This window comes from Undibacterium sp. Xuan67W (genome assembly GCF_049340165.1).
Classification (GTDB): Bacteria; Pseudomonadota; Gammaproteobacteria; order Burkholderiales; family Burkholderiaceae_D; genus Undibacterium.
In genome coordinates this window covers 1-385,708 of the sequence record NZ_JBMPPN010000001.1, presented here as the reverse complement: position 1 = coordinate 385,708, position 385,708 = coordinate 1, and the positions used below count along the sequence as shown (strand labels likewise).

The 385,708-nt window shown below is 47.8% G+C and carries 340 protein-coding genes, 3 tRNA genes and 1 other RNA gene; 216 read left to right on the top strand and 128 right to left on the bottom strand.

The features are described from left to right. Window positions 1-98: IS3 family transposase (locus ACO0LE_RS01720; RefSeq protein ID WP_422958693.1), on the top strand; the 98-nt coding region annotated here is incomplete at its 5' end. Window positions 99-134: 36 nt separating this feature from the next. Here ACO0LE_RS01720 and ACO0LE_RS01715 read toward each other — a convergent pair. The 5 genes from ACO0LE_RS01715 to ACO0LE_RS01695 form a co-directional block, all read right to left on the bottom strand. Beyond that, window positions 135-542 carry a response regulator gene (locus tag ACO0LE_RS01715; protein WP_422958682.1) on the bottom strand — a complete coding sequence of 136 codons (408 nt, stop codon included), beginning with the start codon at window positions 540-542 and terminating at the stop codon, window positions 135-137. 119 nt (window positions 543-661) lie between these two features. After that, window positions 662-1,270: a response regulator transcription factor gene (locus ACO0LE_RS01710; RefSeq protein WP_422958681.1), complete on the bottom strand. Its 609-nt coding sequence runs from the start codon at window positions 1,268-1,270 to the stop codon at window positions 662-664. Beyond that, the gene (locus ACO0LE_RS01705; RefSeq protein ID WP_422958680.1) at window positions 1,267-3,615 is read right to left on the bottom strand and encodes a PAS domain S-box protein; all 2,349 of its coding nucleotides are present in this window, start codon (window positions 3,613-3,615) and stop codon (window positions 1,267-1,269) included. Before ACO0LE_RS01705 ends, ACO0LE_RS01710 begins: the two co-directional genes overlap by 4 nt. 1,863 nt (window positions 3,616-5,478) lie before the next feature. Further along, window positions 5,479-5,904: a DUF4148 domain-containing protein gene (locus ACO0LE_RS01700; RefSeq protein WP_422958679.1), complete on the bottom strand. Its 426-nt coding sequence runs from the start codon at window positions 5,902-5,904 to the stop codon at window positions 5,479-5,481. Between the two features lie 220 nt (window positions 5,905-6,124). After that, a complete protein-coding gene (locus tag ACO0LE_RS01695; protein WP_422958678.1) occupies window positions 6,125-7,963 on the bottom strand; it encodes an AMP-dependent synthetase/ligase in 1,839 nt (612 codons plus the stop codon). Between the two features lie 528 nt (window positions 7,964-8,491). Between ACO0LE_RS01695 and ACO0LE_RS01690 the strand changes: the two genes are divergently transcribed. Beyond that, the gene (locus tag ACO0LE_RS01690) at window positions 8,492-11,779 is read left to right on the top strand and encodes an amidohydrolase family protein (RefSeq protein ID WP_422958677.1); all 3,288 of its coding nucleotides are present in this window, start codon (window positions 8,492-8,494) and stop codon (window positions 11,777-11,779) included. 142 nt (window positions 11,780-11,921) lie between these two features. Here the strand turns inward: ACO0LE_RS01690 and ACO0LE_RS01685 are convergent, their stop codons facing one another. Beyond that, complete coding sequence (locus ACO0LE_RS01685; RefSeq protein ID WP_422958676.1) at window positions 11,922-12,587, bottom strand: energy transducer TonB; 666 nt, start codon at window positions 12,585-12,587, stop codon at window positions 11,922-11,924. A gap of 667 nt (window positions 12,588-13,254) precedes the next feature. On the opposite strand from ACO0LE_RS01685, the gene ribBA reads away from it, so the two are divergent. The 4 genes from ribBA to ACO0LE_RS01665 all read left to right on the top strand — a co-directional run bounded on the left by ribBA (window position 13,255) and on the right by ACO0LE_RS01665 (window position 16,814). Continuing rightward, window positions 13,255-14,361: a bifunctional 3,4-dihydroxy-2-butanone-4-phosphate synthase/GTP cyclohydrolase II gene (ribBA, locus tag ACO0LE_RS01680; protein ID WP_422958675.1), complete on the top strand. Its 1,107-nt coding sequence runs from the start codon at window positions 13,255-13,257 to the stop codon at window positions 14,359-14,361. 119 nt (window positions 14,362-14,480) lie between these two features. Beyond that, window positions 14,481-14,978: a 6,7-dimethyl-8-ribityllumazine synthase gene (gene ribH / locus ACO0LE_RS01675; RefSeq protein WP_422955915.1), complete on the top strand. Its 498-nt coding sequence runs from the start codon at window positions 14,481-14,483 to the stop codon at window positions 14,976-14,978. A gap of 29 nt (window positions 14,979-15,007) precedes the next feature. Beyond that, on the top strand, window positions 15,008-15,472 hold the full coding sequence (gene nusB, locus ACO0LE_RS01670; RefSeq protein WP_422958674.1) for a transcription antitermination factor NusB: 465 nt from the start codon (window positions 15,008-15,010) through the stop codon (window positions 15,470-15,472). Window positions 15,473-15,641: 169 nt separating this feature from the next. After that, on the top strand, window positions 15,642-16,814 hold the full coding sequence (locus tag ACO0LE_RS01665) for a pyridoxal phosphate-dependent aminotransferase (protein WP_422958673.1): 1,173 nt from the start codon (window positions 15,642-15,644) through the stop codon (window positions 16,812-16,814). Window positions 16,815-16,911: 97 nt separating this feature from the next. On the opposite strand, the gene ACO0LE_RS01660 is transcribed toward ACO0LE_RS01665, so the two are convergent. Then, window positions 16,912-17,298, bottom strand: coding sequence for a DUF3224 domain-containing protein (locus tag ACO0LE_RS01660; protein ID WP_422958672.1), 387 nt, complete (start codon window positions 17,296-17,298; stop codon window positions 16,912-16,914). A gap of 603 nt (window positions 17,299-17,901) precedes the next feature. Between ACO0LE_RS01660 and ACO0LE_RS01655 the strand changes: the two genes are divergently transcribed. Further along, entirely contained in the window at window positions 17,902-18,810 is a 909-nt protein-coding gene (locus ACO0LE_RS01655) for a LysR substrate-binding domain-containing protein (RefSeq protein WP_422955911.1), read from the top strand. Window positions 18,811-18,898: 88 nt separating this feature from the next. On the opposite strand, the gene ACO0LE_RS01650 is transcribed toward ACO0LE_RS01655, so the two are convergent. Beyond that, window positions 18,899-19,843, bottom strand: coding sequence for a transglycosylase SLT domain-containing protein (locus tag ACO0LE_RS01650; RefSeq protein WP_422958671.1), 945 nt, complete (start codon window positions 19,841-19,843; stop codon window positions 18,899-18,901). A gap of 494 nt (window positions 19,844-20,337) precedes the next feature. Here ACO0LE_RS01650 and ubiD point away from each other — a divergent pair, with 494 nt between their 5' ends. Beyond that, on the top strand, window positions 20,338-21,822 hold the full coding sequence (gene ubiD / locus ACO0LE_RS01645; protein ID WP_422958670.1) for a 4-hydroxy-3-polyprenylbenzoate decarboxylase: 1,485 nt from the start codon (window positions 20,338-20,340) through the stop codon (window positions 21,820-21,822). Window positions 21,823-22,162: 340 nt separating this feature from the next. On the opposite strand, the gene ACO0LE_RS01640 is transcribed toward ubiD, so the two are convergent. Beyond that, window positions 22,163-22,735, bottom strand: coding sequence for a hypothetical protein (locus tag ACO0LE_RS01640; protein ID WP_422958669.1), 573 nt, complete (start codon window positions 22,733-22,735; stop codon window positions 22,163-22,165). 131 nt (window positions 22,736-22,866) lie between these two features. On the opposite strand from ACO0LE_RS01640, the gene ACO0LE_RS01635 reads away from it, so the two are divergent. Then, window positions 22,867-23,523: a glutathione S-transferase gene (locus ACO0LE_RS01635; protein ID WP_422958668.1), complete on the top strand. Its 657-nt coding sequence runs from the start codon at window positions 22,867-22,869 to the stop codon at window positions 23,521-23,523. Window positions 23,524-23,921: 398 nt separating this feature from the next. Here the strand turns inward: ACO0LE_RS01635 and ACO0LE_RS01630 are convergent, their stop codons facing one another. The 3 genes from ACO0LE_RS01630 to ACO0LE_RS01620 all read right to left on the bottom strand — a co-directional run bounded on the left by ACO0LE_RS01630 (window position 23,922) and on the right by ACO0LE_RS01620 (window position 29,265). Beyond that, a complete protein-coding gene (locus ACO0LE_RS01630; protein WP_422958692.1) occupies window positions 23,922-24,506 on the bottom strand; it encodes a LysE family translocator in 585 nt (194 codons plus the stop codon). A 265-nt stretch (window positions 24,507-24,771) separates the two neighbouring features. Further along, window positions 24,772-28,341: an ABC transporter permease/M1 family aminopeptidase gene (locus tag ACO0LE_RS01625; protein WP_422958667.1), complete on the bottom strand. Its 3,570-nt coding sequence runs from the start codon at window positions 28,339-28,341 to the stop codon at window positions 24,772-24,774. Window positions 28,342-28,350: 9 nt separating this feature from the next. Then, entirely contained in the window at window positions 28,351-29,265 is a 915-nt protein-coding gene (locus tag ACO0LE_RS01620; RefSeq protein WP_422958666.1) for an ABC transporter ATP-binding protein, read from the bottom strand. Window positions 29,266-29,748: 483 nt separating this feature from the next. On the opposite strand from ACO0LE_RS01620, the gene ffs reads away from it, so the two are divergent. Together ffs and ACO0LE_RS01610 are read left to right on the top strand one after the other, a co-directional pair. Beyond that, an RNA gene (ffs, locus tag ACO0LE_RS01615) (signal recognition particle sRNA small type) lies at window positions 29,749-29,847 on the top strand. A gap of 191 nt (window positions 29,848-30,038) precedes the next feature. After that, window positions 30,039-30,500, top strand: a complete 462-nt coding sequence (locus ACO0LE_RS01610; RefSeq protein WP_422958665.1) for a cache domain-containing protein — start codon at window positions 30,039-30,041, stop codon at window positions 30,498-30,500. A gap of 136 nt (window positions 30,501-30,636) precedes the next feature. On the opposite strand, the gene ACO0LE_RS01605 is transcribed toward ACO0LE_RS01610, so the two are convergent. Then, the gene (locus ACO0LE_RS01605; protein ID WP_422958664.1) at window positions 30,637-31,152 is read right to left on the bottom strand and encodes a MarR family winged helix-turn-helix transcriptional regulator; all 516 of its coding nucleotides are present in this window, start codon (window positions 31,150-31,152) and stop codon (window positions 30,637-30,639) included. A 210-nt stretch (window positions 31,153-31,362) separates the two neighbouring features. Between ACO0LE_RS01605 and ACO0LE_RS01600 the strand changes: the two genes are divergently transcribed. The 6 genes from ACO0LE_RS01600 (at window position 31,363) to ACO0LE_RS01575 (ending at window position 39,269) form a co-directional block, all read left to right on the top strand. Continuing rightward, on the top strand, window positions 31,363-32,622 hold the full coding sequence (locus ACO0LE_RS01600) for a flavin-dependent oxidoreductase (protein ID WP_422958663.1): 1,260 nt from the start codon (window positions 31,363-31,365) through the stop codon (window positions 32,620-32,622). 90 nt (window positions 32,623-32,712) lie between these two features. Further along, the gene (locus tag ACO0LE_RS01595; protein WP_422958662.1) at window positions 32,713-33,015 is read left to right on the top strand and encodes a DUF1330 domain-containing protein; all 303 of its coding nucleotides are present in this window, start codon (window positions 32,713-32,715) and stop codon (window positions 33,013-33,015) included. Window positions 33,016-33,097: 82 nt separating this feature from the next. Next, window positions 33,098-34,459: an MFS transporter gene (locus ACO0LE_RS01590; protein ID WP_422958661.1), complete on the top strand. Its 1,362-nt coding sequence runs from the start codon at window positions 33,098-33,100 to the stop codon at window positions 34,457-34,459. 739 nt (window positions 34,460-35,198) lie between these two features. Then, the gene (locus ACO0LE_RS01585; RefSeq protein ID WP_422958660.1) at window positions 35,199-36,428 is read left to right on the top strand and encodes an MGDG synthase family glycosyltransferase; all 1,230 of its coding nucleotides are present in this window, start codon (window positions 35,199-35,201) and stop codon (window positions 36,426-36,428) included. After that, on the top strand, window positions 36,425-37,006 hold the full coding sequence (locus ACO0LE_RS01580) for a hypothetical protein (protein ID WP_422958659.1): 582 nt from the start codon (window positions 36,425-36,427) through the stop codon (window positions 37,004-37,006). Before ACO0LE_RS01585 ends, ACO0LE_RS01580 begins: the two co-directional genes overlap by 4 nt. A gap of 445 nt (window positions 37,007-37,451) precedes the next feature. Then, complete coding sequence (locus ACO0LE_RS01575) at window positions 37,452-39,269, top strand: diguanylate cyclase (protein WP_422958658.1); 1,818 nt, start codon at window positions 37,452-37,454, stop codon at window positions 39,267-39,269. A 181-nt stretch (window positions 39,270-39,450) separates the two neighbouring features. On the opposite strand, the gene ACO0LE_RS01570 is transcribed toward ACO0LE_RS01575, so the two are convergent. Next, window positions 39,451-40,329 (bottom strand): MBL fold metallo-hydrolase, encoded by an 879-nt coding sequence (locus ACO0LE_RS01570; RefSeq protein ID WP_422958657.1) that lies wholly within the window; start codon window positions 40,327-40,329, stop codon window positions 39,451-39,453. A gap of 63 nt (window positions 40,330-40,392) precedes the next feature. Next, window positions 40,393-41,040: a DsbA family protein gene (locus ACO0LE_RS01565; RefSeq protein ID WP_422958656.1), complete on the bottom strand. Its 648-nt coding sequence runs from the start codon at window positions 41,038-41,040 to the stop codon at window positions 40,393-40,395. A gap of 135 nt (window positions 41,041-41,175) precedes the next feature. Between ACO0LE_RS01565 and ACO0LE_RS01560 the strand changes: the two genes are divergently transcribed. Together ACO0LE_RS01560 and ACO0LE_RS01555 are read left to right on the top strand one after the other, a co-directional pair. Further along, on the top strand, window positions 41,176-41,583 hold the full coding sequence (locus tag ACO0LE_RS01560) for a LysR family transcriptional regulator (protein ID WP_422958655.1): 408 nt from the start codon (window positions 41,176-41,178) through the stop codon (window positions 41,581-41,583). Further along, window positions 41,502-42,074: a substrate binding domain-containing protein gene (locus tag ACO0LE_RS01555; protein WP_422958654.1), complete on the top strand. Its 573-nt coding sequence runs from the start codon at window positions 41,502-41,504 to the stop codon at window positions 42,072-42,074. The genes ACO0LE_RS01560 and ACO0LE_RS01555 overlap by 82 nt, the downstream gene beginning before the upstream one ends. A 37-nt stretch (window positions 42,075-42,111) precedes the next feature. On the opposite strand, the gene ACO0LE_RS01550 is transcribed toward ACO0LE_RS01555, so the two are convergent. Then, window positions 42,112-42,897 (bottom strand): AraC family transcriptional regulator, encoded by a 786-nt coding sequence (locus ACO0LE_RS01550; RefSeq protein ID WP_422958653.1) that lies wholly within the window; start codon window positions 42,895-42,897, stop codon window positions 42,112-42,114. Between the two features lie 121 nt (window positions 42,898-43,018). On the opposite strand from ACO0LE_RS01550, the gene ACO0LE_RS01545 reads away from it, so the two are divergent. The 5 genes from ACO0LE_RS01545 (at window position 43,019) to ACO0LE_RS01525 (ending at window position 51,106) form a co-directional block, all read left to right on the top strand. After that, the gene (locus ACO0LE_RS01545; protein WP_422958652.1) at window positions 43,019-44,287 is read left to right on the top strand and encodes an MFS transporter; all 1,269 of its coding nucleotides are present in this window, start codon (window positions 43,019-43,021) and stop codon (window positions 44,285-44,287) included. Window positions 44,288-44,581: 294 nt separating this feature from the next. Then, window positions 44,582-45,076, top strand: coding sequence for a ribonuclease E activity regulator RraA (rraA, locus tag ACO0LE_RS01540; protein ID WP_422958651.1), 495 nt, complete (start codon window positions 44,582-44,584; stop codon window positions 45,074-45,076). Between the two features lie 230 nt (window positions 45,077-45,306). Beyond that, on the top strand, window positions 45,307-46,338 hold the full coding sequence (locus tag ACO0LE_RS01535) for an HD domain-containing phosphohydrolase (RefSeq protein WP_422958650.1): 1,032 nt from the start codon (window positions 45,307-45,309) through the stop codon (window positions 46,336-46,338). A 38-nt stretch (window positions 46,339-46,376) separates the two neighbouring features. Next, window positions 46,377-47,537, top strand: coding sequence for an FIST signal transduction protein (locus ACO0LE_RS01530; RefSeq protein WP_422958649.1), 1,161 nt, complete (start codon window positions 46,377-46,379; stop codon window positions 47,535-47,537). Window positions 47,538-47,554: 17 nt separating this feature from the next. Continuing rightward, a complete protein-coding gene (locus tag ACO0LE_RS01525; protein WP_422958648.1) occupies window positions 47,555-51,106 on the top strand; it encodes a PAS domain S-box protein in 3,552 nt (1,183 codons plus the stop codon). Window positions 51,107-51,521: 415 nt separating this feature from the next. Here the strand turns inward: ACO0LE_RS01525 and ACO0LE_RS01520 are convergent, their stop codons facing one another. Continuing rightward, window positions 51,522-52,442, bottom strand: a complete 921-nt coding sequence (locus ACO0LE_RS01520) for a LysR substrate-binding domain-containing protein (RefSeq protein ID WP_422958647.1) — start codon at window positions 52,440-52,442, stop codon at window positions 51,522-51,524. A gap of 111 nt (window positions 52,443-52,553) precedes the next feature. On the opposite strand from ACO0LE_RS01520, the gene metE reads away from it, so the two are divergent. From metE to ftsB, 9 genes are all read left to right on the top strand, one after another. Next, window positions 52,554-54,851, top strand: a complete 2,298-nt coding sequence (gene metE, locus ACO0LE_RS01515; RefSeq protein ID WP_422958646.1) for a 5-methyltetrahydropteroyltriglutamate--homocysteine S-methyltransferase — start codon at window positions 52,554-52,556, stop codon at window positions 54,849-54,851. A gap of 540 nt (window positions 54,852-55,391) precedes the next feature. Next, a complete protein-coding gene (locus ACO0LE_RS01510) occupies window positions 55,392-56,198 on the top strand; it encodes a TatD family hydrolase (RefSeq protein ID WP_422958645.1) in 807 nt (268 codons plus the stop codon). A 3-nt stretch (window positions 56,199-56,201) separates the two neighbouring features. Beyond that, on the top strand, window positions 56,202-58,736 hold the full coding sequence (locus tag ACO0LE_RS01505) for a DNA internalization-related competence protein ComEC/Rec2 (RefSeq protein ID WP_422958644.1): 2,535 nt from the start codon (window positions 56,202-56,204) through the stop codon (window positions 58,734-58,736). Between the two features lie 103 nt (window positions 58,737-58,839). After that, window positions 58,840-59,667 (top strand): alpha/beta fold hydrolase, encoded by an 828-nt coding sequence (locus tag ACO0LE_RS01500; protein ID WP_422958643.1) that lies wholly within the window; start codon window positions 58,840-58,842, stop codon window positions 59,665-59,667. A gap of 14 nt (window positions 59,668-59,681) precedes the next feature. Continuing rightward, window positions 59,682-60,626, top strand: a complete 945-nt coding sequence (locus tag ACO0LE_RS01495; RefSeq protein WP_422958642.1) for a lipid A deacylase LpxR family protein — start codon at window positions 59,682-59,684, stop codon at window positions 60,624-60,626. Between the two features lie 116 nt (window positions 60,627-60,742). Beyond that, on the top strand, window positions 60,743-62,392 hold the full coding sequence (locus ACO0LE_RS01490; RefSeq protein ID WP_422958641.1) for a CTP synthase: 1,650 nt from the start codon (window positions 60,743-60,745) through the stop codon (window positions 62,390-62,392). A 10-nt stretch (window positions 62,393-62,402) separates the two neighbouring features. Next, on the top strand, window positions 62,403-63,257 hold the full coding sequence (gene kdsA / locus ACO0LE_RS01485) for a 3-deoxy-8-phosphooctulonate synthase (protein ID WP_422958640.1): 855 nt from the start codon (window positions 62,403-62,405) through the stop codon (window positions 63,255-63,257). Window positions 63,258-63,567: 310 nt separating this feature from the next. Beyond that, complete coding sequence (gene eno, locus ACO0LE_RS01480) at window positions 63,568-64,851, top strand: phosphopyruvate hydratase (protein ID WP_422958639.1); 1,284 nt, start codon at window positions 63,568-63,570, stop codon at window positions 64,849-64,851. A gap of 70 nt (window positions 64,852-64,921) precedes the next feature. Further along, a complete protein-coding gene (gene ftsB, locus ACO0LE_RS01475) occupies window positions 64,922-65,257 on the top strand; it encodes a cell division protein FtsB (protein ID WP_422956272.1) in 336 nt (111 codons plus the stop codon). 102 nt (window positions 65,258-65,359) lie between these two features. Here ftsB and hslO read toward each other — a convergent pair whose 3' ends face one another. Both hslO and ACO0LE_RS01465 read right to left on the bottom strand, forming a co-directional pair. Further along, window positions 65,360-66,286 carry an Hsp33 family molecular chaperone HslO gene (hslO, locus tag ACO0LE_RS01470; protein ID WP_422958638.1) on the bottom strand — a complete coding sequence of 309 codons (927 nt, stop codon included), beginning with the start codon at window positions 66,284-66,286 and terminating at the stop codon, window positions 65,360-65,362. A gap of 66 nt (window positions 66,287-66,352) precedes the next feature. Then, window positions 66,353-66,877 carry a gamma carbonic anhydrase family protein gene (locus ACO0LE_RS01465; RefSeq protein ID WP_422958637.1) on the bottom strand — a complete coding sequence of 175 codons (525 nt, stop codon included), beginning with the start codon at window positions 66,875-66,877 and terminating at the stop codon, window positions 66,353-66,355. Between the two features lie 69 nt (window positions 66,878-66,946). On the opposite strand from ACO0LE_RS01465, the gene ACO0LE_RS01460 reads away from it, so the two are divergent. Together ACO0LE_RS01460 and ACO0LE_RS01455 are read left to right on the top strand one after the other, a co-directional pair. Continuing rightward, a complete protein-coding gene (locus ACO0LE_RS01460) occupies window positions 66,947-67,807 on the top strand; it encodes a ferritin-like domain-containing protein (RefSeq protein ID WP_422958636.1) in 861 nt (286 codons plus the stop codon). 92 nt (window positions 67,808-67,899) lie between these two features. Next, complete coding sequence (locus tag ACO0LE_RS01455; protein ID WP_422958635.1) at window positions 67,900-68,859, top strand: flagella assembly protein FlgT middle domain-containing protein; 960 nt, start codon at window positions 67,900-67,902, stop codon at window positions 68,857-68,859. Between the two features lie 375 nt (window positions 68,860-69,234). On the opposite strand, the gene ACO0LE_RS01450 is transcribed toward ACO0LE_RS01455, so the two are convergent. Next, window positions 69,235-70,923 (bottom strand): acyl-CoA synthetase, encoded by a 1,689-nt coding sequence (locus tag ACO0LE_RS01450; protein ID WP_422958634.1) that lies wholly within the window; start codon window positions 70,921-70,923, stop codon window positions 69,235-69,237. Between the two features lie 126 nt (window positions 70,924-71,049). On the opposite strand from ACO0LE_RS01450, the gene ACO0LE_RS01445 reads away from it, so the two are divergent. The 6 genes from ACO0LE_RS01445 (at window position 71,050) to rmuC (ending at window position 79,049) form a co-directional block, all read left to right on the top strand. Beyond that, window positions 71,050-71,931, top strand: coding sequence for an alpha/beta fold hydrolase (locus ACO0LE_RS01445; protein ID WP_422958633.1), 882 nt, complete (start codon window positions 71,050-71,052; stop codon window positions 71,929-71,931). 166 nt (window positions 71,932-72,097) lie between these two features. Further along, window positions 72,098-72,661, top strand: coding sequence for a hypothetical protein (locus tag ACO0LE_RS01440; protein WP_422958632.1), 564 nt, complete (start codon window positions 72,098-72,100; stop codon window positions 72,659-72,661). A gap of 230 nt (window positions 72,662-72,891) precedes the next feature. Further along, on the top strand, window positions 72,892-74,133 hold the full coding sequence (locus tag ACO0LE_RS01435) for a cystathionine gamma-synthase family protein (protein ID WP_422958631.1): 1,242 nt from the start codon (window positions 72,892-72,894) through the stop codon (window positions 74,131-74,133). Between the two features lie 193 nt (window positions 74,134-74,326). Continuing rightward, window positions 74,327-76,843 (top strand): ABC transporter permease, encoded by a 2,517-nt coding sequence (locus ACO0LE_RS01430; protein WP_422958630.1) that lies wholly within the window; start codon window positions 74,327-74,329, stop codon window positions 76,841-76,843. Between the two features lie 144 nt (window positions 76,844-76,987). After that, complete coding sequence (locus tag ACO0LE_RS01425) at window positions 76,988-77,407, top strand: group II truncated hemoglobin (RefSeq protein ID WP_422958629.1); 420 nt, start codon at window positions 76,988-76,990, stop codon at window positions 77,405-77,407. Window positions 77,408-77,552: 145 nt separating this feature from the next. Beyond that, window positions 77,553-79,049 (top strand): DNA recombination protein RmuC, encoded by a 1,497-nt coding sequence (gene rmuC, locus ACO0LE_RS01420; protein WP_422958628.1) that lies wholly within the window; start codon window positions 77,553-77,555, stop codon window positions 79,047-79,049. A gap of 483 nt (window positions 79,050-79,532) precedes the next feature. Here rmuC and ACO0LE_RS01415 read toward each other — a convergent pair whose 3' ends face one another. Further along, a complete protein-coding gene (locus ACO0LE_RS01415; RefSeq protein WP_422958627.1) occupies window positions 79,533-79,994 on the bottom strand; it encodes a cache domain-containing protein in 462 nt (153 codons plus the stop codon). A 278-nt stretch (window positions 79,995-80,272) separates the two neighbouring features. Between ACO0LE_RS01415 and ACO0LE_RS01410 the strand changes: the two genes are divergently transcribed. Next, window positions 80,273-80,908 (top strand): hypothetical protein, encoded by a 636-nt coding sequence (locus tag ACO0LE_RS01410; protein WP_422958626.1) that lies wholly within the window; start codon window positions 80,273-80,275, stop codon window positions 80,906-80,908. Window positions 80,909-81,050: 142 nt separating this feature from the next. Then, window positions 81,051-81,650, top strand: coding sequence for a DUF924 family protein (locus tag ACO0LE_RS01405; RefSeq protein WP_422958625.1), 600 nt, complete (start codon window positions 81,051-81,053; stop codon window positions 81,648-81,650). 31 nt (window positions 81,651-81,681) lie between these two features. Here the strand turns inward: ACO0LE_RS01405 and ACO0LE_RS01400 are convergent, their stop codons facing one another. From ACO0LE_RS01400 to ACO0LE_RS01355, 10 genes are all read right to left on the bottom strand, one after another. Beyond that, window positions 81,682-82,359 carry a hypothetical protein gene (locus ACO0LE_RS01400; RefSeq protein WP_422958624.1) on the bottom strand — a complete coding sequence of 226 codons (678 nt, stop codon included), beginning with the start codon at window positions 82,357-82,359 and terminating at the stop codon, window positions 81,682-81,684. 645 nt (window positions 82,360-83,004) lie between these two features. Continuing rightward, window positions 83,005-84,618, bottom strand: coding sequence for a sensor domain-containing diguanylate cyclase (locus ACO0LE_RS01395; RefSeq protein ID WP_422958623.1), 1,614 nt, complete (start codon window positions 84,616-84,618; stop codon window positions 83,005-83,007). Between the two features lie 124 nt (window positions 84,619-84,742). Continuing rightward, complete coding sequence (locus tag ACO0LE_RS01390; protein WP_422958622.1) at window positions 84,743-85,183, bottom strand: hypothetical protein; 441 nt, start codon at window positions 85,181-85,183, stop codon at window positions 84,743-84,745. A gap of 9 nt (window positions 85,184-85,192) precedes the next feature. Beyond that, complete coding sequence (locus ACO0LE_RS01385; RefSeq protein WP_422958621.1) at window positions 85,193-86,452, bottom strand: porin; 1,260 nt, start codon at window positions 86,450-86,452, stop codon at window positions 85,193-85,195. A 216-nt stretch (window positions 86,453-86,668) separates the two neighbouring features. Beyond that, the gene (locus ACO0LE_RS01380; RefSeq protein ID WP_422958620.1) at window positions 86,669-87,007 is read right to left on the bottom strand and encodes a ComEA family DNA-binding protein; all 339 of its coding nucleotides are present in this window, start codon (window positions 87,005-87,007) and stop codon (window positions 86,669-86,671) included. Between the two features lie 101 nt (window positions 87,008-87,108). Continuing rightward, window positions 87,109-87,960: a peptidylprolyl isomerase gene (locus tag ACO0LE_RS01375; protein WP_422958619.1), complete on the bottom strand. Its 852-nt coding sequence runs from the start codon at window positions 87,958-87,960 to the stop codon at window positions 87,109-87,111. A gap of 190 nt (window positions 87,961-88,150) precedes the next feature. Then, the gene (gene glp / locus ACO0LE_RS01370; protein WP_422958618.1) at window positions 88,151-89,449 is read right to left on the bottom strand and encodes a gephyrin-like molybdotransferase Glp; all 1,299 of its coding nucleotides are present in this window, start codon (window positions 89,447-89,449) and stop codon (window positions 88,151-88,153) included. Window positions 89,450-89,457: 8 nt separating this feature from the next. Further along, on the bottom strand, window positions 89,458-90,069 hold the full coding sequence (gene mobA, locus ACO0LE_RS01365) for a molybdenum cofactor guanylyltransferase MobA (protein ID WP_422958617.1): 612 nt from the start codon (window positions 90,067-90,069) through the stop codon (window positions 89,458-89,460). A gap of 148 nt (window positions 90,070-90,217) precedes the next feature. After that, window positions 90,218-91,345: a GTP 3',8-cyclase MoaA gene (gene moaA / locus ACO0LE_RS01360; RefSeq protein ID WP_422958616.1), complete on the bottom strand. Its 1,128-nt coding sequence runs from the start codon at window positions 91,343-91,345 to the stop codon at window positions 90,218-90,220. 238 nt (window positions 91,346-91,583) lie between these two features. After that, the gene (locus ACO0LE_RS01355) at window positions 91,584-94,532 is read right to left on the bottom strand and encodes an Rne/Rng family ribonuclease (protein WP_422958615.1); all 2,949 of its coding nucleotides are present in this window, start codon (window positions 94,530-94,532) and stop codon (window positions 91,584-91,586) included. Window positions 94,533-95,215: 683 nt separating this feature from the next. Between ACO0LE_RS01355 and ACO0LE_RS01350 the strand changes: the two genes are divergently transcribed. From ACO0LE_RS01350 to ccoS, 7 genes are all read left to right on the top strand, one after another. After that, the gene (locus tag ACO0LE_RS01350) at window positions 95,216-96,235 is read left to right on the top strand and encodes an RluA family pseudouridine synthase (RefSeq protein WP_422958614.1); all 1,020 of its coding nucleotides are present in this window, start codon (window positions 95,216-95,218) and stop codon (window positions 96,233-96,235) included. 102 nt (window positions 96,236-96,337) lie between these two features. After that, the gene (locus ACO0LE_RS01345) at window positions 96,338-96,997 is read left to right on the top strand and encodes an HAD-IA family hydrolase (RefSeq protein ID WP_422958613.1); all 660 of its coding nucleotides are present in this window, start codon (window positions 96,338-96,340) and stop codon (window positions 96,995-96,997) included. Window positions 96,998-97,008: 11 nt separating this feature from the next. Then, window positions 97,009-97,374, top strand: coding sequence for a Rieske (2Fe-2S) protein (locus tag ACO0LE_RS01340; RefSeq protein WP_422958612.1), 366 nt, complete (start codon window positions 97,009-97,011; stop codon window positions 97,372-97,374). Between the two features lie 12 nt (window positions 97,375-97,386). Further along, window positions 97,387-98,361 (top strand): S49 family peptidase, encoded by a 975-nt coding sequence (locus ACO0LE_RS01335; protein ID WP_422958611.1) that lies wholly within the window; start codon window positions 97,387-97,389, stop codon window positions 98,359-98,361. A gap of 531 nt (window positions 98,362-98,892) precedes the next feature. Continuing rightward, a complete protein-coding gene (locus tag ACO0LE_RS01330; RefSeq protein ID WP_422958610.1) occupies window positions 98,893-99,153 on the top strand; it encodes a heavy metal translocating P-type ATPase metal-binding domain-containing protein in 261 nt (86 codons plus the stop codon). Window positions 99,154-99,182: 29 nt separating this feature from the next. After that, a complete protein-coding gene (locus tag ACO0LE_RS01325) occupies window positions 99,183-101,492 on the top strand; it encodes a heavy metal translocating P-type ATPase (protein WP_422958609.1) in 2,310 nt (769 codons plus the stop codon). A 103-nt stretch (window positions 101,493-101,595) separates the two neighbouring features. Further along, entirely contained in the window at window positions 101,596-101,739 is a 144-nt protein-coding gene (gene ccoS / locus ACO0LE_RS01320) for a cbb3-type cytochrome oxidase assembly protein CcoS (protein WP_422958608.1), read from the top strand. 158 nt (window positions 101,740-101,897) lie between these two features. On the opposite strand, the gene mnmH is transcribed toward ccoS, so the two are convergent. Together mnmH and ACO0LE_RS01310 are read right to left on the bottom strand one after the other, a co-directional pair. After that, complete coding sequence (gene mnmH, locus ACO0LE_RS01315) at window positions 101,898-102,959, bottom strand: tRNA 2-selenouridine(34) synthase MnmH (protein ID WP_422958607.1); 1,062 nt, start codon at window positions 102,957-102,959, stop codon at window positions 101,898-101,900. A 4-nt stretch (window positions 102,960-102,963) separates the two neighbouring features. Beyond that, window positions 102,964-103,584, bottom strand: a complete 621-nt coding sequence (locus ACO0LE_RS01310; RefSeq protein WP_422958606.1) for an arylesterase — start codon at window positions 103,582-103,584, stop codon at window positions 102,964-102,966. A 70-nt stretch (window positions 103,585-103,654) separates the two neighbouring features. On the opposite strand from ACO0LE_RS01310, the gene ACO0LE_RS01305 reads away from it, so the two are divergent. Next, window positions 103,655-104,392, top strand: coding sequence for an ABC transporter ATP-binding protein (locus ACO0LE_RS01305; protein ID WP_422958605.1), 738 nt, complete (start codon window positions 103,655-103,657; stop codon window positions 104,390-104,392). 269 nt (window positions 104,393-104,661) lie between these two features. Here ACO0LE_RS01305 and ACO0LE_RS01300 read toward each other — a convergent pair whose 3' ends face one another. The 14 genes from ACO0LE_RS01300 to fliF form a co-directional block, all read right to left on the bottom strand. After that, complete coding sequence (locus ACO0LE_RS01300) at window positions 104,662-106,227, bottom strand: NAD(P)H-hydrate dehydratase (RefSeq protein ID WP_422958604.1); 1,566 nt, start codon at window positions 106,225-106,227, stop codon at window positions 104,662-104,664. A 12-nt stretch (window positions 106,228-106,239) separates the two neighbouring features. After that, window positions 106,240-107,031 (bottom strand): flagellar biosynthetic protein FliR, encoded by a 792-nt coding sequence (gene fliR / locus ACO0LE_RS01295; protein ID WP_422958603.1) that lies wholly within the window; start codon window positions 107,029-107,031, stop codon window positions 106,240-106,242. Window positions 107,032-107,085: 54 nt separating this feature from the next. Then, window positions 107,086-107,355, bottom strand: coding sequence for a flagellar biosynthesis protein FliQ (gene fliQ, locus ACO0LE_RS01290; RefSeq protein ID WP_422958602.1), 270 nt, complete (start codon window positions 107,353-107,355; stop codon window positions 107,086-107,088). Between the two features lie 161 nt (window positions 107,356-107,516). Beyond that, window positions 107,517-108,299: a flagellar type III secretion system pore protein FliP gene (gene fliP, locus ACO0LE_RS01285; RefSeq protein WP_422958601.1), complete on the bottom strand. Its 783-nt coding sequence runs from the start codon at window positions 108,297-108,299 to the stop codon at window positions 107,517-107,519. A gap of 23 nt (window positions 108,300-108,322) precedes the next feature. Then, a complete protein-coding gene (fliO, locus tag ACO0LE_RS01280) occupies window positions 108,323-108,763 on the bottom strand; it encodes a flagellar biosynthetic protein FliO (protein WP_422958600.1) in 441 nt (146 codons plus the stop codon). A 47-nt stretch (window positions 108,764-108,810) separates the two neighbouring features. Beyond that, a complete protein-coding gene (gene fliN / locus ACO0LE_RS01275; RefSeq protein WP_422958599.1) occupies window positions 108,811-109,233 on the bottom strand; it encodes a flagellar motor switch protein FliN in 423 nt (140 codons plus the stop codon). Next, window positions 109,223-110,239 (bottom strand): flagellar motor switch protein FliM, encoded by a 1,017-nt coding sequence (gene fliM / locus ACO0LE_RS01270; RefSeq protein ID WP_422958598.1) that lies wholly within the window; start codon window positions 110,237-110,239, stop codon window positions 109,223-109,225. Before fliM ends, fliN begins: the two co-directional genes overlap by 11 nt. Window positions 110,240-110,279: 40 nt before the next feature. Beyond that, window positions 110,280-110,783, bottom strand: a complete 504-nt coding sequence (gene fliL, locus ACO0LE_RS01265) for a flagellar basal body-associated protein FliL (RefSeq protein ID WP_422958597.1) — start codon at window positions 110,781-110,783, stop codon at window positions 110,280-110,282. Between the two features lie 472 nt (window positions 110,784-111,255). Beyond that, window positions 111,256-112,638 carry a flagellar hook-length control protein FliK gene (locus ACO0LE_RS01260; RefSeq protein ID WP_422958596.1) on the bottom strand — a complete coding sequence of 461 codons (1,383 nt, stop codon included), beginning with the start codon at window positions 112,636-112,638 and terminating at the stop codon, window positions 111,256-111,258. Between the two features lie 110 nt (window positions 112,639-112,748). Beyond that, the gene (fliJ, locus tag ACO0LE_RS01255) at window positions 112,749-113,189 is read right to left on the bottom strand and encodes a flagellar export protein FliJ (RefSeq protein WP_422958595.1); all 441 of its coding nucleotides are present in this window, start codon (window positions 113,187-113,189) and stop codon (window positions 112,749-112,751) included. A 33-nt stretch (window positions 113,190-113,222) separates the two neighbouring features. Continuing rightward, a complete protein-coding gene (gene fliI, locus ACO0LE_RS01250; protein ID WP_422958691.1) occupies window positions 113,223-114,536 on the bottom strand; it encodes a flagellar protein export ATPase FliI in 1,314 nt (437 codons plus the stop codon). A gap of 94 nt (window positions 114,537-114,630) precedes the next feature. Beyond that, window positions 114,631-115,302, bottom strand: coding sequence for a flagellar assembly protein FliH (locus ACO0LE_RS01245; protein WP_422958594.1), 672 nt, complete (start codon window positions 115,300-115,302; stop codon window positions 114,631-114,633). Then, on the bottom strand, window positions 115,295-116,290 hold the full coding sequence (fliG, locus tag ACO0LE_RS01240) for a flagellar motor switch protein FliG (protein WP_422958593.1): 996 nt from the start codon (window positions 116,288-116,290) through the stop codon (window positions 115,295-115,297). The genes ACO0LE_RS01245 and fliG overlap by 8 nt, the downstream gene beginning before the upstream one ends. After that, window positions 116,283-117,995 carry a flagellar basal-body MS-ring/collar protein FliF gene (gene fliF / locus ACO0LE_RS01235; RefSeq protein WP_422958592.1) on the bottom strand — a complete coding sequence of 571 codons (1,713 nt, stop codon included), beginning with the start codon at window positions 117,993-117,995 and terminating at the stop codon, window positions 116,283-116,285. The genes fliG and fliF overlap by 8 nt, the downstream gene beginning before the upstream one ends. Before the next feature lie 206 nt (window positions 117,996-118,201). Between fliF and fliE the strand changes: the two genes are divergently transcribed. Beyond that, a complete protein-coding gene (fliE, locus tag ACO0LE_RS01230) occupies window positions 118,202-118,567 on the top strand; it encodes a flagellar hook-basal body complex protein FliE (RefSeq protein ID WP_422958591.1) in 366 nt (121 codons plus the stop codon). Window positions 118,568-118,681: 114 nt separating this feature from the next. Here the strand turns inward: fliE and ACO0LE_RS01225 are convergent, their stop codons facing one another. The 8 genes from ACO0LE_RS01225 to ACO0LE_RS01190 all read right to left on the bottom strand — a co-directional run bounded on the left by ACO0LE_RS01225 (window position 118,682) and on the right by ACO0LE_RS01190 (window position 126,189). Then, window positions 118,682-119,443, bottom strand: coding sequence for a flagellar brake protein (locus tag ACO0LE_RS01225; protein ID WP_422958590.1), 762 nt, complete (start codon window positions 119,441-119,443; stop codon window positions 118,682-118,684). 34 nt (window positions 119,444-119,477) lie between these two features. Next, window positions 119,478-119,783 carry an EscU/YscU/HrcU family type III secretion system export apparatus switch protein gene (locus ACO0LE_RS01220; protein ID WP_422958124.1) on the bottom strand — a complete coding sequence of 102 codons (306 nt, stop codon included), beginning with the start codon at window positions 119,781-119,783 and terminating at the stop codon, window positions 119,478-119,480. Continuing rightward, window positions 119,770-120,927, bottom strand: coding sequence for a flagellar hook-length control protein FliK (locus tag ACO0LE_RS01215; protein WP_422958589.1), 1,158 nt, complete (start codon window positions 120,925-120,927; stop codon window positions 119,770-119,772). The genes ACO0LE_RS01220 and ACO0LE_RS01215 overlap by 14 nt, the downstream gene beginning before the upstream one ends. Before the next feature lie 18 nt (window positions 120,928-120,945). After that, on the bottom strand, window positions 120,946-121,272 hold the full coding sequence (locus ACO0LE_RS01210; protein ID WP_422958588.1) for a flagellar protein FliT: 327 nt from the start codon (window positions 121,270-121,272) through the stop codon (window positions 120,946-120,948). Between the two features lie 6 nt (window positions 121,273-121,278). Then, complete coding sequence (fliS, locus tag ACO0LE_RS01205) at window positions 121,279-121,749, bottom strand: flagellar export chaperone FliS (RefSeq protein WP_422958587.1); 471 nt, start codon at window positions 121,747-121,749, stop codon at window positions 121,279-121,281. 41 nt (window positions 121,750-121,790) lie between these two features. Next, a complete protein-coding gene (gene fliD / locus ACO0LE_RS01200; protein ID WP_422958586.1) occupies window positions 121,791-123,806 on the bottom strand; it encodes a flagellar filament capping protein FliD in 2,016 nt (671 codons plus the stop codon). A 122-nt stretch (window positions 123,807-123,928) separates the two neighbouring features. After that, a complete protein-coding gene (locus tag ACO0LE_RS01195; protein WP_422958585.1) occupies window positions 123,929-124,300 on the bottom strand; it encodes a flagellar protein FlaG in 372 nt (123 codons plus the stop codon). Between the two features lie 92 nt (window positions 124,301-124,392). Continuing rightward, a complete protein-coding gene (locus ACO0LE_RS01190; protein ID WP_422958584.1) occupies window positions 124,393-126,189 on the bottom strand; it encodes a flagellin in 1,797 nt (598 codons plus the stop codon). 561 nt (window positions 126,190-126,750) lie between these two features. Between ACO0LE_RS01190 and ACO0LE_RS01185 the strand changes: the two genes are divergently transcribed. Then, complete coding sequence (locus ACO0LE_RS01185) at window positions 126,751-129,330, top strand: tetratricopeptide repeat protein (RefSeq protein ID WP_422958583.1); 2,580 nt, start codon at window positions 126,751-126,753, stop codon at window positions 129,328-129,330. Here the strand turns inward: ACO0LE_RS01185 and ACO0LE_RS01180 are convergent. The 6 genes from ACO0LE_RS01180 to ACO0LE_RS01155 form a co-directional block, all read right to left on the bottom strand. Beyond that, the gene (locus tag ACO0LE_RS01180; protein ID WP_422958582.1) at window positions 129,327-130,034 is read right to left on the bottom strand and encodes a methyltransferase domain-containing protein; all 708 of its coding nucleotides are present in this window, start codon (window positions 130,032-130,034) and stop codon (window positions 129,327-129,329) included. The genes ACO0LE_RS01185 and ACO0LE_RS01180 overlap by 4 nt on opposite strands. Window positions 130,035-130,067: 33 nt before the next feature. Beyond that, window positions 130,068-130,769, bottom strand: coding sequence for a methyltransferase domain-containing protein (locus ACO0LE_RS01175; protein ID WP_422958581.1), 702 nt, complete (start codon window positions 130,767-130,769; stop codon window positions 130,068-130,070). A gap of 65 nt (window positions 130,770-130,834) precedes the next feature. Then, the gene (locus ACO0LE_RS01170) at window positions 130,835-131,521 is read right to left on the bottom strand and encodes a WbqC family protein (RefSeq protein WP_422958580.1); all 687 of its coding nucleotides are present in this window, start codon (window positions 131,519-131,521) and stop codon (window positions 130,835-130,837) included. A gap of 27 nt (window positions 131,522-131,548) precedes the next feature. After that, window positions 131,549-132,658 (bottom strand): DegT/DnrJ/EryC1/StrS family aminotransferase, encoded by a 1,110-nt coding sequence (locus ACO0LE_RS01165; protein ID WP_422958579.1) that lies wholly within the window; start codon window positions 132,656-132,658, stop codon window positions 131,549-131,551. 130 nt (window positions 132,659-132,788) lie between these two features. After that, window positions 132,789-134,462: a GGDEF domain-containing protein gene (locus ACO0LE_RS01160; protein WP_422958578.1), complete on the bottom strand. Its 1,674-nt coding sequence runs from the start codon at window positions 134,460-134,462 to the stop codon at window positions 132,789-132,791. 90 nt (window positions 134,463-134,552) lie between these two features. Further along, the gene (locus ACO0LE_RS01155) at window positions 134,553-135,200 is read right to left on the bottom strand and encodes a response regulator (protein ID WP_422958577.1); all 648 of its coding nucleotides are present in this window, start codon (window positions 135,198-135,200) and stop codon (window positions 134,553-134,555) included. Window positions 135,201-135,349: 149 nt separating this feature from the next. On the opposite strand from ACO0LE_RS01155, the gene greB reads away from it, so the two are divergent. Then, window positions 135,350-135,898, top strand: a complete 549-nt coding sequence (gene greB / locus ACO0LE_RS01150; protein WP_422958576.1) for a transcription elongation factor GreB — start codon at window positions 135,350-135,352, stop codon at window positions 135,896-135,898. Between the two features lie 31 nt (window positions 135,899-135,929). On the opposite strand, the gene ACO0LE_RS01145 is transcribed toward greB, so the two are convergent. The 4 genes from ACO0LE_RS01145 to ACO0LE_RS01130 all read right to left on the bottom strand — a co-directional run bounded on the left by ACO0LE_RS01145 (window position 135,930) and on the right by ACO0LE_RS01130 (window position 140,163). Next, window positions 135,930-138,239, bottom strand: coding sequence for a RelA/SpoT family protein (locus ACO0LE_RS01145; protein ID WP_422958575.1), 2,310 nt, complete (start codon window positions 138,237-138,239; stop codon window positions 135,930-135,932). Window positions 138,240-138,282: 43 nt separating this feature from the next. Further along, a complete protein-coding gene (rpoZ, locus tag ACO0LE_RS01140; protein WP_262838389.1) occupies window positions 138,283-138,486 on the bottom strand; it encodes a DNA-directed RNA polymerase subunit omega in 204 nt (67 codons plus the stop codon). Between the two features lie 14 nt (window positions 138,487-138,500). Further along, complete coding sequence (gmk, locus tag ACO0LE_RS01135; RefSeq protein WP_422958574.1) at window positions 138,501-139,142, bottom strand: guanylate kinase; 642 nt, start codon at window positions 139,140-139,142, stop codon at window positions 138,501-138,503. A 121-nt stretch (window positions 139,143-139,263) separates the two neighbouring features. Next, window positions 139,264-140,163: a YicC/YloC family endoribonuclease gene (locus tag ACO0LE_RS01130; RefSeq protein WP_422958690.1), complete on the bottom strand. Its 900-nt coding sequence runs from the start codon at window positions 140,161-140,163 to the stop codon at window positions 139,264-139,266. 323 nt (window positions 140,164-140,486) lie between these two features. On the opposite strand from ACO0LE_RS01130, the gene ACO0LE_RS01125 reads away from it, so the two are divergent. The 9 genes from ACO0LE_RS01125 (at window position 140,487) to ACO0LE_RS01085 (ending at window position 150,094) form a co-directional block, all read left to right on the top strand. Then, window positions 140,487-141,500 (top strand): serine/threonine protein kinase, encoded by a 1,014-nt coding sequence (locus ACO0LE_RS01125; RefSeq protein WP_422958144.1) that lies wholly within the window; start codon window positions 140,487-140,489, stop codon window positions 141,498-141,500. Between the two features lie 111 nt (window positions 141,501-141,611). Beyond that, on the top strand, window positions 141,612-142,547 hold the full coding sequence (locus ACO0LE_RS01120) for a PP2C family protein-serine/threonine phosphatase (RefSeq protein ID WP_422958145.1): 936 nt from the start codon (window positions 141,612-141,614) through the stop codon (window positions 142,545-142,547). A 13-nt stretch (window positions 142,548-142,560) separates the two neighbouring features. Continuing rightward, window positions 142,561-143,292, top strand: a complete 732-nt coding sequence (gene rph / locus ACO0LE_RS01115; RefSeq protein ID WP_422958573.1) for a ribonuclease PH — start codon at window positions 142,561-142,563, stop codon at window positions 143,290-143,292. 2 nt (window positions 143,293-143,294) lie between these two features. After that, entirely contained in the window at window positions 143,295-143,930 is a 636-nt protein-coding gene (gene rdgB / locus ACO0LE_RS01110; RefSeq protein WP_422958572.1) for an RdgB/HAM1 family non-canonical purine NTP pyrophosphatase, read from the top strand. 295 nt (window positions 143,931-144,225) lie between these two features. Beyond that, window positions 144,226-145,485 carry a radical SAM family heme chaperone HemW gene (gene hemW, locus ACO0LE_RS01105; RefSeq protein ID WP_422958571.1) on the top strand — a complete coding sequence of 420 codons (1,260 nt, stop codon included), beginning with the start codon at window positions 144,226-144,228 and terminating at the stop codon, window positions 145,483-145,485. A 155-nt stretch (window positions 145,486-145,640) separates the two neighbouring features. Continuing rightward, entirely contained in the window at window positions 145,641-146,852 is a 1,212-nt protein-coding gene (locus tag ACO0LE_RS01100; RefSeq protein WP_422958570.1) for an EAL and HDOD domain-containing protein, read from the top strand. Then, window positions 146,853-148,868 carry a putative bifunctional diguanylate cyclase/phosphodiesterase gene (locus ACO0LE_RS01095; RefSeq protein WP_422958569.1) on the top strand — a complete coding sequence of 672 codons (2,016 nt, stop codon included), beginning with the start codon at window positions 146,853-146,855 and terminating at the stop codon, window positions 148,866-148,868. Between the two features lie 107 nt (window positions 148,869-148,975). Continuing rightward, window positions 148,976-149,065: transfer RNA gene (locus tag ACO0LE_RS01090), tRNA-Ser, on the top strand. Window positions 149,066-149,164: 99 nt separating this feature from the next. Further along, the gene (locus ACO0LE_RS01085) at window positions 149,165-150,094 is read left to right on the top strand and encodes a patatin-like phospholipase family protein (protein WP_422958568.1); all 930 of its coding nucleotides are present in this window, start codon (window positions 149,165-149,167) and stop codon (window positions 150,092-150,094) included. Between the two features lie 124 nt (window positions 150,095-150,218). On the opposite strand, the gene ACO0LE_RS01080 is transcribed toward ACO0LE_RS01085, so the two are convergent. After that, window positions 150,219-150,782 (bottom strand): C40 family peptidase, encoded by a 564-nt coding sequence (locus ACO0LE_RS01080; RefSeq protein WP_422958567.1) that lies wholly within the window; start codon window positions 150,780-150,782, stop codon window positions 150,219-150,221. 213 nt (window positions 150,783-150,995) lie between these two features. Here ACO0LE_RS01080 and ACO0LE_RS01075 point away from each other — a divergent pair, with 213 nt between their 5' ends. From ACO0LE_RS01075 to greA, 4 genes are all read left to right on the top strand, one after another. Further along, window positions 150,996-151,403, top strand: coding sequence for a GlcG/HbpS family heme-binding protein (locus ACO0LE_RS01075; RefSeq protein ID WP_422958566.1), 408 nt, complete (start codon window positions 150,996-150,998; stop codon window positions 151,401-151,403). Window positions 151,404-151,728: 325 nt separating this feature from the next. Continuing rightward, on the top strand, window positions 151,729-152,904 hold the full coding sequence (gene carA / locus ACO0LE_RS01070; RefSeq protein WP_422958689.1) for a glutamine-hydrolyzing carbamoyl-phosphate synthase small subunit: 1,176 nt from the start codon (window positions 151,729-151,731) through the stop codon (window positions 152,902-152,904). Between the two features lie 2 nt (window positions 152,905-152,906). After that, the gene (carB, locus tag ACO0LE_RS01065; protein WP_422958565.1) at window positions 152,907-156,125 is read left to right on the top strand and encodes a carbamoyl-phosphate synthase large subunit; all 3,219 of its coding nucleotides are present in this window, start codon (window positions 152,907-152,909) and stop codon (window positions 156,123-156,125) included. A 96-nt stretch (window positions 156,126-156,221) separates the two neighbouring features. Then, a complete protein-coding gene (greA, locus tag ACO0LE_RS01060) occupies window positions 156,222-156,698 on the top strand; it encodes a transcription elongation factor GreA (RefSeq protein ID WP_422958564.1) in 477 nt (158 codons plus the stop codon). Window positions 156,699-156,771: 73 nt separating this feature from the next. Here the strand turns inward: greA and ACO0LE_RS01055 are convergent, their stop codons facing one another. Next, on the bottom strand, window positions 156,772-157,248 hold the full coding sequence (locus tag ACO0LE_RS01055) for a YhbY family RNA-binding protein (RefSeq protein ID WP_422958155.1): 477 nt from the start codon (window positions 157,246-157,248) through the stop codon (window positions 156,772-156,774). A gap of 32 nt (window positions 157,249-157,280) precedes the next feature. Here ACO0LE_RS01055 and ACO0LE_RS01050 point away from each other — a divergent pair, with 32 nt between their 5' ends. The 6 genes from ACO0LE_RS01050 (at window position 157,281) to ACO0LE_RS01025 (ending at window position 164,827) form a co-directional block, all read left to right on the top strand. After that, a complete protein-coding gene (locus ACO0LE_RS01050) occupies window positions 157,281-157,922 on the top strand; it encodes an RlmE family RNA methyltransferase (RefSeq protein ID WP_422958156.1) in 642 nt (213 codons plus the stop codon). Window positions 157,923-158,081: 159 nt separating this feature from the next. Further along, window positions 158,082-159,968, top strand: coding sequence for an ATP-dependent zinc metalloprotease FtsH (gene ftsH, locus ACO0LE_RS01045; RefSeq protein WP_422958563.1), 1,887 nt, complete (start codon window positions 158,082-158,084; stop codon window positions 159,966-159,968). A gap of 72 nt (window positions 159,969-160,040) precedes the next feature. After that, window positions 160,041-160,883, top strand: a complete 843-nt coding sequence (gene folP / locus ACO0LE_RS01040) for a dihydropteroate synthase (protein WP_422958562.1) — start codon at window positions 160,041-160,043, stop codon at window positions 160,881-160,883. Between the two features lie 55 nt (window positions 160,884-160,938). After that, window positions 160,939-162,282 (top strand): phosphoglucosamine mutase, encoded by a 1,344-nt coding sequence (glmM, locus tag ACO0LE_RS01035; protein ID WP_422958561.1) that lies wholly within the window; start codon window positions 160,939-160,941, stop codon window positions 162,280-162,282. Window positions 162,283-162,394: 112 nt separating this feature from the next. Next, window positions 162,395-162,471: transfer RNA gene (locus ACO0LE_RS01030), tRNA-Arg, on the top strand. A gap of 634 nt (window positions 162,472-163,105) precedes the next feature. Further along, the gene (locus tag ACO0LE_RS01025; RefSeq protein ID WP_422958560.1) at window positions 163,106-164,827 is read left to right on the top strand and encodes a methyl-accepting chemotaxis protein; all 1,722 of its coding nucleotides are present in this window, start codon (window positions 163,106-163,108) and stop codon (window positions 164,825-164,827) included. 35 nt (window positions 164,828-164,862) lie between these two features. Here the strand turns inward: ACO0LE_RS01025 and ACO0LE_RS01020 are convergent, their stop codons facing one another. From ACO0LE_RS01020 to wrbA, 4 genes are all read right to left on the bottom strand, one after another. Then, window positions 164,863-165,273: a hypothetical protein gene (locus ACO0LE_RS01020; RefSeq protein ID WP_422958688.1), complete on the bottom strand. Its 411-nt coding sequence runs from the start codon at window positions 165,271-165,273 to the stop codon at window positions 164,863-164,865. Window positions 165,274-165,352: 79 nt separating this feature from the next. Beyond that, complete coding sequence (locus ACO0LE_RS01015; protein ID WP_422958559.1) at window positions 165,353-166,759, bottom strand: FAD-binding oxidoreductase; 1,407 nt, start codon at window positions 166,757-166,759, stop codon at window positions 165,353-165,355. A gap of 5 nt (window positions 166,760-166,764) precedes the next feature. Continuing rightward, window positions 166,765-167,163 carry a DUF2069 domain-containing protein gene (locus ACO0LE_RS01010; protein WP_422958558.1) on the bottom strand — a complete coding sequence of 133 codons (399 nt, stop codon included), beginning with the start codon at window positions 167,161-167,163 and terminating at the stop codon, window positions 166,765-166,767. After that, window positions 167,160-167,771, bottom strand: coding sequence for an NAD(P)H:quinone oxidoreductase (gene wrbA / locus ACO0LE_RS01005; RefSeq protein ID WP_422958557.1), 612 nt, complete (start codon window positions 167,769-167,771; stop codon window positions 167,160-167,162). Before wrbA ends, ACO0LE_RS01010 begins: the two co-directional genes overlap by 4 nt. Window positions 167,772-167,947: 176 nt before the next feature. On the opposite strand from wrbA, the gene ACO0LE_RS01000 reads away from it, so the two are divergent. After that, window positions 167,948-169,222: a YihY family inner membrane protein gene (locus ACO0LE_RS01000; protein ID WP_422958556.1), complete on the top strand. Its 1,275-nt coding sequence runs from the start codon at window positions 167,948-167,950 to the stop codon at window positions 169,220-169,222. A gap of 55 nt (window positions 169,223-169,277) precedes the next feature. Here the strand turns inward: ACO0LE_RS01000 and ACO0LE_RS00995 are convergent, their stop codons facing one another. Together ACO0LE_RS00995 and ACO0LE_RS00990 are read right to left on the bottom strand one after the other, a co-directional pair. Continuing rightward, window positions 169,278-170,696 (bottom strand): undecaprenyl-phosphate glucose phosphotransferase, encoded by a 1,419-nt coding sequence (locus ACO0LE_RS00995; protein WP_422958555.1) that lies wholly within the window; start codon window positions 170,694-170,696, stop codon window positions 169,278-169,280. Window positions 170,697-170,742: 46 nt separating this feature from the next. Beyond that, a complete protein-coding gene (locus tag ACO0LE_RS00990) occupies window positions 170,743-171,702 on the bottom strand; it encodes a glycosyltransferase (RefSeq protein WP_422958554.1) in 960 nt (319 codons plus the stop codon). Window positions 171,703-172,090: 388 nt separating this feature from the next. Between ACO0LE_RS00990 and ACO0LE_RS00985 the strand changes: the two genes are divergently transcribed. The 5 genes from ACO0LE_RS00985 to ACO0LE_RS00965 are packed head-to-tail and all read left to right on the top strand — an operon-like array spanning window position 172,091 to window position 177,497. Further along, window positions 172,091-173,035 carry an SLBB domain-containing protein gene (locus ACO0LE_RS00985; RefSeq protein WP_422958553.1) on the top strand — a complete coding sequence of 315 codons (945 nt, stop codon included), beginning with the start codon at window positions 172,091-172,093 and terminating at the stop codon, window positions 173,033-173,035. Window positions 173,036-173,047: 12 nt separating this feature from the next. Continuing rightward, window positions 173,048-174,496: a Wzz/FepE/Etk N-terminal domain-containing protein gene (locus ACO0LE_RS00980; protein ID WP_422958552.1), complete on the top strand. Its 1,449-nt coding sequence runs from the start codon at window positions 173,048-173,050 to the stop codon at window positions 174,494-174,496. After that, window positions 174,489-175,448 carry a polysaccharide biosynthesis tyrosine autokinase gene (locus ACO0LE_RS00975; RefSeq protein WP_422958551.1) on the top strand — a complete coding sequence of 320 codons (960 nt, stop codon included), beginning with the start codon at window positions 174,489-174,491 and terminating at the stop codon, window positions 175,446-175,448. Before ACO0LE_RS00980 ends, ACO0LE_RS00975 begins: the two co-directional genes overlap by 8 nt. Then, window positions 175,448-176,416: a glycosyltransferase gene (locus ACO0LE_RS00970; RefSeq protein WP_422958550.1), complete on the top strand. Its 969-nt coding sequence runs from the start codon at window positions 175,448-175,450 to the stop codon at window positions 176,414-176,416. Before ACO0LE_RS00975 ends, ACO0LE_RS00970 begins: the two co-directional genes overlap by 1 nt. A 25-nt stretch (window positions 176,417-176,441) precedes the next feature. After that, window positions 176,442-177,497 carry an acyltransferase family protein gene (locus ACO0LE_RS00965; protein WP_422958549.1) on the top strand — a complete coding sequence of 352 codons (1,056 nt, stop codon included), beginning with the start codon at window positions 176,442-176,444 and terminating at the stop codon, window positions 177,495-177,497. Here the strand turns inward: ACO0LE_RS00965 and ACO0LE_RS00960 are convergent. Continuing rightward, the gene (locus ACO0LE_RS00960; RefSeq protein ID WP_422958548.1) at window positions 177,494-178,822 is read right to left on the bottom strand and encodes an O-antigen ligase family protein; all 1,329 of its coding nucleotides are present in this window, start codon (window positions 178,820-178,822) and stop codon (window positions 177,494-177,496) included. The two genes, ACO0LE_RS00965 and ACO0LE_RS00960, sit on opposite strands and share 4 nt — an antisense overlap. 189 nt (window positions 178,823-179,011) lie before the next feature. Between ACO0LE_RS00960 and ACO0LE_RS00955 the strand changes: the two genes are divergently transcribed. Both ACO0LE_RS00955 and aceA read left to right on the top strand, forming a co-directional pair. Further along, a complete protein-coding gene (locus tag ACO0LE_RS00955) occupies window positions 179,012-181,477 on the top strand; it encodes a capsular biosynthesis protein (RefSeq protein WP_422958547.1) in 2,466 nt (821 codons plus the stop codon). 532 nt (window positions 181,478-182,009) lie between these two features. Beyond that, on the top strand, window positions 182,010-183,308 hold the full coding sequence (gene aceA / locus ACO0LE_RS00950; RefSeq protein WP_422958546.1) for an isocitrate lyase: 1,299 nt from the start codon (window positions 182,010-182,012) through the stop codon (window positions 183,306-183,308). Window positions 183,309-183,427: 119 nt separating this feature from the next. Here aceA and ACO0LE_RS00945 read toward each other — a convergent pair whose 3' ends face one another. From ACO0LE_RS00945 to ACO0LE_RS00910, 8 genes are all read right to left on the bottom strand, one after another. Next, window positions 183,428-183,982 carry a nuclear transport factor 2 family protein gene (locus ACO0LE_RS00945; protein WP_422958545.1) on the bottom strand — a complete coding sequence of 185 codons (555 nt, stop codon included), beginning with the start codon at window positions 183,980-183,982 and terminating at the stop codon, window positions 183,428-183,430. Between the two features lie 126 nt (window positions 183,983-184,108). Continuing rightward, complete coding sequence (locus ACO0LE_RS00940; protein ID WP_422958544.1) at window positions 184,109-184,513, bottom strand: VOC family protein; 405 nt, start codon at window positions 184,511-184,513, stop codon at window positions 184,109-184,111. 218 nt (window positions 184,514-184,731) lie between these two features. After that, entirely contained in the window at window positions 184,732-185,673 is a 942-nt protein-coding gene (locus tag ACO0LE_RS00935; RefSeq protein WP_422958543.1) for an aromatic alcohol reductase, read from the bottom strand. Window positions 185,674-185,760: 87 nt separating this feature from the next. After that, window positions 185,761-186,120, bottom strand: a complete 360-nt coding sequence (locus ACO0LE_RS00930; RefSeq protein ID WP_422958542.1) for a DMT family transporter — start codon at window positions 186,118-186,120, stop codon at window positions 185,761-185,763. Window positions 186,121-186,284: 164 nt separating this feature from the next. Beyond that, a complete protein-coding gene (locus ACO0LE_RS00925; RefSeq protein WP_422958541.1) occupies window positions 186,285-186,758 on the bottom strand; it encodes a hypothetical protein in 474 nt (157 codons plus the stop codon). A 95-nt stretch (window positions 186,759-186,853) separates the two neighbouring features. After that, complete coding sequence (locus tag ACO0LE_RS00920) at window positions 186,854-187,372, bottom strand: hypothetical protein (RefSeq protein ID WP_422958540.1); 519 nt, start codon at window positions 187,370-187,372, stop codon at window positions 186,854-186,856. Between the two features lie 605 nt (window positions 187,373-187,977). Beyond that, entirely contained in the window at window positions 187,978-188,382 is a 405-nt protein-coding gene (locus tag ACO0LE_RS00915) for a DUF6572 domain-containing protein (RefSeq protein WP_422958539.1), read from the bottom strand. Window positions 188,383-188,691: 309 nt separating this feature from the next. Beyond that, window positions 188,692-189,288, bottom strand: a complete 597-nt coding sequence (locus tag ACO0LE_RS00910; protein WP_422958538.1) for a hypothetical protein — start codon at window positions 189,286-189,288, stop codon at window positions 188,692-188,694. A gap of 166 nt (window positions 189,289-189,454) precedes the next feature. Between ACO0LE_RS00910 and clpB the strand changes: the two genes are divergently transcribed. From clpB to ACO0LE_RS00880, 6 genes are all read left to right on the top strand, one after another. Continuing rightward, window positions 189,455-192,058: an ATP-dependent chaperone ClpB gene (gene clpB, locus ACO0LE_RS00905; RefSeq protein ID WP_422958537.1), complete on the top strand. Its 2,604-nt coding sequence runs from the start codon at window positions 189,455-189,457 to the stop codon at window positions 192,056-192,058. Window positions 192,059-192,368: 310 nt separating this feature from the next. After that, window positions 192,369-193,148 carry a potassium channel family protein gene (locus tag ACO0LE_RS00900; RefSeq protein ID WP_422958536.1) on the top strand — a complete coding sequence of 260 codons (780 nt, stop codon included), beginning with the start codon at window positions 192,369-192,371 and terminating at the stop codon, window positions 193,146-193,148. Between the two features lie 275 nt (window positions 193,149-193,423). After that, window positions 193,424-195,889: a DNA polymerase III subunit gamma/tau gene (gene dnaX / locus ACO0LE_RS00895; protein ID WP_422958535.1), complete on the top strand. Its 2,466-nt coding sequence runs from the start codon at window positions 193,424-193,426 to the stop codon at window positions 195,887-195,889. Window positions 195,890-196,002: 113 nt separating this feature from the next. After that, window positions 196,003-196,329, top strand: coding sequence for a YbaB/EbfC family nucleoid-associated protein (locus ACO0LE_RS00890; RefSeq protein ID WP_422956564.1), 327 nt, complete (start codon window positions 196,003-196,005; stop codon window positions 196,327-196,329). Window positions 196,330-196,583: 254 nt separating this feature from the next. Beyond that, the gene (recR, locus tag ACO0LE_RS00885; protein ID WP_422956565.1) at window positions 196,584-197,180 is read left to right on the top strand and encodes a recombination mediator RecR; all 597 of its coding nucleotides are present in this window, start codon (window positions 196,584-196,586) and stop codon (window positions 197,178-197,180) included. Window positions 197,181-197,195: 15 nt separating this feature from the next. Then, a complete protein-coding gene (locus ACO0LE_RS00880) occupies window positions 197,196-198,449 on the top strand; it encodes a CaiB/BaiF CoA transferase family protein (protein ID WP_422958534.1) in 1,254 nt (417 codons plus the stop codon). A gap of 294 nt (window positions 198,450-198,743) precedes the next feature. Here the strand turns inward: ACO0LE_RS00880 and ACO0LE_RS00875 are convergent, their stop codons facing one another. After that, window positions 198,744-199,346 (bottom strand): MarC family protein, encoded by a 603-nt coding sequence (locus ACO0LE_RS00875; RefSeq protein WP_422958533.1) that lies wholly within the window; start codon window positions 199,344-199,346, stop codon window positions 198,744-198,746. Window positions 199,347-199,551: 205 nt separating this feature from the next. Here ACO0LE_RS00875 and ACO0LE_RS00870 point away from each other — a divergent pair, with 205 nt between their 5' ends. The 18 genes from ACO0LE_RS00870 (at window position 199,552) to ACO0LE_RS00785 (ending at window position 219,960) form a co-directional block, all read left to right on the top strand. After that, on the top strand, window positions 199,552-199,743 hold the full coding sequence (locus ACO0LE_RS00870; RefSeq protein ID WP_422956569.1) for a DUF1289 domain-containing protein: 192 nt from the start codon (window positions 199,552-199,554) through the stop codon (window positions 199,741-199,743). A gap of 68 nt (window positions 199,744-199,811) precedes the next feature. Further along, a complete protein-coding gene (locus ACO0LE_RS00865) occupies window positions 199,812-202,094 on the top strand; it encodes a molybdopterin cofactor-binding domain-containing protein (protein ID WP_422958532.1) in 2,283 nt (760 codons plus the stop codon). 506 nt (window positions 202,095-202,600) lie between these two features. Next, window positions 202,601-204,457, top strand: coding sequence for a M4 family metallopeptidase (locus tag ACO0LE_RS00860; RefSeq protein ID WP_422958531.1), 1,857 nt, complete (start codon window positions 202,601-202,603; stop codon window positions 204,455-204,457). A gap of 116 nt (window positions 204,458-204,573) precedes the next feature. Continuing rightward, window positions 204,574-206,157, top strand: coding sequence for a M20/M25/M40 family metallo-hydrolase (locus tag ACO0LE_RS00855; protein WP_422958530.1), 1,584 nt, complete (start codon window positions 204,574-204,576; stop codon window positions 206,155-206,157). A gap of 351 nt (window positions 206,158-206,508) precedes the next feature. Then, window positions 206,509-206,988 (top strand): type II secretion system major pseudopilin GspG, encoded by a 480-nt coding sequence (gene gspG / locus ACO0LE_RS00850; protein ID WP_422958529.1) that lies wholly within the window; start codon window positions 206,509-206,511, stop codon window positions 206,986-206,988. 8 nt (window positions 206,989-206,996) lie between these two features. After that, window positions 206,997-207,482 carry a GspH/FimT family pseudopilin gene (locus ACO0LE_RS00845; RefSeq protein WP_422958528.1) on the top strand — a complete coding sequence of 162 codons (486 nt, stop codon included), beginning with the start codon at window positions 206,997-206,999 and terminating at the stop codon, window positions 207,480-207,482. 1 nt (window position 207,483) lies between these two features. After that, entirely contained in the window at window positions 207,484-207,885 is a 402-nt protein-coding gene (gene gspI / locus ACO0LE_RS00840; RefSeq protein ID WP_422958527.1) for a type II secretion system minor pseudopilin GspI, read from the top strand. Next, window positions 207,875-208,528 carry a PulJ/GspJ family protein gene (locus tag ACO0LE_RS00835; protein WP_422958526.1) on the top strand — a complete coding sequence of 218 codons (654 nt, stop codon included), beginning with the start codon at window positions 207,875-207,877 and terminating at the stop codon, window positions 208,526-208,528. Before gspI ends, ACO0LE_RS00835 begins: the two co-directional genes overlap by 11 nt. After that, window positions 208,525-209,544, top strand: coding sequence for a type II secretion system minor pseudopilin GspK (gspK, locus tag ACO0LE_RS00830; protein ID WP_422958525.1), 1,020 nt, complete (start codon window positions 208,525-208,527; stop codon window positions 209,542-209,544). Before ACO0LE_RS00835 ends, gspK begins: the two co-directional genes overlap by 4 nt. Window positions 209,545-209,617: 73 nt before the next feature. Beyond that, window positions 209,618-210,907, top strand: a complete 1,290-nt coding sequence (gspL, locus tag ACO0LE_RS00825) for a type II secretion system protein GspL (protein ID WP_422958524.1) — start codon at window positions 209,618-209,620, stop codon at window positions 210,905-210,907. Beyond that, entirely contained in the window at window positions 210,904-211,407 is a 504-nt protein-coding gene (gspM, locus tag ACO0LE_RS00820; RefSeq protein WP_422958523.1) for a type II secretion system protein GspM, read from the top strand. Before gspL ends, gspM begins: the two co-directional genes overlap by 4 nt. A 1-nt stretch (window position 211,408) precedes the next feature. After that, entirely contained in the window at window positions 211,409-212,188 is a 780-nt protein-coding gene (locus ACO0LE_RS00815; protein ID WP_422958522.1) for a type II secretion system protein N, read from the top strand. A 29-nt stretch (window positions 212,189-212,217) separates the two neighbouring features. Next, a complete protein-coding gene (gene gspD, locus ACO0LE_RS00810; protein WP_422958521.1) occupies window positions 212,218-214,344 on the top strand; it encodes a type II secretion system secretin GspD in 2,127 nt (708 codons plus the stop codon). A 4-nt stretch (window positions 214,345-214,348) separates the two neighbouring features. Next, on the top strand, window positions 214,349-215,779 hold the full coding sequence (gene gspE / locus ACO0LE_RS00805) for a type II secretion system ATPase GspE (protein ID WP_422958520.1): 1,431 nt from the start codon (window positions 214,349-214,351) through the stop codon (window positions 215,777-215,779). A gap of 6 nt (window positions 215,780-215,785) precedes the next feature. Beyond that, entirely contained in the window at window positions 215,786-217,006 is a 1,221-nt protein-coding gene (gene gspF, locus ACO0LE_RS00800) for a type II secretion system inner membrane protein GspF (protein WP_422958519.1), read from the top strand. Window positions 217,007-217,082: 76 nt separating this feature from the next. Next, window positions 217,083-217,655 (top strand): type II secretion system protein N, encoded by a 573-nt coding sequence (locus tag ACO0LE_RS00795; RefSeq protein WP_422958518.1) that lies wholly within the window; start codon window positions 217,083-217,085, stop codon window positions 217,653-217,655. An 8-nt stretch (window positions 217,656-217,663) separates the two neighbouring features. Continuing rightward, window positions 217,664-218,473, top strand: coding sequence for a uracil-DNA glycosylase (locus tag ACO0LE_RS00790; RefSeq protein ID WP_422958517.1), 810 nt, complete (start codon window positions 217,664-217,666; stop codon window positions 218,471-218,473). Between the two features lie 230 nt (window positions 218,474-218,703). After that, entirely contained in the window at window positions 218,704-219,960 is a 1,257-nt protein-coding gene (locus ACO0LE_RS00785; protein ID WP_422958516.1) for an HD-GYP domain-containing protein, read from the top strand. 251 nt (window positions 219,961-220,211) lie between these two features. On the opposite strand, the gene ACO0LE_RS00780 is transcribed toward ACO0LE_RS00785, so the two are convergent. Continuing rightward, window positions 220,212-221,192: an NADPH:quinone oxidoreductase family protein gene (locus tag ACO0LE_RS00780; RefSeq protein WP_422958515.1), complete on the bottom strand. Its 981-nt coding sequence runs from the start codon at window positions 221,190-221,192 to the stop codon at window positions 220,212-220,214. Window positions 221,193-221,300: 108 nt separating this feature from the next. Here ACO0LE_RS00780 and surE point away from each other — a divergent pair, with 108 nt between their 5' ends. The 22 genes from surE to trhA all read left to right on the top strand — a co-directional run bounded on the left by surE (window position 221,301) and on the right by trhA (window position 244,019). Further along, the gene (surE, locus tag ACO0LE_RS00775) at window positions 221,301-222,050 is read left to right on the top strand and encodes a 5'/3'-nucleotidase SurE (RefSeq protein WP_422958514.1); all 750 of its coding nucleotides are present in this window, start codon (window positions 221,301-221,303) and stop codon (window positions 222,048-222,050) included. Next, window positions 222,047-222,910, top strand: a complete 864-nt coding sequence (locus ACO0LE_RS00770; RefSeq protein WP_422958513.1) for a protein-L-isoaspartate(D-aspartate) O-methyltransferase — start codon at window positions 222,047-222,049, stop codon at window positions 222,908-222,910. Before surE ends, ACO0LE_RS00770 begins: the two co-directional genes overlap by 4 nt. Before the next feature lie 42 nt (window positions 222,911-222,952). Beyond that, window positions 222,953-223,918 (top strand): peptidoglycan DD-metalloendopeptidase family protein, encoded by a 966-nt coding sequence (locus ACO0LE_RS00765; protein WP_422958687.1) that lies wholly within the window; start codon window positions 222,953-222,955, stop codon window positions 223,916-223,918. 93 nt (window positions 223,919-224,011) lie between these two features. Next, window positions 224,012-225,067, top strand: coding sequence for an RNA polymerase sigma factor RpoS (gene rpoS / locus ACO0LE_RS00760; RefSeq protein ID WP_422958512.1), 1,056 nt, complete (start codon window positions 224,012-224,014; stop codon window positions 225,065-225,067). 168 nt (window positions 225,068-225,235) lie between these two features. Continuing rightward, window positions 225,236-226,570: a 23S rRNA (uracil(1939)-C(5))-methyltransferase RlmD gene (gene rlmD / locus ACO0LE_RS00755; RefSeq protein WP_422958511.1), complete on the top strand. Its 1,335-nt coding sequence runs from the start codon at window positions 225,236-225,238 to the stop codon at window positions 226,568-226,570. Between the two features lie 343 nt (window positions 226,571-226,913). Then, window positions 226,914-227,339: a nucleoside-diphosphate kinase gene (ndk, locus tag ACO0LE_RS00750; RefSeq protein ID WP_422958510.1), complete on the top strand. Its 426-nt coding sequence runs from the start codon at window positions 226,914-226,916 to the stop codon at window positions 227,337-227,339. A 66-nt stretch (window positions 227,340-227,405) separates the two neighbouring features. Continuing rightward, window positions 227,406-228,563: a 23S rRNA (adenine(2503)-C(2))-methyltransferase RlmN gene (rlmN, locus tag ACO0LE_RS00745; protein ID WP_422958509.1), complete on the top strand. Its 1,158-nt coding sequence runs from the start codon at window positions 227,406-227,408 to the stop codon at window positions 228,561-228,563. Further along, window positions 228,560-229,360, top strand: coding sequence for a type IV pilus biogenesis/stability protein PilW (gene pilW / locus ACO0LE_RS00740; protein WP_422958508.1), 801 nt, complete (start codon window positions 228,560-228,562; stop codon window positions 229,358-229,360). The genes rlmN and pilW overlap by 4 nt, the downstream gene beginning before the upstream one ends. Further along, window positions 229,353-230,408, top strand: a complete 1,056-nt coding sequence (locus ACO0LE_RS00735) for a helix-turn-helix domain-containing protein (protein ID WP_422958507.1) — start codon at window positions 229,353-229,355, stop codon at window positions 230,406-230,408. Before pilW ends, ACO0LE_RS00735 begins: the two co-directional genes overlap by 8 nt. A 5-nt stretch (window positions 230,409-230,413) precedes the next feature. Further along, on the top strand, window positions 230,414-231,682 hold the full coding sequence (gene ispG / locus ACO0LE_RS00730; protein ID WP_422958506.1) for a flavodoxin-dependent (E)-4-hydroxy-3-methylbut-2-enyl-diphosphate synthase: 1,269 nt from the start codon (window positions 230,414-230,416) through the stop codon (window positions 231,680-231,682). 24 nt (window positions 231,683-231,706) lie between these two features. Further along, window positions 231,707-233,068 (top strand): histidine--tRNA ligase, encoded by a 1,362-nt coding sequence (hisS, locus tag ACO0LE_RS00725; RefSeq protein WP_422958505.1) that lies wholly within the window; start codon window positions 231,707-231,709, stop codon window positions 233,066-233,068. Window positions 233,069-233,079: 11 nt separating this feature from the next. Then, window positions 233,080-233,763 (top strand): YfgM family protein, encoded by a 684-nt coding sequence (locus tag ACO0LE_RS00720; protein WP_422958504.1) that lies wholly within the window; start codon window positions 233,080-233,082, stop codon window positions 233,761-233,763. Window positions 233,764-233,775: 12 nt separating this feature from the next. Further along, entirely contained in the window at window positions 233,776-234,924 is a 1,149-nt protein-coding gene (bamB, locus tag ACO0LE_RS00715; protein WP_422958503.1) for an outer membrane protein assembly factor BamB, read from the top strand. Between the two features lie 8 nt (window positions 234,925-234,932). Further along, window positions 234,933-236,276, top strand: coding sequence for a ribosome biogenesis GTPase Der (der, locus tag ACO0LE_RS00710; RefSeq protein ID WP_422956599.1), 1,344 nt, complete (start codon window positions 234,933-234,935; stop codon window positions 236,274-236,276). A 139-nt stretch (window positions 236,277-236,415) separates the two neighbouring features. Further along, the gene (hfq, locus tag ACO0LE_RS00705) at window positions 236,416-236,652 is read left to right on the top strand and encodes an RNA chaperone Hfq (protein WP_186946602.1); all 237 of its coding nucleotides are present in this window, start codon (window positions 236,416-236,418) and stop codon (window positions 236,650-236,652) included. Between the two features lie 38 nt (window positions 236,653-236,690). Then, on the top strand, window positions 236,691-237,815 hold the full coding sequence (hflX, locus tag ACO0LE_RS00700) for a GTPase HflX (RefSeq protein WP_422958502.1): 1,125 nt from the start codon (window positions 236,691-236,693) through the stop codon (window positions 237,813-237,815). Between the two features lie 52 nt (window positions 237,816-237,867). After that, the gene (gene hflK, locus ACO0LE_RS00695; protein ID WP_422958501.1) at window positions 237,868-239,157 is read left to right on the top strand and encodes an FtsH protease activity modulator HflK; all 1,290 of its coding nucleotides are present in this window, start codon (window positions 237,868-237,870) and stop codon (window positions 239,155-239,157) included. Further along, complete coding sequence (hflC, locus tag ACO0LE_RS00690) at window positions 239,157-240,056, top strand: protease modulator HflC (RefSeq protein WP_422958500.1); 900 nt, start codon at window positions 239,157-239,159, stop codon at window positions 240,054-240,056. Before hflK ends, hflC begins: the two co-directional genes overlap by 1 nt. Window positions 240,057-240,168: 112 nt before the next feature. Continuing rightward, on the top strand, window positions 240,169-241,320 hold the full coding sequence (locus ACO0LE_RS00685) for an ATP phosphoribosyltransferase regulatory subunit (RefSeq protein ID WP_422958499.1): 1,152 nt from the start codon (window positions 240,169-240,171) through the stop codon (window positions 241,318-241,320). Window positions 241,321-241,323: 3 nt separating this feature from the next. After that, on the top strand, window positions 241,324-242,637 hold the full coding sequence (locus ACO0LE_RS00680; RefSeq protein WP_422958498.1) for an adenylosuccinate synthase: 1,314 nt from the start codon (window positions 241,324-241,326) through the stop codon (window positions 242,635-242,637). A 36-nt stretch (window positions 242,638-242,673) separates the two neighbouring features. Beyond that, entirely contained in the window at window positions 242,674-243,219 is a 546-nt protein-coding gene (locus ACO0LE_RS00675; RefSeq protein WP_422958497.1) for a phosphoribosyltransferase, read from the top strand. A 182-nt stretch (window positions 243,220-243,401) separates the two neighbouring features. Beyond that, window positions 243,402-244,019: a PAQR family membrane homeostasis protein TrhA gene (gene trhA / locus ACO0LE_RS00670; RefSeq protein ID WP_422958496.1), complete on the top strand. Its 618-nt coding sequence runs from the start codon at window positions 243,402-243,404 to the stop codon at window positions 244,017-244,019. A gap of 254 nt (window positions 244,020-244,273) precedes the next feature. Here the strand turns inward: trhA and ACO0LE_RS00665 are convergent. Continuing rightward, window positions 244,274-244,358: transfer RNA gene (locus tag ACO0LE_RS00665), tRNA-Leu, on the bottom strand. A 176-nt stretch (window positions 244,359-244,534) separates the two neighbouring features. Between ACO0LE_RS00665 and rnr the strand changes: the two genes are divergently transcribed. From rnr to cysE, 3 genes are all read left to right on the top strand, one after another. After that, complete coding sequence (gene rnr, locus ACO0LE_RS00660; RefSeq protein ID WP_422958495.1) at window positions 244,535-247,030, top strand: ribonuclease R; 2,496 nt, start codon at window positions 244,535-244,537, stop codon at window positions 247,028-247,030. A gap of 79 nt (window positions 247,031-247,109) precedes the next feature. Continuing rightward, window positions 247,110-247,850, top strand: a complete 741-nt coding sequence (gene rlmB / locus ACO0LE_RS00655) for a 23S rRNA (guanosine(2251)-2'-O)-methyltransferase RlmB (protein WP_422956608.1) — start codon at window positions 247,110-247,112, stop codon at window positions 247,848-247,850. A gap of 121 nt (window positions 247,851-247,971) precedes the next feature. Continuing rightward, window positions 247,972-248,718 carry a serine O-acetyltransferase gene (gene cysE / locus ACO0LE_RS00650; protein WP_422958494.1) on the top strand — a complete coding sequence of 249 codons (747 nt, stop codon included), beginning with the start codon at window positions 247,972-247,974 and terminating at the stop codon, window positions 248,716-248,718. A 229-nt stretch (window positions 248,719-248,947) separates the two neighbouring features. Here cysE and ACO0LE_RS00645 read toward each other — a convergent pair whose 3' ends face one another. The 5 genes from ACO0LE_RS00645 to ACO0LE_RS00625 all read right to left on the bottom strand — a co-directional run bounded on the left by ACO0LE_RS00645 (window position 248,948) and on the right by ACO0LE_RS00625 (window position 253,250). Next, window positions 248,948-249,733 carry a UDP-2,3-diacylglucosamine diphosphatase gene (locus tag ACO0LE_RS00645; protein WP_422958493.1) on the bottom strand — a complete coding sequence of 262 codons (786 nt, stop codon included), beginning with the start codon at window positions 249,731-249,733 and terminating at the stop codon, window positions 248,948-248,950. A gap of 28 nt (window positions 249,734-249,761) precedes the next feature. Further along, window positions 249,762-250,250, bottom strand: coding sequence for a peptidylprolyl isomerase (locus ACO0LE_RS00640; RefSeq protein WP_422956611.1), 489 nt, complete (start codon window positions 250,248-250,250; stop codon window positions 249,762-249,764). A gap of 42 nt (window positions 250,251-250,292) precedes the next feature. Next, window positions 250,293-250,955, bottom strand: a complete 663-nt coding sequence (locus ACO0LE_RS00635; RefSeq protein WP_422958686.1) for a peptidylprolyl isomerase — start codon at window positions 250,953-250,955, stop codon at window positions 250,293-250,295. 16 nt (window positions 250,956-250,971) lie between these two features. Beyond that, entirely contained in the window at window positions 250,972-252,018 is a 1,047-nt protein-coding gene (locus tag ACO0LE_RS00630) for a L,D-transpeptidase family protein (protein ID WP_422958492.1), read from the bottom strand. A gap of 221 nt (window positions 252,019-252,239) precedes the next feature. After that, a complete protein-coding gene (locus ACO0LE_RS00625) occupies window positions 252,240-253,250 on the bottom strand; it encodes a L,D-transpeptidase Cds6 family protein (RefSeq protein ID WP_422958491.1) in 1,011 nt (336 codons plus the stop codon). A gap of 207 nt (window positions 253,251-253,457) precedes the next feature. Here ACO0LE_RS00625 and cysS point away from each other — a divergent pair, with 207 nt between their 5' ends. From cysS to motD, 28 genes are all read left to right on the top strand, one after another. Continuing rightward, on the top strand, window positions 253,458-254,849 hold the full coding sequence (gene cysS, locus ACO0LE_RS00620; RefSeq protein WP_422958490.1) for a cysteine--tRNA ligase: 1,392 nt from the start codon (window positions 253,458-253,460) through the stop codon (window positions 254,847-254,849). After that, complete coding sequence (locus ACO0LE_RS00615; protein WP_422958489.1) at window positions 254,846-255,502, top strand: DNA-3-methyladenine glycosylase family protein; 657 nt, start codon at window positions 254,846-254,848, stop codon at window positions 255,500-255,502. The genes cysS and ACO0LE_RS00615 overlap by 4 nt, the downstream gene beginning before the upstream one ends. Window positions 255,503-255,551: 49 nt before the next feature. Then, window positions 255,552-256,526: an acetyl-CoA carboxylase carboxyltransferase subunit alpha gene (locus ACO0LE_RS00610; protein ID WP_422958488.1), complete on the top strand. Its 975-nt coding sequence runs from the start codon at window positions 255,552-255,554 to the stop codon at window positions 256,524-256,526. Next, entirely contained in the window at window positions 256,523-257,926 is a 1,404-nt protein-coding gene (gene tilS / locus ACO0LE_RS00605) for a tRNA lysidine(34) synthetase TilS (protein WP_422958487.1), read from the top strand. Before ACO0LE_RS00610 ends, tilS begins: the two co-directional genes overlap by 4 nt. 59 nt (window positions 257,927-257,985) lie before the next feature. Then, a complete protein-coding gene (dnaQ, locus tag ACO0LE_RS00600; protein WP_422958486.1) occupies window positions 257,986-258,696 on the top strand; it encodes a DNA polymerase III subunit epsilon in 711 nt (236 codons plus the stop codon). A 553-nt stretch (window positions 258,697-259,249) separates the two neighbouring features. Next, window positions 259,250-259,567, top strand: coding sequence for a flagellar transcriptional regulator FlhD (flhD, locus tag ACO0LE_RS00595; RefSeq protein WP_262836001.1), 318 nt, complete (start codon window positions 259,250-259,252; stop codon window positions 259,565-259,567). Window positions 259,568-259,606: 39 nt separating this feature from the next. Beyond that, window positions 259,607-260,161 carry a flagellar transcriptional regulator FlhC gene (flhC, locus tag ACO0LE_RS00590; protein ID WP_422958485.1) on the top strand — a complete coding sequence of 185 codons (555 nt, stop codon included), beginning with the start codon at window positions 259,607-259,609 and terminating at the stop codon, window positions 260,159-260,161. Between the two features lie 24 nt (window positions 260,162-260,185). After that, window positions 260,186-260,989, top strand: coding sequence for a class I SAM-dependent methyltransferase (locus ACO0LE_RS00585; protein WP_422958484.1), 804 nt, complete (start codon window positions 260,186-260,188; stop codon window positions 260,987-260,989). A 143-nt stretch (window positions 260,990-261,132) separates the two neighbouring features. Next, the gene (motA, locus tag ACO0LE_RS00580) at window positions 261,133-261,993 is read left to right on the top strand and encodes a flagellar motor stator protein MotA (RefSeq protein ID WP_422958483.1); all 861 of its coding nucleotides are present in this window, start codon (window positions 261,133-261,135) and stop codon (window positions 261,991-261,993) included. 23 nt (window positions 261,994-262,016) lie between these two features. Then, window positions 262,017-262,946: a flagellar motor protein MotB gene (motB, locus tag ACO0LE_RS00575; RefSeq protein ID WP_422958482.1), complete on the top strand. Its 930-nt coding sequence runs from the start codon at window positions 262,017-262,019 to the stop codon at window positions 262,944-262,946. 48 nt (window positions 262,947-262,994) lie between these two features. Next, complete coding sequence (locus ACO0LE_RS00570) at window positions 262,995-263,543, top strand: chemotaxis protein (protein WP_422958481.1); 549 nt, start codon at window positions 262,995-262,997, stop codon at window positions 263,541-263,543. A gap of 54 nt (window positions 263,544-263,597) precedes the next feature. Continuing rightward, on the top strand, window positions 263,598-263,963 hold the full coding sequence (locus tag ACO0LE_RS00565) for a response regulator (RefSeq protein WP_162020889.1): 366 nt from the start codon (window positions 263,598-263,600) through the stop codon (window positions 263,961-263,963). A 50-nt stretch (window positions 263,964-264,013) separates the two neighbouring features. After that, on the top strand, window positions 264,014-266,062 hold the full coding sequence (cheA, locus tag ACO0LE_RS00560) for a chemotaxis protein CheA (RefSeq protein ID WP_422958480.1): 2,049 nt from the start codon (window positions 264,014-264,016) through the stop codon (window positions 266,060-266,062). Between the two features lie 39 nt (window positions 266,063-266,101). Next, a complete protein-coding gene (locus ACO0LE_RS00555) occupies window positions 266,102-266,617 on the top strand; it encodes a chemotaxis protein CheW (protein ID WP_422958479.1) in 516 nt (171 codons plus the stop codon). An 82-nt stretch (window positions 266,618-266,699) separates the two neighbouring features. Further along, a complete protein-coding gene (locus ACO0LE_RS00550) occupies window positions 266,700-268,412 on the top strand; it encodes a methyl-accepting chemotaxis protein (RefSeq protein ID WP_422958478.1) in 1,713 nt (570 codons plus the stop codon). A gap of 220 nt (window positions 268,413-268,632) precedes the next feature. After that, window positions 268,633-269,526, top strand: coding sequence for a CheR family methyltransferase (locus tag ACO0LE_RS00545; RefSeq protein ID WP_422958477.1), 894 nt, complete (start codon window positions 268,633-268,635; stop codon window positions 269,524-269,526). Between the two features lie 3 nt (window positions 269,527-269,529). Beyond that, entirely contained in the window at window positions 269,530-270,138 is a 609-nt protein-coding gene (gene cheD / locus ACO0LE_RS00540) for a chemoreceptor glutamine deamidase CheD (protein ID WP_422956948.1), read from the top strand. A gap of 40 nt (window positions 270,139-270,178) precedes the next feature. Beyond that, the gene (locus ACO0LE_RS00535) at window positions 270,179-271,255 is read left to right on the top strand and encodes a protein-glutamate methylesterase/protein-glutamine glutaminase (RefSeq protein ID WP_422958476.1); all 1,077 of its coding nucleotides are present in this window, start codon (window positions 270,179-270,181) and stop codon (window positions 271,253-271,255) included. A 99-nt stretch (window positions 271,256-271,354) separates the two neighbouring features. Further along, window positions 271,355-271,750, top strand: coding sequence for a chemotaxis response regulator CheY (cheY, locus tag ACO0LE_RS00530; protein ID WP_262836013.1), 396 nt, complete (start codon window positions 271,355-271,357; stop codon window positions 271,748-271,750). Between the two features lie 27 nt (window positions 271,751-271,777). Then, entirely contained in the window at window positions 271,778-272,410 is a 633-nt protein-coding gene (gene cheZ, locus ACO0LE_RS00525) for a protein phosphatase CheZ (RefSeq protein WP_422958475.1), read from the top strand. A gap of 42 nt (window positions 272,411-272,452) precedes the next feature. Beyond that, window positions 272,453-273,667, top strand: a complete 1,215-nt coding sequence (locus ACO0LE_RS00520) for an EAL and HDOD domain-containing protein (RefSeq protein ID WP_422958474.1) — start codon at window positions 272,453-272,455, stop codon at window positions 273,665-273,667. A 292-nt stretch (window positions 273,668-273,959) separates the two neighbouring features. Then, window positions 273,960-275,132, top strand: coding sequence for a flagellar biosynthesis protein FlhB (flhB, locus tag ACO0LE_RS00515; protein ID WP_422958473.1), 1,173 nt, complete (start codon window positions 273,960-273,962; stop codon window positions 275,130-275,132). Then, window positions 275,129-277,213, top strand: a complete 2,085-nt coding sequence (gene flhA / locus ACO0LE_RS00510; protein ID WP_422958472.1) for a flagellar biosynthesis protein FlhA — start codon at window positions 275,129-275,131, stop codon at window positions 277,211-277,213. The genes flhB and flhA overlap by 4 nt, the downstream gene beginning before the upstream one ends. Beyond that, window positions 277,210-278,484, top strand: a complete 1,275-nt coding sequence (flhF, locus tag ACO0LE_RS00505; protein ID WP_422958471.1) for a flagellar biosynthesis protein FlhF — start codon at window positions 277,210-277,212, stop codon at window positions 278,482-278,484. Before flhA ends, flhF begins: the two co-directional genes overlap by 4 nt. Beyond that, window positions 278,477-279,319: a MinD/ParA family ATP-binding protein gene (locus tag ACO0LE_RS00500; protein ID WP_422958470.1), complete on the top strand. Its 843-nt coding sequence runs from the start codon at window positions 278,477-278,479 to the stop codon at window positions 279,317-279,319. The genes flhF and ACO0LE_RS00500 overlap by 8 nt, the downstream gene beginning before the upstream one ends. 8 nt (window positions 279,320-279,327) lie before the next feature. Then, window positions 279,328-280,059: an RNA polymerase sigma factor FliA gene (locus ACO0LE_RS00495; RefSeq protein WP_422956940.1), complete on the top strand. Its 732-nt coding sequence runs from the start codon at window positions 279,328-279,330 to the stop codon at window positions 280,057-280,059. Continuing rightward, a complete protein-coding gene (locus ACO0LE_RS00490; RefSeq protein ID WP_422958469.1) occupies window positions 280,041-280,781 on the top strand; it encodes a flagellar motor protein in 741 nt (246 codons plus the stop codon). Before ACO0LE_RS00495 ends, ACO0LE_RS00490 begins: the two co-directional genes overlap by 19 nt. A gap of 7 nt (window positions 280,782-280,788) precedes the next feature. Then, window positions 280,789-281,580, top strand: a complete 792-nt coding sequence (gene motD, locus ACO0LE_RS00485; protein WP_422958468.1) for a flagellar motor protein MotD — start codon at window positions 280,789-280,791, stop codon at window positions 281,578-281,580. 28 nt (window positions 281,581-281,608) lie between these two features. Here the strand turns inward: motD and ACO0LE_RS00480 are convergent, their stop codons facing one another. From ACO0LE_RS00480 to flgA, 3 genes are all read right to left on the bottom strand, one after another. After that, a complete protein-coding gene (locus ACO0LE_RS00480) occupies window positions 281,609-282,097 on the bottom strand; it encodes a flagella synthesis protein FlgN (protein ID WP_422958467.1) in 489 nt (162 codons plus the stop codon). A 2-nt stretch (window positions 282,098-282,099) separates the two neighbouring features. Further along, window positions 282,100-282,408 (bottom strand): flagellar biosynthesis anti-sigma factor FlgM, encoded by a 309-nt coding sequence (gene flgM, locus ACO0LE_RS00475; protein ID WP_422958466.1) that lies wholly within the window; start codon window positions 282,406-282,408, stop codon window positions 282,100-282,102. Between the two features lie 113 nt (window positions 282,409-282,521). Then, a complete protein-coding gene (gene flgA / locus ACO0LE_RS00470; RefSeq protein ID WP_422958465.1) occupies window positions 282,522-283,208 on the bottom strand; it encodes a flagellar basal body P-ring formation chaperone FlgA in 687 nt (228 codons plus the stop codon). 182 nt (window positions 283,209-283,390) lie between these two features. Between flgA and flgB the strand changes: the two genes are divergently transcribed. The 11 genes from flgB to flgL all read left to right on the top strand — a co-directional run bounded on the left by flgB (window position 283,391) and on the right by flgL (window position 294,052). Beyond that, the gene (gene flgB / locus ACO0LE_RS00465) at window positions 283,391-283,795 is read left to right on the top strand and encodes a flagellar basal body rod protein FlgB (RefSeq protein WP_422958464.1); all 405 of its coding nucleotides are present in this window, start codon (window positions 283,391-283,393) and stop codon (window positions 283,793-283,795) included. A 6-nt stretch (window positions 283,796-283,801) separates the two neighbouring features. Further along, complete coding sequence (flgC, locus tag ACO0LE_RS00460; RefSeq protein WP_422958463.1) at window positions 283,802-284,206, top strand: flagellar basal body rod protein FlgC; 405 nt, start codon at window positions 283,802-283,804, stop codon at window positions 284,204-284,206. Window positions 284,207-284,235: 29 nt separating this feature from the next. Then, complete coding sequence (locus tag ACO0LE_RS00455) at window positions 284,236-284,904, top strand: flagellar hook assembly protein FlgD (protein WP_422958462.1); 669 nt, start codon at window positions 284,236-284,238, stop codon at window positions 284,902-284,904. 43 nt (window positions 284,905-284,947) lie between these two features. Beyond that, a complete protein-coding gene (flgE, locus tag ACO0LE_RS00450; RefSeq protein WP_422958461.1) occupies window positions 284,948-286,258 on the top strand; it encodes a flagellar hook protein FlgE in 1,311 nt (436 codons plus the stop codon). Between the two features lie 64 nt (window positions 286,259-286,322). After that, window positions 286,323-287,063: a flagellar basal-body rod protein FlgF gene (flgF, locus tag ACO0LE_RS00445; protein WP_422958460.1), complete on the top strand. Its 741-nt coding sequence runs from the start codon at window positions 286,323-286,325 to the stop codon at window positions 287,061-287,063. Window positions 287,064-287,155: 92 nt separating this feature from the next. Continuing rightward, window positions 287,156-287,938 (top strand): flagellar basal-body rod protein FlgG, encoded by a 783-nt coding sequence (gene flgG, locus ACO0LE_RS00440; RefSeq protein ID WP_422956930.1) that lies wholly within the window; start codon window positions 287,156-287,158, stop codon window positions 287,936-287,938. A gap of 7 nt (window positions 287,939-287,945) precedes the next feature. Next, window positions 287,946-288,611: a flagellar basal body L-ring protein FlgH gene (locus tag ACO0LE_RS00435; RefSeq protein WP_422958459.1), complete on the top strand. Its 666-nt coding sequence runs from the start codon at window positions 287,946-287,948 to the stop codon at window positions 288,609-288,611. Between the two features lie 85 nt (window positions 288,612-288,696). Beyond that, window positions 288,697-289,758 (top strand): flagellar basal body P-ring protein FlgI, encoded by a 1,062-nt coding sequence (locus ACO0LE_RS00430; protein ID WP_422958458.1) that lies wholly within the window; start codon window positions 288,697-288,699, stop codon window positions 289,756-289,758. Window positions 289,759-289,767: 9 nt separating this feature from the next. Continuing rightward, window positions 289,768-290,673 (top strand): flagellar assembly peptidoglycan hydrolase FlgJ, encoded by a 906-nt coding sequence (flgJ, locus tag ACO0LE_RS00425; RefSeq protein WP_422958457.1) that lies wholly within the window; start codon window positions 289,768-289,770, stop codon window positions 290,671-290,673. 190 nt (window positions 290,674-290,863) lie between these two features. Next, entirely contained in the window at window positions 290,864-292,825 is a 1,962-nt protein-coding gene (gene flgK, locus ACO0LE_RS00420) for a flagellar hook-associated protein FlgK (RefSeq protein WP_422958456.1), read from the top strand. 12 nt (window positions 292,826-292,837) lie between these two features. After that, window positions 292,838-294,052 carry a flagellar hook-associated protein FlgL gene (flgL, locus tag ACO0LE_RS00415; protein WP_422958455.1) on the top strand — a complete coding sequence of 405 codons (1,215 nt, stop codon included), beginning with the start codon at window positions 292,838-292,840 and terminating at the stop codon, window positions 294,050-294,052. A gap of 24 nt (window positions 294,053-294,076) precedes the next feature. Here flgL and ACO0LE_RS00410 read toward each other — a convergent pair whose 3' ends face one another. After that, the gene (locus ACO0LE_RS00410) at window positions 294,077-295,369 is read right to left on the bottom strand and encodes an amidase (RefSeq protein ID WP_422958454.1); all 1,293 of its coding nucleotides are present in this window, start codon (window positions 295,367-295,369) and stop codon (window positions 294,077-294,079) included. A 268-nt stretch (window positions 295,370-295,637) separates the two neighbouring features. On the opposite strand from ACO0LE_RS00410, the gene ACO0LE_RS00405 reads away from it, so the two are divergent. Together ACO0LE_RS00405 and purL are read left to right on the top strand one after the other, a co-directional pair. Continuing rightward, the gene (locus ACO0LE_RS00405; RefSeq protein WP_422958453.1) at window positions 295,638-297,341 is read left to right on the top strand and encodes a glycosyltransferase family 39 protein; all 1,704 of its coding nucleotides are present in this window, start codon (window positions 295,638-295,640) and stop codon (window positions 297,339-297,341) included. A gap of 512 nt (window positions 297,342-297,853) precedes the next feature. Then, the gene (gene purL, locus ACO0LE_RS00400) at window positions 297,854-301,861 is read left to right on the top strand and encodes a phosphoribosylformylglycinamidine synthase (RefSeq protein ID WP_422958452.1); all 4,008 of its coding nucleotides are present in this window, start codon (window positions 297,854-297,856) and stop codon (window positions 301,859-301,861) included. Between the two features lie 237 nt (window positions 301,862-302,098). Here purL and ACO0LE_RS00395 read toward each other — a convergent pair whose 3' ends face one another. The 17 genes from ACO0LE_RS00395 to ACO0LE_RS00315 all read right to left on the bottom strand — a co-directional run bounded on the left by ACO0LE_RS00395 (window position 302,099) and on the right by ACO0LE_RS00315 (window position 317,563). Then, window positions 302,099-302,833 (bottom strand): ABC transporter ATP-binding protein, encoded by a 735-nt coding sequence (locus ACO0LE_RS00395; protein WP_422958451.1) that lies wholly within the window; start codon window positions 302,831-302,833, stop codon window positions 302,099-302,101. After that, the gene (locus ACO0LE_RS00390; RefSeq protein WP_422958450.1) at window positions 302,830-303,672 is read right to left on the bottom strand and encodes an ABC transporter permease; all 843 of its coding nucleotides are present in this window, start codon (window positions 303,670-303,672) and stop codon (window positions 302,830-302,832) included. The genes ACO0LE_RS00395 and ACO0LE_RS00390 overlap by 4 nt, the downstream gene beginning before the upstream one ends. A gap of 69 nt (window positions 303,673-303,741) precedes the next feature. Then, window positions 303,742-304,767, bottom strand: a complete 1,026-nt coding sequence (locus ACO0LE_RS00385; RefSeq protein WP_422958449.1) for an aliphatic sulfonate ABC transporter substrate-binding protein — start codon at window positions 304,765-304,767, stop codon at window positions 303,742-303,744. 66 nt (window positions 304,768-304,833) lie between these two features. Next, window positions 304,834-306,219, bottom strand: coding sequence for an LLM class flavin-dependent oxidoreductase (locus ACO0LE_RS00380; RefSeq protein ID WP_422958448.1), 1,386 nt, complete (start codon window positions 306,217-306,219; stop codon window positions 304,834-304,836). Window positions 306,220-306,227: 8 nt separating this feature from the next. Beyond that, window positions 306,228-307,055 (bottom strand): MetQ/NlpA family ABC transporter substrate-binding protein, encoded by an 828-nt coding sequence (locus tag ACO0LE_RS00375; protein WP_422958447.1) that lies wholly within the window; start codon window positions 307,053-307,055, stop codon window positions 306,228-306,230. 120 nt (window positions 307,056-307,175) lie between these two features. Next, complete coding sequence (locus ACO0LE_RS00370; protein ID WP_422958446.1) at window positions 307,176-307,838, bottom strand: methionine ABC transporter permease; 663 nt, start codon at window positions 307,836-307,838, stop codon at window positions 307,176-307,178. Then, a complete protein-coding gene (locus ACO0LE_RS00365) occupies window positions 307,831-308,628 on the bottom strand; it encodes a methionine ABC transporter ATP-binding protein (RefSeq protein ID WP_422958445.1) in 798 nt (265 codons plus the stop codon). Before ACO0LE_RS00365 ends, ACO0LE_RS00370 begins: the two co-directional genes overlap by 8 nt. 16 nt (window positions 308,629-308,644) lie before the next feature. Continuing rightward, entirely contained in the window at window positions 308,645-309,619 is a 975-nt protein-coding gene (locus ACO0LE_RS00360) for an acyl-CoA dehydrogenase family protein (protein WP_422958444.1), read from the bottom strand. Window positions 309,620-309,634: 15 nt separating this feature from the next. Further along, a complete protein-coding gene (locus ACO0LE_RS00355; protein ID WP_422958443.1) occupies window positions 309,635-309,904 on the bottom strand; it encodes a hypothetical protein in 270 nt (89 codons plus the stop codon). 411 nt (window positions 309,905-310,315) lie between these two features. Continuing rightward, the gene (locus tag ACO0LE_RS00350; protein WP_422958442.1) at window positions 310,316-311,089 is read right to left on the bottom strand and encodes a peptidylprolyl isomerase; all 774 of its coding nucleotides are present in this window, start codon (window positions 311,087-311,089) and stop codon (window positions 310,316-310,318) included. Between the two features lie 41 nt (window positions 311,090-311,130). Beyond that, the gene (locus ACO0LE_RS00345) at window positions 311,131-311,406 is read right to left on the bottom strand and encodes a BolA family protein (protein WP_422958441.1); all 276 of its coding nucleotides are present in this window, start codon (window positions 311,404-311,406) and stop codon (window positions 311,131-311,133) included. Continuing rightward, window positions 311,403-312,020 (bottom strand): septation protein A, encoded by a 618-nt coding sequence (locus ACO0LE_RS00340; RefSeq protein ID WP_422958440.1) that lies wholly within the window; start codon window positions 312,018-312,020, stop codon window positions 311,403-311,405. The genes ACO0LE_RS00345 and ACO0LE_RS00340 overlap by 4 nt, the downstream gene beginning before the upstream one ends. 35 nt (window positions 312,021-312,055) lie before the next feature. Next, the gene (gene msrB / locus ACO0LE_RS00335) at window positions 312,056-312,451 is read right to left on the bottom strand and encodes a peptide-methionine (R)-S-oxide reductase MsrB (protein WP_422958439.1); all 396 of its coding nucleotides are present in this window, start codon (window positions 312,449-312,451) and stop codon (window positions 312,056-312,058) included. A gap of 13 nt (window positions 312,452-312,464) precedes the next feature. Then, complete coding sequence (locus ACO0LE_RS00330) at window positions 312,465-313,985, bottom strand: protein adenylyltransferase SelO (RefSeq protein ID WP_422958685.1); 1,521 nt, start codon at window positions 313,983-313,985, stop codon at window positions 312,465-312,467. 333 nt (window positions 313,986-314,318) lie between these two features. Next, window positions 314,319-316,136, bottom strand: coding sequence for a chemotaxis protein CheA (locus ACO0LE_RS00325; protein ID WP_422958438.1), 1,818 nt, complete (start codon window positions 316,134-316,136; stop codon window positions 314,319-314,321). Next, complete coding sequence (locus tag ACO0LE_RS00320) at window positions 316,136-316,885, bottom strand: protein phosphatase CheZ (RefSeq protein ID WP_422958437.1); 750 nt, start codon at window positions 316,883-316,885, stop codon at window positions 316,136-316,138. The genes ACO0LE_RS00325 and ACO0LE_RS00320 overlap by 1 nt, the downstream gene beginning before the upstream one ends. 222 nt (window positions 316,886-317,107) lie before the next feature. Further along, complete coding sequence (locus ACO0LE_RS00315; RefSeq protein ID WP_422958436.1) at window positions 317,108-317,563, bottom strand: putative toxin-antitoxin system toxin component, PIN family; 456 nt, start codon at window positions 317,561-317,563, stop codon at window positions 317,108-317,110. A 28-nt stretch (window positions 317,564-317,591) separates the two neighbouring features. Between ACO0LE_RS00315 and yaaA the strand changes: the two genes are divergently transcribed. Then, the gene (gene yaaA / locus ACO0LE_RS00310; protein ID WP_422958435.1) at window positions 317,592-318,368 is read left to right on the top strand and encodes a peroxide stress protein YaaA; all 777 of its coding nucleotides are present in this window, start codon (window positions 317,592-317,594) and stop codon (window positions 318,366-318,368) included. A 101-nt stretch (window positions 318,369-318,469) separates the two neighbouring features. Here the strand turns inward: yaaA and ACO0LE_RS00305 are convergent, their stop codons facing one another. After that, window positions 318,470-319,267: an outer membrane protein assembly factor BamD gene (locus tag ACO0LE_RS00305; protein WP_422958434.1), complete on the bottom strand. Its 798-nt coding sequence runs from the start codon at window positions 319,265-319,267 to the stop codon at window positions 318,470-318,472. Between the two features lie 43 nt (window positions 319,268-319,310). Here ACO0LE_RS00305 and ACO0LE_RS00300 point away from each other — a divergent pair, with 43 nt between their 5' ends. Beyond that, the gene (locus ACO0LE_RS00300) at window positions 319,311-320,357 is read left to right on the top strand and encodes an RluA family pseudouridine synthase (protein WP_422958433.1); all 1,047 of its coding nucleotides are present in this window, start codon (window positions 319,311-319,313) and stop codon (window positions 320,355-320,357) included. A 50-nt stretch (window positions 320,358-320,407) separates the two neighbouring features. Beyond that, on the top strand, window positions 320,408-321,166 hold the full coding sequence (pgeF, locus tag ACO0LE_RS00295; protein WP_422958432.1) for a peptidoglycan editing factor PgeF: 759 nt from the start codon (window positions 320,408-320,410) through the stop codon (window positions 321,164-321,166). A 6-nt stretch (window positions 321,167-321,172) separates the two neighbouring features. On the opposite strand, the gene ACO0LE_RS00290 is transcribed toward pgeF, so the two are convergent. Further along, window positions 321,173-321,427: a hypothetical protein gene (locus tag ACO0LE_RS00290; RefSeq protein WP_422958431.1), complete on the bottom strand. Its 255-nt coding sequence runs from the start codon at window positions 321,425-321,427 to the stop codon at window positions 321,173-321,175. Window positions 321,428-321,597: 170 nt separating this feature from the next. On the opposite strand from ACO0LE_RS00290, the gene phaC reads away from it, so the two are divergent. The 7 genes from phaC to ACO0LE_RS00255 all read left to right on the top strand — a co-directional run bounded on the left by phaC (window position 321,598) and on the right by ACO0LE_RS00255 (window position 328,864). Continuing rightward, window positions 321,598-323,316, top strand: a complete 1,719-nt coding sequence (gene phaC, locus ACO0LE_RS00285; RefSeq protein ID WP_422958430.1) for a class I poly(R)-hydroxyalkanoic acid synthase — start codon at window positions 321,598-321,600, stop codon at window positions 323,314-323,316. Window positions 323,317-323,353: 37 nt separating this feature from the next. Next, a complete protein-coding gene (locus ACO0LE_RS00280; protein WP_422956899.1) occupies window positions 323,354-324,094 on the top strand; it encodes a 3-ketoacyl-ACP reductase in 741 nt (246 codons plus the stop codon). 243 nt (window positions 324,095-324,337) lie between these two features. Continuing rightward, a complete protein-coding gene (gene phaR, locus ACO0LE_RS00275) occupies window positions 324,338-324,892 on the top strand; it encodes a polyhydroxyalkanoate synthesis repressor PhaR (protein ID WP_422956898.1) in 555 nt (184 codons plus the stop codon). A gap of 69 nt (window positions 324,893-324,961) precedes the next feature. After that, a complete protein-coding gene (gene rimO / locus ACO0LE_RS00270) occupies window positions 324,962-326,350 on the top strand; it encodes a 30S ribosomal protein S12 methylthiotransferase RimO (protein WP_422958429.1) in 1,389 nt (462 codons plus the stop codon). A 25-nt stretch (window positions 326,351-326,375) separates the two neighbouring features. Continuing rightward, the gene (locus ACO0LE_RS00265) at window positions 326,376-326,843 is read left to right on the top strand and encodes a hypothetical protein (protein ID WP_422958428.1); all 468 of its coding nucleotides are present in this window, start codon (window positions 326,376-326,378) and stop codon (window positions 326,841-326,843) included. Between the two features lie 295 nt (window positions 326,844-327,138). Beyond that, window positions 327,139-328,317 (top strand): cystathionine beta-lyase, encoded by a 1,179-nt coding sequence (locus ACO0LE_RS00260; protein ID WP_422958427.1) that lies wholly within the window; start codon window positions 327,139-327,141, stop codon window positions 328,315-328,317. A 58-nt stretch (window positions 328,318-328,375) separates the two neighbouring features. After that, the gene (locus ACO0LE_RS00255) at window positions 328,376-328,864 is read left to right on the top strand and encodes an energy transducer TonB (protein ID WP_422958426.1); all 489 of its coding nucleotides are present in this window, start codon (window positions 328,376-328,378) and stop codon (window positions 328,862-328,864) included. Between the two features lie 279 nt (window positions 328,865-329,143). Here the strand turns inward: ACO0LE_RS00255 and ACO0LE_RS00250 are convergent, their stop codons facing one another. From ACO0LE_RS00250 to ACO0LE_RS00230, 5 genes are all read right to left on the bottom strand, one after another. Next, complete coding sequence (locus ACO0LE_RS00250; protein WP_422958425.1) at window positions 329,144-329,392, bottom strand: hypothetical protein; 249 nt, start codon at window positions 329,390-329,392, stop codon at window positions 329,144-329,146. 274 nt (window positions 329,393-329,666) lie between these two features. Next, complete coding sequence (acnA, locus tag ACO0LE_RS00245) at window positions 329,667-332,402, bottom strand: aconitate hydratase AcnA (RefSeq protein WP_422958424.1); 2,736 nt, start codon at window positions 332,400-332,402, stop codon at window positions 329,667-329,669. 100 nt (window positions 332,403-332,502) lie between these two features. After that, window positions 332,503-332,994: a hypothetical protein gene (locus ACO0LE_RS00240; RefSeq protein ID WP_422958423.1), complete on the bottom strand. Its 492-nt coding sequence runs from the start codon at window positions 332,992-332,994 to the stop codon at window positions 332,503-332,505. A gap of 37 nt (window positions 332,995-333,031) precedes the next feature. Next, window positions 333,032-334,003, bottom strand: a complete 972-nt coding sequence (locus ACO0LE_RS00235; protein WP_422958422.1) for an HpcH/HpaI aldolase/citrate lyase family protein — start codon at window positions 334,001-334,003, stop codon at window positions 333,032-333,034. 63 nt (window positions 334,004-334,066) lie between these two features. Beyond that, on the bottom strand, window positions 334,067-335,056 hold the full coding sequence (locus tag ACO0LE_RS00230) for a malate dehydrogenase (protein WP_422958421.1): 990 nt from the start codon (window positions 335,054-335,056) through the stop codon (window positions 334,067-334,069). Window positions 335,057-335,534: 478 nt separating this feature from the next. Between ACO0LE_RS00230 and ACO0LE_RS00225 the strand changes: the two genes are divergently transcribed. The 13 genes from ACO0LE_RS00225 (at window position 335,535) to ACO0LE_RS00165 (ending at window position 349,682) form a co-directional block, all read left to right on the top strand. After that, window positions 335,535-336,338: a GntR family transcriptional regulator gene (locus tag ACO0LE_RS00225; protein WP_422958420.1), complete on the top strand. Its 804-nt coding sequence runs from the start codon at window positions 335,535-335,537 to the stop codon at window positions 336,336-336,338. A 177-nt stretch (window positions 336,339-336,515) separates the two neighbouring features. Beyond that, window positions 336,516-336,923, top strand: coding sequence for a succinate dehydrogenase, cytochrome b556 subunit (gene sdhC / locus ACO0LE_RS00220; RefSeq protein WP_422958419.1), 408 nt, complete (start codon window positions 336,516-336,518; stop codon window positions 336,921-336,923). Next, window positions 336,924-337,292: a succinate dehydrogenase, hydrophobic membrane anchor protein gene (gene sdhD / locus ACO0LE_RS00215; protein ID WP_422958418.1), complete on the top strand. Its 369-nt coding sequence runs from the start codon at window positions 336,924-336,926 to the stop codon at window positions 337,290-337,292. It begins immediately after the preceding gene. Between the two features lie 2 nt (window positions 337,293-337,294). Further along, the gene (sdhA, locus tag ACO0LE_RS00210) at window positions 337,295-339,070 is read left to right on the top strand and encodes a succinate dehydrogenase flavoprotein subunit (protein ID WP_422956885.1); all 1,776 of its coding nucleotides are present in this window, start codon (window positions 337,295-337,297) and stop codon (window positions 339,068-339,070) included. A gap of 12 nt (window positions 339,071-339,082) precedes the next feature. Continuing rightward, window positions 339,083-339,793: a succinate dehydrogenase iron-sulfur subunit gene (locus ACO0LE_RS00205; protein WP_422958417.1), complete on the top strand. Its 711-nt coding sequence runs from the start codon at window positions 339,083-339,085 to the stop codon at window positions 339,791-339,793. Between the two features lie 131 nt (window positions 339,794-339,924). Then, a complete protein-coding gene (locus ACO0LE_RS00200) occupies window positions 339,925-340,206 on the top strand; it encodes a succinate dehydrogenase assembly factor 2 (RefSeq protein ID WP_422958416.1) in 282 nt (93 codons plus the stop codon). Window positions 340,207-340,273: 67 nt separating this feature from the next. Continuing rightward, window positions 340,274-341,581, top strand: coding sequence for a citrate synthase (gltA, locus tag ACO0LE_RS00195; RefSeq protein WP_422958415.1), 1,308 nt, complete (start codon window positions 340,274-340,276; stop codon window positions 341,579-341,581). Window positions 341,582-341,866: 285 nt separating this feature from the next. Then, window positions 341,867-344,722 carry a 2-oxoglutarate dehydrogenase E1 component gene (locus ACO0LE_RS00190; RefSeq protein ID WP_422958414.1) on the top strand — a complete coding sequence of 952 codons (2,856 nt, stop codon included), beginning with the start codon at window positions 341,867-341,869 and terminating at the stop codon, window positions 344,720-344,722. A gap of 68 nt (window positions 344,723-344,790) precedes the next feature. After that, complete coding sequence (gene odhB, locus ACO0LE_RS00185; protein WP_422958413.1) at window positions 344,791-346,053, top strand: 2-oxoglutarate dehydrogenase complex dihydrolipoyllysine-residue succinyltransferase; 1,263 nt, start codon at window positions 344,791-344,793, stop codon at window positions 346,051-346,053. A gap of 1 nt (window position 346,054) precedes the next feature. Continuing rightward, complete coding sequence (locus ACO0LE_RS00180; RefSeq protein ID WP_422958412.1) at window positions 346,055-346,426, top strand: PspC domain-containing protein; 372 nt, start codon at window positions 346,055-346,057, stop codon at window positions 346,424-346,426. A 79-nt stretch (window positions 346,427-346,505) separates the two neighbouring features. After that, a complete protein-coding gene (lpdA, locus tag ACO0LE_RS00175; RefSeq protein WP_422958411.1) occupies window positions 346,506-347,933 on the top strand; it encodes a dihydrolipoyl dehydrogenase in 1,428 nt (475 codons plus the stop codon). A gap of 134 nt (window positions 347,934-348,067) precedes the next feature. Next, window positions 348,068-349,165: a cell division protein ZapE gene (gene zapE, locus ACO0LE_RS00170; protein WP_422958410.1), complete on the top strand. Its 1,098-nt coding sequence runs from the start codon at window positions 348,068-348,070 to the stop codon at window positions 349,163-349,165. Beyond that, window positions 349,128-349,682 carry a hypothetical protein gene (locus tag ACO0LE_RS00165; protein ID WP_422958694.1) on the top strand — a complete coding sequence of 185 codons (555 nt, stop codon included), beginning with the start codon at window positions 349,128-349,130 and terminating at the stop codon, window positions 349,680-349,682. Before zapE ends, ACO0LE_RS00165 begins: the two co-directional genes overlap by 38 nt. An 86-nt stretch (window positions 349,683-349,768) precedes the next feature. Here ACO0LE_RS00165 and ACO0LE_RS00160 read toward each other — a convergent pair whose 3' ends face one another. Both ACO0LE_RS00160 and upp read right to left on the bottom strand, forming a co-directional pair. After that, window positions 349,769-350,950, bottom strand: coding sequence for a pyridoxal phosphate-dependent aminotransferase (locus ACO0LE_RS00160; protein WP_422958409.1), 1,182 nt, complete (start codon window positions 350,948-350,950; stop codon window positions 349,769-349,771). A gap of 75 nt (window positions 350,951-351,025) precedes the next feature. Further along, window positions 351,026-351,661 (bottom strand): uracil phosphoribosyltransferase, encoded by a 636-nt coding sequence (upp, locus tag ACO0LE_RS00155; protein ID WP_422958684.1) that lies wholly within the window; start codon window positions 351,659-351,661, stop codon window positions 351,026-351,028. A gap of 308 nt (window positions 351,662-351,969) precedes the next feature. On the opposite strand from upp, the gene ACO0LE_RS00150 reads away from it, so the two are divergent. Further along, the gene (locus ACO0LE_RS00150; RefSeq protein WP_422958408.1) at window positions 351,970-357,306 is read left to right on the top strand and encodes a hypothetical protein; all 5,337 of its coding nucleotides are present in this window, start codon (window positions 351,970-351,972) and stop codon (window positions 357,304-357,306) included. 215 nt (window positions 357,307-357,521) lie between these two features. Here ACO0LE_RS00150 and ACO0LE_RS00145 read toward each other — a convergent pair whose 3' ends face one another. Both ACO0LE_RS00145 and ompR read right to left on the bottom strand, forming a co-directional pair. Beyond that, window positions 357,522-358,874 carry an ATP-binding protein gene (locus ACO0LE_RS00145; RefSeq protein ID WP_422958407.1) on the bottom strand — a complete coding sequence of 451 codons (1,353 nt, stop codon included), beginning with the start codon at window positions 358,872-358,874 and terminating at the stop codon, window positions 357,522-357,524. Between the two features lie 116 nt (window positions 358,875-358,990). Further along, window positions 358,991-359,752 (bottom strand): two-component system response regulator OmpR, encoded by a 762-nt coding sequence (ompR, locus tag ACO0LE_RS00140; RefSeq protein WP_422956871.1) that lies wholly within the window; start codon window positions 359,750-359,752, stop codon window positions 358,991-358,993. 245 nt (window positions 359,753-359,997) lie between these two features. On the opposite strand from ompR, the gene ACO0LE_RS00135 reads away from it, so the two are divergent. Beyond that, the gene (locus ACO0LE_RS00135; protein WP_422958406.1) at window positions 359,998-360,354 is read left to right on the top strand and encodes a hypothetical protein; all 357 of its coding nucleotides are present in this window, start codon (window positions 359,998-360,000) and stop codon (window positions 360,352-360,354) included. A gap of 80 nt (window positions 360,355-360,434) precedes the next feature. Here the strand turns inward: ACO0LE_RS00135 and smpB are convergent, their stop codons facing one another. Next, window positions 360,435-360,884 carry an SsrA-binding protein SmpB gene (gene smpB, locus ACO0LE_RS00130; RefSeq protein WP_422956869.1) on the bottom strand — a complete coding sequence of 150 codons (450 nt, stop codon included), beginning with the start codon at window positions 360,882-360,884 and terminating at the stop codon, window positions 360,435-360,437. A 125-nt stretch (window positions 360,885-361,009) separates the two neighbouring features. Between smpB and ACO0LE_RS00125 the strand changes: the two genes are divergently transcribed. Continuing rightward, the gene (locus ACO0LE_RS00125) at window positions 361,010-361,441 is read left to right on the top strand and encodes a type II toxin-antitoxin system RatA family toxin (protein WP_422958405.1); all 432 of its coding nucleotides are present in this window, start codon (window positions 361,010-361,012) and stop codon (window positions 361,439-361,441) included. Then, window positions 361,434-361,727, top strand: a complete 294-nt coding sequence (locus ACO0LE_RS00120; protein WP_422958404.1) for an RnfH family protein — start codon at window positions 361,434-361,436, stop codon at window positions 361,725-361,727. The genes ACO0LE_RS00125 and ACO0LE_RS00120 overlap by 8 nt, the downstream gene beginning before the upstream one ends. A gap of 11 nt (window positions 361,728-361,738) precedes the next feature. On the opposite strand, the gene ACO0LE_RS00115 is transcribed toward ACO0LE_RS00120, so the two are convergent. Continuing rightward, entirely contained in the window at window positions 361,739-362,254 is a 516-nt protein-coding gene (locus ACO0LE_RS00115; protein WP_422958403.1) for a DUF4124 domain-containing protein, read from the bottom strand. Window positions 362,255-362,373: 119 nt separating this feature from the next. On the opposite strand from ACO0LE_RS00115, the gene guaB reads away from it, so the two are divergent. The 7 genes from guaB (at window position 362,374) to ACO0LE_RS00080 (ending at window position 369,248) form a co-directional block, all read left to right on the top strand. Then, window positions 362,374-363,834: an IMP dehydrogenase gene (guaB, locus tag ACO0LE_RS00110; RefSeq protein WP_422958402.1), complete on the top strand. Its 1,461-nt coding sequence runs from the start codon at window positions 362,374-362,376 to the stop codon at window positions 363,832-363,834. 67 nt (window positions 363,835-363,901) lie between these two features. Continuing rightward, on the top strand, window positions 363,902-364,951 hold the full coding sequence (locus ACO0LE_RS00105; RefSeq protein ID WP_422958401.1) for a GGDEF domain-containing protein: 1,050 nt from the start codon (window positions 363,902-363,904) through the stop codon (window positions 364,949-364,951). Between the two features lie 17 nt (window positions 364,952-364,968). Further along, on the top strand, window positions 364,969-366,564 hold the full coding sequence (gene guaA, locus ACO0LE_RS00100; protein WP_422958400.1) for a glutamine-hydrolyzing GMP synthase: 1,596 nt from the start codon (window positions 364,969-364,971) through the stop codon (window positions 366,562-366,564). Window positions 366,565-366,590: 26 nt separating this feature from the next. Beyond that, window positions 366,591-367,226 (top strand): 7-carboxy-7-deazaguanine synthase, encoded by a 636-nt coding sequence (gene queE / locus ACO0LE_RS00095; protein WP_422958399.1) that lies wholly within the window; start codon window positions 366,591-366,593, stop codon window positions 367,224-367,226. A gap of 27 nt (window positions 367,227-367,253) precedes the next feature. Further along, complete coding sequence (gene queD / locus ACO0LE_RS00090) at window positions 367,254-367,697, top strand: 6-carboxytetrahydropterin synthase QueD (protein WP_422956861.1); 444 nt, start codon at window positions 367,254-367,256, stop codon at window positions 367,695-367,697. Window positions 367,698-367,752: 55 nt separating this feature from the next. Next, the gene (gene tadA, locus ACO0LE_RS00085; protein WP_422958398.1) at window positions 367,753-368,235 is read left to right on the top strand and encodes a tRNA adenosine(34) deaminase TadA; all 483 of its coding nucleotides are present in this window, start codon (window positions 367,753-367,755) and stop codon (window positions 368,233-368,235) included. Between the two features lie 83 nt (window positions 368,236-368,318). Beyond that, complete coding sequence (locus tag ACO0LE_RS00080) at window positions 368,319-369,248, top strand: LD-carboxypeptidase (protein WP_422958397.1); 930 nt, start codon at window positions 368,319-368,321, stop codon at window positions 369,246-369,248. A gap of 78 nt (window positions 369,249-369,326) precedes the next feature. Here the strand turns inward: ACO0LE_RS00080 and ACO0LE_RS00075 are convergent, their stop codons facing one another. Continuing rightward, on the bottom strand, window positions 369,327-370,988 hold the full coding sequence (locus tag ACO0LE_RS00075; protein ID WP_422958396.1) for an MFS transporter: 1,662 nt from the start codon (window positions 370,986-370,988) through the stop codon (window positions 369,327-369,329). 357 nt (window positions 370,989-371,345) lie between these two features. Here ACO0LE_RS00075 and ACO0LE_RS00070 point away from each other — a divergent pair, with 357 nt between their 5' ends. The 10 genes from ACO0LE_RS00070 (at window position 371,346) to ACO0LE_RS00025 (ending at window position 382,032) form a co-directional block, all read left to right on the top strand. Then, window positions 371,346-372,524: an acetyl-CoA C-acyltransferase gene (locus ACO0LE_RS00070; RefSeq protein ID WP_422958395.1), complete on the top strand. Its 1,179-nt coding sequence runs from the start codon at window positions 371,346-371,348 to the stop codon at window positions 372,522-372,524. A 150-nt stretch (window positions 372,525-372,674) separates the two neighbouring features. Then, window positions 372,675-374,492: an acyl-CoA dehydrogenase gene (locus ACO0LE_RS00065; protein ID WP_422958394.1), complete on the top strand. Its 1,818-nt coding sequence runs from the start codon at window positions 372,675-372,677 to the stop codon at window positions 374,490-374,492. Window positions 374,493-374,561: 69 nt separating this feature from the next. After that, entirely contained in the window at window positions 374,562-375,356 is a 795-nt protein-coding gene (locus ACO0LE_RS00060) for an SDR family oxidoreductase (RefSeq protein ID WP_422958393.1), read from the top strand. A 150-nt stretch (window positions 375,357-375,506) separates the two neighbouring features. Continuing rightward, window positions 375,507-375,953, top strand: a complete 447-nt coding sequence (locus tag ACO0LE_RS00055) for a PaaI family thioesterase (RefSeq protein WP_422958392.1) — start codon at window positions 375,507-375,509, stop codon at window positions 375,951-375,953. A gap of 154 nt (window positions 375,954-376,107) precedes the next feature. Further along, window positions 376,108-377,370, top strand: coding sequence for a serine hydrolase domain-containing protein (locus tag ACO0LE_RS00050; RefSeq protein WP_422958683.1), 1,263 nt, complete (start codon window positions 376,108-376,110; stop codon window positions 377,368-377,370). Window positions 377,371-377,377: 7 nt separating this feature from the next. Next, window positions 377,378-378,388: an NADP-dependent oxidoreductase gene (locus ACO0LE_RS00045; RefSeq protein ID WP_422958391.1), complete on the top strand. Its 1,011-nt coding sequence runs from the start codon at window positions 377,378-377,380 to the stop codon at window positions 378,386-378,388. A gap of 98 nt (window positions 378,389-378,486) precedes the next feature. Further along, window positions 378,487-379,416 carry a glutathione S-transferase family protein gene (locus ACO0LE_RS00040; RefSeq protein WP_422958390.1) on the top strand — a complete coding sequence of 310 codons (930 nt, stop codon included), beginning with the start codon at window positions 378,487-378,489 and terminating at the stop codon, window positions 379,414-379,416. Window positions 379,417-379,514: 98 nt separating this feature from the next. After that, window positions 379,515-380,417, top strand: coding sequence for an SDR family oxidoreductase (locus ACO0LE_RS00035; protein WP_422958389.1), 903 nt, complete (start codon window positions 379,515-379,517; stop codon window positions 380,415-380,417). A 306-nt stretch (window positions 380,418-380,723) separates the two neighbouring features. Beyond that, window positions 380,724-381,620, top strand: a complete 897-nt coding sequence (locus tag ACO0LE_RS00030) for an alpha/beta fold hydrolase (RefSeq protein ID WP_422958388.1) — start codon at window positions 380,724-380,726, stop codon at window positions 381,618-381,620. A gap of 1 nt (window position 381,621) precedes the next feature. Beyond that, the gene (locus ACO0LE_RS00025) at window positions 381,622-382,032 is read left to right on the top strand and encodes an acyl-CoA thioesterase (protein ID WP_422958387.1); all 411 of its coding nucleotides are present in this window, start codon (window positions 381,622-381,624) and stop codon (window positions 382,030-382,032) included. Between the two features lie 10 nt (window positions 382,033-382,042). Here ACO0LE_RS00025 and ACO0LE_RS00020 read toward each other — a convergent pair whose 3' ends face one another. Both ACO0LE_RS00020 and ACO0LE_RS00015 read right to left on the bottom strand, forming a co-directional pair. Next, the gene (locus ACO0LE_RS00020; protein WP_422958386.1) at window positions 382,043-383,692 is read right to left on the bottom strand and encodes a diguanylate cyclase domain-containing protein; all 1,650 of its coding nucleotides are present in this window, start codon (window positions 383,690-383,692) and stop codon (window positions 382,043-382,045) included. A 12-nt stretch (window positions 383,693-383,704) separates the two neighbouring features. Beyond that, a complete protein-coding gene (locus ACO0LE_RS00015; protein WP_422958385.1) occupies window positions 383,705-384,529 on the bottom strand; it encodes an alpha/beta fold hydrolase in 825 nt (274 codons plus the stop codon). Window positions 384,530-384,930: 401 nt separating this feature from the next. Between ACO0LE_RS00015 and ACO0LE_RS00010 the strand changes: the two genes are divergently transcribed. Next, window positions 384,931-385,461, top strand: a complete 531-nt coding sequence (locus ACO0LE_RS00010; RefSeq protein WP_422958384.1) for a GAF domain-containing protein — start codon at window positions 384,931-384,933, stop codon at window positions 385,459-385,461. 34 nt (window positions 385,462-385,495) lie between these two features. Here ACO0LE_RS00010 and ACO0LE_RS00005 read toward each other — a convergent pair. Further along, the coding region (locus ACO0LE_RS00005) for an integrase core domain-containing protein (protein ID WP_422958383.1) at window positions 385,496-385,708 on the bottom strand (213 nt) is incomplete at its 5' end.

Below are 385,708 nucleotides of genomic sequence, written 5' to 3'. Positions count from 1 at the left end.
TTGATTACATCGAAGTGTTCTACAATCGCAAACGGCGACATAGTCATTTGAATCAGATGAGTCCCCTAGCTTTCGAGCAACAACAATTTGGAAGTTAAGAGTTGTCTACGAAATTAGGGGAAGTCCAATGCTGGTTAGCGATCTTTGTAAATTGTCTGGCTATCTGTTGGTTTGGTATTCAAAGCTAGTGAGATAGTGTTAAAAAGTTCAATGTCGTGGACGGGCTTATGCAAGATACGCAATACGCGCCCTAATCTATCTTTCTTCTGCTCCTCGCTAACATCTTGTCCAGTCAAGACAATGACTGGTAACTCAGGATCAAACACTTGTAGTTTTTCAATTACCTCGAAGCCAGATATCTCTGGCATTTGTAGGTCGATTAAAATACACGCAGGCCGGTTTAAGCAACGGCTGGTCAAAAACTTTTTTCCAGAAGAGAATGCATGCGCTTCCATTCCGGCGGAGCGCAATAAACGTAGGAGTGCCCGACGTATTCCTTCGTCGTCGTCGATTACTGCAATCCATGTAGATGTATTTCCCATGAGAAGCAGTTTATTTCCGGAAATATTATTTCGATATTGGACCTTAGTCCAATAAGAGGTGAGGTTTTGTAAAACGATGTGGAGAAGGTGGGCGTAATTTCAGCCTAGAACTATCCTCGTTAATCTTTCAGTTTTTGCAGTAGATGGATGAGCGCGGCGAATGTAGGCACGCCCATTTTACTCATCACTTTAGCCCTATGAGCCTTAATCGTCTTTTCAACGGTACCGAGTTCTGCCGCGACTTGCTTGTTGAGTTTGCCTTCAACGATCAAGTGCAAAACTTCAAGTTCACGCGGTGTTAGGCTATCTAGTCGGGTTTGTATTGCGTTTTTCTCTGCTTTATCCCGACGAACGAGCCGATTTCGTTCGCATGCACCTTTCAACGCAGCTAACAATTTATCGCCATCAACCGGTTTGGTTAAAAAATCCTGTGCGCCTGACTTCATTGCGAGCACACCCGCATCGATACTGCCGTGGCCCGTCAAAAAAATTATTGGCAAATCACTACCTATTTCCTTCAATTTATTTTGAAGAGCCATTCCGTTCATGCCTGGCATGGCCAAATCGAGTACCAGACATCCTGCTTTATTAAAATTGCCGCTATCGAGGAACGCATGTGCTGATTCATAGGTGATCGCGTTTAGACCGGCAGACCTAAGCAAACGCGACATTGCCTTGAGCAAAGCTGGCTGGTCATCGACAAAAAAAATGCTGGCTGAATCTGTCACGAAGTCAACTCTTGATTTATCGGCAAACGAAAGCGAAAACTCGCACCTGTACTTGGGTGCGAGCTATGATTTTCACACCACAGTTGGCCGCCGTTGGCTTCAATAATACTTTTGCAAATTGATAAACCAAGCCCCATGCCATTTTCTTTGCTCGTATAAAAAGCCTCGAAAATTTTGCTCCTCAAGACTTCAGGCACGCCGGGACCATAATCATTGACACTAACTTCAACGCGGTTATCTTGGGTTAATTGGGTATTTATTTCAATAATTCGCTGATTACTATCTAGCCCAGTAATCACTTCGCCAGCATTCATGATGAGATTGATCAGGACTTGCTGCAACTGCACGGGGTCAGCAATAATCGTCGGTAAATCGTCCTGCAACTCACTTAACAAAGTGATGCCCTGATTGATCATGTCATTGCGCATGATACGTATAGCTTCCAGAGCGAGTTGATTGACATCTACAGTCTGATTTTCATGACTTTGTTTTTCAAATAAGCGGCGTAGTCGGCGGATGATTTCACCTGCGCGTTTGTCTTCATCAACAATATCTTGCAATATTTCGGCTATTTCTTGAATGTCTAAATCTGGGCGGACCAAGAATCGCTGTGCTGCTTGAGCATTGCTCAATATCGCTGTCAAAGGTTGATTTAATTCATGCGCAAGTGCGCCGGACAACTCCCCCATCGTTGCAACACGCGCAAGGTGCATTACTTCGATACGCTTTTGCACTAACTCAAGCTCCACTCTTTTTCGCATTGATATATCTACAGCTACACCGCGGGTCAGCAGTGGAACATCACTCTCATCAAACTCTATCTGCCAGACTACCGCCAACCATCGTTCTGTTAAATCTGGCAAGACAACCCTGATTTCTGCCTGAAATCGAGGCTGCCTATTATTCACATAATCACTAGTGATATTCTTAAGATGACGACGGTCTGCCGGGTGGATGCGCTCGATCACCATGTCAAGACTTAAGGCTTCGTCCTGACGATATCCAAACAGTCTGCGCCATTCTGTCGACGCCCATAATTCTTCTGTTCTGAGATCTCGAATCCACGTTCCGATATTTGCAATATCGTTGGCCATGGTTAGACTCAATTGGATTGCTCGCACGTCATTTTCACGTACTTGAAGGCGATCTGATAATTGCAACTCATGTTCGCGTCGTTCGCGTTCGCTTTCGGTGATATCTCGAATGATGGCAATTACCGAATCATAGTTACAAGGTGTTAGCCTCACTTCAAATTGCATTTCTGAGCGATCTTTTTGCGTGACAGCATAGCGAAATTCCTGCAGCTTACCGCTGTCTAAAGCTTGTTTTATCGCGTCGAGATACAGAGTAGCTATTTTATGTGGCAAAACATCCGACACTTTAAGTTTTAATAATTCTTCTCTACTCTGTGGCATCTTGCCAGTATCGGGTATGTGAGCCTCAAGGTACTGGCCATGACGGTCGATGAGAAATATTAAATCAGGAATCGCATTCACTAATGCACGATTTTTTGTCTCAATTTCACTCAGTGCATTTTGTGCATGTTTGAGTGAGCTGATGTCCGTTACCAGCACAAAAAAACCTTGTACAACCCCATCAATCTTATGCGCGATGTATTGCGCCCATGCGTAGCTAATTTCACCGTTAGTTTTAGTCAAAGTTCGTTCGAATTGCTGATCTACACCATTCAAAACTGCTTTGATATACTGGAAATTCTTTGCAAACAACTCTTTTCCTAGTAGCTCTTCCATATGTATCCCACACATTTGTGCGGTTGAGCGACCGAACCAGTTCAAATACTGACTATTTGCATATGTACAGCGTAACCCGGTATTCCAGTAAGCAACCAGAGCCGGAACGTTTTCGGCAACCATATTAGTGAAATGTTCTTCTGTCGCTACGCTATTTTGCTTCCCTTGTTGCCTCGATATATCCGAAAATTGTATGCCTACATAAGTTTGCCGATCGTTAATTTGAATTAAAACAATAGCCAGACGTAACAGCGTCAATTTGCCATCAGTTCCTTTTACCCGGATGTCACATGTAGATTCCCGCCCGGGCTCGAATAGTCCAGCTACCTGTGCAGCAAATATACTTTGATCTTCAAAAATGAACGCATCCAGCGGTATTCCTAAAAGGGTTTCTATACTTGTGCCAAGCAAGTCTGCGACTGATTGATTGGCATGCAGTATCAAGCCATGCTCGTTTAAAATGATGCAAGCGGTCTTCAATTGCTGGGAAAAATATTCGAAATAGGCTTGATTAGTCTGAGTTGATGTTTGGGCGCGCCTTAGTTCAGCATTTTCTTGTTCAAGTTGCTTAATCTGGTAGATCAGATTTTGCATATTGATTTTCTCCCGTTGCCTTTTCGAAAAATCGTTCTGAAGATTTAAACAAATATTAGTTGTCAATAAAAAATTTAATGATGGCACTCACATTTTTTATTAATTAAATAGTTTGGCTCATGGCACTACCCATTTTGCTACTTAAATAAGCTTGTTGAAAATAATAATCTATCCCTCATCTCTCAAACTAAAAATTTCGAAAAACGTTGCGTGCATTTAACAATGGCTTTCATTTTTCTGTCGGTTCTTTCATGAAATTTTTTCTTATGTGCTGAATGACTCATATGAAGTATTTCGTATGTTCTACTCAACACAAATAGTACTTTTATTGAAGCTACGACCTTCATAGCAATACCACGCGAGAGTTTATTTGCCGGACGAGATGCCACGATATTGATTTACATCGAGTACTAAAAAGTACTGGAGTAGTAAGATCATCATGCCGTCAAAACGAACAGTTAATGAAGGTTTCCGCTGGATACCTACAGTGAAGCAATCATCGGCGAGAAATCAACTAAATACATATCGACCAAATGGTGCAATTATGTTGATTTTGCCGCTTGCCGTAGGCTCCTAGAATGGTTGAATCAAGCGGTATCGTACGCGGTCTTCCAACCCGATCCGAATAGCAAATGACACGGTCAGTAGCGGCCTCGTCTTCTAAGGTCACGAATACAAACCTTTAGCCGTCTGCGTCGTTGCCTGACAGTGACAATGCTACAGCTCCGCGCAAACCTGCCGTCTTCATAACTACCCAAGATAACGCTCGACATCAAACTCATTGCCGTCAACTGATCGCGGACTAGCGTCAGAGGATGTTTACTCAGGATTGAGCCTGTACGGACGCCACTAATTCAGTAGATATTTAATTGTTGAATCTTTCTCGCCGCTAATAAACTTACCTCAAAGGCAGCTATGGTGAAACCGATCAGATGTAAAAAAAGGGCTATGTCAGCGGTACTCTAAAAGCAGCCGTAGACTGGATTTTGGTCGACCTCCGCGTATGGGTACGCTGCAGCCCGTCACATTGAAATATAAATAGCTTGAGAGAAACTATAATAGATCGCTTATTTCATTCCGGTACGTAAAGTGCATTGATTCAAACAAATTAATTGACGCAATAAATGCGAAACGAGTCCGTTATTAAATGGTTAAAAAAGGTAGCGAAAAACTAGATAGTTTTTATGTTACGAGTATCAGTGTGGGGGTGTCTATTTTTTGAATTAAAAAAACACGTTAAATCAATTAGTTAGTTTCTCTATTCGACGCTCCCCCCTCGAATTAGGTGAAATTCATCAGGAGTTGAATATGACTGAAGAAACATCAATCCTGCTAGGTTCTTGTCACTGCGGTGCAGTGCGTCTGACCTTGCCTTCGTTGCCGGAAACGGCAATAAAATGCAACTGTTCTTTATGTCGACGTCTAGGTGGTCTCTGGGCCTACTATCCGTTCGGTGCAGTGAGAATTGAGGGACATCCCGAAAATACAACTGACTACGTCTGGGGGACAAGACCTTAAGAACCGTTCGATGCAAAATCTGTGGCTGCCCAACGCATTGGGAGCCTATCGGGGGAGTGCTCGGGGACAGGCATGGTGTGAATTTGAGTAATTTTGCACCCCGCCTTCAAGAGTCGATCCAGGTGCGCTACTTCGACGGAGCGGATACCTGGACTTTTATTGACCGTTAATGCCTGTTGATAGGTGCGTGATTCTCAGTAACATTTCCACGCCACAGACATTTCCTGATTGTGAGGTGGTTGGCGCAAGTACTTCGTCAGCGTAAGGGCAATTTTTTCGTAAGCTACTTAAATTGGTAAAGTGCCTGCGAGTAAAAGAATCTAAAAATCCAGGAAAAATTTCAAATCATTTTGCCTTTTGCGGCGTATCGGTCAAATCAAGATTCTTATTTAATTCTCCGGACTTTCTTGCGGCTTTGATCTCCTCTTTGACTTCAGCTCGCGTTTTTCCGGCATTTTTGTCTGTTTTCGTAGGAATCGGATCGAGATCCAGATTCTTGGTCGCTGTGCCGCTCTTTACAGCAGTGCGGGCTTCTGCTTTGACCTCTGCACGTGTTTTTCCAGTCGTTTTATCTGTTTTTGTTGGAATAGGATCCAAGTCTTGATTCTTATCCAGTTCTCCAGATTTTCGTGCTGCTTTGATTTCCTCTTTGACCTCAGCTCTGGTCTTTCCAGTTGAGGCTGCTGGCGTGCTTGCGGGTGCGGTTTGTGCCGACACTGTAGACACAAAAATAGCAAATGGTAGCGTCAATGCAAAAATAGTTTTATTCATTTTTTTCTTCCTGTGCGGTTATGAGTTCTGCAAAAACAATAATTTTTTTAAATGCCTGACTAATTTAAGCAAGTTACTATTTATATCTGTTTTTTTGACCCGCTTATGTGCGTTAAGCCACATAAGAAAAAAAATTCGAGTTTTTTAAGTTAAATGGATCGTTTCAGTGCAATGAGGAGGTTGAAACGATCTTTTTTGATCGACGATAGTGGGGGATTAATTACTTAATTTTTCGCGAGTAAATATCTTTGATACTTTCCTCAAAATGATTCGCCAGGTTATTACGTTTTAGTTTGAGCGTTGGCGTGATCAGGGTGTTTTCTATGGTCCATGGTTCCAGACTCAGAATGACTGCTTTGGGTTGAGCGTAGTAAGGGAAGGACTCTGTCAATCCACGTATGCGCTTGACTACCGCATCAACAGCCTTAGGTGATCGCAGGCTCTCGCTGTCGTCAGGATTGAGGCCTGACGAGTTTGCTAATTCGATCCAGTAACGCCGATTGAGAACGACGGCGCAACTGATGAAGGGATGATTTTCTCCAAAGGCATAAGCTTGCTCAAACACAGAGTCGTTGGTGACTGCTAGTTCCAGATCGACCGGAGCGATTTTTTCGCCAGTGGAGGTCACGATGATTTCTTTCACGCGTCCCAAAATGCGTACGCGTCCAGATTCTATGGCTGCTTGATCTCCTGTGCGCAGCCAGCCATCGATGAAGGCTTTGGTGGTGTCTTCATCGCGCTTCCAGTAACCACGCATGACATTGGGGCCCCTCACCAAAAGCTCGGCGTTGTCACCGATTCTGACTTCTACCTCCGCAACAGGGCGTCCAACTGTTGCCGGGTCGTTGTCGTTCGGAGCATTAAACGCGACTACCGGTGCAGTCTCAGTCATGCCATATCCTTGGACAATCGGAATACCTAGTCCGAGGAAGCAATGTGAGATCACCGATGATAATGCTGCACCCCCACTCACGGCAACCCGCAGGCGTCCACCGAACTGCATTTGTAATTTTTGCGCAATCAATTTGTCGAAGATCATCCAGGCAGAGGCATCGATCGCGGCATTGAGCGAACCATCCGATAAGCGGCCCTGAGCGCGACAAAACCTGCGCCAGCCTACGCTCATTGCGGTATTGAATAACCAGGATTGTAGCTTTGATAAAGCGAGCTTATTTTGTATCGCACTGAAGACGCGTTCGTAAATTCTCGGTACGGAAATCAGGATAGTCGGGCGTACTTCAAGCAAGTCCTGTGGCAGTTGTTTGGTCGAACGCGAAAATGCTACACAGGCGCCGGCAGCGATGGGCAGATAGTAACCTGCTGTTCGCTCAAAGGTGTGAGAGAGCGGCAAAAAGGAGAGGAAAACATCGGTGATGACCGGTGCTACACGCTGTACGACAGCTTTGACATTTGACATCACGTTTGTGTGGGTCAGCATCACGCCTTTTGGCTTACCTGTGGTGCCGGATGTGTACACAAGTGCGGCAAGCTCATTCGCCACCGGCGTTTGCACTAAGGCGGTGTTATTGCTGCCGGATGCCAGCCATTCGTCTAAGCTTGTTACGGGAACTGAGGACATGACGAAGACAGGTATCGACGATTTTTCGAGGACGACGACCTGGCGCAATGCAGGTAAATCGAGACCTACTGAAGCAATATCTACCCACTGCTGATAGCTTGCTGCAATCAAAAAAGAGGCGTCGCTATCGCTCAAAATGTAAGCAATACTGGCTGGGTTATCGAGCGCATGCATAGGTACGGGCACACACGCAAGCGCGAGACTAGCCTGATCTATGCACACGGCATGTAGGCCGTTCGGTAGCAAGATCGCTATACGAGATCCGGATGCCAGGTTTAATCCGGAAAGCGCTTTAACAAAACCGGTTACGCGCTCATTGGTTTGTTGCCATGAATAGCTTTGCCATTGCGCATTGGCCTCATCGTATTGCCGATACGCTTCGGCATCAGGTGTTTGTTGTACGCGCCATGAAAATAATGCTGGCAAGGTCTGAAGCTCAGAAAACTGAGTATTTTGCATATGTAAATTTGAGTTTGACATAGGGTTGTCAGAAAAATGAATTGAATTGGGACGTAACAGCGACGTAACAGCGAGAACGTGTATCGCTTGCAGGGTGTTATGCCGCTCATAAGTCGTTACTTTACCAGTTCGCTCTACACCGGTATTGCGCGTAGTTAAATGGAATGCCGGCAGAACTGGAGGATTGGATTTTTTTGCAGGGTCTTCAGAGGAGCAGATTCAGGACAGAGTTGCGAGGGATTTGCGATAAATTCACCATAGATTAAAAAGATTTATCAGATTTAATAAAATTATCGTTGGTGGAAAGGGCTCGGCGCGAAACTTTATGGTTTTTATTTACTCCAGCCTGATTTCCAGCAGTTCCGACTAGACTTTCGTCCTCCTTGAAGCAACAATCTGGGTTCGATTTATACTACGACGCTATTCGTTTAAAGCTGCTTATACGTGTCACTGCATACTATGTGCGTGTAAGCGCGGTGTTTATTTGTCTTCGCCTGCCAAACGACCGATATCAAACGAAGTCACTACCCCATTTCTAACGGAGATCAGATGCAAACGCTCAAAAAAATACAGTTATGCAGCGCTTTATTCCTCACTTTATGTAGCGTAGCAAGCATCGGTGCAGAGGCCAGTAAAGACGTCGTGGATGCCAAGAAAAAATGGGATGTGAATGCGCCTGCCGGTACAGGTTCTACGGTCAATATTGACACCAGAACAGGTACCTGGATGAGTGTCGATGTGAGCCCGGACGGTAAGCAGATTGTTTTTGATCTCTTGGGGGATTTATATCTGCTGCCCATTGAGGGGGGAGAGGCGAAGGCATTGACTCATAGCATTGCCTGGGAAATGCAGGCAAGGTTTTCGCCGGATGGCAAACAACTGACTTATATGTCTGACGCTGGCGGTGGCGACAACATCTGGATCATGAATGTGGACGGAACAAACGCCCATGCACTGACCAAAGAGGAGTTCCGCTTGCTCAATAATCCAGTATGGCATCCGAACGGTCAGTACATTGCTGCGCGCAAGCATTACACGGGTACACGTTCGCTGGGATCTGGCGAAATCTGGTTGTATCACGTTGGCGGCGGCGCGGGAGTGCAGTTGAACGAAAAGCCCAATTGGCAGAAAGACCTGGGGGAGCCTGCATTCTCTCCTGATGGGCGCTACGTCTATTATTCTCAGGACACGACTTCGGGCAATTCATTTGAGTACAACAAAAACTCGAATGCACAGATTTATCAGATTTTTCGTAAAGATTTAAAAGATGGTAAGACCAAGGCTTTTGTCAGTGGCCCGGGTGGTGCTGTACGTCCAACGCCATCGCCAGATGGTAAGTATCTGGCGTTTGTGCGCAGAGTGCGCAACCAGAGTACCTTGTTCTTGAAGGATCTGGAGACTGGCGAAGAGAAGGTCGCGTGGAGTGAGTTAGAGCGTGACATGCAGGAGACCTGGGCGGTGCATGGCGTGTATCCGTCGATTAGCTGGCTACCCGGAAGTAAGCAATTAGTGGTCTGGGCAAAGGGCAAGCTCTGGCGTGTTGATCCATTTGCCAAGTCTTCGAAGGAAATCGCATTCCACGTAAAAGACACCAGGGAAATTCGTCCTGCGTTACGGTTCGACACCGCGGTAGCACCGGATAAATTTGATGTGCATCAATTACGATGGGTGAATGTCTCGCCGCAAGGCGATAAAGTGGTGTACTCGGCGCTGGGACAACTATATATCCGTGACCTGCCGAATGGTATGCCGCAACGGCTGACGAAGCAGCAGGATCATTTTGAATTCTTTCCGCATTTTTCACGTGATGGACGCAGCATTGTCTTCACCACCTGGGATGATGAAAAACTGGGATCGGTACGCAGTATCGATATTCACAGCGGTCAGGAAACCGTTTTGACAAAGAAGCCAGGAAAATACCTGTCCCCACAATTCTCTCCCGATGGCAAGCAAGTGACCTATGAAAAGTCGCGCGGTGGTTATCTGACCTCGCCATGGTATGGACTGGAAACCGGTATCTTTGTTGTGAACGCTGATGGCAAATCAGCACCGCGCCTGCTTACTGATGATGGGGCCGCGCCGCAATTTGGGAAAGATAATGATGTCGTTTATGTGTCCAGGATGCAGCGCTCTGGCGAGGTCGATTGGAGTACCTCATTGGTCAGGATCGATATCAATAAAAACGAAGAGCAAGCAGTCGCCAAGGGGGAATTCGCCAGTGAGTTCAGTATTTCTCCGGATGGTAACTGGCTGGCGTTTGGCGAGCGTTTTCATACATTCGTCACACCCTTGCCGATGGCAGGAAAACCGGTGACTATCGGCCAAAAAATGGATGGGCTGCCGGTCAGGCAATTGGATGTGAATGCAGGTGATTACGTGCATTGGTCCGGTGACAGCAGCAAGATTCATTTTGCACTTGGCGATGAATTATTCAGTACCGAATTAAAAAACGCTTTCACGTTTTTACCGGGTTCGCCAAAAGAAATCAGCAAGCCTGCAGAGACCGGTCTGAAAATTGGTTTTCAGGAAAAAGCCAATAAGCCTACTGCAACGACCGTCATTTCAGGTGCGCGCATCGTGACCATGAAGGGGGATGAAGTCATTGATAATGGTCGCATCGTCATAAAAGAAAACCGAATTATCGCCGTTGGCAGTGCCGCAGATATTGCAGTGCCGTTTGGCGCGACGCAGATGGACGCGGCAGGTAAAACAATTATCCCCGGCATTGTGGATGTGCACTGGCATGGTGGTATGGGAGAGCGTGAAATTATCCCTCAGCAAAGCTGGATTAACTACGCCTCGCTGGCCTTTGGTGTCACGACTTTGCATGATCCGTCGAACGACACATCAGAGATTTTTAGCCAGAGTGAATTGCAGCGCGCTGGCAAAATTGTCGGTCCGCGAATTTTCTCTACTGGGACGATTTTGTATGGTGCCAAGGCAAACATCAGTGCCGTAGTCAACAATCTTGATGATGCCTTAACGCATCTAAAACGCTTGAAAGCCGCAGGTGCGATTTCGGTGAAAAGCTATAACCAACCGCGCCGCGAGCAGCGTCAGCAGGTCTTGGAAGCGGCGCGTCAGACCGGCATGATGGTCGTTCCGGAAGGCGGCTCCCTGTTTCAGCACAATATGAGTATGGTGATTGATGGTCACACCGGGATTGAGCATGCGATTCCGGTCGCGAATGCTTATGATGATGTAAAACAGTTGTGGTCGCAGACGAAAGTCGGCTACACGCCGACTCTGATCGTTGGCTACGGTGGTCTGGATGGCGAGCATTACTGGTATGCGCGTACGGATGTTTGGAAGCATCCTCTACTGTCGCGCTATGTTCCGCGTACTGTGCTTGAGTCACGCAGCGTAAGGCGTGAGACGGCTCCTGAAGAAGATTTCAATGTCTTTAATATCGCAAAGACGGCGACCGAGTTGCAGCGTGCAGGTGTGCCAGTCAATCTCGGTGCACACGGTCAGCGCGAAGGCTTGGGCGCACATTGGGAAATGTGGACGCTAGCACGCGGCGGTATGAGTTCGCTTGAGGCGATCCGGGTCGCGACGCTGAACGGTGCAAAATACCTGGGAATGGATAAAGATATCGGCTCACTGGAATCCGGTAAGCTGGCTGATCTGGTGATGATCGACGGTGATGTGTTGAAAGATATACGTCAATCCGACAAAATCTCTCACGTGATGCTGAATGGCCGTTTGTATGACTCGGCAACGATGAATGAAGTCGGCGCGACACCTAAGGCCCGCAAGCCGTTTTTCTTCGAAGGAAAAGATGGAGCAGGTATGCCAGTCGACACGTCAGCGCATACTGACGGGCACGGGCATTGATGAGGTGAGCTTCGATATCGATGTTACAGGCTTGTTTTTTTGCTGCCCTGATGAGAAACTCAGAAATAAAAAAGCCGCAATCTGCGGCTTTTTTATTGGAGTGGATTTCCAGATGATGTCGGCATTTTACTACCTGGATTAATCAGTTTTCCTGCTTGAAATTGAATTCTAAAACCTTGGTTTGCGGGCTGGATATTGGCGCGTATTTCCATTGAGTAACTGCCGCTACTACCTCTGCAGGAAAGTACTTCGCTGGCTTAGACTGAAGGATATCTACACTGGATACTCTGCCATCTGTTTCAACGTGAACCCTAGCACTGACTGTACCCTCAGTAATGCCGAGTTTTTCAGCACTTCGTGGAAAACGTGGTTGCACGCTGGACAGTAGTTTGAGTGTGACAGGCTCCGGTGCCGGTGCTGGCTTAGGTGCTGCAACCGCAACGATGGGCGCAGCTGCTGGGACTTCGACCGCTTTTTGTACAACCGCGGGTGTCTGAGCGATCGTTGTTGCCGCTGCCTTTACCGAGTCGCGGGAGTTGATGGCTGTTTTTGCCGCCAGTGCTTTGGCTTCTGCTGCTAGCTTGGCATCCTTAGCGTCTTTTGCCTGCTTCTCTTCTAACGCGATCTGGGCTGCAGTTTTGGTTGATGCCTGATCCATCCATTTAGTGACGTCAGCGGTCTCTTCGGTATGTCGTATCGCATTTTTGACCAAGCCTGTTGGTTGCGATGAGATGGGTTCCGCGGCTGCGGGAGGCGTACTTGCTGCCTCTTCGGGCGGTGAGGTTTTCTGGCATGCGGTGATTAACATGCTGATACAAAATAAATTGAACAACAGAACACAAAATTTTCTTATTTCGTTTTGTACTACCTTATTCATAGCGCCCCTCATGAAAAACGGATAACAACAGATAACAGCGGATAACTAAAACCAAGTTGCCTAACACAATCAATTGTGCACTTAAATGATGCGGAAAACAAAAAGATGCCCCATTAAAATGCGCCATTACATTGCCAGAAACTAAGATTACCACTCAAAATGTTTCAAAGTGTAAATATTAATGCTGACACGAGTAAGCCCGTTTAGCAATATCCAGATCACAAAAAAACTCGCCATGTGCAGGTTGGATGCGCAAGGTGACAAGTCTTGATATTACTTGCCATGCAGGAACTATGCCAAATTTCTCTATTGGTTTTTTTTCGTGTTTATTCGTGGTGTAAATGTAAATTTTTTATTCAATTGGCAGATTTTTTTGATTTGACTGAAGTAATTTTTAACAAACACAGTCCGGTATTCTCAATTGCCATTCTGTCTGGCGGGCTAAATCCATTACAATAGAGGGTTACATATATACAGTCGCATAACGAATTACTGAGAACTACTAAAATTGATGTCCGGCACTTCGTACGGATACCGAATTGTTGATAGATTCTGTAAATTCAGCTGCGACGAGCCGTACACTGTCTAGGAAATCCTCATGAGCATGTCAAATACCCAAGAAATCGTTGAAGAATTGCGCGCTGGTCGCATGGTGATACTGGTCGATGAAGAAGACCGTGAAAACGAGGGCGACCTGGTGTTGGCTGCCGAGTTTGTAACGCCGGAAGCGATTAATTTTATGGCGAAGTTCGGTCGCGGCCTGATTTGCCTGACGCTGACAGAAGAGCGGTGCGATGAGTTGAATCTGGCAATGATGTCGAGTCGTAACGGCACCGCCTACGGAACTAACTTCACGGTATCTATTGAGGCAGCCGAGGGGGTAACTACCGGTATTTCGGCAGCAGATCGTGCGCGTACCATCCAAGTCGCTGTAGATAAAAAAATGACGGCAAATGACATCGTTCAGCCTGGTCATATCTTCCCCCTGAAGGCGCAAAAAGGCGGCGTGCTGATGCGTGCCGGTCATACAGAGGCAGGTTGTGATCTGGCGGATCTGGCTGGCTTGACTCCGGCAGCGGTGATCTGCGAGATCATGAAGGACGATGGCACCATGGCGCGCTTACCGGATTTGATGGAGTTTGCCAGAGAACATGGATTGAAAATTGGTACGATCGCCGATTTGATTCACTACCGTAGTCAAACGGAGAGTATTGTCGAACGCGTTGCCGAGCGTGAAATGCAAACTGTCCACGGTAGCTTTAATGCTGTTGTCTATCGTGATAAACCAAGTGGTTCCGCGCATCTGGCTCTGGTACATGGTCACATTACACGAGATAAAGAGGCATTAGTGCGGGTGCACCAGCCAGTCTCGATACTTGATCTGCTGGAAAGTAAAATTACCACGCATTCATGGAATGTTGCCGCAGCGATGGCGGCGGTGCAGGCTTCTGACGCAGGCGTCATTGTCTTGCTGAATTGTGAAGAAACTGCGGAGCAGATGTTTGATCAATTCAAAGCATTGAACACCCCGGATGCACGTCCACAATCTCGTGCGGCACGGATGGATTTACGTAACTATGGTATCGGTGCACAGATTTTGAAGGATGTCGGAGTTGGTCGCATGAAGCTGCTGGCAAATCCGAGAAAAATGCCCTCAATGACGGGCTTTGACCTTGAGGTGGTCGGTTACATGGACAAGCCTTGATACCGCCGGTATCAAATAAAAAAGCCAATCAGAACTACTGTAAAAAATACCCGGGCGTCAGTTTGTCGTCCATACTTGAATAATGACATAGCAGCGCACAAGCGCAAAAAGGGAAGATCATGACTGTAGGACATTACGAATCAAATCTGGACGGCGCTGGTGTGCGCGTAGGTATTGTGCAGGCTCGCTTTAACGAAACTGTGGGCAATGGCTTGTTGTCTGCTTGTCTGGCTGAATTGACGCGTCTGGGTGTATTGAACGAAGATATTTTGCACGTTACTGTGCCTGGCGCACTGGAAGTGCCGCTTGCATTGCAAAAGCTGGCCGAGACAAACCAGTTTGATGCGCTGATTGCCCTGGGTGCAGTGATTCGCGGTGAGACCTATCATTTTGAGCTGGTTTCCAATGAGTCCGGTGCCGGCATTACACGCGTCGGTTTGGATAGCGGGATCCCGATTGCGAATGCGATTTTGACCACAGAGAATGATGCGCAAGCCGAAGTCCGTATGGCGGAGAAGGGTGCCGATGCTGCTCGTGTTGCTGTTGAAATGGCAAACCTGACACTGGCACTGGAAGAACTGGCCGAAGCAACTGAAGATACGGGTTACGACGCTTAAGAGCGTCACCCAATTAAGTAGAGATGACTATGACGAACAAAACCCTGCACGCTAATCCCAGCAAAAGCCGCTCGCCCAGACATCGTGCGCGCGAATTCGCCTTACAAGGTATATACCAGTGGCTGCTGAATAACGAAGACTCAGGTGTAATCGACGCCCACATTCGCGAGGCGCATGGCTTTGATAAAGCGGATCGTGAGCATTTTGATGCCTTGCTGCATGGCGCCATCAATCAGTCAATACAGTTGCGTGAAGAAATCACGCCTCTGATCGACCGTACGATTGCTGAGCTGTCGCCAATTGAGCACGCAGCTTTGTTGATTGGTGCTTACGAATTAAAACATCACATCGAAATTCCTTACCGCGTCGTGATCAACGAGGCTGTTGAATTGACCAAATCCTTTGGCGGTTTAGATGGACATAAATATGTGAATGGCGTGCTGGATAAATTGGCCGCAAAATTGCGGACAACCGAAATCAGCGCCGGAAAATAATGAACGTGTTATTGAAGCTCTGATGAATATCAGATTCTGATGCGATGACTTGCCGATAAACCGTCTTATTTCTGAATGAAATGAGGCGGTTTTTTTGTGTCTTATCATTGTTTGAATTTCCGTGGAATCTCGCAAACCTGTCAAATGACAACTACAAAAAATTAAGCTCATGGAAAAAAATCTCGCCTCCCGTTTGGATAATATCGCTCCTTTTCATGTAATGGAATTAGCCAAAATGGCGGCTGATCTTGAGGCGCAAGGGCGTCATATTATCCATATGGGAATCGGTGAGCCGGACTTTACTGCGCCGCAGATTGTGATTGATGCCGCTGGCAAAGCCATGGCAGACGGGCGCTTGCAATATACCTCTGCCCTTGGCGTACCTGCCTTGCGTGAGGCGATTGCCCGGCATTATCTTGATACGTTTGGGTTGGTAATCCCTACCAGTCGCATCATTGTGACTGCAGGGGCGTCCGCCGCATTGTTGCTGGCGTGCGCCGCGCTGGTCGAACCCGGGGCAGAAGTTTTGATGCCAGATCCATGTTATCCGTGCAACCGCCATTTTGTCGCGGCATTTGAGGGGAAAGCTCGTTTGATTGAGAGCGGTCCTCAGCAGCGCTTCCAGTTGTCAGATGCAATGGTGAATGAACACTGGAGTGAGGCAACTAGAGGTGTACTGCTGGCTTCTCCCTCGAATCCGACGGGGACGTCGATTGATCATGACGAGCTCGCACGCATCATCACAAGCGTTAAAGCGCGCGGTGGATTTACGATTGTGGATGAAATTTATCAGGGCTTGTCTTATGAGGGGGCGCCCTTTTCGGCGCTATCTCTGGATGATGATGTGGTGGTGATCAACAGCTTCAGTAAATATTTCAATATGACAGGATGGCGTTTGGGCTGGCTGGTGGTGCCGGAGCGTATCGTGCCGCATATTGAGAAGCTTGCTCAGAACTTGTTTATATGTGCTTCGTCTGTGGCGCAGCATGCAGCAATCGCCTGTTTTTCGCCAGAAGCTCTGGCTGTCTATGAAGAGCGTAAAGCAGAATTTAAACGCCGGCGCGATTACATCGTTCCCGCCTTGACTGCTCTGGGTTTTGAGGTGCCCGTGATGCCGGATGGCGCGTTTTATGTCTATGCGGATTGTTCGCGTTTTTCTGCTGATGCCGATAAATTTACCCGTGATTTATTGCAAGAGGCCGGTGTCGTGATTGTGCCAGGTCTGGATTTTGGCACTTCAGGTGCGCGACGCTATGTCCGTATCTCGTATGCGACCTCGATGGCGAATTTACAGGAAGCCGTGCGGCGTATCGCAGAGTTTTTATCACGGCCAGCCGTATAAACTTGTAGTAAAAATCGCTGACGTAAATAACGTGCCTTTCATTTTATTGCGATGCTGCTGAGCCTGCCTTATGTGGTTTTATTAGACTTAATTTGACTTAATCAAAGGTATATTCCAGCAGCACCTGAGACAACTGGCCATTGATACCGCTCCAGGTGCTGCGGCCGTGCCCTTTGATGCCTGCCAGCTCACCGGTACCGGAACCGCTCAGCACGTTCAATGTGCTTTCTGACTTGCCGGATTTAATGCTGCCGACGTGTTGCAAGATAAATCCGCCGTGACGATTGCCGATCTTGCCGGTCAGGTATTCGAGTCCGACGAAGTTGGCGGATTGCGCTGTGGCAGAGAAGGTCAGGCACTCAAAACAAGATTCAGCCTCAATATCGCCTGCATAGCGATGTTTCACTTTGGACTGGGTAAGACCGGTGAGCAGGTTGAATTTTTCGTCCATCCCTTTCAATTTGATAGTTCCTAAAGCAAGCATATTCTCCCTCATACTGTTAAACAACAGACAAATAGTGTGCAGACTTGATTCATCGACAGTCGGAGTGTGACCTGTGTGTCGTGCTGATGAAGAGTCAAGTCAGCGTGAGTCAATCTGCTTATGGAAGACGAAGACACGCTGATTTTTCACCTTGTGGGTATCACTGAACTTGCCAAAGGGAACAAAAGCCTGATAGGGCGATATGTCTTGCTTGGTGGATCAGTGGGCTAATTATTACGGAAATTAAAAACAAATCGGCGACAGGAAATTGGATCCTTTTGCCTAATGTTGTCATCCTGTAACAATTAGGTAACGAAGTATTTCAAAAATGCCATATCATGTCCACTAACAAATTCGCATACCTCATGTATTTTTGTTATAGGTGTAGGGTGAATTTAATTTGCCGATTCTTTTTGAATAGCAAACACTCGGGTGACATTGTGAGCACTTTTTAAGTAATGTTTCGTTATATTATTTGCATACTCCCCGTTAAATTACTTTGAAATGCCTTAATCGCGCTTGAATTTATAGTGTTTTTGAAAAATACTTGGGTGAGTATGCTGATATGCTCTATTTGAATGTCGAATAAATAAGGAGTAAGGGATGATCCAGTTTAGACAAATCGAAGCTTTTCGTTGCCTTATGATTGCAGGCACCAGTGTTGGTGCCGCGCGGAAAATGAACATCACGCAACCTGCGATTAGTCGTTTGATTGCTGATTTAGAAGAAACGCTCGGCTTCAGGTTGTTTAATCGCGACAAAGGGCGGCTGGAGCCGACTTTGGCGGGTGTGCGTTTTTATAGCGCTGTCGAGGAAAACTTTCTTGGACTGGAGCGTTTGTCGCAGGTCGCCAGCAATATTCGTAATGAGGCACCTCAGGGCATCACGATTGCCTGTTTACCGATCTTGTCCTCCTCCATCTTGCCGCTGATCCTGCGCGAGTTCTTTAAATACCATCAGGACGTGCCGGTGACTGTGGATAGTTCAAATGCACCAGAAATCCTAGTGCGCTTGCAGGATCAAAAAGTCGATATGGCGATTTGCATGGCGTTCCCGCCGCTGGCGGGGATAGAACAAGAGATTTTCAAGGAAGCGAGTGTGATGTGCGCGATGCCAGTCGGTCATCATTTAACCAGCAAGGAAGTGATTGAGCCGATGGATCTCGATGGAGAAGACATCATTGGATTTTTTCCTATCGTATCGCAGAGCTATGAATTAGAAACCCTGAGACTGAGTGAAGCGGGAAGTCGTCCAATCCATCGGGTCAAGACGCAAACCTCGCACACGCGCTATGCCATGGTTGCGAACGGTCTGGGCGTCTCGATTGTTGAGCCGTTTGGTGCAAAGCTCTGGCTTAAAAATGGCGTCGTGGTGCGTCCTTTTTCCAGCGATATCCGTCATCAGTATGTATTGGCTTGTCCTAGCGGCGGCAAACGCTCTGAGCTGATGCATGATTTTCGCGAGGCGGTACTGAAGGTCGCGAAGGATTATGATTTTGGCGTTGAACAATAAAAAAAGCCGTCTGCTGATGCTGACGGCTTTTTCACGACCAAAACATACTAGTTCTGGTAGCAATGCTTAATTACTGACTGCAAGTCGGTTATAGCTTGGCAATTTGCTCCGGATGGGCAGGCTTCGATTCGGCAGCTTTTGCCTCGGTCACGGCATCACTCTTAGGTGCTGGTGCATTCTGTGGCGCTGGCGCAGGTGCTGGTACGGGAGTAGAGGTGAATGTTGGTACATTTTTACCCGTAGCGACATCCTTCAGACGACGGTATTCCGCCATCACACGTGAGCCATAGCCTGCATCGTTTTCAAAAGCCGCCGCACCCACGTAGAGTTTGAGACCTGCTTCAACCGAACCTCCACGCAAGACATAATCTTTCAAAATCAATGCACCGACCTTGATATTTGCCACTGGATTCAGCGCTGCTTTGACGCCGCCCATTTCCTGAAACTTGTCGTGGTGGACCTTGGACATGACTTGCATCAGGCCCTGAGCGCCTACGGGGCTCTCAGCGAAGGGGTTAAGACCAGATTCAATTGCCATGACAGACAAGATCAGCAGCGGGTCCAGTTTGATTTCTTGCGCTGTCAGGTAGCTTGCCGAGACCAGCATATTCGTCGCGTCGCTGGCGATGCGATAGCGTTTTGCCAGCCAGTTCGTCACCCATTGCTGCTGACGCTGGTTGCCCAGCATTTTGGCGTCGTCTTCAGTCAGTTCAGCATTTTTGATTGCATCTGATTGAGCAACTTGCTCTGGTGTTGCCATCAACATTGCCAGGCTTGGTGGTGTAGCTTGTTCAGCAACGCTTTCTTCGATCGTGACAAACGGGGAAAGTTTTTTAAATTTTTCAACCAGATCTGGTTTGATAAACATCAGGCCAAGGACGAATATGGCAGAAATACCCAGCAACATCAGCAGATGGTGCATGGTAGTCATAAAGCCGCTGCGCGTATCGCGTGCGGCGATGGACAGGGCTGTGGTCTTGCTGGCGAGCAGAGTGCTGCCTTGTTGTACTGCTAAAATAAAACCTTGAAACATTTAACCTCCTGAACTTTCGTAGCGCTTGTCTGTTCAGCAAAGAACAACACGCAAATAAAAAACTACGAATCAGAAACATCGTCTCCGTCGCTGGCGCGATCAAAAAGACGCCGGAGTTATTTGTCTGTTGAGCTTTATGTAACTCAACTTAGGGTGGGAGATTCGTAATCTCGCTTGTGACAAACAACTATTTTCGGGTCAAGGCAGTCGCCTTTTGAAAACAATCCTTACAATGTTATGTGGGGCCCGATCCCCGTGAATGATGTTACCTTTTGGCGTTGCAATCTTTGTTCGACTGCGCCGGAGTTCTAGCCTCTTCATCAAGTTGGGCGAATTGTAGGGTCGGTTTTATATCAAGTCAATACTATAGAAATTGGTTGTCATTACTTTTAAATCTAGAAATTTCTGCTGCGTCGCAGCAAAGTACAATGAAATCAAGTACTTGCCGAATTTATTTGCTTTATTAAGTTCAAACTCATAAAAAGCTAAAAAACATGAAATATGCAGATTTACGGGATTTTATTTCTCAACTTCAACAACAAAATGAATTAAAACAAATAGTTACGCCTGTTTCACCGTATCTGGAGATGACAGAGATCTGCGATCGCACCTTGCGCGCAGAAGGACCGGCGCTTTTATTTACCAAGCCAACTGGTCATTCAATACCGGTACTTGGCAATTTATTTGGTACGCCGCACCGGGTCGCGATGGGGATGGGCGCCGACAATATCAGCGAGCTGCGCAAAATCGGGCATGTGCTGTCGTCTTTAAAAGAGCCGGAACCACCGAAGGGTTTTAAAGATATTCTCGGGCTCGGTTCTCTCGTCAAAGCCGTATGGGACATGGCACCAAAAGAGGTGCGTGGTGCGAAGTGCCAGGAAATCGTCTGGGAAGGCAACGATGTCGATCTGGCGAAACTGCCGATCCAGCATTGCTGGCCGGGTGACGTGGCGCCTTTAATTACCTGGGGTCTGGTGATTACCAAGGGGCCATATAAGAAGCGGCAAAATCTGGGTATCTACAGACAGCAGGTCTTAGGTCGCAACAAGGTCATCATGCGCTGGCTGGCTCATCGTGGCGGCGCGCTTGATTTTCGTGAGCATGGTATCGTCAATAAAGGGCAGCCTTATCCGATTGCTGTCGCACTTGGCGCTGATCCCGCGACTATTCTTGGTGCCGTCACACCAGTGCCGGATAGCTTGTCGGAATATCAATTCGCGGGACTCTTGCGCGGTAGCCGTACCGAGCTGGTCAAAGCCATCGGCAGCGAATTACGGGTGCCTGCCAGTGCTGAGATTGTGCTGGAGGGGCATATACATCCGGACGAATCGCATCCGACCGGCTACGAGCACGCGCTCGAAGGTCCTTACGGCGATCACACTGGTTACTATAATGAGCAAGACAGTTTTCCCGTGTTCACGATAGACCGCATCACGATGCGTTGTGACCCTATCTATCACTCAACTTATACGGGTAAGCCACCGGATGAGCCTGCCGTGCTCGGTGTGGCGCTCAATGAAGTCTTTATCCCTTTGCTGCAAAAACAGTTCAGCGAAATCACTGATTTCTATTTGCCACCCGAGGGCTGTAGCTACCGCATGGCCGTAGTGCAGATCAAAAAAGCCTATGCAGGTCATGCCAAGCGCGTCATGTTTGGCGTCTGGAGCTTTTTACGCCAGTTTATGTATACCAAATTCATTATCGTCGTGGACGAGGACGTGAATATCCGTGACTGGAAAGAAGTGATCTGGGCGATAACAACCCGGGTTGATCCTCTGCGTGATACCACGCTCGTCGACAATACGCCGATCGACTATCTGGACTTTGCCTCGCCAGTCAGCGGTCTGGGCAGCAAAATGGGTCTGGATGCGACCAATAAATGGCCGGGTGAAACCAGCCGCGAGTGGGGGACAACGATCCAGATGACGTCAGAAGTCAAGGCGCGCGTTGATGCGATCTGGCAGGAGTTAGGTATCTAGAAGTTAAATACGATCTATATAGTATTTTAGGACTGACGCAAAGCGGAGGGCTACAGACTGTCATTGACATGGCATTGGAAATTGGAAGGCCAGATGAAAAATCTCAAGATACCCCTCAAAACACCGGCACGGAGCTACTGAAGATGAACTAATAAGAGGCAAGTCAATCAGAGCATCTGTGCTTTTCTCTGCCTTTGAGTTTCCTCTGTGTCTCCGTGCCTCTGTGTTGAGGGGTTTGGTTTATTGCGTAACCCTTATCCAGGCGATGTGGGAAGCAGCCAACCCCATCAAACCGGCCTGCTCACGCAAAAGACTCCGTTCAATGATCCGGGATTGTCTATCAATGCCGGATCAAAGAGCTTCCCAAGCCCTGTAAAGGACCCAGAGGATTTTTCTCATCTTCCAATTGCTGGATATTGGATTTACCGCTCCAGAGCGTATACATCACCACGTCGTTCTGAATAATGATCAGCGCTGTAAATTGCCAGCCAGTGATCTCCACCTTGCGCTCAAAATTCAAAAAATCCTTAAAAAAACTCCCATAACGTTTTTTATCCAGATGTTTCTCTTCAATCTCATACGCGTAGCATGCAGTATGTGCAGCGAGGCAGGCGCGTACCTTAGGCGGAATCAGGCTGCTATTCGACGATTCACTGGCAAACAGGCGACGGTTGATATCCGCATGATTGAGCAAGGTGATATTCGGCGAGATTTTAGGATTGATGCTACGGCGGTGCAGATCGGCCAATGTGGTTTTTTCAGGAATAATGGTGGCAAATTCCTGCTCGCCGACCTGATAAGTAGCCCAGGGCAGATCCGAGCTTTGCTTGGAATTAGGTAATAAAGATTCGCAGGAACAGAGGCTCAAGGCGATGAGTGCAGCGCTGACGAAATGATATGTGCGAGATGCCATCGATTTGTCCCGATAAGTAAGCGAGGTAAGATTCGGAGATAATCCCCCAGACCAGCTTGCTTCCTATTTCATTGTATATAGCAATCGGCCGAATGCAATATTCTCTCAGTTTATAAGGAATGATCACCACGATGCTGTCGAATCACAAAGACCACTCAGTTAGCCCAGAAAAACCTCTGTTGTACAGTTTTCGCCGCTGTCCTTACGCAATTAGGGCCAGGCTCGCCATCAGGATGAGCGGCATCGAGGTACAGATACACGAAGTCAGCCTGCGTAATAAGCCACAAGCGATGCTCGACCACTCACCCAAAGGCACGGTGCCAGTTCTGGTGTTGCCTGGTGGCCGCGTGATTGATCAAAGTCTTGACATCATGTGCTGGGCACTGGCGCAACAATCAGCAGTACCATGCTTAACACCGGGCGGCAGCATACCTGCCGATGCGCAGGCATTGATACAGCAAAACGACAGCACGTTTAAACAAGATCTCGACCGCTATAAATATGCGGAACGATTTCCTGAGTATCCGGCGACGACATATCGTGAGAGGGCTGAAGTATTCCTGGATGTACTTGACCGTCGCCTGCAACAACATACCCACCTGACAGGCGCCCAATTAAGTATCGCCGATCTGGCAATCGCGCCGTTTGTCCGGCAATGCGCATTGGTAGACGCAGAATGGTTTTATGCCAGCCGATATAAGCACTTGATTGCATGGCTGGGTGCGATATTGCAGTCAGCGTTGTTTGATGCAGTGATGGAGAAGGTAATTACATCTTCAGCGACTTAGTATTTAGTAAGTCATTATGATTTAAATATAGAGTAATTTTTGAGCTTACTTTTACTCAATGAATATCTAAATTGTTTTTGATTTTTGGGCGAGGTTACGTTGCTGTTCATAAAATTGACAGTCATTCAACCTGCTTAGTGACTGTGTATTCCAGCCAGCAGTACGCAGAAACGACAAACTTTGCGGATTACTTTACGTTCTGTTGTGCTCTGATTTTTTTGGCATTGGAGCATATTTGATCACCAATGCAATAAACAAAGCGAAATCCATTCCTCAATATCCATGCGCCTCACAAGCCAAAAACACTCGCTAAGCCGCACCAGTCATGCGGATACGTTTTTAACTATTCTTTTTTACCAGCTTTAGCATCTGATCTGGCACCTCACTCAATATTTCACTCAGCGACTCACAATTAAACGCAACCCCAGTGCCACAAAGATTGTGCCAGCGATGCGATCCAGCCATTGTCCTGCCCGCGGATTGCGATTCAGCCACAAGCCTGCTGCGCCGGAAAAATAGCCGAGTAAGCCGAATAATACGGCGGCCTGTGCAGTAAATACCAGGCCGAGCTGGGCGGTTTGCCAGCTGACAGCGCCACGTTCTGCGATCACGAATTGCGGTAAAAAAGAGAGGAAGAACAACACAACTTTGGGGTTGATACTATTCGCGAAGAGACCTTTGGCAAACAGTTTGCTAAGTGATTCATCCGGTACGCCTGTCGTTGCCACTTGCGCGCTGCCGCGACTGCGTAAAGCCTGGATGCCGAGGTAAATCAAATACAGTCCGCCGCCGGTTTTGAGTGCGGTAAAAGCTAGTGGTGACGCTGCAATCAGCGCACTGATGCCAAGACTGGCAAGGATGGTATGGCTGATGCAGCCAAGTGCGCAGCCGAGGCCGAATACCATGCCTTGTGTGCGTCCGCGTGAGATGCCGACGCCGAGTACCATTAGATTGTCAGGGCCGGGCGATGCGGTAATTAACATAGCGGCGAGCAGGAAGCCAAAAAATTGTTCGGGAGCGAGTAACACAGGACACCTTGATTGTTCGGACGGAGGCTGTATGTTACCGCAGGCATACGAGGGCTGAAATAAAAAATGAGGCCACAGCTTGCGCCGTCGCCTCATTTTGTTACCGCTAACTACCAGGGATTGTCAGTAGAAGTGTTTGGTCAGATGGTCCATGTATGGTCTGTTACATGAAAATGATGCTGCGACCACTGACCTTAGCAATAACTATTCTTAGTAACAACTATTTGGCGGGCATCTCCACTTTGATCAGATTGTCTTCCGGTTTGCGGTCGATATATTTGTTATCTGGATCAATTCCGGCTTTGGCTGGTTCGCCTTTGACCAGTATGGTGTAGGAGACTTCCTTGCGGTCAATGAGTTTGCGTTCTCTGAATAAAGGTTTTCCGTCTTTGTCATCCACGCCGATATCGATCCAGTCATGCAGGGGTAGCTCTTTTTCTACACCGAGTTCATCGGCTTTTAACTTGTTGCTGCTTGCGGTCAGAGTGACTTCGTACTGACCGTTGCCAACAGATTTTGCACTTGCGGTCAGGGCGCGATTTTCGAATAACACAATGGACTCAAACAAATCGGTGATCAGCCCCTGTTTGTCCTCCGGTGTGACCTTGCGCAAGGCATCGACCAGTACTTTGCTACTTGGGTAAGGCGCACCTTGATTCGCATATTGGGCGATCACGTCGCGTAAGGCTGCATTGACTTTGTCCTGACCGATCTGATCCTGAAGCAGGTACATAACCAGACTGCCTTTTGCATAATGGATGTAGTCCTGATTTTCATTAAAAGCGATAGGCAATTCCTTCTTGCGCTCCCGGCTACGACCCATCAGATAACGATCCAGTTCGTACTTCAGGAACTTGCGCATTTTGTCTTTGCCGTAGGTCTTTTCCATCACCATTAGTGCAGAATATTGGGCCAGCGTCTCGACCAGGATCGTCGCGCCTTTGGTATTGCCCGAGACGACCTGATGTGCCCACCATTGATGTGCGACTTCATGCGCTGTCACATAAAAAGGATAGTCCAGATCTTTCGGATCCTGATCATCGACCTTGGCAATAAAGCCGATACTTTCAGAAAACGGAATTGTGTTCGGGAATGCCTGGGCAAAGCTCGCATAGCGCGGGAACTCAATGATACGCACCATTTTGTGCTGATAAGGGCCGAAGTTCTGGGTGTAGTAGGTGAGCGACTCCTGTACGCCTTTGATCATGCGGTCCAAATTGTATTCATGACCTTTTTGGTAATCGATCTCGATCGCAACATCGTTCCATTGCGCTTTCTTCACGCTGTACCGTGCTGACATAAAGGCGAAGAAGTTTAATACCGGTTTATCCGGCGCATAGTAGAAATAACGTCGGCCATTTTCGGTCCATTCCTTGATCAGTCTGCCCGGCGCAATCCCGATCTGATCTGCGCTGGTGGAGACGGTTGCGTCAAAGCGTATCCAGTCTGCGTCATTGGCGATATAGCTATTTGCCAGACCTTTAGGATCATCGCGGTCAGCCATTCTTTCTTTCTCTGGCAGGCCGTGTTTCTTGCGTTCTTTCTCATCGCTCAACTCAGCTCTTGATTGATAGCCGATACTCGGAAAACTGCCACTGTTAAAAAAAGTACCGTTGTGCAGGATATGGCTGTCGCTGCCCATGCCGGCAATCCCTTTCGGTGCAAATGCCAGTTCGATGTCGAGACCGAGTTTATCGCCTGCGTCTAGTGCCGGAGTAAGTTTGTAGCTATAAAACCCTTTCTTGTCCTGAATCATTGGCGTTGCCGTTCTGTCGAAATGCAGTTGCTTGACATCGATATCTTCTGCCTGCGAGATAAAAATTTCGCTGATCGCTGCCGTTCCTTTATTGACCAGTTGATAGCTGGCTTTGGCACTGGCAGTTCTTTGATCCGGAAAAATATCGACAGCGACCTTGATATCTGTAATGCGGGGTTGGGGCAGGGCTTCATATTTTTTATACTGTTTTTCATAGTTTGCCCTGTCAGCCTCACTGTCAAAGCTGCTCTGATAGTGATTAATGATATTCGTGTAATAGAACAATAAACCGCCGACGCCGGCAAACAACAGACTGCCTACCACCAGCACGGATGCGATCGCAGGCGTGACAGAGTGCCGTGCCAGGCGCAGTCGGTTACGCCATTCGACAGTGGTGCCGCGTACCCACATCAGCATCGCTATACCTAGCAATATCAAGGCCGCACCGCTCCAGTACAGCTGGTACCAGAATACCTGTGGCAAGTTGTGACCAAAACCGTCCATATCGGAGTAGCGCGCAGTCGGACCGCCGCCGTACATCACCATAGGATGCTCGATACCCAAAGACGGTAAGGCAATCGTTGCGATGTAATACGCGATCATGACAAAGTAACCGACGTACTTATTGTTGAGAATAACTTGCACCGCCACTGCCAGCACCGCAATCAGAGCGTAGGCTGGCCATTGCATCAGGAACAGATGTTCCAAGTACTGGCTTAACTCATAATGCGTATAGCCTTTCGCGGTCTGGATGATGATCCCGCATATCATCAGCACGAATAACAGGATGCCTTGCAAGCTGATAAGCGCCACCAGTTTTGACAGTAAAGGTAGCCAGTTCGGTACCGGCAGGGCATCGAGTAACTGAGCAATCCGCGCATCGCGTTCGCGCCACACCAGTTCCCCTGCATAGAAGGTCGTGATGATCAGCATGAACAGGCTAAAGCTGGTACCGAGCAAATCCAGTACTGCATAGGTGACCGGGTAAGTCGTCGTGCCATACATTTTGCTAAGTGCGTTCGAGAGTGAAAACATAAACATCACACCCGTCAGGGCGATGACGATGAAGTACACGTTTTTGACTGTTTCGCGCAGGTTCAGCCAGCATTGACTGATAAATAGCGACAAGAGATTGACTCCGCCATAATTCGGGGTGACGACAGGGATCTGAATCGATGCCGGTGCCACTTCTTTGGCGGCGATTTTCTTTTGCTTGCCGCCTGCGCTGATTGCCGCAAAATCAAAACGCCAGTAACAAAATACCATCGCGAGAATGCCGACAGCGCCCCAGATCAGGCGGTTATAGAGCAGCAGGCCTTGCAGAGGCACGATGCGGCTATTTTTATCTGCGATGCTCCAATATTCTGTGACACGGCTGATCGCACGTGAGCCGAAGGGGTCAATCAGCGCAGCCAGCGTTCTGTCATCAATGTCGCGGGCGAGGCCGCCAGCAACCAGGTAGCCAATCAGCAGGACCACACTTGACACATAGACCGGCAGCATGCGGCGATATAGGGCACCGAGTGTGAAGAAGAGCGCGCCGAAGATCATCAGATTCGGTATCAGCGAAGTAAAGTAGGGGGCAAGATAAGCTGCCGGAATCATCGTTCCCAGAAAATTTTTGCCCACGCCAGGCAAGTAGCAGCCCAGCCATGCACCCAGACTGATACTGGAAAAAATCAGAATCAACGTCAGCAACGCACCCATATAACGACCACCCAAATACTGAAGTTTACTGAGGGGGGCGCTGTAAAAAAAGTGCCAGATATTGTGTTCGGTATCTTGCTGGATCGCACGTCCCATCATCGCCGCGACGATCACCACGCCGAGATAGCCGAGAAAGGTCACTGTCTGTGAAATCGCCATCGGTGAATTGATATGCACCTTGCCGCCAAAATCAATCACGGCACCATCAAATACGCCACCCGCAGCGGCGATCCACAACATCGCCAGCGAGAAGAACATCAGAAAGTAGATGTAGGTAGAAATGCTGCGGGATTTTTGCCGCAGCTCAAACAAAATAATTGAGAGCATGATCGTTCCTTATGCTGCGCGTGCAGATGAGGTCGACGTTGCGGGTTGCTGCGCCAGCAGCGTTGCCATCGCTGAGAAATACACGTCTTCCAAATTGCCCTGGGCTTGGGTAAATCCATCACCCGGATGGTTATCCGCGTAGACATGTATCAGCGTGCGTCCTGAGGTCAGGCGACTGGAGATCACCTGGTATTGCGACTGGTAGGTAGCGAGCTCGCTTTTTTCGATGAAGCGTTTCCAGATTTTGCCCTGGATCTGATCGATGAGCTGTAAAGGCTGGCCTGTCAGGATCACTGAGCCCTGATTGATGACCGCCATGTGATTGCACAGATCGGCAACGTCCTCCACGATATGCGTCGACAGGATCACGATTTTGTCGCTACCGATATCCGATAACAGATTGTGAAAGCGCACACGTTCTTCCGGATCGAGACCCGCCGTCGGTTCGTCGACGATGATGAGTTTTGGATTACCCAATAAAGCCTGTGCGATACCGAAACGCTGGCGCATGCCGCCTGAGAAGCCGCCAACGTGTTTCGTTTTTACATTGAAGAGATTAGTTTGGTGTAGCAGGCCTTCGACTACTTCTTTACGCTGTTTGCGGTTGTCCAGTCCTTTGAGTATCGCAAAATGATCTAGTAAATCGTAGGCACTGACTTTTGGATACAAGCCAAAATCCTGCGGCAGATAGCCGAGCATGCGACGCACTTCATCTTTATGTGTCTTGATATCAATCGCATCCAGATGCGCCGTTCCTGAATCAGCATCCTGCAAGGTTGCCAGCGTACGCATCAGCGTCGATTTACCCGCACCGTTTGGCCCCAGTAAGCCGAACATGCCCGCCGGTATCGTCAGCGTAATATTGTTCAGAGCCTGTACACCGTTGCTGTATTGCTTGGATAAATTCTGTATGCGTAGTTCCATGACCATTCCTTATGGGAGCGTGATGACTTCGTGAGTTGAATGAATAAAAAGAAATTAAAAAAAATAAAATAGTGCTGTGAGATGGAAACGCGTTTAATCCCTAGTACTAGTTCAATGCGGATTACTACTGCGGATTAATCTAGTACGTAGTAATTCAGTCCATGTTGCATGCTGGACATAATAACAATAATGTTCAAATAGGCAATATATTTCGTTAATGCAATGCTGGTTTGCCTGCAACCCGTGATGTGAACGGAATACGAACCAAACTCGATGGTGACAATAAGCGTTAGAGTTTGTTTAAGCTATTGGCAAGTGACGAGACCGCCTCCAACGGGGACGAAATCCGTAAATCAAGGTATGAGATTTGATGCCGACCTGATGCCGCTGCGTCGAATGTTGGCTATTCGATCCGCTAAGTAAGATGCCAGAGGTGCAGAAATTGCCAGCACGAATTCGGTCTGATCAGTTATAATGCGATCTGGCGGGCCCCTGCGCATTGCGGCATGGCCAATCTGGTCAGGTCGGGAACGAAGCAGCCACAGTCATTTCCCGCAAGTGCCGCAGACCAGGCTCGCCTCTTTCTCTCAGGTCTTATCCTCCTAATTTGTTCTGTCGTTGTTCTGACAAACTTCTCTTCTTACAAAATTTGCCTGGCGACCGGCGTCGTGGCTTTGCGCCTCAGACCACTATTTACTTGCTTTCGACAATATTTATCTCTACTCTGATTTAGCTGTTCTTTATCCGGTATAAAACAACTAAAGGAGATACGAATGAAAATCTGGAGTCAGTTTTTACTATCCTGCGCCTTAAGTTTTGGCCTGTTGTCGTCATCGATTGCCGCAGATGACCGAGGCACTGCGGATCAGGATGTCGCTATGGTGAAAAAAGCGATTGCAGCGATTAAATCACAAGGTAAAGAAAAAGCCTTCGCAGAGTTCGCCAATACATCAAATAAAGATTTTCATGACCGCGATCTGTATATCATCGTCTACGACTTGAACGGCATCAATTTATCTCACGGAAATAATCCTAAAATGATGGGAAAAAATCTGATAGAGCTTAAAGCTGGAGATAAGTTTGTCGTCAAGGACATGATTGCCGTCGTTAAGGGCAAAGGTAGCGGCTGGGTTGATTATCAATGGCCGAATCCCATGAACAAGGTGTTAGAGAATAAATCGACCTATGTCGAAAAGGTCGATGACTATTTCGTCGGTTGTGGTGTGTATAAATAAACGCGCAATTAAATCAACAGGAATTGAAGCAAGCCATCCCGGCGCAGGTCGGGGTGGCTTTTATTTTATTGAGTTGATTTATGTGACCGTATTTAAAAGACTAAATTAAAAGACTTATTTAAATGGCGAATTAAATTTAAATATCAAATTTGGAAAGCCCATTCTTTGCGATTAACTCAAGGTCCGCTTTTAATTGACTGCTACGATCACCAACGATGCGTTGAATCCCTAAGTCATGTTCTTGCACTATTTTCGATATTTCACCTAACACTTTAGTGCCAGTCGGCGTAAGTGTGACTCCCCACGCGCGAGCATCGGCATCGTCATCATGCCTCTCTACCCACCCGCGATCAGACAGCCAGGCAACGAGTCTTAATGCGCCGCTACGATGGAGTCCTAACGCCTCAGCCAGCTGGGTTTGACGCATACTTTTATTTTCTGCGATCAAGACCAACGCCGCAAAACGTTGGGGACTGATTTCGTAATCTGCCGTTGCTCGATAAAAATCCACAAACAAAGTATTTTGCGCTCGCCGCAGCGCAAATCCGAGCAAGTTATCCAAGATGCCGTATTCAAGACTGGGAATCCTTAGCAAAGGTCGTTCTTGATTTAGGGCGATATCGGGCGTTTCAGTATCTTTTTTCTTTTTCATCACTTGCTGAATTATTGAAAAGTATCGTTTTTGAGTCACTTGGCTCAACAGTGCAATGAAGCATCATATCCGAGTTCCTCCTATGAAGCGGCAAATTTTCTCTTCCTAATCTCGTCCTTTTACGCCAAAATTTCAATAAATTATTGTTGCATAGTGCAACAATATGATCTACGATAAATCGAAATCATCAAAAAAATAATGGAGACTTAAATGACGCAAGACCTGACGCAAAAGTTAAAAATTTTGATTTCTGGTGGGGGTATTGGTGGGCTTTGCACTGCGCTTGCGCTGCATGCGAAGGGGCATCATGTGACGCTATGCGAAGCGACAGAAATCCTGAAGCCGCTTGGTGTCGGCATCAATGTATTGCCGCATGCCGTCGCCGTACTAGACGAGATCGGTGTGCTTGATGAGCTCAAAGAAATCGCGGTAGAAACTTCCGCGCTCATCTTTGCTAATCGCCATGGACAGACCATATACAAAGACCCTCGCGGTACACCAGCAGGCTATTCTCACCCGCAATTAAGTATCCACCGCGGTCAACTACAAATGTATCTGTGGGCAGAAGCAGTGAAGCGCATCGGGCCACAGCATCTCTATCTCGGACAAAAAATCCGGTCCGTGACGCAAAGTGCCGAACAGATAACCGCCACAGCAATTTTGCCCAACGGGGATGAAGTCGAACATACCGCCGACTTTCTCATCGCAGCGGATGGCATCCATTCCGCCATTCGTAAGCAGTTTTACCCAGATGAAGGAGCGCCAAAGTGGAATGGCATGATGATGTGGCGTGGAACCAGCCGGGTCAAACCGTTTCTTGATGGCCGATCAATGGTTCAAGCGGGTCATCGTCGCGCCAAATTTGTGGTGTACCCGATTGAAGAACCAAGCTCAGATGGAACGCAGCTGATCAATTGGATTTGTGATCGGCGTCTTCGGGAAGATGGATTTGGTGGCGCCTTGACTGCGCCGTCGCGTGAGGATTGGAATCAAAAAGGCGACCTCAACGATCTGCTTCCTACATTTGGTGATTGGAAATTTGAATGGCTTGATGTCCCTGAGGTATTGCACGGGGCGACGCAACTGTTTGAATGGCCGATGGTGGACCGCGACCCTTTACCACGCTGGCGTCATGGCCGGGTGACGTTGCTCGGTGACGCAGCACATCCAATGTATCCGATCGGTTCGAATGGCGCAACACAGGCAATTTTAGATGCCAAGTGTATTGCAGATTCGCTTGACAGCACCTTAGCAGTCGAGGCGGCGCTTGATAAATACGAAGAGCAGCGGCGTCCGATGTGCGCTGACATTGTCCGTTTAAATCGTCAGGAAGGACTCGATGTGATTCTCGATGTGGTGGAGGAACGCTCACCGAACGGCTTTGCAAAGCTGGAGGATGTGATCGACCCTGAAGAGATCAAAGAAATCGTGATGACATACAAGAAGGCTGCCGGCCATCGCGTGGCGTGATGAGTATCAACCTGCCTCGATCCGCATGTGTTTCATTTTAAGACGGCAGGTGTATTGCTTTCATCAAAATTAATGAGGAGATCGTAAGGTATGAGTGAAGTGTTTGTCGTTGCAGAAATACGGATCACCAATCCCAAAAGCTATGCAGACTACCTGCCGCTATCAACGGCGAGTGTCGAAAAGTTTGGGGGGGAGTTTTTGGTCCGTGGTGGGCGCAGGGTTCAGAAAGAAGGGAGCGATGAGCTTCATGGTTCTCAGTGGCGAACCGTGATTGTGCGTTTTCCAGATGTTGACACGGCGAGCCGTTGGTATGACTCGCAGGATTACGAGACTGCCCGGACGATTCGTATTGCTAACTCAGATGGGAGATTGTTTTTTGTAGAAGGAATTTAATAGTACCAATGACCTTTGCAATGGATCATCCAGAATCCAGCAAGGCACAATAAATTAATAGCATAAAAATCAGGAGACAACCATGTTAAGTGCTTTAGAAACTGAAGGGCAGGGGAATGTAACGACCAATTTACCAGTGCAATCATTGATTAACGCGCATCCTTTTTCCAGATATCAGAGGGTGATCTTTGTGATCTGTTTCGCGATTGTATTATTGGATGGTTTTGATACTGCGGCGGCGGGGTTTCTGGCCGTATCGTTGCAACATGAATGGGGCATTACCAAACAGGCGCTTGCTCCTGTACTGAGTGCAGCACTGATTGGCTTATCTATCGGCTCATTATTAGCTGGCCCTATCGCCGACAAATATGGGCGCAAAATTGTCATCGGCATTTCAGTTGGTTTTTTTGGTTTTACCTGTCTCCTATCGGCTTTTGTCGATAGTCTGGATCAGCTAGTTTTTTTACGCCTGCTGACTGGACTTGGTTTGGGTGCGGCATTACCCAACGTCGTGACATTAATGAGTGAATTTTGTCCTGATAAAAGCCGGTCTTTTGTCACTAACGCTTTATTTTGTGGTTTTCCATTAGGTGCGGCATTAGGCGGATTCATTTCTGCGTGGATGATCCCTCATTGGGGCTGGCGCAGTGTATTGGTGGCGGGTGGATTGTTTCCAATCGTTTTATCCATCGTGGTCTTTGCGTTGATGCCCGAGTCTGTGAGGTTCATGGCGGCAGCCGGACGTTCGTCGAAAAAAATTGCCTACATACTTAGCAAAATAACCTCACGAGAAGTTCTTGAATCTGACTTTGTTGTCGCTGCTCCTGTCCCACATTCGATTACTGCGGGATTGTCCCTGATCCTTTCGCGACCTTACATCATTGGCACACTGATGCTGTGGCTGAGTTACTTCATGGGATTAATGATTTTCTATTCTCTGATTAATTGGATGCCTATCCTGCTCAAAGATACCGGCATACAACCTGCAAACGCCTCGTTGATCTCTGCGCTTTTTCCATTGGGTGGTGTCGGCGCGATATTTTTTGGCTGGCTAATGGATCGCTTCAACCCCAACATCGTTGTGGCGACTGGTTATGCTTTAACAGCCGTCCTTTTATACGTCATTGGTCATGTCTCTGACTCGGGTATCTATCTGATGTTATTCGTTTTTGCTGGCGGCATTATGATGAATATGTCGCAGGTATCACTCGCAGCTTTAGCCGCGGCGTTCTATCCAACACAAGCTAGAGTCACAGGTATTTCGTGGATGTTAGGCATCGGCAGGTTTGGTGGCGTTGCTGGGTCATTTTTAATCGCCGACTTAATGAGACGCAATTTCGACTTCGTTGGAATTCTGTCGTCATTGTCTTTGGCAGGGCTCATTGCCGCGATCGCATTGATCGTCAAGCAAGTATCAAGTAGGTCGACAAACAAGCCGGGATAACTTGGTTCTATATTTTCTTAAATCAACATTAATCTGTTTAGGTATCTTTTTTTGATTCTAATTTTGAGATTGTTGTCATTGTAAGTGAACGCCTTTCATTGAGATGAATGGCGTTCTACTTGCAGGTGGACTAACGCGAAAATTGAGTAATCAAGAGAATTTTTTTCGTTATTTGAACTGAAAATAGCATGCGAATAGTAGTCGGCCACGAGTAAAGAGAGGGGCTGATCAGATTGTGGCAGTATGAGGAACTGACAAAGGTTGATATCAACGACTTTCTTAAAGAACCTTAATGAAAGCGTACTTTGCAATGTTTACAAACAACTGCCTTATCTCTTGGAGGTTATGTTGCTTGGTGTGCGCAGGCACGCGGCATACCCTCTTAGTTCTGTCGCATCGGAGAGATGGTGGAGGAGCGCGGCCTTGTTGTTGATGACGCCAACTACTTTCCTGCTCAATTTGAGCAGCGGATATCCAAGTCCAATGGGGCAGGTTTTCTGTAATTCACACCAGACTTAACGGTAAATTTACGACAAAAACGCAACAGTATTTGCCCCTTAACTCTACTATCACACGCCTGACATATCTGCTCACTAGAATGCGGCGATCTCACTGATGTGCTTGATGACGTCTTCATTAAATCTTACCTGGAAACTTATTTGGGCGATTGCTTGGAGGCTTAATCAAGTGATCTCAGTGCTCAGCGCTATGCTTGATTCGACTACCGGAACAGTGACGTATGACTCAAAAAAAGATATTGCTGCTGAGCGTTTCTGCGGGCGCTGGGCATATGCGTGCTGCTGAGGCGATTCGTGCTTATTCGCTTGATCCTCGTTATCGGGTCGTTGCATATCATCTCGATGTGATGAATTATGTGACGGCGGGTTTTCGTAAAATCTATACCGATTTTTATCTCAAACTGATTAATAAAGCGCCGACCTTATGGGGATACCTGTATCAGGTGTCGCATGAGGCACAGGCTGACGGCACGATAGAGAAATTGCGGCGTGCTCTGGAGCGGCTCAATGCGCGGGCGCTTTTAAAAGAGATCGCCGCAGTCAATCCGGATGCGATTATCTGTACTCATTTTTTACCGGCAGAAATGCTGGCGCGGCTGCTACGCAAGCAGCGTTTGCATTGTCCGGTCTGGGTGCAGGTTACTGATTTTGACTTGCACAGGATGTGGGTGCATGAGGGAATGGCTGGGTATTTTGCGGCGAATGACGAGGTGGCTTTTCGCATGCGGGCGCAGGGGATTGCAGCAGATACGATCCATGTTACGGGTATTCCTATCATGCCGGACTTTGCACTGAGGCCGGACCGTGCAGCGGCGGCACGGCAGCTTGGTCTTGATGTCAGTAGAACGACTATTTTATTAATGGGCGGTGGCGCCGGTCTCGGTAGTCTTGAGCAGATTGCTGCACGTTTGTTACGCATCGCAGGCGACTTTCAATTAATCGCCATGGCAGGGAAAAATGATCGTGTGTACACAGCCCTGATGAATTTAGCGGTGCGATTTCCTGGGCGTCTTGTCGCGCAAAAGTACACCGATCATATCGAACAATGGATGGCATGCGCCGATTTGGTGGTGACCAAACCCGGCGGTCTGACCTCCTCAGAATGTCTGGCGATGGGTTTGCCGATGATCGTCAACGCACCGATCCCAGGACAGGAGGAGCGCAATGCCGATTATTTGCTAGAGCAGGGTGTGGCTTTAAAGGCCTTCGATGAGGTCACGCTGGAATATCGTGTGCGCTACCTGCTGGAACATCCCGAAAAACTGCATGAGATGCGGATTAAGGCGGTGGCGCTTGGGCGTGCCGATGCTGCATGCAGGGTGCTGGAACAGGTGTGTCACTCTGGTTCCTCGTCACATTGTAGCGACATAGATGTGTTGCCAGCGATGGGTCCAACAATGCAATCAACAACGCAGCCGATAATGCCACCGACAAACGTGCCAACATTATGATTGACAACATCGCGATGAACGAACACATACGGTCCAAGTCGTCCAAATCTCAACGCAGCTTGCAAGCGGAGTCTGACATTGTGCCAGTCTGGCGGCGGCTGATCGTACTGCTGACCTGGGTTGCTTTACTTGCCTTATTTTTTGCCCAGACCGAGATACAGATCGAGGGCAGTGCCGGATGGGGGGCGAATCTGCCGACCTGGCGTATAGAAAAGCATTGGTTACTTGATATCTTTTGGGGCGGTCGTGCTATGACGGGATATCACGCCTGGGTATTTCCGTTTATCTCGCTGGTGTTCCATTTTCCATTGTTCTTTTTCCATACTTGGACGATGAAGCTGGAGGCAAGGGCGCTGGCCAGCATCATGAGTTTTTGGATCATGGAGGATTTTTTATGGTTTGTGCTGAATCCTGCATTTGGCCTGGCGCGCTTTGATCCGGCATACATTCCGTGGCACAAGCACTGGCTCTGGTGCGTGCCGACAGATTACTGGACTTTTTTAACACTCGCGTGTGGCCTGTTCTGGTTTTCTTATTTTTCTGCTACGAGAGGCGAGAAAAAGGTTAACGAGGTGTGACCGAGCTGGGGATTATTAGAAGTTCCCAATAGGATGCCTCTAAAAACTCTTTAATCTATATTTTGTAGAACGGCTTACTTCTGTCTTTTCTCCATGTCTCTGTGCCTGTGTGCCTCTGTGGTGAAATGTCTTGGTTTTTGCATAAGTCCTAAATAGGATTTTTGAATTTGAAGGTTTTTAACCGTTCCCTGCATTGAATCCGCAGGCTGTATGCGGCTTTCAAAGGCATTTCGTGCCAGCAGGCGCACTCAGCTTGCGGATTCATCTTAATATCGATATGCCACGGAGCCTCTTTTTCCAATCTTTTCTTCGTGTCTCAGTACTGCCATGTCAGCGTGGTGTTCCCGCATCTTTTTTGAGTGATTGTTTTTTTGATGTGCTACATTGGACTATGCTTGCCTGATTGAAATAGTCTGTCACAGTTAATTCGATCAGTCATGTCTGAATGGATAGCTTCCTTGCACTGAAGGCGATGACTACTATGCGACTAAAGAGCACTTCGCTGTTACGTATTCTCTTGATCCCTTTCCTGATCCTGATGCTGATACTGGCAGGTATCATTACGTCCGTTTTGTATCGCGCCGGGGAGGAAACGACTGATGCCGTCGCCCAAAAAACCCTGGATGTGATCAGTTCGCGGATTAATGCCGTCAGCGAAAAACAGCTCGCGAGCGCCTACGTCATTCTGAATTCGATTGCGCCGAATTCTATTCATTCTAAAGACAATAACTTTCGTCTGGATCTGGCTTTTCCTAAAGATTTGCTCAAGATAGAAGAGCGGCTGTGGAGTGCGACGGGCTTGTTTCCTGATATTAATCAACTCGCGTATTTCGGTGCAGAAGATGGTGGTTTTGTTAGTGTCAGGCGCATGGTCGATGAGGGACGAGTTGAGGCGCGTTATCGTCAGCCCGGTGCAACCCAAAGTGACGTCTACAGCATGTCAGCACCGAATAAAAAAATCGCTTTACTCAGAAGTGATCAGTTCGATCCCAGAGTACGCCCTTGGTATAAAAATGCCGTCGCAAAAAACAAGGCAGCATGGTCAGCGGTCTACATTGATTTTACCAAGCGCGAACCACTGTTGACACTGTCCAAGCCCCTTTATGCGAGTGACGTCGACAGTGCCCAAGGCGAAAAGCTACTCGGCGTACTCGCGACTGACGTGTCGCTCAAGCAGATCACCGCAGCATTGCAGCAGATGGCGATGCCGGATGGCAGTATCGCTTTTATTGTCGAGCGTTCCGGTGAGCTGGTAGCGACGTCGTTGAGTGAATTGCCTTATGTCCGTGTCAGCGATACAGCGTTGAAGCGTCAGTTCGCTTCCGAAAGCGTCTCGCCCCTGATGCGCAATGTGTTCAATCATGTGCAGCAAAAAGTCATGCCACAAATGTCGGACCGTCTGCGGGATGGTGTAACAGATGAGGCGCCTGTGATTGACATTATTAGTACCCCCCAAGGGATGGTGCAGATTGCCGTTGGCCGCCTGATCGATCCGGCGGGACTGGAGTGGATCACCATTGTCGCAGTGCCGAGAGCGGCGATCCGTACCGAGATGCGTGGTCTGACCATCGGTAGTCTGGGCGTTGCTCTGAGTGCGATACTTGGTGCCTTATTACTCGGCTATCTGATCCTGCGCTGGACTATGGTCGATATCCGTAAACTCACCGAGGCAGCACGGCGGGTCGGTAGCGGTGAGCCAGTCAGGGATATCGATATTCAGCGGCGCGACGAGATCGGCGTCTTGGCGGAGAGTTTGCAAGAAATGCAGCATAGCCTGCGTACCGACAGCCTCACGCATCTCTTGAACCGCGATACCTTTATTTCGCAGATCGACTTCACCCGGCGCCGCTCCACGGATTTAAAAAATTTGCGCTTTGCATTGCTTTTCATTGACCTTGATCACTTTAAAAAAATCAATGATGAGCACGGGCATGAGGCGGGCGATATCGTATTGATTGAGATAGCGAGACGACTGGAGTCCGCGATCAGGAAAGAAGATGCTGCAGCGCGTTTCGGCGGTGACGAGTTTGTCGTCTATCTGCATGGTGTCGCACAGCGTGATCAGGCGAATCAATTAGTCGAAAAATTACGTCAGGCAATCGAAGCACCGGTCCGGCTCAAAGAAGGCGTTACAGGTATTGTCGGTGCATCAATTGGGTTGGCATTGTATCCGGAAGATGGTCTGGATATGGATAGTCTGCTACGGGCATCGGACTTGCGTATGTTTGAAGAAAAAAGTCGTCGCAAAGCGAGAGCACGCTGATGCTGTGAATGCTTTTTCGCAGGTGGGAGTGGCCGTGTGAGTGGGAATGGGAGATGAAGTAGCGAATGATTCCGCTACTTCACTATCTCAGCAACTCAGCAACTCAGCAACTCAGCATATTAGTATCAGTACCTCAATATCTAGACTTTAACATCCAGACCTCAGTGTCTAGTCCTAACGATCACCACTTCATTTCACCCTTGCTTACTTTTGCACCCAGATCCAGTGCGATGCCCAGGCCTGCGTTCGGGTAGGCTTTTTTCATACGGTCAATCAGTGCCGCGGCATTTTTACTTTGATCAAATTCCTGTTCAAATTTTTTCAAATAGTCGCGTGTATAGATCAGTTGTGAGGCATCAAGTTTTGCACCGGATTTGAGGTGGCCCGGTACTACCGTACTTGCTTGCAGCGACAGCATTTGATCCAGTGACTTGACCCAGTTAGCACGGGCTTCTTTTTGTGCGGTGTCTGCGGTCCAGACATGCAAACCGGCAAATGTTGTGACACCGCCAGCGATCGCTTTGATCGATGGGATCCAGACATAGTGCTTGTAGTCTTCCGGTGCATCGTAGCCGACTAATTCGAGTTTTTTGCCTTCCAGGTCGATGCTGCTGGCTGTCCATACCTCAGGGATGACGGGTGTTTTAGGTCCGTTTACACCTAACTGCGGCCCCCATACCTGCAGTTTCTTTTGCAGATTTGCCTTGATGTGATCGACCGTGCCAGCGCTGGCGACGATTTTTGCGTCAGGAAAAATTTCCTTGATAACTTCTGCGCCGAAATAATAATCAGGATCTGCCTGGCTGATATAAACGGTGTTCAGATGCTTGCCGCTTTCTAATACCATCGCTGCAACCCGTAAAGCATTGGCGCGTGTGAATTGTGTATCCAGTAAGACGGCTTCTTTTTCGCCGGTGACCAGCACCGAACTGACATAGAAGCCGCTTTCTTCGGCGCTGAATACTTTTAATTCCAGTGGTTTGTTTTGTGCGACGCTGCTACCCGCGATTGTCATGCCAAGCAGGGCTGGAGTGGCGAATGTCAACAGAGATTTTTTCATACGATGTCTTTCTTGATGATGTGGTTGGTCGGGTACGTCTGCTACTGCTAAGGGTAAAAAAAACTAACTCGGGCGTTTGAGAATTGTGTCGATCTGTGCCAGTAGCTGCTCAGGATGCTGATAGGCGTGGCTGTGATTCAGATGCGTTTTGATGCCATCGGCTTCTAGGACGAAATTCGGAAAACCACTTGCACCGAATGCATTCAGATAAGCCATGGCGGTATTGACGTGCTGAGGCAGCGCCGTCAATGCCTGTGCGTAATGGGATGCAAATGTCGTGGGAGTAATGCTGAGCTGCTCGGCCAGCGTCGCCAGTAGCGCGACATTGCTGACGTCTTGGCCGTCGACGTAGTGCGCCTTTTGTATTTGTTCCAGCATTGCGTGTGCCAATCGTGGCGCAAGCTCTTGTACCGCCATCACCGCTGCCGCAGGAGGAACTGAATGGTATTGCAAGGGATCTGCAGTTCTGACGCGGTTCAGATAGGCTTCTCCAAACGTCACGCCGGCCAGCGCAGCGATGCGCTGATCTGCTGCGACGATATGGTTGCGATAGGCAGGATCAATATTGGAAGGTGACGCAAACAACAAACCAGGGTGGAAGCGTATCGCTAGGTCGTCGCCAAAATATTGGCCGATTCTTTTTAGCAATGGACTGGCGGCATAGCACCAGCCGCAGAGCGGATCAACTATTGCGTGAAGCTTGACTGTCATGAGGGCTATCCTTTTTTTTTGAGGAGTGCTGCAAATCGAAGAAGTGATGCCATTGTAGGGAGTGCGTCGCGGCAGAAAAAGAGCGTATGATGCAAATCATCTTTCTGTTTTTCAGAACAATCAAGTCGATATTTTATGCAATTTGATCATTTGAGACGCATGGCCTTGTTTGCCGAGGTCGCACGTTACGGCTCGTTTTCTGCGGCTGCGAGAGCGCAGGATCTGGCGACCTCGGTTCTCAGTACGGCAGTCAGTCAGCTTGAAGACGAGCTGGGCGTGCGCTTATTGCACCGGACGACGCGACGGTTGTCGCTGACGGAAGTCGGTCAGGATTTTTATGCGAAATGTCAGGACATGCTGGCATCTGCCGATGCTGCGCAAGAACTGGTGGCGGAGCACTCAGGTGAAATTGCCGGACGCCTGCGGATCTCTGCCGCATCGGAGTTGCAGAGAAAATTATTTTGCCAGCGCTCGCACCTCTGGCGCGTACCCATCCCAAATTGTTATTGGACATCATGGTCGACGATCACATCGTCGACATGACCACGCAGTCGATTGATCTGGCAATCCGTTCTGGCTGGATGCGTGATTCGTCGCTGGTGGCCCGCAAGCTATCTGATTTGCACGAAGTGTTGGTCGCCTCTCCCGCGTATCTGTCGCACTACGGTGTCCCGGTTGCCCCCGACGATTTGCGTACACACCGGATTATTGGCCTGAGTCGCTTTGCGGATCCGACAACCCTGGCGTTTAAAAACGGGCAGGGAACGACTGCCCGGATCAACATGACACCGGGTGCAATGACCGATAGTGTGCGTATGCTGTGTGAGCTGGCACTTGAGGGATTCGGAGTGGCACGCCTGCCTAGCTATACGGTAAGGGATGCATTACAAAACGGACGTTTGCAAGTGCTGCTGACAGACTGGAGCTTGCCGGGAGCGGGTATCTTTGCGGTGACTTTAAAACGGAATCTGCAACCGAAAAAAGTCAGCGCGGCGATTGAGGCTTTGAGTCAATTTTTAACAAAATCATCGTGAGCGCGGAATTAAGCCGGGGTAGGGCGGTTTTGCCACATTAGCTCTTTTTAAAAAAAGCCGAAGGTGACTTGCCAAAGGTTTTTTTGAACATGGCAGAAAACGCCGACTGGCTGGTATAACCCAGCTCCGCTGCAACCCTGGATAAGGGCAAGCCGCCAGAGATTAAAGGTGCTGCTCGCGCCAGCCGCATTTGCTGACGCCAGGTGCCAAAACTCATCCCCAGATCCTGCTCAAATAAACGTGCCAGTGTCCGTGCTGAGGCGCCGACCTCCTTTGCAAAATCGTCTAGTGTCAGAGCCGATGCCGGATCGGCTATCAGTGCCAGACACAGGCTTTTCAGGCGCTTGTCGCGTGGCATGACGACATTCATCGGCAAGCTTTTTGCCAGACGCAATTCATCGAGTAAGACGGCAACCAGATGGTCTTCGCGCGGACCGGCCTGATCATGCTCACTCAGACTCATTACGAGTTCGCGCATCAGTGCCGAGACTTCCAGCACGACACACTGATCGCCATTGATTGGTACGGCATCCTGATGGACATAGATTGCCCGCAGACGTGCTTTTTCCAGAGTGCGTACCTCGTGCTCGACATTGGCCGGTATCCATATCGCCCGCAATGGTGGCACAAACCAGGTACTGTCTTTGGCGAATACCTGCATTACCCCATCGATCGCATAGGTTACCTGTCCCCAGGGATGCTGATGGGCGCGTAAGAGTTCATCGGCTTCCAGATCTCGCGCGACGACCCGTACTGGGCGCTCGATGCTGGGAAATAGCCTGGCAGGAGGGGCTTTCGTATTGGTCAGAGGTGATGTGCGCATGCTTGTCCATTTTGCGATAAAGATTGTCTTTTTATCTTAAATCAGACGGCGTAATATTGCTTACACTTTCTGTGTTAATTGTATTTATTCATTTCATTTATCAACACAGCAGGTACAAACAATGACAACAACGATGACGGCAGCACCGCCTGCAAATAATGTGAGGCAAGACGCTCTGGTGATCGGTCTGGTCGGACTGGCGCACAGCATCTCGCATTTTTTTCATTTGATACTGGCCCCTTTATTCCCCTGGATTAAAGAGGCGTTCAGCTTGTCCTATGCCGAGCTGGGGCTGTTGATGACGGTGTTTTTCATTGTGTCCGGTGTCGGTCAGGCTTTATCCGGTTTTGTGGTGGATAAACTCGGTGCGCGAGCCGTGCTGTTCTTTGGGGTGAGCTGTCTTGGTGTTTCTGCCCTGGCATTGTCAATGGCGCAAAATTATCCGATGCTGCTGGCGGGATCGATGCTGGCTGGGTTGGGTAATAGCGTATTTCATCCTTCCGATTACACCTTGCTGAACAAGCGGGTATCGACTGCGCGACTCGGTTATGCATTTTCTGTCCATGGCATTACCGGCAATCTGGGATGGGCGACAGCACCGGTATTTCTGATCAGTATTGCGGGTATCGCTGGATGGCGTAGCGCCTTGCTTGCAGCGGCTTTGCTACCCTTGATCGTGCTAGTCATTCTATTCATTTACCGCGATGCATTACGGACGGATGAGGTTGCGCAGCCTAACCGTGCCGCTACTCCGGCAAGCACAGTGAATCCGGCTGGCGTCATCAATAAAAATGAGGGAACGATGGACTTCATGCGCTTGCCCGCTGTCTGGATGTGTTTTGCTTTTTTCTTTATGACGGCGATGGCACTTGGCGGAATACAGAGCTTCGCTTCTGTCAGTTTACGTGAAGTGTATGGCATGTCGCTGGGCTGGGCGACGACGGCCTACACCGGTTATATGCTGGCATCGGCGGCGGGGATGCTGTGGGGCGGTTTTATCGCGGCGAAAACGACCCAGCATGACCGCACGATTACGGTTGCGTTTTCGGTAGCGGGCTGCTTTGCGCTGTTATTGGCGACAGGCTGGGTCAATGCCGCCTTGGCGGTGGTGCTGATGGCGGCGATTGGATTTGGTTCTGGCATTGCCGGACCGTCCCGCGATCTGCTGATCCGTGCCGCAGCACCGAAGAACGCCACGGGGCGCGTGTATGGCGTCGTGTATTCGGGACTTGATACCGGGCTTGCCTGTTCGCCTTTGTTGTTTGGTGCGGTCATGGATGCCCATCATCCTGGCTGGATTTTTATCTGCATCGGCGTGTTTCAGGTGATGGCGATTTTGACGGCGGTGAATGTGGGAGCGAATACCAAAGCCAGGGCGCTGGCGGTGTAAAGGCTTCTTTGCGGGCGGCATCATCGGATGAGTGTGAAACATTCAGGATCACTCAGGATGTACCTTGCCTCAGTTTCAGACCGGCTTGGCACAGCAGAAGATGGCTGGCGCTTGGATAAAAACAACTGGCTGGTTAGAATAGTCTGTGCAATGACATTGATGCTGATGATTTATATACTCCTCATTAGTATATTTTTATCGCGCACATAAAGCCTGCGGATAAAGCCCTGTTTTATGCAATTGGTAGGGGAGTATCGCTATTTCCTTTTTTTAAACACATTCTGAAAGAACGCCATGAGCCTGTTAACCTGCGATATCTGCGATGCCCATGAAGATCAAATTGCCAGCGGTGAGGTGCAAGTTTTTCCGCCGATGTTTATGAAATTTGGTCGTCACGCGCAATTCGCTGGCCGTGCCGTTACGCTGAAGCTGTTTGAAGAAAACGTCCTGGTACGCAACCAGTTAGAGACGCCAGGCAATGGCAATGTACTGGTGATTGATGGCGGCGGCAGTTTTCGCTGTGCGCTGGTCGGCGGCAATCTCGCCAAACTCGCTGAGCAAGACGGCTGGGCGGGTTTCGTCGTGAACGGTTGTATCCGCGATGTCGATGAGATCAACGCCTGCAACATCGGTGTCAGGGCGCTTGCTGCTTTTCCTGTAAAAAGTGCTAAACGGAATACAGGACAAGAGAATGTCCGCCTGCACTTTGCCGGTATCACGGTCAATCCCGGTGACTGGATTTATGCGGATACCGATGGTGTGCTGGTGTCGGCGGTGAAACTTGGATAATCCGTGATGCGCCCTCAATAAAAGGCAAGGTCAATCAGTAACTGTCTCTTAACATCGAAAATATACGTTTGTTTGCAAAAAGCGAGTGATTTTATAAAGGTCGCTCGCTTTTTTTTGCTATTCTCAAACACGTACTAGTATTCTTTCTGAAATTACCTGTTCGAGCATTAAATCAGGATTAAGGTCAAGACGACTGCAAAACTTCTGCGGGCTATTTGCAAAGGCGTTCGATGAAGGTACTTATTGTTGACGATAATACGACCAACTTGGTTCTGCTGAGTGCGTTGGCAAAAGCTGCCGCTGCGGTGGAGGTGATGACGTTCGACCAACCGCTCAAGGCAATTGAATGGTGTCAAATCAACAGCCCAGATCTGGTGCTGGTTGATTTTATGATGCCGGACATGAATGGGCATCAATTCATCAGGCAATTCAGAACGTTTAAAAATTGTGCCGATGTACCGATTGTCATGGTCACCACCGAAAATGAAAAAAACGTCCGGAAAGAGGCTCTCGCTCTTGGGGCGACAGAGTTTTTATCCAAACCGGTTGACCCCAGCGAATTTCGTTCGCGCATCAAGAATTTGTTGACATTGCGTCATGCCCAAAATTTATTGAAAGACCAGGCGAAGCATTTACAGCACGAGGTAGCGCTGGCAACAGCGTCGATTCTTGAGCGAGAAAAAGAATTAATTTTACGACTGTCAAAGGCTGCCGAATATCGCGACCCAGAGACGGGCGCTCATATTTTGCGAATGGCACATTACTCTGCTTTGATTGCCAGATACTTGCATTTGACCCCTGAATACCAACAAACCTTGCTGGAAGCCGCTCCGATGCATGACATCGGTAAATTAGCAACACCCGATTACATCTTGCTGAAACCGGGTCGCCTTGACGCAGAGGAGATGGCGATTATGAAAAAACACGCCGAAATCGGTGCAGAGATTTTAACCGGAAGTAACGCACCATTAATCCAGCTGGCCGCTGAAATTGCGGGCGCTCATCATGAGAAGTTTGATGGCAGTGGTTATCCTGCTGGTTTGGCTGGAGATGATATTCCTTTGGCGGGTCGAATCGTCGCAGTCGCGGATGTGTTTGACGCTTTAACATCTGAACGGCCCTACAAGAAAGCATGGTCTCTCGAGAATGCACGACTTTATATTGTCGACAATGTAGGTAGTCATTTTTGCCCCACATGTGCCGATGCTTTTTTAGACGCGTGGCCAGAGGTGTTAAAAATTCGAGCACAATTTCCCGATTAAACAAAAAGTTTATCGCTGCGGCGGTGGAGACCCAAGGTATGAAAACACAGCAAATCATCATTAAACTGGATAGCGATTTTGAGAAAATTCTCAGGACGATTTCTGAAGACGAACCTGATTTAGTGTTGGTCTTTGGTGCGATCTCTTTTTTTACATCAGCCGATTTTTCTGCGAGCGTAAAAAAGCGATTTCCGCATACGACGATTTTAGGTTGTTCTACTGCTGGTGAAATTGCCGTGGATCGGGTGTATGACAATACGGTTGCACTCACGGCGATAAAATTCGCAAACACGACATTGCGATCTGTTTCTACGCCAATTATTAATATGGCGGATTCGTTCGATGCCGGCGCACGTCTAGCCGCAATGCTGCCGTCTAACGACTTGGCCGGAATACTGATCTTTGGTACTGGGGTATCGATTAACGGCAGCGCTTTAGTCACCGGCTTGCAGTCAGTTTTGCCGCCGAATATTCCCATATCTGGTGGGCTAGCGGCAGATGCCGGTGCTTTTCGACAGACCTGGACTTGGGGTACATCAGGTGTTGCAGATAATCAGATCGTTGCGGTGGGCCTATATGGTCAATCGATACGGCTAAGTTACGGCACTTTTGGTGGATGGGAACCATTTGGCCCTGTTAGAAAAGTGACGCGCTGCATTGAAAACGTCTTATTCGAGTTAGATGGTGAGCGAGCTTTAGATGTCTACAAACGCTACCTAGGTGACTATGCCAAAGACTTACCGGCCTCCGGCCTGTTATTTCCATTTGAAATGCTAGGGATAAATCGTGACAAGAGTGGTATTTTCAGGACAATTCTCGGAGTAGATGAAGCTGATGGCTCGCTGACCTTAGCGGGTGATATCGATGCCAATGGATATTTAAGGTTGATGCATTCCGGCACCGATAAATTAATCGAAGGTGCTGAGACTGCGGCAGCGGCGGCTTTAGCAAAGGCTGGCGAAGTCGGAAGTGAGTCTTTAGCGATTCTGGTGAGCTGTATTGGTCGAAAACTGGTCATGGGCGACCGTGTAGACGAGGAAGTCGAGGCAGTGGCTGATATTTTGGGGAAACACACCACGATTACCGGGTTCTATTCTAACGGCGAGATTGCCGGCACGGATTTTCATGGTGAATGCCGCTTACATAACCAAACGATGACAATCACCTGGATCAATGAAATAGACGCCAATTTAAATTGACTGACATTGAGTTTCATATGCATCGTACATTAGCCAGACAGCTACGACGGAGTTGTGGCATCGAGTCGATTGATAGTTTTGCACTCGTTGTGGAACAAGCACGTGCGTTAGCAGAACGGTCTCCCGATAACGAGGCACTGACTTCATTTCTCGGAGGGCTTCCCGAACTCATAGGTAAGATTGATACAACCTATGAACAGTTTGAGAGAGATCTAGACCTCCGCTCTCGAAGCCTTGATATCAGCTCAGTTGAATTGAGTGAGGCTAATGAGCGCATGCGGACAGAATTGACAAGTCGTAACCGCAGTCTTGAATCCTTAAGAAAAGCGGCTGCTGAGTTGGTCTCTCATTCGGAATTGGTAGTCAGTCTTCCTGAAGAAGATGATCTTGAAATGCTATCGGCGTTGTTGCCAAGGTTGGTTAGCCAACGAGAGGCCAGTCGTCTAGAGCTGTATAACCAACGGTTTGCGATGGATCAACATGCCATTGTTAGCATCACTGATACCGATGGAACAATCATCTATGTCAACGACAAATTTTGTCAGATTAGTGGATACGATCGCTCTGAATTACTGGGTGAAAATCACCGATTGATTAATTCTCGATTACATTCACCAGATTTCTTTACAAATTTGTGGAACACGATTTCCCAAGGCAATGTATGGAACGGTGAGATTTGTAATATCGCAAAACAAGGGCATCAATATTGGGTCGACGCGACTATCGTTCCATTTTTGAATCAGGACGGAAAACCGTATCAATACATTGCGATCCGGACTGAAATCACTGAGCGTAAGAAAATGGCAGAGCGTATCGCTAACAGTGAACGCCAATATCGTACTGTTGTTGATCGCTTAAAAGAAATCGTCTTTAGAACAAATGCACAAGGTGGCTGGACATTTTTGAATCCCGCTTGGACGGTGATTACCGGGTTTTCCATGGAAGAAACGATAGGGAAATCAATTTTAGATTTTATTCATTCCGGCGACCGGGAAGCGGTTGAAACAGGGTTACATAAATTACTTACGGGCTCGAAGGGGTATTCACAACATGATGCACGTTACATTACAAAAGAGGGAGGGTATCGTTGGATATCGGTCTATGCTCAGCTTGAATTTGATAACGGTGCCCTAGTTGGTTTAACCGGTAGTCTTGTGGATATCACGGAGCGTAGAAGTGCCACAGAAAAACTTAAAGAAAATCTGAAATTTGTTGATGCCATCTTCGAATCAATTCCGCTTCCTGTTTACTTTAAAGGAAGTGATGGAAGTTTTTTAAGAGCGAATAAAGCATTTTGTGAGTTATTTAGAGGTGTACCTGAAGATTTTATAGGGCAAGTAAGTAGCAGTTTGCTTGGTGCCGCCTTTGAGCAAATTTATACTCCTGCGGATTTGGAATTGATTCGGTCCGGTAGCGTAGTTTCTCGTGAGAAGGTACTGAATTTATCGGGTGGTATCAGTGTCGATGCCATCTTTACCAAAACTGCGTTGCTTAAGTCGGATGGCAGCATACTAGGTTTGTTGGGAACGATCGTTGACATCTCCGATCGAAAAATGGCAGAGCGAGCTTTGCTGGTGGCGAAAGAATCAGCAGAGTCTGCGAATCGATCCAAAAGCGAATTTCTTGCCAATATGAGTCACGAGATCCGTACGCCGATGAACGGTATTATTGGGATGACGGATTTAGTCTTGGATATGGAGTTAGCCGCAAACCAGAGAGAATATTTGTCGATTGTCAAATCATCCGCCGATTCCTTGTTAGATATTATCAACGACATACTCGATTTTTCAAAAATCGAAGCTGGCAAAATGGGTTTGGAATCGATCGTATTTGATTTCCCTAAAATGATTTTGGAAACCTTGCGTACTCATTCATTACGGGCGGTGAATAAAGGTTTGGAGCTCGTCCTTGATATTGATCCAGAGATACCGGGCGGGTTGCGTGGCGATCCAGGCCGTCTCCGGCAAATTATCAACAATCTAGTTGGAAATGCGATTAAGTTCACTGAGTTTGGCGAGATATTAATTTCCGTTAAATTGTTGAAGATCGTCGATCATCAAGTCCATTTTTTATTGCTGGTGAAAGATACAGGTATCGGTATCTCTGATGAAAAGCAGCATCGTATTTTCGACGCCTTTGAGCAAGAAGATGGTTCAACGACCCGCCGTTTTGGTGGAACTGGACTGGGCCTGTCGATTACGCGAAGCTTAGTCGCGATGATGGATGGGAAAATTGGTGTAACAAGTATTTTGGGCGAGGGGAGTGAATTTTCTGTTGAATTATCATTGCCATACGAGGACCAACAGCATAATCAGGCCTATCAAAAACAGAGTGCTGCGTTAGCCGGGCTAACGGTATTTATTTCTGACGACAACGTCACCAATCGAAAGGTGTTGCATACCATGTTATCGAAAATTGGGATGCGCGTAGTCGATTTTTCTAGCGGTGAGGAGTTGTTAACATATTGCGTTAACCCATCAGCGGTAGCCGATTGTGTTGTAATTGATTACGCGATGCCTGGGCTTGACGGATTTAAGGTTGCCGAGCAGCTTTCGACGATTGAGCATGTGAAGCACATCCCCATTGTGATGCTGTCCTCTAGTGGTATGCCTGGAGACCTGAAAAAGTGTCGGCAAGTGGGTATTCAGGCTTATTTATTAAAACCTGCCAGTGCCGACGAGATTTATTCAGCGATTGCCAATCTTGTTGGAGGTGGCAGAGTTATAAACGATGATGAACAAGTAATCGTCACCAGACATAGCATTCGAGAAGCGAGCAGCTCTTTAAAAATTTTATTAGCCGAAGACAACTTCTCGAACCAGGCCTTGGCAACTGCTTTATTAACGAAGTGGGGGCATCAGGTCTGGGTCGCTAACAACGGCAAAGAAGCTTTGGAGCTACATGACAGTTTGACATTTGATGTCATTTTGATGGATTTGCAAATGCCCGTAATGGGGGGATTTGAGGCAACTAAAAAAATTCGTGAACGAGAGCAGGGACATCATCGGCATATTCCGATTATTGCGATGACAGCAAATGCGCTGGAGGGAGATAAAGAAATTTGTATCGCTAATGGCATGGATGATTATTTGTCGAAGCCATTTAAAGCGGACATTTTTAAACAAATGCTTGCAAAGCATTTTTCTCTGCAATCCGGGTTGGCACGGTCACATGAGTTTCCAGTCGATGGTACAAAGCCAGACAAAATGTCCTCTGGAATCGATATATTTAAGACAGATTATTTTGACTATCGCGTAGCGATCAGCAACGCTGATGCCGAAGTGGTCGGTTTGATAGGGGAGCACTTTTTAGCGCATGCACCAAAACAAATAAGTGATATGAGGGATGCTTGGGCAAGCCAAGACCTCGAAACTTTACAGCTTAATGCGCACTCGCTAACTGGGTTATTTGGTAATTTCAACGCTGATCCTGCTCGTCATTTCGCCCATGAGATCAATCGGGCGATTAAAGTCGGGCAGTTGGACACTATCGACGATTTGTTGCATTCATTGCAGTTGGAATACGACCGGTTTTCGTTTTATTTATTCGCCCATATCAGCCAAGCATAAGATTGACTGGTCAGTTTTGCTGAGACCGATAGTGTTTGTTTTTAACCCAAAATTCGATAGTAGAGGTTTTCTCAGCAAAGCGTTTCGCATGTACAACGCCCGGGTCAATGACACACCATTGATCCGCATGAAACGCTTTTACTTGACCATCTCTGAAAACAAACATCGTGCTTTTGGTGACCTCGACATAAATCGGAGTTGGATGTCTGTTTGGCTATCTAGTTTGATACTCACGTGTAGCAAACGTGACGTCGCGCTGGTCGTTGGTGATTTTACTTAAATTGAGTAAGGGGTCGGGTATGCGGCTCATAGTTTCGCCTCATGCCAAGTAAAAATATAAGTTTAGCGCCGCGTAAAAAATTGGTTTGCAGGCGTATAACTAATTCTAGCGATAAAAGAATGAAATCAATCAGAATTAAATCAACTCAACGCTCTGCAAATTCAAATAGCTGCTTTCCCGTATCGTCTTCACAAAATCCGTCAGGTATGCCTTGTCTGCCAGCTCCGGCAGACAGGCGGCATATAGTTTGCCGGTTAAACCATCGGCGGTAATCCGCTTCGGCAAGACATAATCCCGGTTCACATAATTTTGCGCCGCCCACACGGGCAGCGTGGCGATGCCACGTTTGCTGGCGACCAGTTGCAGCATGGCGACGGTAAGCTCGGTGGTGCGGCGGGTGGTATCGACACCGGCGGGTTTCAGCACTTGACGCACGATGTCCAGCATGTCGTCCGGCACCGGATACGTGATCAAGGTATCGCTGGCAAAATCCTGCGCTACCAGATAATCGCGGCTGGCCAGCGCATGGTCCTTGGCCAGCAGGGCGACAATCTCGAAACGGAACAGCGGCTGATAACTGATGCTCTCGTCATGATCGATTTCGGACACGATTGCGACATCGGCGCGACCGTTGTACAGCAAGCCGACCGGATCTGCCTGAAAGCCGGACACAATATCCAGCTCGACCTCGGGCCAGCGATTGCGAAACACATCCATCGCTGGCATCAGCCAGTCAAAACAGGTGTGGCACTCGACCGCAATCCGCAATTGTCCGGCGACACCTTGCGCCAGCCGCGCCAGATCGCGTTCGGTATTGGCGATCTGCGGCAGTACGGCATCAGCGAGTTGCAGCAGTCTTTCACCTGCCGGAGTAAAGCGTATCGGGGTCGATTTACGCTCAAACAAGGCGCTTCCATGATGTTCTTCCAGCAGTTTGATCTGGTGCGACAACGCTGATTGCGTGACATTCAGCAGGGTTGCAGCACGCAGCAAATTGCCGGCTTCGCGCAGGGCATGCAGGGTTTTTAGATGACGGACTTCGAGGATCGATTGCATAGGAGATGCTGACTATTAGTAAAATTCAAGTTGATTCTTAAAATTTATCGTTTGAATCATAGTCGACACTCAACCATCATGGCAACACTTAAAAGATTAAAAGGAGTTGTCATGGCATCAGCACATATTTTGGGTTTTCCGCGTATAGGCGCGCAACGCGAATTGAAATTTGCCCAGGAGGCATTCTGGCGTAATGAATTGTCTGAGGACGCATTGCGTGACATCGGTGGCGAACTGCGCGCCCGCCACTGGACGGTACAAAAGCAGGCGGGGCTGGATCTGATCAGTGTCGGTGATTTTGCCTGGTACGATCAGGTGCTGACGACACTGGCATTGCTGGGTGCGCTGCCGACCCGTTTTGGCTTTGATGCGCGTGAACTTAGCATGAGCGATTATTTTTGCGCGGCACGTGGCAACAGCGCTCAGGTCGCGATGGAAATGACGAAATGGTTTGATACGAATTATCACTACCTCGTGCCGGAATGGACCGCCGATACGCAGTTTGATGGCGGTGTCGACTGGTTATTCGATGAGCTGGCACAAGCGCAGGCATTGGGGCACAAGGCCAAGGTAACACTGATTGGTCCGATCACTTTGCTCTATGTGGGTAAGATCAAAAACGGTCTGTCTCATAAACTCGATCTGTTGCATAAAATTGTTCCCGCGTATCAGCGGTTGCTCGCCAGAGTCAAGGCTGCAGGTGTTGACTGGGTACAGATTGATGAACCAATTCTGTCGCTTGATTTGGATACGCAATGGCAAAATGCGCTGCTAGTAGCCTACGTCGCACTGGAAAAACATGCGCCGAAACTGCTGCTGACCAGCTATTTTGAATCCATCGGCGATCATGCCGATATGGTGCATCGCCTGCCGGTTGCCGGTGTGCATCTGGATCTGGCCAGAGCACCGCAGCAACTGACGCCCCTGCTGGCAAAATGGCCGCAAGGCCGCGTACTGTCTGCGGGTGTGATTGATGGACGTAATATCTGGCGCGCTGATCTGTCCGCCTTACTGAAGCAGTTGCAGCCTGTGCAGCAGGCATTGGGCGATCAGTTATGGATCGCGTCAAGTTGCTCCTTATTGCATGTGCCGGTCGATCTCGCAACCGAAACGGGCCTCGACGCCGAATTGAAGAGCTGGCTGGCATTCGCTACACAAAAGCTGGATGAAATTCATGCGCTGAAACAAGCCTTAAACGGTGAGGCAACATCGGTGCTGCCTCACTTTAACGCAGCCCAAATCGCCCGCCACACGCGTGCCAGCTCGACCCGTATTCATAATCCTCTGGTGCAGCAGCGATTGGCGGCAACCACGGCCGCCGATGCGGAGCGCAAAAGCGTTTTCATTGAGCGTATCGGTAAGCAGCAGGCACGTTTTCAGTTGCCGCTGTTCCCGACGACCACGATAGGATCATTTCCACAGACCAAAGCGATTCGTCAGGCGCGCGCCAGCTATAAACGTGGCGACCTGAATCATCTCGATTATCTGGAGGCAATGCGTGCCGAAATTCGTCTGGTAGTAGAAAAGCAAGAGCAACTTGGCATCGACGTACTGGTGCATGGCGAGCCCGAGCGCAATGACATGGTTGAGTATTTTGGCGAACAACTCTGGGGTTACGGTTTTACCCAAAACGGCTGGGTACAAAGCTATGGCTCGCGCTGCGTCAAGCCGCCATTTATTTACGGTGACGTATATCGTCCCGAGGCTATGACCGTCGCCTGGAGCATCTACGCGCAAAGCCTGACGGACAAGCCGATGAAGGGCATGCTGACGGGGCCAGTCACGATGTTGCAATGGTCATTTGTACGCGACGATCAGCCCCGTGCAACGACTGCGCTGCAAATCGCTCTGGCTCTGCGCGACGAAGTGACCGATCTGGAGAAAACCGGTATCGGCATGATACAGATTGACGAACCGGCTTTCCGCGAGGGTTTGCCTTTACGCAGTGCCGATTGGCCAGCGTATCTCGACTGGGCCGTGCGGGCATTTAAGATCAGCGCATCGGGCGTCGCTGACGATACGCAAATTCATACCCACATGTGCTATTCGGAATTCAATGACATCTTGCCCTGGATCGCAGCGATGGATGCCGATGTCATCACGATCGAGACCTCACGCTCCGATATGGAATTGCTGGAAGGCTTTGGCGAATTCGCGTATCCGAATGACATCGGCCCTGGCGTCTATGACATTCATTCGCCGCGTGTCGCCAAAGTCACCGAGATGCAAAGGCTACTACAAAAAGCCCGCAGCGTCTTGCCAGACCGGCGGCTCTGGGTTAACCCGGATTGCGGCCTGAAAACTCGCGACTGGCCAGAAACGATTGCGGCTCTGGAGAACATGGTGCAGGCCGCCAGACTGCTGCGCGCCTCGGTCGAGGAGCATGAAGAACATCTCGATTGTTGCTGAGTACGGCAGGACTTAACCAAAACCAAGACCTCTCAACACAGAGATACAGAGACACGGAGACACAGAGACACAGAGGAAAGGCAAGAGTAAGTGGCTCCATGTGATGTCGGTATTAAAACGAATCCGCAATGTGGGTGCGGCTTTCAGCCATATTTCAGGCTGAAGGCCGCATGAATATTAGTGGATTCAACTCAGAAGTTTCTAAAAACCTTCACATTAAAAAAACACATCGATAGGATTGACGCAAAAGCCAAAATCTCTCATCTCAAATGCAAAGAGAAAAGGCAGGAGTAAGCGGCTTTACGTGATATCGATTCTATAGAGATCCTCGCTGCGCAGGGGCTAGTACAGGAACACTTTGTGCGGAATCGATTTTTCATGCGGATGCTGCATAAAAATGGTGGAAGGACGGAATTGTCAGGGCAAGATGTTTTGTAAGTCGTCGCTGACATAGTTGACTGGGTAAAACGCATCTGGGCATAATCCCTGCATGCCTATTTCTCCCGCCATCCGGTTCATTACATTGACTGTCTTAGTCTGATGTGGATAGACACCCATTGCCATTTAGATGCCAGCGAATTTCAGGGTGCTTCGCTGGACGTCGCACAGGCTGCGTCTGTGAAAGCGGTCTCCGGCATTGTTATTCCGGCAGTACATCCGAGTAATTTCGCTGTTGTTGCCGAGCTGGCGAGACAGCGTAGTGACTGTTTTTATGCGCTGGGCATTCATCCCATGTATGTTCCGACCGCGCATGAAAAGGATTTGCTTATGCTGCGTTCTGCGGTTGAGCAACTCATGTCTGCGCCTGGTAATGCGGGGCGTTTTGTAGCGATTGGCGAAATTGGTCTGGACTTTTTTGTCCCGGAATTGACGCAGTCACCATTGCGGGAAAAGCAGGAATTTTTTTATAGCGAACAACTGAAGCTGGCGCGCGATTTTAATTTGCCGGTATTGCTGCATGTGCGCCGGTCGCAAGACACCATCCTCAAATATTTACGTCGCATTAAGGTTCGTGGCGGGATTGCCCATGCGTTCAATGGCAGCGAACAGCAGGCGCAGACTTTTATCAATTTAGGATTTAAACTTGGCTTTGGTGGTGCGATGACTTATACGCGTGCCTTGCAGATCCGGCGACTGGCGACGCAGCTCCCGTTGAGCGCGATTGTGCTTGAAACCGATGCGCCGGATATTGCGCCAAGCTGGTTACACCCCGCGATTAATAGTCCCGCAGAATTGCCGCAGATCGGTGCGGTACTGGCTGAATTGCGCGCAATGTCTATCGAGACAGTTGCTGCGCAGACCAGTGCCAATGCCTTTGAGGTATTGCCGCGAATGCGTGCCGTCTGAGATATGCGGCTGGCGATCATCAGTTTTGTGATTGGTGTCGCTTATGTGCAGCAACAGGCTAGCTTGCTGGCGTATTGGCCTCTGGTGATGCTGTTATCCGGCAGCGTCCTTATCTTGATGCTGGTTCGCTTTATATCGCGAAAAAAAACGTCGGATAGTGCGCCGCAAGTTCTGCCTTTCCCTACAAATTTTTTACTTCGTTGTCTGACTTCACTCTCATTGGCGAGCCTCGGATTTGTCTGGGCAAGTCTGTTCGCACATTGGTATCTGGCGCAAGAGCTGCCGTCCCGCTGGGAAGGGCGTGACGTTACCGTGATCGGCACGGTTGATAGTTTGCCTTTCCGTTTTGAGCGCGGAGTCCGGTTTAATTTTTCTGTCGAGCAGGTATTGCCGGATGGCGGTGAAAAGCCGTCATTGCCATCGAAACTGGCACTGTCCTGGTATGCCCCGAATCGCGTCAATGCCGATGTAGACATGGGCGATGAAAGCAGTGATCAGGTGGTAGATGTACAACCCGGCGAACGCTGGCGCTTCACCGTCCGCTTGAAGCGTCCTCATGGCAACGCTAATCCTGAGGGCTTTGATTATGAAGTCTGGTTGCTTGAGCAGGGCTTACGCGCTACTGGCACCGTGCGGCTAGCCAGCTCAACTAGCTCAGCCAATCCGGCTGTCGTACCGAATCAACGACTGACTCCGTTTGTCTGGAGTGTCGGCAATCTGATTGAGCGCGCCAGAGGTGCGTTGCGCGATAAAATACATGCGGCAATTCCTCAGGCACCTTACGCCGGTGTCATCGTGGCACTGGTTATTGGCGATCAACGAGAGGTGGGGCAGTCCGACTGGAAAGTCTTCAACCGAACAGGGGTGGGGCATCTCTTTTCAATCTCCGGTTTACATATCACGATGGTTGCCGGTTTGTTCGCGAGCATGGTGTATTGGTTGTGGCGGCATTCATTTTTCTTGCTCGATTATCTGGATGAGCCCTTGCCAATGCGCTTGCCAGCCCAAAAAGCTGCGGCATTGGCCGGTGCACTGATGGCCTTGTTCTATGTCGCATTGACGGGATTTGGTGTGCCGGCGCAACGCACACTGTATATGCTCAGCGTCGTCGCATTCGCCTTATGGACAGGACGCTTAACCAGTATCTTGCACATCTTGTGCGTGGCCTTGGGATTGGTTGTGATGCTGGATCCCTGGGCGGTATTGTGGCCGGGATTCTGGTTGTCTTTTGGTGCGGTCGGGATGATCCTGTTCGCGTCCGTCGGACGTGGCCAGCCAGAGAGGGTGGATAGTCATCGTGATCAGCTAAAGCAACTAAATCAACTAAAGCAGCTCTGGCATAGCGCTACCCATACACAATATGTGGTGACGATAGGGCTGATTCCGCTAACGCTCTTGCTGTTCGGTCAGATCTCTTTAATCGGTCCTGTCGCGAATGCGGTTGCGATTCCGGTCGTGAGTTTTGCCGTGACGCCGCTGGCATTGATTGGCAGTATTTTGCCTTTGCCGCTTGCAGGCTGGGTTTTGACGGTCGCACATGCTTGTGTCACATTGCTGGCGTCGATATTGGGCTATTTGAGCGAACAGCCGCTCGCCGTATGGGCAACACCTGTACCGCCCTGGTGGATGGCAGCGATTGCGATGCTGGGTGTGTTCTGGATGCTGGCGCCGCGTGGCTGGCCTTTGCGCTGGCTGGGGCTGTTTTGCTGTCTGCCTTTACTATGCCATCAGGCCAGTCATCCTGATGATGAGCAGATGCGCGTGACAGCGCTGGACGTCGGGCAGGGGATGGCCTTGCTGATAGAGACGGCACATCATCGCCTGTTGTATGACACGGGACCCGCATATTCGCCAGAATCCGATGGCGGCAGCCGGGTAATTTTGCCGTATTTGCGAGCACGTGGTATCAGCAAACTTGATGCTGTCGTCATCTCGCATAATGACAATGATCATTCTGGCGGCGCGCTGAGTATTTTTAAGGAAATGCCGTTCAGCTGGGTGAGCAGTTCGCTGGCCAAAGACAGTCCCATCGTTGCCGCTGCCAGCCATCACAGGTCTTGCGTTGCGGGTCAGACCTGGTCCTGGGATGGCGTCGATTTTGAGATGTTACAACCGGGCGAGGCGAGTTATGCAAGCCAGAAATGGAAACCTAACGCCCGTAGCTGTACCTTAAAAATTTCGACGAAACACCATGCAATCCTCTTGCCGGGGGATATCGAGGCAGTGCAGGAGGATGAGTTGCTGCATACGATACCGGATAAGTTATCAGCCGATGTCCTGCTGGCGCCGCATCATGGCAGCGGGACATCCTCTACGGCAGCATTTTTGAAAGCCGTTCATCCTGGTCTGGCTATTTTTCAGGTCGGCTATCTGAATCGTTACCGTCATCCTAAACAGGAAGTCTTCGATCGCTACAGTGAATTTGGAATAAAACGTCTAAGGACAGACGAAGCAGGCGCAATCACATTACAATTCGGGACCGATTTACGCTTTTCAACTTACCGTGGCGAACATGCCCGTTATTGGTATCACCGCTGATTATCAATCCATCACGCTATTACTCCATTCATCACTCAGTTTTGCTAATGATGCTCCCCTGATTATTTTTCCCGATTGTGAATCCTGCTTATGTCTACTGCTTATGTCCACTGAATCTGTTAAACCTGTTATTCATTTTGCTCATGCAAATAGTTTTCCTGCCGGGACCTATCGCGTTTTTTTCGATTTTTTACGCACTCATTATGATGTACAGGCATTACCTCTCCATGGACATAATCCTGCGTACCCGGTGACCGATGGCTGGCCGCATCTGGTGCAGGAGTTGATTGATGCCTTAGAGTCGCGCTATCAGTCTCCGGTTATTTTGCTGGGTCATTCACTAGGCGGTATGTTGTCGATGATGGCGGCCAAAGCGAGGCCTGACTTGGTGCGCTGTGTGGTGATGCTGGATTCGCCTCTGGTTGGCGGGTGGCGTGCGACAACGCTGCGATTGTTTAAATGGATCGGGCTGGATAAGAAATTTTCGCCTGCCAGATTTTCAGAAAAACGTCGTAATCAATGGAAAGATGCCGAAGAGGCCTATAAGCATTTCGCAAGCAAGGAAATGTTCGCTATCTGGCCGCCTGAAGTGCTACGTGATTACATTAATGCAGGCATTCAACCGAATGAGAACGGCGAGGGCGTGACACTGCGTTTCACCCGTGAAGTCGAGACGGCGATTTATTCTACTTTGCCGGACGGGCTGGGTTATCTGGCTCGTAAGGGGCTTAAAGTGCCTATCGGCTTTGTCGGTGGTACTGAGTCCGTTGAATGTCGTCAGGCGGGCCTGAAGGCGACTCATCAGTTAGTGGGCAACAATTTTGTACAAATCCTGGCGGGACATTTGTTGCCGATGGAGGTGCCGGAACAAGCCGCAGCGGCGACGCATGCAATGATTCAGTCTTTGATTTCAACCACGTCACATCATTAAGCGAGAAGATCAATATGACACAGGTTTTTTCAATACCGCAGGTGCAAAGGATGCTGGGACTGGGGTTGCTGGCGGTGAGCGCGCTTTCGCATGCTGAGGTACTGTCATGGGATGAGTGGCAGGAGGTGCGCTCCAAGGGCGTGACCGTGCTGCAACTGACAATAGATAACGACAGTCTGCTTTTAAAAAAAGACGACGGGTTTTATACCAGCGGCAATCGCATTGCGACGAGTTATGTACTTAGTACGGCACAGCAATCCACCACTTATGGTTGGCAGTTAGGGCAAGATTTATACACATCTTCCGACATCAAATTGCTGCCAGCTCAGATTGCGAAAAATGATCACCCCTATGCGGGCTGGCTGTTTGCCGGCGTGTATCGTGAATTCGCGGATGTCAGCGGTACCGGCAGCCGGATTGCTTTTGACCTGGGTTGTCTTGGTCCTTGCGCGGGCGGTGAATGGTCGCAGACGCATTTGCATCGTCTGATCCAGCAGCCCTTGCCGCAAGGCTGGAGTACCCAGTTGCGTAATGAGTGGGGTGTCGTTGTGTCAGGTGACTGGACTCCGGTGCGCTGGTCGCCGGGAGCGGGGATTGATTTGACGCCGCGATTGAAAGGACGATTCGGTAATATTTTCACCGATGCGGCAACGGATGTGACCTTGCGGTTGGGGGCTTTGAATGCCTTGCCTCAGCAGTCAGCCAGTTATGCTTTTTTGCGGGGCGAAGCAAAATTGGTTGGCTATAACGCGACTTTGCAAGGCGGTTATTTCAATAATCAAGCCACCGGTATCACGCCTAAACACAGTGTGGGAGAGCTGGAGCTTGGCTATGTCTGGCGTGCTGGCAGTTATGGCGTCAGCGCCTCTATTTTGCGTCGCAGTAATGAAATAAAAGAGTTATCCAACGGGACAGGCGCACAAAATTTTGCCCGGTTGCAATTTGTCTATGCGATGTAAGTTCTCATCATTATGAACGGAGAAATCGGGCGCGATTTTTATCTAGTGCTTTGGCGAGCGGCGCTGTTTGAGGTATAATTCGAATTTCCCGCTCGTGCCGTCTGGCACCTTCTGCAATGACTAAGTTTGTATTCGTTACCGGGGGCGTCGTTTCCTCCCTAGGCAAAGGCATCGCCGCTGCCTCACTCGCTGCGATCCTTGAATCGCGCGGTCTCAGAGTCACCATGCTCAAACTCGATCCGTATATTAACGTTGATCCGGGTACTATGAGTCCATTTCAACACGGCGAAGTTTTCGTGACCGATGACGGCGCTGAAACTGATCTGGATCTGGGCCATTATGAGCGTTTCATTTCTTCAAAAATGAAGAAAGTGAATAACTTCACCACCGGTCAGATTTATGAATCTGTGATTCGTAAAGAACGTCGCGGTGAGTATCTCGGCAAAACTGTTCAGGTCATCCCTCATATCACAAACGAGATTCAGGATTTTATCCATCGCGGCGCGAATGGTTACGATGTGGCGCTGGTTGAAATCGGCGGTACCGTCGGCGATATCGAATCCCTGCCGTTCCTGGAAGCCGCTCGTCAGTTGAGCCTGCGTGCTGGGCGCAATGCGGCAGCTTTCGTGCATCTGACACTGGTTCCTTATGTGGCAGCAGCGGGTGAACTGAAAACAAAGCCGACACAACACAGCGTACAAAAACTACGTGAAATCGGTATTTTCCCAGATGCTTTGTTGTGCCGTGCCGATCGGCCTATCCCTGATGATGAACGCGCCAAGATTTCTTTGTTCGCCAACGTGCCCGAAGAAGCCGTGATCTCTGTATGGGATGCTGACACGATCTACAAAATTCCTCAAATGTTGCATGATCAGGGCTTGGATCGCATCGTCTGCGACAAGCTCGGCCTGGCACCAAAGCCAGCGGATCTGACGATGTGGGATAAACTCATTTACGCACTGGAAAATCCTAAAGAAGAAGTCACGATTGGTATGGTCGGCAAATATGTTGATCTGACCGAGTCGTATAAGTCATTGACCGAGGCATTGCGCCACGCTGGTATCCACACCGAAAGCCGGGTGAATATTGAGTACGTCGATTCCGAAGAGATCGAAGCGCACGGTACCAAGTCGCTAGAAAAATACGACGCGATTCTGGTGCCAGGCGGCTTCGGTAAGCGTGGTGTCGAAGGTAAGATCGTTGCAGCGCGTTTTGCCCGTGAAAATAAAATTCCTTACCTCGGTATCTGCCTAGGTATGCAGGTTGCTTTGATTGAGTATGCTCGCAACAAAGCGGGCCTGACTGCGGCTAACTCTACTGAATTCGATCTGGAAACAGAGCAGCCAGTCGTTGCGCTGATCAACGAATGGCAAAATCACGACGGTAAAGTTGAAACCCGTGACGAAAACTCTGATTTGGGCGGCACTATGCGTCTGGGCGCACAGACTTGCGCGATCAAGCCAGGGACACTCGCAGCTGAAATCTACGGCAATGTCGTGACCGAGCGTCACCGTCATCGTTATGAAGCAAATAATCATTATCTTGGTCGTGTTGAGCAGGCGGGTCTGATTGTGTCTGCACGCACACCGACAGAAGATTTGTGTGAAATCATGGAATTGCCGCGCGAAGGCGCTAATTCACATCCTTGGTATCTCGGTGTGCAATATCACCCGGAGTTCAAATCGACACCGCGTGATGGTCATCCTTTGTTCATCTCCTTTGCCAAAGCAGCGATTGCGCATAAGTTAGCGAACAAAAAAGCTTAAGGAATACAGTATGAAACTTTGTGGATTTGATGTCGGCCTGGATCATCCTTTTTTTCTGATTGCGGGTCCTTGTGTGATCGAATCGCATCAGATGGCGCTCGACACTGCAGGTGCTTTGAAAGAAATGACCGCTGCACTAGGTATTCCTTTCATTTATAAATCCTCCTTCGATAAAGCCAATCGTTCTTCAGGTTCCTCTTTCCGCGGTTTGGGTATGGAAAAAGGTCTGGAGATTCTGGCGGATGTTAAAAAGCAATTGAATGTACCGGTTCTTACGGATATCCACGAAGTTGATGAAATCACGCCAGTTGCCGCGGTTGTCGATGTGTTGCAAACGCCAGCTTTTCTGTGTCGTCAAACAGATTTTATTGAGGCTTGCGGTCGTTCGGGCAAGCCGGTGAATATCAAAAAAGGCCAGTTCCTTGCGCCGCACGATATGGTTCATGTGATTGCGAAAGCACGCGCTGCGGCAAAAGCAGCAGGTCTGCCGGAAGATAATTTCATGGCGTGTGAACGTGGTGCTTCTTTTGGCTACAACAATCTAGTCTCCGATATGCGCTCCCTGGCGATCATGCGCGAGACGAATTGCCCGGTCGTATTCGATGCTACCCACTCTGTGCAGTTACCTGGCGGGCAGGGTGCGACATCCGGTGGTCAGCGTGAGTTTGTTCCCGTATTGGCTCGCGCTGCGGTCGCGGTAGGTATTTCCGGCTTGTTCATGGAAACTCACCCTGATCCGGCAAAAGCAATGTCAGATGGGCCGAACGCCGTGCCACTAGGGCGTATGAAAGAATTATTATCTACGCTGATCGAGCTTGATCGCGTAGTCAAAAAGAATGGATTCCTTGAGTCTAGTTTCGTTTAATTTATGAGTCACATCTTTGATGTGTTGATTGATCTTGAGTTGCCCTGAGTTGACTGAAATTTTTTTGAAGTTTGCTTGTTGTGCGTAGTCCTGCTTTTGCCTCAACCTGACGCAAGGGCGGTGGGCATAAAATTGTTGATGGCATGCGCTTTGTCTGTTGAACCAAAGTGTCGATGGTGACAACCGGAATCATGATTTTATCTGACAGCCTGTGCCGATCCGGACGGCCGACTTTGAGTGCACATGGTTAAGATGAACTTCGCAGCTTGTTGAAATTTTGTTCGCTATATTGATTGTTTAGGAGAAATGAATGAGTGCCATCGTTGACATTATCGGTCGTGAAATTATTGATTCACGCGGCAATCCAACAGTTGAATGTGATGTTTTGCTGGAATCCGGCGTCATGGGACGTGCCGCTGTACCATCCGGTGCTTCGACAGGTTCCCGTGAAGCGATTGAATTGCGTGACGGTGATAAGTCTCGTTACCTAGGCAAAGGCGTATTAAAAGCCTGCGAACATATCAATACAGAAATCGCTGAAGCGATCATGGGCCTGGATGCGAACGAGCAAGCCTTCCTTGACCGCACTCTGATTGATCTTGATGGTACAGAAAACAAAGCACGTCTCGGCGCAAACGCGATCTTGGCGGTCTCTATGGCTGTGGCTAAGGCCGCTGCTGAAGAAGCAGGTTTGCCTTTGTATCGTTATTTCGGCGGTTCAGGCGCGATGCAATTGCCAGTGCCAATGATGAACGTCATCAACGGCGGCGCCCATGCAGACAATAATCTGGATATTCAAGAGTTCATGATTATCCCGGTTGGCGCACCTTCCTTCCGCGAAGCGATTCGTTATGGTGCCGAAGTATTCCATGCATTGAAAAAAATCCTGCACGACAAAGGGCTGACTACTGCAGTCGGTGACGAAGGTGGTTTTGCACCTTCCGTAGAGAACCATGAGTCAGCAATCAAGATGATCATTCAAGCGATTGAAGCGGCAGGCTATGAGCCAGGTACGCAAATCGCTCTGGGTCTGGATTGTGCTGCTAGTGAATTCTACAAAGATGGCAAATATCACCTTGAAGGTGAAGGCCTGACTTTGTCTTCTGCCGATTTCACCAACCTGCTGGCGACCTGGGTCGACAAATATCCTATCATCTCGATCGAAGATGGTATGGCAGAAGGCGACTGGGACGGTTGGGCAATTCTCACCGAAAAACTTGGTAAGAAAGTTCAGATCGTGGGTGACGATTTGTTCGTGACTAATACCAAGATCCTCAAAGAAGGCATACAAAAAGGTATCGCCAACTCCATCCTGATCAAGATCAATCAGATCGGTACTTTGACCGAGACTTTCGCTGCGATTGAAATGGCAAAACGTGCCGGTTACACCGCCGTTATTTCCCATCGTTCCGGCGAAACGGAAGACAGCACCATTGCTGATATCGCTGTCGGTACCAACGCGCTGCAAATCAAAACAGGTTCTATGTCCCGCTCTGATCGTATGGCGAAGTACAACCAGTTGCTGCGTATTGAAGAAGATTTGGGTGATATCGCTAGCTATCCAGGCCGTGATGCATTCTATAATCTGAAGTAAGCGTCAATGATAAAGGGGAACGGCGTTCCCCTTTTTTCTGACTTTTTCTTTTTCTGGCTGCGTTTATCCGATGCGTCTGATCGCGTTATCACTTGCTGCATTGCTTTTGCTGATCCAATTCCCGCTATGGTTGGGTAAGGGCGGTTGGTTGCGTGTATGGGATCTGGATAAGCAAGTATCCCAAGTACAAAAGCATAACGACGAGCTGAAAGAACGCAATAGTAAGCTCGAATCTGAGGTTCAGGATTTAAAAACGGGGACCGGTGCCGTTGAAGAGCGCGCTCGTTTTGAGCTGGGAATGATCAAGAAAGACGAGATTTTTGTGCAAATTCTTGCTCCGGGTAGTGCGGTACAAAAAACAGAAACACCGGCACCAGTGCTACAAAAAGAAAACGCTGCAAGATAAATTCTGCAGCGTTTTTTATTTTTTACTCGCTATTTGGAATGGTTTTTGTGTTTGTGTAACACATACGTCTATACGCGCGCACACGAATCTAATACTGACTATCTAATGCTTACTTTGGCTCACAATACTGGTTGCTTCAACCAGGGTATTTGCCACAAATAATTGTGCACAATCGACTTTGTCAAAGCCGTAGTGTTTGCCGCAAAAATCGCAATGAATATCAAGCTTGCCGAGTTCCTCGACTGCCGTATTAATTTCAGTCTCTCCCAGCATACGCAGCATGTCGCCGACTTTTTCACGTGTGCAATTACAATGAAATTCAGGATGTTGCGGCTCAAAAACCCGGATCGTTTCTTCCCAGAACAGTCGGTGCAGCAGCGTTTCGATATTGGTAGTCAATAACTCATCCTGCTTCAATGTACTGCCTAATACGACGGCACGGTTCCAGGCTTCAGCTTCGTCCTCGACAGTCGCTTCGATGCCGCCATGTTTTGGTAATTTTTGCAGCAGCATGCCACGTGCGACGGTGTCATCGGCAGCCAGCCATAATTTGGTATCAAGCTGCTCGGAGCGCATCATATAGTTTTCAATGATGACGGCAATACTGTCGCCATCGATAGGCACGATGCCCTGATACGCTTGCTGTCCTGGCAGTTTGTCATTCGGATCCAGAGTAATCACGAAACGGCCTTGTCCATGTGCATGGATCAGATCGGCTAGTGTCGCATCATCAGGAATGACCGCATCCGGTGCCAGTTTTGCTGTCGCCCGGATATGCAGTTTGTCATTGCATTCGACGACTAATAATTTTAAAGGACCATCACCGTGGATTTGCATGATCATGGTACCGTCAAATTTGAGATTCGCCGATAGCAGGGCAGATGCTGCAGTTAATTCGCCGAGTATGGTTTTAACCGCTTGCGGATAATTCTGGCGCGATAGAATTTGTTGCCAGGTATTCGATATTTCGACGAGTTCGCCGCGCACGCCTGCATGTTCAAACATGAATTTTTGTAATGAGTCTTGCATAGATAGTTGTGTACTTTATGTTGCTTTGAATCTTGATATCGGAGATGTTTCTTAGATTTTTGGGTATTAACCGATACGTTTCAGCTCGGTTTTAAATGATTGTCCACGGCGCACATAGTTCTGGGTATTACCGTGCATGCGCAGAATATCCTCTTCGTTCAAGGTGCGCACGGCTTTGGCTGGCGAGCCGATAATGAGTGAATAGTCTGGGAATTCTTTGCCTTCTGTGACCAGCGCACCCGCACCAACCAGACAGTTTTTTCCTATCTTGGCACCGTTCAGAATAACAGCCTGAATACCCACTAATGAGCCTTCACCGATCGTACAGCCGTGTAGCATCGCCTGATGCCCGATAGTCACGTTTTTACCGATCACCAAAGGGAAACCCGGATCGGTGTGCAGGATACAGCCTTCTTGCACATTGCTGTTCTCGCTAACGGTGATCAGTTCGTTATCGCCACGTATGGTCACGTCGAACCAGACACTGGCAAACGCTTCAATTTTCACTTTGCCAATAATATTAGCGGTGTCCGTGATGTATGCGCTCGGATCTATTTCTGGTGCAACGTCGCCTAACTGGTATATCGCCATGATTTTTCCGTAAAATAGAGAACATGTTGTAAACCCGTCTATTTTAACGCTCCTTGTATGAACTCACCGATGTCAACCGCAAATCCCTCCTCAATCACACCAGATGTTGCCAATGCAGGCCAGACTCAGGCAGATACGAGGGAACTGCGTTGTGCTGCACTCAACTGGCTGGCAGAGCCACATATCGACGCAAAAGTTGGCGGGGTATTGAAATTGCGGCAAGACTGGCTGGCGGGAGCATTGAGTCTGGATGCTTCTGCCAGTCTATCGGCAGATCAGCCTATCCCGGGCCGTCCCGATCGACCTGAGCTGGTGCCGCCGCTGCAAGTCAAGCGCAGAGCGATGAACACAGTGGAGGGGCGGGCAGTGTTGATCCATGCTCTGGCGCACATCGAATTTAATGCCATCAATCTTGCGCTCGACGCGATCTGGCGTTTCGCTGATATGCCACGTGATTATTATGTTGACTGGTTGCAAGTTGCGCAAGAGGAGGCTTACCATTTCAGTTTGCTGGCAGATCACTTGCGCGTACTGGGTTATCAGTACGGAGATTTTCCCGCACATCACAGTTTGTGGGAGTTAGCCGAAAAAACGCAGGAAGACGTATTGGCAAGAATGGCACTAGTACCACGTACCATGGAAGCGCGCGGGCTCGATGCGACACCCGCGGTCAGAGCCAAGCTGGCACAGGCCAAAGACATCGCCGCTGCCGAGATTCTGGACGTTATCTTGCGGGATGAAATCGGTCATGTGATGATAGGCAATCGCTGGTTCGCCTATCTGTGCGAGTTAAGACAATTAGCGCCGGTCGCAACCTACGCCGCTTTAGCCCAGCAATACAAGGCACCGCAAATGCGCGGCCCATTTAATCTCGATGCACGCCGTGCCGCCGGTTTTAGTGAAGAAGAATTGACTGCATTACAGGCTTAGGATTTTTTAACCCGAATTTTCTATCAGAACAGCGACTAGCGGTCTGATAGATAACCCGGGTTCAACACCATTACATTTCAGAGGCCAACAGTATGAAGCATCTCATCGCGCTGCTAACGAGTGTCCTGCTTATATCCTCTGTGTTTGCACAGACGGCGACTATACCCGTGCCTGCTGCTGCATCGCAGGCTGCGGCAGAAACGCCTGTGCCAGCCAGCGACTATCGCCTGCCTGAACGAAAATTTAAAAAGAAGATTCTGGCAACGGCGTTCACAGTCGGCAAAAATGTACAGATCGACGATATCGATGAGGTAGGTCAGAATTTTCCGAAAGAGTTATTGCATCGACTTTATGTGACGCAGGGATTTTTGACCAGAATGTCGCCAAATTTGCTCTCATTTAATTATGAGGTTGACGCACCTTCAACACAATTGTTGCGCCAGTTGGGAACGCAATACGATAGTCAGTTCGTCATCTCAGGCACGATACTGGACGCCAGCGTCATCACAGAGAAAAAGTATTGGGGTCTGATCGAAAATAAAAAACGTCACCTGACATTGCAAATCGAATTGCATGATGTGGCGAGTGGTATTTTGCTTGCGCGCCATAAGCTTAGCCAGATTGCCGACAAAGATATCACGGTGGGTAAAGATAAGCCCTTTGCCAGTACCGTGTTCTTTTCAACTTCTTACGGAAAAGTTTTTGATCAGTTGCTGGAGCAGGCGACGACTATGATCATCAAGGATTTAGAAGCGACCAGCTTCTACGCAAAAATTACGCAGATCGGCCCAGATGGAGAAGTCATGCTGGATGTGGGATCTAATTCTGCGGTACTGCCAGGCGATGTATTCGCTATCTTTGGACGGCAAACAAATTTGTCCGCAAAAGGCATGGCACATGTCGCAACAGAACACCAGGAGCGCCGGCTAGGAACACTCGCCGTGATCAAAAGCCAGAGCTCATCGTCAATGGCTGAACTGTCTGCCGATACTAAAACCAGCGAAGTGAAAGTGGGTGATATTGTGAGAGCGGATACGGTTCTTGGACGATAATAAACACCTAGTCATATGGCTGTGAAGATGCTAGTTAAAAGTATGCCTCGGTTTAGAAAAATCGATTAATACGTTTTTGTTGCCCTTAATCGGTTCTTAAAATATATATTTTGAAAATGTCTCCATGAACGAAAAATTATCTCTGGTAGCACCTATTGCCATCATTTTTATTATTGCTTTGACCCAATGGAAGCTCTGTTTTAATGCAGACAAAAAGTATTTGGGCATACAAACAAATTTTCTCTATTACTTTTTTCTTGTATCTCTGATTATTGCTGGGATAATCATTTTTTTTAAGTGAAATCAAGCAAAGATTATTTTGGTGGATAGTGCCCGTAAGTTAATGTGGGGAAAAACGTTGAGTCAACCTTGTAGTCACAATCGCCCGGCAATTCTTTCCTCTTCCAATAAACGCAAAACCCGTCGCTGCACCTTACCCGTTGTCGTCATTGGCAATGCCGCGATGAATTCGATTTCTCTCGGATATTCATAAGGGGCGAGTTTGCCTCGTACGTGTGTTTGCAGCTCTGCGATCAGGTCTGCGCTACCTTCATAGCCGCTGCTTAACACCACATATGCTTTCACGATGTTGCCACGCTCTTTGTCGGGCTTGGGGATCACGGCGGCATTTGCTACCGCTGGATGTTTGACCAGGCAGTTTTCTATTTCTGAGGGGCCGATGCGATAACCGGCGGCCTTGAACATATCGTCGGCACGCCCCTGATACCAGAGGTAGCCATCTTCATCACGTAAGGCCAGGTCGCCTGTGCGGCACCAGTCGCCGGTGAATTTGTTTCGTGTGGCATCAGGGTTTTTCCAATAACCGAGAAAGAAGACGGGATCGGCCTGTCCATGAATATCCTTGCGGTGCATGGCGACTTCGCCGATCTGGTGATCGCCAACTTCGTTGCCATCATCATCTATAATCGCGACGCGATGTCCTGGATACGGTCGCCCCATGCTACCTGGCTTGGCGGGCCATTGCATGATGCTATTGCCGACGATGTAGTTCATCTCGGTTTGTCCAAACATTTCGTTCGGGATGATGCCGACAGCGTCGTTGCACCAGTTGAATACAGCGTCGCCGACTGCTTCTCCCGCACTCATGATGCTGCGTAACTTGAGCTGGTAGCGTGACTTGGGTTCCGGACAGGCTTTCATCATCATCTTGAGCGCAGTCGGGAACAGAAAGGTATTGGTGACCTGATATTTTTCCATCAGATAAAAAGCAGTTTCTGCGCTGAATCGCCCTTGGTAACCGACGATGGGCTGACCAAAATAAAGCGTCGGTAACAAGGCATCCATCAGGCCGCCGGTCCATGCCCAATCTGCTGGCGACCAGAAAACGTCCCCCGGCTGTGGAAACCAGTTTTGAGACGCGACAAAGCCGGTCAGGTTGCCAATAATTGCAGAATGAGGAATCACCGCACCTTTCGGCGCGCCTGTAGTACCGCTGGTATAGATCAAAATGGCAGGGTCACTCGCCTTGGTGATCGCCGGAGTAAAATCGGCCGGCATCTGCGGCACCGTGTGCGACCAGATCAGCGAGTCTTCAGCTTTGCATTGCAGAGTGATGAGGGTTTTTAACGCAGGACAATTACCGCGAATTTGCCAATACGCTTCGATGCCGCTCTGATCGACAATCAAGGCGACTGCTTCACTATTTTGCAGCCGATATTCCAGAGCTTCAGGGCCGAACAAAAAAGACAGCGGCATTGCAATTGCGCCCATCTGCAGACAGGCAATCACGCTGACCGCCGTCTCAGGACGCTGCGGCAGAATGTACGCAACGATATCGCCAGCCTTAACGCCTTGTGCGCGTAATAGATTCGATAACTGATTGGCCTGAGTTTGCAATTCGGCATAGCTCAAGGTACTGGTATTGCCTTCGGCATCTTCATAATGGATGGCAATACGATGAAAATCTTTACTCCAGCGCTGACAACAGACTTCCGCAATATTGAATTCAGCCGGAACATCCCAGCGAAAGTGCTGATAAAGATCCTGATAGTGATCGATTGTGCCGACGGCGGGTGCGTGTGTAAGCGTTTTTTTCTGACTCATCCTGACTCCGGTATAATTATCGAACGGTCGTGCTATTGTCTGTTATGCCTTAACGTTAATCCTAAACGAAAAACGGGCTTGCCGATATTGCAAGCGCTCTGTTTATTCACGAAAATTATTAATCTCATGATCAAATCATCTCGCTCAGAATTCATCCCCGTTCGCGGTCTTCAATATCACGTACGTCATTGGGGACCTGACAATGCGCCCAAGATCGTGATGTTGCACGGCTGGATGGATGTCTCCGCCTCGTTCCAGTTTGTCGTCGATTGCCTGAAGCAAGACTGGCATGTTATTGCACCGGACTGGCGGGGATTTGGTCTTACTGATGCCCCGCATGCGGATTGCTATTGGTTTCCTGATTACATGGGTGATTTGGACGCGATTTTGCAATATTATTCGCCCGACGACGCCGTCAATTTATTAGGGCATAGCATGGGAGGCAATGTCGTGGGGATCTACGCCGGCGTACGTCCAGAGCGGATCAGAAAGCTGATTAATCTCGAAGGCTTTGGCATGCCTACCACGACGCCAGGTCAGGCACCTGGTCGCTATCTGAAGTGGCTGGATGAATTGCGTGAAGCACCGGTATTGCGAACCTACGCAACACAAGCGGAAGTCGCAGGGCGTTTGCAAAAAACGAATCCACGATTATCTGATGAGCGTGCCGCATTTTTATCCCAGCACTGGGCGCGCCAAAATGATAATGGTCGCTGGGAGATACTCGGTGATCCGGCGCACAAACTTACCAGTCCTTTGCTCTATCATGTCGAAGAAGTCATGGCTTGCTGGCAAAAAAATACGGCGCCAACCTTATGGTTCGAAGCGGACGATACCAATGTCTGGCATTGGATGGGGCCAAAACCGGAAGCCCGTATCGAAATCGACCGTCGGCTGTCCCATATTCCGCATTTGCGGAAAGAAATGATACAGAATGCAGGACACATGTTGCATCATGATCAGCCAGAAATTCTGGCGGAAATCATTGAGCAGTTTTTGCTTGAGTGAGTTTTTTTGAAGGTGGCGTACAGTAGGGTGAACTACAGGGAGAGCCGATTAGTCCAAATTAAGCTAAATTAAGCGCAAAATGATCTGCTCATTATTTGGCATTCTAATCAGCGCACTAGTCAGTGTATTGAGAGACGTATACATGAAACGAATTCTTCTATCCTTCATGTTGACAATAATCACGTTCGCTTATGCGGATGAGCTGTCAGCAACCGTGCAGATTGGCGATATTGCGGGAGTGTATAAACATCGTTTTATGAATGGCGTAATCACACCGGGCAAAGCACCCGGTGAGGCTGACCAGCCCTATCAATCTGAAGACATTATTGAAATCGTCCAATATGATCCGTCGCATGTGTACTTTCGTGTGGAGCTTCAGTTTTATAACGGACACTCTTGCAGTGTCTATGGGATTGCTGGTCAGGAAAAGGATGGCTTTGCCTACCATGATCCTGCGCCTCCGCTGGCAGGAGAGCCGGCCTGCACCTTAATACTATCCGGCACGGCAGACCAATTGCGTATTACTGACCGGATTACTCCAACTGGTGTCGCAACTTGTCGCATGTATTGCGGCGCACGTGGCAGCTTGTCCGATTATCTGATCGCCAGGAGCGCCAAGCGCAAGATTCGCTACCTTGATCGTTTAAAAGCATCTAGAGAATATCTGGATGCCGTCAAGTCGTTTACAGCATCAAAGTCAGCTACTACTGACACTGCTGCCAGAAAATAATTTCAATGACCACGTTGGCACAATCGATCTGTCCATCATCTTTGCCTCAGTGACGCGGCTACATGATTGTTTTCTTATCTCTGAGGGGCAATTCCCTTTGACGCTCGGTGTAGTCCAATAGCTTTAGTGCTATCTGATTATCTTGCTATGCCGCGTCGCGGCAAAGAATCTCGGTTAAACTTACGAGATTCCTTTTCAGATCTGTTCTACTCCACAGCACCTATTTCATCATGAGCGAAAAAGCATCTTACGGCTTCACCACGACCATTCTTCACAGCGACCGGCAAAAAGCGATTGAGCACGGCTCTGCGCATAAGCCTGTTCATACCTCGGTGTTCTACGGCTATGAGGATGCTCGTGACTTGGCTGCGGTATTCCAGGGTAAGCAATCGGGTTATCGCTATGGACGTCAGGGCAATCCCACTGTGTCGGCACTCGAAGACAAGATTACCAAGATGGAAGACGGCCTGTCCAGCATTTGCTTTGCGACAGGAATGGCTGCGATTGGTGCGGTGTTTCAGGCCTTGTTGCGTCAGGGCGATCATGTAATTTCGTCCTCATTTTTATTTGGCAACACAAACAGTCTCTGGCAAACAGTGGCTGCGCAAGGTGTTGATGTGAGCTTTGTCGATGCTACCGATGTCGCGAATGTAGCCGCGGCGATTACACCGTCAACCCGCATGGTATTCGTGGAGACCATTGCCAACCCGCGCACCCAGATTGCAGATTTAAAACGGATCGGCGACTTATGCCGTGAGCGCGGGATTTTATATGTGGTGGACAACACCATGACCTCACCGTATCTGTTCCGCCCAAAAAGCGTCGGTGCTGGCCTCGTTGTGAATTCTTTGACGAAGTCGATTGCAGGTCATGGCAATGTACTAGGTGGTGCTTTAACCGATACGGGTGAATTTGACTGGTCCGCTTATCCGTATATTGCCGCCAATTTTAAAAAAGCACCGGCACCGCAGTGGGGGATGGCGCAGGTACGCGCCAAGGCTTTGCGTGATTTTGGCGCCTCGCTGTCGCCGGATGCGGCGCACCAGATCGCGGTCGGCGCCGAGACAATCGCCTTGCGTCTGGAGCGTGAATGTGCAAATGCGCTGGCACTGGCGCAGATGCTGGAGAACGATCCGCGCGTCGACGCCGTGCATTACCCTGGCTTGCCATCTCACCCGCAGCATCAGATTGCGAGTGACTTATTCCGGTCTTACGGTGCGCTGTTCAGTTTTGAATTGAAGCCGGAAATCGACTGCTTCGACTATCTCAATCGCTTACATCTGCCGATCTCTGCCACCCATCTGGGCGACACGCGGACTCTTGTGATTCCGGTAGCACACACCATCTTCTTTGAGATGGGCGCTGAACGCCGAGCCGCAATGGGGATAGTCGATTCACTGATCCGCGTTTCTGTGGGTATTGAAGACACTCAGGACTTGCTGAGTGACTTTGCGCAAGCCTTAAATGCCTGATGACCTCAGATTGAGTTAATCAGTGTTTGACTTATACTGGGTCTGAGTATCGGTATATAGATGCTCATGCACCGCATAAAACATGCGGAATGAGCCAATAAAGCTGGATACTCCCCTTTATTTCTCGTGATTCGTGTTTTTCCCAGTACGCTCCGGTAATTCCTAATTGTTTTTTATCCTCAGAAAGATCGCCATGTTACGACTCTCATTCAGTATGACCATGCGAGACTGGCGAGCGGGTGAATTACGATTCTTGCTGGTCGCCTTGATGATTGCGGTTGCGTCCTTGTCGTCGGTAGGTTTTTTTGTGGACCGGATGCGCAATGGATTGAATCGCGATGCACATCAGTTGCTTGGTGCGGATTTGCTGGTCAGCGCCGATCAGCCCATCAATCCTGCCTGGCGCACCGAAGCGCAACGACGTGGATTGACGATGGCAGAGACCATTGTTTTTCCAAGTATGGCGATTGCGGGGGAGGGCGATGCAATCACCACCAAGCTGGTCGCGCTGAAAGCCGTCACACCCGGTTACCCTTTGCGCGGCAACCTCAAGCTCAGCCAGTCGCCACAGGGCGCGGAGCTCACCACAACGCAGATTCCCGCGTCCGGCACCGTCTGGATAGACCCGACGCTGCTGCTCAGTATGAAACTCAAGACCGGTGATGCTCTCAAACTCGGCGATAAGACGCTCACCGTCACTCAACTGATCGCGAACGAGCCAGATCGTGGTGCCGCGTTTATGAACTTTGCACCGCGTGTCATGCTCAACATGAGTGACCTTGCTGATACCCGACTCATACAGAATGGTTCTCGCGTGACCTATCGCCTCCTGCTGGCGGGCAAAACTGATGTCGTTACGCCATTTCAGAAATGGCTGCAAGACAGTATCGACCGTGAGCAAACCAAAGGTGTGCGGCTAGAATCCCTCGAATCGGGTCGTCCTGAAATGCGTGCAACACTGGACCGTGCAGAGCAATTTTTATCACTGGTTGGCTTGTTGTCGGCGATGCTGGCAGCGGTTGCTGTGGCAATGGCGGCACGGCGCTTCATGCTGCGTCATGTCGATGCCTGCGCGATGTTGCGATGTCTTGGACAGACGCAAAATCAGGTCACGGGCATGTACCTGATCGAATTTTTGATCGTGGGACTATTGGGCAGCGCCGCAGGTGTCATCCTTGGCTTTGCCGGACATTATGTCTTGCTTGAATGGTTGGGCAAATTGGTCTCCAACGATTTGCCGCCTGCAAGTCTGCAACCGGCATTGCAGGGCATCGCGACTGGCTTGCTGCTATTGGTCGGCTTTGCCTTGCCGCCGATACTGCAATTGCGGAATGTCCCGCATAATCGCGTTATCCGTCGTGAACAAGATGCGCCGCAAGCGATGACGCTGGCGACCTATGGCCTCGGACTGGGTATGTTCGTCGGTTTGCTGTTATGGCAGGCCGGCGATGTGAAGCTAGGCTTGCTGACCGCATCCGGCTTTTTAATCGGCTTGCTGGTATTCGCCCTGATCGCCTGGCTCGCCGTTGCCTCCTTAAAACGCGTTCGCAATTTCAGCAGCCACACGGCATGGCGCTTTGCAATTACGGCGCTGCAACGCCGTCCTGGCGCAACCGTGATACAGGTGGTATCGCTGGCGCTAGGGCTGATGGCTTTATTGCTGCTGACGGTGGTACGTTCTGATCTGATCACTGCGTGGAAAAGTGCCACTCCGGCAGACGCGCCGAACCAATTCGTAATCAACATCCAGCCAGATCAAAAAGAAGAAATCACCAGGCGCTTGCAAGCCATTACACCGGATAAACAAGCGACGCTGTACCCGATGATCCGCGGGCGACTGATTCAGGTCAATGATAAAGCCATCACCGGCTATACTTATCCCGACGACAGGGCCAAACGCCTGGTCGAGAGAGAATTCAATCTGTCTACCATGCGCGACATGCCAGCGACGAATAAACTCATCGCCGGAAAATGGTATCAGGAGACCGGTGTACATCCGCAAGCAGAGGCATCGGTAGAAGAGGGTATTGCTAAAACTCTGGGGCTAAAATTAGGCGACAAACTGCGTTTTGATGTCGCCGGTCAGCAAGTTACGGCAGCGATTACCAGCCTGCGCAAGCTCGACTGGGGATCGATGCGTGTCAACTTTTTTGTCATTCTCAATCCTGCGGCGGTAGCTGAATTGCCGCAGACCTGGATCACCGCTTTTCATTTGCCAGAAAGCGACCAGCGGTCAGTGAATCAGTTGACGCTGGATTTTCCTAATCTAACGGTGGTGGGTGTCGGCGCCATGATCAAGCAAGTACAAAGCGTGCTGGATCAGGTCATTACGGCGGTTGAATTTTTGTTCCTGTTCACACTCGCATCGGGTGTGCTGGTCTTGTATGCGGCACTAGCCGGTTCGCAAGATTTGCGCATGCGCGAAGCGGCCCTGTTGCGTGCGTTAGGTGCGACTCGCAAGCAATTGTCGCAGGCGCAATGGATAGAATTTTTACTGGTCGGTGGATTGGCCGGCTTGCTCGCCGCCAGCGGCGCGTCCGCTATCGGCTGGGCACTGGCGCGATTTAGTTTTAATTTCGAATGGAGCTTCTCGCCGCTGGTCTGGCTAGCAGGTTTAAGCGTCGGCGCATTGTGCGCGCTGATTGGCGGCTGGATGGGATTACGCAATGTATTGAATCAACCGCCTTTGCTGAGTCTGCGTGAAAGCTGAACGTCAGCTGAATGACGGCTGAACGGAGGATTTGCCGAATTCAAATTATGGTCGCCATATTCACTGCGTGCACCACTAACGTCCAGACCCGGTATGCATTCGCGTATAGGGAAGAAACCTGTTACTACAAAATTGTTGCTAGGTATGAATACAGAAACAAACACGGATAATCACGAAGAAGAACAATCCAGGCTCTATACACTTATCGGCGGCGCAGACAAACTGCGTGAGATGGTCGATCGTTTTTATGACCTGATGGAACTAGAACCAGAATTTGCTGGCATCCGCGCACTGCATCCGACACCGATGGATGGCTCCCGCGATAAGCTGTTCTGGTTCTTGTCCGGCTGGATGGGTGGCCCGAATCTCTACATCGAACAATTCGGTCACCCGCGTTTGCGCGCACGCCATTTGCCGTATGCGATCGCCAGCAGTGAGCGCGATCAATGGCTGCGGTGCATGGCGTGGGCAATGCAAGATGTGGGAATCGCAGAAGAGTTGCAACAGCACCTGATGCAATCGTTTTACCAGACAGCAGATTGGATGCGGAATAAACCCGGCTGATCTGGGTAAATAAAGATCAGCATAATCCCTCTCCCGCAGACGGCAGAGAAGTGATGGATGAGGAAGAGCAGAACATACCTGCGCTTCGCTGAATGTAAAACGCTAATCCTGAACGTATCACTAACAAAAAATAAAAGAACACGACATGAATTTGATAGAAATTTTAGTACTCATCACGCTCGCTATTCTCCTGGTCGTGAACCTGCTTGTCTTGTCACGCAGTCGTAGTAGCGATGTCGGTACTCAACTGTTCGCACTACAACAGTCATTGAAGCAGGCACAACAGCAACAAGAGCAATTACAACAAGCACAGGAACGCTCTGAGCGCTCATTGCGGGAGCAGGTGCAATCGACGGCGCAAGCGACACGGCAAGAGCTGGGCGGAAATTTTTCACAGCTTCAACAAACCTTAGCTGCCCAACTGACCAGCGTCGCCACGCTGCAAAACAACCAGATAGATGCGTTTTCTCAGCAACTGATCAAGCTGACAGAGACCAACGCGCAGCAACTGGAACAAGTGCGCCTTGCCCTGATCCAGCAAAGCCAAAATTCGCGTGACGAGCAGGCGCTCAGCCTCAAAAGGTTTGGCGATACCTTAAATCAGAGTCTGGCAACACTGACCGAATCCAACGCCTTGCGCATGGCAGAAGTGCGGGCGACTCTAGAAGAAAAAATTAAACATCTGCAAGATGACAACGCCGCCAAACTCGAAGAGATGCGCAAGACCGTCGATGAAAAACTGCACGCCACGCTGGAGCAGCGTTTGGGTGAATCCTTTAAACAAGTCTCAGACCGTTTAGAAAAAGTGCATCAAGGTCTGGGCGAAATGCAGCAATTAGCCATTGGTGTCGGCGATCTGAAAAGGGTACTGACCAATGTGAAGACTCGCGGAACCTGGGGCGAGGTACAGCTAGAAATGGTGCTGGAGCAAATGCTCACGCCAGAACAATATGCCAAGAACGTCGAGACCGTACCCGGCTCTGGTGAGCGCGTAGAGTTCGCAGTGAAATTGCCAGGCAAAGAAGATGGCAGGGCACCCGTCTGGATGCCGATTGATGCCAAGTTCCCCAAAGAACAGTACGAGCGTCTGCTGGATGCTGCCGAGCGCGCAGATGCAGAAGGCGTGTCGCAGGCAGGCAAAGAATTAGAACGCGCAATCCGTGGCGAAGCTAAGACCATCGCTGAGAAATATCTCTCGCCGCCATTAACCACCGATTTTGCGATTTTGTTTTTACCGACCGAAGGTCTGTACGCCGAAGTCATGCGACGCCCGGGTCTGGCCGATGAATTGCAACGTACCTACCGCGTCAGCATCTCCGGCCCATCGACGTTGTCCGCATTGCTGAACAGTTTGCAGATGGGCTTCCGCACACTGGTATTAGAAAAACGTTCGTCAGAAGTCTGGCAAGTGTTAGGTGCAGTCAAGACCGAGTTCGGCAAGTTTGGCGACGTACTCGCGTCCACCAAAGCCGCTTTGGTCAGAGCCGCCGACAACATCGACAAAGCAGAAGTACGCACTCGACAAATGACCAGAAAGTTGAAGTCAGTCGAAGCATTGCCATCCGATTCCGCCCAGAGTCTATTGGGTGTGGACGGCGATTTAGGCCTGGATGAATCCGTAGATAACGATACTGCGGGTTGATATATTAATGTGCTCGGATCCTCGCATAACGTAAACCAACATTGCAACCAGTATGTTCCGTCATGCACACTAATCAAATTGAGCAATACTCAAATCGCAAAACGGTGCGTATTTCGAGGGGACAGTACATCATCATCTGCACAGTCATTCAAGAACCGAGCATACGCATTCACATTTTACTGATTCTCATCATCATAACCATTACTCAATGCCCGATAACATCTACAGGTCGCTTTATGTCTTCCACTAGTTCAAATGTTTTTGTGTATGCATTTAATATTAGGTTGGCGTTTGCCAGCTAAATATATAGGAAGCTTGGCAAGAAGTTGAAATTAATGGAATTTGGCCGAATCACACTTATCTGATGGTGAACTGAATAGAGAGGGAAGAGTAGTTTGCATTAAAAAAGCTCATAGTGATGAGCTTTTTTAGTATGGTACCAAAGACGATTTAAAACTAAATTGTCGTTGTTAGCCCGAATTATTACTTGTAGATTCCAACTCCTAAAAAATAACTATCTACTTTTTCGATATAGGTCGTTTTTTGTTCCAAAGCCTTGGTTGTTGGATTGGGCCATTTATATTCCACCCATCCAGAGCCCTTGGTCTTTGCAATTTGTATCATCTCTTTGGTCAGCAACTTGCCGTCACCGTCCTTAAAATCCATCATCTGCCGTCCAATCAGCTTTGGGTTGGCTGACGCCAACATGGTACCTTCCATGTCAAATGCGATAACGTAAAGATCACGGTCATGGAATTGCTTATTGGATACGTCATTGAAATCGCTGAGCGCTTTGTCCTTACCCACCGATCTGAAATAAGCTACTGCCTTTTTTACCATTGCCGTTGCTTGGTCAGCAGAGCCCCGATCCTCTGCTGCGACTGGTATTGAACTCGTGATGAACGACATAAAAAGCATAAATATTAATATTTTAATTTTTGTCATAATAATGTCCTTATCTATAATTTAATACTAGGTTATGTGAATCACGCATTAATACACTGACTATGTTTTATCTTCTCATCAAGGTAATTGCAAATTCCAAAAACAAAACATAAAAAACCTTGTAGCAGGATGAGTATAGGAGACCTTAAAAATCAATTTGCCAACAATTGTTACATCTAACATTCGTCATTTAAATGCGGAGTTTTCGGATAACCATCACACATCAAATCCTATATGTGAAATTATTTAAATACTATGTTTGATCCGGCTACTCTGGAATGCGAACTATTGCAGATCATCACTTAATTTACTTTTATATAAAAACATTCTTTTTTTCGGCACTACTTTTAATATGTACTGCTTGCGCTTCTACCAAACATGCTGACGATCAGCAGACTAAAGCGGCTGCGACTGACGTTCGTCCGGGTGAGAGTCGTACTCAACAAGTGGGTAGTGCTTTGACTGCGCCGCTGAGTGATTTTAATTTGATACAGACGACGATTCCGCCGGTGCTGATGGATGCGCAAAACAATCCGTATCGCGTCAGTACGGATGACACTTGTGCCAGCATTGAGATGCAGGTTGTGGCGCTGGATGCGGTGCTTGGACCGGATCTGGATAAACATGCTGAAGGTAATGATCCGAGCATGATGGACAAAGGCGTGAACGCTGCGGAGAATGCGTCGATCTCGGCTTTGCGACGGACTACCGAGGGTGTGATTCCTTTTCGTGGTTGGGTGCGTAAGCTGACGGGGGCTGAGCGTCATTCGGAAAAAGTGCTGGCATCGATTGCCGCAGGGACGATACGTCGTGGATTTTTAAAAGGTGTTGGTTACGCTAAAGGCTGCCAATATCCTGCCGCACCTTTGCCGCCGTTGCCTCCTGCTGTAGTAACACCTGCGCCAAAAAAATGATTGCCTGAGTTGATCTGGTAAGCCGCTCTTCATTAAAAATCCATCGCAAAATCATTATGTGATTGATGACTTAATTCATCAAATAAATCTTCACTCAAAAAAACTTCAATACCAGTCTTGAGCGCAACACATAAGGAATGCAATGGAAACTCCCTTGAGTATCAAGACCTTCTGGTTTGGTGATCATGCCGATGATGCACTGACTGCGGCGTTGCAAGCCAAACTCTGGTGGTCAAAAAATCCTGACATAGATCAGTTGATGACCCAACGCTTTGCTACGGTGACAGAGCAGGCGGCAGATGGCGCACTTGATGCCTGGAAGGCGACACCGGATGCATGTTTGTCCCTGATCCTGGTGTGCGATCAGTTTCCTCGGAATATGTATCGTGCGACTCCGCGCTCATTTGCTTATGATGCGCTGGCACGTCAACTTTGTCGTGATGGTTTAGCACAGGGCTTTGATCAGCAGCTCAGGTTGATCGAGCGGATATTTTTCTATTTACCGCTGGAGCATTCTGAATCTATTGCAGACCAGAATCAGTCTGTGTCCTTGTTCAGTGCTTTATTAGCAGCTGCGACAGCGCAGCAAAAATCCCTATTTGAAGGCTATGTGACTTATGCGCTCAGACATCGTGATGTGATTAGGCGGTTCGGACGTTTTCCTCATCGCAATCAGATACTTGATCGTGTTTCTATTCCAGAAGAATTGCAGTTTTTATCGGAACCGGGATCGTCGTTTTGATCTGAAGTATGAGTCGCTATAGTGGGTCTGCTTATTTACATTTTCCTGTCACCGCTGCGAATGCGATGACGAGGATTAAAAGTAAATTGGTGCTTTGGGAATATCTCGGTTTAATACAGTCTTGAATTTTGGCTTTGTCTGCGTCGGTCTGGAACTGCTCATATCTGGTGACGATAGGCGTATTCATTTCTTTCCCGGTGTTGTCTGCCATTGCCTGTATCTCACTTTGACTACTTTTATAGGCTTTGCGAATGGCCTGGCTGTCAGTCACCAAGAGCGAGGTGGACGGCATAGTCAACGCGGGAGCTGGATTGACTTTGTTCGTATTCATCTCTGTATCCGTTGTTGAATCTGATGTGTTGGCCGGCACATGGAGCGCGTGAGTATTCTCGGTAGTACTCTTGACTGATAGTGGCGGGGTGGCGCGCGATGTTGTTGCAATTTTTGTGCGTATCCGGTTTGCCGCACTCTGTGAGGAGATCGCCTTTTGTTCTGCTTGTTGCGGTATTTGCTGGCGAGGTGATTCCATCAGCATGCTGACCTGAATTTCTGACGTCGGGCTGGCGATATAAAAACTTGGCTGGTGATTGAGTTGCATCAACATGGCAATACTGATGCAGACCGCTAGCAAAGCGGATGTCAGGCGCTGACCCGTGCTTGTGGTTTTCCAATGTGGCTGCAGATGACTGGAGTGCCAGGAGCCGAGCATGAATGTCCTTATTGATGATCAGACGGTTACTGTTAATCAAAGATAACTGCGCAAGGATAACTGTGTATTTTTGACAGCAATATAGTCAATAAGTTCAGACCAGGCTGGAGATGACTATTGCGGGAGCTTCAAAACCTCCATACTCGAGTGCCACATCTGGATTAAAGGATTTTAGAGATTCTCTGGATTGCATTCCGCAGTGTTTATGCGCCTTTCCAGCCATTATTGACTTGGGAGGCGCATAAATTCTGTGAGATGAGGGAGCTTATAACAACCTCCACATTGAAAAATCACATCGATAGGACTGACGCAAAAACCAAGACCTCTCACCGCAGAGACACGGGGACAAGGTGGAAGTGACAGAGGCAGCAGTAGTAAGCGCTGTCATGAAAGATCGATTAACGTTTTTTTTGAGTTCCTACGATGGAATGTGTAAAAAAAACATAAGAGAGTTTTTAAAAAATTAGCGGAGCGCGTCGTGTCGTTCTATAGCTACTTTTTAAGCCTTGCAATATCAGTGTATTGCTGTATTGGGCTTGCCTAGCCTTTGACACCGCATCGTGATTAAGGGGGAGTTTAAGCTTCAACAAACTTTTTGAATCCCTCAATTCAAGCAGATAAATAATTTATCTCAAGCTGATCGAATCATGACTGGTACACGCTGTAATTATTTTTGCCTGATTTTTTGACTGCGTACATCGCATCATCTGCTTCTCGAATAATCTCGTTTTTATCAAAGTTAGCTTGCGCCACATAGGTGATGCCGATACTGGCGCCGATGCGGATGACGATGCCGTTGTCGAGTGTCAGAGCGGCACTGGTCTGATCGATGATTTTTTGTGCGATTTCTTTGGCTTTGTCGATTTGCTGCAAGTCTTTGAGGAGAATAATAAATTCATCGCCACCGAGCCGGGCAACGAAATCGGATTTTCTGAGAGTCTTGGTGACGATGTGCGTAAAGTGGCACAGGACTTGATCGCCAGTGTCATGGCCGTAATGATCGTTGACCTCTTTGAATTTATCTAGGTCGATCAGTAATAGGAAAAATCCTGTCACGTTACCGCGTTGTATCTCTTGTTTTAAGCGGGTGATTTCTTTATCAAAGCCGAGACGGTTAGATGTGCCGGTCAGATGATCGGTGACGGCAAGCTGGTTTGCCTCCTCTTCGCCGCTCTTGCGGTCGGTGATGTCATTGAGCAGGCCTTGCAGAACGCCTTCTTCGACTGGACTCATGACGACATGTAGCCACTTTCTCTGCGGCGGTTGACCGACTTCGATAGAGAAATCTTCGGACAGTACCTCATCCTGATTGGTTGCCTTGTCAATCATCAGGTGCAGACGCAGCTCCTGGCCTTCCAGCGCCTTGGTTAAGGCCGTATTGACCTTGTCTTCGGGCATGTTCTCGTCCACCGCCAGCAGGCGTAAAAAGGCGTGGTTATACGAAATAACCTCACCCGAAGTCTTTAATAGAAAGATGCCTGTTTCTGCATTATTGAAAATGGTCTGGAATTTTTTCTCACCGATTTCATGCTTGATGCGCAGTTGACGTTCGTCATCCAGAATGTGTACAAGCTTGCCGACGATTTCATTGACGTCACCGACTAGTTGGCCAATTTCATCTTTTTCATTGCCAGCCGGCAGGGCGAGTTTGACGCCGCTCTCGGGTGTCAGGTGATGCAGTTGATCCGAAATGGTCTTGATCGGTCGGGTGATGATGGTGAGAACGATATACACGACCGCGCAGGCCATGAGCAGGGCTTGCAGCATCAGGAGATAGCCGATAAATCGAGCCTTTTCATCGACTTGCTGGCGGATGAATAGCAGATTGGGCTCGAGTTCGATCTGGCAGACTTTTTCTTTTTCATTAAACGGAGAGAAGACATCGCGCACCGTCGGTATTGCCTTGTCTGGAATCACGATGTTGTTGGCGACTTTGGTCTCTTTGGGGTCTGTGTTTTTGCTCATGTGCGCCAGAATGCTGGAACCAGAAAAAATCTTGATACTGGCGACGTCTGCGTTCTTCAGCAGCCCGCGGCTGACTTCGGAGGCGAGATTCATGTCTGCAAGATAGCAGGCAATACTAGTAGTGCTCTCTACCGTACTAAGTAAATCTCCCATGCGGTTATTGGCTCGTTCTTGTTCTATGTGCGATGTCCAATAGTAGGTAAATACCGCAAAAAAACTACCAACCAGTAAGGCAATACCCAACACAATAAATGCGCTGCGATAAACGATGCTGGTACGGAGTAATTGGAGCATATTGTGCAATAAAGTTTAGGCGGGCTTTGCTGTGGTTGCCGGCTGCGGCAATTCGTTGATCAGGCTGTTGCCGCTCAGAGACTATCTGCGTCGGCAAACCTGATGAGCGTATTTTATAACGACCTTATTGTGTTGCGTCAAAAACGACTTTGACACGTTTATCGACTTTTTTCTTATCAATATACGCGATCGCTCCTTTGTTGTTGCTGACGATATCGATAATCTCTTCCACGCTGTCGACCTGGCGCGGCGGTGAGCCTTGGCCTGAAAACATCAGTCGTGCCCAGTAAGAGTTAATCTCGGGCAGTTCTTTATTCACCATGCTGGAATAGAATTTACTTTTTTCCGAGACTGGATTGGCCAGGTCTAGCGGTTGTGCACTGATGCCTGAGGCAAGCTTGCGGTAGCGGCCCATATAGATGTTGATGACGTCATCTTTACTCATTTTTTCTATACCGCTATTCGGGTTGGCGATGACAACGAAGTCGGCAGCACGCGCGCGGGCACAGACAGTGAGCGCCAGAATAAACAGTGACAAACGCATGAGGGCGGCGAAGGTCGTCATAGCGCTCGCCTAAAATATGAAGTTGACCGAGACGCTGAGCAGGGTTGCGTTTCCATCCCAGCCTGGTTGCTGATTACGCACCAGCAATCTTTGCTTATTGTTGATGTGATCGAGTTGAATTTTCAGATCTGTCTTATCATTCAAGTCATAACGTACGCCGAATGAGAGTGTTGTTTGTTCATTCAACTGGCTGTTCGCCACGTTATAGCTACCGGCAATAAGCGCATCGATATAGGGATTGATACCCGCTGGCAAGCCAGTGTTGCCATCGCCTTCTCTGCGCAGGGGGCGTGCTGCGGAGTAAGTGGCATAGGGCGTCCATTTGCCGGTTCGGTAGCCGACGGTGGCATAGCCAGCCGCATAGCCAGGGAAGCCAAGCGTATCTGATTTGGTTGAGCTCAGCATGAATTGCGCTTGTAACGGGCCCTCGTCATAGGCCAGGCCTGCGGAGTAATATTTGATCGTTTTATCCTGGAATCCGACTTCATCAGCGACTTTTCCCGCGGATGGATTCAATGCCAGAATCGCAGGATCGCGTAGCCCGTTGATGAGTGCCGGCAGGCCGGGAAATTCGTTTTTAAACCGCAATTGGCTGTAGCCAAGTCGGTAAGACCAGGACTGGGTTTGATATTCCAGATGGGCACCCATTACATCGGAACCGTTCAGCGAAAAATATTCGTCTGGCCCACCGGTTGAGCTTTTTTCACGCGCTTTACCGGCGAATGTTTTGATACGTGCCACACCATTACCCAACGGATACTTCAGAACCAGATCGGCGCCGTCAATATAGGAAACAATAAGACTACCAAAATAATCAACAGGAGGCCGTACCCAGAGGTAAGAATAGGCGACGTTGCGTGAGTCAGCGAGCAGGTAGACGTCAAAACCCAATCTGCCAGCACGGAGTTGAATATTGTCATTGGGATTGTAGCGAGCAAATGCCCAAGTGATTTCTGGATTAAATCCGGTTTGCGAGCGACGGCTGACGACTTGCAGCGTCGCATCGAGGTTGTCTAGAGGTGCGGTAGTGACTTGCAGGCCAAGCAGTGAGTCAACGCCCAAGTCGAGTTTGCGGGTATAGCCGACACCGTCTGGCTGTAGCAGATCACGGATAAAGTCGGCTTGTCTGTTCGAGTTATAAACGGCTCCCAAGGTGCCGAAGCCACTGAGGGAAAATGAGGATTTGTGACCGTCCTCTGCGAATACTGGCAGGCCACAGGCAAGTAAGCAAAAAGTGGTAAAGCATCGTCGGGTGATCAAGTCCAGCATGGGATCAGGGGTCCTATCGAACAAGTTTTGTAACTGATGTGCCCAGCTTTATCTTACACATTTGAAAATAGACTTACAACTATCTCAGACTGTATTGCAGAATATAAGCAGATTTTGACGTTGATCCGAAAAGACAAAAAGCCAGCGTCAGGCCAGCTTTTTGTCTTGATTCATGCCGATATGTTGGCGATGTGACTTCAGTACCGCAAAAACAGCTTATTTCTTTTTGGCGTCGGTTTTTTGTTTGGCAATCACCAGATCTTTGATGCTGTTGTAGGCATCTTCAGGAATGATTTTTTTATTCAATAAATCATCTTTGCCCTTGTACGGACGACCTTTGATGATGGCATCTGATCGTGCATCACCTATTTTCGGCAGCTCAGAGAGTTCCTTTTTAGTGGCACTATTTAAATCAAGTAATTCAACTTTTGCAGAGGCGGACACGGAAGCCGACGCAGATGCGGAGGCTTTTTTGGGTTCGTCTTTGGTATGGGCTGAACTAATGGCCAACATCGCCATACTTGCGACCAAAATGGATTTCAACAGTTGATTCATCATGATTCCTTTATGTGGTACCCGCCTTGGAGGTGAGTGATAGACATTGAAAAAACAAGCAAATTAACGGCACTAAAAATTACCCAAGCTAGCCTATCATATTATTGTGTTTGCACCACTGAATTGATAAAAATCGCTGTCGTTGGAACGTCGCTTGAATTAGTAGCGACGGTCTTAAACTTGTCCATGATATCCAGGCCCGTCACAATTTTGCCAAATACGGCATATCCGGGATTGCTCGTGCTGGTGTAGTCGAAGCCGGTATTGCTGGCAACGTTGAAGTAAAACTGTGAGGTTGCCGAATCGACTGCGCTGGTGCGTGCCATGCCGATAGTGCCGCGCACATTGCTCAAGCCATTATTGGACTCTAATTTGATCGCTGCGAAAGGTGGCGTTGGTTGCTGCAAATCGCTGGTAAAGCCGCCACCCTGAGCAATCGAATAAGATGTGCTGTTGACTACACGATGGAAAATCTTGTTCACATAAAAACCATTCTCTACATAATTCAGGAAATTATCGACAGAGATTGGCGCTTTGGCAGGGTTGAGTTCAATGACGATATCGCCCAATGTCGTTTTCATCGTGACTTGCGGCTGTGCTGCCAGCGGGATCGTCAGTGAACCGGAATACAGTGATGCGCTGTCACCAGCGGTGATCGATACGGCGAATGTTCCTACGGCGACCATTTTGCAGGCAAACACGCGCTGCGTCGATGTGCCACCGGCGACTTCCGTAATTTTGAGACAGCCTGGATTGGAGATATTGATGCCGAGGTCGAGATTCTTGCCGACGACAGTCATATTGGTGACCTTGCGGTAGACCAGTTGGTCAGTCGTAACCGAGGTGACAGATACCGTTGACGCTGTGCTGGTAGAGCCGCTGCTGCCACCGCCGCATGCCGTTAACAAAGTGATGCTTGCGCAGCTCATCGCGATCCAGTGTAATAATTTCAATCTGTTCTCCTAAAAAAATAATCAAATGGTGATAGTGGTGATAACGGTAGTGACTGGTTTGGCGACAAAAGTAAATCGTATGGCGCCGATTATGACAAGGCAAAATCAGTATAGCGACACACGATAGTCTGGCTGATTGTTGTAATAATTTGTTACCTGTTTGAAGTGTAACTTATCTTCATACCCTAAATTACAGCAAGCCTTCGAACAGCAGAATATTGACCTCGTCGCCTGCACTCACATTGCCTTGTTCATGGGGGAGCACGACCATACAGTTGGCTTCTGACATAGAGCGCAAAATACCTGAGCCTTGCGAGCCAGTGATTGCGACCTGGAGTTGTCCGTTTGAAGCTATTGAAGCGATGCCGCGTTGGTACTCAGTCCTGCCAGGACGCTTACGCAGACCAGTTAATGAGACTGCGGGAACCAAGAGAAGTTCAGGAATAGTGGCGCCCATCATATGAAGCAGGGCACTTCGCGCAAAAAAATAAAAAGTCACCATGACAGCGACGGGATTGCCGGGCAAGCCGAACAGGTAGGCACTTTTTTCGGCAGAGTGAATTTTGCCAAATGCCATTGGGCGACCGGGGCGCATGCCTATAGACCAGAAGGCGACATCTCCGAGTTGCGCCATCATTTGCTTTGTGTAGTCGGCGGCACCGACCGATACGCCACCGGAAGTGATGATGGCGTCGGCATTTTCAGCGGCCGAGCGAAACGCGGCTTCCAGTGAGTCCGGATCATCTTTGACTACGCCCATATCGACGATGTCGCAGCCCAGTCGCGTCAGCATGCCATGCAGGGTGTAACGGTTGCTGTCGTAGACACATCCCGCGTCCAGTGTTTCGCCGAGCGAGCGCAACTCATCACCGGTAGAAAAAAATGCGACACGTAATTTTCGTTGTACCGGTACTTCTGCTACGCCGAGAGAGGCGAGTAACCCTATGTCAGCGGGACGCAGTATTTTTCCTTTGAAGAGTGCGGTCTTGCCTGCTGCCAGATCCTCGCCTTTGAGGCGCCTGTTGTCACCTGCTGTCACTTTGCCGGCAGGTACCTCTACTTGAGTCGAGGATGCGGTGAGTGTGAACTCTTGTGGAATGACAGTATCGCATGACTCGGGCATGACCGCGCCCGTCATGATACGTATGCATTCCCCGGTGTTGACTACCCCCTCAAAGGCTCGTCCGGCATAAGCCGTTCCCTTGATTATTAAGGAGGTGGTTTGATTTATGGACAGATCGCTGCTACAAAGGGCATAGCCATCCATCGCCGAATTATCATGCGACGGCACGTTGATACCAGAGACGATATCTGTTGCCAGAACCCGCCCTAAGGCCTCGCGTATCGCTACTTTTTCGATAGACGATATGGGGGTAATAAATTGCTGAATAATCTGCTGTGCCTGCGCTACTGGTAAGGCATCAGGGTCATAGCCGGATAGGCAACTGACGACTTCGTGCAAGCTGTTTGGTTGGGGTATAGACGTCATGTGAAGGTTTAATTGTCGAATTGTCGCAGGTCTTGCAGGGTGTTGATGTTGCGGAAGGCAGCAACGTCGTCAAATACGACTTCGACGATGTTTAATGATGCGTACCACGCATCTACTTTGCGTCCTCCCTGATCTAGAAAATCGCTCAGATGAGTCAGCACGGAGGACTTCATGAGCGAGAAGACCGGATGCGCTTGTTTGGCGACCGTTTCTCCATTGGATTCGATGGTGACGGCTACTGCCAGATCGGCTTGCTCTGAGAATAACGCATTTGATAGGCGTTCGACCAGATCCGCGGGCAGGAAAGGAGAGTCGCAGGGCACGCTGACTAGGTAGGGTGTTTTACAGTGATGTAAACCCGTCTGTAATCCCGCCAGAGGGCCTGCAAAGCCATCAATTTTATCTGGCCATACTTTAGCCCCGAAAGCTGCATAGGCTGCCAGATGCTGATTGGCATTGATGATAATCTCTCCAACCTGCGGTGATAGGCGTAAAAACGCATGCATCGCCATTGGTGACCCGCGAAACACTTGCAGGCCTTTGTCGACGGTGCCCATACGCGTGCCGCGACCTCCTGCGAGGATCAGTCCGGTAATAAGTTGTTGATCTATGCGTGTCATCTTTAACGAGGTATCAGGTGCTGTGTACGACATTGCCAGGTAAGAAGAGAATACAGGTGAGATGGATTATTTTGACCAGTCACCGCTCGCCCTTTGGTTTGGTACAGATGCTTATCGCTATATAAAAATGGCCTGTGTGGTATGCGTATCAACCACCAATATACGACATTTCGATTTTCTTCCTGCTCTTGATTAACTCTTCGGTTTGCTGACTGCGCAACTCGGAATAACGGTCTGAACGTTTCTTCCATAGCTGTGCAATGACGTTAGAAATGGCTAGATCGGAATGCAGGTGATGTTCATCACGTAGCAGTGATCGCAGGTCATGTCCATGTGTGGCAAAGAGGCAGGTATACAATTTTCCTTCGGTAGAGAGGCGTGCGCGGCTGCATTCATGGCAAAAAGTTTGAGTGACACTGGAGATGACGCCGACCTCTCCGTTTCCATCCAGGTAGCGCCAGCGTTCCGCAGTCTCTCCCGCGTAATTTGCCTGGGTTGGCAATAGCGATAATCCAGCATCGTTCAATATTTGTATGACCTTGGCAGAGGGAATAACTTCATTCAGTTTCCAGCCATTGGAGGCACCGACGTCCATATATTCGATGAATCTGAGTATATGAGGTGTCGCTTTGAAGTAGCGTGCCATCGGAATGATTTCACTGTCGTTTAAGCCGGCCTTGACGACCATGTTTACCTTGATTGGCCCCAGTCCCGCGCGATGCGCCGCATCGATGCCGTCAAGTACATCTGACACAGGGAAGTCCACATCATTCATTTGTTTAAATGTAGCGTCATTCATGGAGTCAAGTGACACGGTCACTCGCGATAGCCCCGCATCTCTCAGGCCCTGTGCTTTGCGTGCCAGTAGCGATCCGTTGGTCGTCAGAGTCAGGTCAATATCGCTGCCATCGCTTGCCTTGAGCTTGGTCAGCATCTCGATCAGTTTTTCGATGTTTTTGCGCAGCAGCGGTTCTCCGCCAGTAAGTCGAATTTTTTTGACGCCGTGAGCAACGAAAATTCTTGCGACGCGGGTAATTTCTTCAAAACTGAGTAACGAAGTTTGCGGTAAAAAACGGTAGTTCTTGTCGAACACTTCTTTAGGCATGCAATAGACGCAACGGAAATTACAGCGATCTGTTACTGAGATACGCAGATCGTGCAACGGACGATGCAAGCTATCCTTGAGTTGGCCGTCAGGTTCTATTAAACGATCCGGAACCGTTAAGGTTTGTTCGCGCTGCCGGTAATCCGTCAGAGGGATAAATTTTTCAGACATGAAGTTCAGACAAAGTAGGTATTGCAAAGTAATTCAGCACACTAGACCGAAAAGATACCACGAGAAGCGATAACGGGTTTGTGCAAAAAAATAACCCGGCAACATCACTGTTGCCGGGTTATTTCATTCAGATAATTAGACCAGATTTGCCAGTTTTATACTCACGGATTTTATATTCATTAGCTTTGGATTTAAAAGCTTTGAATGTTTAAAAAATCCCGTGAATAGGTTGGCTTAATTACTTCTTGGTTTCAACCAAAACCAAGGGCTCGCTGGCAGCAGTAGCAACTGGCTTGCGTTCCCGTGGTACACGTGGCGCTGCCGTAGCAGTTGCTGCCGATGCTTGTGCGGCACGCAGTTTTTCTGGGTTAGTACTCGCCAATACCAGACCTGCCTGTTGCAGCATGACATTTAAGCTCTCTACTGGCATTACAACCGCTTCTACGGGTTTTGATGCCACGACTGGTGCCGTCGTAGTCGCTACTGCTACCGCTGGCACTTCCGTCGTTGCCGGAGCGCTAAAGGTCGGAGCAGATTCAACTACCTGAACTGTTTCGGCTACTGGCGGTGTGAATGGGGTAATTACTGGAGCAACGATGTCATTTGCGACATTGATTGTCACCGCTGGTGCCGGAGTCAGGTCCAGATGTGCCTGAACCGGTGCTGCCACTGCTGGTATGTCAGATTGTGCCGGAGCTGTCGCTACTGCTTCAACGAAAACAGGTGTCGTTACGACCTCAGCCGGCATCACAGGCTGAACAGCAACAGGAGCTGGCGTTACTTCGACTGGCGCAGTATGGTTTGAGATGGCGGCGATCTCAGAAGATTCTGCAACGGTTTCCGCAATTGCAGCTACGGCGTTGATTGGCATGACTGGCGCTTCTTCGTGTGACACGAATTCATTGCCAGAAACTGCATCGCTATTTTCCGTATTATCACCAGCTTCACGGTCACGACGGTTGCGGTTGCGACCACCACGACGGCGACGGCGACGAGCTTCACCTTGTTCTGCGTTTTCGCCTTCTACTGCGTTCGGCGTTAAAGACTTTGTATTGTCTGTTACGTCGTTTGTTACAGCCACCGAGGGTACGGCATTCGCAGCCAAGGCAGAAGTATTCATGTTGGCATCAGCAGATTTTGAGTCGCCCTGAGTTTCCTTGCGTTCTTCGCGTTGACGTTGCTGACGATCACGACGAGTTTCTTGCTTGGGCTCTTGCGGATCGCGCTCTTCCCTTGGCGGACGTGGTTGTTTTGGCGGGCGCGGAGCTTGTTCCAGGGTTGCCGGTTCTACGGAATCATCCTTCTCTGCACGATTAGTCGCAGGACGATCCTCGCGGTCTTCACGATCGCGTCCACGGCCATTACGGCTACGATTGCGCTGACCACGACTATTGCGGTCACGTTCAGATCGTTCACGGCTTTGCGGTTTTTCCGATACAGCAGGTACTTCAGCGACTGCTTCTGCTGGTTTTGAGCGGAACAGGTTAAACAACTTGCTGAAGAAACCTTCTGGGGCTGGCTTGGCAGCAGCGACCAAGACCGGCGCTACCACGGGAACTTCTTTGCGTTCTACGATAGGTGCAGTATCTGGAGTGATACTTTTTACCATTGCCTCCTGGCGTGGCTTGACATCCTCTTTCTGACGCTTGCTATAGCCGATATCTGTATCTGCCTGCTCAGCCATCGCATAACTGGCGTGATGCTCTTCCAGACGTGGATCATCTGTTTTCAGACGATCCAGTTTGTAGTGAGGCGTTTCCAGATGCGTATTTGGAATCAGAATGACAGTGACACGATGACGTGTTTCAATTTTTAGAATTTCGCCGCGTTTTTCGTTCAGCAAGAATGCCGCAACATCGACCGGTACTTGTACGTGGATCGCAGCTGAATTTTCTTTCATTGCTTCTTCCTGAATGATGCGTAGGACTTGCAATGCAGAAGACTCGGTATCACGGATATGACCAGTACCGTTACAACGTGGGCAGGTCACATGACTGCCTTCGGATAAAGAAGGGCGCAGACGTTGACGAGATAGTTCCATCAGGCCAAAACGGGAAATTTTACCCATCTGGACGCGTGCGCGGTCATAGCGCAAAGCATCTTTAAGGCGGGTTTCCACTTCGCGCTGGTTCTTGGCGTTTTCCATGTCGATAAAATCGATCACGATCAAGCCGCCCAGATCGCGAAGACGCAATTGACGTGCGACTTCTTCTGCTGCTTCGCAGTTGGTATTGAATGCGGTTGTCTCGATATCGCCACCGCGGGTTGAGCGCGCTGAGTTGACGTCAACTGAGACCAAAGCTTCTGTGTGATCAATCACAATCGCGCCACCTGATGGCAATGGCACGGTGCGGCTGTAGGCAGTTTCGATCTGATGTTCGATCTGGAAGCGGGAGAACAGCGGGACATCATCGCTGTAGCGCTTCACACGGTGCACCATGTCTGGCATCACGTGGCTCATGAATTGCTGAGCTTGTTCGTAAATTTCGTCAGTGTCGATCAGGATTTCGCCGATATCTGGCTGGAAGTAATCGCGGATCGCGCGAATAACCAGAGACGATTCCTGATAGATCAGGAAAGCGCCGGCAGATGATTTGCCTGCGCCTTCAATGGCGCGCCAGAGTTGCATGAGGTAGTTTAAATCCCATTGCAATTCGTCGACGTTACGGCCAATACCTGCGGTACGTGCAATGACGGACATGCCAGTAGGCAAGTCCAGTTTGTCCATCGTTTCGCGTAATTCCTGACGATCTTCACCTTCAACACGACGGGAAACACCACCACCGCGCGGATTGTTTGGCATCAATACCAGATAGCGGCCAGCCAGAGAGATGAACGAAGTCAGCGCTGCGCCTTTATTACCACGCTCTTCTTTTTCAACCTGGACCATAATTTCCTGGCCCTCACGCAACGCATCTTTGATGGAAGCATTGCGAACATCAATACCGTCTTTGAAGTAACCGCGGGCTACTTCTTTGAAGGGCAAGAAACCGTGACGTTCTTCGCCATAATTGACGAAACAGGCTTCAAGGGAGGGTTCGATGCGGGTGATAACGCCTTTGTAAATATTGGACTTACGTAATTCACGTCCGGCGGTTTCGATATCGATGTCGATGAGTTTTTGCCCATTGACAATGGCTACGCGCAATTCTTCTTGCTGCGTCGCATTAAATAGCATGCGTTTCATGGTTCTGCTCCGTGACCTTTTGGTCATCTTGTGTTGTTGCCCCGTTAGTGCGAGACAAGCAACTTGCGTACATTGGGATGTATGCGAGAACGGAGAGTCTGATGGGGCGGGAAATGCCTCTGACGCAACAGAATCAATTACTACTGACGAGATATCCGACATATCCGACAACTATGTCTGAAAGCGACTGGCAGAGTTGACGCCGTCCCTGAATATGATCGCCAGCTTACTTCTGTTGCGCACTGGGCGCGGATGACTTTAATTGTGGATCGAGTGCACATGTCCCCCGCGTTGTCTGATTCGTGTTTTATCGTACAAAACATGAATACAACGCCAGGCGATGAGCAACTTGTTGAGTGCCAAACCATCTTTGATTAATTGTATTTGGCGAAATCGATCACACTGGTCAAAATCATCAACCGGCAAGCACGGATGTAATAAATATACAGACGTCTCTTGCTGGACTGATCCTTACTATTCAAACTTTCTGATCCAAATCATTACATCCTGTCCGATTGCCACAATTGGTTGCAACCCTGACCAATATAATGATGTGCATACACATCTTTTCCATCGAATTTGCAAATTGGCGAGGCCGATGAACATGCCCCTGTGTAGAATACGCGTTTATTCATACACCAGCTAAAGCCTAAAGCCGAAGCGAAAACGATTATATATTCAAAATGAAGGACTTAGCGATAAATAATAGGAAGCCACCTGAAAAACAGGGGCAAAACAGTGCTTCCAGCCATCCTTCTGATGCGTCGTCGCAAGTGTCGCCTCAGGTTCAGCTCGTTACCATCGCTGAAGAGGATGCAGGGCAGCGAATAGATAACTATTTAATACGAATATGTAAAGGCGTGCCAAAAAGTCATGTTTACCGGATTTTACGATCCGGTGAGGTGCGGGTAAATAAGGGGCGGATTGATCAGCTCTATCGCTTGAGGGACGGCGATATTGTTCGTATACCACCAATTCGTATTGCTGAAACCTCCACACAGGTCGTCCCGGGAGCTGAGTTTGACATCGTATTTGAGGATAAGTACCTGCTCATAATTGATAAACCGGCTGGCATCGCTGTCCACGGCGGGTCCGGAGTTAGTTATGGCGTTATTGAACAACTTCGGGCATCCCGGCCAGAGGCCAAATTTTTGGAGCTGGTACATCGTTTGGATAGGGAAACTTCCGGTATTTTGTTGCTGGCAAAGAAACGAACAGCTTTAACCAATCTGCACGAACAAATGCGTGACGGCTTGACCGACAAGCGTTATCTGACGCTGGTTCATGGCGACTGGAAAAATGCACGTCAACATGTAAAGTTACCATTGCATAAATACACAACCGCTGACGGAGAGCGGCGCGTCAGGGTTCAAGCAGATGGCATGGCATCCCACACTGTGTTCTCACTAAAGAAAAAATTCCATGAGTTCGCACTGCTAGAGGCTGAATTAAAGACGGGCCGCACGCATCAGATTCGCGTGCACTTATCGTCCAGCGGGTTTGCCATTGCGGGTGATGATAAATATGGTGATTTTGCACTTAACCGTGCTTTACTCAAACCGACGGAGCAGCGCGGAGTTCTAAAGAGAATGTTTCTGCACGCACATCAAATTACTTTTACTCATCCTGAAACTGGTCAGGAAATGACACTCAATGCCCCGTTGCCGACGGATTGCCAGAGTTTTCTTAAAAGCCTGGTTTAGCGCGTAAAAACTTAATCCTTTATTAAGGGTAAAATACTTACTTCGATTATTTAGGGTACTGGCAACGCACGGCGTCAGACAGGTTTGTGGTGAAGAAAGAATATGGCAAAAAAGCAATTTGATTTTATTGTGTTTGATTGGGATGGCACACTGATGGATAGCACGGCAGCTATCGTGCAATGTATCCAGGCAGCAGCAAAAGATCTTGGTTTACCTGTTCCGGATGAAAAAGCAGCCGCTTATGTCATTGGTTTGTCTCTGGCAGATGCGATGCAGGCCGCCTTGCCAGATATCGATCCGAAATATTATCCTCGCATGGTAGAACGCTACCGCCATCATTATCTGGCGCGTGATCACGAGCTACCTTTGTTCCCAGGCGTCAGAGAAATGCTGGCTCAATTATCTCAGGATGGTTATTTCCTTGCGGTAGCAACGGGGAAAAGTCGTGTTGGATTAAGTCGCGCACTGCACACAGCAAAGTTATTATCGGTTTTTGATGCTACTCGTTGTTCCGACGAAACATTCTCCAAGCCGCATCCGGCTATGTTGCAAGAGCTGACCCGAGAGTTGGGGCAGGACATGGAGCGTACCCTGATGATCGGAGATACGACACATGACTTGCTGATGGCGAGTAATGCAGGTGCGGCAGCAATTGCTGTTGAATATGGCGCACATGATGCCGCGATATTGCAATCGCACAATCCTCTTTACTCAGCCAAGACAGTTGCAGAATTGCATGCCTGGCTTAGTCAGAATGCCTAAGGAGATCAAGCGTGACTGAGATCAGGATCTGCGACTCATCTGAATTGATCGAGGGCGGTAAAGGCATTCGCTTTCCGGTAACGGCTGGACATGAGGATGCAACAGGCTTTGTCGTGCGTTTTGATGGTATGGCACATGCCTATCTGAACCGCTGTGCTCATGTGCCCATTGAGCTTGACTGGAGCCCGGGTGAGTTTTTTGAGTCCAGTGGCTTGTACATCATGTGTGCCACACATGGTGCTATCTACACGCCGGAAAACGGGCATTGCACGGGCGGACCTTGCCGTGGTGCACGGTTGCGCAAAATTGAGATTACCGAAAAAGACGGCCAGATAGTCTGGCATCCCGACGACTACATTACGCCAGTCGTCGCTTAACATTGATATCGCATGATGGAAAATCCAATAAACACGGGTGCAACTAATTCAACTCAAGGCTGGGAGCGCGAGTTACTGCAAAAGCTGGCGACAGAGTCCTTGAGAGAACAACGTTTGCGCCGTCGCTGGGGCATCTTTTTTAAGTTGTTATTTCTTGTTTTAATTCTCTTCAGCTTTTATTTATTCAGTGACTATCGTTCTGCCGAGACGGAAAATCCCGGGCGCCATACGGCACTGGTAGATATCAATGGTACGATTGAGTCTGAGGGAAATGCGAGTGCGCATGCCATTATTCCTGCACTTAACCGTGCTTTCTCTGATTCTGGTTCGATTGCTGTGATTCTGCGTATCAATAGCCCCGGAGGCAGCCCTGTCCAGGCCGGGATGATCAATGATGAAATTCTGCGCTTACGAAAGCAATATCCGCAGAAAAAGCTATATGTCGTCGTCGATGAAATGTGCGCCTCCGGCGGCTACTACATTGCTGCTGCAGCGGATAAAATTTTTGTGAATAAGGCGAGTATTGTCGGTTCGATTGGTGTCCTGATGGATAGTTTTGGTTTTACAGGGCTGATGGATAAAGTGGGGGTTGAGCGTCGCTTGATGACTGCCGGTGAAAACAAAGGTTTTATGGATCCATTTTCTCCGCAAACCGCGAAACAAAAAGCGTTTTCACAAGAGATGCTGAATGAAATTCACCAGCAATTTATTGACGTCGTGCGTCAGGGACGTGGGAAACGTTTAAAAGAAACTCCCGAGACCTTCTCTGGATTATTTTGGGTCGGCAGTAAGGCTGTAGAGATGGGGTTGGCTGATGACTTTGGAACCACGGCGAGCGTTGCACGTGATGTTATCGAAGCGGAAGATATTGTTGATTACACTGAAAAAGAAGGCCTCCCAGAGCGCGTATTGAAGAAATTTGGCGCGTCGATCGGTGTTGGGGCAATCTCCGCAATGACGAAACTCAATACGCCTGGAATTCACTGACGAAGCAGGGTAGTGCATAGCACTGATAGATCCAAATAGTTTAGTTAATTTTTTTAATCCTGATCCAAAAGCGATAGTTATATTTTTCTTCTTCTGCGCCTGACATTGGCCTATATTAGGGTTGTAACTGGTTCAAAAGAAGGAGGTCGATATACAAGGACTAATTTGTATCAAAGACGGATGGAATTTGAGCTCCGGTTCTCTTTAGTGATCCGGTTATGTGCGAAGTGAAAACAGGTAGCACCTAAGTCGTATTTGAAACAGTCTCACTTACAATTTGTGTAGTATCTCTCCGTGATGTTAAACGGATCCGAGGTCTCTCTGATTCCTCACAATGTCGCCAGTACAGGGGCAAAAAAGCGGTGGTGCAATGCCACCGTTTTTTACGTTTACGGCTTGAATTATTAGCGATTTTCTTCAAAAATAATTTGAGTTGGTAGCCGTTTTTTAGAACAAATCTTGTTCCATATCAAGAATGCCAATTATTAATTCCTTAAGATAAAAAATATCGCCTTTTTATACGTCATTGTCATGGCTATCGCCGCTACCTCTTTTTTTGCAGGATTATTCCCAAGCTTGCGCTCGGGGGAGAAAATTGCCTGCTTTCATTGCGATGAGCTAATGCGAAAGCAGCAGGCGGTCGAAGTAAAATTTGACAGTGAAATGCAATTGGTATGTTGTCACGGCTGTGCCGCCGTTCTTAAAGCGATTGAGCAAGCTAATTTAATTGCTCAGTATCGGCATGCACGTAACAAGCCAAATGATCGGATTGCATCCTCGGATGTGACATAAGTGATACCCCTTACAATGACTTCACATCAATGACTTTACATCAGCCAACGGACAGCGATACTGCGAGCCAACATGATAAATTGAGTTTGTCCGGCATACGCTGTGCTGCCTGTGCTCAATTAATTATCTTTCGCGTACGCCAGTTGCCGGGCGTGACAAGCTTTAATATCAATGCCGCCAGCCATAAAGCAGAAGTGGCTTGGCAACCGCATCTCACTTCGCTAAAAAAAATTATTCAGTCAATTATTGACCTCGGCTATGGCGCTTTTCCTGCTGGACAGACCCAGGGCGAGGTTCAGCAACGTGAAAATAAAATGGCGTTGTGGCGCTTGTTTGTCGCCGGTTTTGCGATGATGCAAATCATGATGTACGCTTTTCCTGCCTACCTGGTTCCGGTGCCGCAAATCGATGGTGATCTGACGCCTGATGTAGACCGTTTGTTAAAAATCGCCAGCCTCATTATTACGATCCCCGTCGTCGGATTTTCAGCGATGCCATTTTTTACAGCCGCATTGCGAGATGTCCGTAATCGCCATGTCGGGATGGATGTACCCGTCTCGCTCGGCATACTATTGACGTTTGTCGCGAGTGTCTGGGGCACGTTTCATGGCGGTACAGTCTATTTCGATTCAGTAATTATGTTTGTTTTTTTGCTGCTGGGGGCACGTCTGATCGAGGCGCGGGTTCAGCTCAAAACAACAGCGGCATTGCGCGTATTGACGCAGCTGAAGCCGATGCTTGCCCACCGCCTTACACATTATCCGGAGAATCGTCAGACAGTATCGATTGACACTGCCGATCTCCAAATAAATGATGTACTGATGATTGCTGCGGGTGAGCAGGTGCCTGCAGATGGGGTAGTGATCGAAGGGCAAAGTGATTGCGATGAATCGCTGATGACCGGCGAGTCACACCCGCTCCCTAAATCACCGGGTGATGAGTTAATTGCTGGCTCGATAAACCTGAGCGGAGTCCTGCTAATGCGGGCACAACGAGTCGGTAATGACACGCAGTTATCGTCACTGGTCAGCATGATGGAAAGTGCGGCAAACGAAAAGCCACCACTCGTACAGCTCGCCGACAAACACGCGAGCCGCTTCCTCTTAGTTATTTTAATCGTCGCTGCGCTCACGGCATTTGTCTGGTGGCGTATTGATCCTGATCGCGCTTTATGGATTGCGATCAGCGTGATTGTCGTGACTTGCCCTTGCGCTTTATCTCTGGCGACGCCGGGAGTAATGTCTGCGGCAATAGGGCAAATGGCTAAACATGGGGTGCTGGTCGCCAAAGGCAAAGCAATTGAATCAATGGCGAAAGCCACGCACTGTATTTTCGATAAAACCGGTACACTGACTTTCGGAAAGTTACGACTGTTCAGTACGGTTTATTGTGCGGGCCATGATCTACTTTCCTCTCAGTTGACGTCGGCACAGGTAGATGCCATCAGTCTGGCGATGACATCGCATTCTATGCATCCGGTATCGAAAGCAATTGCCGATGCCATCTCATCAAATAACGATACCGGCAACGGTAATGCCTGGGACGAAGTCGCCGTCACTCATTTGTGTGAGTTGGTCGGTGGCGGTATTGAAGCGCGTATTGAGGGCAAAAAATATCGTCTGGGTCGTTATGATTTTGTAGTTGAAATATGTCCTCAGCTTTGTCCGCTTCCATCTCAGTTTGCGGATAAAACGATCTCAGTTCTTGGTAATGAAGATGGTTTTCTCTCGATGTATGCTTTGGAGGATACCTTGCGTGACGATGCTGTTGATGCAGTGCGTTGTATTCAACAAAGTGGCAAGAAGATATTGTTATTGTCCGGTGATCGTGAGGGCGTTGTGCGGTCTGTGGCGCAGCAATGTGGGATCGTTAATGCGAGAGGTAACCTTAGTCCTGCTGATAAATATGCGGTCGTTCAGGATCTTCAGCGTCAGGGAGCGATCGTCATGATGGTTGGTGATGGGATGAACGACGGGCCGGTATTATCGCTCGCCGATATCTCTGTAGCGATGGGGCAGGGCGCGCCGGTTTCACAGTCCCGTAGTGATTTGCTATTGATGTCGAACCGACTGAGTGATCTGGAATTTGCGATGACGATTGCAACTAAAGCCATGCAGCTAATTCGCCAGAATCTGATCTGGGCGATTGTTTATAATCTGATTGCAATTCCGGCTGCGGTGACAGGTTTGCTAGAACCCTGGCATGCTGCCGTGGGGATGTCCGTCAGTTCTTTGATCGTCGTGTTGAATGCTTTGCGCTTATTACGAATGAACCAGCCCGTGACATTTAATTTGACGACACCATATCAGGAGCGAACTGTGACTTTGCAGTTAGCCTGATAAATATCGACTGATTTACTGAGCTGTATGGAGGCACATCAGCACAGCAATACAGCAGCACTTCAACGTACCAATATGTCGTTATAGCGAATAGATTGAATCCATGGATATTCTTTATCTGTTAATCCCCCTAAGTGTCGTTCTTGTATTCGCGATTGGCGGCGTATTTTGGTGGGCATTAAATAATCGCCAGTTCGACGAACTGGATCAGGAAGGGCAGCGCATTATTGATGATGACGCTGGCTGATTGGCCTGATGCGGCCCTCACTTGTTCGCAGTGAATCCTACTCTCTTCGTAAAATTATGCGTGTTGTGTATGACTGCGCTTATTTACTATGGCGCCGTCTTTGTCACATGGATTAGAGCGTTCAGACCATTCAGACATAAATTCCATGATGAGGGAAATTACTCTGCACTCTGGATCAGTTTTGCTGTGGAGGTAAAATCTTCGTCGCGAATACCTTGCAGGTGCAGCGCCTGTGCTTGCGGATATTGAATGAAATTTTTATCAATAGACCGTACGTAGACCGGGTCGTAATGCTTCTCCAATAATTGCGTCACCAGTTCTCGCATTTGCCCTTCGTTTGCATGTTGCTTCCACTGCTGAATTTTTTCTTTGCCATGCAGACTGACTAAGCACTCTAGCTGCCGGTTGAGTCCCTCAGGATTTTGTACAAAATGTGCGTATTCCTGCATCAATAATTCGACGCGATCAGACATCGTTAAATGTAGCGCGATACAAGGCGCGCCGCGCATTGTCTGGATGACTTGATCGGGAACTCGCAGATTGCCGACTTTTTTACTTTCTGACTCCACATACACTGGACGTCTTGCGTCAAATTCACGCAAAGTCTGCCAGATCTGGCTTTCAAAATATTTTTGCGAAGGCTGAGCCAAGTCCGGCAAGCCACCGAGCACAGAGCCTTTATGTACGGCGATTTGCTCCAGATCGAGTACCTGCGCGCCTTGCCTGTGTAAGGTTTGTAGCAGGCGACTTTTGCCGCTGCCTGTCGTGCCGCAGATGACGCGCCATGAGATGGTGTTGGCGATCTCGGGCAGGGTTTGATTGACGTGCTGGCGATAACTTTTATAACCACCGTCTAACTGCACTACTGGCCAGCCGATCTTGGCAAAGATGTGTGCCATAGATCCACTGCGATTACCGCCACGCCAGCAATAGATCAGCGGTGTCCAGTCTTTTGGTTTGTCCAGAAAATATGTTTCGATATATTTGGCAATGTTTTTTGCAACCAGTGCTGCGCCGACTTTCTTTGCTTCAAAGGCATTGACCTGTTTATACATCGTACCGACCCGGATACGCTCTTCATCATCGAGCACCGGACAATTGATCGCCTGGGGTAGATGGTCTTCTGTAAATTCACCAGGACTGCGCACATCGATAATCGTATCAAATTCCGCCAGTCTCGGCAGCACATCGGAAAAGCTCAGCAGCTCAGGATATTTCATTGACTCATTTCGCGCTGGAGATCAGCAAAGGGTATAAGTGCAGCCAGACATTGTCCAGCATAATCGGGTGGGCGTCGGCAATCAGGTGAATCCGGTCAGGCTGAAACAGTTGTGGTTTGTCGGCGACGCCTTGCAGTAAAAATGGCACCAGTGCAGTTTTGCTTTCCTTGGCGATCTTGCCGTAGATAGAAAAAAAGCGCTCGGTGTAATCGCGTCCATAATTCGGCGGGATCTGCATGCCGACCAGGAGCACTTTGGCTTTGGCCGCGCTGCTCATTGCCACCATGTCACGAAAATTGGTTTCAGACGCGCTGAGCGCCAGGCCGCGCAATGCATCATTGCCGCCCAGCTCGATAATGACGATATCGGGCTGATATTGACTCAGCAGTTTTTCTAAACGTACCTTACCGCCGCTCGTGGTTTCGCCGCTGATACTGGCGTTGATGACATTGGCCGCGATTTTTTTCTCTTGTAAGCGACGCTCCATCAACGCGACCCAGCCTGTGCCGCGCGCCAATCCATATTCTGCTGACAGGCTATCGCCAAGCACGAGCACGGTTTTTGATGCAGAATGACTGGCCGCCTGTGCGAATGCTGGCGTAAGGCCGTATGCGATGATCAGCATGATCCTGAATAACGAACAACGGTAAAACTGCTGTACTGATTGCAGCCTATTTTTTTTATCCCAAAAAAGCATGAATCTTCCTAAAGAATTAAGCAGTGAATTGACCGGTGCGGCGACCACAAAGAAACCGGTCGGTCGTCAGGCAATCGACGTCAGCCATCTGGCAAAGCAGGTGACGGATGCGACCGGTACCTTGAGTATTTTGCGTGACATCAATTTTACCGCGCAAGAAGGAGAGACGCTTGCGATAGTTGGTGCCTCCGGTTCTGGTAAATCAACTTTGCTGGGAATTCTGGCGGGATTAGATACGCCAAGCGAAGGCAAGGTCGTGCTGGATGGTGTGGATATTTTTGCGCTCGATGAAGACGGACGGGCGCAATTTCGAAAAGAACGACTGGGTTTTGTATTTCAGTCGTTTCAATTGCTGAGCCATTTGAATGCACTTGAAAACGCCATGCTGCCGTTGGAATTACGTGGCGATACGCAGGCCAAAATTAAGGCGACAGAGATGCTGGAGCATGTTGGTCTGGGCAGTCGCTTGCGTCATTATCCCAAGTATTTGTCCGGTGGCGAGCAGCAGAGGGTTGCCTTGGCGCGTGCATTTGTGACGCAGCCGCCGTTGTTATTTGCCGATGAACCTACCGGTAGCCTGGATGCGGCGACTGGCGAATCGGTAATTCAGTTAATGTTTGCGTTAAACCGGGAACGCGGCTCGACACTGATCCTGGTAACGCATGATTTGTCGATTGCGGCGCGCTGCGGACGGACATTGCGTATTACTGCGGGTCGTCTTGAGGCGGAACAGTAGTACCTCTGATTTAGGATCGTGCAAAATCGCTCGGCCCGTGTTGTGTGGCACCCGACTGAGTCAGGCGTGTTGTCACAGCTCGTTGACGAACTCGATGTGCCAATTACAGGGACTTAATCTGCTAATCGTGCTGACTTCCCCGCTGTATTTCACGGGAATAGTTTTTGCCGGGTGAAATACATAAATAAAGGGGAGTATTTTTCAATCACTACGTCAATAAAGCGGTTGAGGCATTGTTTTTAATAATACTCATCCCTAGTATGGGTTATTCAGCGTTCTGGATGCTTGGAGTAGTGATTGATGCAATCGCGAATCGCCGGAATTAATTCGCTGGCGGTCATGCCGATCGGACCTCTACCGCGAGCGACCCATTGATCCGCTGCTTTACCATGTAGCCATACCGCGATATTGGCAGCTTCGTGGGCTGCCATTCCATGCCCCAGCAGTGCTCCGCATAATCCCGCTAACACGTCACCTGTGCCAGCTGTCGCCAGAGCTGGGTTGCCGCTGGTGTTGATGATCAATGTTTCGTCTGGCGTGGCGATGATGCTGCCAGAACCTTTCAGTACAATCGTCGCGTTGAACTTGTCGGATAATGCCCGGGCGCTACGCAAACGATCTGCCTGTATAGTGTCTGTCGAGGTTTCCAGTAATCTGGCGGCCTCTAAGGGGTGCGGTGTCATGATGGTGCGCAGAGCCTTGCCTGCCGGGTCTTTGATGTGAGAGCGCTGATTCACGAGTTTTTGCAAGGACGTATCGCTGGCAATCAAATTCAGCGCATCGGCGTCGATGACGAGCGATTCTGACCGCTTCAGGCTATCGATTAATAATGCTTTCGCCGGTTCAGATGTACCGAGACCTGGGCCAACCACAATCGTTGTGTCAATAAAATGTACATCTTGTGCCCGGCGGCACATTAATTCTGGGTGGCGACTGTCAAATGCAGGAGGCATACTTAAGAACCCGGCGAATACTCTACCTGCGCCGCCATGTAACGCCGCCCTTGCTGACAATATGGGCGCTCCTGCCATGCCTTCTTGGCCTCCAATCACGAATACATCACCATAGCTGCCTTTGTGGCTGTTATTAAGGCGCGGATTGCTGGAAGCCAGCAGCGCCGCCGCGTTGCTGAGTACGGCGACAGGCGCGGGGAAGAGTCGAGATGCAATCGCCAGATCAGCAACTTTGACCTGTCCTGCATAGTCTCTACCTGCCGCAGTATGCAGTCCCGGTTTGTTCGCAATAAATGTGATGGTATGGCTGGCACGTATGGCAATACCCTCGGCACCTACTACCTGGCCGGTATCCGCGTTCAATCCACTAGGCACATCAAGCGCCACCACCGGCACACCTGAGAGAGCTGTATAGCGATTGATGTGCTCAATCAGCTGGAACATCTTGCCTTTAACCGGACGAGTCAAGCCAATTCCAAACAGTCCATCAATGATCAGAGTCCATTGCTTGCCTGGGGTTTTTTGCAGATAGTCGAGGCCAAAAAAATGCGCCTGACTTGATTGTGCTTTTAGCAGACTTTCTTTTGCTTCGGCTGAATAATGTTGTATGCCCTCTGCAATGATGACCGAGACACGATCACCCGCGGCAGCAAACAGATAAGCCATTTCCAGTGCATCTCCGCCGTTGTTGCCCGGACCGGCAAGCACCAATATCTCAGTGCTGCCAGAAGGGACAAGATTGCGGGCGAATACCGCTGCTGCCTGACCCGCAGCGCGCATCAGGGAGCCAGAGGTCAGCGTTGAGTGCGCTTCTTGCTCGACGCTACGGATATCTGCGATGGAATACAGGGTATTCGTCGAAAACGGCAGGGGCAAAGTCATCGGAATTCTCAGCTAGCGGTGAGGAGGCGTGGTGATTCCTAGTGATAATATCGCTTCTAAGCCGTGTTGAAAAAGATTTTCTATCGGTAGCATCAAATAAGGCAAAATCATCCCCAACATCAGAAAGCCTACGCCTATCGTTATGGGAAAACCGATACCAAAAAGGTTTAGTTGAGGTGCGGCCCGCGTTAAAATACCCAGCGCGATATTGGTAATCAGCAGCGCTGCCACAATGGGTAAGGACAGTCGCATAGCGGTACTGAAAATTTCTTGCCCCCAGATGGCGAGGCGTTGAAAACTAAATCCTGCAGTGAGCGAAGTAGAGATCGGGATAGTAGTGAAGCTCTCAACGAGCGTCGCCAGCATCGATAAGTGTACATTCAGCGTTAGGAACAGCAGAGTTGCTACCAACACCAGAAACTGACTGATTGCCGATGAACGTCCTTGCGTTTGTGGATCAAAAAAAGTGGCGAAACCCAGACCCATCGTCAGTCCGATTACTTCTCCTGACATTTCGATGCCCGCAAAAACAACCCGCATCATAAATCCCATCGCCAGTCCGATCACGAACTGCTGCATCAATATCATCACACCAGTAAGTGACACCGGATCGGCCCCTGTCAAGGGCGGTATGGTTGGCGCAACAATCAATGCCAGCATGACGCCTAAGACTATCTTGACCTGAACAGGTACGCTGTTATTACCAAATGGAGGAGCAATTGCGATCAGGCCGAGTATTCTGGTCAGCGGCCAGATAAAAGACGCGATCAGGGCGATCAGTTCATTTCCAGAAAAGGACACCATAGCTTGGTAGGGGCAGTGTGGACGCGAGGGCTTGGTATCAGCTATGCTTTAGTATCAACCTGCCATCGTTGCGATACTGGTGAACATCTGACGCATATAATCCGTCAATACCGACAACATCCACGGACCGGCAACGATCAAGGTGACAAAGATCCCAACTAGTTTGGGGATAAAAGACAAGGTCGTTTCATTAATTTGTGTCGCTGCCTGAAAAATACTGACAATCAGGCCGATACCCAGAGCGACCAGCAAGAGTGGTGCCGATACCATTAAGGTGACTTCCATTGCCTGACGGCCGAGGGTCATGACGCTATCTGGTGACATACTGTGCTCCCTAACTAAATTTAATAAAAATTGACAACACGGGGCTGAGCAGCCTGCAGCGTTAAGCGATATTGGTCAAGCTCATCAATGAAGCTCATTAGTTCGGCTAATGACTCAACTTTGCCAATCAACTTCATAGGCAAGCCGCACGATGGTCGTCGCTAATAAAAACTCTGTGCCAGAGAGCCGATCAGCAATTGCCATCCATCAACCAGCACGAACAGCATCAATTTAAACGGCAATGACACAATTGACGGCGACACCATCATCATCCCCATCGACATCAATACGCTGGCGACCACCATATCGATAATCAGGAACGGGATGAAAATCGCAAAGCTGATCTGGAATGCTGTCTTCAGCTCACTGGTAATAAATGCCGGGATCAAAATGCGTAAAGACACATCCTCAGGTCCACGCAACTCGGGTGTATTGGATAACTTGACGTACAGCGCCAGATCGCTCTGGCGGGTTTGTTTCAGCATAAAGGCTTTAAGCGGTGCGGCACCTTTGTCCATGGCCTCGGACATCGACATTTTGTTTTCTGCAAAAGGCTGATATGCCTCAGCATAAATTTTATCGAATACCGGTCCCATAACAAACAAGGTCAGAAATAAAGCGAGGCCAACCATCACCTGATTCGGCGGTGCTGATTGTGTTCCCAATGCCTGGCGTAACAACGACAGGACGATAATGATGCGTGTAAAACTGGTCATCATTAACAAGATCGCCGGGATAAAGGACAGCGCCGTCAAAAATAACAGCGTCTGTATACTTAGCGAATAGTTTTGCCCACCGCCTGCTGCAGGTGTCGAGGTAATCGCCTGTAAGCCGCCTGTGCTTTGTGCTTGTGCCTGCTCAGGAAAAACACATGCCAGTATGAGCAAGATGAACGTTAAGATCGCCGGTGCTTGCAGAAAGTAGGGAAGGCGCAAGTTATTCATACTAATGGTTGGTGTACAGCGCATTATTCTGCTGCTTTATCTGCAGAGCGTTTATCCATCTTGCGGGCTAGCCAGCTGGCAAATGGGTTCGTTGCGGCATTGCCTAAAGCGGATATTTCTACTTGCGCTTGTTTTGGCATCGTCGACAGGGTCGTGATTTGTTGAGCGGTGACACCAACGACGATCCACTGATCTGCGACTTCGACGACCATGATACGTTCGCGATTTCCCACGTTCACCCCACCTACGACGGTCACAGGCACTTTATTCGCGGTGGTAACAGGGCCAAGCCGTTTAAAAAACCAGGCAGCAAAGGCCATTAATGCGAGTACCGCGACCAGACCAAGAAAAATTTGTAGCAAGCCTGTAGTTGGTGAGATGGCGGTATTGTCAGCGGCAACCGCCAGACTGCTTGATGTCAATAGCAGTGCAATACTTGCACTTAAACCAACACTCGTACTCATAATCAAGCTCAGTGAAGTAATACTTTGTTTGCCAGGCGATCTGCGCATTATTTATTCAGCTTACGTATGCGCTCAGCCGGTGTCACGATATCGGTCAGGCGAATACCAAATTTATCGTTTACCACCACAACTTCACCCTGAGCAATCAGACAGCCATTGACTAGCACGTCCATCGGTTCACCCGCCAGGCCATCCAGCTCAACCACCGAACCTTGTGCTAGTTGTAGCAGGTTCTTGATTGCGATTTTGGTACGGCCTAATTCGACGGTCAGTTGTACCGGGATATCGAGAATGAAATCAATATCATTATGGGTTTCGGTCTGTGAACCTTTTCCTGAGAATTCTTTAAAGATAGCTGGTTCTGCAGCAGGCGTACTTGCTGCCGCGGCGGCAGCGTCGGCTTTTTCTTGTTCGGCAATTGCTGCACCCCAATCATCTTCACTGATCGGCGTATCGTTATTATCGTCCATGATTTTCTCCTTGCGTCGCTTCGTGCGCGACTTCGTTGACGCTGGAACTCAGCAGTTTTTCAACGCGCAACGCATATTGTCCGTTGAACACTCCGTATTTGCATTCCATGACGGGTGTACCATCTACTTTTGCAGAAATAATATCCGGAACTGAAAGAGGGATGACATCACCTTCTTTCATATTCAAAATATCACCCAGCGTAATTTTTGTCGTACCCAGATCTGCCACGATCTCCACTTCTGCGATCTGGATTTGTTGTGTCATCAAGCGTACCCAGCGCTTATCTACTTCCAGCGTTTCGCCCTGCAGGCTGCTTGTCAGAATATCGCGTATCGGTTCTATCATCGAGTACGGCATGCACATATGTAGTTCGCCGCTGACAGGGCCTAATTCAATTGTGAACGTCGTGGATACCACAACCTCGTTTGGTGTCGCAATATTCGCGAACTGGGTGTTCATTTCAGAACGAATATATTCGAATTCGACGGGATAGACAGGCTCCCAGGATTTAGCATAAGTTTCGAAAATAATTTCCAGAATCCGTTGAATGATCCTTTGTTCTGTCTGTGTAAAATCTCGTCCCTCAACCCTGGTATGGAAACGCCCGTCTCCACCAAATAAATTATCAACCAATAAGAAGACCAGTCCCGGATCCATGACAAATAAAGACGTCCCGCGCAGGGGTTTCATATGCGCGAGATTCAGATTGGTTGGCACCACCAGATTGCGTATAAATTCGCTGTACTTGGATACTCTGACCGTACCAACGGAGACTTCAGCACTACGGCGCAAAAAATTAAATAGTCCGATACGCAATAAGCGAGCAAAACGTTCATTGATAATTTCCAGGGTTGGCATACGGCCGCGGACGATACGTTCTTGCGTAGCAAGATTGTAGGGGCGAACGCCAGAGGTATCCTCTTGCGATTGCGAATCGTCCTGATCTCCCGTGACGCCCTTTAGCAGAGCATCGACTTCTTCCTGGGAGAGAAAATTATCAGACATGGTGTATGCAGACCCTTGGTATTGAAATGATGGTTTGACGCTATTGAATCACGAATGAGGTGAAGAAAACGCCAGACAATTTTTGCGGCTCTCCTTTTGGTGAGAACGGTAATTTAACCTGATCGACAATTTCTCCTGCCAATTGTTCTTTACCCTCAGAGGTCAGGATCTCGCTCGCCTGCTTGCTTGACAATAACATTAACAGACGGCTACGCACCTGAGCGTTATTTGCTTTGATCAGATTTACTTGCTCTTCATCCTGAACTTGTAAAGTCATGGTGACTTGCAGATATTTATCACCATTTTCAGATTGCAAATTCACTGTAAAAGGCTCCAGTGCCAGGAATACGGGAGCTTTTGCCGGTTCAGCTTTGTGTTCTTTTTCTTTAGATGCGGCATTCTTTTTCGACAGGAAAATCGCAGCGCCACCGCCGACGCCTGCCAGCACTAATACACCTGCCGCGATCATGATGATCAGCTTTTTCTTAGATTTGCCTGCGGGTGCGGCATTCGCTTCTGCTGCCTTCGCTGGAGCTTTAGACATTTTTTCCTCTCAAACGATGCACTTTGTTCGTGCATCTATCATGTTTCACATTATCTGCAATAGTTGATCAATGACATCCAAGAAATAGAGGGCATATTCCCACTCATCTTTTCATTTCTCATGATCGCCGGTATTGCCGGTTTAGTCAGATTGGTCTTGAGTAGTGTCTTTAAAATAGCGATTTAAGTGCTCGCCGCTTTGATGAGAGTCAAATTCCGATAGCATCCGATCATCGGCACCATATGATATTGAAAGACCATTCTCAGGCTATTTTACATGCGAAAGATCTGCTTACAGAGGTGCACAGCGTATTTGCGACAGAATTATCCATTCGCTTAGTGTTCAGCGGCGGATTATCGATTGTCGGTTGCCGGGAAGTTCACGTCCCAGTTCAGCGGAGAAATGGCAGAATTGTCTGCGCTTCCTTTTTGATCAGATAACTGCTTATTGCTCGGTGAAATCCACGCTGGGACTAGGCAAAGGTATCAACGCCACCGATTTTTGCCGTACTTCTTTTCACTATCGTTGTTGTCGCGCTGGTTTCAATTTCGTTATTCCCATTTGTCTGACGTGAGGCGCTAAGGCCCGAGCGACTCTGGCTCTCAGGCTGTTGATTATTTTGTTGTGAGGCCTGTGAATTAACCGAGAAGCCAGATAACTGTACGCCTGCATCACTCATCATTTGCTTTAATCTTGGCAATGCAGCCTCCAAGGCTTCCCGCACTTCCGGCTGAGCTGAACTGAAGGTTGCACTTGCCTGGTCGTTGCTAACACTAAGGACAATTTGTAATGGCCCCAGATCTGGTGGATTCAGGGTCAATTCGGCAGTCTGTTCGCCACCGGCGACCATCCAGACGACTTTTTGACCAACCGCCTGATCCCACGCTGAACTGCCTACTCGCGGAGAAAGATGCTCCGCGGCCGCGGTGCTGGCGACCTGGTTCGTGCTGATCGCAAATTGTTGGGCAAAATTATGTGATACCTGAGGAATTGCCGGTGCTGCATCCTGCAATTTTTCTAAGGAAGCATTTTTCCCCGTCATACTATTTTTAACTGAGTCAGCCGCGAGTTGCGCTACTGTCTTTGGTGAATTTTTTTCGTTGGCAGATAGTGCAGGTTCTGCCAGAGCCTCAGCGTTGTCTTTTGTTTTGCTTTGGGCGAGCTGATCCTCTTCCAGCGTCAAACTGGTTTTATCTCTAGGCAAAATATGTTGCTTCAATTCAGCTTGATTGTTTTCCCCCGTTTTTATCAGCGGGGCTGCGCCAATTTTGCCAGTCGCTGTTAAGTTGGTGTCAGGCAGGTCTTTGGTATCGGTACGCAACTGCGCTGTCACGGCGCTGGATGTGTCGACGATAGCCAGAGCCGTATCATTTGTTTTAGCTTCATCTTTGACGCTAGTGTCGACTTTGGCCGTGTCAGTTGAAAATTGTCCGATATTGCCGACCAGGGCAATGAGCTGTGCATTATTTGTCTGCTCTGCGTTATCAGCTTTGTCGACATTGCTGTCGTCGTTTGCTGTTTGATCGCCGTCGTTATTGCTGCTAGTTTTGTTTTTATCGACTTTATTGTCGTTGTTACTTGCCGCGTCTGACTTTGTTGCTTGTGCGGTGTTGGATGCTGGTGTTTGACTATTAGCAGGTTTATTTGCGTTACTGGCTGCAGGAGCAGCGTTTTTTTGTGGAGGTGTCGGTGCGTTTGCGACTTCTTTTGGTTTTTGCTGAGTGATTTCTTTGTTCAGGAACTGATTAAATGAGGCGCCGGAACTGGCATTGCTGGCGGCGTTATTCTGTTTGGCAGAATTAGAGGCAGAAGTCGAGATAGTATCAGTCGAGCTCGGAATAAGTGCTGTTTGCATATTGTCACCAACATTATCACTAAAAGAAAACTCATCTATCGGGCTGAGTACAAAGTGGTCTGCTGACCTTACGTATTCTCATTCATTTAAGTCGATGAACTGGTGCCCAGTCAAGACTTGTAAAAGTAACTTCTTGCTGCATGTTCATCAGTTTGTTTCTGGTCCAGCTTATTTTCTTTTTTTAGCACATCGGCTTGTGCTCGGTTATGCAAAATGCCGTAAGAAAGTCGTTTCTTTTCACATTCCTGCCAAAGACTTCGTGCCTTACTGACGCGATATTCGGCGTCTTTGACAATTTTTCTTTGTCCGTCAACTGCGCTATCCAGCTTATATATAAATGACTGAAAATTCATATACTGTCCTGCACTCAATCCAGTCGCCGCACCATTCTGAAATCGTATGACGTAATCATCTCGGTATTGTAAGAGCAGCGCTAATTGCTTTTCTGTTTCCTCCTGAGCACGAATTGCCTTGCCTACATTTTTGGCCGCTTCATCGGTATCTTTTTCAGCCAGTTCAATCAGTGTGCTGATCGGAGATTTTTTCGTCATTTCAATCTAAGTATAGTGAAGATGAAGCGAAATCTAAACGTTGAATAGAGCAGAAAGTCCCTGCAAGCTCTCGGTTATGGTCGATTTTTCAAGAATGTCTTGTTGCAAAAATGCGGTGATATGCGGATACAGTCGTATTGCCTCATCTAATAACGGGTCTGACCCCGCAGAATAGGCGCCAACACTGATCAGGTCGCGGCTCCGTTCATAGCGTGAGTATAGTTGCTTTAATTTTCTGGCGAGTTTTTGATGTTCTGGTGACGTAATACTGTGCATTGCACGGCTGATGGATTGCTCAATATCAATCGCTGGGTAGTGACCGCTCTCGGCAAGAGTGCGGTTGAGAACAATGTGGCCGTCCAAAATCGCGCGGGCGGCATCAGCGATCGGATCTTGCTGATCATCGCCCTCTGTCAGCACTGTATAAAACGCAGTGATAGAACCGCCGCCCTCAATGCCATTACCGGCGCGCTCTACCAGAATCGGTAACTTGGCAAAGACAGATGGGGGGTAACCTTTGGTCGCCGGCGGTTCGCCGATCGCCAGCGCGATTTCGCGCTGCGCCATAGCGTAGCGGGTCAGTGAGTCCATGATCAGCAAGACGCTTTTACCCTGATCTCTGAAATATTCTGCAATCGTCGTCGCATAGGCCGCTCCTTGCAGGCGTAATAGTGGCGGTGCATCGGCTGGTGCTGCGACGACTACAGCTCTTGCAAGACCTTCCTCTCCCAGAATTTGCTCAATAAATTCTTTGACCTCGCGACCACGTTCGCCAATCAGGCCAACCACGATGACATCCGCCGTGGTGTAGCGTGCCATCATGCCTAGCAAGACACTTTTACCTACGCCAGATCCTGCAAACAAACCCAGGCGCTGACCACGGCCTACACTCAGCATGCTATTAATGGCACGTACCCCGACATCCAGCGTGTCAACAATTGGCGCACGTAATAAAGGATTATAGATTCGTGATCCTAATGGCGCTGATTCTGTTGCCATCAGCGGACCAAGTGAATCTAAGGGTTTACCGTTTCCATCTAGCACGCGGCCAAGTAATTCATAGCCGACCGGCAAATGTCTGGTGCGATCGCTGGGTCGTCTGCGAGGATGTTTGCTATTTCCGAGAAACAGCGTTTCTTCTGCATAAACAGGCGTGCCAGGTGTGACGCCGCCAAGGTCGCTGTGCGGCATTAAAAAGAGGCGATCGCCGTCAAATCCGACGACTTCTGCATCGATGGTCGAGCCACTTTGTAAATGCACACTGCAAGCGCTGCCAACGGGCAATTTTAATCCAACAGCCTCCATAACCAAGCCCGTGACTTTAGTCACTCTGCCTGCTGATAGCATCGGCTGTATATGAGCAAGCTGATCTTTGCTGTTGTCGATCAGTTTTTGCCATGATTCGGATAATGGGGGGCGCATGGTGTCGATGATTCGGCGATTACGGCATGGATTTTTTGACGGCTTCTGCAATACGATGCCAGCGGGTTTCTACTGTCGCGTCAATCAGGTTTTGAGCAGTTTCGATCTTGCATCCTCCTCGCTCAATTTGACTGTCTATGTGAATACGCCATCCTGCGTTGATGAGATCATCTCCGGCACGGAGTTTGAGAACTTCAGCGTCTTCGGGATTGACAAAAATTTGTGCTGGTTGCTGCATAGAGGGGAGGGAATCAATCGCCTCCCTCACAATAGGAAGAATTGTTTGAGGATCAATATCGATACGTGTTTTGATCATGCGCTCAGCGAGTTCCAGGGCTAAGCCAAGTAGTTCTGAGCCCATTACAGTACTTGCGGTATTGATTTGTTCTGATATGCTTTCCATCAGTGACCGAAGTTGAATTACTTCGTTCTCTATCAATGTTTTTGTATCCGCGTAGGCAGCGTTTTTGCCCTCTTGCAGTCCGCTGACATATCCCTCTTTGTAGCCATTCGCATAGCCATCCTTATGTGAGCTCTCTTTCAGGCGTTGAATTTCTTCCAGATTGATTTTTTCAGTCAGAGTTGACGCCACTTTTTTTTCGGCTTGATGCGAGGGGCGATCATCACCAAAGGACGCCATTTCCCAGCGTTGGAAAGGGGAGAGACTTCCTTTAGAAATAACGCTAGACATACGCGTCCTCGCCTTTCGCTCCAAGCATGATCTGGCCTTCATCTGCCAGACGCCGTACGATCAACAGAATTTGTTTTTGTTGCGCCTCTACTTCAGATAAACGTACCGGACCTTTTGATTCCAGGTCCTCGCGCATCATTTCGGCAGCGCGCTGAGACATATTCTTAAAGATTTTTTCGCGCATATCAGGATTAGCACCTTTTAATGCGACGATGAGTGAGTCTGACTGTACTTCACGCAGAAGAAGCTGGATTCCCTTGTCATCGATCTCCAGGATGTTATCAAAGACGAACATTTCATCCATGATTTTCTCTGCCATATCACCATCGTATTTACGTAAATTCTCCATGACTGAGGCTTCATTGTCACCGCTCATGAAGTTAAGAATTTCTGCTGCAGCACGGACGCCGCCGATAGATTTTTTCTTCAGGCTTTCGTTACCAGTCAGTAATTTTGTCAGTACATCATTTAATTCACGCAGGGCAGTTGGCTGAATACCATCGAGCGTCGCAATACGTAATACAACGTCATTCCGCAACCGCTCTGTGAACTGATTCAGAATCTCGCATGCCTGGTCACTCTCTAGATGTACAAGAATTGTGGCTACGATTTGCGGATGTTCATTTTTGATCAGGTCAGCTACTGATGGCGAGTCCATCCATTTCAGACTCTCGATCCCGCTGGCATCTTTGCCACCCAAAATACGATTCAGCAGAGAGGAGGCTTTGTCATCGCCAAGGGCTTTGGTCAAGACATTGCGAATGTATTCGTCAGAATCCAGTCCTACTGAAGAGCTCAGATCCGCTGCCGCCCTGAATTGCTCAAGAACTTTAGCAATATTTTCATGCGGAATAGCGCCGATGGTTGCCATCGCCGCACCAATTTTTTGTACTTCTCTAGGGCCAAGGTATTTCATCACCTCTGCCGCGCCGTCTTCCCCCAGCGCCAACATCAGAGTAGCCGCTTTTTGTACGCCCTCGTCACTCATTGCTCACCCATGTCTTGATCACGTTCGCTACGATTTTCGGATCTGTGCTGGCCAATTGTTTGGCCAAGTCCAAATTCGATTCATATCCTGTTGATGCTTTAATGATATTGCCATCTGCATCTTTGGATAAATTGACTATAGCAGCTTCCTCTTCTTCCTCTTCTTTTTGTTTAGCCAGAGCTTTTTCATTTTCTATTGCCAGCTCTTCTTCTTCCTCACGTTTTTTTGTTTTTTCGTCTTTGCCCATCATTTTGTATAGCATAGGGCGTAGATAGCCAAAGAACAGATAGGCAAGGGCGATTGCCGTGAGCAGGTATTTACCCGCTTCTTTTGCCATCTGGATGTTATCTGGTTGTTTCCATATTGGTATATCCACTATAGATTCTTTTTCTGGACCGGCAAATGGGCTGTTGACAACATTCAGCGTATCGCCACGCTCTTTGTTGAATCCCATAGCCTCTCTGATCAGATCGGTTAGCTGGTTTTTTTCTACATCGGTGAGCGCTCTGGTTGTGACTTTGCCGTTCTTGTCTGTTTCTGATTTGTAGTTAATCACGACCGCAACGGATAGACGTTTTACGCCGCCCATAGCCTGCTGTGTATAGCGTATGGTCTTATCGACTTCGTAATTCACGGTAGCGTCTTTTTGCACCAGACCTGCATTCGATGCACCTGTACTTTGAACTGCCGCACCGCTGGCAATGATAGGTGCTGTGGCGGGTACCGGTGGCTGATTGCTCAAGGAGCCTGGAATGCCAGATGCGTTAGCTGTTTTGTTATAGCTTTCGCTGGATTGCTGACTCCGTATCGTTGAGGCTTCTGGCGGAGAGTTGGGGCGATAACTTTCGGCAGCTTGCTCACTACGCGAAAAATCAATATCAGCAGTTGCTTCCGCTCTGACATTGTTTGTGCCGACGATGGGCGAAACGATGGATTCTATGCGTTTGATAATATTTTGCTGGAAATCCTGTACGTATTTGAGTTGTGCCGGATCAAGCGTGTTGTTGCCCATCTGTTTTGTCGGGTCGGATAGCAGATTGCCATTTTGATCGACAATGGTGACGCTTTTGACGTTCAATTCAGGCACACTACTGGCAACCAGATGTAGGATTGCGCCTACTTGCTGCTGATCGAGATTGCGACCCGGATAGAGATTCAGTAGTACAGATGCTGTGGGTTTTTGCTGCTCGCGGATGAATACGGACGATTTAGGGATTGCTAAATGCACGCGAGCTGCCTGTACCGAAGAGACTGCTTGAATGGAGCGTGCTAACTCACCTTCGAGCGCGCGTTGGAAATTGACCTGCTCCAAAAATTGGGAGATACCGAGTTTTTGGTTTTCCATGAGCTCAAAACCGACATTGCCGCCTTTGGGCAATCCCTGAGATGCCAGTTTTAATCTGGCGTCATGAACCTGATTTGCCGGTACTAAAATCGCGCTGCCACCCTCAGAATATTTATACGGAATATTCATTTGCTGTAAGGATGCAACAATGGCACCACCGTCTCTGTCATTGAAATTTGAGAACAGGACTTTGTAGTCTGGCGTCTGGCTCCATAACCATATGCCAACCATAATAGCGAGCGTAATGGCTGCACCGACACCCAGTATGATGTTTCTCAGACCTGGTGTTTGCGGAAAACCCAAAAAGGTAGGTAGGTCCGCTCCTGGCGCAGTCAGAACTGCTTCGTTAGCTGTTGCCATGGTCAACCTCGTATCGGGATATCGTCAATTCATTGTGTTGCATATTAAATCCATGTTGGGTTTTTTCCTTGATACTGATTGTGATGCGATTTTTAAAAATCAATCCAAGGAAAAAGACATATTTTGTCCCTCTTATCAACGCTACGTTCTTGTTGTTGGCTGCTAAGGTAGCGCAATGGCTTATTGCGACTGAATCGGAGCAAAATATGAAATTAGGCGGAATTGACAACAGTCAGATCAATGCCATGGTGGCACAGCTTAAAGCGGCAGCAGCGCGCATGGAGTCGGCGGTTCCGACAGCAGCCAATGGCGTTGGTGGTATTAACGGTGAGGCGACAGTACCGGCAAAATTAGATTTTGCGGATGCATTAAAAGCCTCATTGGATCAGGTAAATACTGTACAGACGACTTCACAGGAGCTTGGAAAGAAATTTGCTCTGGGTGACGATAAGGTCAGTTTGTCCGACGTGATGATATCGATGCAAAAAGCCAATATCTCGTTTCAAACAACCGTACAGGTCAGGAATAAACTGGTATCTGCGTACCATGACATCATGAATATGCAAATATAGAAATTTTTTAGATAGACCGGAGTCAGAAGGAGCAGTAATCTACCGGTCAACACCATATCAGAACTGCACTCTTAGGCCTTCTAACCATTGCAACTCGTCTGCGCGTAAAGCCGCTTATCGTATTCCGGTCAGTTTGGAGTTGCGCTCTCTCTCCAGCTTCATAATATAGCGCTGAATACTGGCTAGCACAGTGCTGGACAAGTTCAGGAATTGACAGCCAAGGCGGCGATTCGTTTTGCCGTTCAGCAGTATCAAATCCTGTGCATTTCTGATTTGCAGATCGACATCAATTAAACCGATTCCCGGGAAGTCAATTTTGCAATGTTCGTAGGTTGTTCCGACATTACTATCGAGGAGCTTTTTTTCGTCCAGAATAGCAATACCGCCGCAACTGATATCAACCAGTGAAAATTTGACGGTCTGGGACATTCCTTCATTCTCAACAAAAATCATACACCGAATAGGATTCGAGAGCGGCGTGTTAATCCGGTAATACTCACGACGCTGCAGGCGAATGACATTTGTCGGCATTCCGAGTTGCAAAGCGGGGCGATTATCAAATGTAGCTCTTTGAACACCTGAAGATGAGAACTGGATACTGATACGGTCTAGCAAACCTTCAAAAGAAACTCTGGGTGCCTCAACAATGCGTTGATTCGCAAATTGTCCAGGTGCGCTGTCGATAATTAGGCTGTTATTTCCGTCGTCAACTTCCAGAATCGACGTAATAAAGACTTCTGAACCACCGTTAATCATCATACTGATTAATTGGTTACTATCTTTTAGCCCTCGCAACAAGGCAATAATCTCGCGACGTGAGTCAACTTGATAAGGACTTTGGTTCTCAGTACCTAGCTCCGGAGGAGAAGATTGCATGTCATTAGTATGGTTTTGATTTGGGAAGTGACAGTTATTTTTTCTGATCGAGATATATCGTCTGTGTCTCCGACTTCTCAGATTCTATATGGTAAAGCCAAGCGAGTAGTTCTGCAACCGCTCTATAAAGTGCCGGTGGAATATCTTTGTCCAGCTCTACCTGCATCAGGAGAGAGACTAATTCTTTTGACTGATGGACAAAAACACCATGCTCCTTTGCTCTGGCGATAATTTGCTCCGCAATAAGACCTTTCCCTTTTGCCACGACCCGCGGTGCTGAGTCGCCGTTCTGATAGGCGAGGGCGACCGCATTTTGTAATGTTGGCTTAGGTGTTGTCATCTTGTTTGACTGAGATGGCATCTAATGAGGTACCCGCACTTTTTAATGAATCGGCTAATTGAGCGGTATATGTTTTTAATAGCTCGGCAGTATCCGATTTGTTGGTACGGACATAAAGCTGAATATGCTGACCTCGCAAATGGATCGTTGCTGAGACTGCACCCAAATGTGGCAATTCAAAACGGACGGTGCTTTGCCATCCGTTCTCGCTCTCTGCTGTGTGTGTATTTTGTTCTCGTTGATCTCGTACAATTTCCCACTGCATGGGTAAATTGGGCAGGAGATTTCCTTGCCAGACGATTTTTTGTTGCTCTAGCGCATCCAGTTGCAGATGGATTAACTGAGTAAGCTCTGTATTAACAACAGGCTTACTGGAGACTGGGATGAGTTGATCACCGGGGCTGGTTTGGGCGGCTTCTTCTATTTGCAACGATTGTAATGCCTGTGGTTCTAGTCGTATATCTGCGGTGGTGAGCTTGCCTTCTAGCAGGTCGGCTAAATGAGATTCGTAAAACAGCCCGCTGGAGGAAATCGTTTTTTGCAGCTGAGAAGATAAATCAGCCGGCGATTTTAATATGTCGCTATGCTCAGCAAGTGGTCTTGTTCCGATCAGGCTATTGGCAGTGCCTTTTTCCTGAGCAAGATGCAGTATGTTATCGATAAGTTTCGCTGTCTGGCTAATTGTAGTGGGAGTACTTGTTGATCCTGTTAGATCCGACGATATTTTTTCGGGGATATTAACTGCTTTGGATAAGTCTGCTGAAATTGTTTCAGCATGACTGCTTGTCATATCGAGAAGGGTTTGTCCAAGTAGCGCTTGTTTGGGGAGGGTAGCTATAACAGTCTGATTGCTCCCGCCGAGCAAAAAGGTAGGGCGGGGATCGACTGTGAGTAACTTTAAATTAAGCAGATCACCTGCCTTACTGTCAGCAGGGAGATTCATTTTTGCAGTTGTTCCTGCAATTCTCACTAAGAAGCTGCCATCATTTAACCGGGAAAGTACTTCGCCTTGCACTTGGCGGCCAATAACCAGCTGAGATAATTTACTGAGGGCCTCTTGTTTGGCTTCCCCAAGAGAAGCAACAGCAGCCGGCGCTTCGATAGCGACAACGGGCCTTAGCAAATTATCGACCCTTGGCAACATCAGTGTTTACCTTATAAATTAGCTTGAACCGTAAGTTCGCGTAAGCTTACGATGTGATTCTGAACTGCGCATGACGTTTGCGAGTTGCGCCATCCAGGGTTCAGTTAAGTTACGAATTTCCTTATCATCAGCGAGGATTTTTCTGATGATCTGAATTTTTCTACTTCTTAAATCAGGTGACAGTTCTTGCTCAACCTCACGGATTCGAAGAATTTGTACTTGAGAGGTGCAGTCACTCTCTAACTTGGACAAAAGATCCCAGTCGCCATTGCGTGCAGCACTTAGCATTTGATCGGTAATTGTTGCGACATTCTCGTATATCGAGATCATTTCCATGCTATCCATCATCAATCAAGCCTCAAGAAATTTAGCAGAACGTGGTGCGAGTGCATCCGTATTTAATACAGGTGGTTCTATGACAGGGGCAGTAGTTGGGGCAATGGCTTCCCAGGAACTGCGTAGGTCTTTTAAGAGGTTTTGCACTTCGAGCAAAAGTTCTGCCTGATTATTCAAATTGGCAAGAATTAAACGTGTATTCATATACTCATACAGTGCATCCAGGCTGACCGCAATATCACCCCCCGATTTTTTATCGAGGCTTGCGCGTAAGCCATTGTCAATGATGGAGATCGCTTTTGATATTGACTTCCCTTTGGCCGCAATCTCACCAGCATTTAGGTGCTGAATCGCATTGCCAATCGAGACAATTGCGCCATCGAACAGCATGACAATTAATTTGTGCGGACTAGCGGCAATGACTCCAGTTTCAATGCCGACTTTTGCGTAGGCATTGGCACCGTTCATTTGAGATGAGCCAAACATGTATTTCTCCCGTAATTTTTATTTCAATACCCAGAAGTTTCTTACTTGGTATTCGATCCTGTTAAAGCCGACAACTGTTGCGTTAAAAATGTACTTGTACTATTTAAGCTGCTGATGGTGGAGTCGAGCGCCGTAAATTGTGCTCGGTATCTTGCCTCCGTGTCAGCAAGTCGGTTGTTTAACGCAACACGTTGTTTGCCAATTTCGGTAATACTTTTAGTAACGCCTGACGAACTGCTGGCAATGGTGCCGTTGCTTCCAAGAAAACCATTTAATAAATTATTTAATTTATAAGCATACCCAATAGAGAAGTTGACGCTACCGCGAGCACCAACCGCGCCTCCAGATACCAAAACTTTTAGACCTTCTGCATCGGAACCTGCGCTTCCCGTAAGCGTTTGACCAGAGCCGGTTGCGGCTACACCATTTAATGTACCAGCGACATCGTTGCCCGCAGTCCCTCCTAGGATGCTTCCGGTTAACAGCGCGGACGAGGATCCTGTGTTTGATGCAACGCTCACATTTGATGCTGCTCCAAATTTTGTAGATTGCAGTATGAGATTTCCCGTCCCCCCGAGAGAAGCAGTAACGGTTGATCCATTTGCAGAGAAAGCAGAAGTTCCATTAATCGACGACTGGACCAGAGCGGTTAACTGGCTGGGCGTGTAAGTGCCTTGCGCTAAGCCTACAGTGGCGGTTACCCCATCTAAGGTTACATTGATCGTTGTACTCGCCGCGATCGTAGTCGTCGCCGGCAAAGACAGGTCACCAGTTAAGCTACCTTGCGTAGCAATTTTAGTGATATTTAAATTGTAACTACCTGCTTTTGTGGCAGAACTGGAAGAGGCCACACTGACTAAACTATCACTGGCTTTACCGATAGAGGCAAATAGACCACCAATATCACTTAACTTTGTTGTCAGGGCTGTTGTAAGCTTGCTTGAGTCTAGCGCTAAAGAGCCGTCCTTTTGAAACGTGACACCAATTTGAGATAAGGTAGTCAGCCCACCGCCGAGACCATTTACCGCAGTGGATAATGAGTTGCGGATCTGATTTTGTACACTTTGAGTAGTCGAGTCCCCAAGTAATAATCCGCCTTTTTTTGTACTTGGATCATAGGCTGTTAGAGTCTTAATTGTTGAGTTTAGATCATTATATGCTTTGACTAAACTATTAATCCCGCCTTGTATGCCTGCCGTATTGGCCGAAACAGCAATAGAGGTACTTCCAATTTTAGTCAAATTCAAACTCACACCTTGAATTGCTCCGCTTACGGTATTCGACGCACTGGTAATGTCGATCCCATTAACTTTCAGCGTTGCGCTTTGAGCGGTATTGATTTCAGTAAAATTTTGAGTGCCAGCAGGGTCGTAATTTAACAAGCCTTGGACGGCAGCATCACCGGATGCGTTAATTTTCAAGCTTGATGCGGCGCCGGTCTTACTTGAGTTTAATACCAGATGGTATGGGGTTGCACTTCCATCGCCAACGATGGTTGCGCTTACGCCGATGTTTGCAGCATTGATGGCATCACGAATACCCTGAAGTGAGTTGTTGCTGCTGTCAATGGTGATTGATCCAGTTGCTTGAGCGGCATCTTGGGTGAATGTTGTGCCTGTTCCATATACGCCATTCGTCGCAGTGCCGGTAATCGTACCGAACTGAAAAGAAATTGTCGTTGTAGCGTTTATGTCTCCGATAGCGTTTGTTGTGCTGACTTGTCCCGCACTTGAGATGGATTGAGCTTGGGCCAACTTGGTAATATTGACGCTGTAATTACCTGGAGCAGCACCGCTAGTCGCTGATCCTGAGACAACTGTAGAGTCTCCAGACGAAGCATTAAGAGATTGAAACGTGGAAGGATTATTGAGACTCGATAGGGAACTTTGAAATGCGCTAAGCGCACTGTTCAATGATCCATATGCAGATAGCTTCGCTTGATAGCTCGCTTCTTTGGTAGCGAGAGCCGTTAGGGGCTGGCTTTCTACCTGCATTAATTTGGTAACCAGTGTATTGACGTCCAGTCCTGAACCAATACCTGTTGATTGAATAGTCACTATATTCCCCTTCGTATGCTTGCACTATACCTAGTTATCGGCTCAGGCAAACCAGACTTTAGAGGGGGATTTACCTATCAGTTTTAAAATAGCATTTTCTTACAATAAATTTTTTAAGTTACCTATGCTTGTTGCTTAATTAGCAGGCCTTGCAACTTATCCAGTGATTTTGAAATCTCAATCGCTTCTTCAGTCGGAATTTGACGCAACACTTGTTTGGTTTGCTGGTCTACTACTTTGACCACAACACGCTTATCGTCGTTGTCGACTGTAAACTCAACGCCTTGTGAACTAGATTGAATAGATTTATTGATGTCTTGAACTGCTTTAGTCACGTCAGCAAGACTAGGACTTTTGTTCGCCTGACTTACAGCTATTTCAGTAATAGTTGGTGCGGCTGCTTGTGCTGTAGAAATTGACGCATCGGAGCTGGTTTGTCGGTTAAGTACTACTGCCACATTTGTATTGGAATTACCAATTGACGAGATGTCCATGATCATTTCCTCTAAGTAAAAATTCCCCTGATCAAAAAATGACCAGGGGATTAGTTCTTGCTAATGAAAATTCAGCGAATAATCATTAGATATTAACGAAGCAGAGCTAATACACCCTGTGGCAAGGCATTCGCTTGCGCCAAGATCGCAGTACCAGCTTGTTGCAATACTTGACCACGCGTCAAACTTGCTGTCTCTTGTGCGAAGTCTGCATCTTGAATACGGCTACGTGATGCAGTGAAGTTTTCTGCACTCGTTTGCAAGCTAGTTACTGCTGATGACAGACGGTTTTGGTATGCACCCAGTGACGCACGTGAGCTATTGACTGAAGCGAGAGCCGCATCAATTGTTGTCAAGGCAGAAGTAGCACCAGACGCTGTCGACAAGTCGAGTGACGAAAGGCCAGCACCCGCAGTAACAGTTGCAGCTTTAGTACCGGCTGTCAGACCTGCAGCAGTAGTACCTGCACCGGCAGCGGCAGAAATAGTCGTTGTACCAGTTGTGTAGCCAAACGCAGTATTTGCAGCAGCAGTCGCCGTAATATCAAAGTTTGCACCGTTGACTGACGTCAATGTAACAGCACCAGCAGCAGTTGTACTTGCGGAAACACCAGTTTTGCTTGTGACTTTGTTGATTGCATCTGCCAGATTTTGACCAGTAACACTTGCCTCTGTACTTGCTGCAACAGTGCCAATATCAACGCCATTAATCTTCAAGTCACCTGCAGCAATACCTGTGGATGCAGCCGTACCAGAAGTATCTCTGATATCAGAACCTGTCGATACAGTAATACCTTTAGTGCTGCTAGAGGATAAATTGACTTGAGCAGACGTAGTAACGGAGTAGGCAAGGCCAGCAGTTGCACCTGTTGTCAAACCAGTTACGTTGTCGTCTGAACCAGCTGCCGCTGCTTTTTCAATCGTGATGTTGCGACCATCAGTGGCCGTCAGGGAAACTGCACCTGTCGTGGTGTCATAACTTGCTGTTACACCAGTTTGTGACGATTTTGCGTTGACCGCAGCGGTAACTTGAGAACCACGTTCTGCCGCAGAACCAGCTGCACCGAGAGGGCCAAGATCAACACCGTTGATTTTGATATCGCCCGCTGCTACTGCTGTTGCAAAGCCAGTTGCACCAGTGCCGGTGATTGTGTTGGCACTGACTGTTGCTGTTACACCTGTGTTGCCTGAAGCAGCATTGATTGCAGCAGCTTTTGCAATGGCGCTACCGTTGGAGTCTTTATATGACACGCCGTCAGCACTTGATGCACCAACGTTAAAGCCATTAATAACCAAGCCGCCAGCACCCAACGCATCAGTTGTCGCAGCGGAGCCGGACAAGTTTGTTGCGTAGCCTGATCCAGAACCAACACCTAATGAGGTGGATTTTGCACTGGCAATTGAACCAATTGTAATTTGGTCGTTGCTAGTACCGTTTGCACCGACTTGGAATGTTTGATTAGTAAAGCTACCATCAAGTAAATTCACGCCGTTAAAGTTAGAGTTGCTTGCAACACGATTTATTTCAGATACCAACTGGCTGGCTTCGTTGTTCAGAGCAGCGCGATCACTTGCGCTGTTAGAGCCGTTGGCTGCTTGAACAGCCAGATCACGAATACGTTGCAAGTTATTACCGATTTGAGTTAAATCGCCCTCAGCGGTTTGCGCTAAAGAGATACCATCGTTCGCGTTACGTGCTGCCTGGTTCAAACCACCGATTTGTGAAGTCAAACGCTGAGAAATCGCCAAACCTGCGGCGTCGTCTTTTGCGCTGTTGATGCGCAAACCGGAAGAAAGACGTTGTAAAGATGTATTTAACGATGCTTGTGAAGTCGTCAGATTGCGTTGCGCATTCAGCGATGCAATATTGGTATTGATAAATGAAGCCATTTTAATTCTCCTTACCTAAGTTAAAAATCGGCACTAGCCTTAAACTTTGGTCTGTTTCTGTGACTACAGCACCGCCGTTGTTTCAGGTAACGGACAGGTATCGAAAATATTTAATTTGTTACTGCAAATAAATATTTTTTTTTGAACTAAAGTTTTTATTCTCACTCCGCTGAACGACGAATTTTGAAAATACTTTAGGGTTAAATTAAATTTATTTAACATTGCTAAAAGATAAATTTTCATCAAAATTCTAATTTAATTAATGTTAAATGAGCAATTAAACTACTTCTTAGCTATGCACTTAATAAAAATTAGGTACGCATGGCAATATCTTGAATGATGAGGCACATTTTTTATGTCACAACGTCATTGCCGCCTTAAAGCGTATTAGCAAGTTGCCATTTATTGTTTATGTGAGTTAAATGTGGATATTTCTGCCTCTAATCAACGCATGCTTGGCGGCTAAGTTTGTTATTGTTTAAGAGCCTCTGCGTAATTCTGTTGATTAGTTCGTTTCACACCCAATCCATTGCGGATTTGTCCAATTTGAGTAAATAAATAATGATCGAAAATAAGCCTGCTCTAGAAGTAAGTGACAGTGAGATAGAGTCGTCAGCGATGGATATCGTGTTAACCGAAATCATGCAATCTGCGGATACTCTTTGGCGTAACGGGGAATCGGCTCAGGCAATCGATACATACAAGGCGCTTCTTGCTGAAATGCCGAGTTATTCTGATGCGAGTTATAAATTGGCTTGTATTTATCTGGAGGCACAAGATTTAGCAAACGCAGCATCTTTTTTGGAGCAGGCGATCCAATCGAAGCCGACGGCGGTAATGTATTGGGATCAGTATTTGCATGTTCTTCGCCTGTCGGGTGACGAACAAGTTTTTCAAGAGGCGGCGTTTTTGCGAAATCAAATTTTGAGTTCTCAGGAACCTATTGTTGGACAGGATGCATCACATGAGCGTGTAGATCTCACAATTAATATCGAAAAAAGTGATTCTACGCAAAAAGAAATCATGTCTCCGCAAGTCGCTGTATCTAAAACTGTTTCATCAACAGAAAAGTACTTGGGGGACTTGTATCACAAAGGTAAGTTTGCAGAGATCCTTAAATATGCCGAAAAAGCGACTAAAAAAAATTCTGGTGATTCTTTGGTATGGCGTTATAGCGGATTAGCATTAATTGGTTTGCAAAGATTGGATGAGGCCGAAACGCACATGTTAAAGGCCGTTGAGTTAGCGCCGTCCGACGCAATCGCACAATTTAATCTGGCGCTCATTTTTGTCGCAAAAAAGAAATACCCGGCAGCCGAACTGTCATATAAATCTGCGCTCGCATCGAACCCGGAGATGCTTGAGGCTTGTAATAATTTAGGTAATCTTTTGCGGGCTCTGAAAAAATTTGACGAGGCAGAGTTCTATTTTCGAAAGGCAATTGAGATTGACAGGAATTTTGCTGTCGGTTACCTCAACCTTGCTGCGCTACTAAGAGAAAAGAGACGATTGAGTGAGGCTAAATATTTCGCTGAGGAGGCGGTCAGGTTAGCGCCGAATCTTGCGGATTCACATAACGCACTCGGTGCAATATTGCAGCTTTTGGGTGATTCAAAATCCAGTTTAATTCATTTAGAGCGCGCTATCGCATTGCGTCCTGATTATGTAGAGGCTTTATTTAATATCGGGAATATATATTTCGATCAAAATGAGATTTTGCTTGCTCAAAAATATTATGAGCGCTGCATAACAATTGATTCATCACTTGCATCTGCCCACCGCAGTTTAGGCAATATACTTCACACGCTCGGCGGTCGTCAGGATCAAGTCGAATCGCTTTACCGCAAAGCATTAAGTTTAGATCCAACCGATACTACGGCGTTTTCTTCCCTATTATTTTTTTTGGTGGAGTCTTTTAAGGCCAGCCCAGCGTTGGTATTTGAAGAGCATAAAAACTTTAGTGTTCGCTACGAAATACCGCTTATTCCATTCTGGCCGAAACATACAAACAACAAAAACCATGATCGACCATTACGAGTGGGATTCGTTTCCGGAGACTTTTTTAATCACGCTGTTTCTTCCTATATCGGATCAATTTTAAAAGAACTCTCTACAAAGACACAACTCAGTCTGTTTGCGTATTACAACCGTGATCTGGAAGATGAGGTAACTCATCAATTAAAGTCAAATTTTGTCAGCTGGAGAAGTGTTCACAATTATTCGGATCTTGAGCTTGCACAAGTAATCGAAACCGATCAAATCGATATTTTGTGTGATTTATCTGGGCATACAACCAATAACAGACTGCTTACCTTTGCACGTAAGCCAGCACCCGTTCAGTTTAGCTGGATAGGTTATCCAGGGACTACTGGATTACGAGCGATGGATTACTACGTGACCGATCGTTATTTGGTTCCGGCGGGTGATGCTGAAATGCAGTTTTCCGAAAAAATTGTCAGATTACCTGTTTGTACGCCTTTTGAACCTTATAAGAATTCCCCGGAAATATCGCCACTACCAGCCTTAAAAAATAAGAGTCTTCAATTTGGTAGCTTTAATCGCATCAGTAAAATAAGTGATTCGGTTATACATATCTGGTCGGAAATATTGAACGCGCTTCCAGATAGTCATATGATTATTGGGGGACTTCCGAAAAACCATCATCCTGAGGACATGATCGCTAAATTTGCAGCAAAAGGTGTTGTGAAAGAGCGACTGACTTTTCTTCGAAGAAGCAATATGGAGGAATTCTTAAAACAGCTTCAAATAGTCGATCTCTGTTTAGATACCTTCCCATACACAGGCGCGACAACATCTATGCATGGCCTATGGATGGGAGTGCCAACCTTGACGCTCGCTGGCAACAGCTCTTTTAGCAGGGAAGGACAGGCTATTTTGCAACATCTTCAATTAGAACAATTTGTGGCAACAGATAACGACGATCTAGTACGCAAAGCAGTATTCTTGTCCAGCAATAGAAATGATCTGGCAATTATTCGTTCTGGACTGAGACAGCGGGTCTTGCAATCGGATTACCTGAATCCAAACAAAATTGCTGTCGCTTTCGAAAAAGCGTTGCGTGTTATGTGGTACCGGTGGTGCGATGGACAACCAACCATTTCCTTTAACGTCGACGATTAGGTTGTTGTGATTTGGTTTGAATAAATACGTGTCTGTGCCAAAGGAAGAGATCCCATTTTTTCGTAAATCAATTTGTACCCATGTTTGGTAATAATTTCACCATGGACAGGATAGTTGTAAATGATGATAGATTTTGATGACGATAGATTAGCAATTACTTTTTCTAAAATAAATTCATCAAATGGGTTCGCCAGGTAAATAATGAGTTTATCGCCATAAGCCTGAAAACGGGTTTTCGTCGCATCTTCATAAGAATAATTGCCATCATCATGAAACACCCGCTGATTGTTGTTTCTGGCGATATTTAAAAATGGTTCATAATAATCAATGCCAAATATTGCTTGCGATTTTCTAGCCTGTGCGCATGTTTTACGCCATGTCAAAACGACTTTACCTTTGCCGCAACCTATGTCGATGAAACTGTATTCTGAGAATTCATTTCCAATCAATTTATCAATTACATGAAATGAGTTTTGTATTTCTGATGTCCATGAGGACATATAAAAAGTACCATGTTCAAAATTTTCCGGGATAGTCTCATGCTGATTTTTGGGCAGCCATGTATGAGTATCCGTGTTGTTGAGCAAGTCAAACAGATGTGTTTCTACGAAATATTTGAAGGGTAATTGGATCCCCCTTGCTTGATACATTCTCCAATAATCCGAAATGCCAAATTGCGGGTGTTTGATATTATGTTTAAGCATTAGTCATTATTGTAGAAAAGCAGAAACGGCATCTCAAAGATTAGATAAAATCGTAGTTTCAGCATTGGGGTGAGGCCCCTTGTGTTCGTAGAGGATTTTATATCCCGAGTCGATAATGACCTGAGCATGGACAGGGTTGTTATAAATAATAATGGACGGATGATCGCGTAATCGCTCCATTACCTGTTTCAATATGATTTCGTCAAATGGATTGTAGAGATAAACGATGATCTTTTTTCCAAATTCATTAAATTCAGTTTGCGTTGCGTCTCTCAATAAAAACATACCTTCTTCGTTAAACACTTTGCTGTAATTTTTTTTTGCGATCGCAATTAGTGGTTGATAAAAATCAATTCCATACACAGCTTGTTGTTTTCCTTCTCGCAAGCATTCCTGTTTCCAAACGATCACAACCTTTCCTTTGCCGCAGCCAATATCGACAAACGAATAGTCATCGAAATCGGTTGCTAACAAGGATTTGACGATCTTGAAAGAATTTTGGATTTCGTTGGTCCAGGAACACATATACATAAATCCGTGTTCAAAATTGTCTGGTTTTTCCTCAAAATTATCTTTGGGAAGCCAAGTATGTGTATTCGTTTTGTAACGTAGATCAAACAGATGTGCGTGCCGGAAGTAGTTGACTGGTAACCATATGCCGCGAGCCTTGAACATTCTCCAATAGTCAATCAGACCAAACTTGAGTTCACTGAGTTGATGAATATTGTTTGGCATAGTAGTCGGGGGTGTGTGAAGCTGACAATTAGCGTTATAGGGTTCGGTTTGGTTAATAAATCTGATCAAATCAGGTGATAATTTTTGATAAGTTTTGATATTTGTGACGGTGTATTAAACATCAGCACGTCGATGATCGATAGGTTGGGAACAAAATCTGTAAACTGCGTATAAGTAATCGGTTCAGACTGGATAAATGAAAGTTCAATCCCTCTTTTTTCAAAACTCTCGTGGTCATACAGCTCTTTACCACCAATCGCATTGATATAGTGGGTCGCTCCCAGTTCCTCGCAGATAGCGATCACTTTTTCCTGACCATGCAATGTGTTGTCCTTGTTGATTGACGACGAAATTCGCCAATCAATCTTGATACCCAGGTAATCAATCACCTCCTTTAACTGATGAGTTAAAAATTGTGCGAGATTATTTTCGCTGTTCATCAATATGCGCTGAATCAAAGGAGACGCTTCATGAAAACACGGCGCTTTTGCGTAGCTGTGACGGATTGTTTCCAGTAGCTTATTTGAATGGTCTTTAATACTAATCTGGTTAATGAGTTTATTTGGACTTTGCTCATCAAGCGGCAAGGTTATTCTTAGACTTTTGGACTGATTCAGAATGAAATTTCGATTGATCCAGCCACCCTTAATATAATTTACGTCGTCATAGATTACAAAAACATCGACAGCATCGATTAGCTGAAAATACCCTATATATGGGAATAGATAGGGTTGCATGATGGCTATTTTCATCGACGGATGGTTTCTTGGATGATGCGATCAGTTCGCAATAAGTTCAGAAATATATGTTACTTCTTCGATTTCTAGTGCGGGATAAATAGGAAGACAGAGCACCTTAAGCGACGCCCCGGTTGCGACTGGGAGATTGTCATGATGCGCAGAGACTAAACCTCTATACATAGGGAAATTCGAAATCAATGGGTAAAAGTAGCGACGGCCAAAAATATTTTTATCCTTTAGCTTTTGATATAAGGCGTCTCTACTCAACGGATATTCTGGTTCAACCAGAATAGGAAAATACGCAAAATTGGACGATACATCGGTGCTTTCAGGGAGCAAAGTAATTCCCTTCACGTCTGCGAGTAGCTCACGGTATCTATCAGATATTTGGCGACGCTTATCTAATGCCTTATCGATATGTTGTAGTTGAAGTAAGCCAAATGCGGCGTTGACCTCGCTCATTTTGCCGTTGACACCGTAGGCAACAACGGTCGTTTCGTCAACAAAGCCAAAATTTTTCAAATGATCGATATGTTGTTTTGTTTTGGCGTCTGGGCATATAATGCAGCCGCCCTCAAATGTGTTGAAAACTTTCGTCGCATGAAAACTTAATACCGACAAATCGCCGCAGCTCAGAATACTTTCGCCCTTACGTTTTACGCCAAAAGCATGTGCCGCATCGTATATTACTTTGAGATTATAGTTATCAGCAATTCGTTGAATTGCATCAACATCACAAGGTCTCCCGTAACAATGAACGGGCATGATTGCGGTCGTGTTGGGGGTAATCGCAGCTTCTATTTTTGTCGGGTCTAAATTCAGTGAAATGGGATCAATGTCTGCGAAAACAGGCTTGATGCCGTTCCATAATAAAGAGTGTGCTGTCGCAACGAAAGAATAGGGCGTTGTAATGACCTCACCAGCAATCCTTAAGGCTTGCAGCGCAGTAACAAGTGCAATAGTCCCGTTGGTAAACAAGGAAAGATGCTTTACGCCTAAATAATCACACAGTTTTTCTTCCAGTTCGTGATGAAAAGGACCACCATTCGTCAATATTTTTGAGTCCCAGATTTTTTCTAAATAGGGGATGAATTCTTCTAATGGAGGAAGAGAGGGTTGTGTGACATAAATTGGATTTGTCTTCTCCATACCCGGTCTCTCTACAAAATAGTGAAGGTGGCTACGATTAACTTCTTGCGTAGGTTGTTATTGTAGGCGGAGATCAGGTCAGGCGTAAGCTTGATCTAGTCGGGTTTTACTCATTAATTTGACTGATTGACTAATTTGCCTTCACTACGCGATTTTTACCAGTCTTCTTGGCTTCATACATCGCTTTGTCTGCACGCTTTACAACGGCTTCTTGAGCTTCGTTCGGGCCTCTTAGCGCCACGCCCGCGCTAAATGTGATGAACAGGCGTTGCTCATTGGCAGTGAAAAAATGAGTCGTCAATTCACGTTGCACCCTGGTCATGGCAGAGGCGGCTTCGTCCAGATTTGTTTCTGGCATGACGATCAAAAACTCTTCACCACCATAACGCGCTATCACATCAATGGAGCGGAGTGTTTTTTTGACGATGCGAACCAGATGCACCAGAGCTTCATCACCTGCGGCGTGCCCATGTGTATCGTTGAGTTTTTTAAAGTTGTCCAGATCCAGCATGGCCGCACAGAGAGGGGTGCCGCGACGGTCGGCTCGATCGGCCTCTCGTTCAAACACGTCATCGAGTCCGCGCCGGTTAAGGCTGCCTGTTAATTGGTCTTCACGCACTAATTCGCTCATGTGAGCGAGTTTGTCTTCGAGTTCTTTAATTCGAACTTCCGCTTCTTTTACTTCTTTTTGTGCGACGATCATCATCTCATGTGACCGCATGGTTTCCGTTTGTACGGTGCGGGTTTCATCCAATATAGACGCAATGAGTTGATCGACTTCGATCACATCTTTGCTTTGACGAATCTGATCTGCATAGCCGCCCATTTTGCTGTGATAGGTTTCTGTACTGACCGTCATGACACTGAGGCGATCAATAAAGGTCGCCATCATGTTTTTAACGGAAGTTTTCGATTCATCGATGCTGTGTTTGAGCGCACCTTGCTTATAAATGACGTCTTTGAGGCTTCTGGTGGCCTCTTGTAAAGCACGATGATCTATCGGTCCAGAAATCAGGCTTTGTACAACTTCGATCTGGCCGCGTAGCCAATTATCTTCATCGAGTAATTCGTGGACATTATCTAAGAGTAAGCCGAATAATCTTAACAACAACTCTTGCTGTTCAGCGGTATCGCCGCTGCTCAATTCAATTTGAAAACAAAGATGCTTGAGTCGTGACGCGACTTGATTCAGCGCTGTTTCGCTTTCTGCATCCCTGACGGCGATTCCCAGTGCTTCTGATTCTGTGGCAAGTGAGGGGTTCGGCTTGAGCACGGAAGCGAGAGCCAAAGTCAAAGTGCGGTACAGCAAATCTTTTAAAATTTTCGGACGGCTGTCCTCGACGGGAATATCGTCAACCAGAGAAATAGAGTTGCTCGCTGTACTCGCAATTGGTACGGGAATCGGATCTACCAGGCTGATAGAGTTACTTGGTTTGACTATTGTTTTCTCTGCTAATTGCGTAAGACCTTTGCTGTAATCGTCCCAGTTGCCCGATTTGATTGCGCGACTGAACCGATGACCAAAGTTACCCAGATCCCCTGGTGATTGCTTCAGACTTTCTGCGAAACCGAGTAGCAATTGTTCAGCGGCAGACGGTTCTATGCCTTCAGTTGATTGAGGTGACGCCGCCGGAGTGTCTGGTTTTGTTTCGGATATTTCATCAATGACACCGGATATTTCCTGATACAGCTTGCGATAAGCCTCGGGAGTTGGCGCAATTCTTTGAATTGCCAGTCGCCGGAAAGTTTCTCTGGCGATGTCAGTCGGTGTTTTGAACTGTGAATTATTAGGATTGTTTGACATGGTGCTTCCGCGCTTGAACTATCGAGTATCAGGAGGAGCTGCTGGTAACGGTAATACTGGATTCTAGTGTTTTTTTATGCCTTTGCGAACTTATTCAACAAGTTGATTTTTGATCGCGTAATGCGTCAGTTCTGCGTTGTGGCGTAATTTCATTTTTAACAATAAGCGTGCCCGGTATTCGCTGATAGTTTTGACCGACAGAGACAATTCTTTGGCAATGTCACTGACGGTTTTGCCAGAGGCAATCATCGTCAACGTCTGATACTCGCGATCAGACAGTGTTTTGTGCAGTTCGCCTTCATGCTCTTGATTGAGGTTGTTCGCAAGTTCCTGGGCGAGTTCTGGGCTAATGTATTTCAATCCAGATGCAATTTGACGTATGGCTTGCAAAATTTCAGTTGCGCTTGCTTGCTTATTCAAATAGCCAGATGCGCCGGATTTATGCGCCCGTATCGCATATTGGTCTTCTCTGTGTATCGAAAACATGAGGACGGACACTTGCGGCGATTCTTTTTTAATTTGTTTAAGAATTTCGATGCCATTTTTATCTGGCAGTGAAATATCCAGCATCATGATCTGATAAACAAGTTGCCGTGAAAGCCTGATTGCATCTAGCCCATTTTCGGCTTCTCCCACAATGCATATATCTTCTGTACTGCCGATGATTTGTTTTAAACCCTCACGTACGACTGCATGATCGTCAACGATGATAAGTTTGATGGCTGCGCTCACTGTCATGCATATACCTTGATCGAAAAAATACTGTTGCGGATAGAGTCTGTCGGCAATGACTATTGCCGTATTTACTGGTGTCTATTCTATAAGGCTTGCTGGTGTCGTGGTGCGCATCAGAGTATATTTTTCTGCATCTCCGCTACAATGCCAAAATGAATAAAGCATTTGTCAAAGAAACCGAGCAGGATGATGATCTGGAATTTGGCGTTCCCGAGATTCCTGCTGGCGTTAAAAATTATATGACGCCACAAGGCCATCAAAGGATGAAGGAGGAGTTCTTGCATCTGATGGACGTCGAGCGCCCTGAGATCGTCAATATAGTTCACTGGGCAGCATCGAATGGTGATCGTTCTGAAAATGGAGATTACATCTACGGTAAGCGCCGTTTGCGTGAAATAGACCGGCGTATCCGGTTTTTAACCAAGCGACTTGATATCGCAGAGGTTGTCGATCCGCGTGTTCATCATGAAAACGATCAGGTATTTTTTGGCGCGACCGTAACTTATGAAAACCAACAGGGTGAGGAGGTCACGATTACCATCGTTGGTGTTGATGAGTTTGATCCGCTGGCGGGCAAAATCAGCTGGGTATCGCCAGTGGCGCGCGCGTTGACCAAGGCTAGGGAAGGCGATACTGTCGTATTAAAGACGCCGGCAGGTATTGATGAATTGACGATTATTAAGGTGCAATATCCTGAGTAAGTCGTTCAAAAACTGATGTGAAAAATTAAATTCAGCCGTGTTCGCGCCAGATTTTGGCGACGCCATTGAGGTGCTTCACATTGCGCATCAGTCTGGCTAGGTGAGTACGGTCTTCAATCTGGATTGTGAAATGGATATTGGTCATATCGTTGGCCTGACCATCTTCCATGCTGACATGGCTGATATTGGCGTCTGACTCGCCAATCTCTGCGGCGATCCGTGCCAGCGCACCTCGCTCATTATTGACCATCACGACGACGCGACTATCAAAGCGACGGTTCAGGTCTTCACCCCAACTCACGTCAATCCAGCGGTCAGGTTCTTTCACCTGCATGCGTTTGGCATTGTCGCAGTCATCGGTATGAACCACTAATCCTTGATCACGCTTGAGCTGGCCGACAATCCCGTCACCGGGAATTGGCAAGCAACACGGCGCCAGCTGGACTGAAACGCCCTCGCTCCCATAAATAATGACAGGATCTCGTTTGGTACTGAGTTTGTCGCCGGCAAATTGCTGGAAAGGAATCGACGGAGAATCGTCTTCTACCAAATCCAGAATATGCCGTGCGACCAGCGCTGCCATGCGCTTGCCAATACCGATATCAGTATGAATTTCTTCCAGTGATTTGGCGGTTGACTCGTTGAGTAATTTGTCAACCAGGCTCTCCGGCAATTCTGGATTTAAATGTACTGCGACAAGGGCCTGTGCCAGCAATTGACGGCCGAGTTCTGTTGATTCGTTCAGGTTGATGGTACGCAGATAATGGCGGATTGCCGAGCGTGCCTTGCCTGTGCGCACATAAGTCAGCCAGTTTGGAGTAGGACGAGAGTTTGGCGAGGTAATGATTTCAACGATGTCACCATTTTTTAATTCGGAGCGCAACGGAACCGGCTCGTGATTAATTCGTGTCGCAATCGCCTGATCGCCGATATCGGTATGAATGTTGTAAGCGAAATCGAGTGCCGTCGCGCCGCGTGGCAGGGCGATAATTTTCGATTTTGGTGTGAATACATAGACCGAATCAGGAAACAGATCGACTTTGACATGCTCTAAAAATTCAGCAGAATCCCCTGTCTGCTTTTGAATATCCAGCAAGGACTGCAGCCAGGCATGGGTACGCTGCTGGAGATCTGTCAAATTGCCATCTTCATTTTTGTAAAGCCAATGCGCGGCGACACCAGATTCGGCGACCTGATTCATTTCTTGGGTGCGTATCTGAAACTCAACCGGTGTGCCGTAAGGTCCGATCAGTGTGGTGTGCAGGGATTGGTAGCCATTCGTTTTGGGAATGGCGATGTAATCTTTAAATTTACCTGGCATCGGCTTATACAGAGCATGCAAGGTACCAAGGGCGAAGTAGCTATTCGGAAAATTATCAACAACGATACGAAAACCGTAGACGTCCAGCACCTGCGAAAAGCTCAGGTGTTTATCGTGCATTTTGCGATAAATACCATACAGAGTTTTTTCGCGGCCAAAAACCTGAGTGGTAAGTCCAGCTTCTTTCAGCGCAGTTTTCACTGCTTCCATGATCTTATTGACTACCTCACGACGATTGCCACGCGCCGCTTTGACGGCTTTGGCGAGTGTGCGATAACGCATCGGATATAAATGCGCAAAAGCCAGATCTTGTAACTCGCGATAGATATTATTCAGGCCGAGCCGGTGCGCGATCGGCACATAGACTTCCATCGTTTCGCGAGAGATGCGACGCTGTTTTTCCGGTTTCATCGCACCCAGGGTGCGCATATTGTGCAGCCGGTCAGCGAGCTTGACCAGAATGACGCGCACGTCGCGCGCCATGGCTAGCAGCATTTTGCGGAAATTTTCAGCTTGCGCTTCGATCTGGCTTTGGAATTCGATTTTTTCCAGCTTTGACAAGCCGTCAACCAGCGCCGCAACCGGCGCGCCGAAGCGTTCAATCAACTCTTCTTTTTTGACGTCCTGATCTTCCATCACATCATGGAGTAGTGCCGCCATGATTGCCTGAACATCGAGTTTCCACTCTGCACAGATTTCAGCTACCGCAATAGGATGCGAGATATAGGGTTCACCTGAACGCCTGACTTGTCCCAAGTGCATTTCGTCTGAGAAGCGATAAGCTTCCTTGACTAGCTTTAAGTCAGCAGGCGAGAGGTATTCAGCTAAGCGGGTGGTCAGTGCGGTGATGGAGGCAACACCGGTCGCTGGTGCGCGTGGAACAGGATTTTCTGGCAAGGAAGGCGATACAGAAGAAGGCGATGGGGTCGATGAGTTCGATTTGGAGGGTGATCGTCGTGAAGCGACCTTCTCAGGAGAAACCGCGGCTGGAACAGAAGAATTGCTGTCTATAAGATTCATTCCGTTTAGTTCCCAGCCGTTTCACGGTAGTAGCGCTACAGAATTAAAGAGGTACTTTTTTCAACATTTCAATGCCAATTTTACCTTCCGCGATTTCGCGCAAGGCAACGACAGTTGGTTTGTCTTTTGAGTCCACTTTTGGTGTGTGACCTTGCAATAATTGACGCGCGCGATAAGTGGCGCACAGGGTCAATTGAAAGCGATTAGGGATGTTTTTCAGTGAATCTTCAATAGTAATACGTGCCATTTTCTTTCTTTCTATCATGGGTTGGCATGGATGCCCAATTGGGCAAACAGCGCTGCATTGCGGCTTGCTTGCTGCGGGAAGCGGCAGCGGGTCGCCTTGATGACTGCATTGAGTTCTGCCAAGGCGGTTGCAAACTCTTGATTAATAATAACATATTCGAACTCTGGAGCGTGCGCCATTTCGCCGCCAGCGGCCAAAATTCGACGAGTAATGATGTGCGGTTCGTCTTGTCCGCGTTTTTTCAGGCGCTCTTCTAGCGCCGGAATTGATGGCGGCAAGATGAATATCCTGATCGCGTCCGGGAATTGTTTTTTAACCTGTTGGGTCCCTTGCCAGTCGATTTCCAGCAAAATATCGGTGCCAGCTTGCATTTGCTGCTCAATCAGAATGCGGGAGGTGCCGTAGTAATTGCCATGAACTTCGGCTGATTCAAGAAACTCGCCCTGCGCTTTGCGTGCCAAAAAATCCTCTACCGTCGTGAAATGATATTCGCGACCATCCTGCTCACCGGGGCGCGGAGGGCGGGTAGTGTAAGAGATTGATAGCTTGATGGCGGGTTCTTGTGCCAATAAAGCATTCACCAGGGTCGATTTACCCGCGCCCGATGGGGCGGCAACCATAAACAGACTACCTGCAGTGGCTTTGGATGCGGACATAATGGTTCTCAAGCTTCTCAATTATGATTTTTTGGGGAGTATGCTTTAAAACTGGGCAATTTGCGCAAACTTTACCTAGTGATTAAAATATACTGGCAGTAGTATAAAGAAAAGTCCTAGTCTATTCAAGATTCTGTACTTGCTCACGCATTTGTTCGATCAGCAACTTTAATTCCATGGAAGCATCGGCCAGTTCTTTCAGTGCGGCTTTCGATCCCAGGGTATTTGCTTCGCGGTTAAGTTCTTGCATCATAAAATCAAGACGCTTACCGACTTGCCCGCCCTTTTTCAGGATATGCCGAGTTTCGGTCAGGTGCGCTGAAAGGCGGGATAATTCTTCTGCAACGTCGATGCGGATGCCATACAAGGTGACTTCCTGCCGTACTCTATCGAGTACCTCTTCGCGCGAGATGGTTTGAGCTGCTGGGTTGGCGTTGGCTTGCGACAGGCCCAGCGCCTCTTCCATGCGGCTGATGGCTTTTTGCTGGAACTGTTGTACGACCTGTGGCACCAGAGGAGTGATTCTAGTCACAATGGTTTCCATCGCGTCGATACGGTCGGTCAGGACTTGTGCCAGCGCTGCACCTTCGCGTTCGCGGCTGGTGATAAATGCTGTCAATGTCGTGTCGATGCCGCTGATGATCGCAGATTGCAGAGCGTCGGCATTGATTTCTGCTTCTTCAATCACCCCCGGCCAGCGCAGCAATTCGTTGCTGGACAATGGCACTGCGTCCGGGAATTGCTGACGTACTTGTGTTTGAAATGCTGCAATTTGAGTCAGGACGTCTGCATTTAATGCTTTAGAATTGTCGCTGCTGGTTTTTTTGCCGAAACTGAAGCGGCATTCGACCTTGCCGCGCGTCAGTTTGCGCGCAATCGCCTCGCGAAATAGCGGTTCTACTGACCTGAAATCGTCGTTAATACGGAATTGCAGGTCCAGAAAACGTGAGTTCACGCTCTTGATTTCTAGCGTGATGGTACCGGCATCGGTTTCATGGGTCTGGGCGGCATAGCCGGTCATGCTGTAAATGCTCACGTAATTTCCTTGTAATACGATAGGTTGAACAACAAATGCAAAATAAACGCAAAATAAACGCAAAATAAATACGAGGTAAATGCAAAGCTAGTACGAATTGGCTGTGTTCAGCGTGTTAAATAACATTCAAATACGTTCATACAGCTTGAATCTTGCGCAGGGTTTGCGTTATCCGGCACAGTGCTTATCGGCACGGAGGTTACATTTGGCGACAATATTGCAGTAGGGAAGCAGTTTGCTTTCTTGTTATCCTTTACAAAATCACCAAACATCAACACAATCCTCTCTATCAACGGATTTAGGACGATATGGCCGCACAAAATAACGCACCCTTGCCAGACGGGCTGGAGATTGCTGGATATCGCATTGTAAAGAAAATTGCATCCGGCGGGTTCAGTATTGTTTATCTGGCGTCGGACGAGGATGGCAATGCAGTTGCCATCAAAGAGTATTTGCCAAGCTCGCTGGCACTGCGTCAGCAGGGTGAACTGGTACCTGCTATCTCACCGGAAAACTTACCTATTTACCGTATCGGTCTCAAATGTTTTTTTGAGGAAGGTCGTGCACTGGCTCGTATTGCGCATCCGAATGTAGTCAGCGTTATCAATTTTTTCCGTGCCAATGAAACGGTGTACATGGTGATGGCCTATGAATCCGGCCGCTCGTTGCAAGAGCATATCTTGCGCCGCCGTGATAAAGGTGAAAAACCACTGGTGTCGGAACGCTTTATTCGCCGTATGTTTAATCACGTGATGAATGGCCTGCGTGAAGTCCATACCAACAAGCTGCTGCATCTGGATTTAAAACCGGCGAATATTTATCTGCGTCTTGACGGGACGCCGATCTTGCTGGATTTTGGTGCTGCACGTCAAACCCTGAAGACTGATCTGCCTAAGCTGTACCCGATGTATACGCCGGGTTTCGCGGCGCCGGAGTTGTATTCAAAAAATGGCAATCTCGGACCGTGGACCGATATTTACAGCATCGGCGCATCGATTTTTGCTTGTATGGTCGGCGCACCGCCGCAGCCATCGGATCAGCGTAAAAATGGCGATAAGATGGAAAACCATTACCGCAAACTCGATGGTTTGTATTCCCCCGAATTGATAGAAGTGGTGCGCTGGTGTCTGAAAATGGATCCGCTGGAACGGCCGCAGAGTGTTTTTGCGCTACAAAAAGCCTTACAGCTACAAAAGCAGCCACAAAAAGAACTGACCATGCTGGAAAAAGCCACGCAAAAATTAACTTCCTTATTTGCGCCAGCCCGAAAGAAACCTGTCGAAAGCGACCACACAACGATACAAGACCATACCGTACATTAATCTTGGATCTGGTCTATCCATGTACGGTTCTGGCATGGGTTGTTTGATCTGATTCTCCTCAATTATGCCGGTATGTTGCCAATGACCTTACTCGTTTTTAGAATTTAATCCATGCGTTTTTCCGTTTATCAAGAAAGTCATATTGGTGGCCGCAAGGTCAATCAAGATCGCATGGGCTACAGCTTTACCCGCGATGTGATCCTGTTGCTGCTGGCCGATGGCATGGGCGGTCACATCATGGGTGAAATGGCCGCAACGATCGCGATGCAAACGATCGGTAATTTATTTCAGCAGCAGGCCCATCCGATGATAGGGCGTCCGGAACGCTTTCTGGAAGATAGTTTTTTTGCGGCTCATCAAGAGATTCATCGATATCGTGAGCTGCATAATTTGCCTGAGACTCCGCGTACCACCATCGTTGCGTGCCTGATTCAGAATGGTCATGCTTATTGGGCGCATTGCGGCGATTCGCGCCTGTATTGGATGCGTCAGGGCCAGATCTTATTGCGCACTAAAGATCACTCGCGACTAGAAACCTTGATTGCTCAGGGGAAAGTTGATCCGTCGGAGCGCCATACCCACCCTGACCGGAATAAATTATTTAACTGCCTCGGTGCGCCAAATGCGCCGATTGTCGAGCTATCCCGCCGAGCCACTTTGCAGGCGGGCGATCTGATCTTTTTATGTTCGGATGGATTGTGGTCAGTCTTGCCGGATCATATGCTGGCACAGCGTTTAAACGATCACACTATCGTGCGAGCCGTACCCGAGCTGATCCGTTCCGCAGTCGATATCGCGGGCAAGCAAAGCGATAATGTGACGGCTCTGGCAATGATGTGGGAAGGCGATGACAGGCTAGAGGACTCTTCCATCATATCGACCAATACATTGCCGATAGGATCGATTACGACCACGATACAAGCGCCTGCTCCCGGCGAGCAGGACAATGTTGAAGCAGATGCATTCAACGAAGCCGAAATTGAAAAAGCGATTGCGGAAATTCGCAACGCGATTCATAAATCATCCCGCGTTACTACTAAACCTTAAATTATTCAATCCTATGCCTCATTCTATTCGTCCAAGCGGACGTGCGCCGGACGCCTTGCGTCCCGTCGTGATCAGCCGCCATTTCACTAAGCATGCCGAAGGTTCGGTATTAATCGAATTCGGCGATACCCGCGTCATTTGTACCGCCAGTATCGAAGATAAAGTTCCTGGTTTTCTGAAGGGCAAAGGGCAGGGCTGGCTGACAGCGGAATATGGCATGCTGCCACGGTCTACCCACACCCGCATGGACAGGGAAGCCGCGAAAGGCAAGCAATCGGGTCGCACTCAGGAGATACAGCGCCTGATCGGCCGCTCATTGCGCGCCGCATTTGATCTGGAAGCTTTTGGTGAGCGTACCTTGCATATTGATTGCGACGTGATCCAGGCTGACGGCGGTACCCGTACGGCAGCGATTTCCGGTGCCATGGTTGCGGCATATGATGCATTTTCAAAACTGGTTGAGCGTGGCGTCATTGCCGCCGTACCGGTAAAACATTTTGTCGCGGCGATTTCAGTCGGCGTCTTTCAGGGTGTTCCGGTATTGGATCTTGATTATCCCGAAGACTCTGCTTGCGATACCGATATGAATGTCGTGATGACTGAGCAAGGGCAGTTTGTTGAAGTGCAGGGCACTGCTGAGGGCGTCGCTTTTGATCGCGCTACGATGAATCGTTTGCTGGATCTGGCGCAGGAAGGGATCGCGGATCTGATCGCCTTGCAGAAACAAGTATTGGGATTGATGTAGCCATGACGTCTGTGACTGCACCCGCTATGAGCGTAGAAAACAATGGAAAAATCAGCGGGAAAAAAATTGTGCTTGCCTCAAATAATCAAGGCAAGCTGAAAGAATTTTTCCATGTTCTATCGCCTCTGGGTATTTCATTGCATGCGCAATCTGAATTTGCAGTGCCCGAGGCAGAAGAGCCTTATTTCACCTTCGTCGAAAATGCCCTGACCAAAGCGCGGCATGCGGCGCGAATGACAGGCTTGCCAGCTCTGGCAGATGACTCTGGCATTTGTGTGAATGCTTTGCAAGGTGCTCCTGGCGTATTGTCCGCTCGTTTTGCTGGCGAGCCAAAATCCGATTCGCGAAACAATCAGCATTTGATACAGCAACTGGTAGGATTTGCAGATAAGTCGGCTTATTATTATTGTGTCTTGGTGTACGTCCGCTCAGAGCATGACCCGCAACCTGTGATTGCCGATGGTTTATGGCATGGTGAGATCATTGACCAGCCGAAAGGGGAGCATGGTTTTGGTTACGATCCGCACTTCTGGATTCCATCTTTAAACAAGAGCGTTGCAGAGTTGACGCCTTCAGAAAAAAGTCAGTTGTCGCACCGTGGGCAGGCCTTGCGTACCCTGCTTGAAAAGCTGGCCTGAGGAATTTGAAATACTGGTGTGCCGATATGTCATGGAGCCACTTACTCCTAGCTTTTCTTCGTGTCTCCGTGTCCTCGTGTCTGTGTGGTGAGAGGTCTTGGATTTTGTATCAGCCCCCTCTACGCGATTTTTCAATTTAGAGTTTTTTAGAAGTCCCCAAAACTGAATCCGCAACGCTGGCGCGCCTTCTGGCCTTAAATGCCTCTAGAGGCCTTATCTAGCCTGCGGATTCTCTTTCGGATCTGTTGAGCGGCTCTCCGTTTTAGCGTCAAATCTACGTTTGTAAGAAACTACCATGATTCCAATCAAGCCGATTTCTTCGGTCCCTTTATCGCAGAAAAAGACGGAGTTGTCCGCCGTGCCACTAGATGTGGCCAGCCATTTTCTCGGTGCCGGTCAGTTTAATTTCACTAGCCTGCCGCCACTGTCGCTGTATATACACTTTCCCTGGTGCGTCAAAAAGTGTCCTTATTGCGATTTCAATTCGCATGAAGTAAAAAACAGTTTTGACGAAAACCTCTATCTGGATGCTGTGCGTGCAGATCTTGAAGCGGCTTTACCACTGATCTGGGGGCGTAAGATTTATACGATCTTCATTGGTGGCGGGACGCCTAGCCTGATGTCGGCAGCCGGACTGGATCGCCTGATGTCAGATGTGCGCACCTTATTGCCGGTTGACGGTGCAGCTGAAATTACCTTGGAGGCCAATCCGGGTACCTTTGAAACGGAAAAATTCCGCTCTTACCGTGATAGCGGAATCAATCGCTTATCGATTGGCATTCAGAGTTTTAATTCGCAACATCTGCAAGCGCTGGGACGTATTCATAACGGCGATGAGGCCAGACGTGCGATCGATATAGCGCAACAATATTTTGAGAACTTCAATCTTGATCTGATGTTTGCCTTGCCTGGACAGACGCTGGAACAAGCGAAAGCAGATGTCGAGACTGCTATCGCCTGTGCACCGCCACACCTGTCCTTATATCATTTGACGCTTGAGCCAAATACCTATTTTGCGAAGTTTCCGCCGGTGATTCCGGATGATGATCTGAGTGCGGAGATGCAAGAGTTGATTCAGTCCAGGATGCTTGCTGCCGGTTACGGTAACTACGAAGTCTCTGCGTATGCTAAGCCTGGCCGCGAATCACGCCACAACCTGAATTATTGGAATTTTGGTGATTATCTCGGCATCGGCGCAGGAGCGCATTCTAAGCTAACGTTTCCGCATAAGATTGTTCGTCAAGTTCGGTACAAGCAACCAAAAATATATATGGAGGAAAGTTTACGCGGTGCGGCAGTTCAGGAAACTGTGGAAATTCAACGACACGAAGTAGGTTTTGAATTCATGCTCAATGCTTTGCGCCTGAATCAAGGTTTCGCTGTGAATTTATTCAACGAACGGACAAGTTTGTTGTTGAACGATCTGGAAAAAGAGTTGACGGTCGCGGAGCAAAAAGGCTTGCTCAGCAGGGATCACCAGACAATTCGCCCTACTGAATTGGGCCGTCGGTTTTTGAATGATCTGCAAACTTTATTTTTAAGGGATGAGTCTTGACTAAGAATATTGATCGCAATCATTAAAGGGGACTTTTTTAAAGTCACACAACTTAAAGTAAAACTTTAATTGATGTTGCAACTTTACAACTTTACAAGTTTCAACATAGTATTTCGTGATGACTTAAAAACTACTCCAAGAGTAAAAACCAGCCCATGACTAACGCGAATGGTTTTAAATTACCGGTTACACCTCTTTCTCCTGTCGTCAATCATCAGCAACAGCTTGCCGCCTTGAGCATGCATTTTGAGACGAACTCTGTTGCACAATCTCTTCAGTTATTGCATCAATTCAAGCAGTGCGAATTTTTTGAAAAGCTGCCTGGAATTTTCTTATTTATCCCCATCGACGATCCTGCTGCATTGCCCGCGGATGTTGACGAGCGTATCGGCGCATCCAAAGTGGCGCTTCTGATTCCTGAGGCAGCATGTGGTGATAAAGATGTGCAAACCAGACTCAACTATCTCGCGAGTAAAGGCGTACGTCTGGTGGTTGACAACTTCGCGTCACGGTCAGAGTTGATCTGGAAAGATACCGCAGCAGTCTCAGTAGATTGTCATGCCGGAGTGCCGTTTTATATTAAGCCCTGGTTATCCGGTTTGCAAAGCGGCATGCGTGTCGCCAAAAAATTGGGAACATTCGCGCAGTTGCAAGAAGCGCTTGATGCGGGTTTTAGTCTGTTCGAAGGCGACTATGCCTTCCATCCTGCTCCCAGCGGCAAATCCGGTGATGCCGGTGCGAGAACACGGTTACTGAAATTATTAGGCTTGGTATCGCGTGATGCAGAATCCAGGGAGCTGGAGGAATTATTTAAGCAGGACAGCAGTTTGGCTTTTATGCTTTTTAAACTGGTCAGCTCTGCCGCATTTGCACAGACAGTCAAGGTCACTAGTTTTGGGCAGGCGATTAATTTGCTCGGACGCCGGCAATTGCAACGCTGGCTGCAATTACTGTTATACGCCCGTCAGCAAGACAGCGGCGGTGCGCTGAATCCTCTCATGCTGCGTGCGGCATTTCGTGCCAGCCTGATGGAAGCGTTGTGTCAGAAAAACGGCGGCAACAGGGACGAGCAAGACTGTGCGTTCATGGTCGGTATGTTCTCGTTGCTAGATACCTTGTTCGGCAGTCAGCTCAGTGAAATTCTGCAGCCTCTGAACTTGCTAGATGAAGTGCTAGCCGCATTGCTGCAGCGCGAAGGTGTGCTGGGGCAGCAACTGGCGCTCGTTTGCTGTGCTGACCGTACGCATTGTGGTGATGGTGTAATCGATAGCGAGCGACTAGCTGCGATTGGTGTCACTGAGACGGACTATTATGCGGCCATGATTAAGGCCTATGTCTGGGTGAATCAGGTTTGTCAGGATATGTAGATGAACCAGACCAAGGCGCTGACAGAATTCAGTTTGGGCGCGTCGCTTGGCGAGGCGGTCTTGTGCATGCAGGGGCGCCATCTCGACCAGGAGTTAACACGTATTGCTCAAGCGATCGTCAATTCTCCCGAGATCAGGTTTGTGCCACAACTTACTGAGACCATGAGCGCCGAGCATGAGCTTTGTCCGGTTTCGGCAGGAGCCTTTTATGTGCTCTCTGGTAAGAAGGGGGAGTACTCCGAATCAGATCTGGCAAAGCTGGCGATTCTGGCGCAACTCACCGCTAAATTGTTAGCAGCCAAAGCGCAGCTGGACCAGCGTTTCAAGGCCTCTGCCGAGGCGCAGTTGCAGCAATCGCAAATTCTCGATCAGATTCATGAGTCCGTAATTACGATGGATCTGGCGGGTTTTATCATCAGCTGGAATCGTGGTGCAGAAAATTTGTTTGGCTATAGCGCTAGTGAAGCAATTGGTAAAAATATTCTGTTTCTTTACGACGAGGAAGAAGTCGATGGTTTGCGCTTATTCGATTCTTTCCTTGAGGATGGCGGGCGTGAAATGGAAGTTCGTCGCCGCAAAAAATCGGGGGAAGTTTTTTGGGCTAGCCTGAGTCTTTCACCTTTATGCGATTCCAATACGCAGCCGATAGGGATGATCGGGTATCTCAGTGATATTACTGAACGCAAACGTGCTGAAGAACAGATCAATCATCTCGCTTATTACGATCTGTTGACCGATCTTCCGAATCGTACTTTATTTAAAAAACTGGTTGATAAAGCCTTGCTGCAATCGCAGCGGAATAATTCGATAGGCTCACTCTTATTTATCGATCTGAATCGCTTCAAGCCAATTAACGATACGCTGGGTCATGCAATCGGTGATCTATTGCTAAAACAGATTGCAGAACGGTTTCGTCTGGCATTGCGTGAAAATGATGTGATTGCGCGTCTGGGCAGCGATGAATTTGCGATTGGTTTGCTAGATATTCCTCAGGACATTCACGCCGGTCTGGTGGCGCAAAAATTATTGACGACCTTAGATCAGGCCTTTCTGGTTGAAGGGCATGAGCTGCGTATTGGTGCAAGCATTGGCATCAGTATTTATCCGCAAGACGGCATGGAGGCTGACCAGTTGCTGCAAAAGTCAGATATCGCCATGTTCAAGGCAAAGCGCAACGTCGAGCGCGCAAGCGGTAGTTATGCCTTTTACGATAACGAAATGAATCGCACCATTGCTGGCCGGTTGTATCTGGAGTCAGGTTTGCGTCGTGCCTTGCAGCATGCCGAATTCTTCCTGTTGTATCAACCGAAAGTGAATATTCTGACTGGTCAGATGATTGGTGTCGAGGCTTTGCTGCGCTGGAATCATCCTAAAAAAGGCATGATATCGCCAGCCGAATTTATTCCTGTCGCAGAAGAGACGGGATTGATTTTGCAGATTGATGCCTGGGTTTTGGAGACTGCCTGCGAGCAAGCCAGACAGTGGCAGGCAATGGAGATTGCACCTTTCAGGGTTGCGGTTAACGTCTCGGCTAAAGAGTTCACGTCAACATTGCCGAGCCGGGTTCGTGAGGCGCTGGCCCAATTCCAGATATCACCGGCATGGATAGAATTAGAAATTACCGAGAGTATGCTGATGCACAGTGCCGAGAGTGTCATCACGATCATGGATGAAATCGCGGCACTGGGTGTGACATTGTCACTCGATGATTTTGGTACTGGCTATTCCAGTTTGTCGTATCTGAAACGGTTTCCTATCAATGCGCTGAAAATTGATCGCTCGTTTATTCAGGGTGTGCCAACGGATAACGATGACTGTGCGATCGCCGGTGCGATTATCAGTATGGCCAAGAAATTACGTCACAAAGTGATTGCAGAAGGCGTCGAAAATTGGGAACAGCTATCATTTTTAAAAGACGCAGGTTGCGATGAAGTGCAGGGATATTTTTTTTCGCGCCCCGTAAGTTCTGATCAGATTACAGAGATACTGACCGATGGTTTTCATTTTTCTGTGTGATCGCGCGAAAATAAATGCCGCAAACCTACAGAACATTGCTATAATGATGGGCTTGGAAGGTTGGCGCTGCTTGTGTTTGTGTCAGTCTGAATATTAATAGTAAGTACGGAAGTGTGGCCGAGTGGTTGAAGGCACCAGTCTTGAAAACTGGCGAGGGTGTGAGCCCTTCGTGAGTTCGAATCTCACCGCTTCCGCCAAGAATTTAGCAGGATCTAAGCCCACGTTGCTCTTTTGAGAACGTGGGTTTTTCGTATGTGGGTTGCCTGTTCACCTTTCTCCTAGTCCTAATGTCCCTCATGTCGCTCCAAAAAACTGTGCGTCAATTATCCCGTGTTGGTTCGTCCTTATTCGCATTGATACTTCTGTCTGCTTGTGTCTCGGCGCCGGTTCAGGTGATCGCGCCGCCTTTACCTGTCCCTGTGGTGAAAGTGCCTAAAACGATACGTATTGGCCTGGCTCTGGGTGGTGGTGCTGCGCGCGGGTTTGCGCATATCGGAGTCATTAAGGCGCTGGAATCGCAGGGTATTAATACGGATATCGTGGTGGGAACCAGTGCGGGCAGCGTTGTCGGCGCGATGTATGCAGCCGGAAATAATGGCTTTGCTTTGCAAAAAATGGCGCTGGATATGGATGAGGCGACCATTTCTGACTGGTCTTTGCCTTTGTTTGCTAAAACTAGTGGTGTGTTGAAGGGGGATGCGCTACAGGCTTACGTGAATAAATCGGTGGGGCAAACGCCTATTGAAAAATTGAAGAAGCCATTCGGCGCGGTTGCGACAGATTTGCATACTGGCTTGCCAGTCCTGTTTCAGCGCGGGAATACCGGTCTGGCGGTGCGGGCATCATCTGCGGTGCCCGGTGTATTTCAACCGGTCAAAATCAATGACAGGCAATATGTTGATGGCGGTTTGGTGTCACCGGTGCCAGTGCGCTTTGCGCGTGAGATGGGGGCAGATTTTGTTATTGCGGTAAATATTTCTTCGCAGCCAGATTCGCAGGCTGCATCCAGTTCGCTGGAAGTATTGATGCAGACGTTTACCATCATGGGTCAAAGTTTGAATCAATTTGAATTAAAAAATGCGGATGTTGTGATCAAGCCTGAGCTGGCGAGTATGAAGGGTAGTGATTTTGCCGGGCGTAATCTGGCGATTCTGGCGGGGGAAAAAGCGGCAATGTCGGCGATGACTGACATTAAGCAAAAAATTCGTCTGATGCAGGAAAAATAACGACCAGCTAAATGGCCGGTTAGTTTGTTGCTGAAATTATATACTCCAGCACAGTATATTTGCGTCACGTCCCAGATTCAGCGGGATAAGGCAGGTTTTCGATAAAAATAGGGGGAGTATAAGTTTAAGGCTTGCTATCTTGCTTCTTCTCTTCTTCGTTGATTCGTCTGGCGCCGTTAAAGCGTTTTTTCCAATACGCGATGTCCATGCTCTCTATCCGCACTTGTCCGCCAGCGGACGGTGAGTGAATAAACTTGTTATCCCCGAGATAAATGCCTACGTGAGAGAAGCCTCGGCGCAGCGTGTTATAAAATACCAGATCGCCAGGTTGTAAATCTTTTTGCTCTACGGTTTCCCCGACCTTGCTGATCTCATGTGAGGTTCTCGGTAATTCGGCACCCAGCGCATCTTTAAAAACCAGTCTTACAAAGCCACTGCAATCAAGGCCGTTTTCAGGTGTATTGCCACCACGTTTATAGCGTATCCCCAGCATATCCATTGCCTTGACCGTTAGGTTGGAGGCGCGTTCACGGAGCTCCTGAAGTTTCAGGTAGGCGGTAGATGACTCTGGGAAGGGGTTTTCTGCGGCTTGACTAGATGTGCAGAGAGTAAGCTGCAGGGCGCTGGCGAGTAGTACAGTAAGGACTAATTTTGCTTTCCTTGAATGTCGGGAAATTGGTATTAGCATCGATGCACCTGGTTGGAAAAACCGCCCAACTTTAAGCGAACTATTGCGGAATGTAAACTCGTCAATTGTAATAATTAACTAAATGATACTTATTTGGGGATGCATTTGGAGCGAAATACTGACTGGAAACTGATTAAATTGTTAAAACAGTTTGTATACTTAAGCGAACTGGCTTGACGTACAATCCGCTCACATTTCAATATGGAGATAATGATGCAAACTAAACCCGTATTAACTTTGGACGATGTAAAGACAATTGCGGCAGCAGCAGAGGCTGAGGCTAAGGCGAATTCCTGGGCAGTTGTCATTGCGATTGTCGACGACGGCGGTCATTTAATGTGGCTGCAGCGTTTGGATGGCGTGGCGCCTATCTCCGCCCAAATCGCGCCTGCCAAGGCAACTACAGCAGCGCTTGGTCGTCGTGAGTCCAAAATTTATGAAGATATTATTAATAATGGTCGCTTCTCTTTCTTGAGTGCACCGTACATTGAAGGCATGCTGGAGGGTGGCGTGCCAATTATGGTGAACGGACATTGTGTAGGTGCTGTTGGCGTTTCGGGTGTTAAGTCGTCAGAAGATGCGCAGATTGCAAAGGCTGGCATTGCCGCCTTGCAGGGTTGATATTCTGTGCGATCAAACTCTCGCTAACAGACTGATAAGCTGATTGATTGGCTGTCAGGTGTAGCAGGGCATTTAAAGCAGAAGGGCGCAAATTGGCATGGTGATCCATGTGATTTGCGCCCTTTTTCTAAGATTCTGGTTTGCCTGAGAGGCGTATTTGCGCTATAATTCTAGGGTTTAGCCAATCCAAATCCCGTCGTATCGCATACCCAAATCCACATCGCACCTTAAAATCGTCCCCAGCTACGCGAAGATTGTGCGTGGGCATTCATGACGAGTATTTCGGCGCAGCGTAGCGACGGTAACAATACAGGAGTTACCCTTGCTGCCATTTCCGCAGTCTTTACGTCCCCAACAAGATGCCATCGCCATTCTTGCCCTCGCAGACGGGACAATTTTTACCGGTATATCCATAGGCGCTTCCGGGCATACCATCGGTGAAGTCGTTTTCAATACTTCTATGACGGGTTATCAGGAAATCCTGACGGACCCAAGCTATAGCTCCCAGATCGTTACCCTGACTTATCCGCATATCGGTAATACTGGTGTGAACACAGAAGATGTCGAGTCTGACAAAATTCATGCGGCTGGTCTGATTATCAAAGATTTACCGCTGCTGGTATCGAATTTCCGCTCCGAACAATCCCTTGCCGATTATCTTAAGTCGCAAAACATCGTAGCCATCGCCGGTATCGATACGCGTAAATTAACGCGGATTTTGCGTGAAAAAGGCGCGCAGGGCGGCGCTATTCTGGTTGGTAGCGATGCAGAAAAAGCTATCGCGTTAGCGAAGTCATTTCCTGGTTTATCAGGAATGGATCTGGCGAAAGTCGTATCGACCGCCAAGTCTTACAACTGGACTGAGGCAGAATGGACGCTCGGTCAGGGTTATGGTGAGCTGACTGATCCGCAATTTCATGTGGTGGCTTTCGACTTCGGTGTTAAACGCAATATCTTGCGTATGCTCGCGCAGCGTGGTTGCAAAGTGACGGTGTTGCCTGCTCAGTCTTCGGCTGCTGATGTGCTGGCACTTAATCCTGATGGCGTATTTTTGTCAAATGGTCCTGGTGATCCAGAGCCGTGTGACTATGCGATTGCCGCCGCCAGAGAACTGATCGAAAAAGGTATTCCGACTTTCGGTATTTGTCTTGGTCATCAAATTATGGCGCTGGCGTCTGGTGCTAAAACTCTGAAGATGAAGTTCGGCCATCATGGTGCGAATCATCCGGTACAGGATTTAGACACCAAGCAGGTGTTGATCACATCACAAAACCACGGCTTCGCCGTTGATTCTGCCTCACTGCCAGCAAATTGCCGCGTGACGCATGTGTCCTTGTTTGATGGTTCCTTGCAAGGCTTTGCGCGTACTGACAAACCGGCATTTTGTTTTCAGGGACATCCTGAAGCATCGCCAGGACCGCATGATATCGCCTACCTGTTTGACCGCTTTACCCAATTAATGAGTGCCGCAAAAGCGCAGGCAAAAACAGGAGAAAAATAAAAATGCCTAAACGTCTCGATATAAAAAGTATTCTGATTATTGGTGCTGGTCCTATCATTATCGGACAAGCATGTGAGTTCGATTATTCGGGTGCACAGGCTTGTAAAGCCTTGCGCGAAGAGGGATACAGAGTCATCCTGGTGAATAGCAATCCCGCAACGATCATGACAGACCCGGAAATGGCGGATGTCACCTACATTGAACCGATTACATGGCAAGTCGTTGAGCGTATTATTGCGAAAGAAAAACCAGATGCGATTCTGCCGACAATGGGTGGCCAGACAGCATTGAATTGTGCGCTGGATTTGCACAAACACGGTATCTTAAGCAAATATAATTGCGAATTGATCGGTGCCTCGCCAGAGGCGATTGATAAGGCCGAAGACCGTTCCAAGTTTAAAGATGCGATGACCAAGATCGGCCTGGGTTCGGCCCGTTCCGGTGTGTCGCATACCATGGAAGAATCGTGGGCTGTACAGCGCACGCTGGGTTTCCCGGTCATCATTCGCCCATCGTTCACTATGGGCGGCACGGGCGGCGGTATCGCTTATAACGAAGAAGAGTTTGAAACGATTTGCAAGCGTGGTCTTGAAGCATCGCCAACCAATGAACTACTGATTGAAGAATCATTAATTGGTTGGAAAGAATACGAAATGGAAGTCGTGCGCGATAAAGCCGATAACTGCATTATCGTGTGCTCGATTGAAAATCTGGATCCGATGGGTGTACACACTGGTGACTCAATTACGGTAGCGCCGGCGCAAACGCTGACAGATAAAGAATATCAAATCATGCGGAACGCCTCACTGGCAGTTTTGCGTGAAATTGGGGTGGATACTGGCGGCTCTAATGTGCAGTTTTCCATCAATCCGGCGGATGGCCGCATGATCGTGATTGAGATGAATCCGCGTGTATCGCGTTCGTCTGCATTAGCGTCTAAGGCAACCGGGTTCCCGATTGCCAAAATCGCGGCGAAGCTGGCGGTTGGCTTTACTCTCGATGAGCTGCGCAATGAAATTACGGGCGGTGCAACACCAGCTTCTTTTGAGCCATCCATCGATTACGTGGTAACTAAAATACCGCGTTTTGCTTTTGAAAAATTTCCTCAGGCCGATAGTCACTTAACGACGCAAATGAAATCGGTCGGTGAAGTCATGGCGATTGGTCGTACGTTCCAGGAGTCTTTCCAGAAAGCCCTGCGCGGCCTGGAAGTCGGTGTAGACGGGATGAACCAGAAAACTCTGGATCGTGAAGTGATCGAGGAGGAACTTGGTGAGCCTGGTCCGGATCGTATATGGTATGTCGGTGATGCATTCGGTCTCGGTTTTACGCTTGAAGAAGTGCATCAATTGACGCATATTGATCCATGGTTCCTTGCGCAGATCAAAGATATCGTTGATATCGAATTGTGGCTGGATCATCAGACTTTGGATAGTCTCGATAAAGAAGTGCTGTTAAAAATCAAGCAAAAAGGCTTCTCTGACCGCCGTCTCGCAAAATTGTTGAAAACAACGGATAAGGCAGTGCGCGAACGTCGTCATGCGCTGAATATCCGTCCTGTTTATAAACGTGTAGATACCTGTGCCGCAGAATTCGCAACCAAGACTGCGTACATGTATTCAACGTATGAAGAAGAGTGTGAATCTGCACCGACGGATAAGAAAAAAATCATGGTGCTGGGCGGTGGTCCTAACCGTATCGGTCAAGGTATTGAATTCGATTATTGCTGCGTACATGCGGCGTTTGCAATGCGTGAAGATGGCTATGAGACGATCATGGTTAACTGCAATCCCGAAACAGTCTCTACGGACTACGACACATCGGATCGTTTGTATTTTGAGCCGCTGACATTGGAAGATGTACTCGAGATAGTCGATAAAGAAAAACCAGTTGGCGTAATTGTTCAATACGGCGGACAGACGCCTTTGAAACTTGCCCTGGATCTGGAGGCGAATGGCGTGCCGATCATCGGTACCTCACCAGACATGATTGATGCCGCAGAAGACCGCGAGCGTTTCCAGCAAATGTTGCATACCTTAGGTTTGCGTCAACCACCAAATCGTACCGCGCGCACTGAAGAGCAGGCCTTGGCTCTGGCGCAGGAGATCGGTTATCCGCTGGTAGTTCGTCCATCGTATGTATTGGGTGGGCGTGCCATGGAGATTGTGCATGAACAACGTGATCTTGAGCGCTACATGCGTGAAGCCGTCAAGGTGTCGCATGATTCCCCTGTGTTGCTGGATCGTTTCCTGAATGATGCAATTGAGGTGGATGTTGACTGTATTTCAGATGGTGAGCATACCTTCATCGGTGGTGTGATGGAGCATATCGAGCAGGCTGGCGTGCACTCTGGTGACTCAGCATGCTCATTGCCGCCATATTCTCTGGCAGCCGACACGATTGACGAGCTGAAACGCCAGACGTCCTTGATGGCAAAAGGTTTGAATGTCGTCGGTTTGATGAATGTGCAGTTTGCGATTCAGCAGCAGGATGGTAAAGACGTTGTCTATGTACTGGAGGTGAATCCGCGCGCATCCCGCACGGTGCCTTATGTTTCTAAAGTTACAGGCTTGCAGTTAGCTAAAATTGCCGCGCGTTGCATGGTAGGGCAATCACTGGCTTCGCAAGGCATTCACAAAGAAGTTGTGCCATCTTATTTCAGCGTCAAAGAAGCCGTATTCCCATTCGTCAAATTCCCGGGGGTAGATACGATTCTTGGACCAGAGATGAAGTCCACAGGCGAAGTTATGGGTGTTGGCAAGACGTTTGGCGAAGCTTTTGTGAAATCGCAACTCGGTGCCAGCATCAAGTTGCCGACATCAGGCAAGGTGTTCCTGAGTGTCAAGGGAAGTGACAAGCCGCGGGCAGTTAAGGTTGCAGCTGATCTGGTCGAGATGGGCTTTAGCGTAGTGGCGACAAAGGGTACGGCCGCAGCGATTGCCGCGGCAGGTATACCTGTTGGCACGATTAATAAAGTCGCTGAAGGTCGTCCGCACGTAGTTGATATCATCAAGAACCACGAAATCGCTCTGGTCATCAACACAGTCGAAGAGAAGCGTAGTGCAATTACCGATTCACGTGCCATTCGCGTGTCATCGTTAGCTGCTCGTGTGCCCACGTATACGACAATTGCAGGAGCTGAGGCAGCAGTGCAGGGTATGCGTCATCTGGATGAATTGCATGTCTATGATTTACAAGGTCTGCATAAAACCTTACACTAAGCAAATAGCTTAAACTTCGATACAGAGGTCACAGACGGTGTCCAGTCCGGATGCCAGATGTGGCCTCTGTATTTTTACTTTATGAGTGTGAATGAAATGAGTACAGTACCTCTTACTAAGTTCGGCGCAGAATTGCTGAAGCAAGAATTGCATAATTTGAAGACGAAAGAGCGTCCAGACGTCATTAACGCTATTGCTGAAGCGCGTGCTCAGGGCGATTTGTCAGAAAATGCTGAATATGATGCGGCAAAAGAGCGTCAGAGTTTTATTGAGGGACGTATTGCTGAATTAGAAGGTAAGCTCAGCGCCGCACAAATTATCGATCCTTCGACTCTGGATGCAGAAGGTCGTGTCGTGTTTGGTGCAACAGTGCGTTTGGAAGATCTCGAAACAGAGCAAAAAGTCAGTTATCAGATCGTTGGTGACGATGAGGCTGATATCAAACTAAGTAAAGTTTCAATCAGTTCACCGATCGCACGCGCCTTGATCGGTAAATATGTCGGCGACGTCGTCGGTGTTCAGGCACCTGCCGGTGTTCGTGAGTACGAAGTGCTGGATGTGTTGTACATCTAAATAAAAAAAGACCAGACTGATCAAGGTCTGGTCTTTTATTGATTTGCAGCGAAATGCTGCATTTGCTGTATGATCAGGCATTACCCAAAGCAGATTTCTTCGCGCTGGATTGACGTGGTTTAGCACGCTTGATCGAACCACCTTGTGTGACGCGCTCATTGCCTTTAACCATGACTTTCGAAACCGTAGGTTTTTTGGTGCCGCTAGCGCTAGGTTTAACGATCGTAACCTCACGCATACCTTTACCTTTTTTAACTAACTTGGTTTCTTTGATGCCGTCGACTTTAGGGCGATAAAGAACCAGTAATTTACCGATATGCTGGACCGGCGCTGCTTTGAGCGACTCGCAAATCGTGTCATACATCGTAACGCGTGCTTCGCGGTCATCGCCAAATACGCGTACTTTAATCAATCCATGTGAGCTGAGACCAGCATCGATTTCTTTCATCACGGCGGGCGATAAACCGGCTTCACCGATCAGAACGATAGGTTTCAGGGCATGGGCTTCGGAGCGCAATTCGCTACGTTCAGCGGGCGTGAGTTTCAACATATAAATTCCTTTAAAAGCAGTATTTTACGCGAATGGCAAAAAATAAATTCAATCAAAATTGGGTGCACGACCATATTAACGATCCTTATGTCAAATTGGCACAGAAGGAAGGTTATCGTGCGCGTGCCGTTTATAAGCTGAAGGAAATCGATGAAGCGGAAAAATTGATCAAGCCGGGACAGATTATCGTCGATTTAGGAGCAACACCAGGTAGTTGGTCGCAATATGTCCGCAATAAATTAGCTGGCAAAGACGGCGGCGGTATCTTGGGGGAGATTTTTGCACTGGACTTATTGCCAATGGATCCCATTGCTGATGTCCAATTTATCCAGGGTGACTTCCGTGAAGAAGAGGTACTGAGTCAACTGGAAGCTAAATTGCAAGGTCGTAAATTAGATCTTGTTTTATCTGACATGGCACCTAATCTATCCGGTAATTCTACTGTGGATGCCGCACGTATCGAATATATTCTTGAGTTGGCAGTGGAATTTTCTAACGCGCACCTGAAACCGACCGGAGCTTTGCTGGTGAAGTGCTTTCATGGTCCAGCCTACAATACGATCGTGACGATGTTTAAAACGCAATTTAAAACCGTCACAAGTAAAAAACCCAAAGCCAGCAAAGACAAGTCATCTGAGATATTTTTGCTCGGTCGCGGGCTGAAAAATGACTAAAAATACTTAAATAGATCAAAAATAGCTAAATTGCCCGCCAATCAGACCTTGATAATCATCAAAGTGGGCTGCATATGCGCTCTAGCAAGCTCTATCCAATGCGGGTAAAATGCAAAATTACAGTGTGTACAGGCGTGCTTATACGTCCAAGGAGTTCTCGTGAATAATATGTTTTCAAAAGCAGCCATTTGGGTCGTTATAGCCTTGGTGCTTTTTACTGTGTTCAAACAGTTTGATAAGGGCATTTCTTCTGGTGCCTCCGCAATGCCATATTCCGAGTTCCTGGATGAGGTTCGTGCTAAACACATCAAGGACGCAACGATTGATGATGCAAACCGTACTGTCACAGCGACGACACTGGACGGTAAAAAAATCAAATCTCAACTGACTATATTTGATCGCGGTCTGGTTGGTGATCTGGTAAACAATGGAATTAAATTTGATAATAAACCGCCTGAAGAACAATCGTTCTTGTCGCAGGTGTTTATTTCATGGTTCCCGATGTTGCTGCTGATCGGCGTTTGGGTATTCTTTATGCGCCAGATGCAAGGCGGCGGTAAGGGCGGTGCTTTTTCTTTTGGTAAGTCCAAAGCCAGAATGCTGGATGACACCAATAATAACGTCACTTTTGCCGATGTCGCCGGTTGCGATGAAGCGAAAGAAGAGGTTGGTGAAATCGTCGATTTCTTGCGCGATCCAAGCAAATTTCAAAAACTTGGTGGGCGTATCCCTCGTGGCGTATTAATGGTAGGTCCTCCAGGTACAGGTAAAACCTTGCTGGCACGTGCAATTGCCGGCGAAGCAAAGGTGCCTTTTTTTACTATTTCAGGTTCTGACTTTGTCGAAATGTTTGTCGGTGTAGGTGCTTCCCGCGTTCGGGATATGTTTGAAAACGCGAAAAAACACGCACCATGTATTATCTTTATTGATGAGATTGATGCTGTCGGACGCCATCGCGGTGCCGGTATGGGCGGTGGGAATGATGAGCGCGAACAAACATTGAATCAAATGTTGGTGGAGATGGATGGCTTTGAGGCTAATTCCGGTGTGATCGTGATCGCCGCGACTAACCGTGCTGACGTATTAGATAAAGCCTTATTGCGTCCAGGTCGTTTTGATCGTCAGGTTTCTGTTGGCTTGCCGGATATTCGTGGTCGCGAACAAATTTTGAATGTACACATGCGCAAGGTTCCTATTAGTACTGATGTCAAGGCAGATATCCTGGCTCGAGGAACCCCTGGTATGTCTGGTGCTGACCTGGCGAATTTGGTGAATGAAGCCGCATTATTTGCTGCGCGCCGTAATAAGCGTCTGGTGGAGATGCTGGATTTCGAAGATGCAAAAGACAAAATATTCATGGGTCCAGAGCGTAAATCTATGGTGATGCGGGAAGATGAACGTCGTAATACCGCTTACCACGAGTCTGGCCATGCAGTTGTCGCAAAGCTATTGCCCAAAGCAGATCCTGTGCATAAGGTCACCATCATGCCGCGTGGTTTTGCATTGGGGTTGACTTGGCAGTTACCTGAGCATGACCAGATTAGCGGTTATAAAGACAAAATGCTGGAAGAAATTTCAATTTTGTTTGGTGGTCGTATCGCTGAAGAGATTTTTGTCGGACAAATGTCGACTGGTGCATCAAATGACTTTTCTCGTGCAACCAAACTGGCACGTGCGATGGTGACTCGTTTTGGTATGTCCGATAGCATGGGTGTGATGGTGTATGAGGACAGTCAAAGTGAAGGTTACTTCGGCGGCCCTTCTAAAACAATTTCTGAAGTAACGCAGCAAAAAGTCGACGCGGAGATCCGTAGTATTCTGGATACTCAATATGCGTTATCACGAAAATTGTTGGAAGAAAATCGTGACAAGGTTGAGGCAATGACTAAGGCGTTGCTGGATTGGGAAACGATTGATGCGGATCAGATTAATGACATCATGAGCGGTATTGACCCTCGCCCGCCGAAGCCAGGCCAGTCCACTAGAAAAACACCTTCAGATTCAAGTTCTGGTGGTGTGTCTCCTAATGCGACGGCACCAGCCTAAGATTTATCTGGTGAAATATGTTTAATTTGGTTTAGGGTGAGAAGTGATTCTCGCCCTAATTTTTTTATATATATGAATAATTTTTTTGATTGCGGACGGTATCGCTTTCCTTTGCGGGGAAGTCAATTTCGACCGATTGTGTTGGGTATCCTGAATGTAACGCCAGATTCGTTTTCTGATGGCGGACAGTTCCAGGCACTTGACGGCGCAATGTCTCATGCAGAGCAAATGATTCAGGATGGCGTTGACATTATTGATATAGGTGGGGAGTCTACCCGGCCAGGCTCAGCCACGGTTTCTCTGAATGAAGAGCTAGACCGGGTGATGCCGATTATTTACGCTTTGCGTGACTGCGGCAAACCTCTGTCAATTGATACCTATAAAACTGAAGTCATGCGTGAGGCGATACTTGCCGGTGCCGATATGGTTAATGACATCAATGGATTCCGGTCTGAAGGTGCTGTCACTACAGTCGCAGCAAGTGATGTCGGCTTATGTGTGATGCATATGCAAAATTCCCCCACAGACATGCAGCAACGCCCTCAGTATGAGGATGTCAACGAAGAGGTTACATTGTTTTTGGAGGAGCGCCTGACTGCTTTTAATAAGGTTGGCATAGAGAATTCACGCCTTTGCATCGACCCTGGGTTTGGTTTTGGAAAAACTCTAGAGCATAATATTTCGATGTTAAAAAATATTGCTCAATTTCAGACTAAGCTTGGTTTACCGCTCCTTGCCGGCTTATCGCGCAAATCCATGTTGGGAACGATTACTGGAAAGCATGTTGAACATCGCCAGGCGGCAAGCTTGGCCGCAGCATTAGCGGCCATCGCTCATGGAGCAAAGATTGTACGGGTGCATGATGTTGCCGGAACGATCGATGCCATCAAAGTATGGCAAGCATTAAGTAATTAGATGGTTAAGTAGTTCAATAATCAATTGGATATGTAATTACATAAAGAGAATAAAAATGACGAGAAGATATTTTGGTACCGATGGTATTCGAGGCAAAGTCGGTGTATCACCAATTACTCCTGATTTCGTAATGCGTTTAGGTTATGCAGCAGGTAAAGTTCTTGCGCAAAACGGCCATGTTGGTGAGTCTAAACCGACCGTGCTGATCGGTAAAGATACGAGAGTATCTGGGTATATGTTAGAGGCCTCACTAGAGGCCGGATTTGCGGCAGCTGGTGTCGATGTGATGTTGTCAGGTCCTATGCCAACGCCCGCCGTTGCTTATCTGACCCGTGCTTTGCGTTTGTCTGCTGGTGTTGTGATATCGGCTTCTCACAATCCATATTACGACAACGGTATTAAATTCTTTTCTGCCCAGGGAAACAAATTGCCTGATGAAGTCGAGCTGGCGATTGAGGCTGAACTCGAGCGCACAATGGACTGTGTGAGTTCAGATTTGCTAGGTAAGGCACATCGTTTGCGAGATGCTAACGGAAGGTATATCGAATTTTGTAAAAGTACCTATCCAAACGAATTGGATTTGCGCGGATTAAAAATTGTAGTTGATTGCGCTCACGGTGCAGCCTACGATATTGCTCCCCATGTCTTCCACGAACTAGGTGCCGAAGTCATCTCCATCGGTAATCAGCCAAACGGATTTAATATTAACGATAAGGTCGGTGCAACTGCGCCGGATGCATTAGCCTTAGCTGTGAGAGCAAATCATGCTGATCTGGGTATTGCCCTCGACGGAGATGCGGATCGGCTGGTCATGGTCGACAAGAACGGTAAAATTTACAATGGCGATCAACTCTTGTATTTGATGGTCATGGATCGGTTGGCGATTGGCCCGGTCAAGGGGGTGGTCGGTACTTTAATGACGAATATGGCAGTAGAACTGGCGCTGAAAGAACTTGGTGTTGGTTTTGTCCGGGCTAAGGTCGGCGATCGTTATGTGCTTGAACAAATGCAAGAGCATGGATGGTTATTAGGTGGTGAAGGTTCCGGTCACTTGCTGTGTCTGGATAAACACACGACAGGGGATGGAATTGTCTCTGCCTTGCAGGTGCTTTCTGCTTTGCGCCGCAATAATAAAACCTTGGATCAATGCTTTGAGCAATTACATCTTTTTCCTCAGGTACTGATTAATGTAAAAGTCTCTGCTGGTTTTGACTGGCAAAAAAATCCACTCGCCGTGAGTGAAAAAAAACGTGCGGAAACTGAAATGGGTGATAAAGGCCGTGTCTTGATTCGCGCCTCTGGAACGGAGCCTTTAGTTCGTGTCATGGTTGAGGCGGTTGATTTGGATATGGCAAATCGTTATGCCCGCCAGTTAGCGGATATTATTGCTCCCAAATAGAGTTTAATTGCGTCTGGAATGGCTTTCATTCTTGAATATGGATGGTATTCCATGTACTATTCAGCCTTCTGTTTTTATGCATCGCATCTTGTGTGATGCGTATCCAAACGACCTGTCCATAGCTCAGTTGGATAGAGCACGAGCCTTCTAAGCTCGGGGTCGCAGGTTCGATTCCTGCTGGGCAGGCCAATGAAATTAAGTACTAAGCCCAGTTTTTTGACTGGGCTTTTTGCTTATTAGTACCCCAAGTTTCGTCGCGTTATCGCTTGCAGCGCTATTGCGCGGTCATTTCTGTATCACCTCGTAATCCTCAAAAGTTTCTTCTTATGCTACTTGCCCCTATTTTTAAAGCGGGCATATATTGATGTGGAATTTCTCGCTGCTACATTCTTACCCGCATCCAAATAAGCCATATTTATTGAAGTAGTAATATGCCTCTAGAGTTTACTGGTACTTGTGTGTGTTTTACGTCGGTTTTTCCCTAAAATTTTTTTACATATTTAAAATAATCCTGGCTTCAATTAAACTAAGGCAGGAACATTTTGCCTTGTTTGATATTGAATGATAGATGAGTGTTAAAAACGAACTAATTGTGCAGAGAAAAAAATTTAATCAGTTGAGTTCATTGCGCTGAAAAGTTTTATTTCTCCAGTGATACTATTGAGTAATAGATACATCGTGTCTAATCAGAAAAAAGAGACAAGTTCTTCAGGCGCAACGCAGTTTTTTTGGGGTTCTCAGTGCACTGTTCCCTACATCAGCTATCTGGAAATACGTTTTCCAACGACATCGCGAATACATTGTATATTTCATAAAGGGTTATATGAAACTGCTCTCGAACATCAGAATCGGTACCCGTCTAACACTTGGATTTGGTTTGGTGCTTTTATTTGCACTTGGCTTGCTAGCTTTAGGAATATTTCGCTTAAGTCAGCAGCACGGATCCCTTGACTATATATTTAATAATAAAGTCGCTAGTTTGAGTGCGGCGACTGAAATGCGAGAACAAGGTCGGGCGCTTTCTCTTGTGTTGAGAAAAATGACAGCTCCAACTGATGTGGCAGAGGCGGAAAGAGAAACAAAAAAATTAATTCAGATCCTCGACAGTTACAATAAATCCGAGGAACTGGCAAAAAAACTAATAGAAGGACAAGACGGCAAGACGACTCTGGGAAAAGCCTTTGAACAAAAGCAAATGGTGATGTCGCTCGTGAATAAAATCAAATCTTTCGTCGCAGAGGGAAATTACTTTGATGCGGCGTCCTTATTGCAAACTGAATTTGGCATTCCACATGAAAAATGGATGGTTGCGCTCACTGAGTTAGCGCAGCAACAGAGAGAGGCAATGAAATTGACCTACGATGAATCGCAGGTCAATTATCGCGTCTCAATGACTAGTATGATTGTGGTTGGTTTCATCATTCTGGCTATTGGTATTTTTGCTGCATGGTATATTACCCGCACCATTTCTCTCCCGATTAAACGTGCCGCCAGTGTGGCAGATCATATTGCTAGTGGAGACCTGACCAATGATATCCAGATTGACGTCAGTGACGAGATCGGCGATCTCCTGCAATCGCTGAAGCTGATGCAGACTAATCTGATCGACACTGTTTCGCAAATCAAACAGGGAACTGAGACGATCACAGTAGCATCCCAAGAGATTGCATCAGGGAATGCCGATCTATCGAGCAGAACCGAATCACAAGCCAGCTCGCTCGAAGAAACAGCCAGCTCCATGGAAGAACTCACCAGTACCGTTCGTCAAAATGCCGACAACGCCAGACAAGCCAACCAGCTCGTCGTCTCCGCCTCCAGTGTCGCAGTCAAAGGAGGCGCCGTCGTAGGTCAAGTCGTCAACACCATGGGCTCCATCAAAGACAGCTCCCGCAAGATAGTCGACATCATCAGCGTCATCGACAGTATCGCCTTCCAGACCAACATCCTCGCCCTCAATGCGGCCGTCGAAGCCGCCAGAGCTGGCGAACAAGGGCGTGGATTCGCCGTTGTCGCCTCAGAGGTACGCAACTTAGCTCAACGCAGCGCCAGTGCCGCCAAAGAAATCAAAGCCCTGATTGACGACTCCGTCGACAAAGTAGAACAAGGCGGCAAACTAGTCGACGAAGCAGGCAAGACCATGGACGAAATTGTCACCAGTGTCCAGCATGTCGCCGACATCATGAGCGAAATTACTGCAGCGAGCCAGGAACAAAGTGCGGGGATTGAACAAGTCAATCTTGCCATTACCCAGATGGACGAAATGACGCAACAGAATGCAGCGTTGGTAGAGCAAGCAGCGGCAGCGGCAGAGAGTATGGAGGAACAGGCTCAGGCTTTGGCGCAAACAGTCCGAGTTTTCAAAACATCGGATGTGGCATCGGCGGCACTGGCAGTGACGACAAAGCGGGTAGATAAAAAGCCAGAGAAAAAATCATCGCAAGCAGCAACACTGAAAATTTCGGCAAAACCTGCTCCAACATCTAATCAGAGTTCCAGCAAATCAAGTCGTAGTGAAAAAACAGATGCTGACTGGGAAGAATTCTGAGAACTGTATTGATTCCAGTATTCTGGTACCGCAACTTATTTTCCGCAAACGAGAGCTGCCTTTTCGGTAGCTCTTTTTACTTTTCGCCTAGCTTGTGATTCTGCCTTAGGTTTTGCATTCGCTAGATCTTCTTTTGCCCATTTTATTTTTAATTGCTGTGCGTCGCATTGCTGTTTTTTCTTAGCGTTACGAGCGGCAATGGCCTTCATTTCCCTATCGTTTTTTTTTTCTGCTTTGTGACGAGACTGCGCAAGTTGATTGGCTTCGTTTTTTTCTTTAGCGGCAATTTCTTTTGCTGTTTTTTCAGAGTAAGGCGGGATAGCCGCGGGTGTATCCATGACAGATTGTTTTGCGCTGGCGATACAGGGAGTCTGGCTATAACTGACGCTGCCATTCACGTCGCATTTATAGGTTTGGGCTTGTGATGTACTGATGAATGTCAGCATCGTCAGACACATCAATAGTAATTTTTTCGGCGAACTATGGATCATTTTTTGTCCGTATTAATTTGAGAAATGAGTGAAATTAGAGAATTTTTCCAGGATTCATTAAATTGTCCGGATCTAACGCCATCTTAATACTGCGCATTAATTGCATTTCTATCGGAGACTTGTAGCGAAGTAGTTCTTCTTTTTTGAGCATACCTATCCCGTGTTCTGCTGAAATCGAACCGCCGAAACGGTGCACATTGTCATGCACAATTTGATTAATTGAGGCCTGGTACAGAATGAAAGAACTGTCTGGCATGTCCTTTGGCGGGGATACGTTGTAATGTAAGTTCCCGTCACCGAGATGGCCAAATATCACCATCCGGCATCCTGCAAAGGATTCCTGAAGCAGGATATTTGTTGATGCTACAAAGCCGGCAATTTCCGAAATAGGGAGGGAGACATCGTGTTTGATGTTCTTTCCTTCAGCAGCTTGCGCCATAGAAATATGCTCACGCAGATGCCATATGCCTTTTGACTGCTGAATCGATGTGGCAATGACGGCGTCTGTGACGATATTTTTTTCTATTGCGCTATTCAGCAAATTTTCCAGGAGAGTACTCGCCTGTAGCTCAGACTCATGATCGGAGATTTCCAGCAATACATATTCAGGGGACGGGACGAGAGCCGGTATAGCGATATGAGGAAAATGTTGCCGAACCAAGTTAACGCACATTGAAGACATTAATTCAAATGCAGTCAATGTCGCGCCAGCATGTTCTTGAGCAAGAGTGAGTAAAGAGAGTGCGGCGTCAGGTGATGCGACGGCTGCCAGCGCTGTAACTTGTGATTTGGGTTGCGGATATAGTTTTAAAACGGCTGCTGTGATAATGCCTAGGGTACCCTCTGCTCCTATGTAGAGGTCGCGTAAATCATATCCTGTATTGTCTTTTCTTAGACCGCGTAAACCATTCCAGATTTCGCCGTTCGCTGTTACCACTTCCAGACCGAGGCATAATTCGCGAGCATTTCCATATCGCAGCACCGCTGTGCCTCCCGCGTTTGTGGAGAGATTACCGCCGATTGTGCAGCTACCTTCTGATGCCAGAGACAATGGAAATAGCCGTTGTATTTGCTCGGCAGCATATTGTACCTCTGCGAGCAGGCATCCAGCTTCTGCTGTTAGCGTGTTGTTAACCGGGTTAATCTGGCGTATTTGCTTTAAACGGGTCAATGACATCACAATCTGTTTGCCACTTTGATCGGGTACGCTACCTAATACCAGGCCAGTGTTGCCACCTTGAGGCACAATCGCAACCATGTGGGTATTACATAGTTTGACGAGCTGCGCGACTTGTTCCGTTGTTCCAGGACGCAGTATTGCCAGTGCTTTACCTTTGAAGCGCTTACGCCAGTCCGTGACATAAGCTTGTCCCTCAGTTTCATTGAGTATGATGTTCTCTTTACCAATAACTTGCTCACACCGGCTCAGGAAATGATTCATCAGATTTACTCTGCTTTGAGTTGATCTTGGGAAGTTATTTGGGCTGCTTTAGCTGCTTTTTTATGTGGCTTGAGATAGAAAATAGCAGAAAAAAAGAACAAAACAGTCAGGACGACTTCCAGTCCGGCCAGTACGCTGGATAGCCACGCCTTATCACTATAGACCCGAACTACACCTTCTGTAAAATACAGTAGTATCAGCATAGACGACCATTGCATCGTATAAATTTGTTTCTTTAAGATGCCACGTAATGGAATCAATATAGGAATCACTTTTAACACCATCCAGGAGCCGCCGGGTCTCAGCGGCGCTAATACGGTTTCCCATAGGATCAGCAATACAATCAAGGCGATTAAACTGCCGCACGTCAGGTAGTAATAAACAGATTGTCGGGATGTGTTCACACGGACGCTTTCAATTTTTTTGCTGTCTCTGCCAAGCGTCGGCCAAGAGCAATTGCAAGTTTTTTACTGTCATCAGAGATCGCAGTTTTTCCATCGATACCCGCCCAATGGCTTGCGCCGTAAGGGCTGCCGCCTGTGCTTGTCAACATCAATTCAGGATGGCTGTACGGAATTCCCAGCAGTACCATGCCGTGGTGCATGAGAGGTAGCATCATTGATAGTAACGTCGATTCCTGTCCACCATGCATGCTACCGGTAGAGGTGAATACACACGCAGGTTTTCCGCTTAATGTTCCTGAAAGCCAATCCGTTGCTGTGCCATCCCAAAAATATTTCATGGCACCAGCCATATTGCCGAAGCGGGTAGGGGAGCCCAATGCCAGTCCATCACATTCATTCAGGTCAGCTAATTCGACATAGGGTGCGCCATCATTCGGTATTTCAGGTTCAGTGGCATGCGTTACCGCAGATACTGCGGGCACAGTGCGTAAGCGGGCATCGCAACCGTGGACGCTTTCGATACCCTGGGCAATATATTCCGCTATTTTTCGGGTGCTGCCGTGGCGTGAATAATATAAAACGAGAATGCTTAGTTGTTGAGAGTTCATGCTTGCTATTATATGGGGCTTTTCGTCTGTAACCATGAATGGATATACCTGCTAATGTACTTACTGACTTAGTGCGTATTATTTATGAAATTGTTGACGTAATTTTTAATTATATTTTGTTGTGATTGGTTGAGATGGTGATGTTATTGGTAAGTAATGTAGGGACAAAGAATTTTATGCGTAAGTTTTCCTGGAGTCAGGTTCGCAATTTATTTTTATTTGCCAACCAGCGTTTGCGTGAAGGGCGCCTGCCACAGGTGGCAGGTAGTCTGACGTTTACGACAGTATTGGCTTTGGTGCCTATTCTGACGATTGCTTTAGCAATTTTTACCGCTTTTCCTTTGTTCAATACATTCAGAACCTCACTGGAGGCTTATTTCATAAAGAGTCTGATGCCGAAAGATATCTCCAGCACGATACTTGGCTATCTCACTCAATTTGCTACTAAAGCGACCCGGCTGTCTGCCGTTGGTGGTGTCGCCTTGATGGTCACGGCGGTTACTACCATGGCGATGATTGATAAATCGTTTAATCAAATCTGGCAAGTAAAGCGTAGCAGACCATGGACTCAGAGAGTGTTGGTATATTGGGCTATTGTGACACTTGGGCCACTGTTGATTGGTGTATCTATTACGATTACCTCTTACCTGTTTACGGCAACCAGCGGTGTGGTTGGTGCAGTTCCGTTTATCGGTGGTGTTTTTTATACTTTAGTTTCGGTGTTTTTTACCACCGTTGCTTTTAGCCTGCTGTATCTCGCAGTGCCTAACCGGACTGTCGACTGGCATGATGCGGCGTGGGGAGGTTTGTTTGCCGCGATTGCTTTTGAGATCGCAAAGCGTATCTTCGCCGTATTTGTGACCAAATTCCCGACCTATACCGTGGTGTACGGCGCCTTGGCTGCCGTACCTATTTTTTTGGTATGGATCTACTTATCGTGGCTGATTACTCTAATTGGCGCAGTGATTGCTGCTGCTTTGCCGATAGTTAAATACGAGCGCTGGTGGCACAGTCCGGCGCCGGGCAGCGCGTTTATCGATGCGATCGACATTCTCAGAGTCTTATATGAAGCACGCAATGCCAACGAGGGAGCGGCGGTCGATGTTGCTACTATCCGGGTCAAGACGAGATTCGGGTTGGACGAAATTGATGGGTTGCTGGAACAAATGCTGGAAGTTGGCTGGGTAGCTAGAGTAGCATCCGAGTCACCACAAACGACCAGACTGGTATGGTGGAAAAAACTCAATGAAGGTGCAGAACGCTGGGTCATGCTGGCCAACCCGGAACTGCTGAAACTTTCACATGTATACCGACTATTTGTGTTTAAAACGATTACCCATAGTTCCCTCGCCATGCAGGTCGAGGCAGTTATTGAGAACGGTCTGGATCAAAGCTGGGAATCGTATTTTTCCGGCAATCGCAAAGAGTTAAATCAGATCATCGCCAGATAGTGCACGTCGCATGTGTTGCCAATATTAAGCTACTCTTGCAGGCATTCAATAAACCTCAATAAGCGTTCTTATCGCCGAATAAAACACCTACGGTTTTCCACAGAATCACGAGATCCAGCCAGACTGACCAGTGCTGAATATAATATAAATCGAGATCTACACGACGCTGCATTTTTTCCAGAGTTTCCGTTTCACCGCGGAAACCGTTGACCTGCGCCCAGCCGGTGATGCCGGGCTTGATTTTGTGTCGCAACATATAACCGTGAACCAGCTTGCGGTATAGCTCGTTATGCTCAACAGCATGCGGGCGTGGTCCGACCAAGCTCATATTTCCAATCAGCACATTAAACAGCTGAGGTAATTCATCAATAGATGTACTTCTGATGAAACGTCCAAAACTCGTGACACGGTTATCCCTCTGAGTGGCCTGAATAACTGGCCCTTCAGAATTATGATCTTTCATGCTGCGGAATTTGTAGATGCTGATCGGTTTACCTGCAACGCCATAGCGTTTTTGTTTGAAGAAAATCGGGCCGGGTGAACTGAGTTTTACACCGATGGCGACCGTCGTGAGTAACGGAGACAGCAGGATTAATCCCAGGCTCGCCCCCATTAAATCCAGTATGCGTTTCGGTAGTGCGGCTAAGCCGATAAATGGCGTCTCAGTTGAGGCCAGGACGGGCTTGCCCGCCATTTCTCGTAACTGTATTCCAGGCATACCAAAAATCAAGGACTCAGGTACAAAATAAGTCGATACTGTACTGTCTTGAAGAATCGCGATAATCTCAGCGAGTTCCGGAGGCTCTTTTGTGTTGAGCCCAATAAAGACAACATCTACTGTTAATCGGCCTGTTTTTGGATCGACCAGCCATTCCGTTACGTCATCAAGATTACCTAGCCGTGTCAAGCCGCTCGGTGGACGGGAATCATTTCGGTTATCAAAAAATCCAACCACGTCGATTGCTGCCAGAGGTGTTCTCCGCAACGAATCGACAAGGTCAGCACATGCCGAGTTAGACCAGATTAAAACAGCTTTTCGGCGTCTGGCTGGATTGGAGTAAAAGAAGGCGCCAAACAAACGAATACTGGCAGCTGTCAGCATCAAGGACAGAGGTGTAATTGCCAGCCACGTCAACATCACGACACGGGAGAGGCGTTCGGTGCTTTTGTCTGCGTAGGCACTGACTAAAACCAGAGTGAACACGACTAACCACCGGACAGTCAGAGTAGGAATAAGCGAAAAAAATCGGCGATCCTGCAAGGAATTAAGTAATCTGTGGCTGGAAAACGCGATGATGCTAGCTAGTCCGGCAATGAAAATACGCAGGCCGAAGGCATCAAGATCCGTGTTGCCGTAGTAATCAATAATGGCAACTAAGGTCATCGTAACGGCAACGCCAAAAGCGATACCCACCATCGCAGTCATAACCTGCGACGGTTGCGTACCTCTGCCGTAAGAAACCTGACCCATCATAAAGTTAGCCCCTTTACTGACGAGCTAATGAGCGGAATAATCTTGATCAAGATTTTTGTCCTTTGATGAACAGACCTTTAATTTGACCTAGCTGCCATTGATGCAGATGACGGCGAAATTCCAGATTGTCGTAGCGCGGTGCACCTTTTAGTGCGGCGCCAAGATAGCCTGCCATAATCAGGATGCCACCGATGACAAGCGGTTTTTCTCGCATGCGGAATACGCTTGATGCCAGGGCGTAAAGCGGGTGGTAGCCCATGAACCAGATGCCGCGTCCCCAGCGTAGACGGCCACGATACACATTTTTATCCGAAGAGCCCATCAGGCGATGATGCATCAGGATTGCATCGGGGTGGTAAAAACTCATGGTTGACCAGCCCTTCATCCGCGCTGAATGAACGTCGATGCCATCCCACATTACTTCCTCGACAAAACCGCCAATTTCTTCAAAGGCATCACGACGATAAAGCTTGAATTGTCCGGCAACATGTTCATCAATAATGAATTCTTCTATTTGTTGACCCTGCTCCTCGCGATACACTTTTCCAGAAACTGCGGCAAGCTTGTTATTTTCTTCAAACTTGCCGAACATGGTTTCGAGGTAGCGTGAGCCAAATGACATATCGCCATCGAGTTTTGCTATATATTGATAGTCGCTATGTTGTATCTGGCTAATCCCATACTTGAATGCAGCGACGACGCCGCCGCCGACTTTACGAAATCCGCGGTCCGGTCTTTGGACCAAACGGATGAAGCTGTATTTTTCTGCGTAGGCTCTGACGATATCTGGCGTCGCATCGCGTGAGCCATCATCAACAATCACCCACTCAATGGGTCTGACGGTTTGTTTTACCATCGAATCCAATGTTAGTTGGATCAGGTCTGCCTCGTCACGAACCGGTGCAATAATGACCAGCGGTACAACGCGCACAGGATAGGTCGGAGGATGCGGTACCTGGATGCTTTGTATGGAAGTAAATTCGGATTGTGTCGGCGAGTGTGTCATGCGAGTACCTTGTATTCTCGAGTGAATAGCTGATCGGTCGGATCTTTTCGTGCAAACGAGAAAGCTTTGCTTATGTTAACTTAGTTTGCATAGAATCAACAATCAATCAAAAGTTAATTATTGTTATCAAATTTGTCTTTTGATTGTGTCATATCTTGTTCGGGAATTGCTTTGTTGAGCAGCTTGTTTTCATGACAAAAATTTGCAACCTCTTTTATTATTGCAAGATAGAATTGAGTTCTTTTAATGTCAGGCACTTATTTAGATGAGTTTTTCACTTTTTCGTCGGACCAACTGCCTTTCACGAGTTCAAACATTCACTTGTTTGTTACTGAGTTGTCTGTGTCTGTCTGTCCTCGCCCAGCCTGCAATCGATACTCAGTCCAAAATGCTATCCGTTGCACCGCTACAACCGACGATACGACCGCAGCTACAACCGCAGCTACAACTTAAGTTAGTTGATCGGATAGCACCGGAAAATGCCATTCTTGCAGCGAAGGATAATTCGCCTGCAGCGATGCAAGACACGGCGAAGCAAGAGCAAATTCAAAGTCCAATACAAGGCTCAATACAAACCGCAGATAATCTGACTTCTGCACGTGAAGTGATCGGTGAGGGGGATCAGTTGTTGGTTACCGTATTTGGTCAACCGGATCTGACTTCCGATGTGACCGTCGGAGAAAGCGGTGTAATCACTTTACCTCTGGTCGGCGTCATCGATACCAAGGGGAAAACTCCAGCAGAAGTCGCTGTTCTCTTTGCGAACAGACTGGAGCAAGGGCAATATGTTCGCAGTCCCAAGGTGGCAATTAAAGTCTTGCAGCAACTCAGCCGAACGTTTTCTGTGCTCGGTGAGGTGCAAAGGCCCGGGCGTTATCCCTTGCCGAATCAACTGACGCTCTTAGATGCGCTGAGTCTGGCGGGAGGCCTGAACAACCGTGCTGACAAAGGCATCAGTCTTATGCGCCGTAGCAAAGGCCAAGCTGAGGCTGAGACGGTGGACTATATTCCCTTGAGAATTGACCCGCAGACGACACAGACACCGGACAAGCTGAACCAGAAAATATTGCCAAATGACGTCTTATTCGTTTCGTCGCAAAAGACTTTTTATGTGTACGGTGAAGTCAGAAAACCCGGTAACTATCCCATCGAAGAAGAACTGACTGTCATGCGTGTACTGTCGATCGGTGGCGGAGTCACTGAGCGAGGATCAACGCGCCGTATGACAATCTATCGAAAAACAGAGGATGGCGGAACAAAAGAAATTCCTGCAAAAATTACCGATCAGGTGTTGCCAGGTGATGTGCTGTTTATCAATGAACGATTGTTTTAAAGTGGCTGGATCATGAAGCAAAACTCGACCGGCGATTTACTACTCTCTTTTGCTCAGATTGGTGCGATGTTGCGTGCCCGTCGTATGCTTATTGCTGCTATCGTGATATTGGCCGTAGCAGTAGCGGCGATCGCGAGCATGCTCTTACCAAAAACCTATATTGCGTCTGCCGATGTGTATATCGACTACCGCATCAATGATCCCATCGGTGGCCGTCAATTTCATCCTATGCAGGATGAAAGTTACCTGCAAACCCAGTTTGACGTGATCAAGAGTGTTCAAGTCGCGGAGCGTGTTATCGCCTCGCTGAAGCTGGAAGATAGCACTACGGGACAGCGGTATATCAAAAAATACGGACAACAGCGTGGATTGCGCGCTCTTGCTGAAGACATCGTAAAGAATATTGATGTCACGCCGCACAAAAGCAGCCGGGTTGTTGAGCTTGAATATGCGTCCGGTGATCCGCAGCATGCCAAGGATGTCGTCAATGCCGTGGTCAAGTCGTATATGGATTTGTCACTGGAAATGATGAATGCTCCGGCTCGTGCCAGGAGAGATCAATACAATGCGCAGTTGGAAAATATGAGTCGTCAGATGGATGATTTGCAAAAAAAACTGACGGCCTATCAGCAGGAACATCAGATTATTGACACAGACGAGCGTTCAGATCTGGACTCCAAACAAATGGGTAATCTCAGCGCAAGACTGGTCGACGTTCAACTTGCTAGAATCGAGGCGCAGGCAAAACGTCAATCCATGGAGCGCTTGATGAGTAACGGTAATCGCGGTGCTGACATTCCAGAGATCGCCGGGATCGGCAATATATCTGGCTTGAAAGCGAGTATCAGTGCGCTGGAAATGCAGCTTGCCAATGCCAGAACCTCAATAGGTGCCAGGCATCCGCGTTACATTGCGATTGAGGAAGAAATTAAATCTCTCAATGAGCGCTTGCAAAAAGAGTCAGCTACCGCAGTCGATGCGCTCAAAGCAAATGAATACCGGTTTATGCAGCAAGAGAAAGTCATTGAAGCAGATCTTGCAGGCTACCAAAAGCGCACATTGGAAAATAAACAGCATCGTGACGTCATCAGCTCCTACCAGCGTCAGCTGGACAGCGTCCAAAAAATCTATAACGCTGCTATCCAAAAATTTGATGAATTGCTGATGACAAGCAACGTAGTGATCTCCAATGCATCGGTGATGCGCTGGGCAGAATTGCCTGAGCGCCAGTCCAAACCTCTGCTGCGCAATAACTTAATTTTTGGCATGATCGCTGGCGTCTTGCTTGGATTCAGCGTCGCATTTTTACTCGAATTGTCTCAGCGTAAGATACGCTGTGTCGATGATCTGGAAAGAGAATTCGATGTTCCAGTATTAGCCAAAGTTGGCTTTGCTGAAAAACTATTTGATCAGCAAACTGCAATAAAAAATAACAATCAATTAAGAGGCTTTTATGGATAAGTTTCCGTCAGAGCATCTGGTTATTACGACAGCGCAAGGCGAAGATGTCGCCATGCCAAAAATTGGCCGTTTAGGTGAACTGTTTCTTGAAAAAGGCTTACTCACCAAGGCGCAGATCGAACAGATTGCCCGAACTCAGATAGAAAAAAATCTGCGGTTCGGCGATGCGGCATTGTCTTTAGGATTGCTGATACAAGGTCAGCTTGATCTGGCGCTCGGTGAACAATTCGGTTATGCATCAAAGGATTTGTTGATTGGAACGGCGCATCCTTCACTCAATATATTGCACTATCCATTTTGTCTGGAAGCGGAAGAAATCCGGCGCTTGCGTAGCGAACTACTACTTAAGTTTGAGCATCAGGACAAAATTAAGTTAGTCATCGCTAGTCCCGCTCAAGGCGAGGGCAAGAGCTATATGGCGGCTAGTCTTGCCATTGCGCTGTCTCAATCAGGTAAACGGACTTTATTGGTAGACGCTGATTTACGTCATTCGGCACAGGAAAAATATTTTGGTCTGGATCGTCCCGATGGTTTGTCGTCGGTATTGGCTGGTCGTATTACGTTAGAGAGTGCGCTCATTCAGCTAATGCCGAATCTGCACATTTTGCCAGCGGGTCCTAAGCCTCCGAATCCCTTAGAGATATTGCGCGCGCCTAATGTCCAGAATGTACTGGCAACTTGTTGGGATCAGTTCGATGCATTTATCGTTGACACGCATGCTGCATCGCTTGCCTCCGATGCGCAGATTGTCGCCTATCAGGTAGGTGCAGCGCTGGTTCTGGCAAAGAAAGATAAGACGCAACTCGATGCGCTCAAGCAAACCATGGCAGATCTTCAGGTTGCCGGTGTCGACATAGTTGGCACTGTTTACAATCAGTCTGAAGATAACCGGATAACGAATGAGGTTGCAACGGGCTGGTGGAAAAAAATACGCGCAACTCTATTCTCCTGATGGCAGATATGCTTGATATCAGTATTTGTATCTGTACATTTCGCCGTCCAGTATTGCTGCGCGCTTTACTTGACGCGATTCTTCAGCAAGACATTACGCATCTGACTATTCAGGTCGTCGTCGTCGATAATGATCCTGCTCAATCTGCAAGCGCTGTGTTGTCCGAAGCTGCGTCACAATTCGGTGACCGTCTGACACCCGTCGCACTAACTGAGTCAAATATTTCACTGGCAAGAAATGCCGCAGTTCACGCAGCATCGGGTGAATGGATTGTGTTCGTTGATGATGACGAGCGTCCAGAGCCGACCTGGCTTTCTCAACTCATGAATACACAACAACAATATAGCGCCGATCTGGTCTTCGCTCCTGTACTCGCTGAATACGCCGACGGCGTAGCCAACTGGTTAAAGCAGGGTGGCTATTTTGACCGGCGTCGTCTGGTCACCGGAACGACTGTTACAGAGACTGATGCCCGCAGCGGTAACGTATTGATACGTAGAAGCGCATTGATGCGCTTATGTGACGACGCTGTAAGTTCACCCAATAGCGGCCCGAGTGGGCCGTTTGATGCTGCCTATGGCAAGACAGGAGGAGAAGATTCTATTTTGTTTCGCCAGCTAGGCGCAGGCGGGGCGCGCATGGTGTGGTGTGATGAAGCACCTGTATATGAATGGATACCGCTCGATCGTGCTCAACCCAAATGGCTGGTACATCGCTCTTACAGGACCGGACAATTGTTTATGCGGACGGAGCTTGCGATGCAGCAGGGACATGCACGCAGTTTACGTGCGGCGTATCTGGCGAGCCGGGCGTTAATGCAATTAGTCATTGCTGCGTTGCTGGTGATCATTTTGCTGGTGTTTAAACCTCTGTCATCATTTAAATGGTTACGGATCCTTGCGTCACAGGCCGGTAAGCTCAGTTATCTTTTCGGTAGCTTATCTCAGGCTTACGGCAGCTCTTCCTGATGCGCGGCGATATAGTCCTGGACCTATGACACATCCACATCAGCATCCAAATCGCCTGCTTGCACTGGATGGCTTGCGTGCGGTCTCTATCTTGCTCGTTGTGATTTCCCATGCATGGCTAGGACATATTGTTCCCGGCGGTTTAGGCGTCACCATTTTTTTCTTTATCAGTGGTTTCATTATCACGCGCCTCATGATCGTCGAATGGGACGCAACTACACAGATCAATATCAGACAGTTTTATCTCAGGCGTTTTTTTCGCTTAATGCCAGCGCTGATAATCTATGTGGTTTTGTCTTTGCTTGCGATGCTGGCGATGGGGGAGGCGATTAAATTAATCGAGCTATTGTCGGTGTTTTTTTATTACGCCAACTATTATGCAATTTACTTTGGATTTGGTGATGATACCTTGCCGGCACCGCTGTCGATTACCTGGTCTTTGGCGATAGAAGAACATTTTTATCTGGTTTTTCCTTTTCTGTTTGCTGCGCTGGCAGGAAAAATAACATGGTTTTTGCGGTTGATCGCTGGGTTGATTGTTGCTGTATTCCTCTGGCGTTTATACCTGCTCACTCAATTCGGACTTGAGCAATTAGCGCATGACCGTATTTATAAGGGGACCGACACCAGATTGGATTCGATATTGTACGGCACCGGATTTTCTATTTTGCTGGCGCGTTATTCCTGGGCAAATAAGTTTTTTTCAGATCGCCGTGTAGTGGTATCTGGGGCTCTCTTGATGTCACTCTCATTACTGGTACGTAATGAGATTTTTCGCGAATCTTTACGGTATTCAATCCAAGGCATCGCTTTAGCGTGCCTGTTTTGTCATTTAGTTTTTATTGATAACCCGGTTCAGCGTTTGCTGTCGTCTGGTCCGATGATTTATATAGGTAAGATCAGTTATTCGCTGTATCTATACCACTATCTTATTTTTACTTTGATCACGGCATGGATGCCAGATTCTGCGCTATGGATACGGATCGCCACTTTGTTGATTGCGTCGTGGATTTGCGCGGACTTATCTTACCGGTATGTAGAGCAGTATTTTGCCCGTATCGGACGACGGTTTTTGCATTAGGTGTTGACCGGCCTTGTTGCATCTTCTTTTAGCCTGCGTAGAGATGAGGTCACGGTAACTAATGCAAAAATGAAAAAAACATTCTGAAATCCGAACCCGCGAAATAAGCTGCTCTCAGTGAAGTTCGTGATAACCACCACCATCAGGGTGGTGCCCCAGAACGCCGCTTGCAAACGGTCTACATAGGTCATCAGGAACAATTGCTGTAATTGTTTGAGTAACACCAAAATTGCCAGACACAGACCAATCAATCCTTGTTCATTCAGGATGTCCAGATAACCGTTATGCGACTGTAGCGGCACCCAAAACAGGGCATCAATCACGTATTGGGACAAACTCCCAGGCCCTAACCAAAAAGCGCCATAACCTAAGCCCATCCACTGATGCCGTGCTATTTCCAGTTCGACTAATTGCCAGATGTCGGTACGCCCGGTTAAGTCCGAACCTTTGCCAAATAAACCGGCAATCGGAGACGTGATCTCACCATAAGTCGGGAGACGTGACTCAAGCATATAAAAGGCAAACGCCATGAGTAAGGCCACAATGCCGATTGACAGGCTCGCTCGTGTCATTGAATAGGCGGACTCTATCCTCTGCTTGCGAAATAAATGAAAAAGTGCAGAACTCAATACGGTAATCGCCAGACTGGTCGAGCTTTTTGACATGATCAATACAAAAAAGCCAAACAGGATTGCTATTAGCATAGAGCGGCTTGAGGTGCTGCCGTCACAGGCACTTACTTGCCAAAGTAGGATGCAGAGCGCAGCGACCTGACCTAATTCATTTTTTTGCGACAAGATGCCACGCCAGGCACGGCCTAGTTCTACGTCAACACCAATGCTGGGAATCGCAATCGCGACAAAAAATGAGGCAATCAAAATAGCCGTCAAGGTATATCTCAGATCCTTAATAAATAAATCCAGAGGGCGCGACGATAGTTGTATCGCAAGAGCAATCATGACCAGGCCGACTAACTGAATCGCCTTTTTAAAAGTGACAGCAGGTAAGGGTGACCAGAACGAAGACGCCAGACACCAGAAGATTAATAACAATAAAAACGGATTGATGACCCGCAGGTAGCGCAAAGTCAGTGGCAGATGGCGTATCAATAAAATCGTCGAGATGAGAAATAAACTTCCCCATTCCAGTTTGGTATTCAGCGAGCCCTCCATCGTCAGCTCGGATGTGCCTGCGTAATCCCAGGATATGCCATAAGGCAAAAGGGAGAATAAGACGAAACACACGACCATCAAACGGATGGCGGCGATTTCTATCCAGTTCAAAGGATGTTGCTGCTGGTAGTGGGCGGCCGATAGCTCTTGCATGGCGTGCGTAGATTTATTTAATTTGTATTAATACACTATTGTGCCTCGAAAGCGTGACTTCGTTGTCAGCGATTGTTAATTTTATGACCGGCTATTCATGCCCGCGTTGTTCTGCGTTATTGTGAGCGTCTCTCATTCTGTTTTTGAATTATGTACTTTGCCATTCACCTCCTTTGCGATCGACGCTTGATGTTCAGTTTGCCCAACTTTCCGCTGATGATATTGCTGACAGGGTTGTGCTTGCTGAATGCGGGATTGGCACAGGCAGAACCCGGGTTTTACCCATTCGCTGTCAATGAAGATGCGTTGACAGGTGCGCCGGATTTTAGCGGCCTGAATCATAGCTTGACCGAAGCCGATAAGATCTTTACTAAAGGCGCACATTTTTATCGCGTTGGGGCAGATGGCCGGCCCAACACCACCGATGACATCCGTATACGTTTTTTTGGTATCAGCATTAGTAGTGCTGCCAATTTTCCGAACGAAACCGACGCCCCTCGCATCGCCAGGCGCTTACGTAAGCTGGGCTTCAATGCTGTCCGCCTGCATCATCTCGACAGCATACTTAGCGATAGTGAGGAAAAGCCCAGAGGTATTTTGACGACCGGGGCATTTCCTACATTCAATGCGACAGCGATCTCCCGTTTGCGCAATTTTATCGAGGCACTGAGAGCAGAAGGTATTTACGTCAATCTGAATCTGCATGTCGGATACAGTTTTCGTCCTGCTGTTGACGGCGTGACTCCATTGGCTCCCGGGGAGCGCATGCCCTATGCCAGTCATCCCTATCACTTGTTTGAGCCGCGCATGATCGCGCTCCAAAATGAATATGCACGTGAGCTTTTACGTCGTCTCGGTTTAAGTAATGATCCGGCGCTGGCGATGATAGAGATCAGTAACGAATCTTCCTTATTGGGCGCATGGCAGCGTGGAGATGTCGACTCGATCAAAGGCGAGTACGAACGCACTTTGCAATTACAGTGGCAGCGCTGGGCGCTCAAACGCTATGGCAGCATGAACGCCGCATGCCAGCGGTGGGATGCCTGCGACTTACCTAAACAGGGTGGCTTATTGCTTAAATCGACGGAATCCCATGTGGTCGAGGGCGCCTATGGCTGGTCCGGTAAGTTACGTAAACTGGCTCGCAAGGGAATGGCAAAAGTCGGTCTCTCGTCTCCCGAAATTTTCGGTCATTCTTTTGAGTCCCACACGCAAGGCGCAGGGCTGCGTGTACTCGACTTCACGCTGTTTTTAACCGAGATGGATAAGCAATATCTGGAAAGCGTGCGCCGTACGATTCGTGCGGAGGTCGGTAATCTGATCCCGGTGACTGGTACGCAAATGTATTACGGCGGTGTCATGAACGCCGATGCGCAGGAGGATATGGATTATGTGGACGAACATTTTTATGTCGATCATTACGATTTTCCGCATCAGGCTTGGGATAGAAACGACTGGCGCATTCGTGACAGTTCGGCGCTCAAAGAAGCCTGGCCACAGCTATTGCAGAGAGCATATTTTCGCGATGTGAATAAGCCCTTTGTATTGAGCGAATTCAATCAGGCATATCCAAACCGGCAAGGAGCAGAGATTGTGCCCGTCGTTACCGCTTTAGCCAGTGCACAGGACTGGGATGGGCTGTTTCTTTTTCAGTATATTGATGGCGATACTTGGAATTCTGTTCCCGACAGTTTTAACCTGAGCGGTAACTGGGCGCAGTACCCCAATACGGGGACCTCAGCGGCGATGTTCCGTCTTTTTCAGATACGCCCGCTATCCGGACAAAAGACAATCCCCATGAGCCTGGATGCAAGGCAAATGATCGCTGCGCTCAGAGATGAGTCGGCCTATCCTGCGTATTTATTGAGTCGCTACGGCCTCAGTCCCCGGGATGCATTTTTAACACGCATCGGCATGCAATATCTTGGACAAAACAAGCAGCCCGCTCAAGCTCCGCCGATATCATCAGATCCCCGGCGCACTAAGGGTTCTGTCAATGAGCCTCAGACCAGCAACGACAGCATGGCTCCGTGGCAAGGGCAGGGGAGTGGTATGCAATACATGCCCGACCCGGCGCAACTCCATGTGACGACACCGTACAGCATGATATGGACAGGCTTTAGCGATACTGATGCGTTTAGTCCGGCAGTCTCAGACGCTCAGGGAATCGCCGTGAAATTGAATCAGAGTGGCAGGCGTTTTGCCGTTGTTACCGCAACCAGTCGCGACGGACTCAGTCTGGTTAAATCAAAGAGAATATTGCTGACCGTCGTTGCCAGTGTTGTCGGCAGTCAGCCGAATACTATGCCAGAGCGCCCCAAGCAACTCATTCCTTATCCCGGTAGTAGCGGCTGGTGGACTCTGGAGCCTGACGCTCAATCCGGTTCGGCTGTGGACAAGCCTTCAGGCCCTCGCGACGGGCAAGCACCGGTATGGCTGGAGCGGGTACAGGCGACAGTGTTTGTGCCAACTCGCATGCGTAACCTGAAAGTCTTCCCCCTCGATGGTTCGGGGCGCCGCGAGGCTGCTTTACCCGCATCACTAATCAACCGGCATAAAAATGGCGTTGAAATTCGATTGAATACGACTGAGGCTGTTACTGACGTCGGTCAGTCCAACCGCTTTTCGCCGTGGTATGAATTGGTGGGGGATTAGGAAAATCGTTGCATAAATACCCTGGTGCAAAAGCTCATAAACGAATCTTCCTAATCTGATCAGTCAACACTCTCGTCTGATGATCTAGTGCATCCCCTTGAGCGTGGACCTAAGGTCGCATCAAGAAATTAAACTCCAGAAACCAATGGATCTGCCAGATTTGCGTAGATCAACTGTTTTCGATCCTATTCAGCAAAATCTGACCACAAAAATAGCAAATCACCGATCACTTTGAAACTAAATTTTCTTTATAAAAGTGCGATAAACACCAAATTTTATGATGTGAAACGTATTTTTCATAATGTGAAAAATGAATGAAGGTCTGCACAAATTATTTTTCTCATTCTGAGAGATATTATTTCACATCGCAAAAAATAGTATTTAAGTGTTTGATTTTAAATGTTTAAATATTTGTTATATGTCTTATATAAGACCTTGTTGCTTCGCAAAAAATGTCCTATTATTTATCTCAACGGAATTCACTTTTCATTAGTTTTAACAGTTTCATTTATTTTGCCCACAGGAGAGAACCATGACGACACGCGAACAACAGATTGCTGAATTGCAAAAAGACTGGGATACCAATCCACGCTGGATCGGTATCAAACGTAACTACACGGCAGAAGACGTCGTTCGTCTGCGCGGCTCCATCAAAGTCGAGCACACGCTGGCGAAAAACGGCTCCATCAAGCTGTGGGATCTGGTCAATAACGAGCCATTTGTTAACGCCCTCGGCGCATTGACTGGCAACCAGGCGATGCAACAAGTTAAAGCTGGTTTGAAAGCTATCTACCTGTCCGGCTGGCAAGTTGCTGGCGACGCCAACGTTGCTGGCGAAATGTACCCGGACCAATCTTTGTACCCAGCAAACTCAGTCCCACTCGTTGTTAAACGTATCAACAACACTTTGACACGTGCAGATCAAATTCAATGGTCTGAAGGCAAAGGCGATACAGACTTCTTCGCACCAATCGTGGCCGATGCAGAGGCAGGTTTCGGTGGTGTATTGAACGCATTTGAGTTGATGAAAGCCATGATCGAAGCCGGTGCATCAGGCGTCCACTTCGAAGATCAATTAGCTTCCGTTAAAAAATGCGGCCACATGGGCGGCAAAGTATTGGTACCAACCCGTGAAGCAGTAGAAAAACTGAACGCAGCACGTCTGGCAGCGGACGTCATGGGCACACCAACCGTGTTGTTGGCTCGTACCGATGCAGAAGCGGCTGATTTGATCACATCTGATGTCGATGACAATGACAAGCCTTTCCTGACTGGCGAGCGCACTGTTGAGGGCTTCTACAAAACTAAACCAGGTCTGCAACAAGCGATCTCCCGTGGGCTGGCTTATGCCGAATACGCCGACATGATCTGGTGCGAAACTGGTAAGCCTGATCTGGAATTCGCAAAAGCATTTGCTGATGCAATCCATGCCAAGTTCCCAGGTAAATTGTTGTCCTACAATTGCTCACCATCATTCAACTGGAAGAAAAATCTGGATGACGCAACAATCGCCAAGTTCCAAAAAGAATTGGGCAAAATGGGCTACAAATTCCAATTCATTACCCTGGCTGGTTTCCATGCATTGAACTACGGCATGTTTAACCTGGCGCATGGCTATGCACGTAACCAGATGTCCGCTTTCGTCGAATTGCAAGAAGCAGAATTCGCCGCAGCAGAAAAAGGTTTTACCGCAGTCAAGCATCAGCGTGAAGTTGGTACAGGTTACTTTGATGCAGTGACACAAGTCATTCAACAAGGCCAGTCGTCTACTACGGCCCTGCATGGTTCGACAGAAGATGAACAGTTCTTCGACGCGAAAAAAGTCGCTTAATTAATTTCAGGTTTAGCTAAATTACGCTGAACTGTAAGTAGTAAAAAGAAAAACCGCACGATGCAGATCGTGCGGTTTTTTTATCTTTACGGCGTTCCTTCGAACAAAGCCTGTATAGCCTATGCACCCGGCTGAAGCATCGCAGCCATTTTCTGATGAATCAGGTTAACCGCTTTCAGAGGGCGAAGCATCACTTTAAACTCCGTGATCTTACCTTCCTCATTCCACTTGATCATATCAACACCGTTAATTGCGATGCCATCTAACTCCAGCTTAAATTCAAGAATCGCATCGCGATCGCCCGTGAGCTCCCGAACATAATGAAACGATTCATTGGCAAAGACGTGAAGTGCAGCGCTGAGATATTGCTTGGTAATGCTTTTTCCGACTTGAGGCGTATTCACCACTGGCGAATAGAAAACAGCATCCTCAGCAAGCAACGCATCAAGTCCTTGTGTATTGCGTTCCTTAACGAGTCGATGCCAGGTCGCGATTGGGTCAGACGACATAAATTTTCTCCAGAACGTGGATGAGGTGTAGTGAGGCGAATCAGGGGGTTGCTTCTTTTGCAAAGATAGCCGACAAAACGGAGTCGTATAATTTGTTTCAAGCATCGTCTTGAGTACAAGTGTAAAACTTGCACTTAAACGTCGAGAAATATTAATGCCGTTCATATACTCCCCTATAAATTCGTATAAATATGCCTTTCTGCCTAAGTAATGCTTGGGTATGCTAAATATACATAGTGGGAGTATTTATAAAGGAAGGTGAGTAGAACGCATCCGGCGCTCGCTCGCGAATCACTCCTGCTCTGGCGTGGCAATGATATGGAAGAGCCCCCACCCGTGACCATCGGGGTCCACGAAGCTATGCGAATACATGAAGCCTAAATCCTCGGGCTTATCATAGGTTGAACCGCCCGCAGCGAGTGCCTTAGCCACCAGACCATCTACCTCTTCGCGGCTCTCACAGTTAAGATTGATCAGCATTTCTATGGCCTTGCTGGTATCGCAAATATCTTTTGGCGTGAAGTCGCGAAATCTATCCCGAGTACACAACATAACAAAAATCGTGTCGCTGATGACAATGCACTCGCCGCTTTCACTGGAGAACTGTGGATTGTTTGCAAACCCAAGTGCCTTGAAAAAGGCCAGCGATTTGGATAAGTCGGAAACCGGCAGATTCAGGAATATTTGTTTGTTCATGTAATTCACCTTTCTATCGTATGTAAGAATGAAGTCATTCGCTGCTTAACGCCGTGTGTAGCAGCCGTTTGTGTAGTGGCGATTTGTATTAGCGTAGCGGTCAGCACAAAATAAGCCGCAGAACAAACTGTCCGGCTGGCACGACTTGTTACGCAAACGCACAAATTGCGAAAGCCTCATTCTCTAATCCTAACGCTCCAAACGCTTTATATTTGCGTTCATTTGTCTGCGATATTTTTCCGAGCCCACTGCTCAGCAGTGGTGACTTGAATCAACTGCTGCTCGTTGAAAGTGCCAACTTTTGGCCACGCCACTCCTCTGCCTTGTGCGAAAACAGCGCGGTACTTTTTGATGTGATGAGAGGGATCTTTTTCCAGTTCTTGGATTAGATACGGAACAGTCCACACGTTACACGTGAATGGACGTCCCAGCACACTTTCAAGCATGCCCGCAACCTCCCCATACGTCACAGTGTCGCCAGAAAGGTACACGATTTCATTCCGAAAGCGAGGCTCAAAAAAAACGATTTCCGCTGTAAGAGTACCGATGTCATCTGGTGTCGTGAGCGTCACGCTGTTATCAAGACCGCCCAGGGCATTTACTGTGTCGTTTACGAAGTCAACCACTTCAAATACAGGCTCGAAAAGGAAACTCGTGAACATGCCCGTCGAGATGATTACCCATTCAGTTTTGTCTTGGGCGCGAAGCAACTCTCGTACATCGAGCTGAGCATCGAATAGATCCTGAGGGCTACCCCGCCCAATCACCTCAAAATCGACGCCAAACTGCCATGGGAAGTAGCGCTTCACGCCGGACTTGAGAGCTGCTGTAGCCAACTTCATCGGGGTTTCTCGACCCGCGACCATCCCTGCGCAGCCTATTACAGTATCGAATCGTGCGAAGACTTCAGCAAGCTGATCAATCGAGTCGTTCAACAGGTCTCCAGCGACCATTTGGATGCCAAGACTACGCAACTCATCGATTTCCACCTTTTTCTCAGGCACCTTGGTGTTGATGGTCGATTCCCTGAGCAGGACGTTGATCATTGAGCCAGGCGAGCGCTTTGCAACCCGCGCAAGATTGCGCAAAACCGGAAGGCCGAGTTCACCGGCACCTAGAACGAGAATCGATTGTGGGGAATGCTGGGTTAATTGGGGCATGTTTTTTCCTGTGAGTGTGTTGGTTGGCGCGGGCAGCTTCATGTTGCCGCACGCCACAATATGTTCGGTTGAGCGAATGATTAGGCGTCAGTGTTTTGAAGTGTTTAACAAAACAACTCCCGCGATTATCAAAGCCAAGCCAGCCATTTTTTGAGGTGATGATGATTCGCCAAAGCCGATAATTCCAATAGCCGCTGTGACAGCAATCCCGCCCGCTGCCCATACGGCATATGTTAAGCCTACTTCGATATGCTTTATGACGACTGCCATAAGCCAGACCGCCATCAAATAGCAAATCCCGGAAATGACCGATGGCACCAGCTTTGTAAAACCTGCTGAATAGCGGAGTGCAACTGTCCCAGTGACCTCCGCGAGTACGCTGATTGCGAGCAATGTCCATGCATAGTACGTTTGATTCAAGATAGCCTCTACTTGCAACTTGTTCAATTGCTGCTTGTACCGAGCAGTTTGAACAGGATGATATAGCGGTACCTTACGAAAAGTGCGTTCTTGCCGATTTGTATTATTGGACGTTGAAAGTGACGGTGAGCCGACTCTGACGTTTGAATTAACGGCGCGTGGCTTCGCCACGTCGTCTTTTGAATAAATTGTTAGACCTCTTTTGCATCACCAATGCTCCGTATGTGACTGATGAGACGCCACCAGTAAAAGATTGAGACTACCAATAGCACGGGGTAAACATTTTCCCTCACGGGATATAGGAGCGCTCGGCCAAGACTGGTAAAGAAGAGAAGCAATAGACAAACGCTAGCAATGATGGAGAACCGAATGAGGAGCACGAAGCCGAGCGCATTGATACGCTCAAAGAAAGCCGAGCCTTTAGAGCTTCCATTCGCTCGGAAGCACAATCGAATACCGACGGCTGCAATGATTGCTTGAAACGTCCAGTGTAAGAACGCCACGCCCATTTCAAACATGTCTGGGTCGTTATAGCCAAAATTCGGAAGCCCCGCGACGAGAGCAACGATCGAAACATTTGCGATGAAATATGGCAACGACGCTTGAGTCATTGGCTCATCGAGATGAAGCTGCTCCTTGAGTTTGGAAAGATGCCAAATTTTCATACTCTTCCTTGGTCTAACGTATAGATTATGGGATCGCCATCATCGATGTAAATAGTAGGTAGGTCGTCATTGGCGATTCCTTATCGATCGTCTTGTTATGCGCTTTTTGCGAGCCATTTTTCTGCCTCTTCTTTAATATGATCCAAAAACTTAACCTCAGCTTGGTCTCGAGGTAAATCGGTATGGTACAAAATCATTGAGCCATCTCTACAATCCCATACTTCCCGTAGCCAACAAAAAATATATTCGAGGCCGAGGTTACTACCTAAATATTCTCCATCTGGTAGGTCCTCTGATATTTCGTGATGAATGTCCCAATAAAGAAAATTTGCACCAGTCATTAAATCTATTTCGCCTGAAACCATTTTCTGAATTGTATCTTTAGCTGCAAATTTCGCAGCCTCAACTCGCGATGGAATTTCGATTCCTAGCTCTTGAATAGCTTTTTCAAATAACGGACCCACTTCCGCCATAGATGCATTTTCCTCCATGAAAATGCTATTTAGCGAATCTGTATAGATGCCTTGGTTAAGCCAAGAATTTGCCAGGCTCACAATTGCGTGGCTGGATAACTTGCCTAACTTATACTGTGAAATCGCTACTTCTGGCTTCATACTTTATCGCGCATAACGTTTGAAATCAGGGGGCGCCGCCGGCTTTATGGCGGCGATCCCCTGGATTGAATTGTTAGGCCGCACTAATGGAGCTACAACTGCCATAGGCCGTGGTCGTTATCACCGAGCAAGTAGATCGCACACGTGCCGTAGCCCGGAATGGGCATAGGAGGCACGGCAACTCGAGCACCAGCCTTTTCTGCTGCGACCAGCGCTGCCTGAATATCTGGGACGAGCCAGTACGGGCGCACGACCGGAAGCTCAGACTCGCGAAGTGGAGCGCGGACGCCCACATGGCTGCCATCCTGCAGGAGTGCGGTGCGAGCGCCCCCGAGGGCGGGGACGGGCTGGCTGAACTCCGTCCCCAACGCAGCAGAATATGCGGCGCAAACGGCGCCTACGTCTGGGGTGACGACTTCAAGGTACTGTGTCTTCATAGCGGAGAACCTTCGGAATCTTGGGGGTGGAGGTCGGAGTCATGAGAGGCGGGATGTGCGGCCTAACGTCGGAGTTGACCGGCACACACCGGCAGCGTGCTGCAAGGTGTAGGCTTGCCCAAACGCCTTGCAGCACGCTGCCGGTGTCTGTCCGAGCCGAACGACATGTTAGGGAGTATCCCCGAGCTTGACTGCCTCTGACTTTTCGCCCCAAACGAAATCGATGCCGTCTAAAGCGAGGCGACTCTTCGCATTCTCAAGGAACGTCGCAATTTCCGCCGGAGGTAGCTGTTGGTATAGCAGCGCAATTCGCACCTTCCTTCCCGCCAAATGCGGTCGTGAAGAGACAAGCTGTCCGGAGCCAACAAATTCTCGGTAGGTGTCGATCTTGCGGGAAAGAAGTTCTGGGACCTTGCCTTCCCAACTGCTCGACTGGAACATGAGAAGGAGAACCCGCGGGGAGTCAGGCTTTGCCGCAATGACATCGATTTTCCCCTCGTCCCTCACATCGGCAAACCCAACCTGAGAACACAGGAGGGCTGCAGTGGAGATGATCGCTCGCACTATTTTCATTGGTACTTCCTAATGTGATTTAATTTTCATTTTGCAATGATAACCGATGGAGCAAAAAATGTAGCTTGCTCTACATCTCTTGAAATGCTCATGGACATGAGCTATATTTGGTTATACTGATTAAATATACAGTGCAACCAAATGGACAAAAACATCACGCCTGTAGAACCGCGTTTACTTGACCAAGTGCGTGAACGCTTGCGTTATAAGCATTACAGCCAGCGTAGGGTGCGTTCCACTCACTGACTATACGTATGGGTTGATTAGGCGAGAGTTTTGCCTTTATCGACTAGACTAATATCGCCGCACTCAATTCAACAAATGCGCCGGCAATGTCTCCTGATCTGTGCCAGACATTTCTAATTCAAATCCCCAATCAGCTTCCGTCACGGCGGTTTGCAGTAGCTTGCAAAATGCGTGTAGAACGACCGGAGTCAGGTTGACGGCAAATCCTTCGCCGCTCATTGGTATGAATTCGATGCGCATGGGTTCGTCCTGGCTTACATGGAGTTGTATCGTTGCTAGCAGCAGCGGTGCTTCGCCTAGTGGCCAGGTCTGGACTTGTTCTTCGTAAGGTGTGCTGAAGCCGCCGTGTTGTTCTAGCAGGGCGACGGACGATTGATGTTCCATCTGGACGATATCATTGCTGAACATGGCAGATGCCGGTTGATTGATGGCAACTTGTTTGCCCATTGATTCCATGATGGCGGGCCATAGTCTTAGCGTGAGCCGACGCGTCAGGTGGCAGCGAATCTCTTGTCTGCCTTGGTCTGCTGATTTTGTTGCTACATCTGCAGCCACGCCCTCGCTTGCGGCGCTTGCCTCTTTTGCCAGTGTGAAGGAGAACTTTGCCAGTAGCCTGTCTTGCTCGGGCTGATAATGAACGTTGATCTGATGTAATTCCATAAACTCTTTGATGTGGCGCAAACTAAGCGCAATGCTTTTTTGCCTACTATAGGTCACTTCTTGAAATAGTCTCGGTAGCCCCAAACTTCGCTCTTAGTCAAGCAATTCAATCATTTGTATCACAGGTTTCTATGCGGTTTTTCCGCTGGAATCTCAGGAGAAAACCATGCGACTCGATAAACTTACGACGAAATTACAAGAAGCACTTGCTGATGCGCAAAGCCAAGCTGTCGGCAATGATAACCAATACATAGAGCCGGTGCACATTCTGTTGGCGCTGATCAATCAGGATGATGGCGGCAGTCGCTCGCTCTTGCAGCGCGCTGGCGTGAATGTGGCTGCACTGACGAATGCCTTAAAGAGCGCCTTAGATCGTCTGGCAAAGGTCACCGGTACTGACGGTCAGGTGCAGATTGGCCGTGAGCTGATGGGTTTGTTGAATCTGGCTGATAAAGAATCCCAAAAGCGTGGCGATGAGTTTCTGGCTAGCGAAATGGTGCTGCTGGCGCTGGCGGATGATAAATCCGAAGCAGGTAAATTAGCGCGAGAAAATGGTTTGACGCGTAAATCGCTGGAGGCTGCAATTGCTGCTGTTCGTGGCGGCACTAATGTGAATTCTCAGGAGGCCGAAGGGCAGCGTGAAGCACTTAAAAAATATACACTCGATCTGACGGAACGTGCGCGCCTCGGTAAGCTCGATCCGGTGATCGGTCGTGATGATGAGATTCGCCGTGCGATTCAGGTATTGCAACGCCGCAGTAAAAATAATCCGGTTCTGATCGGTGAGCCGGGTGTGGGTAAAACCGCGATTGTCGAAGGACTGGCGCAACGGATTGTGAATGGCGAAGTGCCCGATAGCCTGAAATCCAAACGCGTGTTGTCACTCGACATGGCGGCCTTGCTTGCAGGCGCTAAGTTCCGCGGTGAGTTTGAAGAGCGTCTCAAGGCAGTGCTCAAAGAAATCGCCATGGATGAGGGGCAAACCATCGTCTTTATTGACGAGTTGCACACCATGGTCGGCGCAGGCAAGGCCGAAGGTGCGATGGATGCGGGCAATATGCTCAAGCCTGCATTGGCTCGTGGGGAATTGCATTGCGTCGGCGCGACCACGCTCGATGAATACCGTAAATACATAGAAAAAGATGCGGCACTGGAGCGTCGCTTCCAGAAGATCATTGTTGATGAACCTAGCGTCGAAGCGACGATTGCGATTTTGCGCGGACTGCAAGAGAAGTACGAAGTCCATCATGGCGTTGACATCACGGACCCTGCGATTATCGCGGCTGCGGAGTTGTCGCACCGCTATATCACGGATCGTTTTTTACCCGATAAAGCGATTGATTTGATCGATGAGGCCGCCGCAAAAATCAAGATCGAAATCGACTCCAAGCCAGAAGTCATGGACAAACTCGATCGTCGTCTGATTCAGTTAAAGATCGAACGTGAAGCAGTTAAAAGAGAAAAAGACGAGGGTTCGAGAAAGCGTCTGACTTTGATCGAAGAAGAGATCACTAAGCTGTCGCGCGAATATGCGGATCTGGAAGAAATCTGGAAGTCGGAAAAAGCGACGGTGCAGGGCAGTACGCATATCAAGGAAGAGATAGAAAAAATCCGCCTTCAGATGGAAGATGCCAAACGCCGTGGCGACTGGCAGACCATGTCGGAGTTGCAGTATGGCCGTTTGCCCGAGCTGGAGGCGCAGCTCAAGCAGGCCGACGCTACGCAATCGAACACACACGGCAAGCTGAAACTGTTACGCACGCAGGTTGGCGCGGAAGAGATCGCTGAAATCGTATCGCGTGCAACCGGTATTCCGGTGTCACGCATGATGCAAGGCGAGCGCGAAAAACTTCTGCACATGGAAGAAGAATTGCATAAGCGCGTGGTCGGTCAGAATGAGGCGATTGGCGCGGTCTCTGACGCAATTCGTCGCTCGCGTGCAGGTCTGGGCGATCCAAGTCGTCCTTATGGTTCTTTCTTATTCCTTGGTCCTACAGGCGTGGGTAAGACGGAGTTGTGTAAAGCGCTTGCGGGCTTTATGTTCGATACCGAAGAATCTCTGATCCGCATCGATATGAGCGAGTTTATGGAGAAGCATTCGGTCGCCCGCCTGATCGGTGCGCCACCTGGTTATGTGGGTTATGAAGAGGGTGGTTATCTGACCGAGGCTGTGCGTCGTAAACCATACAGCGTGATCTTGCTGGATGAGGTCGAAAAAGCGCATCACGACGTCTTTAATGTTTTGTTGCAGGTGCTGGATGATGGCCGAATGACGGATGGTCAGGGACGTACCGTTGATTTTAAAAATACGGTGATTGTCATGACCTCGAATCTCGGTTCGCATCAGATACAGGCGATGGAAGGTAGTGATCCTGGCGTGATCAAGATGGCGGTGATGGGCGAGGTAAAAACGCACTTCCGTCCTGAGTTCATCAACCGGATTGATGAGATCGTGGTGTTCCATGCGCTTGATGCGAAGAATATTGGCGCGATTGCTAAAATCCAGTTGCATGTGCTGGAACAGCGTCTGGTGCAAATGGAAATGGGCTTGCAGGTCAGTGACGCGGCATTGCAAAAAATCGCTGAGGCGGGATTTGATCCGGTCTACGGTGCTCGTCCATTAAAACGGGCGATACAGCAAGAGATAGAAAATCCTCTGTCGAAGATGTTGTTGCAAGGTAAGTTTGGACCGAAGGACGTGATTCTGGTTGATGTGGAAAGCGGTGATCTGGTTTTTAAGAAAAATCTGAAGAAGTCTGAATCAGACTGAATTAGTTTGAATCAGTTTGAAATGTAGGGTCGTCGCCATGGTCTTGTCGTGTTCGTGGATTTGGTGGCAATGAGGTCATAAAGTGCCTGTCGTATTGAATACGACAGGCACTTTTTTGTTACATGAACATAATTCAAGAAGAATCGATGCGGAGTCGCATTCATACAATTGCGGAGTAATTTGCGTTAGATCAAGACGCTTTTTCGCTCCGGTTTTCCCGCATCCAGCATAATTGCTTGACTAACTAAGGTGTGTGGAAGAACGGTAAAAATACTGAGTAATACTAGTGACAGGGGGCTTTGTGAGAAAAATGAATAAAAAAACTGGCTCCAGCGGCGCAGGTTTTCCATTAATCAGTCAGCAGTTTTTGAGCTGGCTGTCACGTCCGCTGTTGCTGACTTCCTTGCTGCTGTCGATTCCTGCGTTTTATCTTTTGCTGATTGACGGGAACGATCAATCTCGTTTTATCGGTCATGCTTTGTATGGGGCTGTTGCGCTGATCATGGGTGTCGACACGTATTTTCAATGGCATAAATACCAGGGGCGATCCACTCGCAGCGGTAAGATGTTGCTGGATGCGTTAATTATTGTCGGTTGCGCTGTCAGTGCGTTTTCATTTGGTGATAACTGGAATGTCCTGGAGTGGTTTTTGCGGCTGGGCTTGTGCGCTGCCATCGTCTTGCGGATTGCAACTCTGGTATTGCAGCGTATGCGACCAAGCCACCTGGTGCAGATGATTGTTCTGGCAGCACTCATGTTGACCAGTGCCGGTGCCGGTTTTTATTGGCTGGAGCCGAGTGTGTGGACTTATGCCGATGGTGTCTGGTTGGCATTCAGTACGATTGCGACGGTCGGTTACGGTGATATTGTGCCGTCTACCTGGGCATCCAAAATATTTGCGGTGTTCATCGTTTTACTGGGCTATGCCATGTTCTCGATTGTGACGGCAAGTATTGCTGCGTTGTTTGTTGGTGAGGAGGAGGCGAAGTTTGAACGTGAGCTTCATGCTGATATCCGCTCCTTGCGGCATGAGGTTGCGGCATTACGCGAAGAATTGCGGTTAAGGGACCAAAAACACGAGGTTAAATAATCGTCACGCATAACCAATATGAATAAACGCTACGAACAAACGCCACGAGCAAGCACTGCGACTAAACGCAGTGATGTCATTTGTTAAAAAGCAATCTCCATTACTTCCTGCATTATCAAAAGCTTCTGATTTTTGTTTGATGAGCACGCTGTTCTACTGACTTATTCACGATATTTCAATCCAGCACTTATAATCCAGACCAGATTCTTCGCCAGTCTTGAAGAAGTGACAAAATCAAAACAGGATGCGTTAGCGGAATAAGGTAAAATCTCACCATGTCATATCAAGTTCTCGCCCGAAAATATCGTCCCAAAAGCTTTGAAACGCTAGTGGGGCAGGAGCACGTGGTCCGTGCCTTATCTCATGCGCTGGAGCAGCAACGGCTGCACCATGCTTACCTGTTTACGGGGACTCGCGGAGTCGGTAAAACAACGCTCTCGCGTATTCTCGCTAAATCTTTCAATTGTCAGGGTGTCGACGGCAACGGTGGCATTACTGCCCATCCTTGCGGTGTGTGCGAGGCTTGTACGGCGATTGATGCGGGTCGTTTTGTCGACTACATCGAGATGGATGCGGCATCCAACCGTGGTGTCGATGAGATGGCGTCGTTGCTGGAGCAAGCGGTGTATGCGCCGTCGAATGCGCGCTTCAAGGTCTATATGATCGATGAGGTGCACATGCTGACCAACCATGCCTTTAACTCGATGTTGAAGACTCTGGAAGAACCGCCTGAGCATGTGAAGTTCATTCTGGCGACGACCGATCCGCAAAAAATTCCTGTGACGGTTTTATCCCGCTGCCTGCAATTCAACCTGAAGCAGATGCCGTCGGGACATATCGTCTCGCATCTGGAAAATATTCTCGGACAAGAACAAATCGAGTTTGAAGTGCCCGCGCTGCGTTTGCTGGCGCAAGGTGCTCATGGCTCTATGCGCGATGCTTTGTCACTGACCGATCAGTCGATTGCTTATGCCGCAGGTAAGGTCACTTTGGAAGCCGTGCAGGGCATGCTAGGTGCGCTGGATCAATCGTATTTGATCCGTTTGCTTGATGCATTGGCGGTCAAAGATGGCAAGGCCCTGCTGGACGTCGCCGATGAGATGGCCGCCCGTAGTTTGTCCTACAAGGCAGCGCTACAAGACTTGGGTAGCTTGCTGCACCAGATTGCGATTGCTCAAATGGTGCCGGATGCGGTTGCAGACGATGCCCCTGAACGTGAAGAAGTACTACGACTGGCAAATCTTTTTGGCAAGGAAGAAATTCAGTTGTTTTACCAGATCGTTGTGCACGGTCGTAATGAGCTGGCTTTGGCACCGGATGAGTACGCCGGTTTTAGCATGACCTTATTGCGCTTGCTAGCTTTCCGTCCGTCTGATAGCGCCGTAGGAGGCGCTGGTGGCGGTTCTGGTGGAGTTGCGCCGTCAGGTCGCGCGCCGCAACGTCCTAGTCCTGCTACGACAGTGCCACTAGTGTCTGCGCCGGCGCAGGCATCAGGTCAAAACGCAACGCCAGTGCCAGGTCAGGTTTTGCATCAAATACCAAATCAAATACCGACGATGGCGTCGCTTGCTCCAGTTGCTCCCGTCATGGCTGCACCCGCTGCTGCGATAGCAGATGCGTTTGCTCCTTTGGCTCCTGAAATGCAGGTTGCTCCAGCACCTGTTGCCCCAGTCAGCACAGTAGCAAGTGCACCGGCATCTACTCCATCTTCTGTTGTTACCGCTGTTGTTCCTGAGCCGGTAGTCAGTAGTGTTGTTAGCCAGCCAGTATCTGCTGCAATGTCGGCGAGGGCCGCTGCACTGGCCGCTGCTGGTTTGAATAAATCGACTGCTGGAAGTCGGGCCGCAGCTGCAAAGGCGCTAGCGTCGCAACCTGCCGCTGCGCCTGTCGCGGCAGCACAGCCTGCGCCTGCGCAGATACAAGCTCCGGTACTAGCTCCCGCACCTATATCCGCAAGAGTTGTCACACCTCAGCCGACGGCACCAGTGGCTCAGGTAAAATCAGCAAGTTCTTCCAACACATCCTACGCCCCCGATGGTATGCCGCCACCCTGGGATGAGGATTTAATGGAGGCAAGCTATTCCGCAACGTCGAATGAACCGCCACCACATTTTCATACCGGCGCGTTTGACGATGAGTTTGATGTAGTCGGAGTGGCGAGCGTCGCTACAAATGCTCCTGTGATGCAGCAACGAGCGAACCTGGCTAGTCGGCAGCAAGCGGAAGTCGTATCTGCTGAAGCGTTGACCGACTTAGTGAGCGACGCATCTGTGACGCCCGATTTTGCGCAAGTTGTTGTAGGCGAACCGGCTGAGGACATTGTGCGACCAGCCGCGCTGGTACCTATTCCTGAATTAAACTGGGATGGACACTGGCCTAATCTGGCGGCGAGTTTGCCTATGCGCGGTGTAGCACAGCAACTGGCGCAGCAAAGTGAATTGATTCAATGCCAGATCAACGGTAATACCTTTTTGTTCCAATTGCGCGTGCCTTTGCAAACCTTATTGTCGTCCGGCAGCGTAGAAAAATTAGAAATGGCATTGGCGGAACGTTTTTCAAAATCCGTCAAGGTCGAGACTAAGATTGGTGCAGTCGAGCAGACAGCGAATGCACAGGCAGTTGCTGAGCGTGCGGAGCGCCAGCAACAGGCAGAGAACTCGATACAAAGTGATTCCTTCATACAGAGTTTAATGCGAGAATTCGGCGCGACAATTGTGACGGGTAGTATCAAACCAATTTAAGTGAATTGTTGATAGATCCCCAGGACACGAAATTCCCCAACCCAACAACCCCAGATTGCTGTACCGGGCAGAGATTGCCACTATTTTTTTGAATTTGTTTTAGGAGAAGTACCATGATGAAGAACCAACTCGCTGGCCTGATGAAACAAGCGCAGGCAATGCAAGACAATATGAAAAAAGCCCAGGATCAATTGGCCTTGGTTGAGGTAGAAGGTCAGTCTGGTGCTGGTCTGGTCAAAGTAGTGATGACTTGCAAAAACGATGTGAAACGCGTCACCATTGATCCGTCTTTGTTGGGGGATGATAAAGATATGCTGGAAGATCTCGTCGCAGCAGCATTTAATGATGCAGTGCGTAAAGCAGAAGCGACTTCATCAGAAAAAATGTCTGCATTGACGGCAGGTATGCCAATGCCACCTGGTTTTAAAATGCCATTCTAAGTTCTGTTGAAATAACGAGCACGCATAAAGTTTGCTTTCTGTGTGCTTGTTTAGATGGATACAGGAATTCAAAAAAGTCTGAAAAATCTGATGAAACTATGAGCATGCAGATGAATTATCAGGTTGACGACTCATTAGGTAGATGAATCAGAATAAAGCCTGACTGGCAAGAGACACATCCTCAGTCCGATTTACTATTCAGCATGTCCCATCGCTTCTAACTCACAACGACCATCCACTCGACCATCCACTACGTGAAATCCCAAACCAGTCTTGAAATTCTCGCGGAAGCCCTGCGCCGTTTGCCCGGCGTCGGTCCAAAATCTGCGCAGCGCATGGCTTATCATCTGTTGCAGCATGATCGCGATGGTGCTGCGCAGCTAGGGCGAGCATTGATGCAGGCTGTTGAGAAAATCCATCACTGCGCGATGTGCAATACCTTTACCGAAAGTGATGTCTGCGAAACCTGTCTGGATCCTGAACGTGATGTATCGATGCTCTGTGTCGTCGAGACGCCATCGGACCAAATGATGATCGAGCAGACGATGACGTATAAAGGTCTGTACTTTGTGCTGATGGGACGATTATCTCCTCTGGACGGGATAGGCCCAAAAGATATACACCTGGAGAAACTGATCGTTCGTGCTACGGACGGGCTGGTGACTGAGGTAGTGCTGGCGACGAATTTTACGAATGAAGGTGAGGCTACTGCTCACTACATCAGTGAAACGCTGAAAGCACGGGGCCTCAAAGCGAGCCGTCTGGCGCGTGGTGTGCCCGTGGGCGGGGAGCTTGAATACGTTGATGCAGGCACTATTGCCCGCGCCATGTTGGATCGCCGCAGCACATAAATTAATGCTGAAACGATGACTGAACAAGCTCAAAAAAATTTGTCCGGCCCTTTAGCTGGAATCAAAGTGCTGGAATTGGGCACCTTGATTGCCGGGCCGTTTTGCGCGCGTATGCTGGCAGAGTTCGGCGCAGAAGTCATCAAGATAGAATCACCCGACGGAGGCGATCCTATCCGTCAATGGCGTGTTTTGAAAGACGGCACTTCATTATGGTGGAGTGTCCAGGCGCGTAATAAAAAGAGTCTGACTCTCAATCTGAAACAGACTCAGGCACAAGCGATTGCCCGGCGTCTGGCATTAGATGCCGATATTATTATCGAGAATTATCGTCCCGGTGTGCTTGAGAAGTGGCAGCTCGACTACGACAGTTTGAAGGAAATTAATCCCGCAACGATCATGGTACGTCTGTCCGGTTATGGACAGACAGGGCCGCTGAAGGACTTGCCCGGTTTTGGCGCGATTGGCGAATCCATGGGCGGTTTACGCTATGTCTCTGGACATCCCGATCGTCCGCCAGTGCGTGTCGGCATATCGATTGGCGACTCAGTCGCTGCTCTGCACGGCGTGATTGGTGCGATGATGGCGCTGCGTCACCGCGATGCAACAGGTGGGCGCTGGAACGGTCTGCAGGGGGCAGATTGCGTTGCCGGACAAGGACAGATGGTCGATGTGGCGCTGTATGAATCGGTATTTAATCTGATGGAGTCGCTCGTGCCCGAGTTTGATCATGCAGGCATTGTGCGTGAGCGGACTGGCGGTGCTTTGCCAGGGATCGTGCCATCGAATACCTACACGACAGGTGACGGCGAGAATATCGTAATTGCAGGCAATGGCGACGCGATTTTTAAACGCTTGATGATGGCGATTGGCCGTGAAGATATGGCGAACGATCCCGGTCTTGCACGCAATGATGGACGCGTTCCGCGCACGGTTGAGATTGATACGGCAATCAGTGACTGGTGTCAGCAGCAAACGATAGATAGCGCGTTGCAGCTATTGCAAGCAGCCGATGTGCCGGTGGGTAAAATTTATTCGGTTCGGGACATGATGAGTGATCCTCAATTCCTTGCACGGAATATGTTTGAACAGCATGTATTTGCCGATGGAACACCTGTGAAATTGCCAGCAATCTCGCCGAAATTATCTGAAACACCTGGTCATACCAACTGGTTGGGGCCGAAGCTGGGGCAGCATAATCGCGAGGTGTTACAGCAGCTAGGTTATTCTGAATCTGAGATAGCGCAGTTTGAGCGCGACAATATTGTCTGACGCTATTTCACTCATTGATGTCGTTGTTGCCTGCGCAAAGCAGGTGGCAATCTAGAAGAAGTATAAGAAAGCAGAGCCCACTTATGAACCGTCAGTTCTTTAAACAATTCGCCATTGCGCTCGTATTATTTTTACTCGGTTACTTCACTTTTAACAGCAAATTATTTGCGCAAGATGTGAGTGGCCGCATATCGCAGACGTTAGTGGTCACAGCTGCGAATTGATGTATTGATACAGTTTAAAAAATATCTAAAGAGTGCCTAAGTAGCTTCTTAGGAGTACCGATTGATTAGCTCAGGATAAAGTTTTTAAATAATCCCGGATGCCTGCGAGCAGCATTTCTACCGAGGCTGCCGTCAGGATTAATCCCATCAGTCGTTCAAACGCTGTCATGACACGTTTGCCCAGTACACGCTGCATGCGTTCAGCACTTAATAACACCACTAGCCACACCACCGCGACCGATGTCAGTGCCGCGACATGAACAGCGACATCCAGTCTGCTGCTTGACGAAAACAGCAGTACGGTAGCCAATGCTGATGGTCCTGCAAGTGCCGGGATGGCCAGAGGTACAATGAACGGTTCGTGATCGTCTTCTACATCACCAAAAATCCCACCCTCTTGCGGAAATACCATACGAAGCGCAATCAGGAACAGAATCACGCCGCCACCGATGCGTAACGACACATCCGATAGTTGCATTGCCGTCAGGAAATGTCGGCCAAAAAACATGAATAACAGCAACAGCGCAAAGGCTATCGCACATTCACGTACCACGACACGCCAGCGGCGCTCGGGGGCAACATGAGAAAGTGCGGCAACAAAAATAGGTACGTTACCAAACGGGTCGGTGACCAGGATGAGCAGAATGAAGGATTGGAAAAAATCTTGCGTCATATTTTGTTCGCTTTGAGGTCATTGATGTGTCTTTGACATATGTCTGTGAAATATGTCTGTGAAATATGTCTGTGAAATATGTCTGTGAAGCATCGTATGTGAATTGCCATAGCCATTCAAGCGAATTATAGAAATCGCGGTACTATTGGGGTAGTCTGGCGTTTCCAGCACGCTCGTATTATTTTTAGACAGGTAAGAATTTCCCATGACGATTGAAAAAAAAGAACGGCCTGATACGCCATGTGTTGCTGTGTGTTCCACGACTTTTGACGATGTCTGCCGGGGATGTGGCAGGACGGTAGCGGAGGTCGCTGAATGGGTGTTCATGAACCAGGATCAGAAGGAAGTCGTATGGCAAAGAATTCTGGCTGAGGGCTATCCCCGAAGGAATACCTGATTGATCAAATTGCTCAACTACGCAAAACCATAAACATCAATCAAAATCACAATAACGGAGACATTGTTATGGCAGAAGCAAAGCTAAAGACAGAACCCCAAAAGAAGTCGCGCCGGCGTTTTATTTTAGGTGGATTAGGTGTTGCCGGAGCGCTGGTTGTCGGCTGGGGCTTCACTCCGCCTAGGCAGCGATTGCACGGCGTCAGCTCTTTACCAGTGGTGAATGATGAAGTCAGTTTAAACGGGTGGATCAAAATTGCGAGAGACGGCGTGGTCACGGTGGCCATGCATAAAAGCGAAATGGGGCAGGGCATACATACCGCATTACAGATGTTGATTGCTGAGGAACTTGATGTTCCCATGCATATGGTCAGACCTGTTCATGCCCCTATCGATAAAATTTATGGCAATGTTGCCATGCTTGCCGATGGACTGCCTTTTCATCCAGATAATGCCGGCACCGTCAAAAGAACCGCATGCTGGATGACGGCAAAATTTGCCCGTGAGCTTGGTTTGCAGGTTACTGGCGGATCCTCTAGCGTCAAAGATTCGTGGCTACCTATGCGTGAAGCGGGGGCGACTGCCCGGGCAATGCTGATTGCCGCCGCCGCAAAAGAGTGGAACGTGCCAGCAGACCAATGTAAGACGAGTGACGGAAAAGTTATTCATTCCTCAGGTAAGAGCACTGGTTATGGTGAGCTGGCTGCCAGGGCGGTATTGATAACACCTGATGACGTCCGTTTAAAAGATCCCAAAGTATTTACCCTCATCGGCACACCGCAATTACGTACTGATTCCGGGGCTAAAACGAATGGCAGCGCAGTTTTTGGCATCGATGTTCGTCCACCGGGATTGCTTTATGCTGCGATCAAAATGAGTCCGGTCATCGGCGGTAGTGTAAAAAAAATCAATGAGAGCGAGAACAAATCTGCTGGTGATCCAGTTCAGGTGATTGATTTGCAAGCGACGAATTCTGCAAATCTGGTGGCCGGTGTTGTCGTAGTAGCCAAAAATTATTGGACTGCAAGAAAAGCATTGCTGGCACTGTCTGTAGATTGGAATTCTGGTCCTGCTGCGAATTTGTCCACGGCAGATATTTTTAAAGAGCTAGGGCGTCAACTTGACACTGAATCTGGTTTTACTTACTACCAGCAAGGGGATGTAAGTTCTTTATCCTCTACGGCCAAGACCATCAAGGCAGAATACAAGGCGCCATTTTTAGCGCATGCCACGATGGAGCCGATTAATTGCACTGCTCAATTTAAAGACGGCAAGCTTGATCTCTGGGTGTCAACACAAGTTCCCAGTATTGCCGTCGATGTCGCAGCCAAAATTGCCAATATATCGTCGGATAAGGTTGAATTGCATATGACGTATCTCGGCGGTGGTTTTGGTCGCCGCCTGGAGGTCGATATGGTGGTGCAGGCGGTGACAGTGGCGTTGCAGACTAAAGGCTTGCCAGTGCAGTTGATCTGGAGCCGAGAAGAGGATATGACGCATGATATGTACCGGCCGGCGGCTTTAGCAAGGTTTAATGCGCTGGTTGATGCGAATGGTGTTGTGACTGCTTATGGTAATAAGTCGGCTTCTGGATCCGTGACGCATCAGGTGCTGAAGCGCACATTTGGTGTGCCCGGTGCCGGACCAGATAAGACGACAGCAGAGGGTGAGTTTGATATGCCCTACGAATTTGCCAACCAAAAAATTGCCCACGTCATTGTGCCAACGGTTGTCCCTTTAGGATATTGGCGCTCTGTCGGGCATTCACATAATGCGTTTTTCAAAGAAAGCTTTATTGATGAACTCGCGCATGCGGCTGGTAAGGATCCGGTCAATTTTCGACGTGAATTATTGAAACAGCATCCGCGCTTTTTGACCGTACTGGATGCCGCAGTGAATAAGGCTGGGCCGGTACCGGAGGGCCGCGCGCATGGCATTGCGCTACATCAATCGTTCGGCTCTATCGTGGCGCAGGTGGCAGAGGTCTCGGTTAAAGACAAGCAGATCCAGGTCCATAAAGTGACGTGTGCCGTGGACTGTGGAATTGCAGTTAATCCCAATATCATTACGCAGCAAATTGAGTCTGCGATCATTTTTGGTCTCAGTGCTGCCTTGAATGGGGAGGTCACCATTAAAAACGGCCAGGTTGAGCAGACGAATTTCCATGACTATCCAGTTCTCAGAATGAATGAAGCACCTGAAATTCAAACGGTCATCATCGCAAGTGCTGAACCTCCGGAGGGCATCGGTGAGCCAGGGACGCCGCCAATTGCCCCGGCGGTTGCTAATGCCGTGTTTTTGCTAACCGGGCAGCGAATGAGAAGTCTGCCTTTGCGTTTGGAAACTACCTGAATTAAGCAGCTATTTGAATTATTTTAATCTTGAATTTGGTCAACTGGTATGGTCGTCATTATTGCTTCGGATCAAATTCAATAAAAATAGTTCGTCTATAAATGTAAAAACAATGTTTACTTAAATAATGGGAATTACATTCTTTTATATTTTCAAATCGGCAATTTTTTAACTTTATTTGATATGTTAAGGTCTTTTCCAAAATTTTCTCTTGTAAAGAAATATTTGCATCATTTTTCACATTGCGGAAAAACAACGAGCTTATTTGCAAGTCTTTTGATGTCTGATTAACTCTACACTAGCTATTTGGGCAATAGCCTGTTGAATGTCTGCAATTTTTTTGTAGTCTTTCAGCAAGAAGTTTCAGCGTTTTTGCTGGGATACAGATCAAAAGCCTTTACTCTGGTCTACTTGTTTTTTTAGATTGACATAAATTCAACGCCTACCGCGTTGGCTAATACTCATAGGGGACACAATCCCTACGGCAATTTGAAAATGGAGAGAAAATGGAACGAGCTTTGAAATTAACACAAGTATTACGTCCAACCCTACTGGCAGTGATGGTAGCGGGTGCTTGCAATGCGATGGCAGCAGATCGTGTTGACTTGGAAAATTTTGTTGCGCCAGCAGCGACTTCAGCAGCGGCGAAAACATTAGCTGGTGGCTCAACAGCAAGACTGAATGATTTGTTGGGCTTAACTGCTAGCGAACTACAGGCTGTTCGTAGCCAGACTTATGCTAACGGTAAAGTGGTAACACGCTACCAGCAGTTTCACCAAGGCGTGCCTGTCTGGGGTGAGGGTGTTGTTGAGCACGTAGTGCCAGGTGCGGCTCAGCCAGCGCTGGCAGGTGCAATGTTGAGCAATCTTGGTAACGATTTGCCAACTGCTAAGCCATTGTATTCAGCTTCTCAGGCATTGACATTGGCGAAGACTCAAGCACGTGTTAACTCTACTGAAAACGACCAGTCCAAATTACATATCCAGCTCGGCGCGAATAATGTTGCGAAGCTGATTTACGTCATTTCTTTCTTGGATACGTCCAATCCAGGCAAGCCAAGCCGTCCGCATTTCATCATTGATGCAAATACTGGTGCGGTTCTGCAAAAATGGGAAGGTATTACCCATGCTACTACTGGCACGGGTCCTGGCGGTAACGCTAAAACAGGTCAATACGAATACGGCACTACTGCTGGTTACGGTTATTTAGACGTGTTAGTCAGCGGTTCGACTTGTAAACTGAGCAGCACGAATGTTGATACCTACAACATGAATAACGCCACCTCCGGTTCCGGTACGTTGCACAGTTTTACTTGCCCGCGCAACACTGTCAAAACAGTGAACGGTGCTTACTCTCCGATGAATGACGCGCATTACTTCGGCAATCAAGTTTTCAACATGTACCAGACTTATCTGGGTGTACGTCCGATCAGTCAAAAATTGATGATGCGCGTGCATTACGGCTCTGCCTACGAAAATGCATTCTGGGATGGTACAGCAATGAATTTTGGTGACGGTGCCTCTACTTTCTACCCATTGACAGCGTTGGATGTGACAGGTCATGAAATTAGCCACGGCTTCACAGAACAGAACTCGAATCTGACATACTCCGGTATGTCCGGTGGTATGAACGAAGCGTTCTCGGATATGGCAGGTGAGGCAGTCAAGTACTATGTCAAAGGCACTAATGACTTCAAAGTCGGTGTCGACATTTTCAAAGCCAGTGGCGCCTTGCGTTATATGTACAACCCACCGCTGGATGGCGGTTCTATCGATAATGCAGCGAACTACACCAGCAGCCTCGATGTGCATTATTCAAGTGGTGTGTACAATAAAGCATTCTATTTGCTGGCGACTAAAACTGGCTGGAACACACGCAAAGCATTTGAAGTTATGGCTGACGCAAACCGTTTGTACTGGACTGCGAGCAGCACGTTTAATCAAGGTGCCTGCGGCGTAGAAAAAGCAGCAGGCAACCGTGGTTACACAGTTGCTGATGTTACTTCTGCATTCAGTTCAGTTGGCGTAAGCTGCGCTACGACCACACCAACAGCAACACCGTTGACTAAAGGCGTGACAGTCACTGGCATCACACTGGCTAAAGGTGCGACTAAGCTGTACTCCATCGTTGTTCCAGCAGGTGCAAAAAATCTGAGCGTCAAACTGGCTGGTGGTACAGGTGACGGTGATCTGTATGTCAAAGCAAGTGCAGCACCGACGACGACCTCTTACGATGGTAAGTCTGAAGGCTCCACAAATGCTGAGACAGTAACAATTGCTGCACCAAAAACAGCAACTTACTATGTTCTGGTCAGCGCTTATGCTGCAGTAAGCGGCACTACTCTGGTCGCAACTTATCAGTAATACTCTTTAGTTGTTATTGAGTAGATACTCTCAATCCCGCTCCGTCCGGAGCGGGATTTTTTTTCAATCAGTATTTTTGAAGAGTGCCAGAATTGTGCATTCGAAGGGGTATTGTCATGCAAAAGAAAATCGTATCTGGACTGTTTTCTGGAATGTTAGCCAGTCTGTTGTTGATCGGTATAAGCGCTGAGGCCGTCGCGGGAAATAAAGTATGGATCACCCTGGGTGATACAGCGTTTCATCAGTTACAAAAACTCGCGCCACAGACAATTGCGAAAGATAGTCAGATCGTTGTCGCCAATCCCGGTTTTCAGGGGCTCACTGGTTCCATGATCCAGGAGAAGGTCCACTTAGTTGAGGTTGATGAGCAGCAGCTCGCCGGATTGTCGGCAGCAATACACCAGGAGCTAAAGCGTTGCGGTGGATTTATGTTTCATCCGAATGAGAGTGCAGGGCGAGTTGCATTAAGCACGCCTGCTAGCCTGAATGCAATTGCGGCAAGTCTGGCGCCATCGTATGTGATCGATAATCAGACAGTTGTGACACCGATGTTGTCGCAGATGCAGGCAAGTAACATCGGTCAGACAATTATTGATATGTCCGGCTATGCCAATCGTTATTACACGACCACCAATGGTGTCAATGCCACTAACTGGTTAAAGCAAAAATGGGCGCAGATGACGTCGACCCGCAGTGATATCACCGTAGAACAATTCACTCATGCAAGCTGGAGTCAGAAGTCCGTTATCCTCACCATCAAAGGCACTGAAAATGCTGCCGAGGTGATTGTTCTTGGCGCACATCTGGATTCCATTAATACCAAAGGCACAACGGAAACGACCAAGGCCCCGGGTGCCGACGATGACGCCTCGGGTATCGCCAGCCTGACGGAGGTCATACGCGTATTGGTCGCTAACGGCTATAAACCGCGCAGGACCATTAAAATCATGGGCTATTCCGCAGAAGAAGTGGGTTTGCGGGGTTCCCAGGAGATTGCCAAGAGCTTTAAGGCGGCGAATACCAACGTGATTGGCATGATGCAGCTTGATATGACTAACTACAAAGGCTCGGATAAAGATATTTATCTTTATACCGATTACACGAATAGCGCCCAGAACCAGTTTGTCGCCAATCTGATCTCAACGTATCAGCCAAGTTTAAGCATTGGCTATGATAAGTGCGGTTATGGCTGTTCGGATCATGCGTCCTGGTATGCCCAGGGTTATGCAACTTCCATGCCTTTTGAAACTGCATTTACCCAGGATAATCCATATATTCATACGGAAAACGATACCTACGCCAATAGTGGTGGGCAGGCGAATCACTCGCTGAAGTTCGCACGCCTAGCTTTATCATTTGCTGTTGAGTTGGGTAGTGATGGTGCTGCGACGCCCGGACCTGTAGATAAGGTAGAGACTTTTACCGGCAGTTTGACGAAGGGACAAAAAGCCAGTTACGGTCCATTTAAAGTCGGTGCCGGAGGTAGTTTTGCTGCAGCGTTGAGCGGAACCGGAGATGCGGATCTGTATGTGCGCAAAACATCGGCACCAACGACGACGACCTATGATTGCAAGTCAGACGGATCAACATCGACCGAAAGTTGCAGCATCAATTTAACGGCAAACGGTGATGCCTACGTTCTGTTAAATGGGTATTCTGCTGCGACATACACCTTAAAAGTCACTTACAGGCCGCAATAAGATCGCAATAACACACCGTAATAGGCCGAATTGCAATTGGAGGGTATAGTTGCGCGAAGTATTATTCATAAACTATTCAGAGACTATTTAGAGACTAATAACTAGACTGTTATTTTTTTGAAATATACTTCGCGTACTATGCGATACTTTTTATGCGCAATAATGATGTGCCGTAAATTAGCGTAAATAAGTGCAACAGAGACAGGCTTTGCCAGTTTCGTGACGCATAATGAGTTTTGGAGATGTTTGCTTTGATGATGTTCTGGTCACGGCAGGTTTCTGAATTTGATGAATCTATGTTTTGCCGGGCAAATTTGTCTTTGCAGATTACATGTATTACTTTTTATCCCTATGAGCGATCAAACTTTTCAACAAAATAATTCAATTCGCCGTATTAAATCATCTCGATCCATTGTTTCGCGTGGCTTCACCTTGATTGAAATCATGGTTGTTGTGGTGATCATGGGGATTCTGGCTGCACTGGTTGTACCTAAATTAATGGGACGTACCGACGACGCACGCATCGTCGCTGCAAAACAAGATATTTCTACCCTGATGCAGGCACTCAAGCTGTATCGTCTCGATAACCAGCGTTATCCGACCACAGAGCAGGGGCTGCAAGCGCTTATCATCAAGCCGACTGCCGGACCCGCCGCAAATGGCTGGAAAACGGGCGGCTACATCGACAAATTGCCAAAAGATCCATGGGGCAATCCTTACCAATATCTGTCGCCAGGCATTAAAGGCGAGGTCGATATCTTTTCATTGGGTGCTGATGGCCAGCTCGGTGGCACCGGTAACGATGCTGACATCGGTTCCTGGGATCAATAAGGATCGTAGTGCAAGTTTCCCCGTGTTTCAGATTGCGTAATCAGGCGGGCTTTACCCTGCTTGAGTTACTAGTGGTATTGGTCATCGCCGGCATAATGCTCGGCGCTGTGTCGTTTAACGCTATGCAAAGCAGTCATCAGCGTCTGCAAACGGATGCGCAAAGAATTGCGGTGTTGCTCCAGCTGGCGCGCGAAGAAGCGATTGTGCGTAACCGACCCATTGCTTTTGAGGCGGATCAAAACCAATATCATTTTCTGGTTCGTAACGAATTAATCTGGGAAGTACTTCGTGACGTAGATATGCTGCGCGAACGCGAATTCGTGATGAGTCCGGTGCGTCTTACGATCAGCCCTGCAACAAATATAGATAATGCCAATTTACGTATTATCTTTGGGCGAGAGCCAATCGACAAACCCTTCGTCTTGAGTATGAGCTCAGGCGAAGATCAGGTACTGATCAGGGCAGATGGCATTGGCCATTTTGTAGTGGAATAAGATGAAGCCCCATTCTCTTCTTAAAAGAACACCCTCTCGTTACCTGTCTGGATTTACTTTGCTGGAGGTGCTGGTCGCGCTAGTCATCGTCGGCACCGCGCTTGGCGCAAGCCTGCGGGCGATTGGAAGCCTGACACAGAACAGTAACGATTTGCGTGCATCAATGATGGCAAACTGGTCCGCCGAAAATCGACTAGCGCAGATTCGTCTCAGCAACGAATGGCCTGCTTTGGGCGAACGCTCATTCCCTTGTCCTCAGGGTGAATTGAATCTGGTTTGTGAAGAACATGTACTAGGTACACTTAACCCTCTGATTCGCAGAGTGGAAGTGTATGTATTCGATGCGGCACACGCAGAGCGCCGTATCGTCAAGCTGACTCAAGTGGTACCCAATGCGTCCTGAAAAAAAACAACCCGGCTTTACTTTAATCGAGCTATTAGTCGCAATCACGATTTTGGCGATCGTCGCCGTGCTCGGTTGGCGTGGGCTGGATAGTATCGTCAGAGCACGAATCGGACTCACCAATGAATTAGAGCAATCGCGCGGTACGCAGATTAGCTTTGCGCAACTCGAAAATGACTGCGCGCACCTGGCTGGTGTAGATTTGTTAGCGACACGCGAGAGTCTGCGGGCATCCCAGCGAAGTTTATTTTTGATTCGTACGGTTTTTGACGACAACCAGCCCTTACGTTTGCAGGTGGTCGCTTATCGCTTGCTTGACGGCGTACTGACCCGGCGCGAATCGACTGCGACCCGTGACTTAAGGCAGCTTGATGCGGATTGGCAAGGCGCTTTAAATGAGACAGACGCAATGCCTGTCGTGGTACTGCAAAACAATGTGGCATCAATTGCTATGCGTACCTGGAATAACGATGAGAAAGCTTGGCGTGTTGCCGGTACGGATATTGATAGCGCTCAAAATCCGACGAACAGCAGTGGTAGTGCCGCTAAACCTGTTCCCCTGAAAAGCGGATTGGAAATGTCTTTGCAATTGCGGGGCAGAGAACACACCATGTTAAAAGTATTTTTGCTGGGAGCCGCATGAAAACTCCCCGTCGCCAGCAGGCAGGCGTTGCAGTCGTCACGGCCCTATTACTGACTACCCTGGCAATTACCATAGTCGCCAGTCTGTTCTGGCAGCAGCAGGTGCAGGTTCGCTCGATTGAGAATCAACGTCTTCAGTTGCAAAAAAAATGGGTGCTGCGTGGTGCGCTGGATTGGGCACGCCTCATCTTGCGGGAAGATGGACGTGGTCGCAAAGTCGATCACTTGAAAGAAGCATGGGCAACGAATCTGGCAGAAACTCGTCTCGATGAATATGTGGAGAACGGCCGGGCTGATTCCGAGAGCAGTGAAGCAAGCTTGTCCGGACAAATCAGCGATGCACAATCACGATTTAATCTAAACAATCTGGCGACAGACGGTGTGATGAATCCTAAGGCGATCATCGCGTTTCAACGCCTGTTAGGAAATCTTCGCCTGGATACTTCTTTGGCGGCTGCCGCGGCCGAAGCAATTGCTTCGTCCCAAACAAAAAAAACAACAGCGACTAGTAACCCCGCTACGACTACCGGAGCTGCCTCTAATCCCACGGTGACAACAGGTACAGCAAGCAATCCATCTCAGACATCGTCAGACAGTGTTCCTGCAGTACAATTCCTGCGCTTCACGCAAATCGATGATTTGTTGTCTGTCGCAGGATTTAATGCTGACATGCTGACGAAGTTGCGAGACTTTGTCGTGGTTTTGCCACGCACTACGGCATTGAATGTCAATACGGCTTCTGCTGAAGTACTGTCCGCATACATCGCAACATTGTCGATGTCAGATGCGGCCGCAATCGTCGCTAGCCGGGACAGAGCTGAATTTTTGGATTTGCCGGATTTTAAACAAAGATTTCCGGATAAACTTGCAAATCTCGCAGAAGGCGAGGTTTCCGTATTTACGGAATTTTTTATCGTGTCAGGAAAAATTCGCCTGGGTAGATCTTTCTTGAATTTCAATTCTCTGATTGAGCGTAACGACGCCGTAACGAAAATTATCTGGATACGAGAGTTATAAAGAAAACGGTAGTAGTTTTGGTAGTTTGACCATCATGATGCGCGGATGCTGTTGCGTGAATAGAAAATAGATTATGGCAAGTACACTGTACATATTGTTACCTTCAAAAGTCACTGCTCAGGCGAGTGCAGACTGGGCTAATTTGGCGCGACCATTTGCCGCAGTGTCTGCCAACGGAACAATAGAGCAACAAGGTTGTCAGACACTCACTCAGTTAAAACCGGCTTTGATGCAAGCGCGTCAGGTCGTGGTCTTGCTGGCGGCAAGTGATGTGAGCTTGTTGCAGGCGAAAGTACCGCCGATGGCCGCATCAAAATTACGAATGTCTCTGCCGAATCTGCTCGAGGATCAGCTTTCTACTGAAGCATCCGAGGTGATCTTGCAACCGGTCAGCGTTGTTGATGGGTTGTGTACGGTCGCCGTCGTGGATAAAACCTGGATGGAAACGGTCTATCGTACTGTATTGATATCGGGTGCCAAAAAAGTAGTGGCGTATCCATCCCAGATGGCTATGGAGTATCGCGCTGGCGCGACCAGCGTTTTGCTGGATCAGGAAAATTCCATCATCGAGTTTGCAGCACGTCGTTTTGACGGTTCGTTTATCGGACTCGGTTTGGGCTTGGATCAAGCGATGTCGACCGATACTCAGCAGCAGACGGCTGGTGTATTGGAGTGTTTGCAGGCATTGAGTTTGTTTGTGCCGGAGTCGGATGTAACGGTATATCTTGATGCAAAAGCGATAGCGCCGTTTCAACATGCGCTGGCAGAAAATGTAGAGATGGCTCAGCGCATCACACTACAGACATTGAGCTGGAAAAATCGTATTACCGGACTCGACACACACACGCCAGATTTGCTGGCAGGTATCAGTTCAATCAATCAATCCTATGTTGACTGGCGCATCTGGCGCTGGCCCTTAGGTTTGGGCGTCGCAGCTTTGTTCATTAATATGATCGGCTTAAATATTGAGTGGTGGTCTTTGAAGCGTGAAGCGCAGTCACTGACTGCGTCAATGACACAAGTCTATCGTTCTGCCTATCCTAAGGAGTCGGTTGTCATCGACCCTCTGGCACAGATGCAACAAAAAATCACTGCTGCAAAAAAAATGTCGGGACAATCGTCACCCGATGATTTCGTGGTACTGACGGCTCAGTTTGCGCAAGTATGGGATCGTCTGGCACCTGGTGTGCCGGGAGCCAGTGTGCTGGGTGTGGAATACAGGGAGCGTAATTTATTTGTGAAAACAAAATCCTTTAATGCACCAGATCAGTTGAAAACTGCATTGCAAGAACAGGCCTTGATGCTGGTCTCATTCAAGGACGGTATTTTGCAGATTAAGCCGGTTTCAGGGAGTGCTAAATGAAAGCGCTAAGTTTAATGGATGCCATCACGTCTTACTTGCAGCAGTTAGAAACGCGTGAGCGTCGCATGCTTTTACTCGGTGTCGCCAGTATTGTTGCGGCCTTGCTGTATTTTGTCGGCATTGATCCTGCATGGTCAGGGAAAAAACAATTACAAAAAGCGATTCCGCAGCTAAAACAGCAGGTGGCTGAGATGGACGTATTGAGCCGGCAAAGTGCTCAGCTGGGTGCCGCAATGGCAGAAAACGTCGATGCGATTTCACGCGAAGCGGTTGAGCTGTCTCTGTCTCGTCGTGGCGTCAAAGCGCAGAATCTCTCGGTATCTGATGATATGGTCAGATTGCAGATATCGACTGTGGCGTATCCGACCCTGATGGAATGGTTACTCGAGATGCAGAAGTCGAGCCGCCTGACAGTGGAAGAATCGAAATTGACCACCTTGGCTGAAAGTGGCCAGGTCAGTGCGACATTGACGATGAAGCAGCAAAAAAATACTCTCTGAAATGATGAAAATAAAAAAAATCATCTGGGTTATCGCTGCTGTTCTCAGTATTGTATTGACGGTATTGGTGTTTTTGCCTGCGAGCTGGATGGCTTTGTTGGTCGAAAAGCAAACGATGGGACGGGTTAGCCTGGGTGATGCGCAAGGTAGTTTTTGGCGAGGATCGGCATTCATTGGTGGTGCGCCGAGCGGCAATGCGCCGCTGACGCCTTTGTTGTCTGGCAGATTTAGCTGGCGTATTTCTCCGCTATTGTTGTTAGGGCAGCTCGATGTTGCAGTAGAAAATCCGGCATCGCTTTCTCAGCCTGTTACTCTGTCGGGGAATTTCTCACAGTGGACTGTTAGCGGTGCAGATTTAATGATACCTCCGGAGCGTCTGGAGGGTTTAGGCGCACCGTTGAATACGATTGGTCCATCTGGACAGTTAAGGTTGTCCTGGAATAGTTTGCAATTTAATCGTCAGGGCGCGAAACTCGACGTGATCGGTGCGATGCGGCTTGAAATGAATGAAATGTCATCACGCCTCTCAGCGATTAAACCTCTGGGCAGTTATTTGCTGACATTTGACTGGAAAGGGCAGACCGCTGATCTAGCGTTGAACACCAACAAAGGACCTTTGTTACTTAGTGGTGCCGGTGGTTTGCGTGATGGACGATTTCAATTTTCTGGCAAAGCAATGGCAGAAAAAGGGCAGGAAGACAGGTTGGCAAATTTGTTGAATTTGCTTGGGCAGCGCCGTAGGGATGGCGATAAGGATGTTATAGCGTTAGAGTTCAAATGAGAAAAAATCCATTGAAAGCAAGATCTGCGATGAACGTATCAGTACAACATGGCGTGAATGTGCGCCGACTCCCCTTGGTCGCTTTGTTGAGCGCGGCTTTTCTATGCTCTGGCTCGTTTCCCGCGTATGCGCAGGATCCGGGGCAAAATACAGCGGCCCTCAATTTTGTCGGTGCTGATATTGAGTCGGTGGTCAAAGCTATCGGGCATTACACCGGTGTGACGTTTATCATCGATCCGCGGGTAAAAGGGCAGATTAATCTGGTTTCAGAAAAACCTTTAACCAAGGATCAGGCGTTTAAATTGCTGACATCCAGCTTGCGTTTGCAAGGATATTCAGTAGTGACTGGCGACGGTTATTCAAAAGTTGTACCGGAGTCAGATGCTAAATTGCAGGCAGGTCCTATTCAAGCTGAGGCACTGAAAGGCGATCAGGTCGCAACGCAGATCTATCGCCTGAATTATGAATCGGCGAATAATATCGTGACGGTATTGCGGCCTCTGATTTCGCCGAATAATACAATCAATGCGAACCCTGGTAATAACTCCGTTGTCATTACCGATTACGCTGACAATATCAAGCGCCTGACCAAAATTATCAATGCGCTTGATGTACCGGCCTCCAATGATGTTGATGTTATCCCGGTCAAACACGCGATTGCCAGTGATCTGGCGGCGATGGTAGCAAAATTGACTGAGACGTCCGGTGCATCGGCAGATGCGGGAAAAGCCATCTTGCTCGCTGATCCGCGTACCAATTCGATCATGGTCAAAGCGCCTTCCAGTGCGCGCGGAAATTTGCTCAAATCTTTGATTGCCAAACTCGATCAGCCAACGACCTTGCCGGGTAATGTCCATGTCGTGTACCTGAAAAATGCGGAAGCGGTAAAGCTGGCGCAGACATTGCGCTCTATCGTGACGCAAGACAGCTCTTTGCCAAGCAGTTCCACATCCAATCTGTCAGCTAATACGCCATCCACATCGGCAACAGGTACGGGCTCTACGGGCGGGCTGGCGTCATCTGCGACGACTGGTTCTGCTACAACAGGCTTTGGTTCGAACAGTACTAGTTCAAGCGGAAGTTTATCTGCTGGTGGTGCTGGTGGATTTATTCAAGCCGATGCGGCTACCAATACTTTGATTATTACAGCAAGCGAAACGGTTTATCGTAATCTGCGTGGTGTGATCGATCAGCTGGATGCGCGCCGTGCGCAGGTCTATGTCGAGGCGCTGATTGTCGAAATTAAGGCGAATAAAGAAAATGAATTTGGCATTCAATGGTTAGGTTTGTCCGGTAATAGTAATAGCGATTATCGGGTCGGCGGCGGTACTTCATTTCAGACATCGACCACGAATAATATTGGCTCCCTGATTGCCGGTAGCGGATCAACGCTCCCGGGCGCAGGATTGACTCTGGGTCTGTTTAAACAGGTGAATGGTCAACTGGGTCTAGGCGCCTTGGCGCATGCCTTGCAATCCAACGGTAATGGCAACGTTTTGTCGATTCCTACTCTGATTACGCTGGATAATGAAGAGGCAAAAATTAGTGTTGGTCAAAACGTGCCGTTTATTACCGGACAATATGCATCGACCGCATCGACAGGCAGTAGTGGCGTCAACCCCTTTACTACCGTTGAGCGTAAAGACGTGGGCTTGGCGCTGAAAGTTAAGCCGCAGATATCTGATGGCGGTACGATCAAAATGTCGATCTATCAAGAGGTATCCAGTGTCGATAAGACCACCGTGAATGCCTCAGGTCTGATTACGAACAAGAGTGTGATTGAGTCGAATGTGCTGGTTGACGACGGACAGATTATTGCGCTTGGTGGGTTGATGAAAGACACGACAGACGATTCGAACGAGGGCGTGCCCTTGCTTAGTGAAATTCCTGTACTGGGGAATTTGTTTAAATATCAGACCAAGACACGCGGCAAAACAAGTCTGATGATTTTTATCCGGCCTATCGTGATTCGTAATGCCGAGCAGAGTAATAACGTGTCCTTAGACCGCTATGACTATATGCGCGCACAAATTGCGCCGACTAAAGAAACGGACGCAGCGACTTTGTTACCCGAAATCGAAAAGGGTAAACTATTTAAAGCGCCAGCAGCAACAGCGGTCGATAAGTCCAAGTCTGACAGTAAAGAGAGTAAATAAGAGCATGCTAGAGAACCGCTTATTGCCCTACGCGTTTGCTCGTGATTTTTCTGTGCTGGCAAGTCGTGATCTGAGCAAAGAAACCTCTTCAGTAGCGCTCGCTGTGTCGACGCAGACTAAGCCTGCTGCGATTGCTGAGGTCGGGCGCCGCTTTGGTCGGATTACATTGCAGGTCATGCCGCAAGAAGATTTGCTTGAGCTGATTGCCAAGGCCTATGCTGGCTCTGGCGGCGATGCTGCAGACGTGGTCGGTGAAGTCGAATCTGATCTTGATTTGGCTAAACTGATGTCTGACATGCCTGCGATCGAGGATTTGTTGGAGTCCGCAGACGACGCGCCAGTTATTCGTATGATCAATGCCTTGTTGACTCAGGCTTTGCGAGAAGGCGCTTCGGATATTCATATCGAGCCGTTTGAACAAATATCTGTTGTGCGTTTTCGAATTGATGGATCTTTGCGCGATATCGTTCGCCCGAAAAAAGGAATCCATGCATCATTGATTTCTCGTATCAAAATCATGGCGCAGCTTGATATCGCGGAAAAACGCTTGCCCCAAGACGGTCGGATTACTTTGCGTATCGGTGGTAAGCCTGTTGATGTCCGTGTTTCGACTTTGCCGACGGGGCATGGCGAACGTGCAGTATTGCGTTTGCTCGATAAAGAGGCTGGCCGGCTTGATTTAAGCAAGCTTGGTATGAGTGACGATGTGTTGCCGCAATTTGATAAATTAATCGCTCAGCCACATGGCATTGTGCTGGTAACCGGGCCAACCGGTTCAGGTAAAACCACAACATTGTATGCGGCTCTGTCGCGCATTAATGCGGGTACTACCAATATTCTGACGGTCGAAGATCCTATCGAATATGAGCTTGCCGGTGTGGGGCAGACGCAAGTAAATACGCGAATTGACATGACGTTTGCGAAAGCTTTGCGTGCGATCTTACGTCAGGATCCTGACGTGATTATGATCGGTGAGATCCGTGATTTAGAAACCGCACAAATCGCTGTTCAGGCGTCGCTGACCGGACATCTCGTGCTGGCTACGTTGCACACCAATGATTCTGCTGCTGCGGTTACGCGTTTGCTGGATATGGGGATTGAACCATTCCTGCTGTCCTCGTCTTTGCTCGGTGTCATTGCGCAGCGCCTGGTGAGAAAATTATGCGTTCACTGCAAACGGTTTGACGGCAAAGTATGGCATGCCGAGGGTTGTGAGCACTGTGGACATACCGGTTATCAGGGGCGGGTAGGGGTCTACGAATTGCTGCTGACGACGGAAGAAATTCGCGCTCAAATCCATCATCAGGCGGCTGAGGCCGAAATACGTACGGCTGCACAGAAAGATGGCATGAGAACGATGCGAGAAGACGGTGAGCGCTGGTTAAGTGCTGGCATTACGACGCCAGAAGAATTACTGCGTGTGACGAAAGAATAATCAACCGTGCCAGCATTCCGATACGAAGCCGTTGATCAGGACGGCACCAGCAAAAAAGGCGTAGTGAATGCCGACAGCGCACGCGCTGCACGTGCTGATTTACGCAGCCAGGGATTTTTACCTGTTTCTGTTGAAGCTCTTGCCAATCAATTAGATGCGGAAGGTAAAAAACGACGCAGCTTGTTCGGTGAGCATTTGTCCAATGTTGAACTAGCCTTGTTCACACGTCAGCTCGCCAGTTTGCTGGAAGCCGGACTTCCGCTGGAACAATCGTTTTCGGCTTTATTGGAACAAGCTGAGCGCACTTATATCCGTGATTTAATCGGCTCTATCCGATCAGAGGTCATGGCTGGAGCCGCTTTATCCGATGCCTTGAAGCAGCATCCCGATGACTTTGCCGATATTTATTGTGCTCTGGTTGCGTCGGGTGAGCAGATTGGTCATTTATCACGTGTTTTGTCGCGCCTGGCAGACTATATCGAACGTCGTAATTCCTTAGTTCAGAAAGTAAAACTGGCGTTTACTTATCCGGCAATCGTAACGGTCGTCGCTTTTTTAATCGTCATATTTTTGCTGACTTATGTCGTGCCGCAGATTGTTTCGGTGTTTGCGAATACCAAGCAAAAGCTTCCTTTGCTGACGGTGATGATGCTGGCAATTTCTGACTTTGTGCGTAATTACGGTATCTATGTCGCGATAATCATCGCTCTGGCGTTTTGGGCCTGGCGTACTGCGCTTAAAAATCCTGAGGTTAAAATGCGCTGGCATACTTGGCTTTTGACCGCACCGCTTTATGGTAAGTTTGAACGTAGCTTGAACACAGCACGCTTTGCTAATACCCTCGCGATCACTACCGGATCTGGTGTGCCGATACTCCGGGCTTTACAAACCAGTCGTGAGACTTTGTCCAACGTTGCGATGCAAGCCCAGGTTGAAGAAGCGACTGCCAGTGTGCGTGAAGGTGTGGGGCTCGCCCGTGCACTATCTGCGCACAAGCACTTTCCGCCTATGCTGATTCATATGATACGTGCTGGCGAAGTCACCGGAGAGTTGCCTGCCATGTTGGAGCGTGCATCGAATGCGCAGGAACAAGACCTGGAGCGTCGTGCACTGACGATTGCCGGTTTGCTGGAACCTGCGCTGATCCTCGCAATGGGTGTCGTTGTCTTGTTGATCGTGCTTGCGGTACTGATGCCGATTATTGAAATTAACCAGTTGGTTCGATGACTGTGCAATGGCAACATCTCTTGTATGCCTGCCCTTCATCGGTGTCAGTAAATAAAGAATGAAATCAAGGAATGAAATGAAGCGTGTACCTCTTATCATCAGTTTTTTGATGTTCATTGTCGTTTGCATGTCGCTCAGTTTTTGGGGCATTCAACTATTTAAGCCAAAGGCACGTGCCGTTACAGTGCCTTCGCAAGCGGTAGCGTTTGAGCCAGGTGCGGGGCAATGGGGAAATATTTTTGGCGCGAGCCAGATTGCGCAAGCCGCCAGCAATTACCAGCTAAAAGGAGTCATCCTCGCCAGACGTCTCAACGATAGCGTTGCTATTGTGAGCGCTAATGGCAAACCTGCGCAGGCTGTCGGTATCAATCAGGAACTGTCTCCAGGCATCACACTGCAAGAAGTACATGATCAATATATTCTGATATCCGAAAATGGAATAATTAAGCGAGTTGAATTGCCGTCCTCTGCGACCATCGTCTCTTCACCGTCTGCAGCGATAAATAGCCCGGCAATACCGCCGCCGAACCCCATCGCATTTCCGCAAAATAACCGTCAGGTTTTTAACGGACCGAACCCCGGTATCGGGATCAGTAGTGGTGTTCCTGTGGTTAATCCACCTGCCTCAGCTCCAGACAATCAACGCTAGGGTATTCTTTGTCATTTCCCAATTTTATTGAACAAGCGTTAACGCTTGCAGATCCTTCATGGCTGCCGGTCTTACGGAGTGCCTTATCCGACTTGCAGCGCGCAGACTCTGCGTATTTGTCGCAGCTAGAAAATACTGTTTTTTTGCCAGAGGCTACCCGCTTATTCGCGGCGTTTGCATTGCCGATCGATCGAGTCCATTATGTATTAATTGGTGAAGGACCGTATCCAAGAGCGGAGAGTGCGACGGGTTTTTGCTTTATGGATGGCGCCGTAGGGGATCTATGGTCCCCGGATCCGGATGGCGGGTTATCGAAAAAAGTGAATCGTGCTACTTCTCTTCGCAATTTTATAAAAATGCTATTGGTCGCAGATGGCTATTTAACTGAAGCGGATACCTCTATTGCGGCGATGTCTGTCGTTGCAAGGCAAGCACGATTACCAGGCGCTGATTTGATTCAGACTTTGCCTGACTTGCAACAGAATTTATTGAGCCAAGGATTTTTATTGCTGAACGCGACGCTGGTTTTTCGACCTGATGTCGCGCCGGCCAAAGATGCCAAAGCATGGCAACCGTTCTTGCACAATATTTTGACTGCTCTCCATGAACGTCAAGCAAAATCAGAATCACACGTTGTGACAGCGGTGACTCTTGTCTTATGGGGGAAGATTGCAGAGCAGTTAAAGCAAATCTCGGTGACTGAATTATTTTCACAGCAAATTGCAGAGCACCCCTATAACCTATCGTTTATTTGCAACAAAACGATGCAGTCCTTTTTTAGACCCTTACGCTTATTGCAACGCCCGACTTTAGAGTAGTCTGTATTACAAAAAAATTGAGAAACGTTAGCCTATCGATTTATTCATTATTCTATTTTCTTGTTCATCAATTTTCTTACTATTGTCCATTTATCTATCGTATCAGTGAAATGTAGCCTTTAAGATATCAGACATAGATCAAACGACCTGCTTAAAATACGTCATCCTTCCTTGTTTATCGGTGATACGATAATGCTTAGTTGATACAGCTCAGGCAATGAAAATCAAACATGCTGAAGAAAATTGAAATAAAACAGCTACGAGTCGGTATGTATGTGCAGGAATTATGTAGTTCCTGGATGGATACACCGTTCTGGCAAAAATCTTTTATGATTGATGATCAAAACATCCTAACAAAAGTTTTGAGCACCAAAATTAAAGAAGCCTGGATCGATACTAGCAAAGGACTAGATGTCTATGTGGAGACTGAACCGGAACCCCCAGCTCCTACAATTCAATTAGCAGAGCCAGAAGTTGTTACGATTGTTAAGCCGCCTCCGCCTCCTTTTAGCGAGATTCCTGGTGTTTCGATGGAAGATGAGGTTGGGCGTGCAGCTAAGATAGTCTCCCGATCCAAGCAAGCTGTTTTTTCGATGTTTAATGAAGCCCGTATGGGTAAGGCGGTCGAAGTCGAAAACGTCCTGCCTTTGGTCGATGAAATAGCAAGTTCCGTCATGCGTAACTCTGGTGCGTTGATTGGTCTGGCAAGGTTGAAGACCAAAGACGACTACACGTATATGCACTCCATCGCTGTCTGCGCATTGATGATTGCGCTGTCGAAGCAATTGGGCCTTAGCGACGAGCAAACACGTGAAGCTGGTCTCGCTGGCTTGTTGCATGATATCGGTAAGATGATGGTGGCTGATGATATTTTGAATAAACCTGGCAAATTGACTGATGCTGAGTTCGTTTCGGTTAAGCATCACCCCGTCGCAGGTTATAAAATGTTGCTGGAAGTCGAGGGGATTAGCGAAGTGGCGCTCGATGTGTGCCTGCATCACCATGAAAAGGTTGATGGCTCAGGTTATCCAGAGCGGTTAAAAGGTGAACAGATCAGCCTTTTTGCGAAGATGGGGGCGGTTTGCGACGTCTATGATGCAATCACTTCGAACCGTCCGTACAAGCAAGGTTGGTGTCCGGCAGAGTCCGTTAAAAAAATGGCGGAGTGGAGTAAGGGGCATTTTGATGAGGCGGTATTTCAGGCTTTTGTCCGGAGTATCGGCATCTTCCCGGTCGGCACTCTGGTGCGCTTAGAATCGGGCCGGCTCGGTGTTGTTGTCGAGCAGCAGACTGGGAAGTCTTTATTGTCGCCAAAGGTGAGGGTGTTTTTTTCTATTAAATCGATGGCGTATATCATGCCTGAGTTGCTTGATCTTGCAGGCCCTGGATTGCAGGATAAAATCGTAGCCCGCGAGGATGCGGTCAAGTGGGGGCTGAAGGATATTAATCGCTATTGGTTAGGGGATGCCTCAACGCCTGGTAATTGAAGGTGTGATTCGATAGCGGACATGTTGGGCAGAATAAAAAAGCACCTCTTCGTGAGGTGCTTTTTTATGGGGGATATTGATGCCTTGTGAAGTCAGCTAAGCGTGAAATAATCAAAGAACGAAATAATAAAACCGGGAGATAGGTTAACCTGACAGGCTGCCTGGTAATCCAGATCTCACTTTTGTGTAGTCCTGCTCTACTCTTGCTCCCAGTTCGCTAACTTACTAACAAACTTTAAGTTCATATGAACTTATTTTTCGGGTTGGATAACGACTTTACCCGTTACTTTGCGCGCCGCTATATCATTCAGCGCGATTGAGGTATCTTTTAACGCATAGCGACCAGAGATATGCGGTTTGATTTTACCTTCGGCTAACCAGCCCATCAGTTCGCGCATTGCTGCCATATTCGCTTTGGGTTCGCGTTTGGCAAATTCACCCCAGAATACGCCGACTAATGATGCACCTTTGAGTAGCGTCAGGTTTAAAGGTAGCTTAGGAATTTCACCGTTTGCAAATCCGATCACGAGATATCGTCCGCGCCATGCGATGGAGCGAAATGCTGGCTCTGCGTAAATGCCACCGACCGGATCGTAAATCACATCCGGACCTTTACCATCGGTGGCTGCTTTGATCGCTTCACGCAAATCTTCAGTGCTGTAATTGATGGTCAGATCTGCACCATGCTCTTTACAGATAGCCAGCTTTTCATCGGAGGAAGCTGCTGCAATAACGCGCGCACCCAATGCTTTGCCAATTTCTATCGCTGCCAGGCCGACACCGCCTGCCGCGCCAAGTACCAGCATGGTTTCGCCTGCTTTGAGTTGAGCGCGATCAACAACCGCATGATGTGATGTGCCATAAGTTAGTGTGATGGCCGCAGCGGTATCAAAATCCATACCGGGAGGCATAGGCATCACGGCCTGAGCAGGGGCGAGTACTTGCTGGGCAAATGCACCGTGTCCGATGAAGGCAATGACTTTGTCACCCACATTTATCTTGCTGACACCCTCACCGACGGCGCGTACAACACCTGAAAGTTCACTGCCAGGAGTGAACGGCAGCTCAGGTTTAAATTGATATTTATTCTGGATGATCAAGACGTCGGGAAAGTTAACGCCGGCTGCTTTGACATCAATGACAACTTGTCCGGCACCGGCTACCAAGTCCGGTAACTCTTCTACTACCAGCGTGTCGGGTAACCCCCAGGCTTTGCACAATACCGCTTTCATGTTTTTGTCTCCTGATTAAAATAGTACGGTCGTTTGATTTTATGATTATGCCGTAAAAAACTACTTGTTGTCTGATTTTACAAAGTTGCATCGGTTAAAATGTTCATCATGAAAATTCTGATCAGTAATGACGATGGTTACCTTGCGCCCGGCATCATTGCCCTGGTAGATGCTTTATCCTCGATCGCAGAGGTTACCGTAGTAGCGCCGGATAGTAACCGTTCTGGCAGTTCCAACGCGTTGACGCTGGATCGTCCCCTGTCTGCCTATCGTGCAGCTAATGGTTATTATTTCGTGAATGGTACGCCTTCAGATTGTGTTCATATCGCTTTGACGGCAATCATGCAGACCAGACCCGATTTGATTGTATCTGGTATCAATCAAGGGCAAAACATGGGTGACGATACCTTGTACTCTGGTACCGTTGCCGCAGCGACTGAGGGGTATTTGTTTGGTATTCCCGCAATTGCGTTCTCCCAGGTGGAAAAGGGCTGGTCACATCTCGATTCTGCGGCAAGAATCGCGCGTGAGATGATAGAGCAAGGTTTTCCGACTTTGAGTCAGCCGTTTTTGTTGAATGTGAATATTCCTAATCTGGAATATGCGCAGATCAAGGGAGTTAAGGCTGCTAGATTAGGAAAGCGTCATACGTCTGAACCAGTGATCAAAGCACGTGATCCACATGGCCGGGATATCTATTGGATCGGTCCACCAGGTATGGCAAAAGATGCTGGTGAGGGAACCGATTTTTATGTCACAGGGCAGGGTTATGTATCACTGACGCCGTTGCAAATTGATTTAACCAATATGCGCCAATTGGCTCAATTGCAAAGCGAATTCGGAGCTGGCGAGATATGAATAAGGACGGCAAACGCTTCCCTCTCGGCTTGTCCTCGGTCGTTGATCCGCCAGGTAAAGCAACAAGCCGGCCTGCACATTCTCCGAAGACGGCCACGCAGCAAACGGCAATGCAAAACGCGATGACGCATGGGCCTGTAAAAAAACAATTTGCTACTGGTCAGCCGATGTCTGAAGGTAACATCCGTCAGAATAAAATCACACCCGAATCATCTCGTGGCAGTCCGTTGGTGTCGGACGCTGTGCGGCGTGCGATGGTTGCCCGGGTGGAGCAACAAGGCGTCAAGGATCAGCTTGTGTTATCCGCGTTAGATGCAATACCAAGACATCTCTTTGTACAGTCAGGGTTGGCTAGTCAGGCTTATATTGATGCCTCACTTCCTATCGGTCATCATCAGACTATTTCACAGCCGTATATTGTCGCTCGCATGACTGAAATTATGCGTGACGGCGGCGCTTTAAACCGTGTGCTGGAAATTGGTACGGGCTGTGGATATCAGGCTGCCGTATTGTCGCTGGTGGCAAAAGAGGTGTTTTCTATCGAGCGTATAAAAGCTCTGCATGAGCTGGCGAAAAACAATCTGCGACCGATGCGAATTGCGAATATTCGCTTGCATTACGGCGATGGCATGCTCGGATTGCCTCAGGTGGCTCCGTTTGACGGTATCATTATGGCTGCCGCAGGAATGGAAGTGCCCAAAGCGCTGCTGGAGCAACTGACAATAGGTGGTCGTTTAATTGCTCCCGTCGGTGGCGCCAGGCAAGTTCTGCAATTAATTCAACGTACGGCGAAAAATGAGTGGAAAAGTTCTGTACTGGAACACTGTCATTTCGTCCCTTTGCACCAAGGCGTGATCTGATCTCGAAGCGCGCATGTTTAATCAAGTGAATTAGTAATGAGTATGAAGAAATTAAAATTAGTCGCAGGATCAATTTTGCTGGCATTGGTCTGTGCCTGTAGCACTACGCCAAATAATGCCCCGGTGGTTGAACGTGGCACTGATAACAGTAATTCTGATACCTTAAAAGGATCGGCAACGGCTTCGACTAAACCGGTCGCCAAACCGGTGGATACCCGCAATACTTACATCGTTAAAAAAGGCGACACTTTATTTCGTATCGCCTTGGATCACGGTCAAAGTTACAGCGATATCGTGACCTGGAATAATCTTAAAAATCCGAATGACATCAAGGTTGATCAGGTACTACGCGTAGCGCCTCCTGATGGTAGTGCCACAGTGCAGACCGGTGCCGTCATTGCTAGCCCTGGCGTGGAGGCCCGACCTTTATCATCGGTGAATCCGTCAACGAATAAAACCTCTCCGCGTGGCGATAAACGACCTTACTCCGAAGCGACGCTGGCCGATATGCAAAAATCAGATGTGTCAAATGCAGCCCTTGCTTCTGTCGTTCCGCCAGTCCTTGCTAATGTTCCAAAAACCGAAGTGACGACTCCATCTAAGCCGGCTGATGTGATTCCAGTGCCTGCCGATGGTGAGGCTGTTGACTGGATGTGGCCAGTAGATGGTAAAGTCATTGCGGGCTATGACGAGGCTAAAAATAAGGGCTTGGATATTTCAGGTAAATTGGGGCAGGATGTCCTGGCCGCAGGTGCCGGTAAGGTCATGTACGCAGGTAGCGGGATACGCGGTTATGGTAATCTTGTTATCATCAAGCATACCAACACCTTGCTTTCGGCTTACGCGCATAACAAAGCGATTTTAGTTAAAGAGGGTCAGGCGATTAATAAGGGGCAAAAAATCGCAGAAATGGGAAATTCAGATAGCGATGCGGTCAAGCTGCATTTTGAAATTCGCCAGCAAGGTAAACCGGTTGATCCATCAAAATTTTTGCCGCGTCAGCAGTAAGAGTGTGTGATGTCAACATCTGTCGATCAACATGGTTCCGGTGAGTCTGCTAACCATCATTAAAATAGGATAAGTCGTTTTATTAAATCAACTATGCCGAAAACTTCTTCCAAGCATCAACTGCAATCGACTGAAATAGATGAAGATCAGGAGCGCCGCGTTGATGTAGCGACTGAGCAGTTGGCTGTACCCTCAGACTTCTCTGAAGACGAGGGTGACGAAGTCCAGGATAATCAGGATGGACAAAACGATAATCCTGTTTCATTAATCGTCGCACCGATTGATGAATTAAAAACGGTGCTGGCTGCGGAATTATCCACTGATACGACGCAACATTATCTGAATCAGATCGGCACGCGACCACTGTTTTCCGTCGCAGAAGAGCTGCATTACGCGACCTTGGCGAAGCAGGGAAATTTTGAAGCTCGTCAAAAAATGATTGAGCATAATTTGCGTTTGGTTGTCTCGATCGCCAAGCACTACATCAATCGCGGAGTGGCTCTGCTCGACATGATCGAGGAGGGTAATCTCGGTCTGATGCATGCCATCGATAAGTTTGAACCTGAGCGTGGCTTCCGTTTTTCTACTTATGCCACCTGGTGGATACGCCAGAGCATTGAGCGCGCCATCATGAACCAGGCGCGAACTATTCGTTTGCCGGTGCACATGGTCCGCGAACTGAATCAAATTCTTCGTGCAAAATATCATCTTGAGTCACAGCAGCATGATGGGCGTGATGCCGCACTGGAGGATATTGCGCATCTGGTGGACCGCCCGATTGATGAGGTGCAGGATATTCTGGCGTTATCAGAACACGCAACTTCACTTGATACGCCGCTCGATAATGATCCGCAGTCTAGCTTGATGGATATGTTGCCTGGCGACAGTGAGGATACGCCTGATATTCGCGCAGAGCATCACGAAATGACGATTCTGGTACGTGACTGGCTGTCTAAATTGCCGGATAAGCAAAGAATTGTGATTGTGCGCCGTTTTGGTCTGGATAACGATGATCCAGCTACTCTGGAAACCTTGGCCGATGAAATGGGTATTACGCGTGAGCGTGTGCGCCAGATTCAGCAAGAGGCGCTGATTAAGCTGAAGCGCTCATTTGCCTCGCGTGGCGTAGGCAGGGATGCTTTATTGTAGTTGTGACTCCGTTTGTCAGCCTCTTTATTCACCTGTTTTTTTTTGCCTGCGAGGGGTCTTGATGCAAATTCTCTGCATCAATTGCGGGTGACCAGTCAGATTCTCTTATAATCCCGCTTTCTGAATATTTCCTAATCTGCATGGCATGTATGTCATGTATTGTTCAATATGAAAACAATTAATATCCGCTCCCTTGATATGGACGCCCGCGGCGTTGGCCATATTGAAAATGAAGACGGCAGTCCTGGTAAAGTTGTCTTTGTCGAGGGAGCTTTGCCAGGCGAAGAAGTGGGCTTTCAAACTTTCAGGAAAAAACCAAGCTGGGAAGCTGCAACGATGACGCAACTGGTGCACGAATCTTCACAAAGGGTGAAGCCTAAATGTGCCTACTTTGGTCTGTGTGGCGGTTGCTCTATGCAACATCTCGATGCCAGTGCGCAGGTTGCAATGAAGCAGCGGGTGCTGGAGGACAATCTCTGGCATCTCGGTAAGGTTAAAGCAGATACCATGTTGCGCCCAATTTATGGCCCCACGTGGGGATATCGTTACCGTGCTCGTTTGTCGGTGCGTAATGTGCAGAAAAAAGGTACCGTGCTGGTCGGTTTTCACGAGAAAAAATCCCGTTACGTCGCCAATATGGAGACTTGTGAAATACTGCCGCCGCATGTCTCCGCAATGTTGATGCCGCTGCGCGCCCTGGTCGCAAGTTTGTCTATTGTTGATGAGTTACCGCAAATTGAACTTGGTATCGGCGAGGGCGTGACTGCGATGGTCTTGCGCATCATGGCGCCTTTGAGTGCTGACGATGAGGTGAAATTACGGGTGTTTGCAGATCAATATGCTGTTCAGTGGTGGCTGCAGACAAAAGGTCCGGAGACCGCAACGCCGTTTTATCCCGAGCAAAGCGAATTGCATTATCTGTTGCCAGAGTTTGGGATTAAGATGCCGTTTAAACCGACCGATTTTACGCAGGTCAACCACCATATCAACCGCGTATTGGTCGAGCGCGCCTTGCGTATGCTGGATGTTCAGGCAGATGAGCGGATTGCAGATTTGTTCTGCGGTCTGGGTAATTTCACTTTGCCCATTGCGACGATGGCGAAAGAGGTTGTTGGTATTGAGGGAAGTGATACCTTGACTGAGCGCGCCCAAGAAAATGCGCTGGCGAACGGATTGCATAAATCAACCTCATTCAGCACGCGGAATTTATTTGAAATTACGGCGCAAGATTTTGTTGCTCTAGGTAAATTTGATCGCTTCCTGGTCGATCCACCTCGCGACGGCGCGATGGCGGTATGTCAGGCTTTGATTGATTTGGGTGATATTGCTCCAGAGCTGAAGCCTAAGCGGATTGTCTACGTCTCATGCAGCCCGTCTACTTTGGCAAGAGATGCTGGCATGTTAGTCAGTCAGGCGGGCTATAGACTGAGCTTTGCGGGCGTCGTTAATATGTTTCCGCATACCTCCCATGTGGAATCGATGGCAGTTTTTGATTTAATTTAATTTCGCTATGTTGTTTATACTGAGGGGTGTATGTTTTTAATGCGCTCTATTATTTTGCGTGTTTGACATATATTTTAAGCATACTCCCTCTATTTCGAAAAAATCTTCTGCATCTTGGCGCTTTTTATAAGCGCTTGGCTGAGTTCGTTAGTTTAGCGTAGCCTGTGTTCAGATATCTTTTGCATGAAAGACTTGCAATTCATGTCAATAAAGAAAATAATTCTCAATAGTAATAGCTTTCATTGACAACTTACCTAGCTATTGCTGTTTCGTGATAAAATCTAAGGTTAGATGAATTCTTGAAATTTTGTCTTAACCCTTTCATTTTATTGGAGTTTTTTAGATGGCTATCGAACGTACATTGTCTATTATTAAGCCTGACGCAGTTGCAAAAAATGTGATTGGTCAAATTGTCGGCCGTTTTGAAGCAGCTGGTTTGAAAGTAGTTGCCGCTCGCCTGACACAGTTGTCACGTGCTGAAGCAGAAGGCTTCTATGCAGTTCATGCAGCTCGTCCGTTTTTTAAAGATCTGGTTGATTTCATGATCTCCGGTCCAGTTTTTGTGCAAGCGTTGGAAGGCGAAGGCGCGATTTTGAAAAATCGTGATCTGATGGGTGCAACTGATCCTAAGAAGGCAGAAAAGGGCACAATCCGCGCTGATTTCGCTGAATCCATCGACGCAAATGCAGTACACGGTTCCGATGCAGCTGAAACAGCGGCTGTCGAAATCGCTTACTTCTTCCCTGCGTTGAACGTGTATTCACGTTAATCGTTTTATTGCAACGTCGCCTTGTATTTGCCTGATTGCAGAGGCAAGGCGTGAAAGAAGATGTATATGACGGCACTCACCAATTTGTTGGATCTGGATCCTGCTCAACTTATCGCTTACTGCGGTGAGTTGGGTGAGAAGCCGTTTCGTGCGAAACAATTGCAGCGCTGGATACACCAGTTTGGTGCCAGTAATTTTGAAGAGATGAGCGATCTCGCTAAATCTCTTCGTGAAAAATTATCAACACGTGCCTTTATTGCCGCTCCCGCCATTATCAGCGACCATACCTCAACGGATGGGACGCGTAAGTGGTTGTTGGATGTAGGGCAGGGTAACGCGGTTGAAACCGTATTTATTCCAGAAGAAAATCGCGGTACTTTGTGTATTTCTACCCAGGCTGGTTGTGCGGTGAATTGCCGCTTTTGTTCTACTGGTAAGCAGGGCTTTAATCGTAATTTGAGTGTGGGCGAAATTATTGGCCAGTTATGGATGGCTGAATTTTTGTTGCGCCAGACCAAAGGCATTCCGCCCGGGCCCAAGGGTGAGCGTCAGATTACTAATGTTGTCATGATGGGGATGGGTGAGCCTCTGTTGAATTTTGAGCCGACTGTCACGGCTCTGCGTTTGATGCTGGATGATAATGCTTATGGCTTGTCACGTCGCCGTGTTACGTTGTCGACTAGTGGCGTAGTACCCATGATTGATAAGTTGTCTCAAGAGTGTGCCGTGGCTTTGGCGGTGTCTTTGCATGCGTCGAATGATGCCCTGCGTGACAGCTTGATTCCTCTAAATAAAAAACATCCTTTGCAAGAATTGATGGCCGCATGCAAACGTTACCTTGAATTCGCGCCGCGTGATTTCATTACCTTTGAGTATTGCATGCTGGATGGTGTTAATGATACGGATCAGCATGCGCGCGAATTGCTGCAGCTGGTTAAAAATGTGCCTTGCAAGTTTAATTTGATTCCGTTTAATCCTTTCCCAGAGTCTGGCCTGAAGCGCTCGGCTAATCCACGTATCAAGGCATTTGCTCAGGTGCTGATGGATGCAGGTCTGGTGACGACAATACGTAAAACGCGCGGTGATGACATTGATGCTGCATGCGGGCAGTTGGCAGGTGAAGTGCAGGATAGGACGCGTGTTCAGGAGCGCATGCAAAAAATGGCGGAATACCAAACCAAGTTCGGTAAAAATTTTGGCAAGATCGTGGAGATCACTCAGTGAAAATTTTTGGATTGCACTACCGTGTTTTATCTGGCGTGTTGTTGGCGCTGATTTTGTCCGCATGTGCAAGCAAAAAGCTTGAGGGATCATCGCAAGAATCGACGCCTAGCCTGGAAAAGGCGGAGCTGCAGAAGCGAGCAGCAATTCGTATGCAGTTGGCGATTGGCTATTATCAGCAAGGTCAACAAAAGGTCGCACTGGACGAGATTCGCCAGGCTTTGCTGGTTGAGCCGGACTTGGTAGATGCCTATAGCGTCAGAGCACTTATTTTTATGGATATGGGCGAAAAGCAATTAGCTGAAGATAATTTTCAGCATGCATTAAAGCTGGCGCCGAATAATTCAGACATCGCAAATAACTACGGTTGGTTTCTATGTAATAACGGCCACGAAAAGCAGGCGATGCCATATTTTGAGCGTGTCATTCTAGACTCTAGCTATCCTACCCCTGCCAAGGCGTTGAATAATGCCGGGGTTTGTGGTTTGCGTTTGAAGGATCTGGTCGCGGCTGAAAAATATTTCTTAATGGGTTTCCGTGCAGACCCGGCTAGCTTGACGATCAATGCCAATCTGTCCAAGGTGTACTACGACAGAGGCGAATATGAGAAGGCGAAATTTTACGTTAATCGTGTACTGAAGGACGAAGTCTATACGGCTGACGTCTTGTGGCTTGCAATCAAAGTAGAAAATAAGCTCGGTGATCAGTCTGCCGTCAGCGGCCTTGGCACGCAATTGCGTCGACGTCATCCGAACTCTAAAGAATATTTATTATTCCAGCGCGGGGCTTTTGATGAGTGATGCAGGGTTGAATTTGTCAGTGGAACAATTGAATACCTCTGCGGTTACCGAAGATTCCGAACAAAAAAATCACGCCGCCCCACAAACTGCGGGTGCGATGCTCACTGTAGCAAGATCGCAAAAAGACTGGACTGTTCAGCAAGTCGCTGAGCAATTGAAACTGTCTGCGCGTCAGATTGTCGCTCTGGAGGCAAATCAGTTCGATGCTTTGCCTAAAATGGTGATTGTGCGTGGGTTTATCCGCTCCTATGCTAAGTTGCTGAAGATTGATGCTGAGCCGATACTCGCGAAATTACCTCAGGAGTCGGCTTCTGTTGCTGAATTTCCTCATTTGCGACCTGCATTGACGACCCCTTTCCTTGAGTCTAAATTGCCTTTGATGGGGCGCCAGGATCCGACTAATAGTAGATATATTTGGGGTGCGGTTGTATTGGCTATATTAGCGGCGGGTTTTTTTGCCGTTCAAAAACTTGAGCACACTGGCTTAATGCAAAAATTGTTATCTCATCAACTAGCTTCTGCGCCTGAAACTGTGGCCTCAAATGTTTCTGATTCGGCAGAATTGATGGCAGCCTCACCTGTTCCGGCAATTCGCGTCAATTCTGAAAAGAATACAGAAGCGGCTGCTAGTACTGTGGATAAAGAACCTGAAGTGTCCAGGCCAGTACCTGTGTCTGAGCAGGTTGCCAGCAATCCTGCAGTAGTTCCGCAGACGCTTGCCCAAGCGACGCCTTTGGTTGTTTCTACAGCCAGTCAACCTGTTGTATTGCCTGCGCCAGTCGCGAATAATTCTGCTGCACTGGAGCAGTCTGTAAATCTGATGAAATTTAAATTTCGTCAGGATTCGTGGATACAAATTAAGCGTGAAAATGGCACGGTTGTCACATCGCATCTCGCTAAAGCGGGTACGGAAGAGAGCTTCGATGTAAAAGAAGCTTTGCAGATCAAAATTGGCAATGCCGCCGGCGTTGACGGTACACTGCGCGGAACGTCTTTGAATATTGCTGCGACTAAAGAAAGCAATGTTATTAATTTGAATGTGAAGTAAATAGTATGACTGTTTCTTTCTCTGGTATCTCATCTGGTCCTTTGTCTCGTCGTGTCAGTCGTGCTACGAAAATTGTGTATGGCGCTCGAGAAGTCATGATCGGAGGCACTGCGCCTGTAGTGGTGCAGTCCATGACGAATACGGATACCGCTGATGTGATTGCTACAGCGATTCAAATTAAAGAACTTGCAAGAGCCGGTTCGGAGCTAGTGCGTATCACTGTCAATAATCCAGAAGCTGCAGCCGCTGTACCAGCGATACGTGCGCAATTGGACAAAATGGAAATCGACGTGCCATTGGTGGGTGATTTTCACTACAACGGTCATACGCTCCTGAAAGACTTTCCTGAGTGCGCCAGAGCCTTATCCAAATACAGAATTAATCCGGGTAATGTCGGGCAGGGTGCCAAGAGAGATACACAATTTGCGCAGATGATAGAAATGGCCTGTTTCTATGATAAGCCCGTCCGGATTGGTGTTAATTGGGGTAGCCTGGATCAGGCTCTGCTGGCGCGCATCATGGATGAAAACGCGCAACGTGCTGCCCCATGGAGCGCCCAAACTGTGATGTATGAGGCCTTAATTACCTCGGCAATCGAAAACGCACAACGTGCAGAAGAGCTGGGTCTTGCGGGCGATAAAATTATTTTGTCTTGCAAAGTATCTGGCGTGCAAGATCTTGTCGCAGTGTACCGAGAGTTGTCTAAGCGCTGCGATTATCCTTTGCATCTGGGCTTAACTGAGGCCGGCATGGGAAGTAAGGGGATTGTCGCCTCAACCGCTGCATTGTCGGTTTTGATGCAAGAGGGTATTGGCGACACAATACGAATTTCTCTGACACCTGAGCCAGGCGGTGATCGTTGCAAAGAGGTGATTGTCGGGCAGGAAATTTTGCAGACAATGGGTCTGCGTAAATTTACGCCTATGGTGATCGCATGCCCTGGTTGTGGTCGCACGACATCAACCGTTTTCCAAGAACTCGCAGATAGCATACAAACCTTTTTACGTGATCAGATGCCCGTCTGGAAGAAGCAATATCCGGGCGTTGAGAATATGAACGTTGCTGTAATGGGATGTATCGTCAACGGTCCCGGCGAGTCCAAGCACGCAAATATTGGCATTAGTTTGCCAGGCACAGGCGAGTCGCCAGCGGCGCCGGTATTTATTGACGGTGCTAAGGCGATGACCTTACGTGGTGAACGTATTTCAGAAGAATTTCAGGCGATTGTGCTGGATTACGTAAAAAATAATTACACGCCAAAGACGGTGCTTTGAAAAATATTAATTAGGCAGTGAAGAATGTCAGAGAATAAAAAACCAGAAAAAATTGTCGGCGTTAAGGGAATGAATGACCTCTTGCCGACCGACGCTCCGCTGTGGGAGTTATTTGAAAATACAGTGCAATCGGTATTGAAAAGTTATGGCTTCCAACAAATACGTACGCCTATCGTTGAGCCAACAGCTTTGTTTGCACGCGGGCTTGGTGAAGTAACAGATATCGTCGAAAAAGAAATGTATTCATTTGAAGATGCAATGAATGGCGATAAGTTAACATTGCGCCCCGAGAATACTGCAGGCGTGGTGCGTGCCGCACTAGAGCATAACCTCACTTACGAAGGTCCGAAACGGTTGTGGTACAACGGCCCGATGTTTCGCCACGAAAAGCCGCAACGCGGACGCTATCGTCAATTTCATCAAGTGGGTGCTGAAGCTTTAGGTTTTAGTGGTCCGGATATCGATGCTGAACTCATTATGATGTGTCAGCGCCTCTGGGATGATCTCGGTTTGCAAAATGTCCGTCTTGAACTTAATTCAATCGGTGATGCCCAAGAGCGTAATCTTCATCGCGCCGCACTGATCGCGTATTTCGAGACAAACAAGGAATTGCTGGATGCCGAAGCCTTGCGTCGCCTGCATAGCAATCCTTTACGTATTCTTGATACCAAAAATCCGGCAATGCAGGACATGGTGAACGCGGCACCAAAATTGCTGGATTATCTGGGTGCTGAATCGTTGGCGCATTTTGAGGGCGTGCAAACAATCTTGCGCGATAACAGTATTCCCTTCACGATTAACACGCGATTAGTGCGTGGAATGGATTATTACAATCGGACGGTTTTCGAGTGGGTAACTGATCAGCTAGGATCGCAAGGTACGGTTTGCGCGGGCGGCAGATATGACTCATTATTCGGTATTTTCGGTGGCAAGCCCACACCTGCATGCGGCTTTGCGATGGGTATTGAACGCTTGCTTGAATTGATGAAAGAATCCGGCGAAGCTCATGCGCCCGCACAATGCGACGTTTACCTTGTGCACCAGGGAATTGCGGCTCAGGCGCAATCTTTTGTTTTGGGAGAGCGTTTGCGCGATGCGGGCTTAGATGTTGTGTTACATTGCGCAACGGCGAGCGGAGTAGGTAGTTTTAAATCGCAGATGAAGAAGGCTGACGCCAGTGGTGCTGCTTATGCTGTCATCATCGGAGAAGATGAAGCCTCCGCAAATACGATTGTCGTGAAAGCAATGCGCTCCAACGATATGGAAAATAATCAGGTCAGTGTGCCGTTTGATACGGCAGTCGATTATTTAGTTGATCAAATTACAGGTGTTGACGATGCAGATCATTGCTGCGACGACCCGACACATATTCATATTCATCATTAGACTTACATAACATGGCATACGATCTCGAAGAACAAGAGCAATTAGACACGCTCAAAGCATGGTGGAAACAGTACGGTAATCTGGTTACCTGGTTGCTGGTGATTGCATTGTCGGCATACGCAGCGTGGGCTGGATGGACCAGCTACCAGCGCAATCAGTCGAATCAGGCATCGCAACTCTATGATGAAATGCAGAAGGCTGTTCAGGCCAAAGATAATGCCAAAGTTCAGCGTGCGGCAAACGATCTTGTTGAGAAGTTTGCTAAAACACCCTATGCCGCAATGTCCGCACTGACTGCTGCTAAAAGCGCCTTTGACGCAAATGATGTCAAGGCCGCCAAGACGCAATTGCATTGGGTCGTTGATCACAGTAGTGTTGATGAATATAAGAGTATTGCCAAGATTCGTCTTGCAGGTCTTGCTTTAGATGAAAAAGCTTACGATGAAGGTTTGTCTCTGCTGTCCGGCGACTTCCCTGCGGAATTTGCTGGCGACGTCGCTGACAGAAAGGGCGATATTTATCTGGCTCAAAATAAAACGACAGAAGCGCGTGCAGCTTTTCAAACGGCGCTGGATAAACTCAAAGAAAAAAATCCTGGCCGTCCGTTGATTCAATTGAAGCTGGATGCTCTTGGCGGTGCCGAAGCAAAAGTGGCGAGCACTACTGGCGCTGCAAGCAATTCCACAAGCAAATAATAGGAGTAGTTCATGCGTTTTTCTGGCAAATTGCTGGCTTCATTGACGTTGCTTACATTGGCAGGCTGTTCATCGTTGAATCCATTTGCAAGCAAGGCGGAAACAAAAAATGTTCCTGCAGTGCTGCAAGATTTTAAAATCAGTATGGCGGTGAAAACTCTGTGGTCTAGTCCGGTTGGTGCAGCAGGAGACAGCGTGTTTACCCCGATCCAGATTGGCTCTGATGTATACGCTGCGGCCGCTGATGGTTCTATCGTTAAATTAGATGGAGTAAGCGGACGTCAGATATGGCGTGTGAATGCCGGTACAGGACTGACTGCCGGTGTAGGAGCGAGCGCAACGACAGTAGCTGTTGTCGGAAAAAAAGGTATGTTGTTTGCGTATGACACAAGCGGAAATTTGCGTTGGAAAGCCCAGGCATCAAGTGAAGTATTGGCATCGCCCGCGGTAGCGAAAGATGTAGTTGTCATCAGAAGTATTGACAATAAAATCGCGGCGTATGATATCGAAACTGGTGTGAAAAAATGGTCAGTTGAGCGTCCGTTACCTATCCTGACTTTGCGTATTATTCCTGGGATTGCAATTGCTGAGCCTGCTGCGATTGTCGCTTTGCCTGGCGGGAAGCTCGCTTCTTTTTCTCTGAATAATGGTGGTTTGCGTTGGGAAGTAGCTGCTGCAGATCCTAAGGGCGCAACTGAGCTTGAGCGTATTGTTGATGTCTCAGGCACGCCTGTGGTTGCGGGTACTGATGTGTGTGTCGTTGCATATCAAGGACGTGTCGGTTGTTACGATATTGCAACAGGTACGTCACGCTGGGCAAAGAATTTATCTAGCGAAGTTGGGGTCAGTGTCGATGAACGCTTCGTCTTTGCTGCAGACAATGCGGGTGCAGTTTCCGCTTATGCCCGCTCCACCGGATCCAGCGCTTGGCGTAACGACAAATTGGCTTATCGTCGGTTGTCCGCCCCTATTTCTTTTGGTCGATCTGTCGCCGTTGGTGATGGTTCTGGCTTTGTCCATTTTCTTTCAAGAGAAGATGGTTCTTTTATCGGTCGTATTAGTACCGATGGCAGTCCTGTTCTTGCCGCGCCTATTGTGGCTGGCTCGAATCTGATTGTTCAAACCAAATCTGGGGCAGTGGTTGCGTTGGCAACCGAGTAATACTAAAAATGAAGCCGGTTATTGCACTTATAGGTCGACCTAATGTCGGCAAATCCACGCTGTTCAATCGGCTTACACGTTCTCGCGACGCACTCGTAGCAGATTTGCCTGGCTTAACCAGAGACAGGCATTATGGCGAAGGGCGTATGGGAGAGCGACCATTTTTGGTGATCGATACAGGTGGTTTTGAGCCTGTCGCCAAAGAAGGCATCATGCATGAAATGGCGAAGCAAACTAAGCAAGCTGTCGCCGAAGCAGATGTGGTTATTTTTATCGTTGATGGTCGTCAAGGTTTGACGCCGCATGATAAAACCATTACTGATTTTTTACGTAAATCAGGCCGTTCAGTCATGTTGGTGGTCAACAAGGCTGAGGGAATGAAATATAGCTCGGTCACCGCTGATTTTTATGAGCTTGGACTCGGTGACCCGTATGTCATTTCAGCAGCGCATGGCGATGGCGTTCTTGACCTAGTAGATGAGTCGCTCAATATCGCTTTCGCGCAGCGTCCACCGGAGTTAGAGGAGCCTGATGATGTTGTCAGAGGCATCAAAATTGCGATAGTCGGTCGTCCCAATGTTGGTAAATCTACCTTGGTTAACACTTTGCTGGGTGAAGATCGCGTCATTGCATTCGACATGCCCGGCACTACGCGGGACTCAATTGAGATTCCTTTTGAGCGCGATGGTAAGCACTATACGTTGATAGATACTGCCGGCATTCGCCGTCGCGGCAAAGTGTTTGAAGCGATCGAGAAATTTTCTGTAGTGAAAACCTTGCAATCGGTCTCTGAGGCGAATGTGGTCTTACTGTTGCTAGATGCGCAGCAGGATATTTCTGAGCAAGATGCGCATATTGCCGGCTTTATCCTTGAGTCTGGACGTGCTCTCGTGGTGGGTGTCAATAAGTGGGATGGCTTGCAAAGTGATCGTCGTGATGAGATTAAGCTCGACATTGAGCGTAAATTGAATTTTCTGACTTTTGCGAAATTTCACTTTATTTCGGCATTAAAGTCGACAGGTATCGCACCGTTGTTGAAGTCAATTGATGCTGCTTATGCTGCCGCAATGGCGAATTTGTCCACGCCGAAACTGACACGTGCTTTGATTGAGGCTGTTGAACATCAGCAGCCAAAACGTAAGGGATCGATTCGTCCAAAGCTGCGCTATGCACATCAGGGCGGTCAAAATCCGCCGATTATCGTGATTCACGGGAATGCTCTGGATTCAATTGGTGATGTGTACAAACGCTATTTGGAAAAACATTTCCGTGAAACGTTTTCTTTGACGGGAACACCATTGCGTATCGAAATGAGATCAGGAAAAAATCCATTCTCAAAATCCGAAAAATAAAATTCATCCGGATGCTGTAAGTTGTTTCATGCAGCATCTTTGAAAATAGATTACAGTTACAAGGTAATCAACTATTGGGACTCTTGAACTTTTGCAATGTGTCCCCAACTCCTGATCACAACAACATATTGGAGCTGTTATGAGTAATAAAGGGCAACTTTTACAAGACCCGTTCTTAAACGCACTTCGTAAAGAACACATTCCCGTATCCATCTATCTCGTGAATGGTATTAAATTGCAGGGTCATATTGAGTCGTTTGACCAGTATGTCGTCCTGCTACGTAATACTGTGACACAAATGGTCTATAAGCATGCCATTTCTACTGTTGTTCCTGCTCGTGCAGTCAGCATCAACACTGAATCAGAAGCCGAGTAAATTTCCAGGCGGTTATTTTTGAAAAAATATTGTTTTCTATGCGCGCCGCATTAATTGGCGTGGACTTCGGCAAAGATGATTTCGCCGCAAGTTTAGAAGAACTCTCTCTGCTCTCCCAATCTGCCGGAGCAGAGCCGATCACAACCATCACTTGTAAGCGCTCAAGCCCGGATGCCGCGTTGTTCGTCGGTTCCGGTAAAGCGGATGAAATTGCTGATGCAATTCGAGATGCTCAGCTCGACATCGTAATCTTTAATCATGCATTGTCTCCGGCTCAGCAAAGAAATCTGGAGCGCCATCTAAAGACCAGGGTGATTGACAGAACCAGTTTAATTCTCGATATTTTTGCTCAGCGTGCTCACAGCCACGAAGGTAAAGTACAGGTTGAGCTGGCACAATTGCAACATCTGGCAACGCGATTAATTCGAGGCTGGACCCATCTTGAGCGGCAAAAAGGCGGAATTGGCTTGCGTGGTCCGGGTGAAACCCAGTTGGAGACGGATCGTCGTTTGTTAGGTGAGCGAGTCAAGGCCTTAAAAGCAAAAATGGAGAAGTTACACAAGCAACGTGAAACCCAGCGACGCTCGCGTGGACGAAGTAATACTTTTTCTGTTTCTTTGGTCGGTTATACGAATGCAGGTAAATCAACTCTGTTTAATTCGTTGACAAAAGCCGGTACCTACGCAGCGAATCAGTTATTTGCAACTCTTGATACTACGTCGCGCCGTCTATACCTTGGTGACGCAGGGAATGTTGTTATATCTGATACCGTTGGATTTATCCGGGAATTACCCCACCAATTAGTCGCTGCATTTCGCGCAACTTTGGAAGAAACGATTCATGCAGATCTGTTGCTGCATGTGGTTGATGCGAGTAGTCCGGTGCGACTTGATCAGATTCAACAAGTCAATCAGGTATTGAAGGAAATTGGAGCTGATCATATTCCCCAGCTTCTGGTGTGGAACAAGATTGATCTGGCTGGCTTAGAACCGAATTTAGAGCTGGGTGAGTATGATAAAATTCAAAGAGTTTTTCTGAGCGCACAAACCGGTGCCGGGATGGATTTGTTGCGGCACGCAGTGGCAGAGTTGGCGAAGTTAGATGCATCAAAAAGAATTAAAACACCGCAAGTCGCTGAATTGGACGACGCGCGTTTTGCTTAGGTTCTGAACTTTCTTAGTAGTTCAACTCACTATTTCAATGGATAGCGACAGAATGCTGGTTTCACTTCTTAAAAGAATTGGTTTAACTATGTCTTTGAACGACCCTCAATGGGGACGCGGTTCGCAAAACAATAACCAGAACAAAAAAAAACCGCCTGAAGGTCCCCCTGACCTTGAGCAGCTTTGGCGCGATTTTAACGAGCGCATCAGTCGTTTGTTTGGTCAGAAAAATGGCGATAACAACGATGGCGGCGGTGGTTTTACCCCCGATGCGGCCGGGGCAAAAATGGGTGTTGGGATTGTTGTCGCGGTTCTGGCATTCATCTGGCTGGTTAGCGGATTTTTCATTGTCCAAGAAGGTCAGACTGGTGTAATTACAACATTCGGCAAATACAGTCACTCTACAATGTCAGGATTTAACTGGCGTTGGCCTTATCCTATCCAGGCTCACGAAATTGTTGACGTGTCTCAGGTCCGTACAGTTGAAGTTGGCTACCGTTCGAACGTAAAAAACAAGCAGCCTAAAGAAGCTTTAATGTTGACCGATGATGAAAATATCATCGATATTCAATTTGCCGTGCAGTACAAACTCAAAAGCGCTTCTGACTGGTTGTTCAATAATCGTGATCAGGAAGAAATGATACGACAGGTTGCAGAGACTGCAATTCGCGAAATTGTTGGTAAAAGTAAGATGGATTTTGTTTTGTATGAGGGGCGTGATAAGGTCGTTCAAGATGTCAGTGTCTTAATGCAGCAAATCCTTGAACGTTATCAGGCTGGGGTTCAGATAGCTAATGTGACTATGCAAGGCGTCCAGCCGCCAGAGCAAGTGCAGGCGGCATTTGATGATGCGGTGAAGGCGGGACAGGATAAAGAGCGTCAAAAAAATGAAGGACAAGCTTACGCAAATCAGGTGATTCCAATTGCCAGAGGCGAGGCGTCTCGCATGTTGCAAGAATCTGAGGCATATCAGTCTAGAATCGTCGCAACCGCTGAAGGTAATGCATCTCGTTTTAAACAAGTATTGGCTGAGTATCAAAAAGCGCCGGCTGTGACACGTGATCGTATGTATCTGGAAACGATGCAACAAATTTTCTCCAGCACGACGAAAGTGATGATGGATGCAAAAGCGGGAAATAACATGATTTATCTTCCTTTAGATAAATTGGTGCCCGGCACGGAAGCGTCTGCCGCAGGCAAAGCAGTCCCGTCATCAACTACGACGACTCCGGCGGCACCTACTCCGCCGGCGACAGAGCAAATTCCTACCGTTGAGTTACGATATAGTAAAGATGGCAGATCCCGTGATAGCCGTGACTCCCGTGATCGGGAGGTACGATAATGAATAAATTATTTTCTTCTTTATTCGCAGTTGTCGTGGCAATTGTTGCTGCCTACTCAACGATTTTTGTCGTCGATCAAAAATCATATGCGATAGTATTTGCTTTAGGCGAAATGAAAGCGGTTATTAGTGAACCTGGTTTGCACTTTAAATTGCCACCACCGTTTCAAAATGTTCTGTTCCTTGATAAACGTATTTTGACGATTGATACGCCGGATGCTGATCGTTTTATCACGGCAGAGAAGAAAAATATTTTGGTCGATGCCTATGTCAAATGGCATATCACAGATCCTAAACTATACTTTGTGAGCTTCAAAGGTGACGAGGGTAAAGCGCGTGACCGGCTGTCTCAAATAGTGAAAGCGGCTTTAAACGACGAAATTACCAAGCGAACTGTGCGTGAGGTTATTTCTGGTGAGCGCGGAAAAGTGATGGAAGCTATCCGCAAAAAAGTCACAGAAGAAGCGAAGCAGATTGGCGTGGAAATTGTTGATGTGCGCTTAAAACGTGTTGATTACGTCGAACAAATCAATAACTCTGTTTATGATCGCATGAAAGCTGAACGCACTCGCGTGGCAAACGAGTTGCGCTCCACTGGTTCTGCTGACTCTGAAAAAATCAGGGCAGATGCAGATAAGCAAAGAATTGTAATTTTGGCGGAAGCGTATAAAGAAGCGGAAAAAATGCGTGGTGCTGGTGACGCAGAGGCTTCTCAAATTTATGCTCAGGCGTTTGGCCAAAATCCGGAATTCTATAAATTTTACAGAAGTCTTGAGGCTTATCGCGCAAGCTTTAAGACAAAGAATGACGTGATGGTTGTGGATCCTAACTCTGAATTCTTTAAATACTTTAAGACACCTGGCGCAGGTACTGCTGTCAGTGCTGGAAAATCTAAGTAGTAAGTAGCTTTACATATACAACGTAGGTTGCGTTATTTGCAAAAATAGCGTGCCTACGTTTGTCACGTATAAAGTTTGATTATTTGTTGTTTTTGTTTTTGATTGCAAGCTCATGCCAAATTGGCTCTTACCTGAAAATATTGCGGATGTTTTGCCATCCGAGGCACGCAAGATCGAAGAGTTGCGACGCGTATTACTGGATAACTTCCGGATCTATGGCTATGAGATGGTGATGCCACCTCTGCTCGAATACATAGAATCCTTGCTGAGTGGTGCAGGCCAGGATATGGATTTACGTACCTTTAAATTAGTCGATCAATTGTCTGGCCGCACCATGGGTGTCAGGGCCGATATGACGACACAGGTGGCGCGTATCGATGCACATTTGCTGAATCGCATATCTGTTACACGTTTGTGTTATGCCGGTAGTGTTCTTCATACCCGCCCGTCTGGTTTGCATGCTACACGTGAGCCCATTCAAATCGGTGCGGAAATTTACGGACATGCCGGATTGGAGGCGGATGCTGAAATCCAGGAGCTGGTGCTGGCTTCGCTGGCTTTGGCTAATATTTCAGAAGTCAGGTTGGACCTGTGCCATGTTGGCGTACTAAGGTCTTTGCTGGAGAGCGACCCTCTGGCGAAAAAACATGAATCGAGTTTGTTTGCTTTATTGGAATCTAAAGATTTGCCTGCTTTAGAGCAAATTTCTCAAGATTTCAATCCTGTTGTCAGGCAGGCATTGCTTGAGTTGCCAAGGTTGTATGGCGATATAACTGTCATTGAACGCGCGCGTGGGGTGCTGCCGTCATTGGCAGGTATTGCTACGGCTCTGGATGAGTTGGACTATCTGGTTAAACTAGCCGGCAATGCTAAAGTAACGATAGATTTAGCGGATTTACGAGGCTATCATTATCACAGTGGCGTGATGTTTAATGCATTTGTTCCCGGTCTGCCGAATGCCGTTGCACGCGGTGGTCGCTATGATCACGTCGGTGAAGCATTTGGTCGTGCCCGCCCAGCGACAGGTTTCTCACTGGATTTGCGTGAATTGGCACGTTTAATGCCATCCGCCGAGCGTAAAGATGCGATTCTGGCGCCTTGGAGCCAGGATCCTGCTTTGCGTCAAAAAATTAGTGAGCTGCGTCAAAGTGGAGAGGTTGTTATTCAAAGTTTGCCGGGTCATGAGAGCGAACAGGACGAATTTGACTGCAATAGGGCAGTCGCATTTGATGGTAGTCAATGGATTATTAAAAGCGTAGGTTAAGTGATGTCTCAAAATAAAATCGCAAAAAATGTCGTTGTTATTGGTACTCAATGGGGCGACGAGGGCAAAGGGAAAATTGTTGACTGGCTGACGGATCATGCGCAAGGCGTGGTGCGCTTTCAGGGCGGCCACAATGCGGGTCACACCTTGGTGATCGGTGGCCAAAAAACGGCTTTGCAATTGATCCCGTCAGGCATTATGCGTGCAGGAACTGCTTGCTATATCGGGAATGGTGTTGTGTTGTCCGTCCCGGATCTTTTGCGTGAAATTGACAAGCTGCAGGCAAATGGCGTTGAGGTAGTGTCTCGGCTGAAAATCTCAGAAGCATGTCCAGTCATTTTGCCTTATCACACTGCTCTGGATGCGGCACGTGAGGCGGCTCGTGGTGCCGGAAAAATCGGCACAACAGGCAAAGGTATTGGTCCTGCCTACGAAGATAAAGTCGCTCGTCGCGCCATTCGCGTCGCGGATTTGTTGAATGCAGAACGTTTCGCTGAAAAATTAAAAGAGAATCTGGACTACCATAATTTCGTTTTGACGAATTATCTGAAGGCACCTGCCGTTGATTTCCAGAAAACGCTGGACGATGCTCTGGCAAATGTACCGCGTATTCGTCCTATGGTTGCCGACGTGTCGAGTGATCTTTATGCAGCCTACAAAAACGGTGCCAGTCTATTGTTTGAAGGCGCGCAAGGTAGTTTGCTGGACGTTGATCATGGTACTTACCCGTTCGTGACATCAAGTAACTGCGTGGCTGGTAATGCTGCTGCTGGTTCTGGTGTCGGTCCCAACATGCTTCATTATATTTTGGGGATTACTAAAGCCTATACGACGCGCGTTGGTTCCGGTCCATTCCCATCAGAATTGCCAACAGATCAGGGTGTGGGCAAACATCTTGCCAGTGTAGGTCATGAGTTTGGCACTGTGACTGGCCGTGCACGCCGTTGCGGTTGGTTTGATGCAGCATTGTTGAAGCGTTCTGTTCAGATTAACGGTGTTTCTGGTATGTGTCTGACGAAGCTTGATGTGTTAGATGGTCTGGAAACCTTGAAATTATGTACAGGTTATACCGTAGATGGTAAAGCGGTAGATATCTTTCCGGTTGGTGCAGAAGAGGCCGCCCGTTGTGTGCCAGTCTACGAAGAGATGCCAGGTTGGACAGAGACGACAGTTGGCGCAAAATCGATGGATGCATTGCCATTGAATGCGCGCAACTATATCGAGCGTATTGAAACTCTGGTTGGCGTACCTGTTGATATGGTGTCGACAGGGCCGGATCGTGAAGAAACCATTGTTTTGCGTCATCCATTTCTATAAATAATTTATACAGTAAATAAGGCTAGGGGAAGTAACATGACGTTGCCAGCTTCAACAGAAAAAGACCTTTGGGTTTCTTGGGATGCGTATCATCGCTCCATCGAACAGTTGGCTTTGAAGGTATATGAGTCCGGCTGGAAGTTTGATCAGATTTTATGCCTGGCACGCGGTGGCCTGCGTCCGGGTGATGTCTTTTCTCGCATTTTTGATGTGCCGCTAGCGATTCTGTCCACCAGCTCTTATCGTGAAGATGCTGGTACGGTTCAAGGTCAATTGGATATAGGAAAATACATTTCAACGACTAAAGGTACATTGCAAGGCCGTGTGCTCGTCGTTGATGATCTGGTTGACTCTGGTGTCACATTGGAAAAAGTTCTACATCATTTACGTGAGAATTTCCCGGGTGTGACAGAGGCAAAATCTGCAGTCATTTGGTACAAGGCATGCTCGTCGGTAGAGCCGGACTTTTATCTCGATTATTTGGCAAGTAATCCTTGGATACATCAACCGTTTGAAGAATACGACAGTATTCGACCGCATCAGTTGAATGCCTGGTCAAAAAAAGGCGAAACGAAAGAGTAATAGATACGGGAGCAGAGAAATTTGCTCCCGTTTTTTATTTTATGGATGATAAATATCGTGAACGCTCTTTTGATCTGCATCTTCGTCTCCAGACGAGATTGAAGATTGTTTAATCTATGATGTTTTATCGTTGTATCGAGTCTTGAAAATAAGATGTAATTTCTGCAAAAGGTGATTTTGACATGCATTACGGTGAACGTTTTAATAGTATTACCCATACCGTAGGTGCGGCTCTGGCGGTTGTGGGTGGTGCAGTATTAATTGTTTTTGCTGCAAAGTCGGGAGATCCTTGGAAGATCGTTAGCTTCAGTATTTATGTAGCGTCTTTACTGATTCTTTATCTTGCTTCTACGCTTTATCACAGCCTGCGGGGCGCCGCCAAAGATGTGTTTCGCAAGTTCGATTATTGCGCTATTTATCTGCTGATTGCGGGTAGCTATACGCCTTTTACACTGGTCACGATGCGTGGTTCCTGGGGATGGGCGCTTTTTGCTGTGGTGTGGGGCCTGGCCTTGATAGGAATTGTTCAGGAGCTCTGGTTTGCTAAAGGTGCTCGTATTTCATCGCTGATTATTTATATGATGATGGGATGGCTTGCGATTATTGGCGTGAAGCCTTTGCTTGCAGCATTAGGTGTGCCCGGTTTTAGCTGGCTTGCTGCTGGGGGGCTGTTCTACACGCTGGGGATAGGATTCTATGCGACGGATCATAAAGTCAAACATGGTCATGGTGTCTGGCATCTTTTTGTCTTGGCTGGTAGTGTGTGCCATTACATTGCCGTTTTATTTTATGTTGCTTGAGCTCATGATGTATTTGGAAATGTTTTTATATGATGTGACGCAAAGGCGTCATATTCATTCCATAGAATAGATGTATCTGAGAACGTGAGTAGGATTAATGATGAGCTGATACAGGTCGCAGTTCTTTAAGACTATCTGGCTAAAATCAAACTGACGTGGAGATCTTTAACAAAGAATGTCGTAGAATTTAATTGAACGAGCAGAGTTGTATAGCAAAAAGCCTCGTTGACGAATCAACGAGGCTTACAATGCTGTGGTGCCCACGGAGGGACTCGAACCCCCACACCCGAAGGCACATGGACCTGAACCATGCGCGTCTACCAATTCCGCCACGTGGGCAACGAAGACCATGATTATAGAGTATTCAGTAAAATTGTCAACTCTTTAGCGTGTTCTCAGTATTTTGATTTGGAGTAATGTTAGGCAATTAGCTTGCTCTCCGGTAAACTAGATGGGGTGTAGACTGATATCGTCACACTCTATTTTTAACAACAAAAAGAAAAGAAATTCACCTTTTGAATAAACATTCATATCCCATTCCCAGCCGCGAGGAAATTCTCGGCATCCTGCGCACATCGAGCACTAAGCAAAAAGTGGAAACGATTGCAGGCAAACTAGGCGTAAAACCTGAGGAGCTTGATGGCATGGTGCGACGATTGAACGCGATGGAAAGAGATGGTCAGGTCAAGCAGGATAAGTCCGGCAATTACACACTTGCCAATCAAGATAATTTTATTTCCGGTCGTGTCAGCAGTCATCGTGACGGTTACGGCTTTTTGACGCCTGATGATGGTAGTGAAGACTTGTTTTTGCCAGAACGAGAAATGCAGCGCGTGTTGCACGGCGATAGAGTCACAGCGCGTGTTGTCGGTACTGACCGGCGTGGTCGCCTAGAGGGTGGCATCATCGAAATCCTTGAGCGTGCCAATACCCATATCATTGGACGCCTGCTCAATGAAAACGGTGTCTGGATCGTTGCTCCGGAAGATAAGAGGTTTAGTCAGGATATTTTACTTGCCGGTTCGCCGGGTAAGGCAAAATCAGGTCAGGTCGTCAGCGTAGAATTGACGGAGCAGCCGACCAAATATGCGCAAGCGGTTGGTCATATCGTTGAGGTGCTGGGCGATGTCGATGATCCTGGTATGGAAATCGAAATTGCGGTCAGAAAATTCGGTGTTCCTCATGAATTTTCCGAGTCAGCAAAAAAAACGGCAGCTAAATTGCCATCCGAAATCCGTGATACAGATCTAGTGGATCGCGTTGATTTGCGTGATGTGCCATTGGTCACCATCGATGGAGAAGATGCCCGTGATTTTGATGATGCTGTCTATTGTGAAACAACAAAAATTGGACGCACAAAAGGCTACCGACTAATCGTCGCGATTGCTGATGTCAGTCATTATGTGAAACCAAACGACGCTCTCGATGGCGATGCTTTGTTACGTAGCACGTCAGTGTATTTTCCGCGCCGGGTTATACCGATGTTGCCGGAAAAACTGTCTAACGGCCTGTGTTCTTTAAATCCCGATGTAGATCGCCTGACCCTAGTGTGTGATATGGTCATTTCGCTTGATGGTGAAGTGACGGCATATCAATTTTATCCATCCGTTATTCATTCCGCGGCGCGTTTTACCTATACCGAAGTCGCTGCTATTTTAGGAAATACTAAAGGGCCTGAGGCGAACAAACGTCTGCCACTTGTACCGCATCTACTAGATTTGTATGACTGTTTTCAGGCCTTGCTGAAAGCCCGTCATCGTCGTGGCGCTATCGACTTCGAAACAACCGAAACCTATATCGTTTGTAATGCAGCAGGAAAGATTGAAAAAATTCTGCCGCGTACACGCAACGACGCTCACAAGCTGATTGAAGAATGTATGCTGGCAGCCAACGTGTGTGCTGCCAATTTGCTGGAGACGTATAAACAGCCAGGTACTTACCGTATCCATGCGGGACCGACAAAAGAGAAATTAAACCAGGTTCGCAATTTCCTGAAACAAGTCGGGTTATATCTGAATGGTGGCGACAAGCCCTCTGCGTCTGATTACGCTGAGCTGATGACCAAGATCAAGGGGCGCCCTGATGCGAGCCTGCTGCAGACCATGTTGCTGCGTTCAATGCAGCAAGCGGTATACAGCCCGGATAATATTGGTCACTTTGGCCTGTCTTATGAGGCTTATGCGCATTTCACCAGCCCGATACGACGTTACCCCGATCTGTTGACACATCGGGCGATTAAAGCAATTTTGCAAGGCAAGAAATACGAGCCGAAAGGCATCGATACTAGCTTGCTCAATACAACTGTATCAAATGCTGCGCGCAAGCAGCAGATTCTCGATAAGGCCGCGGGTAAAAAACCAAAATCTGAGCAGGACCTGACTATCTGGGATGCACTGGGAGTGCATTGCTCTGCCAATGAGCGCAGGGCGGATGAGGCGTCACGCGACGTTGAGGCCTGGCTCAAGTGCTACTTCATCAGGAATAAACTCGGTGAAGAGTTCACCGGCACTATTTCTGGCGTAACGCAATTTGGTATTTTTGTGCAGCTTGATGAAATTTATATCGAAGGCTTGGTACACATTACCGAGCTAGGCGCTGATTATTTCCAGTTTGACGATGCCCGTCACGAACTGCGTGGCGAACGTACTGGTAAGCGCTACCAGCTGACCGATCGTGTGACAGTTCAGGTCAGCCGTGTTGACCTGGACGCGCGTAAAATTGATCTGGCAATTGTGCAGCCAAGTGGTCTGAGACCGGCAGCAGGGCCAGATCTGCGAGAGCAGAATATTGGTGGCGGACGCGGTGGTGCTACTAAAGTTGGCGCGACTAAAGGCAACACGAAATCGAAAAAGGTCGTTGCTAAATCTGGCTCTCAGCCAACAGCGAAATCAGGCGCAAAAGTTGTTCCAATAAAGACCCCGGCAGCACCGGCAAAAGCGCGTCGCACTAAGCAGGAAACCACAGAGCGTCCATCGCGTGCCGCATCCCGGTCCGGCAAGAAAAAACGATAACATGTAATAAAGACGTAATGAAGGTTGACGGTGCAGTATTAACAGGTAGTTATATTTAGATAGTGAAGTAAAGTAAATAATGAAAAATAAAATGATTTTTGGCTTCCATGCCGTTACCTCACGCATCCGTCATGAGGCATCGTCGGTGGAAGAAATTTATGTCGATTCCTCTCGCGTCGATGGACGTATGAAGGATTTGATCAGTGCAGCAAAATCAGCCGGCGTACGCATTATCCCCGCGGATGATCAGCGCTTGTCGAGTATCGTCGGCACCCGTCGCCATCAAGGCGTGGTAGCGAAGGCTGGCGAGTTATCCCTGGCGCGTAATCTTGATGAATTGCTGGATGCAATCGAAGGCCCGCCGCTCTTGTTGATACTTGATGGCATTACTGATCCTCACAATCTTGGCGCATGTCTGCGTGTCGCCGATGGTGTTGGTGCGCATGCCGTAATTGCTCCAAAAGACCGAGCCGTAGGACTCAATGCTACCGCCGCTAAAGTGGCTAGTGGTGCGGCTGAAACGGTTCCTTACATCACTGTGACCAACCTTGCACGCACGCTGCGTGAGCTGAAGGAGCGTGACATTTTTCTGGTAGGCACTTCGGATGATGTAGATCAGACGATTTATGATGTTGATTTTAAGGGGGGTATCGCCATTGTGATGGGCTCTGAAGGCGAGGGGATGCGCCGTTTGACCAGAGAGACCTGTGATCAGTTGGTTAGTATTCCTATGTTCGGCTCAGTTGAAAGTCTGAACGTGTCTGTAGCCTCAGGTGTCTGTCTCTACGAGGCGCGCCGCCAGCGACTTCCCCGTCCTTAATTTATCTGCCTGAATATCATCTTGGCGCTGGCCTTGCCGCCAGCAGATTTTTGCTGAACGCGCTAAGATGCACTTCCTTAAGTAGTTTTCATTATTCGTTTTCCCTTTCCTTTATTACTCCATGTTTAGTCGTTTGCGCGAAGATATCGCGAATATCATCCAACGAGATCCTGCTGCCCGTAATACGTGGGAAGTCGTCACTTGCTACCCAGGGTTCCATGCAATTCTGATGCATGGCTGGGCGCAGTGGTGCTGGAGTCATGGCTTTAAATGGCTGGGGCGGTTTATCTCTCATCTGGCGCGTATCTTTACCGGAATTGAAATTCATCCCGGAGCCACGATAGGGCGCCGGGTATTTATCGATCATGGCTTTGGTGTTGTGATCGGCGAGACGGCAGAGATCGGTGACGACTGTACGATTTATCAGGGGGTGACGTTGGGCGGAACCTCTTTGTCTAAAGGCGCCAAGCGTCACCCGACCCTGGAGTCGGGCGTGATAGTCGGAGCTGGTGCTAAAGTGCTGGGCGGCTTTACGATCGGTGCCGGTGCGAAGATAGGATCAAATTCTGTCGTCGTTAAACCTGTGCCCGCCGGTGCGACTGCCGTTGGTAATCCTGCGCATATCGTGAAAAAAGAAACAGATGCACAGTATGAGGCGACGGCGAATTTATTCAGCGCGTATGGGGTCACGTCTAATGGCGATGATCCAATTTCTAAAGTCTTGCACAAGTTGATCGATCATGCAGCATCACAGCAAGAGCAAATAGAAAAATTGACCGCAGCGATTGCGACGGCAGGTATTGCATGCGAAGCCCAGTTATTAGCAGAAAAGCTGAATCCTGAGCAGATCAATAGTTTGGTTGATTAAGGCGAAATATTCAAGTAGCAGGCACAGGTGAATCTAGGCTGCTATACGACATTGGTGCGATCGCCGGAGGCGCTTGTACTAAAACATCTTTGTCCGTGATCTAATTCTCATTCCAACTCATTTAAACCAAATAAAAAGGCATACTCCCCACTCATGGTGAAAAATATGCCTTGTATCCGCACTGTTTTATGGGTGGGTAAAAATATACTAGACTGGAGTATATGAATTGTTAGGCGACGATTGGTGTGCCATCTACATCAAATCGAATGAATTGACCATCCTCGTATAATGCCAGCCATCCTCCGCGTTTTTCCTCCGCATCACACTCCCAATCTGGCAGAACATAACGGATTCCTAACTCATGAGTATGGAATGCTGGCCGGTGGGTATGACCGTGTATCATCACTTCAGCACCGCTGTCTGAAAAGAGCTGATTGATCGCATCAGAATTTACATCCATGATTGCGGCGGTCTTGTTCTGCTGTTCTATTTTACTATCTTGCCGCATTCCTTCAATCATCGCTGTGCGCTCAGCTAGAGGCATGCTGAGAAACTGATGTTTCCATGCTGGCTGACGCACTTGATTGCGAAACGCGATGTAATCAAGGTCATCGGTACATTGCTGATCACCGTGTGCCAGCACAATTTTTTTTTCATTGATCACGATCGTGCTTGGGTCTGGCAGAAGCCTGGCGCCAGTTGCTTTAGCAAATTGCTCGCCAACTAAAAAATCACGATTGCCCGCGATCCAGTAGAGTTGAGTCCCCGTGTCGCTGACTGCTCGTAGAGCACTGATGACCGTCTGATTGAATAGCGCATCGATCGCGTCGTCACCTGCCCAATACTCAAACAGATCGCCTAATAGAAATAGCTGTCTGGCTTGTTTGCCATGCCGATGCAGAAAGTCAAAAAAGGCGGCCACTGTATTTGGAAGTGATGCGCGTAAATGGATGTCAGAAACAAAAAGCGCAACCAGTGCTGGTTGCGCTTTTGCGTGCTTGTGTTGATCAGTCACTATTATTTCGTTCTTTTCAAAAGCAGAATTAAACGACTTCGGCTTTTTCGATCACTACGTTTTCAACTGGTACGTCTTGGAACATGCCAGTGCGTGTAGTTTTTACGGATTTGATTTTGTCGACGATTTCTTTGCCTTCTGAGACTGCGCCAAAAACGCAGTAGCCCCACCCGTCTTGACCCGGATAGTCAAGGAAGCTGTTGTTCGTTGTATTGATGAAAAACTGTGCTGATGCTGAGTGTGGGTCGCCAGTACGTGCCATGGCGATTGAATAACGTTGATTTTTTAAGCCATTTTTTGCTTCGTTTTCAATCGGCGCATTCGTCGCTTTTTGTTTCATCCCTGGTTCGAAACCGCCACCTTGAATCATGAATCCGTCAATCACGCGATGGAAGATGGTGCCATTGTAGTGACCCGCTTCCACATAGGCGATGAAGTTGGCGACAGTTTTAGGTGCTTTATCAGCGTCGAGTTCGATGGTGATGTTGCCATGGTTAGTGGTGAGAATAACGGCCATGATAATCCTTGAAGAAGTGAAGAAAATTGATGTAATTGTATATTATTTAAGTAACTTGGCTGATTCAATAATGACAGCTTTGTTTGGGACGTTTTGCATCATTCCCGACTCGCTTGTCTCTACTGCTTTGATCTTCTCTACGACATCCATTCCTTTGATCACTTTGCCAAATGGTGTGTAGCCAGCCGTTGCCAGCAGGGCTTGTGCCCGTGGTGCAGTAATGACATTGCCTCTACGTTCATACTGCACAGGATCGCCTTCAGGTAATACTTGATGATTCAGAAAGTCATTGTCATTTACATTGATAAAAAATTGTGCAGTCGCAGAGTTTGGATCATTCGTGCGTGCCATCGCAACGGTGCCGAGCTCATTTTTAAAGCCGTGCTCAAGTGCGTATTTCGCCTCCAATGCAATCGGCTTGCCAGTCGATTTTTCTTTCATGTTTTTATCAAAGCCACCGCCCTGAATCATGAAATTATCAATCACACGATGGAATACTGTACCGTTGTAATGCCCGGCTTTAACGTAGCGGAGGAAATTTTCAACCGTTTTCGGAGCGGCTTCAGGATGTAGCTCAAGTACGATTTCGCCCAGATTGGTTTTGAGTGCCACTTTAGGTAAGTCTTCCGACCAGGCGGCACATGTACCGAGTAACATGGCGGTACTAGCGAATAGGGTGATGATGTGGCGACGGGTCAGTGACATAGTTTTCCTCGAAATATCAAACTTGTGCTTCATAAATGATTCTCCATTTTGCCGCTTCTTTAATCCAATACTGCCGCTTTCTGACACTGGTTTTGCTCTTGCTCGCTGTAGTTTCCTGAGTGAAAGTGCTGACGATCATTTCATCTTTTCCCGGATAACGAAACTGGGTGACTTCTTTTAACTTGATTGACAGATTGTGCAGACCTTCGGTTGCTTGTTGCTGTTTGGGAAACCATGCATTCAAATTATCACCCTGAACGGTTTTGAAGTTTCTCGAGTAATTATTCAGAAGGCGATTCGGGTTTTGACTTTCTAGATCCGCACGCCAATCTTCCAGCATTTTACTCGCCGATTGTTTATCTGCATTCCATTTTGTAAAGTTTGAAAACTCTACTTGCTCGCTGATAATGACGGGTGTTTTTCCTATGTCAATCATGGCAGCAATTTTCAAAAAATCGGGATTGGTTAAGACCACGCAGCCATCCGAGGCTAAAGGAGGGCGGCTAAAATTTTCTGAAGGAACACCATGTAACCAAATACCGGAACCGCTTCTGCCATTGATCTTATCCCATTCATTTGGATAATTAATTGGTAGTGCTCCCGGGCCATAAAAATCAGGGAGTTTAGATCCTGCCAGACGACTGGTAATGTAGTACACCCCAATAGGAGTTTTTTGATCGCCTTCTTTAATTTTATTGATGCCGAACTTGCCTTGGCTTACATAAAAATCCGTCACGAACTTAGGCTGCCCCGCATTGTTCTCATACAGGTATAGGCGGGACTTTTTCGCATCGACGATCAGTACTTGCTTTTGATCATCACGCAATTGCAAAATGTTACGAGGAATCAGGTCCGGGTCCGGTTTTTCGCGGATAGATTTTAGTCTTGCATAGGCTTCGTCCCGCAGATCCTTGAGTTTTTCCGGTGATGCGTTTGCATTACCGCCAAAGCTATTGACCTGCTTCGTATGCATCAGGAGGAGATCGCCACGGATCAAATGTCCTAGCTGGAAGTTGGGATAGGCTTCAACTAATTCATCTGCTTTTAACTGCGCTTGCTGCAACTTGTTTGCCGCCAGACTTTTATATACCTCAAGTAATAAAAGGTCAGGATTCGGCAGTCGCTGAACTGCTTCAGCAATAGAGGTTTTCTCAGCGCGCGATTTTGCATGCGATGGCATAGCTGCGCTCAAGAGCGCAATCAATATCAGCGATAAAAAAACGGCGACGAGATATTTTCCGCACTTGTAGGGCGGGGAGGTCAAAAACGGAACAGAGCGATACATCAGTTACCCGCGCGCTCCTGCTTGATCAGCCATTTGCCATCCTGCTTGACCATGGACAAGGATTTTCTGCTATTTGCAGTCAATTGATCCGAGCTATAAATTTGTCGGAATTTAACGATGGCGCTGCTGCCATCTAAGGAGACTTTAGGGGACTCGATTTTAACGCTGATACGACCCTTGCCCTCAATACGTGTGCGACGTTCTTCTGCCCAGGCTTTACGAGACTCACCTTTGGGTGTGTCAAAATCTTTCGCATAATGGGCTAGGTAAGTGCTGGTGTCTTTGCTGCTCCAGGCTTTTGCCCAATTCTCGACCGCTTTCAGAACCTCGTCCTGATCGCCGTTTGCAGGTGCAGCAGCTGGTTTGCTGGCAACTTTGGCTTCAGCTTTTTCTTGCTTGTTTGGTTCCGGTTCGGTTTTGGCTGGGGTGGCTTTTGCCGGACTTGCGGCAGCTACTGTCGCCGGGCTGACTGAATTTTTGGGGTTGGTGCCGCCTGTGGTGTTGCCAATCAGATTTTTAACTAACGTCAGTTTGAGTTTTGCGCCGGAGTTGCCAGAGTCCAATTGCAGTGCTTTGTCGTAGGACTGGCTGGCTAACTTGGCGTATACATCTCCAAGATTTTCATGAGCAGTGCCATAAGTCGGATTGGTTCTGATTGCCATTTCCAGCGCGGCACGTGCTTTATCGTATTGCCCGCTAGACGCATACAGTACAGCCAGGTTGTTATATGGCTCTGGTAATTCCGGATAGTCGTCAGTGAGTTTAGAAAACACCGTAATCGCTTCAGTTGATTTATTTTGTTCGGTCAGTATCAACCCTTTTAAAAAACGCAATTGAGCATCTTTTGGGCGTTGCGCCAAGATAGAATCCACTTTTTGCAGCGCTTCAGCCGTTTGTCCTGCACGAAAAAGCTTGGCGATATCGGACGTGTCATCTGCAAAACAGGGCGAAGACATGAGCGCAAGAGACAGGCTAGATAATGCAAAAACACTTTGAACAAGGTGGCGCATAGTAAATGGACTTGGTTTCATTGGGGAGCTGGGGAACATTGGTTCAGCAATGTTATACTGAATATAAAGCGACATCTTAACAAATATGCGCACAAAATGGGTTTTTGACACGCTTTGCCGTCAACTGTCAGTTACAGGTCGTTTGAAATTGAATCAGTTGGCGCAAATTCGAACAAAGATCGCAAAAAAATAATTCATACGCAGCTCATGAACAAACAAAAAATATACAACTCCCTGACCCGCGAAAAACAAATTTTTGTTCCAATTGAACCCGGCAAGATACGCATGTACGTATGCGGAATGACGGTATATGACTATTGTCATCTGGGACATGCGCGCGTCATGGTGGTATTTGATATGGTGCAGCGTTGGTTGCGCAGTTCAGGTTTTGATGTGACGTATGTCCGCAATATTACTGATATCGATGACAAAATCATCAAACGAGCGGTGGAGAATGGCGAAACTATTTCACAGCTTACGAATCGTTTTGTTGACTACATGAATGAGGATGCGCAGGCTTTGGGTGTGCAGGCGCCAGACTATGCCCCGAGAGCAACACAATATATTCCTCAGATGTTGCAATTAATTTCTAAGCTTGAAGTCAATGGTTTGGCATATAAGGCGACGGATGGTGATGTGAATTACTCTGTCCGTGATTTCCCCGGTTACGGAAAATTGTCCGGCAAGTCCCTTGATGATTTACGTGCAGGTGAACGTATCGACATCAACACAGGTAAGCGAGATCCTCTGGATTTTGTTTTGTGGAAATCGTCCAAAGATGCTGAACCTGCCGAGGTTAAATGGCCATCTCCGTGGGGACTTGGACGACCTGGCTGGCATATCGAATGCTCGGCAATGGCGGGCGATCTGTTAGGGGAACATTTCGATATTCATGGTGGCGGACAGGATTTGCAGTTTCCGCATCATGAAAATGAGATCGCCCAATCTGAAGGCGCTCATCAACATACTTTTGTAAATTACTGGATGCACAATGGTTTTGTGCGTTTAGATAATGAAAAAATGTCTAAATCCTTGGGCAATTTTTTTACTATTCGCGACGTGTTGAAAAAATACGATCCTGAAGTTGTCCGATTTTTCATCTTACGTGCACATTATCGCAGTCCTTTAAATTATTCCGATGCACATCTTGATGATGCGAAAGCTGCGTTATCCCGTCTCTATATCGCTCTGAAAGAAACGCTTACTGATGATCTGCCTCTGGATCAGGATGATGATTACTCAAAACGGTTTGCAGAGGCGATGTGTGACGACTTTAATACACCTATTGCTATCTCGGTTTTATTTGATTTGGCAAACGATGTAAATAAGAAAAAATCGCCACAATTGGCTCGGCAACTTAAGATGCTTGCCGGTACCATAGGCTTGTTGCAGCGTTCACCGAACGATTATTTGCGTGCTTCACCCGAGCTAGCGGATGCCGGTGAACTCACGGCGATTCAAGACAGAATTGATGCTCGTCTTGCGGCAAAAAAAGCGAAAAATTTTGCTGAGTCCGATCGCATTCGTGATGAATTGCTGCGTGAAGGGATCGTTCTTGAAGATAAGGCCGTTGGTTTGACTGAGTGGCGCAGGGTATGAGCGGCGCGGATACGGCATTGAGTCATAGAGGGGCTCCGCAAGTTCCTGAGTATTGGGAGAGCGCAAAAATCGAGTTGATGAAGCGCGACAGGATCATGCGCAAACTGATTCCTCAGTTCGGCGACTTGTATTTGGTCGGGCGCGATGATCCTTTTACCACGTTGACGCGTTCAATAGTCGCGCAGCAAATTTCAGTCAAATCGGCTGATTTACTCTGGCAGCGCTTTCTTGAACTTTGTCCTAAATGTACTTATACGCAGGTATTAAAGGCGGGTAGTGAAAAACTACTGGTCTGCGGCCTGTCCAAGCGTAAAACAGAATATATTCTGGATTTAGCTGAGCACTTTAAAGAAAAAAGAGTGCACGTCAATAGTTGGACGGAGATGGCAGATGAAGACGTTATTTCGGAGCTGATACAAATTCGGGGCATAGGACGCTGGACAGCAGAGATGTTTTTGATATTTAATCTGCTCCGTCCGAACATATTACCTTTAGATGATCCTGGTTTACTCAAAGGCATTAGTAGCAATTATTTTTCAGGTGAGCCGGTTTCCCGTAGCGACGCAAGAGAAGTGGCTGCGAATTGGGGGCCGTGGTGTACAGTAGCGACCTGGTATCTGTGGCGTAGCCTGGATCCCGTTGCTAAATCGTAATTTTAAGTAAAGCTTATCTTCAACGCTGGTTGAAATAGTAGGAGGCACGATGACTAAAACGACATTCCTTGGGTTTGAGCAATCTATTGCTGAGCTCGAAACAAAAATCGAAGAATTGCGCTTTGTGCAGGACGATTCTGCGGTTGATATCTCGGAGGAGATCGACAGGCTCTCTAAAAAGAGTCAAATGTTGACCAAGGATATCTATGCGAAGTTGACACCTTGGCAGGTTTCTCAAATTGCACGCCATCCACAACGTCCATATACGATGGATTATGTGAATCAAATATTTACCGATTTTCACGAATTACATGGTGACCGTAGTTTTGCTGACGACCAATCGATTGTAGGTGGTCTGGCTCGTTTTAACGGTCAGGCCTGTATGGTCATGGGTCATCAAAAAGGACGCGATACTAAAGAGCGTGCTATGCGTAATTTTGGTATGCCGAAACCGGAAGGTTATCGCAAAGCGATGCGGTTGATGAAGCTGGCTGAAAAGTTTAATATCCCCGTATTCACTTTTATTGATACAACCGGTGCCTGGCCAGGTATTGACGCAGAAGAGCGCGGCCAGTCTGAGGCGATCGGACGTAATTTATACGTAATGGCGGAATTAAAGGTGCCGTTGATTACAACCATCATCGGTGAGGGCGGTTCTGGTGGCGCGCTTGCTTTAGCGGTAGGTGATGCCGTCCTGATGCTGCAATATGCTACGTATTCGGTAATTTCACCTGAAGGCTGTGCTTCCATTCTCTGGAAAACCTCAGGCCGAGCCTCTGATGCGGCCGAAGCACTTGGTTTGACTGCACATCGTTTGAAGGCCATGGGTTTGATTGACAAAATTATTAATGAGCCTTTAGGTGGTGCACATCGCGATCCTAAACAAATGTGCGCCTTGGTCAAGCGCGCTCTGGCTGATACCCTGCGTCAATTTCAAGGATTAAAAACGAAAGATTTACTTGCTGCCCGCCATGAAAAATTGATGAGTTACGGCAAGTTCAAGGAAACTAAGCTTTCAGAATGACAGTAGTAAAAAACGAGCGTACGTTGATTGATCATTTTCAACGTACGCTTGAGCATATTTTGCAAATAAATGATATCGATTTAAGTGATACAGGCCTTGCTGTTGCATACAGTGGCGGCTTAGATTCTTCAGTATTGCTAGATCTGGCAAAAGTCTTTTGTCAGAGAAAAAAAATTCCTCTTTTTGCTTTTCATGTTCACCATGGGCTGAGTCCGAATGCAGATGACTGGCTGCTTCATTGCTCGAAACAATGCGAATCCATGGGCGCGACTTTCGTCGGGACTAAGGTTGTTCTCGAAAATGTGCATAAAGACGGAATAGAGGCCTCGGCAAGGGATGCCAGGTATAAAAGTCTTGGCATGTTGTGCTCACAGTATAAATTGCCATTGATTCTGACCGCCCATCATCAAGACGATCAGGCCGAAACGGTATTGTTACAGCTCTTGCGAGGCTCGGGAGTGGCCGGTTTGTCTGGCATGGATCAATTTAACCGAGCCCCTAGGCTTTTGTGCAATGACTCTTTACTCATCGCCAGACCTTTACTTGCGATTACAAGGCAGAGGATGGTTGAGTACACAAATGACAATGTGATTGCCTATGTCGAAGATGAGTCCAATATCGATACACGGTATGTGCGGAACGCATTGCGACATCAATTGATGCCAATTTTGTCGTCTATTGCCCCTGGTTATGCTGAGCGTCTATCCAGAAGCGCAATGCATGCTCAGTCCACCAACCGATTATTGACGGAGATAGCAAAACAGGATCTTCATTCTTGCGCTGCAGACAAAGAAGGATTGTATATTCCTAGCGTGATCGCTTTGGGGGCTGACCGGATCGATAATTTACTTCGGTATTGGCTGGCGCTTAAAGGTTCACGTATGCCGACCACTGCTCGTTTAGCAGAGCTACGTCATCAGCTTTTCGAAGGCCGTGAGGACGCAAAAATCAGTGTTTATCATGATAATTTAGTTATCCACCGATATAAAAACAGAATTTATTCGTCTTTAAGGAGTGCAATAAAAATTGCAGATGTGGTTCCTCGACAGTTTTGCTGGAATGGTGAGGCATTGATGGCGTTTCCTGAATTTGGCGGGATACTTCATTTTGACGATGCTGATTCGGGCATTTCAGCCGATTGGTTAAAGGAGACTATGTTGACAATGCATCCGCGACAAGGCGGGGAGCGTTTAAAGTTAGCATCAAATCGACCAACGCGTGATATTAAAAGCCATTATCAAAGTATGGAAATCCCATTTTGGGAGAGAGATCGTCTGCCTCTTATTTCTTGTGGAAAAAAATTACTATTTGCTGCGGGCATCGGTTCAGATGCCGCATTTTTTGATACGTTGCCAAACCCGCTGGTTCGCTTACGCTGGGAATTCATTGTGAATGAATAAAATAGTGTTTCATTATTTCAATATCTCAATACTTCAATAAAAAGTGACTACATAAAATTATGAAACGACAAATAGTATTAGACACTGAAACGACGGGTTTAAGTGCCAGAACAGGTGATCGTGTAATTGAAATTGGTTGCGTAGAACTGATTAATCGCAAATTAACCGGAAATAATTTTCATCATTACATTAATCCAGAGAGAGACTCAGAAGAAGGCGCATTAGCAGTTCACGGCTTAACCACAGAGTTCTTAAGCGATAAACCAAAATTTGCCGAAATTGTGGATGAATTTTGTGAATATATTAAAGGTGCAGAGGTCGTAATTCATAATGCGCCGTTTGACGTGGGATTTCTTAATGCTGAGTTTGCGCGACTAGGATTGCCATTATTCTCTGATTATGCCGAGGCGGTTACGGATACGCTCGTACAGGCAAAAGAGTTGCATCCTGGCAAACGAAATTCTCTGGATGCCTTGTGTGACAGATACGAGGTATCAAATTCTCATCGAAAACTTCACGGCGCCTTACTAGATGCAGAATTATTGGCCGATGTGTTTTTGGCAATGTCGCGTGGTCAAAACAGTTTTGCCATTGAAGTGGAGGAGACTGTTGAGATAAAAATGGTGGAAGCGGTTATTCCTGACATACCAATTGGCGATGTAATTGTGCATTACGCATCAAATTCCGATTTGGAGGCACATGAATCCTTGCTCAATGTCTTAGACAAAGAAGTTCGCGGGCAAAGTATCTGGCGTCAGTCTCATCAATAGGTCTTTTCGTTACATATTTCCCTTCCTTAATTTGGACGCAGTAATTTTTCTGCGTCCCATCTCCTTTCATGCGTTCCTGTAAGAATTTCTCCCAATTAGTGTCTATTTTTGCAAAAAATAGTTCCTATTGATATGAGAATTGTTGCGAAAACACGATTTATTTTTAAAACTCTCTAAAGTTTTTAGATATTCAGACGTTAAAAATAACAGAAAATATTTTTAAGTTTTTTTTAAAAAAAGCCTAAAGTTCTCGAGATTCTTGCCGTTAATGTAGTGTAGCTGATGAGATTTCTACTTGAAATTTACGATAAGCCTTTGTTTTTATTGATATTTTTCTGGTGTTCTCCTTTGCTCAATAAAATTCAATTTTCTTTTTAATTCTTTTTAAAAAGATATCAAATATATCCTGTAGGAAAAAATCCTACGGGATATTTCAGTTTTCAATTACTTAATATTCCTAGTTCGTCCTATACATCGGTAAATTTCTTGGTCTCACAATGTGTCTCAACGGCAATCAACTCTGTGCCGGGATAACATGATGGAGGATGTGAAAATGACACCGAACGATATGATGGCTGAAATTCGCGATGCAAACCTGAGCTACCTAATGCTTGCTCAGCAGATGATACGCGCAGATAAAGCAACTGCCATATTTCGCTTGGGTATAGCAAAAGAAATTGCTGACCTGATCGAAGGTTTGAATAACGCACAAATCCTTAAGTTGGCGGGCTCAAATATGATGCTTGCACGCTTCAGATTTGAAGATAGTGCCATTTTATGCATGCTGACAAACTATAACAAAGAGCGCGCTTTGGCTCATTCTCATGCAGCCATTCTAATGGCCGGGCAAGCTGTCGAAGAAATTCATTAATTTAGTTGGTTGTCGTTAATTCGTATTGGGGTGAGTAAAATGGTGAGCAAAAGTGTCGTGAACGAAGCGCAAGAAATCCAATTGGCGATTGATCTCGTGAATCTGGGGGCGCGGCTGCAATTGCTGGAATCTGAGACAAGTTTGTCCAGGGAGCGCCTTTTAAAGATCTATAAAGAATTGAAGGGCGTATCTCCACCAAAAGGCATGTTGCCATTCTCCACAGATTGGTTCATCACCTGGCAGCCAAACATTCATTCTTCGCTATTTATGAATATTCACAAATACTTGAATGACCATGCTGAGATTAAAGGTATTGAAGCGGTAGTGAAGGCATATCGTCTATATCTTGAGCAGGCCCCGGTTGCCTCTGGTGAGGAATCTGTACTATCTCTGACTCGTGCCTGGACTTTGGTTCGTTTCTTCGACGCAAAAATATTAAAATTTGCAAAATGCAGTAAATGTGGTGGACAATTTGTTGCGCATACACTGGATTTGCATGATGATTATGCTTGTGGTTTGTGCCACGTTCCTTCTCGTGCTGGGAAAACAAAACGAGTTCGGGAGTTGGATTCTCCTTTGGCGATGGTGGCCTGATGTAAATAATTTTCCGGAGATCTTTTGAGCATAGAATTAGAAAAAAAATTTGAGGCTCAAAATATTCTGTCGGATAAGGCAAGGTTTCCTCCGGCGGCCGAGGCATTATTCATCCAGATTTTTTCTTTTTGTATTTGTGGGTCAGGTATTTTTTTTACTCACCTGTTATTTGCAAAAAAAATTTCCTTAATATCTTTCTTGTTAGTTGGCGCTTTCGTTGCGGCCATTATTTCCTATTTTCGTAAAATGGATTGGTGGTGGTGGGCTATCCAATTCTTCTTTCCAATCTCGGTTTTTGCACTTCTCTCCTTAGATATTTCTCGTCATTACTATTTGGCGTCATTTATTTTTATGGCGTTACTCTACTGGAGTACTTTTCGAACGCAAGTTCCATATTACCCATCTAAGGCGACATTGCCCGCGGTCATCGATGATTTTTTGCCGCGTAAGCCATTGAGGTTTGTTGATTTGGGAAGTGGTTTCGGTGGGCTGACTTTAAGTTTGTCGTTAAAACGAGCTGATAGTTTTTTTTGCGGTGTCGAAATTGCGCCTTTACCCTGGCTGATTAGTTACTTGAGGGCTCAAATTCACTCAGCCAAGGTAAGTTTTTTTTTAAAAAATTATCATGACATGACTCTGGGTGAATATGATGTTGTATTCGCCTATCTTTCACCTGCAGCGATGCCTTCACTTTGGGAAAAAGCAAAATCAGAAATGCGCCCCGGTACATTGCTGCTGAGTTATGAATTTGTTGTCCCTGATATAGAGCCAGATTTATGTATAAATACTGATTCTAACGATCCAATTCTCTACGCATGGCGCATATAATGATATTTATGAAATATATTTCTAAGGCAATATTTAGCTGTTGATATTATTTGTAGAAATGAAGGTCCTAAATTAGTTTGCAGATCATATTTTCACTTCCAATTAAATGAGTAGGTCCATTTGCTTATAAAGGAGTATGGCTCGTGTTAGTCATCGTCGGCTATATTGTAGTAATGGGATCTGTATTTGGCGGATTCGTCATGTCCGGTGGACATCTTGCTGTTTTGTTTCAGCCGCTCGAGTTGCTGATGATTGGTGGTGCTGCCGTTGGTGCATCACTGGTTGGTAATAATGGCAAAACTCTTAAGGCCTCTCTCAAAGCGATTCCAGGTGTTTTGAAAGGGTCTAAGTATACTAAAGCGCTCTATATGGAGCTGATGACGATGCTGTTTGATGTGCTGACTAAAGTGCGCAAAGAGGGGTTGATGTCTATTGAGGGCGATATTGAAAAGCCGGAAGAAAGTCCGCTTTTTAGTAAATACCCTTTGATCGTTTCTGATCATCATTTGATGGAATTTATCGGGGACTACTTGAGGCTGATGGTTTCCGGAAATATGGATGCGTTCCAAATCGAAAATTTGATGGATAACGAGCTTGAAACGCACCATCATGAAGGTGCGATGCCCGCTCATTTCATTGCGAAATTGGGTGATGGTCTTCCCGCTTTTGGTATCGTGGCTGCTGTTATGGGTGTTGTTCACACCATGGAATCTGTAGGTATTCCTCCCGCTGAGTTGGGGATTTTAATTGCACATGCACTGGTTGGAACATTTCTAGGTATCTTACTTGCCTATGGCTTTATCGGCCCATTATCGAGTTTGATGGAGCAGCAGTTGGATGAGTCATCCAAAACATTTCAATGTATTAAAGTAACCTTGCTTGCTAGTTTGAACGGCTACGCTCCGGCACTTGCAGTGGAGTTCGGGCGTAAAGTTCTCTACTCTACGGAGCGGCCAACCTTTAGTGAATTGGAAGAGCACATAAAGCAATCCAAATCTAAGTAATTTAATGTCATTGGGAGCGCAATATGGCGAATGAGGAACTACGGCCAATTATCGTCAAGCGTATAAAGAAAGTCGCCGGTGGTCATCATGGCGGTGCATGGAAAATTGCGTATGCCGACTTTGTGACCGCAATGATGGCTTTCTTTTTGTTGATGTGGTTACTCGGCTCAACGGCGAAAGGTAACTTGCAGGGGATTGCTGAATATTTTCAGACTCCTTTGAAAGTTGCAATGGCGGGTGGCGAGGGCAGTGGTGATAGTTCTAGTGTTATTAAAGGTGGTGGTAAAGATCTGACCTTGCGCGAAGGGCAAAATAAAAAGGGGGATGTTGAGGCTCCCAAAAAGAGCTATAACCTCCAAGCTGCGGAAGCTGCTCTGGCAAAGGTAGATGCCGAAAGACTGAAAGGACTCAAAACTAAAATTGAGGCTGCCATTGAATCAAACGCGACATTAAAACAATATAAGAAACAACTTTTGCTCGATATAACAACCGAAGGATTACGTATTCAGATGGTGGACGAACAGAACCGCCCTATGTTTGCTTCTGCGAAAGCAGAGTTACAGCCATACACGCGAGAGATTTTGCATGAAATTGGTAAAGCGCTGAATGATGTGCCCAATAGGATTAGCTTGTCCGGCCACACAGATGCTGCTCCATATGGCAGTGGTGAAAAAGGTTACAGCAATTGGGAGTTATCTGCAGATCGGGCCAATGCTTCACGTCGTGAGTTGATCTATGGTGGTATGGATGAGACAAAAGTACTCAGAGTTGTCGGTTTATCGTCTTCCGTTCTATTTGATAAAAATGATTCGCTCAATCCGATCAATCGGCGTATTAGTATTATTGTGATGAATAAAAAAGCTGAAGAATCTGCGTCACAGGATGGAGGTTCAATTGAAGTCAGTAATCAAACTGAATCAGGTGGCGAGGTTTCGGTTAAGGTCAATAAATAAGCATTGTTTATCAACAGGTCGGGTAAATTCAGAATTGGGATGCTGAAGATGTCAAAAAAGAAAATGCTGGGATCTGAGGTTAAAGAACTATTGTCAGGCGTGTCTGATCACGGTAAGGAGCACTTGCTTGAGGTCGAAACTGATCTTGTGCAAACGACCATATTGCTCGCAGAGGCGATTGAGAAACTCGGTTCAAGCTTCTTGGCATTGCATGCTGCAATTTCCAGTCAGCAAGAAGAGATTGATTTAATTATTTCTACTGGCGAGGCTCCAGCCGAGAGCATCGACCGACTTAAAGTGCTCAAAGATGATATCGCATCACATATTAATGCTGCCGTCACCAGCCTGCAATTTCAAGATCTCACAAGCCAGTTAATTTCCCGAACCGTTCAGCGTAGTGCAGGTTTGCGTGAGGTTTTAAGCAATTTAGGGATTGTTGGCGACGGCATACCTCACGATGGAGAAACCGACGAAATTGCGATATTGCTTAGAGAAATTACGCTGAGGCTGGAGAAACAAAGTGTGGAGCTGAAAAGCTTGTTAAGGAAGGCAGTCAATCAAAAACACTTGGATAGTGGTGATATCGAATTATTTTGATTGCTTTTAATGTTGGTGGGTTAATGTACTTTTCATTAGTTTAACGGAGTGATGATGGCCAAGACAATTTTAGCGGTTGATGATTCTGGTTCATTGAGGCAGATGGTGGCGTTCAGTTTGAAAGCTGCAGGATATCAAGTAATTGAGGCGGTGGATGGCCAGGATGGCTTGGAAAAAGCCCGCAATCAAGTGGTTGATCTTGTTTTGACCGATCAAAATATGCCAAGAATGGATGGCTTAACGCTCATCAAATCTCTTCGTGGCCTGGCAACTTATCAACGTGTACCAATTTTGATGCTCACGACTGAATCCAGTGATGATATGAAGGCGAAGGGGAGGGCGGCAGGTGCGAACGGTTGGTTGGTGAAGCCGTTTGACCCGCAGAAATTGACAGAAGTCGTCAAAAAAGTAATTGGTTAATTGTCCTCTGACTAGATTTTATAAATTCGAGTACACCACGGAGCAAGATAATGACGATTGACATGAGTCAGTTTTTTCAAGTTTTTTTCGACGAAGCTGAAGAGCTTTTGGCCGAAAAAGAGAAATTGTTACTGGCTGTCGATATCTCCTCTCCGGACCCTGAAGATCTCAACGCGATATTTCGTGCTGCACATTCGATCAAAGGCGGATCTTCTACTTTCGGATTAAATGATATGACAGAAGTGACCCATATTCTTGAGTCACTTCTTGATAAAATTCGTAAAGGAGAGATGGCGTTAACGGCTGAGCATGTCGATGCATTTTTGATTACCAAAGATATATTAAAGATGCAGTTGGATGGACATCGGCTAGGTACTCCTGTTGATCAGGATGCAGTCGCCGATGTAAGAATGCTTTTGCAATCTTTGTCACAAGATGTTGTGCCGGTGAAGGCGCCGGTAGCTGCGTTTGAGGATCATTCAAGATCAAATGCAAAACTGGAGAATGAGACTTACTCTACTTGCTTTCGGATAGAGTTGCCTAAACTTACTGCAAACGATTTAGCTGCAATTTTTTCAGAATTAGGTTTGCTAGGAGCTATTTCGAAAGAAGAAAAAGCCGATGGACTTACTACGCTGATTTTAAGAACTAATGGAACTCAAGACGATATTATTGCAATATGTTCTTTTATTCTCGATCCCGATGACCTGAAGATATCTACTCAAGAGATGCCGGCCCTAAGTACCCCGCATCATGTTGCATCGTCGGATGATGATCTGGGGTACGGTTTTTTTGAGCCTATTGAGTCGATGTTCCCGCCGAATGCCGATGTGGCATCACCTTCAACTACAGATCCCAATACGGCTAATCTGATTTCTGCAAAAGTGGAACTAAAGGTCCCTGTCAAAAAGGAGTCCGAGAAATCGCATGCTTCTCAAGAGGCATCTACTATAAGAGTTGGAATCGAGAAAGTTGATCAACTAATTAACTTAATTGGCGAGCTTGTAATTACGCAGGCAATGCTTGAGCAGCGCACGCAGGAATTAGATCCCATCGCCAATGAGCGTTTGCTTAGTAGCGTTGCTCATTTAACGAGAAATACACGTGATCTGCAAGAAGCGGTAATGTCTATACGCATGATGCCGATGGATTATGTATTTTCGCGCTTCCCCAGAATGGTGAGAGATCTGGCGACGAAGTTAGGTAAGAAAGTTGAATTTGTAACCTATGGTGCTTCGACTGAATTGGATAAGGGGCTGATAGAAAGAATCGTCGATCCACTAACGCATCTTGTTCGCAATAGCATTGATCATGGTATAGAAATGCCAGCAGCCCGCTTGCAGGCAGGTAAGCATGAGTCTGGCAGATTGTCTCTTTCTGCCGTTCATCAAGGTGGCAATATCATTATTGAGGTTAGTGATGATGGCGGAGGACTTCACCGTGAAAAAATCTTAGCGAAAGCCAAGCAAAACGGGTTGATTGTTACTGATTCTATGACCGACAGCGAAGTTTGGCTTTTGATTTTTGCTCCTGGCTTTTCTACTGCAGAGGCAGTTACGGACGTCTCCGGGAGAGGCGTCGGTATGGATGTGGTCAAACGAAATATTACGGCGATGGGGGGTGTTGTAGATATTCGTTCTGCCAAGGGCTTTGGTACCACGATTACTATCTCATTGCCTCTGACATTAGCAATTTTAGACGGTATGTCAATTAAGGTTGGTGAAGAAATATATATCCTCCCGTTAGGGTTTGTGATTGAGTCACTTCAGCCAACCAGTCAAGACGTGAAGGAAATTAGCGGTAAGGGGCGTGTGGTCAAAGTTAGGGACGAATATTTACCGCTTATCCCTTTGTACGAATGTTTTGATATCGAGCCCAAGTTTACCAAGCCGTCCGATGGTATTGCCGTGATTGTTGAAGTAGACGGCAAGAAGGCCGCTTTATTTGTCGATGATCTGGTCGGTCAGCAACAAGTAGTCGTCAAAAATATAGAGTCAAATTATCGTAAAGTACCTGGGATCTCAGGCGCTACAATTTTGGGTGATGGCGGGGTTTCTTTGATTCTGGATGTCTCAGCGTTATTGCGTTCAGCTCGATGATCAATAAAATTTATATAAACAATTGCGGGAGGTAATCATATGGCGCAGTCTTTACCAATATCTGAAGGAAGTACTACCAAAGTAGACGGTTCCGGTTCTGATATTTCCGGACATGAATTTCTGGCGTTTACATTGGGCAATGAAGAATATGGAATTGATATTCTGAAAGTACAGGAAATCCGCGGCTACGAAGCTGTTACCCGCATTGCCAACGCGCCAGAATTCCTCAAAGGTGTTATTAATCTGCGCGGCATTATTGTTCCTGTTGTAGATATGCGTATTAAATTTAATTTAGGTGAACCGACTTACGATCAGTTCACTGTTGTCATTATTTTGAATATTGGTGGGCGTATTGTTGGTATGGTCGTCGATAGCGTTTCTGACGTTACGACATTGTTGCCAGAACAAGTCAGGCCAGCGCCAGAAATGGGAACAACGTTTAGCTCAGACTTCCTTATCGGGCTGGGAACACTTGAAGAGAGGATGTTAATCCTTGTCGATATCGATAAATTGATGTCTAGTCCAGAAATGGGGCTTGTCGATCATCAGGCTTGATAAGTAGTAAAACTGTTTTTAGCAGTTTGTTTCGCAATCGAATCAGCAAAATAAAAAATAAGAATTGAAGGAGGAGAATGCTATGAATTTGCGTAACTTCAGAATCGGTGCACGCTTAGGGCTTGGTTTCGGATTAATTATTGGCGGGTTGATACTGACTTTGGTACTCGCCAACGTGCTTGCTACAAAAAACAGAAACGCTTTAATTGAAGGCTTAAATAATTCAAGCCAAAAACAAGCTTTGGCTAATACGATGAAAAGCGCTCTTTTTGAAGGCGGAATATCAATGCGTAACATCGGGATACTGTCCGATGTCGCAGAGATGCAAAAAGAGGATGCTAAAGTTAAATCACAACGAAAAAGATATGAGGAAGCAAAAGCAAAAATTTCTTCTTTAGGATTAACTGAGGAAGAAAAAAAATTACTTGATGAGCTTGCAAAAATAGATAAAGAAATTGAGAAGCCTTTTAAAGACGCTGTTGGTCAGGCCCTCGCCTTCAATGCAGAAGGGGCATCAAAAATCATTGCGACCATCATTGATCCACTAAGTAGTAAATCGATACAGCAGATTAATAAACTCGTCGAATTTCAGGAAGCGGCTTCCAAGGATCAATTTGAGATATCGGCTGCAAGTAGTTCAAAACTTAGTTTCTGGCTATTTTTGATCTTACTCTGCGCTATGCTCATCGGTATTTTTGTCGCCTGGATTATTACGAAAAGTATTACCTTGCCTTTAAGTGATGCTGTCTCTATTGCAGAACAAGTTGCAGCGGGAGATCTGTCTTCACAAGTAGTTGTTAGCGGCAATGATGAAGTATCGTCTTTGCTGAGTGCACTTAAAGATATGAATGATAGTTTAGGTAAAACTGTGGGGCAGGTTCGCTCCGGAACTGAGGCAATCACAGTAGCATCCCAAGAGATTGCATCAGGGAATGCCGATCTATCGAGCAGAACCGAATCACAAGCCAGCTCGCTCGAAGAAACAGCCAGCTCCATGGAAGAACTCACCAGTACCGTTCGTCAAAATGCCGACAACGCCAGACAAGCCAACCAGCTCGTCGTCTCCGCCTCCAGTGTCGCAGTCAAAGGAGGCGCCGTCGTAGGTCAAGTCGTCAACACCATGGGCTCCATCAAAGACAGCTCCCGCAAGATAGTCGACATCATCAGCGTCATCGACAGTATCGCCTTCCAGACCAACATCCTCGCCCTCAATGCGGCCGTCGAAGCCGCCAGAGCTGGCGAACAAGGGCGTGGATTCGCCGTTGTCGCCTCAGAGGTACGCAACTTAGCTCAACGCAGCGCCAGTGCCGCCAAAGAAATCAAAGCCCTGATTGACGACTCCGTCGACAAAGTAGAACAAGGCGGCAAACTAGTCGACGAAGCAGGCAAGACCATGGACGAAATTGTCACCAGTGTCCAGCATGTCGCCGACATCATGAGCGAAATTACTGCAGCGAGCCAGGAACAAAGTGCGGGGATTGAACAAGTCAATCTTGCCATTACCCAGATGGACGAAATGACGCAACAGAATGCAGCGTTGGTAGAGCAAGCAGCGGCAGCGGCAGAGAGTATGGAGGAACAGGCTCAGGCTTTGGCGCAAGCGGTCAGTGTCTTTAAGCTCAGTGGCGCTGATACTTTTTCAGCGGCTAATCCTGCTAAATCCACTAAAGCGCCTGCACATGTAAATTCTAAGGGGCGTTCGCCTGTGAAGCAATTGACTGCAAGAAAAGAGTCATCGCCATCTCCAAATCGACAGCATAGTAGTTCTGTTAACGACGAGTGGGATGAATTTTAAACTCTTTGGATTGTTTTAGATTACTTAGATTCCACTTCTATTTTGACGAATCGAAATAATGATATTTACTCGGACTAATTAAATATTGTGAATTTCCTGAATAACTGTGGTTTTGCCGTGACGTAAGATTGACTGATTGTGTTGTACGCACTCATATATATGAAATCAATCCTGCCTAAATATTGGTTGATTAAGTAAGCCTCATGTTAAGGATAAATTAATGACCAAATCTGCAGAAAAAAACAGAGCCGAAACAGCAAAGGAATTTGATTTTAATGAAAAAGACTTTGACCGGGTTAGAGGGCTAATATACCAAAAGGCTGGCATCTCTTTGGCTGACAGCAAGCAGGAAATGGTTTATAGCCGCTTGGCACGTCGCTTACGTGCGACAGGTATTAACTCATTTTCTGTTTATTTGGATCAGTTACAGAAAGAACCTGCTGGTGCTGAGTGGGAGGCATTCACTAACGCACTGACAACGAATTTGACTTCCTTTTTTAGAGAAGAGCATCATTTCCCTTTGCTTGCTGAACACGTGAAAAAAAGGAAAGATCCTATCAGCGTCTGGTGTTCTGCAAGCTCAACGGGAGAGGAGCCTTACTCGATTGCAATGACATTATGTGAGGCATTCGGTAGTTTAAAGCCACCTGCACATATCATTGCGACAGACATTGATACCAACGTTTTATCAACAGCTTCAAAAGGTGTTTATAACATTGATCGCCTAGATAAAATGTCCCCTGAACGAGCAAAGAAATTTTTTCTTAAAGGGAAAGGTGCTCAAGATGGATTGGTAAGAGTACGACAAGAATTGCGAGATCTCATCACGTTCAAACAATTAAATCTTTTGGCAGATAGCTGGCCGGTTAATGGTGAGTTTGATGCTATTTTTTGCCGTAACGTAATGATTTATTTTGACAAGCCAACTCAGGGGAAAATTTTAAAGCAGTTTGTTCCGCTTATGAAACCTGATGGGCTACTTTTTGCCGGACATTCTGAAAATTTTCTGTATGTTTCTGATGACTTCAAATTAAGAGGTAAAACAGTATACGAACTTGCGGGTATGCACGAATCGCGCCGTAAGACTGTTTCGAATCATACAAACAAAGGTTAAGTCATGAGCCAATTAAGTGAAGAGCATTTTGCGACGAACATTTATTACGATCGTACTTTTGATTGTGATGCCGCAAAAATTTTACCTGGTGAATTTTATTTCACAGGAAAAGATATGTTGATTGTCACAGTCCTTGGTTCTTGCGTCTCAGCGTGTATCCGAGATCGTGTTTCTGGTGTTGGCGGGATGAATCATTTTATGCTTCCCGACGGAGGGGCTGATACAGATAACCCCGTGTCCGCATCTATGCGATATGGTACCTATGCAATGGAAGTGTTAATTAACGAGCTATTAAAAGCAGGAGCTAAACGCGAGAATATGGAGGCCAAAGTTTTTGGTGGCGGAAATGTCTTGCGGGGATTCACAGCGATTAATGTTGGTGAGCGGAATGCAAAATTTGTACTCGATTATTTGCGTGCTGAGAGAATGCGTGTGATTGCAGAGGATCTGAATGATATCTATCCTCGAAAAGTATATTTTTTTCCAAAAACTGGAAAAGTCTTAGTAAAAAAATTGAAGGTTGAGCATAACGATACATTGAGAAAACGCGAGCAAGACTATGCTAGTCGCCTTAAAACGGTACCAGTTGGCGGCGATATTGATTTGTTTTAAATTTAGTGTATGAAATCTAGCGTTGATGCGGGATATTTTTATGAAAATTAAAGTATTGATCGTAGATGACTCCGCACTGATACGTAGTGTGTTGAGTGAAATCATTGGCCGCCAGCCGGATATGGAGGTTGTTGGTGTTGCTCCTGATCCTTTGGTTGCCAGAGAGCTGATCAAACAAACAAACCCAGATGTTTTAACACTTGATGTTGAAATGCCCAAAATGGATGGGTTGGATTTTTTAGAGAAATTAATGCGGCTGAGGCCAATGCCTGTCATCATGGTATCGTCTTTAACGGAGCGTGGATCAGAAATTACGATGCGAGCCCTTGAGCTGGGTGCAGTTGATTTTGTCACTAAACCTAAGCTGTCAATTCAGAGCGGTATGTTGGAATACTCGGAACTGATTGCAGATAAAATCCGCGCTGCATCGAAAGCGCGTATCCGGCCAAGAACTCTTCAGTCAACTGATGCCGATAAAGCGGCCTTAACAGCATTGCCTTTGGTGAAAAACCCACTGACAAGTAGTGAGAAACTCATCATCATTGGTGCATCAACTGGTGGTACGGAAGCCATTAAAAATTTTTTAGTTCAAATGCCCTCAGACTGTCCCGGAATCTTAATTACGCAGCATATGCCAGAGGGCTTTACCAGGTCTTTCGCAAAGCGGCTTGACGGCTTATGTAAAATCTCGGTAAGTGAAGCTGCCGGCGGTGAACGTGTTTTGCCGGGACATGCTTACATCGCTCCTGGTCATTCACATCTGTTGTTAGCCAGAAGTGGAGCTAATTATGTGACTAAACTAGATGATGGACCTCCGGTTAACAGGCATAGACCGTCGGTAGACGTATTATTCCTTTCTGCAGCAACTTATGCTGGCAAAAATGCGGTGGGCGTTATCCTTACGGGTATGGGGAAAGATGGCGCTAATGGTATGCTGGAAATGAAGAATGCAGGGGCATACAATTTTGCCCAAGATGAAGCAACTTGTGTAGTATTTGGTATGCCACGTGAGGCAATTGCAGTTGGTGCTACCCATGAGGTTGGTCCTTTAAATGAGCTGCCTTCGATGGTGCTGCACTATTTAGCCTTGCATGGAAGTCGTGCCTTACGTGTTTAGATCCGACAATTCAAAATTGTTATTAATTATTAGCAGCACTTTGTATTAAACTGACCGATAATGTTATTAACTATCTTTAAAGAAACAATGGAGTAATTCATGGCCGATCAGAACCTGAAGTTTTTAGTTGTAGATGACTTTTCAACGATGCGCCGTATCGTTAGAAACTTGCTCAAAGAACTTGGCTATTCCAATGTAGATGAAGCCGAAGACGGTGCTATGGGACTGGCCAAACTGAAGAGTGGCGATTTTGACTTTGTTATTTCGGACTGGAATATGCCAAATATGGATGGTCTGACTATGCTCCAGCACATTCGTGCTGATCCCGCATTAGCAAAAATGCCGGTTCTGATGGTAACTGCAGAAGCAAAAAAAGAAAATATCATTGCTGCTGCTCAGGCTGGTGCAAACGGCTATGTGGTAAAACCATTTACTGCCGCAACATTGGATGAAAAGCTGTCAAAAATTTTTGAAAAATTAGGAAAACCTGCGTAGCAAAGAGCAGCCTGTCAAGGAGCTACGATGAGTGATGAGTTGAATAACAAGGAGCAACATGATGACCTGCTCTCACGAGTAGGCCACATGACGCGGCTGTTGCACGATAGTGTACGAGGTTTGGGTTTAGATAAGGTACTCGAAAGAGCGGCAGAAGACATTCCTGAAGCCTGTGACCGACTTGATTATGTTGCAAAAATGTCGGAGCAGGCGGCGCAGCGTGTTCTTAATGCAACTGACGAGGCAATTCCGCTGCAGGAATCCCTTGACGACGGCGCCAAGAAAATTTCTGTAGATCTTGAAAGATTGATATCTAGCTCCACAACGTTGGAGCAATATCAGCAAACTGCACAAGAAACACTTGCCTACCTAAAACTAGTTGCTGCCAATAGTAAAGAGACAAAATCCCATCTGATGAATATTATGATGGCGCAGGATTTTCAAGACTTAACCGGGCAAGTAATAAAGAGAGTAACTGATATTGCTCAGAATCTTGAGCAACAGCTTGTGCAATTGTTGATCGACTATTCTCCTGCCGAAATTAAGCGAGATGTTGGAGATGGTCTGATGAATGGGCCGCAAATTAATCCTGAAGGCAATGTCGATGTAGTTTCAAATCAGGGGCAAGTAGATGATTTGCTTGATAGTCTTGGTTTTTAGCTAGTCCTTTCGCCTAAATAAAGTTACTACTTATAAATTCATATGAACGAAACTAACTTCATTGTTAGAGAGCCTTTGCTTGATCCTAAGCAGCGTGTTATCGGTTTTCAATTATCATGGCAAAATTCAAGCCAAGCGGCGGAGTTCAGTGTTGACGATTTGAATTCCCTGATGGAATTTGTCGCCGAAAAGCTTAATGATGAGAATACGGGCTTTTTGTTGGGTGACAGTATTTTATTTATGGATGCTGTTCCAGGGCTATTGAAGGCCGAGGGCTTAAAACTGTTGCCGCCAAAAAATACCGTTTTGGTATTATCAAAACGTGACTTTACAAATCCTGAGACACTTGAGTCAATCAAAGAACTACGGCAATTGGGCTACGGAATCTGTATGCGTGGCGCTGATCTGAGTACACTGGAAAGATCTTTTTTCTCGCAAATTTCCCACATAGAAGTTCAATTAAATCCAGCTAATCTGGCATCACAGGCCAAGGTCTATGCGGCGCTCAAACAATCTTCGGTTCGTATGGTTGCTAGAAACGTCCTCAGTTGGCAGGATTTTGATGCTTGCTCTGCTTTAGGACTTGATTCCTTTGTTGGTAAGTTGCATTTGACACCGAGACCGAGTGCTGAGAAAAAAGGTTTAAATACTGCGCAGACGACTATTCTGCAGTTGATGGAAATGATCAGGAAGAATGCGGATATTCAGCAGCTTGAGGCCGTCGTAAAAAGAGATGCGACACTTGCCTATAAATTATTGCGATATATAAATTCTGCAGGTTTTGGGTTAAGAACCGAAGTGCAGTCGTTGAAACATGCAGTGCAAATTCTTGGTTATAGCCCCTTGTATCGCTGGTTGTCCCTTTTGCTTGCGACAGCGAGTACCAGTGGATATTCACCGGTATTACTAGAAACAGCGATTGTTCGCGGACGTTTTGCGGAACTCTTAGGCCAGCCTTACATGTCTAAAGCTGAGGCGGAAAATCTGTTTGTTGCCGGGATGTTCTCTTTGTTAGATCGTCTGCTTGGAATTTCAATGGAAGAGGTTTTGTCAACGATTCAGTTGCCAGAGGCAGTTACTGAAGCCTTAATTTCGAGAGGTGGTGCTTATGGCCCTTACCTCGCGCTTGCAGAAGCTTGTGAGTTGAACAGCATGTTAGTAGGGTCTTTATCAGAGTCGTTACGCATAAAACCGAATGAGGTTAATGCCGCACATCTGTCAGCTTTAGTTTGGGCAAAAAATATTGCTGCTGCCTAAGCATTATATTTTTGTTTTACTTCTTTTTAAAAAATGCGCCGTTCTGGCGCATTTTTCATTTGCTCTTCCACCTTAGACAAGCGAATTTTTTGCCCACTATCTTGCATTAACTTTTTAGCGTTACTTCAAATTGTTATTGCTCGTAAGGTGCGAGTTAACACGTCCTGTGAAATGAGGGGTAATTCATCACTTATTCCTCGTATGTCACTTTTCTAATTTCGCGAATAATCCTAACTGTAGAAATGTACTGGCATTAATTGGCTTGCATTTCAGAAAAGAATGGGAGTCGGCAATGGCCGAAGAAAGCGATCTCGAAAGAACCGAACCAGCCTCACCCAAACGTCTGGAGCAAGCCAGGGAGGAGGGCGATGTCCCACGTTCAAGAGAGCTGTCGACCTGCACTATTTTATTGGCTGCTGGGAGTGCACTTTGGATCTTTGGAGGCAGTTTAATACGTCAGTTAAGTCATATGTTGATGAATGGTTTATCGCTGGATCGTAGCCTCGCATTTGATATCAATTTATTGTTTTCAAGTATTGCTGTAGGCCTGATGGATGTGTTGATTGCATTTGCGCCGATTGCCGGATTGTTAGTTCTTGTGGCAATCGGATCTCCCTTGTTGATTGGTGGCTGGTTGTTTAGCGGGAAGGCATTGCAACCTAATTTCTCTCGCATGAATCCTTTGTCCGGTTTGGCAAATATGATTTCAACTCGGGCCGGGGTAGAACTCGTCAAGGCCATTATCAAAACGATTCTTGTTGGTAGTGTTGCCCTGATGGTTGTAATGAGTCAAAAAAATGCAATTTTTGGCTTGGTTCTTGAGCCGCTTGCACAAGGCAGTGCTCATATGGGTAATTTACTTGCAGCTTGTTTTTTATCGATTGTTGGCGCGCTTGTTTTTATCGCAGCAATAGACGCTCCTTATCAAATGTGGCATTACGCTAATAAGTTGAAGATGACACATCAGGAAGTGATTCAAGAGTCGAAAGAGGCTAACGGTAATCCGCAAATCAAAGCAAAAATCAGAGCCCAGCAAAGAGAAATGGCACGTCGTCGCATGATGGCAGAGATTCCGACGGCAGACGTCGTCGTAACAAATCCTACGCATTTTGCCGTTGCGCTGAAATACACCGATGGTGGTAATGGTGCGCCGAGAGTCGTTGCTAAAGGTGCTGATGCAGTGGCCGCGAGAATCCGTGAAATTGCAGGTGAAAATAATGTCCCTTTGTTAGAAGCTCCCCCTTTAGCGCGGGCTTTATACAAGCACACGGAGTTGGGAGATGAAATCCCGGAGAAGCTGTATGCCGCTGTGGCCGAAGTGCTTGCTTATGTATTTCAACTGAAGACTTTCCGTCAGCATGGTGGTTTAAAGCCGATTTTACCGACAGAAATCGACGTACCCTCAGAGTTGGATCCTAATAACGAATTACCACAACAGTCTCCTTTAATCGGAGCTCATGAATGAATAGTTTGAAATTGCCCGCCTGGATGAGCATATTTACTAATAAGGCGATTGCTGCACCCGTCTTGATTATTATGATGCTGGCGATGATGGTGTTGCCACTGCCTGCGTTTGTTCTGGACGTATTTTTTAGTTTTAATATTGCTCTGGCAATTATCGTTTTATTGACCAGTCTGTACACGGTAAAACCGCTCGATTTTATGGTTTTTCCAACGGTACTGTTGGTTAGTACGATGTTACGTCTATCGCTGAATGTCGCTTCTACCCGCGTAGTATTGACTGAAGGGCATACTGGTCCGGATGCAGCTGGTAAGGTGATTGAGGCATTCGGGCATTTTTTGATTGGTGGTAACTATACGGTTGGTATCGTCGTATTCGTGATTTTGACCATCATTAACTTTACCGTCGTAACAAAAGGTGCCGGTCGTATTGCCGAGGTTGGTGCCCGTTTTGCGTTGGATGCAATGCCAGGTAAGCAAATGGCGATTGATGCAGATCTGAATGCAGGATTGATTGCTGAGCAAGAAGCTCGTCGTCGCCGCACCGAAGTAGCGCAGGAGGCGGAGTTTTATGGCGCGATGGACGGTGCCTCTAAATACGTCCGTGGCGACGCTGTTGCCGGCATCATGGTGACGATTATTAATATTGTCGGTGGTTTAATCGTTGGTATGGTGCAGCATGATCTGGACTTCGCAACAGCCTTAAAAAACTACACTTTACTGGCAATTGGCGACGGATTGGTTGCGCAAATTCCTTCATTAATTATCTCGACTGCAGCGGGTGTTGTCGTATCTCGTGTTGCCAGTGACCAGGATATCGGTGGCCAGTTGATTGGTCAGTTGTTTGCCAAACCTCAAGTACTCTACATCACTGGCGGCATCGTTGGTGGCATGGGAATTATTCCTGGTATGCCCCATGTAGCATTTCTTCTTCTAGCGGGTATGCTAATTGGAGGGGGATATTTATTGACGAAAAAATCTGAAATTGTTGCCACAGCCGAGGAACAAGCGCCACCGCAAGCAGCTGCTCCCGAAATGGAAGAGGCGACCTGGCAAGATATTTTGCCGGTAGATACCCTTGGATTAGAAGTCGGTTATCGACTCATTCCTCTGGTTGACAAAGGGCAGGGCGGTGAGTTGCTTAGACGAATTAAAGGCATTCGTAAAAAATTTGCACAAGAGGTTGGCTTCTTGTCGCCTCCGGTACATATTCGTGACAATCTCGAGTTGAAACCATCGGCTTACAGAATTACTTTAAAAGGAGTCGAGGTCGGAACTGGTGAGGCGTTGACCGGACAATATCTTGCAATTAATCCTGGGATGGTCACGGGAAATTTACCCGGTGCTGTCACGACGGATCCTGCGTTTGGACTACCCGCAGTCTGGATTGATGCGGCGATGCGCGAACAGGCGCAAGGGATGGGGTATACCGTCGTTGACGCTGGCACCGTAATCGCAACCCATTTAAATCATCTTATCACATCACATGCTGCGGAGTTGCTTGGTCGTCAGGAGGTGCAGCAGCTTATGGACCATCTGGCGAAAGATACACCTAAACTCGTGGAGGAATTAGTTCCTAAATTATTACCGCTCTCGATACTGCAAAAAGTCTTACAAAACCTGCTCATCGAGGGGGTGCATATCCGCGATATGCGAACCATTATTGAAACGCTCTCAGAGCATTCAATGCACACACAAGACGCGAATGAATTGACGACCTATGTTCGTATTTCGCTTGGTCGTGCGATTGTCCAGCAAATATTCCCTTCTACGAATGAATTGACGGTGATGACTCTGGATAATCGCCTGGAGCGGCTGTTGATGCAGGCATTGCAGACGAATGGTGCCGATGGTGCAGGGATTGAGCCCGGTCTTGCCGATACTTTAGCAAGTCAGACAGAGGCAGCTGCACAGCATCAGGAGCAAATGGGATTGACCCCAGTGCTACTGGTACCGGGTCCATTAAGAGCTTTATTGTCTCGCTTCCTCAGAAGAACCTTGCCACAATTAAAAGTCTTATCGCAAGCAGAGCTACCTGAAACTAAAACCATTAGAGTTACCAGCCTCGTTGGAGGGCAATTATGAACGTCAGAAAATTTTCGGCAAATACCTCACGTGAAGCGATTCGTCTGGTTCGAGATGCGCTAGGTTCGGACGCGGTTATTTTATCGAATCGTAATGTTGAGGGCCGGGTAGAGATATTGGCGATGGCCGATGAAGTGGTAAGTTCACTAGTGATGCCAGAGCATAAAAAAGTAATGGTGCCGGATGTCCCTAGGTTCACTCCTCGCTTCACGTCGGACGATAGTTCTCAGCAATATACTGCGAACAGTATCAGTCGCTTTGATAGCGAGGCGACTCCGCAGGTTAGTCCGGGTGAGATATCTGCCGTCATGAATGAGATCAGGTCGATGAGAGGAATGATGGAAGCGCAATTGGCAGAGCTCTCCTGGACGAATACGCAAAAGCGGCAGCCTAAGAAAGCTGAAATTTTACGGGAAATGCTGGCAACCGGATTTAGTGCCAGTTTGTCCCGCTTTCTGATCGAAAAAATGCCTGAATCCGATAACGTCGTTAGCAGTCTGGATTGGATTAAAGCGATACTGAATAAGAATCTGTCTACCATTTCAAATGAAAGCGAGATATTGGAAAAAGGCGGTGTGTATGCATTAATCGGGCCTACCGGGGTGGGTAAAACCACGACGACTGCCAAATTGGCAGCGCGCTGTGTGATGCGCCATGGCCCGGCTAAACTGGCCTTGATTACGACAGATGGCTATCGTATTGGCGGCTACGAACAATTACGTATTTATGGCAAAATTCTCGGCGTCATGGTGCATTCTGTTAAAGACGAGTCCGACTTACGCATCGCTTTGTCTGAACTAAAGAATAAGCATACGGTGTTGATTGATACGGTCGGTGTGAGCCAACGTGACAAGATGGTGGCAGAGCAGATTGCGATGTTGTCAGGCGCCGATAGTAATGTGAAACGACTTTTATGTTTGAATGCGACCTCTACCGGTGAAACCTTAAGCGAGGTAGTAAGGGCCTATCAGGGTAAAGGCGATTTAGCTGGTTGTATTTTGACGAAGCTCGATGAAGCGGCAACGATTGGTGGTGTACTAGACATTGCTGTGCGCCAGAAACTGAATATCTATTATGTTGCCAGCGGCCAGCGTGTGCCTGAAGATCTGCATGTCGCTAACAAGCAGTATCTGGTTGATCGTGCGTTTAAATTAAAGCGCGAGACTTCCGCTTTTAGTTTGCAGGATGATGAGCTCCCGATGGTGATGGCAAATGCTGCAATGGCAAATGCGATTAATCCAGGTGCTTTACGGGAGGTGTCCCTTGGCTAGTTTTGATCAGGCAGAAGGATTGCGCCGTATGCTTGAGGCGCCAAAGCCGCGCGTATTAACGTTTTTGTCTGCTTTGCGTGACGATGAGAAGAGCAGCATGTTGGTCAATCTTGGTGTTTCGCTTGCCAGGCAAGGACAACGAGTTTTGATGATTGATGCACGCTGCTCAAATCATAGTATAGGATCGTGGTTGGGTAGCGATTCCGAGAGCACCCTGTTGGATGTAGCGCGACAACAGCGTACAATGAGAGAGGCGATTAAAATAGTCTCATCAAATTTATCGGTGTCTATGTTATCCAAATATGCGATGAATTCAATGCGGTTGCCAGCCGAAAATTCGAGAAAATTATCACGGGTTTTCGATGTTGCGGCAAATGCAGCCGACTTAGTGATCGTTGATAGTGAAATCGATAGTAACGATGCGTTTCCTCTTGCGTCGTTTGAAGAGTCTGATGTCGTGATACAAGTATCAGCAAATCCCGTCACTATTAAAAATGCGTATGGTTTGATCAAACGAGTTAATAGTCGCCTTGGTCGTCGTTCTTACGGTATTTTAGTCTCTGGAGCAACTGAACAATCAGCGCGACTGGTGTATGCCAATATGGCTCAGGCGGCAAGCCGTTATTTAGCCGTTCCACTACATTTTGTAGGTTATGTACCTGAAGACGATCACATGAAACAAGCTGCTCATCTGGGGCGCGCCGTGATTGATGCGTTTCCGTTGGCTGGAGCATCAATTGCCTTCTCCAAATTGGCTGAACAGTTGGCAGCCGCTGCTCAGTCAACACTGGGGTTGCGTGGCTTGCCTGAGTTGGGTGTCGGCATCGGAATTTAAAAGAAATTATGTACACTGCCAGCGGAAAGTCAGACAAAAATTCTCTACTCACAGAGCACGCTCCTCTGGTAAAACGACTTGCTTATCAATTAAAGGCGCGCTTACCCCCCAGTGTTGAGGTGGACGATCTTGTTCAGGCCGGCATGATAGGTTTGCTCGACGCGGTCAACCGCTATGAAGATAATCATGGTGCTCAATTTGAGACTTATGCTGTACAGCGCATACGCGGCGCGATGCTTGACGAGTTGAGGAATAGTGACTGGTTGCCGCGTGGAGTCCGTCAAAATATGCGTAAGATTGAGACGGCAATGAACACGCTTCAACAAAAGTTAGGCAGGCCTCCGTTAGAAACGGAAGTTGCCAAACAATTGAAATTAAGCCTGGCTGAATATCAGGATGTTTTGAGTGAAAGTGGTGGGCACCAATTGGTCTACTATGAAGACTTTCATGACGCCGATACCAAAGAGCATTTTCTGGATCATTATTGTACCGATCAGTCGGGTGATCCTTTGGAGGATTTGTTGCATGGAGATTTTCGTGATGCGGTTATCTTTGCAATTGACAGCCTTCCCGAGAGAGAGAAGCTCTTAATGGGGCTGTACTACGAACAAGAATTGAATTTAAAAGAAATCGGTGCGGTGATGGGGGTATCTGAATCGCGGGTTTCACAACTACACAGCCAGGCAGTAGCTCGATTAAGAGCATCTTTAAGGGAGAAAGCGTGGACTGGGCTAGCATAATTGGGCTTGTATTAGTTATTGCCGGAATTTTCTCTGGGCAGCTTATCGAGGGCGGACGCCTGTCATCATTGGTGCAGCCCGCCGCATTCGTGATTGTCGTTATTGGCACAATTGGGGCGGTGCTGCTGCAGAGCCGGATGCCTACGTTTATCCGTGGTGTCAAAATGCTGAAATGGGTCGTATCCATGCCAATCGACACGAGTAAAAAGACGATACAAGAGGCGCTGATCTGGAGCGTTGTTGCTCGCCGCGAGGGATTTCTTAGCTTAGAGCGTTACATGGGAGCAAGTAAAGATCCTTTCATCAGCAAAGGTTTGCGCTTAGTCATCGATGGAATTGATCCTGTTCGTTTAAAAGAAATCTTGGATGTTGATATTTCTTTATATGAAATTGAACAGCGTCAGGCTGTCAAAATATGGGATGCCGCTGGGGGTTACTCTCCGACTATCGGTATTCTGGGGGCAGTTCTTGGCCTGATCCATGTGATGGAAAATCTGTCCGATCCGAGTAAATTAGGTAGCGGGATTGCAGTCGCTTTTGTCGCAACAATCTATGGTGTCGGGCTAGCCAACTTATTTTTTCTGCCGGTCAGTAATAAGTTAAAGGAAATCATTAGCAGTGAAGTAACACGACGTGAAATGTTATCTGATATTTTTTACAGCATTGCCTTGGGTGATAGTCCCCGGGTCGTGGAAGAGCGCCTTGCCAACCACAAAAAATAAGCCCGCCATGGCCAGGAAAAAATATCATGATGAGAGTGATAATCATGATCGCTGGCTGGTGTCATATGCTGATTTTATTACCTTATTATTCGCTTTTTTTGTTGTGATGTATGCGATATCTTCTTTGAATGAAGGCAAATATCGTGTCTTATCTAATTCGCTCACAGGTGCATTTGGCCAGGCGATGGTGATGCATTCTGCCAACAGCGATGTAGAGCCTGCGATCAAACTTGATCCTATCCGTCTCGTTAAGCAAAAAAACCTGGAAACTTTGCACAAAGAACGTGAGCAGATGACGGGTATGGCGCGTGATATTTTGAGCGTCCTTGAGCCTTTGGTGCGCGAAGGTAAGGTGAGTGTCAGTCAGACCAGTCGCGGTATTACGATTGAGATCAACGCGAGTGTTTTGTTCGCGCCAGGTGAGGCGAAATTGAACCTTGATTCATATCAGGCGTTAAAAGCGATTGCGTCGGTGCTCAAGGCAGACAACCATTCAATTCAGGTTGAGGGCCATACTGACAATTTGCCAATTAAGAATTCTAGCTTTCCGTCGAACTGGGAATTGTCCGCTGTCCGTGCAAGTACGGTAGTGCGTTTATTTACGGAAAATGGCGTCGATGAAAACAGGATGACTGCAATTGGTCAGGGGCCGAAATTACCGGTAGGATCGAATGCTAATGTCGAGGGAAGAGCAAGGAACCGGCGGGTGACAGTTACTATCCTGGCTATTTTGCCGGAACCTGTCATTGATGTACCCTTGGCGGATCCAGCTAGTGCAGTAAATGCCGATAAGAAATAAATATTTCTTTCGGACTATCAGTGGGTTGTTAGCCGATAACTAGGCCGCGCCCTGTAATGTTTTGTATTTTGGCCTGTCCATTTGGGCCATACATGGCACCTGCCGGATTGCTCTGCTGGAGAACATTGAGTGCGCCTTGATTGCGCATTAGCTGACGGTTGATCAGAATGCCGTTGGTGCGATTAATTTCTTTTGCTTTTTCAGCGATTGCCAGAAGCTGAGTCCAGTTATCTGCAATCGTTGTTTCAGCGGGTGCTTGCGCCAGAAATGCATTGATTCCGTTCAAGTCACTTGAGAACCCCATTTCTTCAAGGTGCGTGCTGCGAATTTTTTCTAATTCTGCAACTTGGGCAATACACAGACCTTTGCGCTTAGTAAACTCGTTCAGGTCATTGACATGACCTTCAATCAACGCAGCTTGCTCTAATTTCAGTATCTCAGTCAGTGATGTCATTGCGGACAATTCATTCTGCAGAGATTGATTCAATTGAGGCAGTTTTGCGCTGACGAGATTCATGATTATCGTTTTCTTGCGTTTAATAAATCTTTGACGGTTTCTAATAAGCCATCTGCGACTTTTTCCGAATTTACCTGGAAGCGCCCCTCAGAAATGGCCAGCTTAATTTCTTCTACCTTCTTTGCCTCAAATACAGCGCTACTTGCTTGTGTGTTCTGTAAGGCCTGAAGTTGCGTCGACAAAGGCGAAATCTGTACCTTCGCAGATGGCGTCGACGACACTTCTGTTTTCTCTGCCTGTTGATCGGCGCGAACCTGTTGCGGCCCCGCTGGCAGTCCAGTGGTACTCTTTAGTGCATCATTAATTTTCACAGCATCACCCTCTATGTTGGGATTTTTATACATCTACATTATGTATATCGGCTGCGATATTTTAAACTTTAACGTCATTTGCGGAAATATTGTGCTGCTGAGAAATTACTTGATTAATAAGTGATCTCAATAACGCCGCCTGCTTTCGCAATTCCGCTAACAACCTGTCCTGATAAAATTTTAACTTTGGCAACTTGTCCCTCGCTAGCGTTGCTTAAAGCCTGCCCATCAGTTGCTACCTGGAACCCCTTGCCAGTACTGGTGACGCGAACCGACTGTCCTTGTTGGACGACTATCGGACTCTTTAGACTATCGCTCTTTATTACGGTACCCGACGTGACAGATACGTTTAATGACTTGCCTATTGCCTGATTCGGATTAGTGATGGCTCCGGATGGAAGATTCGATAGTTCTCCGGTCAGTTTCATCAAATCATTGGCCGTGATCGTTTGTCCATGGGCTATGTTGCCTGAAGTAACATAATAGTCACCTGAGACTTTAATGCTGGCAGACAAGTACACGACCCATGCTGCAGGACTGCTGCAGCGTACACCTATCGTAATTTTGCCCCATGGTTTGCTACCTGGAGGTAAGAATGGTTCAATATTTGTGCATGTAGCCAGATTAAGGCGATTGTCGACAGCACCTACAGTAACCTGTGGCTCACCACTGAATCCCGCACTTTGCTTCCTCAAAAAATCCTCAGCCGCTTGTCGAATCCGCTGCGGGTCTTCCGGCTGTGCACAAGCTAAGGTCGGCATCAACTGACATAATAACAATAAAACAATTAGCTTTTTCATCGCAACTCAACTAAAAACGTGTTCCTGCAGTGTAGTCAATTTCTCGCTTACCTATTTGGGGAATAGAAGGCTTTTTCCTGTTCTTCTCAAATGATTGTTCTTGCTTTTGCGGAGATAAGATGCAAAACATCAAAAACCGTTTTGGTTATTGTGCATGCTGTAGAGCAGGTTAGGGAGGGATGATGAGTAGCAAAGTCGATGATTATTTGCGATTTCATGAGGCGGCATTGTCCATCAGGGGACAGCGTCAGCAGATGATCGCCTCCAATATTGCCAATGCAGATACGCCTAATTATAAAGCGCGTGATATTGATTTTTCTGCCGCGATGAATAACGTCTTGCAAAGAAATGCTGGACAGGCGCCATCTGAACTCGCAAAAACAGCTCCCCAGCATCTCGACACCCAAGGAGCCGTTGGTGGCAGTACGCAACTTTACCGGACAACGGTCCAGGGAAATATTGATGGTAATACTGTCGATATGGATGTGGAGCGTAATCAATTTACAGACAATGCATTGCGATACGAGGCGAGTTTGACGATTCTTAATATGCAGATACGCAATATGCTGTCAGCGATTCAGGGGTAATAGATTATGTCTCTTTTCAATATTTTTAATGTAGCTGGTTCTGCAATGAGCGCACAAGCGCAACGGCTTAATGTTGTGTCGAGCAATCTGGCTAATGCGGATAGTGTCACTAGTTCAAATGGTCAGCCATACAAAGCCAAGCAAGTTGTTTTCAGTGCGGTGCCTGTTGCTGATTCCGTCTCTACAGCCGTAAGGGTAAAAGAGGTTGTGGAAGACAATAACCCGCCTAAACTGATGTACGACCCTAAGCATCCGTTGGCGGATGAAAAGGGTTATGTGGCGATGCCAAACGTTAATGTCGTGGAGGAGATGGTGAATATGATCTCCGCATCCCGTTCTTATCAGACCAACGTTGAAACGATGAATGCTGCAAAGACCATGTTGTTAAAAACGCTCACGCTGGGTCAATGATCTTCGCCAGAAGTTAAAGGAAAATTAAAATGACTACCGTACAGACTACTACCGTTGACCCAAGCTTGCTGACCACGATGAATGGCGGTACCGCTGCAAAATCAAGCACGCAGGAGGCGCAAGATCGCTTTATGACCTTGCTGGTAACGCAAATGAAAAATCAGGATCCCCTAAATCCCATGGATAACGCTCAGGTGACGAGTCAGCTAGCGCAATTGTCTACCGTAACAGGGATTGATAAGCTAAATACTACGGTTACCTCGCTGAGTAACAGTTTTTTGTCTGCCCAAAACCTGCAGGCCGCCAATATGATTGGTCATGGAGTCGTTGCGGCAGGGAATAAATTAGGACTCTCTCAGAGCAAAGGTGTATATGGCGTTGAGCTTGCTCAAGGTGCAGACAAAGTTGATGTCACGATTAAAGATGCGTCTGGTGCCGTGGTGAAAAAACTGAGTCTTGGTGCAATGGAAAGTGGTATCAATGCGCTGACATGGGATGGTACGAATGATCAAGGTGCCGTCGCCGCTGATGGACAGTATCAGATTGAAATTAGCGCCAGCGTTGCTGGTAAGGCAATTGATGCAACTGCGTTAAGTTTCGGAATGGTTTCCAGTGTTACGTCGAATGCGCAAGGCGTTAAGTTAAATGTGGCAAATGTCGGCGATATCGGTCTAGCCGATGTGAAAAAAATCTACTAATTCGCGAGCAAGCTAATTAATTTCCAGTAAAGGGAGAAACATCATGGGTTTTCAACAAGGCTTAAGTGGCTTGAATGCAGCATCCAAATCATTGGATGTGATTGGTAATAATATTTCCAATGCCAGTACCGTGGGTTTTAAGCAGGCACAAGTGCAGTTTGCTGACGTATTTGCGAATTCATTAAATGGCGCCGGCGGGGCTCAGGTGGGTATCGGTACTCGTGTTGCAAACATTGCTCAGCAATTTTCTCAGGGTAATATCACATCAACCAATAACCCGCTGGATATCGCGATTAACGGCAATGGTTTTTTTCGAATGTCGACTAATGGTGCCATTACTTACACAAGGAACGGACAGTTTCAGTTAGATAAAAACGGTTATATGGTGAATGCCCAAGGTGCGCAGCTGACGGGTTATGTTGCAGATGCTAACGGGGTACTCGCTACGGGCGCTGCAACGGCCATCAATATCAATACTGCTGATATCGCGCCTGCACAGACATCAGCCGTCAACGCAGTGTTAAATCTGGACTCCAGAAATACGGTTCCAGGTGGAGCGACACCCATTGCGTTCTCTGCTACGGATCCTACTTCTTATAATAAAGCGACATCAGTTGCAGTTTTCGATAGTCTTGGCAACTCACACGTACTGCAAACATTCTTCGTAAAAATCGACCCGGCTGTGACGCCTCCTACTGCGCCATCGACGTCTGAATGGAATGTGTTCGCAACGAGTGACGGTGTACCGATCGGATATGTGCCGCCGGCAGTCGCAGTACCTGTCGGTAAATTAGGATTTGATAATCTTGGTAAGCTGGTGGCGGCAACACCGGCATTTGCTGTCACGGATCCTAAGGCATTGAAAGTCACAATCCCTGTGACGACTGGCGCTGTTACGCCGATTTCAACCCCGTTAAGTATCAAATTGGATATGACAGGCAGTACGCAATTTGGCTCTGATTTTAGCGTCAGTTCGTTAAAACAAGACGGTTACACCTCCGGGAAGTTATCAAAATTTAATACCGCAAAAGATGGCACGATTGTTGGTAGCTATACCAATGGTAAAACTGCCGTACTAGGTCAGGTCGTATTGGCCAATTTCACTAATCCAAATGGTTTGCAATCCTTAGGCGACAATCAATGGACGGAAACGGCAACCTCTGGCCCTGCTCTGGTTGGTACGCCCGGTGCTGGTGGGCAAGGCTTGTTAACATCTTCTGCTGTTGAAGATTCGAATACCGATCTGACGGGTGAGTTGGTCAATATGATTACGGCGCAACGTGTTTATCAGGCCAATGCCCAAACGATTAAAACGCAGGATCAGGTACTACAAACGCTGGTCAATTTGCGTTAGTCCTAGTCAGGCATTGCATGTGCACAGTATTTCTTAGCGCTTAGTTATTTAACAGGGGTTGGCAATGGATCGGTTGATCTACACAGCGATGACAGGTGCAAAACATGTGCTGGAGCAGCAGGCAACGACAGCACATAACCTGGCTAACGCTACTACAACAGGGTTTCGTGCGCAGCTCGATTCTTTTCGTGCCGTTCCCGTTGTTAGTGACGGTCTTCCGACCAGAACCTATGTCGTTGACGCAACGGTAGGAACGGATTATTCCACCGGGACCTTGCAAATGACCGGACGAGAATTAGATGTCGCCGTGCAGGGTAAGGGTTGGTTGGTTGTGCAGCGAGAAGATGGTAGTGAGGCGCTGACACGTCATGGCAGTTTAAAACTCAATGAAAACGGTGTATTGCAAACGCAAGCTGGGCTCAATGTGGTAGGCGATGGCGGCATCATCACCATTCCACCCGAGGTCTCGGTCGCGATTGCTAAAGACGGCACTGTCTCCACAATTCCGACCGGTAGCAAGCCGAACGGGGTACAAGTTATCGGCAGGTTAAAACTGGTCAATCCTCCTGAAGAAAATCTGGTACGTGGTGATGACGGGCTCTTTAAAACCAAGGATGGTAGTGCCGTTGATGCGGATCCCGCAGTGGGTGTGGCAGGTGGCATGCTTGAAGGGAGTAATGTTAACGTCGTTGAGTCAATGGTGACGATGATTACTCAGGCTCGTCAGTTTGATATGCATATGAAATTGCTGCAAAACGCCGAGAGTAACGCAACAAAAGCCAGTCAGATCCTGTCATTAAGTTGAGTTTGAATACGACACAATGTTGTTAAGCAGGTCGATGTGAAAATTGTAGGCGTTATAGAAATTGCGCATTCGTTAGATCAGGGAGAAATGACATGATACGTTCACTGTGGATAGCAAAAACAGGTCTGGATGCGCAGCAAACGCAAATGGATGTAATTACCAATAACCTGGCCAACGTCAGTACGACGGGTTTTAAACGATCCAGAGCGATATTTGAAGATTTGCTTTATCAGACAATTCGTCAGCCTGGTGCGCAAAGTTCCCAGCAGACGCAACTGCCATCAGGATTGCAGCTTGGTGTCGGCGTGCGTCCTGTCGCTACCGAGAAAATATTCACGCAAGGTAATCTCCAGCAAACCGGAAATAGCAAAGACCTTGCGATTCAAGGGCAGGGATTCTTTCAGGTCTTGCTGCCAGATGGCTCAACTGCATATACCAGAGATGGATCTTTTCAAGTCGACAGTCAAGGTCAGATGGTGACGTCAAGTGGATTTGTCATTCAACCTGCTATTTCTATTCCGGCGAATGCACAAACGATTACTGTTGGCCGTGACGGTACGGTATCTGTTACCCAGCCTGGCTCGGCTGCGCCTGTCCAAGTAGGATCAATTCAGCTGGCTACTTTCATTAATCCGGCCGGACTGATGTCGATGGGTGAGAACTTGTATGTAGAGACAGCGGCTTCAGGCAATCCTGGTACAAATACCCCTGGCACGAATGGCGCAGGTCTGCTGAGTCAGGCTTTTATTGAAACGTCGAACGTGAATGTGGCTGAAGAACTGGTCAATATGATACAGACCCAGCGTGCATATGAGATCAACAGTAAGGCAATTACCACCGCAGACCAAATGCTGCAAAAATTAGCGCAACTATGAGGTTAGTATGAAACTCGGTTTTTTCTCAGTGTTGATTGGTATCTTGATGATGACAGGTTGTGCTGTTGTACCACCGGCGATTGTGCATCAGCCGATGAGTGCGCCCCCCGCGTCAGCGAAGCCGCAAAAAGAACTGAATGGTGCAATCTATCAATCAGCTTCTTATCGCCCACTTTTTGAAGACCAGAAAGCACGATTGTTGGGGGACATCCTGACGATCACAATTAGTGAAAAAACCAGCGCCGGTAAAACCGTCGCAAGCTCTGCCAATAAAAGTGGCAGCACGAGTTTTAATGTGCCTTCATTTTTGGGATTGTCTTCTGCCGTCACCAGCAATGCAGGCCTGTCATCAACATCGGCCAATAAATTTGATGAGAGTGGTGCTCAGACAGCCAGTAATAATTTCACAGGAACGATATCGGTGACGGTGATTGATGTTCTGCCAAACGGCAATTTGCTGGTGAGTGGAGAGAAGCAGCTTGCCTTTGATAAAGGTGCGGAATATGTACGCTTCTCCGGCGTCGTCAATCCAACAACGATTACCGCTGCGAATGTTGTTCCTTCGACGCAGGTTGCTGATGCGCGTTTTGAATATCGCTCAACCGCAAGAATCGACAGGGCAGAAGCAAACTCCTTGCTGACGCGGTTTTTCCTGAGTTTTATCCCTTTATGATGAATGATGTGTATTGGCAGGTGAGACTATGATGAAATTACAGCGGATTAAATTTTGCCTGACTATTCTGTGTCTGTTGAGTGTAATGACGTCACAAGTTTGTGAAGCCGAGCGCCTCAAAGACATCGCAGGTATTCAAGGCGTTCGTCAAAATCAGTTGCTGGGTTATGGTCTCGTGGTTGGCCTGGATGGAAGCGGCGATCAGACAACGCAGACACCATTTACTGTTCAAAGCATTATCAGCATGATGCAGCAACTAGGTGTCAGTATTCCCGTGGGCACAAGTTTGCAATTAAAAAATGTGGCGGCGGTGATGGTGACCGCATCGTTGCCTCCTTTTGCGCAACCTGGACAGACGCTAGATATTACGGTCTCTTCGATAGGCAATGCAAAAAGCTTGCGAGGCGGGACCTTATTGATGACGCCGCTAAAAGGCGCTGACAATCAGATCTACGCCATGGCACAAGGTAATGTCCTTGTGGGTGGTGTCGGTGCTGCATCGGGCGGGAGCAAGGTGCAGGTGAATCATTTGAGTGTCGGGCGCATTTCCTCAGGCGCAACCGTAGAAAAAGCCGTTGCGTCTTTATTAGGACAAGATGGGGTTATTCATCTTGAACTGAACACCTCGGATTTCTCCACCGCGGCCAAGGTTGTTGATGCAATCAACAAAAAATTTGGTGCAGGAACTGCCGCCGCCATGGATGGTCGCGTGATACAAGTACGTTCTCCGCTGGGCAGCGATCAGCGCGTTGCTTTTTTAGGGAACTTGGAAAGTATCGACGTTACACCTGCACAAATTGCGGCCAAAGTGATCCTGAATGCGAGAACAGGTTCCATCGTCATGAATCAAGCAGTCACTCTGGATACCTGTGCAATCGCCCATGGTAATTTATCTGTCGTCATCAACAACGATACGACCGTTAGCCAGCCGAATGCACTGTCTGGAGGGCAGACCGCTGTTACGCAAAAATCTGATATCAGCATTACTAAAGACGCAGGACAGTTGGTGACTTTAAAAGCCGGTACAAATTTGAGTGATGTTGTCAAGGCACTCAACTCGATCGGTGCGACTCCACAAGATTTACTCGCTATTTTGCAGGCAATGAAAGCGTCCGGCGCCATGCGCGCAGAGCTTGAAATCATCTAGGGATTCCCCATGATAGGACGCACTGATCTCACGGACAAACTGGCTTTTGATTCTAAAAGCCTGGATGGACTTAAGCAATCCTCAAAAGACAATTCTCCTGAGGCGCTCAAAGCGGCGGCCAAACAATTCGAAGCCTTGTTTATGAATATGATGCTTAAATCGATGCGTCAGGCGGGCGGGCAGGATGGGCCATTTGATAACGAGCAAAGCAAGATGTACACATCGATGCTGGATCAGCAGCTGTCACAGAACATAGCAAATCGCGGTATGGGCCTGGCTGATGCGCTGGTCAGGCAGTTGTCGAGTAATCAGGTCAATCAGGTGTTACAGAATGATAGTGCCAGTCAATCCGGGTTATCAACGCAAAGTAGTGTTCGTGGAATAGAATCTTATCTGGATGGTATGAAACTGGGACAGCAAGCTGTTGCACAAGGAAAAACATCCGGCAGCAACGCAACGCATGTCAGAGAGTTTCAGCAAAAGTTAGCCGTTCACGCTGAGCAGGCCAGTGCCGAAACTGGCATCCCTGCTAAATTTATGTTGGGACAGGCTGCGCTTGAGAGCGGCTGGGGTAAAAAAGAGATCAAGTCTGTTGACGGTACCCCTAGCCACAATATTTTTGGCATGAAGGCGACCAGCCAATGGAAAGGCAAGACGGTAGATGCTGTTACCACTGAGTACGTGAACGGTGTCGCTTACCGTAAGCTTGAGAAATTCAAAGCTTACGACTCCTACAGCGAAGCTTTTAAAGACTACGCAAAGCTTTTAACAAAAAATCCTCGCTATGAAAATGTGATCGCCAATGCTAAAGATGCGACCAGCTTTGCCTACGGCCTGCAAAAAGCCGGCTACGCAACTGACCCTCAATATGCGAACAAACTGTCTAAGATTATTAATCAAACTTTATCTACCTGAGCAAAGCAGGCATTAATGACTGCCAACGGATATTACTGGTTGTTTTAGTGAGGGCATGAAAAATGACCAGTTTTACCAGTTGTTTTGGAAAATAGTCTTTATGGCAACTGATTAAAGTTTTGCTGAATTTCTCCGAAAACAAGACTGACGCCGCTCAAATGAGCAGCAACCACACTTAGCAGGATCAATCATGGGTTCAAATATTTTAGGCATTGGACAAAGCGCATTAGCTGCTGCGCAATTGGGCATTGCCACTACCGGACACAATATTGCGAATGCCTCCACGGTTGGTTACAACCGGCAAGTGTTGTATCAAAGCGCGGCTGCACCGCAAAATATCGGTGGTAATTTTGTTGGGCAGGGGACGCAAGTCAATCAAATTGCTCGCGTCTACAACGAATTCCTTGCGCAGCAAGTGAATAATTCACAATCTAGCAGCAATCAAGTTAGTACATATTATTCACAAATTTCCCAAATTAATAATCTGGTTGCTGACTCATCCGCTGGCGTATCTCCAGCCTTGCAGGACTTTTTTAAATCGGTACAAAATCTTGCGACCAGTCCGAATGGAACAGCCGGATCGGCAGCCAGACAGTCTGCCTTATCATCAGCGCAGGCACTCGTTTCGCGCTTTACTGGTTTGCAAAACCGTATTACTGAAATCCGTAGCGGTGTAAATAGTGAAATACAGACGACGGTCGGTACAATTAATAGCTATGCGACCCAAATATCTGAGCTTAATGACATGATAGAAAAAGCGCAAAGCGTTTCTAATGGTGCAGGGCCAAACGATTTGTTGGATCAGCGTGATCAGCTCGTCACAGATTTGAGCAAACTGACCAAGGTTTCGGTTATTCAGCAGGGGTCTAAGTACAATATTTATATTGGTAGTGGTCAGCCTCTGGTGGTTGGCGATACCGTAAATAGTTTGTCAGCCACGCCCTCTCTTACCGATCCTTCCCGTTTGGATGTCGCCTATGTCGCGAACGGTAAATCGATCTTGCTTTCTGAAAATAGTCTGCCCGGTGGTAAATTAGGTGGATTATTCGATTTCAGAAGTAATAGTTTAGATGTCGCTCAAAATTCACTGGGTCGTGTGGCAACGACTCTTGCGACGACCTTCAATGATCAACATAAATTAGGGCAAGACCTGAATGGACAGTTAGGCAGTAACTTTTTTAATGTAGCGTCTCCAGTTAGTACTCCTAGCAGCTTGAATACGAGCACTGCCGGTATCAATGCGACGATTACCAACGCCAGTGCTTTGACTACCAGTGATTATCGTCTGCAATTTGACGGTACGAATTATAAAATCACCCGCTTATCGGATGGTACTGCCCAGACCTCTGCTACGTTACCTTTGGTGATTGATGGCGTAACATTTCAGCTGACTCCGCCGCCAGCTGCAGCAATACCAGCTGCGGGAGATGAATTTTTAATTCAACCGACCGTCAATGGTGCAGGTGGACTGAGTGTGGCTATCTCCGACATTGCGAAAATCGCGGCCGCTGGACCCGCAACTACGGCTGCACCCAGCACCAATACCGGATCAGGTAAAATTAGTGCAGGCACAGTCGATTCGACTTACACCCTGGCTAGTCTCGCAACTCCGGTCAAATTATCATATACAGGCGGTGCATTTACGGGATTTCCTGTCGGATCGAACGTTACCGTAACGAATAACGGTGTGACGACATCATATTCTCCTTATGTCGCCAATACACCGGTTGCCTACACAAGTGGCGCGACGATCAGTTTTAGCGGAGTAAGCTTTAGCGTTACCGGAACACCGCAAAATGGCGACACGTTCACAGTTACCCAAAATACCAGTGGTACAGGCGATAGTAGAAATGCGGTTTCTCTGTCAGCTTTACAAACAGCGAATACAGTCGCTGGCGGAACTACCAGCTATCAAGGTGCGTACGCCCAACTAGTTAGTCTGGTGGGGAACAAGACACACGAGCTTGAGGTGACCAGCGCATCCGAGACCAAGTTGCTAGCGCAGTCTGTACAGGCGCAGCAGTCCGAGTCTGGCGTCAACCTTGATGAAGAAGCTGCCAATTTATTGCGTTACCAACAAGCGTATCAGGCTGCAGGAAAGCTCATGCAAATAGCGAGTCAATTGTTTGACGTCCTGCTGTCTATTAAGTAGTAAGGAAGAATCATGCGTATCAGTACCAGCACTATTTATGAAACTGGCGGCACCAGGATCAGTGATTTGCAGTCTAGCTTGAATAAAACGCAGCAGCAGATTTCTGCCGGAACCCGTATCTTGACGCCGTCAGATGATCCGGTGGGCTCAGCGAGAGCGTTGGTATTGCAGCAGTCAAGCGCAATTAATGATCAATATGCGGTCAATCGTCAGAATGCTAAAAACAGTCTAAGCACGGCAGAGACGTCATTACAAAGCGTCACAACGACGCTGCACAATGTAAAAACTCTGATCATTAATGCAGGTAATGGTGTTCTTTCTGACGTCGATAGAGGGTATATCGCGACTGAATTGCAAGGTAATCTGGATGACCTGTTGAGTTATGCTAATGCGACCGATGGCACCGGGAATTATTTGTTCGCGGGATTTTCAAACACGACAGCGCCTTATACAAAAACGGCAGGCGGTGCAGCCTATAGCGGTGACCAGGGACAGCGCTATTTGCAAGTCGATACATCAAGACAGTTAGCCATCAGCGATATTGGGCCAGCAATATTTGGTAATATTAAAACATCAAATGGTCAGTTCAATGTTGTCGCTAACCCATCAAATGCCGGGCAGTTAGTTGCTACCGCGGTAATTGATCCCGCAACTGCGAATGCATTGACGGGAAATAATTACGAAGTTGTCTTTGATAATACCGCTGCTAATTTTACTATCGTCAATAAAACGACGAATACAACAGTTGTTCCGTCTACACCATATGTCAGTCCTCAATCGGTGACTTTTGATGGCATTACAACGACTCTGACCAATACACCTGGAGCACCTGGGCCAGGGGATAAATTTTCTATACAGCCTGGTAATCAAAATATTTTTGAGACCTTGACAGACTTAATCAATATCTTAAAAGCGCCTGCCAATACCTCTGCCGCCAGACTGGATCTCACTGCGGGATTAACACAGGCTAACAATAATCTGGACAAATCATTGTCCAATGTTTTGACATCCAGAGCCACGCTTGGTACCAGCTTAAAAGAAATTGATGATCTTAACAGCGCCGGAGATAGCGTTGGCTTGGTATATAAACAAGCTATTTCTGAGATTACTGACCTTGACTATGCAAAGGCAATTACTGAACTGAACCAGCAGCAAGTCACTCTGCAGGCGGCTCAGCAATCTTTTGTTAAAACATCAGCGTTATCGTTGTTTAATTACATTAACTAATCCTTGTCGGCGATCAGAGATAACCTACACTGTTCTGATCGCTGATAAAGCACTCTCTACTACTCTGGCAATCGCCAGAATCCGCGCGTCAGTTCCAGCAGCTCCCGCAATACTTAAACCGACAGGTAAACTTCCCGTTTCATGGCAGGCGATTGATATGGCGCAGCCATCCAGAATATTGATTGACGCCGTATTCCTCAATAACAGACCGTTAGCGTGAAAGAAGGCGTCATCCGATTCGATTAACGGGGCAATCTCAGGTGCAACGATAGGCACGGTTGGCATCAAAATCGCATCGAACGGGGCTAGCAGCGCTCCCATATGGGCAATCCACTCTGCGCGTGCAGTATGCATATTGATGTAATCAGCAGCGGATACATGCGCCCCAAGCTGGATGCGTTGGGCAACCCGTGGATCGTATTCCTCAAAATTTTCTGCTAACAAGTGTCTGTGCCAGGCATACGCCTCAGGTGCAGAAAACATCGCCATTGACCGGTACTCAGCCAGCAACTGCATCGGTGTCTCAATAATAGAGGCGCCAGCAGACGACAAGCAGGTCAATGCTTTATTGAAGGCACTTGAAACATGCTGATCCATATCCTCCAGAAACAGGGTTTGCGGTACTGCTAGGCGCAAACCTTTTAGTGGTAATGCTACGATGGAGAGCAAATTTTCAGCGATGATGCTGTCCATCGTGATGCAATCATCGACGGTATGTGCCAACGCACAAATCGTATCTAAGGTGAAGGACAATGGTACCGTGCCTGATTTGGAAACCCGGGACGCGGTTGGTTTAAAACCGGTTAATCCGCAAAGAGCGGCAGGGATACGGATGGAGCCACCGGTATCTGAGCCGATTGCAGCGACACATAAACCAGTTGCGACGGATACCGCCGCACCGGATGATGAACCGCCGGGTATTCTGGCAATTACTGTGTCAGCAGGGTTCGGAGCAGTGCCATAATGCGGATTAATGCCGACACCGGAATAGGCAAATTCCGTCATATTCGTTTTGCCTATGATCGCAGCACCTGCCTGCCGGAGTCGCGTAACCACGGGGGCATCTTGTTTTGCTGGCTGCGCCTGACGTAGCACAGTGGATCCTGCTAGGGTCGGCTCTCCAGCGACATCAAGCAAGTCTTTGATCGATACGGGTAAGCCTGCAATCGGCGACAGTGGAATCGTCTTTTGCGCACGCAGCGTATCTGCATAAGTTGCTGCAGCGATCGCCGATTCCGGATAAAGTCGGGTAAAAATTGACTGGCTCTGTTTCGCCACTTCAAGACTTGCCTCGACATAAGCAAGACGTGACTGCAAGAATGGCGAGTTTATTGATTTGGAATTAGGGAGCTTCATGCGAAAATAAGAACCTTGCTGGTGAGATAAAAATAGTTTGCTTAGTTTATTTGATTTGGCTGCATCACACCGTGATTTAAATGTAGCGCGGATAACATGTTGTTGTCTTTTGCTGCTGCCTTTCATTCTCAGGTCGCCAAGCTGAGCACCAAGCTAAGCCTTTAAATTGCTGAACTTAAACACTAAATGTAATACACAACGTCAACACACTACTTAGTCACGTAACTGAATGCAGCAATCCCAACCGATACCATCCCAGCAATCCGATCAAGACGCCACGGTTTTGTGCATTCCTTTATGGCTAGTCTGGATCGTTGGGCTGATCTTTGCCGGTGCCGGTTTAGGTAGTTACGCCATTCTGGATAATAACGAAGGTCTTTACGCCGAAATATCACGGGAAATGCTGCAATCTGGCGACTGGCGGCAATGGGTTATTCCTCATCTGAACGGTCTGGTGTACATGGAAAAGCCGCCGTTGTTGTATTGGCTGACGGCCTTATCCTTTGGCATATTCGGAGAGTCCGAGTGGGCAGCTAGGCTCATTCCGGCCTTATCCTCTTTATCTTGTGTGGGCTTGATACTCTGGTTCGGCGGACGCTTACAACGCGTGCAGACGGCACGGCTGGCGGCGGTGATGTTTGTCTCGGGCCTTGGCGTAACGGCCATGTCGCGAACCCTGATGTTTGACATGTTGCTAACAGCATTGCTTAGCGCGTCTCTGATGTGGATGTATTTTTTTGTGGTGCTGAAAGAGCGACGTGCGCTTTGCTACTCGTATGCATTTCTGGCTCTGGCTGTGTTGGCAAAGGGCTTTGTTGCCGGAGTTTTGTTTTGTGCGGTGACAGGAAGTTTTGTCCTGACTCAGTCATCAACAATCAGACAATTTTTGAGTGGTTTGTGGCAATTCTGGGATAAAAAAGCAATCAGTGTATTTTTGCTCATCGCCTTGCCTTGGCATATTGTCGCCAGTCTGACTGAGCCGATTTTTGCCTGGTTTTATTTCATTAATGAGCATGTATTACGGTTTCTTGGCAAGCGTGAGCCGCATGATTACTACGCGGGAGCCTGGTGGTATTACCTGCCAAGAATGGTGATTTACCTGTTTCCGTGGTCGTTCTTATTGCTGGGCGCTTTTTTTGCCAAAAGAGTTAACAGGGCGTCCCGTCCTTTGCAATGGTTCTTGAGCTTTGCCTGGATCATGCCCGTATTATTTTTTTCCAGCTCTAGCGCCAAGGCTAATTATTATCTGGTCGCCGTCATGCCGCTTGCCAGTTTTCAACTGGCGATTTGGCTTGAGGACAGACAATATGGCGGCAGGTGGGGGCGGATGTTCACGGGCCTAGTTTTGTCAGCACTGTTTGCTGTGCTGGCCTGGTTTGTCTCCACTCATCCGCAGGAGAAATTGCAAAGCTTGCAGATTGTGGGTATGGAGGCGCAGTTGTTCCTCTGTTATGCATTATGGTGCCTGACTGCACTTGCCGTGATGGCGACGTTGCTGTCCTGGCGTATGCAAAAAATTGGCGTGCTGGCCTATCTGCCATTGCCAATAATGACCTTGTTTATTCTGCTGAATGTGTTGCATGTCTCGGCGGAATGGAGTTCCACCCGGCCGATTGCTGATGTGTTGAAGCAAGAACATGCAGCTCAAAAAATCATGTTATTTCAAGTGTTTGAAGATCAGTCTTCCCTGACTTTTTACCTGAAAAAACCTGTGTATGTGGTTGAAAGCCGTAGCAATGATTTGTTTTGGGGTGACAAACTGCATAATAACGATATCGTACTCAGCGCCTCGGAGTTGGATGTCCTGGTCGCCGCGGAGCCCATCGCCATCGTTGTGATGAATCGTGATATTCCGCTTTTCAGGACAAAAAGCTATGCAGCGTCCATGAAGCTGGTCAGACAGTTTGCGAATGCGAGTATTTTTGTCAATTAACTTGCTGTGAGCTGATTGATCCTCCCTCTTAGTCTGATTGAGACTGATCGCTGTTGTTTGCAAGTTATCTATTCTTCACGATTTGCTAAAAACGACAATTGCTAAGCACCCGCCAAAGGAAACCCGCAGACTGGATGCGGCTTTCAAAGACATTTCGTGCCAGCAGCCGCATTCCGCTTACGGATTGATTTTTGGGAATATATAAAAACCTTAATCGATATTTCGTGGAGCCACTTACTCCCTTACTCCCGCCTTTCCTATGCGTCTCCCGGGTCTCCATATCTCTGTGGTGAGCGGTCTTGGCTTTTAGGTAAGTCCTATTTTTTTATCTTCTCTTAAATCTTTTCTTATCTTTTTTTATCACCTGTTTTTGCTTTAGATTGCCAGCGAAGTCCGGTTCTGGCTGGAGTGTGCGCGGGCATCAAGGTATAATCTCGCTTTCCGTTCCAACCTGTGATGTCGCCGCTGTCATTTCTGAACTCCGGGCGCGTTGCTTCAACTACTCTCTCGCCATGTTGATATTGCCAGGCTCTAATGCCTTGTCTGCTTTTCGTACCCAAGGTCTATTATCCAAATTGCAAGCTGCTGACCCGCATATTGTCGGTATTAGCGGTCGCTTTACCCATTTTGTTGATGCGGCACACAGTTTGTCGGATGACGATGCTGCCCGGCTCAATGCGATGCTGACTTACGGCGACGCCTTTACTGGCAAGGAAGAGGGAGATAGTTTCGTTGTTATCCCGCGCTTCGGCACGATCTCTCCATGGGCCAGCAAGGCAACTGACATTGCACATAATTGCGGCATGCAGCACATCAAGCGGATTGAGCGTGGCATCCGTTACACGGTGCAAGTTAAATCAGGTTTGCTCGGCGGCGCAAAAAAATTAGCCGAGGAATCACGTCAGGCAGTTGCTGCTTTACTTCATGATCGCATGACAGAAATGGTGCTGGCAGATGTGCAGGAAGCCAGCGCATTATTCTCCGAACTCGATGCGAAACCTCTGGCGTCCGTTGATGTCCTTGGCGGTGGTAAGCAAGCTCTGTTGCAGGCAAATAGTGAATTAGGTCTCGCCTTGTCCGATGATGAGATTGATTATCTGGTTGACGCCTTTGTCGCTGCCGGTCGTAACCCAACTGACGTCGAATTAATGATGTTTGCGCAAGCCAATAGCGAACACTGCCGTCATAAAATCTTTAATGCTGACTGGACAATTGACGGCGTCGCACAGGATATTTCTCTGTTCGGCATGATCAAGAATACGCACTTGCTGCAACCGAAGGGCACCATCGTTGCCTATAGCGATAATTCGTCGATCATGGAGGGAGCAACCGTTACTCGCTTCTATCCTAACGGTGCTGCGAACGGCAATGAATATACCTCTACAACAGAACTCACTCACACCTTGATGAAGGTAGAGACACATAATCATCCGACTGCGATTTCTCCGTTCCCTGGCGCGTCGACAGGTGCTGGTGGTGAGATCCGTGATGAAGGAGCGACGGGCCGTGGTGCCAAACCAAAAGCCGGACTGACGGGTTTTACGGTATCCAATCTGATGTTACCAGGCGCCGTGCAGCCCTGGGAAAACGCCAGCGACACGATTGCCAACACAATTGCAAGTCAGCCTTCAGCGCAAGCTTATGGCAAACCCGACCGTATCGCTTCGGCATTACAAATCATGATTGACGGCCCTTTAGGCGGTGCTGCGTTCAATAATGAATTCGGCCGTCCGAATCTAGGTGGTTATTTCCGTACCTTTGAACAAAATGTGGGCGGCACTGTGTACGGCTATCACAAGCCCATCATGATCGCTGGCGGTATCGGCAATATCTCCGATAAGCACACCAAAAAAGACGATCTGCCGGTTGGTAGTCTGTTGATACAGCTAGGTGGTCCTGGCATGCGTATCGGCATGGGCGGTAGCGCAGCCTCATCGATGGCCACGGGTACTAACACCGCCGATCTGGATTTTGATTCTGTTCAGCGTGGCAATCCTGAGATGGAACGTCGTGCTCAGGAGGTGATTAATTCCTGCTGGCAGTTGGGCGACGACAATCCGATTTTGTCGATTCATGACGTTGGTGCCGGTGGTTTATCCAATGCCTTCCCGGAAATCACCAATGATGCCAAGCGTGGCGCGATCTTTGATTTGCGTAAAATACATCTTGAAGAAAGCGGCATGGCGCCGAAAGAGATCTGGAGTAACGAGTCGCAAGAGCGTTATGTGCTCGGTATCGCACCGGACAGCCTGGCTTTGTTCCAGTATTTCTGCGAGCGCGAGCGTTGTCCGTTTGCCGTCGTCGGTACAGCAACTGAAGAGCGTCAGCTCAAGGTAATCGACCCTGAACAGGGTAATACGCCGGTTGATATGCCGATGAACGTACTCTTGGGCAAGCCGCCTAAGATGCATCGTGATGTCACGCATGTCACGCACACTTTCCCTGCAATCGATCTGACTGGCATGGACTTGCAAGAGGTCGCCCAACGTATTCTGAGCTTGCCTACGGTTGCGGACAAATCCTTCCTGATCACCATCGGTGACCGTACTGTCGGTGCGACATCGGTACGTGACCAGATGGTCGGCCCGTGGCAAGTGCCGGTCGCTGATTGCGCCGTGACCACTATGAGTCTTGAAGGTTACCTCGGTGAAGCCATGTCCATGGGCGAACGCACACCGTTAGCCGTGATCAATGCTGCCGCATCTGGCCGCATGGCGATTGGTGAATCGATCACAAATATCGCGGCAGCACCGATCAAAGATATTTCTGATATCAAGTTGTCCGCTAACTGGATGGCCGCTTGCGGTCAGCCTGGCCAGGATGCCGCACTGTTTGATACAGTCAAGGCCATCGGCATGGAGCTTTGCCCCGCGCTTGGCATCAGTATTCCTGTCGGCAAAGACTCTTTGTCCATGCGCACCACATGGAAAGACGAGGGCGAATCTAAATCCGTCACGTCACCGGTATCACTGATCATTTCTGCTTTTGCACCGGTATTCGATGTACGTAAGTCCCTGACGCCGCAATTGCGCCTGGATGCTGGCGACACCAGCCTGATTTTGATCGATTTGGGACGCGGCAAAAATCGTCTGGGTGCGTCCTGCTTTGCTCAAGTCATGCAAAAACTCGGCGATCAGACGCCGGATGTGGATAGCGCCGATGATGTGAAAGCCTTCTTTACGGCGATTCAGCAACTGAATCGTGAAGATCATTTGCTGGCGTATCACGACCGCTCCGACGGCGGTTTGTATGCGACCTTATGTGAAATGGCGTTCGCTGGTCGTACAGGTTTGTCGATCAATCTCGACATCCTGACGATGGATGAGGCGGCGGATTGGGGCGATGCGAAGAACTGGGCCGGACAGGTCGCTGAACGTCGTAATGACCTGACTTTGCGTGCTTTATTTAGCGAAGAATTGGGCGCAGTGATTCAGGTTCGTACTGAGCAACGCACTGCGGTCATGGATGTATTACGCGCACACAATCTCGGTGCTTGCAGCCACATCATCGGTAAGGTGAATACCAGCAATGTGATTGAATTCACCCGTGACGCTAAACAAATCTATAGCCAGCCACGCACGGTATTGCATCAGTTGTGGAGTAAAACCAGCTGGCAAATCGCTCGTCTGCGCGACAATCCTGCCTGTGCTGACGCGGAATATGCGCGCATTCTTGACCTGAACGATCCAGGTATGACGCCTGCACTCACTTTTGATCCGCAACAAGATATCGCCGCACCTTCCATCAACACTGGTGTGCGTCCTAAGGTCGCGATCTTGCGTGAGCAGGGCGTGAATTCGCATATTGAGACGGCGTATGTTATGCATAAATCCGGCTTCACCGCGGTGGACGTGCATATGAGCGATCTGATCGCCGGTCGCGCCCGTCTGGCCGATTTTAAAGGTCTGATTGCAGTCGGTGGCTTTTCTTACGGCGACGCGCTCGGTGCTGGCGAGGGATGGGCGAAAACGATTCTGTTCAATGCGATGATGGCTGAACAGTTCTCGGACTTCTTCCATCGTCCAGATACGTTTGGTCTGGGTATCTGTAATGGCTGCCAGATGATGAGTAATCTGAAATCGATTATTCCGGGCGCTCAAGCCTGGCCGAAATTCACCAAGAACAAGTCGGAACAATTTGAAGGCCGTTTTGCCATGGTTGAAGTGCAGGAGTCGGCATCGATTTTCTTCCAGGGAATGGCCGGTACGCAGACGCCGATCGCGGTTGCCCATGGCGAAGGATTTGCTGATTTCTCTATCACAGGCGATATCAATGCAGCGCAGGTTGCCATGCGCTTCGTGAACAACGCTGGCGTTGCCACCGACGCCTATCCGTACAATCCGAACGGTTCGCCGCAAGGTATTACGTCGGTCACCAATGCTGATGGCCGCTTCACTGTCATGATGCCGCACGCAGAGCGTGTATTTCGCTCTGTACTGCATTCATGGCACCCGGAAGGCTGGGGTGAGGATTCGCCATGGATGCGTATGTTCCGCAATGCACGTCAGTGGGTCGCCTGATACGGAGATCATTTGCCGCTTCCTGAGCGCTACTTTGAATGAAAAATGCCACAGACATCTGTGGCATTTTTTATTAATCTGCAGCAATCATGCGTTTGTATGAAATGCATATACTCCCCTATATTTAATGGAAATAGATCGATTTCCGCATTATTTACCTAGTGGTTAAAAATATACTTAGTAGGAGTATATAATTTTTTCCTGTGAATTCACCTGAATCACCAAGGTCATTGACGTTTAAAAAGCATGTGCCGCATGCAGACATTCCAGGATTTCTGCTTTCACCGGTGATAGCGTCGCCTGTGCCCGGTTGCGCGGCCATGGCAAAGAGAGTGCAAATGTTGCACGTACCGGTCCTGCGCGATGATCGAGCAGCACGATTCTGTCACTCAGATAGAGCGCCTCATCAATATCATGCGTGACCATGACGACGGTTAACGCGTGCTCCTTCGCGATCCTTACCAGCAAGTCCTGTAGCTTCATTCTCGTGAATGCATCAACCGCTGAAAATGGTTCATCCAGTAACAACAGGCGAGGACGGCTGAACAGGCCGCGGGCGATGGCGACCCGTTGCGCCTGTCCGCCTGACAATTGCTTTGGTAAGGCCTTGCCATAGTTGTCGAGTCCAACTTCGTTTAGCAATTGCTGGACTGCTGCTTCATGGTCGCCTGACTGAGTTGAATCAAAGGCGATATTTTCAGCGACACTGAGCCAAGGAAATAAACGTGGCTCCTGAAATATGAAACCAATCTCCTTGCTGGTGCCTGTGATGTCCTTGCCAGCAAGCTGAATTTTGCCTTGATAGTGCGGATCCAGACCCGCGATGATGGAGAGCAAAGTGCTCTTGCCGCAACCACTGGCACCGATCAGGTTGACAATCTCGCCTTGCCTCACATCGAGTCGCAGACGCTGCAATATCTGATGTTCGCCATATCGCTTTTCATCAATCTGTACGCTCAAGAACGGAATCATACGAGCTGACTTTCTGATGTAAAGGTGTCACGCCAGGCCAGCAGGCGTCGCTCTAGCAATTGCATGCCCCAGTCACTGACTTTGCCCAACACCGCTAACAAGACAATCGCAGCCAGCACAATATCAGCGCGACTAGTCTCTCGTCCGTCGGTTAATAAATATCCCAATCCCTGACTGGCGGCGATCAGTTCTGCTGCGACCATAAACATCCACGCTAGGCTCAAACCATTCCGTAGTCCTGTGATGATTGCCGGTAACGCTGCAGGAAGAAGAATCCGGCGCGCTAAGGCAAACGGCGTGAGGCGATATAGCCTTCCCACTTCAACCAATCGACGATCGACGCCACGAATACCCGATACCACGCCCATATACACGGGAAAGAAAGTGCCAATGGCAATCAATACCAGTTTGGGCGCCTCATCAATACCCAGCCATAACAGCAGTAGTGGTACCCAAGCCAACGACGGGATCGCGCGCAATGCCTGAAAACTCGGATCCAGCAGAGCATCCAGCCGCTGACTCAGCGCGACCAGTGCACCGACCATTATTGCCAGTCCAGCGCCAAAGATAAAACCTGCAGCGACTCGCGCACTGCTCATTGCAATGTGACTGAGCAAACCATGTTCACCGAGAAAGGACAAGGTTTTGACAATCTCTGACGGTGGGGGTAACTGGTGCGCAGAGATCAGCCCAGTGTGTACACCGATTTCGGCAAAGGATATCAACGCAAGCGGAAGCAACATTCCTATGACGACGCGTGGAATGCCTCTTGATGTTTTGACCGGGCGGTTGAGTGCGTCCAGTTTTTTTGGCTGGATAGCAATACTGGGTGAGTTCATGGTTGTTGAATATGCAGGATGCGTGTCGTGGCGTATTTATTTCAGGTACAGGTTTTCAGATACGGATTGTCAGGTGCGTATGATTAAGTGTTGAGCAAAACGCACATCAATCAAATCGGTGATGGTCTTTGCCAGATCGGTACCCGGTTTGACTAAGCCCTCATCAAGCAGTATCGGCGCTGCGACTTGTAGCGCTTGCAGGTGCTCAGTGCCGGGTAAAGGCTGACTGAAATCACTGCGCAATTTGATCTGCAATAAGGCAACGGGCAAGCTGACCTTCGCTTCCTCCGACAGAATTTTTGCTGCATCGCTAGGATTGCTACGTATCCAGGCGCGTGCCCGCTCATAAGAACGGATGACACGAGTCAGCTCGGACGCATGGTTGTTTAAAAACTCTTCCCTGACATTTAAAAAACCATACGTGTTGAACGCGACATTACGGTAGATTAATGTTGAATTCGCTTCGAGTTCACTTGCTGCCATGTGAGGATCCAGTCCTGCCCAGGCGTCGACTTTGCCTTGCTCCAGCGCGATGCGCCCATCGGCATGTTGTAGGCTGACGTGCTCAATGTCGCTTCTTTTTAAGCCTGCAGTTTTTAACGCCCGTAACAGGAATAAATAAGGATCGGTTCCTTTGGTGGCGGCAACCTTTTTACCTTTTAAGTCAGCAATGCTGCGAATCGGTGAATTTTTGCGGATGACTAAAGCCGTCCACTCAGGACGGGAAAAAATATAAGGTGTTTTGATGGGATTGCCATTTGCTTTTGACAGCAAGGCAGCGAGTCCGGCGCTGGAGCCGATATCAATGCTATTTGCATTCAGATATTCCAGCGCACGATTGCTGCCAGCACTAAGCACCCATTTAATGTTGGTGCCATCCGTCTTAAATTCATCCTCCAGCCAGCCGAAGCGACGCAGGACTAAACTGGTGGGTGAATAATACGCATAATCCAGGCGTAGTTCCTTGAGTTGCGATGGCGATGACTGCGCTGATGTTTGTAATGATGATGAGGTCGAGCCTGCTTTTGCCAGCGTTGGCAGTGCGGCGACTGCTGCACCTGCTGAAGCGATTTCTAAAAAATGTCGACGTTTCATTGTGATCCTTTAATACTGAAGTAAGGTGTAAAAAGTAAAGTGCAGGCAATGTATAAAAAAGCTATATCAGGCAGCAGTAGCCAATGGCGTACCAATCTCGACATGTTGTCCTGCATGGTTAGATGGCAGGTAATCTCCTTGTCCAAACAATTGCTGTCGAAGGGTGCCCGTGCTGTACTGCGTTTTATAGCGCCCGCGTTGTTGCAGCTCCGGCACGACGAGATTAACAACGTCGCGCATGGTTTCATGTGCGATCGCAAAAGCGAGGTTGAAGCCATCAATCCCGGTGTCGTCCACCCAGCTCTCAAGCTGATCTGCGATCTCTGCGGCGCTGCCCACAAATACCGGACCGCGGCCACCTAAGGCGATGAAGCTTGCCGCCTCCCTGACTGTCCATCGTTTGTCCGGATCTGCTGCACTGAATGAGGCAAGTGCGCTGCGACCGGCTTCTGATTCTATGTAATCGATCGTCGCATCCAGCGGTAACGCAGAAAAATCTACGCCCGTCCATCCGGATAGCAAGGCGAGTGAGGCATCAATATCGAGATAGCGTAGATAGTCCTGGTATTTTTCCTGCGCTTGTTCTGTGGTGTCTGCCGTGATGATCAGCGCTTGCGCATAAATCAAAATCTGTTCCGGCTGACGACCTGCGTTGACAACTGCAGCACGGACGTCGTCGACGTAGCGTTTGACGATTTTTTTGCTTGGCCCGCTGACAAACGTACATTCGGCATGACGTGCGGCAAATGCCGTGCCGCGTGCCGATGTACCTGCTTGAAATAATAGTGGCGTTCTTTGCGGTGAGGGTTCTGATAAATGGATACCAGGTACGTTGAAATAGCGTCCTTCATGCCTGATTGGATGCACATGGGCAGGATCGGTATAGATGCCGCGTACTTTATCTTTGACGACGGCCTGCTTGTCCCAACTTTTTTCCCAAAGTTTATACACCACGTCCAGATATTCATCGGCGAGGTCATAGCGCTCGTCATGACTGAGTTGCTGCTGCAATCCCAGATTGCGTGCTGCACTATCGAGGTAACCGGTAACGATATTCCAGCCTATGCGCCCCTTGGTCAGATGATCAAGCGTCGACATACGACGGGCAAACGTATAGGGGTGTTCATAAGTGAGGGCGCAGGTCACGCCAAAGCCCAGATGTCTGGTCACGTTTGCCATTAAGGGAACCAATGCCAGAGGATCGTTGAGAGGCACTTGAACCGCATGGCGCAGGGCAGCGTCCGCATTGCCCTCATAGACATCGTAGACCCCCAGCACATCGGCCAGAAACACGGCGTCGAATAAGCCATATTCCAGCAAGCGTGCCAGTTCTGTCCAGTGTTCGGCGTTCGTGTATTGATCGCTGTTATCGCGCGGGTGACGCCACAACCCTGGTGACTGATGCCCGACCGTATTCATCTGGAACGCGTTAAAGCGGATGAGTTTGCTCATGACGATGATTATTTCGCAGCGACTTCGAGCGCTTGTTGGTAATCCGGTTTAGCAAACCCGGCAAAGTGTTTATTGGTCACCGCTAAAAATTCCCGAGAGCGATAGGCTGCTTCGAGATCTTTGACCCAAGGCTTGGCTTTATCCTCCGTCCGTATTGCCACCAGATTTTGGTAATTGGCCGAAATTTTTTCGCGTGCCAGGGCGTCGTTCAATTTCAGACCTGAGGCCAGCGCGAAATTTCCATTCACAAAGGAGTAATCCGTGTCTTGGAGCGAGCGCGGCAATTGCGCAGCCTCCAGCGGGACGAGTTTAATTTTTTTGATATTGTCTGCCATGTCTTTTTCAGATGCGCGAATCGGATCAATATTCGCCTTCAGCTTGATCCAGCCTAGCTGATCCAATAGAACTAGGGCGCGGGCTTGATTGGTTGGATCATTGGGTAACGCGACCGTACTCCCTTCTTTGACCTCGTTTAAGGAGCTGTGTTTTTTGCTGTAAATCGCGATAGGCGCAGTCGGTACTTTGATGAGTTCGCTTAAAGCGAGCTTGTTTTCCGTTGCAAACTTCGTCAGGTAAATGATGTGTTGAAATGCGTTTGCATCGAGTGAGCCTTCTGCTAGCGCGAAATTCGGCTGAATATAGTCATTGAATTCAACAACTTTGATTTTATAACCCTGTTTTTCGAGGATAGGTTTAATCCCGAGTTTGACCTGATCCGCATAAGGGCCAGCGCTGGTGCCAATGACCAGCTCTTTGGGATCTTTGGCGAGGCTGATGTTCGCGGCTGTCAGTGAGAAGCTCGCAATGAGGCTAAAAATGAGGCGACGGCGTAGCATAAAATTTCCTTTTTTAAAATATTGATGTCTTGAGACTGAATGCGCCAATGGGTGACTAATAAATGCGCAATGAGTGGTGCAGTGATTGGTACATTGAGTGGTAAATATCTAGGATGTTTTTTAACGCTTATCCAAACGTTTTGCGACTTGGTTGCCGGTGAACTGAATAAGTTGGACCAGTAGAATCAGGACGGCAACGGTGAAGAACATGATGTCTGTCTGGAAGCGGTAGTAACCATAACGAATCGCCAGATCCCCGATGCCACCGCCACCCACAACGCCAGCGACGGCGGAGTAGGACAAGAAGCTGATGGCTAATACGGTCAGCGCCAGCACCAGACCAGATCGCGCTTCGACCAGTAATACACGGAACACGATTTGCAATTCGCTCGCACCCATTGCATGTGCGGCCTCAATGACGCCGCGTGGAACTTCTTTGCAGCTTTGCTCTACCAGACGGGCGAAGTAGGGAATGGCGGCGAAAGAGAGGGGGACTGCGGCAGCAAGTGGCCCGATCGATGTGCCAACAATCCAGCGCGTAAAAGGCACCAGCGCGACCAGTAAAATAATGAAGGGGAATGAACGCACGGTATTCACCAGCCAGCCCAGCGCGAGTGAGAGTGTGCGGTGTTGTAATGACTGTCCATCCGCCACTAAAAAAAGCACAATACCTAATGGACCACCGATCACTATGGCGGCCGATAATCCTATCGCCAGCATGGTGAGCGTCTGCGCGATAGCGGTGCCAAGTTCGGGTAGCAGTGATATCAGATTCTCAAACATGGGCAAGATCTTTCCAATGTTCTGCATGATTTTCTTCGTTGCCGTAATACGCAAGTTCTCTGCCCAGAGCCGTCTTGCGCACCAGACTGGTATCTGCGAGGGCAAAGATTTCGGCGATTTTGCCGTCTTCGATGACGGCAGCTTTATTGCAGATAGTGCTGAGCACAGATAGCTCGTGGCTGACGATCACAATGGTGACTCCAAGTTCTTGATTGATTTCGCGTAGTGTTTCTAGCACCTCGCGTGTGGTTTCTGCATCCAGCTCCGAGGTAGGTTCATCGCAGAGTAAAACATGTGGACGACTGGCCAAGGCGCGGGCAATTGCGACGCGTTGTTTTTGTCCGCCGGATAATTGCGCCGGATAGCTGCTGGTTTTATTACTGAGTCCAACGATTCTCAGACAATCTGTGACGCGATCAGCAATCTCTTTTTTACTCAATAGCCCATGAATTTTTAATGGGAAAGCGACGTTCTCGAAGACAGTTGCGTTCTGTAGCAAATTGAATTGCTGAAAGATCATGCCGATGTTCTGACGTGTTTCACGTAACTGTTTCTTATTCATTGCAGTCAATTCTCTCTGAGCGACCGTGACGCTGCCTCCATCGGGACGTTCTAATAAATTGATCAGACGCAGCAAGGTAGATTTGCCTGCGCCGCTTTTACCTATCAGACCAAAAATATCGCCTTCTGCAATATCCAGGCTGACGTTCTGTACTGCATGAAAAGTCTCGCCACCCGGCAGTGAATACACCTTCGTTGCGGATCGTATTTGTATGATGGGTTTGCTCATGTTTTTTTTCGTTCTCTTAAGAATATGGCGTTGGTTCAGGCAACCGTCCATCGAGTGCATAGCGACCAAGATCACGCAATTTGTAGTCGATGGGATCATGCAGAGTGTGCACACGTGCATTACGCCAGAACCGGTCGTAGCCGTACCGGGACGAGGTGGAACGTGCACCGGTCAATTCAAACATTTGCGAACTGACTTCAATGCCAGCCTGATGCGCAAGATATTTGGCTTCTGCGATAGCAATCGCGAGCTCTCCCCGGTCATTGGCTGTGACTAATACGCCTTTATCGACCACTTGGTCGAGAGTCGCTGCGGCCTGATCCGCTAGCGCAATTGCCGGACGCAACAGCATCCATAGCTGGCCATAGCGATGTTGAATGAACGGGTCCTCAGCAGACGCATTGACACCTGATGCAAACCAGGCTTTTGCCTCGTCGTTGGTGTAGTTGCGCGCAGCGTCGAATGCGCCTAGGCCAATGCCAAGGTAGAGATTTGCCATGACTAATTGTGCGATTTGTGATCGTAGCGTTGCCTGTGGTGTCGGCGTTTGTGCAGGGCGCTGCAATACCCATTCATCTGGTAAAAACACGTGAGCGAAATGAACATTGCCGCTATCGGTTTGTTTCTGTCCAAAGGCATCCCAGTCTGCCTGCACGGTAATGCTTGGCTGGTTTGTCGGGATGGCCGCGACGAGCGCGCTTTGTGTTGTGTCATCCCAAGCTGAGATCGTGAGCCAGTCGGAACCGACCGATCCTGATGAGAAGCTTTTTACTCCATTGAGAATGTAGCCACCTTTACTCGGGGATGCGATGGTACGCTTGTCTAATGGGTTGAGTGCATTCCCCCAAAAAAACTGCTGTTCTGCCGATGCGGTGAGGAGGCGGCGTTGTTGCTGTGCGTTGCCATAGAGCTGAATGCCGGCGAGCTGCAAATGATGGAAGCCAAAAATGTGTGCGAGCGCGCTATCGGCTTTGGCAAGGATGCGAATCACTTGATATACGGTCGACTAGTCGGCACCCTGCCCACCAAATTCCCTAGGGATCGAGAGCGTCAGCAGACCTGATTCTCGGATCCATTCGCGCTCTTTAGCTGCGTGCCCACCAACCTGATCGCGTTCTGCTGCGGTGGTGGCAAGTCGTTCGGCCAGATGCCGGGCGATGATGATGGCGTCGTCCGATCCTGCATGTAAATCCGCTGATACCGGTTTGGAGAGCGGAGCAAAAGCTGGCGTTGAGGATTGCGCTGGATATGGCAATCGATTGAGTACTGGAGTCATGGTAAGACCTAAAAAAACGAATGTGAAGCGAGTATTACATTGCGTTTTTATTCCGTACACGAAGATATTTAGATGTGTTTATGCATATTTTTCCTATGAAGAAAAATAAGTTTGGATATAACTTTTGAGTGCAGGAAGCGCCGTGATAGGCAGGGGGAGATGGGCGCGAAGGGAGTATATTTTGAGAGTGGCTGATACTACAAGGTTTGAACAGCTATCTTGAGCGACAAAATTGATCGATAAAACTGGAGCGTCAATCGCCTCTGATGAACAGTTCGAACATAGATTTTATTTATATTTTTTAAAATTTTTAAACATTCCTCTTAATGGCGACGACAAAATAAAAAAAGACGCCGAAGCGTCTTTTTTACTGAAGCAAACCATTAATTGGCGTTGATTAATCAGCGTCGATTATTGGATTTTTGCTTTTTTCAACAGAGACTGTTGGTAAGCCTGAACTTTTTGTTGTTGCAGGTTGTTCACGATCTGTGGTTTTACTTCTTCCATCGTTGGGAATTTAGCAGTACGTACATCGTCAAGTTTGATGATGTGGAAGCCGAATTCTGTTTTGACAGGCGTTTCAGTGAATTGACCTTTTTGCAGTGCGACCAGAGCTTGTGAGAATGGTGCTACATAGCTTGCTGGTGATGCCCAATCCAGATCGCCACCTTTGGCTGCTGAGCCAGGGTCTTTGGATTGTTTTGCCAGTTCATCAAATTTCGCGCCAGCTTTCAATTTCAAGATGATTGCTTTTGCTTCGTCTTCTTTTTCTACCAGGATATGGTAGGCGTGATATTCCTTGTCGCCAGCCTGGGATTTTGCTTTGTCGTATTCAGCTTTGATATCTGCATCAGTGACCGGATTCTTTTTGACAAAGTCGAGCATGAGTGCACGGATTAGTATCGATTGACGCGCCACTTCCAGTTGTGTTTTGACATCCGGGTTTGCCGCTACGGCGGCTTTGTCCGCTTCTTGCATCAGGACTTCGCGGTTGATCAATTCTTGTTTTACCATCGCGCGCAGTTCTGGCGAATCTTTTTGGCCTTGCTCTGCCAATTGTTTGACCATAGCGTCAACGCGGCTGGACGGGATAGCTTTACCGTTAACTACGGCGAGATTTTGAGCCATTGCAGGCAAGGCAGTTGCGAGAAGTACTACCAGCAAATGAGCAGGTTTAAAGGTCATTATCTGTTCCTAAAATAACAAAGTAAGTAAAAACAAAGTGGTTAGGTCGGTATCTCTGACGGAGCCAGCGCAACAATTACAAGTGCATGAATTTCCGTGTGCATCATATCGCCAACGGCATCATACACTAGTCGATGTCGAGATATACGATTTAGCCCCTCAAATTGGTAACAAACTATTTTTACACTGAAATGACCGGCACCGGAGGCGGCGCCGGCGTGGCCGTGGTGTGCGGCAGAGTCGTCTTGTAGTTGACAACTGAGGGGCTGCAAAGTTTCTTTGAGGCGTTTTTCAATACGGTTCAGGCGGTCGCTCATGTCGGTTCTTCCATATATTTTGCCAAAAAAAGGCTTTGGACGACAATAAATACCGGTAAGGCGCCAACGGAGTAGAGTTTAAAATTGACCCAGGTCGTCGTCGGGTAAGAGAAGGCAACATATAAATTGAGGATACCCATCAAGCTGAAATACGCGATCCATGCGAGGCTCAATTTAAACCAGACATCCTCGGGTAGCGTAATTTGCGTTCCCATTGTTGCTTTAAGTAAATTGGCTTTGAATAAAAATTGTCCGAGCAAAAATGCAATGGCGTAGCACCAGTAGATGACGGTCGGTTTCCATTTAATAAAAGTTTCACTATGAAAATAGATCGTTGCACTGCCAAAGCCAACGATGACGATGAAAGAGATCCAAAGCAATGCATCAATTTTAATGCGGCGGATGACAAGGTAGCCAAATTGCAGGGCGGAGCCGATGATGGCAATAGCCGTGGCCATCAATATGGGAGCCAGATCCGCTACTGGTTTGCCCCCGGAGATAAGTCCTGATAGGTATTGATCTACCAGACTCTGTGCGACCTCCGGGTTGCGCTCTCCAAGCTTGAAGCTGATGAAGAACAGGAGTACCGGAAAAATATCAAACAAAAATTTCATAGCAACTTTTCAAAACAAGGATTAAATCTGCCCGATTATGCTTTAGGCTCAAATCGCAGGGACGCGGAATTGATGCAATAACGCAATCCCGTTGGTGGTGGCCCGTCGGGAAACACATGACCTAGATGGGCGTCGCAAATATTACACACTATCTCGGTGCGAGTCATGCCGTGTGTGCGATCCACTTTTTCTAGTACGTTGGCGGGATTGAGAGCTTTGAAATAACTTGGCCAGCCACAGCCAGAATCAAACTTGGCATCTGATTCGAATAAGGGTGTGTTGCAGCACACGCAGGTATAAATGCCTGCTTCGTGGTGATCCCAGAATTTGCCGGTGAAGGCCCGTTCTGTCGCTGCGTGGCGCGTAACTTCATATTCCATGTCTGTGAGCATGGCGCGCCATTCTTTATCGGTTTTGGTGACTTTTGACATGGTGTTTCCTTTATTAAGATGAGCAACTGACTTCTAATTCGCGCGCCCAGTCGGGTGGAAGGGCGGCATAGTCGTCATGCCCGGCTTGTTCATCAAAGGGGTTTTCTAAAATTTGCAATAAGGTCGCCACTTCGGAGTAGTCTTTTTTCTGCGCTTTTTCAATCGCAATCTGTGCGAGGTAATTGCGCAGTATATATTTAGGATTGACCTTTTGCATGGCATGTTGACGAGTGGGGTCGTCACTTTTTTCCGCATGTAAGCGCTGGCTATATTGCTCTAGCCACAGATCCAGAGCCGAACGGTCGAGAAAACCATCCCTGAGTCGCTCATCCAGTACGGATTTGCCGGTGTTGATGTAACTGAGATGCCGGAAACTCTGCGTGAAATCAGCACCGTTTTCCTGCATCAGATCGAAAAACTGATCGAATAGTTTACCGTCAGCACTGGCATGCCCGGGGAGAGGAGTCAGACCAAACTTCAGGTGTAATAGATGATCTAGTGCCTCTTGATATGCTGGTTGATAGGTGGATAGTGCAGCTTGTGTGTCGTCTACGGTGCCGATTAATGGCAAGAGTGCCTGTGCCAGCGCATGACAATTCCAGTGGCCGATTTTGGGTTGCATGCGGTAGGAGTAGCGACCCTGCGTATCGGTGTGGTTGCAAATGTGATTCGGATTAAATGCTTCCATAAAGCCGAATGGGCCGTAATCGAGCGTCAAGCCCAGTATCGACATATTGTCCGTATTCATTACCCCATGCATGAAGCCAACGGCCTGCCACTGCGCCATCAGTTTTGCCGTGCGCTGTGTGACTTCTTGCAATAACGCCTGGTACGGATTGTCTTGTTTGAGTAATGCGGGATAGTAATTGTTGAGTACAAAATCGGCCAGTGTTTGCAGATGTTCCGGCGCGTTATTGTAGTACCAGTGTTCGAACGATCCAAAGCGAATAAAGCTAGGCGCCAGACGGGTCACGACCGCCGCTGTTTCGGGCGTTTCGCGCATCACATACTGATCGGAGCCTGTGACGCTCAACGCGCGGGAAGTCGGTATACCCAGGCCAGCCATGGCTTCTGAGCATAAAAACTCTCGAATCGATGAGCGCAAGACAGCGCGGCCATCGCCCATGCGAGAGTAGGGCGTCATGCCCGCGCCTTTGAGTTGGATTTCTATCCTGCCGTTTGCCGAATCGGCTATATTTTTTGCCGCAATATCCCCCAACAAGATTGCTCGTCCGTCACCCAGTTGACCGGCCCAAACACCAAACTGATGTCCCGAATACACGGCTGACAAAGGTTTGCTGCCATCGATTATCTGATTCCCAGTGAACAGTTCTGTGAATAATCCGTCGTCAAACACTGCAGATGACAAGCCAATAATATCCGCTACTTTGGCACTTGCGCCGACCAGATAAGGTTCAGGTAGAGGAGTTGGTTGTAATTCAGTGAAAAAAGCAGCGGGTAGTTGGGCGAATTGATTGGCAAGGCTGAGTTTAGTCAGTTCGGCATGTTCGGTTACTGGCGTAGTTGCGGTCATATCGGTGTGGTCGGACATTGCTGAATATTCGTGAGAGGGCAGATGCATGGAAAGTGCTGTTATTTTGACAGACTAAGGCGAACTTCGTTGAGTTCACACAGTTTGGCGACTTTTTATCTGCAAAATAAACTGGGAATAACGTATATTTTTATATACTCCATCAGAGTATATTTTCAACATCTGCGAAAAATATGCGGAGTGAGGCATATTTTTCTATTTATACGGGGGAGTATGTGTTTTTGCAGGAGTTTGATACGGTAAATTAAGATTTTCTGGCTCTTGTGATTTTCATTAACACAAGAGCCGGGAAGTCCTGATGCGCCGCTAAATAGATTACGCGCTGAGTCTTTCGCCGACTTTGCATCCGTCGAGCAAAAAGGACAGGCTGGTTACCAGAACCAGTTCACCTTCGGCAGACCGGGCCGTGCCTGTGATGCCTGGTGTCGTAATGCAGGTCAGTGGTTTAATAACAAGATCGGCAGTGCCATCGACAGAATCGACCGATAAGATGTACGGATTTGGCGCGGCAATCACAATGCCAACTCTCTCTGAACTCTTTTCATAACCCAAAATTTGTCCGAGCGAGCGCACCGGTAACGGTCTTCCCAAATCGCGTAATACCGGATGACCACCAACGCTTTCAAAGGTTTCCGGCAATTCGACGACCCGTTGCACCGTTGCCATTGGCAATGCCAGAGACGCGCCGTCGGTGCGCACCAGCATTGTAGGTACGATCGACAGTTCAATCGGCAAACGAATCAGGAACGTGGTGCCAGTGCCGAGATTCGACGAAATACGGATTGCACCGCGATGACGCTCTACGGCCGTTTTGACAACATCCATGCCGACGCCACGACCGGATACGCTGGAGGCGACTTCCTTGGTAGAGAAACCCGGCAGGAAGACGAGCTGGAAAGCTTCGTCATCAGTGCGAGCATCATGTGCATTGATCAGCCCTTTGGAAATAGCTTTGTCACGGAGGCGCTGTGCATCCATACCCTTGCCGTCATCGGTCACTTCAATCATGACGCTGCTTGCTTCTTGCCAGGCCTTCAACGAGATAGTTGCGCGTGGCGATTTCGATGTCGCTGCTCGTTCTTCTGATGTTTCAATGCCATGATCTAAAGCATTGCGAAGCATGTGCACCAAAGGGTCGTACAGACTGTCGACGACGACACGATCAACTTCAGTTTCAGCACCTGAAATATTCAGGTCAACATCTTTACCAAGATCACGGGCTAACTCGCGAATTAAACGGGGAAATTTTTGAAACAAGCGACCAACCGGCTGCATGCGCGTCGCTAAGGTTGCTCGTTGCAATTCCGTTGAGTAACGAGAGGCGCGTGTTAAGGTCTCGGTTAATGCAGACATCAGTGGTGCTGCCTGACCATCAAACTTGAACTGTGACAATTTTTCAAGTAATACAGCAGCCTGGTTGGCTGCCTGTACAGATTCACCGGCTACCTCAAGTAAAACGTCAAGCTTGACCGCATCGATGCGGATACTTTCTTCCTTAATTGGTGCGTTTTGCTTAATCGTCTCAGAGGTGGCAAGCGACGTTTTTACCGCCTCATGTTCTTCGCTGACTTTAACTGGTTCTGATGCAACTTCTTCCGGCAGTGTGCCTGCGGGCGTGATGGCCCTGAAGTAAGCTTCCCAATTAACGCCATCCGAACTCAATGCGGCAACCGGTGCATTAGTAATAACTTCTACTTTTTTTTCTTTAACTGCTGGCGTGGAAGGAGTCGCTTTCTTTGTAGAACTGACTTTGCCTTCTATTGCATCCGTTAACACCTGCTCAAGGGACTTGGGCATGGTGGATAATTGATCTGGGTGAGTTCCGTTAGATAGCGCGGTTAATTGATCTGCAACAAAGCCACTAGCTTCGAGCGCAGCTTCTATCGCTATTGGCGTAACAGGAGCCTGACCGGTGCGGAGTGCGTCAAATAAATTTTCTGTTAAATGACATGCCGAGACCATTGCAGTCAAATTCATAAAACCGGCGCCACCCTTGATCGTATGGAAAGAGCGAAAAACGGCATTGAGCGTATTCATGTCCCCAGGATTACGTTCAAGTGAGAGCAGAAGCTCTTCTACGTTTGTCGCCAAATCCAAAGCCTCGACGACAAATTCTTTCAGCATGTCATCCATTAGAAGCCCAAACTATCAAGTAGGTTGTCTACGTCGTCCTGTTCTAGTGCCGCATTTGGAACGGAAGGACCCTCCATCAATTCGATGGCTTTTTCTTTCAATTCACTTGGAGCATTGTCGATAAGAATTTGTGCAAGCTCGCGCTCTACTGCTTGTGTAATTACCAGTACTTTTTTGATTAGCTGACCAGTCAGATCTTGGAAGTCTTGTGCCATCATAATATCTAGTAGACGGGCTTTTTCCGCGTCTGTGGAGGCGACCACGGTGTGCGTAAATTGTTTTGAGTCTGTTGCTAGTGTTTTGAAATCGTCAACACTCATCTTGCCGGCAAACACATTGCTCCAGCGGCTGTCCAGATCCTTTGCACTTTTTGCTAGTGCATCTTGCTCAGGCATACCGGCATCGGTTGCATTCAATACTTTGTTGGCTGCCTGTTCGGTCAGAGATGCGACATATTCAAGTCGTCCTTGCGCATCTGAAATTTGTGATGCGACGTCTGATAGTGAGCGGTCATAACCGAGTTCACGCATCGAGTCGTGCATCATTCTGACAAGTCCACCTAAGCGGTCGAACATGGGCTTGCTAGAATCCCCTTCGGCGTTGCTGTGTAAATTTAATTTGGCAGGTGGGGGGATTTCTTGAGGGGCCGCAACTGGCTCAGCGGCAACTGAAGGCGGAACCGCTGCCTCGACACGCTGATTGGCCATCTCTTCGAATAATGCGTCCAAATCATCTGCTGAATCGGTCATAGTTCTCTATTCTCCATAATCGCTGTGATAATTTTGTGAATTTGTCCACAAACATCATGGTATTTCATACAGATTAATCTTACTAGATTGTCCGGAGCACGGGGTCTTGTAATTTCACTCCATGGTAACAGGACTTGCGTGCTCTTAGAATAACCCCGGGAAATAAAATTTGTCATCTATTTATTCAAGACTTTGTCAGTTGATGCTGACTTGTCGCACCAGTTACAACACTCCTTGAGCGAATTGAGTGAGCCTGAGTATAAATTTCTCGGGAGTCTCGATTTCATACAGACCAAGTTGACGGATTTTTCTGGTGAGTTTTAAAAGGGCTTTATCTTTTGTGACGAGCACGTCGGCTTTGGTATCCCTTGTTATTTCCAGAAATTTCTGATCATCCTTGTCGCTGCAGACAGGCAGTTTGATGGCTAGTGGTTCTGGTGGAGTCTGTACCTCGATCAGACGATCAAATTCTTGAATGATATTTTCTTTCAGGTCTGTTTGAACCGGCAAATGAGGATAATTAAGAACGGCCAGCCATTCTTGCCGGCAGTCGTCGCGGGTGATGGCCTTAATGCTGCCATCATTGAGGCCATTCATGAGCAGAATCCAGCGCGGATCACGAAATACAAATAAATCCAGACATACATTGGTGTCAAGCACCACACGCTTAGGTATCATTGAGGCTGTCATCTTTCTTAAAAATATTATGCTGATTGTATTATCGCCTGCGAAGAGTCTAAATTATGAAACACCTCCAAAAACAAAAATAGCGAGTCATCCCGAATTAATGGACGACGCCGCCCAGTTGATCAAAATTGCAAAAACCTTGAAAGCAGATCAGTTATCGGCGCTGATGGATATTTCCCCTAGTCTTGCCGAGTTAAATGTGGAGCGGTTTCACGCTTGGTCGCGTACACCAGAGAGTGATAAGGTCAAGCAGGCAGTACTGGCATTTAATGGCGATGTTTATGACGGTTTGCAAGCGCCTTTGTTGACGGTGGCGCAGTCCAATTATCTGCAAGATCATGTGCGAATTTTATCTGGCTTATATGGTGTATTGAAGCCGTATGACCTGATGCAGGCATATCGTCTGGAAATGGGAACCCGCTTGCAAACGGCTCAAGGAAATACCTTGTACTCGTTTTGGGGAGATAAAGTCACAGAGGTTTTGAGTCAACTATTGGCGCAGCAAAAAAATAAAATACTGGTCAATCTGGCATCTGAAGAATATTTCAAAGTAGTGAAACCGAAGTTATTGCCTGGATCCGTGATCACGCCGATTTTTAAAGACCATAAAAACGGGCAATACAAAATCATTTCTTTTTATGCAAAACGCGCCCGCGGCCTGATGGCGCGGTATTGTGCACTGCATAAAATCAGCAATCCCGAGAAATTAAAAGAATTCGATCTTGAGGGGTATGCCTATTACCCGGAAGAGTCAGATCAGCAGCGCTGGATTTTTCGCCGCAAGTTAGCGGATTAAGTGTGTTCTCTACGCGTCGTAGAATAAAAAAAGCCTCTGAATAAGAGGCTTTTAACTTTAGCTGGGCTGAGATAAGCTGATCTGTTGCTCGTCAGTGTGACTTACCAGAGCTTCCACCAGGCAGTTTTTTTGTTACCTTTTCCGTTTAGATAAGGGCTGTTCGGGAAATTTTTGATAAACACACGATTAGCGTCGTCACGCAGCTCTGTCATACCCATTGCATCATAAGAACGGACCAGAATCGACATCGCTTCTTCCGTTGCCGGTGCATCCGGGTACTCGGTAATGGCGGACTGTGCCCGGTTGGCAGCAGCGAGGTAAGCACCACGACGCAGATAGTAGTTGCCAACGTGTACATCATATTGCGCCAGTGCATTAACCAGATACTTCATGCGGGCAATCGCATCTGGCGTATATTTGCTGTCAGGGAATTGCACTGCTAATTGCTTGAAAGCATCAAACGAGTCGCGAGACGCTTTTGGATCACGTTCGGTAATGTCCTGGTTCGCCAGGAAATTCATGATGCCGAGCTGATCGTTAAAATTGATCAAGCCGCGCAGGTAATACATGTAATCGACGCTTTCGTGATTAGGGTGCAGTTTGATAAAACGTTCAACTGCTGCTAGCGCTTGCGCCTGATCACCTTGTTTGTAGTAAGCGTAGGCAATTTCCATCTGCGCTTGCTGGGCATACGTACCGAAAGGAAAACGTGATTCGAGACGTTCAAAATACTGAACAGCCTTTTCATAACCACCATTATTTAATTCATCTTTTGCTTCAGCGTATAATTTTGCAGCATTCCATGTTTTGGTTTCATCTGTCTTTTCACCGAATACTCCGCAACCTGCCAGTGAAATAGCGAGGATGAGGCCAAACAATTTTATAGATTTAATTTGCATAGATTTTTGCGTGTGCATGAAAACAATTTACGGATTATAGCCGATGGCAATTAATGTGATACCAACTGAAGCAACGATTTTCTCCGATACCCAACTTGAAGGAGGCTTTGTCGAGCTTGAAGATGGTGAAGAAACTGACGATTTACCGTCCCAAATCGAAACAATCGCCTTGAAATTAAGTCCTGCGGATTGTGGCGAGCGTTTGGACAAGACTTTGTCTAAACTGGTTCCACAATATTCAAGAAGCCGTATTCAGCAATGGATAGAGGCGGGTTTTGTAAGCATGGATGGTCAGATAGTGCGAGGTAAGACCACCGTGCTCGGCGACGAGGATATCATCATCCAGCCACAAGCGGCGCCGGATGAAGGTGCTTATAAGCCAGAGGCAATGCAGCTGGATATTATTTATGAGGATGACTCCTTGCTTGTACTAAATAAACCAGCCGGTTTAGTTGTTCATCCTGCTGCGGGTAACTGGTCCGGTACGTTGTTAAATGGCTTATTGCATCGATTTCCTGCGCTGGCAGGTGTGCCGCGCGCGGGTATCGTGCACCGGCTGGATAAAGATACTTCCGGATTAATGGTCGTGGCTAAGACATTGATTGCGCAAACAGAGCTGGTCAGGCAATTGCAGGCCAGAACGGTTAGCCGCGAATACTATGCATTGGTCTGGGGTACGCCTAAACCTTCTGGTATAGTTGATGCAGCAATGGCCAGACATCCAAAAGACAGAATCAAGATGGCGGTTTCAGAGAGCATGCTGGCTAAACCTGCTGTCACCCATTATCAAAGAATCGCTGCCGGTATGCTGGAGCGTTTTCCGGTCAGCCTGGTGGCCTGTCAGCTGGAAACCGGACGTACGCACCAGATTCGCGTACATATGCATTCTTTGGGCTTTCCATTGGTGGGTGACACTTTATATGGCAAGCAGCATCTGGCACGCTTTTTCCCTCGTCAGGCTTTACAGGCGCGTAAATTGGGCTTGATTCATCCCGAGACCCACGAGCACGTTGAATGGGAGGTGAATCTGGCGGATGATTTCTCCGAGTTGCTATTGCGATCGGGGATTACGTCGATACGGGCATCATGAATTTTTCAGAACAAGCAAGTCCATCGATCAACCAATCTGTAAATGACTTGATGAGCCTTCCCATCATTCATCCGGATTGGGGAGGTGTTCCTTTGAACGTACAGGGATTTTGTACAACGCGCATGGGCGGTTTTAGCAAGTCACCCTACGATGATGGCCAGGGAGGTGGTGGCAACAATCTTGGTGATCATGTTGGTGACTCACCGGAATCGGTTGCCCGTAATCGACACATGCTAAACCAATTTTTGCCCGATGATGTCACATTCTTATCACAAGTGCATGGCACAATTGTCTTGGATGCGGCGACATTGCATGCGGGTGATCTGGGGGATGCCGTAATTACTGCCGTACCAAACACGGTCTGTGCCGTATTGACTGCAGATTGTTTGCCGGTTTTGTTTTCTGATGATAAAGGCAAGGTGGTGGCTGCCGCTCATGCCGGTTGGCGTGGGCTGGCTGCTGGCGTGTTGCAAAACACGGTAATCAAAATGCGTGATGCTGGTGCAGACAACATTATTGCCTGGATGGGACCGGCGATTGGTCCTGATGAGTTTGAAGTGGGACAGGATGTGGTTGATGCGTTTCAATTGCGAGCGCGTACCTCGGAAAAGTTTTTTAAACAAAAAGCAGAAGAAGGAAAATATCTGGCAGATATCTATGGACTTGCACGCTACGTTTTAGCGAAGGCCGGTGTAGATCAGGTCTATGGCGGAGATCGTTGTACCGTGACCGAAAAAGGGCAATTTTATTCGTACCGGCGTGACGGTGTTACTGGTCGTATGGCGAGCCTGATCTGGATTTCGCCTTGAATTGTTTTATTTGCTGACGGGTTTGTTTTGTTCAGATTGCGCGCCGTCCGCATTGGTTTTGTCTCTGGCTAATGCTGCTTTCATGAGTTGAACATCGCGGTCTCTTTGTTTTTTTCGGGCAGGCGTGCGCCACAGATATAAAAATAATGCTAAAGGCAACACACAGTACATTAAAAACGTCATAATTCCAGCAACAGGTGTCGGCTCAGTGATCGACATCATGAGCACAACATAGATCCAAGCAATCGCAATAATATACATACTACGTAGTCCAATATTTCATTCAACAAGTAAAACAGAGTTAGCGAGAAGAATTTGTAGATAAACTTACGTTCATCCACAACATGTAGTCAGCACAAAGCACGAAAATAAGTAAGCCGTTGTAAAGCCATACAGTAACCGCAACAATACGCGAAAAACAGGAGGCACGCATGAAGACTTATGATCCTCAAGCTATGTACTCCGATTGGATGTCACAGCTAGTGAATCAAGATAAATGGCAGGAGCGGATGAAGCCTGCCGCGGCAATGAACCATTTGCCGATGCTGGATGCGTTGAAGGAGGTGGGAGCAAAGATTGATCCTGCTGTCATGAGCCAACTTCAAGGCGATTACATGCGAGAATTTGGGAAGCTTTGGCAAGATTTTTTTGTCTCCAAAGTTCCGGATTTCAGCGATAAGCGTTTCTCGTCCCCCGATTGGCACAATCATGCAATGCATGCTTACAGTGCCGCCTCCTATTTGCTGAATGCGCGCTTTTTGATGGCGATGGCAGAATCTGTCGATGCATCAGAAAAAGTAAAACAAAAAATTCGTTTTGCTGTGCAGCAAATGATCGATGCGATGTCGCCGGCAAATTTTCTTGTTACCAACCCTGAAGCGCAGGCGAAATTAATTGAGAGCAAAGGCGAGAGTCTGGCAAAAGGTATTAGCCACATGCTCGCGGATATGCAAAAAGGGCGTATCTCACAAACCGATGAATCGGCATTTGAAGTGGGAAAAAATGTCGCTACCACCGAGGGAACCGTTGTTTTTGAGAATCGTCTGTTCCAGCTAATTCAATATACCCCGCTTACCAAAACCGTCCATCAGCGGCCCCTGCTCATGGTTCCTCCCTGCATCAACAAATTCTACATTCTGGATCTGCAACCTGAGAACTCAGTCGTGCGTTACGCCGTGGAACAAGGGCATACGGTCTTTCTCGTGTCTTGGGCAAATCCGCATGAATCTTTGTCTCATGTGACTTGGGACGATTACATCGAAGAAGGTGCCATTACCGCAATCCGCGTTGCACAAGACATCAGCAAGCAGGACCAGATCAATGTGTTTGGTTTTTGTGTCGGTGGCACCATTGTTTCAACTGCATTGGCAGCACTGGCAGACCGCGGTGAGCAACCAGCTAGTAGCCTGACTCTGTTGACGACGTTGCTGGATTTTTCTGATACCGGCATTCTGGATGTGTTCGTCGATGAAATGCAGGTCAGCATGCGCGAGCAAACCTTAAATCAGGGTGGTCTGATGCCGGGTCGCGATCTCGCCAGTACCTTTTCTAGCTTGCGGGCGAATGATTTGGTGTGGAATTACGTACAGTCGAATTACCTCAAAGGCGAGAGCCCGCCGCCATTCGATCTTTTGTATTGGAACGCAGACAGCACCAATTTGCCAGGCCCTATGTTTTGCTGGTATTTGCGCAATACCTATCTTGAGAATAACTTGAAACAGCCGGATAAGCTGACCGTGGTGGGGAATCACATTGATCTGGGTAAAATTGATGCCCCCGTATTTGTCTATGGGTCGCGTGAAGATCATATCGTGCCCTGGCAGGCCGCATATGCCTCAACGGCTTTGCTGAATCCTAAGAAAAAAACGCGTAATCAGTTCATTCTTGGTGCTTCAGGACATATTGCCGGAGTCGTCAATCCGCCTGCAAAAAAGAAAAGGAGCTATTGGACCAATAGCAAACTTGATGCCGAACCGCAAAAATGGTTTGATGGCGCAACGGAACATCCTGGTAGCTGGTGGCCAGAGTGGGCAGTTTTTTTGGGGGAGCATGGTGGCAAAATGGTGAAGGCTCCCACGAAGCCCGGAAATACAAGTTACAAGGCAATAGAGCCTGCACCTGGGCGATATGTCAAAGTAAGAGCAGATTAGTCAGTTCAGTCGTTCATTAATAATATCGGAGATAAAAATGTCAAAACGTATAGCGTATGTAACTGGTGGTATGGGGGGGATCGGGACTCCAATTTGCAGGCGCTTATGCCAAGATGGTTACACTGTCGTTGCTGGTTGCGGCCCTAATTCGCCGCGTAAAGATAAATGGCTGGCAGATATGCGTGCTGAAGGCTACGATATTCACGCATCTGAAGGCAATGTCTCTGATTGGGAATCGACAAAAGCAGCATTTGAAAAAGTCAAAGCGGAGATCGGTGAAGTTGATGTGCTGGTGAATAATGCCGGCATTACAAGGGATGGACAGTTCCGCAAAATGAGTAAGGCCGATTGGGATGCCGTTATGGATACCAATCTGAACTCTTTGTTCAATGTCACTAAACAGGTGATTGACGGAATGGCTGATCGTGGTTGGGGGCGTATTATCAATATTTCTTCAGTCAACGGTCAAAAAGGTCAGTTTGGTCAAACTAATTACTCAACAGCAAAAGCTGGTATTCACGGATTTACCATGGCATTGGCTCAAGAGGTTGCAACCAAGGGGGTAACGGTCAATACGGTTTCTCCAGGTTACGTCGGTACGGACATGGTTCGTGCAATTCGTCCAGATGTGCTGGAGAAAATCGTCTCTGGTATTCCCGTGAAGCGTCTGGCAGAACCTAGCGAAATTGCCTCCATCGTTGCCTGGATCGCCTCTGATGATGGCGGATATGCAACAGGTTCCGACTTCTCTATCAATGGTGGCTTGCATATGGGCTAATTTCCTGACGGAGATTTGTCGCATTGCGGTAAAATAATGCCCATCGGAATCGACAGATTTCGATGGGCTTGTCATTTATAAGAAAAAAAGTTGTACTATTAAAAACAGAGGACAAACAGATCTCGTATTTTTATTTTATTTATAAAAATGCATCATTTGTTTGCTTAGATTGTGCGTTAGCGTAAGCAGGGCGAAACCATCCTTGCTTCTTATCAGCTTAACGATTTATTAATTGAGAATTCAATGAATAGTGCAAAAAAATCGACGCAGCATTTGATTAAAAAATATCCAAATCGTCGTCTTTACGATACACAAACCAGTAGCTACATCACCTTGGTTGATGTCAAACAATTTGTTCTTGAGAATGACGACTTTGCCGTTATTGACGCAAAAACGGGAGAAGATTTGACCCGCAGTATTTTGCTGCAGATCATTCTTGAGGAAGAAGCTGGCGGCACGCCGATGTTCTCCAGTGTCGCGCTGGCACAGATCATTCGTTATTATGGCCACGCGATGCAGGGCATGATGGGGAATTATCTGGAAAAAAATATTCAGGCATTTATCGATATTCAAAATAAGCTTGCCGAAAATTCTAAAGGTGTCTATGAAGGTAAGCCGTTTAGTCCTGAGATGTGGGCACAGTTTATGAATGTACAGGGACCGATGATGCAGGGCATGATGGGGAATTACATCGAGCAAAGCAAAAATCTGTTTGTACAAATGCAAGAGCAAATGCAAAGCCAGACTAAAAATATGTTCGGCGTTTTCCCATTTGGGGCTGACGATAAGTCGAAATAGATCACAGTAGAAATAAGATGTCTCTTGGAAGAGGTACAATAGCAGATTGCTTTGTACCTCTTTTTCATTATGTCCATTACTACTCCCATTCAGACGATTACTCCATTGGCTACTAATCCCAAGGTTGGTTTCGTCTCCCTCGGTTGCCCGAAAGCGCTTGTCGACTCCGAGCAAATCCTGACGCAGTTGCGTGCTGAGGGCTACGACACTGCCAAGTCTTACGAGGGGGCGGATCTGGTGATCGTGAATACTTGCGGCTTTATCGATGCCGCGGTTCAGGAATCCCTCGATGCGATCGGTGAAGCGTTGGCAGAAAATGGCAAAGTGATCGTAACTGGTTGTCTGGGTGCGAAAAAAGATGCCAATGGTGATGACATGATTATGTCCATTCATCCGAAGGTGCTGGCAGTGACCGGGCCGCATGCGTTGGGCGAGGTCATGGATGCGGTGCATGTGCATTTACCAAAACCACATGAGCCATTCATCGATCTGGTGCCGGCACAGGGCGTTAAGCTGACGCCGAAGCATTTTGCTTATCTGAAAATTTCTGAAGGCTGCAATCATCGCTGTAGCTTTTGCATTATTCCCTCTATGCGTGGTGATCTGGTATCGCGCCCCATTGCTGATATCATGCTTGAGGCAGAAAATTTATTCAAAGCTGGCGTGAAAGAACTCCTGGTGATTTCACAAGACACCAGTGCCTATGGTGTTGACGTGAAATTCCGTATGGGATTTTGGAATGGCAAGCCAGTGAAAACTCATATGACGCAGCTGGTTGAAGCCTTAGGCGATCTGGCTAAACAATATAACGCCTGGGTGCGTTTGCATTATGTTTATCCGTATCCGCATGTGGATCAGATCATTCCTTTCATGAACAATGGTCATGTCTTGCCATACCTGGATGTGCCATTGCAGCATGCGCATCCAGATGTCCTGAAACGTATGAAGCGTCCTGCTAGTGGCGAAAAAAATATCGAGCGTATCCGGGCATGGCGCGAAATGTGTCCAGAGATCACGATCCGTTCTACTTTTATCGCAGGATTTCCTGGTGAAACAGAAGAGGAATTCGAGTATCTGCTCGACTTCTTGAAAGAAGCTGAAATCGATCGCTTGGGCTGTTTTGCTTATTCTCCGGTCGAAGGCGCTACTGCGAATGAACTGGCGAATCCCGTCCCCGATGAGGTTCGCGAAGATCGTCGTCGTCGTGTCATGGAGCTGCAGGAAGGTATTTCTAAAAAGCGTCTGCAAGCCAAAATCGGTAAAACCGTTCGCGTGCTTATCGACGAAATCGATCGTAGCGGTGGTGTTGGCCGCTCTCCTGCAGATGCTCCTGAGATTGATGGCGTTGTGTATGTAAAACCACCGTTTGAACCCCATCGTAAGTTGAAAGTCGGTGAATTTGTCGACGTTCTTATCACCGCAGCAGATGCGCATGATTTATGGGGCGAGGCGGTATAGTCAGATGCAACAACTCCGATCGAGCATGAGTGGCCTCGTCGTCGCTCTGATGTGTATTGTCCTATCTCTGACAGCCTTGGCGCAAGCTCAACTCGTCAAGGCTGTTACCGTTTCTGTTCTCAAGCAAGCGCATCAATGGCGTGGCAAATTGGGAGATGACACCGTGCAAATGCGTATTCAGCCCAAAGTTGAGGATATTGATAGTGTTGAGGGTGATTATCTTGTCATTGGCAGCAGCCGTAATAAAGGTAACAAAATTTTATTGGCGGGTGAAGTCACCGGTGACGTTTTAAGTATGGAAGAATCTGAGGATGGCGTTGATGTCTCGGGGCAATGGGATGGCAAGCTTGAGGGCAGGGTATTGCGCGGTAAATGGCAATCTGATGATGGCAAGGTAGTCAAAGATTTTGTACTCGAAATGGTGCCTGTCGCAAATACCTCGGCTAACACGGCGCCAACCAAGTCAGTTAAAAAAACGACGGATATAAAATAGAACTTACTTACTTCATCAATAGAAGTAGCAGTGAAGTGAGTTCCAGTTGTGTCTGTTGTTTCTCTATCAAATTAACCTGATATCTATCTGCGCCATTTTTGACCCATTTCGTTCAGCAACGGCATGGCGCCCGCATTTAATTTTCACCATCAACTTCCGCTATCATAAGACTTCTCCGGTATTTCACCGCGTAACCGTAATGTCTTGTTACAGCACAATGTGCTCAGCCTCAGATTAAACATCGTAAAATCATGTCATCGCATTGTGATTGAAATGCACTCTTTTGACATCAATTATGACCACATCCAAAAAGCACGGTAGCAATACTGCCTTAGTCCATTCTGACTACCAGGCACCCGAGGGTTTCGCTGCATTTCCTGTGGGGATACACCATGCCTCAACTGTCTTGTTTAAAAACGTAGCAGCGATGCGCGAGCGCAGCTGGCAAAATAAATCGGCCTATACCTATGGTCTACACGGCACGCCGACGAGTTTTACTTTAGAAGCCAGACTGGCCGAAATAGAGCAGGGCGAACATTGTTTACTCGTCCCCAGTGGCTTGGCGGCGATTACGCTGGTTGACATGGCATTTCTGCAAAGTGGTGACGATGTTCTTATTCCTGACAACGCCTATAACCCGAACCGTGAATTAGGTGACTGGCTGGCACGTAGCTTTGGTATCAGTGCGCGCTATTACGATCCAATGATTGGTGCGGGTATTTCGGATCTGATACGGGATAACACTAGGCTGATTTGGGCTGAGGCGCCGGGATCTGTAACGATGGAGGTGCCTGATATTCCCGCAATCTGTGATGCTGCGCACGCCAAAGGCGTTTTGGTCGCATTGGATAATACCTGGTCCGCTGGTGTTGCTTTTCCAGCGTTTGACTATGGCGTGGATATCATCATGCAGGCACTGACCAAATATCAAAGCGGCGGCTCTGACGTGTTAATGGGGGCGGTAATCACGCGTGATCAGACGTTGAACGCCCGCTTGCAGGCCGCGCATATGCGTTTAGGTTTTGGCGTCGGCATGGATGATGCGTATTTGGTTCTGCGTAATTTACCGACACTGAAGTTGCGTTTTGACGCACATGATGCGAGCGCACGCAAAGTCGCTGCGTGGTTACAGACCCGACCGGAGATCAGCAAAGTTTTGCATCCTGCTCTTGCGGAGTGTCCGGGGCACGAAATCTGGAAGCGCGATTTTACCGGCGCAGGTGGTTTGTTCTCGGTCTTGTTTGATGCACGTTACACCGAAGAGCAGACCGATCGTTTTGTCGATGCACTGCAATTATTTAAAATCGGTTTTAGCTGGGGTGGGGCGCATAGTTTGTGCGTACCTTACCGGATTAAACAGATGCGTCAGCATTGGTCGCACGACGGAATTTTGGTGCGTTTTAATATTGGGCTAGAGGATGCAGAAGATCTGATTAATGACATCACCCAGGCGCTTGAAAGCCTAGATGCATGAGATGCCTGGTGCAGATAATCTGGTGTGGAAATATATCGCACAGTAAGGGAAATTCATGATGCAACGTCCAAAACTAAGCCTTTTTCTTTTTTGCTTGCTTGCCGGATGCGCAAGCCGTCCGTTAGACCAGCCGAGCAAGCCAGGGGTACCGCAAGAGACGAAAAAACCGCCAGCACCGACAAAATCGACTAACTCATCGGCGTTTACTCTGAATGGTTATAAAAAGGATCTGGCTCAGCATATCAGTCGTGAGAACGCGAGCTCGACTTATTCTGACCGGCCGCAGGCGCTGTTGCGGGCAGTGATCGTCGTTAAGTTTGCCATCAATGCTGATGGTAAGTTGCTCAGTAGCGAATTAATGCGTACCAATCATGATCAGGCAGCAGAAAAAATTGCCTTGGCAAGTTTGCGTGGCAGTGCGCCTTACCCTAAGCCGGCGTCGTATCTGGTAAAAAATGGACGATTGGAGTTAATCGAAACCTGGTTGTTTAATGATGATGGCCGGTTTCAGTTGCGAACGATTGCGCTACCTCAAGAGTCGGATTGAGATTGTTTTCTGTATACTAAGGGGTAGTATATTTTAAATGCCCTTTATTTTATTGCGAATTAAGGCATATTATATTCTTGTATATGGGGAGTATATGAATTTCTGTTGCGCATATTCACCTGTTCGCTATGCTGACATCATTGCTTAGTAAGACCAATGAAATTAGAAAAATAAAAACCCGGTGACATGCACCGGATTTTTATGCCCATATCTTTTAGTAGTGATATCAAACTATTTTCAACTTGCCTCAAGTTGCTTTAACTAAGGTTACTTTGTGACTTATTTGGAAGAAGCAGATTCTGACGCAGTACTCGCTGGAGCGGTTGGCGTTGCGGATGTTGCTAACGATGCAGCAGTGTCAGCGGGAATGGGAGCTGCTGGTGCTGATGCTGTAGCGCTCGCTGAATGAACTTCCGTCATATCGTGACCAGCTGCCTCACCTTGCATGTTCACTTTGTCGCCAGCTTTAAAAATAAAGAATAAAGCAGCTCCGGCAAAAACGATAAAGGCTACGGCAATTTTCCACATAATGTCTCCTTGGTTTTAAGATAATCTTTGGATGAATCACGCGAGTCTGCACGCGAATCAATCAAACGTGTCAAAGATTACGCTCCGAGACTTACAGGATTCTTTCAGGAACAAGCAATAAAAAAGACCGGAAAATTTCCGGTCTTTTTGGGTGGTTTTTCATTTTACTGACGCTGTACGTCAGATCAATGAATCAATCACGGCAATAAGACTGTATCCGTGATTGATTAATCGAGGCCGTCATTGACGCTAGTGCATTGACAGCCGCTAAAACTTAGGCAGCCAACAACTGACGTAATACGAACGGCAAGATGCCACCGTGTTTGTAGTAATCCACTTCGATCGGTGTATCGATGCGAAGCAGAACTTTGACTTCTTGCTTGTCACCGTTGGCACGATTGATCACTAGCGTTACTTGCTGTTGTGGTTTGATGTCATCTTCAATCCCTTTCAGGTCGTAGGATTCTGTGCCTGTGATACCTAAGGAATCAACGCTATCTGTGCCCAGAAATTGCAGTGGCAATACGCCCATGCCCACCAGATTCGAGCGGTGAATACGTTCGAATGAACGGGCGATGACTGCTTTTACGCCCAGCAATTGCGTGCCTTTAGCCGCCCAGTCGCGTGAGGAACCAGTACCATATTCTTCGCCACCAAAGATCATGGTAGGTACGCCGTCAGTAATGTACTTCATCGCTGCGTCGTAGATGGCCATAGGCTCGCCAGTTGGCTGGAACAGGGTTTCGCCGCCTTCAACACGGGAGCCATCTTCTTTTGCAGGGATCATCAAATTCTTGATGCGGACATTGGCAAATGTACCGCGCATCATGATTTCGTGATTGCCGCGACGTGAACCGTATGAGTTGAAATCGGCTTTCAAGACACCGTTTTCTTTCAGCCATTTACCTGCAGGGCTGGATTCTTTGATTGAACCTGCTGGGGAAATATGGTCAGTCGTGATCGAATCACCGAACACGCCGAGTGCACGTGCACCGGTGATACCTGTCGCAGCCGCTTTTGGTTCCATCGTGAAGTCAGCGAAGAACGGTGGTTCAGCGATGTAGGTAGATGTAGGCCAGTTGTAGACTTCACCTTCCGCCACGCCTTTGATGTTTTCCCACAGTTTGCCTGGCGCACCTTTAACGTCTGCGTAGTTATCTTTGAACGTTTTAGAGTTCATCGCAAACTTCATCAACTTGTTGATTTCTGCACTGGTTGGCCAGATGTCGCCCAGGAAAATATCTTTACCTTTGACGCGACCAACTGGTTCTGTCATCAGATCCTTCGTCATGTTGCCAGCAATCGCGTAAGCAACAACCAATGGAGGTGATGCCAGGAAGTTGGAGCGGATATTCGGGTGAATACGTGCTTCGAAGTTGCGGTTGCCGGACAAAATAGCGGATGCCACGATATCGTTCGCTACGATGGCTTCGTTCATCGCCGGAGTCAGATCGCCTGCATTACCGATGCAGGTTGTACAGCCGTAAGCAGTGACGCCGAAACCGAGTTTTTCCAGGTATGGCAGCAATCCTGCTGCTTCCAGATATTTAGTGACGACACGGGAGCCAGGCGCCAGCGAAGTTTTAATATGTGGTGCAACTTTTAAGCCGGCTTCAACCGCTTTTTTCGCCAGCAAGCCAGCTGCCAGCAAGACGCTAGGGTTGGATGTGTTGGTGCAAGAGGTAATCGCGGCAATCAGGACGTCACCGTTTTTGACCTTTACGTTGTCAGAATTGGTGTAGACCGCATCTAGGTCTCCTGCTTTTTTATTAAAGCCGTTTTCGGATGTTGGTTTGGCAAACAGGTCGGCAAAAGTGGATTTTACGTTGCCGATTTCGATACGGTCTTGCGGGCGTTTAGGGCCGGCTAATGAAGGTGCTACAGTGGACAGATCGAGAGAGATTTCTGTCGTGTAGTCAATGTCGCCAGCCTTAGGGATGCCGAACATCTTCTGGGCTTTGAAATAGCCTTCGAATGCGTCGATTTCTGCTTTAGTACGGCCGGTGCCTTTGAAATAGTCAATAGTGGCTTCATCAACAGGGAAGAAGCCCATCGTAGCACCGTATTCCGGCGCCATGTTGGCGATGGTTGCACGATCTGTCAGGGATAAAGTGCGTGTACCTTCGCCGAAGAATTCAACGAATTTACCAACGACTTTTGCTTTGCGCAGCAGTTCAGTAATAGTCAGTACCAGATCCGTTGCAGTGCAACCTTCGCGCAGTGCGCCTGTCAGGTTCACGCCGACTACGTCAGGTGTCAGGAAGTAGACTGGCTGACCGAGCATGCCAGCTTCTGCTTCGATACCGCCCACACCCCAGCCAACTACACCAATACCGTTGATCATTGTGGTGTGAGAGTCTGTACCGACCAGAGTGTCTGGGTAGTAGATGTCGTTTTTCTTCGCATCTTTAATTTTGTGAACGCCGCGCGCCAGATATTCCAGATTGACCTGGTGAACGATACCAAAACCTGGAGGAACCACGCCGAATGTATCGAACGCTTGCATACCCCATTTCATGAACTGATAGCGCTCGTTGTTACGAGAAAATTCCAGTTTCATGTTCAGGTCGAGTGCTTTCTTTTCACGGAAATGATCGATTTGTACGGAGTGATCGACCACCAGATCAACCGGCACCAGTGGTTCGATATTTTTAGGATTTTTGCCTTGCTTGGCAGCGACGTTGCGCATTGCAGCCAAGTCAGCCAGCAGTGGAACACCTGTGAAATCTTGCAAAACAACACGGGAAACTACAAACGGGATCTCATCAGTGCGATCAGCTTTAGCGCTCCAGTTGGCGAGCTGTTTGACATGCTCTTCAGTGACTTTTTTGCCGTCGCAGTTGCGCAAAACGGATTCGAGTACCACGCGGATGGAGACTGGCAAGCGTGAGATTTTCGCCCCCAGATTTTTTTCCAGAGCGGGCAGGGAATAAAATTTACCTTTTTTGGAATCTGAAATCTTAAAATCTTTCAGGGTTTTGAATGCATCTTTATACGCATTTTGGCTCATGGCTGTTCCTTATTTTTACGAAAATCAATCATCAAAACTAATCGTCTTACTTATTACTGCTTACAATTTTTACTGCGTTTTTTTAACTTGATACGACTACTTATTTTGCTTGTATTGCTGCCTGGGTTTTTAACTCAACTTCGGCAATCACCTGGTCGGTCGTTTTGCATTCATTCGCCAATTGCTGACCACGATGCGAATCTAGTAACAGACCTTTTGCAGGGATGCCGATCCAGAGGAGGCCTGCTTTACGGTTTTCAAAGCGATGCGCGCCGGTAGTTGTTTCCATGCGGGTCAGACGATACAGGCGTTTTTTCCAGCGCATTGCCATGTGTTTGTCGTCATCAGCGTTGGTGTACATCGTCAGTACGTTGCCGAGCTCACATTTGTACTCAAAGGTTTTACTTTCCTTGACATCGGGCTCGCCGTCGTCGTCGTCAAGTGCCACGGGCGCTGCTGGTTTTGCTGCTGCCTTGGGCGTTTTTGTCGCCACCTTGGTTTTTGGTGCGGGTGTTGTTTGTGCATTAGCCGATACTTGTGATAGCCCAAGGCTCAGAATGACGCAGTTAATAATTTGTAAAAATTTCTTCATCTGTATCTCCGTATATCTTATGATCGTTACTGCTGAATTACATGAAAGCATAGCCTTGTTCCGGTAACTGAATCTGACTTTGCTGTGCTCTTTTTAATAAAGTCCAATAGTAACGGTAACTTGCTCTGTCATGAAGACGTCCGTTAAGCTGGATTGGTCCCCATTCTTTTTGTTGAGCTGCCCCCAAAATGCTGATTGCCTCGTTAATCTCAGCACTCCTTGGTGACAATGCCTTGACTATTGGCTTGATTTGGTCGGGATGTATGCTCCACATTCTGGTATAACCGCACTCCATCATCGCGCGTGTCGCGTCACCCGCGACAATAGCAGTGTCTTTGATTTCTGTGGTTACATTGTGTGACGCGATTTTCCCAAACCGATGGCAGGCGGCTGCTATTTCCAGCTTTGCGCGCATGACCAGAGGGTGTGTAAACTGTCCGGGAGAACGCATGGCATTTGAAGGGATTGCGCCGTAATGAGCTGAGACGAAATCCATGATGCCGAATGACAGACAGGCGATTTGCGGAATGGCTGCGATCTGCTGTACTTCGGCAAGCGCACCGTGCGTCTCTATCAGTACATGTATAGGTAAAGGCGATGGGCGATGCGGGGAGAACTGTTGATTTACTTTGTCAATTGCGTGTTTGACTTGCTGAGCACTATTGATCTTTGGCAGAACCAGATAGGCAAGTTTGCTCGCAGCAATCGGGGCAATGATGGCGATGTCTAGTTCAAAATAGGGACTGTCCACATCGTGAACGCGCACACCAATGCGTTGAAATTGATTTTGTTCTGATGCAATCAGATTAGCGACTAGTATGGCGTGATCTGATTCATTGCCTGTCGCAGCGCCGTCCTCACAGTCAAGCGTGATGTCAAATACGGGGCCTAGATCGTTTTGTAAGCTGATGGATTTATGCATCAATTTTTCAGATCCAGCATAATGGTCACAGGCCGGCAATAAGACCGGTTGTTGCTGATCCTGAAATAAGACTTGGGAAGGATGCATTGTCACGCTGTTAGAAAATAATTAGCTGGTTTGACGCAATACATCAAACCAGCTCCTGATGGTTTAGCCTACCAGGTGTTTGACACCATCACGCTCTTCTTGCAATTCTTTGAGTGTGACGTTGATGCGTTCACGCGAAAACTCATCAATTTCCAAACCTTGAACGATGGAGTATTCGCCATTTTCTGTTGTGACAGGGAAGCCAAACATTGTGCCTTCAGGGATGCCATAAGAGCCATCGGAAGGGATGCCCATGGTTGTCCATTTGCCGTTTGTTCCCAGAACCCAGTCACGTACGTGATCAATCGCCGCATTGGCTGCGGACGCTGCAGAGGACAGGCCGCGTGCTTCAATGATGGCTGCGCCACGTTTGCCGACGGTCGGCAAAAATACGTCTTTGTTCCAGACCTGGTCGTTGATCAGATCTTTGACGGATGCGCCATCTGCAGTTGCGAAGCGATAGTCGGCGTACATTGTAGGAGAGTGATTGCCCCACACGCAGAGTTTTTCAATCGCTGCGACTGGCTTGCCGATTTTGGCGGCTACCTGAGACAGAGCGCGGTTGTGGTCCAGACGCAGCATTGCCGTGAAGTTTTTCGATGGCAGACTTGGTGCGGATTTCATTGCGATGTATGCGTTGGTGTTGGCTGGATTGCCAACAACCAGCACTTTGACATTGCGGGAAGCAACAGCGTCCAGTGCTTTACCTTGTACGGTGAAAATCTGTGCATTCGCTTCCAGCAGGTCTTTACGTTCCATGCCAGGGCCGCGTGGACGCGCACCAACTAACAATGCTACGTCGATATCTTTGAATGCGGTCATTGGATCACTGTGAGCTGTCATGCCGCTCAGTAATGGGAATGCGCAATCGTCAATCTCCATCATGACGCCTTTGAGCGCTTTTTGCGCTTTTTCGTCAGGGATTTCTAACAATTGCAAAATGACTGGCTGGTCTTTGCCCAGCATGTCGCCATTGGCGATACGGAATAAAAGGGAATAGCCGATTTGGCCAGCAGCGCCTGTTACAGCAACGCGCATAGGGGATTTTGCCATGATGCATCTCCGAGGTGGTGTAAAAACAATGTTCAAATCTAGCTTTTGCCAGCCATCATTTTGATGTGCTTGCCAAGCAAGTCAACACACAATGATACCGTTGAAAACGCAGAGAGTCAGCCAAATTCACGGCAGACTTCTGTTTTTTTGAGTTTGGTTCCGATCGGTCAGACTCACTCATTTGGGGATCATTCAGGTTTTGGGCTTTACTTTGATTGCGTTAGAACTATAGTGCTTGTTAGTTGTCTTTCTGATGCTGCGATGTTGACCTGCCAGTTTGGCGGGTCACAAAAATCTTTTCAGGTAAGCTGAAAATTTTTGCCGTCAAACGTCTTGGATGTTCTATTAAGTACTTTCGTACGGGAGTTTAGGTGGACTCGTGCTAAGTGTCAATGAATATCTTATGTCTTATATAAGACATATTAATTGATAGTTTGTTCTGGACTTGCCGAGCCTTTTTGTGGTGAAATTGCAGACTATGAATTCTAATGTGCCAACCTCAAATAACCAGAATAACACCGCGACCTCCAATATTGCAGGTAATGCTCATTCTGCTCCCGGCGCTTCACCTACTTTTAGTCCCCTTTATCAGCAAATTAAGGCGTTAATTACACAAAGCCTGCAATCTGGCGAGTGGAAGCCGGGCGAGTTGATTCCTAGCGAGATCGAACTGGCGAGTCGCTTTAAAGTAAGTCAGGGTACGGTTCGCAAAGCAATTGACGAATTGTCTGCGGAGAATCTGGTTGTGCGCAGGCAAGGGAAGGGGACATTTGTCGCGACTCATCATGAGGCGCGCGCGCAATTCCGTTTTTTGCGTCTGGTGCCGGATGAGGGGAAGCCACATTATCCTGAAAATAAAATTGTTGAAGTCAAGCGTCTGCGTGCACCTGCCGATGTAGCGAGGGCGCTTGATATTAAGTCCGGTGACTCAGTGGTGTTTATACGTAGGGTTCAGTACTTTTCAGGAGTTGCGACTATTTTGGATGACCTGTGGTTGCCTGGCGTTATTTTCAAAGGACTGACTGCGGAAAGGCTGAATGAATACAAGGGACCTATGTACGGTTTATTTGAGACCGAATTCGGTACGCATATGATCAGGGCGTCGGAAGAAATTCGCGCTGTTTGTGCTGATGACATTGTTGCTGAGTTGCTGGCGGTGCCGGCCGGCGCCCCTTTGCTGAAGGTGGAGCGCATTTCTTACACATATGGCGATAAGCCAGTTGAATTGCGTCGTGGTTTGTATTTGACTGCTCAGCATCATTATAAAAACGAGTTGAGTTAAGTAAAGTTTTCACGAGTGCATGGTCATGTTGACACATTGCATGTCAGCATGTGTAGCCGAAAATCGCAGTAAGATATAACTATTTTGTAGACGGATGTCTTTTTTGTTGGTGCAATGCACCAAAATAGGCGAAAATTATAAAGTTCATGTACAGACTAGTTAATGGGGAGATTATTCATGTCTGAAGTAGTAAAAGCCAAACCTCGCTTTGGGGTAATGCGGCTAATTGATGCGACCGGATACCGGCTGCCACTTGCCGGTTTTGTCTCGATTCTACATCGTGCCAGCGGGATGCTGATGTTCTTATTGATGCCTTTCATTTTGTACTTGCTTGATAAGAGCCTGACTTCGGAGCTGTCATTTGCTGTGTTGAAAAATTTCACTTCAGGTGTTTTTGTTAAGTTGGTTATTTTGGCGATTTCCTGGGCTTACTTGCATCATTTTTGTGCAGGCATCCGTCATTTATTTATGGATCTTCATATTGGCCTGAATAAGGACTCTGCTCGCAAATCTGCCGTCGGTGTGCTTGCGATCAGCTTGCCTTTGACTGCATTGGTTGCCCTGAAATTATTTGGAGTGTTTTAAATGGCAAACAACAACATTGGTCCTAATCGGCTCGTAGTAGGTGCGCATTATGGTTTGCGCGACTGGCTGGCTCAACGCGTTACTGCAATTGTAATGGCTGCCTACACCGTCATTTTGTTAGTTTTGTTTTTGACGGGTAATGATTTTAGTTATGAAGGATGGGCGGGAATTTTTGCTCATCAATGGTTTAAGCTGGCAACATTTACTGTGTTTATCGCTTTGTTTTATCACGCATGGGTTGGTATGCGCAATGTATGGATGGATTATGTCACGCATAGTGTTGCTTTGCGTCTTGTGTTTCAAGTTGCCACTATTCTGTGGCTAGTTGCTTGTGTCGGATATACGGCACAGATTTTGTGGAGAGTATAAACGTGGCAGCAATTAAACCCGCAATCCCATCCCGTCGCTTTGATGCGGTGATCGTTGGCGCAGGTGGCTCAGGCATGCGTGCTTCTCTGCAACTGGCAGAGGCTGGCCTGAACGTCGCTGTTTTGTCTAAAGTATTTCCTACCCGTTCGCATACCGTAGCTGCGCAAGGTGGTATCGGTGCTTCGTTGGGTAATATGTCAGAGGATAACTGGTACTGGCATATGTTTGATACCGTCAAAGGCTCTGATTACCTGGGGGATCAGGATGCGATCGAATTCATGTGCCGTGAAGCCCCAAAAGTAGTATATGAATTAGAGCATTTTGGCATGCCATTTGACCGTAATGCGGATGGCACGATTTATCAGCGTCCTTTCGGTGGTCATACTGCGAATTTTGGTGAAAAACCAGTCCAGCGCGCATGTGCTGCGGCAGATCGTACTGGTCATGCGCTTTTGCATACACTGTATCAGCGTAATGTCCGGGCCCGTACGCACTTCTTCGTTGAGTGGATGGCGATAGACCTGATTCGCGATGCGGATGGTGATGTGCTGGGTGTAGTCGCTCTTGAAATGGAAACTGGCGAAGTCATGATGCTGGAAGCGAAGCAAACGATTTTCGCTACCGGTGGTGCTGGCCGTATCTGGGCGGCATCTACCAATGCATTTATCAATACCGGGGACGGTATGGGTATGGCGGCGCGTGCAGGTTTGCCCTTAGAAGATATGGAGTTCTGGCAATTCCATCCAACTGGCGTGGCTGGTGCGGGTGTCCTGATTACTGAGGGTGTGCGAGGCGAGGGCGGTATTCTGGTGAATAGCCAGGGTGAGCGTTTCATGGAGCGTTATGCACCTACACTGAAAGATCTGGCGCCGCGTGACTTCGTTTCCCGTTCTATGGATCAGGAAATCAAAGAAGGTCGTGGTTGCGGCCCGAATAAGGATCACGTCATGCTTGATCTGCGCCATATCGGTGCTGACACAATTCAAAAACGTCTGCCGTCGATTCTGGAAATCGCACACAAATTTGCCAACGTCGATGCGACTAAAGAGCCGATCCCCGTTGTGCCGACAATTCATTATCAGATGGGTGGTATCCCGACCAATATTTACGGTCAGGTAATTGCACCTAAAAACGGTAGCAGCGAAATTGTTAACGGCTTGTATGCAATCGGTGAGTGCGCTTGCGTTTCTGTTCATGGCGCAAACCGTCTTGGTACAAATTCGCTGTTAGATTTGTTGGTGTTTGGTCGTGCGGCGGGTAATCACATCGTTGCAAGCAATTTGAAGACTCGTAGTAACAAGGATTTGCCAGCGGATGCAGCAGATCTGGCGTTGTCTCGCTTGGCTAAGCTGGAAACCAGCACAGGCACTGAACGTGTACAAGACGTTGCAAATGCGATCCGTAAGACGATGCAATATCACTGCGGCGTATTCCGTACTGATGAATTGCTGCAAGAAGGCGTCAAAGAAATTATGGAGCTGGATGAGCGTCGCAAGCATGTTTCGTTCAAAGATAAATCCAAAGTATTTAACACAGCACGTGTAGAAGCCTTGGAGTTGGATAACCTGATCGAAACCGCAAAAGCAACGATTACATCTGCCGCTGCCCGTAAAGAATCTCGTGGTGCGCATGCGCATCGTGACTACGAAAAACGTGATGACGACAATTGGATGAAGCATACTTTGTGGTACTCAGAAGGCAATCGCCTTGACTACAAGCCTGTCAATACCAAGCCGCTGACTGTTGAAACCTTCAAGCCAAAAGCTCGTACATTCTAAAGAGATATCACTATGGCACGTACATTAAAATTTAAAATCTATCGCTATGATCCGGACAAGGATGCCAAGCCTTACATGCAAGATCTGACAGTGGAGTTACAAGATACTGACAAGATGTTGTTGGATGCCCTCCAGCGCATTAAAGCGGATGTGGATGACTCTCTGGCGTTGCGTCGCTCATGCCGTGAAGGTGTCTGCGGCTCGGATGCGATGAATATCAATGGCAAAAACGGTTTGGCTTGCACCACAAACTTAAATGAGTTGAGTGAGCCTATCGTTTTGCGTCCTTTGCCAGGTTTGCCGGTCATTCGTGATCTGATAGTGGACATGACGCAGTTCTTCAAGCAATACAATTCCATCAAGCCTTACCTGATGAATGAGTCTATTCCTCCAGAAAAAGAACGTCTGCAAACACCGGCAGAACGTGAAGAACTGGACGGTTTGTACGAATGTATTCTCTGTGCATGCTGCTCGACATCTTGTCCTTCATTCTGGTGGAATCCGGACAAATTTGTAGGCCCGGCAGGTCTGTTGCAAGCCTATCGTTTTATTGCGGATTCGCGTGATGAGGCAACTAGCGAGCGCCTGGATAATCTGGAAGATCCATATCGCTTATTCCGCTGCCACACGATCATGAATTGCGTTGATGTTTGTCCAAAAGGTCTGAATCCAACCAGAGCTATCGGCAAAATCAAGGAATTAATGGTTCGCCGCGCAGTTTAGTGAAGAGTGCGGTCTGTTTGCAGCGCAAGCTGATCTAACTGACCGCTCTTATTTCATGCCATTTTCTTGAATGCCAAAAAATATATTCATGAGAATGGCATGAAATATGAAAATAAGTATTGAAAGTATTTATGTCTGAGTCAAAAGTTGATACCCACCAAAGCGATCCGGTCAAGCGAGCGAGACTCCGGTGGCGAGCAAGACGTGGATTGCTGGAAAACGATTTGATATTGACTCGTTTTCTGGATGGTCATGAAACGTCCTTGAGCGATGATGAGGTCGACGCCTTCAGCAGGTTGATGGAGTTGCCGGACAATACTTTGATGGATCTGATTCTGGCGAAAAAGCAACCAGACGCCGAAGTTGACCTGCCACATGTGCATGCCTTATTGGCTCGCTTGCAAATAGCCTGAAACAGAAAACGATTTTTCTCTCGCGTTTTTTTGATTAACGACTCACCTCTACATTGAAGGAAGAGCCATGACTAACTCTGAAACAAAAGCAACACTCTCTTTTTCCGATGGTTCCGCATCGTTGGAAATGCCGATTTACAAAGGCTCAGTTGGTCCAGATGTCATCGACATTCGCAAGTTATATGGTGCAACAGGTATGTTCACCTACGATCCTGGCTTTATGTCTACTGCTGCTTGCAACTCTTCGATCACTTATATCGATGGCGACAAAGGCGAATTGCTGTATCGCGGTTACCCGATCGAACAGCTGGCAGTTAATGGTGGCGACTTCCTGGAAACTTGCTATTTGTTGTTGAATGGTGAATTGCCAAATGCGACGCAAAAAACTGAATTCGTTGACACGGTGACTAAGCACACGATGGTTCACGAACAGATGCAATTTTTCTTCCGCGGCTTCCGTCGCGATGCGCATCCAATGTCAGTACTGGTCGGTACAGTAGGCGCATTAGCATCGTTTTATCACGATTCTCTCGATATTAATGATCCGCATCATCGTGAAGTATCTGCGATTCGTCTGATCGCTAAAATGCCAACGCTGGTCGCCATGGCGTACAAATATTCAATCGGCCAGCCGTTTGTTTATCCACGCAATGATTTGTCATACAGCGCTAACTTTATGCATATGATGTTCTCGACACCATGTGAGCCATATAAAGTCAATGAAGTACTGGTCCGTGCATTGGATCGTATTTTGATTTTGCATGCAGATCACGAGCAAAACGCGTCCACATCAACAGTGCGTCTGGCTGGCTCCTCAGGCGCAAATCCATTCGCTTGTATTGCTGCTGGTATCGCCTGCTTATGGGGTCCTGCTCATGGTGGTGCGAACGAAGCTGCATTGAGCATGCTGGAAGAAATCGGTAGCGTTGACAACATCCCTGAATTTATCGCGCAAGTTAAAGATAAAAACTCTGGTGTTAAATTAATGGGCTTTGGTCATCGTGTTTATAAAAACTACGACCCACGTGCCAAACTGATGCGTGAAACTTGTTATGAAGTATTAAATGAGCTTGGTTTGCAAGATGATCCATTGTTCAAACTCGCTATGGCGTTGGAAAAAATTGCGCTGGAAGATGAATACTTTGTTTCCCGTAAATTGTATCCAAACGTTGATTTCTACTCAGGTATTGTTCAGCGAGCATTAGGTATTCCAACTTCTTTGTTCACAGGTATTTTTGCCCTGGCGCGCACTGTAGGCTGGATCGCTCAGTGGAAAGAAATGATTTCTGATCCAGAGCAAAAAATTGGTCGTCCACGTCAATTATTTGTTGGCTCACCGAAGCGTGATGTCCCGCCGATTGATCAGCGCGGTTAATTGTAAAAAACATGAAAAAAAGCGAGTCTTCAAGACTCGCTTTTTTTTCGTACAATAAATATGCTATGCTTCGCATCGAATGTGAAATTTTAGATGTAATTTCACTTTTAATTCAAAAGCGTTATGTTTTTATAAATGTAAATGACGATTTTGACTTGGAAGTGAGATAGTTTGAAACCAGCCCTTCCCCACAACTTGATGTGCAATCCGCTAACCGGTCAGGCCGTGTCGCGGAAGGTTAGATTAACCCGCTAATCTCGCGAAACGCGAAGAAAGGTGAGCAAGATGATGCAACAATATAACGCCAACTCGTATTTGTTCGGCGGCAATGCGCCGTACGTAGAAGAACTTTACGAAGCGTATCTCAATAATCCCGGTTCAGTCCCTGATAACTGGCGTGCGTATTTCGACGCGATGCAGCACGTTCCTGCTGTCGACGGCTCAAGTAAGCCCGACGTTGCTCATGCACCCGTCATTGCTTCGTTCGCTGAACGTGCTAAACAAGGCCCGATTCGTACAGTCAGCGCAACTGCTGATGCTGAAATGGGGCGCAAGCGCGTTGCCGCTCAGCAATTAATCGCCGCTTATCGTTTCCTCGGTAGTCACTGGGCTAATCTGGATCCTCTGCAACGTCAGGAACGTCCAAGTATTCCAGAGCTGGAGCCAAGTTTTTATGGTTTCACCGATGCCGATATGGATATTCAGTTCAATATCAGTAATACCTATTTTGGACCAGAAACAGCGTCGCTGCGTGACCTCCTGAATTCTTTGCGTGATACCTATTGCCGTTCTATCGGCGCAGAATTCATGTACATCAGTGATCCGACGGAGAAGCGCTGGCTGCAGCAAAAACTCGAATCCATTCGCTCTACACCAGCATTTTCTGCTGAAAAGAAAAAACATATTCTTGATCGCCTGACCGCCGCTGAAGGTTTGGAACGTTATCTACATACTAAATATGTAGGACAAAAACGCTTCTCGCTCGAGGGTGGTGAGAGTTTCATTGCATCGATGGATGAAACCATTCAACGCGCTGGCGAACGAGGCGTAGAAGAAATCGTCATTGGTATGGCGCATCGCGGCCGGCTCAATGTCTTGGTCAATACCTTAGGCAAAATGCCACAAGACTTGTTTGCTGAATTTGAAGGCAAACATGGTGATGATCTACCTGCGGGCGATGTCAAGTATCACCAAGGTTTCTCCTCCGATATTTCAACTCCTGGCGGCCCGGTTCACTTGTCTCTGGCGTTTAATCCATCGCATCTGGAAATTGTTAATCCAGTGGTTGAAGGCTCTGTTAAAGCGCGTATGGAGCGTCGTGGCGACAAAGATGGTTCACAAGTTCTGCCTATTCTCGTGCACGGTGATGCGGCGTTTGCAGGGCAGGGCGTTGTGATGGAAACCCTGAATTTGGCGCAAACACGTGGCTACGGTACTGGTGGTACGATCCATCTCGTGATCAACAATCAGATCGGTTTTACTACATCAGATCCGCGTGATTCACGTTCGACCTTATATTGCTCCGATGTGGTGAAAATGATCGAGGCACCGGTACTGCACGTGAACGCAGATGATCCTGAAGCCGTCGTACTGGCAACGCAGATCGCCTTGGATTACCGTATGGAATTCAAGAAAGACATCGTCGTCGACATCATTTGCTACCGTAAATTGGGCCATAACGAACAAGATACGCCAGCACTGACGCAGCCTCTGATGTACAAAAAAATTGCTCAGCATCCTGGTACGCGCAAAATGTACGCAGACAAACTGGCGGCACAAGGCACGATTGCAGCCGAAGGCGGCGATCAGATGGTGAAAGCCTTCCGTGATGCGATGGATGCCGGTAAGCACACCGTTGATCCTGTTATTTCCAACTTCAAAAACAAGTATGCGGTTGACTGGATTCCATTCCTGAACCGCAAATGGACGGATGCTGCCGATACCGCAGTGCCTGCTTCTGAACTGAAGCGTCTTGCTGAGCGTATTACGACAGTTCCCGAAGGTTTCAAGCCACATAGTCTCGTAGAAAAAGTACTGGGTGACCGCGCAACAATGGGGCGCGGTGAGATGAATCTGGACTGGGGTATGGGCGAGCATCTGGCTTATGCATCTCTGGTTGCGTCTGGCTATGCGATTCGTCTGACTGGTCAAGATGCTGGTCGCGGTACATTTGTGCATCGTCACGCCGTTTTGCATGATCAAAATCGTGAGCGCTGGGATGCTGGCACCTATATCCCTCTGCAAAACATCTCTGACAAACAAGCACCGTTCACCGTCATTGACTCGGTACTGTCGGAAGAAGCCGTACTGGGTTTTGAATATGGTTACTCAACGGCAGAACCAAATACGCTGACGATCTGGGAAGCCCAGTTCGGCGATTTTGCGAATGGTGCTCAAGTGGTGATCGATCAGTTCATTAGCTCCGGCGAAGTGAAGTGGGGTCGTGCATCCGGTCTGGTGTTGATGCTGCCGCATGGTTACGAAGGTCAGGGTCCTGAGCATTCATCTGCTCGTCCTGAGCGTTTCTTGCAATTGTGTGCTGACAATAATATGCAAGTGGTTCAGCCGACCAATGCAGCGCAAATTTTCCATCTGCTGCGTCGTCAGATGATTCGCCAGTTCCGTAAGCCACTGGTCATCATGACACCGAAGTCTTTGTTGCGTAACAAAGATGCAGGGTCTCCTTTGTCCGAACTGGCAAAAGGCAGCTTCCATACGGTCATCGGTGAAGTTGATGAAAAGATTGATGCCAAGAAGGTCAAGCGCGTAATCGCCTGCTCAGGCAAGGTTTATTACGATCTGGTTAACGCTCGTAAAGAACGTGGTCAGACGGATACCGCGATTATTCGTGTGGAACAGTTGTATCCGTTCCCACATAAGAGTTTCTCAGCTGAGCTGAAAAAATTCCCTAATCTGGCTGAATTGATCTGGGCGCAGGATGAGCCGCAAAATCAGGGGCCTTGGTTCCAGATACAGCATAATATTTTTGAGAGTCTGGATGAAGGTCAAAAACTGGCATACGCCGGTCGTCCAGCCAGTGCATCGCCTGCTGTCGGTTACTACGACAAGCACTATGCACAACAAAAAGCATTGCTGGATACGGCATTTTCCAAGCTCAAGGGCTACGTCCTGACCAAATAACACTCAATAGTGAAACGCGGCGCAGCAGAAGCTGTTGCGCCCGATGACTATCCGAAACGGAGAAAAACATGGCAATTATCGAAGTAAAAGTACCGCAATTATCTGAATCAGTCGCTGAAGCAACTTTGCTGACCTGGCATAAAAAAGTAGGGGAACCAGTTGGTCGCGACGAGAATCTGATCGACGTTGAAACTGACAAAGTCGTTCTGGAACTACCTTGTCCAGAAGCCGGTGTTATTACGCAAATCCTCAAAGGTGATGGCAGTACTGTCGTCGCTGGTGAAGTAATCGCGATTCTAGATACAGAAGCATCCGCAGGTGCGGTTGCTCCTGCGGCTCCAGCCGCCGCTGCAACGGTAGCAGTCGATCCGGTTGCAGCAGCGATCAATAATCTCGCCGCAAAATCTGCAGCAGGTGTTGCGATGCCAGCAGCAGCGAAAATTTTGGCAGAAAATAATTTATCAGCCAGCGCTGTAGATGGTACCGGTAAAGACGGTCGTGTCACGAAAGGTGATGCACTGGCAGCAGTCGCTAAGCCAGCAGCACCAGCAGTTGCTCCGCTTGCAGCGCCTGCCGCAAGCAAACCAGCCTTGCAGCAAGTTGCTGCACCCGCTGCGATGAATCTCGGTGACCGCCCTGAAGAACGTGTGCCGATGAGCCGTCTGCGCGCGCGTATTGCCGAACGTCTGGTGCAATCACAATCGACTAACGCCATTTTGACAACTTTCAACGAAGTCAATATGCAGCCAGTGATTGACCTGCGTAACAAGTATAAAGATAAGTTCGAAAAAGAACACGGTGTCAAACTCGGCTTCATGTCTTTCTTCGTTAAGGCTGCTGTTGCGGCATTGAAAAAATACCCTATCATCAACGCATCTGTAGATGGCAACGATATTGTGTATCACGGTTACTTCGATATCGGTATCGCCGTTGGTTCTCCGCGTGGTCTGGTAGTGCCTATTCTGCGTAATGCTGACCAGATGTCGATTGCCGATATTGAGAAGAAAATCGGCGAGTTCGGCGCCAAAGCCAAAGACGGTAAATTGACTCTGGATGATCTGACTGGCGGTACGTTCTCGATCTCTAACGGTGGTACTTTTGGCTCTATGCTGTCTACGCCTATTATCAATCCGCCGCAGTCTGCTATTTTGGGTGTGCATGCAACGAAAGACCGTGCTGTCGTTGAAAACGGTCAGGTTGTTGTGCGTCCGATGAACTATCTGGCGATGTCCTACGATCACCGTATCATCGATGGTCGCGAAGCAGTATTAGGCCTGGTAGCTATGAAGGAAGCACTGGAAGACCCAGCTCGTCTGTTATTGGATCTGTAACATGAACCTCGCTGACGAAATCAAACGTCTGCATGAACTGCACCAGTCGGGCGCACTGACTGATGCAGAATTCTCGCAAGCCAAAGCCAAGTTGTTGGAAAGCCTGAATACAGCAAATGGCACCAATGCATCAGCTGGTGCTGGTTCATCCGGTAATAATTTTACTGATACGGACAAAGCATATATTCCCCTCAATCAGTTCCGGCGCTCAAAGTCGGATCAATGGCTAGGTGGTATCTGCGGTGGCTTAGGTAAATTTACAGGTTTGGAATCCTGGATCTGGCGTTTGGTATTTGTCTTGTTTTCTTTTTATTTTGGCTCTGGCCTGGTCGCTTATCTGCTTGCGTGGATTTTCGTGCCGGAAGAAGAATGAGTTGAAAGAAACAATGCAGCAAGGTAGTAACAGAATAAGAACAGAACAAAAACTGAGCAGATCACATTAGGAAATATTCATGAGTAAACAATTTGATGTCGTCGTGATCGGCGGCGGTCCTGGCGGTTATATTGCGGCAATTCGTGCGGCGCAACTGGGTTTTTCCACAGCTTGTATTGATGCCTGGACCAATGAAAAAGGCGGCCCGGCACCGGGTGGTACTTGCACTAACGTCGGCTGTATTCCATCTAAAGCACTGCTCCAATCGTCCGAGCATTACGAGCATGCAGGTCACTCTTTTGCTGATCATGGCATTGAAGTTAAAGGCCTGGGTCTGGATGTGGGGAAGATGTTAGGTCGCAAAAATACCATCGTGAAGCAAAACAACGACGGTATCTTGTTTTTGTTTAAAAAGAACAAAGTGACTTTCTTCCATGGTCATGGCTCTTTCGTGAAGGCTGATGCCGCCGGTTACGAAATTAAAGTCGCAGGCAAAACCGAAGAAACTATTGTCGGCAAGCATATCGTTATTGCGACAGGCTCGAACGCACGTGCTTTGCCAGGTGCTGCTTTTGACGAAGCTACTATTTTGTCAAACGAAGGTGCATTGAATATCGCTGAAGTGCCGAAGAAACTTGGTGTCATCGGCGCCGGTGTGATCGGTCTCGAAATGGGTAGCGTCTGGCGTCGCCTTGGTGCCGAAGTCACGGTACTCGAAGCTTTGCCGACCTTCCTCGGTGCGGTAGATGAGCAAATCGCAAAAGAAGCGCACAAACTGTTTGTTAAGCAAGGTTTGTTGATCAATCTGGGCGTCAAAATCGGCGAGATCGTCAACGCCGGTAATGAAGTGACAGTCAATTATGCCGACGACAAGGGCGTTGAGCACAAAGCCGTCTTCGACAAGCTGATCATCTCGATTGGACGCACACCGAACACCAATGGCTTGAATGCAGATGGTGTTGGCCTGAAGCTGGATGAGCGTGGTTTTATCGCTGTTGATGGTGATTGCAAAACTAACTTGCCTAATGTTTGGGCGGTCGGTGACGTCGTACGCGGTCCCATGCTGGCGCACAAGGCCGAAGAAGAGGGTGTTGCTGTTGCTGAACGTATTGCTGGTCAGCATGGCCACGTCAACTTCAATACGATCCCTTGGGTTATTTATACCTCTCCGGAAATCGCCTGGGTTGGCCGCACTGAACAGCAATTGAAGGCAGATGGTGTTGCCTACAAGGCAGGCACTTTCCCGTTCATGGCGAATGGCCGTGCCCGTGCATTAGGTGATACGTCCGGTATGGTGAAGTTCCTGGCGGATGCAACGACAGACGAAATTCTTGGTGTTCATATCGTTGGACCTATGGCGTCAGAACTCATTGCTGAGGCGGTTGTTGCGATGGAATTCCGTGCATCGGCAGAAGATATTGCGCGTATTTGCCACGCTCATCCATCCTTGTCGGAAGCGACGAAAGAAGCAGCGTTAGCCGTAGATAAGCGCTCGTTAAATTTTTAATATTTTTAACGTGTTGTAACGCGCTTTTCATGCCTTACTTCCGCAGTTAGTTTGTATTATTCTGCGATTCAAGCGCCGCTGACGGGACCATCCTGTCAGCGGCGTGTTCATATTGGTTACAGCGACGGTAGAGAATGAATGTTCTAGAGTTTTATCAAGATGCACTGAGTCGCCGGGGGTTTCAATCCGACGAGGCACAGCAGCGGGCAGTCGATCGTCTGCAGCAAGCCTACGATGAATGGGTGGAATATAAATCCAAGCGTGCCAATAAGTTGACCAGGCTGATCACGCGCCCGGATGTGCCGCGTGGCGTGTATATGTGGGGTGGCGTGGGGCGGGGCAAGTCGTTTTTGATGGATAGTTTCTATTCCGTTGTGCCTGTCGTGCGTAAGACCCGGCTACATTTTCATGAGTTCATGCGCGCCGTTCACCGGCAGCTGGATGAACTGAAAGGCGTTGCAGATCCGCTGGATGAAGTTGCCCGCAGGATTTCCAAGAAATATCGTCTGATCTGTTTCGATGAGTTTCATGTGTCTGACGTAGCGGACGCCATGCTCTTGTATAACCTGCTTAAAGCCTTATTTGATAATGGCGTGTCATTCGTCATGACCTCAAATTACCAGCCGGATACCTTATATCCTGACGGATTGCACCGCGACCGTATGTTGCCTACCATCGCCTTGCTCAAAGAGCGTCTGGACGTGTTGAATGTCGATTCGGGTAATGATTATCGCAAGAGAGCGCTGGAACAGGTTCAGGCTTACCTGACACCGCTCAACGCAGCGACTGATCAGGCATTGCGTACCGCGTTCGCCAAAATCGCTGAAGCGGTTGATGAGGATGTGCGCGTGAATATCGAAGGGCGTGATATTAAAGCATTGCGTCGTGCCGGCAGTGCGGTCTGGTTTGACTTTACTACTTTGTGCGGTGGTCCGCGTTCGCAAAATGATTATCTCGAAATCGCCAGCCGCTTTCATACCGTCATTCTCTCGTCGATTCCACGGATGTCTGCAGCGATGTCGTCTGAAGCGCGTCGTTTTACCTGGCTGATCGACGTATTTTATGACAATAAAGTGAAGTTAATCATGTCCGCAGAAGTTGCGCCTGAGGAGCTATATACTCAGGGTACTTTGTCGAATGAATTTCATCGCACCGTTTCACGCATTATCGAAATGCAGTCCAAAGAATATATGGATGCCGATCAGCGACATACCGCTGACGCAATTGCCTGATCGCTGCTTAAGCGTCTTACGGACCGAGCTTGCCAAAGTTGTTTATCAAATCATGAAAGTATTTTTTATGGCGGTTATGTTTTTTTCCGGCTATGCTCGCAGGACGGCGCTGTCTTGCGTGGTGATCCTTGCAGCTTTGTTGAGTGTTAGCGTGCAAGCGCAGTCTCCTGGGCACTCTGCGCAACAGTCTATTGGTATATCGCTTGAGGATTTGTCCGCTCAGATTACTAAGCTGGATTTGCGTTATGCGCCGACCACAATACAAAGTGTGTTTCTCGCTGAGACGGCGCTAGATGAGGTGCAGCCTTTGCAGAAACAATTGCAAAGTTGGTTTCTGGTCGCTGAACGGGCATGTTACGAACATTTTTTTGTGAATGCCTGTCTGGATGATGCAAAGCTGATGCGACGTAAGCACAATGTGATTTTGCAGCGTGTGTCGATAGAGGCAAAAGCGTTTTTGCGTAAAGATCATATTGAACATCTGGATAATGAGTTAAAACTCAAAAACACTCAATAATTACTGTGAATAGGGGAGTATAGGCAAATATAGTGCCAATTCCGCACTATTCATAAGGTGTTCTAAATATACTTCGCCTGAGTATCTTATATTGCCTGTAAACGTTTCAATGCGGCATGCAAGGTGTTTTCTTGCTTTGCAAAGCAAAAGCGAACGATCCTTGATTCTTTGCCGTGCTGGTAAAACGCCGACACCGGAATCGCCGCGACACCCACCTCACTCGTCAGCCAGCGCGCGAAATGCAGCTCTGATTGCTCCGATACAGCGGAGTAATCAACGCATTGAAAGTAAGTGCCTTGCGCGGGCAAGAGTTTGAAACGCGAATTCATTAAACCATCTCTGAACAAGTCCCGTTTTTGCTGGTAAAACGCGGGCAATTCTACATAGGGTGAGGGATTCGCCAGAAAATGTGCCAACCCGACTTGCATTGGCGTGTTGACGGTAAAAACATTGAACTGATGCACTTTGCGAAACTCGCGCATCAAGGCTTCTGGCGCGGCAACATAGCCGACTTTCCAGCCTGTTACATGATAGGTCTTGCCAAAACTGGAGATAATGAAACTGCGTTCGGCAAGTTCTTCATGGCGGCATAAAGACTCATGGCGTACGCCATCAAACACCATATGTTCATACACTTCATCCGAGGCGATCAGGATTTTGGTATCACGGACGATCGCGCTCAATGCCTGGATATCCGCCGGATTCAACACAGACCCTGTAGGATTGTGCGGTGAGTTCAGCATGAGCAAGCGAGTTTTCGCTGTCATGCTGGTTTTCACTTTGTCCCACGGAATCTGATAACCCTCAGGTCCCAGCTCCATCGATACCAGCACTGGCACGCCGCCTGCCAGGCGTATTGAAGGCACATAGCTGTCATAGGCAGGTTCAATCACGATGACTTCATCACCCGGATGTACGCAAGCCAGTAATATCGTCAAAATCCCCTGCGTTGCCCCCGCTGTTACCGTGATTTCGCTCTCAGTATCGTATGCGCGGCCATACAGGGCCTTGATCTTGCGGGCGATTTCAGCCCGAAAGACAGGAATACCCGCCATGGGTGGATATTGATTATGCCCATCCAGCATCGCCTTACTGACAGCGTCAATCAGAGAAGGATCACAATCAAAGTCAGGAAACCCCTGACCTAGATTGACCGCTTTCTTCTCTGCTGCCAGAGCGGACATGACAGAAAAAATCGTCGTACTAACCTCTGGCAATTTCGATACAGGCACAAAAGCAGCAGAAGATGCAGTAAGGGATGAAGTCATCTGGTAGATTAAAAGAGGTAATCGCCGTATGTGTTGCTATGTATGCGTTTGTATAGTGAAAACTTAACTGGAAGCTTATTTTGTACCAAATAAACGATCACCAGCGTCACCCAGTCCCGGTACGATATAGCCATGATCATTCAGGCATTGATCAACCGATGCCGTGACGATAGGTACATCTGGATGGGCGGCCTGCATGACTTTGATACCTTCCGGAGCTGCCAGCAGGCAGACGAACTTAATAGTCGTCGCGCCGCTTTTTTTGATGCGGTCGATGGCAGCAATTGCGGAGTTACCTGTTGCCAGCATAGGGTCGACGACGATGACCAGTCGGTCTGCGATGTCTTCCGGTACTTTAAAGTAATACTCGACTGGTTCCAGTGTAGCCGGATCGCGGTAAAGACCGATATGGCCTACACGCGCTGCAGGTAAAAGGTCCAGCATGCCGTCCAGAATGCCATTGCCAGCGCGCAATACTGAGATGACGCACAGCTTCTTACCACTGATTGTCGGCGCTTCAATCGTCGCCATCGGCGTTTCAATCGTCACGCTCTCCAGTGGTAGGTCGCGAGTAACTTCATATGCCAGCATCTGGCTGATTTCGCGCAACAAGCGGCGGAAATTGTCCGTCGTCGTGTCTTTGCTGCGCATAAGTGTAAGTTTGTGTTGCATCAGAGGGTGTCTGATTTCGGTCACGTAGTCTGACAAGATAATTCTCCGTAAATTGGGTGTTCAGTCTGTGTTCAAAATGAACCAGCCGCTATTTTACGTCCACGAGCCATTTATGTGAGCCAAGCTGGCAATTCTTTTTCAGGCAGATAGAACCAAAAAAATAGCCGGGATCGTATTCACAGCATTGCTGACATGCGGAGTACAGACTGCTTGAGCAAATCTTGCCAATATAAATTTGGGTCAATGTCTGCCATTTTTCGGTGACCTGATGATCCGCTAATAATGGAATTAGACTAGTTTTCCAGTTCTGCTCCCTCAATTGTTTGCAAATGATTCAGTGATAATCCATGTTCAGAAGTTCCGGCGAGCCGCCGCACTCAGCGCAGTTCGCAGTCGGCCATCAGGAACGGTTATCAAATCAGGAGCAGGATATGGATGCGAATCAAACATTGTTAAACAGATTATCCCTGGGCTTAGTGCCTATGGACGCTGGTCAACGGGATGATTTTCACACTTCTGACGAGGCGCTGGAATCGAATTCCCGCATCGACGTCAAAGGTATCCGGCAGGCGATTGCCCGTGTTGAGGCTGAGGCTCGAGCAACTGTCGCTGCCGAGACACGGCTGCACGCAGAAGCCCGCGCCCGTGAATTGGCAGAAGCGCGGGCGGAAGCCGAAGCAGAGGCCGCCAATCTTGCTCAGCAAAAAGTCAAGCTAGAAGAACACGCCATAGCCGGCACCCATGCACGTCTGATGGCTGAGCGTCAGGCGCGTGCCGCCAGTCAAGCCAGAATCGCCGCCGTCAACCAGGAAACACAGGATTTGCAAGAACGCGCCCGACTAGAAACATTGGCACGTGAGCAGGCAGAAAAGCGCTCTAAACTTGAGCTCGAAGCTAAACAAAGGGCAGCTGAGCAACTCCAGGCTGATACCGAGATCAATGCCAAAGCAAAAACTGCGGCAGAGAGACTAGCGAAAGAAACTCAAAACGCACGTAATTGGGCCGCAGAACGTTTTGCGGCGTCCCAGTCGGCCAAAAACGAAGCCGAAGAGCGCGCCCGTGCAGATGCTCGTATCACTGAGCTAGCCAGAGAACGTGAGCGTCGTGATAAAGATGCGCGTGAAACGACTGAAATGCTGGCTAAGGTGCGCAGCGAAGCGCTCAAAGTTAGCAAAGAGCGTGACCAGGCAGAAGCAATGGCATTGGAGTTTGCGATCAATCGCGCCCCGGCTGAAGTTCGTGCCCGCGAAGACGCCTTAGCGCGTGTCGCGGTTGAGCAAGAACATGAAGCAATCGCTCAGGCGCGTGCCGAATCCGATCGCCGCGCTGCGGCCGCAATCCAACTCCGTATGCAATCGGAGCTGGAATTACGCAATGCCTCTGCCAGGCGCGAACAATCTGAAGTCGTCGCCGCTGCTACCGCACAAGCGCGTCGCGACGCAGAAGAGCGCATACAGCGCGTTACCGAACAACGTATCCAGACCGAAAAAGAGCTACAAACCCAGGCGCTGATTCGTATTGAAGTCGAGCAACAAGCCGATGCCGAAACCCGCACTAGGCTAGAGGCAGAAGCCGGTGCAGCGGAGCAGGCCAAGCAACGACGCATCGCAGAACAACATGCAGCGAAAGTCGCCCAGCAGCGCGCTCAGGAAGAGCAGCGTGCCATGATGCTGGCCAAAGAGCGCAGTCTGATCGATCAACAGGCAGAGCAAATCGCCAGAGAGCAGGCCGATTCAGAACAACAGGCTTTGAAGGCATCGACATATAAAGCCGTCGAGTTGAAGAAAGCCAATATTGCCTCTGCCATCAAAGCACGCAACGCAATGGAGTTGGCAAAAACGGAAAAAATGCGTGCAGACGCAGAAGAAAAAGCCGCTCAGGCCTTGCAGGAAAAGCTAATTCTCGAACAGCAAAAAATAGATGAGGCACATGCCCGGGCGAAGGCCGAACAAACGCATGCAGAAATTTTACGCATGCAAAAACAGGCAGAGCAGGTCGCACGGATCGCACATGAAACCAGTTGTCAGGCAGAGAAATTGACCTTGGAGAAAACCATGGAACAAGTCGAATTGCAACAGCAACTGGCTGCCGCCCATGTGCAGAAAGAACAAAAAGCTAGTGAGCTTCTGGTTGTGCAGCAACAGCGTACACAAGACGAAATCAAAGCGCTTGATGTGGTACAGGAAAAGCTTCTGGTTGAGCGCAAGCGTGCGACTGCCGTGCAAGAAGTATTAAAGCTGACGCAAGAAAAACTGGTGATTGAACAAGTCGCGCAAATAGAAACCGAGTCACGCTTGCGTGCTGAGCAAGAAGCAAAAGAAATCGCTCAGGCCAAAGAACAATCTGAGCGTGAGCAGCGATTGGCGCTGGAAGCGGCAGCTACGGCAGAAAAGCACGCCTTGGAGCAAACCCGCGTGCAAACCGAAATGCAACGCAAAGCAGCGAAAATGGCGTTAGTAAAAACCCGTCAAGTAGTTGAAATGACCAAGCTTGAGCAAGTACGCTTTGAAGCGGAGCGTGATGCTGCGTTGGCAGCGCAAGACAAGCTTGAGGCTGAAAAGCAAGTCGCCGAAGCCGCGCTGGCAAGTGCTCAGGCAGACCGTGAACACACGGCTTTGCTGGAAGCGCGTCATCAGCAAGAAGTCGAGGCGCGCGAGGCACGTCAGCGTCTGATTCAGGCGGAGCAGGTACGCCTCGAAAAAATCACTGAACATGCCGAATTACAAAAACAAACTGCCGCCGCTGCACAGCTCAAAGTCAGTGAACTGCTGGAGTTGCAAAAAACCTTAAAGCAACGTGCCGAATCCGAACAAAAAGCGCTCGATGCGGTTCAGCAAAAACTGCTCGCGGAAAAGCAATTATTGGCAGAAATAGACGCGAAAATTGAGCTGGAGCGCGAACAAGAAGCAGCGCATCTGGCGCGGTTAGATGTCGAAAAGCAAGTTCGCTTGTCGGTAGAAATCAAGTCTAAGGCCGAACAAGAAGCACTGATGCAAGCACAGGCAACAGCCGCAGCAGAGCAAGAGGCTGCCATTGCCGCTGAGGCACGTGCGATGGCGGCAATTCAATTGACACGGTTGGAAAAAGAAAAAACGCAATCGCAACAAAGTGTATTGGCGGCATTGCAAGACAAACTTGCTCTCGAAGAGAAAAAAGTGTTTGCACTGAAAGAAGAAAATCAGTCACAGCAAGAACGTCTGGCCGCCGAAAAATTAGCGTCCGATGCAGCAATCGCGAGAGCGGATGCTGAGAAGCAAGCCAGCATCCTTGCTCAGGCTCGTGCCGCACTTGAACAGAAAGCCAATGCCGCAGCCGAAGCGGATGTAAAAGCACAAAAAGAATTGCATGAGCAAGTAAAAATCTATGCTGATACGAAGCATAAGGCCCATCAGCTAACTGTCGAAAAAACGCATAAATTAGCTGACCTCGCTCTGGCTGCTCGTCAGCGAGTTGACACTGAGGAGGCGTTATTAGCTGCTACTGAGGCGAAATTGCTTGCGGAGCAGAATGCGTCGGAACAAACCAAGATTAGATTGCTCGCAGAGCAGGCATTGGCACAATTTGCAGAGGCGCATCTGCAAGTGGAAACAACGGCAAGAGAAGCTGCTGTTGCGACTTTGCGGACTAGTGAATTACTGTATCAGGAGCTTGCTGCGCAAGCTGATGCTGAAGTATTACTGCATCAACTGGCGGAAAAAAATCTGGTCGAGCAACAAGCCTTGTCTGACTTAATCGCAGAACGCAATACGACAGAGATCGCTTTGCAGTCAGCAATACAGGAACGGGTAGATACCGAAACTCGTGCCCTGGTTGCAGCGGAAACACGTCAGCAAACAGAGCAAGAAAAACAAACGTTGGCGCAGTCGCGCTTACAAGCCGAGCAAGAAGCTATCGCCAGTATTGAAGCGTTTAATGCCGAGGAAAAAAACTGGCTGGAAAATTCGATAGAAGAGTCTCTTGTTAAACGTCAGGCTGCCGCTGCTTTAGAAGAAAGAAGCCAGTTGTTGTTGGCCTCTGCAGCAGCAGAGCGCGAGCGTCTCAATGCAGAGCAAGAACTGGCAGTGCAATTACAGGCAAAACTCGATGCGGAAACGATTGCACAGCAGCAAGTGATGGAGCGTTTGCAGGCGGAACAGGAGTTTGCTCAAGTCGCTCAGCAACGCGCTGAGCAAGAGACAATGACAAATCTTTATGCCCAAGAATTGCTAAGCGCAGAAAATGCTTTGTTCGTAGCCTCAACTCAGCATACCGAGGCAACACAGGCGGCACTTGTCGCTACCGAGAATAAAGTTCGTGAAGCAAGCGAACTGGCTCGCTTAGAGAATGAAAAAGCGGCATCAGAACTACAGCTCGTCAGCGTCCTTCAGCAAAAACGTGTCGCGGAACAATTAATTGCGGATCAGGCAGCACAGCGCTTGCAAGCTGAACATGACTATCTTGCCGTGTGCCAGCGCAAGGCACAGGCTGAGCAGGATGCACGTGAAGCTGCGCAGGCAAAATATGTGGCAGAGCAAGAAGCGCTGGTCCTGGCACAACAGTATGCACAGACGCAGGCCCAGCATGCGGCAATGGCACAAGCGCATGCTGATGAACTTCTGACCTTGCAACATAATGAGTTACAGGCCGCTGAACTGGCTCAGAAAAATCTCATTGCAGTGCAAGAGCAGAATCAATTACATGCTGAAGCAATCCGGACTAACGAGCTGGCTCTGGAAGCGATCGAACAAAAAATGGCGTTTGAAAAACAGTTGCTTAGTGAATCCGAGCAGCGTATGCAGGCAGAGCAAGAGTTATGTCTACAAAGTCAGCGTCGTATGGAGGCAGAACAAGCCGCCATCCTTGCTGCGCAAGAAAAGCTCTTACTAGAAGCTCAATTGACCCAAGCTGCGGAACAAGTGATGCAGGCGCGCGCGCTAGTTGAGCAAGAACTGGGCAAGCAAGAGCAACTGCAGGCCGAACTGCTCGCTGCTGATCAAGAACGCCTGCAAGCGCAGCAAGCGATTAACGACACATTAGAAAATCAGAGAGCCGTTGATGAAGAATTGCATCAACAAGTCTTGCAACGTATCGCTCATGAGCAACGAGTGCATGAGTTATTGCAAGAGAAATTGATGGCTGAGACTAAAGCAGCCGCGATGGCAGACGCTGCCAAAGTGGAGGCGGAAGAAGCTTTAGAGCTGGTGCAGCATCAGTGTGAAATATCCTTGATACAAATGCAGAACGATCAGATCGCTAAACAGCAAAAAGCGGAAGATTTACGTTTGCAGTTAGAGCAAGAACATGTGCATGCAGCTACGGTCGCCAATGAATTAATTCATCGTCTGTCAAAAAATCAGGCGCAAAGTGCGGTCTGGCGTGAACGTGCACAGGAGATGTTGGCGCTGGCACCTGTCGCAATAGAGATTCCCATGAATTTCAATGAGTTTCAACAGGCTGCATTGCCAGGTTTTCGTTTGCGTACATCTGTTCTTGCAGGCGTCTTAGCTTTTGCCGGTGTTGCAACTGCCGCAGCCTGGGGTAGTTTAAGTTTTCAACAGACTTCGCATGCAGCAGGACTAGAGATCAATAAGCCTGTAACGACATCCCTCAGCGTTTATTCGCCTCAGGTAAGCCCTGCCATGGCAGGTGGTCAATTACGCTTATCTTATGAGTTGGGCACCTCGAATGACGCGAACAAAAAATAAAATCGAAGGCGTGAATCCAAAAATAAATAAACTTATTTAAATAGATTATTTATTTAAACGAATCTATTTAATTGGAACATGATGGTGCTAAAGCGAACGCTTTAGCACCATTTTTTTGCGTGCTTAGTTCTGTTGTATATCTGATATATCTGAGATATCTGAAATCTCTCAATGGTATGTATTTTCAGATGGATATATGCATTTTTGAGATTATCTTAGCTTGAGGGGAGGGCGATCAGGATGACGAAACCACCCTTGGCGTGATTCGAGATACGCAGGCGACCCCCATGACGTTTAATGATCTTCTCAACAATTGCAAGACCCAAACCAGAACCATTGGCCTGGCTGCGTGACGTATCCGCTCGGGTGAAAGGCCGCATTAAGCGTGAGATGTCTTCATTCTCCACACCGACTCCATAGTCACGCAAATTGATGTAAAGGCCTTGTTTTTTTTCTTTATTTTTGTAGGTGCACTGAAGGTCTATTTTGACAATATCTGTACCAGGTGTTTTGCCATAACGACGGGCGTTTTCAATCAGATTGTGGAACACTCGCTTCAGCTCGACAGCGTTACCCGATATATGGATATCAGCGGTAATCGCCGAGCGAATCTGTACGTCGTGTAGCCGCGAGGATTCTTCTACGACACGTCCCAGCAGCTCACTCAGATTGATCGTGTCAAAAGTTACTGTAGCCAGGGGTTTAGCATAATCTAGGAATTGACCAATAATGTCATCCATCTGGCCAAGATCACTTTGCATGCCTTGGCGCGAATCATCAGATAAAGAAGCCATTTCTACTTCAAGCTGCATTCGGGCTAACGGGGTTCTGAGGTCATGTGAGATACCTGCCAGAATGATGGCACGGTCAGACTCGATACGCTCCAGATCCTCGACCATCCGGTTGAAACTGTTATTTGTCTCCTTGATTTCCTTTGGGCCTTTTTCAGGGAGAGGCTGCGGGATTTTGCCTTTTGCGAGCATGCGCGCCGCATTACTGATACGTGCAAGTGGGTCGTTAATCAATTTTGAGATAATTGCTGCGCCGATGAGCGTAAGGAATAAGGTGACTGCCGCCCATCCTAATACTTGTATTCCCGTCGTTTGTTCAATCCGCTCCTGATCAAGGCGCAACCAGTATTGATCTTCGTCGATGTCGAAACTGATCCAGAAGCCATCAACGTCATTCATGTTTTTTGCAAAACGCGTTGCTTTACCTAATTTTCGCTGAATCGCCACACGTAATTCTTCAAATGCCGGCGTCGCGTCCTGCTCTTCAATATCGTCAGTGTCTTCTAGTAAATACACACGGATGCCGTCATTGCTCGCAAGATCGAATAATAATTCGCGTCGTTTATCTGGTGCCGAATGGGTTAGGGCGGCACGAGTGATTGTGACGATAGAAACGACTTGTGCGGCAATTTGCTGTGTGCGGGGCGCACGTTCAACCATGCGAAAGCTGGCGAACCAAGTGGCCATGCTACCCATCACCAGGATAGCAAGGAGGAAAAATGTGCGCCAGAAAAGGCCACTTCTCAACCATTCAAAATTGTTCAGATAAGAGCGCATTGAATGGTGAGGTAGTGGAAATATAGTAATAATAGTAGGGAGAAAAAACTACATCGTGGCAGCCTGCATGGTCAAATTAGATATATCGGTTGCAGACCCATATGACAGCGTTTGATTTAGCGGGATTGCCCATCTGGAATAAAGACATAACCCAGTCCCCAGACCGTTTGAATGTACAAAGGATTTGACGGATCTGGTTCAATCAGTTTGCGCAAACGCGAGATTTGTACGTCTAAGCTACGGTCAAAGACTTCATATTCACGGCCACGGGCGAGTTCCATCAATTTTTCACGAGATAGAGGTTGTCTAGCATGGCGCGCAAATACTTTTAAGACAGAAAATTCGCCAGTAGTGAGTCCAATGTTTTCTTGATTTTTCTTCAAGGTACGGGTTGCAAGATCCAGGACGAAGTCGCCGAACTCGAATGTCTGCGGGCCTTCTGATGGTGCTCCCGGCAGTTCATCTGGGGCTTTGCGACGCAATACGGCATTGATACGGGCAACTAATTCACGAGGGCTGAATGGTTTTGGTAAGTAATCATCCGCACCCATTTCCAGCCCAATGATACGATCAACCTCTTCACCTTTCGCCGTGAGCATAATGATCGGCGTCTGATCTCCGGCACCGCGCAGTCGACGGCAAATTGCCAGTCCATCCTCCCCGGGTAGCATCAGATCGAGCACTAATAGGTCATAGCGTTCTCTTATCCAGAGTTTGTTCATCGCCTGTGCATTTTCGGCACTGACAACATTGAATCCCTGTTCGGTCAGGTAACGGCGTAACAAATCCCGTAATCGCACATCGTCATCAACGACTAAAATTTTCGCTTTGTTGCCATTGCTATTGAGGGAATCAGAAGAGGAATTTATAGTATTCATGCTCGTATGTTACCGTCAGAAATGGGGTTGATTGGTAAAAATTGTTAATGGATTACAAACTGTTACAGACTTTACTGAATTGCTGCGTAGTGTGGATATAACACCGCATAAACTCAATTCAAGTAATTAATTAGCTGCTCATCGATAAATTTAGGCTTAGAATTTCGCTTGAATCATAACTTACTAAATGAATTGCCTGAAAGAGTGGCTCCAATTTTTTTGACTACCTTGTTTTTATAAATCTGATGAATATATCGTACTTACGTTATTCCGTACTTGTGCTGACGCTGATGTCCGCTGGGTCGGCTTGCGCGGAGTCGGGCCGAATCAGTAATTTTTTTGGTTTTGGAAAAGCACAGGTGAACTCTCGTCAGGCAGAGCGCAAAGAACAAAAAATGCTCCAGCAAGAGCGAAAAATGAACCGTCAGTTCGATAAGGATGGTGCCGAGCATGAGAGCGTTGAGGTGAAGAAAAACGCTGAACGCTCTGCAGATAAATCAGACGCGGCTCAAAAGCGTAGCCGCATGACCTTGGATGAACGCCGCGCGCTCCGGCGTCAGATTCAAGATGCAGGGCATGATATTTATGTCCCTTCGAAATAAGCACCAAAGAAGCACAAATTAAAATTGTTAACCTGCGTCGCTCATTAATTATTGTCTAACGTAATTGTCTAGAGCAATTTTTATCGACGATGTTGCTTCATAATTTTTTGCTGCTCTCGCTGCCAGTCACGTTCTTTCTCGGTATCGCGCTTGTCGTGCTGTTTCTTGCCTTTTGCCAGACCAATCTGGCATTTCACCCGCCCATTGGTGTAGTGCATATTCAATGGCACCAGGGTGTAGCCTGCACGCTCTACTTTGCCTATTAGCTTGTTAATCTCAACTGCATTCAATAGCAGTTTGCGCGTGCGTACAGAATCCGGATGGATATGCGTTGATGCCGTAGGCAGTGCGCCGATATGTGCACCGAATAAGAAAATTTCACCATTACGTACAATCACATACGCTTCTTTTAATTGAACGCGTCCTGCGCGTATGGACTTAACTTCCCATCCTTGCAATACAATACCGGCTTCGAATTGTTCTTCGATGAAATAATCATGGAAGGCTTTTTTGTTATCAGCAATACTCATGCAATATAAAAATAAATGACATTCTCTTCTTCACAACATCGCCTTAATTATCTGGTGGCTAATGATGGAAATGGAAACAGGTCGGTTAAAATTTCAAATGTGATTCTAGTAAACGGGTCTTATTGATGGCAGTCGTACATAAAACAGTTTTTATCGCCTATAGCGCAGCGCAAATGTTTGCCTTGGTTGAACGGGTGGAGGATTATCCACAATTTTTACCATGGTGCGGCGAGGTTGATGTGGCGCAGCGGACTGAACAAGACCTGATTGCGACATTATCCATCAATTATCACGGAATTAAGCAGAGATTTACCACAAAAAATAAGAACCTTCCGCCCAATCTAATGGAGATGAGCTTGGTTGACGGCCCTTTTAAGCAATTGCTGGGACGCTGGAAGTTCACGGAATTGCGCGAGGATGCGTGCAAAATTGAATTTGATTTGAGCTATGAATTTTCCAGTAAATTGCTTGAACATCTGATTGGACCTGTGTTCAGCAAAATTGCCAATAGCTTCGTCGATTCGTTTTGCGCGCGGGCTGAAAAACTGTATGGATAATTTGAAGGCACTCAAAGTGCAGGTTTGTTTTGCGACGCCGGATGTTGTCAGTGTTACTGAAATATTTGTATCACATGGCATTCGTTTGCTGGAGGCAGTAACTCAGAGCCAGATTGGTCTTCAACATCCGGATATTAATTTTGCAATGTGCAAATTCGGAATTTTCGGCAAACTCAAATCCCCTGATACCTTGTTGCGCGATGGCGATAGGGTAGAGATTTATCGAGCGCTAGTCGCTGACCCGATGGAGGCTCGTCGACGTCGCGCTAGGAAACAGGATAAGTAATTAATTTTGGTTTACTGGCAGCCACTCGTAGCACGTTTAGCATCAGCTAATTCCTGCGCTCTTTTGCTGTCATCCATATAATTTTTCTCGCCATCTTTACCTGTAGTGGCGATACGAACGCCGGACTCCAGCGCTTTTTGATAAGATTTTGCCCGTTCACAGTTCTTTGCTTTGTCCGCGTTGTTTTGCGCTTCTTCCGCAGATTTTTTGTCTTTTTCGGCTTGCTCTGCCAGGCGCTTCATGAAGTCTTCATTCTTGCTGGCTGTTGTAACGGGTTTTTCCAGCTTGTTTTGTTCTGCACTGGCCGAGCCTGATGCCGCAGATTTTTCTGTGGCCGGAGCATTGGTTTCCGCTGTCTTATTCGGGGATTTGATAATTCTGTTTTTGGGAATGCTTAAAGGTGGCGGCATATCAGAGAATTGCTTATTCCCTTTGTCATCCAGCCATACGTACTGAGCATGTGCCGGTGTCGCTATTATCAGCGCCATAACCGCACCGAGGAAAAATGATGTTTGATATTTAGACATACTTAGCTTTCAAAGAAAATCAACACTAAATCTAATTACGATTTTCCAGAGTTTTACACGGCAGGAGACGTCTCGGCAAGTTTTCTGTATAATTCGGTTTTGCGCCTATAGGAAATACTATGCGTTTACTCCAAAAAGCACTCACTTTTGATGACGTGCTACTTGTTCCGGCATACTCGAACATTCTCCCTAAAGATACCTCTCTTGCGACCAATTTGACTCGCAATATTAAACTGAATATTCCTCTGGTGTCGGCTGCCATGGATACAGTGACTGAAGCAAGATTGGCAATTGCCATGGCTCAGGAGGGCGGTATTGGTATCATTCATAAAAATCTCACTGCAAAAGAGCAGGCGAGAGAAGTGGCCAAGGTCAAACGGTTTGAGTCCGGTGTGTTGCGTGATCCGATCACGATTCCGCCGGATATGAAAATACGTGATGTCATCGCCTTGTCTCAACAGCATGGTATCAGCGGCTTTCCTGTCGTAGAGGGTAAGTCAGTCGTGGGGATTATTACCAACCGTGATTTGCGTTTCGAAGAAGAGCTTGACGCTGAGGCTCGCGCCAAAATGACGCCGCGCGAAAAACTCGTGTTCGTTAAAGAAGGGGCAGATCTGGCTGAGGCTAAACGTCTTATGAACAAGCACCGTCTTGAGCGTGTGCTGGTCGTTGATGACGCGTTTGAATTGCGCGGCCTGATTACCGTAAAAGATATTCAAAAATCAACAGAGCATCCGTTTGCGTCTAAGGACGAACAAGGTAAATTGCGTGTAGGTGCTGCCGTCGGCGTTGGTCCTGATAATGACGAAAGAATTGATTTGCTGGCCAAAGCTGGGGTTGACGTGATCGTAGTGGATACTGCGCACGGTCATTCCAAGGGCGTATTAGATCGCGTTCGCTGGGTGAAAACAAAGTATCCGCATATCGAAGTTATTGGCGGCAATATCGCTACCGCTGCCGCAGCCCTGGCCTTGGTTGAACACGGTGCTGATGCAGTCAAAGTAGGCATTGGTCCCGGTTCCATATGTACAACCCGTATTGTTGCCGGTGTAGGCGTTCCGCAGATTACAGCTATTGCCAATGTCGCCAATGCCTTAAAAGGTACTGGCGTGCCTTGTATCGCTGATGGTGGCGTACGTTTCTCTGGCGATGTATCTAAAGCTTTGGCCGCCGGTGCATCGACAGTCATGATGGGAAGTATGTTTGCAGGTACCGAAGAAGCGCCTGGCGAAGTTATTTTATTCCAGGGTCGTAGCTACAAGTCCTATCGCGGCATGGGAAGTCTGGGGGCAATGGCTGATGGATCTGCCGACCGTTATTTCCAAGATGCTTCTAATAATGCAGATAAGTTGGTGCCAGAGGGTATTGAAGGACGCGTCGCTTATAAGGGTAGCGTTCTGGCAATTCTGTATCAACTAGTCGGTGGTGTGCGCTCCTCTATGGGGTATTGTGGTTGTGCATCAATTGATGATTTGCATACCAAAGCTGAGTTTGTTGAAATTACTTCAGCTGGCATGAGGGAGTCGCACGTGCATGATGTACAGATCACGAAGGAAGCACCTAACTACCGCGCGGACTAATTGGCGTGACAAGGGTACTTAATAAGGTGCTTAATAGCGTGTTTCAGGTCATTGCAAGGAGTGCGGTATGGCAAGTCAGCTAGATCGTTCTAATCCTGTAACCTTTATTCCATTGGGTAGCAACACTGGCGATTTGCTTGCTGAGACTAATCAGGTAAAGATTGCCCGGTTTGAGCGGTTGGCCAGCAAATTGTTTGGTGTTTCAAACTGCCTGATTCATTTGGGTGACCTGGCGACCAGATTTGAGCCTGGTGAGCGATCCATGGCAGCAATAGAGGCAATGTTTTGTTCCAGTCTAGTATTGGCAGAAGACCTCTTTGTCGTTGACGATACGACAAAGCACCACCAAATCGCAACACATCCTTTAGTCACTGGCGCACCTTATATCCGATTTTATGTGGCCTACCCAATCACTGATCAGGCCGGAGAGGTAGTTGGAAATATTGCGCTACTCGATTACGACGCGCATCCGTTCGAAGATGAGTCCCGCTTGTTGTTAGCGGATCTGGCCGTATTGATTGAGCGTGAAATTGCCTCAGGTATTTTGTATCAAGCACATCAGGAATTAATCAGGCAACATCGTAGCCTCAAGCGTGAGTCTCTGATTGATCCGATATTGGGTACCTGGAATAAAGCCGCAATCAGCCGTTCTCTTCAAATCGAAATGGATCGATGTAGCAAGTCAGAAAAACCGCTTGCACTGATTTTTGCTACCTTGGATCAGATCGCACAGATTCGCGATCTGCATGGTATCGCCTTTAGTGATGTCGCGATGGTCAGGGTAGTCAGTCGCATTCGTTCCTGCGTCAGGCCATTTGATGCTTTGGGGCGTTTTGGTAATGATATTTTTCTGATTGTTTTACCTGGGGCATCCCTATTGGTTGCTACCGCTGTCGCAGAGCGCATACGTATCGGAGTGATGTCGCATCCTGATCAGATTGAGGGCGAGTTGGTCCAACTTACAATCAGTGCGGGAATCGTATCAACGGATATGTATCCCAACGCAGAGCCAGAAATATTAATCAGTCTTGCTGAGAAAGCACTACTGTCAGCGAAAAACGCTGGTAACAATCACGTCGCGCAAGCAAGTTTTGCCCAGCCCGACATTATTATTTGACTGAAAAATTTACTCCCATGCACTCAAAAATTCTCATTCTTGATTTCGGTTCCCAAGTGACTCAGTTGATTGCACGTCGTGTGCGTGACTCTGGCGTTTTTTCTGAAGTTCATCCTTACGATGTCAGTGACGAATTTATTCGAAACTACGGTGCAGCCGGAATTATTTTATCAGGTGGCCCGAATAGTGTGACTGAAGGAGATACGCCACGCGCACCAATGGCCGTGTTTGATGTTGGTGTTCCTGTTTTTGGGATCTGTTACGGCATGCAGACGATGGCTGAGCAGTTAGGTGGCAAGGTAGAAAATGGTCTGGTGCGTGAGTTTGGCTATGCCGAAGTCCGTGCCCGTAGCCATACCGCATTACTGAATGGTATTAATGATTTCGTCACGCCGGAAGGTCACGGCATGCTCAAGGTATGGATGAGCCATGGCGATAAAGTAAATGAAATGCCAGCGGGCTTTAAGTTAATGGCATCAACGGATAATTGCCCGATCGCGGCAATGGCCGATGAAGAACGTCGTTACTATGCGGTGCAGTTCCATCCAGAAGTTACGCATACCTTGCAAGGTGAGGCTATTATTTCTCGCTTTGTTCATGAAATCTGCGGTTGCAAATCCGACTGGAATATGCCGGATTACATCTCGGAAGCAGTCGAATCGATTCGTCAGCAAGTTGGTACAGATGAGGTAATTCTGGGCCTGTCTGGCGGTGTTGACAGTAGTGTTGCTGCTGCGCTGATTCATCGTGCCATCGGTGAACAATTGACTTGTGTCTTCGTCGATCATGGCCTGCTGCGTCTTGATGAAGGCAAAATGGTGATGGAAATGTTCGCCAATAACCTCGGCGTTAAAGTCATTCATGTCGATGCAACTGCCCAGTTCATGGGACATCTCACCGGTGTCACCGACCCGGAAGCTAAGCGTAAAATTATCGGCCGTGAATTTGTCGAGGTCTTTCAGGTTGAATCTGCCAAGCTGAAAAATGCCAAATGGCTGGCACAGGGCACGATATACCCGGACGTTATTGAAAGTGCTGGCAAAGGTAAAAAAGGATCGCATACGATTAAGAGCCATCACAATGTTGGTGGTTTGCCAGATACATTAAATTTAAAGTTGCTTGAACCTCTGCGTGAACTGTTTAAGGATGAAGTTCGTAAATTAGGTGTCGCGCTAGGTTTGCCGCATAGCATGGTGTATCGCCACCCTTTCCCTGGTCCTGGTCTGGGTGTCAGGATTTTGGGTGAAGTTAAGAAAGAATTTGCAGAGTTGTTGCGTCGGGCTGATGCCATTTTTATCGAAGAGCTACGCAATACACAAGTTGCCGGATTGACGGGTGACAAAGCAATGTCCTGGTACGATGCAACCAGCCAGGCCTTCGCTGTATTTTTACCGGTGAAGTCGGTCGGCGTCATGGGTGATGGCCGTACTTATGAATATGTGGTCGCGTTGCGTGCTGTGCAGACACAAGATTTCATGACGGCGCACTGGGCACATTTGCCGCACGAACTGCTGGGTAAGGTATCTAACCGCATTATTAATGAAGTGCGTGGCATTAACCGTGTGGTCTATGATATCTCCGGTAAACCGCCAGCCACCATCGAGTGGGAATAAATCATTAAGAATGAACGAGTAATTTTGTGACATACAGCGTTAAAGAAATTTTCTATACCCTGCAGGGCGAAGGCAATCATGCTGGTCGCCCTGCAGTATTTTGTCGCTTTGCCGGCTGTAATTTATGGACGGGCAGGGAAGAGGATCGTGCTACTGCGATTTGTCAGTTTTGCGATACCGATTTTGTTGGCACTGACGGCGAACGTGGCGGCAAGTTCAGGCAGGCTGCGGAGTTGGCGGAGACAATCAACCGCTTGTGGCCGCAAGATTATGCTGCAAGTAAATATGTGGTGTTCACTGGCGGTGAGCCTTTGCTGCAATTGGACGTAGAGCTGATTGTCGCGATGCATGCAGCGGGTTTTGAAATTGCGATTGAAACCAATGGCACGTTACCCGTGCCTGACGGCGTTGACTGGGTCTGCGTGAGTCCTAAAATGGGCTCTGAGCTTGTTGTTCGCAAGGGCCATGAACTCAAAGTCGTGATTCCGCAACTAGGTCAAAATATGCAAGCCTATGCTGCACTGGATTTTCAGCACTATTTTGTGCAAGCGATGGATGGTCCGCAACAAGCAAAGAACCTGCAATTCGCCGTAGATTTTTGCAAGCAGCATCCACGCTGGAAGCTGAGTCTGCAAACACATAAGCTTCTTCAAATACCGTAATTTTCGTCATTTTCGTTTAGGTTTTACATGCTTACCATCACAAGAAAAGTGGAATTCGATACAGGTCATCGTATTCCAGATCACAACAGTCAATGCCGTAATTTGCATGGGCATCGCTATACCTTGCTGATTACCTTGACTGGTGATGTGGTAGAAAAAGATGGCGAGTCCGATAATGGAATGATCATGGATTTCGGTGACATCAAAGCCTTGGCAAATCAGTATTTGGTCGATCTGTGGGATCATGCTTTTATCGTTTACGAAAAAGATACCGCCGTCAGAAATTTTTTGGAAAGTATGCCAAACCACAAGACGGTTGTGATTGATCGTGTACCGACAGTCGAGAACCTGGCCAAGATTGCGTTTGATATGCTGAAAGATGTTTACCATGACCGCTATGGTCGGGCGTTATCGCTGACCAAGGTGACTTTGTACGAGACACCTAATTGCTGGGCAGAGATTGACGGCTAATTTTTTAGTCGCGCAAAGAATGAGTTCTGACCTCGTCTACTCCCAAGACTAATTAATGAAAACCGATGTTGATTTTATGCAAATCGCTCTCCAGCAGGCACAGCTTGCCTGGGATCTGGGCGAGGTGCCGGTTGGAGCTGTTCTGGTCAAGGATGGCGAAGTTGTTGCCTATGGTTATAATCAGCCGATAGATAAACATGATCCAACCGCTCATGCAGAGATTATGGCGTTGCGGGCTGGTGCCGAAATTCTAGGAAATTACCGGCTTCCCGGTTGCGAGTTATATGTGACTCTGGAACCATGCATGATGTGTGCCGGAGCAATGATGCATGCGCGCTTGGCTAAAGTCGTATATGGTGCCAGTGATCCGAAAACAGGTGTCTGTGGCTCTGTCCTCAATTTGTTTGAGCAAGATAAACTCAATCACCATACTGCGGTAATCGGTGGTGTGATGTCAGAGGAGTGCAGCACTTTATTAAAAGACTTTTTTGCCAGCAGACGAGCGGCGCAAAAAAAGCCCATTGCGATCAATCGATAGCTGTCTCAATCTTAGAAGAGTCATTCTGCTTAGGTCGGGTAAGCGGATGGCATCATCGCTAATCATTTCATTCAGGATTATTCATGACGATTGATTTTCCTATCCCAGATTCATCAAGACGTGAGCCAGGCATTGCGATTGTCGGTGTCAGCGGCGGTGCGATTGATGATGTAGCCGTAGAGCGAGGAGTACAGGCTCTGAAAAAATCAGGGTTGCGTGTATATAATTTTTATCAGCCAGATCAAAAATTTCAGCGCTTCGCCGCGACAGATGCCGGACGGGTTGCTCAGATTCATGCGGCAGCAGATCATCCAGACGTCGACATCGTGATGGCATTGCGTGGCAGTTATGGACTTTCGCGTTTATTGCCACTTTTAGATTACAAAAAATTAGCGAACAGTGGCAAATGTTTTGTGGGTCACAGTGACTTTACAGCCTTGCAAATGGCCTTGCTAGCTGATGAGAATAAGTCGAGTGTTGCAGGCCCCATGCTTTGTGATGACTTCACCAGAGAAGACCTGAGTGAGTTCACCTTAACAAGTTTTTTCGATTGTGTCCGGCAGCAGCGACATACGGTGAGATTTGATTCTGCAGATGCCGATGATGTCCTCGTCAGCGGAGTACTTTGGGGGGGCAATCTTGCTATGCTGACGCATCTGACGGGAACTCCTTATTTCCCGCAAATTGAACAAGGTATTTTGTTTGTAGAGGATATTGCTGAGCATCCGTACCGCGTAGAGCGCATGATGTTACAGCTACATTTTGCCGGAGTTTTGGCGAGGCAAAAAGCGATCATTTTTGGAAACTTTTCTGCGTATAAATTAGCGCCGCATGACAATGGCTATAATTTTGATGAAATGATCCGCTATCTACGGTCTGTTATTTCTGTTCCTATCATTACCAGACTGCCTTTTGGGCATATCAAAGATAAGGTATCGCTCGTTGTCGGTAGTCAGACTACATTGATTTCGGAGCAGGGAGTAGTTGAACTGGTCATGGATTATCAGTTTTAAAAAGAGCTTCGGATTCAATGAATAGCTACAAAAAAAGCCGTCAAATTTGACGGCTTTTTGTCTTACAGTTTGCAGTGCTTAATCTGCCGCATAAATATCATTGTCTTTGGTTTCTTTAATGAACAAGGTGCCGATCACAAAAGTTGCCAGAGCGATGATGATTGGATACCACAGACCGTAGTAAATATCACCTTTGAACGCAACCAGTGCAAATGCCGTTGTCGGTAACAAACCACCAAACCAGCCGTTGCCGATGTGATATGGCAGAGACATTGATGTGTAGCGAATGCGTGTTGGGAACATTTCTACCAGCATTGCAGCAATAGGACCGTACACCATGGTTACATACAAAACCAAAATCGTCAGCAGTAACAAGACCATAGGTTTGTCGATTTGCGTCGGATCGGCTTTAGCAGGGTAGCCAGCAGCTTTAATCGCATCAGCAAATTCTTTAGAGAATGCTTTATCTTTTGCTGCGGCTTCTTCTTTTGGCAAGCCTGTAGAGCTATACGACTGAATCACCTTATCTCCGACCTTGACAGAGGCTGCCGTGCCAGGAGCGGCGATTTCATTCGAGTAGTTGACAGAGGCCGATGCCAGTTTCGCTTTGACGATATCGCAGGAAGAAGTAAATTTCTTCGTACCAGTTGGGTTAAACTGGAACTGGCAATCGGCAGGATCCGCTGTGACTACCACCGGTGCGTTTTTCAGCGCATTTTCCAGCGCTGGATTTGCATAGTGCGTCAATGCACTAAATATCGGAAAGTAAGTCAATGCAGCGATCAGGCAACCTGCCAAGATGATAGGCTTACGACCAATTTTGTCAGACAAAGAGCCAAAAACAAGGAAGAATGGCGTGCCAATAACAAGAGAAGCAGCGATAAGAATATTGGCAGTAGCGCCATCTACTTTCAATGTTTGTTGCAGGAAGAACAGCGCATAGAACTGACCTGTGTACCAGACAACTGCCTGACCTGCTGTTAAACCGACCAGAGCCAGAATAACGATTTTCAGGTTTTTCCATTGACCGAAAGATTCTGTCAAAGGTGCTTTAGATGTTTTGCCTTCTGCTTTCATTTTTGCAAAAGCTGGGGATTCATTCATGGACAAGCGTATCCATACTGAAATTGCCAGCAGGAATACGGACACCAGGAAAGGAACGCGCCAGCCCCAAGCCGAAAATTCCTCTTCGCCAATTGCTGTACGTGTACCCAGAATCACCATCAGTGATAGGAATAAACCCAATGTCGCCGTTGTCTGAATCCATGCAGTGAACGCACCGCGTTTGCCGTGAGGCGCGTGCTCAGCAACATAAGTTGCAGCACCACCATATTCACCGCCGAGTGCCAGACCCTGCAATATACGTAATGACACAAGAATAATCGGTGCGGCAATACCAATGGAGGCATAGTTTGGTAATAAGCCGACACAGAAAGTCGAACCACCCATGATCAGGATCGTGACTAGGAAGGTATATTTACGGCCAATCATGTCACCCAGACGCCCAAACACCAATGCGCCAAAAGGACGAACAATAAAGCCCGCTGCAAAAGCCAATAAAGCAAAAATAAATGCCGTATTTGGATCGGTACCTGCGAAAAACTGTTTTGCAATGATGGCTGCGAGTGAGCCATACAGATAAAAGTCGTACCATTCAAATACAGTACCCAGTGAAGATGCGAAAATAACTTTACGCTCTTCAGCCGTCATACCGCCTGACGCTGCTTGTGCTGTCGCCATGCTTGTCTCCTATTATGTTTTAAAGTTGTAGGCAAACTTGAGTCCGAAATAGCCAGACTTAGTTTTTGCGCAAGTTGAGTGTGCAAGCTGAAACTTACGGCATGCTTTCTTGAAACTTACAGAAACTTACGTTTGCTGTTGTTTGCGGTTTATTTGCCCAAAAACATCATAAAAATTACTTTATTTTTTTGCGAACGGTCGTACTAAAAATATGCTATTCTCATATTCAGCTATTTTAAAAGCGTGGTCAGCCGTCTTTTTTACTTGCCTGAAAACGCCGTTGCTTCAGTATTGCCAAGCTCGTTGTAATCGTCACTTCATTCAAAATTATTAAACTAAATCTATTAGGAGACTCACATGTCTGATGCTGTCATCGTATCCACCGCACGTACCGGCCTCGCAAAATCCTGGAAAGGCGCATTCAATATGACCCATGGCGCCACCATGGGAGGTCATGTATTGAGCGCAGCGATAGAGCGCGCGAAGATTGATGCGGCAGAAGTAGAAGATGTGATCATGGGGTGCGCAACGCCTGAAGGCGCTACGGGTAGCAATATTGCACGTCAAATCGCCTTACGTGGCGGATGTCCGGTGACAACGGCTGGGATGACGGTGAATCGTTTCTGTTCTTCTGGCTTGCAAACTATTGCTCTGGCAGCACAACGTATTATTGCTGGCGAAGGCGATATCTACGCCGCTGGTGGTGTTGAGTCCATCTCTTGCGTACAGAATGAAGCAAATACGCACATGATCATTGATCCATGGTTAAAGCAACATAAGCCTGAAGTGTACTGGCCTATGCTACAAACTGCCGAAACTGTCGCCAAGCGTTATAACATCGCTCGCGATCGCCAGGACGAATATGGTGTGCAAAGCCAGTTGCGCGCCGCTGCCGCCCAGGCGGCAGGTTTGTTTAATGCTGAAATCGTCCCGATGACGACAATCATGGGTGTTGCCGATAAGGCGACAGGCATGCTGATCAGTAAAGAAGTTACTATTTCCGCAGATGAAGGTATTCGTCCGGACACAACATTAGAAGCCGTATCGAAAATCCGCTCCGCTGTGCCTGGTGGCGTAATCTCTGCCGGTAACGCAAGTCAATTCTCTGACGGTGCATCTGTTGCAATTTTAATGAATAGTAAAGTCGCTGAAGCGAAAGGTTTGCAGCCACTCGGTATTTTCCGTGGCTTTGCGATTGCCGGTTGTGAGCCAGATGAAATGGGTATCGGTCCAGTCTATGCGATTCCAAAATTACTGAAAAAAGCCGGTCTTAAGGTAGAAGATATCGGCCTGTGGGAATTGAATGAAGCGTTTGCTGTACAGGTACTATATTGCGCAGACAAGCTTGGCATCCCGATGGATAAGTTAAATGTCAATGGCGGTGCGATTGCAGTGGGCCATCCTTATGGCGTATCTGGCGCGCGTCTGACTGGTCATGCCTTAATTGAAGGTAAGCGTCGCGGTGCAAAATTTGTGGTCATCACTATGTGTATCGGCGGCGGTCAAGGTGCGGCTGGCTTGTTTGAAGTGGTGTAATCGTTAAGCGACTGATTAGCTTTAGTGATTAACTTCACTGCGACACCATGAGATAGAAATAAAGACGAGCAAGACGGGAAACGCCTGTCTTGCTTTTTTTAAAGGCAAGAACGATTTATCGTCCTGCCAACGCCCAATATCTGACCCGCTATGCAATCAAAAATCATCCCCCGTCGTGACCTCGATTTTTTGCTGTATGAATGGCTGAATGTCGAATCTTTAAATCAGCGTGAACGTTTTGCTGATCACAATCGTGAAACTTTCAACGCTGCGCTTGATACCTGCGAACAGATCGCCACTGAATTATTTGCACCGCATAACAAAAAAAATGACCAGAACGAGCCGCATTTTGATGGCGAGGTCGTGCATATTATTTCTGAAGTAAAGACGGCATTAAATGCCTTTTGTGACGCCGGCTTGATGGCTGCCGGGCAGGACTTTGAGCTGGGCGGTATGCAGTTGCCATGCGTAGTCGAAAAAGCGGGATTTGCGTATTTTAAAGGCGCAAACGTCGGTACTTCTTCTTACCCGTTTCTGACGATCGGTAATGCCAATACACTGATGAAATGTGGCACGCCGGAACAGATAGAACTCTTCGCCAAGCCAATGCTGGAAGGGCGCTACTTTGGCACAATGTGCCTGTCTGAGCCGCAAGCGGGTTCTAGCCTGTCTGATATCGTGACACGCGCCGAGCCTCAAGGAGATGGCAGCTTCAGGCTGACAGGTAACAAGATGTGGATCTCCGCCGGCGAACACGAATTGTCAGAGAACATCGTGCATCTGGTGCTCGCAAAAGTCCCGGATGAAAACGGTAAGCTGATTCCGGGTGTCAAAGGTATTTCATTGTTCATCGTGCCGAAAAAACTGGTGAACAAAGATGGTTCTCTCGGCGAACGTAATGATGTTGTGCTGGCGGGGCTTAACCATAAAATGGGGTATCGCGGCACGACTAATTGCCTGCTGAATTTCGGCGAGGGCAAGTTCAAACCGCAAGGCAAAGCTGGGGCAATCGGCTATCTGGTCGGTACTTTACACAAGGGACTGGCGAACATGTTCCACATGATGAATGAGGCACGTATTGGTGTCGGTCTGGGCGCCGTCATGCTCGGCTACACCGGTTATCTGCATTCACTGGACTACGCACGAAATCGCCCGCAAGGCCGTAATCCGCAAGCCAAAAATCCAGCTACAGCGCAATTACCAATTATTCAGCACACCGACGTTAAACGCATGCTGCTTGCGCAAAAAGCTTATGTCGAAGGTGGTCTGGCACTAAATTTATATTGCGCGCGACTGGTCGACGAAGAGCGTAGTGCCCCGGCACCGGAAGCAAGAGCGCATGCCTTATTACTGCTCGACATACTTACCCCGATTGCTAAATCCTGGCCATCTCAATGGTGCCTCGAAGCGAATAGCCTTGCGATCCAGATCCATGGTGGCTATGGCTATACCCGTGAATATAATGTTGAGCAATTCTATCGTGACAATCGCCTGAATCCGATTCACGAGGGGACACATGGTATTCAAGGGCTTGATCTGCTGGGACGTAAAGTTGTCATGCAGGATGGTGCCGCGTTTAAGGCTTTGGGTGCTGAGATACAAGCCACAATTAGCCGCGCTGCCGCGCAACCGGCCTTGTCTGATTATGCGCAGGCCTTGTCGCTGGCTTTACGCCGGATTGCGATGGTGACGCAACAATTGTATGGCGCTGGCGACCTGAACAAAACACTGGCAAACGCGTCTCTTTATCTGGAAGCTTTTGGTCATAGCGTTGTTGCTTGGATCTGGCTGGAGCAAGCCTTATTATCGACCGGCAAAGAGGCCCACCATGACGCAAATTTTTATGCTGGCAAACTACAGGCGTGCAAGTATTTCTTCCAATGGGAACTGCCGAAGGTACATCAGCAGCTAGATTTATTGGCGAGTCTGGATACGACCACCCTGGATATGCAGGACGACTGGTTCTGATATTGAGCGATCTATTGAGTTGCATTTTTTGTACATCACACACTTTATAAAAAATAATCGGAGACAAATATGAGTACAGCTGCACGCACGACACAACAATTATTCGATCTTAAAGGCAAGACCGCACTGATCACTGGCGGCTCCCGTGGTCTTGGCCTGCAAATGGCTGAGGCCCTCGGTGAACAAGGCGCTAAAGTCATTGTGTCCTCGCGCAAGCAGTCCGATCTCGACGAGGCGGTTGCTCATCTTAAGGCCCGTGGAATTGATGCTACCGCCATTGCCGCCGATCTGGGTAAGGACGGCAGTGTCAAACCGTTGGTCGATGAAGCATTGGCGCGCTTGGGTCACATCGATATCCTGATCAATAATGCGGGTGCAACGTGGGGTTCGCCTGCGGAAGATCACCCGGCTGAGGCCTGGGACAAGGTCATGAACCTAAATATCCGTAGTATCTTTTTGTTGTCGCAAGAAGTGGGTAAGCGTTCGATGATTCCGCGTAAGCACGGCCGCATCATCAACATCGCATCCATTGCGGGTCTCTCTGGCAATGCTCCCGGCACCATGCAAACCATTGCCTACAATACGTCTAAAGCCGCTGTCATCAATTTCACTCGTGCTCTGGCAGGTGAGTGGGGCGTATATGGCATTACGGTAAATGCGATAGCACCAGGGTTCTTCCCGTCCAAAATGACCAAGGGCATACTCGAACATCTGGGTGAAGAAAAACTCGCCAAAGAAGCGCCGCTACAACGTATCGGCGATGATGAGGATCTGAAAGGTGTTGCCCTGCTGTTCGCCTCCGACGCCGGCAAACATATTACTGGCCAGACTCTCGCGGTCGATGGCGGTGTCTCCGCTGTGTAATGCGCTGTGTAACAACCAAGCATGCCTGACCGGGTTAGCAGCGTGTATGCGCAGACGGGGCGAGATTAGCACTCTCGGCCCTCACTGTAAGCACACTAGCTAAACCAGTAATACACGCATTCTCATTGCAGCACAGACTACGGATACTTTATGAGCTTACCAATCGCGCAGCCTAGTCCGGCACTCAATCCGTTTTTACACGATATGGGTGTCGAGTTTTTGGAAATGGCAAATGGTCGCGCCAAGATCGCGCTCGACCTGTCAGAGCGTCACATGAACAGCTGGCAAATCACGCATGGCGGGGTCATGATGACCATGCTTGACGTCGTCATGGCGATGGCGGGGCGTTCATTGAGCGATGATCTAAAGGGCGTTGTCACGGTCGAAATGAAAACGACTTTTCTACAGCCAGGTGGCGTCCCCGGTGGTCGCATCGAAGCGCGCGGCTTTGCCTTTCATCGCTCTACTACCATGTGTTTTTGCGAAGGGGAAATATGGAACGGAGACAAACTCATCGCCAAATCCATGGGTACGTTTAAATATCTGCGTCGCCTGAAGTCGGGCGAGAACATGAAAAAACTTTACGGTAGTGATTAGTGTAAGTGCACGATTAGTAGTTGATTACAAAGTAGAAGCAAGTCCTGATAAATCCACATGAATGGAAAGAGGAGACAACATGCCCGAACAGAATCATCCAAGGTATTTTTCATCACGTTTCAACATGAGCTTGAAGATCATCCTGGGGGGATTGATGGCCGCCACATTCGGTAGCGCGACTGCACAAACTGCCTTGCCGGATCCGGCAAGCACCGATCCAAAATCGCTGGGATGGATGCAAGGTTTTCCTCCTGCACCAGACAAAGTCATTAAATTCAGTAATGGCAGCAACTATCAATTTCCACGTACTCGCTGGTCATTTTCGCATGGACGAGAGCTAGGTCCGACATCGAATGTCTGGCATGGTCATTTGCCAGCCTCAGTGTTGCCGCAAGCGCCTGCCAATCTGGATGGCATCAGTTTTACCGATGATAAAGGTGTGACGGCGACCTGGGCAGATATGCTGAATCTGACTTATACCGATAGTGTATTGGTAATGCACAAAGGTAAAGTCGTGTACGAAAAATACTTCGGTATTAGTAAGCCCCAATTGCCGCACATTGCGATGTCGGTGACCAAATCTTTTGTCGGTACGCTGGCCGCGACAATGGCAGTTGAAGGCACGCTTGATCCCTCTGCTCAAGTGACTACCTATCTGCCTGAGTTGAAGGGAACTGCGTACGGTGATGCGACCGTGCGTCAGGTCATGGACATGACAATCGGTGTTCAGTATTCAGAAAATTATGCCGATCCGAAAGCAGAAATCTGGGACTACGCTCGCTCAGGCGGGTCGCTCCCAACTGCACCGACATATGATGGCCCAAAAACGTTTTACGACTTTTTGATGAAATTAAAAAAAGAAGGTAACCACGATGAGGCTTTCGCTTACAAGACCGTCAATGCCGAAGTGCTCGCCTGGATCATTAAGCGCGCCAGCGGCAAGTCCCTGTCAGATTTGTTGTCTGAACGTATCTGGCAAAAGCTCGGTGTCGATAACGACGCCTATTTTGCTGTTGATAGCATAGGCACAGAGCAGGGCGGCGGCGGACTGAATCTCACTTTGCGCGACATGGCACGTTTTGGTGAAATGATGCGTCTTGACGGTAAATTTAACGGACAGCAGATTCTGCCAAAAGTAGCTGTCGAGGATATTCGTAAGGGTGGCGACAAGACTAAATTTGCCAAGGCTGGTTACGCCACCATACCCGGTTATTCCTATCGCAATATGTGGTGGATAGGCCATAACAATCACAACACATTTGAAGCGCGCGGTATTCATGGTCAGCGTATTTACATAGACCCGGTGGCTGAAATGGTCATCGTTAAATTTTCTTCCCACCCCATAGCCGCAAACGGCGCGAGTGATCCCATCACCTATCGTGCGTTTCAGGCATTGGCTAATCACTTGATGAAATGAGATCAATATGAGTAACGTAACAACTGGTAATTTTCAGCGCATCGTTCTGGCATCCCGTCCTGCTGGTGAAGTCAAAGTCGATAATTTTCGCTTGGAATCTGTCCCCGTTCCTGACATTAAAGATGGCGAAGTATTAGTACGCAATCATTTTTTGTCGCTTGATCCTTATATGCGCATGCGCATGGAGGATGCAAAAAGTTATGCCGCACCACAGGCAATTGGCGAGACCATGATCGGTGGTACGGTCGGTGAAATTGTGGCGACGAATAATCCTAAATTTGCGGTCGGCGATAAAGTCGTTGGCATGCTCGGTTGGGCAGAAATGGGCGTGTCCGATGGCGTTTTGTTGCGCAAAGTAGATACGACCCATATTCCATTATCCGCCTACCTCGGATCAGTCGGTATGCCCGGCATGACAGCCTGGTATGGTTTAACGCAAATCATGCAAGCCAAAGAAGGCGAAACAATCGTCGTCTCCGCCGCCAGTGGTGCGGTGGGCAGTGTCGTCGGTCAGCTGGCTAAATTACGCGGTTGCCGCGCAGTCGGTATTGCTGGTGGTGCCGAGAAATGTGCGTATGTCGTGAATGAACTTGGCTTTGATGCCTGCATCGATTATAAAGCCGGTAATCTGCAAGCTGATCTGGCTGCCGCGACACCGAATGGTATTGACGCTGTATTTGAAAACGTTGGCGGCGAAATTTTCGACGCTTGCCTGGCGCGTATGAACGCCTTTGGTCGCATCGCTTTGTGCGGCATGATTGCAGGCTATGACGGTGAGCCTTTACCGATCAAAAATACCCGTGTGTTATTGACGATGCGGTTGACCATGCGTGGTTTCATCGTGTCCGAACATATGGATTTATGGCCACAAGGACTTAAGGAATTAGGCACGCTGGTCGCTACAGGTAAATTGAAATTCCGCGAATCGGTTGCACCCAACTTGGCGGCGGCACCTGATGCGTTCCTTGGTTTGTTAAAAGGTAAAAACTTCGGTAAGCAATTGGTCAAGCTCAATTAGCGCAAGTCTTTAATCAAATTCCTTTCCTTTGTTAATACTGTCAATGCTAGATTAATAAAGGATGGGGTAAAAATGTGGCGTAGACGTAAGGACTAAACATGTCAGAGATTATTTTTCACCACTATCCGGTTTCTCCATTTTCGGAAAAAATCCGCCTGATTTTTGGCTTCAAGAACCTAGCATGGAAATCCGTCATGATTCCGTCAATCATGCCTAAACCTGATGTCACCGCGCTGACTGGCGGATATCGCCGCACCCCTGTCATGCAGATCGGTGCTGATATTTATTGCGATACTGCTTTGATTGCCGATGTACTGGAGCGTATCGCACCGGTACCAAGCCTGTATCCGCCAGCGATCGCCGGACTGTCAAGAACAGTGGCGCAATGGGCTGATACAAGCTTATTCTGGACGGCGATCGCGTACACATTTCAGCCCGCTGCGATGTCTGGCATTCTCGGTGATATCACTCCCGAGCAAATGAAAGCTTTCGGTGCCGATCGCGCAGCAATGCGTGCCGGTGCACCCCGCATGTCCTTGCCAGAGGCGACAGGTCAATTGCTGGAATACCTCCGCCGTATCGAAGATATGTTGAGTCAGGGTTCCGCATTCTTGCTTGGAGCTGATGCCAGCATCGCGGATTTTTCTACTTATCATGCGCTTTGGTTTATTCGTCGGGTTCCTGCAGTTGCAGGTATATTGGATGCCTATCCGCTGACATTGACTTGGATGGATAAAGTCGCTGCTTTTGGTCAGGGGCATCCAGAAAAAATGCGTAGCACAGAGGCAATCGAGCTTGCTCATAGCACAATGCCATTGCTATCCGACGCCTCACTGCTTGATACGCATGGAATTGCCTTGGGTGAGATGGTTGCCATCATGCCGACGGATTACGCACTGGATCCGGTTGCCGGTGAGCTTGTGTGCGCAAGTGCCAATGAATTTGCGGTCAGACGCATTGATGAGCGTGCTGGGGCCGTGGTTGTGCATTTTCCACGGGTCGGCTTTCAGATGAAGCGTGCAGAGTAAGCAATCAACGTAATCAACGCACTCAGGAATAAAGAAATAAGCCAAAGCCGATTTCTTTTAAAACACGCAATAAAGTAATTGATCAACGAGAGATCTCTATGAAAAATTTTCAAAACAAAGTTGCAGTAATTACCGGTGGTGGCAGTGGTTTTGGTCGCGAATTCGCTTTGATCGGTGCCAAACTTGGTATGAAACTGGTGCTCGCCGATGTTCAGCAAGACGCGCTCGATAAAGTGAAGGCAGAAGTCGAAGCGCTTGGCGCCCAAGTCTTAATTCAGCGTTGTGATGTGCGTCATGCCGCCGAGGTGCAGGCACTAGCCGACGCAACGATTGAAAAATTTGGTGCCGTGCATCTGGTCTTCAATAATGCTGGTGTTGGCTCTGGCGGTTTGATTTGGGAGAATACGCAGGCTGACTGGGAATGGGTATTGGGCGTAAATCTATGGGGTGTGATTCATGGCGTACGTATCTTCACGCCACTGATGCTGGCATGTGCCAAAACGGATCCGGATTATGAAGGTCATATCGTGAATACCGCATCAATGGCAGGCTTATTAAATGCGCCAACGATGGGCGTCTACAACGTCTCTAAACATGCCGTTGTTTCGCTGTCGGAAACCTTGTTTCAGGATCTGAGTCTGGTCGAGGCACCGATTGGTGCATCGGTCCTTTGCCCGTATTTTGTACCGACAGGCATCAGTCAATCACAGCGTAATCGTCCTGATGACGTGCAGGCTTCCGCACCGACGGCCAGTCAGCGCGCATCACAAGCGATGTCCGATAAAGCAGTGTCATCAGGCAAAGTCACGGCAGCAGAAGTCGCGGAAAAAACGTTCAAGGCGATCAGCGATGGACAGTTCTATATCTACTCGCATCCCGCCGCCTTAGGTAATGTGCAGGAACGCATGGAAGACATCATCACGCAACGTAATCCTGGTGATCCGTATAAAGCTGCGCCTCATATCCGCGACATGTTACGTGCCCGACTTAAAGCGGAATAGTACGTCGCCATCCTCAGTAATTCCATATACTCCTGTCTAGTATATTTGTCGCCACCAATAAAAATATGCGGTAATGGCATATTATTTGTTGATTAGTAGGGGAGTATATGGTTTTCGTAGAGGGTGAGTTAATTGAAGTTTGTCCAAAAAAACGTGGCCAAGTCTCAGTAAATTTGATCGGGTGCACGCTCAAAACAGGACAGAACACTTGATAAAATCTGCAAGAACAAACAGAGAGCACAATACCCTGTAGCCTGAATTAACGTTACGGTATCGTTCAACAACAACGTCACAAAGCAGAGTCCTATGCAATCACTCATCCAGTCGAATCAATTCGCCACGCTCAAAAACGGAACACGCCTGCATTATGCAAGTGCTGGCGATGCAGCTAAGCCGCTACTGTTATTTGTTCATGGCTTCCCTGAGTTTTGGTATGAATGGGCGGCGCAGCTGGAAGAGTTTGGGCAAGATTATTTTGCCGTTGCCCCAGACCTGCGCGGCTTTAATTTATCTGATATGCCGACTGATCTGGGTGCCTACAAGGCCAAACACATCGTCGATGATCTGCGGCTATTGATAGAGCATTTAGGCTATGAAAAAGCAACTATCGTTGCGCATGACTGGGGTGGTGCGATCTGCTGGAATTTTGCGATTGCCTTACCGCAGATGCTGGAAAAACTCATTATCATCAACTCGCCGCACCCGTACTTGTTTATGCAGGCGCTCAGCAGCAATACGTCCCAAAAATCAGCGAGCGAATACATGAATTGGCTGCGCGCCGAGGGTTCCGAGAATGCTTTGGCTAAAGATGATTTTGCTTTGATCGAAGGATTTTTTAATGGCATGGGACAGCCGCAAGCTGCGTGGTTCGACACCGCAACGCGGGCCAGATACCATGAGTGCTGGTCACGCGGTTTGCGAGGTGGCGTTAATTATTACCGTGCTTCACCTTTACATCCACCGACTGACACCAATCAGGGACCATTAAAACTGCAACTGAACCCTGCGGATTTTCGTGTCAAGGTGCCGGTCCGGGTGATTTGGGGTGAGAACGATAAAGCACTGCCAAAAACCTTGCTCGATGGCCTGGAAGATTTTATCCCTGATCTGCAGGTGATCCGTATTCCGGAAGGCAGTCACTGGATCATTCACGAACAACCTGCCCGCATCAACCAACTGATACGCGGCTTCCTGGATAACTGATATGGCACGACAGGATTTTGATTTCTTCCATTCTTTGCGGGTGCGGTGGGTGGAGGTCGATATGCAGGGGATCGTTTTTAACGGTCATTATCTGACCTATTTCGATGTCGCGTTCACCGAATACTGGCGCGCTACTGGTTTGCCAAACGCCTTGTTGCAGGCAAGCGAGGGGAAAGAATTGTTTGCCCGTAAAGCGAGCATTGAGTACATGGCGCCAGCGCGATTTGATGATGTTCTGGACATTGGCGTGCGCTGTGTTGCGATTGGCAACTCTTCAATGCAGTTTATTGTTGAGATTTATATCGGCGATGAGCATTTGATTTCGGGCGAATTGTTCTATGTCTATGCAGATAGCAATTTGCGAAAGGGCGTAACAGTACCGGACCAGTGGAGGCAGACAATTCTTGGATAGGCGCTATGTTTTAACGTAATGGAAGTTCGAGAAAACAATATCTATTTTTGCCACCTTCCTTTGCCTTGTACATTGCCTTGTCTGCACTCTTAATAAGTTCTTCTGCCGTGATGCCGTCATCCGGATACACGGCGATCCCGATGGATGTACCTATTTTGGCAGTGTTTTCATCAATATGAAAAGGTATGTTGATACTAGTAATAATCCGGTGAGCTATTTGTACTACCTCCTGCTGACTTGACGGATTGTCCAGCAATATGACGAATTCATCCCCGCCGAGTCTGGAAACAGTGTCAGTTTTGCGGACTTGTGCCAACAGTTTTTTTGCGACCTCTTTTAATAAGATGTCACCAGCTTCGTGGCCAAGGCTGTCATTTACATTTTTGAACTGGTCAAGGTCAAGAAACATAACCGAAATGTTTCGTTTTTCACGATCAGTTTTAGCCAATAGTTGATGAAGTCGTTCCATCAGTAAAGGCCTGTTAGGCAGTCCGGTAAGTGCGTCTTGCAAGGCAAGTTTTCTGATGGTTTCGTCGCGATACCAGCGATCAGAAATATCGTTAAATATAGAGACATATCTAGTAGGCACCCCAACATTTCCCAATATTCTGGTGATGGTTTGCCTTTGCGGATAAACGTCACCATTCTTGCGCTGGTTCCAGACCTCGCCTTCCCACATTCCTCTCGTTGAAATGGCTTCCCAAATATCCTCGTGAAAGCTGGAGTCGTGTTTTGTTGATTCAAACAATTTTGGTGTTTTACCGATAGCTTCTTCTGCTGAGTATCCAGTGATTTGTGTAAACGCCGGATTGACTGACAGGATGACCGCATCAGCGTCTGTGACCATAATACCTTCGATCGTATTCTGAAAAACGCTTGCCGCCATATGCAGTTCATTTTCTGCATTTTTTAAAGAAGTTATATCACTCACCAAGACAAAAAAACCAATAACAGTTTTGCTGCGATTGAAGTCTGGAATGTAATGCGCCATCCCGTAGCCGATGCTGCCATCGGCTTTAGTTAGGATACGCTCAAATATTTGTTTTTCGCCCCGTAATACGGCGTCAACGTATCCTTGATTGCTCGCCATTAAGCGTTCACCAAGTAACTCCGGCAATGAGTGACCGATGATCTGATTTGTAGGTTTTCCAAACCAGCTGACATAGGATTGGTTGGCAAATTGACAGACTAAATTTTTGTCCCAATATCCTACTAACGCGGGAGTCGCATCCGTAATGGTTTTGATAAACAGTTCTTTTTTTTCTAATTCTTTTTTTGATGACTCGGCGAGGTTGCGAGCAGTAATTAACTCAGCTTCAAATTTACTGCGTTCTTGTGCGACAAATAATAGCCAAATATAGCAATCTACTGATTGGTATTTACTGCGTGAGCAGTTAAACATGACAGGTATTCGCCCACCATTTTTATCCAACATTTTCAAATATATTTCTTTTACCTGCCCATTTTTTAACAACATCGGCCAAATGTGTGTCTGCAAAAATATGCATCCTGCAGGTGGAAAAAGAAGATCCATTGACTGACCTATTAAGGCACTATCTTCGATGCCGACCGTCGCCAATAGCCCTGCGTTAACATCGATTACGATGCCTTTTTCGTTTGTAATTAAAACGCAGCAGGGTAATTGGTCAATGAACTCCACGTCGTTATTCTGCTAGTTGGGAATGCTTGAAGGCAGTGCGTTAAAATAATTTCGCATCGCATCAATCACTAAATATGGATGACTCATATGCCCGCAATGCCCTGCGACATTGAGTACTTTTAGAGTGCTTTTTGGTAAATGGTGATGCATATATTCACCGATGCTAAGGGGCGCAAGAGCGTCTTCGCTATGTTGAAGTATGAGACTTGGGCAAGTCACCAGCGGAAGATCGCTTCGATTATCGGCAAAAAAAGTCGTCTTTGCGAAGACACGAGCGGCGCGGGGATCTGTTGAGCAAAAACTATTCGTTAGCTCACTGGATATGCTTCCCCCCCCCCCAGATTTACCGGCAACTACTGATCCTAAATAGTTTGCCCAGCCAAGATAATTTTGGTCCATCAACGCTAGGAGCTCTTCCAAGTCTTCACGGTTAAAACCACCTTGGTATTCAGGTGGCAGGTTTAAGAAGCAGGGAGAAGGGCCAATTAGTACCATTTCTTTGAATAGCTTCGGTCTTTCGATAGAGGCTAGCAAACCTACACTGCTGCTGACAGAGTGTCCAACAAAAGTCACATCTGACTCAAGTTTTAGTTCATCACAAACGTCCAGCAAATCTTGCACATATCCCTGCAAGCTGGAATAACGGTGTTCGTCAAATTCAGATAGATCGGATGCACCACTTCCCACATAGTCGAACAGAATTTGTGTATTCGTTGACGCAAACGCAGGAGTGACGCGATCCCACATTCGCTGACTGCAACCAAAGCCATGTGCATATAAGAGTGTTGGCCCCTTATCGCCGATAACACGAACATTATTGCGTTTCAATACATTCATATCCGCTCCTTAGTCAGTTTTCAATACACATACTTCGTCGTTCGCGTAAAACACTTTGCGAGTGATTAAAACATATTTCGTTTGAAGAAACGAATTATTTACTATTTGCAACCATTTTTGACAATGTGGCGGCTGCCCATGCCTTCTGAATATTTGAGTCTAGTAAGAAGCCAAAAATAGAAAATGGCCACGCTACTCTGCTGAGCCTGAGGGTTAGTTGACTAATCTAAACGTCAATTTGTTGGAAAGTATTAACAAACTAATACGTAGCTTTACATTGATTTTCAATCTGCGGCGTGAAAATCTAGCGCGCCAAACAGCAAGCCTATATATTGTTTGATTGAAGAAACATAAAATTTTCTTATTTTTGAGACTTAATTTTTATTTGATGAGGTGATCTTATGCTTTCCGCCCCTAAACCACGCGATGAAGATATTAGGCTGCGTGCGTTACATCATCTTGGAGTTTTAGATACCGCCGCTGAGGACGAATTTGATGCATTGATCAAAGTGGCAAGTGCTGTTTGCGGCACACCAATTTCATTACTCAGCCTGGTTGACACCGAGCGCCAATGGTTTAAGGCGAATGTTGGGTTGCCCGGGGTGAGCGAGACAGCAAGGGATGTTGCATTCTGTTCACATGCAATATTAAGCGATGACATACTTGAAGTTCCTGATGCGACTGCGGACTTTCGTTTTTTGACAACCCCCCTCGTGAAAGGTAATCCTGATATTCGTTTTTATGCAGGCGCTCCTTTGAAATTGAGCGATGGTTCAAGGGTTGGTACCTTATGCGTTATCGATAGAGAGCCAAAGTCGCTTACCACCTTTCAAAGGGAAATATTAAGCCAACTGGCTATCGCTGCATCCAGAGCGTTAGAAAGTCGGCGGGCGTTGATATCAGAAAGACGTCTTTTAGAGACGGAACGGTAATCCCCCCATTTTTAGCGCGAGCTATGAGTAGAGGCTATGCGGCAAGTGCGAGTTTCTGTTTCGGGGTGATGCCGCCGATGCCCGTGTTGGGCCGGTCGTGATTGTAAGTCCATAACCAGTTGGTGGCAAAATCTTGGATCTCTTCGAGCGAATCAAACAGGTGGTGCGCCAGCCAATCGTAGCGCACCGTCCGGTTGTAGCGTTCAACGTAGGCGTTCTGCTGCGGCTGCCCTGGCTGAATAAACTC

Excerpts from the sequence above, each read along its gene's own strand:
- ACO0LE_RS01715 (WP_422958682.1), bottom strand. The coding sequence starts at position 542 with ATGGGAAATACATCTACATGGATTGCAGTAATCGACGACGACGAAGGA.
- ACO0LE_RS01705 (WP_422958680.1), bottom strand. The coding sequence starts at position 3,615 with ATGCAAAATCTGATCTACCAGATTAAGCAACTTGAACAAGAAAATGCT.
- ACO0LE_RS01700 (WP_422958679.1), bottom strand. The coding sequence starts at position 5,904 with ATGAATAAAACTATTTTTGCATTGACGCTACCATTTGCTATTTTTGTG.
- ACO0LE_RS01695 (WP_422958678.1), bottom strand. The coding sequence starts at position 7,963 with ATGTCAAACTCAAATTTACATATGCAAAATACTCAGTTTTCTGAGCTT.
- ACO0LE_RS01690 (WP_422958677.1), top strand. The coding sequence starts at position 8,492 with ATGCAAACGCTCAAAAAAATACAGTTATGCAGCGCTTTATTCCTCACT.
- ACO0LE_RS01685 (WP_422958676.1), bottom strand. The coding sequence starts at position 12,587 with ATGTTAATCACCGCATGCCAGAAAACCTCACCGCCCGAAGAGGCAGCA.
- ribBA (WP_422958675.1), top strand. The coding sequence starts at position 13,255 with ATGAGCATGTCAAATACCCAAGAAATCGTTGAAGAATTGCGCGCTGGT.
- ribH (WP_422955915.1), top strand. The coding sequence starts at position 14,481 with ATGACTGTAGGACATTACGAATCAAATCTGGACGGCGCTGGTGTGCGC.
- nusB (WP_422958674.1), top strand. The coding sequence starts at position 15,008 with ATGACGAACAAAACCCTGCACGCTAATCCCAGCAAAAGCCGCTCGCCC.
- ACO0LE_RS01665 (WP_422958673.1), top strand. The coding sequence starts at position 15,642 with ATGGAAAAAAATCTCGCCTCCCGTTTGGATAATATCGCTCCTTTTCAT.
- ACO0LE_RS01660 (WP_422958672.1), bottom strand. The coding sequence starts at position 17,298 with ATGCTTGCTTTAGGAACTATCAAATTGAAAGGGATGGACGAAAAATTC.
- ACO0LE_RS01655 (WP_422955911.1), top strand. The coding sequence starts at position 17,902 with ATGATCCAGTTTAGACAAATCGAAGCTTTTCGTTGCCTTATGATTGCA.
- ACO0LE_RS01650 (WP_422958671.1), bottom strand. The coding sequence starts at position 19,843 with ATGTTTCAAGGTTTTATTTTAGCAGTACAACAAGGCAGCACTCTGCTC.
- ubiD (WP_422958670.1), top strand. The coding sequence starts at position 20,338 with ATGAAATATGCAGATTTACGGGATTTTATTTCTCAACTTCAACAACAA.
- ACO0LE_RS01640 (WP_422958669.1), bottom strand. The coding sequence starts at position 22,735 with ATGGCATCTCGCACATATCATTTCGTCAGCGCTGCACTCATCGCCTTG.
- ACO0LE_RS01635 (WP_422958668.1), top strand. The coding sequence starts at position 22,867 with ATGCTGTCGAATCACAAAGACCACTCAGTTAGCCCAGAAAAACCTCTG.
- ACO0LE_RS01630 (WP_422958692.1), bottom strand. The coding sequence starts at position 24,506 with ATGTTAATTACCGCATCGCCCGGCCCTGACAATCTAATGGTACTCGGC.
- ACO0LE_RS01625 (WP_422958667.1), bottom strand. The coding sequence starts at position 28,341 with ATGCTCTCAATTATTTTGTTTGAGCTGCGGCAAAAATCCCGCAGCATT.
- ACO0LE_RS01620 (WP_422958666.1), bottom strand. The coding sequence starts at position 29,265 with ATGGAACTACGCATACAGAATTTATCCAAGCAATACAGCAACGGTGTA.
- ACO0LE_RS01610 (WP_422958665.1), top strand. The coding sequence starts at position 30,039 with ATGAAAATCTGGAGTCAGTTTTTACTATCCTGCGCCTTAAGTTTTGGC.
- ACO0LE_RS01605 (WP_422958664.1), bottom strand. The coding sequence starts at position 31,152 with ATGAAAAAGAAAAAAGATACTGAAACGCCCGATATCGCCCTAAATCAA.
- ACO0LE_RS01600 (WP_422958663.1), top strand. The coding sequence starts at position 31,363 with ATGACGCAAGACCTGACGCAAAAGTTAAAAATTTTGATTTCTGGTGGG.
- ACO0LE_RS01595 (WP_422958662.1), top strand. The coding sequence starts at position 32,713 with ATGAGTGAAGTGTTTGTCGTTGCAGAAATACGGATCACCAATCCCAAA.
- ACO0LE_RS01590 (WP_422958661.1), top strand. The coding sequence starts at position 33,098 with ATGTTAAGTGCTTTAGAAACTGAAGGGCAGGGGAATGTAACGACCAAT.
- ACO0LE_RS01585 (WP_422958660.1), top strand. The coding sequence starts at position 35,199 with ATGACTCAAAAAAAGATATTGCTGCTGAGCGTTTCTGCGGGCGCTGGG.
- ACO0LE_RS01580 (WP_422958659.1), top strand. The coding sequence starts at position 36,425 with ATGATTGACAACATCGCGATGAACGAACACATACGGTCCAAGTCGTCC.
- ACO0LE_RS01575 (WP_422958658.1), top strand. The coding sequence starts at position 37,452 with ATGGATAGCTTCCTTGCACTGAAGGCGATGACTACTATGCGACTAAAG.
- ACO0LE_RS01570 (WP_422958657.1), bottom strand. The coding sequence starts at position 40,329 with ATGAAAAAATCTCTGTTGACATTCGCCACTCCAGCCCTGCTTGGCATG.
- ACO0LE_RS01565 (WP_422958656.1), bottom strand. The coding sequence starts at position 41,040 with ATGACAGTCAAGCTTCACGCAATAGTTGATCCGCTCTGCGGCTGGTGC.
- ACO0LE_RS01560 (WP_422958655.1), top strand. The coding sequence starts at position 41,176 with ATGCAATTTGATCATTTGAGACGCATGGCCTTGTTTGCCGAGGTCGCA.
- ACO0LE_RS01550 (WP_422958653.1), bottom strand. The coding sequence starts at position 42,897 with ATGCGCACATCACCTCTGACCAATACGAAAGCCCCTCCTGCCAGGCTA.
- ACO0LE_RS01545 (WP_422958652.1), top strand. The coding sequence starts at position 43,019 with ATGACAACAACGATGACGGCAGCACCGCCTGCAAATAATGTGAGGCAA.
- rraA (WP_422958651.1), top strand. The coding sequence starts at position 44,582 with ATGAGCCTGTTAACCTGCGATATCTGCGATGCCCATGAAGATCAAATT.
- ACO0LE_RS01535 (WP_422958650.1), top strand. The coding sequence starts at position 45,307 with ATGAAGGTACTTATTGTTGACGATAATACGACCAACTTGGTTCTGCTG.
- ACO0LE_RS01530 (WP_422958649.1), top strand. The coding sequence starts at position 46,377 with ATGAAAACACAGCAAATCATCATTAAACTGGATAGCGATTTTGAGAAA.
- ACO0LE_RS01525 (WP_422958648.1), top strand. The coding sequence starts at position 47,555 with ATGCATCGTACATTAGCCAGACAGCTACGACGGAGTTGTGGCATCGAG.
- ACO0LE_RS01520 (WP_422958647.1), bottom strand. The coding sequence starts at position 52,442 with ATGCAATCGATCCTCGAAGTCCGTCATCTAAAAACCCTGCATGCCCTG.
- metE (WP_422958646.1), top strand. The coding sequence starts at position 52,554 with ATGGCATCAGCACATATTTTGGGTTTTCCGCGTATAGGCGCGCAACGC.
- ACO0LE_RS01510 (WP_422958645.1), top strand. The coding sequence starts at position 55,392 with ATGTGGATAGACACCCATTGCCATTTAGATGCCAGCGAATTTCAGGGT.
- ACO0LE_RS01505 (WP_422958644.1), top strand. The coding sequence starts at position 56,202 with ATGCGGCTGGCGATCATCAGTTTTGTGATTGGTGTCGCTTATGTGCAG.
- ACO0LE_RS01500 (WP_422958643.1), top strand. The coding sequence starts at position 58,840 with ATGTCCACTGAATCTGTTAAACCTGTTATTCATTTTGCTCATGCAAAT.
- ACO0LE_RS01495 (WP_422958642.1), top strand. The coding sequence starts at position 59,682 with ATGACACAGGTTTTTTCAATACCGCAGGTGCAAAGGATGCTGGGACTG.
- ACO0LE_RS01490 (WP_422958641.1), top strand. The coding sequence starts at position 60,743 with ATGACTAAGTTTGTATTCGTTACCGGGGGCGTCGTTTCCTCCCTAGGC.
- kdsA (WP_422958640.1), top strand. The coding sequence starts at position 62,403 with ATGAAACTTTGTGGATTTGATGTCGGCCTGGATCATCCTTTTTTTCTG.
- eno (WP_422958639.1), top strand. The coding sequence starts at position 63,568 with ATGAGTGCCATCGTTGACATTATCGGTCGTGAAATTATTGATTCACGC.
- ftsB (WP_422956272.1), top strand. The coding sequence starts at position 64,922 with ATGCGTCTGATCGCGTTATCACTTGCTGCATTGCTTTTGCTGATCCAA.
- hslO (WP_422958638.1), bottom strand. The coding sequence starts at position 66,286 with ATGCAAGACTCATTACAAAAATTCATGTTTGAACATGCAGGCGTGCGC.
- ACO0LE_RS01465 (WP_422958637.1), bottom strand. The coding sequence starts at position 66,877 with ATGGCGATATACCAGTTAGGCGACGTTGCACCAGAAATAGATCCGAGC.
- ACO0LE_RS01460 (WP_422958636.1), top strand. The coding sequence starts at position 66,947 with ATGTCAACCGCAAATCCCTCCTCAATCACACCAGATGTTGCCAATGCA.
- ACO0LE_RS01455 (WP_422958635.1), top strand. The coding sequence starts at position 67,900 with ATGAAGCATCTCATCGCGCTGCTAACGAGTGTCCTGCTTATATCCTCT.
- ACO0LE_RS01450 (WP_422958634.1), bottom strand. The coding sequence starts at position 70,923 with ATGAGTCAGAAAAAAACGCTTACACACGCACCCGCCGTCGGCACAATC.
- ACO0LE_RS01445 (WP_422958633.1), top strand. The coding sequence starts at position 71,050 with ATGATCAAATCATCTCGCTCAGAATTCATCCCCGTTCGCGGTCTTCAA.
- ACO0LE_RS01440 (WP_422958632.1), top strand. The coding sequence starts at position 72,098 with ATGTTGACAATAATCACGTTCGCTTATGCGGATGAGCTGTCAGCAACC.
- ACO0LE_RS01435 (WP_422958631.1), top strand. The coding sequence starts at position 72,892 with ATGAGCGAAAAAGCATCTTACGGCTTCACCACGACCATTCTTCACAGC.
- ACO0LE_RS01430 (WP_422958630.1), top strand. The coding sequence starts at position 74,327 with ATGTTACGACTCTCATTCAGTATGACCATGCGAGACTGGCGAGCGGGT.
- ACO0LE_RS01425 (WP_422958629.1), top strand. The coding sequence starts at position 76,988 with ATGAATACAGAAACAAACACGGATAATCACGAAGAAGAACAATCCAGG.
- rmuC (WP_422958628.1), top strand. The coding sequence starts at position 77,553 with ATGAATTTGATAGAAATTTTAGTACTCATCACGCTCGCTATTCTCCTG.
- ACO0LE_RS01415 (WP_422958627.1), bottom strand. The coding sequence starts at position 79,994 with ATGACAAAAATTAAAATATTAATATTTATGCTTTTTATGTCGTTCATC.
- ACO0LE_RS01410 (WP_422958626.1), top strand. The coding sequence starts at position 80,273 with ATGCGAACTATTGCAGATCATCACTTAATTTACTTTTATATAAAAACA.
- ACO0LE_RS01405 (WP_422958625.1), top strand. The coding sequence starts at position 81,051 with ATGGAAACTCCCTTGAGTATCAAGACCTTCTGGTTTGGTGATCATGCC.
- ACO0LE_RS01400 (WP_422958624.1), bottom strand. The coding sequence starts at position 82,359 with ATGCTCGGCTCCTGGCACTCCAGTCATCTGCAGCCACATTGGAAAACC.
- ACO0LE_RS01395 (WP_422958623.1), bottom strand. The coding sequence starts at position 84,618 with ATGCTCCAATTACTCCGTACCAGCATCGTTTATCGCAGCGCATTTATT.
- ACO0LE_RS01390 (WP_422958622.1), bottom strand. The coding sequence starts at position 85,183 with ATGACGACCTTCGCCGCCCTCATGCGTTTGTCACTGTTTATTCTGGCG.
- ACO0LE_RS01385 (WP_422958621.1), bottom strand. The coding sequence starts at position 86,452 with ATGCTGGACTTGATCACCCGACGATGCTTTACCACTTTTTGCTTACTT.
- ACO0LE_RS01380 (WP_422958620.1), bottom strand. The coding sequence starts at position 87,007 with ATGAATCAACTGTTGAAATCCATTTTGGTCGCAAGTATGGCGATGTTG.
- glp (WP_422958618.1), bottom strand. The coding sequence starts at position 89,449 with ATGACGTCTATACCCCAACCAAACAGCTTGCACGAAGTCGTCAGTTGC.
- mobA (WP_422958617.1), bottom strand. The coding sequence starts at position 90,069 with ATGACACGCATAGATCAACAACTTATTACCGGACTGATCCTCGCAGGA.
- moaA (WP_422958616.1), bottom strand. The coding sequence starts at position 91,345 with ATGTCTGAAAAATTTATCCCTCTGACGGATTACCGGCAGCGCGAACAA.
- ACO0LE_RS01355 (WP_422958615.1), bottom strand. The coding sequence starts at position 94,532 with ATGAAACGCATGCTATTTAATGCGACGCAGCAAGAAGAATTGCGCGTA.
- ACO0LE_RS01350 (WP_422958614.1), top strand. The coding sequence starts at position 95,216 with ATGAAGGACTTAGCGATAAATAATAGGAAGCCACCTGAAAAACAGGGG.
- ACO0LE_RS01345 (WP_422958613.1), top strand. The coding sequence starts at position 96,338 with ATGGCAAAAAAGCAATTTGATTTTATTGTGTTTGATTGGGATGGCACA.
- ACO0LE_RS01335 (WP_422958611.1), top strand. The coding sequence starts at position 97,387 with ATGATGGAAAATCCAATAAACACGGGTGCAACTAATTCAACTCAAGGC.
- ACO0LE_RS01330 (WP_422958610.1), top strand. The coding sequence starts at position 98,893 with ATGGCTATCGCCGCTACCTCTTTTTTTGCAGGATTATTCCCAAGCTTG.
- ACO0LE_RS01325 (WP_422958609.1), top strand. The coding sequence starts at position 99,183 with ATGACTTTACATCAGCCAACGGACAGCGATACTGCGAGCCAACATGAT.
- ccoS (WP_422958608.1), top strand. The coding sequence starts at position 101,596 with ATGGATATTCTTTATCTGTTAATCCCCCTAAGTGTCGTTCTTGTATTC.
- mnmH (WP_422958607.1), bottom strand. The coding sequence starts at position 102,959 with ATGAAATATCCTGAGCTGCTGAGCTTTTCCGATGTGCTGCCGAGACTG.
- ACO0LE_RS01310 (WP_422958606.1), bottom strand. The coding sequence starts at position 103,584 with ATGCTGATCATCGCATACGGCCTTACGCCAGCATTCGCACAGGCGGCC.
- ACO0LE_RS01305 (WP_422958605.1), top strand. The coding sequence starts at position 103,655 with ATGAATCTTCCTAAAGAATTAAGCAGTGAATTGACCGGTGCGGCGACC.
- ACO0LE_RS01300 (WP_422958604.1), bottom strand. The coding sequence starts at position 106,227 with ATGACTTTGCCCCTGCCGTTTTCGACGAATACCCTGTATTCCATCGCA.
- fliR (WP_422958603.1), bottom strand. The coding sequence starts at position 107,031 with ATGGTGTCCTTTTCTGGAAATGAACTGATCGCCCTGATCGCGTCTTTT.
- fliQ (WP_422958602.1), bottom strand. The coding sequence starts at position 107,355 with ATGTCACCAGATAGCGTCATGACCCTCGGCCGTCAGGCAATGGAAGTC.
- fliP (WP_422958601.1), bottom strand. The coding sequence starts at position 108,299 with ATGAATAACTTGCGCCTTCCCTACTTTCTGCAAGCACCGGCGATCTTA.
- fliO (WP_422958600.1), bottom strand. The coding sequence starts at position 108,763 with ATGAGTACGAGTGTTGGTTTAAGTGCAAGTATTGCACTGCTATTGACA.
- fliN (WP_422958599.1), bottom strand. The coding sequence starts at position 109,233 with ATGGACGATAATAACGATACGCCGATCAGTGAAGATGATTGGGGTGCA.
- fliM (WP_422958598.1), bottom strand. The coding sequence starts at position 110,239 with ATGTCTGATAATTTTCTCTCCCAGGAAGAAGTCGATGCTCTGCTAAAG.
- fliL (WP_422958597.1), bottom strand. The coding sequence starts at position 110,783 with ATGTCTAAAGCTCCAGCGAAGGCAGCAGAAGCGAATGCCGCACCCGCA.
- ACO0LE_RS01260 (WP_422958596.1), bottom strand. The coding sequence starts at position 112,638 with ATGCAAACAGCACTTATTCCGAGCTCGACTGATACTATCTCGACTTCT.
- fliJ (WP_422958595.1), bottom strand. The coding sequence starts at position 113,189 with ATGACGAAAAAATCTCCGATCAGCACACTGATTGAACTGGCTGAAAAA.
- fliI (WP_422958691.1), bottom strand. The coding sequence starts at position 114,536 with ATGCTATCAGCAGGCAGAGTGACTAAAGTCACGGGCTTGGTTATGGAG.
- ACO0LE_RS01245 (WP_422958594.1), bottom strand. The coding sequence starts at position 115,302 with ATGTCTAGCGTTATTTCTAAAGGAAGTCTCTCCCCTTTCCAACGCTGG.
- fliG (WP_422958593.1), bottom strand. The coding sequence starts at position 116,290 with ATGAGTGACGAGGGCGTACAAAAAGCGGCTACTCTGATGTTGGCGCTG.
- fliF (WP_422958592.1), bottom strand. The coding sequence starts at position 117,995 with ATGGCAACAGCTAACGAAGCAGTTCTGACTGCGCCAGGAGCGGACCTA.
- fliE (WP_422958591.1), top strand. The coding sequence starts at position 118,202 with ATGAAATTAGGCGGAATTGACAACAGTCAGATCAATGCCATGGTGGCA.
- ACO0LE_RS01225 (WP_422958590.1), bottom strand. The coding sequence starts at position 119,443 with ATGCAATCTTCTCCTCCGGAGCTAGGTACTGAGAACCAAAGTCCTTAT.
- ACO0LE_RS01220 (WP_422958124.1), bottom strand. The coding sequence starts at position 119,783 with ATGACAACACCTAAGCCAACATTACAAAATGCGGTCGCCCTCGCCTAT.
- ACO0LE_RS01215 (WP_422958589.1), bottom strand. The coding sequence starts at position 120,927 with ATGTTGCCAAGGGTCGATAATTTGCTAAGGCCCGTTGTCGCTATCGAA.
- ACO0LE_RS01210 (WP_422958588.1), bottom strand. The coding sequence starts at position 121,272 with ATGGATAGCATGGAAATGATCTCGATATACGAGAATGTCGCAACAATT.
- fliS (WP_422958587.1), bottom strand. The coding sequence starts at position 121,749 with ATGTTTGGCTCATCTCAAATGAACGGTGCCAATGCCTACGCAAAAGTC.
- ACO0LE_RS01195 (WP_422958585.1), bottom strand. The coding sequence starts at position 124,300 with ATGGACATCTCGTCAATTGGTAATTCCAATACAAATGTGGCAGTAGTA.
- ACO0LE_RS01190 (WP_422958584.1), bottom strand. The coding sequence starts at position 126,189 with ATGGCTTCATTTATCAATACCAATATTGCATCGCTGAATGCGCAACGC.
- ACO0LE_RS01185 (WP_422958583.1), top strand. The coding sequence starts at position 126,751 with ATGATCGAAAATAAGCCTGCTCTAGAAGTAAGTGACAGTGAGATAGAG.
- ACO0LE_RS01180 (WP_422958582.1), bottom strand. The coding sequence starts at position 130,034 with ATGCTTAAACATAATATCAAACACCCGCAATTTGGCATTTCGGATTAT.
- ACO0LE_RS01175 (WP_422958581.1), bottom strand. The coding sequence starts at position 130,769 with ATGCCAAACAATATTCATCAACTCAGTGAACTCAAGTTTGGTCTGATT.
- ACO0LE_RS01170 (WP_422958580.1), bottom strand. The coding sequence starts at position 131,521 with ATGAAAATAGCCATCATGCAACCCTATCTATTCCCATATATAGGGTAT.
- ACO0LE_RS01165 (WP_422958579.1), bottom strand. The coding sequence starts at position 132,658 with ATGGAGAAGACAAATCCAATTTATGTCACACAACCCTCTCTTCCTCCA.
- ACO0LE_RS01160 (WP_422958578.1), bottom strand. The coding sequence starts at position 134,462 with ATGTCAAACAATCCTAATAATTCACAGTTCAAAACACCGACTGACATC.
- ACO0LE_RS01155 (WP_422958577.1), bottom strand. The coding sequence starts at position 135,200 with ATGACAGTGAGCGCAGCCATCAAACTTATCATCGTTGACGATCATGCA.
- greB (WP_422958576.1), top strand. The coding sequence starts at position 135,350 with ATGAATAAAGCATTTGTCAAAGAAACCGAGCAGGATGATGATCTGGAA.
- ACO0LE_RS01145 (WP_422958575.1), bottom strand. The coding sequence starts at position 138,239 with ATGAATCTTATAGACAGCAATTCTTCTGTTCCAGCCGCGGTTTCTCCT.
- rpoZ (WP_262838389.1), bottom strand. The coding sequence starts at position 138,486 with ATGGCACGTATTACTATTGAAGATTCACTGAAAAACATCCCTAATCGC.
- gmk (WP_422958574.1), bottom strand. The coding sequence starts at position 139,142 with ATGTCCGCATCCAAAGCCACTGCAGGTAGTCTGTTTATGGTTGCCGCC.
- ACO0LE_RS01130 (WP_422958690.1), bottom strand. The coding sequence starts at position 140,163 with ATGACCGGCTATGCCGCCCAGACCCATGAAACCGATGCCGGTACCATC.
- ACO0LE_RS01125 (WP_422958144.1), top strand. The coding sequence starts at position 140,487 with ATGGCCGCACAAAATAACGCACCCTTGCCAGACGGGCTGGAGATTGCT.
- ACO0LE_RS01120 (WP_422958145.1), top strand. The coding sequence starts at position 141,612 with ATGCGTTTTTCCGTTTATCAAGAAAGTCATATTGGTGGCCGCAAGGTC.
- rph (WP_422958573.1), top strand. The coding sequence starts at position 142,561 with ATGCCTCATTCTATTCGTCCAAGCGGACGTGCGCCGGACGCCTTGCGT.
- rdgB (WP_422958572.1), top strand. The coding sequence starts at position 143,295 with ATGACGTCTGTGACTGCACCCGCTATGAGCGTAGAAAACAATGGAAAA.
- hemW (WP_422958571.1), top strand. The coding sequence starts at position 144,226 with ATGATTCCAATCAAGCCGATTTCTTCGGTCCCTTTATCGCAGAAAAAG.
- ACO0LE_RS01100 (WP_422958570.1), top strand. The coding sequence starts at position 145,641 with ATGACTAACGCGAATGGTTTTAAATTACCGGTTACACCTCTTTCTCCT.
- ACO0LE_RS01095 (WP_422958569.1), top strand. The coding sequence starts at position 146,853 with ATGAACCAGACCAAGGCGCTGACAGAATTCAGTTTGGGCGCGTCGCTT.
- ACO0LE_RS01085 (WP_422958568.1), top strand. The coding sequence starts at position 149,165 with ATGTCGCTCCAAAAAACTGTGCGTCAATTATCCCGTGTTGGTTCGTCC.
- ACO0LE_RS01080 (WP_422958567.1), bottom strand. The coding sequence starts at position 150,782 with ATGCTAATACCAATTTCCCGACATTCAAGGAAAGCAAAATTAGTCCTT.
- ACO0LE_RS01075 (WP_422958566.1), top strand. The coding sequence starts at position 150,996 with ATGCAAACTAAACCCGTATTAACTTTGGACGATGTAAAGACAATTGCG.
- carB (WP_422958565.1), top strand. The coding sequence starts at position 152,907 with ATGCCTAAACGTCTCGATATAAAAAGTATTCTGATTATTGGTGCTGGT.
- greA (WP_422958564.1), top strand. The coding sequence starts at position 156,222 with ATGAGTACAGTACCTCTTACTAAGTTCGGCGCAGAATTGCTGAAGCAA.
- ACO0LE_RS01055 (WP_422958155.1), bottom strand. The coding sequence starts at position 157,248 with ATGTTGAAACTCACGCCCGCTGAACGTAGCGAATTGCGCTCCGAAGCC.
- ACO0LE_RS01050 (WP_422958156.1), top strand. The coding sequence starts at position 157,281 with ATGGCAAAAAATAAATTCAATCAAAATTGGGTGCACGACCATATTAAC.
- folP (WP_422958562.1), top strand. The coding sequence starts at position 160,041 with ATGAATAATTTTTTTGATTGCGGACGGTATCGCTTTCCTTTGCGGGGA.
- glmM (WP_422958561.1), top strand. The coding sequence starts at position 160,939 with ATGACGAGAAGATATTTTGGTACCGATGGTATTCGAGGCAAAGTCGGT.
- ACO0LE_RS01025 (WP_422958560.1), top strand. The coding sequence starts at position 163,106 with ATGAAACTGCTCTCGAACATCAGAATCGGTACCCGTCTAACACTTGGA.
- ACO0LE_RS01020 (WP_422958688.1), bottom strand. The coding sequence starts at position 165,273 with ATGCTGACATTCATCAGTACATCACAAGCCCAAACCTATAAATGCGAC.
- ACO0LE_RS01015 (WP_422958559.1), bottom strand. The coding sequence starts at position 166,759 with ATGAATCATTTCCTGAGCCGGTGTGAGCAAGTTATTGGTAAAGAGAAC.
- wrbA (WP_422958557.1), bottom strand. The coding sequence starts at position 167,771 with ATGAACTCTCAACAACTAAGCATTCTCGTTTTATATTATTCACGCCAC.
- ACO0LE_RS01000 (WP_422958556.1), top strand. The coding sequence starts at position 167,948 with ATGCGTAAGTTTTCCTGGAGTCAGGTTCGCAATTTATTTTTATTTGCC.
- ACO0LE_RS00995 (WP_422958555.1), bottom strand. The coding sequence starts at position 170,696 with ATGATGGGTCAGGTTTCTTACGGCAGAGGTACGCAACCGTCGCAGGTT.
- ACO0LE_RS00990 (WP_422958554.1), bottom strand. The coding sequence starts at position 171,702 with ATGACACACTCGCCGACACAATCCGAATTTACTTCCATACAAAGCATC.
- ACO0LE_RS00985 (WP_422958553.1), top strand. The coding sequence starts at position 172,091 with ATGCTATCCGTTGCACCGCTACAACCGACGATACGACCGCAGCTACAA.
- ACO0LE_RS00980 (WP_422958552.1), top strand. The coding sequence starts at position 173,048 with ATGAAGCAAAACTCGACCGGCGATTTACTACTCTCTTTTGCTCAGATT.
- ACO0LE_RS00975 (WP_422958551.1), top strand. The coding sequence starts at position 174,489 with ATGGATAAGTTTCCGTCAGAGCATCTGGTTATTACGACAGCGCAAGGC.
- ACO0LE_RS00970 (WP_422958550.1), top strand. The coding sequence starts at position 175,448 with ATGGCAGATATGCTTGATATCAGTATTTGTATCTGTACATTTCGCCGT.
- ACO0LE_RS00965 (WP_422958549.1), top strand. The coding sequence starts at position 176,442 with ATGACACATCCACATCAGCATCCAAATCGCCTGCTTGCACTGGATGGC.
- ACO0LE_RS00960 (WP_422958548.1), bottom strand. The coding sequence starts at position 178,822 with ATGCAAGAGCTATCGGCCGCCCACTACCAGCAGCAACATCCTTTGAAC.
- ACO0LE_RS00955 (WP_422958547.1), top strand. The coding sequence starts at position 179,012 with ATGTTCAGTTTGCCCAACTTTCCGCTGATGATATTGCTGACAGGGTTG.
- aceA (WP_422958546.1), top strand. The coding sequence starts at position 182,010 with ATGACGACACGCGAACAACAGATTGCTGAATTGCAAAAAGACTGGGAT.
- ACO0LE_RS00945 (WP_422958545.1), bottom strand. The coding sequence starts at position 183,982 with ATGAACGGCATTAATATTTCTCGACGTTTAAGTGCAAGTTTTACACTT.
- ACO0LE_RS00940 (WP_422958544.1), bottom strand. The coding sequence starts at position 184,513 with ATGAACAAACAAATATTCCTGAATCTGCCGGTTTCCGACTTATCCAAA.
- ACO0LE_RS00935 (WP_422958543.1), bottom strand. The coding sequence starts at position 185,673 with ATGCCCCAATTAACCCAGCATTCCCCACAATCGATTCTCGTTCTAGGT.
- ACO0LE_RS00925 (WP_422958541.1), bottom strand. The coding sequence starts at position 186,758 with ATGAAAATTTGGCATCTTTCCAAACTCAAGGAGCAGCTTCATCTCGAT.
- ACO0LE_RS00920 (WP_422958540.1), bottom strand. The coding sequence starts at position 187,372 with ATGAAGCCAGAAGTAGCGATTTCACAGTATAAGTTAGGCAAGTTATCC.
- ACO0LE_RS00915 (WP_422958539.1), bottom strand. The coding sequence starts at position 188,382 with ATGAAAATAGTGCGAGCGATCATCTCCACTGCAGCCCTCCTGTGTTCT.
- ACO0LE_RS00910 (WP_422958538.1), bottom strand. The coding sequence starts at position 189,288 with ATGGAATTACATCAGATCAACGTTCATTATCAGCCCGAGCAAGACAGG.
- clpB (WP_422958537.1), top strand. The coding sequence starts at position 189,455 with ATGCGACTCGATAAACTTACGACGAAATTACAAGAAGCACTTGCTGAT.
- ACO0LE_RS00900 (WP_422958536.1), top strand. The coding sequence starts at position 192,369 with ATGAATAAAAAAACTGGCTCCAGCGGCGCAGGTTTTCCATTAATCAGT.
- dnaX (WP_422958535.1), top strand. The coding sequence starts at position 193,424 with ATGTCATATCAAGTTCTCGCCCGAAAATATCGTCCCAAAAGCTTTGAA.
- ACO0LE_RS00890 (WP_422956564.1), top strand. The coding sequence starts at position 196,003 with ATGATGAAGAACCAACTCGCTGGCCTGATGAAACAAGCGCAGGCAATG.
- ACO0LE_RS00880 (WP_422958534.1), top strand. The coding sequence starts at position 197,196 with ATGACTGAACAAGCTCAAAAAAATTTGTCCGGCCCTTTAGCTGGAATC.
- ACO0LE_RS00875 (WP_422958533.1), bottom strand. The coding sequence starts at position 199,346 with ATGACGCAAGATTTTTTCCAATCCTTCATTCTGCTCATCCTGGTCACC.
- ACO0LE_RS00870 (WP_422956569.1), top strand. The coding sequence starts at position 199,552 with ATGACGATTGAAAAAAAAGAACGGCCTGATACGCCATGTGTTGCTGTG.
- ACO0LE_RS00865 (WP_422958532.1), top strand. The coding sequence starts at position 199,812 with ATGGCAGAAGCAAAGCTAAAGACAGAACCCCAAAAGAAGTCGCGCCGG.
- ACO0LE_RS00860 (WP_422958531.1), top strand. The coding sequence starts at position 202,601 with ATGGAACGAGCTTTGAAATTAACACAAGTATTACGTCCAACCCTACTG.
- ACO0LE_RS00855 (WP_422958530.1), top strand. The coding sequence starts at position 204,574 with ATGCAAAAGAAAATCGTATCTGGACTGTTTTCTGGAATGTTAGCCAGT.
- gspG (WP_422958529.1), top strand. The coding sequence starts at position 206,509 with ATGAGCGATCAAACTTTTCAACAAAATAATTCAATTCGCCGTATTAAA.
- gspI (WP_422958527.1), top strand. The coding sequence starts at position 207,484 with ATGAAGCCCCATTCTCTTCTTAAAAGAACACCCTCTCGTTACCTGTCT.
- ACO0LE_RS00835 (WP_422958526.1), top strand. The coding sequence starts at position 207,875 with ATGCGTCCTGAAAAAAAACAACCCGGCTTTACTTTAATCGAGCTATTA.
- gspK (WP_422958525.1), top strand. The coding sequence starts at position 208,525 with ATGAAAACTCCCCGTCGCCAGCAGGCAGGCGTTGCAGTCGTCACGGCC.
- gspL (WP_422958524.1), top strand. The coding sequence starts at position 209,618 with ATGGCAAGTACACTGTACATATTGTTACCTTCAAAAGTCACTGCTCAG.
- gspM (WP_422958523.1), top strand. The coding sequence starts at position 210,904 with ATGAAAGCGCTAAGTTTAATGGATGCCATCACGTCTTACTTGCAGCAG.
- ACO0LE_RS00815 (WP_422958522.1), top strand. The coding sequence starts at position 211,409 with ATGATGAAAATAAAAAAAATCATCTGGGTTATCGCTGCTGTTCTCAGT.
- gspD (WP_422958521.1), top strand. The coding sequence starts at position 212,218 with ATGAACGTATCAGTACAACATGGCGTGAATGTGCGCCGACTCCCCTTG.
- gspE (WP_422958520.1), top strand. The coding sequence starts at position 214,349 with ATGCTAGAGAACCGCTTATTGCCCTACGCGTTTGCTCGTGATTTTTCT.
- ACO0LE_RS00795 (WP_422958518.1), top strand. The coding sequence starts at position 217,083 with ATGAAGCGTGTACCTCTTATCATCAGTTTTTTGATGTTCATTGTCGTT.
- ACO0LE_RS00785 (WP_422958516.1), top strand. The coding sequence starts at position 218,704 with ATGCTGAAGAAAATTGAAATAAAACAGCTACGAGTCGGTATGTATGTG.
- ACO0LE_RS00780 (WP_422958515.1), bottom strand. The coding sequence starts at position 221,192 with ATGAAAGCGGTATTGTGCAAAGCCTGGGGGTTACCCGACACGCTGGTA.
- surE (WP_422958514.1), top strand. The coding sequence starts at position 221,301 with ATGAAAATTCTGATCAGTAATGACGATGGTTACCTTGCGCCCGGCATC.
- ACO0LE_RS00770 (WP_422958513.1), top strand. The coding sequence starts at position 222,047 with ATGAATAAGGACGGCAAACGCTTCCCTCTCGGCTTGTCCTCGGTCGTT.
- ACO0LE_RS00765 (WP_422958687.1), top strand. The coding sequence starts at position 222,953 with ATGAAGAAATTAAAATTAGTCGCAGGATCAATTTTGCTGGCATTGGTC.
- rpoS (WP_422958512.1), top strand. The coding sequence starts at position 224,012 with ATGCCGAAAACTTCTTCCAAGCATCAACTGCAATCGACTGAAATAGAT.
- rlmD (WP_422958511.1), top strand. The coding sequence starts at position 225,236 with ATGAAAACAATTAATATCCGCTCCCTTGATATGGACGCCCGCGGCGTT.
- ndk (WP_422958510.1), top strand. The coding sequence starts at position 226,914 with ATGGCTATCGAACGTACATTGTCTATTATTAAGCCTGACGCAGTTGCA.
- rlmN (WP_422958509.1), top strand. The coding sequence starts at position 227,406 with ATGACGGCACTCACCAATTTGTTGGATCTGGATCCTGCTCAACTTATC.
- ACO0LE_RS00735 (WP_422958507.1), top strand. The coding sequence starts at position 229,353 with ATGAGTGATGCAGGGTTGAATTTGTCAGTGGAACAATTGAATACCTCT.
- ispG (WP_422958506.1), top strand. The coding sequence starts at position 230,414 with ATGACTGTTTCTTTCTCTGGTATCTCATCTGGTCCTTTGTCTCGTCGT.
- hisS (WP_422958505.1), top strand. The coding sequence starts at position 231,707 with ATGTCAGAGAATAAAAAACCAGAAAAAATTGTCGGCGTTAAGGGAATG.
- ACO0LE_RS00720 (WP_422958504.1), top strand. The coding sequence starts at position 233,080 with ATGGCATACGATCTCGAAGAACAAGAGCAATTAGACACGCTCAAAGCA.
- bamB (WP_422958503.1), top strand. The coding sequence starts at position 233,776 with ATGCGTTTTTCTGGCAAATTGCTGGCTTCATTGACGTTGCTTACATTG.
- der (WP_422956599.1), top strand. The coding sequence starts at position 234,933 with ATGAAGCCGGTTATTGCACTTATAGGTCGACCTAATGTCGGCAAATCC.
- hfq (WP_186946602.1), top strand. The coding sequence starts at position 236,416 with ATGAGTAATAAAGGGCAACTTTTACAAGACCCGTTCTTAAACGCACTT.
- hflX (WP_422958502.1), top strand. The coding sequence starts at position 236,691 with ATGCGCGCCGCATTAATTGGCGTGGACTTCGGCAAAGATGATTTCGCC.
- hflK (WP_422958501.1), top strand. The coding sequence starts at position 237,868 with ATGCTGGTTTCACTTCTTAAAAGAATTGGTTTAACTATGTCTTTGAAC.
- hflC (WP_422958500.1), top strand. The coding sequence starts at position 239,157 with ATGAATAAATTATTTTCTTCTTTATTCGCAGTTGTCGTGGCAATTGTT.
- ACO0LE_RS00685 (WP_422958499.1), top strand. The coding sequence starts at position 240,169 with ATGCCAAATTGGCTCTTACCTGAAAATATTGCGGATGTTTTGCCATCC.
- ACO0LE_RS00680 (WP_422958498.1), top strand. The coding sequence starts at position 241,324 with ATGTCTCAAAATAAAATCGCAAAAAATGTCGTTGTTATTGGTACTCAA.
- ACO0LE_RS00675 (WP_422958497.1), top strand. The coding sequence starts at position 242,674 with ATGACGTTGCCAGCTTCAACAGAAAAAGACCTTTGGGTTTCTTGGGAT.
- trhA (WP_422958496.1), top strand. The coding sequence starts at position 243,402 with ATGCATTACGGTGAACGTTTTAATAGTATTACCCATACCGTAGGTGCG.
- rlmB (WP_422956608.1), top strand. The coding sequence starts at position 247,110 with ATGAAAAATAAAATGATTTTTGGCTTCCATGCCGTTACCTCACGCATC.
- cysE (WP_422958494.1), top strand. The coding sequence starts at position 247,972 with ATGTTTAGTCGTTTGCGCGAAGATATCGCGAATATCATCCAACGAGAT.
- ACO0LE_RS00640 (WP_422956611.1), bottom strand. The coding sequence starts at position 250,250 with ATGGCCGTTATTCTCACCACTAACCATGGCAACATCACCATCGAACTC.
- ACO0LE_RS00635 (WP_422958686.1), bottom strand. The coding sequence starts at position 250,955 with ATGTCACTGACCCGTCGCCACATCATCACCCTATTCGCTAGTACCGCC.
- ACO0LE_RS00625 (WP_422958491.1), bottom strand. The coding sequence starts at position 253,250 with ATGCGCCACCTTGTTCAAAGTGTTTTTGCATTATCTAGCCTGTCTCTT.
- cysS (WP_422958490.1), top strand. The coding sequence starts at position 253,458 with ATGAACAAACAAAAAATATACAACTCCCTGACCCGCGAAAAACAAATT.
- ACO0LE_RS00615 (WP_422958489.1), top strand. The coding sequence starts at position 254,846 with ATGAGCGGCGCGGATACGGCATTGAGTCATAGAGGGGCTCCGCAAGTT.
- ACO0LE_RS00610 (WP_422958488.1), top strand. The coding sequence starts at position 255,552 with ATGACTAAAACGACATTCCTTGGGTTTGAGCAATCTATTGCTGAGCTC.
- tilS (WP_422958487.1), top strand. The coding sequence starts at position 256,523 with ATGACAGTAGTAAAAAACGAGCGTACGTTGATTGATCATTTTCAACGT.
- dnaQ (WP_422958486.1), top strand. The coding sequence starts at position 257,986 with ATGAAACGACAAATAGTATTAGACACTGAAACGACGGGTTTAAGTGCC.
- flhD (WP_262836001.1), top strand. The coding sequence starts at position 259,250 with ATGACACCGAACGATATGATGGCTGAAATTCGCGATGCAAACCTGAGC.
- flhC (WP_422958485.1), top strand. The coding sequence starts at position 259,607 with ATGGTGAGCAAAAGTGTCGTGAACGAAGCGCAAGAAATCCAATTGGCG.
- motB (WP_422958482.1), top strand. The coding sequence starts at position 262,017 with ATGGCGAATGAGGAACTACGGCCAATTATCGTCAAGCGTATAAAGAAA.
- ACO0LE_RS00570 (WP_422958481.1), top strand. The coding sequence starts at position 262,995 with ATGTCAAAAAAGAAAATGCTGGGATCTGAGGTTAAAGAACTATTGTCA.
- ACO0LE_RS00565 (WP_162020889.1), top strand. The coding sequence starts at position 263,598 with ATGGCCAAGACAATTTTAGCGGTTGATGATTCTGGTTCATTGAGGCAG.
- cheA (WP_422958480.1), top strand. The coding sequence starts at position 264,014 with ATGACGATTGACATGAGTCAGTTTTTTCAAGTTTTTTTCGACGAAGCT.
- ACO0LE_RS00555 (WP_422958479.1), top strand. The coding sequence starts at position 266,102 with ATGGCGCAGTCTTTACCAATATCTGAAGGAAGTACTACCAAAGTAGAC.
- ACO0LE_RS00550 (WP_422958478.1), top strand. The coding sequence starts at position 266,700 with ATGAATTTGCGTAACTTCAGAATCGGTGCACGCTTAGGGCTTGGTTTC.
- ACO0LE_RS00545 (WP_422958477.1), top strand. The coding sequence starts at position 268,633 with ATGACCAAATCTGCAGAAAAAAACAGAGCCGAAACAGCAAAGGAATTT.
- cheD (WP_422956948.1), top strand. The coding sequence starts at position 269,530 with ATGAGCCAATTAAGTGAAGAGCATTTTGCGACGAACATTTATTACGAT.
- ACO0LE_RS00535 (WP_422958476.1), top strand. The coding sequence starts at position 270,179 with ATGAAAATTAAAGTATTGATCGTAGATGACTCCGCACTGATACGTAGT.
- cheY (WP_262836013.1), top strand. The coding sequence starts at position 271,355 with ATGGCCGATCAGAACCTGAAGTTTTTAGTTGTAGATGACTTTTCAACG.
- cheZ (WP_422958475.1), top strand. The coding sequence starts at position 271,778 with ATGAGTGATGAGTTGAATAACAAGGAGCAACATGATGACCTGCTCTCA.
- ACO0LE_RS00520 (WP_422958474.1), top strand. The coding sequence starts at position 272,453 with ATGAACGAAACTAACTTCATTGTTAGAGAGCCTTTGCTTGATCCTAAG.
- flhB (WP_422958473.1), top strand. The coding sequence starts at position 273,960 with ATGGCCGAAGAAAGCGATCTCGAAAGAACCGAACCAGCCTCACCCAAA.
- flhA (WP_422958472.1), top strand. The coding sequence starts at position 275,129 with ATGAATAGTTTGAAATTGCCCGCCTGGATGAGCATATTTACTAATAAG.
- flhF (WP_422958471.1), top strand. The coding sequence starts at position 277,210 with ATGAACGTCAGAAAATTTTCGGCAAATACCTCACGTGAAGCGATTCGT.
- ACO0LE_RS00495 (WP_422956940.1), top strand. The coding sequence starts at position 279,328 with ATGTACACTGCCAGCGGAAAGTCAGACAAAAATTCTCTACTCACAGAG.
- motD (WP_422958468.1), top strand. The coding sequence starts at position 280,789 with ATGGCCAGGAAAAAATATCATGATGAGAGTGATAATCATGATCGCTGG.
- ACO0LE_RS00480 (WP_422958467.1), bottom strand. The coding sequence starts at position 282,097 with ATGAATCTCGTCAGCGCAAAACTGCCTCAATTGAATCAATCTCTGCAG.
- flgA (WP_422958465.1), bottom strand. The coding sequence starts at position 283,208 with ATGAAAAAGCTAATTGTTTTATTGTTATTATGTCAGTTGATGCCGACC.
- flgB (WP_422958464.1), top strand. The coding sequence starts at position 283,391 with ATGAGTAGCAAAGTCGATGATTATTTGCGATTTCATGAGGCGGCATTG.
- flgC (WP_422958463.1), top strand. The coding sequence starts at position 283,802 with ATGTCTCTTTTCAATATTTTTAATGTAGCTGGTTCTGCAATGAGCGCA.
- ACO0LE_RS00455 (WP_422958462.1), top strand. The coding sequence starts at position 284,236 with ATGACTACCGTACAGACTACTACCGTTGACCCAAGCTTGCTGACCACG.
- flgE (WP_422958461.1), top strand. The coding sequence starts at position 284,948 with ATGGGTTTTCAACAAGGCTTAAGTGGCTTGAATGCAGCATCCAAATCA.
- flgF (WP_422958460.1), top strand. The coding sequence starts at position 286,323 with ATGGATCGGTTGATCTACACAGCGATGACAGGTGCAAAACATGTGCTG.
- flgG (WP_422956930.1), top strand. The coding sequence starts at position 287,156 with ATGATACGTTCACTGTGGATAGCAAAAACAGGTCTGGATGCGCAGCAA.
- ACO0LE_RS00435 (WP_422958459.1), top strand. The coding sequence starts at position 287,946 with ATGAAACTCGGTTTTTTCTCAGTGTTGATTGGTATCTTGATGATGACA.
- ACO0LE_RS00430 (WP_422958458.1), top strand. The coding sequence starts at position 288,697 with ATGACGTCACAAGTTTGTGAAGCCGAGCGCCTCAAAGACATCGCAGGT.
- flgJ (WP_422958457.1), top strand. The coding sequence starts at position 289,768 with ATGATAGGACGCACTGATCTCACGGACAAACTGGCTTTTGATTCTAAA.
- flgK (WP_422958456.1), top strand. The coding sequence starts at position 290,864 with ATGGGTTCAAATATTTTAGGCATTGGACAAAGCGCATTAGCTGCTGCG.
- flgL (WP_422958455.1), top strand. The coding sequence starts at position 292,838 with ATGCGTATCAGTACCAGCACTATTTATGAAACTGGCGGCACCAGGATC.
- ACO0LE_RS00405 (WP_422958453.1), top strand. The coding sequence starts at position 295,638 with ATGCAGCAATCCCAACCGATACCATCCCAGCAATCCGATCAAGACGCC.
- purL (WP_422958452.1), top strand. The coding sequence starts at position 297,854 with ATGTTGATATTGCCAGGCTCTAATGCCTTGTCTGCTTTTCGTACCCAA.
- ACO0LE_RS00395 (WP_422958451.1), bottom strand. The coding sequence starts at position 302,833 with ATGATTCCGTTCTTGAGCGTACAGATTGATGAAAAGCGATATGGCGAA.
- ACO0LE_RS00390 (WP_422958450.1), bottom strand. The coding sequence starts at position 303,672 with ATGAACTCACCCAGTATTGCTATCCAGCCAAAAAAACTGGACGCACTC.
- ACO0LE_RS00385 (WP_422958449.1), bottom strand. The coding sequence starts at position 304,767 with ATGAAACGTCGACATTTTTTAGAAATCGCTTCAGCAGGTGCAGCAGTC.
- ACO0LE_RS00380 (WP_422958448.1), bottom strand. The coding sequence starts at position 306,219 with ATGAGCAAACTCATCCGCTTTAACGCGTTCCAGATGAATACGGTCGGG.
- ACO0LE_RS00375 (WP_422958447.1), bottom strand. The coding sequence starts at position 307,055 with ATGCTACGCCGTCGCCTCATTTTTAGCCTCATTGCGAGCTTCTCACTG.
- ACO0LE_RS00370 (WP_422958446.1), bottom strand. The coding sequence starts at position 307,838 with ATGTTTGAGAATCTGATATCACTGCTACCCGAACTTGGCACCGCTATC.
- ACO0LE_RS00365 (WP_422958445.1), bottom strand. The coding sequence starts at position 308,628 with ATGAGCAAACCCATCATACAAATACGATCCGCAACGAAGGTGTATTCA.
- ACO0LE_RS00355 (WP_422958443.1), bottom strand. The coding sequence starts at position 309,904 with ATGACTCCAGTACTCAATCGATTGCCATATCCAGCGCAATCCTCAACG.
- ACO0LE_RS00350 (WP_422958442.1), bottom strand. The coding sequence starts at position 311,089 with ATGACCTTTAAACCTGCTCATTTGCTGGTAGTACTTCTCGCAACTGCC.
- ACO0LE_RS00345 (WP_422958441.1), bottom strand. The coding sequence starts at position 311,406 with ATGAGCGACCGCCTGAACCGTATTGAAAAACGCCTCAAAGAAACTTTG.
- ACO0LE_RS00340 (WP_422958440.1), bottom strand. The coding sequence starts at position 312,020 with ATGAAATTTTTGTTTGATATTTTTCCGGTACTCCTGTTCTTCATCAGC.
- msrB (WP_422958439.1), bottom strand. The coding sequence starts at position 312,451 with ATGTCAAAAGTCACCAAAACCGATAAAGAATGGCGCGCCATGCTCACA.
- ACO0LE_RS00330 (WP_422958685.1), bottom strand. The coding sequence starts at position 313,985 with ATGACCGCAACTACGCCAGTAACCGAACATGCCGAACTGACTAAACTC.
- ACO0LE_RS00325 (WP_422958438.1), bottom strand. The coding sequence starts at position 316,136 with ATGGATGACATGCTGAAAGAATTTGTCGTCGAGGCTTTGGATTTGGCG.
- ACO0LE_RS00320 (WP_422958437.1), bottom strand. The coding sequence starts at position 316,885 with ATGACCGATTCAGCAGATGATTTGGACGCATTATTCGAAGAGATGGCC.
- ACO0LE_RS00315 (WP_422958436.1), bottom strand. The coding sequence starts at position 317,563 with ATGATACCTAAGCGTGTGGTGCTTGACACCAATGTATGTCTGGATTTA.
- yaaA (WP_422958435.1), top strand. The coding sequence starts at position 317,592 with ATGCTGATTGTATTATCGCCTGCGAAGAGTCTAAATTATGAAACACCT.
- ACO0LE_RS00305 (WP_422958434.1), bottom strand. The coding sequence starts at position 319,267 with ATGCAAATTAAATCTATAAAATTGTTTGGCCTCATCCTCGCTATTTCA.
- ACO0LE_RS00300 (WP_422958433.1), top strand. The coding sequence starts at position 319,311 with ATGGCAATTAATGTGATACCAACTGAAGCAACGATTTTCTCCGATACC.
- pgeF (WP_422958432.1), top strand. The coding sequence starts at position 320,408 with ATGAGCCTTCCCATCATTCATCCGGATTGGGGAGGTGTTCCTTTGAAC.
- ACO0LE_RS00290 (WP_422958431.1), bottom strand. The coding sequence starts at position 321,427 with ATGTATATTATTGCGATTGCTTGGATCTATGTTGTGCTCATGATGTCG.
- phaC (WP_422958430.1), top strand. The coding sequence starts at position 321,598 with ATGAAGACTTATGATCCTCAAGCTATGTACTCCGATTGGATGTCACAG.
- ACO0LE_RS00280 (WP_422956899.1), top strand. The coding sequence starts at position 323,354 with ATGTCAAAACGTATAGCGTATGTAACTGGTGGTATGGGGGGGATCGGG.
- phaR (WP_422956898.1), top strand. The coding sequence starts at position 324,338 with ATGAATAGTGCAAAAAAATCGACGCAGCATTTGATTAAAAAATATCCA.
- rimO (WP_422958429.1), top strand. The coding sequence starts at position 324,962 with ATGTCCATTACTACTCCCATTCAGACGATTACTCCATTGGCTACTAAT.
- ACO0LE_RS00265 (WP_422958428.1), top strand. The coding sequence starts at position 326,376 with ATGAGTGGCCTCGTCGTCGCTCTGATGTGTATTGTCCTATCTCTGACA.
- ACO0LE_RS00260 (WP_422958427.1), top strand. The coding sequence starts at position 327,139 with ATGACCACATCCAAAAAGCACGGTAGCAATACTGCCTTAGTCCATTCT.
- ACO0LE_RS00255 (WP_422958426.1), top strand. The coding sequence starts at position 328,376 with ATGCAACGTCCAAAACTAAGCCTTTTTCTTTTTTGCTTGCTTGCCGGA.
- ACO0LE_RS00250 (WP_422958425.1), bottom strand. The coding sequence starts at position 329,392 with ATGTGGAAAATTGCCGTAGCCTTTATCGTTTTTGCCGGAGCTGCTTTA.
- acnA (WP_422958424.1), bottom strand. The coding sequence starts at position 332,402 with ATGAGCCAAAATGCGTATAAAGATGCATTCAAAACCCTGAAAGATTTT.
- ACO0LE_RS00240 (WP_422958423.1), bottom strand. The coding sequence starts at position 332,994 with ATGAAGAAATTTTTACAAATTATTAACTGCGTCATTCTGAGCCTTGGG.
- ACO0LE_RS00235 (WP_422958422.1), bottom strand. The coding sequence starts at position 334,003 with ATGCATCCTTCCCAAGTCTTATTTCAGGATCAGCAACAACCGGTCTTA.
- ACO0LE_RS00230 (WP_422958421.1), bottom strand. The coding sequence starts at position 335,056 with ATGGCAAAATCCCCTATGCGCGTTGCTGTAACAGGCGCTGCTGGCCAA.
- ACO0LE_RS00225 (WP_422958420.1), top strand. The coding sequence starts at position 335,535 with ATGAATTCTAATGTGCCAACCTCAAATAACCAGAATAACACCGCGACC.
- sdhC (WP_422958419.1), top strand. The coding sequence starts at position 336,516 with ATGTCTGAAGTAGTAAAAGCCAAACCTCGCTTTGGGGTAATGCGGCTA.
- sdhD (WP_422958418.1), top strand. The coding sequence starts at position 336,924 with ATGGCAAACAACAACATTGGTCCTAATCGGCTCGTAGTAGGTGCGCAT.
- ACO0LE_RS00205 (WP_422958417.1), top strand. The coding sequence starts at position 339,083 with ATGGCACGTACATTAAAATTTAAAATCTATCGCTATGATCCGGACAAG.
- ACO0LE_RS00200 (WP_422958416.1), top strand. The coding sequence starts at position 339,925 with ATGTCTGAGTCAAAAGTTGATACCCACCAAAGCGATCCGGTCAAGCGA.
- gltA (WP_422958415.1), top strand. The coding sequence starts at position 340,274 with ATGACTAACTCTGAAACAAAAGCAACACTCTCTTTTTCCGATGGTTCC.
- ACO0LE_RS00190 (WP_422958414.1), top strand. The coding sequence starts at position 341,867 with ATGATGCAACAATATAACGCCAACTCGTATTTGTTCGGCGGCAATGCG.
- odhB (WP_422958413.1), top strand. The coding sequence starts at position 344,791 with ATGGCAATTATCGAAGTAAAAGTACCGCAATTATCTGAATCAGTCGCT.
- ACO0LE_RS00180 (WP_422958412.1), top strand. The coding sequence starts at position 346,055 with ATGAACCTCGCTGACGAAATCAAACGTCTGCATGAACTGCACCAGTCG.
- lpdA (WP_422958411.1), top strand. The coding sequence starts at position 346,506 with ATGAGTAAACAATTTGATGTCGTCGTGATCGGCGGCGGTCCTGGCGGT.
- zapE (WP_422958410.1), top strand. The coding sequence starts at position 348,068 with ATGAATGTTCTAGAGTTTTATCAAGATGCACTGAGTCGCCGGGGGTTT.
- ACO0LE_RS00165 (WP_422958694.1), top strand. The coding sequence starts at position 349,128 with ATGCCGATCAGCGACATACCGCTGACGCAATTGCCTGATCGCTGCTTA.
- ACO0LE_RS00160 (WP_422958409.1), bottom strand. The coding sequence starts at position 350,950 with ATGACTTCATCCCTTACTGCATCTTCTGCTGCTTTTGTGCCTGTATCG.
- ACO0LE_RS00150 (WP_422958408.1), top strand. The coding sequence starts at position 351,970 with ATGTTCAGAAGTTCCGGCGAGCCGCCGCACTCAGCGCAGTTCGCAGTC.
- ACO0LE_RS00145 (WP_422958407.1), bottom strand. The coding sequence starts at position 358,874 with ATGCGCTCTTATCTGAACAATTTTGAATGGTTGAGAAGTGGCCTTTTC.
- ompR (WP_422956871.1), bottom strand. The coding sequence starts at position 359,752 with ATGAATACTATAAATTCCTCTTCTGATTCCCTCAATAGCAATGGCAAC.
- ACO0LE_RS00135 (WP_422958406.1), top strand. The coding sequence starts at position 359,998 with ATGAATATATCGTACTTACGTTATTCCGTACTTGTGCTGACGCTGATG.
- smpB (WP_422956869.1), bottom strand. The coding sequence starts at position 360,884 with ATGAGTATTGCTGATAACAAAAAAGCCTTCCATGATTATTTCATCGAA.
- ACO0LE_RS00125 (WP_422958405.1), top strand. The coding sequence starts at position 361,010 with ATGGCAGTCGTACATAAAACAGTTTTTATCGCCTATAGCGCAGCGCAA.
- ACO0LE_RS00120 (WP_422958404.1), top strand. The coding sequence starts at position 361,434 with ATGGATAATTTGAAGGCACTCAAAGTGCAGGTTTGTTTTGCGACGCCG.
- ACO0LE_RS00115 (WP_422958403.1), bottom strand. The coding sequence starts at position 362,254 with ATGTCTAAATATCAAACATCATTTTTCCTCGGTGCGGTTATGGCGCTG.
- guaB (WP_422958402.1), top strand. The coding sequence starts at position 362,374 with ATGCGTTTACTCCAAAAAGCACTCACTTTTGATGACGTGCTACTTGTT.
- ACO0LE_RS00105 (WP_422958401.1), top strand. The coding sequence starts at position 363,902 with ATGGCAAGTCAGCTAGATCGTTCTAATCCTGTAACCTTTATTCCATTG.
- guaA (WP_422958400.1), top strand. The coding sequence starts at position 364,969 with ATGCACTCAAAAATTCTCATTCTTGATTTCGGTTCCCAAGTGACTCAG.
- queD (WP_422956861.1), top strand. The coding sequence starts at position 367,254 with ATGCTTACCATCACAAGAAAAGTGGAATTCGATACAGGTCATCGTATT.
- tadA (WP_422958398.1), top strand. The coding sequence starts at position 367,753 with ATGAAAACCGATGTTGATTTTATGCAAATCGCTCTCCAGCAGGCACAG.
- ACO0LE_RS00080 (WP_422958397.1), top strand. The coding sequence starts at position 368,319 with ATGACGATTGATTTTCCTATCCCAGATTCATCAAGACGTGAGCCAGGC.
- ACO0LE_RS00075 (WP_422958396.1), bottom strand. The coding sequence starts at position 370,988 with ATGGCGACAGCACAAGCAGCGTCAGGCGGTATGACGGCTGAAGAGCGT.
- ACO0LE_RS00070 (WP_422958395.1), top strand. The coding sequence starts at position 371,346 with ATGTCTGATGCTGTCATCGTATCCACCGCACGTACCGGCCTCGCAAAA.
- ACO0LE_RS00065 (WP_422958394.1), top strand. The coding sequence starts at position 372,675 with ATGCAATCAAAAATCATCCCCCGTCGTGACCTCGATTTTTTGCTGTAT.
- ACO0LE_RS00060 (WP_422958393.1), top strand. The coding sequence starts at position 374,562 with ATGAGTACAGCTGCACGCACGACACAACAATTATTCGATCTTAAAGGC.
- ACO0LE_RS00055 (WP_422958392.1), top strand. The coding sequence starts at position 375,507 with ATGAGCTTACCAATCGCGCAGCCTAGTCCGGCACTCAATCCGTTTTTA.
- ACO0LE_RS00050 (WP_422958683.1), top strand. The coding sequence starts at position 376,108 with ATGGCCGCCACATTCGGTAGCGCGACTGCACAAACTGCCTTGCCGGAT.
- ACO0LE_RS00045 (WP_422958391.1), top strand. The coding sequence starts at position 377,378 with ATGAGTAACGTAACAACTGGTAATTTTCAGCGCATCGTTCTGGCATCC.
- ACO0LE_RS00040 (WP_422958390.1), top strand. The coding sequence starts at position 378,487 with ATGTCAGAGATTATTTTTCACCACTATCCGGTTTCTCCATTTTCGGAA.
- ACO0LE_RS00035 (WP_422958389.1), top strand. The coding sequence starts at position 379,515 with ATGAAAAATTTTCAAAACAAAGTTGCAGTAATTACCGGTGGTGGCAGT.
- ACO0LE_RS00030 (WP_422958388.1), top strand. The coding sequence starts at position 380,724 with ATGCAATCACTCATCCAGTCGAATCAATTCGCCACGCTCAAAAACGGA.
- ACO0LE_RS00025 (WP_422958387.1), top strand. The coding sequence starts at position 381,622 with ATGGCACGACAGGATTTTGATTTCTTCCATTCTTTGCGGGTGCGGTGG.
- ACO0LE_RS00015 (WP_422958385.1), bottom strand. The coding sequence starts at position 384,529 with ATGAATGTATTGAAACGCAATAATGTTCGTGTTATCGGCGATAAGGGG.
- ACO0LE_RS00010 (WP_422958384.1), top strand. The coding sequence starts at position 384,931 with ATGCTTTCCGCCCCTAAACCACGCGATGAAGATATTAGGCTGCGTGCG.